The organism is Ruegeria sp. YTSA168, assembly GCF_059610045.1.
In genome coordinates this window covers 230,687-630,032 of the sequence record NZ_JBXWMW010000002.1, presented here as the reverse complement: position 1 = coordinate 630,032, position 399,346 = coordinate 230,687, and the positions used below count along the sequence as shown (strand labels likewise).

Annotated in this window: 373 protein-coding genes, 1 pseudogene and 3 riboswitches (1 of these 377 only partly in view); of the genes and pseudogenes, 187 read left to right on the top strand and 187 right to left on the bottom strand. The window is 57.1% G+C overall.

Going from position 1 to position 399,346, the window contains the following annotated elements; translation table 11 throughout:
• The 3 genes from AC2FFE_RS06690 to AC2FFE_RS06680 form a co-directional block, all read right to left on the bottom strand.
• Window positions 1–200 (bottom strand): hypothetical protein (locus tag AC2FFE_RS06690; protein ID WP_496846222.1); only part of this gene is annotated, 200 nt, incomplete at its 3' end.
• 489 nt (window positions 201–689) lie between these two features.
• On the bottom strand, window positions 690–1,796 hold the full coding sequence (locus tag AC2FFE_RS06685; protein WP_496817741.1) for a ParB/RepB/Spo0J family partition protein: 1,107 nt from the start codon (window positions 1,794–1,796) through the stop codon (window positions 690–692).
• Entirely contained in the window at window positions 1,793–3,100 is a 1,308-nt protein-coding gene (locus AC2FFE_RS06680) for an AAA family ATPase (RefSeq protein WP_496817742.1), read from the bottom strand. Before AC2FFE_RS06680 ends, AC2FFE_RS06685 begins: the two co-directional genes overlap by 4 nt.
• A 467-nt stretch (window positions 3,101–3,567) precedes the next feature.
• On the opposite strand from AC2FFE_RS06680, the gene AC2FFE_RS06675 reads away from it, so the two are divergent.
• On the top strand, window positions 3,568–4,251 hold the full coding sequence (locus tag AC2FFE_RS06675; RefSeq protein WP_496846221.1) for a DnaA N-terminal domain-containing protein: 684 nt from the start codon (window positions 3,568–3,570) through the stop codon (window positions 4,249–4,251).
• 13 nt (window positions 4,252–4,264) lie between these two features.
• Here the strand turns inward: AC2FFE_RS06675 and AC2FFE_RS06670 are convergent, their stop codons facing one another.
• On the bottom strand, window positions 4,265–5,896 hold the full coding sequence (locus AC2FFE_RS06670) for an alpha-D-glucose phosphate-specific phosphoglucomutase (protein ID WP_496817744.1): 1,632 nt from the start codon (window positions 5,894–5,896) through the stop codon (window positions 4,265–4,267).
• 446 nt (window positions 5,897–6,342) lie between these two features.
• Between AC2FFE_RS06670 and AC2FFE_RS06665 the strand changes: the two genes are divergently transcribed.
• From AC2FFE_RS06665 to AC2FFE_RS06655, 3 genes are all read left to right on the top strand, one after another.
• Window positions 6,343–7,095 (top strand): MipA/OmpV family protein, encoded by a 753-nt coding sequence (locus AC2FFE_RS06665; protein WP_496817745.1) that lies wholly within the window; start codon window positions 6,343–6,345, stop codon window positions 7,093–7,095.
• A gap of 97 nt (window positions 7,096–7,192) precedes the next feature.
• Window positions 7,193–8,410, top strand: coding sequence for a fumarylacetoacetate hydrolase family protein (locus AC2FFE_RS06660; RefSeq protein ID WP_496817746.1), 1,218 nt, complete (start codon window positions 7,193–7,195; stop codon window positions 8,408–8,410).
• 187 nt (window positions 8,411–8,597) lie between these two features.
• Window positions 8,598–9,002 carry a hypothetical protein gene (locus tag AC2FFE_RS06655; RefSeq protein WP_496817747.1) on the top strand — a complete coding sequence of 135 codons (405 nt, stop codon included), beginning with the start codon at window positions 8,598–8,600 and terminating at the stop codon, window positions 9,000–9,002.
• A gap of 78 nt (window positions 9,003–9,080) precedes the next feature.
• On the opposite strand, the gene bhcD is transcribed toward AC2FFE_RS06655, so the two are convergent.
• The 10 genes from bhcD to AC2FFE_RS06605 all read right to left on the bottom strand — a co-directional run bounded on the left by bhcD (window position 9,081) and on the right by AC2FFE_RS06605 (window position 21,319).
• Window positions 9,081–10,061: an iminosuccinate reductase BhcD gene (gene bhcD / locus AC2FFE_RS06650; RefSeq protein ID WP_496846234.1), complete on the bottom strand. Its 981-nt coding sequence runs from the start codon at window positions 10,059–10,061 to the stop codon at window positions 9,081–9,083.
• Between the two features lie 90 nt (window positions 10,062–10,151).
• Window positions 10,152–11,315: a 3-hydroxy-D-aspartate aldolase BhcC gene (gene bhcC / locus AC2FFE_RS06645; protein ID WP_496846220.1), complete on the bottom strand. Its 1,164-nt coding sequence runs from the start codon at window positions 11,313–11,315 to the stop codon at window positions 10,152–10,154.
• Between the two features lie 10 nt (window positions 11,316–11,325).
• Entirely contained in the window at window positions 11,326–12,300 is a 975-nt protein-coding gene (gene bhcB / locus AC2FFE_RS06640) for a beta-hydroxyaspartate dehydratase BhcB (protein ID WP_496846219.1), read from the bottom strand.
• 11 nt (window positions 12,301–12,311) lie between these two features.
• Window positions 12,312–13,502: an L-aspartate--glyoxylate aminotransferase BhcA gene (gene bhcA, locus AC2FFE_RS06635; protein WP_496846218.1), complete on the bottom strand. Its 1,191-nt coding sequence runs from the start codon at window positions 13,500–13,502 to the stop codon at window positions 12,312–12,314.
• 309 nt (window positions 13,503–13,811) lie between these two features.
• The gene (locus tag AC2FFE_RS06630) at window positions 13,812–15,032 is read right to left on the bottom strand and encodes an aminopeptidase P family protein (protein WP_496846233.1); all 1,221 of its coding nucleotides are present in this window, start codon (window positions 15,030–15,032) and stop codon (window positions 13,812–13,814) included.
• Window positions 15,033–15,197: 165 nt separating this feature from the next.
• On the bottom strand, window positions 15,198–16,409 hold the full coding sequence (locus AC2FFE_RS06625; protein ID WP_496817751.1) for an ABC transporter permease: 1,212 nt from the start codon (window positions 16,407–16,409) through the stop codon (window positions 15,198–15,200).
• A gap of 5 nt (window positions 16,410–16,414) precedes the next feature.
• Window positions 16,415–17,689, bottom strand: a complete 1,275-nt coding sequence (locus tag AC2FFE_RS06620) for an ABC transporter permease (protein ID WP_496817752.1) — start codon at window positions 17,687–17,689, stop codon at window positions 16,415–16,417.
• Between the two features lie 72 nt (window positions 17,690–17,761).
• Window positions 17,762–18,853 (bottom strand): extracellular solute-binding protein, encoded by a 1,092-nt coding sequence (locus AC2FFE_RS06615; RefSeq protein ID WP_496846217.1) that lies wholly within the window; start codon window positions 18,851–18,853, stop codon window positions 17,762–17,764.
• Window positions 18,854–18,955: 102 nt separating this feature from the next.
• Complete coding sequence (locus AC2FFE_RS06610; protein WP_480827340.1) at window positions 18,956–20,044, bottom strand: ABC transporter ATP-binding protein; 1,089 nt, start codon at window positions 20,042–20,044, stop codon at window positions 18,956–18,958.
• A gap of 234 nt (window positions 20,045–20,278) precedes the next feature.
• Window positions 20,279–21,319 (bottom strand): helix-turn-helix domain-containing protein, encoded by a 1,041-nt coding sequence (locus AC2FFE_RS06605; protein ID WP_496846216.1) that lies wholly within the window; start codon window positions 21,317–21,319, stop codon window positions 20,279–20,281.
• Between the two features lie 173 nt (window positions 21,320–21,492).
• On the opposite strand from AC2FFE_RS06605, the gene AC2FFE_RS06600 reads away from it, so the two are divergent.
• Window positions 21,493–22,683, top strand: coding sequence for a sterol desaturase family protein (locus tag AC2FFE_RS06600; protein ID WP_496846215.1), 1,191 nt, complete (start codon window positions 21,493–21,495; stop codon window positions 22,681–22,683).
• 11 nt (window positions 22,684–22,694) lie between these two features.
• Here AC2FFE_RS06600 and AC2FFE_RS06595 read toward each other — a convergent pair whose 3' ends face one another.
• Entirely contained in the window at window positions 22,695–24,341 is a 1,647-nt protein-coding gene (locus tag AC2FFE_RS06595) for a sulfatase-like hydrolase/transferase (protein ID WP_496846232.1), read from the bottom strand.
• A gap of 240 nt (window positions 24,342–24,581) precedes the next feature.
• Between AC2FFE_RS06595 and AC2FFE_RS06590 the strand changes: the two genes are divergently transcribed.
• Window positions 24,582–26,273 carry a thiamine pyrophosphate-binding protein gene (locus tag AC2FFE_RS06590; RefSeq protein ID WP_496846214.1) on the top strand — a complete coding sequence of 564 codons (1,692 nt, stop codon included), beginning with the start codon at window positions 24,582–24,584 and terminating at the stop codon, window positions 26,271–26,273.
• An 8-nt stretch (window positions 26,274–26,281) separates the two neighbouring features.
• Here AC2FFE_RS06590 and AC2FFE_RS06585 read toward each other — a convergent pair whose 3' ends face one another.
• The 8 genes from AC2FFE_RS06585 to AC2FFE_RS06550 form a co-directional block, all read right to left on the bottom strand.
• Window positions 26,282–27,598 (bottom strand): HlyD family type I secretion periplasmic adaptor subunit, encoded by a 1,317-nt coding sequence (locus tag AC2FFE_RS06585; RefSeq protein WP_496846213.1) that lies wholly within the window; start codon window positions 27,596–27,598, stop codon window positions 26,282–26,284.
• Window positions 27,595–29,337 carry a type I secretion system permease/ATPase gene (locus AC2FFE_RS06580; RefSeq protein WP_496846212.1) on the bottom strand — a complete coding sequence of 581 codons (1,743 nt, stop codon included), beginning with the start codon at window positions 29,335–29,337 and terminating at the stop codon, window positions 27,595–27,597. The genes AC2FFE_RS06585 and AC2FFE_RS06580 overlap by 4 nt, the downstream gene beginning before the upstream one ends.
• Before the next feature lie 193 nt (window positions 29,338–29,530).
• On the bottom strand, window positions 29,531–30,544 hold the full coding sequence (locus AC2FFE_RS06575; protein WP_496846211.1) for an Ldh family oxidoreductase: 1,014 nt from the start codon (window positions 30,542–30,544) through the stop codon (window positions 29,531–29,533).
• 82 nt (window positions 30,545–30,626) lie between these two features.
• Window positions 30,627–30,842, bottom strand: a complete 216-nt coding sequence (locus AC2FFE_RS06570; RefSeq protein ID WP_496834206.1) for a hypothetical protein — start codon at window positions 30,840–30,842, stop codon at window positions 30,627–30,629.
• A gap of 169 nt (window positions 30,843–31,011) precedes the next feature.
• Window positions 31,012–31,392 carry a hypothetical protein gene (locus tag AC2FFE_RS06565; RefSeq protein WP_496817761.1) on the bottom strand — a complete coding sequence of 127 codons (381 nt, stop codon included), beginning with the start codon at window positions 31,390–31,392 and terminating at the stop codon, window positions 31,012–31,014.
• Window positions 31,364–31,933 carry a LysR family transcriptional regulator gene (locus AC2FFE_RS06560; RefSeq protein WP_496846210.1) on the bottom strand — a complete coding sequence of 190 codons (570 nt, stop codon included), beginning with the start codon at window positions 31,931–31,933 and terminating at the stop codon, window positions 31,364–31,366. The genes AC2FFE_RS06565 and AC2FFE_RS06560 overlap by 29 nt, the downstream gene beginning before the upstream one ends.
• A 315-nt stretch (window positions 31,934–32,248) precedes the next feature.
• Window positions 32,249–32,578 carry a TehB family protein gene (locus AC2FFE_RS06555; RefSeq protein WP_496846209.1) on the bottom strand — a complete coding sequence of 110 codons (330 nt, stop codon included), beginning with the start codon at window positions 32,576–32,578 and terminating at the stop codon, window positions 32,249–32,251.
• A complete protein-coding gene (locus tag AC2FFE_RS06550) occupies window positions 32,572–33,129 on the bottom strand; it encodes a group III truncated hemoglobin (protein ID WP_496846208.1) in 558 nt (185 codons plus the stop codon). The genes AC2FFE_RS06555 and AC2FFE_RS06550 overlap by 7 nt, the downstream gene beginning before the upstream one ends.
• A gap of 134 nt (window positions 33,130–33,263) precedes the next feature.
• Between AC2FFE_RS06550 and AC2FFE_RS06545 the strand changes: the two genes are divergently transcribed.
• The gene (locus tag AC2FFE_RS06545) at window positions 33,264–33,653 is read left to right on the top strand and encodes a glutaredoxin family protein (RefSeq protein WP_496846207.1); all 390 of its coding nucleotides are present in this window, start codon (window positions 33,264–33,266) and stop codon (window positions 33,651–33,653) included.
• 75 nt (window positions 33,654–33,728) lie between these two features.
• Here the strand turns inward: AC2FFE_RS06545 and AC2FFE_RS06540 are convergent, their stop codons facing one another.
• The 16 genes from AC2FFE_RS06540 to AC2FFE_RS06465 form a co-directional block, all read right to left on the bottom strand.
• Window positions 33,729–34,124, bottom strand: a complete 396-nt coding sequence (locus AC2FFE_RS06540) for a RidA family protein (protein ID WP_496846206.1) — start codon at window positions 34,122–34,124, stop codon at window positions 33,729–33,731.
• Window positions 34,114–34,515, bottom strand: a complete 402-nt coding sequence (locus tag AC2FFE_RS06535) for an acyl-CoA thioesterase (RefSeq protein WP_496846205.1) — start codon at window positions 34,513–34,515, stop codon at window positions 34,114–34,116. The genes AC2FFE_RS06540 and AC2FFE_RS06535 overlap by 11 nt, the downstream gene beginning before the upstream one ends.
• Window positions 34,516–34,527: 12 nt before the next feature.
• Window positions 34,528–35,214, bottom strand: a complete 687-nt coding sequence (locus AC2FFE_RS06530; protein ID WP_496846204.1) for an ABC transporter ATP-binding protein — start codon at window positions 35,212–35,214, stop codon at window positions 34,528–34,530.
• The gene (locus AC2FFE_RS06525) at window positions 35,211–35,960 is read right to left on the bottom strand and encodes an ABC transporter ATP-binding protein (protein ID WP_496846203.1); all 750 of its coding nucleotides are present in this window, start codon (window positions 35,958–35,960) and stop codon (window positions 35,211–35,213) included. Before AC2FFE_RS06525 ends, AC2FFE_RS06530 begins: the two co-directional genes overlap by 4 nt.
• Window positions 35,953–36,936 (bottom strand): branched-chain amino acid ABC transporter permease, encoded by a 984-nt coding sequence (locus AC2FFE_RS06520; RefSeq protein ID WP_496846202.1) that lies wholly within the window; start codon window positions 36,934–36,936, stop codon window positions 35,953–35,955. The genes AC2FFE_RS06525 and AC2FFE_RS06520 overlap by 8 nt, the downstream gene beginning before the upstream one ends.
• Window positions 36,933–37,853: a branched-chain amino acid ABC transporter permease gene (locus tag AC2FFE_RS06515; protein WP_496817770.1), complete on the bottom strand. Its 921-nt coding sequence runs from the start codon at window positions 37,851–37,853 to the stop codon at window positions 36,933–36,935. The genes AC2FFE_RS06520 and AC2FFE_RS06515 overlap by 4 nt, the downstream gene beginning before the upstream one ends.
• A gap of 87 nt (window positions 37,854–37,940) precedes the next feature.
• Window positions 37,941–39,071, bottom strand: coding sequence for an ABC transporter substrate-binding protein (locus AC2FFE_RS06510; protein WP_496846201.1), 1,131 nt, complete (start codon window positions 39,069–39,071; stop codon window positions 37,941–37,943).
• A 36-nt stretch (window positions 39,072–39,107) separates the two neighbouring features.
• Entirely contained in the window at window positions 39,108–40,724 is a 1,617-nt protein-coding gene (locus AC2FFE_RS06505; RefSeq protein WP_496846200.1) for an AMP-binding protein, read from the bottom strand.
• Window positions 40,724–41,875: an acyl-CoA dehydrogenase family protein gene (locus AC2FFE_RS06500; RefSeq protein WP_496846199.1), complete on the bottom strand. Its 1,152-nt coding sequence runs from the start codon at window positions 41,873–41,875 to the stop codon at window positions 40,724–40,726. The genes AC2FFE_RS06505 and AC2FFE_RS06500 overlap by 1 nt, the downstream gene beginning before the upstream one ends.
• The gene (locus tag AC2FFE_RS06495) at window positions 41,875–42,678 is read right to left on the bottom strand and encodes an enoyl-CoA hydratase family protein (RefSeq protein ID WP_496817774.1); all 804 of its coding nucleotides are present in this window, start codon (window positions 42,676–42,678) and stop codon (window positions 41,875–41,877) included. The genes AC2FFE_RS06500 and AC2FFE_RS06495 overlap by 1 nt, the downstream gene beginning before the upstream one ends.
• Complete coding sequence (locus AC2FFE_RS06490) at window positions 42,675–43,142, bottom strand: MarR family winged helix-turn-helix transcriptional regulator (protein WP_496817775.1); 468 nt, start codon at window positions 43,140–43,142, stop codon at window positions 42,675–42,677. Before AC2FFE_RS06490 ends, AC2FFE_RS06495 begins: the two co-directional genes overlap by 4 nt.
• The gene (locus AC2FFE_RS06485; RefSeq protein WP_496817776.1) at window positions 43,139–43,858 is read right to left on the bottom strand and encodes an SDR family NAD(P)-dependent oxidoreductase; all 720 of its coding nucleotides are present in this window, start codon (window positions 43,856–43,858) and stop codon (window positions 43,139–43,141) included. The genes AC2FFE_RS06490 and AC2FFE_RS06485 overlap by 4 nt, the downstream gene beginning before the upstream one ends.
• Window positions 43,855–46,149: a bifunctional salicylyl-CoA 5-hydroxylase/oxidoreductase gene (locus AC2FFE_RS06480; RefSeq protein WP_496817777.1), complete on the bottom strand. Its 2,295-nt coding sequence runs from the start codon at window positions 46,147–46,149 to the stop codon at window positions 43,855–43,857. Before AC2FFE_RS06480 ends, AC2FFE_RS06485 begins: the two co-directional genes overlap by 4 nt.
• A 230-nt stretch (window positions 46,150–46,379) precedes the next feature.
• Complete coding sequence (locus tag AC2FFE_RS06475; protein ID WP_496817778.1) at window positions 46,380–46,589, bottom strand: DUF2783 domain-containing protein; 210 nt, start codon at window positions 46,587–46,589, stop codon at window positions 46,380–46,382.
• 3 nt (window positions 46,590–46,592) lie between these two features.
• Window positions 46,593–48,209 carry an FAD-dependent oxidoreductase gene (locus AC2FFE_RS06470; RefSeq protein ID WP_496846198.1) on the bottom strand — a complete coding sequence of 539 codons (1,617 nt, stop codon included), beginning with the start codon at window positions 48,207–48,209 and terminating at the stop codon, window positions 46,593–46,595.
• 6 nt (window positions 48,210–48,215) lie between these two features.
• Window positions 48,216–49,166 (bottom strand): MBL fold metallo-hydrolase, encoded by a 951-nt coding sequence (locus tag AC2FFE_RS06465; protein WP_496817780.1) that lies wholly within the window; start codon window positions 49,164–49,166, stop codon window positions 48,216–48,218.
• A gap of 137 nt (window positions 49,167–49,303) precedes the next feature.
• Here AC2FFE_RS06465 and AC2FFE_RS06460 point away from each other — a divergent pair, with 137 nt between their 5' ends.
• Window positions 49,304–49,792, top strand: a complete 489-nt coding sequence (locus tag AC2FFE_RS06460; RefSeq protein ID WP_496846197.1) for a MarR family winged helix-turn-helix transcriptional regulator — start codon at window positions 49,304–49,306, stop codon at window positions 49,790–49,792.
• Window positions 49,793–49,807: 15 nt separating this feature from the next.
• Here AC2FFE_RS06460 and AC2FFE_RS06455 read toward each other — a convergent pair whose 3' ends face one another.
• The 14 genes from AC2FFE_RS06455 to AC2FFE_RS06390 form a co-directional block, all read right to left on the bottom strand.
• Entirely contained in the window at window positions 49,808–50,569 is a 762-nt protein-coding gene (locus AC2FFE_RS06455) for a Phenylacetic acid catabolic protein (RefSeq protein ID WP_496846196.1), read from the bottom strand.
• Window positions 50,570–50,582: 13 nt separating this feature from the next.
• Complete coding sequence (locus AC2FFE_RS06450) at window positions 50,583–51,656, bottom strand: 2Fe-2S iron-sulfur cluster-binding protein (protein WP_496846195.1); 1,074 nt, start codon at window positions 51,654–51,656, stop codon at window positions 50,583–50,585.
• 13 nt (window positions 51,657–51,669) lie between these two features.
• On the bottom strand, window positions 51,670–52,131 hold the full coding sequence (gene paaD, locus AC2FFE_RS06445) for a 1,2-phenylacetyl-CoA epoxidase subunit PaaD (RefSeq protein WP_496846194.1): 462 nt from the start codon (window positions 52,129–52,131) through the stop codon (window positions 51,670–51,672).
• A 6-nt stretch (window positions 52,132–52,137) separates the two neighbouring features.
• The gene (gene paaC, locus AC2FFE_RS06440; protein WP_496846193.1) at window positions 52,138–52,896 is read right to left on the bottom strand and encodes a 1,2-phenylacetyl-CoA epoxidase subunit PaaC; all 759 of its coding nucleotides are present in this window, start codon (window positions 52,894–52,896) and stop codon (window positions 52,138–52,140) included.
• Window positions 52,896–53,180, bottom strand: a complete 285-nt coding sequence (gene paaB / locus AC2FFE_RS06435; protein ID WP_142639870.1) for a 1,2-phenylacetyl-CoA epoxidase subunit PaaB — start codon at window positions 53,178–53,180, stop codon at window positions 52,896–52,898. Before paaB ends, paaC begins: the two co-directional genes overlap by 1 nt.
• A gap of 23 nt (window positions 53,181–53,203) precedes the next feature.
• Complete coding sequence (gene paaA / locus AC2FFE_RS06430; RefSeq protein WP_496846192.1) at window positions 53,204–54,181, bottom strand: 1,2-phenylacetyl-CoA epoxidase subunit PaaA; 978 nt, start codon at window positions 54,179–54,181, stop codon at window positions 53,204–53,206.
• Window positions 54,182–54,249: 68 nt separating this feature from the next.
• Window positions 54,250–55,452 (bottom strand): 3-oxoadipyl-CoA thiolase, encoded by a 1,203-nt coding sequence (gene pcaF, locus AC2FFE_RS06425; RefSeq protein WP_496846191.1) that lies wholly within the window; start codon window positions 55,450–55,452, stop codon window positions 54,250–54,252.
• Between the two features lie 171 nt (window positions 55,453–55,623).
• Window positions 55,624–56,361, bottom strand: coding sequence for a PaaX family transcriptional regulator C-terminal domain-containing protein (locus tag AC2FFE_RS06420; protein ID WP_496846190.1), 738 nt, complete (start codon window positions 56,359–56,361; stop codon window positions 55,624–55,626).
• A gap of 127 nt (window positions 56,362–56,488) precedes the next feature.
• A complete protein-coding gene (paaZ, locus tag AC2FFE_RS06415; protein WP_496846189.1) occupies window positions 56,489–58,519 on the bottom strand; it encodes a phenylacetic acid degradation bifunctional protein PaaZ in 2,031 nt (676 codons plus the stop codon).
• 118 nt (window positions 58,520–58,637) lie between these two features.
• Window positions 58,638–59,825: a cytochrome P450 gene (locus AC2FFE_RS06410; protein WP_496846188.1), complete on the bottom strand. Its 1,188-nt coding sequence runs from the start codon at window positions 59,823–59,825 to the stop codon at window positions 58,638–58,640.
• Window positions 59,825–61,177 (bottom strand): TRAP transporter large permease, encoded by a 1,353-nt coding sequence (locus AC2FFE_RS06405; protein ID WP_496846187.1) that lies wholly within the window; start codon window positions 61,175–61,177, stop codon window positions 59,825–59,827. The genes AC2FFE_RS06410 and AC2FFE_RS06405 overlap by 1 nt, the downstream gene beginning before the upstream one ends.
• Window positions 61,174–61,680: a TRAP transporter small permease gene (locus AC2FFE_RS06400; protein ID WP_496817793.1), complete on the bottom strand. Its 507-nt coding sequence runs from the start codon at window positions 61,678–61,680 to the stop codon at window positions 61,174–61,176. The genes AC2FFE_RS06405 and AC2FFE_RS06400 overlap by 4 nt, the downstream gene beginning before the upstream one ends.
• 57 nt (window positions 61,681–61,737) lie before the next feature.
• On the bottom strand, window positions 61,738–62,757 hold the full coding sequence (locus tag AC2FFE_RS06395; RefSeq protein ID WP_496846186.1) for a TRAP transporter substrate-binding protein: 1,020 nt from the start codon (window positions 62,755–62,757) through the stop codon (window positions 61,738–61,740).
• A 68-nt stretch (window positions 62,758–62,825) separates the two neighbouring features.
• Window positions 62,826–64,859: an FAD-dependent oxidoreductase gene (locus AC2FFE_RS06390; protein ID WP_496846185.1), complete on the bottom strand. Its 2,034-nt coding sequence runs from the start codon at window positions 64,857–64,859 to the stop codon at window positions 62,826–62,828.
• A gap of 103 nt (window positions 64,860–64,962) precedes the next feature.
• Between AC2FFE_RS06390 and paaG the strand changes: the two genes are divergently transcribed.
• The 5 genes from paaG to AC2FFE_RS06365 all read left to right on the top strand — a co-directional run bounded on the left by paaG (window position 64,963) and on the right by AC2FFE_RS06365 (window position 69,047).
• Window positions 64,963–65,748, top strand: a complete 786-nt coding sequence (gene paaG / locus AC2FFE_RS06385; RefSeq protein ID WP_496846184.1) for a 2-(1,2-epoxy-1,2-dihydrophenyl)acetyl-CoA isomerase PaaG — start codon at window positions 64,963–64,965, stop codon at window positions 65,746–65,748.
• Window positions 65,749–65,750: 2 nt separating this feature from the next.
• Window positions 65,751–66,176, top strand: a complete 426-nt coding sequence (gene paaI, locus AC2FFE_RS06380; RefSeq protein WP_496846183.1) for a hydroxyphenylacetyl-CoA thioesterase PaaI — start codon at window positions 65,751–65,753, stop codon at window positions 66,174–66,176.
• 23 nt (window positions 66,177–66,199) lie between these two features.
• Entirely contained in the window at window positions 66,200–67,510 is a 1,311-nt protein-coding gene (gene paaK / locus AC2FFE_RS06375) for a phenylacetate--CoA ligase PaaK (protein WP_496846182.1), read from the top strand.
• A gap of 3 nt (window positions 67,511–67,513) precedes the next feature.
• The gene (locus tag AC2FFE_RS06370; protein WP_496846181.1) at window positions 67,514–68,110 is read left to right on the top strand and encodes a TetR/AcrR family transcriptional regulator; all 597 of its coding nucleotides are present in this window, start codon (window positions 67,514–67,516) and stop codon (window positions 68,108–68,110) included.
• 298 nt (window positions 68,111–68,408) lie between these two features.
• Entirely contained in the window at window positions 68,409–69,047 is a 639-nt protein-coding gene (locus AC2FFE_RS06365) for a 2-hydroxychromene-2-carboxylate isomerase (protein WP_496817799.1), read from the top strand.
• Window positions 69,048–69,195: 148 nt separating this feature from the next.
• On the opposite strand, the gene AC2FFE_RS06360 is transcribed toward AC2FFE_RS06365, so the two are convergent.
• The 5 genes from AC2FFE_RS06360 to AC2FFE_RS06340 form a co-directional block, all read right to left on the bottom strand.
• The gene (locus tag AC2FFE_RS06360) at window positions 69,196–70,149 is read right to left on the bottom strand and encodes an NAD(P)-dependent oxidoreductase (protein ID WP_496817800.1); all 954 of its coding nucleotides are present in this window, start codon (window positions 70,147–70,149) and stop codon (window positions 69,196–69,198) included.
• A complete protein-coding gene (locus AC2FFE_RS06355) occupies window positions 70,146–70,598 on the bottom strand; it encodes a cupin domain-containing protein (RefSeq protein WP_496846180.1) in 453 nt (150 codons plus the stop codon). Before AC2FFE_RS06355 ends, AC2FFE_RS06360 begins: the two co-directional genes overlap by 4 nt.
• Before the next feature lie 118 nt (window positions 70,599–70,716).
• A complete protein-coding gene (locus tag AC2FFE_RS06350) occupies window positions 70,717–72,159 on the bottom strand; it encodes an aldehyde dehydrogenase family protein (RefSeq protein ID WP_496817802.1) in 1,443 nt (480 codons plus the stop codon).
• A 24-nt stretch (window positions 72,160–72,183) separates the two neighbouring features.
• Window positions 72,184–73,392 carry a mandelate racemase/muconate lactonizing enzyme family protein gene (locus tag AC2FFE_RS06345; protein ID WP_496846179.1) on the bottom strand — a complete coding sequence of 403 codons (1,209 nt, stop codon included), beginning with the start codon at window positions 73,390–73,392 and terminating at the stop codon, window positions 72,184–72,186.
• Complete coding sequence (locus tag AC2FFE_RS06340; protein ID WP_496846178.1) at window positions 73,389–75,008, bottom strand: GMC family oxidoreductase; 1,620 nt, start codon at window positions 75,006–75,008, stop codon at window positions 73,389–73,391. Before AC2FFE_RS06340 ends, AC2FFE_RS06345 begins: the two co-directional genes overlap by 4 nt.
• A gap of 136 nt (window positions 75,009–75,144) precedes the next feature.
• On the opposite strand from AC2FFE_RS06340, the gene AC2FFE_RS06335 reads away from it, so the two are divergent.
• From AC2FFE_RS06335 to AC2FFE_RS06230, 22 genes are all read left to right on the top strand, one after another.
• Window positions 75,145–76,029, top strand: a complete 885-nt coding sequence (locus AC2FFE_RS06335; protein ID WP_496817805.1) for a LysR substrate-binding domain-containing protein — start codon at window positions 75,145–75,147, stop codon at window positions 76,027–76,029.
• Between the two features lie 375 nt (window positions 76,030–76,404).
• Window positions 76,405–77,985 (top strand): ABC transporter substrate-binding protein, encoded by a 1,581-nt coding sequence (locus AC2FFE_RS06330; RefSeq protein ID WP_496846177.1) that lies wholly within the window; start codon window positions 76,405–76,407, stop codon window positions 77,983–77,985.
• Window positions 77,986–78,106: 121 nt separating this feature from the next.
• The gene (locus AC2FFE_RS06325) at window positions 78,107–79,087 is read left to right on the top strand and encodes an ABC transporter permease (RefSeq protein WP_496817807.1); all 981 of its coding nucleotides are present in this window, start codon (window positions 78,107–78,109) and stop codon (window positions 79,085–79,087) included.
• Window positions 79,087–80,001 (top strand): ABC transporter permease, encoded by a 915-nt coding sequence (locus tag AC2FFE_RS06320; RefSeq protein WP_496846176.1) that lies wholly within the window; start codon window positions 79,087–79,089, stop codon window positions 79,999–80,001. Before AC2FFE_RS06325 ends, AC2FFE_RS06320 begins: the two co-directional genes overlap by 1 nt.
• A complete protein-coding gene (locus AC2FFE_RS06315) occupies window positions 80,001–80,981 on the top strand; it encodes an ABC transporter ATP-binding protein (RefSeq protein ID WP_496846175.1) in 981 nt (326 codons plus the stop codon). The genes AC2FFE_RS06320 and AC2FFE_RS06315 overlap by 1 nt, the downstream gene beginning before the upstream one ends.
• Window positions 80,978–81,943 (top strand): ABC transporter ATP-binding protein, encoded by a 966-nt coding sequence (locus AC2FFE_RS06310; protein WP_496846174.1) that lies wholly within the window; start codon window positions 80,978–80,980, stop codon window positions 81,941–81,943. The genes AC2FFE_RS06315 and AC2FFE_RS06310 overlap by 4 nt, the downstream gene beginning before the upstream one ends.
• A gap of 317 nt (window positions 81,944–82,260) precedes the next feature.
• The gene (locus AC2FFE_RS06305; protein ID WP_496817811.1) at window positions 82,261–83,844 is read left to right on the top strand and encodes an ABC transporter substrate-binding protein; all 1,584 of its coding nucleotides are present in this window, start codon (window positions 82,261–82,263) and stop codon (window positions 83,842–83,844) included.
• A gap of 67 nt (window positions 83,845–83,911) precedes the next feature.
• On the top strand, window positions 83,912–85,006 hold the full coding sequence (locus AC2FFE_RS06300; RefSeq protein WP_496846173.1) for a M24 family metallopeptidase: 1,095 nt from the start codon (window positions 83,912–83,914) through the stop codon (window positions 85,004–85,006).
• Window positions 85,006–86,013, top strand: a complete 1,008-nt coding sequence (locus tag AC2FFE_RS06295) for an ABC transporter permease subunit (RefSeq protein ID WP_496817813.1) — start codon at window positions 85,006–85,008, stop codon at window positions 86,011–86,013. Before AC2FFE_RS06300 ends, AC2FFE_RS06295 begins: the two co-directional genes overlap by 1 nt.
• Window positions 86,013–86,915, top strand: a complete 903-nt coding sequence (locus AC2FFE_RS06290; protein ID WP_496817814.1) for an ABC transporter permease subunit — start codon at window positions 86,013–86,015, stop codon at window positions 86,913–86,915. The genes AC2FFE_RS06295 and AC2FFE_RS06290 overlap by 1 nt, the downstream gene beginning before the upstream one ends.
• Before the next feature lie 4 nt (window positions 86,916–86,919).
• Complete coding sequence (locus AC2FFE_RS06285; RefSeq protein ID WP_496846172.1) at window positions 86,920–87,897, top strand: ABC transporter ATP-binding protein; 978 nt, start codon at window positions 86,920–86,922, stop codon at window positions 87,895–87,897.
• The gene (locus tag AC2FFE_RS06280) at window positions 87,894–88,853 is read left to right on the top strand and encodes a dipeptide ABC transporter ATP-binding protein (RefSeq protein WP_496846171.1); all 960 of its coding nucleotides are present in this window, start codon (window positions 87,894–87,896) and stop codon (window positions 88,851–88,853) included. Before AC2FFE_RS06285 ends, AC2FFE_RS06280 begins: the two co-directional genes overlap by 4 nt.
• 223 nt (window positions 88,854–89,076) lie before the next feature.
• Window positions 89,077–89,877, top strand: coding sequence for a transporter substrate-binding domain-containing protein (locus tag AC2FFE_RS06275; RefSeq protein WP_496846170.1), 801 nt, complete (start codon window positions 89,077–89,079; stop codon window positions 89,875–89,877).
• 72 nt (window positions 89,878–89,949) lie between these two features.
• Window positions 89,950–90,612 (top strand): amino acid ABC transporter permease, encoded by a 663-nt coding sequence (locus AC2FFE_RS06270; RefSeq protein ID WP_496817818.1) that lies wholly within the window; start codon window positions 89,950–89,952, stop codon window positions 90,610–90,612.
• 11 nt (window positions 90,613–90,623) lie between these two features.
• A complete protein-coding gene (locus tag AC2FFE_RS06265) occupies window positions 90,624–91,286 on the top strand; it encodes an amino acid ABC transporter permease (protein ID WP_496817819.1) in 663 nt (220 codons plus the stop codon).
• Entirely contained in the window at window positions 91,283–92,005 is a 723-nt protein-coding gene (locus AC2FFE_RS06260; RefSeq protein ID WP_496817820.1) for an amino acid ABC transporter ATP-binding protein, read from the top strand. The genes AC2FFE_RS06265 and AC2FFE_RS06260 overlap by 4 nt, the downstream gene beginning before the upstream one ends.
• A 39-nt stretch (window positions 92,006–92,044) precedes the next feature.
• Window positions 92,045–93,004: a dihydrodipicolinate synthase family protein gene (locus tag AC2FFE_RS06255; protein ID WP_496817821.1), complete on the top strand. Its 960-nt coding sequence runs from the start codon at window positions 92,045–92,047 to the stop codon at window positions 93,002–93,004.
• Window positions 92,995–93,927, top strand: coding sequence for a 4-hydroxyproline epimerase (locus AC2FFE_RS06250; protein WP_496846169.1), 933 nt, complete (start codon window positions 92,995–92,997; stop codon window positions 93,925–93,927). The genes AC2FFE_RS06255 and AC2FFE_RS06250 overlap by 10 nt, the downstream gene beginning before the upstream one ends.
• 63 nt (window positions 93,928–93,990) lie before the next feature.
• Window positions 93,991–95,241, top strand: a complete 1,251-nt coding sequence (locus AC2FFE_RS06245; protein ID WP_496817823.1) for an NAD(P)/FAD-dependent oxidoreductase — start codon at window positions 93,991–93,993, stop codon at window positions 95,239–95,241.
• A gap of 15 nt (window positions 95,242–95,256) precedes the next feature.
• Window positions 95,257–96,360, top strand: coding sequence for a cis-3-hydroxy-L-proline dehydratase (locus tag AC2FFE_RS06240; protein ID WP_496817825.1), 1,104 nt, complete (start codon window positions 95,257–95,259; stop codon window positions 96,358–96,360).
• A 7-nt stretch (window positions 96,361–96,367) separates the two neighbouring features.
• A complete protein-coding gene (locus AC2FFE_RS06235; RefSeq protein ID WP_496817826.1) occupies window positions 96,368–97,393 on the top strand; it encodes a trans-3-hydroxy-L-proline dehydratase in 1,026 nt (341 codons plus the stop codon).
• 179 nt (window positions 97,394–97,572) lie between these two features.
• Window positions 97,573–98,256: a GntR family transcriptional regulator gene (locus AC2FFE_RS06230; protein WP_496817827.1), complete on the top strand. Its 684-nt coding sequence runs from the start codon at window positions 97,573–97,575 to the stop codon at window positions 98,254–98,256.
• Between the two features lie 27 nt (window positions 98,257–98,283).
• Here the strand turns inward: AC2FFE_RS06230 and AC2FFE_RS06225 are convergent, their stop codons facing one another.
• The 8 genes from AC2FFE_RS06225 to AC2FFE_RS06190 all read right to left on the bottom strand — a co-directional run bounded on the left by AC2FFE_RS06225 (window position 98,284) and on the right by AC2FFE_RS06190 (window position 107,091).
• On the bottom strand, window positions 98,284–100,086 hold the full coding sequence (locus AC2FFE_RS06225) for an aminopeptidase P family protein (protein WP_496817828.1): 1,803 nt from the start codon (window positions 100,084–100,086) through the stop codon (window positions 98,284–98,286).
• Window positions 100,079–101,074, bottom strand: a complete 996-nt coding sequence (locus AC2FFE_RS06220) for an ABC transporter ATP-binding protein (RefSeq protein WP_496817829.1) — start codon at window positions 101,072–101,074, stop codon at window positions 100,079–100,081. Before AC2FFE_RS06220 ends, AC2FFE_RS06225 begins: the two co-directional genes overlap by 8 nt.
• Window positions 101,071–102,063 carry an ABC transporter ATP-binding protein gene (locus AC2FFE_RS06215; protein WP_496817830.1) on the bottom strand — a complete coding sequence of 331 codons (993 nt, stop codon included), beginning with the start codon at window positions 102,061–102,063 and terminating at the stop codon, window positions 101,071–101,073. The genes AC2FFE_RS06220 and AC2FFE_RS06215 overlap by 4 nt, the downstream gene beginning before the upstream one ends.
• A gap of 2 nt (window positions 102,064–102,065) precedes the next feature.
• Complete coding sequence (locus AC2FFE_RS06210) at window positions 102,066–102,923, bottom strand: ABC transporter permease (RefSeq protein ID WP_496846168.1); 858 nt, start codon at window positions 102,921–102,923, stop codon at window positions 102,066–102,068.
• Window positions 102,920–103,861: an ABC transporter permease gene (locus AC2FFE_RS06205; protein ID WP_496846167.1), complete on the bottom strand. Its 942-nt coding sequence runs from the start codon at window positions 103,859–103,861 to the stop codon at window positions 102,920–102,922. Before AC2FFE_RS06205 ends, AC2FFE_RS06210 begins: the two co-directional genes overlap by 4 nt.
• A gap of 57 nt (window positions 103,862–103,918) precedes the next feature.
• Window positions 103,919–105,502 (bottom strand): ABC transporter substrate-binding protein, encoded by a 1,584-nt coding sequence (locus tag AC2FFE_RS06200; RefSeq protein WP_496846166.1) that lies wholly within the window; start codon window positions 105,500–105,502, stop codon window positions 103,919–103,921.
• Window positions 105,503–105,634: 132 nt separating this feature from the next.
• The gene (locus tag AC2FFE_RS06195) at window positions 105,635–106,240 is read right to left on the bottom strand and encodes a helix-turn-helix domain-containing protein (RefSeq protein WP_496817834.1); all 606 of its coding nucleotides are present in this window, start codon (window positions 106,238–106,240) and stop codon (window positions 105,635–105,637) included.
• Between the two features lie 149 nt (window positions 106,241–106,389).
• Window positions 106,390–107,091: a GntR family transcriptional regulator gene (locus tag AC2FFE_RS06190; protein WP_496817835.1), complete on the bottom strand. Its 702-nt coding sequence runs from the start codon at window positions 107,089–107,091 to the stop codon at window positions 106,390–106,392.
• A 266-nt stretch (window positions 107,092–107,357) separates the two neighbouring features.
• On the opposite strand from AC2FFE_RS06190, the gene AC2FFE_RS06185 reads away from it, so the two are divergent.
• The 5 genes from AC2FFE_RS06185 (at window position 107,358) to AC2FFE_RS06165 (ending at window position 113,021) form a co-directional block, all read left to right on the top strand.
• Window positions 107,358–108,320, top strand: coding sequence for a dihydrodipicolinate synthase family protein (locus AC2FFE_RS06185; protein WP_496817836.1), 963 nt, complete (start codon window positions 107,358–107,360; stop codon window positions 108,318–108,320).
• Window positions 108,321–108,329: 9 nt separating this feature from the next.
• Window positions 108,330–109,868: an aldehyde dehydrogenase (NADP(+)) gene (locus tag AC2FFE_RS06180; protein ID WP_496846165.1), complete on the top strand. Its 1,539-nt coding sequence runs from the start codon at window positions 108,330–108,332 to the stop codon at window positions 109,866–109,868.
• 175 nt (window positions 109,869–110,043) lie between these two features.
• Window positions 110,044–111,108 carry a TRAP transporter substrate-binding protein DctP gene (gene dctP / locus AC2FFE_RS06175; protein ID WP_496817838.1) on the top strand — a complete coding sequence of 355 codons (1,065 nt, stop codon included), beginning with the start codon at window positions 110,044–110,046 and terminating at the stop codon, window positions 111,106–111,108.
• Window positions 111,109–111,174: 66 nt separating this feature from the next.
• Entirely contained in the window at window positions 111,175–111,714 is a 540-nt protein-coding gene (locus AC2FFE_RS06170) for a TRAP transporter small permease subunit (RefSeq protein ID WP_496817839.1), read from the top strand.
• A complete protein-coding gene (locus tag AC2FFE_RS06165; RefSeq protein ID WP_496846164.1) occupies window positions 111,711–113,021 on the top strand; it encodes a TRAP transporter large permease in 1,311 nt (436 codons plus the stop codon). Before AC2FFE_RS06170 ends, AC2FFE_RS06165 begins: the two co-directional genes overlap by 4 nt.
• A 70-nt stretch (window positions 113,022–113,091) precedes the next feature.
• Here the strand turns inward: AC2FFE_RS06165 and AC2FFE_RS06160 are convergent, their stop codons facing one another.
• Both AC2FFE_RS06160 and AC2FFE_RS06155 read right to left on the bottom strand, forming a co-directional pair.
• Window positions 113,092–113,964: an isocitrate lyase/PEP mutase family protein gene (locus AC2FFE_RS06160; RefSeq protein ID WP_496817842.1), complete on the bottom strand. Its 873-nt coding sequence runs from the start codon at window positions 113,962–113,964 to the stop codon at window positions 113,092–113,094.
• Window positions 113,965–114,065: 101 nt separating this feature from the next.
• Window positions 114,066–114,737: an IclR family transcriptional regulator gene (locus tag AC2FFE_RS06155; protein WP_480549806.1), complete on the bottom strand. Its 672-nt coding sequence runs from the start codon at window positions 114,735–114,737 to the stop codon at window positions 114,066–114,068.
• 87 nt (window positions 114,738–114,824) lie between these two features.
• Here AC2FFE_RS06155 and acnA point away from each other — a divergent pair, with 87 nt between their 5' ends.
• From acnA to AC2FFE_RS06125, 6 genes are all read left to right on the top strand, one after another.
• Window positions 114,825–117,413: an aconitate hydratase AcnA gene (gene acnA, locus AC2FFE_RS06150; protein WP_496846163.1), complete on the top strand. Its 2,589-nt coding sequence runs from the start codon at window positions 114,825–114,827 to the stop codon at window positions 117,411–117,413.
• A complete protein-coding gene (locus tag AC2FFE_RS06145) occupies window positions 117,413–118,579 on the top strand; it encodes a PrpF domain-containing protein (RefSeq protein ID WP_496817844.1) in 1,167 nt (388 codons plus the stop codon). Before acnA ends, AC2FFE_RS06145 begins: the two co-directional genes overlap by 1 nt.
• A 24-nt stretch (window positions 118,580–118,603) precedes the next feature.
• Window positions 118,604–119,044 carry a ribonuclease E activity regulator RraA gene (gene rraA, locus AC2FFE_RS06140; protein ID WP_496818291.1) on the top strand — a complete coding sequence of 147 codons (441 nt, stop codon included), beginning with the start codon at window positions 118,604–118,606 and terminating at the stop codon, window positions 119,042–119,044.
• A gap of 36 nt (window positions 119,045–119,080) precedes the next feature.
• Window positions 119,081–120,067: a tripartite tricarboxylate transporter substrate binding protein gene (locus tag AC2FFE_RS06135; RefSeq protein ID WP_496846162.1), complete on the top strand. Its 987-nt coding sequence runs from the start codon at window positions 119,081–119,083 to the stop codon at window positions 120,065–120,067.
• Window positions 120,068–120,140: 73 nt separating this feature from the next.
• Window positions 120,141–120,644, top strand: coding sequence for a tripartite tricarboxylate transporter TctB family protein (locus AC2FFE_RS06130; protein ID WP_496846161.1), 504 nt, complete (start codon window positions 120,141–120,143; stop codon window positions 120,642–120,644).
• A 1-nt stretch (window position 120,645) separates the two neighbouring features.
• Complete coding sequence (locus AC2FFE_RS06125; protein WP_496846160.1) at window positions 120,646–122,166, top strand: tripartite tricarboxylate transporter permease; 1,521 nt, start codon at window positions 120,646–120,648, stop codon at window positions 122,164–122,166.
• A 286-nt stretch (window positions 122,167–122,452) separates the two neighbouring features.
• Here the strand turns inward: AC2FFE_RS06125 and AC2FFE_RS06120 are convergent, their stop codons facing one another.
• Genes AC2FFE_RS06120 through AC2FFE_RS06110 form a run of 3 tightly spaced genes read right to left on the bottom strand, consistent with a single transcriptional unit; the run spans window position 122,453 to window position 127,616 of the window.
• A complete protein-coding gene (locus tag AC2FFE_RS06120; protein WP_496846159.1) occupies window positions 122,453–124,921 on the bottom strand; it encodes a GcvT family protein in 2,469 nt (822 codons plus the stop codon).
• Window positions 124,922–124,933: 12 nt separating this feature from the next.
• Window positions 124,934–126,109 carry a mandelate racemase/muconate lactonizing enzyme family protein gene (locus AC2FFE_RS06115; protein ID WP_496846158.1) on the bottom strand — a complete coding sequence of 392 codons (1,176 nt, stop codon included), beginning with the start codon at window positions 126,107–126,109 and terminating at the stop codon, window positions 124,934–124,936.
• The gene (locus tag AC2FFE_RS06110) at window positions 126,096–127,616 is read right to left on the bottom strand and encodes a trimethylamine methyltransferase family protein (protein ID WP_496846157.1); all 1,521 of its coding nucleotides are present in this window, start codon (window positions 127,614–127,616) and stop codon (window positions 126,096–126,098) included. The genes AC2FFE_RS06115 and AC2FFE_RS06110 overlap by 14 nt, the downstream gene beginning before the upstream one ends.
• 132 nt (window positions 127,617–127,748) lie before the next feature.
• Here AC2FFE_RS06110 and AC2FFE_RS06105 point away from each other — a divergent pair, with 132 nt between their 5' ends.
• Complete coding sequence (locus tag AC2FFE_RS06105; RefSeq protein ID WP_496846156.1) at window positions 127,749–128,612, top strand: LysR substrate-binding domain-containing protein; 864 nt, start codon at window positions 127,749–127,751, stop codon at window positions 128,610–128,612.
• A 51-nt stretch (window positions 128,613–128,663) separates the two neighbouring features.
• Here AC2FFE_RS06105 and AC2FFE_RS06100 read toward each other — a convergent pair whose 3' ends face one another.
• Entirely contained in the window at window positions 128,664–129,584 is a 921-nt protein-coding gene (locus AC2FFE_RS06100) for a LysR substrate-binding domain-containing protein (protein ID WP_496846155.1), read from the bottom strand.
• Window positions 129,585–129,804: 220 nt separating this feature from the next.
• On the opposite strand from AC2FFE_RS06100, the gene AC2FFE_RS06095 reads away from it, so the two are divergent.
• The 7 genes from AC2FFE_RS06095 to argE all read left to right on the top strand — a co-directional run bounded on the left by AC2FFE_RS06095 (window position 129,805) and on the right by argE (window position 136,074).
• Window positions 129,805–130,848 carry a threonine aldolase family protein gene (locus AC2FFE_RS06095; protein ID WP_496846154.1) on the top strand — a complete coding sequence of 348 codons (1,044 nt, stop codon included), beginning with the start codon at window positions 129,805–129,807 and terminating at the stop codon, window positions 130,846–130,848.
• A gap of 1 nt (window position 130,849) precedes the next feature.
• Window positions 130,850–131,620: an amino acid ABC transporter ATP-binding protein gene (locus AC2FFE_RS06090; RefSeq protein ID WP_496846153.1), complete on the top strand. Its 771-nt coding sequence runs from the start codon at window positions 130,850–130,852 to the stop codon at window positions 131,618–131,620.
• A 34-nt stretch (window positions 131,621–131,654) separates the two neighbouring features.
• Complete coding sequence (locus AC2FFE_RS06085; protein WP_496846152.1) at window positions 131,655–132,455, top strand: ABC transporter substrate-binding protein; 801 nt, start codon at window positions 131,655–131,657, stop codon at window positions 132,453–132,455.
• Window positions 132,456–132,526: 71 nt separating this feature from the next.
• On the top strand, window positions 132,527–133,216 hold the full coding sequence (locus AC2FFE_RS06080) for an amino acid ABC transporter permease (RefSeq protein WP_496846151.1): 690 nt from the start codon (window positions 132,527–132,529) through the stop codon (window positions 133,214–133,216).
• 9 nt (window positions 133,217–133,225) lie between these two features.
• Window positions 133,226–133,915 (top strand): amino acid ABC transporter permease, encoded by a 690-nt coding sequence (locus AC2FFE_RS06075; protein WP_496846150.1) that lies wholly within the window; start codon window positions 133,226–133,228, stop codon window positions 133,913–133,915.
• A gap of 125 nt (window positions 133,916–134,040) precedes the next feature.
• A complete protein-coding gene (proC, locus tag AC2FFE_RS06070) occupies window positions 134,041–134,850 on the top strand; it encodes a pyrroline-5-carboxylate reductase (RefSeq protein WP_496846149.1) in 810 nt (269 codons plus the stop codon).
• 66 nt (window positions 134,851–134,916) lie between these two features.
• Window positions 134,917–136,074 carry an acetylornithine deacetylase gene (gene argE, locus AC2FFE_RS06065; protein ID WP_496846148.1) on the top strand — a complete coding sequence of 386 codons (1,158 nt, stop codon included), beginning with the start codon at window positions 134,917–134,919 and terminating at the stop codon, window positions 136,072–136,074.
• A 353-nt stretch (window positions 136,075–136,427) separates the two neighbouring features.
• Here argE and putA read toward each other — a convergent pair whose 3' ends face one another.
• Window positions 136,428–139,901, bottom strand: a complete 3,474-nt coding sequence (gene putA, locus AC2FFE_RS06060; RefSeq protein WP_496846147.1) for a bifunctional proline dehydrogenase/L-glutamate gamma-semialdehyde dehydrogenase PutA — start codon at window positions 139,899–139,901, stop codon at window positions 136,428–136,430.
• 133 nt (window positions 139,902–140,034) lie between these two features.
• On the opposite strand from putA, the gene AC2FFE_RS06055 reads away from it, so the two are divergent.
• A complete protein-coding gene (locus AC2FFE_RS06055) occupies window positions 140,035–140,508 on the top strand; it encodes an Lrp/AsnC family transcriptional regulator (RefSeq protein ID WP_496817849.1) in 474 nt (157 codons plus the stop codon).
• 85 nt (window positions 140,509–140,593) lie between these two features.
• Here the strand turns inward: AC2FFE_RS06055 and AC2FFE_RS06050 are convergent, their stop codons facing one another.
• Window positions 140,594–141,037, bottom strand: coding sequence for a MarR family winged helix-turn-helix transcriptional regulator (locus AC2FFE_RS06050; RefSeq protein WP_496817850.1), 444 nt, complete (start codon window positions 141,035–141,037; stop codon window positions 140,594–140,596).
• Between the two features lie 117 nt (window positions 141,038–141,154).
• Here AC2FFE_RS06050 and AC2FFE_RS06045 point away from each other — a divergent pair, with 117 nt between their 5' ends.
• From AC2FFE_RS06045 to AC2FFE_RS06000, 10 genes are all read left to right on the top strand, one after another.
• A complete protein-coding gene (locus tag AC2FFE_RS06045; RefSeq protein ID WP_496846146.1) occupies window positions 141,155–142,108 on the top strand; it encodes a catalase in 954 nt (317 codons plus the stop codon).
• A gap of 120 nt (window positions 142,109–142,228) precedes the next feature.
• Window positions 142,229–143,125, top strand: coding sequence for a catalase (locus AC2FFE_RS06040; protein WP_496846145.1), 897 nt, complete (start codon window positions 142,229–142,231; stop codon window positions 143,123–143,125).
• Window positions 143,126–143,225: 100 nt separating this feature from the next.
• The gene (locus tag AC2FFE_RS06035; protein WP_496846144.1) at window positions 143,226–143,645 is read left to right on the top strand and encodes a group III truncated hemoglobin; all 420 of its coding nucleotides are present in this window, start codon (window positions 143,226–143,228) and stop codon (window positions 143,643–143,645) included.
• On the top strand, window positions 143,642–144,382 hold the full coding sequence (locus AC2FFE_RS06030; protein ID WP_496817854.1) for a DUF2189 domain-containing protein: 741 nt from the start codon (window positions 143,642–143,644) through the stop codon (window positions 144,380–144,382). The genes AC2FFE_RS06035 and AC2FFE_RS06030 overlap by 4 nt, the downstream gene beginning before the upstream one ends.
• Entirely contained in the window at window positions 144,383–144,673 is a 291-nt protein-coding gene (locus AC2FFE_RS06025) for a TehB-like domain-containing protein (protein ID WP_496817855.1), read from the top strand. It abuts the gene before it with no gap.
• Window positions 144,663–146,282: a cytochrome-c oxidase, cbb3-type subunit I gene (gene ccoN / locus AC2FFE_RS06020; protein WP_496817856.1), complete on the top strand. Its 1,620-nt coding sequence runs from the start codon at window positions 144,663–144,665 to the stop codon at window positions 146,280–146,282. Before AC2FFE_RS06025 ends, ccoN begins: the two co-directional genes overlap by 11 nt.
• 6 nt (window positions 146,283–146,288) lie before the next feature.
• Window positions 146,289–147,020 (top strand): cytochrome-c oxidase, cbb3-type subunit II, encoded by a 732-nt coding sequence (gene ccoO, locus AC2FFE_RS06015; RefSeq protein ID WP_496817857.1) that lies wholly within the window; start codon window positions 146,289–146,291, stop codon window positions 147,018–147,020.
• Window positions 147,017–147,184 (top strand): cbb3-type cytochrome c oxidase subunit 3, encoded by a 168-nt coding sequence (locus tag AC2FFE_RS06010; RefSeq protein WP_496817858.1) that lies wholly within the window; start codon window positions 147,017–147,019, stop codon window positions 147,182–147,184. The genes ccoO and AC2FFE_RS06010 overlap by 4 nt, the downstream gene beginning before the upstream one ends.
• Window positions 147,175–148,047, top strand: coding sequence for a cytochrome-c oxidase, cbb3-type subunit III (ccoP, locus tag AC2FFE_RS06005; RefSeq protein ID WP_496817859.1), 873 nt, complete (start codon window positions 147,175–147,177; stop codon window positions 148,045–148,047). Before AC2FFE_RS06010 ends, ccoP begins: the two co-directional genes overlap by 10 nt.
• A gap of 25 nt (window positions 148,048–148,072) precedes the next feature.
• On the top strand, window positions 148,073–148,198 hold the full coding sequence (locus AC2FFE_RS06000) for a hypothetical protein (protein ID WP_496817860.1): 126 nt from the start codon (window positions 148,073–148,075) through the stop codon (window positions 148,196–148,198).
• Window positions 148,199–148,241: 43 nt separating this feature from the next.
• Here the strand turns inward: AC2FFE_RS06000 and AC2FFE_RS05995 are convergent, their stop codons facing one another.
• On the bottom strand, window positions 148,242–148,697 hold the full coding sequence (locus tag AC2FFE_RS05995) for an RrF2 family transcriptional regulator (RefSeq protein ID WP_496817861.1): 456 nt from the start codon (window positions 148,695–148,697) through the stop codon (window positions 148,242–148,244).
• Between the two features lie 105 nt (window positions 148,698–148,802).
• Here AC2FFE_RS05995 and AC2FFE_RS05990 point away from each other — a divergent pair, with 105 nt between their 5' ends.
• Genes AC2FFE_RS05990 through AC2FFE_RS05960 form a run of 7 tightly spaced genes read left to right on the top strand, consistent with a single transcriptional unit; the run spans window position 148,803 to window position 153,679 of the window.
• On the top strand, window positions 148,803–149,312 hold the full coding sequence (locus AC2FFE_RS05990) for a cupredoxin domain-containing protein (RefSeq protein ID WP_496817862.1): 510 nt from the start codon (window positions 148,803–148,805) through the stop codon (window positions 149,310–149,312).
• Window positions 149,313–150,773, top strand: coding sequence for a cbb3-type cytochrome c oxidase subunit I (locus AC2FFE_RS05985; protein WP_496817863.1), 1,461 nt, complete (start codon window positions 149,313–149,315; stop codon window positions 150,771–150,773).
• Window positions 150,773–151,372 carry an SCO family protein gene (locus AC2FFE_RS05980; protein ID WP_496846143.1) on the top strand — a complete coding sequence of 200 codons (600 nt, stop codon included), beginning with the start codon at window positions 150,773–150,775 and terminating at the stop codon, window positions 151,370–151,372. The genes AC2FFE_RS05985 and AC2FFE_RS05980 overlap by 1 nt, the downstream gene beginning before the upstream one ends.
• A complete protein-coding gene (locus tag AC2FFE_RS05975; protein ID WP_496846142.1) occupies window positions 151,369–151,929 on the top strand; it encodes a hypothetical protein in 561 nt (186 codons plus the stop codon). The genes AC2FFE_RS05980 and AC2FFE_RS05975 overlap by 4 nt, the downstream gene beginning before the upstream one ends.
• A gap of 5 nt (window positions 151,930–151,934) precedes the next feature.
• Window positions 151,935–152,759 carry a formate/nitrite transporter family protein gene (locus AC2FFE_RS05970; RefSeq protein ID WP_496846141.1) on the top strand — a complete coding sequence of 275 codons (825 nt, stop codon included), beginning with the start codon at window positions 151,935–151,937 and terminating at the stop codon, window positions 152,757–152,759.
• A gap of 5 nt (window positions 152,760–152,764) precedes the next feature.
• Window positions 152,765–153,274, top strand: a complete 510-nt coding sequence (locus AC2FFE_RS05965) for a hypothetical protein (RefSeq protein ID WP_496846140.1) — start codon at window positions 152,765–152,767, stop codon at window positions 153,272–153,274.
• A gap of 39 nt (window positions 153,275–153,313) precedes the next feature.
• A complete protein-coding gene (locus AC2FFE_RS05960; protein ID WP_496817868.1) occupies window positions 153,314–153,679 on the top strand; it encodes a c-type cytochrome in 366 nt (121 codons plus the stop codon).
• A 177-nt stretch (window positions 153,680–153,856) separates the two neighbouring features.
• Here the strand turns inward: AC2FFE_RS05960 and AC2FFE_RS05955 are convergent, their stop codons facing one another.
• The 4 genes from AC2FFE_RS05955 to AC2FFE_RS05940 all read right to left on the bottom strand — a co-directional run bounded on the left by AC2FFE_RS05955 (window position 153,857) and on the right by AC2FFE_RS05940 (window position 157,978).
• Window positions 153,857–154,636 carry an IclR family transcriptional regulator gene (locus AC2FFE_RS05955; RefSeq protein WP_496817869.1) on the bottom strand — a complete coding sequence of 260 codons (780 nt, stop codon included), beginning with the start codon at window positions 154,634–154,636 and terminating at the stop codon, window positions 153,857–153,859.
• 11 nt (window positions 154,637–154,647) lie between these two features.
• Complete coding sequence (locus tag AC2FFE_RS05950; protein WP_496817870.1) at window positions 154,648–156,006, bottom strand: TRAP transporter large permease; 1,359 nt, start codon at window positions 156,004–156,006, stop codon at window positions 154,648–154,650.
• A complete protein-coding gene (locus tag AC2FFE_RS05945) occupies window positions 156,006–156,671 on the bottom strand; it encodes a TRAP transporter small permease (RefSeq protein ID WP_480499234.1) in 666 nt (221 codons plus the stop codon). Before AC2FFE_RS05945 ends, AC2FFE_RS05950 begins: the two co-directional genes overlap by 1 nt.
• Window positions 156,672–156,739: 68 nt before the next feature.
• On the bottom strand, window positions 156,740–157,978 hold the full coding sequence (locus AC2FFE_RS05940; RefSeq protein WP_496817871.1) for a TRAP transporter substrate-binding protein: 1,239 nt from the start codon (window positions 157,976–157,978) through the stop codon (window positions 156,740–156,742).
• Window positions 157,979–158,087: 109 nt separating this feature from the next.
• Between AC2FFE_RS05940 and AC2FFE_RS05935 the strand changes: the two genes are divergently transcribed.
• Window positions 158,088–159,683 (top strand): GMC family oxidoreductase, encoded by a 1,596-nt coding sequence (locus tag AC2FFE_RS05935; RefSeq protein WP_496846139.1) that lies wholly within the window; start codon window positions 158,088–158,090, stop codon window positions 159,681–159,683.
• A 54-nt stretch (window positions 159,684–159,737) separates the two neighbouring features.
• On the opposite strand, the gene AC2FFE_RS05930 is transcribed toward AC2FFE_RS05935, so the two are convergent.
• Window positions 159,738–162,776 carry an AAA family ATPase gene (locus AC2FFE_RS05930; protein WP_496846138.1) on the bottom strand — a complete coding sequence of 1,013 codons (3,039 nt, stop codon included), beginning with the start codon at window positions 162,774–162,776 and terminating at the stop codon, window positions 159,738–159,740.
• Between the two features lie 792 nt (window positions 162,777–163,568).
• Between AC2FFE_RS05930 and AC2FFE_RS05925 the strand changes: the two genes are divergently transcribed.
• The 6 genes from AC2FFE_RS05925 (at window position 163,569) to AC2FFE_RS05900 (ending at window position 171,841) form a co-directional block, all read left to right on the top strand.
• A complete protein-coding gene (locus AC2FFE_RS05925) occupies window positions 163,569–164,378 on the top strand; it encodes an FHA domain-containing protein (RefSeq protein WP_496846137.1) in 810 nt (269 codons plus the stop codon).
• Between the two features lie 254 nt (window positions 164,379–164,632).
• Window positions 164,633–165,526 (top strand): type IV pili methyl-accepting chemotaxis transducer N-terminal domain-containing protein, encoded by an 894-nt coding sequence (locus AC2FFE_RS05920; RefSeq protein WP_496846136.1) that lies wholly within the window; start codon window positions 164,633–164,635, stop codon window positions 165,524–165,526.
• 141 nt (window positions 165,527–165,667) lie between these two features.
• Complete coding sequence (locus tag AC2FFE_RS05915; RefSeq protein ID WP_496817876.1) at window positions 165,668–167,284, top strand: phosphate ABC transporter substrate-binding/OmpA family protein; 1,617 nt, start codon at window positions 165,668–165,670, stop codon at window positions 167,282–167,284.
• 156 nt (window positions 167,285–167,440) lie between these two features.
• On the top strand, window positions 167,441–169,009 hold the full coding sequence (locus AC2FFE_RS05910; RefSeq protein ID WP_496817877.1) for a phosphate ABC transporter substrate-binding/OmpA family protein: 1,569 nt from the start codon (window positions 167,441–167,443) through the stop codon (window positions 169,007–169,009).
• A gap of 101 nt (window positions 169,010–169,110) precedes the next feature.
• On the top strand, window positions 169,111–170,946 hold the full coding sequence (locus AC2FFE_RS05905) for a serine/threonine protein kinase (RefSeq protein WP_496817878.1): 1,836 nt from the start codon (window positions 169,111–169,113) through the stop codon (window positions 170,944–170,946).
• Window positions 170,906–171,841, top strand: a complete 936-nt coding sequence (locus AC2FFE_RS05900) for a PP2C family protein-serine/threonine phosphatase (protein ID WP_496846135.1) — start codon at window positions 170,906–170,908, stop codon at window positions 171,839–171,841. The genes AC2FFE_RS05905 and AC2FFE_RS05900 overlap by 41 nt, the downstream gene beginning before the upstream one ends.
• On the opposite strand, the pseudogene AC2FFE_RS05895 reads toward AC2FFE_RS05900, so the two are convergent.
• From AC2FFE_RS05895 to AC2FFE_RS05885, 3 genes and pseudogenes are all read right to left on the bottom strand, one after another.
• A pseudogene (locus tag AC2FFE_RS05895) lies at window positions 171,839–172,006 on the bottom strand (IS5/IS1182 family transposase); the annotation flags it as partial. The gene AC2FFE_RS05900 and the pseudogene AC2FFE_RS05895 overlap by 3 nt on opposite strands.
• Before the next feature lie 416 nt (window positions 172,007–172,422).
• On the bottom strand, window positions 172,423–173,043 hold the full coding sequence (locus AC2FFE_RS05890; protein WP_496817879.1) for an HD domain-containing protein: 621 nt from the start codon (window positions 173,041–173,043) through the stop codon (window positions 172,423–172,425).
• Between the two features lie 190 nt (window positions 173,044–173,233).
• A complete protein-coding gene (locus AC2FFE_RS05885; protein ID WP_496846134.1) occupies window positions 173,234–173,545 on the bottom strand; it encodes a hypothetical protein in 312 nt (103 codons plus the stop codon).
• 126 nt (window positions 173,546–173,671) lie between these two features.
• Window positions 173,672–173,877: riboswitch (cobalamin riboswitch) on the bottom strand.
• 183 nt (window positions 173,878–174,060) lie between these two features.
• Between AC2FFE_RS05885 and speB the strand changes: the two genes are divergently transcribed.
• The 3 genes from speB (at window position 174,061) to AC2FFE_RS05870 (ending at window position 176,883) form a co-directional block, all read left to right on the top strand.
• A complete protein-coding gene (gene speB, locus AC2FFE_RS05880) occupies window positions 174,061–175,023 on the top strand; it encodes an agmatinase (RefSeq protein WP_496818293.1) in 963 nt (320 codons plus the stop codon).
• A 111-nt stretch (window positions 175,024–175,134) separates the two neighbouring features.
• Window positions 175,135–176,553 (top strand): tyrosinase family protein, encoded by a 1,419-nt coding sequence (locus AC2FFE_RS05875; RefSeq protein WP_496846133.1) that lies wholly within the window; start codon window positions 175,135–175,137, stop codon window positions 176,551–176,553.
• Between the two features lie 201 nt (window positions 176,554–176,754).
• On the top strand, window positions 176,755–176,883 hold the full coding sequence (locus tag AC2FFE_RS05870) for a hypothetical protein (RefSeq protein ID WP_496817883.1): 129 nt from the start codon (window positions 176,755–176,757) through the stop codon (window positions 176,881–176,883).
• 63 nt (window positions 176,884–176,946) lie between these two features.
• Here AC2FFE_RS05870 and AC2FFE_RS05865 read toward each other — a convergent pair whose 3' ends face one another.
• From AC2FFE_RS05865 to AC2FFE_RS05835, 7 genes are read right to left on the bottom strand one after another with little or no spacing between them, the layout of a single operon-like run.
• The gene (locus AC2FFE_RS05865) at window positions 176,947–178,128 is read right to left on the bottom strand and encodes an aromatic ring-hydroxylating oxygenase subunit alpha (protein ID WP_496846132.1); all 1,182 of its coding nucleotides are present in this window, start codon (window positions 178,126–178,128) and stop codon (window positions 176,947–176,949) included.
• A gap of 36 nt (window positions 178,129–178,164) precedes the next feature.
• Window positions 178,165–178,725, bottom strand: coding sequence for a sarcosine oxidase subunit gamma (locus AC2FFE_RS05860; protein WP_496817885.1), 561 nt, complete (start codon window positions 178,723–178,725; stop codon window positions 178,165–178,167).
• Window positions 178,718–181,663: a sarcosine oxidase subunit alpha family protein gene (locus AC2FFE_RS05855; protein ID WP_496846131.1), complete on the bottom strand. Its 2,946-nt coding sequence runs from the start codon at window positions 181,661–181,663 to the stop codon at window positions 178,718–178,720. Before AC2FFE_RS05855 ends, AC2FFE_RS05860 begins: the two co-directional genes overlap by 8 nt.
• A complete protein-coding gene (locus tag AC2FFE_RS05850) occupies window positions 181,660–181,944 on the bottom strand; it encodes a sarcosine oxidase subunit delta (protein WP_496846130.1) in 285 nt (94 codons plus the stop codon). The genes AC2FFE_RS05855 and AC2FFE_RS05850 overlap by 4 nt, the downstream gene beginning before the upstream one ends.
• 4 nt (window positions 181,945–181,948) lie before the next feature.
• On the bottom strand, window positions 181,949–183,220 hold the full coding sequence (locus AC2FFE_RS05845; protein ID WP_496817888.1) for a sarcosine oxidase subunit beta family protein: 1,272 nt from the start codon (window positions 183,218–183,220) through the stop codon (window positions 181,949–181,951).
• A gap of 4 nt (window positions 183,221–183,224) precedes the next feature.
• Window positions 183,225–184,019 carry a maleate cis-trans isomerase family protein gene (locus tag AC2FFE_RS05840; protein WP_496817889.1) on the bottom strand — a complete coding sequence of 265 codons (795 nt, stop codon included), beginning with the start codon at window positions 184,017–184,019 and terminating at the stop codon, window positions 183,225–183,227.
• A complete protein-coding gene (locus AC2FFE_RS05835) occupies window positions 184,019–185,161 on the bottom strand; it encodes a M24 family metallopeptidase (RefSeq protein WP_496817890.1) in 1,143 nt (380 codons plus the stop codon). Before AC2FFE_RS05835 ends, AC2FFE_RS05840 begins: the two co-directional genes overlap by 1 nt.
• Window positions 185,162–185,289: 128 nt before the next feature.
• Here AC2FFE_RS05835 and AC2FFE_RS05830 point away from each other — a divergent pair, with 128 nt between their 5' ends.
• A complete protein-coding gene (locus tag AC2FFE_RS05830) occupies window positions 185,290–186,168 on the top strand; it encodes a LysR family transcriptional regulator (protein ID WP_496817891.1) in 879 nt (292 codons plus the stop codon).
• Between the two features lie 13 nt (window positions 186,169–186,181).
• On the opposite strand, the gene ehuA is transcribed toward AC2FFE_RS05830, so the two are convergent.
• The 4 genes from ehuA to AC2FFE_RS05810 form a co-directional block, all read right to left on the bottom strand.
• Entirely contained in the window at window positions 186,182–186,997 is an 816-nt protein-coding gene (gene ehuA / locus AC2FFE_RS05825) for an ectoine/hydroxyectoine ABC transporter ATP-binding protein EhuA (RefSeq protein WP_496846129.1), read from the bottom strand.
• 2 nt (window positions 186,998–186,999) lie between these two features.
• Complete coding sequence (ehuD, locus tag AC2FFE_RS05820; RefSeq protein ID WP_496817893.1) at window positions 187,000–187,665, bottom strand: ectoine/hydroxyectoine ABC transporter permease subunit EhuD; 666 nt, start codon at window positions 187,663–187,665, stop codon at window positions 187,000–187,002.
• A 3-nt stretch (window positions 187,666–187,668) separates the two neighbouring features.
• Window positions 187,669–188,334: an ectoine/hydroxyectoine ABC transporter permease subunit EhuC gene (ehuC, locus tag AC2FFE_RS05815; RefSeq protein WP_496817894.1), complete on the bottom strand. Its 666-nt coding sequence runs from the start codon at window positions 188,332–188,334 to the stop codon at window positions 187,669–187,671.
• Between the two features lie 63 nt (window positions 188,335–188,397).
• The gene (locus AC2FFE_RS05810; protein WP_496817895.1) at window positions 188,398–189,240 is read right to left on the bottom strand and encodes a transporter substrate-binding domain-containing protein; all 843 of its coding nucleotides are present in this window, start codon (window positions 189,238–189,240) and stop codon (window positions 188,398–188,400) included.
• A 162-nt stretch (window positions 189,241–189,402) separates the two neighbouring features.
• On the opposite strand from AC2FFE_RS05810, the gene AC2FFE_RS05805 reads away from it, so the two are divergent.
• On the top strand, window positions 189,403–189,852 hold the full coding sequence (locus tag AC2FFE_RS05805; RefSeq protein ID WP_496846128.1) for an Lrp/AsnC family transcriptional regulator: 450 nt from the start codon (window positions 189,403–189,405) through the stop codon (window positions 189,850–189,852).
• A gap of 59 nt (window positions 189,853–189,911) precedes the next feature.
• On the opposite strand, the gene AC2FFE_RS05800 is transcribed toward AC2FFE_RS05805, so the two are convergent.
• The 4 genes from AC2FFE_RS05800 to AC2FFE_RS05785 form a co-directional block, all read right to left on the bottom strand.
• Window positions 189,912–191,081: a M24 family metallopeptidase gene (locus AC2FFE_RS05800; RefSeq protein WP_496846127.1), complete on the bottom strand. Its 1,170-nt coding sequence runs from the start codon at window positions 191,079–191,081 to the stop codon at window positions 189,912–189,914.
• Window positions 191,071–192,264 carry a diaminopropionate ammonia-lyase gene (locus AC2FFE_RS05795; RefSeq protein WP_496817898.1) on the bottom strand — a complete coding sequence of 398 codons (1,194 nt, stop codon included), beginning with the start codon at window positions 192,262–192,264 and terminating at the stop codon, window positions 191,071–191,073. The genes AC2FFE_RS05800 and AC2FFE_RS05795 overlap by 11 nt, the downstream gene beginning before the upstream one ends.
• Window positions 192,261–193,412 carry an amidohydrolase gene (locus AC2FFE_RS05790; RefSeq protein WP_496846126.1) on the bottom strand — a complete coding sequence of 384 codons (1,152 nt, stop codon included), beginning with the start codon at window positions 193,410–193,412 and terminating at the stop codon, window positions 192,261–192,263. The genes AC2FFE_RS05795 and AC2FFE_RS05790 overlap by 4 nt, the downstream gene beginning before the upstream one ends.
• 161 nt (window positions 193,413–193,573) lie before the next feature.
• The gene (locus AC2FFE_RS05785) at window positions 193,574–194,308 is read right to left on the bottom strand and encodes a GntR family transcriptional regulator (RefSeq protein WP_496846125.1); all 735 of its coding nucleotides are present in this window, start codon (window positions 194,306–194,308) and stop codon (window positions 193,574–193,576) included.
• Between the two features lie 128 nt (window positions 194,309–194,436).
• Here AC2FFE_RS05785 and AC2FFE_RS05780 point away from each other — a divergent pair, with 128 nt between their 5' ends.
• The 10 genes from AC2FFE_RS05780 to AC2FFE_RS05735 all read left to right on the top strand — a co-directional run bounded on the left by AC2FFE_RS05780 (window position 194,437) and on the right by AC2FFE_RS05735 (window position 205,532).
• Complete coding sequence (locus tag AC2FFE_RS05780; protein ID WP_496817901.1) at window positions 194,437–196,887, top strand: GcvT family protein; 2,451 nt, start codon at window positions 194,437–194,439, stop codon at window positions 196,885–196,887.
• A gap of 145 nt (window positions 196,888–197,032) precedes the next feature.
• Window positions 197,033–198,190 carry an iron-containing alcohol dehydrogenase gene (locus AC2FFE_RS05775; protein WP_496846124.1) on the top strand — a complete coding sequence of 386 codons (1,158 nt, stop codon included), beginning with the start codon at window positions 197,033–197,035 and terminating at the stop codon, window positions 198,188–198,190.
• A 187-nt stretch (window positions 198,191–198,377) separates the two neighbouring features.
• Window positions 198,378–199,247 (top strand): phosphate/phosphite/phosphonate ABC transporter substrate-binding protein, encoded by an 870-nt coding sequence (locus tag AC2FFE_RS05770; protein WP_496846123.1) that lies wholly within the window; start codon window positions 198,378–198,380, stop codon window positions 199,245–199,247.
• Complete coding sequence (locus AC2FFE_RS05765) at window positions 199,240–200,055, top strand: phosphonate ABC transporter ATP-binding protein (protein WP_496846122.1); 816 nt, start codon at window positions 199,240–199,242, stop codon at window positions 200,053–200,055. The genes AC2FFE_RS05770 and AC2FFE_RS05765 overlap by 8 nt, the downstream gene beginning before the upstream one ends.
• Complete coding sequence (phnE, locus tag AC2FFE_RS05760; protein WP_496846121.1) at window positions 200,048–200,854, top strand: phosphonate ABC transporter, permease protein PhnE; 807 nt, start codon at window positions 200,048–200,050, stop codon at window positions 200,852–200,854. Before AC2FFE_RS05765 ends, phnE (AC2FFE_RS05760) begins: the two co-directional genes overlap by 8 nt.
• Window positions 200,851–201,504, top strand: a complete 654-nt coding sequence (locus AC2FFE_RS05755) for a class I SAM-dependent methyltransferase (RefSeq protein ID WP_496817906.1) — start codon at window positions 200,851–200,853, stop codon at window positions 201,502–201,504. Before phnE (AC2FFE_RS05760) ends, AC2FFE_RS05755 begins: the two co-directional genes overlap by 4 nt.
• Entirely contained in the window at window positions 201,501–202,712 is a 1,212-nt protein-coding gene (locus tag AC2FFE_RS05750; RefSeq protein WP_496846120.1) for an alpha-D-ribose 1-methylphosphonate 5-triphosphate diphosphatase, read from the top strand. Before AC2FFE_RS05755 ends, AC2FFE_RS05750 begins: the two co-directional genes overlap by 4 nt.
• Window positions 202,709–203,920 (top strand): MFS transporter, encoded by a 1,212-nt coding sequence (locus AC2FFE_RS05745; protein WP_496846119.1) that lies wholly within the window; start codon window positions 202,709–202,711, stop codon window positions 203,918–203,920. Before AC2FFE_RS05750 ends, AC2FFE_RS05745 begins: the two co-directional genes overlap by 4 nt.
• Window positions 203,907–204,722: a sugar phosphate isomerase/epimerase family protein gene (locus AC2FFE_RS05740; RefSeq protein WP_496817909.1), complete on the top strand. Its 816-nt coding sequence runs from the start codon at window positions 203,907–203,909 to the stop codon at window positions 204,720–204,722. Before AC2FFE_RS05745 ends, AC2FFE_RS05740 begins: the two co-directional genes overlap by 14 nt.
• A 3-nt stretch (window positions 204,723–204,725) precedes the next feature.
• Window positions 204,726–205,532, top strand: coding sequence for a class I SAM-dependent methyltransferase (locus AC2FFE_RS05735; protein WP_496846118.1), 807 nt, complete (start codon window positions 204,726–204,728; stop codon window positions 205,530–205,532).
• A gap of 39 nt (window positions 205,533–205,571) precedes the next feature.
• Here the strand turns inward: AC2FFE_RS05735 and AC2FFE_RS05730 are convergent, their stop codons facing one another.
• From AC2FFE_RS05730 to phnX, 14 genes are all read right to left on the bottom strand, one after another.
• Window positions 205,572–206,198, bottom strand: a complete 627-nt coding sequence (locus tag AC2FFE_RS05730; protein ID WP_496817911.1) for a DapH/DapD/GlmU-related protein — start codon at window positions 206,196–206,198, stop codon at window positions 205,572–205,574.
• Between the two features lie 31 nt (window positions 206,199–206,229).
• On the bottom strand, window positions 206,230–207,087 hold the full coding sequence (gene phnE, locus AC2FFE_RS05725) for a phosphonate ABC transporter, permease protein PhnE (protein WP_496817912.1): 858 nt from the start codon (window positions 207,085–207,087) through the stop codon (window positions 206,230–206,232).
• A complete protein-coding gene (gene phnE / locus AC2FFE_RS05720) occupies window positions 207,084–208,016 on the bottom strand; it encodes a phosphonate ABC transporter, permease protein PhnE (protein ID WP_496846117.1) in 933 nt (310 codons plus the stop codon). Before phnE (AC2FFE_RS05720) ends, phnE (AC2FFE_RS05725) begins: the two co-directional genes overlap by 4 nt.
• Before the next feature lie 62 nt (window positions 208,017–208,078).
• A complete protein-coding gene (phnD, locus tag AC2FFE_RS05715; protein ID WP_496817914.1) occupies window positions 208,079–208,984 on the bottom strand; it encodes a phosphonate ABC transporter substrate-binding protein in 906 nt (301 codons plus the stop codon).
• Between the two features lie 42 nt (window positions 208,985–209,026).
• The gene (gene phnC / locus AC2FFE_RS05710) at window positions 209,027–209,827 is read right to left on the bottom strand and encodes a phosphonate ABC transporter ATP-binding protein (protein ID WP_496846116.1); all 801 of its coding nucleotides are present in this window, start codon (window positions 209,825–209,827) and stop codon (window positions 209,027–209,029) included.
• A gap of 79 nt (window positions 209,828–209,906) precedes the next feature.
• Complete coding sequence (locus AC2FFE_RS05705; RefSeq protein ID WP_496817916.1) at window positions 209,907–211,070, bottom strand: alpha-D-ribose 1-methylphosphonate 5-triphosphate diphosphatase; 1,164 nt, start codon at window positions 211,068–211,070, stop codon at window positions 209,907–209,909.
• Window positions 211,057–211,776, bottom strand: a complete 720-nt coding sequence (locus AC2FFE_RS05700) for a phosphonate C-P lyase system protein PhnL (RefSeq protein ID WP_496817917.1) — start codon at window positions 211,774–211,776, stop codon at window positions 211,057–211,059. The genes AC2FFE_RS05705 and AC2FFE_RS05700 overlap by 14 nt, the downstream gene beginning before the upstream one ends.
• Window positions 211,773–212,570, bottom strand: a complete 798-nt coding sequence (locus tag AC2FFE_RS05695) for an ATP-binding cassette domain-containing protein (protein WP_496817918.1) — start codon at window positions 212,568–212,570, stop codon at window positions 211,773–211,775. The genes AC2FFE_RS05700 and AC2FFE_RS05695 overlap by 4 nt, the downstream gene beginning before the upstream one ends.
• Window positions 212,567–213,481: an alpha-D-ribose 1-methylphosphonate 5-phosphate C-P-lyase PhnJ gene (locus tag AC2FFE_RS05690; protein ID WP_496817919.1), complete on the bottom strand. Its 915-nt coding sequence runs from the start codon at window positions 213,479–213,481 to the stop codon at window positions 212,567–212,569. The genes AC2FFE_RS05695 and AC2FFE_RS05690 overlap by 4 nt, the downstream gene beginning before the upstream one ends.
• Window positions 213,478–214,542, bottom strand: coding sequence for a carbon-phosphorus lyase complex subunit PhnI (locus AC2FFE_RS05685; RefSeq protein ID WP_496817920.1), 1,065 nt, complete (start codon window positions 214,540–214,542; stop codon window positions 213,478–213,480). Before AC2FFE_RS05685 ends, AC2FFE_RS05690 begins: the two co-directional genes overlap by 4 nt.
• Window positions 214,542–215,078, bottom strand: coding sequence for a phosphonate C-P lyase system protein PhnH (gene phnH, locus AC2FFE_RS05680; RefSeq protein WP_496817921.1), 537 nt, complete (start codon window positions 215,076–215,078; stop codon window positions 214,542–214,544). Before phnH ends, AC2FFE_RS05685 begins: the two co-directional genes overlap by 1 nt.
• Entirely contained in the window at window positions 215,078–215,485 is a 408-nt protein-coding gene (locus AC2FFE_RS05675; protein WP_496817922.1) for a phosphonate C-P lyase system protein PhnG, read from the bottom strand. The genes phnH and AC2FFE_RS05675 overlap by 1 nt, the downstream gene beginning before the upstream one ends.
• The gene (phnF, locus tag AC2FFE_RS05670; protein ID WP_496817923.1) at window positions 215,478–216,194 is read right to left on the bottom strand and encodes a phosphonate metabolism transcriptional regulator PhnF; all 717 of its coding nucleotides are present in this window, start codon (window positions 216,192–216,194) and stop codon (window positions 215,478–215,480) included. Before phnF ends, AC2FFE_RS05675 begins: the two co-directional genes overlap by 8 nt.
• Before the next feature lie 123 nt (window positions 216,195–216,317).
• A complete protein-coding gene (gene phnX / locus AC2FFE_RS05665) occupies window positions 216,318–217,103 on the bottom strand; it encodes a phosphonoacetaldehyde hydrolase (RefSeq protein ID WP_496846115.1) in 786 nt (261 codons plus the stop codon).
• 460 nt (window positions 217,104–217,563) lie between these two features.
• On the opposite strand from phnX, the gene AC2FFE_RS05660 reads away from it, so the two are divergent.
• From AC2FFE_RS05660 to AC2FFE_RS05650, 3 genes are all read left to right on the top strand, one after another.
• Complete coding sequence (locus tag AC2FFE_RS05660; protein ID WP_496817925.1) at window positions 217,564–217,920, top strand: roadblock/LC7 domain-containing protein; 357 nt, start codon at window positions 217,564–217,566, stop codon at window positions 217,918–217,920.
• 172 nt (window positions 217,921–218,092) lie between these two features.
• Complete coding sequence (locus tag AC2FFE_RS05655) at window positions 218,093–220,198, top strand: dynamin family protein (protein ID WP_496846114.1); 2,106 nt, start codon at window positions 218,093–218,095, stop codon at window positions 220,196–220,198.
• A 10-nt stretch (window positions 220,199–220,208) separates the two neighbouring features.
• Window positions 220,209–221,327, top strand: coding sequence for a P-loop NTPase family protein (locus AC2FFE_RS05650; protein WP_496846113.1), 1,119 nt, complete (start codon window positions 220,209–220,211; stop codon window positions 221,325–221,327).
• A gap of 98 nt (window positions 221,328–221,425) precedes the next feature.
• Here the strand turns inward: AC2FFE_RS05650 and AC2FFE_RS05645 are convergent, their stop codons facing one another.
• Both AC2FFE_RS05645 and AC2FFE_RS05640 read right to left on the bottom strand, forming a co-directional pair.
• The gene (locus tag AC2FFE_RS05645; RefSeq protein WP_496846112.1) at window positions 221,426–222,340 is read right to left on the bottom strand and encodes an amidohydrolase family protein; all 915 of its coding nucleotides are present in this window, start codon (window positions 222,338–222,340) and stop codon (window positions 221,426–221,428) included.
• The gene (locus AC2FFE_RS05640) at window positions 222,337–223,338 is read right to left on the bottom strand and encodes a nuclear transport factor 2 family protein (RefSeq protein ID WP_496846111.1); all 1,002 of its coding nucleotides are present in this window, start codon (window positions 223,336–223,338) and stop codon (window positions 222,337–222,339) included. The genes AC2FFE_RS05645 and AC2FFE_RS05640 overlap by 4 nt, the downstream gene beginning before the upstream one ends.
• Before the next feature lie 146 nt (window positions 223,339–223,484).
• Between AC2FFE_RS05640 and AC2FFE_RS05635 the strand changes: the two genes are divergently transcribed.
• The 15 genes from AC2FFE_RS05635 to AC2FFE_RS05565 all read left to right on the top strand — a co-directional run bounded on the left by AC2FFE_RS05635 (window position 223,485) and on the right by AC2FFE_RS05565 (window position 237,861).
• Window positions 223,485–224,534, top strand: coding sequence for an ABC transporter ATP-binding protein (locus AC2FFE_RS05635; RefSeq protein ID WP_496817931.1), 1,050 nt, complete (start codon window positions 223,485–223,487; stop codon window positions 224,532–224,534).
• An 83-nt stretch (window positions 224,535–224,617) separates the two neighbouring features.
• Window positions 224,618–225,844 carry an ABC transporter substrate-binding protein gene (locus tag AC2FFE_RS05630; RefSeq protein WP_496846110.1) on the top strand — a complete coding sequence of 409 codons (1,227 nt, stop codon included), beginning with the start codon at window positions 224,618–224,620 and terminating at the stop codon, window positions 225,842–225,844.
• Between the two features lie 65 nt (window positions 225,845–225,909).
• Window positions 225,910–226,938 carry a carbohydrate ABC transporter permease gene (locus AC2FFE_RS05625; protein WP_496846109.1) on the top strand — a complete coding sequence of 343 codons (1,029 nt, stop codon included), beginning with the start codon at window positions 225,910–225,912 and terminating at the stop codon, window positions 226,936–226,938.
• Between the two features lies 1 nt (window position 226,939).
• Window positions 226,940–227,821 (top strand): carbohydrate ABC transporter permease, encoded by an 882-nt coding sequence (locus AC2FFE_RS05620; RefSeq protein ID WP_170535375.1) that lies wholly within the window; start codon window positions 226,940–226,942, stop codon window positions 227,819–227,821.
• A 134-nt stretch (window positions 227,822–227,955) separates the two neighbouring features.
• Window positions 227,956–228,486 (top strand): ester cyclase, encoded by a 531-nt coding sequence (locus AC2FFE_RS05615; protein WP_496846108.1) that lies wholly within the window; start codon window positions 227,956–227,958, stop codon window positions 228,484–228,486.
• An 11-nt stretch (window positions 228,487–228,497) separates the two neighbouring features.
• A complete protein-coding gene (gene hisD, locus AC2FFE_RS05610; RefSeq protein ID WP_496846107.1) occupies window positions 228,498–229,829 on the top strand; it encodes a histidinol dehydrogenase in 1,332 nt (443 codons plus the stop codon).
• Window positions 229,826–230,878, top strand: a complete 1,053-nt coding sequence (locus tag AC2FFE_RS05605) for an ester cyclase (protein ID WP_496846106.1) — start codon at window positions 229,826–229,828, stop codon at window positions 230,876–230,878. The genes hisD and AC2FFE_RS05605 overlap by 4 nt, the downstream gene beginning before the upstream one ends.
• 1 nt (window position 230,879) lies before the next feature.
• On the top strand, window positions 230,880–231,647 hold the full coding sequence (locus AC2FFE_RS05600) for an SDR family NAD(P)-dependent oxidoreductase (RefSeq protein ID WP_496817940.1): 768 nt from the start codon (window positions 230,880–230,882) through the stop codon (window positions 231,645–231,647).
• Complete coding sequence (locus tag AC2FFE_RS05595; protein WP_496817941.1) at window positions 231,647–232,666, top strand: LacI family DNA-binding transcriptional regulator; 1,020 nt, start codon at window positions 231,647–231,649, stop codon at window positions 232,664–232,666. The genes AC2FFE_RS05600 and AC2FFE_RS05595 overlap by 1 nt, the downstream gene beginning before the upstream one ends.
• Window positions 232,663–233,637 (top strand): nuclear transport factor 2 family protein, encoded by a 975-nt coding sequence (locus AC2FFE_RS05590; RefSeq protein ID WP_496846105.1) that lies wholly within the window; start codon window positions 232,663–232,665, stop codon window positions 233,635–233,637. Before AC2FFE_RS05595 ends, AC2FFE_RS05590 begins: the two co-directional genes overlap by 4 nt.
• A 150-nt stretch (window positions 233,638–233,787) precedes the next feature.
• Window positions 233,788–234,747, top strand: a complete 960-nt coding sequence (locus tag AC2FFE_RS05585; RefSeq protein ID WP_496846104.1) for a cupin domain-containing protein — start codon at window positions 233,788–233,790, stop codon at window positions 234,745–234,747.
• Complete coding sequence (locus AC2FFE_RS05580) at window positions 234,744–235,346, top strand: class I SAM-dependent DNA methyltransferase (RefSeq protein ID WP_496846103.1); 603 nt, start codon at window positions 234,744–234,746, stop codon at window positions 235,344–235,346. Before AC2FFE_RS05585 ends, AC2FFE_RS05580 begins: the two co-directional genes overlap by 4 nt.
• A gap of 9 nt (window positions 235,347–235,355) precedes the next feature.
• The gene (locus tag AC2FFE_RS05575; RefSeq protein ID WP_496846102.1) at window positions 235,356–236,477 is read left to right on the top strand and encodes a cobalamin-independent methionine synthase II family protein; all 1,122 of its coding nucleotides are present in this window, start codon (window positions 235,356–235,358) and stop codon (window positions 236,475–236,477) included.
• The gene (locus tag AC2FFE_RS05570; RefSeq protein ID WP_496817946.1) at window positions 236,474–237,169 is read left to right on the top strand and encodes an alpha/beta fold hydrolase; all 696 of its coding nucleotides are present in this window, start codon (window positions 236,474–236,476) and stop codon (window positions 237,167–237,169) included. Before AC2FFE_RS05575 ends, AC2FFE_RS05570 begins: the two co-directional genes overlap by 4 nt.
• Entirely contained in the window at window positions 237,166–237,861 is a 696-nt protein-coding gene (locus AC2FFE_RS05565; protein ID WP_496846101.1) for an RraA family protein, read from the top strand. The genes AC2FFE_RS05570 and AC2FFE_RS05565 overlap by 4 nt, the downstream gene beginning before the upstream one ends.
• Window positions 237,862–237,904: 43 nt before the next feature.
• Here AC2FFE_RS05565 and nrdF read toward each other — a convergent pair whose 3' ends face one another.
• From nrdF to AC2FFE_RS05540, 5 genes are all read right to left on the bottom strand, one after another.
• On the bottom strand, window positions 237,905–238,876 hold the full coding sequence (gene nrdF, locus AC2FFE_RS05560; protein WP_496817948.1) for a class 1b ribonucleoside-diphosphate reductase subunit beta: 972 nt from the start codon (window positions 238,874–238,876) through the stop codon (window positions 237,905–237,907).
• Window positions 238,877–238,889: 13 nt separating this feature from the next.
• Window positions 238,890–241,013: a class 1b ribonucleoside-diphosphate reductase subunit alpha gene (gene nrdE, locus AC2FFE_RS05555; protein ID WP_496846100.1), complete on the bottom strand. Its 2,124-nt coding sequence runs from the start codon at window positions 241,011–241,013 to the stop codon at window positions 238,890–238,892.
• The gene (gene nrdI, locus AC2FFE_RS05550) at window positions 240,995–241,420 is read right to left on the bottom strand and encodes a class Ib ribonucleoside-diphosphate reductase assembly flavoprotein NrdI (protein WP_496817950.1); all 426 of its coding nucleotides are present in this window, start codon (window positions 241,418–241,420) and stop codon (window positions 240,995–240,997) included. The genes nrdE and nrdI overlap by 19 nt, the downstream gene beginning before the upstream one ends.
• Window positions 241,421–241,423: 3 nt before the next feature.
• Window positions 241,424–241,645, bottom strand: coding sequence for a glutaredoxin-like protein NrdH (gene nrdH, locus AC2FFE_RS05545; protein ID WP_039530729.1), 222 nt, complete (start codon window positions 241,643–241,645; stop codon window positions 241,424–241,426).
• Window positions 241,646–241,728: 83 nt separating this feature from the next.
• A riboswitch (cobalamin riboswitch) is annotated at window positions 241,729–241,921 on the bottom strand.
• A gap of 34 nt (window positions 241,922–241,955) precedes the next feature.
• A complete protein-coding gene (locus AC2FFE_RS05540) occupies window positions 241,956–242,885 on the bottom strand; it encodes an AraC family transcriptional regulator (protein ID WP_496817951.1) in 930 nt (309 codons plus the stop codon).
• 207 nt (window positions 242,886–243,092) lie between these two features.
• On the opposite strand from AC2FFE_RS05540, the gene AC2FFE_RS05535 reads away from it, so the two are divergent.
• Genes AC2FFE_RS05535 through AC2FFE_RS05525 form a run of 3 tightly spaced genes read left to right on the top strand, consistent with a single transcriptional unit; the run spans window position 243,093 to window position 247,318 of the window.
• On the top strand, window positions 243,093–244,856 hold the full coding sequence (locus AC2FFE_RS05535) for an acyl-CoA dehydrogenase family protein (protein WP_496846099.1): 1,764 nt from the start codon (window positions 243,093–243,095) through the stop codon (window positions 244,854–244,856).
• Window positions 244,857–244,878: 22 nt separating this feature from the next.
• Window positions 244,879–245,688 (top strand): methylthioacryloyl-CoA hydratase, encoded by an 810-nt coding sequence (gene dmdD, locus AC2FFE_RS05530; protein WP_496817954.1) that lies wholly within the window; start codon window positions 244,879–244,881, stop codon window positions 245,686–245,688.
• Between the two features lie 16 nt (window positions 245,689–245,704).
• Entirely contained in the window at window positions 245,705–247,318 is a 1,614-nt protein-coding gene (locus AC2FFE_RS05525; RefSeq protein ID WP_496846098.1) for an AMP-binding protein, read from the top strand.
• 125 nt (window positions 247,319–247,443) lie between these two features.
• Here AC2FFE_RS05525 and betA read toward each other — a convergent pair whose 3' ends face one another.
• The 5 genes from betA to choX form a co-directional block, all read right to left on the bottom strand.
• Window positions 247,444–249,087, bottom strand: a complete 1,644-nt coding sequence (gene betA, locus AC2FFE_RS05520; RefSeq protein ID WP_496846231.1) for a choline dehydrogenase — start codon at window positions 249,085–249,087, stop codon at window positions 247,444–247,446.
• Window positions 249,088–249,098: 11 nt separating this feature from the next.
• Window positions 249,099–250,550, bottom strand: a complete 1,452-nt coding sequence (gene betB / locus AC2FFE_RS05515; protein ID WP_496817957.1) for a betaine-aldehyde dehydrogenase — start codon at window positions 250,548–250,550, stop codon at window positions 249,099–249,101.
• A gap of 33 nt (window positions 250,551–250,583) precedes the next feature.
• The gene (gene choV / locus AC2FFE_RS05510) at window positions 250,584–251,606 is read right to left on the bottom strand and encodes a choline ABC transporter ATP-binding protein (RefSeq protein ID WP_496817958.1); all 1,023 of its coding nucleotides are present in this window, start codon (window positions 251,604–251,606) and stop codon (window positions 250,584–250,586) included.
• Between the two features lie 2 nt (window positions 251,607–251,608).
• Window positions 251,609–252,439 carry a choline ABC transporter permease subunit gene (gene choW, locus AC2FFE_RS05505; protein WP_496817959.1) on the bottom strand — a complete coding sequence of 277 codons (831 nt, stop codon included), beginning with the start codon at window positions 252,437–252,439 and terminating at the stop codon, window positions 251,609–251,611.
• An 81-nt stretch (window positions 252,440–252,520) separates the two neighbouring features.
• Entirely contained in the window at window positions 252,521–253,438 is a 918-nt protein-coding gene (gene choX, locus AC2FFE_RS05500; RefSeq protein ID WP_170535326.1) for a choline ABC transporter substrate-binding protein, read from the bottom strand.
• Window positions 253,439–253,551: 113 nt separating this feature from the next.
• Here choX and betI point away from each other — a divergent pair, with 113 nt between their 5' ends.
• Both betI and AC2FFE_RS05490 read left to right on the top strand, forming a co-directional pair.
• On the top strand, window positions 253,552–254,136 hold the full coding sequence (betI, locus tag AC2FFE_RS05495; RefSeq protein ID WP_496817960.1) for a choline-binding transcriptional repressor BetI: 585 nt from the start codon (window positions 253,552–253,554) through the stop codon (window positions 254,134–254,136).
• Window positions 254,137–254,322: 186 nt separating this feature from the next.
• A complete protein-coding gene (locus AC2FFE_RS05490; protein WP_496817961.1) occupies window positions 254,323–256,122 on the top strand; it encodes a vanadium-dependent haloperoxidase in 1,800 nt (599 codons plus the stop codon).
• Window positions 256,123–256,161: 39 nt separating this feature from the next.
• Here the strand turns inward: AC2FFE_RS05490 and AC2FFE_RS05485 are convergent, their stop codons facing one another.
• Window positions 256,162–256,587, bottom strand: coding sequence for a VOC family protein (locus AC2FFE_RS05485; protein ID WP_496846097.1), 426 nt, complete (start codon window positions 256,585–256,587; stop codon window positions 256,162–256,164).
• Window positions 256,588–256,696: 109 nt separating this feature from the next.
• Between AC2FFE_RS05485 and AC2FFE_RS05480 the strand changes: the two genes are divergently transcribed.
• Window positions 256,697–257,407, top strand: coding sequence for a helix-turn-helix transcriptional regulator (locus AC2FFE_RS05480; RefSeq protein WP_496817963.1), 711 nt, complete (start codon window positions 256,697–256,699; stop codon window positions 257,405–257,407).
• On the opposite strand, the gene AC2FFE_RS05475 is transcribed toward AC2FFE_RS05480, so the two are convergent.
• The 3 genes from AC2FFE_RS05475 to AC2FFE_RS05465 all read right to left on the bottom strand — a co-directional run bounded on the left by AC2FFE_RS05475 (window position 257,404) and on the right by AC2FFE_RS05465 (window position 259,140).
• Entirely contained in the window at window positions 257,404–257,868 is a 465-nt protein-coding gene (locus AC2FFE_RS05475; protein ID WP_496817964.1) for a GFA family protein, read from the bottom strand. The genes AC2FFE_RS05480 and AC2FFE_RS05475 overlap by 4 nt on opposite strands.
• Window positions 257,869–257,886: 18 nt before the next feature.
• The gene (locus AC2FFE_RS05470; protein ID WP_496817965.1) at window positions 257,887–258,276 is read right to left on the bottom strand and encodes a VOC family protein; all 390 of its coding nucleotides are present in this window, start codon (window positions 258,274–258,276) and stop codon (window positions 257,887–257,889) included.
• Between the two features lie 93 nt (window positions 258,277–258,369).
• Window positions 258,370–259,140: a helix-turn-helix domain-containing protein gene (locus AC2FFE_RS05465; protein WP_496817966.1), complete on the bottom strand. Its 771-nt coding sequence runs from the start codon at window positions 259,138–259,140 to the stop codon at window positions 258,370–258,372.
• 120 nt (window positions 259,141–259,260) lie between these two features.
• Here AC2FFE_RS05465 and AC2FFE_RS05460 point away from each other — a divergent pair, with 120 nt between their 5' ends.
• Entirely contained in the window at window positions 259,261–259,701 is a 441-nt protein-coding gene (locus AC2FFE_RS05460; protein WP_496846096.1) for a hypothetical protein, read from the top strand.
• Between the two features lie 37 nt (window positions 259,702–259,738).
• On the opposite strand, the gene AC2FFE_RS05455 is transcribed toward AC2FFE_RS05460, so the two are convergent.
• Window positions 259,739–260,311, bottom strand: coding sequence for a hypothetical protein (locus AC2FFE_RS05455; protein ID WP_496846095.1), 573 nt, complete (start codon window positions 260,309–260,311; stop codon window positions 259,739–259,741).
• Between the two features lie 291 nt (window positions 260,312–260,602).
• Between AC2FFE_RS05455 and AC2FFE_RS05450 the strand changes: the two genes are divergently transcribed.
• On the top strand, window positions 260,603–261,454 hold the full coding sequence (locus AC2FFE_RS05450; protein WP_496846094.1) for a MipA/OmpV family protein: 852 nt from the start codon (window positions 260,603–260,605) through the stop codon (window positions 261,452–261,454).
• Window positions 261,455–261,522: 68 nt separating this feature from the next.
• Here the strand turns inward: AC2FFE_RS05450 and AC2FFE_RS05445 are convergent, their stop codons facing one another.
• Together AC2FFE_RS05445 and AC2FFE_RS05440 are read right to left on the bottom strand one after the other, a co-directional pair.
• Window positions 261,523–262,587 carry a helix-turn-helix domain-containing protein gene (locus AC2FFE_RS05445; protein WP_496846093.1) on the bottom strand — a complete coding sequence of 355 codons (1,065 nt, stop codon included), beginning with the start codon at window positions 262,585–262,587 and terminating at the stop codon, window positions 261,523–261,525.
• A 286-nt stretch (window positions 262,588–262,873) separates the two neighbouring features.
• Complete coding sequence (locus tag AC2FFE_RS05440) at window positions 262,874–264,001, bottom strand: aminotransferase (RefSeq protein WP_496846092.1); 1,128 nt, start codon at window positions 263,999–264,001, stop codon at window positions 262,874–262,876.
• Window positions 264,002–264,225: 224 nt separating this feature from the next.
• A riboswitch (cobalamin riboswitch) is annotated at window positions 264,226–264,429 on the top strand.
• Between the two features lie 132 nt (window positions 264,430–264,561).
• Here AC2FFE_RS05440 and AC2FFE_RS05435 point away from each other — a divergent pair.
• Window positions 264,562–265,767, top strand: coding sequence for an aromatic ring-hydroxylating oxygenase subunit alpha (locus AC2FFE_RS05435; protein WP_496846230.1), 1,206 nt, complete (start codon window positions 264,562–264,564; stop codon window positions 265,765–265,767).
• A gap of 5 nt (window positions 265,768–265,772) precedes the next feature.
• On the top strand, window positions 265,773–266,852 hold the full coding sequence (locus AC2FFE_RS05430) for an FAD-binding oxidoreductase (RefSeq protein WP_496846091.1): 1,080 nt from the start codon (window positions 265,773–265,775) through the stop codon (window positions 266,850–266,852).
• Between the two features lie 47 nt (window positions 266,853–266,899).
• Here AC2FFE_RS05430 and AC2FFE_RS05425 read toward each other — a convergent pair whose 3' ends face one another.
• Complete coding sequence (locus tag AC2FFE_RS05425) at window positions 266,900–268,369, bottom strand: multicopper oxidase domain-containing protein (protein WP_496817975.1); 1,470 nt, start codon at window positions 268,367–268,369, stop codon at window positions 266,900–266,902.
• Between the two features lie 53 nt (window positions 268,370–268,422).
• Here AC2FFE_RS05425 and AC2FFE_RS05420 point away from each other — a divergent pair, with 53 nt between their 5' ends.
• Complete coding sequence (locus AC2FFE_RS05420) at window positions 268,423–268,881, top strand: MarR family winged helix-turn-helix transcriptional regulator (protein WP_496846090.1); 459 nt, start codon at window positions 268,423–268,425, stop codon at window positions 268,879–268,881.
• Window positions 268,882–268,911: 30 nt separating this feature from the next.
• Here the strand turns inward: AC2FFE_RS05420 and AC2FFE_RS05415 are convergent, their stop codons facing one another.
• Genes AC2FFE_RS05415 through AC2FFE_RS05385 form a run of 7 tightly spaced genes read right to left on the bottom strand, consistent with a single transcriptional unit; the run spans window position 268,912 to window position 276,599 of the window.
• Entirely contained in the window at window positions 268,912–270,057 is a 1,146-nt protein-coding gene (locus tag AC2FFE_RS05415) for an iron-containing alcohol dehydrogenase (protein ID WP_496817977.1), read from the bottom strand.
• Window positions 270,054–271,433 (bottom strand): aldehyde dehydrogenase family protein, encoded by a 1,380-nt coding sequence (locus tag AC2FFE_RS05410; protein ID WP_496846089.1) that lies wholly within the window; start codon window positions 271,431–271,433, stop codon window positions 270,054–270,056. The genes AC2FFE_RS05415 and AC2FFE_RS05410 overlap by 4 nt, the downstream gene beginning before the upstream one ends.
• A gap of 3 nt (window positions 271,434–271,436) precedes the next feature.
• Window positions 271,437–272,798, bottom strand: a complete 1,362-nt coding sequence (locus AC2FFE_RS05405; protein ID WP_496846088.1) for a glutamine synthetase family protein — start codon at window positions 272,796–272,798, stop codon at window positions 271,437–271,439.
• Between the two features lie 57 nt (window positions 272,799–272,855).
• The gene (locus AC2FFE_RS05400) at window positions 272,856–273,887 is read right to left on the bottom strand and encodes a TRAP transporter substrate-binding protein (protein WP_496817980.1); all 1,032 of its coding nucleotides are present in this window, start codon (window positions 273,885–273,887) and stop codon (window positions 272,856–272,858) included.
• Window positions 273,888–273,940: 53 nt separating this feature from the next.
• Entirely contained in the window at window positions 273,941–275,266 is a 1,326-nt protein-coding gene (locus tag AC2FFE_RS05395) for a TRAP transporter large permease (RefSeq protein WP_496846087.1), read from the bottom strand.
• The gene (locus AC2FFE_RS05390) at window positions 275,263–275,832 is read right to left on the bottom strand and encodes a TRAP transporter small permease subunit (RefSeq protein ID WP_496846086.1); all 570 of its coding nucleotides are present in this window, start codon (window positions 275,830–275,832) and stop codon (window positions 275,263–275,265) included. Before AC2FFE_RS05390 ends, AC2FFE_RS05395 begins: the two co-directional genes overlap by 4 nt.
• Entirely contained in the window at window positions 275,829–276,599 is a 771-nt protein-coding gene (locus tag AC2FFE_RS05385) for an N-formylglutamate amidohydrolase (protein ID WP_496817982.1), read from the bottom strand. Before AC2FFE_RS05385 ends, AC2FFE_RS05390 begins: the two co-directional genes overlap by 4 nt.
• Before the next feature lie 155 nt (window positions 276,600–276,754).
• On the opposite strand from AC2FFE_RS05385, the gene AC2FFE_RS05380 reads away from it, so the two are divergent.
• Window positions 276,755–277,612: a MurR/RpiR family transcriptional regulator gene (locus tag AC2FFE_RS05380; protein WP_496817983.1), complete on the top strand. Its 858-nt coding sequence runs from the start codon at window positions 276,755–276,757 to the stop codon at window positions 277,610–277,612.
• Window positions 277,613–277,938: 326 nt separating this feature from the next.
• Window positions 277,939–278,352 carry a CHAP domain-containing protein gene (locus tag AC2FFE_RS05375; RefSeq protein WP_496846085.1) on the top strand — a complete coding sequence of 138 codons (414 nt, stop codon included), beginning with the start codon at window positions 277,939–277,941 and terminating at the stop codon, window positions 278,350–278,352.
• 101 nt (window positions 278,353–278,453) lie between these two features.
• On the opposite strand, the gene AC2FFE_RS05370 is transcribed toward AC2FFE_RS05375, so the two are convergent.
• From AC2FFE_RS05370 to AC2FFE_RS05355, 4 genes are all read right to left on the bottom strand, one after another.
• On the bottom strand, window positions 278,454–279,587 hold the full coding sequence (locus AC2FFE_RS05370) for a CobW family GTP-binding protein (protein WP_496846084.1): 1,134 nt from the start codon (window positions 279,585–279,587) through the stop codon (window positions 278,454–278,456).
• Between the two features lie 165 nt (window positions 279,588–279,752).
• Window positions 279,753–280,430, bottom strand: coding sequence for a hypothetical protein (locus AC2FFE_RS05365; protein ID WP_496817986.1), 678 nt, complete (start codon window positions 280,428–280,430; stop codon window positions 279,753–279,755).
• Between the two features lie 6 nt (window positions 280,431–280,436).
• Window positions 280,437–281,837: a selenium-binding protein SBP56-related protein gene (locus tag AC2FFE_RS05360; protein WP_496817987.1), complete on the bottom strand. Its 1,401-nt coding sequence runs from the start codon at window positions 281,835–281,837 to the stop codon at window positions 280,437–280,439.
• A gap of 67 nt (window positions 281,838–281,904) precedes the next feature.
• Window positions 281,905–282,663 carry an IclR family transcriptional regulator gene (locus AC2FFE_RS05355; protein WP_496846083.1) on the bottom strand — a complete coding sequence of 253 codons (759 nt, stop codon included), beginning with the start codon at window positions 282,661–282,663 and terminating at the stop codon, window positions 281,905–281,907.
• 260 nt (window positions 282,664–282,923) lie between these two features.
• On the opposite strand from AC2FFE_RS05355, the gene xylB reads away from it, so the two are divergent.
• Genes xylB through AC2FFE_RS05340 form a run of 3 tightly spaced genes read left to right on the top strand, consistent with a single transcriptional unit; the run spans window position 282,924 to window position 286,608 of the window.
• Window positions 282,924–284,381, top strand: coding sequence for a xylulokinase (xylB, locus tag AC2FFE_RS05350; protein ID WP_496846082.1), 1,458 nt, complete (start codon window positions 282,924–282,926; stop codon window positions 284,379–284,381).
• Window positions 284,378–285,310 carry an aldose epimerase family protein gene (locus tag AC2FFE_RS05345; RefSeq protein WP_496846081.1) on the top strand — a complete coding sequence of 311 codons (933 nt, stop codon included), beginning with the start codon at window positions 284,378–284,380 and terminating at the stop codon, window positions 285,308–285,310. The genes xylB and AC2FFE_RS05345 overlap by 4 nt, the downstream gene beginning before the upstream one ends.
• Complete coding sequence (locus tag AC2FFE_RS05340; RefSeq protein ID WP_496817991.1) at window positions 285,307–286,608, top strand: cytochrome-c peroxidase; 1,302 nt, start codon at window positions 285,307–285,309, stop codon at window positions 286,606–286,608. Before AC2FFE_RS05345 ends, AC2FFE_RS05340 begins: the two co-directional genes overlap by 4 nt.
• Here the strand turns inward: AC2FFE_RS05340 and AC2FFE_RS05335 are convergent, their stop codons facing one another.
• Window positions 286,609–288,120, bottom strand: coding sequence for a CRTAC1 family protein (locus tag AC2FFE_RS05335; protein WP_496846080.1), 1,512 nt, complete (start codon window positions 288,118–288,120; stop codon window positions 286,609–286,611).
• Window positions 288,110–289,327 (bottom strand): ROK family protein, encoded by a 1,218-nt coding sequence (locus tag AC2FFE_RS05330; RefSeq protein WP_496817993.1) that lies wholly within the window; start codon window positions 289,325–289,327, stop codon window positions 288,110–288,112. The genes AC2FFE_RS05335 and AC2FFE_RS05330 overlap by 11 nt, the downstream gene beginning before the upstream one ends.
• 154 nt (window positions 289,328–289,481) lie before the next feature.
• On the opposite strand from AC2FFE_RS05330, the gene xylF reads away from it, so the two are divergent.
• From xylF to xylA, 4 genes are all read left to right on the top strand, one after another.
• Entirely contained in the window at window positions 289,482–290,501 is a 1,020-nt protein-coding gene (gene xylF / locus AC2FFE_RS05325) for a D-xylose ABC transporter substrate-binding protein (RefSeq protein ID WP_496846079.1), read from the top strand.
• A gap of 62 nt (window positions 290,502–290,563) precedes the next feature.
• On the top strand, window positions 290,564–291,862 hold the full coding sequence (locus tag AC2FFE_RS05320) for a sugar ABC transporter permease (RefSeq protein WP_496817995.1): 1,299 nt from the start codon (window positions 290,564–290,566) through the stop codon (window positions 291,860–291,862).
• Window positions 291,862–292,665 carry an ATP-binding cassette domain-containing protein gene (locus AC2FFE_RS05315; protein WP_496817996.1) on the top strand — a complete coding sequence of 268 codons (804 nt, stop codon included), beginning with the start codon at window positions 291,862–291,864 and terminating at the stop codon, window positions 292,663–292,665. Before AC2FFE_RS05320 ends, AC2FFE_RS05315 begins: the two co-directional genes overlap by 1 nt.
• A gap of 10 nt (window positions 292,666–292,675) precedes the next feature.
• Window positions 292,676–293,983, top strand: coding sequence for a xylose isomerase (gene xylA / locus AC2FFE_RS05310; RefSeq protein WP_496817997.1), 1,308 nt, complete (start codon window positions 292,676–292,678; stop codon window positions 293,981–293,983).
• Between the two features lie 17 nt (window positions 293,984–294,000).
• Here the strand turns inward: xylA and AC2FFE_RS05305 are convergent, their stop codons facing one another.
• The 6 genes from AC2FFE_RS05305 to AC2FFE_RS05280 form a co-directional block, all read right to left on the bottom strand.
• Entirely contained in the window at window positions 294,001–294,996 is a 996-nt protein-coding gene (locus tag AC2FFE_RS05305; RefSeq protein ID WP_496817998.1) for an ABC transporter ATP-binding protein, read from the bottom strand.
• Window positions 294,993–296,027, bottom strand: a complete 1,035-nt coding sequence (locus tag AC2FFE_RS05300) for a Gfo/Idh/MocA family protein (RefSeq protein WP_496818000.1) — start codon at window positions 296,025–296,027, stop codon at window positions 294,993–294,995. The genes AC2FFE_RS05305 and AC2FFE_RS05300 overlap by 4 nt, the downstream gene beginning before the upstream one ends.
• Entirely contained in the window at window positions 296,024–296,863 is an 840-nt protein-coding gene (locus AC2FFE_RS05295) for a carbohydrate ABC transporter permease (protein ID WP_496818001.1), read from the bottom strand. The genes AC2FFE_RS05300 and AC2FFE_RS05295 overlap by 4 nt, the downstream gene beginning before the upstream one ends.
• A gap of 10 nt (window positions 296,864–296,873) precedes the next feature.
• Entirely contained in the window at window positions 296,874–297,788 is a 915-nt protein-coding gene (locus AC2FFE_RS05290) for a carbohydrate ABC transporter permease (protein ID WP_039534942.1), read from the bottom strand.
• 68 nt (window positions 297,789–297,856) lie between these two features.
• Entirely contained in the window at window positions 297,857–299,110 is a 1,254-nt protein-coding gene (locus AC2FFE_RS05285; protein ID WP_496846078.1) for an ABC transporter substrate-binding protein, read from the bottom strand.
• Window positions 299,107–300,030 (bottom strand): N-acetylmuramic acid 6-phosphate etherase, encoded by a 924-nt coding sequence (locus AC2FFE_RS05280; RefSeq protein WP_496846077.1) that lies wholly within the window; start codon window positions 300,028–300,030, stop codon window positions 299,107–299,109. The genes AC2FFE_RS05285 and AC2FFE_RS05280 overlap by 4 nt, the downstream gene beginning before the upstream one ends.
• Window positions 300,031–300,188: 158 nt before the next feature.
• Here AC2FFE_RS05280 and AC2FFE_RS05275 point away from each other — a divergent pair, with 158 nt between their 5' ends.
• From AC2FFE_RS05275 to nagA, 4 genes are read left to right on the top strand one after another with little or no spacing between them, the layout of a single operon-like run.
• Complete coding sequence (locus AC2FFE_RS05275) at window positions 300,189–301,076, top strand: glucosamine kinase nucleotide-binding domain-containing protein (RefSeq protein WP_496846076.1); 888 nt, start codon at window positions 300,189–300,191, stop codon at window positions 301,074–301,076.
• Window positions 301,063–301,818 (top strand): GntR family transcriptional regulator, encoded by a 756-nt coding sequence (locus AC2FFE_RS05270; RefSeq protein ID WP_496846075.1) that lies wholly within the window; start codon window positions 301,063–301,065, stop codon window positions 301,816–301,818. The genes AC2FFE_RS05275 and AC2FFE_RS05270 overlap by 14 nt, the downstream gene beginning before the upstream one ends.
• Before the next feature lie 12 nt (window positions 301,819–301,830).
• Entirely contained in the window at window positions 301,831–302,859 is a 1,029-nt protein-coding gene (locus AC2FFE_RS05265; RefSeq protein WP_496846074.1) for an SIS domain-containing protein, read from the top strand.
• The gene (nagA, locus tag AC2FFE_RS05260; protein WP_496846073.1) at window positions 302,856–303,986 is read left to right on the top strand and encodes an N-acetylglucosamine-6-phosphate deacetylase; all 1,131 of its coding nucleotides are present in this window, start codon (window positions 302,856–302,858) and stop codon (window positions 303,984–303,986) included. Before AC2FFE_RS05265 ends, nagA begins: the two co-directional genes overlap by 4 nt.
• A 42-nt stretch (window positions 303,987–304,028) precedes the next feature.
• Here nagA and AC2FFE_RS05255 read toward each other — a convergent pair whose 3' ends face one another.
• From AC2FFE_RS05255 to AC2FFE_RS05235, 5 genes are all read right to left on the bottom strand, one after another.
• On the bottom strand, window positions 304,029–304,853 hold the full coding sequence (locus tag AC2FFE_RS05255; RefSeq protein ID WP_496846072.1) for a metallophosphoesterase: 825 nt from the start codon (window positions 304,851–304,853) through the stop codon (window positions 304,029–304,031).
• A gap of 70 nt (window positions 304,854–304,923) precedes the next feature.
• Window positions 304,924–306,183, bottom strand: coding sequence for an extracellular solute-binding protein (locus tag AC2FFE_RS05250; RefSeq protein ID WP_496846071.1), 1,260 nt, complete (start codon window positions 306,181–306,183; stop codon window positions 304,924–304,926).
• A gap of 103 nt (window positions 306,184–306,286) precedes the next feature.
• Window positions 306,287–307,222: a carbohydrate ABC transporter permease gene (locus tag AC2FFE_RS05245; RefSeq protein ID WP_496846070.1), complete on the bottom strand. Its 936-nt coding sequence runs from the start codon at window positions 307,220–307,222 to the stop codon at window positions 306,287–306,289.
• Window positions 307,215–308,135, bottom strand: a complete 921-nt coding sequence (locus AC2FFE_RS05240) for a carbohydrate ABC transporter permease (RefSeq protein ID WP_496818012.1) — start codon at window positions 308,133–308,135, stop codon at window positions 307,215–307,217. Before AC2FFE_RS05240 ends, AC2FFE_RS05245 begins: the two co-directional genes overlap by 8 nt.
• Entirely contained in the window at window positions 308,135–309,256 is a 1,122-nt protein-coding gene (locus AC2FFE_RS05235; protein WP_496818013.1) for an ABC transporter ATP-binding protein, read from the bottom strand. Before AC2FFE_RS05235 ends, AC2FFE_RS05240 begins: the two co-directional genes overlap by 1 nt.
• A gap of 78 nt (window positions 309,257–309,334) precedes the next feature.
• On the opposite strand from AC2FFE_RS05235, the gene AC2FFE_RS05230 reads away from it, so the two are divergent.
• On the top strand, window positions 309,335–310,228 hold the full coding sequence (locus tag AC2FFE_RS05230) for a LysR family transcriptional regulator (RefSeq protein ID WP_496818014.1): 894 nt from the start codon (window positions 309,335–309,337) through the stop codon (window positions 310,226–310,228).
• Here the strand turns inward: AC2FFE_RS05230 and AC2FFE_RS05225 are convergent.
• The 4 genes from AC2FFE_RS05225 to AC2FFE_RS05210 all read right to left on the bottom strand — a co-directional run bounded on the left by AC2FFE_RS05225 (window position 310,219) and on the right by AC2FFE_RS05210 (window position 313,558).
• Window positions 310,219–311,037, bottom strand: a complete 819-nt coding sequence (locus AC2FFE_RS05225) for a sulfotransferase domain-containing protein (RefSeq protein WP_496818015.1) — start codon at window positions 311,035–311,037, stop codon at window positions 310,219–310,221. The two genes, AC2FFE_RS05230 and AC2FFE_RS05225, sit on opposite strands and share 10 nt — an antisense overlap.
• A 211-nt stretch (window positions 311,038–311,248) precedes the next feature.
• Window positions 311,249–311,842, bottom strand: a complete 594-nt coding sequence (locus AC2FFE_RS05220; RefSeq protein WP_496818016.1) for a GNAT family N-acetyltransferase — start codon at window positions 311,840–311,842, stop codon at window positions 311,249–311,251.
• A 70-nt stretch (window positions 311,843–311,912) separates the two neighbouring features.
• Window positions 311,913–312,578, bottom strand: a complete 666-nt coding sequence (locus AC2FFE_RS05215; protein WP_496846069.1) for a hypothetical protein — start codon at window positions 312,576–312,578, stop codon at window positions 311,913–311,915.
• 35 nt (window positions 312,579–312,613) lie between these two features.
• On the bottom strand, window positions 312,614–313,558 hold the full coding sequence (locus AC2FFE_RS05210) for a homocysteine S-methyltransferase family protein (RefSeq protein WP_496818018.1): 945 nt from the start codon (window positions 313,556–313,558) through the stop codon (window positions 312,614–312,616).
• A 188-nt stretch (window positions 313,559–313,746) separates the two neighbouring features.
• Here AC2FFE_RS05210 and AC2FFE_RS05205 point away from each other — a divergent pair, with 188 nt between their 5' ends.
• Window positions 313,747–314,358, top strand: coding sequence for a TetR/AcrR family transcriptional regulator (locus AC2FFE_RS05205; protein WP_496846068.1), 612 nt, complete (start codon window positions 313,747–313,749; stop codon window positions 314,356–314,358).
• A gap of 42 nt (window positions 314,359–314,400) precedes the next feature.
• On the opposite strand, the gene AC2FFE_RS05200 is transcribed toward AC2FFE_RS05205, so the two are convergent.
• From AC2FFE_RS05200 to AC2FFE_RS05180, 5 genes are read right to left on the bottom strand one after another with little or no spacing between them, the layout of a single operon-like run.
• Window positions 314,401–315,411, bottom strand: coding sequence for an Ldh family oxidoreductase (locus tag AC2FFE_RS05200; RefSeq protein ID WP_496846067.1), 1,011 nt, complete (start codon window positions 315,409–315,411; stop codon window positions 314,401–314,403).
• Between the two features lie 12 nt (window positions 315,412–315,423).
• The gene (locus AC2FFE_RS05195; RefSeq protein WP_496846066.1) at window positions 315,424–316,053 is read right to left on the bottom strand and encodes a DUF3726 domain-containing protein; all 630 of its coding nucleotides are present in this window, start codon (window positions 316,051–316,053) and stop codon (window positions 315,424–315,426) included.
• Entirely contained in the window at window positions 316,050–317,738 is a 1,689-nt protein-coding gene (locus AC2FFE_RS05190) for a hypothetical protein (RefSeq protein WP_496846065.1), read from the bottom strand. Before AC2FFE_RS05190 ends, AC2FFE_RS05195 begins: the two co-directional genes overlap by 4 nt.
• Window positions 317,739–317,742: 4 nt before the next feature.
• Complete coding sequence (locus AC2FFE_RS05185) at window positions 317,743–318,717, bottom strand: membrane dipeptidase (protein ID WP_496846229.1); 975 nt, start codon at window positions 318,715–318,717, stop codon at window positions 317,743–317,745.
• Window positions 318,717–320,162, bottom strand: a complete 1,446-nt coding sequence (locus tag AC2FFE_RS05180; protein WP_496846064.1) for an aldehyde dehydrogenase family protein — start codon at window positions 320,160–320,162, stop codon at window positions 318,717–318,719. Before AC2FFE_RS05180 ends, AC2FFE_RS05185 begins: the two co-directional genes overlap by 1 nt.
• Before the next feature lie 99 nt (window positions 320,163–320,261).
• Here AC2FFE_RS05180 and AC2FFE_RS05175 point away from each other — a divergent pair, with 99 nt between their 5' ends.
• From AC2FFE_RS05175 to AC2FFE_RS05155, 5 genes are all read left to right on the top strand, one after another.
• Complete coding sequence (locus tag AC2FFE_RS05175) at window positions 320,262–321,134, top strand: LysR family transcriptional regulator (RefSeq protein ID WP_496846063.1); 873 nt, start codon at window positions 320,262–320,264, stop codon at window positions 321,132–321,134.
• A gap of 116 nt (window positions 321,135–321,250) precedes the next feature.
• Window positions 321,251–322,501, top strand: a complete 1,251-nt coding sequence (locus tag AC2FFE_RS05170) for a sarcosine oxidase subunit beta family protein (RefSeq protein WP_496846062.1) — start codon at window positions 321,251–321,253, stop codon at window positions 322,499–322,501.
• 12 nt (window positions 322,502–322,513) lie between these two features.
• Window positions 322,514–322,801, top strand: coding sequence for a sarcosine oxidase subunit delta (locus tag AC2FFE_RS05165; protein WP_496846061.1), 288 nt, complete (start codon window positions 322,514–322,516; stop codon window positions 322,799–322,801).
• Complete coding sequence (locus AC2FFE_RS05160) at window positions 322,798–325,758, top strand: sarcosine oxidase subunit alpha family protein (RefSeq protein WP_496846060.1); 2,961 nt, start codon at window positions 322,798–322,800, stop codon at window positions 325,756–325,758. The genes AC2FFE_RS05165 and AC2FFE_RS05160 overlap by 4 nt, the downstream gene beginning before the upstream one ends.
• Window positions 325,751–326,323, top strand: coding sequence for a sarcosine oxidase subunit gamma (locus AC2FFE_RS05155; RefSeq protein WP_496818029.1), 573 nt, complete (start codon window positions 325,751–325,753; stop codon window positions 326,321–326,323). The genes AC2FFE_RS05160 and AC2FFE_RS05155 overlap by 8 nt, the downstream gene beginning before the upstream one ends.
• A gap of 7 nt (window positions 326,324–326,330) precedes the next feature.
• Here AC2FFE_RS05155 and AC2FFE_RS05150 read toward each other — a convergent pair whose 3' ends face one another.
• A complete protein-coding gene (locus AC2FFE_RS05150; protein WP_496818030.1) occupies window positions 326,331–327,365 on the bottom strand; it encodes a GlxA family transcriptional regulator in 1,035 nt (344 codons plus the stop codon).
• Between the two features lie 144 nt (window positions 327,366–327,509).
• Window positions 327,510–328,169 carry a GntR family transcriptional regulator gene (locus AC2FFE_RS05145; RefSeq protein ID WP_496818031.1) on the bottom strand — a complete coding sequence of 220 codons (660 nt, stop codon included), beginning with the start codon at window positions 328,167–328,169 and terminating at the stop codon, window positions 327,510–327,512.
• 121 nt (window positions 328,170–328,290) lie between these two features.
• On the opposite strand from AC2FFE_RS05145, the gene AC2FFE_RS05140 reads away from it, so the two are divergent.
• Genes AC2FFE_RS05140 through AC2FFE_RS05120 form a run of 5 tightly spaced genes read left to right on the top strand, consistent with a single transcriptional unit; the run spans window position 328,291 to window position 333,146 of the window.
• Complete coding sequence (locus tag AC2FFE_RS05140; protein ID WP_480544699.1) at window positions 328,291–328,893, top strand: amino acid synthesis family protein; 603 nt, start codon at window positions 328,291–328,293, stop codon at window positions 328,891–328,893.
• On the top strand, window positions 328,865–329,692 hold the full coding sequence (locus AC2FFE_RS05135; RefSeq protein WP_496846059.1) for an alpha/beta fold hydrolase: 828 nt from the start codon (window positions 328,865–328,867) through the stop codon (window positions 329,690–329,692). Before AC2FFE_RS05140 ends, AC2FFE_RS05135 begins: the two co-directional genes overlap by 29 nt.
• The gene (locus tag AC2FFE_RS05130) at window positions 329,689–330,624 is read left to right on the top strand and encodes a flavin reductase family protein (protein ID WP_496818034.1); all 936 of its coding nucleotides are present in this window, start codon (window positions 329,689–329,691) and stop codon (window positions 330,622–330,624) included. Before AC2FFE_RS05135 ends, AC2FFE_RS05130 begins: the two co-directional genes overlap by 4 nt.
• A gap of 6 nt (window positions 330,625–330,630) precedes the next feature.
• On the top strand, window positions 330,631–331,668 hold the full coding sequence (locus AC2FFE_RS05125; RefSeq protein ID WP_496818035.1) for an LLM class flavin-dependent oxidoreductase: 1,038 nt from the start codon (window positions 330,631–330,633) through the stop codon (window positions 331,666–331,668).
• A gap of 14 nt (window positions 331,669–331,682) precedes the next feature.
• Entirely contained in the window at window positions 331,683–333,146 is a 1,464-nt protein-coding gene (locus AC2FFE_RS05120; protein ID WP_496818036.1) for an aldehyde dehydrogenase, read from the top strand.
• A 20-nt stretch (window positions 333,147–333,166) separates the two neighbouring features.
• On the opposite strand, the gene AC2FFE_RS05115 is transcribed toward AC2FFE_RS05120, so the two are convergent.
• From AC2FFE_RS05115 to AC2FFE_RS05105, 3 genes are read right to left on the bottom strand one after another with little or no spacing between them, the layout of a single operon-like run.
• Window positions 333,167–334,711, bottom strand: coding sequence for a sensor histidine kinase (locus tag AC2FFE_RS05115; RefSeq protein ID WP_496818037.1), 1,545 nt, complete (start codon window positions 334,709–334,711; stop codon window positions 333,167–333,169).
• Window positions 334,696–335,388 (bottom strand): response regulator transcription factor, encoded by a 693-nt coding sequence (locus tag AC2FFE_RS05110; RefSeq protein ID WP_496818038.1) that lies wholly within the window; start codon window positions 335,386–335,388, stop codon window positions 334,696–334,698. Before AC2FFE_RS05110 ends, AC2FFE_RS05115 begins: the two co-directional genes overlap by 16 nt.
• A gap of 13 nt (window positions 335,389–335,401) precedes the next feature.
• On the bottom strand, window positions 335,402–336,925 hold the full coding sequence (locus AC2FFE_RS05105; RefSeq protein ID WP_496834227.1) for a DUF4153 domain-containing protein: 1,524 nt from the start codon (window positions 336,923–336,925) through the stop codon (window positions 335,402–335,404).
• Window positions 336,926–337,326: 401 nt separating this feature from the next.
• Between AC2FFE_RS05105 and AC2FFE_RS05100 the strand changes: the two genes are divergently transcribed.
• From AC2FFE_RS05100 to AC2FFE_RS05080, 5 genes are read left to right on the top strand one after another with little or no spacing between them, the layout of a single operon-like run.
• A complete protein-coding gene (locus AC2FFE_RS05100; protein ID WP_496846058.1) occupies window positions 337,327–340,557 on the top strand; it encodes an adenylate/guanylate cyclase domain-containing protein in 3,231 nt (1,076 codons plus the stop codon).
• Window positions 340,558–340,582: 25 nt separating this feature from the next.
• Window positions 340,583–341,461, top strand: a complete 879-nt coding sequence (locus AC2FFE_RS05095) for an encapsulin (protein WP_496818041.1) — start codon at window positions 340,583–340,585, stop codon at window positions 341,459–341,461.
• 13 nt (window positions 341,462–341,474) lie between these two features.
• Window positions 341,475–342,305, top strand: a complete 831-nt coding sequence (locus AC2FFE_RS05090; RefSeq protein WP_496846057.1) for a DUF3237 domain-containing protein — start codon at window positions 341,475–341,477, stop codon at window positions 342,303–342,305.
• Window positions 342,298–344,421, top strand: coding sequence for a hydroxysqualene dehydroxylase (locus tag AC2FFE_RS05085; RefSeq protein ID WP_496846056.1), 2,124 nt, complete (start codon window positions 342,298–342,300; stop codon window positions 344,419–344,421). Before AC2FFE_RS05090 ends, AC2FFE_RS05085 begins: the two co-directional genes overlap by 8 nt.
• 4 nt (window positions 344,422–344,425) lie before the next feature.
• Window positions 344,426–345,496 (top strand): polyprenyl synthetase family protein, encoded by a 1,071-nt coding sequence (locus AC2FFE_RS05080; RefSeq protein ID WP_496846055.1) that lies wholly within the window; start codon window positions 344,426–344,428, stop codon window positions 345,494–345,496.
• A 9-nt stretch (window positions 345,497–345,505) separates the two neighbouring features.
• Here AC2FFE_RS05080 and AC2FFE_RS05075 read toward each other — a convergent pair whose 3' ends face one another.
• From AC2FFE_RS05075 to AC2FFE_RS05065, 3 genes are all read right to left on the bottom strand, one after another.
• Entirely contained in the window at window positions 345,506–345,970 is a 465-nt protein-coding gene (locus AC2FFE_RS05075) for a hypothetical protein (protein ID WP_496846054.1), read from the bottom strand.
• 114 nt (window positions 345,971–346,084) lie between these two features.
• On the bottom strand, window positions 346,085–346,774 hold the full coding sequence (locus tag AC2FFE_RS05070; protein ID WP_496846053.1) for an RES family NAD+ phosphorylase: 690 nt from the start codon (window positions 346,772–346,774) through the stop codon (window positions 346,085–346,087).
• Complete coding sequence (locus tag AC2FFE_RS05065) at window positions 346,771–347,280, bottom strand: MbcA/ParS/Xre antitoxin family protein (RefSeq protein ID WP_496818047.1); 510 nt, start codon at window positions 347,278–347,280, stop codon at window positions 346,771–346,773. The genes AC2FFE_RS05070 and AC2FFE_RS05065 overlap by 4 nt, the downstream gene beginning before the upstream one ends.
• A 144-nt stretch (window positions 347,281–347,424) precedes the next feature.
• Here AC2FFE_RS05065 and AC2FFE_RS05060 point away from each other — a divergent pair, with 144 nt between their 5' ends.
• The gene (locus tag AC2FFE_RS05060) at window positions 347,425–348,210 is read left to right on the top strand and encodes an ABC transporter permease subunit (protein ID WP_496818048.1); all 786 of its coding nucleotides are present in this window, start codon (window positions 347,425–347,427) and stop codon (window positions 348,208–348,210) included.
• 12 nt (window positions 348,211–348,222) lie between these two features.
• Here AC2FFE_RS05060 and AC2FFE_RS05055 read toward each other — a convergent pair whose 3' ends face one another.
• From AC2FFE_RS05055 to AC2FFE_RS05040, 4 genes are all read right to left on the bottom strand, one after another.
• Window positions 348,223–348,861 (bottom strand): nucleoside/nucleotide kinase family protein, encoded by a 639-nt coding sequence (locus AC2FFE_RS05055; protein ID WP_496818049.1) that lies wholly within the window; start codon window positions 348,859–348,861, stop codon window positions 348,223–348,225.
• On the bottom strand, window positions 348,858–349,634 hold the full coding sequence (locus AC2FFE_RS05050; protein ID WP_496818050.1) for an ATP-binding cassette domain-containing protein: 777 nt from the start codon (window positions 349,632–349,634) through the stop codon (window positions 348,858–348,860). Before AC2FFE_RS05050 ends, AC2FFE_RS05055 begins: the two co-directional genes overlap by 4 nt.
• A complete protein-coding gene (locus AC2FFE_RS05045) occupies window positions 349,634–350,707 on the bottom strand; it encodes an ABC transporter permease (protein WP_496818051.1) in 1,074 nt (357 codons plus the stop codon). The genes AC2FFE_RS05050 and AC2FFE_RS05045 overlap by 1 nt, the downstream gene beginning before the upstream one ends.
• Window positions 350,708–350,819: 112 nt before the next feature.
• A complete protein-coding gene (locus AC2FFE_RS05040) occupies window positions 350,820–351,836 on the bottom strand; it encodes a sugar ABC transporter substrate-binding protein (protein WP_496818052.1) in 1,017 nt (338 codons plus the stop codon).
• 254 nt (window positions 351,837–352,090) lie between these two features.
• Here AC2FFE_RS05040 and AC2FFE_RS05035 point away from each other — a divergent pair, with 254 nt between their 5' ends.
• From AC2FFE_RS05035 to AC2FFE_RS04960, 16 genes are all read left to right on the top strand, one after another.
• Window positions 352,091–353,215: an ROK family transcriptional regulator gene (locus tag AC2FFE_RS05035; protein WP_496818296.1), complete on the top strand. Its 1,125-nt coding sequence runs from the start codon at window positions 352,091–352,093 to the stop codon at window positions 353,213–353,215.
• Window positions 353,216–353,348: 133 nt separating this feature from the next.
• Window positions 353,349–354,350 carry a Gfo/Idh/MocA family protein gene (locus tag AC2FFE_RS05030; protein ID WP_496846052.1) on the top strand — a complete coding sequence of 334 codons (1,002 nt, stop codon included), beginning with the start codon at window positions 353,349–353,351 and terminating at the stop codon, window positions 354,348–354,350.
• Window positions 354,350–355,921 (top strand): acyl CoA:acetate/3-ketoacid CoA transferase, encoded by a 1,572-nt coding sequence (locus AC2FFE_RS05025; RefSeq protein WP_496846051.1) that lies wholly within the window; start codon window positions 354,350–354,352, stop codon window positions 355,919–355,921. The genes AC2FFE_RS05030 and AC2FFE_RS05025 overlap by 1 nt, the downstream gene beginning before the upstream one ends.
• Window positions 355,918–356,685, top strand: coding sequence for an enoyl-CoA hydratase/isomerase family protein (locus AC2FFE_RS05020; protein ID WP_496846050.1), 768 nt, complete (start codon window positions 355,918–355,920; stop codon window positions 356,683–356,685). The genes AC2FFE_RS05025 and AC2FFE_RS05020 overlap by 4 nt, the downstream gene beginning before the upstream one ends.
• A gap of 5 nt (window positions 356,686–356,690) precedes the next feature.
• Window positions 356,691–358,214, top strand: a complete 1,524-nt coding sequence (locus tag AC2FFE_RS05015) for an aldehyde dehydrogenase family protein (protein ID WP_496846049.1) — start codon at window positions 356,691–356,693, stop codon at window positions 358,212–358,214.
• A 65-nt stretch (window positions 358,215–358,279) separates the two neighbouring features.
• Window positions 358,280–359,521: an ABC transporter substrate-binding protein gene (locus tag AC2FFE_RS05010; protein ID WP_496846228.1), complete on the top strand. Its 1,242-nt coding sequence runs from the start codon at window positions 358,280–358,282 to the stop codon at window positions 359,519–359,521.
• Window positions 359,522–359,619: 98 nt separating this feature from the next.
• The gene (locus AC2FFE_RS05005) at window positions 359,620–360,513 is read left to right on the top strand and encodes a carbohydrate ABC transporter permease (protein ID WP_480499057.1); all 894 of its coding nucleotides are present in this window, start codon (window positions 359,620–359,622) and stop codon (window positions 360,511–360,513) included.
• Window positions 360,513–361,394 (top strand): carbohydrate ABC transporter permease, encoded by an 882-nt coding sequence (locus tag AC2FFE_RS05000; protein WP_496818059.1) that lies wholly within the window; start codon window positions 360,513–360,515, stop codon window positions 361,392–361,394. Before AC2FFE_RS05005 ends, AC2FFE_RS05000 begins: the two co-directional genes overlap by 1 nt.
• A 6-nt stretch (window positions 361,395–361,400) precedes the next feature.
• Window positions 361,401–362,513: an ABC transporter ATP-binding protein gene (locus AC2FFE_RS04995; RefSeq protein WP_496846048.1), complete on the top strand. Its 1,113-nt coding sequence runs from the start codon at window positions 361,401–361,403 to the stop codon at window positions 362,511–362,513.
• Window positions 362,510–364,000, top strand: a complete 1,491-nt coding sequence (locus AC2FFE_RS04990) for a GMC oxidoreductase (protein WP_496818061.1) — start codon at window positions 362,510–362,512, stop codon at window positions 363,998–364,000. Before AC2FFE_RS04995 ends, AC2FFE_RS04990 begins: the two co-directional genes overlap by 4 nt.
• Window positions 363,997–364,755 (top strand): 3-ketoacyl-ACP reductase, encoded by a 759-nt coding sequence (locus tag AC2FFE_RS04985; protein ID WP_496818062.1) that lies wholly within the window; start codon window positions 363,997–363,999, stop codon window positions 364,753–364,755. The genes AC2FFE_RS04990 and AC2FFE_RS04985 overlap by 4 nt, the downstream gene beginning before the upstream one ends.
• A 17-nt stretch (window positions 364,756–364,772) precedes the next feature.
• The gene (locus tag AC2FFE_RS04980) at window positions 364,773–366,365 is read left to right on the top strand and encodes a GMC family oxidoreductase (protein WP_496818063.1); all 1,593 of its coding nucleotides are present in this window, start codon (window positions 364,773–364,775) and stop codon (window positions 366,363–366,365) included.
• Window positions 366,362–366,670, top strand: a complete 309-nt coding sequence (locus AC2FFE_RS04975; protein WP_496818064.1) for a Dabb family protein — start codon at window positions 366,362–366,364, stop codon at window positions 366,668–366,670. The genes AC2FFE_RS04980 and AC2FFE_RS04975 overlap by 4 nt, the downstream gene beginning before the upstream one ends.
• 4 nt (window positions 366,671–366,674) lie before the next feature.
• The gene (locus tag AC2FFE_RS04970; RefSeq protein WP_496846047.1) at window positions 366,675–367,844 is read left to right on the top strand and encodes a dihydrodipicolinate synthase family protein; all 1,170 of its coding nucleotides are present in this window, start codon (window positions 366,675–366,677) and stop codon (window positions 367,842–367,844) included.
• 5 nt (window positions 367,845–367,849) lie between these two features.
• Window positions 367,850–368,857, top strand: coding sequence for a LacI family DNA-binding transcriptional regulator (locus tag AC2FFE_RS04965; RefSeq protein ID WP_496818066.1), 1,008 nt, complete (start codon window positions 367,850–367,852; stop codon window positions 368,855–368,857).
• Window positions 368,858–368,985: 128 nt separating this feature from the next.
• Window positions 368,986–371,004, top strand: coding sequence for a CocE/NonD family hydrolase (locus AC2FFE_RS04960; protein ID WP_496846046.1), 2,019 nt, complete (start codon window positions 368,986–368,988; stop codon window positions 371,002–371,004).
• A 15-nt stretch (window positions 371,005–371,019) separates the two neighbouring features.
• On the opposite strand, the gene AC2FFE_RS04955 is transcribed toward AC2FFE_RS04960, so the two are convergent.
• Window positions 371,020–371,403 carry a carboxymuconolactone decarboxylase family protein gene (locus AC2FFE_RS04955; protein WP_480549526.1) on the bottom strand — a complete coding sequence of 128 codons (384 nt, stop codon included), beginning with the start codon at window positions 371,401–371,403 and terminating at the stop codon, window positions 371,020–371,022.
• 79 nt (window positions 371,404–371,482) lie between these two features.
• Window positions 371,483–372,571, bottom strand: coding sequence for an aromatic ring-hydroxylating oxygenase subunit alpha (locus tag AC2FFE_RS04950; RefSeq protein WP_496818068.1), 1,089 nt, complete (start codon window positions 372,569–372,571; stop codon window positions 371,483–371,485).
• A gap of 154 nt (window positions 372,572–372,725) precedes the next feature.
• Here AC2FFE_RS04950 and AC2FFE_RS04945 point away from each other — a divergent pair, with 154 nt between their 5' ends.
• The 3 genes from AC2FFE_RS04945 (at window position 372,726) to AC2FFE_RS04935 (ending at window position 377,250) form a co-directional block, all read left to right on the top strand.
• On the top strand, window positions 372,726–375,212 hold the full coding sequence (locus AC2FFE_RS04945; protein ID WP_496846045.1) for an FAD-dependent oxidoreductase: 2,487 nt from the start codon (window positions 372,726–372,728) through the stop codon (window positions 375,210–375,212).
• Between the two features lies 1 nt (window position 375,213).
• Window positions 375,214–376,317: a mandelate racemase/muconate lactonizing enzyme family protein gene (locus tag AC2FFE_RS04940; RefSeq protein WP_496818071.1), complete on the top strand. Its 1,104-nt coding sequence runs from the start codon at window positions 375,214–375,216 to the stop codon at window positions 376,315–376,317.
• A gap of 99 nt (window positions 376,318–376,416) precedes the next feature.
• Window positions 376,417–377,250, top strand: coding sequence for an HTD2 family dehydratase (locus tag AC2FFE_RS04935; RefSeq protein WP_496846044.1), 834 nt, complete (start codon window positions 376,417–376,419; stop codon window positions 377,248–377,250).
• A gap of 20 nt (window positions 377,251–377,270) precedes the next feature.
• On the opposite strand, the gene AC2FFE_RS04930 is transcribed toward AC2FFE_RS04935, so the two are convergent.
• From AC2FFE_RS04930 to AC2FFE_RS04915, 4 genes are all read right to left on the bottom strand, one after another.
• Window positions 377,271–377,831 carry a TetR/AcrR family transcriptional regulator gene (locus AC2FFE_RS04930; RefSeq protein ID WP_496818073.1) on the bottom strand — a complete coding sequence of 187 codons (561 nt, stop codon included), beginning with the start codon at window positions 377,829–377,831 and terminating at the stop codon, window positions 377,271–377,273.
• Window positions 377,831–378,919 carry a flavin monoamine oxidase family protein gene (locus tag AC2FFE_RS04925; RefSeq protein ID WP_496846043.1) on the bottom strand — a complete coding sequence of 363 codons (1,089 nt, stop codon included), beginning with the start codon at window positions 378,917–378,919 and terminating at the stop codon, window positions 377,831–377,833. The genes AC2FFE_RS04930 and AC2FFE_RS04925 overlap by 1 nt, the downstream gene beginning before the upstream one ends.
• A 13-nt stretch (window positions 378,920–378,932) precedes the next feature.
• Complete coding sequence (locus AC2FFE_RS04920) at window positions 378,933–379,601, bottom strand: cupin domain-containing protein (RefSeq protein WP_496846042.1); 669 nt, start codon at window positions 379,599–379,601, stop codon at window positions 378,933–378,935.
• Window positions 379,602–379,740: 139 nt separating this feature from the next.
• Entirely contained in the window at window positions 379,741–380,628 is an 888-nt protein-coding gene (locus AC2FFE_RS04915) for a LysR family transcriptional regulator (protein ID WP_496846041.1), read from the bottom strand.
• A gap of 103 nt (window positions 380,629–380,731) precedes the next feature.
• Between AC2FFE_RS04915 and AC2FFE_RS04910 the strand changes: the two genes are divergently transcribed.
• From AC2FFE_RS04910 to AC2FFE_RS04875, 8 genes are all read left to right on the top strand, one after another.
• Window positions 380,732–381,355, top strand: coding sequence for a glutathione S-transferase family protein (locus AC2FFE_RS04910; protein WP_496818077.1), 624 nt, complete (start codon window positions 380,732–380,734; stop codon window positions 381,353–381,355).
• A 38-nt stretch (window positions 381,356–381,393) separates the two neighbouring features.
• The gene (locus AC2FFE_RS04905; RefSeq protein WP_496818078.1) at window positions 381,394–382,365 is read left to right on the top strand and encodes a pyridoxamine 5'-phosphate oxidase family protein; all 972 of its coding nucleotides are present in this window, start codon (window positions 381,394–381,396) and stop codon (window positions 382,363–382,365) included.
• Between the two features lie 217 nt (window positions 382,366–382,582).
• Complete coding sequence (locus tag AC2FFE_RS04900) at window positions 382,583–384,676, top strand: hydantoinase/oxoprolinase family protein (protein ID WP_496818080.1); 2,094 nt, start codon at window positions 382,583–382,585, stop codon at window positions 384,674–384,676.
• Window positions 384,676–386,328 (top strand): hydantoinase B/oxoprolinase family protein, encoded by a 1,653-nt coding sequence (locus AC2FFE_RS04895; protein WP_496818081.1) that lies wholly within the window; start codon window positions 384,676–384,678, stop codon window positions 386,326–386,328. The genes AC2FFE_RS04900 and AC2FFE_RS04895 overlap by 1 nt, the downstream gene beginning before the upstream one ends.
• The gene (locus tag AC2FFE_RS04890) at window positions 386,325–387,392 is read left to right on the top strand and encodes a pyridoxal phosphate-dependent aminotransferase (RefSeq protein ID WP_496846040.1); all 1,068 of its coding nucleotides are present in this window, start codon (window positions 386,325–386,327) and stop codon (window positions 387,390–387,392) included. The genes AC2FFE_RS04895 and AC2FFE_RS04890 overlap by 4 nt, the downstream gene beginning before the upstream one ends.
• On the top strand, window positions 387,389–388,129 hold the full coding sequence (locus AC2FFE_RS04885; protein WP_496846039.1) for a maleate cis-trans isomerase family protein: 741 nt from the start codon (window positions 387,389–387,391) through the stop codon (window positions 388,127–388,129). Before AC2FFE_RS04890 ends, AC2FFE_RS04885 begins: the two co-directional genes overlap by 4 nt.
• Before the next feature lie 214 nt (window positions 388,130–388,343).
• Entirely contained in the window at window positions 388,344–388,700 is a 357-nt protein-coding gene (locus tag AC2FFE_RS04880) for a hypothetical protein (protein WP_496846038.1), read from the top strand.
• 109 nt (window positions 388,701–388,809) lie between these two features.
• Window positions 388,810–389,280, top strand: coding sequence for a Dps family protein (locus tag AC2FFE_RS04875; protein ID WP_496818085.1), 471 nt, complete (start codon window positions 388,810–388,812; stop codon window positions 389,278–389,280).
• Between the two features lies 1 nt (window position 389,281).
• Here AC2FFE_RS04875 and AC2FFE_RS04870 read toward each other — a convergent pair whose 3' ends face one another.
• A complete protein-coding gene (locus AC2FFE_RS04870) occupies window positions 389,282–389,536 on the bottom strand; it encodes a DUF1289 domain-containing protein (RefSeq protein ID WP_496846037.1) in 255 nt (84 codons plus the stop codon).
• 256 nt (window positions 389,537–389,792) lie between these two features.
• Between AC2FFE_RS04870 and AC2FFE_RS04865 the strand changes: the two genes are divergently transcribed.
• A complete protein-coding gene (locus AC2FFE_RS04865; RefSeq protein ID WP_496818087.1) occupies window positions 389,793–391,046 on the top strand; it encodes an aminotransferase class V-fold PLP-dependent enzyme in 1,254 nt (417 codons plus the stop codon).
• Between the two features lie 55 nt (window positions 391,047–391,101).
• Here AC2FFE_RS04865 and AC2FFE_RS04860 read toward each other — a convergent pair whose 3' ends face one another.
• From AC2FFE_RS04860 to AC2FFE_RS04850, 3 genes are all read right to left on the bottom strand, one after another.
• Window positions 391,102–393,891 (bottom strand): bifunctional aconitate hydratase 2/2-methylisocitrate dehydratase, encoded by a 2,790-nt coding sequence (locus AC2FFE_RS04860; protein WP_496846036.1) that lies wholly within the window; start codon window positions 393,889–393,891, stop codon window positions 391,102–391,104.
• Between the two features lie 133 nt (window positions 393,892–394,024).
• On the bottom strand, window positions 394,025–394,768 hold the full coding sequence (locus AC2FFE_RS04855; RefSeq protein ID WP_496846035.1) for an FHA domain-containing protein: 744 nt from the start codon (window positions 394,766–394,768) through the stop codon (window positions 394,025–394,027).
• Complete coding sequence (locus tag AC2FFE_RS04850; RefSeq protein WP_496818090.1) at window positions 394,768–395,316, bottom strand: hypothetical protein; 549 nt, start codon at window positions 395,314–395,316, stop codon at window positions 394,768–394,770. Before AC2FFE_RS04850 ends, AC2FFE_RS04855 begins: the two co-directional genes overlap by 1 nt.
• Before the next feature lie 162 nt (window positions 395,317–395,478).
• Between AC2FFE_RS04850 and AC2FFE_RS04845 the strand changes: the two genes are divergently transcribed.
• The 5 genes from AC2FFE_RS04845 to AC2FFE_RS04825 all read left to right on the top strand — a co-directional run.
• Window positions 395,479–396,183, top strand: coding sequence for a hypothetical protein (locus tag AC2FFE_RS04845; protein ID WP_353010186.1), 705 nt, complete (start codon window positions 395,479–395,481; stop codon window positions 396,181–396,183).
• A gap of 58 nt (window positions 396,184–396,241) precedes the next feature.
• The gene (locus tag AC2FFE_RS04840) at window positions 396,242–396,709 is read left to right on the top strand and encodes a hypothetical protein (RefSeq protein ID WP_496846034.1); all 468 of its coding nucleotides are present in this window, start codon (window positions 396,242–396,244) and stop codon (window positions 396,707–396,709) included.
• A gap of 76 nt (window positions 396,710–396,785) precedes the next feature.
• Window positions 396,786–398,303, top strand: a complete 1,518-nt coding sequence (locus AC2FFE_RS04835) for an FHA domain-containing protein (protein ID WP_496846033.1) — start codon at window positions 396,786–396,788, stop codon at window positions 398,301–398,303.
• 32 nt (window positions 398,304–398,335) lie between these two features.
• Window positions 398,336–398,956, top strand: coding sequence for an FHA domain-containing protein (locus AC2FFE_RS04830; RefSeq protein ID WP_496818093.1), 621 nt, complete (start codon window positions 398,336–398,338; stop codon window positions 398,954–398,956).
• Between the two features lie 5 nt (window positions 398,957–398,961).
• Window positions 398,962–399,346: the start of a PP2C family protein-serine/threonine phosphatase gene (locus AC2FFE_RS04825; RefSeq protein WP_496818094.1), read on the top strand. It continues 845 nt past the right edge of the window; only the first 385 of its 1,230 coding nucleotides appear in the window; its start codon is at window positions 398,962–398,964; the stop codon falls past the right edge of the window.

Below are 399,346 nucleotides of genomic sequence, written 5' to 3'. Positions count from 1 at the left end.
AAGGTCAATTCACGCCCGGACTCTCCCCGTTTCAGCAATTTGCCCAACTGGCAGGGGAATAGACCCGCCTGCGCGATATCATCAGCCTTCAAAGAAAATTGCGACAGAACCACCTCAAATAGACCCCAGAGTTTGCGACACATCCCAACAGAGTCCATCCCGCCCGTTTTTTTCCTACTCCACATTACTTTAATGCGCATAATATATACTTTTTGAGCACCTTTGGGCACCCATGGAGGAGCCGAATGTAAACCGTTGTCACGCGCAACCCATTCTGCCCAGACAGGGGCTCAAAGTGGCGGGCTAGAACTCATCAGCCCGTCCCCTGCCCTGCCTAGCCCGGGTCGCATGCGCAGCATTCACTCCTGGTGGTTTCTTCGGTCAGCGCCATAGGCCGACATCCGTTGTTAATAATTTATATGTCCAAGCGCCCGTTTGCAGCGGCTTTGGAGGCCACCGCCCTACTCTCGTGCAACCTGCAGACAACAGAATGGTTGGCCCTGCGCCAAATGATTAAACACGCCAGATTGCTTGATCCGGTCTGACCGAAACACTCCCGTACCAAGGTCTGAGTGTTTTGGTAGGTCCCTGCCCTACCCCCCCTCCGCCGTTGACCATTTGATGGAGCTTGAACGAAAAGCACCGGGCTTCTAGCCCGGTGCTTGACTTCGCCTTACTAAACGAATTCCTTACCCGTGGGTAAGATCATCCTCTTCTTGAAGGCCATCAAGTAAGACGGCAACAGCCTGTTCCAACTTGCTGCGATCCACTCGTGTGAAATCAAGGTCGTACTTTAATTCGATGCGCCCATTCGAAGCAGAGCATCTAGCAACCCCTGCCCGCCCAGAGACTTGAAACGTCGTTTTTGCACGGCGTGTTTTTCCAGGGCTGCTCGGTGCTGGTTTTTTTTCGCCCCCCGTCTGAACCTCTAAAAACGATCGAAGGATCGCCATTTCACGCGCGGAGTCCCGTTCCGGTTCGCTCATCACAGCGGTGCTCACTTGACGTACCAAACCAGGATCAGCGTCCAGTTTACGTTTCAGCTCAACACCGAGATTACGCGGGATGTCATTTGGATGCATCAGCACCTTGTCCAACATCATCAACAAACTCGCAAACGCTCGGATATAGCTGCGCTTGGTGTAGCTGGCAGACTTGAACAGAATTGCCACCGCCTTATCCACATCCGCGCATTCATTTGCCGAATCTTCTGTATAGGCGCGCGCCAAAGCGCCCATTTCCGCAAAAGAGATATCCTTGCGGATAAGGTTCTCATCCACCATACGCCGGTAGCTGTCGTTGATATCCGCAGCGTCCGAAATGCCCGCCGGGATTTCTGCGTAAATCTCCTCACCCGTTTCCTCGTATAGGGCACGATAGGCAGACAAGCGGCGCATGCCCTGTATCAGGTCAAACCGCCCATCCGAGCGACGTTCCAGCCGAATTGGATTTGACAGGCCGATATCGCGAATCGAGTCTTTCAATTCCTCCAACTCGGCATCCGGTCCATCTTTCCGGTCCCGCGTCAGCTTTTCAGTGACGACATTCGAAAGCGCCACGCGCTCGGTCACCAAACCTTCAGATCGCAACCGCACCAGTTCATGCGCCAATCGATCATTTTCGGCACGGATCGTATCTTCAGTCGATTGCTGATCGCGCAAGGCATCCGCGTTTTCAGAGATCGCCGCGGCCATAGGACCGCGCCGCTTGTCCAGAATCTTGTCAGGAACCCTGCCGACGGGGATGTCCTCCATCGCCGGCATATCGATGTCAAACATTCTGCGTTTACGGCTCATGCGTCATCCTCCAGCTTGTCCCAGGCCGTCAGCATGACGTCCCGGAATTCTTCATAGACATTGTCAAAGGTCGAACGCGCGCGGCGCCAGGTTTCGCGCGTCATCTCGCGGTAATCCATCTCGTAAACCGAGCTTAGGAAACGGCCGGACTGTTCAACCGCGCGGGTCATTTCCACCGGGTGCTGCGCGACATTATCGCCAAAGACCTTGCGGAACGCTTCAAACATCGCAAGGTGCAGGGCGTTGCCCGGCTCATAACGCGTCAGCAGAAAGCGAAGCTCGCAGAAGGTTTTGGGAAGACCGATCTTACCCGTGGGTAAGGTCTTGTCGAACCCATAGGCCAAATCTTCAAGCGCCTCGGCCAGCTGACCGATGAAAGAGGTGGTCGAGTCGTATTCCCAATACCCCGGCCCGGAAGGGATATAGAGCATATCCGCCGCAAAGACCGCGTTCATAGACTGATAGCCAATCGCGGGCGGGCAATCAAAAAGGATCAGGTCATACGCGTCATCCGGGATCTGATCCAGGTAACGCGACACCGCTGCAAAGAACGACCATTCGGGGTTCAGGTGCCGGTACTGAGCCGATGCAAATTCGACGAAAGCCGCATTAGCACAGGACGGGATCACATCGATCGTCGACCAGGAGGTCTGCCGAATAAAGTCGGCAACCCGCAGATCACCCAGCCCCATGCCAGTGATAGCGGGTGGCAACTCCCGGCGGGGCAGGGCGGTACCGGATTCGGCCGCGGCGGGACGGTTGTTCATCCGCTCTGTTTCACGGATCAGATCACGCGCCATGATACCCCAGACGGTAAAATCCTCGGCCACATCAGTCAGGCCCATCGAATGGCTCAGGGTGGCCTGCGGGTCGAAATCCACCACCAACACACGGTACCCATCCAACGCAGCCGCATGCGCCAGATGCAAGGCAACGGTCGATTTCCCGGCACCACCTTTGAAATTGGCGACAGCCGCGCGCATGGCGCGCTTGCCAGCGGGGCGAGGCGGCATCAGGGATTTGCGGTTCACCTTGAGCCTGCGACGCAGCTCGTTCACCTCTTCCAGGCTGAACCAGCGCTGTCGGCCATCTGGCTCGACCTCACCACCGGGCAGCGAAGGGTCAGCGGCAAGCTTACCGCGGAAGGTCGACTGGTTGATCCGAAAGATCAGCTCGGACACTTCCCAGCTAGAGAAGCGACGGAGCGTCTTCTCCATCTCGGGGCTGAAGGTCTGCTGCCGTATCCAGCCCTGCAGTTTCAGCGATTGATTGCGCAATGCGTTTAGATCTTGGTGCGTGTACATGCCTCAGCTCTCGTTTAATAGGACGCTATTTGTTGCCTTTTTTCTATTTACGCCCGATTTGCACTTTACGCAAAAGAAAATATCATGAAGATGAAACTTACCCACGGGTAAGAAAACAAGGGTCATCGCAACGCTGAGCGATTCGGAGCCAGGGGCACTGAACGACACAGCCGCGCATCACCGCCCCGCCCACAATTAGGGGGTCACTAATGTGTAGGTAACCCCATTTAGGGGGACAACATAGCCAAATAAGGGGACATCCAGGACGTCCCCCTTCACCAATACTTCACCAAATTTCTTTTATTGATTGGATCTGGATCTGTTCTCAAACTGGTCTGAATTGAGACTCTGCTTGACAGAATCGAAGCTTTGGACGCTAATCGCTGCAAGATGATGAAAAGCGTTGGCAAACAGCGTGACACGGCGGTAAGACCCGCATGAGGCAGACCAGAGCGGTGAGAAAGAGGATGCAGCTTGCAAAACCGGTCGGGCGTAATGCACCCGCCCTCAAGTACGATATTCTATCGGCACTGACGGTACATGCGCTGTCGGGCGACAAGCATCGCCAGCGCAGTATCCTTCGTATCGTCGCCCTGATCACCACGCGGTACAACTGGCGTAGCAATGAGCTGTCGATTGGACGAGAAGAAATCTCGCGGCTGTGGTCGGTGAATGAACGCACAGTAAAACGCGAAATGGCGAAGTTTCGCGCGATGGGGTGGATCGTGGTCAAACGACCAGCTGCGCGCGGGCGCGTGGCGGTATACGAGCTGGATTTGAAACAGCTGATGCTGGACACCTCAGAGGTCTGGCCTGTGATTGGCACTGATTTCCAGGCGCGCATGACCGAAGAGCCCGAAGCGGCCACCAATATCGTGCCCTTCAAGGCCAAACCGGTATCGCCTGATGGGGCTGCAGATGATGTCTGGACTCAGGTGCAAGCCATTCTACATGGCCGAGACCCAGAACTTTGGGCGAGTTGGTTCCAACATCTCAGCGAAGCCGAAAGGGCAGGGGGTGTTGCCACGTTAATCGCCCCATCGCGTTTTATGGCAGATTACATTGCCCAGAAATGGAGCGCACGGCTTCTGGCCGCCTACAGCCGGTTTGATCCGAGCATACGAACGCTACGTTTTGAGACCTCTGAATAGGCCGGTCATGCAATCAGGTTATCACATCCGGAGAAGACCGCCCGCAAATCTCTTGCAACCTGGTAATCGCGACGATGACATTGGCAACCCCACTCAGGGCACTTTGCGGATCGGCCCCCAGATCGCCATCCTTTGGCGTGAACCTTTCCAGGTAGACGCGGATGGTGGCGTTATCCGTACCGGTACCGGACAGGCGGATCACACCGCGGCTGCCGTTTTCAAAGACGATGCGGATGCCTTGATTATGGCTGGCCGATCCATCGACGGGGTCGTGATAGGAAAATTGATCTGCGGTCGCGATCACAAGCCCATCCGTGCCGCTGCCGGGGAGGTCTGTTAGCCGTGCGATAAGCTCCGACATCATCTGATCAGCCTTGGCGCTGTCCACGCCTTCGTAGTCGTGGCGCGAGTAATAGTTCCGCCCATAGGTCTGCCAGTGGTCTTCCATGACCTGGCGGACCGAAACCCGGCGTTTTGCGAGAATATTCAGCCACAGGAGTACTGCCCATAATCCGTCTTTTTCGCGCACGTGATCCGATCCGGTCCCTGCACTCTCTTCTCCGCACAAAGTGATCCGACCGGCGTCTAGCAGGTTTCCAAAGAACTTCCAGCCGGTTGGAGTTTCATGGCAATCGAGGCCAAGATGGCTGGCCACGCGGTCTACCGCGGTGCTTGTGGGCATGGATCTGGCGACGCCGGCCAAACCTTTGGCATAACCCGGGGCCAGCTGCGCATTGGCAGCCAGAACCGCCAGGCTGTCCGATGGGGTGACATAGATGCCTTTACCCAGGATCATGTTGCGGTCGCCATCTCCGTCAGAGGCTGCGGCAAAATCCGGCCCGTCGGGTGACATGACCAGATCGACCAGCGGCTTGGCCCAGATGGGGTTGGGGTCAGGATGGCCCTTGCCGAAATCGACGGAGGGTATTGCGTTGAGCACCGAACCCGTTGGCGCGCCGAGTTCCTGCTCAAGGATCGTGGTTGCATAAGGTCCCGTCACCGCATGCATCGCGTCGAAGCGCAGGGTAAAGCCATCGGACAGAAGGGCCCGGATCGCATCAAAATCGAACAGTTCGCGCATCAGATCGGCGTAATCGGTGACCGGGTCGACGATTTCGATCTGCATCCCCTCAAGCTGAGATGTGCCAATCTGGCTGAGGTCGATATCGTCGGTTGTTAGCGTGTGATACTCGGCGATGGTTTGTGATTGCGCATAGAATTTCTCGGTCAGGCTTTCCGAGGCTGGGCCGCCGTTCGACCCGTTGAACTTCAGACCGAAATCCGCATCGATGCCACCGGGATTGTGACTGGCCGACAGGATAAAGCCGCCATCGGCCTTTCGCTTGCGGATCAGGTTCGACGCGGCCGGTGTAGACAGCAGACCATTCTGGCCGACGATCACCCGGGCCGTGCCATTGGCTGCGGCCATGCGCAGGATGATCTGGATGGCCCCGGCATTGAAGAACCGACCGTCGCCGCCAATGACCAGCGTTTTGCCCACGCCACCGTCAATGGCGTTGAAGATCGACTGGACAAAACACTCCAGATAGCCCGGCTCCATAAACACCCGCGTCTTTTTGCGCAGTCCCGAGGTTCCGGGTTTCTGGCCCGCAAAAGCGGTGCAGGGCTGTGTCACGATCGGCATGTTTTAAATTCCTTGTTCTGAACATTGACGCAGGTGGTGCGCGCCAGGTCCGTAAATATCTGAGCCCTACGCGGGTCGTGCGTCGGACAATGATAATGAAGTGATAGGGCAGAGGGGGTGCAGGTCACAAGCCTGTCGGTATCGCCTGGGTGATCTGTCTTCATGTGTTCCCCCGAAATCATTTGTGGCCGAGCGTGGCCGGCATACGGTGTTTTGCCAACCTGACGCAGCACCTCCATTCGCTGTCTAGGCATTGCGGTGAAAACCGGGTCAGGTGTCGCACCTGTCTGGATACGCGCCGATTGCACCAAAAATATGATCCGAACGCACCTGCTGAAATATCGAAGCCCAATTACCTCTTGCAGCAGCCGCAGGGGCAATCCTGCGCGCGCACCCAGAGATGATCACCATCTCAGACCAAGAACCTCGTTAGAAGGAAACATAACTTGCGAAATCTAAAATTCCTCACTGCTGCTGCGTCAGTTGCGGGTCTTGCGAGCCCCGGTTTTGCGCAAGACGCTGCACCGTCAGGCCAGTGGCAGCTTGGCCTGGTCGCAGGGATCGCGACAAACCCTTATCTGGGCGAAGACACCGAGGTTGTTCCCTATCCGCTGATCACCTACCGCAATGGCCCCCTTTCGATCGGTACGCTTGGGATCGAGTATGAGGCCTATGATGCAAACGGTCTGTCCGTTTCACTTGGGCTGGTGCCGCGTTTTTCCGGCCTGTTTTCCACCGACGCACCAGAGCTGGACGGGATCGACCGAGAGATCACAGGCGATCTGGCTCTAGAACTCGACTATGATTTGGGTCGGGGCTTTGGCGCAGGCGCAACATTTCGTCAGGAAGTGACCGGCGAACACGAAGGGCAGGAAATCGTGCTGGACGCGCGATACGGCACACAGCTTGGCAAACTTTCACTGGAATTTGTCGGCGGTGTCGGATGGCAGAGCGACGGCCTGAGCGAATATGTTTGGGGTGTGTCTGATGCCGAAAGCCGCCCGGGCCGCCCAGCATATGCGCCGGGGAATGTGTATATACCGTTTGCGGAAATCAACGCGGTTCGCCCGATCAATGACCGCTGGGTTCTGGTCGGCGGGCTAAGAGCTGATTTTCTTCCTGGCGAGGTATCTGACAGCCCCATCATCGATGAAGACGACATCTTGAGCGCTCGGATCGGAGTTTCCTTTAACTTCTAGGCCTGGTCGACCATGGCCCGTCATCGACGGGGCAAAACACAGATAGGCAATTCGCAGCTTGGCGCATTGCCCATACTCTTAACAGCAAGGTGAAAACATGAAACGAGTCGTCCTGGGCGCTTTGGCGGGGCTGTTTGGCAGTGTTCTGGTGTGGGCGTATGCCTTTGATGAGGACCCCAACCGGGTGAATGCAATTTCAGTTGCAGACGAGCCCATGGTCTCGGGTGTATTGCCGCCCGAGCAAGCGCTTACATTCTCTCAGACCCTGGATGCGGAAGGTCAGATCAGGGCAGTTCTGGTGACGGGTCTGGAAAATGATGAAGTACGGGGTGTCGATCTGTCGGCCTATGGTGCTTCGTTGGATGTCAGCCCGTTTCACGTGCTGAATCAGCTGGGCCGCGATGAACTGCAAAGCTTGTACCAGCGCAGCCTTTCGGGCAGCGGCGATGTAGTGACCGAGACTTATCGCATTGATCAGTTGTTACCGGCCGCAGGAGACGCTGATCGGCACATAGGTTCAGGCACCAACTTTCCGGAACATGCCGCAGAAACCCAAAGCGAACTGGTTTTCAACTTTCCCAAATTTGGGCGTTCGACCCCTCCGGTGACAACTGTTTCATACGAACCGGGCGTTCTTCTGGACTATGAGGTAGAGATTTGCACCCGCTTTGATCGTGATATCGCGACGATGGAAGATTTCGCGCATGCGCAGAAAGGCTTTTTCCTGTGTGGCGACTTTACGGACCGGTCCAAGCTGATGCGTATGATCGACACCGATAACTTTGACTCGGGCCTTGGGTTCAGCGATTCAAAAAGCGGAGTTGGGTTCTTTCCCAGCGGGCCGTTTCTGGTCATCCCATCGAACTGGGAAGACTTTGTCAAAGCCGAGCGTATCCAGACCTACCGAGATGGTATCCTGAGACAGGATGCCCATGGTGGTGAAATGACACTGGGCTTTGACAAGCTGGTAGAAAAGGTACTGTCTGACACTACATCCACCCGCTTTGTCTATCAGGATCAGAATTGGCTGCTGGTGGATGATGCCAAGATTCATCAAGGTCAGGCGCTGATGTCCGGTACGCCGGAGGGGGTGATCTTTATGCCACCCTCGGTCAGGCAGATCACCCGTGGCGTGTTGAACTATATCGGTTCGGCTTCATTCCTTTCATCCATGTCTGGATATGAAGGCGTTATCGAAAGCTTCATACGTCAGGAACTGGCATCAAACCGGTTTTTGCAAATTGGTGACACGGTTGAGTATGTATCAAACTCAATGGGGTCCATACGGATCCAGGTGGTTGGAAAGAACGGGTAGATCCAGGTCCATGGCGGCGGGTTCCATCCTGCCGCCTTTCTACGTCACGGTGGGCGCGACCCGAAGGGGGCGCCAGAAGTGCCTGGCGCGCAGCATTGCAATTCTTCATCCTGCGATCCGGTGCGACGATCTTGCCAAAACACGCAGCTGAGGCTTTGGTGTCAGAGCAGTAGCTGAGGGTGAAGACATGGATTGGCTAAACGTCGTTTGGGAGTGGGTTTCGAAAAACCAATGGTTCGTGGCGATCATTGCCTCGATCATCGTTGCATATCTTACCGCGCATTATCAGTCACGGCACGAACATGTCAGAATACGCGAAGAACTGAAGCTTGAAACCTCAACCGAAGCGGCGATCATTCATCTGCTGGACCGCCAAGGGTGGGAGTTGCGAAGCTTTTACACCATCAAGTCACATATAAGAGGGTTTGAGGATGATGAGCTGCGCAGATTGCTTGTGCGATCCGGTGCGATCGCCTTCCAACAATCCCCGTCAGAGCGCGACCCCGATGATCCGCTTAGAGAAAACCCAGACAAGCTGGAGCGGTGGGGGCTGCTTGAAAAAAACACGCATCGGCTAGTCAAGAAAAACTGATTGCAATCTTGCTGATCCGGCATGGCAGACAGGCCGACGGATCGACCTGCCCAAAGCCCGCTTGGAAGAAGCGTGTGTCTAGAGTACCACCTGTTCAGCCAGCCCGGCCTTGCCCGCCAGATGGGCGGCAACCGAGGCGACAGCCAGGTCCTGCAGGCCAACGCCGGTGCCGTCGAACAGCGTGATCTCGTCATCGCTGCTGCGGCCCGGATGATCACCGTTGATGACTGCCCCGATGGGGGTGATCTGATCCTCGGTCAGGGTGCCGTTTGCGATGGCGTGTTGGGCCTCGCCGATGGTGATGGACTGCGCGACCTCATCGGTGAAGACAGTTGCCGAAGCGACCAGCGTGGCGTCGAGTTCTTGTTTGCCTTTGGTGTCGGTGCCCATACAGGCCAGATGGGTGCCGGGTTTGACCCACTCTTTCATCAGCAGTGGTTCAAAGGCGGATGTGATGGTGATGATCACATCCGCCTGCGCGCCCAGCTCTTCCTGGGTGACGGCCTCAAAGCCCAGACCCAGCTCGGTCGCAACCGCGCCCAGACGGGGCAGCATCTCGGGGTGGGGGTTCCAGGCGACAACTTTCTCAAAATCGCGTTGTTCGGCAGCGGCGCGCAGCTGGAAGGTTGATTGATGGCCTGCGCCGACCATGCCCAGTACCTTAGCATCCTCACGCGCCAGATGCGTAATGGAGACAGCCGAGGATGCCGCTGTGCGCACCGCGGTCAGATAGTTGCCACCGACCAGCGCCGACAGGCGCCCGGTATCGGGATCGAACAGGAAGACGGTGGATTGGTGGTTGGTTAGACCCTTGTCCATGTTACCCGGCCAGTAGCCGCCTGATTTGACGCCCAGCACCTGCCCGGTGCGGTCGAAGCCGGATTTAAAACCATAAAGCGCGTCGGCATAGCCGATGGCCTCACGGATGACCGGGAAGTTATAGGCATCGCCGCGCGCCATGGCAGCGAAGACATCCTGCACGGCGTCAAACGCTTCGGCGCGGCCAACCAGTTGCTGGCACAGGTCTTCTCCAACGATCAGCAGGGGTGTGTCTGTCATATCTTTCATGACCTTTTCCTTAAGCTCTGGGGTGCAGGTCCGGGCGGCAGGGGAAGGGAAAACTGCCGCCCGGGACGCATGTGCGGCGGCTTAGTAAGCCTTGCCGCGGGCAGAGACCGGCCAAAGCGCTTCAACTTTGCCGTTCCGAACACCCACATACCAATCATGCACATTGGCGGTCGGGTCGCAGTGGCCCGGGATCAGGTGCAGCTTGTCATTGACCTTGAGAACACCGTCCGGGTCGGCAACCACGCCATGCTCGTCCGAGCATTTGACATATTCCACATCCGTGCGGCCAAAGATCACCGGCAAGCCGCTGTCCACCGATTGCGCCTTGAGGCCCGCATCGACGATGGCCTTGTCTGCCTTGGCATGGCTCATGACGCTGGTGAGGATGAAGAATGCGTTCTCCCATTCTCCCCGGTCGATGCGGTTGCCGTTTTCATCGAGGATGCGGCCGTAATCGGCGTCCATGAAGGCGTAAGAGCCGCATTGCAGTTCGTTATACACGCCCGACGTGCTCTCGAAGTAGTAGGACCCCGTGCCGCCGCCGCCGACGATGTCGCAGTCCAGCCCTTCGGCCTTCAATCCATCCACGGCGCCTTTCACCTGCGCCACGGCGATGTCGATCTTGGCTTTGCGATCCTCGTAGAGGTCCATGTGCTGCATCGCGCCCTGATAGGCCTGGAGACCGGCAAACTTCAGCCCGGAGGCCGCGTCGATGGCCTTGGCGATGGCGATGACCTCGGGGGTGGTGGTCACGCCACAACGACCCGCGCCGCAATCGATCTCGACCAGACATTCGATCTGGGTGCCGTGGCGCTGGGCCGCTTCGGACAGGTCGGCGACATTGTCGATATCGTCGACGCAGCAGATGATCCGCGCGCCTAGCTTGGGCATCCGCGCCAGCCTGTCGATTTTAGCCGGATCACGCACCTGATTGGACACCAGCACATCCTTGATACCGCCCCGGGCAAAAACCTCAGCCTCGGACACTTTTTGGCAGCAGATGCCGCAGGCACCGCCCAGCTCGACCTGCAATCGGGCCACATCGACGGATTTGTGCATCTTGCCATGCACCCGGTGGCGCATGCCGTGGGCTTTGGCGTAATCGCCCATCTTCTTGATGTTACGCTCCAGCGCATCCAGATCCAGCACCAGCGCCGGGGTCTGGATGTCGGATGCGTCCATGCCGATGGCAGCGGGGATGTCGTAGCCGACTTCAAGTTGTTCGATGTTTGCGGGCGTGTTCATGATGTCCTCCTCAACCCTTGATCCAGGGCAGTTTGTCCAGATCCACATTGCCGCCGGTGATGATCACGCCGACGCGTTTGCCCTTGAACACCTCCGGGTGCTTCAGGATGGTCGCCAGCGGCACCGCGCAGCTGGGCTCCATCACGATGCGCAGGTATTTCCAGGTGATCTTCATCGCTGCGATGATTTCGTCTTCGCTGGCGGTGTGAATGTCGCTGACGAAGTTCGACACAAAGTGCCAGGTGTTTTCCTTTAGCGGCACTTTCAACCCGTCGGCGATGGTGACCGGCGCGTCATCAGCGATGATGTGACCCGCTTTGAAGCTGCGATAGGCATCGTCGGCCTGTTCCGGTTCCGAGGCATAGATCTTCACTTCAGGCGCGAGGTTCGACAGGGTCAGGCAGGTGCCCGAGATCATGCCGCCGCCGCCAATCGGCGCGACCACGGCATCCAGACCGTCGGTCTGGTCCAGCAGTTCCGCCGAGCAGGTCGCTTGCCCCGCGATCACCCGGGGATCGTTGTAAGGGTGCACGAACTCGCCACCTGTGCGCGCCTGCACCTCAGCAAACACCGCTTCGCGTGAGGTGGTCGAGGGTTCGCATTCGGTGATGATCCCGCCATAACGGCGCACCGCATCTTTCTTGGTTTGCGGCGCTGTGCGCGGCATCACTACGTTGCACGGGATGCCCCGGCGCCCGGCGGCATAAGACAGGCTGAGCGCATGGTTGCCGGAAGAATGCGTGCAGACACCGCGCTGGGCGGCCTGATCATTCTGCCCAAAGACGGCGTTGCAGGCGCCGCGCACTTTGAAGGCGCCCGCCTCCTGAAAGTTTTCACATTTGAAGAACAACTGCGCGCCGGTCAGATCGTCCAGATAGGCGGATCGCAGCACCGGGGTGCGGTTGATATGTGGTTTGATCCGCTCATGCGCTTCGCGCATATCGGCTAGGGTCAGGCAATCAGCCGAGGTCATCGCGTCAAGCATCAGGCCCCTCCTTATGCTGCGGATTGCATGGGGGAGGCGTGGCTTGCGCGGAAGTATTCCTGCGCCGCCGCGACACCACTGCCCAGCTTGATCGGATAGTCCAGATCGGCCATGGCCATTTCGATGGCAGCCAGACCGGACAACACCATCACATCCGTCAGGCTGCCCAGATGGCCGATGCGGAAGGCTTTCCCGTTCATCTCACCCAGCCCGATGCCAAAGCTGACGCCATAGGCGGTAAAGGCATGGTCGGTCAGCGCATTGCTGTCGAAGCCTTCGGGCACATAGATTGCGCTGACCGTATCCGAGTAGAGATCCGGCGACTGTGCCACCAGCTGCAGCCCCCAGGCCGCGGTGGCCTTGCGCACGCCTTCGGCCAGACGGAAGTGGCGGGCATAGACAGTGTTCAGGCCTTCTTCGAACAGCATCTTCAGGCTTTCGCGCAGACCATAGATCAGCTGCAATGGCGGGGTGTAGGGGAACCCTCCCGATGCGTTGGCGTTTATCATGTCGCGGAAGTCAAAGAAGGTACGCGGCAGCTTGGCCGCTTCCATCGCCGCAAGCGCTTTGGGGCTGACGCACAGGATCGCCATGCCGGTCGCCAACATGAAGCCCTTCTGCGAGCCGGACACTGCGATATCAACGCCCCAGTCATCAAACTCGAATGGCATCGAGGCCAGCGAGCTGACGCAATCCACAAACAGCATCGCCGGGTGATTGCTGCTGTCCATCGCCTTGCGTATGGCGGCGATATCAGATCGCACACCGGTGGCGGTTTCATTATGGGTGACCAGAATGGCCTTGATCTCATGGCCCGTATCGGCAGCCAAAGCCTCGGCAAATTTCGCCGCCGGCGCGCCGCTGCCCCAGGCGCATTCAATGATCCGAACATCCAACCCATGACGTTGGCACAGGTTGATCCAGCGGTGGCTGAACATGCCGTAGCGGGCGACCAGAACTGCATCGCCGGGGCTGAGCGTGTTGGTCACTGCGGCCTCCCATCCACCGGTTCCACTGGACGGGAAGGTGACGATCTGTCCGGTCGTGGTACCAAAGACCTTTTTGGTGCCTTCCAGGATTGGCGCGAAGGTCTCAACGAAATCCGGGGCGCGGTGGTCCTGAGTTTGGACCTGCATCGCCAGGCGCAAACGGTCGGGGATGTTTGTGGGGCCGGGAATGAAGACCGGGTTCTGGTTGGACATTGTCACTTCCTCTGCTTTGAGAAGAGTGTCCTATCCGGGGGTCAGAACTGCAATTTTCTCGAAAATGTTTTTCGGTAGGTCAGGAAACCGCGTAAATCACTGAAAATGCAAGATAGCTTATTTTTTCATTTTCATGGATCAAAATTGGGAAAATTAAAAAATGTGTGTGGGGCGAGCTAAATTGACGAATATTTGCGCGAGATTGATCTGAGATTCGTTCGTGATTTGATAGCTATCGCATCCAACATCTTTTTCTTGCGCAAGAGCGTTTAGGAAAGATGGGCGGGGCCGGGGCCCCGCCGAAGCGCTTTAGGCGCCGATGATGTTGTGGCCGGGTCCATAGGGGAAGCCGGTGATGTTTTCAGCGCCATCGTCGCCCACGATCAGAATGTCATGTTCGCGATAGCCGCCCGCGGCGGGCTGGCCTTCGGGGATCCACAGCATCGGCTCAATCGAGACGACCATGCCGGGTTCCAATACTGTGTCGATATCCTCGCGCAGTTCCAGACCGGCCTCACGCCCGTAGTAATGGCTGAGGATGCCGAACGAGTGACCGTAGCCGAAAGAGCGGTATTGCAGCAGGCCTTCCTGAGCGAAGAAGCGGTTGATCTCGGCGGTGATGCCGGAACAGGTCGCGCCGGGTTTGATCAGGCTCAGGCCCAGTTCATGCGCGGCCACGTTGGCCTGCCACAGGCGCAGGCTGTCGGCATCGGGCTCGCCCAGAAACAAGGTGCGTTCCAGCGCGGTGTAGTAGCCCGAGATCATCGGGAAGGTGTTCAGAGACAGGATATCGCCCTTTTGCAGCGCGCGTTTGGTCACCGGGTTATGGGCCCCGTCGGTGTTCAGACCCGACTGGAACCAGACCCAGGTGTCGCGGTATTCGGCCTGCGGATAGGCGCGGGCGATTTCAGCCTCCATCGCATCGCGGCCTGCCATGGCGATTTCGATCTCGGTCGCGCCTTCGCGGATCGCGGCGTGGATGGCGGCACCCCCCACATCGGCGGTGCGCGCGCCGCCTTTGATCAGCGCGATCTCTTCTGCGGATTTCACCATGCGGGCGGCCATGGTGTCGGGCGCGATATCCACCAGTTCGGGTGCGTCCAGCATGCGCAGGGCGGTATCGCGGGCGGCCAGCGTCATGTGGTCGCCTTCGATGCCGATGCGTTTTGCGCCACTGATCAGGCTGGCCACCGCGCGCCAGTAATTGTCGCGCTGCCAGTCGGTGTAGATCACGTTTTCATCGACCGAGCGGCGCCAGGGCTGACCCGCATCGATATTGGCCGATACGGTTGTGCAGGCGTCCTGTGTAACGACGCAACCATAGGGGCGGCCAAAGGCGCAGTACAGAAACCCCGAGTAATAGGCGATGTTCTGCATCGAGGTCAGCAGGACGGCGGGAATGTCCCGCTGCGCCATCACGGCCCGCAGCTTGGACAGGCGGCGATCATATTCGCCTTTGCTAAAGGGCAGGGGGGCCTTGTCACCATTGTGGCAGGTGAAGAATTCGGGGCGATTGGATAGGTCTTTCATCATATGGTCTCTCATCTTTGCCGGGAAAAGCAAGAACCCGGCCACATGTCCCGGCGTTCAGGACAGGCGGTCTCGGGGTCCGAGAGCCGATCACCCCCTTACGTGCCGCGACGCCATCGCAGCGAGGGTGAACAGGGAAATCGTTAGATCAGACGATGCGATCCGTCAAGCGGGGGAAAGACCCCGCAGACGTTCCGAACGACGACGCAGCAGCTCGACCGTGGTCAGCAGCGCGATGGACAGAACCACGAGGATTGTGGCGACCGCCAGAATGGTCGGGCTGATCTGTTCGCGCAGGCCTGTGAACATCTGCCAGGGCAGGGTTTTCTGGCTGGCGGAGCCGACGAACAGGACCACGACGACCTCGTCAAACGAGGTGATGAAGGCAAACAACCCGCCCGAGATCACGCCCGGCAGGATCAGCGGCATCTGGATTTTGAAGAAGGTCCGTACCGGTCCTGCACCCATATTCGCGGCAGCGCGGGTCAGCGAGCGGTCAAAGCCCACCAGCGTCGCAGTGACGGTGATGATGACGAATGGAATACCCAGAACGGCGTGGGCCAGGATAACCTTCAGATAGCCCACGAAGTTCTTATTCATGCCCAATGTCCCTTCTAGGAAGCGGCCAATGTCGCTGTAGAAAAAGAACATGCCGGTGGCTGAAATGATCAGCGGCACGATCATGGGGGAAATCAGAATACCCATGATGGCGCGCCGTCCCGGCACGTGGGATTGGCTGAGCCCGATGGCGGCCAGTGTGCCCAGTGTCACTGACAGGACGGTCGCGATCGGCGCGATGATCAGCGAGTTCTTGAAGCTGCGCTGCCATTCGTTGTTCGTAAAGAAGTCGCGATAATGCTTGAGCGAGTACCCCTCGGGGTCGAGCCGCAGCATTTCCGGCGTGAAGGTAAAGAAGTCCTGCGCGTTGAACGACAGCGGCAAGACCACAAGGATGGGCGTGATCAGGAACACGAAGATCGCGCCGCAGATCACGCGGAACAGGTAGTGGTAAAACACCTGTTTCGCGGTCAGATAAGGCAGCAGCTTCTGACGATAGCGGCCTTCATAAAGCCAATAGGTGAACCAGGCAAAAAACCACCCGCCCAACAGGCCCAGAACTCCGCCAAGGGGTCCGGCGAGCAGGAACCCTCCGATCCCGAAGCCCAGGATGTTGATCCAGCGGGCCAGTTGCTCGTTCTTCAGGACGGTGATGTAGACCCAGGCCAGCGCGGCGATCAGGGCGGCGCCGATCAAAATGCCCAGAAAAATTGATCCGTTGCCTGCGCCGACAAAGACGCCGGCAAAGGCCCCGGCCAGTGCGACGCTGGGTAGGACTATCGAAAGTGGTTTGCGGGATATCGGAGTAAGTGCGGCCATTTCGATTATCCCAGCTTCACGTTATCAATGCCCACGATCTTGTCGTAGCACCAGTAGAGCAGCAGCACGACCGCCAGAAGGATCGTTCCCAATGCCGCGGCCAGTCCCCAGTTCAGCGAGGACGAGATGTGGTAGGCGATCCGGTTCGAGATGAAGACACCCTTGGTGCCGCCCACGATTTCCGGCGTGATGTAGTAGCCGATCGCCAGAATGAACACGAGGATCGATCCCGCACCGATGCCTGGAATAGATTGCGGGAAATAGATGCGCCAGAAGGTTGTCCAGTTGGTGGCCCCCATGGACTTCGCCGCGCGGGTGTACGCGGGCGGGATCGTCTGCATCACCGAATACATCGGCAGGATCATGAACGGCAGCAGGATATGCGTCATCGCGATGATCGTGCCAATCTGGTTGTTGATGATCACCAGCCGCGCATCGTCAGCCACCAGACCAAGCCAGACAAGGGTTTCGTTGATCACCCCCTGTTGTTGCAGCATGACTTTCCACGCCGAGGTTCGCACCAGAAGCGACGTCCAGAACGGCAGGAGAACCAGTATCATCAATATGTTCGATACGCGCATCGGCAATGTCGCCAGCAAGTAGCTGACCGGGTAGGCCAGCAGGATGCACGAGGCGGTGATCACCAGCGACATGAACAGGGTCCGGCCGAACAGCTTGATCAGGATCTGCTTGTCTTCGGGCTGTGACTGCGCGCCCTCGGGGGTGCGGCGCATGTCGACCGCATTGAGGAAATAGCCATTGGTGATTGCAGGCGAATGGGTTTTGATGACGGCCCATGTATTGGGCTCGCCCCATCCGTCGTGAATTTCGATCAGTTGCTCTTTGAACGGACCATCGGTTTCCGGGTCCAGTTTCTTGATGCTACGTCCTGACCTGCGGAACATCGAAGACATGCCTGTTTCTTCGTAGTTCAGACGCGAGCCCAGACGGGTATGCGTTTTGTTGTCGATGGCGACAACCATGTCGCGAACAAAGGCGTCATAGACGGCCTCATCCGGCAATTCACCGGATTTTTCATCCCATTCGCCCAAGGCCTGAACCGTCAGCGGCAGGGTTTCGGCGACTATGCTGTTTTCGACCGAACGGAACAGCATCGAGGCGATAGGAACGATGAAGGAGAACATGACAAACAGAAGCAGCGGGGCGATCAGCATCAAAGCCCTGAGCTTTTGCCGCCGCAATGACCGCGCCAGTGACTGTTTCAGCGGCGTACCGTCTGCAGCCAGCATTGGCCCTGCGTTTTCGCTTGCGTCCGTCATCATTGTACCCTGTTTTGTCTTGGTCTGGGGGCGGCGCACCGCCCCCGACGGTTTTATGGCGTCAAGCCCGGCTTATTGTGCCAGCCACGCCTGGAATTTGGCGTCGATGTCATCACGGTAGTCAGCCCAGAACTCGTAGTTATAGAGGAACGTGTTCTTGGCGTTTTCCGGATCGGTCGGCATATGCGGTGCCATGTCGATGCCCAGATCGGCATGCTGACCAACCAGCGGCGCCGAGGAGGCGCGAGCCGGGCCATACGAGATGTATTTGGCCTGATCTGCCAGACGCTGCGTATCGGTCGCGAACATGATGTAGTCCAGCGCCTGCTGCTGACGCTCTTCGCTTAGACCGGCGGGAATGATCCAGCCGTCCAGATCGAACACCTGCGCGTCCCACAGCATGGCGACGGGCTGGTTCTGCTCTTCGATGACGCTGAACAGACGACCGTTGTAGGTGGAGCCCATGATAACTTCGCCATCGGCCAGCAGCTGCGGCGTGTCAGCACCGGCAGACCACCAGACAACGTTGTCTTTGATGGTGCCCAGCTTGGCCAGTGCCTGGTTCTGACCTTCTTCAGTGGCCAGCACGTCATAGACATCGTCCTTGGCGACGCCGTCACAGATCAGAGCCCATTCCATGTTGTTGATCGGACGCTTCTCAAGCGAACGCTTGCCCGGATAAGTTTCCAGATCGAAAACCGCGCAGACATCGGTGGGCGGAGTGTCGCCAACCAGATCGGTGCGATAGCCGAAGGTGGTCGAATAAACGATCTGCGGTATAAAGCAGTCGCTGACCAGCAGATCACCGAAATCTTCCGAAGCTGGTGTACCATCGGGTGCCGGTGCCAGCATTGTGTCGGGGTCGATTTCCAGTGCCAGACCTTCGTCGCACAGGCGGATCGCGTCAGCGGCAACCACGTCCACCACATCCCATGTGATGTTGCCCGCTTCGTTCATGGCGCGCAGTTTCGCAACCGCTTCGGCCGAGCTGTCATCATTCAGGATGGTGACGCCGGTCTTTTCCGAATAGGGCTCGTGATACGCTTTCAGCTGAGACTTCGAATAAGCACCGCCCCATGAGACGATTGTCATCTCTTGAGCCGAAACGGCACCAGCAGCCGTCGCAAGCGCGGCCACCGTCAGTAGTGTCTTTGTCGGTTTCATATGATACTCCCAGTAAGTCCCGTTTGTTGTGTTGTCAGCTGGCGCACGGGTTCTCGCCAGCCGGTCCCTCGGTGAAACCGCGCTTGTACTGCGCGGTTTGGTCTATGCGTCAAGCGCACGACAATCCTTTGCCAGCCAGCCAATGTCGATCTCTTGACCGGGCTGAAGGCGAATGGCATCGGGGGCGTTGCGCGTCTTGACGATGAACTCATCATTCCCGGCAACCGACATGCGAAAGCGGAACACATCACCCATATAGATGAACTCCTTGACCGTTGCCTTTAGCGTATGTGCATCGGCATGCAGGCGGTCCTTGTTGAATTCGACGCGTTCGGGCCGGATAGACACTTTGGTCCGGTCACCCGGAGCGTTCACATTGATTGGAACCGCATCAATCTCGGACCCGTCATCCAATTGCACAACGCAGGTGTCGCCATCAATCGATTTGATCACGCCTTCCATTGTATTGTTTTCACCAATAAACTGCGCAACGAAGCTGTTTTCGGGTTCCTCATACAGCTGATCCGGCGGGGCCAGCTGCTGAATGCGGCCATCATCGAACACTGCGACGCGATCTGACATGGTCAGCGCTTCGGTCTGGTCGTGGGTTACGTAGACCGTCGTGATGCCCAGCTCATGCGCAAGGCGGGTGATTTCGAACTGCATATGCTCGCGCAGCTGTTTGTCCAACGCGCCCAGCGGTTCGTCCATCAAGACCAGCTCAGGCTCAAACACCAGCGCACGCGCCAGTGCGATCCGCTGTTGCTGACCCCCCGACAGTTGCGCCGGGCGGCGGCCGCCAAAGGCCCCCATCTGAACCATATCCAGCGCGCGTTTGACCTTTTCCTCGCGCTCGGACTTGCCAAGCTTGCGCACTTCAAGCGGGAACGAGAGGTTCTCGGCCACGGTCATATGCGGGAACAGGGCGTAGTTCTGAAAGACCATGCCGATGCCACGCTTGTGCGGCGGGATGTTGTTGATCGGCTTGCCGTCCAGAAGAATTTCACCATGGGTGGCGGTTTCAAACCCGGCCAGCATCATCAGACATGTTGTCTTGCCCGAACCCGAGGGGCCCAGCATGGTCAGAAATTCACCTTTTGGCATGGCGAGGTTAAGATCTTTGACGACGAGGTTTTCGCCATCATAAGATTTTTGAACGCGTTGGAATTCGACAAACGCGGCGTCGTTCATAGATTCGGTCACAAGACCCCCTGTAGCGTCAAATGATTATCCGCGTTTTGCGGATTTCATTGATCTGTCCGAAAGATTTAAGACCAAGGCGGTTACGTAATGCAACAACAAATCTTGGATTGAATGGGCACGATCGACAAATGTCGACCTCGCGAACAATTTAGTCAAGAATCTTTTCTTTTGCGAACAATTTCTACGCTTGGTGAGTCGAGTACTGCTTATTGCGGTGGCAGTCTAGGCACTGTTCGCGTCCAACGTTCTTGTTCTTTCTAAGTGTTGTTTTCTAAATGTAGTTGGTGTTGTTCCAGTTTGATCCCGAAAAGCACGGTTAAACGGGCCGAGTGAGGAAAAGCCCACATCAAAGGCGATGCTGAGCACGGTGCGGCCCTCCATTTCGGGTTCGATCAGCAGTTTCTGCGCTTCGATAATGCGGAACGTGTTGACGTAGCCTGGAAAGTTCCGGTGCCCCATGCCCTGATTGATCGCGGCCCGGATGCGGTGCTCTGGCGTGTGCAGATGCGCCGCAAGCTGAGCCACGGTCAGCCCCTCGTGACGCCACAACCCTTGTTCCATGGCGTTTTGAATACGTTGTGCCAAAGCTGCTTGGGCCGGGTTGGCCGGTATGTTTTCCGAAGCGTTGCGTGGTGCGGTGCGCCAAATATCCGGGCGCAAGTCTACCGACCATCCAAGAAACGCCGCCGCGGACAGAAACATGATGCCCGCTTGCAGGGCAAACAGCCCGCGCGGCATTGTGCGGTCCAGTTGCAGGATCTCAACGGCAGTGATGACGCTGGCAAGACCCAGAACCCAGACCAAGAACCACCGCCTGAACTGGCGGCGCTGGGCGATCAGGTCATCCGCATCCCCGCGTATCACCACACTGAGCATGTGTGAAAACAACAAAAGCGCAGCGAGTCCACGCAGTGCTGCGACCCAGACATGCAAATGCGAAAACCAGGCCGAGGTGACAATCATCACCGCAAGCCCGATCTGCCAGGGCCTTACATCTACATGATCCTGAAAAAGCTCAAGCGCAGCCCAATACAGCAGAACCGGCACCAGCGCGGCCACCCAGATTAGCGCGGCCTGCGCCATGGGGTGCAGCGGGATATCTGGTGTGGATACGATCAGATAGGGGCAGAGGCACAAGCAGAGCGCTGCCACAGAGAGGCTTTTTCTGTTCACGCGACTGCTGACGAAAATACAGGCGCATAAAACAAGGGCGCCTAGGGCGGCACCTCTGAGAAAGATATCAAACATTGCCAGATCGGACATTCTGACCCCAACAGAACGGGCGTTTCCTGCCCGGGTCAACGGTTTGGGCTGGTCGATTTCAGAAAACCCTCGCCGATTCTGAAGAAAACCCGCCGGATTTTGAAATCGGCAGGTCATGTGCAGTGGCGGGTGCCAAACCTTCGCTCGTATCCATTCAGACGACGGAGCGTATTATGTTGACCCTTTCGAACATCATGACCCTTTATGCCGAGGTGTTTGGTGCAGACCTTCTGCGCTATGTCATCGGTGCTGGCGGCACTTATCTGCTGATCAATCTGTTGCTGTCACGCCGGCTAAGTCGGCAAAAGATCAGGCCCACGGACCCGCCCAAGGGGCAAATCAGGCGCGAATTGCTGGCCAGCCTGCGCACGGTTCTGATCTTTGCGGCCGCCGGGACGTCGATTGCGCTGGGCGCGCGGGCTGGTTTGATGACAATCTATCCCGAGATCGCGGATCGCGGGTGGGGGTATCTTCTGTTCAGCGTGGCGGCGCTGATCATCTTGCATGACGCCTGGTTTTACTGGAGCCATCGCCTGTTGCACCAACCGCCGCTGTTCCGGCGGTTTCACCGGTTGCATCACAGATCGCATCAGCCGACGCCTTTCACCTCGTACAGTTTTGACGTGGGCGAGGCCGTCGTGAATGCGATCTACCTGCCGCTTGTGTTGATCATATTGCCCGCGCATCCCATCGCGCTGTTCATCTTTGTCACCCATATGATGCTGCGCAATGCATTGGGGCATTGCGGGGTCGAGGTGTTTCCGGCCCGGTCCGACGGGCGGCCTGTTTTTGACTGGATGACCACCGTCACGCATCACGATCTGCACCATGCCCATGCGGGGTACAATCTGGGGCTTTACTTCTCATGGTGGGATCGATTGATGAAAACCGAGCATCCGCAATATCACGAGAGTTACGCCCAATCAGCACCGCACCTGTCGCGGGCCCGGCTGGGCATGGTTGGTCTGATCGTTGCGCTGATTGCGGGATTCCTGGCCGACCGGGCGCAGGCGTTTGATCTAAGCGGCAGCTACGCCTCGCCGGGTTTGGGTGTGGTGGTTCGGTTTGAAGACTGCCCCTCAGACAAGGCCGCGACCTGTGGTCGATTGCTTTGGGTCTGGGATCAGGCCGATACGCCACATGCGCGGATCGGTGATCTGATCCTGACCGGGCTGAAGTTCAATGGTGATGTCTGGGAGGGTCAGCTGCGTGACCCGGAAACTGGGCGAATGTATCGAGGCACAATCCAAAACGCCTCGGCCGTCAGCCTGAAACTGCGCGGCTGCGCGGGGATCTTCTGCGCCAGTCAGACTTGGCATTCGACGCGATATCTTGAAAGCGTACTGGGTCGCCTCGACCATTGATCCGGGCCCCGCTAGTTGTCCTTTGGGGTGAAGTCCTGAGACACTGGCCCACGATACTTTTTCATCAGTTCGTCTGGAACTTCGGTCCCATCGACCAGAAATGGCAGAATGCCTCGGCGCAGTGACCGACCGCGCATCGCGTCCAGATCGGTGTCGGAGCGGGTGACGCGCTGAGACATGCGCCGCCCCCATGTCGCCAGCATGCCATACAGGCGGTCGATCTGATCTGTATGGCTGTCTGTTTTGGCCAGGTCGTGGAACTCGTCCGGATCGTTTTGCAGATCGAACAGCATCGGGCGGAACCCGCCTTCGGCATGGACCATCTTGAAACGACCGTCAAAGACCATGAACAACCGTGCGTCCGGGTTCGAAAGCCCGAGCGCCTGACGCATCGGCGTGAGGCAATAGTCATATTCGCTGATCACGAAGTCGCGCCAGTCAGGTGTTTCCCCACGCACCCACGGCATCAGGCTACGCCCTTCGAGGATATGACCCGCCGGTTCCCCACCTGCGACCTCAAGGAAGGTAGGCGCTAGATCAATCTGTTCGACCAGCGCATCACAGGTGGTGCCGCGGGTTCCGTCTGCTTCGGGACGCGGATCGTGGAGGATCAGAGGCACTTTCACGGATTGTTCGTGGAACAGATCCTTCTCCCCCAGCCAGTGATCGCCCAGATAGTCGCCATGATCCGAAGTCAGTACGATCATCGTGTTCTGCATCTGATCCGTGGCTTCCAGGTGATCCAGCAGGCGACCAAGGTGATCGTCGCATTGCTTGATCAGCCCCATATAGGCCGGGATGACCTTTTGCCGGGTCTCTTCCTTTTGAAAGGCGGCTGCGATCTTGTTGTTCATGAACGCGGCGTAGACGGGATGGGGATCTTCTCGCTCAATTTCGGCCCGGGTTGCGGTCGGTACATGAGCCGGGCCGTACATGTTGTGATAGGGGGCTGGCACAATATAGGGCCAATGCGGTTTGATATAGCTGACATGGGCGCACCAAGGCCCCTTGGCCTGATCAATGAAGTCAATTGCGCGATCCGTCAGCCAGGGCGTTTCGCTATCTTCCTCGCGTATGTTGGCGGCTTTGTCTGCGTTTCGGAACAGCCAGCCGCTGGCGATCTCACCATCTTCAACCCCTGCATTGGCATGATTGGCCCAAGGGTTTTGGGCCTCATAGCCTTTGGATTTGAGATAGTCGTTATAGGGCGCGGGTTTTTCGTCATAGAAACCGTCGGGCCCTTCGGCCCAAAGCCCGTCATCGCGGACCCAGACGTCAAATCCGCACTCAGCCTGCCGTGCGCCGATGATGCTGTCGGGCGACAAACCCAAACGCGCCATTCCGGCAGCATCCGCTTTCATATGGGTCTTGCCGATCAGCCAGCACCCCATACCAGCGTCCCTTAGGTGATCGCCCAGCGTGACCTCTCCGACGCGCAGCGGATAGCCGTTCCATTGCGCACCATGGGAGGAGGCATAGCGCCCGGTGTAACAGCTCATCCGGCTCGCCCCGCAGATCGGCGATTGCACATAGGCATTGGTAAAACGCACACCCATCCGTGCAACCCTGTCAAAGTTCGGTGTGTCCAGATGAGGGTGCCCGGCACAGCCGAGATAGTCGAACCGCAGCTGGTCATACATGATGAACAGGATATTCATGGCAGCCTTCAATGATCCTCTCCTTAAGTCGTGCTAGATCAGGGGGCTGGTCTTTGCAATGAGGGGTGATAAGCGGTTTATCAGATGATCCCGGCCTGGTGTGTCTAATATTTTTCCCAATTCATGGATTTCCGGATTTACCTGCAACGCCTTCTTCGGCCAAGTTGGCCGCGATAGGAACGCCCTCAGTGTGGGACTGACGCGTGCGTTTCACAGGACGGTTCGAAGGAAAAGCCCGAGATGACAGAACGGAACGGTGGCGTTGTGCTGGTGGAATGCTTGCAGGCGCTGGGCGCACGGCACAGTTTTGGTGTGCCGGGTGAAAGCTATCTGGCGGTGCTGGATGCGCTGCATGATACCGGTAGCGCGCGGGCGGGGGCCAATGGAGCGCTAGATTTCACCCTGTGCCGGAACGAGGGGGGTGCGGCCTTTATGGCAGCAGCCTACGGCAAACTGACCGGACAGCCCGGCATCTGTTTCGTCACACGTGGTCCGGGGGCGACCAATGCGTCGATCGGGGTGCATACGGCGATGCAGGACAGCGCGCCGGTGATCCTGTTTGTGGGTCAGGTGGGCACGGACATGAAAGGGCGCGAGGCGTTTCAAGAGATCGACTATCGTGCCTATTTCGGGACCGTCGCCAAATGGGTGACCGAGATTGAAGCGGTCGACCGTATCCCCGAGATCATCGCCCGCGCCTGGACCACGGCCATCTCGGGCCGTCCCGGTCCGGTCGTCGTTGCCTTGCCCGAGGATATGTTGACCGATGTCACCGATGTGCCCGCGCTTTCAGGCCCGGCGGTCGTACATGAGCCTGGCCCAACGCCCGAGGCCATTGCTGTTGTGATGTCGGCCCTGTCCGGCGCGGAGCGCCCGTTGATTCTGGTTGGCGGGGGCGGCTGGCGCGCCGAAGGAAGTGTAGCATTGCAGCGTTTTGCCGAAAGCTCTGACATCCCCGTTGTGGCTGCGTTTCGGTTTCAGGACCTGTTTGACAACCACTCCCCCAGCTATGTCGGCGATGCCGGAACCGGGATGACACCGGCCACGCGGGCGCAGATACAAGGCGCGGATGTGCTCCTGGCCATCGGCGTGCGGTTCGGAGAGATGACAACCGAAGGCTACACTTTGCTGCGCGTGCCTAAGCCGGAACAGAAGCTGATCCATGTCCATGCCTCGGACCGAGAGCTTGGCAAGGTCTACATTCCCGATTTGGGTATTCAATCCGGTCCGAATGCCTTCGCAACCGCCCTGTCCGAGCATGTGGCGAGTGGAGGATGGGCAGATTGGCGCGCGCAGGCGCGTGCGGATTATGAGGCTGGTTTCGACCTGCCCGACCTGCCCAGCCCGGTGGATATGGGCAAGGTCTCAGCCTATTTGCGCGATCGCCTGCCCGATGATGCAATCCTGACCAATGGTGCGGGGAACTTCACCGTCTGGCCGAACAAGTTTTTCAAATACGGTCCCCAACAACGCCTGTTGGCCCCGCAATCCGGTGCGATGGGATATGGCCTGCCCGCAGCCGTTGCCGCCAAAGTGGCGCATCCGGAGCGGACCGTTGTCTGCTTTGCCGGGGACGGGGATTTTCAGATGAACTGTCAGGAGCTTGGGACCGCCATGCAGGCGGGTGCTCAGCCCATCGTTTTGATCCTGAACAATGGCACCTACGGCACCATTCGAATGCATCAGGAAAAAACCTATCCCGCCCGCGTTTCAGGGACCACGCTGGAGAACCCCGATTTCGCAGCACTCGCCCGGTCTTATGGCTATCATGGCGAGCGGGTTGAGCGGACCGAGGATTTCGAGGCCGCGTTCGAAAGGGCACTGGCGTCGGATACAGGGGCTGTTCTGGACCTGAACATTTCGCCTGAGGCGCTGACCCCGAGGCAGACACTCAGCCAGATGCGCGAAGGGGCGCAGAAGGTGGGGTCGTAGGGCTTGTTTCACTCGCGAAAGGCGCGGTTGAAATAGTCGGCCATCGGTTTGACCAAATAGGACAGGGGCGTGCGTTCATCGGTCTTTATCATCGCCTCTACCGGCATGCCGGGCAGAAGAACCTGACCGTTCAGCCGCTCGATCTGTCCTTCATCGGGGACCAACTCGGCCCGGTAGAAGGTGAAACCGGTTTGTTCGTCGGTGAATGTATCGGCCGAGACGTTGACCACATGGCCGTCAAGCTCTGGCGTTTCGCGCTGGTTGAAGGCGGGAAAGCGCAGGGCGACGGGTTGGCCCACATGCAGCTGATCGACGTGGATCGCATCCACCCGCGCGGCCACCAGCAAGGGCGTGTCCTGCGGCACGACATACATCATGGGCTCGGCAGGCTGGATCACCGATTGCAGGGCAAAGACCTGACTGCCGTAAACCGCGCCGGATACGGGGGCGCGAATGTCCAGCCGGGACAGACGCTCTGTCAGAGACAACCGCCGTTCCGACAGTTCCGCGACCTGCGATTGCACGTCGCGCAGGGCTGTAATCGCCTCTTCCCTGCGGGTGGCGCCCAGTTCGACGATCCGAATTTCAGTTGCTGCGATCTGGCCTTTGAGCCGCGCGATTGCGGCCTCAAGGCGTCCGATCTCACCGCTTAGGCTGGCCTCTTCCCGTTGCAGGGCCAGGACCCGGCTGGCCTGTGTCAGGCCGCGGCTCAGCAGGCTTTGCTGATCTTCAAGCTCTTCGCGGATCAGCTCGACCTGCAGACGGAGCGAGACCAACTGCGCCTCGGTGCCGTCGATCTCACTTTCGGTTTGGACCAGCTGTTTTTTCAGCTGATCGGTTTGCTGGGTCATGGTGTTCACCCGCGCCTCGAACAGGCGTTGTTGACCGTCGATCAGGTCGCGCTGGATGCCATGTTCTTGCTGAACGGCGTCCAGTTGAGTGGCCAGGTCTTCGGGGCTGGCGCTGTCCCGTTCCGCTTCCAGCCGGGCACGACGTGCGAGCAATTCGAACAGCTGCGCCTCGACGATGGTTTTTTCCGAAGACAGGAACGTATCGTCCAACCGCAAAAGCAGATCGCCGCTGGACACGACCGAGCCGTCGCGCACAAATATCTCGCCCACGACGCCGCCATCGGGGTGCTGCACTACCTGCCGGTTGCTTTGCACCTCGATCGAACCTGAGGATACAATTGCACCGGCCAGTTGGGTGTATACCGACCAGATACCAAGACCGCCGACCAGAATGGCAAGGGCCAAGAAACCCACTAATGCGGGCACGGTAATCCGCCAGGGTGTGCGCCCGTCGGTTTTCGTCTGCTCGGTCATCCGGTGTTCACCTGATTGAGATTGCGTTTGATGGCGCCAGCGTTCTGGACCATCGCGTTCAACACCTCGTCACGGGTGCCGAACTTGACCAGCTGTCCCTGCTCGACAACCGCCAGCGTATCGCATTCCGAGATGGCTTGAGGTCGATGGGTCATGATGATGGCTGCTTTTCCCGCCTCTTTCAGTCCGCGTACTGCTGCGTTTAACGCCTCGGTTCCATCCGCATCAAGGGCCGAGTTCGGCTCATCCAGGATCAGCAGCACCGGTTCGCCATAAAGGGCCCGCGCCAGTGCGATGCGCTGTTTCTGGCCGCCTGATAGCTGGCTGTCATTGCCTTCCAAAAACGTGTCATAGCCCTTCTCCAAAGACAGGATCAGCTCATGCGCGTTGGCCTTTTTGGCAGCTTCGACCACGGCCTGCGGATCGGGGTTTTGCGACATCCGGGCGATGTTTTCGGCAACCGACCCATTAAACAACGTCACTTGCTGCGGCAGATAGCCAATATGCTGGCCCAGATCGGTGGGGTCATATTGATCCAGTGTCGCGCCGCCCAGCCGAATTTCCCCGGCAGCGGGCTGCCAGAGGCCCAGCAACGCCTTGGCCAGCGTGGTCTTGCCTGATCCGCTTTTGCCGATCACCCCAAGCGCCGTTCCGGGTTCCAGATTCAATGTCACATTGCGCAAGGTGGGTGCCGCCGCGCCCGGAGGGATCACAGTCAGCGCCTTGGCGGCTAGGCGTGCCTCGGGTGTCGGTAGCTTGGTGCGGTTGGGTTCGGGCGGGGTCTGGTCCAGAAACTGGTTGAGCGAGGTCCAGGCGGCGCGCGCCTTTTCGATCATGGACCATTGCCCGACTGCCTGTTCGACAGGGGCCAGCGCCCGACCCAGCAGGATCGACCCTGCGATCATCGCACCGGGCGACAATTCGTTCTGCAACACCAGCCAGGCGCCAAGCGCCAACATGGCCGATTGCAGAAACAGCCGCAGCGATTTTGTCAGCGAGGTAAAGCTGCCCGTCCAATCACTGGCCGCTATTGTCTGACGCAGCGCATCAGTGCGCTGGTTCAACCAGCGCAGGGTCACATCCTGTTGCATCCCCTGGGATCGAACAACCTCGGCCGCTTGTCGGGCATGTTCCGAGAAGGAGTTGGCCCGCGCCGATGCAGCCTGCGCCTCGGCCACTTTGCGGCGGGTCAAGCCTTGGTTCAACAAGGCAATGACGATCAGAAGCCCGCCGCCGGCTACGGCCAGCCATCCCAGAAGCGGGTGGAATATGAAAATTGCCGCCAGAAACACCGGGGTCCACGGGATATCCATCACTGCAAGCAGCACAGGCGACGAGCACAGGTTCTGGATCGACTCAAGATCGCGCAAGGCGGTGGCCGGGGCTGAGCGAGCCTGCGGGTTAAGCGACCGCCGCAACGTGGCATCGAACACCCGTTCATCCAGCTTGGATTGAAACCGCGCGCCGAAACGCGCCACGATGCGACCGCGGGCGAAATCCAGCATCGCCATCAGCGCATAAAGCAGCGCGACAAGGATAAACAGCGCTGTCAGCGTCTCAACCGCGCGCGAGCTGAGCACCCGGTCATAGACCTGCAACATGAACAACGGCCCGGTCAGCATCAGAAGATTGACGAAGATGCTGAACAGGAAGGCCAAAGCCAGAAAAGTGATCCCCTGATTGCGAACGGTGCGCAATTCATGGCGTGGGGTGGGCGACAATCTGTGTTCAGGTTTCAAGCTGCGTTCCACATCAATCAGGTCGGGCGGTGCAGGTCCCTGACTTAGAAAGGCTGACCTGCATTGCCAAGAATGCTTCCCTTTTCAAGCAAGAAGTCGCGAATAACAAGGCAGGCACAAGGCAGTTTTCAGCCAAGCGTGTCATTTGTGAAGATCGGAAGGCCCAAGGTGGACCAGGCGGGAAACAGGCGGCTTAACTTAGGGTTGCGATTTGATCCAAAACCGCGCAGCTGACCGTGATCCCCTTGGCCTCAGCTTCGGTCCGGTTTTTCAGTCGTCTATCGCCGGGCACACGGGCGTCGCCATTGCCTTCAATCTCGGCACAGATGCGGGTGATGTAGTCTGAGAAGGCGTCATTGCCAAAGCGGGCAGGGTCCAGGGTAATCAGCGTCGCCCCGCCTTTGATATTCAGCGCGCCATGTGCCTCACGTTCAGCATTGTCGACGGACAGGGTGCCGCCGGCCAAAGCCGCGCCCAGAACCTCGACCAGAAAGGCAATGCCCGCGCCTTTGTGGCCTCCAAACGGCAACAGGCTGCGAGTTTCCAGAATGGCGTCCGGATTTGCTGTGGGGGTCCCGTCGCGATCCAGCCCGGCGGGTTGCCGCAAATCATGCCCTTCGGCGGCGGCCATCTTGATGTCCATAAACGCCACGGCGGACGAGGCCTGATCCCACACCACCGGTGCGGCCCCATCACGGGGGCAGGCAAAGGACATCGGGTTGGTGCCGAAGACCGGACGCACGCCGCCTTGCGGCACCACCAGCGACAGTGAGTTGATGACGGCTATGGCGACCAGCCCAGCCTCGGCGAAAGGTTCCGTGTCAAAACGCAGCGCACCCAGATGATGGCAATTGGCACAGGTGAAGGCGGCTATGCCATTCTCGCGGGTCATGTCGATCAGTTCGTCGCGCGCCGCATGCGCTGCGATCTGGTAGTAGCCATTATCCGCATCCCCGCGCAGAACGCTGGGCGCGATGCGTTGAATGACAGGTCGAGCCACTGGGTTGGCGTAGCCGGATGTGAAGCTTTGGGCATAAATCGGCAGATTGCGCAAACCATGGCTGCGTGGCCCATCCCGTTCCGATCGCATGATGATATCGGCCAGAATCTCGCTTCCGACCTCATCCACACCCACCCGTTGCAGCGTCGATTTCGCAAGCGATCGCACATCGGCCAGCGTGAGGGTTTGCATTGACGGATCTGTCACGGGCATGTCCTTTGGGTCTGCGACGCAAGGTGATCTATAAAGGGTATCGGCAGGCCTTGCGCCGGAATGGTCAGATGAAGGTTTAAGCCCGTGGTTTCCGGCTAAGCAACCCGTATTTCATCGCCCAGGATCGAAACGAACGACGTTTGCGTTTGTCCGTCTTCAGGGCCTGTTTCGACTGAGTTCCACCTTTGCGATTGAACTCGTAGACATCGATAACCCGCTCGGCGCAGCCGCAGGCCTCGCCCATGCCAACCTTGGCGAAGTAAAACTTTTCGAACCGTTCCGGTTTGTGCATCTCGATACCCTTGCAGCCTTGATTGAACACTTATTCGCAGAAAAAAGCCAACGGTCTTTATAGCAAGGTGAGATGGGATGAGTGTTTGCAGGACTGGAAGTTCAGATGCCGGGCCCATCTATTTGCCCAAGATGTATCGGCGCTTTGCCAATAGCGGTGGTGCGCGCGCTTATGTTTTGTATGTTGGGATGACCCCAACCGGGGGCTTTTGCTGGATGTAGATTCCAATGCGTTCAAGCACGGGTTTTCTGGGACAATCCGGGCGGGTCGCCGCTCCGAGATCCCGCAAATGACCGGGCGCGTCGAACGGGATGAAGCAGAGCGGCCAGTTGTCTCTTTTGAATTGCTCGGCGGCCAGCGCTGAAACGATGGTGCAATCATTGGTATGGCAAATGTAGCGACATACGGTTTCAAACCGCATAGCCGTTAGGTCAAATCGTTTGCTGGTGCGAAACGATGGATTGCGTTTGGGCAGCCGGTTTTCCAGTTCATAGCCAAAGCTATGCGGTAGACGAATGAAATCATGGGCTGGAACGTCTTCGGGGGGCAATCGATGGCAGGTCGCAAAGCGGATGCCCTTCCCGCAGGGCAAGGAACAATGGTTCGGACCAGATTGACGTGAAATCAAGGGATGCATTGTTGTTGATTTTTGCCACCAACGCCACGTCCAACGTGTGGTCTTCGACCATCCGAAGCATGTTCTGCGGCAGGTCTTCGATCATCACGACCCGCATTCTTGGGAACAGGCTATTGAACAGGTCAGAAAAGTACTGCGTCAGATAGGGGGCCAGAGTTGGCGTCATCCCAATTGTAAAGGGGACCGCTTCGGGGTCACGGAACTCGATCGCCGTGTCGTGGATTTTTTGGGCATCCAGGAGCATACGTTTTGCGATCTCCGCGATGCGCGCGCCGCATGCTGTCGGTCGCACTTCGTTGTTCAGGCGAAGAAACAGCTCGTTCCCCAGCTCGGTCTCCAGCTTCTTGATTTGATTGGACATGGCCGGTTGCGAGACGTTGCTCGCGCTTGCGGCCTGTCTGAACTGGCCGTGTTCGACAAGGGCCAAAACGTATTCCAAATCTCGAAGGTTCATAATCGACTAAATCCGCATTCACATATCTTCAAAGATACGCATCATCAGGTGCGGCCAGAAGTCCAGCGGGTGATTTCCCGGCGTCCCAACGCTCACTTCCGATAACAAATCTGTTAGTTTTCGTAAGCGAATAGATTGGCCTTTGGGTGGCGATGATCCTGATCAGCCTTGTTTCAACTGGTTTCTGAGTTTCAAAGCTCACGCCTTGCCTGCGCTGTTACCCGCGCCGAAGCGCTGGTCAAGGCCCGGTTGATGACCTCGACGCCATGTTCCTATGCATAGCCGATACCAGTGCGGAAGTGTTTCGACTCCGTACTAGAAAAGGGGCTTCCCCTTGTGCGGGGTCGATGCATTGTCTGACGCGGCTTGGTGGAATTCCACGTGGAACTCTGCGTCGTCAGATGGCCGGATATAATGGCGGGATTCAGGTTCAATTACCTGGTTCGAGCCTGCATGAATATCGCGTTCTTCTGCAGATGCCGTATCCACATAGGTGACCGAACCCTTGTGGACGATCAGCAGCCCCCAAACTTCGGCTTTGGTCGCATGATCCCTCAAGAACCCTTTGGGTACAGAGCTTGAGGTGAAGGTATTGGTCTCTTTGTATTTGGTGACACCGGACGGAAGCTGCTTATCCTTCAACATGCGTCAATCTCCTGCTTGGGCTTTGGTTGAGCATTGGGGAACATTGCCTTTTTGAATGTTCCAGCCATTTTCTCAGCGCGCGCCATCAGGAACGCGCTTGCTTCGGCGGACTGGGTGATATCCAGGACCGTCTGTTGGAACAGCCCCAACCATATGCCGAATTGCATTGGTTTGACCCCGTTCAGCGCTTTGTGAACAACCACTGGTTTCCCGGCATAGGTCCCGGCGTTCAGCGCGACCGAAACCCAGAAGGCTTTCATCTTGTCCAGATGGGCATCCCAATCATCCCCGATCTTTTCCTCAAACGTTGGTGCAAGCAGGGGGTGCGCGCGAACTCGCAGGTAAAACTCATCGACAATGGCCGCAAGGATATCCGGGGTCAAACCCAGCGCGACCACAGCGCGCTGATGTTCAAGGCGTCTTTGATGCGCGATGTTGCCAGGGTCAAAACCGTCTGGTTCGACAGCCACACCATCCACGATCTTAAGGTACTCGGATTGCATCATGTCCAGTGTATCCCGAACCGGCTGATTTTCAGAATTCTCGTTCATCGATTGTCACCCCAACAGGTGTCACGTGGTTGCGATTGCATTGACAAGCTCATCGCTGCTGCAAAAATACGCATTTATGATACCTAATTAAGAAATGCAACCCTGACGCTCCAAACCTCATAGGATTATTCAAGATGCACGCGCAGATTAAATCAGATGTCGAAACGCACGATGTCGTACTGTTCATGAAAGGAACACCGGGTGATTCACCCTGTGGATACTCATCGCGTATGGTTCAGATTCTTGACCATTTTGAGATCGAATACACCGTTCGAGATGTTCTGGCTGCCGATGAGCTCAGATCGGCCATCAAGACCTATTCTGGGGTGAAGACCCTTCCTCAGCTTTTCGTGGGCGGGTCGTTCGCTGGTGGAACCGACGATATACGCGAGATGTATGAAAACCGCACGTTGCAGACATTCTTCAACGGTCGCGGTGTCGCTGCCAATGCGGATGCCCAGAATACTGATCTGGATATCCAAGAGGTCTCAAGGGACGAAAAAATCGCCTGCGCAAAGAACTAGCGCGTAGCTTTCGCGGCAGGCTTTCTCACCTAAGCTTGCCGCGCGATGATACCCACATAGGCGCACCGGATGTGATTATGAAAGATGCGCCGTTGCTTCTATTTCCACCTTGGCACGGTCTTCGATCAGCCCCGCGACGACGACCATCGACATGGCCGGAAAATGTCGGCCGAAAACCTCGCGGTAGGCTTGCCCGACCTCTTTTTGTGCGGCCAGATATTCGGCCTTGTCTGTTACGAACCATGTCAGCCGGGTTACATCCTCGACCTTGCCACCTGCCGCCTCAACAATGGTGCGGATGTTGAGCAGAGCCTGCCGCATCTGAATGATAAAATCGTCGCTGACGAAGGTCTTTTGGGAATCCCAGCCAATCTGCCCGCCGATATGCAGGACCCCGTCTTTCGTCAGCATACCGTTTGCATAGCCCAAAGCAGGCAGCCAACCTTCGGGATGAATGACATCATGGGGCATTGTCAGCCTCCTTTGTTTCTTTGAATTTTCGGGCAACTTCGGATGGCCAGGCCGTGGGGCGGCCCGCTGCATCAACATTCACAAGGGTCGCTTCGGTTTCAAAACGCAGTTCATCGGCTGCATGTGCGGTCATCACATAGCGGGCCGATGTGCGACCCAGATGTATGATGCGCAAGCGCAGGGTCAGGTGATCTCCATGGTGGCTTGGAGCGGTAAAACGGGTCTGGATCTGGGCCGTCGGTACCGCACCGGATTTGTGCAATGTCTCAAACGGGTGGCCAAGCACCTCGTCGAAAAACGCCTCGACACAATCGTTCATCATCTCGAAATAGCGGGGGAAAAAGACGATCCCCGCCGGATCGCAATGTTTGAATAGCACTTTTTGTTGCATCTCGAACACCAATCAAACCCCCACGTAGGTCTGCGTGATTTCAGGGGTCAGGTCAGCCATCTTTCCAGACCAGACGGTTTTCCCGCGCGCAAGGATCACGGCGCGGTCCGAGACCGAGGCAAGCTCGCGCAGGCTTTTGTCGATCAACAGGATCGCCATACCGGTTTCCGCCTTGATGCGGTTGATTGCGGCCCAGATTTCCTGACGGACGATAGGGGCAAGGCCCTCGGTCGCTTCGTCCAGGATCAGAAGCTGCGGATTGGTCATAAGTGCCCGACCGATGGCAAGCATCTGTTGCTCGCCGCCGGAAAGTGAAGCGGCAATCTGGGTGCGACGTTCTGCAAGGCGCGGAAACAATTCGGCGACCCTGGCAAATTTCCAGGGGCCCGGGCGTGCGGCGGCGATCAGGTTTTCCTCGACGCTCAGGTCTTTGAAACAACGGCGTCCCTCGGGGACAAGCCCGATCCCCAGCCGGGCGACCTTGTGGCTGGGCAAGCTGTGCAGATCCTGTCCGTTAAAGCTCAGTCCGCCTTGTGCATCGATCATCCGGCAAATTGCCTTGACGGTTGTCGTCTTGCCCATGCCGTTCCGGCCCATCAAAGCGATGACTTCGCCTGCCTCAAGCTCAAGGTCGGCACCGAACAAGGCGGGGACCGGCCCGTAGCTGGCGGTGAGGTTTTCAACACGCAGCAAGCTCATGCTTCTTCCCCCAGATAGGCCTGTTTGACCTCGTGTGAGGCGCGAATCTCTTCGACCGTGCCGGTCGCAATCACGCGCCCGTAAACCAGCACGCTGATGCGGTCGGCCAGGGCGAACACGGCATCCATGTCATGTTCAACCAACAGGATCGGGGCCTCGCTCCGCAAGCCAGCAAGGAATGCGGTCATGGTTTTGGAGCCTTCGGCACCCAGGCCGGCCATGGGTTCGTCCATGACAAAGGCTTTGGGGTTCAATGTCAGCGCGACGGCGACCTCCAACTGGCGGCGCTGGCCGTGGCTGAGATATGCGGTCACCTGATCTGCGGCCTCGGCCAGCCCGACGCGTTCCAGCGCATCCATGGCGCGGCTCATCAGGTTGGTATCCCTAATCGCAGACCGCCATACCCGCCAGGGACGACCGGATTGACCAAGCGCACCCAGAAGCGCGTTTTCCAGAACCGTATCTTCCATCGCCAGCGCCGATATCTGGAATGTCCGCCCCAGTCCCGCGCGCGCCCGCGCGGCTGTGCTCAACCCCGAGACATCGCGCCCGCCGAGGAGGACGCTTCCGCTGTCGGGCGGCAGCCCGCCGCAAATCTGCGCTATCAAGGTTGATTTGCCTGCACCATTCGGGCCGATGATGGCGTGGATTTCACCGGGCCGCAGGTCAATCGACACATCATCTGTCGCCCTGAGCGCGCCAAAGCTTTTGTGCAGATTGCGGGTTTCCAGAATTGGTTCAGACATGCGGTCCCGCCTTTCCGGTCAGAATGCCGATCACCCCGCCGCGTGCAAAAAGGACGATCAGCAGAAGGATGGCGCCCAGCCAGATGTGCCAGAAATCGGTGATTTCACCCAGAAAATGTTCCAGCGTTACAAAAAGTGCGGCACCAACCACGGGACCCATCAGCCGACCCACGCCGCCGATGATGATCAAAACGATCAACTCACCTGACAGCTGCCAGCTGAACATGGTGGGGCTGACGAACCGGTTGAGGTCAGCAAAAAGCGCACCCGCAAGTCCGGTGATCGCGCCCGAGACGACAAAAGCCAGAAGCTTCAGCCGCATCGGATTCAACCCAACGGTTTCAACCCGTGCCGGTGTCTGGCGTGCCGCGTTCAGTGCAAGACCAAAGGGTGAGGCGCGGAGCCTCCAGTAGATCAGCAGCGCCAGACAAAGCGCCGCAAAACACAGGCCGAAAAACTGGATCGGGACCAGCGTGTTCAGACCGGGAAACCCGTTCCTTACATAAATTGACAGGCCGTCTTCGCCGCCATAGGCGCTCCACGAGATTGAGAAAAAGAAAAACATCTGCCCAAAGGCCAGCGTGATCATGATGAAATAGACGCCGGTTGTCCGCAGTGACAGAACGCCGATCACCAGCGCGACCAGTGATGAGACGATGATCGCCGTCAGCCAGATCACGGGCATCGCGGTCGAACCTTCGATCGTCAGCGGCCCCATTTGCAGCGGTGTGTAGGTCTGGGCGTGATAGGCCAGAATACCCATCGCATAGCCGCCAAGGCCAAAGAATACGGCATGTCCAAGGCTTACCAGCCCGCCGATCCCAAGTGCGATGTTCAGACCCACAGCGGCAAGAGCCAATACAACAGCGCGGGTTGCAAGCGTGATGGTAAAAGGTTCATCGGCGATGAGCGCCCAGCCTGGCACTGCTATGAAGCCAAGCAAAACGATGATGTTGATATGGCTTTCCCTGATCATGAGCGGGCTCCGAACAATCCGGTGGGTCGCCAGATCAAAACAAGACTCATCAAGACGTAGACGGCCATTGACGCCAGGGATGAACCGGTCTGCGTGGCGGGGCCCGGTTCCATGAACAGTTTGAAAAGCTGCGGTAGGAAGATGCCGCCCAATGTGTCCGTCAGGCCCACCAGAAGCGCCCCGATAAACGCCCCTTTGATCGAACCGATGCCACCAATAACGATCACCACAAAGGCCAGAATCAGAACCGGCTCGCCCATGCCAACCTGTACTGACTGGATTGCACCAACCAAGGCACCGGCCAAGCCGGCAAGCGCCGCACCCAATGCAAAGACGAGAGTGTAGAGTTTCGAGATATCAACGCCCAGGGCCGCGATCATTTCGCGGTCATTCTCACCGGCTCGGATCTGAATGCCGATACGTGTACGCGCCGTCAGCCACCACAGGCCCACGGCCACCAGCAGGCCCACCCCGATCAATGCCAGGCGATACAGCGGATACTGAATGCCACCGGGCAGCGTGATGGGACCTGAAAGGTAGCTGGGTACGTCAAGGAACAAGGGGAACGATCCAAAGACCCAGCGCGTGCCTTCCGAGAAAATCAGGATCAGCGCGAAGGTGGCAAGGACCTGATCAAGATGGGCCGCGCTGTACAGGCGCCGGATCACCACGATCTCAACCAAAGCTCCGGCCGCGGCTGCAGCCGCAAGGGCGGCCATCAGCCCCAACAGGAACGATCCTGTCGCACCTGCGACAGCGGCGGCCGCAAAAGCCCCCAGCATATACAGTGAGCCATGCGCCAGATTGATCAGCCCCATGACCCCAAAGATCAGGGTCAGACCTGCGGCCATCAGAAACAGCATGATACCGAATTGTAGCCCGTTAAGGATCTGTTCGATGATGAGGATCGTTGACATCAAAGCTTTCCCGTCCCGGGTGCGATCCGAGAGATTGGTCGAAGATCAGGGAAAGATGCCCCGGGTCACATCCGGGGCATCAATTGCTTACATCTTGCAGTCAGCCGCATAGGCGTCTGCGTGGTTTTCCAGCGCGGCACCGAGGATCTTGTTGGTAAAGATGTCGCCCTCCTGAATCACCTCGCGCGCATAGATCGTCTGCACCGGGTGGTGGTTTGGCCCGAATTTGAAATCGCCGCGCGTGCTGTCGAACTCTGCGGCACGCAGTGCTTCGCGGAAGGCGTCAGCATCGTCCGGGCTTGCTTTCTCAAGCGCCGACAGGATCAGGTTTGCCGTATCGAACCCCTGGCTGGCATAGAGCGAGGGCAGGCGGCCATATTCGGCCTGAAAGCTCTCGACAAAGGCCGTATTGGTTGGGTTGTCGATGTCTTTGTTCCATTGGGATGTGTTGACCACGCCCAAGGCCGCCCCACCAACGGCTTGCAAAATGCCCTGGTCAAAGCTGAAGGCCGGGCCGACAACGGGCAGATCAACGCCGCTGTCTGCATATTGCTTGAGGAAAGAAATCCCCATGCCACCCGGTAAGAAGAAGAACACGCTATCCGCATCCGAGGCGCGGATTTGCGCGATCTCGGCAGCGTAGTCTGTCTGGCCCAGCTCGGTATAGAGCTCACCGGCCAGGTCACCTTCGAAAAAGCGTTTGTAGCCGGTCAGCGCATCTTTGCCAGCCGGATAGTTGGGCGCAAGGATGAAGCTTTTGCCATAGCCTGCGCTATTGGCATAGGCACCCGCCGCCTCGTGCAGGTTGTCATTCTGCCAGGCCACGTTGAAGTAGTTCTGATGGCATCCCTTGCCAGCCAGCGCTGAAGGGCCCGCATTTGGTGACAGGTAGAACACGCCCTGGTTCACCGCCGAAGGCACAACCGCCATTGCGAGGTTGGACCAGATGATACCGGTCATGATGTCCACCTTTTCGGACTGGATCATCTTATCGGACAGTTGCACCGCGATATCGGGTTTGCGCTGATCGTCTTCGATGACAACTTCGACATCGTCACGGCCGGATTGCGCAATGGCCAGCATAAAGCCATCGCGGACATCAATGCCAAGGCCAGCACCACCGCCTGAAAGCGTTGTGATCATGCCGATCTTGGTCTCGGCCAAAGCGCCCCCCGCCGTCATGGCAAGGGCGGTCGTCAAAGCAAGCAGTTTCTTCATGAGGTTTCTCCGTTTCCTGTTGGACAGTTGACCCAGTTAATCCGGGTTTTTCAGTTTGAATCTCTGGATCTTCCCAGTTGCCGTTTTTGGCAGGCTCTCAGAAAAAACAATAGAGCGGGGATACTTGAAAGGGGCAATCGTTGCCTTCACATGATCTTGCAGCATTTGCGCAATGTGTTCTCCGGCTTGGACGTCCTTGGCAAGAACCACATGAGCCTCGACAATATGGCCCCGCTCGGCGTCTGGCACACCAATCACAGCGCATTCCGACACAGCATCATGCGATAGCAGCGCGGCTTCGACCTCGGGGCCTGCGATGTTGTAGCCGGATGAGACGATCATGTCGTCATTGCGCGCTGCGAAATGGTAGTATCCGTCGGGGTCACGCACAAAGCTGTCACCGGTGATGTTCCACCCGTCCAAGACATAGTTGCCTTGTCGGTCGCCGCGCAGATACCGGCAGCCTGTCGGACCCCGCACCGCCAATCGGCCTACCTCACCGTCTGGAACCTCGTTTCCGTCTGCATCGACCACCTTGGCCTCGTAGCCGGTGACAGGTTTGCCGGTGCAGGCAGGTCGGTGATCGTTGAAACGGTTCGAGATGAAGATATGCAGCATCTCGGTCGCACCGATCCCGTCAAGCATCGGTTTGCCGGTTTTCTTGATCCATTCATCATAGACGGGTGCGGGCAAAGTCTCACCCGCCGAGACAGCTGCCCGCAACGAGGACAGGTCTGCACCGTCCTCCATCGCGCGCAGCATCACGCGATAGGCGGTGGGTGCGGTGAAAGATACAGTGGCCTTATACTTCTGGATGATGTCCATCATGTTGGGCGGCGTGGCCTGTTCCAGCAAGGTCGCTGTGGCCCCAAACCGCAGTGGAAAGATAGCAAGGCCGCCCAGCCCGAAGGTAAAGGCCAGCGGGGGTGAGCCGACAAAGACATCGTCAGGGACAACGCCCAGCACTTCTTTGGCATAGCCATCCGCGATGATCAGCAGATCGCGGTGGAAATGCATCGTGGCTTTTGGTGTGCCGGTCGAGCCTGAGGTAAAGCCCAACAGCGCGACATCATCGCGCCCGGTCTGAACCGCCGAAAACCGCACCGGTTTTTCCAGCGCAAGCTGATCCAGCTCGGCCTCGTGGTTCGAGGTGCCGTCAAACCCCGTGGCGCGCAGGCCCGGGCAGGCGGCGGCGCAGGTCTCCATCTCGTCCAGCAGGCGGGTATCACACAGGGCGTGGGTGATCTGGGCAAGTTCGACATATTTTTGCAACTCACTGGCCCGCAGCATGGGCATGGTGTTGATGACGACCGCGCCCGCCTTTGTCGCAGCCAGCCAGCATGCCACCATCGCCGGATTGTTGGCCGACCGGATCAGCACGCGATTGCCGGGCTGCACGCCCAGATCATCGACCAGAACATGGGCCAGCCGGTTGGTCCAGTCAGTCAGTTCCTTGTAGGTGCGTTGCCGCCCGTTTCCGATCAGCGCGGTGTAATCGCCGAAGCCCTTGGCCACCATGGCGTCGGTCAGCTCAACCCCTGCGTTGATCCATTCGGGATAGTCGAAACCGTGTAGATTGAACTCCGGCCATTGATCCGAAGGGGGCAGATTGTCCCGTGCGAACGTATCAATATGAGCGGATGGTCCAAGCATTATCGTCCCCCTTGAAAGGCCGAGGCGGTCTGGCGGGCGATGATGACCTTTTGCACATCACTTGCACCCTCGTAGATCCGCAAGGCACGGATTTCACGATACAGAGTCTCGACCGTTGCGCCTGATCGCACGCCTTCGCCGCCGAACAGCTGGACTGCTTTGTCGATCACCTGCTGGGCCTGATCCGTGGCGAACAGCTTGGCCATGGCGGCCTCACGCGTGATCTTGGGGGCCCCTGAATCGCGGGCCCAGGCGGCGCGATAGATCAGCAGGGCGGCGGCATCTATATCAACGGCCATGTCGGCGATATGGCCCTGCACCATTTGCAGATCAAACAAAGGTGACCCCTGCACATGCCGGGATGATACCCGCTCCAACGCTTCATCCAGCGCCCGTCGTGCGAACCCCAGCGCGGCCGCAGCAACCGTCGGTCGGAACACATCCAACACGGACATGGCGATTTTGAATCCTTGACCGCGCGCGCCGATCATGGCCGAGGCTGGGATACGACAATCCGTGAATCGCAAGGTCGCCAATGGGTGTGGCGCGATGGTGTCCAGTCTTTCGACCACCTCGAACCCGGGTGTGTCCGGGACAAAGACAAATGCAGACATCCCTCTGGCACCGGGCGCTTCGCCCGTGCGGGCAAACAGCGTGTAGAGATCGGCAATGCCGCCATTGGAAATCCAGGTCTTTTCACCATTCAGCACATAACTATCGCCATCACGGGTTGCCGTCATTGTGTTGGCCGCAACATCCGATCCGGACCCCGGTTCCGTTAACGCAAAGGCGGAAATGGCCCGTCCTGATCGGGTGAGCGGTAGCCAACGGGACTTTTGTTGGGCGGACCCGAACAAAGTGATCGCCCCGGTGCCAAGCCCCTGCATGGCCATGGCGAAATCGGCCAGCCCGTCGTGGCGGGCCAAAATCTCGCGGGCAAGGCACAGCTTGCGCACATCAAAAGAGCCATCCTGGCTGGAGGTTGGCGCCAGAACCCCAGCCTGACCAAGCTGTGCCACCAGCTGGCGGCAGGCTGCGTCGGTGTCGCTGTGATCGATGCGCAAACCGCTTGCGATCTCTTCGACATGGGCTGCCCAATCACGATGGGCATCGTTGAAAAACGGCCAGTGGAGAAAACTCTTGTCTGGCATCAGTCCCCCTCGAATACCGGTTTTTCTTTGGCAACAAACGCGTCATAGGCGCGACGGAAGTCGTTGCCTTGCATACAGATCGCCTGCGCTTGCGCCTCGGCCTCGATCGCCTGATCCAGGCTCATGTTCCATTCTTGTGCCAGCATGGTTTTGGTCATCGAGTTGGCAAAGGTTGGGCCGGACGCGATGCGCGCGGCCAGGGCAAGTGCATCATCTTCCAGCGTGTCGGAGGAACTGACCGAGTTGAAGAACCCCCAGCGTTCGCCTTCTTCTGCTCTCAACGTCCGCCCGGTATACAGCAATTCGGCCGCGCGACCCTGGCCGATGATCCTGGGCAACATAGCACACGCGCCCATGTCACATCCCGCAAGCCCGACACGGTTGAACAGAAACGCCACCTTGGCGTCTGGCCCGGCAATCCGCAGATCGGAGGCCATCGCCATGATCGCACCAGCCCCTGCGCAGACGCCATCGACCGCTGCGATCACCGGCTTGCCGCAATGGACCATCGCCTTGACCAGGTCGCCGGTCATCCGGGTAAAGGCCAACAGCTCTTTCATCGACATTTTCGTCAACGGTCCGATGATGTCATGCACGTCACCGCCCGAGGAAAAATTGCCGCCATTGGGCAGGATCACAACCGCACTCACATCATCCGAATAATGCAGCGCCCGGAACCAGTCACGCATTTCGGCATAGCTGTCGAAGTTGAACGGGTTTTTCCGCTCGGGCCGGTCATGTGCGATCCGGGCGATGCCGTTTTCTATCTCGCAGCGAAAGTGCTTTGTGTCTAACAGGCTCATGACTGCTCCTTCGCAGTTTCTGCTTTTTCCAACAGGCTGATTAGCATGTCGGATTCCGTAGCTGACAGCCCGCCTAACAACTCATTGACCCAGGCCTCGTGATGATGGGCAAGCCTATCAAAGGCCTGTTGGCCCTTGGGGGTCAGACGTGCCAGGTAGGCGCGGCGATCCCCGGGGATGGCCACACGCAACGCCAGCCCTTCTTCGGTTAGGCGATCCACAATTCCTGTCACGTTCCCGTTCGATACTTTCAGATATCCTGACAGCTCGCTCATTTTCAGGCCCTCGGGGTGGCGGGACAGCGCGGCAAGCACATCAAAACGCGGCAAGGTGGTTTCATGGCCATCGCGCAGGCGGCGGCGCAGCTCGGCCTCGATCCCCGAGGATGCTTTTAGCAGCCGCAGCCAAAGGCGCAGCCTTGTTTTTGAGATTGGTTCAGGTGTTGGGCTTGGGTGAGCCATCATACCTCACCTCCTGATAGGGACAGCGCGTGGCCGTTGATCGACGCCGCAGCGCTGGAGGCAAGGAACAGGGCTGTTGCGGCCACTTCGGACGGTTCAATCAGGCGGGCTTGCGGGTTGGCCGAGGTGATCATCCGTGTCGCCTTGCCCCGGTCAATCTCGAACCGGTTCATCAGCCCGGTAACTGCGGTCTCCGCCAGGTCGGTATCGGTGAAACCCGGGCAGATTGCATTGCAGGTGATCCCTTCGCGGGCCACGTCCAGTGCGATAGATCGCACGAGCCCAAGTACCCCGTGCTTGGCGGCGGTATAGGCCGGAACCGAAGGATTGCCCTTAAGCGATGCGGTCGAGGCGATGGCAATCAAACGCCCACCTGCGGTCATGGACTTCAGTGCCGCGCGAAACGTCAGGAACGTGCCGGTCAGATTAACGGCCAATGTGGTGTTCCAGTCCGCAAGCGACGTGTCGCGGATCTTGGCTGCGGGCCCACCGCCTGCATTTGCGATGATAACGTCAAACGGCGCTTCAAACAGCCCGTCGACTTGAGCTTCATCGGTCACATCCGCCTCGTGGCAGACAATAGACCGCCCGTCAGACGCCGCCTTGAGTACGTTAAGCCGCCGCCCGGTGATCGTGACGGTATCGCCCGCATCTGCAAAGGCATGGGCGATGGCCCTGCCGATCCCGGTGCCGCCCCCAGTGACCAGAACCCGCCTCATGACTTGGCCATTTCTGCGTCGCGGTCGGCAAGACGCCACGCTTGATCGCGGCCCGCGAGATAGGGCAGGGGCCAGTCGGGTGCGTGACGATCCCCGATTTTCGCAGCCTCGCGCAATGTCCAATAGGGATCGGCCAGATGCGGGCGGCCGATCGCCACCAGATCGGCGCGGCCTGCCATGAGGATCGAATTGGCGTGATCGGCCTCGTAGATATTGCCGACGGCCATGGTTTTCAGACCCGTCTCATTGCGAATGCGGTCACTGAATGGTGTCTGGAACATGCGGCCATAGACGGGTTTGGCATCAATCGTCGTCTGACCGGCTGAAACATCTATCAGATCCGCGCCGACTTGGGCGAAGGCGCGTGCAATCTTGACCGCGTCTTCGGGTGTCACGCCCTGATCGCCGACCCAGTCGTTGGCCGAGATACGCACCGACATCGGCTTGCCTTCCGGCCAGACCGTCCGCATTGCCCGAAAGACCTCCAGAGGCCAGCGCAACCGACTGTCCAGCGTGCCGCCATAGGCATCGGTCCGATGATTGGACACGGGCGAGATAAAGGATGAGATCAGATAGCCATGGGCCGCATGCAGCTCGATCATGTCAAACCCGGCCCGTTCAGCCATTTGGGCGGATGCCACGAACTGCGCCTTGATTTCATCCATCTCGGTCTGCGTGATTTCGCGCGGGGTTTCGTTCTGATCTGACCAGGCGATGGCCGAGGCGCTGACCAGGTCCCAATTGTTATGCGGCAGGGGCGCATCCATCTGTTCCCACCCCAGTTGGGTCGAGCCCTTACGCCCGGAATGCCCGATCTGGCAGCAGATCTTGGAGTCTGTTTCCGCATGTATAAAATCGGTCAACCATCGCCATGCCGTTTCGTGCTCGGGCGCATACAGACCGGGGCAACCCGGTGTGATCCGCCCTTCGGCCGAGACACACGTCATCTCGGTGAACACCAGCCCCGCGCCGCCCTTAGCGCGCTCGCCGTAATGGACCAAATGCCAGTCCGTTGGGCATCCATCGACGGCCTTGTATTGTGCCATGGGCGAGACGACGGTGCGAGATTTCAGGGCCATTTCGCGCAGTTTGAACGGCGCGAACATCGGCGCGCGTATAGGCGCATCGCCGGGCACGCCCGCCTGTGTCATGAACCAGCGTTCCGCACTCTGAAGCCAGGCACTATCGCGTTCGCGCAGGTTTTCGTGGCTGATCCGCTGGGATCGTGTCAGCATTGAATAGTTCAGCTGAACCGGGTCCAGAACAAAACACCGTTCGACAGTCTCGAACCATTCCATCGAGTTTCGCGCTGCCGATTGCAGGCGCAGCACTTCCAGCCGCCTGTCTTCCTCATAGCGCTCAAACGCCGCCTGCATACTGTTTTCTTTATGCAGCAGCTCGGCGAGTGAAATAGCGGATTCCAAGGCCAGCTTTGTCCCGGAACCGATGGAAAAATGTGCGGTCGCCGCCGCATCGCCCAGCAGAACCACGTTATCCTTGTGCCATCTTTCGCACAGCACTCGCGGAAACTGCAGCCAAGCCGAGCCGCGAATGTGATTTGCATTGGTCATCAGGCTGTGCCCGCCCAGATGGTCCTTAAAAATCTGTTCGCAGATTGCGATGCTGTCCTGCTGGCTCAGGTCGCCAAAACCATAGGCATCAAACGTGTCTTGCGAGCATTCGACAATGAACGTCGCCGTGTCGCCATCGAACTGATAGGCGTGGGCCCAGACCCAGCCCTTGTTGGTTTCTTCAAAGATGAATGTAAATGCATCGTCGAACCGCTGATGGGTCCCAAGCCAGACGAACTGACAATGGCGCAGGTCGATCTCGGGCTTGAACGTGTCGGCGAACTGCGCGCGCGTTTTGGAGTTCAGCCCGTCGCTGGCGACCACCAGATCGTAGTCTTTGGCATAGGTTTCAACATTGCCGACCTCGGTCTCAAACCGCAGGTCGACGCCCAGTTCGCGCGCCCGCTCCTGCAGCAGAAGCAGAAGTTTCTTGCGCCCAATCCCGCAAAACCCGTGACCTGAGGAGGTCAGGCATTGGCCTTTGTAGTGCAAGGCGACATCGTCCCAATAGGCAAAGTTCGCGCGGATTGCTTCGGCGCTTTTGGGATCATTCCTGGCGAGATTGTCGAGCGTTTCGTCCGACAGAACCACGCCCCAGCCAAAGGTATCATCTGCCTTGTTGCGCTCGATCACGGTGACCTCATGCGATGGATCACGTAGTTTCATCGAGATTGCAAAGTAGAGACCAGCGGGACCTCCACCCAGACATGCAATACGCATAAGGGCCGCCTTTTCACTTGTTCAGGCCCAGCATTCTTCAGCTTGATATTTATTTCAAGTATAAAATTTCAAGCTTCAACATTATGCGCGTGTATTCTCTGGATCGCAAAACATGCCCATCCGCTTCGGCTATGCGCGATCGTAAGTAAGAGTTTAGCCGCACTGCTCTGGAGGGCTGTCCGCAGCTGAATCGGTCGGACGTTCAATGGGCTGCCCCCACGTCTAAGCCCCTAGCTAGAATTGGGTTTCGCAGCTTTTCGGGCTGCATTCAGTGCGGCCTCGAGTATCGACTGATCGCCAATGTGATTGGCCAGGATCAGGATCAATCGGGCGTTCAGCGCGTGGACGTCTGCTTCGTTCAACCCGTCATGGGCATTCAGCAGCGCCTCATAGAAATCGTCGCCATTGTCGAAGTTCTGGGTCAGGATCAGGTGTGACACGGTTTAGCCCCTCCCCGAGGCTTTTTGCATCGCTGTCTCAATGACACTGGGATCAAACTGTGGCCAACGACCGGCGACATGCTGATCGGGGCGGATCAACAAAACGACTGATTGAGCCTCGCCCAGATAGCGTTCGGCCAAATGGCCTGTGACGTTCTGCAAGGTAAGACAATCCAGTGACTGCTCAGCCACTTCTAGCTGCTTGGGTAGATCGCAATTCAGTGCGAGGATCGAGAATGTACCAGTGTTGAGACGATCCAGTAGAAACCCGTTTTCCAAAGGCGCATCAGGTAGCGGGCTGCCGGGTCGTGTGCAGGCTGGCCCATCGGGCACCCCGTCGTCACTATTCAGCGGCGAATGATCATAGGTGCAGGGCACCGACAGGCGGCCTGAATTCACCAAAGGGCGTGCGAAATCAAAATCGGTGACCAAATCAAGCACCGCATCGCGGAACAACGCATGCGCAGGGTTCCGAGGCGTTAGAAAATCAGCGCTGCGGCTGGAGTTTTTGATGTTCTCCATGGCGCCATGCTTGCGTTCGGTATGGTAGCTGTCGAGCAACGTATCTGGCGCATCGCCCTGGATTACTGCTGCCAGTTTCCAGCCAAGATTGTCGATATCCTGAATGCCGCCATTGCAGCCGCGGGCACCAAAGGGGCTGACCTGATGGGCGCTGTCGCCTGCAAAGAATATCCGACCATGGCGATAGTCTTTCATCGTGCAACAACGGAACGTATAGATTGATGACCAGACCGGCTCGAACTCGACGTCTTCCCCGATCATCGCCGATACACGGGAGGCGACCTTATCAGGGTCCAGTTCGGCCTTGCGATCAATGTCCCACCCAAGCTGGAAATCAAGTCGCCAGACATTGTCGGGCTGCTTATGCATGAGGGCGGTTTCACCGCGATTGAAGGGGGGATCAAACCAGAACCGACGCTCGACCGGGAAATCAGCCTTCATCTTGATATCGGCGATCAGGAAGTTGTCCTCGAACACGCGACCTTCGAAACCAAGCCCCAGCATCTCGCGCGTGGGCGAACTCGCACCATCGCAGGCCACAAGGTAGTCGGCTTCGATCTGATAGGGCCCGTCCGGGGTATCGACATCCAAAAGGATGTGATCTTGGTTTTGTGTCAGCGCGGTAACCTGGTTCTGTCCGCGAATCTCAATCGGTGCGCCTAAAGCCTGTTGGCGGCGAATTTCCTCGATGATGAATTGCTCAAAATAGGGTTGTTGCAGGTTGATGAAGGCGGGGCGTTTGTGGCCTTCTTCTGGCAATAGGTTGAACGAATATATTTCTTCCGTGTCACGGTAGACCCGGCCCAGATTCCAGACCACGCCTTTCTCCACCATCGGATCGCCACATCCAAGACGGTCGCAAATTTCCAATGTTCGCTTGGAAAAGCAAATCGCGCGGCTGCCCATGCCCACTCCGTCATGGTCATCCAGGACAAGGCAACCAACGCCTTTTTTACCAAGATCCAGTGCAAGCCCCATCCCAACGGGGCCACCACCCACGATCACAACCGGATGGCGGTTGGGTCTGGGTTCGTCCTGATCGGGGACCCTTTCATAGGGATAAAGCTGAAAGGCCGTTTGATATCGCGCTGTAACCATGGCGGTTTACCCCTGCAGGGCCTCCCACATGTCCAGATCGCGCTGGGCGGTCCAGATCCGGGGGGTGTCGATGCCGCGAGCCTCGTCATAGGCGCGCGCGACGTTGAAGGGCAGGCAGTGTTCATAAATGGCATAATCCTTGAACTTTGGATCACATTCGGCGCGCACCGCATCCCACGCGTCTTTGAGCGAGCCGCCCTTCGCAGCAACAGGTTTCACCGCATTATAGGTGCTGTCTACAAAGTCGCGGGTATTGGCTAGTGCCGCATCGACCATCTGACGCCCGACCAGCGCATCCCCACGTCCGGGAGCAATACTTTGCGGATTGTAGGATTTGACCGCATCCAGTGTTGCGCCCCAATCTTCGAAATGGCCGTCACCGCAGTAGCAGGCCGAGTGATATTCAACGATATCACCGGTGAACATCGTCTGGCTATCGGGCACCCAGATGATGCTGTCACCCGCCGTATGCGCTCGCCCGATCTGCTTGATGACAACCTTGCGGTTGCCCAGATAGACGGTCATTTGATCGTTGAAGGTTGTTGTAGGCCAGGTCAGACCGGGGATGCTTTCATGTCCTTCGAACAGGCGTGGGAAACGCTGAAACTCGCTGTCCCAATCTTCCTGCCCGCGCTCCACAACCATGGCGCGCGCCGCATCGGACATGATGATCTGATCTGCACCAAAGGCTGAGGCCCCCAACACACGCACAGCGTGGTAGTGGGTCAGAACCACATGTGAGATTGGCTTATCGGTCACGCTGCGCACGCAGTCGATCACCTTTTGTGCAAGGCGCGGGGTGGCCTGAGCCTCGATTATCATGACACTGTCGTCACCGATGATCACGCCCGAATTCGGATCGCCCTCGGCAGTAAATGCATAAAGCCCATCGCCGATCTCGGTGAAAGAGATATTCTTTTCGGACATATCCCCTTGGCTTGCGAATGCTTTTGCCATGATCGGCTTCTCCCTCTTGCAACCGCACGTTTGAACGCTGAACGGCAGTTTGTTTCATATGCAACGAGTTGTTTGTCTTTGCAAATGAGGCAAAAGTCAATATCGTTCTAAATGCAACGATCGTGGATTTTGCCGAAATGCCAGATGAATTTAATCTGTCTTCCTTCTTACCATACCGGCTTGCGATATTGTCCGAACGGGTCAGCCGCCGCTTGTCGGTCGAATATGACCGGACACATGGGCTGACTGCTGCAGAATGGCGGGTGCTGGTGCATTTGCAGCGATGTGGGACTGCGTCGGTCCGCGATATCCGAACCTATGTGAACCTTGAAAAGCCACGGGTTAGTCGCGCGGTTTCCAAACTCGAGGCTGACGGACTGGTCACGAAGGTGCCGGGTGATACGGATGCGCGGCTTGTTTCGATTTCGCTGACCGATGCAGGGCACCAAGCTCTCGCCGAGATATTGCCCGCTGCCCGAGAGATCGAAGACCGTTTGCTGGCGGTCGCCAGCCCCGACGAATTGGCAACATTTTATACAGTCATGGAGCGCATGCATCATGTTCTGGACAAGGACCCGCAGGCCAAGGCGCGCTCGGCCATGGATCTGGACGGTGTTGAGACCTGAAGCCAACCCCCTGATTTAGGAAAGTTCCGACATTCCCAGCGTTTTCAGGACCTTAGCCATCGTCTTTTGCCAACGGTCGCGCAACGAAGCGTTTGTGTTCCGCCGCAGCCCAAGTGATTTCAGCAGTTCGAAGCGTTTTGTATCGTCGCCTCCGAAGGACGCGGCAACACGAGGCCACCAATAGGCGACCGAGCCCTGCATGTGTTCGGCATCGCCCTGATCGATCAGTTTAGTCGCACCTTCCAACGCCAGTTCGCCGTGATGCGCTTCGATCGGGGCGATCGTGCGAAAGGCTTCGGACAGCGGCTGGTATGAAATCGTCGAGTATTCGGCCAGTTGTTCGGCGACTGCACCGCTCATGAGCAAATTCATGATCACGGCGTCTGCCCAGCCCGAAAACGGGTAGTTGAACACAGCCAGACGCATGTCGTGTTCGGAACGGGTTGCCCCGATATCCGCATCCCGGTTCAGCCGCGCTGTCCAGGGATGATGATTGGCGTAGCGTTCCGTGTCGACGCCGAACTCGCCCATAATACTCAGAACGCGATCCGCATGATCTGTTTTTTCGAGCACGATTTTAGAGGCGGCGATGCGCTCTTTGATACCTGGTCCAAGATTGATCACGTCCGCAAAACCTGCTGCGCCTGCCAGCTCACTGTCGACAAATGTTGCCATCAGTTTTAACAGCTCCGCGCGATAGCGTGGCGGAACGTTAGTGGGGTTGGTCAGCACACCACCGGAGGCCAGATAGGTGTCGAGGGTCATCGCATCATTCATATCGGGCTCCTCTCTACTGATCGTAGTCCACAACCACGCGGTCTGTCAGCGGATAAGCCTGACAGCTCAGGACATAGCCCTTCGCAACCTCGTAATCCTCAAGCGCGTGGTTTGCGAGCATCTCGACCTCGCCTTCCAGCACCTTGCAGCGACAGGTCGAACAAACGCCGGCCTTGCAGGCAAAGGGGGCGTCTACCGCGTTTCCCAAAGCGGCTTCCAGAAGAGACAGGTCCTTTGGAACCTCCAAGGTCTGGGTTGACCCATCCAGTGTAATCGAAACGCTGGTCTGATTGCCTTGCATATCGGCGCTGTCAGAATGTGGCTTACGCTTTGCGCGACCCGGCTGCGCGCTGGCAAACAGTTCGAACTTGATCTGGCTGTCATCAAGCCCGTGTTCGCGCAGGGCAGCGGCAATTCCCAGCATCATCGGTTCAGGTCCGCAGATAAACGCAGTATCGACGTTTTCAATGTCGACCCAATGCTTGAACAATTCGGCGCACTTGTCTTGTGTGACCAGTCCGGTGAACAGGTCGATTTCCTGTGAATCCGTCTCGAGAATATGGATCACGTTGAGGCGACCCATGTAGAGGTTTTTGAGGTCCTCCAATTCTTCGCGGAACATGATCGTGTTGATGCCTTTATTGGCATAGATCAGCGTAAACCGCGAATGGGGTTCACGGGCGAGTGTGGTTTTGAGGATCGACAAAACCGGTGTAACACCCGATCCCCCTGCAAAGCCGAGATACTGTTTTTCGGCCGTTGCATCGATCGGAACGTGGAAGCTGCCCATCGGCGGCATGGCCTGCACAATGTCTCCGACACTCAGCTCGGAGTTTGCCCAGCCCGAGAAAGCACCGCCATCGACGCGCTTAATACCGACCTGCAAAACGCCATCATCTTTGCCCGCGCAGATCGAATAAGACCGGCGCAGTTCTTCTCCCTCAAAGTCGCGCCGGAATGTCAGGTACTGACCGGCGGTAAAGTCGAATTCTTCCGCTGCACCATTCACAGGTTCGAGCGTCACAACCACCGCATCGCGGATCGTTTTGTGGATATCGGTAACTTTCAGATCGTGGAAACGTACCATCCGGTGCTTCTCCTCAGATGCACTTGAAATAATCGAAGGGTTCCAGACAGTCGGTGCAGCGCCAATGCGCCTTGCACGGGGTCGAGCCAAACTGGCTGATCTTTTCAACTGCCTTGCTGCCGCAATGCGGGCAACGTTCGGGGCCGCCTGCCGGTTGCGGGGGGGCGATCCCGTATTCTTCCAGCCGGGCGCGGCCTTTGTCACTCAGCCAATCTGTGGTCCAGGCGGGCGAGATGGTGGTTTTAATCCTCAGATCCTTGATCCCGTGATCCCGCAGCGCCGTTTCGATGTCCATGCTGATGACAGAAGTTGCAGGACAACCGGAATAGGTTGGGGTAACCGTCACGGTCAGCGTTCCAGCATCCCATTGCACATCGCGCACGATCCCAAGATCGACCACTGAAATCACAGGGATTTCAGGGTCGGACACAGCATCCAGCCATTTCCAAATCTGGTCTGTCGGCACCCGGTCCATATCAGGTTACCAGCTGGCGCCGGGATAGGCGCGTTGAAGCCATTGCATTTGAGTTAGCAGGTGCCCCAGATGTTCGGTATGCATTTGCCCGTTGCGCCCGCCCTTATGTGCAAATGCGCTGTCGGGGATGGTCAGCGTTGCATCCGCCAGAACACGTTGGACCAATGTGTCATATTCGGTGCGCAGATCGGCGGGATTGGGGGCGATGCCAGCGCCTGCCATCTCGGCGTCCACCTCATCGCCGGAGAACATTTCTCCCACATAGGGCCACAGATAGTCCAGCGCCGCTTGCATCCGGTCGTGGCTTTCCGCCGTTCCGTCGCCCAATCCAACAACCGTGTCGCTTGAGCGTTCCAGGTGATAGGTGACCTCTTTGCTGGCCTTGGCCGCAATGGCCGCGACACGGTCGTCTGACGATTTGATCAGACGCCCCAGCATGATCGAATGCCATGCATCAAACAGGAACTGGCGCATCAGGGTTCGGCCAAAGTCTTCGTTCGGAACCTCGACCAGCAGAAGATTGCGGAAATCCCAGGCATCGCGCAGGAACGCCAGATCATCCGCGCTTTTGCCACCGTCGATTTCGCCTGCAAGGCCAAGCCACATCTGGGTTTGGCCGATCAGATCCAGTGCGGTATTGGCCAGCGCGATATCCTCCTCCAGCACGGGGGCATGACCGCACCATTCGCTGACGCGGTGGCCGAGGATCAGGGTATTGTCCCCCATCCGGAGCAAAAACTGCAATAAAGCCTCATCGCGGGTCATTACATCGCCCCCACTTCATCGGGGATGTCGAAGAATGTCGGGTGACGGTAGACCTTGCTTTCGCTGGGCTCATAGAGCGGGCCTTTGTCACTGGGGGATGAGGCCGAGATATTGTTCGCCTCGACCACCCAGATCGACACGCCTTCGTTGCGGCGGGTGTAGACATCACGTGCGTTCTTGATCGCCATTTCCGCATCTGGGGCGTGCAGTGAGCCGACATGACGATGGCTCATACCGTGCTGACCGCGGATAAAGACTTCCCAAAGGGGCCATTCGTTTTTCATCGGGTTTCCTCCTCAGGTCAGGCTTATTCAGCGGCCACTTGACGGGCGCGTTTCTTCTTGGCGTGGGCCAGCAGGCCGTCCCGCACCCATTGCCCGTTGTCCCAGGCCTTGTTGCGCGCGGCCAGACGGTCGGTGTTGCAAGGACCATTGCCCTTGATCACATCAAAGAACTCGGACCAGTCCGGTTCTGAAAAGTCATAGTGGCCGCGTTCTTCGTTCCATTTCAGGTCCGGGTCCGGGACGGTCAGCCCCAGGAATTCAGCCTGCGGCACGGTCTGATCGACGAATTTCTGACGCAGTTCGTCGTTGGTATTCATCTTGATCTTCCAGGCCATAGATTGGGTCGAATGCACCGAGTCCTTGTCGGATGGCCCGAACATCATCAGCGACGGGTACCAGAAGCGGTTCAGGGCATCTTGTGCCATCTTCTTCTGTTGAGGTGTGCCTTCGGCCATCTTGCGAATGGCATCGTACCCCTGACGCTGGTGAAAGCTTTCTTCCTTACAAATCCGGACCATGGCGCGTGAGTACGGCCCGTAAGATGTCCGCTGTAGCGGCACCTGGTTCATGATCGCGGCACCGTCGACCAGCCAGCCCACCGCGCCGATGTCGGCCCAGTTCAGCGTGGGGTAGTTGAAGATCGAGGAATATTTCATCCGACCGTCCAGCAGCATCTCGGTCAACTCGTCCCGACTGACGCCCAGAGTTTCCGCCGCGCAATAGAGGTACAACCCGTGTCCGGCCTCATCTTGCACCTTGGCCAGCAGGATCGCCTTGCGTTCCAATGTGGGCGCGCGGGTGATCCAGTTGCCTTCGGGCAGTTGTCCGACGATTTCGGAATGGGCGTGCTGACCGATCTGGCGGATCAGGGTTTTGCGATAGCCTTGCGGCATCCAGTCCTTCGGCTCAATCTTGATGTCCGCGTCGATCTTTGCCTGAAATTCGGCAAGCTTTTCGGGGTCATCATTCGTCGCCTCGGATTTAACCATTTGTGCGTACATCTTGTGTCCTCCATTCGGGTTGACCCAGACTTGAACCGATCAGCACTGTCCGTTCGGTGATCTGCCTGTCAAACCCGTTCCAAAATCAAAGCGGCACCCTGTCCGACACCGACGCACATGGTGCATAGCGCGTAACGACCGCCTGTCCGGCGCAATTGATACGCAGCCGTCAGAACCAATCGCGCGCCGGACATGCCAAGCGGGTGGCCTAAGGCAATAGCGCCGCCATTGGGGTTTACATGCACTGCGTCGTCAGGCAGGCTCAATTCTCTGAGCGTTGCCAATCCTTGCGCGGCGAAGGCCTCGTTCAACTCTATCACATCCATCTGTCCGATGGTCAGCCCGGCCCGGGCCAGCACCTTTCGGCTGGCCGGTACTGGGCCAATCCCCATAACGCGTGGCTCAACCCCGGCAACGGACATACCCACGACCCGCGCAATCGGGGTAAGGCCGTTCTTAGCAGCCGCCCCCTCATTCGCCATCAATATCGCCGCCGCGCCGTCGTTGACGCCCGATGCATTGCCCGCCGTTACTGTATTGTCTGGAGCGTTTACCCCTTTGAGGCCTGACAGTTTTTCTGCCGTTGTGCCCGGGCGCGGGTGCTCGTCAGTATCGATTACAACCGGATCGCCCTTGCGCTGGGGAACCCAGACCGGGGTGATTTCATCCGCGAACAGACCCGCTTTGTGCGCGGCAGCCCATCGGGCCTGACTGCGCGCGGCGAAACTGTCCTGATCCGCGCGGCTGATACCGTAGTCTTCCGCCACGTTGTCGGCGGTTTGTGGCATTGAATCAATGCCATAGGCCTGCTTCATCTTGGGGTTCACAAAACGCCAGCCAATCGTTGTGTCATAAACCGCATTGCTGCGCGTGAACGCGGATGTGGCTTTGGGCATCACAAATGGCGCGCGGGACATGCTTTCGACCCCGCCCGCGATCGCCAGGTCATAGTCACCTGCCTTGATCCCGCGGGCCACCATTCCAACCGCATCCATCCCGCTGGCACACAGACGGTTCACTGTGGTTCCAGGCACCTCGACCGGCAATCCGGCCAACAAGGCAGCCATCCGCGCCACATTCCGGTTGCTTTCACCAGCCTGATTGGCATCCCCATAGATTACGTCATCCACGCTGGACCAGTCCACTTGCGGGTTCCGCTCTTTCAAAGCGGCCAGCGGAATAGCCGCCAGATCATCCGTGCGGATCGAGGACAGCGCACCACCATATCGCCCGATCGGAGTGCGCGTCGCATCGCAAATGAATGCATCCATCCGTGAAGTCTCCTACGTGCTCACGTTATTCATAGACCGTATGGTCGGTTTATAGGGTTCCCGCCGATTCGAGGCAAGCATCATGTTACCAAAAAATAGCAAACTGTGAAATTACAGTAACATATTGAATCGTTGAAACCGATGCTTGCCACGAGTTGTCCGTGATCCAGCTTAGCTGTTCAATTCAGCTTCCAGCGCAGAGAGCTTTGGCCGGGGCAACCGGTCCAGAAGGTCGGAAACAGCCGCTCGGCATTCAGGCCCTTTCCAATCAACTGGAAGAAAATTCGCTGGCAAGACTGGGTGGCGCAGTACGATGCGGCGCCAATTGTGCACGACGAGAACGCGCAACATCGCGGTTTCCATCGGATCATCCGCACCGGTTCTGGGTAGAAGACCATCGACGACATGAACAGATTCAAGGAAATCAGCATATGCGGTTTTCAACGGCTCCGGCCCGAACAGGTCTCGCAACCATTCAGGAACCGAAATGGCGCTGGTTTCATAACCCAGCAATTCCTCCAGACCATCCGGCATTGGTCCTGACGCCATTGCCGTTGCCGGATTGAGTGACACATAGTCCCCGGTCAGCAAGAGGTCTGCCAGTTCTTTTCGGGATGTGTCGGTGTTGTTTGCAATCAGCACATGCCAGATATTCGGCATATCTACTTCGCGTCCATAAATGCGCGGTGCAGCGGCCGCACTTTGATTGCGCCCATATTCCGTGAGGTGATGGGTGCTGGCGCGCCCGATGCGGGTGCTTTCGATCCACCCGTCTTTGCGCAATCGATGCAAGGCAACCCTTGTTGCCTCGGACTTGATGCCAACACGACCCGTCAACGCCGTAATCAGCGTACCGCTGATCTGGTCCGATTTGTGTTGCGCAAGATCGCCAAAAATCGTGACCAACACCGACCACACCCGCAGGGAGGCGGTGGATGTCAGTTGACTTACACAAGAGTCAAACCAGTCGGTAGGCGCGTCTTTCATGGCCGCAGTATAGGCGGGCCGGATTGAATTACCATCCGGCCCGAAGCCTCTAGTAGGTCACCATCGTCAGCAGCTCGTATTCAGCGACAAGCTCATCATCCTGCTGGGTCAAAGTGACGTGCCAGCGCACCTCGCCATACGCGTCATTGCGCTTGGTCTTCGACTTGACGGTCAGGCGCACCTTGATGATGTCCCCTGGCACAACCGGTTTCATAAAGCGCAACCCGTCAAGGCCCGTATTCGCCAGGACAGGGCCCTCGTTCGGTTCGACAAACAACCCGGCGGCGAATGATAAAAGCAGGTATCCGTGTGCGACGCGACCAGGGAAGAACGGGTTCCTCTCCGCCGCATCCTGATCCATGTGCGCATAGAACGTATCGCCTGTGAATTCCGCAAAATGTTCGATGTCGTCCATCGTTACTATGCGCGGCTGTGTGTGGAGTGTCTCGCCAATGGCAAGATCGTTAAAGCGGCGGGTGAAGGGGTGGGCAGGGCCTTTGATTTCTGTCGCGCCCGGAACCCATTTGGACCCGATCGCTGCCAGGATGTCAGGAGACCCCTGTATAGCAGTGCGCTGCATATAGTGTTTCACACCCCGCACGCCGCCCATCTCCTCGCCGCCACCGGCGCGACCGGGGCCGCCATGGACCATATGGGGCAGCGGAGAACCGTGGCCGGTGGATTCTTTCATCGAGTCGCGGTTGTTGAAGTAAAGCCGCCCGTGATAGGCCCCGGCGCCCATGGCGAATTTGCAAGCTACATCCGTGTCATGCGTGATGACCGACGCAACCAAAGAGCCCTGTCCCTTATTCGCCAACTCAATCGCGTGATCGGTATCGCGGTATCCCATGATTGTGCTGACCGGGCCGAAGGCCTCAGTGTCATGAACGCGTGTAGCCGCATCCGGATTGGCGCAATGGAACAGCATCGGCGGCAGGAAAGCCCCCTTGTCGGCATCTGCACCGTCAACGGCAAAGTCATCTGGGTCGCCAAACACACGCTCGGCCTCTTGCCCAATGACCGCGGCCTTTTCCAGTACATCCCGTTTTTGACTATTCGAGACCAGCGCACCCATGCGCGTGGTTTGAAGTTTCGGGTCGCCGATGACCGTTTTGGACAGGCGCGCGGAAAGGGCTTCGATCACCGCTTGTACCTGTGGTTCAGGCGCGATGATCCGGCGGATTGCAGTACATTTCTGACCCGCCTTTGTGGTCATCTCGCGCTGAACTTCTTTGATGAACAGATCAAATTCCGGCGTTCCCGGTTCTGCGTCGGGGCCCAGAACCGAACAATTCAGGCTGTCTTGTTCGGCAATAAACCGTACCGAATTCTCAAGAATGACAGGGTTTGAGCGCAGTTTCTGCGCCGTTTCGGCCGAACCAGTGAAACTGACGACATCCTGCAGGGTCAGACGATCCAGCATATCTCCCAGACCGCCTGAAACAAGCTGCAGCGCCCCAGCTGGCAGAATGCCCGAATCCAGCATCAGCCGAACACACAGTTCGGTGACATAGCAGGAATTCGTCGCCGGTTTGACAATCGCAGGAACACCGGCCAGCAAGGCCGGGGCGAGTTTTTCCAGCATGCCCCAAACCGGAAAGTTGAATGCATTGATATGGACTGCCACGCCCTGAAGTGGGGTGCAGATGTGCTGGCCCAGAAATGTGCCGTTGCGCGACAGGTTTTCAACATCGCCGTCCAGATACACATGGCCGTCCGGCATCTCTCGGCGGCCTTTTGATGCGAAAACGAACATGGTGCCGATCCCGCCATCGATATCGATCAGGTGATCCGATTGCGTGGCACCTGTATTGAACGACAGGTCATACATGACCTGCTTATGCTGTCCCAGATACAGAGACAGCGCCTTGAGCATCTTGGCGCGTTCGTGAAAGGTCAGCTTACGCAGTGCGGGCCCGCCAATGTTGCGGGCATAGTCCAGCATGCCCTGCACATCCAAGCTGTTGTTGCCTGCGGTCGCGATCACCTCGCCCGTTATGGCGCTGGCGATAGTGCGGGCCCCGTCGCCCGGGGCAATCCATTCGCCCGCCGCGAAACTTGAAACCTGTTGGATTGTCATGAGCCACTCCTCAGTCCTGAGATGATCTGCGCCGACTTGCGCGCGGTAAAGATGAGCATATTATTAACCGTATGGTCGGTCAATAATTAACGACTGCCTATTTGTTGCTTTGGTCAAGTCAAACCTCCGCTGGTAGCTGGGCGAAGCCGCGAAAACGGATGCGCCCTCCGCGTATTGCGCCGCCTGTGATCTGATAGTTTGGAAAACGGCCCAGAAACCGACTGACGGCAATTTTACCCTCCATTCGGGCCAGGGTCAGCCCGACGCAAGTATGAGGGCCACCGGCAAACGCATGGTGTTTGTTGGGCCTGCGGTTCAGCTGCATGTCATCAGGCTGGTCAAACTGCCTTGGGTCCCGGTTGGCTGCCCCGATACATAAATGAATATCGGTACCCGCCGGGATGGTATGACCATGAAACGTGACCTCTTCGGTGGTCAGGCGGTTGCCAAACTGGTTCGGGCTTTCCAAGCGCAGAAACTCATCCATCGCTGTGGTGATCAACTCGGGGGAGGCCAGCAATTCGGCTCGTTTATCTCGATGCCTGTCCAGCAGCTCCAGCGCGTTGCCGATCAGATTTGTTGTGGTTTCGTGCCCTGCATTCAGGATGAAAATGCAGTTCTGATACAGCTCAACCTCGGTCAGGCCGCCATCCGCGTCGTCCTGTATCAACCGGGTCAGAACATCCGTGTTCGGGTTTCCAGGGTTGCGTCTTCGATCATCAACAATATGGCGCAGGAATTCTTTGAACTCAGTGACAGCGCGATTGCCCCAGTCTTCTTGCTCAGGCGTCAATTGCGGTTCCAAGGCACCAAGAATGGCCAGAGACCAATCCCGCAAGGGTCCGCGTTCGGATCGGGGAATGCCTAGCAAGTTGCCGATGATTTCAATTGGGATTGCCCCGGCAAAATCCTCGATCAACTCCACACGGCCTTTTGCCTGCATCTGATCCAGCAGAGCATCGACCAGGTGGATCAAACCCGGTTCCATCTGCGCCAAAGCGCGCGGATTCATTGCCCCAACCATCACCTTGCGGACACGGGTATGCAGGGGCGGATCATTGAACACCAGACTGGTGGTGTGGTGTTCGTATAAGGGACTGTCGACCCCGTATTTGGGGCCAAACACCGCTTTTTTGTCCGAGATGAACCGCGTCGTGTCCCGATAGACCAGATCCAGATCCTCGTACCTCGACAGGATCATTGAACCGTCAGGCTGCGGGCAAACCGGCATCTCCTCGCGCAGCGCTGCATAGGCTGGATAGGGGTCTCGGTGAAACCCGTCAGGAAGCGCGGTCAGAGAAAACATCAGTGACTCATCGCCCCCATATGCTCGGGCAGAACCAGCACTAGCCACGGCACCAGCACGATCAGGGCTAGACGGAAGATATCGGCAATCCAGAACGGCGTAACACCTTTGAAGATCGTTCCGGTCGAGACATCCCCGACCACGCCTTTCAAGATGAACACGTTCAGGCCAACTGGCGGTGTAATCAGGCTGATCTCTGTCACCACAACAACCACAATGCCGAACCAGATCGGATCATAGCCCAGCGATGTCACAAGCGGGAAAAAGATCGGCACGGTCAGCAGGAGCATCGACAGCGATTCAAACACGCAGCCCAAGATGATGTAGATGCCCAGGATCATCAGGATCACCACAAAGGGTTCTACATCATAGGCGGTGACCAACGCGATCAGCGCTTCGGGCAAACCAGCGAGGTTGATGAAGTTCGAAAATATCTGCGCCCCGATCAGGACCGAAAACAAGGCCGCAGCGGTAAACGTGGTTTCTTTCAGAACTTCAAACGTGGAACTCAGGCTCAGCCCGCCACGAGACAGGGCAATCAGAAAGGCGCCCATGGCCCCCATACCAGCGGCTTCCGTCGGGCTGAATGTCAGGTTCAGCGGATGAAAGTCAAAGGCACCATAGAGCCCGCCGATGACAAGAAAGAACAACAGCAGCACAGCCCAGACCGAACGCAGGGCTTTCAATCGCTCACCCCAACCATGCTTCTCACCAGCTGGTCCGGATTCCGGTTTGCGCCAGACGGTCCAACGGACCGCAAACAAGTACAAAAGGATGCCAAGAACACCAGGGATGATCCCGGCGACGAACAGCTTGCCGATGGATGTTTCGGTCAACAGACCATAGATCACCAGGATCACGGAGGGCGGGATCAGAATGCCCAATGTGCCGCCTGCTGCGATTGAGGCAGTCGACAGCTCATCCGAGTACCGGTAGCGGCGCATTTCCGGCATCGCGACTTTGGACATCGTGGCCGCCGTGGCCAAGGACGACCCGCAGATGGCTGAAAAGCCGCCACAGGCCGCAACCGTGGCCATGGCGATGCCGCCTTTGAAATGCCCCAGAAAAGCATTCGACACAGCGTAGAGTTCACGCGCCAGCCCGCCTTTGTTTACGAACAGCCCCATCAGGATAAACAGTGGAATAACCGAGAGGCCATAATCCTGTGCGGTGTCGGTGATCTGGCGACCGACCATGGACATGGCCGCTTTCAAACCCCGTTCCGACAGGATGCTTCCACCACGCTCGTACGCAAAGCCCAGTGTCCCGACCAAGCCCATTGCGAACACAATTGGCAAGCGCAGCAGCACGAGAACAAGAACAAGGGCAAAACCGATCAGCGCAGCGGTCATTGCTGGTTCTCCGACAAAACGTGGGGGGCGAAGATGTGCAGAAACCCGGTTGTGATCATCGCAACGGCCGTGACCGCGGTGGATGCGGCGATGAACCAACCGATGTAAAAAACTGGAATCGATAGATACTCGGTCACATCCCCATAGTCTCGCGCCCGCTCAGCCAGAATCCAAACCAGTTGGATGGGCCAGATCAAAATGATGCCCGAGACCAGATAGACAATTGCATCCCGTGCGCGGCTAAGGCGGTAACGTGAAAACAGCCCGTCGGTCAGATCAACGGCGATCTGGCCCTTTCCCGCTGACACCATCGGCAGGACCGAGAAAACAAGGATGGCCATCAGAATACGTGTCAGTTCGGTTGCCGCCTCAATCGGGGCATTGAAGACTGATCGCAACACGACGTCAAAGAACGTCATCACCATCAGAACGAACAACGCCAAACAGGCAAGTATCGTCGGGGCGACGCTAACGCGACGCGCAAGGGTCACAAAGGATTGCATGTAGAGTTCCCGCAAGCTGGGGGTGGCCAGCGGTTTGATTCCGCCAGCCAGGCTTGGTTACTGCGATGCCATTTCGTTGACGATCAGGTCATAGGCGGCCTGTGCGTCGACGCCTGCACCATTGACTTCATCAATGACCTTGGCACGGACATCCACGGCAATCGCGTTGAATTTTTCCAGGTCTTCGGCAGACGCGGTGTTGATTGCATTGCCCTCGGTGCCCTCGGTTGCCTCGCGACCTATCGCGTCGATCTCATCCCAGATTTTACCGATTTCACGGCTCAGGGGCTCTCCGAACACATTGTCGTCGAGCGCTTTTTGAAGATCGGCGGGCAGATCGGCAAACGTGTCTTCATTCATGATGAAGGCGAAGGATCCACGGTACAGACCGCCGGGAACTTCATAGACGTTCTGCGCCACTTCGGTCAGCTTGAAACCTTTACGAGATTCAAAGGGCATCACAACGCCATCTGCTGCTTTCGATGCCAGTGTCTCGTACACTTTCGGGGCCGGCACCTGGATGCCGGTTGCGCCAAGTGCTGCACCGACATCGCCGCCAACACCACCCGGGATACGAACCTTAAGGCCCGAAACCTCGTCCAGCGACGTAACCGGGTTGCTGGAATGCAGCTGCGCCGGGCCGTGGGTGTGCAGGGCAATCACTTTCACGCCGCGATGTTCGTCCGCAGCTTTCAGGTGCTTGTCATAGGCGCGCCAATAGGCCACCGATGCGGCCTCGGCCGAGCCCTCATAGCCGGGCAGTTCGATCATTTTGGTGGTGACAAAGCGACCGGGCTGATAGCCGTGGAAGATGATCGAGGCATCCGCCGCCCCGTCCATGATCAGGTCCATCTGGGCGGGTGGAGGCGCAATGCCCAGCTTCAGTTCCGCGGTGACCTGGCCATCCGTGGCCTCTTCGACCATCTCAACGAATTTGGGCCACATCTTGGCGTTGATGCCGTGGGTCGGTGGTGCCCAACTGGAAATCGTCAGCGTGTAATCCGCCGCCAGCGCCACGGTGCCTGAAACGGCCAAAGCTGCCGACGCCAGCAAGGTGCTTAACTTGGTGAGTTTCATGTTCAGTGCCTCCCTTTGAAACATGCATTCAGAATGCGCTAATGGTTACTTTTGTAACCATCAACATGTTATTGGCGTTTTGTTTGGGTCGCGATGACCCAAGACGCGGGGCTTTCTTCCGCCACAACCCGCATGGTTGCCGCGGATGCGCGGCTTCCGATTTCTTTGCGATAGTTCATAGGCCCGCCGCGCCAGCGCGGGAAGCCATAGCCATGGATTTGAACCATATCGACGGCCTCTGCGTTTTCGGCGATCCCTTCTTCAATGATCAGGTCGCCCTCATTGGCCAATACGGCCAGAAGACGCGAAGAAATATCTTGAGTGGTAAAGCTTCGCCGGGTGATACCTTCGACGGCTGAATAGGTTTCGATCAGCGCCTCAACTTCGGGGTCGCGGATCGGTTTGCGATCTCCGGCTTCGTATCGATACCAACCTTTTCCCGAGCGCTGGCCAAGTCGGCCCATCTCACAGAGTTGATCGGCAATGGTCACATAGCGTTCGTTCGGATCGCGTGTTGCTGCATTGCGTTTTCGATTGGCCCATGCGATCTGCAGCCCGGTCAGATCTTGCAGTTCGTAAGGGCCCATGGGCATTCCAAAGTCGCGCATCGCCTGATCCACCTGATAAGGCAGGGCGCCATCCGCCAGCAGATAATCCGCTGCGCGGCGATAGGCGGCCAGCATACGGTTGCCGATGAATCCATCGCAGATGCCAGACAGGACCGAGATCTTGCGCAGTTTCTTACCCAGCGCGAACCCTGTGGCCACCACTTCGAGCGCCGTCTGGGGTGTATGCACAATCTCAAGCAGTTTCATCACATGGGCCGGGCTGAAGAAATGCAATCCGATGCAACGCGCCGGGCTTTCGATGCCTGCGAAGATTTCATCCGGGTCAAGATACGAGGTGTTGGTGGCCAGAATTGTATCAGCGCTCATATGCTGAGCCAGTTCGGCAAAGACCTGTTGCTTGACCGATATATCCTCGAACACCGCCTCAATGGCCAGTTGCGCATCCGCAGCCTCAGCATAGCTGTCAACGGCGCGAAACCGGGACAGGGCATTCTGGAATTCAGCCTCGGTCATCTTTCCGCGTTTGACAGCACCGTTCAACAGACCGTCAACCCGGTCATGAGCGGCGGTTACTGCCTCGGTGTCCCGCTCAATCAACGTAACGGACAATCCACTGCTCAGCGCGGCGGTTGCGATGCCAGCCCCCATCAAACCGCCACCGACAACGGCAATGCGTTGAATTTCACGCGCCTCGACACCCTTGATCATGGCCGGTTTTGAGACTGAGCGTTCGGCAAAGAACGCATGCCGCAAGGCGCGGCTTTCCGCGCTTTGCCGCAGCGCCATATGAAGGGCTCGTTCTTTCGCTTGCCCCACCGAAAACGGTTCTGTCGCCCAGCCTAGCGCGGTCAGGTTTTCCATTGGTGAACGCTGCCCCTTGGCGCGCTTTTCCAGTTTACTGCGCGAGACCTCAATCAGGTCAGGCGCAAAATCCGCAACAGGGCGCTGGCTGACGGGCACTGGGCGTTTCGGCAAATCAGAGTCAAAGCGTTCAACCGCATCTTCCACAGGGTCAGCCACCAGATCGACGGCACCGTGCCGTTGCATAACCTCGGCCTTCAGGATTTTGCCTGAACAGGCCAGGTCAATCGCGAGGTCCATCCCCACAAGGCGCGGCAGACGTTGCGTGCCGCCCGCGCCGGGGATCAGCCCGACATTGACCTCGGGCAGTCCGAAGCCGGTGCCGGGTGCCGCAATGCGCCATGCGCAGGCCATCGCAATCTCAAACCCACCGCCCAGAACATTGCCATGCATGCAGGCGATGAATGGAACCTCACTGTCTTCAATCATCTGAATGACATCCGGCAAATGCGGCTCGGCTGGCGGTCTGTCGAATTCAGACATGTCGCCACCCGCGACAAAGGTCCTGCCAGCGCATCGTAACACTGCAACCCGTGCGCCTTTGACCGCAGTAATGGCATCGACCAGTCCCTGACGAACGCCGACCGAGGTCGCATTCACCGGCGGATTGTCAATGGTGACCCACGCAACATCGCCCCTTAGTTCAACGCTCACAGGTGACGTATGCGGCATGTCTGCGCCCTTCAGATGGTCCGGATTCGAAACTGATTCATATATTGACCAACCGTTCGGTTAATGCAATGCTTTAATTCAACAGGCATCAGGCGGGACAGTCATGAGCGATACGATTCTTGTAGAAGATCATGGGTATTGGGTGGAAATCACCTTAAATCGACCCGACAAGCTGAACGCGTTCAATGATGAGATGCATGAGGCGTTGCAAAATGCCCTGAAATCTGCCCGGGACAGCGGCGCACGTGCGATCCTGCTGACGGGCGCGGGCCGTGGGTTTTGTGCCGGTCAGGACCTTGGCGACCGCGATCCGTCAAAAATGGATGGCCCCCCTGATCTGAGCGTGACCGTCCGGACCTATTACGCCCCGTTGGTGCGTTTGATCCGGTCGCTGAATTTTCCCGTTGTCTGCGCAATAAATGGCGTCGCCGCCGGGGCCGGGGCCAATCTGGCACTGGCCTGCGATATGGTCCTGGCCGGTGAAAGTGCCAAGTTCATTCAAAGCTTTGCCAAGGTCGGCTTGATCCCTGATACGGGCGGTAGTTGGCATTTGCCACACTTGGTTGGAGAAGCGAGAGCCAAAGGCCTGGCACTAACCGCTCAACCCTTATCCGCACGCCAAGCGGAGGAATGGGGTCTGATCTGGAAGACACTTCCTGATGAGGAGTTGCTGACCGAAGCGCGGTCTTTGACCAGCCAATTGGCCAATGGCCCAACCGTTGGGCTGGGCAAAACCAAACAGTGTATTCAGGCTGCTGCGACAACCACGCTTTCGGATCATCTTGAAATCGAAGCGGACGCCATGAAAATCTGTGGGGAAAGCGCGGATTATGCAGAAGGCGTATCCAGCTTCCTCGAAAAGCGTGCTCCGCGGTTTCTGGGCAAATGACAATGACCCCGAAAGAACGCGCAACCAAATCCGCCGCCGCCATGTGGGCCAATGACGAGGCCAGCAAATGGTTCGGGATGGAGCTTGTCGACGTTGACGAAGGCCACGCCGTTCTGGCTTTGACGGTCGCGCCGCATCACTGCAACGGGCATGGGATTTGCCATGGTGGTGTGACACACGCTTTGGCAGACAGCGCGTTTGCCTTTGCGTGCAACAGCCGCAATGTGGCGACTGTCGGACAGCACACGATGATGAGCTATCTGGCGCCCGGGCAATTGGGTGATCGGTTGACCGCAACGGCCACCGAAACCACGGTTGCGGGTCGTAGCGGTGTGTATGACGTGCGCGTCACCAACCAGGATGACATCATAATTGCCGAGTTCCGGGGCATGTCCCGTGCTATTGGCGGACAGAATTTTGACGAATAGAACGACGTCGGAGGAGCAACACTATGGATGACCTCTCACCGAGCAAAGCGGATTTGGATCCGATAGAAATTGCCTCGATTGATGAAATCCGTGCAACACAACTTGACCGCCTGAAATGGTCCGTTCGACATGCCTATGACAACGTTGCGATGTACAAGCAGCGCTTTGACGGGGCTGGCGTGCATCCCAATGATTTGCAGCACCTCTCGGACCTGTCGAAGTTCCCGTTCACCTACAAGAACGACCTGCGCGACAACTACCCATTTGGCCTTTTTGCGGTTCCTTGTTCAGACGTGATCAGGCTACATGCGTCATCCGGCACGACCGGTAAACCAACGGTTGTGGGCTATACCAAAGGCGATATAGACAATTGGGCCGATCTGGTTGCGCGGTCGCTGCGGGCGGCTGGTTTGCGAAAAGGCGATATGATCCACAACGCCTATGGCTATGGCCTGTTTACCGGTGGTCTGGGCGCCCATTACGGGATCGAACGGCTGGGTGCGACCGTTGTGCCGATGAGCGGCGGACAAACCGAAAAGCAGGTTGGTCTGATCACCGATTTCCAACCCGACGCAATCATGGTGACGCCGTCATATATGCTCAATATCCTTGAGCAGTTTCACAAGGCGGGGCTTGATCCCCGGCAAAGCTCTCTCAAGGTTGGTATCTTCGGCGCAGAACCTTGGACCGATGCCATGCGCGCTGAGGTCGAAGCCGCCTTTGATATGCATGCGGTCGATATTTATGGCCTGTCCGAGATCATGGGGCCTGGTGTTGCCAGCGAATGCGTTGAAACAAAGGATGGCCCTGTGATCTGGGAAGATCATTTCCTGCCCGAGATTATCGACCCGACGACTGGAGAGGTTCTGCCGGATGGCGAAACGGGTGAGCTGGTCTTTACCACATTAACCAAAGAAGGGTTGCCGATGATCCGCTATCGCACGCGCGATCTGACCTGCCTTTTGCCCGGAACGGCGCGTTCAATGCGGCGGATGGCCAAGATAACGGGTCGCAGTGATGACATGATGATCCTGCGGGGTGTCAACGTATTCCCCAGCCAGATCGAAGAACAGGTCATGGCGACGGGCGGTCTGGCCCCTCACTATCAGATCGAGCTGTACAAATCCGGTCGCATGGATGCGATGCGGGTGTTTGTCGAGGCAACCGAGGGGTCGACGGATGAAATGTCCAAAACGGCAGCGGCCCGTATGCTGACAAAGCGCATCAAGGACATGGTTGGTGTCTCAACGGAAATTGTTGTAGGTGATCCCGGCGAGGTCGAACGCTCTCAGGGTAAGGCAAAGCGCATCATCGACAACCGCGACAAGGAATAGGCCATGGCCCGAACAATCGCCAAAGACCATGACCAGAAACGGGAACAGATCCTGAAGCGCGCGGCAAAGATTTTTGCGGATCAGGGCTTTGACCGCGCCTCCATGACATTGTTGGCAAAAGAATGCGGGATATCAAAGGCGAATATATACCATTACTATGACAGCAAGGATGCCATTCTCTATGACATCCTTGAGACCTATCTTCGTGAGTTGCGTGATCGCATTTGCAATGTCGATCTGAGCGGGCTGAGCCCCGAGGAAAAACTCCGCAAAGCGGTGCGCGAAATCCTGTACGCCTATCAAGGGGCAGATGATGAGCACCGGGTTCAAATCAGCGGCATGGGCTCTTTGAGTCAAGACCAGCAGAAGATACTGCGCGCCTACCAGCTGGACATGGTGAGCTTCATTCGTGAGATTTTGAAAGAACTGTCCCCGGACACCTTGGGCCATGACAAAGACAAATTGCGCGGCGCGACAATGTCAGTCTTTGGTATGCTCAACTGGTACTACATGTGGAATACGGGGGCCGGAACCAAGGCGCGTGCAGATTATGCTGACCTTGTTTGCACCCTGACAGTCCATGGTATTCGAGAACTGTAGGCGCACTCTGATCAGAGGCCCAGTTGTGGGATTCGCTTGAACTTTGCCGTCTCACCGTCCCATCCCCTTTTTGCTACCAGCGAGGCAATACAGACCCGCAGTGTCGGAGCAAGAGTTTGAAAAATCCGAATGAAGCACTCCTGTCGCAGATTACGTTAGGCTGCTGAAATACCGAAGGTGTTTGCATTGAACTGGAGCCGAAATGGCTTGGACCCAGTGTTTCAGATCTTGCGTTTTGGTAGGTTCACCGAAAGCAATCCGGCTGTACTTTCCCAATGGCTTTCCGCATAAGTGCGACATGTCAGTTATCGAATATGTCTACTCTGCCCATTCCGCTTATGCCTATTTGGGTTCGGCCGAGCTGGCGCGGATTTGCGCCCGGCACGATGCTACCCTGATCCACAAACCGGTTTTGTTGACGCCGGTGGTTGAAGCACAAGGCAGTCAGCCTTTCCATGCGCGGACGCAGGCCCATGTGGACTATTTCTTTGGGCGAGAAATCGAACGCTGGGCCGAGTATCGTGACGTTCCCGTCGTCCGGTTTCGACCTACATATCATGATGCGGATTACAGCCTGGCATCTGGGATGATCATCGCGCTGGGCGAGACGGGGCAAGGGCCCGATGCTATGGCGCATAGGTTGCTCGAGGCCCATTGGCGCGACGATGCAGACCTTTCCGATACCGAAACGCTTGCGGTCGTGGCGGCAGAGCTGGGTCATGATCTTGTGGCGCTGTTGGATCAGGCGGGATCAGAGCAAATCCAACAAAAACTGCAGGACAACTCAACCTGGGCCAGAGAGCGCAACATCTTTGGCTCACCCACCTATATCGTGGACGGAGACCCGTTCTATGGTCAGGATCATCTGGGCCTCGTGGAACGCGCCCTTGAGCGGCCGTTCCAGCCTTCGGCGTGGACCAACCCAGCGGTTGACTGATACCATAACACACCGCGTTTGACGCTCCAGAGCGACGAAACGTTTTTTACACAGGCGCAGCTAGGTATACCCGGATACACGCCTTTGGATTGGCCGTCCGGGGGGGGGAGATCTACAAAAGCCGATCTCCTCCTGATCACAACGGTTTCTAGCGGCTCAGCCCTGTTGGCGTGACCTCGTAGCCGGGTTCCTCGGGTTCGTCATCTGTCATCTCGGCGGGGAAGCCAGGGGCGCGGATGTCCAGCCCGGTTGCGTCTTCCAGACGGCGGATGATGTTTGGTGAAAGCTCCCGATCGCCATAACGGGCGATGCCATCGTCGAAGATATTGCAGATCAGCGGTGAGATTTCCAAGGGCACATTGTTGCGCTCGGCAATCTCCTGAAACAGCCCGATATCCTTTTTCACAAGGTCCATGGTGAACGAAATATCGCGCGACCCGTTCAGGATGACCTGACTTTCCGTGACATGACTAAAGGAATTGCCAGACGATATCGCGATGGCCTCATAGGCGGTGTTGAGGTCCATCCCGGCGGCCTTGGCCACAACCAGCGCCTCGGCATTGGCCACCAGATGAACGGTGGCCAGATAGTTGGTCAGCACCTTCAGCATCGAGGCCGAGCCCAACTCGCCCGTGTGAAGAACCCGGCGACCAAGGGTTGTCAGCAAGGGCAGGACCCTTTCAAACGTGGCGCGATCACAGCCCGCAAAGATCGAGATATTGCCTGTATCCGCACGATGGCAGCCCCCCGAAACCGGGCAATCCACCGCAGCGCCCCCGGCAGCAATAACCAGATTGCCAAGACGAACAGCCTCGGCCTGATCGGTGGTGGACATTTCCATCCAGATCTTACCTTCGCGCACCTCGGGAAGCATCTGTTGCAACACGGCGTCGCAGGCCGCGGGTGACGGCAGGCAGGTGATGATCACGTCGCACTCCCGCATCATCTGAGCCGGGTTTTCCCCGGCTGTCGCGCCTAGCGCAACTTTTTCGGCCACGAATTCGGCGTTCAGGTCGTGGACCATCACATCATGCCCATTGCGGATCAGGCTGCCGCTCAACTTGCCGCCGACATTGCCAAGGCCGATAAATCCGATTTTCATTGTTCTGCTTCCTGTTGTTCTGAGAAGTTATAGACCACATCGCCAAAACGATGCTGGGCGAAGCCGTAGACAAACTCAAGGCTCTCATCGCTGGCGGTCACACCGTGTTCGGCCCCACCGGGAATGAACACCGCCATGCCCGGGTGCACGGCGGTGGCTTTGCCTTCGATGGTGACCTCGCCGTGGCCCGAAACAAAATAGTAGAATTCGGCCGGTTCGTGACGATGAAGCGGCAAGCGACCGAAGGCCGGAAGATGGGCGGTGCCCAGAACAATATCGTCCGAGTTCATTCGATCTTTGCAGATCAGTGTTCGCCAGGTGATCTCGCCAAATTTGGGGTCGAAGCCGCCCTCGATCGGGGCATCATCGCGAAACGCAAACCACGGGTTTTGCGGCGCGTCACTTGCGGGGCAGGGCTCTAGAGCCAGGTTAAGGTCCATGTCGGACATATTGCTTCCTCCCAAGCAAATTAAGTTTCTTTGACCGAAGTTGCCCGCAAGCTGTGTTCGGCGCCTTGGGCCAGCCCCCTGGGCGGAAAGTGCCGGGGGCTGGCCTGTTGCGTATGGGTTAGACAGGCAGGCCAAGCCCGCCCCGGACCTTCAGTTCCAGATAGTCTTCAAGACCAAAGGTCCCGCCTTCACGTCCGTTGCCGGATTGTTTGTATCCACCGAATGGAGAGCCAAAATTGGTGCTCTGCCCGTTTATGGTGACAGTGCCCGCCTGCAATGCGGCGCAGACCCGTTCGGCGCGCTCTGAATCTCCGGTCTGAACGTACGCCGCCAGGCCATAGACAGTGTCGTTGGCGATCTGAATGGCCTCTTCCTCGGTTTCGAACGGGATCAGGACAAGAACCGGTCCGAAAATCTCTTCCCGCGCGATGGTCATCTGGTTTGTCACATCCGCAAAGATCGTGGGTTGCGCATACCAACCGTTTTCAAACCCGTCCGGTTTGCCGAGGCCACCGGCAATCAGGCGTGCGCCTTCATCAATGCCGATCTGGATCATCCGCTGCACCCGGTCATATTGGATCTGATCAAAAAGAGGTCCGATATGATCGCCGGGCTGGGCTGGGTTTCCCACCGCCTGCGTCTGTGCCGCAGCAGCGGCGATGTTGACGACCTCTTCATAGCAGCTACGTTCGACGAGCATCCGTGTCGGGGCGTTGCAGGATTGGCCAGTATTGTGGAAGCAGTTGAAAACCGATGCTTCGACGCGTGGTTTCAGATCAGAACCATTATCCGCAAACACCAGATTGGGGGATTTTCCGCCCAGTTCCAGTGCCACACGTTTGACCGTATCTGCGGCGTCTTTCGACACAAGGATACCCGCGCGGGTCGAACCGGTGAAAGACATCATCGCGATGTCCGGATGCCGTGACATGGCGGCCCCGACCTCGGCCCCGTCACCAAATACAAGGTTGAACACGCCCGCTGGGTAACCGGCCTCGTGAACGATCTCGGCAAAGATCGCGGCGGACAGGGGCGTGTGTTCCGAAGGTTTCAGAACACAGGTGGCCCCCACGGCAAGCGCAGGCAGGACCTTGAGGGCAATCTGGCTGATCGGCCAGTTCCAGGGGGTGATCAGGCCGCAAACGCCAATCGGCTCTCGGTACAGCACATCGCCACTGGGCAGGGTTTCACGCGCGTCGTGGTCTTTGAGCACGCGGATGAAATCCTTGATGTGCTCGATCCCGCAGCCCGCTTGCGCGTTGCGAGACATATCGATGGGTGCGCCCATTTCACGCGTGATGGCCCAGGACATGTCTTCAAGCCGTGCGGTGTAGACCTCCAGCAAGCGCTCCAGCAATGTTAGCCTCTCGGCCTTGGAGGTTTTTGAGAAAGTCGCAAAGGCGCGTAATGCGGCGGTCACGGCGCGGTCGACATCCGCAGCCGATCCCAGCGCAACTCCGCCAATCACAGAGTTATCCGCAGGGTTCTTGATCGGAAAGCCGATGCTGGACGCAGGCGCGACCCAGGCACCATCGATGTAATGCGTGTTCAGGTCTTCCATATTGGTTTTCCCATTCCAAAGACGTCAGGCGGAAACCGGTGCGGTTTCCAGATTCAGATGAAGTTCGGTGCCGGTATAGGGATGGGCGGCAATGGCTGCATCGTTCAGCTCGACACCCAGCCCCGGTGATGAAGGCGGCAGGACATATCCATCCTCCCAAGAAATCGGTGTCGTCAGGAAATCCATGAACCGCCCGTCGAAACGACCGATGGATTCCAGGATCAGAAAGTTCGGGCTGCATGTGGCGATCTGGATGTTGGCTGCGGCTACTATGGGCCCACAATATAGATGCGGCGCGATCTCGGCCTGTCGGGTCTCAGCCATGCCTGCGATCTTCTTCGCCTCCAGAAGCCCACCAACGCGCCCGAGATTCATTTGCAGGATCGAGGCTGCCCCGCATTCCAGCATGCGCGCGAATTCATGTTTTGTACAAAGCCGTTCGCCCGCGGCCACCGGGATCGAGGTATAGCGGGCCACTTCGGCCATATCATTCGGGTTCTCCGGTGGTACCGGTTCCTCGAACCACAGCGGGTCATAGGCTTCGAGCCGCCGCGCCATCCGTTTGGCGCCTGAGACCGTAAACTGGCCATGGGTGCCAAAAAGCAGATCCGCCTTGTCGCCCACGGCGGCCCGGATCTGACGGCAAAACGCTTCGGACCGGTCCAGATCGCTTAGGCGGGGTTGGTGCCCGTCATAGATCGTGTAGGGTCCCGCCGGATCAAATTTGACAGCCGTAAACCCCTGTTCAACGGCCCTGACTGCCGCCTCGGCAGCGATATCGGGATCATTGTAGACATTCGGTTGATCAGGGTCGGGATACACATCCCCGTCAGCCGGATACAGATAGGTATAGCTGCGCAACCGCTCATGCACCTTACCGCCCAGCAGGTCATAGACCGGCTGATCCGCCGCTTTGCCGATGATGTCCCAACAGGCCATTTCAAGCCCGCTGAGCACCCCCATCACCGTTACATCGGGGCGCATGGTAAAGCCCGCGCCATGGGTTTGACGCCAGAGCCGTTCGATATGATGCGGGTTCTGGCCCGCGAATTGCCGCTCAAACACATCATGGGCCATGGCTGCGCACAGATCGGGCCCAAATGTGGCGTTGTAGATTTCGCCTACACCGGTGATCCCACAGACCGTCGTCAGGCGCACAAAGATAAAATAGCGACCGCCGTGGCGGGGCGGCGGGTTGCCCACCACAAAGGTTTCAAGTGTATCAAGCTTCATGCCGTGTGCCTTTCCAAGCCCGAGGCCCGGACATCCGCCAGGATCATCTCGGCCCCGCGCGCGGCCAGCATCATGACGGGCGCGTTGGTATTGCCGGAGGTAACGTTCGGAAACGAGGACGCATCAATCACGCGCAGCCCGGTCATGCCATGGACCCGCAGTCGAGGGTCGAGAACCGAGTCAGCGGCCGAGTTCCCCATCCGGCAGGTGCAACTGGCGTGATACACCGAATTGGCACGTTCACGGAAATCCTCCAGCAGCGCATCGTCGGAATGTTCGGCGATATCAGGGGCGTTGCGGACCACGGCACGGATCGCAGGTGTAGTCGCAAGCTTCTGGATATTGCGCCCCGCCGCGATAGCCATGGCGCAATCTTCGTTTGTAGAGAGCGAGTTCGGCCGGATCTCGGGCGCGTCACGCGGGTCTGCTGATGTGATCAGAACCTCGCCCCGGCTTGTGGGTCGACAGGGCTGCGCACAGATCAGAAAACCGGCCTCCTTTTCCACGTCCGGCTTTCCGGCGGCATTCACCCGATAGGACATCGGATTGCAATACATCTGCAAATCGGCATGCCCGTTGCGCCCGGATCGAACAAAGCCGCTGACCTGATTGATGGGTACCGCCAGGGGGCCTTGCCGCGTCAATACATATTGCGCCCCGGCGATAATCTTGCCCGGCCAGTTGCCCAGGTGATTGTTCAGTGTCGGTTCGGTAGCCTGAAATTGATAAGAGACTGCCAGATGATCCTGCAAACCCTGACCCACCTGCTCCAGCCGGTGCCGCACATCGATCCCGTGCTTTTTCAACAGGGCAGCAGGGCCGATGCCCGACCGTTGCAGAATTTGCGGTGAGTTCACGGCCCCTGCGCTGACGATGACCTCACACGCGGCGTGTGCTACGGTGCTGCGGTCGCCCTGCCGGTACGTGACCCCTGTTGCGGCACCGTTGTCGACGATAATCCGTTCGACCAGAGCCTCAGTGACAATGTGCAGGTTGGATCGGCCCCTCGCCGTTTGCAAAAACGCATCTGCTGCCGACCATCGCCTGCCGTTTCTGACGGTGCTGCGCAGACGGGCCATACCCTCACGCGTGGACCCGTTCAGATTATCCAGAATGGGCCAACCCGCCTGACGCGCCGCGGTCAGAAAGTGGTTCGAAAACGGATGCATCTTCTGGCTCAGATCAGAGACGTGAATTGGGCCGGCTCCTATATCACCTGCCTGGGTGTGCTGCGTTTCAAGCGCGGCAAACGTTTCTGAAACAGCGGCCCAGTTCCATCCTGTGGCGCCTGCATGTTCCCAATCGTCATAGTCATGCGGCAAGCCCTGAACATAGGCCATTGCGTTGATCGAGCTTGATCCGCCGATCACACGCCCGCGTGGCCAGAAAGCCTGACGCTGGTTCAGGCCCGGATCAGACGCGGCTGTGTAGCACCAGTTGACCTTTGGGTCATCATAGGTTTTGCCATAGCCCAATGGCATTTTGATCCAGAAACGACGATCCGATCCGCCCGCTTCGATCAGCAAGACCTTGTGACCTCCGCAAGCTGTTAGTTTATCAGCCAAAACGCAGCCCGCAGACCCGGCGCCAACAATGATGAAATCGTAGCTGTCCATCGTGACAACCTGCCTCCCTTTCGTGGTGCGCGAGCCGCATCCGCGATCCTTGGGGACATCTTTCTGGCAGAAGTATTGTTAAATCAAACAATGGATTTTAGGATATAGACCAAACTTTACTTAACGGTTATGCGATATGGACCTGCCTCATCCAACTTGGCTGCGAACCTTCGAGGCTGCCGCCAGACTTGCCAGCTTTTCGGCGGCGGCAGACGAGCTGGGCCTGACCCCAGCGGCCGTCAGCCAGCAGATGCGTCTGTTGGAAGATCACCTGAAGACAACTCTGTTCGAACGATTGCCGCGCGGTGTTGCGCTCACGGATATGGGCGAAGCTTATGCGCAGCCGGTGCGCCAAAGCCTTGCCGATATGCGCACCGCCACCGCTGGGCTGTTCGGCGCCGCAAGGAAGCGGCAGATCAAGGTCAGGGCCTCGATCTCATATGCGGCCCTTATCATTGCGCCCCGCCTGGACGAGTTTCTTGCTGAACATCCTGACATTGATGTTGAGCTTTCAACCTTCGTCTGGGCAGGTCGCTTTCAGCAAGGTTTGGGGGATGTCGACATCCGGTTCGGTCATGGCGACTGGACGGACGGTCACGTCACCCATCTGGGCCATGAATATGCCATTCCCGTCTGCCATGCGGATCACCTTGCCCGTTTCGGCGAGGCACCCACATTTGATCAGCTTGCTTCCGATCACATTACAACCATCCATGGCTCGGAATCGGATTGGCCACAGCTGATGGAACAGTTGGGGCTGACAGCTTCGGTCGCCAAAAAGGTGACGCGGTTTGATTCATCATTGATGGCCTTGCAATTTGTAAGTTCCGGATACGGAATGGCCATTGTCGTCGAAAACTTCGCCAGCGCGTTTCTTGATCGCGGTGCCGTCGTAAGACCGATTTCAGACAAGCTTGCGATCCGACCGGCCCATTTCATCGTTGAACGCGAAGGGGTGGAAAGACGCGAAGAAGTACGTGCGTTTTCGGATTGGGTGAAGTCAATCCATGGCCGCCCTTGAACAGGTTCTGGCATGATTGATGTTCGAATCCTTCAGAGAACGGTTTCAGCCAGCAAGGGTGGCAGAGAGAAGCAGGATTACTTATCTTGCATGTGATCACACGACAGCTTGATCGGTACTTTCCGATACTATCCGCTCATATGAACCACTATTTCGCTAAAATGCGCAAATTTTGGGTCAAATATTCCCGAATAATCTAGAACCTTATCTCTGCGCTGGTTCACCAGTCAGACCTTGGCGCAGATAAAATCCGGCCTGCGTATCGTGGAGGGACGCGGCCTCACAAAAAGAATGCACCTTTGTTGGCGCTATGGCGAATCATCCGATTTGCCAAACGGGTTTCCCATGCCTTCAGAGACTACACGGAGGAAAAACATGAAACTCAGATCGCTTTTGCTGTGCAGTACCTTTTGCGCTGCCACCGCTATTCCGGCCTCAGCCGAAACGCTGAAATGGGCACGTGCTGGAGATGCGCTGACGCTTGATCCCCACGCGCAGAATGAAGGGCCAACAATCACACTTGGTCGCCAGATCATGGAGCCGCTGGTAGACCGAGACATGAAAGGCGGGCTGGTTCCCGGCCTTGCAACTGAATGGGCCCCATCAGACAGCGATCCGAATGTCTGGACCTTCACCCTGCGTGAGGGGGTGAAATTCCACGATGGTGCAGATTTCGACAGTGAAGATGTGGTTTTCTCGCTGAACCGCGCCATGACGGATACAAGCAACTATCGCGAGGTTTTGGCGTCGGTCGCCGAAGTTCGTGCCACCGGCCCCTACACGGTTGAGATCGTGACCAAAGGGCCAAACCCGATCATGCCGAACAATCTGACCAACCTTCTGATCATGGACAAGGGTTGGGCCGAGGCCAATGGCGCAGTGGACGTGCAGGACTATGAAGGTGGTGAAAACACCTATGCGGCCAAGAATGCAAATGGTACAGGCCCCTACAAGGTTGTCAGTCGCGAGCCGGATGTGAAAACAGTGCTTGAGCGTTTTGATGGCTATTGGGGGAACGGTCAATTCCCGTTGGAAGTCACGCGGATCGAAGCCCTGCCAATCCAGAACCCGGCCACTCGGGTCGCTGCCCTGCTGTCTGGTGAGGTGGATTTCATTCAGGATGTTCCGGTACAGGATCTTGCGCGCGTGGACGGCACCGACGAGTTGGACGTGCGCAAAGCACCGCAGAACCGGGTGATCTTTTTCGGGATGAACCAAGGGGACGCGGACTTGGCCAATGACAATCTTGATGGCGCAAATCCGCTGGCTGACGTGCGTGTACGCCAGGCGATGAACATGGCGATCAACCGCGAGGCCATCCAGAAAATCGTGATGCGCGGGCAGTCAGAGCCTGCAGGCGTGGCGATGCCCCCATTTGTGAACGGTTGGACCGCTGAGCTGGACGAAGTTCCGGCAACTGATATCACGGCGGCCAAGGCGTTGATGGAAGAGGCCGGGTATGGCGATGGCTTTTCGATCAAGCTGGATTGCCCGAATGATCGCTACATCAACGATGAAGCGATCTGTCAGGCCTCGGTCGGCATGTTCGCGCAGATCGGGATCGACGTGAATCTGGATGCCAAACCCAAGGCGCAGCATTTTCCGTTGATCAACAACCTGGAATCCGACTTCTACATGCTGGGCTGGGGTGTTCCGACCTATGATTCCGAATACATCTTCAACTTCCTGGTTCATTCCAGAGGTGACGAATACGGATCGTGGAACAGCACCCGTTATTCCAACCCTGAACTGGACGAGGCGATCGAAGCGCTGGCAAGCCAGACCAATCTGGCGGCCCGGAATGAATCCATCGGTGCCATTTGGGATCAGGTTCAGGAAGACGTGTTGTATCTGCCGATCCACCACCAGGTTCTGAACTGGGGCATGAAGTCCAGCGTCGACACGATTGTCGACCCCGAGGACAGCCCGAAGTTCAAATACTTCGCCTTCCAATAGGGCCCGCGGACCAGAGCCTCCTGTCCAAATGGGAGGCTCTGGCCGCACCGCTCCTTGCCCAAAGGCCCGCCTGATCGGGGCTTGCGGGGCGCCGTGCATCCGAACCTGGAGACCAAAGCCAATGTTAGCCTATATCATCCGCCGTATCATGCAGTCCGTTCTGGTGCTGTTTGTGGTCGGCCTTGTGGCCTTCTCGATGTTTCGCTTTGTCGGCGATCCGATTGAGAACATGCTGGGGCAAGAGCGGACAGCCGAAGACGTAGAGCGTTTGCGCACCGAATTGGGCCTGGATCAGCCCTTTCCCGTGCAATACTGGCGCTTTCTTGAGAACGCCGCCCACGGCAATTTCGGGCTGAGCTATCGGCAGGGGCGGCCCGTTGCGGAAATCCTGTTAGAGCGTGCGCCTGCGACATTGGAACTTGCGCTGGTATCCGGAACGCTGGCCATTGTGATGGGCATCGGGCTGGGCGTCTATACGGCGATCCGGCGCGATGGCTGGATATCCAACACGATCATGACAGCCTCATTGATCGGGGTATCGTTGCCCACCTTCCTGATCGGAATTGTTCTGATCTATGTGTTTTCGGTCGAGCTTGGCTGGCTGCCATCTTTCGGAAGGGGTGAGACGGTCAAGATTGGCCAATGGTCGACCGGTTTTCTGACCAAGAGCGGCCTTCTCTCGCTCATCCTGCCTGCGATCACGCTGGGCCTGTATCAGATGACCTTGATCATGCGTCTGGTGCGATCCGAGATGCTCGAGGTTCTGCGCACCGACTACATCCGGTTCGCCCGTGCCCGTGGTCTGCGTGAGCATGTGGTCTATTTCCACCACTCTCTGGTCAACACATTGGTGCCAGTGATCACCATTATCGGCCTTCAACTCGGCAGCATCATCGCGTTCGCGATTATCACCGAAACGGTCTTTCAGTGGCCCGGTGTCGGTTTGCTGTTCATCAATGCGGTTCAGTTTGTCGATATCCCGGTCATGGCGGCCTATCTGATGCTGATTTCGGTTCTGTTTGTCGCCATCAACCTCATCGTTGATCTGTTCTACTTCCTCATCGACCCACGCCTGCGGACCAGCAAGGCAGGAGCACACTGATGCACAAACTTCACAACATCTGGCAATCTGATCTGGCCTGGAATTTCCGCAACTCGCCTGTTGCGCTGGTTTCCGCGTTGATCGTGCTGATCTTGGTGCTGGCGGTGGTGTTTGCCCCGTTTATTGCACCACACAATCCGTTTGACCCGGCCACGTTGAACCTGATGAACGGTTTCACCAAGCCCATGGAGCCCAACGCATTTACCGGTGACGTCTTTCTGCTGGGGACCGATGATCAGGGCAGGGATGTGTTGTCCACCATTCTTTACGGGATGCGTATTTCGTTGATGGTTGGGGTGTTGTCCGTTGCCCTGGCCATGGTCCTTGGCATCGTTCTGGGGCTGATTGCCGGCTATGTCGGCGGGTGGACGGAAACCATCATCATGCGGATCGCTGATGTGCAACTTACCTTTCCGTCGATCCTTGTCGCAATGCTGATCTTCGGGATTGCCAAAGGAATAACACCGGTTGAATACCGCGATCAGGTGGCCATCTGGGTTCTGATCCTGGCCATTGGTCTGGGCGAATGGGTACAGTTTGCGCGTGTCGTCCGCGGTGCCACCTTAGTGGAAAAGAACCGGGAATATGCGCAGGCGGCGCGGCTGATCGGGCGTTCCAAGTGGGTCATTATGATCCGCCATCTCCTCCCTAACGTGCTGTCACCGGTTTTGGTTATTGCCACCATTTCACTGGCTCTGGCCATTATCGCCGAAGCGACGCTCAGCTTTCTGGGCGTGGGTGCGCCGCCTACACAGCCTTCGCTGGGAACCCTGATCCGCATTGGCCAAGGATTCCTTTTTTCGGGTGAGTGGTGGATCCTGTTGTTCCCGGCCCTCACACTTCTGACACTTGCGCTGAGCGTGAACATGCTGGGTGACTGGCTGCGCGATGCCCTTAATCCAAAGCTGCGCTGATGACTGAACCTGTCCTGTCCATTCGAAACCTTGTTGTTGAAATCCCGACTCGTCATGCCCGGCTTTGTGCCACTGATAAGGTCAGCTATGATATCGCCCCAGGTGAAATCCTTGGTGTCGTCGGCGAAAGCGGTGCGGGGAAGTCCATGGCCGGAAACGCTGTTATCGGCCTGCTGAACCCGCCTGCCCGGATCACCGGGGGCGAGATCTGGCTGAATGGTCGGCGCATCGACAACCTGCCACGCGAACAGATGCGGCGGTTGCGCGGGAAAGAGATCGGGATGATCTTTCAGGATCCGCTGACATCGCTTAACCCGCTGATCAAAATCGGGGATCAATTGGTCGGAACGATGATCGAACATCTGGGCCTGACTCGCTCTGACGCCCGCAGCCGGGCTATTGCCGCGCTTGAGGAGGTCGGTATTCCGGCGGCGGCCGAGCGGATTGACAGTTACCCGCATGAATTCTCTGGAGGTATGCGCCAAAGGGTGGTGATTGCGTTGGCCCTGTGTGCCGAGCCGTCGCTGATCATCGCGGATGAACCCACAACCGCGCTGGATGTCTCGGTGCAGGCTCAGATCATCGCGTTGCTCAAACGATTGTGCCGCGAGCGTGGCACCGCAGTTATGCTGATCACCCACGACATGGGAGTGATTGCAGAGGCCGCTGATCGCGTCGCGGTCATGTATGCGGGTCGGATGGCTGAGATCGGCGATGTGCGGGACGTGATCATGCGCCCTCGGCATCCTTATACCGATGGGCTGATGGGGTCGACACCATCCGCGTCGGCAGGTCAGCGCCGGCTGCGTCAGATCCCCGGTGCGATGCCACGGCTTCACAGTCTGCCGCAAGGCTGTGCCTTTGCGTCGCGCTGCGAATGGGCCACCGGGCGATGCGGCAGCAACCCGCCTCCTACACTTGAGGCTGACGAGGGCCGGTCCGCCTGCTGGCACGCAATTAAATTGGAGGGCGCAGCATGACCACCATCGTTTCCGTAGACGAACTGACCAGGGTTTTTGATGTCTCGAAACCCTGGTTGAATAGGGTCTTGGAGCGCCTGCCCAAATCCCATCTGACCGCCGTTTCGGATGTCAGCTTCGACATTCAGGAAAAGACCGTTTACTCGCTGGTCGGTGAAAGCGGATCGGGCAAATCGACCATTGGTAAGATGGTTGTGGGCCTTTTGCAGAACTCCGGTGGTTCGGTCGAAATCTCGGGCGTTGATTTAACGCGTGAGAAAGACGCAGCGGCCGTTGCCAAGGCCCGGGATGCGATCCAGATGATTTTTCAGGATCCGTTTGCCTCGATGAACCCGCGTTGGCGGGTCCGTGATATCATCTGTGAACCTGTCGTCGCCAAGGGCGGAGACAGCAAGGGGATGGCCGAGCGATTGTTGGAGCAGGTCGGCCTATCGGCTGAGGATGCAGACAAGTTCCCGCATGAGTTCTCGGGCGGGCAACGTCAACGCATCTGCATCGCCCGCGCGCTGGCCTCCCAGCCCCGGCTGATCGTCTGCGACGAGCCAACATCGGCACTGGATGTTTCCGTTCAGGCGCAGGTGCTGAACTTGATGAGCGACCTGAAGGATGACCTTGGCCTGACATACCTGTTCATCAGCCATGACCTAACGGTTGTGCGCCATATCTCTGACCGGATTGGTGTTCTTTATCTGGGCAGGTTGGTCGAAGAGGCAGCGCCTGATGACCTGTTTGAATCTCCCAAACATCCCTATACGCAGATGTTGCTGGCCGCTGCGCCAAGGATGGATGCGTGCGGTCGCGAGGTAGAGCCACCCAAAGGCGAAATCCCCGATCCGATCAATCCGCCAACCGGTTGCGCCTTCCATCCACGCTGCCCGATGGCGACAGAGGTCTGCGCCCGCCTGCGGCCCGAGATGCGATCCCTCAATGGCAGTCGCGTCGCATGCCATCTTGCGGGTTAGAGCGGCACCCGGCCAGTATTTTACATAGCCCCTAGGTGCGGCCCATAGGTCCTTCCGGGTTGCGCCTATGGGATTTTGGTAAGCCACATACCATCGTGCAAGCACGGCTTGGTTATGCGTGATGAGGCCGTTTGGCCGATACGATCAACCCTTAAATCAATGCCTTGGTCCGCGCCGGCGGGCCCTTTCAGCTGCCCTTGGTTGCGAACGCCATTCTCTGTTGACAGTCGATAATGTATAATGGATACATTATGCAATATCAAAATGGCCACACCGGCATAACGAGGCAACAGCTGCCCGCTCAAAGGGAGACCCACATGAAACTGAAACTGTACGCTGCAACTGCTGCGATTGCCTTGTCGGCTGCCGCGGCACAGGCCAATACGCTTGTCTACTGTTCCGAAGGATCGCCGGAAGGGTTTGATCCGGCCCTGTTCACCGCTGGCACGACATTTGATGCATCCTCGCATCCGATCTACAACCGTCTGCTTGAGTTCGAAACCGGCACGACCAACGTGATCCCCGGCCTGGCCGAAAGCGTGGAAGCCAGTGATGACGGTTTGGAATACACCTTCAAGCTCCGTCAGGGTGTCAAGTTCCACTCGAATGACGAGTTTACCCCGACCCGGGATTTCAACGCGGATGATGTAATTTTCTCGTTCATGCGTCAGAAAGATGAGGCGCATCCCTACAATCAGGTTTCGGGCGGCACGTGGGAATACTTCCAGGGCATGGGTATGCCGGATCTGGTTGAGTCGATCGAAAAAATCGACGACTACACGGTCAAGTTCACCCTGACCAAGCCCGAAGCGCCGTTTGTTGCCAATATGGCGATGGATTTTGCCTCGATCCTGTCTGCCGAATATGCGGATGCCATGATGGCCGCAGGCACGCCTGAAAAGATGAATACAGCGCCTATTGGCACGGGCCCGTTCTCATTCGTGGCGTATCAGAAGGATGCGGTGATCCGCTATGCCCAAAACGCCGATTACTGGAAAGCACCAGCAGATGTGGAAAATCTGATTTTCGCGATCACCCCGGACGCGTCGGTGCGCTACCAGAAGCTGAAAGCGGGTGAGTGCCATATCATGCCGTATCCCAACCCCGCCGATATTCAGGCGATGCAGGATGACGCAGACATCAACATGATGGAGCAAGAAGGCCTGAACGTCGGGTACCTGGCTTATAACACGACTATGGAGCCGTTCGACAACCCGAACGTCCGCAAGGCGCTGAACATGGCGATCGATAAGAATGCCATCATCGACGTGGTGTTCCAAGGGTCTGGGCAGGTGGCCAAGAACCCGATCCCGCCAACCATGTGGAGCTATAATGACGCCATCATCGATGATGCATATGATCCTGAAGCGGCTAAGGCCATGCTGGACGCCGAAGGCGTTTCTGATCTGTCGATGAAGATCTGGGCGATGCCTGTACAGCGCCCCTACAACCCCAATGCACGCCGTATGGCGGAACTGATCCAGGCAGATTTTGGCAAAGTGGGCGTGGATGTCGAGATCGTGTCCTATGAATGGGGTGAATACCTGTCGCGTTCGAAGGAGTTGAACCGCGACGGTGCGGTTCTACTGGGCTGGACTGGCGATAACGGCGATCCAGACAACTTCCTGGCCGTGCTGCTGGGATGTGATGGTCGCGAAGCCTCGAACCGTGCGCAGTGGTGCCACCAGCCGTTCGAAGACTTGATCCTGAAGGCCAAGCAGACCACCGATCAGGCTGAACGGACCAAACTGTATGAAGACGCGCAGGTGATCTTCAAAGAGCAGGCACCCTGGGCGACCATCGCACATTCGGTTGTTTACATGCCGATGCGCAATGAGGTGCAGGGGTACAAAGTGCACCCGCTGGGAGGCCACATCTTCTACGGTGTGAGCGTCGAGTAAGCCACCACTCACTTGCCAAAGCCGCCCGGTGGCGGCTTCGGTTTTCTCTATGAGGAGGTCGGCACAAATGCCGGATTTGTCCGAGTACCGCCAATTGGCAAAGACCCTGTCAGTGGATGCCGTGGCGCTTGTGCCCGGCCCGAATTTTACCCGCGCCTTGGGAAAGCCCTTTATGAGCCATGAGCGGCCTTTTGTGGTCGTGATCCCGGCAGAAGGAGCACCCGCAACGGTCGTGCCCAATCTTGAACTTGGATCGTGGGAACTGGTGGGTTTTGAAGGCGCCGTTTTCGACTGGTTCGATCAGCGCGGGTATGATGACGCCTTTGCAGCTCTGGCCGATCACATGCCGCTTGGCTCGCTGGCTGTTGAGGGGCAGGTTATGCGGGTCTTTGTGTCTAAGGCCCTTACCAACGCTATGCCCAATCTGCGGATTGTGGATGCCGAGCGTGAGATCTCGGGTTTGCGGATTTGTAAAACCGAAGACGATATCGCGGCATTGCAGGCGGCAATTGATATCTCGGAGCGTGCGCTGACACATGTGATTGCTGATGTACGCGCGGGTCAAACCGAAGTGCAGATCGAACAGGCCCTGCTTCAGGCGCTGTTTGCTGAAGGTGCAGATTCTCTGGCGTTTGCACCGATCGTTGCAGCAGGGGATAACTCGGCACGCCCGCACGGCAAGGCGCGGGCGGATTACCGGATCAAACCGGGCGATGCGCTGTTGTTTGATTTTGGCGCCCGCAAACATGGATTTGCAGCCGATATCACGCGTACTTTCTTTGTCGAAGAGGTCTCGGACGAGGGCAGGGATGTCTACGATACCGTCCTGCGCGCCAACCTTGCGGGGTTCGAAGCCTGCCGCCCCGGTGTGACGGCCCATGATATCGACGATGCCGTGACCGGCGTGCTTGAGGCCTCGCCCTATGCGGATCGTATCCGCACAAAAACGGGCCACGGGCTAGGCCGGGATGTGCACGAGGCGCCCTACATCATGCGTGGAAACCACCAGGAAATTTTGCCGGGCATGGTCTGGACCAATGAGCCAGGGCTCTACGACCTCGGAAACTTTGGCGTTCGCATTGAGGATGATGTTCTGGTGACCGAACAGGGGTGCCGGTCACTGACCAGCTTCCCCAAAAACCTCACACTCATAGGTCGCTGATGTTTGGTTACTTTCTGACCCGGCTGGGAATGTTCATCCCGACCTTTCTGGGTGTAACGCTGATCTCATTCATGTTCATCCGGGTGCTGCCCGGCGATCCGATCATCGTCATGGCTGGTGAGCGCGGTATGACCGAAGAACGTTATCAGGAAATGGTCGAGAAGCTGGGCTTCGACAAGCCAGTCCTGCAGCAATATTGGGACTATCTTGTTGGTGTTCTGCAGGGTGATCTTGGCGAAAGTTTTGTTACCAAGAAACCTGTCTGGGATGAGTTCTTTGCGCTGTTCCCTGCAACGCTTGAGCTGTCGATCTGTGCCATGATCTTTGCCGTGGCTTTGGGTTTGCCAGCCGGGGTAATTGCTGCGGTGAACCGTGGTAAATTCTTTGACCGGGCGCTGATGTCGTCGGCCCTGATCGGGTATTCGATGCCGATCTTCTGGTGGGCGCTGCTGCTGATCATCGTGTTCTCGGGCAATTTAGGGTGGACTCCGGTTTCGGGCCGGATTGACCTTTTGTATTACTTCCCAAGTGTCACGGGTTTCATGCTGATTGACAGCCTGCTGTCCGGGCAATCGGGGGCCTTTGGTTCAGCCGTGCGGCACCTGATCCTGCCAACCATCGTGTTGGGCACGATTCCCTTGGCAGTCATCGCGCGCCAGACCCGGTCTGCAATGCTGGAGGTGTTGGGCGAAGACTATATCCGAACCGCGCGTGCCAAGGGTCTGTCTCCGGCACGGATCAACGGGCTGCATGCGCTGCGCAATGCGCTGATCCCCGTGATCACCGTTATTGGCCTGTCGGTCGGAACCTTGCTGGCGGGCGCAATCCTGACCGAGACGATCTTTAGCTGGCCGGGTATCGGCAAGTGGATGGTCGATAGCATCTTTCGCCGTGACTATCCGGTGGTGCAGGGCGGCCTGCTGATGATCGCTGTGATAGTGATGCTGGTGAACCTGGCTGTTGATGTCCTTTACGGCATAATCAACCCCAAAATCCGGAGGCGGTGATGGCCGAGTTGTCCGCAAACACGCCCAAAACCGAAGACCGCCCCAGCGCCCTGCGCGAGTTCTGGTATTACTTCAGCGAAAACCGAGGCGCGGTCTTTGGCTTATGGATATTCCTGGCCTTTGTCTTTTGTGCCGCATTTGCGCCCCTGCTGGCCCCCTATGACCCGACGGAACAATTCAGAAGCCACATCCTGCAACCGCCGGCCTGGCAAGAAGGGGGCAGTTGGGCCTTTCCGCTGGGCACGGACCCGCTGGGCCGGGATATGCTGTCGCGGTTGATCATGGGGTCGCGCTATTCCTTCTTTGTGGGCATCGTCGTGGTCTGCGTTGCGGTGACCGGTGGCGTGATCATCGGGCTGTTGTCCGGGTTTGCGCCAAAATGGGTCGATACGCTGATCATGCGGGTGATGGATATCATCCTGTCCTTCCCGTCCCTGCTGCTGGCGCTGGTGCTGGTGGCCATCCTCGGGCCGTCGCTGACCAACGCAATGATCGCAATTGCGATCGTGTTTCAGCCTCACTATGTGCGCCTGACCCGGGCTTCGGTTCTGTCCGAACGGCAAAAGGATTATGTGACCTCGGCCCGCGTGGCCGGGGCGGGCAAGGCTCGGTTGATGTTCAAAACCGTGCTGCCGAACTGTCTGGCGCCGATCATCGTGCAGGCGGCGCTGTCCTTTTCGACCGCCATTCTGGACGCCGCCGCGTTGGGTTTTCTGGGCATGGGCGCGCAGCCGCCCACGCCAGAATGGGGCACGATGCTGGCCGAAGCGCGCGAATTCATCCTGCGCGCCTGGTGGGTGGTGACCTTTCCGGGCCTTGCCATCCTGATCACGGTGCTTGCCATCAATCTGATGGGTGACGGTCTGCGCGATGCGCTGGACCCGAAGCTGAAGCGGAGCTGATGATATGAGCCTTTTGGATATCCGAAACCTCACCGTTGAATTCGCAACCGCATCAGGCAGGTTCCGCGCCGTGGATGGCGTTGACCTTTCAGTCGACAAGGGTGAGCTGATGGCTATTGTCGGCGAAAGCGGATCGGGCAAATCCGTGTCGATGCTGGCGTTGATGGGCCTGCTGCCCTGGACCGCCACGATTACTGCGGACCAGCTGAGTTTTGAGGGTATCGATCTGACCCGAACTTCGGCCCGGGACCGGCGCAAGATCGTCGGCAAAGACATCGCGATGATCTTTCAGGAACCGATGTCGTCACTGAACCCCTGCTTCACAGTCGGGTTTCAGATCAAAGAGGCGCTGCGCATCCATCTGGGTCTGAACCGTAAAGATCGTCACCAGCGGGCGATTGAGCTGTTCGACCAGGTCGGCATCCCTGCACCGGAAAGTCGTCTGAACACCTTCCCGCACCAGATGTCGGGCGGGATGAACCAGCGGGTCATGATTGCCATGGCCATCGCGTGCAAGCCCAAACTGCTGATCGCGGATGAGCCGACCACGGCGCTGGATGTCACCATTCAGGCGCAGATACTGGATCTATTGGTCCGTCTGCGGGATGAACAGGGGATGGGTCTGGTTCTGATTACCCATGATATGGGTGTTGTGGCTGAAACGGCCGAACGGGTACAGGTTCAATATGCGGGCCAAAAGGTCGAGGAGCAGCTGGTCAAAGACCTGTTCCGCACCCCTCGCCACCCTTACACCTCGGCCTTGCTGAGTGCCTTGCCAGAGCGGGCGACATCCAAGATGCTGCCGACGATACCCGGTGTGGTGCCTGGTCAGTTCGACCGGCCCCAAGGGTGCCTGTTCAGTCCAAGATGCAGGTTTGCAGATGACCTGTGCCGCGCAAAACCACCCGCGCCCCATGACGGCGCCTTTGGCAAGGCTCGCTGCCATCATGTGAAAAAGATCACAGCCGGAGATTTGGCATGACCGCACCTGTCGTCAAAGCGACTGCCTTGGCCCGTCATTACACGGTAAAGGGCGGCTTGTTGTCGAAACCGGCAACGGTCAAGGCGTTGTCCGGCGTGGATTTTGAACTCCAGTCCGGCAAAACGCTGGCCATTGTGGGTGAATCCGGCTGCGGCAAGTCCACGCTTGCGCGGGTGGTCACGATGATCGAAGAACCAACCTCGGGCACACTGACGATCGACGGGGTCGACATCACCCCATCGAAATGGGCGCAAACGCGTGAAACGGTGCAGATCGTGTTTCAGGATCCTTACGGCTCGTTGAACCCGCGCCACCGGATCGGGCAGATTCTGCAGGAACCGCTGATCATAAACCGTCCCGACTTGTCCGCTGCAGAGCGTGAGGCACAGGCCCGTCAGATGATCGAGATGGTGGGTCTGCGGCCCGAACACTATGACCGGTATCCGCACATGTTTTCGGGCGGTCAACGTCAGCGGATCGCAATTGCCCGCGCCTTGATGTTGAACCCACGGGTGCTGGTGCTGGATGAACCTGTGTCAGCGCTGGATGTGTCTATCCAGTCGCAGATTTTAAACCTGCTTGTCGAATTGCAGGAGCGTCTGAACCTCGCTTACCTGTTCATTTCGCACGACCTTTCCGTGGTCAAACACTTCGCCGATGATGTGATCGTGATGTATCTGGGCCGTGCTGTCGAAAAGGCACCTAAAGAGCAGCTATTCGCCGCCCCGCGTCATCCCTATTCCAAGGCCCTGCTGTCGACAACGCCGCGCGCCGATCCCGAAGCGCGCAAAGACCGGATCAAGCTTGAGGGCGAATTGCCTTCGCCGATGAATGTCCCAAAAGGCTGCGCCTTTGCACAGCGGTGTTGGTTGGCGACCGAAGCCTGCCGCAGCGCGCCACCCGAACTGAGCGGTGAGGTGCATCAGGTGGCCTGCTTGAACCCATTGACGGCTTAAAACCACCGGCTGACCCTATGGGTTTGCCGGTTTCAACTTTAGTTCACTAGGGCCGTTTCAGCCGTACCGCTAGTTGTCGCCTGCGCCCATTTTTGCGTTCAGGCATGGGCGCGTGTTTCCTCTTATTCCGCAGATCATCACAAACACATTTCAAAAACATTATACTGGATGTTGGATACAATATCCTTTATATATCTTGATCACAAGATTCAGGGAGGAACACATGTTGAAGAAAATCGCTGCCATCGCAGCTCTGACGACCTTTGCGGCTATTCCCGCTGCTGCGGATACGCTTGACGATGTCGTGGATCGCGGCACGCTGCGCTGTGGCGTCGTGCTTGATTTTCCGCCAATCGGGTATCGGGATGCGAATAACGAACCGGCCGGTTTTGACGTCGAATACTGCAATGACCTTGCCGCCGCGTTGGAGGTTGAACCGGAAATTCTGTCGGTGACATGGGCCGAGCGTCTGCCGGTCATCGTAACCGGGCGCGCCGATGTCGTCTTCGGCGCAACCTCGGACAGCCTGGAACGGGCACGGACCGTTGGATTCACCATCCCCTATGCAATTTACTACGCTCAAGGTGTGGTAAATGCAGACAGTGGTATCGAAACCTTTGAGGATATTCGTGGCAAGCGCGTGGCAGCCGCCATCGGTACAGTGCCGGAACAGGAATGGCTGAAAATCGCCGCCGAATGGGGCGAGGAAGGTAACTATCAGGGTTATCAATCCGAAAACGAAGTGTTCCTGGCCGTGGCGCAAGGCAAGGCGGATATCGGTATCACCACAAATACCGCTGTTCTGCCAATCACGCAGCAATATGAAACCGTTTTGGCGGGCCCGCGCATGCCCTGGACCACCGACTACACCTCGGTTGTGGGGAAACGGCAGGACGTGACCTGGCTGAACTTCCTGAACCTGTTCGTGACGCATCAGGTGCGTTCGGGCCGTTATCAGGAGTTGTGGGGCAAGTATGTCGGTGGCGACGCGCCCGAGCTGCGCATTCCCGGCGTGATGTACTGATCGCATCCCAACATCTCTCCCGTCCGGCCCCAGCCGGGCGGGAGAGTTGCCCCATTTCCATGAGGGAAAGCCGTGTTCGACTATAACTTCCATTGGCGGCCCGTGATGAAAAGCCTGCCGGATCTGCTGGAAGCGTCATTGCTGACGCTGCAGGTCGCGGTGCTGGCGATGATCCTTGGTATTGGTGTCGGCCTGTGCCTGGCGCTGGCGCGTCTGCACCTGAAAGGCCCGCTTTATTGGTTTGCGTCGGCCTGGGTCGAACTGGCCCGCAATACGCCAGCGTTGTTCCAGCTGTTCTTTTTCGGCTTCGGGCTTGGCGCGTTTGGCCTGCACCTGTCGCCGTACTTTATCGTCCTGGCTGGGCTGACCTTCAATTGCGCCGGTTATCTGGCTGAGAATTTTCGCGGCGGGTTTCAGGCTGTTCCTGAAACACAACTGAGGGCATCGCGATCCCTAGGTATGACCGCCTGGCAGGCTTATACGCGCGTGGTGATTCCGCAGGTGTTTCGTATCGTCTATCACCCGATCACCAATCAGATGGTCTGGGCCGTGCTGATGTCTTCGCTGGGGATGTTGGTCGGATTTCGGGAACTGTCGGGCGAAACCCAGTTCTTCGCCTCGCGCACTTTCCGCATCTTTGAATACTTCGCGGTCACCGCGGTCATCTATTACGTGATCGTCAAAATCATCCTTATCGCCTCGCGCCTGCTGGCGGCGCGGCTGTTCAGATACTGAAGGGGGCACAGATGGAACCCACTGTCAGGTTCTTCAGCGGCTTTAACATCAACGATCTGTGGTTTCTGGGCGAAGCCGCGTTGCGGACGCTCTGGATTTCGGTGTTGTCGATTTCTATCGGCACGGTTTTTGGCGTGATATGCGGCTGGATCCTGTACGAGGGCAAGCTGGCGGCGACGCTGACGCTGGCCCCGGTTCTGGACATATTCCGCTCGGTTCCGCTGATCATTCAACTGGTCCTGTTTTATAACTTCGCGCCCATTGTTGGGCTGAACCTGGACCCGTTCGCCTCGGGCGTGGTGATCCTGTCGATCTACACTGCCGCTTTGGTGGCGAATGTTGCGCGCGGCGGGATCGAGGCTGTTGGAACACCCATGCGCCGGGCTGCGCGCAGCCTGGGCATGAGCTATTGGCAGGACCTGCGTTACGTCGTCTTTCCAATCGGCGGGCGCGCCGTGTTCCCGGCCTGGGTCGGGGTCGCGCTGGGTGTCATGAAAGACAGCGCATTGGTTTCGGTGCTGGGCTATGTCGAATTGCTCAAGGCCAGCCAGATCCTGATCACCCGCACGCAGGAGCCGTTCCTGATCCTGACAATCGCGGGCGCGTTCTATTTCGCGCTCAGCTATCCGATTTCGCGCTATTCCGCGTCTCTTGAAAAAAGGTGGGCCCAATGATCGAAATTCGTGATCTGCATAAGTATTTTGGCGCGCTTCATGTTCTGAAAGGCATCGATCTGGACGTCCAGAAAGGCGAGGTCCTCTCGGTGATCGGCGCGTCCGGGTCCGGTAAATCAACCCTTTTATATTGCATCAACGGGCTGGAACCCATCCAACAAGGCGCAATTGCGGTCGATGGTACCGATGTGCACGCAAAAGGCACTGACATCAACAAGCTGCGTACAAAGCTTGGCATGGTGTTTCAGCAATGGAACAGCTTCCCGCACCTGACGGCGTTGGAAAACGTTGCGCTGGCCCCAAAACTTGTCAAAGGCAAATCAAAGCAAGAGGCCAAAGACATTGCTACTCAGCAACTGACCCATGTGGGCCTGGGCGAGAAGCTCAATGTTTACCCATCGGCCCTATCAGGTGGTCAGCAGCAGCGCCTTGCCATCGCGCGGGCCTTGGCGATGGAGCCGGAATACATGCTGTTTGACGAAGCGACCTCGGCCCTTGATCCCGAACTGGTGGGTGAGGTTCTCGATACCATGCGCCTTTTGGCCGAAGAAGGCATGACAATGATCTGTGTGACACATGAGATGGGTTTCGCCCGCGATGTATCGGACAGGGTTGCTTTTTTCCATCAGGGCGTGATGGAAGAGATTGGCCCACCCGGCCAGATCTTTGGTGATGCACAGTCCGAGAATACACGCAAATTTCTGGCCAATGTGCGCTAAGCAGTTTGACCAGACGACACGTTAAGGAAGGTTACGTTCATGTCCCAGAATATTTTCACCGGCACGATGCCGGCCCTGATGACCCCGTGCAAACCGGATCGGACACCGGATTTCGACGCGCTGGTGAAAAAGGGCAAGGAAATGATCGCGGCAGGTATGTCGGCTGTCGTGTATTGCGGTTCGATGGGCGACTGGCCATTGCTGTCAGATGCTGAGCGTATGGAAGGTGTTGAGCGTTTGATCAACGCTGGGCTGCCCGTTGTCGTCGGCACGGGTGCGATCAACTCCAAATCTGCGGTGGCGTTGGCGGCACACGCTCAAAAGGTCGGGGCGGCCGGGCTTATGGTGATCCCGCGCGTGCTGTCGCGCGGCTCGTCGATTGCGGCACAGCGGAACCATTTCAAGGCGATCCTATCAGCGGCCCCGGACATACCTGCAATCATCTACAACAGCCCGGTCTATGGCTTTGCAACCCGTGCCGATCTGTTTCTGGAACTGCGCGCTGACCACCCCAGCCTTGTTGGGTTCAAGGAATTCGGCGGCAAAGGCGATCTGCGCTATGCAGCAGAGCATATCACGTCCAAAGATGATCAGGTCACCCTGATGGTTGGTGTGGACACCGAGGTCTATCATGGCTTCGTCAATTGTGGCGCTACCGGTTCGATCACCGGCATCGGCACCGCGCTGCCGCGTGAGGCGCTGTTGCTGGCGGCGTTGTGCCAAAAGGCAGCCGCAGGTCACGCAGAGGCACGTCAGCGTGCGCTGGAACTGGAAGAGGCGTTTGGCGTGCTGGCCAGCTTTGACGAAGGTACAGATCTGGTGCTCTACTACAAATACCTTCTGGTGCTGAACGGTGAAGAGGAATACCGCTTGCATTTCAACGAAACAGATGAGCTGACAGACGCGCAGCGCAACTATTGCGAACAGCAATATGCCCTGTTCCGCGCGTGGTTCAAAGATTGGTCCAAACAGGGCGGGATCATCGCTGAATGCATGTGATCGACAGCCACACAGGCGGGATGCCCACACGTGTGATCCTGGATGGCGGCCCTGATCTGGGTTCGGGGTCTCTGGCTGAACGCGCCCATCGTCTAGCGACAGAGCATGAGGCGTTTTGCAAATCCGTCCTGCTGGAACCGCGCGGTCAGCCAGGCATGGTTGGGGCGCTGCTGGTTGATCCGCAGGGTCCGGGTAGCGAAACAGGCGTAATTTACTTCGACGCTGATGCGGTGCTGGGCATGTGTGGTCATGGCACTATTGGTTTGGCGGTGACGCTGGCTTATCTGGGTCGGATCACCCCGGGCAGGCATGCATTTGAAACCCCAGCAGGTCTGATTTCGGTAGACCTGTTGGATGCGAATACCGTCCGCGTGACCAATGTTGAAAGTCGCCGGGTGCGTGCCTCTGTTGCGGTGGAAGTTGCGGGCCAAGGGCAGGTAATCGGAGACCTGGCCTATGGCGGGAACTGGTTCTTTATCGTTGATCCAAGTCCAATCGCTGTGGAGCCGGGCAACATCCGCGACCTGGTCGATCTGGCGATCGCCATTCGCAAAGCGTGCATCGCGCAAGGTGTCACGGGCGAAAACGGTGAGCTTGTGGACCATGTAGTGTTGCAGGGGCAATCCGATGTCGCAGGTATCCATAGCCGCAACTTTGTGCTGTGTCCCGATGATGAATATGACCGTTCGCCCTGTGGAACCGGCAGTTCTGCCCGCCTGGCTTGCCTTGCGGCCGATGGGGTGCTGGCACCGGGTGAAGAGATCGTTCAGGAAAGTGTTATCGGCAGCCCTTATCGGCTGAGCTATCAGCCGGGTGCAAATGGCGGCGTGATCCCTAGCCTGACCGGGCGGGCCCATGTCATGGGGGAAGGTAAGTTGATTTTCGCAAAAGATGATCCGTTTCGGGCCGGCATGGCCTTTTGATACGCTGATCCGGGGCCAGAGCGATCTGACCCTATGGCAAACATAATGTGAGAGCACTCAAGCATGCAGCCTAGCACTCAACCGGATATTGTCGTGATCGGAGCCGGTCTGATCGGGATCAGCACGGCGCTGGCGTTGCAAAAGCGCGGCAAACAGGTGTTGGTGCTGGATCGTGAAGCGGTTGGGGCGGGGGCCTCGAAAGGCAATGCCGGGGCGTTTGCTTTTCCCGATATCGAGCCGCTCGCGACTCCGGGTATCATGCGTAAAGCGCCGAAATGGCTGATTGATCCCTTGGGGCCATTGTCGATTCCGCCCTCTTATGCGCTGAACATAGCGCCCTGGATGCTGCGGTTCTGGCGCGCCAGCTGGCGGGACCGCTATGCCGCATCAATAACTGCCCAAGCCGCGTTGATGAAGCACTGCCGAGCCGCGTTGGAACGTCAGGTCGCGGATGTGGATGGTGAGGCTTTTCTCCAGCGCGATGGTCAGTTGCTGCTGTTCGAAAGCGAGTCCGAGTTTCGGGCCAGCCTCTCCACCTGGGAGCTGCGCAAAGAACACGGTATCCCTTTCGATTTGCTGGAGGGTCCAGAGGCGATCGCCGAGATTCAGCCGGGTCTGGATCGCAGATTCACCCATGCAGGCTTTACGCCAACTTGGCTGAACACCCTAGACCCCGCTAGGTGGACCAGTCATTTGGCCAAGCAGTTCACATCGCGCGGAGGAGAGATCAGGATCGCGGGTGTTTCTGCGCTGACACCTATCGACCCCGGGGTGCGGGTAACGGCCAGCGAGGGTGAGTTAACCGCCGGGCAAGTCATTGTCTCTGCAGGCGCATGGTCGCACCAGTTGGCGGCAACGATAGGGGACCGTATCCCGTTGGAGACCGAGCGCGGATACAATACCACGCTGCCCGAAGGTGCCTTTGATCTGCGGACGCATCTGACCTTTGGCGGACATGGCTTTGTCGTGTCGCGGATCAATGGCGGTGTGCGTGTCGGTGGCGCGGTCGAGCTGGGGGGGCTACAACTTGCGCCCAACTTCAAGCGGGCTGATACCTTGCTGAACAAGGCAAAACGCTTCATGCCGGGCTTGAACGCAGACGGTGGCACGCAATGGATGGGTTTTCGCCCGTCGCTGCCTGACAGCCTTCCGGTCATCTCTCGTTCGGCCCGTTCTCCGCAGGTTCTTTATGGCTTTGGGCATGGCCATCTGGGGCTGACCCAATCGGCCGGTACAGCGGAACTGATCGCTGATCTGGCCATGGGTCACGAACCGGATATCGACATGGCACCCTATGCTTCGACGCGTTTCTAATCTGGAGGATGACCGATGAAGATCACCGGAATGAATGTCTATCAGGTGGATCTGCCGCTGAAAGAGGGCCGATACAGTTGGTCCAATGGCAACTTCGTCGAGGTCTTTGACAGCACCGTTCTGGAGGTTATCACAGACGAAGGTCTGCGCGGATACGCTGAATGCTGCCCGTTGGGCTCGGCCTATCTGCCATCATTTGCATTGGGCGTCCGGGCAGGGCTGGCTGAACTGGCGCCGCATCTGATCGGGCAGGATCCCCTGAACATCGGGCAGATCAACCGCACCATGGATGCGGCTCTGCGTGGCCATCCCTATGCCAAGGCTCCCGTCGACATTGCGTGTTGGGATTTGTTGGGCAAGGCCACGGACCAACCGCTTTACACCCTTCTCGGAGGCGCGGCGCAGGATGATGTGGTGCTCTACCGCGCCATCAGCCAGGAAGCGCCCGACCTGATGGCAAAGAAGATCGAAGGCTATGCCGCTGAAGGTTATACCAAGTTTCAGCTGAAAGTTGGAGGCGAGGCCAATGAGGATATTGACCGTATCCATGCCACTCGCGCGGTTCTGAAAAAGACCGACATTCTGGTCGCCGATGCCAATACCGGCTGGACCCGTCATCAGGCCGCACGAGTGGTGGGTGCGATTGCCAATCTGGATGTCTATGTGGAACAGCCTTGCCTGACCTATGAGGAATGCGTCTCGATCCGTCGTCGCACGGTATTGCCGTTTGTTCTGGACGAAGTGATCGACACCCCAAATACGCTTGTCCGCGGCATTGCTGAAGATGCGATGGATGTCATCAACCTAAAGATCTCGAAGGTTGGCGGCCTGACCAAGGCGCGCCAGATGCGGGATTTATGCGTGGCGCATGGTATCCCGATGACCATTGAAGACACCTGGGGTGGTGACATCACAACCGCAGCCATCGCCCATCTGGCTCGCTCGACGCCGCCGGAATTCACCTTTTCAGCGACCGATTTCAATTCCTACGGCACAGTCGATATCGCAACCGGTGCACCCAAACGCATAAATGGTCGAATGACCGCCCCGGATCGGCCCGGTCTGGGGGTTGATCCGATCTATGACGCCTTGGGTGAGCCTGTCGCGCAGTATAATTGAGGGTCAGATGCGCAGCAGCAAAACCGTTCATGTCATTTCTGCCCATGCAGAAGGAGAAGTGGGGGACGTCATTGTCGGCGGCGTGGCCCCGCCGCCGGGCAAGACGCTCTGGGATCAGCGCAGCTTTATTGCTCAGGATCAGACCCTGCGCAATTTCGTGCTGAACGAGCCCCGTGGCGGAGTGTTCCGGCATGTCAATCTACTGGTGCCGCCCACGCATCCAGAGGCTGATGCCGCCTGGATTATCATGGAGCCGGAAGACACGCCGCCCATGTCCGGATCAAATTCGATCTGCGTTGCGACCGTGTTGTTGGATAGTGGAATCATTCCCATGCGCGAACCCGAAACCCATATGGTGCTTGAAGCGCCCGGAGGGTTGGTGCGGGTGCGGGCGGAATGCCGTGACGGCAAGGCGCAACGTATCTTCGTGCAGAACTTGCCGAGCTTTGCGGATAAACTCTCGGTCCCTCTGGAGGTTCCGGGCCTGGGTACACTCACAGTGGACACTGCTTATGGTGGTGACAGTTTTGTCGTCGTCGATGCGCAGGCACTGGGGTTCGAGATTGCAGAACACGAAGCCCGCGATATCGCCCGGACGGGCGTGCGGATCACCAATGCGGCCAATGAACAGCTTGGTTTCTCGCACCCCGAAAACGCGGATTGGAACCATATCTCGTTCTGTGCATTTTGCGGGCCGCTGTCTTCGACAGAGACCGGACTGACCAGCAAATCCGCCGTCGCCATCCAGCCCGGTAAGGTGGATCGGTCGCCAACGGGCACTGCGGTTTCCGCGCGTATGGCATTGATGGCTGCGAAAGGGGTGATGGCACAAGGTCAAACCTTCGAAGCGATCTCGATCATCGGGTCCCGCTTCACCGGGCGCATTCTGGGCAAGACTACGGTCGGCGGTGGTGAAGCCATCATTCCTGAAATCGGCGGCCGGGGTTGGATCACAGGTATCCACCAGCACATGCTGGATCCTGATGACCCATGGCCGGGGGGCTACCGTCTGTCCGACACCTGGGGCGCCTGAGGCATGCGGGCCCGTTTGCGCGGTTCGGTATTCATCACTTGATCTAATGGGATATTGGATACACAATAAAAGTAAGAGTATTCAAACCTATGCGAGGATGCCGGATATGCGGTTTTGCTTGGAAAAACTGCCGCTAATCGCTACGCGTATCTTCGGACCGTAACCGGGCAAGGGAAGAAATGGCAGGAAAACGCGCGATCACCAAACAAAGCCTTCCAGACGTCATCGCAAATGACCTGCGTGAACGCATTCTCAGTGGTGAACTGGCGGAAGGCGAGACAATTCGACAAGAGGCGCTGGCCGAAGAGTATGACGTGTCACGGATGCCGATACGAGAGGCATTGAAACGTTTGAATGCCGAAGGTCTTGTTCAGTGGACCAACAATCGTGGTGGATCGGTCACCAAACACTCCCTCAGCGAAATCGGCGAGATATTTGATCTGCGCAGCCTGATCGAAGTTGATCTGTTTCGTCGGTCCATCCCTAAAATGGATGCCAGTGACTTCACCCGCTGTGAAGAGATTCTGAGACAGATGGAAACATCTTATGACGACAACGACGTCAGCAGATGGGGGATTTTGAATCATGAATACCACTCGGCGCTTTATACAGCCTCGGATCGCAAGCTGACCCATGAACTACTGGACCGCATCAATTTGCAGTCGGACCGCTATGTAAGGATGCATCTGAGCGTCATGAAGCAGCGCGAACCCGCAAAGATGGAACATCGGGATCTTCTGCAACTGGCCCGGGAAGGCAAGGTGGAAGACGCCTGCGAACTTCTGACATCACATATTCGGCGCACGAAAGATCAGTTGCTTGAGATGATCGCCTCAAAGCGTGCTGATGAGGACCTTAGATAATTTCAAAAAGGTCGGTGCCTCGCTTTATCAAATGGCAGAGCATGCGGTTTCAGCCCAATCGAGACCCTCGGGTGACAATTCTGAACGCAGCCGGTTCAAAGCAGCGGCGTTGTAGGTGTTGAGCCATTCAATCTGTGCGTCGGTCAGCATCTCGATCAGCAACATACCGGTCTGGATCGGAATCCAGGTCAGGTTCGAGAACTCAAGAAACCCGTCCTTGGCCTCGACAATTTCAAAGAGGTTTTCGATGCGAATGCCAAAGCGGTTGGCCTCGTAATATCCAGGCTCGATGGATAGAACCATCCCGGGCATAAGGTCGACCGGGTTATAGGGTTTGCCAATGCGCTGCGGATGTTCATGGACAGACAGGCGGTGCCCGATCCCGTGTCCGGTGCCGTGGTCATAGTCTAGCCCCAGATCCCACAGCGGCCTTCGGCAGATCGCATCAATGTGATGCCCTTGTGTTCCGCGCGGAAAACGCAAGGTCGCCAAGGCCTGAAAGGCTTTGAAAACGGCTGTGTATGCGCGGTCATATCCATCCGGGCGGTGAGCGCCGAACGACAAGCTGCGCGTGGCATCGGTTGTCCCGGTATCGTATTGGCCACCGGAATCCAGCAGATAGGTGCCGTCCGGCAGAATAGGGACAGTATTGTCTGGATCAGTTGCATAGTGGCACATGGCGGCATTGGCACCGGCGGCTGAGATCGTATTGAAGCTGTCGCAGATATATCCTGGCTGCTGTTGGCGAAACTCAAGTATCTTGTTTTCAGCTTCGCGCTCTGTCACCCAATCTTGTCTAGCTGCACGCGCCGGGACTTCGGTGGTGAGCCAGGCGCAGAATTCGGTCCAGGCTACGGCGTCTTTGATATGACAGGCGCGCATTCCCTCTAGCTCGGTCTGGTTTTTTGTGGCCTTGGTACGGCTCAGCAACCCCCGGACCGGCAGTGCCCGGGCGTCCGCGTTGTTCAGGACATGCCGCACCGCGACTGGAGAGAATTCCGGGTCGAACACAACGCCCTGTCCTTGCGCTGCAAGGTGATCAAGAACAGAAAGAAATCGATCCGGGGCGTGCAGTTCGACATTCGTTGGAAGATGATCGATGATATCAGCGCTTCGCTTTTTATCCGAGACGAACCAATGCACTTTGCCCGAGCGTTGCACCAGAAGGAATGAATTCGGAACCGGGTTGAACGCCACATCTGAGCCGCGCACATTCAACAACCAGGCAATGTTGTCTGGCTGGGTTTCCACCAGCAGGTCGGCGCCCCTGCGTGTCAGTTCAGCGATCAGATCGGAGATCTTTTCGACCGCACTGATGCCTGCAAACTGCAGTGGGAAGGTTTCGATTGGGTCATCGGGTTCGGGCGGCTGATCCGGCCAGACAGCGTCGACCGGGTTTCCCCTGGTTTCCTTCAACTCCGCACCGGTGTCTTTCAGCGCATCGGCAAAGCGATCATACCAAACCGGCGGCAGATGCATCGCGTCAAAGCCGATCTGCCAGCCTTTTTGCGCGACCGAGGCCAACCAGAGCTCGGGCGGGTTGCCGAACAAATGGTGGTGCGAGAAAATTGCGCCAGAGCACTGATTACCCACCTGAACAACGTAGCGGCCATCTACAAACATGGCGACAGTGTCCGGGGTAATGATCGCCATGCCCGCCGACCCGGTGAACCCGGTGATATGGGCCAGACGCTCGTCATGAGCAGCGACATATTCACCCTGATGCGCGTCATATCGGGGCAGGATGAACGCGTCCAAACCCTGTGCTTGAATCTCGGCGCGCAAGGCAGCGATGACAGGGGCGCGATCGGTGTCCGGGGTGTCACGCATGGGTGTTTATCTTTTCAACATGATGGCATGCGACCTCACCACGGCCCGCAAAGCTGCGCAGGGCAGGCGTTTCGGTTTTGCAAAGGTCTGTGGCGTGTTGGCAGCGGACGTGAAACGGGCAGCCGCTGGGCATGTTCAGGGGTGAGGGCAGCTCTCCCTCCAACCGTTTCACGGTGCCTTTGTCATCGGGATTCAGGGACGGTGCGGCAGAAAGCAAGGCTTGGCTGTAGGGATGGGAAGGTGCCGAGAACAGGGTTTCGCTATCGCCGATCTCAACGATCCGGCCCAGATAGATAACGGCAACCCGGTTCGAAACATGCCGGACAAGGCGCAGGTCATGGGCGACGAACAGGATCGTCAGGTCAAGTTCTCGCTGAAGGTCCAGCAACAGGTTCACGACCTGCGCCTGAACCGAAACATCAAGGGCAGACACAAGCTCATCCGCGATCAGAACTTCGGGTTCGACGGCCAGGGCACGGGCGATGGCGATGCGCTGGCGCTGGCCGCCCGAGAACTCATGTGGCAGTTTGGTCTGCGCGTCCTGCGGCAGGCGCACCAGATCCAACAACTCGGCGATGCGGCCGGGGATTTCAGCTTCGGGACGCATATTGTGGACACTCAGCGCCTCGGCCAATATCTGCCCGGTCGTCATGCGAGGGTTGAGCGAGGAATAGGGGTCCTGAAACATCATCTGAACGCGGCGGTTATAGCTGCGATCTGCTTTGTAGATGCTGTCAAACACGTCCTGACCCTCAAAACGGATGCTTCCGTCGCTGGGCGTGTGCAGGCGCACAATACAACGGGCAAGCGTGGACTTTCCGCATCCGGATTCGCCCACCACCCCAAGGGTTTCGCCGCGGATCAGGTCCAGGCTGACCCCGTTCAGTGCCTTAACCTCGCGCCCCGGGCGACGGGCCACGACATCGCCGATGCTGCGGCCCATTGGGAACCGCAAATGCAGGTCTCGGATTTGCATCAGCGCAGTCATGCGGCGTTCCCCTGGCTTTTGGTCATGGGGTTGAAACAGGCCACCTGCCGTTGATCGGTGATCACCGTCATCGGTGGGCGATCCAGCTTGCACGCGTCGATGCAGGCGGCACAGCGCGGCGCAAAAGCGCAACCCGGTGGCAAGGCGTCCAGGGCAGGTGGCACACCTGGAACGGAATAGAGCGGCGTGCGCGGTGGCAGGTTCTCCGGCACTGACCGCATTAGCCCAACGGTGTAAGGATGCTGCGGTGTCCGCAGGACATCGCGAACAGGCCCCTGTTCGACAATCCGGCCTGCATACATGACCGCAACATTGTCACAGGTTTGCGCCACAACACCCAGATCATGGGTGACCAGTACAACCCCCATATCCATGTCCTGCGCCAACCTCAGGATCAGATCCAGGATTTGCGCCTGAATGGTCACGTCCAACGCGGTTGTTGGCTCATCCGCCAGCAGCAGTTTGGGATTGGCCGCCAAGGCAATGGCGATCATCACACGCTGACGCATCCCGCCGGAAAACTGGTGGGGATAGTCTTTCAACCGTTGTGCGGCGGACGGGATACCGACCAGATCCAGCATCTCAATTGCTCGGTCGCGGCGCGCGGCGCGGGATAGATCGGTATGCGTGCGCAGCGTTTCTTCCAACTGAAGCCCAACCGTTAGTAAGGGGTTGAGCGAGGTCATCGGCTCTTGGAAGATCATCGCGATCTCGCGGCCTTGAATGTGGCGCAGAACGTGGTCCGGCATCGCAACCAGATCACTGCCTTTCCAGCGCACCTGCCCGCTGACCTGCCCGTAGCGCCGCGCCAGACCCATGATGGACCGCAAGGTGACGCTTTTGCCTGAACCGCTTTCGCCCACGAGGCCCAAAACCTCACCACGTTCGACGCTGAAACTGACATCGCGCAGGGCGGGCAAGGCCAGGCCGTTCTTGTGAAAGGTCGTGCTGAGCCCTGTGACCTCAAGCAGCTTTCTTTGATCTTGCATCGTCATCCCCGCGGCCTCAGCAAATCTGCCAGCCCGTCGCCAAGTAGTGAAAAGCCAAGGCCGGTCAGAACGATGGCGATGCCCGGCATCAAGCTTAGCCACCATGCGGTCGAGATAAAGTTGCGCCCTTCGGCAATCAAAACGCCCCATTCGGCCTGTGGCGGTTGCGCGCCCAGACCCAGATAACCAAGCGACGATCCCAACAGGATCACCAGCGCCATGTCGGTCATCCAATAGACGATCACCGGGGTGATTGCGTTGGGCAGCAGATGACGGAAGATGATCCGCTTGTCGGAGTACCCCATGACGACCCCGGCCGAGGCATAGTCATTGCCCATCTGGGCGATCACCTCAGCCCGCATCAGCCGCGCGTAATACACCCAGTAGACGACAGAAATGGCGATATACATGTTGATCAGCCCGGGCCCCAAAACGGCCACCACCGCAATCACAAGAACCAGAAACGGAAAGGTGATGACCGCATCGACAATGCGCCCAAAGATCAGGTCAGCGACGCCCCGGTAGTAGCCGACCAGCGCCCCGATCGTAATGCCGGTGACCAGTGCAAAGACAGTGCCGAAAACCGCCATCTGCATGTTGACCTGATAGGCCCAGATCACACGTGACAGGCTATCACGGCCCAGCAGGTCGGTGCCGAAAGGATGTGCCCAGGACGGGGGTTGCTTGATGGCCAGGTAGTCAATGGCGTTCGGATCATAGGGCGCGAAGGCTGCTGGGAACAGGGCCAGTAACACTGAAAACCCGATGATGGCGCAGCCTGCGACAAAGCCGGGTTTGCGCAGGGCGCGTCGAAGAAATGTTGCGGGTTTCATGCTGTTGTTGAAGGTCGCGTCGCTCATTGCAGGCGCATCCTTGGATCAAGTCTGCTTTGGAACAGATCGGTCATCAGAAAGACAACGGACACCAGAACTGCAAATGTCAGGGTCAGGCCCTGTATCAGGGGATAGTCACGGGCAAAGATCGCCTCGAGCATCAGTCGCCCCATCCCGGGCACTGCAAACACGGTTTCGGTGACCAGTGTACCGCTCATAAGATTGCCGATGGAAAGCCCCAGCAGCGTCACCGTTGAAATCAGCGCGTTGCGCAGAACATGCCGACCCAGGATCAGGCGTGGAGGCAAGCCCTTGGCGCGCGCGAACTGGACATATTCTGCATCCAGAACTTCGACAATCGCGCTGCGTAGATTCCGCATCACGATGGCCGAGGTATAAAGTGCAACAGTCACTGAGGGCAGGAACAGGTGATAGAGCCGTTCGGCGAAGGTGTCGCCATAGCCGCCGACCGGGAACAGGCGCATCTGTGCGGCGAGAAATGTCAGCAAAACCAGGCCGATGTAGAAAACAGGCATCGACAACCCGATCTGAAAGACGGTGCGGATCAATGCATCGGGCCAGCGCCCACGATTCAGTGCGGCAACAAAAGCCAGGGGTCCGGCAATCAGCAGGGACAACGCAACCGAATAGACGGTGAGAAACAGGGTAATCGGCAGGCGTTCGGCGATTACATCCATCACATCTGATCGCATGAGGATCGAGCGACCCAAATCTCCTTGCAGCGTGTTGCTGAGGAACAACCAGAACTGTACGAACATCGGCTCGGTCAGGCCCAACCGTTCGCGGATTGCCTGAATATCAGCATCCGACGCGCGGTCGCCCGCCATGGCGATTGCCGGGTCGCCGGGCAGCAGGCGAACCAGAAAAAAGATGATGATCATGACCAGAAGAAAGGTCGGGATCATCATCAGTAAGCGCTTGGCGATATAGTTTAAACTGGACAATGCAAGCTCCGCCTTATTGCCCCGCCACTCGAAAGCGGCGAGGCCGAGTGGTAACTGTTAACGGCTTACGGTCGCTTGATCGAAGACGTTGTTGCCCAATGGGGTCTGGACATAACCTCCGACGGCCGAACCCAGTGCCACGGCAAAAGGTGTTTCATACATGAACAACAGTGGTGCGGCCTCGGCATAAAGCTCTTGCATGCGTGCGAACTTCGCCTTGCGTGCGTTGGCGTCCATTTCGCTGGCGGCTTCGTCGAACAGGGTGTTGAATTCAGCGTTTTCCCAGCCGGTTCCAACGGCCTTGGCGGTTGGGGTATGGCCCAACCAGCCCACAACCTGGCTAGGGTCATTCACGTCGTTGACCCAGCCATAGGTGTGGATATCGAATTCACCCGAACGGTTCTTGGCTCCGCGCGTGGCATTATCGACCTGCTCGACCACCAGATCAATGCCCAGCGGCGCCCACATCTGCTGCAGCGCTGCGAAAATCGTCGCGTCATCAGCCGACCCGGCCAGGGTTGTAAAGGTCACCTGTGTGCCATCCGCAAACCCTGCTTCGGACATCAAGCTTTTGGCCTTTTCCATGTCATAGGCGTAAAGCGGGCTCATGTCGGCGGCGTATTGGGTCGCTTTGGCCATCAAAGGCGAACTCATCGGCTGACCTGCGCCGTGCAGGACCAAACCAATCAAGGCTTCTTTGTTGGTGCCATAGTTCAAGGCCTGACGCACGCGGGCGTCAGCCAGCGGGTTTGGTGACCCGTCAGCGCGGGTTTCGCGCGTGTTGATCGGCGAATAGATGATCCGGGTGGACGGATAAAGCTGCATGTCGATGTTTGGATCGCCCTGTAGTTCTGCCACTCGGCTGAACGGGATGAATTCGGCAGCATCAACCTCACCAGCTTGCAGGCTCAGGATACGGGTTGCATCATCCGGAATGATCTCAAAATGCACGCCGTCCAGATAGGGCAGGGGTTTGCCATCCGCGCCCATGCGCCAGTAGTTTTCATTGGCACAGAAATCCATCGACGCGCCCTGTTCAAAGCCACAAAGGTAGAACGGCCCTGAGCCGACACCGGCAGATGTGGAGGCAAAGATCGCAGCGGATTTGTCCTGATCGGTATCGCCAGCGGCGGCATCAAACGCCGCTTTCGACACAATGGCCGTGTTGAACGTGGCCAACATAGAAAGAAGGGTTGGGTCGGGGCTGTTGAGCGAGATGGTAACGGCGTTGCTATCGGCGCTGACCGTATCAATCGAGCCCAACAGACCGGCCCACGGGCTGAGATCAGGATTTCGCGCGCGGTCCAGAGAGAATACGACATCTGCACCGGACATCGGTGAGCCATCTGCAAACTGAATACCCTCACGTAGTGTAAGCGATACGGTTTTGCCGTCGTCGGAAACCGAAAATGCCTCGGCCAGACCCGGTTCAACGGAATTGCCGTCTGCACTGCTGCGCAGCAATGTGTCGAACAGGCTGCCGACCATCCAGATATCAGGATTGCGATCCGCATAGATCGGGTCAATCAGCCGTGAACCGTCGTAGCGCGCGAAATTCAGCGTGCCACCCCTTTCCTGCGCAAGCACAGGCATGGCCAGGGTTAATGCGACGGTTACGCCAAGAGCGGCTTTGAGTTTCATGTACAGTCCTCCCGCAGATACAGCATATTATCGGGCTGACCATATCCGATTATTAGTTTTACTAAAGCTTTTTTTAGTAAAGCAGAAATTACCGTATGATTTCATTTAGTTCTAAGTCGACAATTTGTCGACTTAGAGCGAAACGGCCCGAGAATCATTGATCGGAGAAGTGGTTACCCACAGCTCAATCGATTCCTCGTCGCCCAAAACGACCGAGTAGTGGAGGGTGGATGTGTCATGGTGAACCACGTCACCGGGCGACATGATGAACACCCGATCACCAAGGTGGTATTCCAGCCGCCCGGACAACAAATAGCAAAACCCTTCGCCCTCATGGCACATCTTTTCAGATACGTGGCCGGGAGGTCTGTGTACGATCTGCGGATTGAACAGGGCCCCGGCAAATCCGGGCCCCAGTTTTTCATAGAACCGCCCGCGCGTGCCCAGTGAATAGGTTTGCCTGTTGTCCTTTGCGACATGTTCTGTGAACACTTCGGGCACGCTGAGCAGCTTTTCGATGCTGGTTTGCAGCGCTGCCGCAATTGCCATCAGCGAGCTGAGAGACGGTGAGCTGAGGCCGCGTTCAACCTGAGACAGGAATCCGGTGGTCAGTTCGGATGTTTGGGCGACCCGATCTAGCGTCAGACCCATGGCCTTGCGGCGCCTGCGGATCGCCTGGCCCAATTCGCTGGGCCTGCCTTTGGGCTTTGAGTTATCCTTCCCCGCCGGACTGCTCATGCGCTGTCTCCCGAAATCAATCATCACGGCGCATTCAATCGGATTAGAAGAGAAAGATCAAAAATATTTTTAGTAAGGGTAAAAAACTGATGCGCATGGGCGCAGAAATCAACGGCCCAGGCGAGTTGAAAGGGCTGTGATGATGGGAGTCAGAGAGCGATTGCGTGGCGCCGGTCTGCCGAAATCATGTCGCGGATGTTTTGAACAATCTGTTCCGCGTGCGCGCTGGCAAGCCGGTCGGCTTCGGTTATATCCTGCGCTGCGATTGCAGCAATAATGTCATCATGTTCCGAGGCGTAGCGATCTGGCAGGCGATCCCCGAAAGACGAATAATAGGGCCGCATGATCCGCTGCCCCTCGTTCAAAAGACGGCGTGTCAGGCTTTCATAATAGGGGTTCCGCCCGGCCCGAGCGATGGCGTTGTGAAGATCGGCGTTCTTGGTGATCATGGTCAGCACATCATTTCCGGCCGCAGCTTCGAAAAACTCCGCTTGGCATGCACGGATATCTTCAAGATCTTGTTCCGTGCGATACTCAGCCGCCAATCGGGTGGTGACGCGATACATCAACGTCATGGCGTCGAAAAAAGTGTGCAGGTTCAGAAAATCGATCGGGGCCACGATGCTGGCCCTGTTGGGCAATGTTGTGACCAAACCCTCGGATGTCAGCCGGACCAGCGCTTCGCGGATCGGGGTGCGGGACATGGAGAACCGCTCGCTCAGTTTGGCTTCGTCAATTGGGCTGCCGGGTGTCAGCGCAAGATCGATGATTTCGTCCCGCAGGGTTTCATAGACAAACTGGACACCTGAACCGCGTTTGCGGCCCGTATCTCCGGTCTTGCGTTTTTCCATATCGGTTGTCCTCGGCCGCGGGGTCGTGGGCGCTTATCAGCGTGTTCAACGGTATTGCCACACGTGTCTGCTGCGAGTCGAGCGTTATTGCTGGGGGAGAATTCATCAGTTTTCCGGGTATCTGGGTCGAATTTCGCGCGCTTGTCGATTATTTGTCGACAAATAAAATATTAAAAGTAGACTGGCGCGACAATATGCGATTCCCGATCAGCAGGCGACACAGGTGACGCCTTGCGATCTGGGCCACAACCACGGAGATCAAAGCAGTGAACTCGAATGTCTTTTCAGGATGCATTCCGGCGCTGATGACCCCTTGCCGGGCGGATGGAACCCCTGATTTTGACGCGCTGGTGCGCAAGGGTGCAGAGCTGATCGAGGCCGGCATGTCCACTGTCGTCTATTGCGGTTCGATGGGTGACTGGCCGTTGTTGACCGACGTGCAGCGGATGCAAGGGGTCGAGGCCCTGGTCGAGGCGGGCATCCCAGTGATTGTCGGAACAGGTGCGATCAACTCGGTGTTGGCGGTCGAGCATGCGGCACACGCGCAGAAGGTCGGGGCCAGGGGACTTATGGTCATCCCGCGCGTCCTGTCGCGCGGCACGTCGATTGCCGCACAGCGGCAACATTTCAAAGCCATCTTGACCGCTGCATCAGAACTGCCCGCAGTCATTTACAACAGCCCCTATTACGGTTTCGCGACACGCGCCGACCTGTTCTTTGAACTGCGGGCGGATCATCCGAACCTTGTCGGCTACAAGGAATTCGGCGGTGCTGACGACTTGCGCTATGCGGCTGAAAGCATCACCAGTGGCGGCGATGATGTTTCCCTGATGGTTGGTGTTGATACCGCTGTCTTCCACGGCATTGTCAATTGCGGTGCAACGGGCGCGATCACCGGGATCGGGAACGTTCTGCCCAACGAAGTCCTGCATCTGGTCGCTTTGTGCCAGGCAGCGGCTAAAGGGGATGCGGTTGCCCGCAGTCGCGCATTGGAACTTGAGGCGGCGCTTGGCGTTTTGTCTTCGTTCGATGAGGGCCCCGATCTGGTGTTGTACTACAAGCATCTGATGGTTCTGACGGGTTATGCGGAATACACAAACCACTTCAACAAAACCGATGCGCTGAGCGACAGCCAGCGTGGTTACGTCGAACAGCAATTCACCCTGTTCCGCAACTGGTACACCAATTGGACGCAGCAGGCCGGTGCCTCTGCACAGCACGCTGCGTGAGGATCTGACATGTCACTTGATAACGGCTACACATTTCGCGGGCAGCATCTGATCGGCGGTCAATGGGTTGGATCCGAGCAGTGGTTCACCTCAAGCCCTGCAACGGGTGCGGCGCACTCGTTTGCATCCGGCTCACCCGAACTGGTTGATCAGGCTTGTTCCTTGGCTGAGGCTGCATTTCAGGACTATGCCAATCGCAGTCGAGAGGACCGCGCAAGGTTTCTGAATGCTATTGCGGATGAGATCGAAGCCCGCGCCGAGGATATCACCCGTGTCGGCAGTGCAGAAACCGGTCTGCCCGAAGCGCGTTTGCAGGGCGAGCGCGGCCGGACCACAGGACAGCTGCGGATGTTTGCCGAGCTTATCCAAAAGGGTGAATATCTGGAACGCCGTCATGATCCTGCTTTGCCGGATCGTGAACCCGCCCCTCGCCCGGATATCAAGATGATGCAACGCCCAGTCGGCCCGGTTGCGGTGTTCGGGGCGTCGAACTTTCCGCTGGCCTTCTCGGTCGCGGGTGGCGATACCGCTTCGGCTTTGGCCGCGGGCTGCCCGGTTGTTGTCAAAGGTCATCCGGCGCATCCCGGAACAGGCGAGGTCGTGGCCGACGCGATCAACGCCGCTATCAAGGCAACCGGCATGCCTGCAGGCGTATTCTCACTGGTGCAAGGCGGGGATCGCTGTATTGGCGAGGCGCTGGTGAACCATCCCGCGATCCGGGCGGTCGGCTTCACTGGCGGTTTGGCCGGGGGCAGGGCGCTGTTCAACCTATGCGCCGCACGTCCCGACCCGATCCCGTTCTTTGGGGAATTGGGCTCGGTCAATCCGATGTTTGTTCTACCAAACGCCATTGCGGCGCGTGCTGAAGAGATCGGGAAGGCCTGGGCCGGGTCCATGACCATGGGGGCCGGGCAGTTTTGCACCAATCCAGGAATTGCTGTTGTGGTAGATGGCGCGGATGCCGATCGGTTCGTGGCCGCTGTGGCAGAAGCTTTGCAACAGGTGCCCAGTCAGACCATGCTGACTGATGGTATTGCTGACGCCTTCCGAGCCGGTCAATCGCATCTGGCAAGCTGCGCCGGTGTGCGCCCAGTTTTGCAAGGTGCCGCATCGGATCGGGCCGCAGAACCGGCATTGTTTGAAACCAGCGCCGAGGTTTTTCTGGCCGATCCAAGCCTGAGCGAAGAGATCTTTGGACCTTCATCTTTGGTTGTGCGCGTTAAGTCTGAGGACGACATGGTCGCCCTATCCGCCAAACTGGACGGTCAATTGACGGCCACGATCCACATGGATGACGAAGACACAGCGTTGGCGCTCCAATTGTTCCCGGTTCTCGAACGCAAGGCTGGTCGGTTGCTGTTCAACGGCTTTCCGACAGGTGTGGAAGTGGTTGATGCGATGGTCCATGGCGGGCCCTATCCGGCCAGTACGAATTTTGGTGCAACCAGTGTGGGAACCATGGCCATACGGCGGTGGGTGCGCCCGGTTGCCTACCAGAACATGCCGGCCGCGCTTTGCCCGGATGATCTGGGAACGCAGGGCCAGTAGCATCGCGTTTCAACCGCAAGTAACAGCTTTGGCCCCCGGGTGGGGGCCGGGCAGGGATAGCCGCGACCTGGCTGTTCGATCATCGCCCCCGAGACTCTGCCACAGAAGCAGATCGGCGGAATGCAGCGCCAACAGGCGCAAAACCAGGGGCCTTGGCCCGCAACAGGAGGAATAGATGAAACTCTTTTCGAACTTAGCCGCATTGGCGGTGACAGCCACGCTTTCCGTGCCAGCATCAGCCGCCGAGATTGAATGGAAAATGACCGCCGCAATTGGCGAAGGGTCCTTCTTCTATCAGAACTTTATGGAACGGTTTGCTGCCAATGTGGACACGCTCACTGCCGGTCGCATGCACGTCCAACCTTTTGGCGCTGGCGTTCTGGCCCCGGCTTTCAAAGCCTATGAGGTCGTGCAGGACGGTATCGTTGAGGCGGGGCATTCCACCCCATCCTATCTGGTAAACCAGGATCCGACGAACGCCATTTTCGCCAGCTTCCCGGGCGGCATGTCAGGTGAGGCGACGCTGCACTGGGTTTACGAAGGCGGTGGCGAGCAGATGCTGCAAGAGTTCCGCCGCGAGGAAATGGGCCTGCATACATTGGTTGTCGGCATTGGCACATCCGAGGTCATGGCGCATTCGAACGTCAAGATCGAAACAACCGAGGACCTGAAGGGCGTCAAATACCGGACATCCGGTGCTTGGGCCGCCGTCTTGCAGGAAACTTTTGGCGGCGTGCCAACGGTTGTGCCGGGGAATGAAATCTACACCCTGTTGCAGCGTAAAGGCGTGGATGCGGTCGAATGGTCGACGCCGGGTGGTAACATCTCGGAAGGGTTCCATGAGGTTGCGCCCTATATGATCATGCCGGGTGTGCATCAGCCGTCCTTCCTGTGGGAAGTTTTTGTTAAACAGGAAACCTGGGACGCGCTGCCGGAGGAGATCAAGCAACAGGTTACCGCTGCGGCGAAGCTGACAACCTATGAAAGCTTCACCCATTTCGGTCACGAAGACATCCAGGCGATGGTCGCGTTCCGCGATACAAATGTTGAAATCGTCAATATGGAACCGGCGGAATCGGAAAAGATCCGAGCGGCCGGGCGTGATTGGGCCCGCAACCAGGCCGCCCAAAAGGCCGAAGCCGGCAGCGCCCGGATGCAAGAGGTCCTAGACAGCTACCTCGCCTATCAGGCGAACTGGGCTGAAAACTCCGGCTATCTGGTACGTGACAGCGCCGAGTAACTCCCACTCTGACGCTGATCTGGATGACCGGTCGCCTGTGCCGGTCATCCTATTATGGGGAAGCACATGACCAGAATACTCAGACTTATCGATGCGGTTGCAGGGATACTGGCCTGGTTTGGCCGGTGTGTGATCTTCGCCCTCATCCTTGCTATGTTGTACGAAGTGGTGGCCCGCTATGCGTTTGGTGCGCCGACGCTCTGGGCGTTTGACATCTCATACATGCTGAACGGTTCGATCTTTTTGCTGGGCGCGGCCTATGCGCTGCGCAGTGATGTGCATGTCAGGATCGACTTTTTATCTCAACGGCTGCCAATGCGCGCGCAGCAGATGCTGAACGGGTTGGTTTTCCTGTTGATCATGACACCGATCATGGTCATTTTCGCTTGGGTCTCAGGCAAGAAGGCCTGGAAGGCGCTGATCACTGGTGAAGTCGAAAGCGTCAGCCCCTGGGCGCCCCTGGTTTGGCCCTTTTACACCGTCATCTCGGTTGGTCTGGCGGTTTTTGCGCTTCAGTTTTTGGGTGAGTCAATCAAGTTGCTGACCGGCCGGAAGAACCCTGGCGAAGCACCGGGCGAGCTTGAAGCTATGGAAGAAAATCAATGACACCGTTGCTGATGTTTGCCGCACTTTTTGTGCTGGTCTTCGCCGGAATTCCTGTCGCGTTCTCACTGATCATCATTTCCGTGGCCTTCGGATACATGGTGTTTGGCGATCTGATCTTTCTTCAACTTTATGGCCCGCTGCTGCATACGGCGTCGAATTTTGTGCTGGCCGCGATCCCCCTATTCATCTTCATGGGTGCGATATTGGAACGGTCGGGGATCGCTAAACGGCTGTTCTTCGCACTGCAGTTGTGGCTGGGCGGTCTGCCCGGTGGGCTGGCACTGTCGACGATTGCAATGTGTGCCGTGTTCGCCGCCGCGTCCGGTGTTGTTGGCGCGGTTGAGATTGTTGTGGGCCTGATGGCGATCCCGGCGATGGCCAAAGCGGGCTATCGCAACGACCTGATTGCTGGAACCATCTGCGCGGGCGGGTCGTTGGGTACAATCATTCCGCCATCGGTCATCGTGGTCGTCTATGCGTCAATCGCTCAGTTATCGATTGGCAAGCTTTTTGCCGCCTCGATTCTGCCTGGGCTGCTCATGGTGGTGTTCTTTGTACTCTATATCTTGATCCGCAGTATGGTCCGCCCTGACGACGCACCACCCCTGCGATCAGAGGATCGGGCGATGCCCGCCGGCAGCAAGATGAAGGTCACGCTGACCGCACTGTTGCCACCTTTGGCCTTGATTGTACTGGTTCTAGGATCGCTGCTAGCTGGCATCGCCTCGGCCACCGAAGCCGCAGCTGTTGGGGCGGCTGGAACAGTCATTCTTGCGCTGATGTTCCGCGAGTTGAACCTGAGGCTGATGTCTGACGCACTGAACGTCACGCTGCGCATCACGGCGATGATTATGCTGATCGTCGCGGGCGGAACGATGTTTACCAGCATCTTTGCGGTCACCGGAGGGGGACAACTGGTGCGGGATGCCGTCGCAGGCATCGGATATGGCAATGCTGGAACCATCGCCTTTTTCCTGCTGGTGGTGTTCTTTGCCGGTTTCGTGCTGGATTGGGTTTCAATTGTTCTGATCTTTATCCCGATCTTTGCCCCGATTGTGAAATCTGCCGGTATCGATCCGATCTGGTTTGCGATGATGGTGCTGGTCGTTATTCAGACCTCGTATCTGACGCCGCCCATGGCCCCATCGATATTCTATCTGCGCTCAATCGCGCCGCGTGACATGACCTATGGCCAGATGTATCGCGGCGTATTGCCGTTTGTCGGAGCGCAGATGTTGGTGCTGGTGGTGATCATTCTGATCCCCGAAGTCGCAACCTGGTTGCCCGATATTCTGGTGGGTCTGTAATTGGGCGTGCGGCAACTGGTGGTTCAGGGCCACGTTTGCGGCAGGTGGTCGGCAACCGGAATGCCTAACATCATTCCGTGTATCGCTTTTCCATTTCGTCATAATAGGCTTTCTGAACTGCGCCCTGCCGCACCTCGAAGCTAACGACAGGTCCGTTTTCATCCATCCGGCCATCTGATTTCAGCAAAGACAGCGCATCATGCATGCCTTTCAATGCACCCTGCAACGCAACATTGGCATAGAGCACAAGGCCAAACCCCATCTCGTCCAGCGTGGAGAAATCGACGATTGGGGTTTTGCCGCCGACAACCAGGTTGATCAATTGCGGTGTGCCAATCAAACGTCCTGGGATACTGCGAATATCTTCCATGCTTTGGGGCGCTTCGACAAATGTGATGTCGGCACCGTCTTCGATGAACGCCTCGGCGCGTTCGATCGCAGCATTGAACCCTTGTGTGGCGCAGGCATCCGTGCGGGCAACCACAAGGAAATTTGGATCCTGACGCGCGTCCACTGCTGCCTTTATCCGGCTGCGCGCTTCGACCAGATCGACCACATCCTTGCCCGCAAAATGGCCGCACCGTTTTGGATTGACCTGATCCTCCAACTGAATCGCGCTGGCGCCTGCACGCTCCAATGTGCGCACGGTGTGATGCACGTTCAGGGCATTGCCGAACCCGGTATCTGCATCAACCACGATGGGCAGTTCGGTACTGTTGCGAATGGCCGATGTATGCTGCGCAATCTCGGGGAGCGAGATAAAGCCCAGGTCGGGCATGCCCAAGTTGGTGTTTGTCAGGCCCGCACCCGAAATATAGACCGCCTCAAAACCCAGCTGATCGATCACGCGCGCGGCAAGGGCATTGGCAGCACCAGGCATCAGAACCGCTTTGCCCGTGTTCAGGCGTTCGCGGAAAGCTTTGTTGATCTCATGGTTCATCATCGGGGCGCCCTCCGGCTTGTGGCGTTACCTGAATGCCTATCGAAGCCCGGTTAATGTGGCAAGTTGAGCAGCTTGGCGTTCTATCAGATGAAACAAGCCCATCAACTCGTGGTCAGGCTGCGCGCCAGACTTTCAAGCAACGGGATCGTGTTTGCCCTTGTTTCGGCGTCGAACCTATTGGCCAGACCCGAGACCGTCAGCGCGCCGATAAGGTGCCCTTCGGCATCGAAGACCGGAGTGGCCACTGACGAGATGTTCGGATTGGTTTGGCCTTCAGAACTGGCTGTGCCGTTTTTGTTGAACTTCGCCAGGTCACCAACATCCTCGCCCGAGAAGTGTCGCAGCACCAGCCCTGAGGCCCCAGTAGACAGTTGAAGGCGCATGCCTTCTTCGACATGAAAGCGCAGTAGGTTTGGTGAGTTTTCTCTGTATAAACAAATGCGTTCATTGCCAGAGCGCACATAGAAAGAGGCGGTTTCCCCCGTCGCTTCGGCCAGTATTTTCAGCGATGGTGCGACGTGTTCGCGCTTGGTGAAATCACGCCGGAAAATCAACCCAAGCCGCCAGACGCTGGGACCCACACTGAACCGGCCGTCCTCGTCACGCTGGATAAAACCATAGATGCTCATGGAATTCGTTAGGCGCAGGATGGTGCTTTTGTGCAGCCCGGTTTCCTCGGCCAACTCGGCCAGAGACATGATGGGGTGCTGGGTTGAAAACGCGCTTAGGATTGACATGGCGCGCTCGACGGATTCCGTTCTGTTCGAGGACATAGCGTTCTGTCAGATGAAACGAGACTGGATCAACCTTGCTGCATCCCTTTGGTATTGTCTAGCCTGGTGGCAATTCTGGAGGCCGCCGTGACACATGTTATCCACAAACCAATCGCCAATACTGCGTTCCGGGCCGTGGATTATTGTGCCTTAGTGGGGGGCGACTATCGGACGCTTCCCTATTCGCTGCGGGTCTTGGCGGAGAATGCAGCGCGCCATTCCGAAAAAGGGGCCGCTGCGCTGGATGTGCTCAAACGGGCCGGAGATGCGGTTCCGTTTCGCCCTGCACGCCTGTTGCTGCATGACATGCTGGGTATTCCCGCGCTGATCGATATCATGGCCATGCGCAACCGGTTGGAAGAGATGGGTGGCGACCCGAACGTGGTTGATATGAGTTTGCCGGTCGATCTGGTGATTGATCATTCCATGTCCATCAATCACTGGGCTGAAAAGTTTGCGCTGACCAAGAACATGGAGCGCGAGTTTGAAGTGAACCGCGAACGGTTCGCGTTTCTCAAAGCCTGTGAGGTCAGGTTTCCAAAGCTGAGGGTTATCCCACCAGGCGGGGGTATTTGCCATCAGGTAAACCTTGAATATCTTGGGCAGACGGTTCTGCCGTCGAATGAGAACCCCGAAGTACTGATCCCGGATTCCAGCCTGGGCACTGACAGCCATACCCCGATGATCAACGCGCTTGGGATCATGGGCTGGGGTATTGGTGGGCTCGAGGCCGAGGCATTGCTGTTCGGTGAAACCACGCCAGTAAACGTGCCGCGCGTGATCGGGCTTGAGGTGACGGGTAAGCCGTCAGACCATGTGACCGCCACGGATATTGCGCTGGTCATCGCCGAGAAGCTGCGCGCGATTGGGGTGGTCGACACCTTCGTCGAACTGTTCGGCAGCGGCTATGCTGAACTGAGTGTGGCCGACCGCGCCACCATTGCCAATATGGCCCCGGAATATGGCTCGACCATGGTATTCTGTCCGGTGGATGAGCGCACAATCGGATATCTGCGTCAGACCGGCCGTAACGACAGTGCTAAACTGGCCGAGCTGTATTGCCGAGAGCAGAACCTGTGGGTCGAGGGTATGGATGCTTCGGTTGACTATGAGCAGGTTGTTGAACTCAATCTCGATCAGATTGGCCGCTCGGTTTCTGGCCCGTCGCGCCCGGAACAGCGGATCGACCTCTCGGCTGCGACGGACCGCCTGAGTTTCGAAGGTGAGACCGAGCGCAGAGTGCCCGTACCCAATGCGGATCATGATATCGGCGATGGCGATGTGATCATCGCGGCGATAACCAGTTGCACCAATACGGCGAACCCCCGAAACATGGTTTTGGCTGGCCTTGTCGCCCGCAACGCGGTTGCGCGTGGGTTGGCTGTCAAACCGCATGTCAAAACCTCGCTGGCACCAGGCTCGCGCGTGGTGGCCAAATACCTGTCAGAAAGCGGCCTGCAGGATCCTCTGGATGCGCTCGGCTTTGAGGTTGCTGCCTTTTCCTGCTCGACCTGCAACGGAATGTCCGGCCCCCTTGAACCCGCGCATGAGGAGGCGATCAAGGCACATGATGTCAAAGGCATTGCGGTCTTGTCTGGAAACCGGAATTTTGCCGGGCGGATTCATCCGCTTGCATCGCGAAACATGATCGCCTCGCCGCCTCTGGTCGTGGCGTATGCCTTGATGGGAACGATCCTGAAAGACATCACAACCGAACCGCTGGGAACCGATCAAGATGGCAACCCTGTGATGCTGGATGATTTGTGGCCCGCGGCGGATGAGGTGACGCGCATTGTTGAGACCTTTGTGACGCCTGAAGAATTCCGCGACAATTATGCGGCCATCGGGGATGTCAACGATCAGTGGAATGCCATGGAGGTTGGGACCGGGACCTATGCATGGGTGCCTTCAACCTATGTCTCTTTCCCGCCCTTCGTGAAAGACATCAGCCCAAAGAAGATCCGGCTTGAGCCTCTGCGGGGCCTGCGCCCGTTGGCTATTCTGGGCGATAGCGTCACAACCGACCATATCTCGCCCTCAGGTATCATTACGCCGGATTCCGAGGCCGGCCAGTTTTTGCAGGCGAAAGGCGTCACCCCGCGCGACTTTAATTCCTTCGGAACCCGACGCGGTTGTTCGGATGTTGTTATTCGCTCGACATTCGCGAACTATCGCCTGCGCAATGAAATGACCCTCGACAAAGAAGGGTCCTGGACGAGGGTCGAACCCGAAGGGCAGGTGACATCGGTTTTCAAGGCGATCGAAACCTATCTGGACCGGGATCAGAAACTTGTCGTGATCGGGGGTAAGGAATATGGCTGCGGCTCCTCCCGGGACACAGCGGCCAAAGCCCCGTGGTTGGCTGGCATTCGTGCCGTCATCGCGGAAAGTTTCGAACGTATTCATCGCTCGAATCTTGTGAATATGGGCATCGCGCCGCTGTGTTTCCCGGAAGGTGTAAACCGAAAAAGCCTGCAACTGGACGGGTCCGAGACCTTTGATATCGACTTTAGTGAGGACCTGACCACAGCCTCTCTGACCATCCATCGAAAGGATGGTCGTGTCCAAACCACGCCGTTGGATCTTCGGCTATATAATGACGCCGAACGCGCGACCTTTGCCGAGGGCGGTCTGTTGCCACGCGCGTTTCGCGGGTTTCTGGCAGGGGCTGCCTGATGGCGGAGCGGTTGCGGGCGGCGTTCTATCGGGGCGGGACCTCGAAGGCGGTTGTGTTCAACGGTGCAGATTTGCCCAAGGATCAGGTGGTGCGTGATCGCATATTCCTGCACGTCCTGGGCAGCCCTGACCCCTATGGTCGGCAGTTGAACGGAATGGGCGGAGGGCTGTCATCGCTATCCAAAGTTGTGATTGTTGAGCCGTCGAGCCGGGATGATGCGGATGTGGAGTACACCTTCGTACAAATTGCGGTGGATGAGCCCATTGCTGATTATGGCTCGGCCTGTGGAAACATGTCATCCTGTGTCGGGCCTTTCGCGGTTGAGGAAAGGATGGTTCAGGTTGCAGCAGATCAGAAAGAAGCACTTGTACGTATCTACAGCACCAATACCGACAGTATTTATCACGCGTGTTTTCCGGTGCGCGATGGCCATCCCGTGGAAGAAGGCACGTTCGAAATTCCCGGCGTGTCTGGTGCCGGGGCAAAGGTAACAATTGACTTTCTGGCCCCCGGCGGCGCTGGCACCGGGATGCTGCTGCCAACAGGTAATGTTGTTGATGTTCTTCAGGTTGATGGGTTCGGGGCGCTTGAGGCCTCTTTGATCGATGCCGCCAATCCGGTGGTGTTTTTCCGCGCCGCGGATCTGAACAAAACGGCCACAGAACGTCCGCAGGATCTGGATGGTGACACTGAATACATGGCTTTGGTCGAACAAATCCGTGCAGCAGGTGCTGTTGCGATGGGGATGGCGTCATCCGTTAAGGGCGTGAAACGCTCAAGCCCGAAGGTCGCCATGCTTGGTGCCCCCAAGGAATTCACAGCTCTTGATGGACGTGTGTATGGAGCGGGCAGTCATGACATTAATGTGCGGCTTGTGTCGATGGGGAAATTTCATCGTGCCATTACACTGACCGGAGCAATGTGCACTGCAGTCGCTGCCCAGATACCGGGCACGCTGGTGCAAAAGATCGCGCAACCCACAACTCAAGACCTGCGCATCGGCAACCCGTCGGGCAATTTGCCGACGATAGCCAATGTTGAAACCGGTCCCACAGGACCCAAGGCGATATCTGCCGGGACATTCCGCACCCAAAGGCGCCTTATGGAAGGTGCGGTTCTGTATCCGGCCGAATTGGTGGAGGGTGCTGATCAATTCGATTGCTAAACTCACAGCCGATCTGGGCGATGCCTGCCGGCAAGCTCTGCCCGGCAACAGTTCACGGATTATGGCGCAAAACGCAGCTTTGCGGGGCGTATCCACACCGCAGTCACGGCTGGAGGTAGCAAGGGGGTTCAAGAGAAACTCTTTACTTTGCAGGGAAATGGCGGTGTCATTGTTCTGGATGGCGGCGGATCATTGCGCACGGCATTGCTGGGAGGCATGATGGCAGAACGGTTGATCGCCAATGGATGGTCAGGAGTTGTCATAAACGGAGCGGTTCGTGACAGTGAATGTCTTGCGCGTCTTGACCTTGGGATCAAAGCGTGCAGGGCGACGTCGGTTCGATCAGGCAAAAGCGGCATTGGGGTGATCGATGTTCCCGTCGCCTTCGGAGGCACGCTGTTTTGGCCGGGGCGGTACATCTACTGTGATCAAGACGGAATTCTGGTGGCACAGAATCCGATCTAACAAAAATAACGAAATGCCAACCAATGGGAGGAAACAATGGCAAAACTTCAACTTACACGCCGGACCTTTGCGGCTGCTGCGGTGGCAGCGATGTCGCTGGGGATGCCGACGCTTGCACAAGCCCAGGAAGTCGTGGACAGCATTCATTTTCTTATTCCTGGCGGCGCTGGCGGCGGCTGGGACGGTACGGCCCGTGGTACTGGTGAGGCACTGACAAAGTCAGGGCTTGTCGGAACTGCGAGCTATGAAAATATGTCCGGCGGTGGTGGCGGTAAGGCCATCGGCTATCTGATCGAGAACGCAGACAGCAATCACGGCACCTTGATGGTCAACTCAACGCCCATCGTGATCCGGTCGCTGACAGGCGTATTCCCACAGAACTTCCGCGATCTGACGCTTGTGGCCGGAACGATCGGTGACTATGCGGCGCTGGTGGTTGCGGCGGACGGGCCAATTCAGGACGTGAACGGGCTGATCGAAGCGTTCAATGCTGATCCAAATTCGACCGCGGTTGGTGGCGGATCGGTTCCCGGGGGGATGGACCATCTGGTTGCGGCCATGGTTTTCCAGGCGGCGGGCGCTGATCCAGTGGCCATGAAATACGTCCCTTATGATGGCGGAGGCGCTACTATGGCCGGTTTGCTATCAGGCGAAGTTCAGGCGGTGTCAACAGGCTTCTCCGAAGCAGTCGAGCTGGCCAAAGCCGGTGAGGTTCGCATCATTGGCGTGACCTCAGACGAACGTGTCGACGCCTTTCCTGATGCGCCAACCATGAAAGAGCAGGGCAACGATACATCGTTTGTGAACTGGCGCGGGTTCTTCGCGGCCCCCGGTCTGCCTGGCGACAAGCTGGCGGCCTATCAGGACGCTTTGACCCAGATGTACGGAACGCCGGAATGGGTCGAAGTTCGTGATCGCAACGGCTGGGTCGACATCCACAACAACGGTGACGATTTCCGCACCTTCCTGGAGCAGCAGGAACAGGAAATCGGCGATCTGATGAAGAAGCTTGGCTTCCTCTAAATCGACTGTTCAGAGCTAAGAAAGGCGCCCGGCCCTGAGCCGGGCGCCTGAAGCAATTTGGGGAGGGGATGAAATGGCACTGGATCGCTGGATTGCGCTTGTCATTCTTTTGATCTGTTTGGCCTATGGTTATGCGGCTTTTTTTACCATGGATGATTTGCTGCCACCAATCATGCGGCGCAGCCCGATATGGCCATCCAGCTTTCCCAAGGTGCTGGTTATCGGTGCCATTCTGATGGCCCTTTCGATCATTTTGGGTTTGGAAAAGACGCCCGAGAAAGAAAGACCCACAGATATCAACCTTGCGAAACTGCATGAATACAAGGTCGGCCAGGCTGTGATGTTACTGGCGCTGATGGTCGCCTATGCGCTGCTGCTGCGCCCCTTAGGATTTCTGGCGTCGACCTTTCTGTTTCTAAGCATTGGCAGTTTCATACTGGGGGAACGGCGATACGTACTGATGGCTGTTGTCGGCGGCGTCGCCGCCGGTGTTGTCTGGTATCTTGTTGATGTGGTGCTTGGGATTTTCCTGAGCCCGTTCCCCGGATTTCTGACCGCTATGGCAAACGGAGGCTGATATGCTTGAGGGACTTATGACAGGCCTCGCAACGGCCTTTACACTCACAAACATCCTGATGGTGATCGGTGGATGTCTGATCGGAACATTTATTGGCATGTTGCCGGGTTTGGGGCCGATGTCGATCATTGCGATCATGATCCCGGTGGCGATCACCATTGGCGACCCATCGGCGGCACTGATCCTATTGGCAGGGGTCTATTACGGCGCAGTTTTTGGGGGGTCGACCTCGTCAATCCTGATCAACGCGCCGGGGGTGGCTTCGACAGTGGCCACCAGTTTCGATGGCTATCCGCTGGCCCGTTCGGGCCAAGCGGGTAAGGCGCTGACCGTTGCCGCGATCTCATCCTTTGCGGGTGGTACGATTGGGGCTGTGTTGTTGATGGTCTTTGCCCCGGCTCTGGCCTCGGTGGCGTTGCTATTCCATTCCTCAGAGTATTTTGCGCTAATGGTCGTCGGCTTGTCCGCCATCGCCGCATTTGCGGGTACAGGGCAGGTTGGCAAGGCGCTATTGATGACGTTCTTAGGTCTGATCATGGCCACAGTGGGCGAAGGCGTTCTGTTCAATGCGCCGCGCTTCACCATGGGGATCATGGACCTGCAATCTGGCTTTGGCTTCATTACGCTTGCGATGGCCATGTTTGCCTTGCCCGAGGCGATCTACCTGGTGCTTGATCCTAATCGGTCCAAAACCGGGGATGGAGACAGCGGCAAGATAAGCAATTTGCGCATCGACCGGGAAGAGGCCAGGAAGATTGCACCGGTGATTGGACGCCAATCAATTCAAGGCTTCTTTATTGGCGTCTTGCCAGGGGCAGGTGCGACCATCGCATCCTTTCTTGGATATGCGGTCGAACGGAATATCGCACCAAAGGAAGAACAGGAACGCTTTGGCAAGGGTGAGATCAAAGGCATTGCCGCACCGGAAAGCGCCAACAATGCCGCCTGTACCGGATCGTTTGTACCTTTGTTGACACTGGGTATTCCCGGGTCGGGCACAACCGCGATCCTGCTTGGGGCCCTGATCGCCCTAAATGTCAGCCCGGGCCCGCGGCTGATGATAGATGAGCCGCAGATTTTCTGGGCTGTCATCATTTCGATGTATCTGGGCAATCTGGTTCTGCTGATCCTGAACCTGCCGCTGATCCCTTACATCGCCAAGGTTCTGGCAGTGCCGCGCAGTTTCCTGATCCCCTTCATTTTATTCTTCACCCTCATGGGGGCGTATATCGGGCAGAACAACGCGACAGAACTGCTGCTACTGGTCGGCTTCGGCGTCTGCGCGACGATCCTGCGCTTTGCTGATTATCCGCTGGCGCCGCTGCTGATCGGGTTCATCCTTGGACCGCTGCTTGAAAACAACTTTTCGCGCGCGATGCAGCTCTATGATGGTGTGGGCTTTATCTGGGAGCGGCCGATGACCTTGGGCCTGTTGGCTATTGCAGTTGTGCTGGTGCTGCTGCCCAGCTACCGCCAGCGCCGTGCTGTTGCCCGCGCAAAAGGGGTGGCTGACGGCGACTGATATCTAGGGGCGGGTCTGGCGCACAAAGCAAATGGCGCGTATTTCAAGGCCCTGGCGTAATATGAAACCGGATACCCGCGTATTCCCTGATCCCGGACAGAGTTTGATGCGTTGGTATGATCAAATGAAAAAGGCTAAACGCAAGCTGCCAACGTCCGAACCGCATTAGCCCAAAGGTCACCAGTGATCAGGTTGCAATGAGTTGTCACAAGGCGGCTTGCACGATGTATCCATGACCGTGGCCGGAGCATTGATCTTTGTATGATCAACGCTCCGGATATCTTGTTTAGGCACGCATATTGGCGCCGTTTGCGTCGTATAGAGGGCCGCCAAGCACCTCGGCGTCGTAGAACTCACCCAGTATTTCGATCTGAAGCTTGGTTCCGGGTGCTGCGCTTTCACTTGCGACATATCCCATTGCCATCGATTTTCCGACGCGGTGGCCATAGCCGCCGGACGAGACATAGCCGACGGCTTCGCCATCTTTCAGGATCGCCTCGTCATTCGAGACATCGATGCCCTCCACGTCGATGGTCATGGTGACCAGCTTGCGGGTAACGCCATCTTCCCTGAACTTCAGCGTGGCCTCCTTACCGACAAAATCTTTTTTCCAATTGATGAAGGCGTCCATTCCGGATTCGACCGCGTTGAAATCGGGGCGGAAATCGGTGGACCAAACGCCCCAGCCTTTTTCAAGACGCAGCGACATCAGCGCACGTGCGCCGTACCAGCGATAGCCCAGATCGGCCCCGGCCTCTTCGATCGCTTCGGCCAGACGCAGCAGGTACATCGGCTTGCAGTAGATCTCAAAGCCCAGCTCGCCCGAGAACGAGATGCGGTTCAGGATTACCGGCACTCCACCCACGAATGTCTGGCGCAGGTCGCGGAATTTGAACGCTTCGGTTGAGACGTCATCACGGGTGATACGGGCCAGCAGTTCGCGCGATTTGGGGCCAGACAGGGCAATGCCGTGCCAGTCATCCGAGACATTGGCATAACTCACATCGGCAGGCAGGTCCTTTTCGAACCAGCGGCGGTGAGCTTCCTGCATCGCGCCTGAGCCGAACAGCATGAAGTGGTCTTCGCCCAGACAGGCGATCGTCAGGTCACCATACAGGCGGCCTTTTTCGGTCAACATCGGGGTCAGCGCCAGACGGCCCGGTTTCGGTACGTATCCCGCCAATGTCCGATTCAGGTACGCGCGCGCGCCCGCGCCTTTGAATACGTGCTTGGCAAAGTTGGCGATCTCAATGCCGCCGACGGATTCCTGAACTGCTTTGACTTCGCGCGCCACGTAGTCGTGGCTGCGGTTCCGCTCGAAAGTCGGGTTTTCATGCGCGTCTTCGGCGTTGTCGGCAAACCACAGTGCGTTTTCCAGGCCAAAGCCCTGACCCATCACGGCGCCTTTGGCGACCAACCGGTCGTGAAGCGCGGTGGTTTTCTGCATCCGGCCCTTGGGCAGCGTTTCGTTCGGGAAGGTCATTACGAAGCGACGCTCGTAGTTTTCCGAGGATTTGATAGTGCCCCATTCCGGGGTTGCGAACTCGCCAAACCGCGCCACATCCATTGCCCAGACGTCGATCGAAGGCTCGCCATCGATCATCCATTCGGCCATGGTCAGGCCAACGCCGCCGCCCTGACAGAAACCTGCCATGACGCCCACGGCAACCCAGTAGTTCTTCATGCCCGGAACAGGACCGATCATCGGGTTGCCGTCGGGGCCAAAGGTGAACGGGCCGTTGATGGTGTCCTTGATGCCGGAGTCGCCGATGGCTGGGATACGCTCGAACGACATTTCCAGACGGTCGGCAATGCGGTCCAGATCGGGTTGTAGCAACTCGTGGCCGAAATCCCACGGCGTGCCGTCCACCTTCCACGGGGTCGATTTCGGCTCATACGTGCCCAACAGCATGCCGTGGCGTTCCTGGCGGAAATAGATGTTGGCCTCATAGTCTATGCCTGCGGGCAAACGACCGGCTTCACCCATGCTCTCCATCCGGTCCTTGATCATCGGGATCGCGTCGGTGATCAGATAGTGGTGCTCCATCGGCTGCACGGGCAGGTGGATGCCCGACATATGGCCCACTTCACGCGCCCAGAGGCCGCCGCAATTCACCACGTATTCGGCATTGATGACGCCCCTTGGGGTGGTCAGGTCCCAGCTGCTATCGGGGCGTTGGCTCATCGATGTAACACCACAATGAGTGAAGTATTGCGCGCCGTGATGACGAGCAGATTTTGCAAACGCATAGGTGGCACCCGAGGGGTCCACATCTCCGTCCTGATCATCCCAGAGCGCGGCGTGATAATGTTTGGGGTCGATCAGCGGATGACGTTCGGCCAGTTCCTGCGGGCTGATGAATTCCTGATGCAGACCCATATAGCGTGCTTTCGAACGCTCGCGCTTGAGGTAGTCGTACCACTCCTTGGTCGACGCCGCATAGAAGCCGCCCGTGATGTGCATGCCCACGGAATGCCCCGAGGTTTCCTCGATCTCTTTATACAGATCAATGGTATAGCTCTGCAGTCGCGAGATGTTGGGGTCCGAGCTGATCGTGTGGATCTGACCGGCGGCGTGCCAGCTGGAACCAGAGGTCAATTCGTCGCGTTCCAACAGCACAACGTCTTTCCAGCCGAATTTGGCCAGGTGGAACAGGATCGAACAGCCGACAACACCGCCGCCGATCACGACGACCTTGGCGTGAGAGGGCAGTTTTTTGCCTGATGTGGTTTCGTCTTTCTGAATCTCGGGCATGATCAGTCCTTCTTAGTTCAGGGGCAACCGGCGGAAACGGCCGGGCAGTGCGGGGTCATGGAAATGGTCAAGCGGTCCGTTCTCGACCAGATGTTCGTGCCAATGGGCAAGAGCATCGCGGTCCAGCGTCACCCCAAGGCCGGGACCTTCGGGTACCGCGATCACGTTGTTTTTCTGACGGAACGGCCCGCCTTCGATCACATCGCCGATCTGCCAGCGAAACAGCGATTGCGAGGGTTCTGAAACCCAGGGCATTGCGGCTGACATGTGCAGATAACCGGCGGTGGCGATCCCGGCATCGCCTGAATAGCACCAGAAACCTACACCCATTGCCTCACATGCCCCGATGAAGCGCATCGCGCGGGAAATCCCACCCAGCACGGCGAAATTGGTCACAATGTAGTCGGGCGCGCCAAGGGCGACGGCCTTGCGGATATCCGGCACATGGGTTGAGATGGGGATGGTGAAGTGACGACGCAGTTCCGCCATCTCTTCAAACGTGGCAACCGGGTCTTCGTAGTTGCGGATATTGTAAGGCTCAATCTCGCGAAAGACGCGCATGGCAGTGGGCAGGCTCCACTGCATGTTGCTGTCCAGCCGGATAGTTGCCTCACGACCCAAACCTTCGCGCAGGGCTTTGACCGTATCGATCTCCAGTTCCGGATTGCCAAGGATCAACTTGCCTTCAAACAGGGTGCTGCCATGTTCTTCGCGCATGCGGATGCAATAGTCTGCCACGGCCTCGGGACTCATCTCACCGCCAGCGCGAAACCCGAAGTATTCGGTGAAGGGAATTTCCTGACGCACGGCCCCGCCGAAAAGACGGTACAAAGGTTCACCTGCCACCTTGCCGCGCAGATCCCACAGGGCGATCTCGATCGCGCCAAAGGCTTTGACAACCGAACTGTCATCGGTGTTCTGCACGATCTGCCAGGGCGGCACGCATAGGCTTTCGCAGCCTGCGATATCCAGGGGGTCTGCGCCGATCAGGTGTTCGCCCATGGCGCGGATTGTATTGACCACATCGACCGATGGAGCCTCGCCCAATCCGACAAGGCCCTGATCCGTCTCAACCTCGATAATGGTCTTCGAGGTGCCCGGATAGTGCCCGCCGGTCCACCACATAGGCTTCTCCAGCGGGATATTGACCGGGGTCGCCCGAAGGCCGGTAATCCTAATACCAGGCATCCGGGATTTCCTCTTTGCGGCGGGCTACATAGGCGGCCAGCTCTTCTTTCTTGGCTTCATCCATCGCGGGCGGCTGATAGTCGTTCAGCAACTGGTTCCAACGCTCATAAGCGCGGCGGCGCATGTCTTTGGAGCCGCCTTCTTCCCAGCTTTCGACATTTTCACTGTCGCTGAGCTTTGGCTCATAAAATGCTGTCTGATAGTTCCGCATCGTGTGGGCACAGCCCAGAAAGTGGCCCCCGGCCTCGACCTCGTCATAGGCGTCGCGGGCAAAGGCATCCTCGCTGATATCGAGCCCCTGGCTGAGCACCTTCTGGTATGAGCCCAAACGATCCGCATCCATGATCAGCTTTTCAAACCCGGTGCACAAACCACCTTCGAGCCAGCCTGCCGAATGCAGGACGAAGTTCGCACCCGCCAGCATGGTCGAATGCATCGAATCAGCAGATTCATAGGCAGCTTGCGCGTCTTCGATCTTGGATGCCGTCAGTGAACCACCGCAGCGCAAGGGCAAACCGGCACGGCGGGCCAGCTGGCCAATAGCATAGTTCGAAATGACAGGTTCGGGCATGCCAAAGGTCGGCGCGCCGGATTTCAGTGACATTGACGACAGGAAGTTCCCCAGCACAAACGGCGCACCAGGGCGCAGCAGTTGGACATAGGCACAGACCATCATCGCCTCGGCCATGGCTTGCGCCACACTGGCCGCAGTGCTGACCGGCCCCATTGCGCCCGACAGGATAAATGGGACAACGATCAGACCTTGTCCGCGCGACGAATACACGCGCGCCGATTCCGTGACGACCCGATCCACCAGTAGTGGCGAGTTCGTGTTTACATTGCCCATGATGACACAGTTGTCTTCCATGAAATCGGCGCCAAAGACGATCTCGGCCATTTCGACACTGTCCTGCGCGCGGCTCATCTCGGTGATCGCGCCAAGATGGGGTTTATCGCTGAGCGTCATATGGGCAAACATCATATCCAAGTGGCGCTTGCTGACCGGGACGTCACAAGGTTCGCAGGTGACAAAGCCGCCGTGGTGCAGGTTTGGATGCATATAGGTCAGCTTCACAAGCTTCTTGAACGCATCCATATCGCCGTAGCGGCGACCCCCCTCAAGGTCGCGGACGAAGGGGGCACCATATACGGGGGCGAACACCTGGTTTCCCTCCCCGATGATAACCGAGCGTTTTGAGTTTCGGGCAACTTGCTGAAAGCTTTTCGGGGCCTTTGCGCACAGGTTGCGAATCCACCGGGCATCTGCACGCACGATGTCGCCGTCGATCCGCGCGCCTTCCTTGCGCCATAGGTCAAGCGCGTCGGGGTCATCCCGAAAGGCTATGCCGACCTCTTCAAAGATCCAGTCAACCTGCGCCTCAAGTCGCTCTAACCCCTCTTCCGTCAGGGGATCGAAATAGGGCAGCTGACGCTGAACATAAGGGGAATCAGGTACTGAACCCGCGTCAGATCCACGAGAACGGGAGGGACGAGCACGCCGCGCCATTGTGAGCACTCCATAATTTTGGCCGATAGTAGATGTTGAGGCTTGCGCTGTGACGCTTGAAAAAAGTAATCCTTTGCATAATCTACATTTATGCAAGAACTCTGGAAACATTTAGGATCACCGCGCCATCTGGTGGTTTTTGAAGCCGCGGCTCGATTGCAATCCTTTACGCAAGCGGCGCAGGAACTGAACGTGCAGCAGCCCGCCGTCAGTGTTGCGATCCGCCATCTGGAAGAGGGGTTGGGCACTGCTCTGTTCACTCGCAGCCATCGCAAGGTCGTCCTGACCAGCGCGGGCGAGCGGTTGCTGGCTGATGTCACGCGTGTGTTTGATCAACTGGCCCTGTCGGTTGCTTCGATTCAGCAGATCAAGAAAGCCGGATATGTGACGCTCAGCGCGTCGACCGCGTTCAATAACTACTGGATTATGCCCCGCCTTGCGGATTTGCAGATGCAACACCCGACGATTGACCTGCGCCTGCAGTCCAGTGATCGAGAGCCGGACATAGATGCCGAAAACATCAGCCTTGCGATCCGTCAGGGGGATGGGGCCTGGGCGGGTTGCGAGAGCGCATTGATCGCGGAGGAAGCAATTTATCCTGTTGCTGCGCCGCGGGTCATGGCGGCTGCGGTCGATCTGCGCAGCCTGCCTAATCTGTTGAGCCAAAGACTGATCCATCTTGAGGAGCCCATCCGCCCACGGCCAAGCTGGGCAGATTGGTTCGCGAATTTCTCGATCAGGAATGCAGTGCCGAACACAGGGTTAAGGCTGAATGACTATGCTCTTGTTTTGCAGGCAGCGATGGCGGGCGAAGGCTTTGCCTTTGGTTGGAAACACCTGGCGGACAGGTTGGTGGATCAGGGCCTTTTAGCGGCCAGAAGCGATTGGCAATGGGAGACTGGAAAAGGGTTCTATCTTGTCTGGTCCAAGAACAGGGCGCTTTCGGATGATGCAAAAAGGGTCAGGGATTGGATTCTGCGACACCGACGTATCTGATTCGCCAAGGCGGATTATCCAGAGTTCCGGGCCAACAGTCTGCAACCATATCTATGAACGGGTCAGCCATTCCAGCTCTTCCAAGTAGCTGTCCCGCGTCTCGGACAGGCAGGTTTCAAACGCCGAGATCAACGAGCTTTCGGGTTGAAACTTTGACCGTAGCAACGTGCTTTTAAACGGCAGGTTGACGGAGAATCGTCGAAAAACAACATTGCGATGTTTGAAGCTGAGTGCCGAGAACGGATTAATAATCGTCAGCCCAACACCTTGCGCCACTGCTTCGGCGGCCATGATCGAATTGTGCACCTCGACGACGGTGTTTGGCGCGACCGATTGGTCCTCGAGCAGTTGGTTTACCCTTTGGCTGTAAGGGTCGTTCTGGCCAAGGCCCACAAAGTTCTGGCCGTCGATATCTTTGGGCGTGATTTCGTCTTTTGCGCTCAGTTCATGATCCTCGGGAAGGATGCATATTTCCGGCGCGTCGGTGAATTGTTGAAAGGCGGTTCCGTCCGGTTCGACTGCATAGGCCGCCAGCCCGATATCGCATTGTTGGGAGGTAACCATTTCAGAAATGGTGGAGGTTTGCCTGGTCGAGACGACGATCTGTACACGCGGTCGATTCTTGTGGAACGCCTTGACCGCAGACACGAGGAATCCCTGAGAATATGCGGGTGCGCAGGCAATATGGATGTTGCCTTGTTGCAGGTTCCGGATCTCTTCGGCAGCCCGGCCAATGCGTCTGATACTTCGAAAGGATTTATCGACTTCCTCGTATAGCAGCATTGCTTCGCGTGTCGGAACCACCCGATTGCCGGACCGAATGAACAGTTTCATTCGCACGGCATCTTCCAGCTGTTTGAGCGACCGACTTACCGCTGGCTGAGACGTATTCAGGATATCTGCGGCACCGGTCACCGTGCCCACTGCGATTGTTGCGTGGAAGCATTCCAGAAGTCTTGAGTTGAGCTGCATTTTCCATCCTCGTTTGCCCAAAGGCTTCAGATTTCGACGTCTCTCAAAGCATATCAAAAGTGAATACTGAAGTCTTGATCTTGTATTATCCTTTTGGCTGCCGCCGTGCTCAAACTATCCGAAAGCAACGATCCAATGATGTTTTGCGTTGGTCGAGAGGAGGGTAAGTGGCGCTGTCACCTGCCGAATTCTTCGTCTTTCGCACAGGAGACAGAACACGATGTACGACTTCTACGCTGACACAAAAACCAAGCCCACGGTGGAGATGAGAAAAGCCGTATTGGACTGTGTCGTGGGTGACGAACAAAAAGACGAAGACCCCACCACCAGCGAACTGTGCGCACGCGTGGCCGAACTGCTTGGTAAAGAAGCTGCTGTTTTCCTGCCTTCGGGCACAATGTGCAACGAGATCGCCATCAAGGTTCACACGAACCCGGGTGACGAGATCATTTGCGAACAGTCCTGCCATATTATCAACTTTGAAACCGGCGGCCCTGCTGCAATCAGCAGCGTCATGATCCGTGCGATCCATGGCCAGCGCGGCACTTTCACAGCGGATCAGGTGAAAGAGTGTCTGCGCCCCAATTCCCGTTACATGCCAAAAAGTGCGCTGCTGTGTGTTGAGCAGACCGCGAATATGGGCGGTGGTGCAATCTGGCCTGTCGAACAGCTGGACGACGTGGCGCGCACAGCGAAGGCCGCCGATCTTGCCACCCATATGGATGGCGCCCGGTTGATGAACGCGGCGCTGAAAACCGGTATCGCCCCTGCGCGGTACGCTCAGGAATATGACACGGTCTGGATCGACTTCACAAAAGGTTTGGGCGCGCCTGTCGGGGCCGTGCTTGCCGGTTCTAAAGAATTCATTGCTCAGGCATGGCGTTTAAAGCAGCAAATCGGTGGCGCAATGCGTCAGTCGGGCATTGTCGCTTCGATGTGCCTGTATGCACTGGATAATCATGTGCAACGCCTGTGCGATGATCATTCATTGGCCGAACGCCTTGGGCATGAAATTGATCAATTGCCGTTCGTCAAAGCGGTGCTGCCGGTTGATACCAATATCGTCATCTTCGATATGACCGATGAGGCACCGACTGCGGCGGAACTGGTCGAACGACTGAAGAAGCAAGATATCCTGGTCGGCGCTTTTGGCGAGCGTCGCATCCGAATTGTCACCCACATCGATGTAAACCCAACAGCTGCCGACGCGCTGATCCGCGGTCTGAAGCAGCATTTGGGTGCCGCGAAAGAGGAGGTTTCGTAAGATGGCGCTTGATACAGTTTCAGCTGAGGCACCGCTCGTCCGCATTGACGAGCTTTCAAAGGTGTTTCACACAGCTGATGGCCGCACAATAAACGCTCTGAAATCCGTTTCCACGCATGTGGATCGCGGTGAGGTCGTTGCCATTATCGGCCCGAGTGGGTCGGGCAAGAGTACGCTGTTGCGGGCCCTGAATGGTCTAGACCCCCTCACATCAGGCCACATCATCATTGATGGCATCGACCTGGCCGATCGCAAGACCGATATGAACGCGTTGCGGGCAGATGTCGGGATGGTGTTTCAGCACTTTAACCTGTTCCAGCACAAGACCTCGTTGGAAAACATCACGCTGCCGCAGATTTTGGTGCGTAAGCTGTCCAAAGCGCAGGCCGAAGAGGTCGCATTGGACCTGCTGAGGCAGCTGGGTCTGGACCATCTGGCCAACAACTACCCATCGCAATTGTCGGGCGGTCAGCAGCAACGAATTGCCATTGCACGCGCTTTGGCGATGAAGCCGAAACTGATGCTTTTCGACGAAGCAACCTCGGCTCTCGACCCCGAAATGGTCGGCGAAGTGCTCGACCTTATGAAACGTCTTGCGGCAGACGGAATGACCATGTGCCTCGTGACACATGAAATGAATTTTGCGCGCGAAGTCTGCGACCGCGTGATCTTCATGGACGGTGGCGAACTGGTCGAAAGCGGTGAGCCCGCAGCATTCTTCGAAAACCCGAAAACCGACCGAGCACGTCAGTTTTTGGACAAGGTTCTCTAAACCAACCATCACTCAACCCAAGGGAGGATACGTGATGAACTTCTTCAAGTCACTTTTGGCGGGGGCGGCAACTTTTGTGGTTGCACACACCACCACTTTTTCGGAAGCAAACGCTGATACCGTTTCCGATATCGTAAACCGGGGCGCGCTGAACGTTGCTGTTCAGACCCAGGGCCCTCCGTTCAGCTTTGTCGATGTATACGGCGAACGCACAGGTTTTGCTGTCGAGATCGTGAAGATGATTGCCCAGGATATGGGCGTTGAAATCGAATTCCACGACTACGAGTGGAAGGGTCTGATCCCGGCGCTGTTGGCCGAGAAGGTCGATTTCATCGCGGCCGACATGACGCCGACACCCCAGCGCGCATTGCAGCTGAACTTTACTGAGCCGTTCTACTACAGCGAAGTTGTTGCCTATGTTGGCGGAAACTCGGACGCCGCCGCGTGGTCGGACCTGAACAAAGAGGGCGTGAAGATCGGCGTTCCTCAGGCAAGCTCGCATGTGCGCTTTGTACGCGAGAACATCCCGAATGCCCAAGTTGTAGAACTGTCCGGCGGTAGCCCGGCTGTTGCACAGGCCCTGTCTGTTGGCCGCGTCGATGCAGGCGTGACCTCGCGCGAGATCGCAACCCAGTTCACCCGTGAATTCGAAGGCGTGCGCGTCACCGATGGTGTTATCGTTCAGTCCCCTCTGAGCTTCCCGGTGCGCCCCACCGACACGCATTTGCAGTCCTGGCTGAACAACTGGTTCCGCATCAAACATGCTGACCGCACCATCGAACGTATGCTGGACTATTGGGTTCTGACCGACGCGTGGGAAGCTGACCACAAGTAAATGGCCTTTACGGGCAACGAGTGGCCGGTGCATCCGGCCACTCATCCGACCTGATCGCAAGGGAGGCGAACATGAGCCTTATTGAAATCTATAATTATCGGGTCGTATCGAAATACCTTCCCGTTTTTGCAGAGGGGCTATGGGCAACACTTTGGATATCCTGTGTGTGTCTTGTGCTGGCTCTGATCCTGGGTACGCTGATTACGGTGGCCCGCAGATCCAAAAAGCGGTGGATTTCTGTTCCGGTCATTGCATATGTCGAAGCGATCCGCAGTACACCGCTTCTTGTGCAGCTTTATCTGGTCTACTACGGCCTGTCGCAGATACCGGTTCTGAACATTCCTGTTCCTGCTCTGGCTTGCGGCATCTTTGCCCTGACTGTGCACACCGCAGCCTATATGAGCGAGATCATTCGAAGCGGCATTGAATCGGTCGATCGGGGCCAGTTCGAAGGGGCCAAAGCCGTGGGCATGACAGAACGCCAGGCGATGATCAACATCATCTACCCGCAGGCTTTTGCAAACGTCATTCCAGCACTTCTGGGCCAAACTGCTGTCCTGATCAAAGACAGCTCCATCCTAAGCTTCATCGCCGTGTTCGAACTGCTTGGTGCTGGCCTGATCATCCTGTCAGACCGTGTCATGCCCGTCGAAGCATTCATGACCGCAGCGTTCGGATACATACTGATCTACGTCATGATGCTGTTTCTTTCATCCGTCGCCAAAAAACGACTGGCTGGCAACTCTTGGCGTCAGCGATAGGAGGCAAATATGCTTGAAATTACAATTCAAACAATGCCGTTCCTGCTCGAAGGCTTTCTGAACACGATACTGATTTCGTTCGTCGCGATTTTCCTGGGCAGCGTTGTCGGGCTATTCCTTGGTCTCATCCGAACGGTTGGACCGAGATATGCAAACAATCTGGTTGGTCTTTATGTCCACCTGGTTCGCGCAACCCCGTTCCTTGTTCAGATTTACATCGTCTACTATGTGCTGCCGACAAGCGGTTGGTCCATTTTCGACTTTTCGAATTTCATGGCGGCTGTGATTGCACTGACCATCTACACCTCCTCTTACACGGCCGAGATTGTTCGGGGTTCGCTGGAGGCGGTTCCAAAAGGGCAGTGGGAAGGCGCGGCGGCTGTTGGAATGACGATGCGGCAGAGACTGGTAAATGTCATTCTTCCACAAGCCTGGAAACTGACATTGCCTCCACTGGCTGGCGTCTATGTGCTGGTGATCAAAGGTACATCCATTCTGTCTGTGATCGGTGTTGTTGAACTGATGCGACAGGGCGAAGACGCAATTCACAGACACCCGACGCATATCATGTGGATCCTGTTCCTGTGCGCGACGCTGTACTTCATCTACTGTTTCCCGATTTTGCGAGGGATCAGCTACATGGAAAAACGCGTCTCGGTCAAAGGTGCGCGCAGTCTGGCCAGCGAAGAGGGCTGGTAACAGAATTACCCACCTCGCGTTGAATTCGGGGGGTGGATCGACGTTTATTCAGGCAAACTCCCCAGAGGCAGGATCACGGCGTCCTGTCGAGCAGACTAAATCAAACCATCAAAAAGGCGTTCGTGATGTCACAAGATGTAAACTCAACATTGTTCATAGGTGGCGGGAACATGGGGCTTGCCATTCTGCGCGGGTTCCGCAGCAGTGGTGGCGACATGGGTAAGGTTTCGGTCGTTGACCCGTTTCTGGACGCCGATGTGGCCGTCGAACTTGGCCTGAACGGTTTGTACCACCGGATCGAAGACATCCCGCAAGACAAGAAATTCGATACTGTTGTTCTGGCCGTGAAACCTCAGATCTACGAAACGCTTGGTTCAAGTTGGGCGGTTGCGCTGTGCGAAGGTGGGTTGGTGATTTCCATCATGGCGGGTGTCGCCAGCAGCCGCATTGCAAACGGTGCTGGGAAGCCCTGTGTCGTTGCCCGCTGCATGCCGAACACGGCCGCTGCAGTCGGGCAGTCGGTGAATGTGGCCTACTTGTCCGAACCTTCCCGCAAGGCGCAATTCGAAGCTTTGATATCGGGTTCTGGTCCGGTTCGTTGGGTGGAAGACGAAGATCAGATTCACATGACCACTGCGGTTTCAGGGTCCGGTCCGGCCTATTTCTTTGCATTTGTCGAAGCACTTGCACTGGCCGGAGAACAGGCGGGACTGGACCCGGATTTGTCCATGGACCTTTCGATTGACACCCTGATCGGTGCTGCCGAGCTGCTCAAGGCCAACAGAGACCCGGCAAGCCTGCGCGAAAGCGTGACATCCAAGGGTGGCACAACGGCAGCCGCGTTGGGGGCTTTTGCGACCCATGACAATCTGAACGTGGTTGTGGGCGATGGTGTCGCCGCGGCCGTGTCCCGGTCGCGGGAACTGGCGCAATAGCGTTTAAAGCTGCATTCTCGCCAAAACCTGTTGAGGATGCACCCGTCTTCAAACAAAGCGATCAGAATGGCTGAACCAACACGTCTTTTGGAAATATTGGACAAGCTTTGCGGCTTCCAGACAATCAGTGACCAAAGCAATCTGGATTTGATAACCTATTGCCGCGATATTTTGTCTGATGCGGGCTTCTCAGTCCAAATCCTGCCGGACGAAACGGGTGCGAAGGCCAATCTGCATGCGGTGCTGGGCGACCAGACCCGGCCCGGGATAGTTTTTGCCGGGCATACGGATGTTGTGCCCGTCAAAGGCCAGAACTGGGAAACGGACCCTTTCCGATTGAACCAAAGAGACGGGCGTCTTGTCGCCCGAGGTGTTGTGGATATGAAGGGATATGTTGCAACGGTACTGTCCGTTGTGACCTCACTGAGCGGCAAATGGCCTGAGTACCCCATCCATGTATTTCTAACCTATGATGAAGAAACCGGGTGTTTCGGTGCTCGAGACGCCCAAGGCTATCTAAAAGATTCCTTGCCTCCCGGCTGCATGTGCTTGCTGGGCGAGCCTACTGATATGATCCCGATCCTGGCGCATAAAGGGATCAGAGGGCTGCAATCAACGATCTATGGCTCTCATGGGCATGCGGCATATGCGGCGGTTGCTTCCAACGCCATCCACTATTCTTCGGATCTGGTTCAATATCTGCTGGAGCAGGACCGGCGCTACGCTCAGATGCCGAGCACCGAAAGCTATCAGACACCGCGTTCGACCATACAGGTGGGTAAGATCGAAGGCGGAGTTGCCCGGAACATGATCGCCGAAACCTGTCGCATGGAGTTTGAGTTCAGACATCTGCCGGAGGATTCCGCAGATGAATTCTGGAACAATCTACAACATTTCATAGGCGGGATACTGCTGCCGTCGTTGAAGATCAAGCAACCTGATGGGCGTGTCGAAACCCGGATCCTGTCAAATGTCCCGGCCTTTCTGGCCCAACCAGAAGGTCGGTTCCTTGACGCGCTTCACCATGTGTTGGGCCACAGCCAACATGGCGCGTGGGACGGGGTCACCGAGGCCGGTTACTATGCCGCTTGCGGTATTGAGACCATTGTCTGCGGCCCCGGATCGCTGTCGCAAGCGCATCAGCCTGGGGAAAGTGTGGCGCTTGACGATCTACTTATGTGTGAGGCCCATCTGCGAAAGCTGATTGATCAACTTCCACTATAAAGCCGCAGGCTTCGACCCTGCTCCGGGTCGCCTCTGCGATGTGTCGGTCGTCAGGCAGAGCCGTCTTTGGCGGCTTCATCGTCGGTAAACTGAAATGCGAAGGCGCTAGGGAGGGAGTGTGGAACTAGCGCTTTCGCAGTTTAACTGGCCTGAAATTCGTCCACTTGGGGAGAGGATGTGGCGACCATGGCAGCACGATATCCGGCCGCATGACCCTTTCAGGCAGGCCAGTTAGAACCCTTTTTGCTTTGTGATCCAAAGCTCGCAATGCCCAACAGTTGTATCGGGCATCGCAGCGATTACCGCCGGAGAGGAGGGGCCTTGCCCCTGCTTCTCTGGCATCTGTTTCCGCATCAGCTTGCCTCGGCCAAAAGGCTGGCGTTGCCGCCTGCGGCAGTGGTGTCGACACAGACGTGGCGTTCCATCACGCAGCGTTCGCCGAAATCGTTTTCGGTGGCCAACGGGATAAGGGCGCCGTCACGATCTGCCAGCGCTTTCCTGATGGCGCGCTGTTCAGCCTCTGACCCCCAGTAAACAACAAGGTCAAAACCACTGAGTGCGGTCAGAGAAGCCGGGTCCAGAACGCCATCTATCGCTCCGGCGCCTTGTGCCCCAGGCGCGACAGTGATTGGAACGCAGCCATGCGCGCGTACAATCGACGCCTGCTGTTGCGCGGCGGCAAGATTGGGACCCAGGCACAGAACCTTACCACGACCATAGGTCGACAGGACATTGGATTCCCCGGTCGGGCCCGGCAGCTCAGAGGTGCTGAGCGCCAGCCGTTCAGGTGCCGCTGTTGCGTCAACCGTCTTTTGAACATCACCCAGCGAAGCGGTGGTTCCGGTTTCGGCCGGAAGCTGGCTGGAGGCCCCTTGGGTAAAGCGTTTTACATAAGACGGGCCGCCCGCTTTTGGCCCGGTTCCCGAAAGACCCTCACCCCCGAACGGCTGTGATCCAACGATCGCACCAATCTGGTTGCGGTTGATATACATGTTGCCTGCGTTTACCCGTGAAGTGACCTGCTGAATCCGGTCATCAATCCGCGAATGCATACCAAAGGTCAGACCGAACCCGGTTTTATTGATCGCATCGACAACCTGATCCAGTTCGGAGGCTTTGAAGGTCGCGATATGCATGACCGGGCCAAAGACCTCTTTCTCCATGTCGCCGATACCCGAAACACGCAGCACGGTGGGCGGCACGAATGTGCCTGTGTCGGGCACAGCAAGCTGTTTCAGGACACGGCCTTGACTGCGTGCAACCTCAATATAGTCCAGAATTTCTTTCTGCGCACCACCCTCGATGACCGGGCCGACATCCGTGCGCATGTCCCATGGGTTGCCGATGACCAACTCGTCCATCGCGCCATAGAGCATTTCCTGAACCGTATCGGCGACATCTTCTTGAACGTAGAGTATGCGTAGGGCCGAGCAGCGCTGACCTGCGGATTGAAACGCAGATGCGACAATGTCCTTGATGGCCTGTTCAGGAAGCGCGGTGGAGTCAACGATCATCGCGTTCAACCCGCCAGTTTCCGCGATCAGTGGTGCGCCGGGTTCGATGTCCTGGCTCATCGCGCGATTGATGGTCTGGGCCGTAAATGTCGAGCCGGTGAAGCAAACGCCGTTGACGCGGGGGTCAGACGTCATCTTGGCGCCGACAACGGAACCACGGCCCGGGATCAGTTGCAGGCTGCTGATAGGCACACCTGCCTGATGCATCAAACGCACGCCGATTGAGGCGATGATCGCCGTCGGTTCAGCAGGTTTTGCAATCACGCCATTGCCTGCCGCAAGTGCCGCCGCAATCTGGCCCGAGAAAATCGCCAGAGGGAAGTTCCAGGGCGAAATACAGGCGATCACACCCCGCGCCGGGCGGTTCAGCTCCAGCGCGCGCGCTGCGTAGTAGCGCAAGAAATCAACGGCTTCGCGCAGCTCAGCAATGGCATCCATCGGGGTTTTGCCGGCTTCCCGCGTCAGGGCCGCGAAAATCTCACCGAAGTGTTCTTCGTATAGATCCGCAGTCTTGTTCAGAACGCCCGCCCGCGTTTGGGCATCCGCGCTCCAGGCTTTTGCCGCGCTCAGCGCCGTTTCCATATCTTCTGCAGCGGCCTGCTTTGCGGTTCCCAGCTTATCCGCGTGATCCGCGGGGTTGATCACGTCAAGAACACGATCACCGACGACTTCACCTTCGATGATCGGGCCGACATTCCAGACGGTGTCTAGGAACGGGGTGCGGGCCTGTTCAATCTCTGCCAGATCGGTTGTGTCATGCAGATCCCATCCGCGCGAGTTCGGGCGTTCGGTCCCGTACAGAGCATCCGGCATCAAGACAGATGTATTGCGGTCCGGGGTGGCGATTGTTTCGAACGGATCGGTGGCGATGGCTTCGGCTGGAACAGCCTCATCGACAATCTGGTTCACGAAGGAAGAGTTCGCGCCGTTTTCCAGCAGCCTGCGGACCAGATAGGCCAGAAGATCGCGATGCGCGCCAACCGGGGCATAGATCCGGCAACGGGTTCCTTCGCCTTCCAGCACCAGATCGTGCAGCGAATCTCCCATGCCGTGCAGGCGCTGGAATTCAAACGCACGCGTGTCATCCGCCATTTCCAGAATGGCTGCGACAGTATGCGCATTGTGGGTGGCAAACTGCGGATAGATGCGATCCGTCATCTCCAGCAGTTTTCTGGCGCAGCAGATATAGGATACGTCGGTTGCTGCTTTCCGCGTGAACAGGGGGAACCCGCCAAGCCCTTCGACCTGTGCCCGCTTGATTTCCGTGTCCCAATAGGCGCCTTTGACCAGACGCACCATGATTTTGCGATCAAGTTCAGTGGCCAGCGCGTGCAGCCAGTCCAGAACATGTGCAGCACGCTTTCCGTAGGCCTGAACCACGACGCCAAAGCCATCCCAGCCCGCCAGCGATGGATCGCGTAGGACGGCTTCGATCACGTCAAGCGACAGGTCGAGCCTGTCAGCCTCTTCCGCGTCGATATTCAGGCCCATGCCTGCGTCTTTCGCTTGCTGAGCAAGTTTCAGTGTCAGCGGCACCAGCTCGGCCATGACCCGGTCTTTCTGACCGACTTCATAGCGGGGGTGTAGCGCGGACAGCTTGATTGAGATGCCCGGGTTTTCACGAATATCCTTGGACCGGCATTCCTGTGCCAAAGCTGAGATGGCATCCTGATAGGCGACGAAGAACCCCTTTGCATCTGCTGCCGTAAGTGCTGCCTCACCCAGCATGTCGTAAGAATAGGTGTAGCCTTGCGCTTCTTTCTTCTTGCCGCGCTTGACCGCCTCTTCGATGGTTTGGCCCAGAACGAACTGCGCGCCCATTTCCTTCATCGCACGCCCGACGGCGGCACGAATGACAGGCTCACCCAAGCGTTTGACGGCGCCCTTCAGGGTCGCAACAAGGCCGCTGCCTTCCTGAAGGACCTTTCCGGTCAGCATCAAGGCCCATGTCGATGCGTTGACCAGTGAGGATGAAGAATTGCCAAGGTGCTGGCCCCAGGCCGAAGGTGCAATCTTGTCTTCGATCAGGGCGTCGATCGTATCTGCATCCGGCACACGTAACAGCGCCTCGGCCAGACACATCAGGGCGACACCTTCGCTGGTGGACAGACCGTATTCGGCCAGGAAGATCTCCATCAAGCCGGGCTTGTCATCTTCCCGGATTGATTTCACCAGAGCTATTGCACGGTTCCGCGCAGCTGCACGATCAGACGCTGTCAGCTCAGCCGTTTGGATGAGTTCCCTCAGGATCTCGGATTCGTCACGTAAGTGGTTCTGGCGAATTCGGTTCCTGATTTTTGTTAGCTCTGACATAGCAGCCCTCCTTAAATCTCTGCTCTTTGCAGCTTGCCGCGCATGTTAGCAGAGTCGGGGAAATCTTGTTGCCTAAATAAGCGGGTTTAATTAGATAAAAGAACCAAAGTTCTGGAATCTGATAGGTGAAATAGTGGGGTATTTAGGTAATGCTAGGCAATTAGATCGATATGATCGTGCGATCATTTCGATTCTCTCACAGGAAGGCAGAATACCTGTTACGGAATTGTCGATGCGGGTTGGTTTGTCAAAAACCCCATGCCAAATCAGGCTGAAGCGTTTGCAGGAGGAGAGGGTCATCCTGGGATTTCAGGCCGTCATCAATCCGGCGAAGCTGGACCTGGAGCAAGTTGCCTTTGTCGAGATCAAGCTGTCCGACACCACCGAGCCCGCTTTGTCCGCGTTCAATACTGCGGTGCGCAAGGTGCCAGAGGTTGAGCAGTGCCATATGATTGCGGGGGCGTTCGACTACTTGATCAAGATCCGAACATCGAACATGCGGACATTTCGTGAAGTACTGGGAAAGGCCATTTCTTCCCTGCCAAACGTCGCCAGTACGTCGACCCATGTCTCAATGCAATCGGTCAAAGATAGCGAAACATTTTAGGCGGGGTCGCAAGCGCGGCGTCGGTGCACTTGCTCTGCGGATTTGAAAGGTCGTGCCGAATGGCGTGCTTTGGTCGGGGTGAAACCTACCGCCCGGCAATCTTTTTCGAGATCCGGATGATGTCATCCGCTTCGTGTTGGGTCAGCCCGATCTTGGAGAACACTTCAGAAGATACTCCGCAGCTCTTGATCCAGATACTGCGCCCTGCGTCTGTCAGGGTGACGATTTTCTGCCGTTCATTGCCCGCCTGAGTTTCCCGCCGTAACAGGCCTTTGTCTTCCAATCGCCGGAGGAGGGGCGTCATCGTTGCGCCGGTAACGTCCAGCCGTTTGGCCAGGCTTGAGATGGAAACGCCATCCTGCTCGGACAAAGCCATCAATACCAGGTACTGCGTATAGGTCAGGCCCTGAGCCTTGAGAAGCGTCTGATAAAAGCTCTCAATCTTATGCGACGCAGCATAGACCGCAAAGCAAAGCTGGTTGTCCAACCGAACCTCGGTGTCTTCTGTATTCTCTTCTGGTATCGTCAAAGCGCTGACCTTCACATTTTGTTGTGCACCTTATGTAGCATAAGGAAATATTACTTGCAAATAATTAGTAACCTAAATATTAGAGAGCTAGTGTAAGCGATTTGCGAGGAGAAGATGATGAAACCCACCATAATGGCCTTGTGCGTGTCGGTTGCGGCGTTGCCAGCTGCCGCCGATGGCGATTTCGACTTTGAAAACGGTTTTGCGGCGTTTGAGCAGCTATTCGGTGTGACCGAAGGCAAGCGTCGGAATCACACCAAAGGATTCTGTGTTGAGGGTGCGCTAACGCCGGTGGATGCGGCGATCAAAGAGTACTCGAACAGCCCTTTGTTCTCTGAAACTTCTTCGGTCATCGCGCGAGTGTCGCACAAAGGTGGCAAAGCCAATCCTGCAGACGACAAATACGGCCTGTTGGGCTTGTCGATGCAGATCGAGACGCCAGATGACGATCTGCATGTGATCGCCATGAACACCGAACATTTCTTTCCCGTACCCACAGCCGATGCGTTTATCGGGCTGTTGCGTGCTAAGGCTGAAGGTGGCGAGGCGACAAAAGCCTTTGCTGCGGCCAATCCTTCGTTGAAAAAATACAGTGCCTATCATGGCGCTTTGGACAAAACCCTGCGCCCGTATGAGGGCACGAAGTATTTTAGCGTGAACTCGTTCCATTTGGTAAATGAGGCCGGTGACGAAACGCCAATACGTTTTGACTTTCGCCCATCGGGGGAGGAGGGGATCGTAGTGGATACCCACCCGGATTTCTTTCTTGAAAACATGCAAGCCAATATTGCCAATGGTGGCGTGTCCTGGGACATGGTGATCACGTTGGCCAATCCCGGCGATGCGATTGATGATCCGTCGATCCAGTGGACCGGAGAGCACACGGAGATCGTTGCCGCCCGCTTCACTGCCGAGGCCGCTATGTCCGAGTCGGATGGCCAGTGTGATGAGATCAACTTTGACCCGCTGGTTCTGAGTGAGGGTTTCGCCCCGTCAAATGATCCGATGCTGGAGGCGCGTTCGTTGATTTATGCGCACGGTGTTGGAAAGCGGCTTTCAGAACAAGAATAACAGGTTAGGCGAACCCACTCGCCGGGCGGGCTTCCACAGATACCCGACATGCGTGCGCGCTGCGGAAGGAAGCCCGCTTGGCCGGGGTCGCCTGAAAAACAAACGTTTAGAGAGACAGCAATGACTCAGCCAGCAAAATTGATTGATGCTTTGAATGGCACATTTGGCCGTCACGAAGGCTATCGCGCTTCCCATGCAAAAGGGTTTTCAGCCAGGGGGCGGTTCATTCCGCTGACACAGCGCTCAGGCGTACAGGTTCCGCTTCTGGAGCAGGGCCAAACCGTCCTCGCGCGGTTCTCTGTTGGGGGCGGTAAGCCCGGTATCAGCGACAAAAGCCCGACCGTCCGTGGTATCGGGTTGGAAATTGGGCAAGGTGACGAACGCTGGGCTATGGCGCTGATTTCCAATCCGGTGTTCTTTGCCAACTCTGCCGATCAGTTTCGTGCGTTTTTGGCGGCGCGGATCCCGGACCCGTCAACAGGTGCCCCTGATCCGAAACTTGTGCAGGCGTTCAATGAGGCAAACCCAAATACCGTACCTCATCAGGCGTACCTGAAGTCGACTGCGCCCTGCCGCTGCTATTCGAACGAGGAGTATCATTCAGGACACGCATATCGCATCGACATAGACGGCCAGCCGGTTGCGGCGAGACTTATGCTGAAGCCCGAGGCCGGGCGCATTGGGTTGACCGAGCAGGAGATGAACGAGCTTCCTGATACGTTCTTGTTCGACAGGTTCCTGGGTAAGTTGAGCGATGCGCCGGCGCGTTGGTCGGTGTGTTTGGTTCTGGCGAATGATGCTGACGAGCTAGGTGATCCGACTGTGCCCTGGGAGGGTGTGCATTCAGAGATCGAGCTTGGGACGCTGCAGATTGAGCTGCCGGATGACCGGGCAGACAGTGTGAAAAAGGTGTTTGACCCGGCGCAGATGCCTCAGGGTGTCGCGGCGCCGCAGGATCAGGTGTTTTCGTTGCGCAGCGCGGCCTATGCAGAATCCTTTGCAAGGAGATCCGGCTAACAGCCGGATCAATGGGGGTGCGACATGCAATCCCATAATAGGCATTGACAATACCTATTATACAGCGCAGATAGCAGGTATCTGAAAAACGGCGATACCGATGATACCTGCCCAAGCACCCAAACCAAAAATGTTTGAGATCAGCGCCAGCGAAATTGGGGCACTTGTGTCCCAATTCTACGCGCGGATCAGAGTACACCCTGTATTAGGGCCCGTGTTCAACGAAGCGATTGAAGATTGGCCTGAACATGAAGAAAAGATCGCATCTTTCTGGCGAGGCGCTATCCTGCGGGAAAATGGTTATACGGGAAACCCGATGCAGGTTCATCTAGCGAATTCAGACATCTTGCCAGAACACTTTCCAATGTGGCTTGCGCTGTTCGAAGACACCGCCACACATGTTCTTGAACCAAACGCAGCCGAAGCGTTCTCGGCTCTGGCCAATAGGATAGGCCGTGGATTGTCATTCGGGATTGAGAGTTTTCGCCAACCAGTTGATACCCCGCCGGTGCTGTCATGACGGACTTGGTTTATGCAAAGGCACGGGTCCTGTCTGATCCACCTCTCCAGGTTGTCAAACGCTGGCTGGGCGCAGGGTGGGGCGACCTGAAACGCAATCTGGGCTATTCGCTGCTTTATGGCGGTGCGCTTGTTGTGCTGGGCTGGGTTTGCATTGCCATTCTGATGGTCAATGATCTCGGTTGGGTTCTGCTGCCTTTGCTGGCTGGCGGTGTTCTGGTTGGTCCCTTGGCTACAATCGGTCTTTATTCCGTCGCCAGTGGCAAAGCGGGCCGCAAAGCGGCCACGGGTCAGATTGCGCTGATCGGTGCGATCCTGATGGTCTTTGCCCTGACTTGGATTCGCGCAGCGACTGTGATGTTCGCCATCGTCTACGGGCTTCGCCCATTTTCCAGCTTTGCGGATACTCTGTGGCTGATGGTGAGCACACCATCAGGATGGGCGCTTCTGATTGCGGGCTCTTTGGTCGGAGGGCTTTTTGCGGCCCTCGGATTTGCGGTATCGGCGTTTTCACTGCCCATGCTGGTGGACCGTAAAATTGATGGATTCTCGGCAATGGGCCTCAGCTTCAACGCCACCACTCACAATTTCCAGCTTTGTCTGTGCTGGGGAGCCATCATCACTCTTCTCACTTTGCTTGGGGTGCTGACCGGCCTGTTGGGTCTGATTGTCGTGTTCCCATTACTTGGATACGCGACCTGGCATGCTTATGCCGAGCTTTTTCATGGAGATGCATAAATGACCGATGCGCTGCCAGAAGGCGTGGTGCACTATGCGACCTCGCGATTTACACATGAGAACCTTCCGAAAAACCTGCGCCAGGATCACAGCACCAAAGCAGGTGTCTGGGGTCAGATCGCGGTACAACAAGGACAGCTGTTGCTGTGCCGTGATGACAAGGATGGTCTGTTCTTGGATGGGGGGGATACCGCGGTGTTGGGTCCACAGGAAATTCATTCAGTGAACCCTATTGGTGAAGTCACGTTCGAGGTGCGGTTCCACCGTCAGGAGATGTCCGATGCAGCGTGAAGGTTCTTTTGAAGACGCAGCCGTCCTGTGCGCCCTTGCCGTGGTCTTTGTTGGTGGTGTGGCGATACTGGGCTGGGGCATTCCCATCGCCTACGTGCTGCACGGATGGTTGATTGCCATCGCGGCCGGCTGGGGCCTGATGTGGATGATCAATCGGCTGAGCGAAGCCTCGAAAGACATCCCGCTGGAGTACAATGACAAAGTCATTCGCTTTGGTGTGATCGCAGCGCTGATCTGGGCCATCATAGGGTTCACCGTCGGTGATATTCTGGCCTGGCAGCTGGCGTTTCCCGCGTTGAATGGCGATATGTTCTGGTCGAATTTTGGCCGTTTGCGCCCAGTTCATACATCCGCCGTGATCTTTGGGTTTGGCGGTAACGCTCTGATTGCCACGTCATTCTATGTCGTGCAGCGCACGTCGCGGGCAAGACTGGCCAGTGAAACGCTACCCTGGATGGTGTTCTGGGGTTACAACCTGTTCATGGTCCTGGCGGCTTCGGGATATCCAATGGGTATCACGCAATCCAAGGAGTATGCAGAACCGGAATGGTATATGGATCTGGTGCTGCTGATCGTCTGGGTCGGTTATCTGGGCCTTTACCTGAAAACCCTTTCGCGCCGGTCCGAGCCGCATATCTACGTGGCCAACTGGTACTATCTGGCCTTCATCGTGGTGATCGCGATGCTGCATGTGGTGAACAATCTGTCGGTGCCGGTGTCTATTGCCTATCCCAAAAGCTACTCGTTGTTCTCGGGCACACAAGATGCGATGACGCAATGGTGGTATGGCCACAACGCGGTGGGCTTCTTGTTGACGGCCGGGTTCCTTGGGATGCTGTATTACTTCCTGCCCAAGGCCGTGAACCGCCCGATCTATTCCTACCGTATGTCGATTGTCGGGTTCTGGGGGATCACCTTCCTATACCTCTGGGCCGGGTCACACCACCTGCATTACACCGCTTTGCCTGATTGGGTGCAGTATCTTGGGATGAGCATGTCGATCATTCTGCTGGTGCCCAGCTGGGCCTCGGTGTTCAACGGAATCCTCACCATCAACGGCGCATGGGACAAGGTGCGCACCGACCCAGCCGTGCGCTTCATGATGGTTGCCATCCTGTTCTATGGGTTGGCGACGTTCGAAGGTTCGTTCATGGCGATCCGCCCGGTGAACTCGCTGAGCCACTATACGGATTGGACCGTTGGCCATGTGCACGCCGGCGCGCTGGGATGGGTTGCGTTCATCACCTTTGGCGCGATGTACAAACTGGTGCCCTGGATATGGAAGCGCGAGGGCGTGTACTCCGAACGGCTGGAGGCTTGGCACTTCTGGCTCGCTCTGTCCGGCACGCTGATCTATGTCGGCGCGATGTGGAACAGCGGTATCACGCAATCGCTGATGTGGCAGACCTATGATGCGGACGGGGCGTTCCTGTATTCCTTCCTCGACAGTGTGATCGCCATGCACCCCTATTATGTTGCCCGCGCCATCGGGGGGCTGCTGTATCTGATCGGCGCCTGTATCGGAGCTTACAATATCTACATGACTGTCAGCGGACCGCGCCAGACCGAAACTCAGCAAACCGGACCGCTGATCCAACCGGCGGAGTAAAGGCCGATGAGCACACAACACCAGAAACTTGAACGCCACTCGCTGGGCTTTGCCATGGCGATACTGCTGGTCGCCTCGATCGGTGGTATCGTTGAAATCGCGCCCCTGTTCACAATTGAAAACACGGTGGAAGATGTCGATGGGATGCGGCCCTACACGCCTCTGGAACTGGCGGGGCGCGACATCTATGTGCGCGAAGGCTGCTACGCCTGCCACAGTCAGATGATCCGGACATTGCGGTCCGATATCGAACGCTATGGGCACTATAGTCTGGCGGCAGAAAGCATGTATGATCACCCGTTCCAATGGGGATCGAAACGCACGGGGCCCGATCTGGCCAGGATCGGGGGCAAATACTCGGATGACTGGCATGTGGCACATCTTGAGGCCCCAAGGGAGCTGGTCGAAGGTTCGATCATGCCCGGCTATGCGTTCTTGTCCGATACGCGCCTGGAAACCGGGCATTTGCCAGCGTCGTTAAAGGCCCTCAGCCGCGCTAGCGTGCCGTATACGGATACTCAGATAAAGGATGCCGCAACGGATGCCGCCCGACAGGCAGATGCGGAACAGTATTTCGAAGGCGAGCTGCAGGAAAGCTATGGCGAAAATGTTCAGGTCCGCGACTTTGATGGCCAGCCGGACAGGCTGACCGAGATGGACGCGCTGGTCGCCTATCTACAGGTGCTGGGGACCCTGGCCGATCTGGACAGCTTGGACCTAGAGGAGATCAACCGATGACACATGACGCGGTTCTGGTGTTCTCGAAAACCTGGGGCGCTATTTATTTGCTGGTTGTATTCCTGGCCGCCGTTCTTTGGACTTACTGGCCGTCGCGCCGGAAAGTCTATGATGATGCTGCGCAATCCCCGTTGGACGGGCAGGAGGACCAGCCATGGCGCTAGAGGAAAAAGATCCTGTCTCGGGCACCGATCTGACGGGACACGAATGGGATGGTATCAAAGAGCTGGATACACCGGTCCCACGGGCGGCGCGATGGGCGCTGTGGATCAGTATTTTTATCGCAGCGTTGTATTGGGTGTTCTACCCTTCCTTTCCGGGCGCGCGCGACTATGCCAAAGGGTTGCTGGGCTACTCTTCGCGATCCGAGGTCGCTGCGGAGCTTAAACAGGCGGATGGAGAGCGTCAGGCGAGTTTCGCGCCCTTTGAAGCGGAAAACATCGAAGAACTGGCGGCTGATCCAACGCTTGAGGCACGGTATAGCGCGTCGATTTCCAAGCTTTACGCCGACAATTGCGCGGCGTGCCACCGCAATGATCTGAAGGGTCAAATAGGGTTTCCCAACCTTGTAGACGGTCATTGGCTGTGGTCGGGTACACCGGAAGAGATCGAAGCAACCATCCGCTACGGGATCAATGGGCAGCATGACGATACGCGCCTCGCTCAAATGCTGGCCTTTGGGGCTGATGGTCTGCTTGAGAAACCTCAGGTGTCGGAGGTGACCGAGTTCGTCTTGTTACTGTCCGGGCAGCCGCACGACGCGACCGCAGCCGAAGCCGGCCAGATTGTCTTTGAGGAAAACTGCGCGTCTTGCCATGGCGATGACGGTCGCGGCGGGTACGAGATTGGGGCACCCGATCTGGGAGATCAGGCCTGGATCTACGGTGGCGACCGCGAGGATATCTACAAAAGCATCTACTATGGCCGTCAGGGTGTGATGCCTGCGTGGCAGGGTCGACTGACCGATGCACAGATCAGAATGCTGACCCTGTATCTGCTGTGGAACGCAGAAGATGCGCCAAGCTGAGGAAAACCCAAGATTCAGAAGGGCCATGTATCTGATGATACTGGCCCTTCTGGCCGGGTACATTGGCTTCAAGGCCTGGCATCTGTCCGTGGCCTTCGATGCCTGGGATGGCCAGGAAATTGAAGGATCAGTTCCCGGCGCCGCCAAGTGATGAGTGGGCCGGAGCGCGAACCATTGGCTCGCGTGTAACGGCCTCAGGCAGAGAGGCGGCTCGCCTCTAAAGAGCGGATCAGATTTCTCATCCCCCGATTGCCTTCCAAAACATCTTGCAGCGTTTTGCCGTCTATCGCCGCAAAAAAGGCCTCTTGCGCTTCATTGAGAATAGGCAGCAAGCCGCAGGCCGGAGTCATCACACAACAGCTCCCACCTTCTTTCATGCATTCGACTAGGGGCGTCCCACGCTCGGACTTGCGTAATAGCTGACCGATGGAAATCGCTTCGGGCGGAAGGGCCAACCGCATCCCCCCATTCCGGCCGCGCACGGATTCCACATAGTTTTCATGGGCAAGCCACTGCGAGATTTTGGCCAGATGGTTGAACGGCAGGTTCTGCATGGCCGCAATCTCGCGCGTCGACATTAACCCCTCTTCGTGCGTGGCGAGGTGGATCAGGATGCGCAGGGCGTAATCTGAGAATTTGGTTATCTGCATACGTCTTTTTCTCACAAAAAATAGGATTTGAAAATACCTATTTATTGACGTCGGCAAGAATCGACTATAATACGCATTACTAATACCCAATAAAGGAGAAGGCTCATGCAGCCAGTTGTATTATTGATCTCATTGATCCTGATGGCGGTGCTGTCGGTCATCTTCTGGCTGGCGGCGCGCGCCGCGCAAGGCGATGCGCCCGGACCAAAGGCGAATACCAAACGCACGGCATTGATTTGGGCGATGACGATCGTGGGCGTGATCGTCTCGGTCGGGTCGTTGCGGCCATGGCCGCATGCATTGGCCTCCACGAGTGATGCGATGGACGTGCATGTCAGCGGTGGCCAGTGGTGGTGGGATATCGACACCACGGAAATCCCCTTGGGCACACCGGTCAATTTCAATGTCACGACCGAGGATGTCACCCATGGCATGGGCATCTATGACAGCGACCTGACATTGCTGACACAGGTGCAGGCGATCCCCGGCTACACCACCAAGGTCACCTACACCTTCACCGAACCCGGCACCTATCAGCTGCTGTGCATGGAGTTCTGTGGGGTGGCCCATCACGACATGGTCAATGAATTCGAAGTAGTAGCGGCGGAGGAATAAATGAACACTGCATCTGAACCAATAGCGGCGGCACACACCGCAGCAGAACCTCAGGCCGGAGCGGTCAAGCTGACCATGATCCTATCAGGTGCGGTTTTCGCGCTTATGATGATCTTTGGTTTGATCATGCGCGCCGCGCAAAGCCAGTGGATCGAGCTTGATCCGGCGCTTTTCTACCAGATCCTCACCGCCCATGGCGCAGGTATGGTCGGGACTGCCGCGCTGTCGGGTGCCGCGATCATGTGGTATTTCTGTGGTCGCCATGTCGCGCTGTCTGCCGCGATTTTCTGGGCCTTTCTAGGTCTCTTCCTGTCGGGTGTTGTCCTGATCCTCGGTTCGATCTTTATCGGTGGATTTGGCGGCGCATGGACGTTCCTTTTCCCTCTGCCGGCCTTGTCGGGCGGCGCCTGGGAGGCCGGAGCTGCCGCAGCTTTCATGCTGGGCTACACCGCCATCGGCGTCGGTTTCCTGCTGTACTATCTTGAACTCGGGCGGCAGATCCATGCCCGCTATGGCAGCCTTGCACGGGCGCTTGGTTGGAACCTGATCCTGGGACGTGCCGATGACGCCCCTCCACCGCCCACCATTGTCGCGGCTGCTGCTGTGACCATTTTCAACTCGATCGGCATCATTCTGGGTGCGGCCGTTCTTGTGGCCAGCCTGGTGCATCTGCTGGTTCCGGGTTTTGAGGTCGACGCGTTGCTGGCGAAGAACCTGATCTACTTCTTCGGTCACGTCTTCATCAACGCCTCGATCTATATGGCGGTGACTGCGGTTTATGAAATCCTGCCCGAGTACACCGGCAAGCCCTGGAAATCGAATCGCCTGTTTGCGATCGCCTGGAACGCTGTTCTGATCTTTGTGATGGCGGTTTATTGGCACCACCTGTTGCAGGACGTCGTTATGCCGCCCTGGATGTTGGTGGTCGGACAACTGGTATCCTACTTCAGCGGCATCCCCCTGATCGCGGTCACGGCCTTTTCGACCTTCCTCTATGTGCGCGGGTCAAAGATGACCTGGGACCTGACGTCATCGCTGCTGGTTCTGTCTGTGGCGGGATGGTCGGTAGGGTCAATCCCGGCGTCGATTGACGGAATGATCAGCGTGAACAAGGTAATGCACAACACCATGTGGGTTCCCGGTCATTTCCATACCTACCTGCTATTGGGTGAGGTCGCGATGGCCTTTGGTTTCATGGCATGGCTGGTGCGCGGCAAAACCATTGCCGAGATGGGTGGATTGGATCGCGCGGCTTTTGTGACTTACCTTGCCGGGGCTGCCGGGTTCGTGATTGTGTTCCTGTTCTCGGGTGCGGCGTCGATCCCGCGTCGCTGGGCAGTGCATTATGACGAATGGCTGACCCATGACCGGATTGGCACTGTCTTCAGCGCGCTGGTTGTGCTGGGCACGCTGATCTTCGTCCTGCGCTATGTCGCGCGCCTTGGGCGGAGCAACGGGTGATGTTGCTTCGTGTCCTCCCTTCGGTGGCAATCGCCTGCATGGGCGTCGCGGTGCTGTGGCAAGCGACCGATGGCGCGCAGGCCTTCACCAGCGAGGCCGCCCGCAGGCTGGATGTGGTGCGCGCACCACGTCCGGTCCCGGTGGTCCAGCTAGAGGACATGTCAGGGCAGCGGGTGCCCCTGCTGCCGACTTCAAACGAAGTAGTTCTGGTGGAATTCATCTACACTGTGTGTGGGGATATCTGCCAGATCGCAGCGGCGGATTTCGCCGATATTCGTGATCAGCTGGAGCTGCGGAATGTTCCGGTTCGGATGATCTCGGTCAGCTTTGACCCCGAACGTGACACGCCAGAACAGATGACCGTTTATGGCGAAGCCCATGATGCGGACGGGGATATGTGGACTGTGGCGCGCCCCAGTTCAACGGACCTGCCCGGTTTGCTTGATCTGTTTGATGTCACGGTCATTCCTGATGAATGGGGCGGGTATCAGCACAACACGGCTATCCATGTGATTGATCCAGATGGGCAGTTCTCTGCCGTGTTCGACACCGATGCCGTCGATGCGGTGCTGAACCATCTGACGGAGCGTGAATCATGAGGATGATCTGTTTGGCGGTCCTTGCCACAGCCGAGGCGGTGGCGCTGCGCGCCACTGTTGTCGAAAGTCCGATCCAGCATGTTCTGGTGCAGATGCCGTTACTGGTTCTGGCGGGTGTGCTGCTTGTGTGGGACGTTCGCGCCCGCCGCGATCACGCGATCCCCTTGCTGCTTGTGGCGCTGACGGTCTTTCTCTTCTGGATGTTGCCGCGCAGTGTTGACTGGGCGCTGACGCCCAGTGGCGAGGTCGCGAAATACCTGAGCCTTCCTTTGTTTCTGGGTGTTCCGTTGCGACTGTCCTGGCCTCATCTGGGCCCGGTTCTGCGTGGGTTTCTTAAGGCCAACGCGCTGTCGATGCTGGGTGTGCTTGGCTTCTTGTACACCCACGCACCGATCAGAATCTGTAACTCTTATCTGGTTTCGGCACAGCAGGATCTGGGCCTTGCCTTCCTGTACCTCGCGGCAGGCCTGGCCTGCCTCTGGGCCCTCCCGATCTTGTTTGGACATGCGCATGACCAAAGGCCGACCCCGGCCGATTGCGCAATTTGTGGAGCGTAAACACGATGACCTATGCGGACACTGTTCGGGGCTTTGCGGAACTGGCACAAAAGAAAAGCGCCAGCCTGCAATCGGACCCGATCGCCTTTTTGATCCTCGCGCTGAAGGCCGGAGCCTTCGTCGGCGCAGGTATCCTGCTTATCTTTTCAGTAGGGCAGGGGGTTGATGCCTCGATCCGCCCGATTGTCATGGGGGCCAGTTTCGGCATCGCGCTGACGCTTGTGGTGTTTGCAGGCGCTGAGCTTTTCACCGGGCACACCATGTACATGACTCACGGTCTTCTGACGCGAGCCAGCAGCCTGTCAGATCTGCTGCGTTGCTGGATTGCCAGTTGGGCGGGGAACCTGACTGGGGCAATCTTGCTGGCCCTGTTGTTTGTTGCAGGCGGAGGCGGGCTTGTCCTGGGGGCAGGTGAAGACGCGCTGTTTTACAAGGTTGCCGCAAAGAAGATGCACGGCACAGGCCTGGAGCTTTTTGCCAAAGCTATCCTGTGCAACTGGCTGGTGTGTCTGGCCCTGTGGTGCTCGGCGCGCGCAAAAGATGATGTCACGAAATGTATCATCATTTTCTGGTGCCTCTACGGATTCATCGCAGCAGGCTTTGAGCACAGCGTGGCCAATATGACCGTGTTTGCGTTGGCCCTTTTTTCAAATCACCCCGATAGCATCTCGTTTGTGGGTGCAGCCCATAACTTGACCTTCGTCACGCTTGGGAATGCGTTCGCTGGCGCGGGGATCATGGGCTACGGCTATTGGCGCGCAGCGTCCAAGCCCGTGCTTGGGACCGTCGATACCATTAACGCGGACGAGAAGCTGGTTTCCCGAGGATGATACACATGGAAAAGACTGCCTCCACCGCCGAGAACAAACACCTGCGTGCCCCGTCTGCAATTGCAGAACTTCCACTGGCAGCCCTCACATTCATTTGGGTGGGCGCAGCGATTTCCGGCAATATGATCGCCGCCCCGGCAAAGTTTCAGGCACCGTCTCTGACCATGCCGGTGGCTTTGGATGTGGGTCGTATCCAGTTCCACTGGATCGGACTGTTTGAAGCGTTGTGCGTGTTGGCGCTTGTCGGGCTTCTGGTGTGGAGCAGATGCAGGCCTGGGTTTCCGTTGCTGGCAGGCATCGCCGTTTTTGCGTTTCAGCGGCTTTGGATCATGCCATCGCTGGATGCAAGAACGCTGTCGATCATTGCCGGTCACCCGGTCGGAGAAAGCCATTTGCACCTGGTCTATGTTGCGGCGGAAATCCTGAAGATCGGGTGTCTTATCTGGGCAGGGGGCCAGGCCATGACCTCGATTAGCCGCAAACTTAATAACGGCGCCCGGTCGTCGGAATCTTGAAACAGTTACAAACCGCTCACGAAAGGAAAGGTTGATCTCATGAGAGATATTGTTTTGGCTATCACATTGGTATTGGGAAGCGTTCAGACCGCTGTCGCCGAAGGCGATCCCGCCGCTGGCGAGAAGGTGTTCAAGAAATGCGCGGCGTGCCATTCGGTGGACGAGAGTAAGAAGAAAGTCGGCCCCACGATGCAGGGCGTCTGGGGTCGCGAGGCCGGTTCGGTCGAAGGGTTTAAATACTCCTCTGCCATGGCAGAAGCCGGGTATGCCTGGGATGACGAACACCTGACCGGTTTTCTTGCAGCACCCAAGAAATACCTGCCGGGTACCAAGATGTCGTTTCCGGGGCTGAAAAAACCGGAACAGATCGAGGATCTGATCGCCTATCTCAAAACGCTGCAATAGGGCGGTGTGGGTTGGTCAAATTCGACTAACCGAATACTTCATCTCTTCTGAAATCGAAAATGGCGGGCAAAGTGTTGCCTGCCATTTTTGGTTGCATTGCCCGATCAAAAAACAGTTTGGTTCTCGCCTAGAATTCAGAGAACAAACCGGCGCTGCAATGGGTGTATGCGGAACTGATCATTCCGCCAAAAGTGCCGAGAGATCAGCTGCCCCTTTTTGCAAAATCTGCAAAAAAGACATGAGGCTATCGACATCATGACGCTGGGTTGGCGCATGAACGGAAAGTGTTGCGACTAACCTGTCCTGCCCATCCTGAACCGGCACTGCAAGTGCGGTCATCCCGGTCATGAACTCTTCATCATCGGTCGAGTATCTGTTGTCGGCGATACGTTGAATTTCCGTGCGTAACGCGTTGGGGTCAGTCAAAGAGCGTTCGGTCTGCGGTTGCAGATTGCCAGCCGAAAGAAAGCCATCCAGCGTTTTTTGACGCAATGTGGACAGGTACATCTTGCCACTGGCGGTGCAATGAAAGGGCACTTGTGTCCCGACGGGCAATTGAATGCGCAAAGGCCATTTGGTTTCGACCCGGTCCAGATAGATCATGCCTTCACGGTCCGGGGTGGCGAGGTTGCAGGTCTCGCCGACTTGTTCGGCTACGCTGCGCAAGATCGCCAGACGCGCCGTGCGCAAGTGTTCGGACGACATCGTATTGACCGAAAGCAACCTTAGCCGGTGGCCGGGGCCGTATGAGCGACCATCCAGGTCACGCTGCAGGAACCCTTCGGCCTCGGCGGTTTGCAACAAGCGGTGGACCGTTGGCTTTGCCAGTCCCAATGCGTCGATAAGATCAGATGGTTTTACGGCAACCCCGCGCCGCGCCACCTCCTCTAGTATGAGGAGAAGGCGCAAGTTGGTCGGGATCTGAGTTTCTTTTTCTTGTGTTTCCGTCAGGGCCATCCCGCAACAGTCTAGTTATTTGGCAGCAGGATCAAGGCCAGATCGGGCACAAGCGAAACCAAAATCCATACCGACAGCAAAGACACTAGATAAGGTACGGTGTATCTGAGCAGACGGAAATAGGGCACGCCGGTCACGCCTGAGGCGACATACAGGTTCAGCCCGTAAGGCGGCGTAATGAAGCCGATGGACGCGCCGACCAGGAAGATCACCGAGAAGTGGATCGGATCAATGCCAACCGAGGCTGCGATTGGGGCCAGGATCGGGGCCAAAATAATTGTTACCGGCAGGCTCTCCAGCACCATACCTGAGAAGAAAACGATCACCATCGAGGTGAACAGAACCGCATAATAGCCGCCCATGGAGGTCACAAAATCACCGATTGTTTGCTGAGCACCCAACAGGGACAGGATCTGCTGCATCACAACCGAAACGGCGATCAGCGGTGCAAGGATACCTGTGATCTGGGCCGAGCGAATGACGATTGAGGGGATTTCGGGGATCGTGAAGCCCTCGACCACGAACATCTCGGCAAAGGTCTTCTCGGTTGGCGGGATGTCGTTCCGCGCGCCCATGATGCGGTTGATCGGATAGCTGACCAGACCTGCGATGACGCAGAAACCAACCGTCACGCCGGCCGCCTCTGTGGGGGAGAATTTACCAGTGTAGATGCCCCACAGCACCAGTCCGATAGCGAAAAAGCCCAGCCATGCCCCGAACGCCGTTTTTAGCACACGGTTCAACTGTAGCGGGATCAGGTGGCCCCAGCCGTTCATACGACAGATGATCCAGCAGGCAAATTGCATCCCGATGACCATCAGCGCGCCGGGCAGGATGCCCGCCACGAATAGCTCGGAAATCGGCAGGTTCATCAGGAACCCGTAGACGATAAAGATAATGGACGGCGGGATGATGATCCCAACAGTCCCGCCCGCCGCAGCGGTTGCGGCGCTGAATCGTTCATCATAGCCGCCCTTGACCATCTCGGGGTGCAGCATTGAGCCGATGGTGGCTGTTGTCGCCGAGTTCGACCCCGAGATTGCTGCAAACAGCCCGCACGCGCCCAGCGAAGCCATCGCAAGCCCGCCCCGTATCCAGCCCAGACAGGAATAGGCGAAATCGCTAAGCCGTCGCGCGATACCGGACTTGTTGATCAGATCGCCGGTTAGAATGAAGAGTGGCATCGCTAAAAGGGCAAAACCTTTGTTGAAAACATTCAGAAGCTCTGCACCCATGTTGTCCAGCGTCAGGCCAAGGACAAAGGAACAGCCGATGACCCAGTAGCCGATGACCAGAAGAACCGGTACGCCCAGCATGAACAGAAAGGTGACCCCAAGCGAGATCAGTGTGACCATGGTTCCATCTGTCATCAGTCTGCTCCGATCACGGCCTGTTTGATCAACGGCTCGCCTGTTTTCCAGTTATGTAGATCGTCGGCGAGGTTTTGAAACACTCGTCCAACCATCAAAAAGAACGACAGCGGCGCGGCCAGAAGGAACCACCACTGCATGATATTGTCGGTCCCCAGGACAATCTGGAAGTTCGAAGCTGACAGCGCCACCAACCGCGTGGTGGTCACGATGACGATGACTGCAAAGATGAACCAAAGGACTGCATCGAGTATCAGACAGGCCAGTTGACCGCCGCGGGGCATGGAGGTGCGGAATTCGCTAAAGCTCAGATGAGTGCGCAGGCGGACATTGTAGGAGGCGCCGAACCATGCCATCACCATGAACAGCAAGGGCGGAATGGTCGTTGACCAAGGTTCTTGATCATTGAATACAAACCGGTCAATCACGCCCCAGAAGATGATGAAGGCAATCGCCAGATAGGAATAGACCATCACGGACCGTTCAAAATGGCGTTCGACAAAGGGCACTTTCCGGTAGACCCACATGATGAGTAGCCCACCCAGGGCCGCGACGATTGCGCCCAAAACCCATGTCGCGTCGGATTCCAGTGCAGATTGTATCTCGAATGAATCAAAGGTGAGAAGAGCGCTAAAGATAGCGCCTATGTCTGCCCAAAATGACATGAGCCCCGTCCTCCCAGTCGGTGTTTTTTGGAACCGGCCCGAAGGGGCCGGTTCTTGAAGAGCTTAGATTAGGCTTGGCCCATCCACCAACGGCGCGGCTCGACATTTTCCGGCAGGGTGTCGGCCGGAATTTCACGCGCGATATCGTAGATTTCCTGATACGTATCGATGCCGCCAGCCCATTTGTTCAGGCGTTCACGCCACTGCGCCCAAGGTTCTGGGTTATAGTTCGGAGCGCACATTTCTTCGGCCAGTTTGATCTGATCGTCCGGCAGGAAGGCCGGGCGGACACCGTTCTCGGCAAAGATCGTGTTGGGAAGCTGGGGCTCCGAGAAGCCAACTGTGTTCAACAACGCGGCCTCATTCGCACCTTGAATCAACGCCTGAGTGAAGTAGGAAGACTCCATCACTGCGTCTTGCAAATCGCCGCCCAGGCTGTCGAACACCTTGGCCGACATAGAGGTATGTTCGGTGCCGCAGAAGAACTTCAGGTTCACCGACTGCGAAACCACCGGCGCCATGTTGGCGTAGGCCACGGCCGAGGCCCACGTCTCGGCCCCGTCGATCAAGCCGGTCTTCAACGCGTCCAGGGTTTCTTCCCAAGCGACAGGAACAGGGTTCAGGTTTAGCAATTGCATGGCAATCCGACCCAGCTGTGTACCTGTTACACGGTTTTTGGTGCCAAACAGTTCTTCCAGCTTGGTCACGGTTGGCTTGTCGGCAAAGGTCGAACCCATTTGCAAACCACGCAACTCGCAATGGGTGAACAGGAATTTTAACCCATGCCGTTTCTCAAGCGGATCGCGTAGGATGCGTTGGCTCGCTGGGCTGTAGAAGAAGTGATACTGCGCCGCGCGGCTGGGGAACATGTAGGCATAGTCCAGAACGTTCAGATAGGGCGCGCCGCCAGCCGAGTTTTGGGTTGATGCCGCATAGATATCGACAATGCCCTGCTGGGTTTTCTCGACACAGCTCAGCTGACCACAGATCTGGTTATCGCCGATGAACTCGATCCGAATCTCACCATCGGTGCGTTCTTCAAGATCGCGCGCGAACTCGATAGCTCCGGCGCGTTCGATCAGAAGGTTTCGGGTGTTGAAGCCAGAGGCGCCAAACTTCAGCGTGTGCTTTGGTTCTTTGGAAAAGCGCTTCTCATAAGTAGACTCAGCGGCCTGCGCCAAATTCGCCAGACTCATCGCGCCACCGAACCCGCCAGCCGCCAGTAGCGTCGAGCTCATGCCGTAGCGTCCGGCCACGCGGAAGAAATCCCGCCGCGAAATACCACTTAGTTTTTGACCAATCTCCATTGCTTACCTCCCTGATCGCAAATAATGAGACTATTTGTATCAAAAAATGCTAGTATAATTCTTGCATCTTGCATAGAGTTTTTTTCAGCGACTTTGGGAGGAGGCAGTCATGGAAGTGGATTATGCGGTTGTTGGCGCGGGGTCTGCGGGCTGCGTTATTGCCAATCGGCTCAGCGCTGATCCCAAGAACACAGTGGCCCTGCTAGAGGCCGGCGGGCGCGATACGAACCCCTGGATTCACATTCCCGTCGGTTACTTTAAAACGATGCATAACCCGTCGGTCGACTGGTGCTACCGGACGGAGCCCGACCCCGGCCTGAATGGTCGATCCATCGACTGGCCGCGCGGCAAGGTCTTGGGTGGCTCATCTTCGCTTAACGGGTTGCTTTATGTGCGCGGACAGAAAGAAGATTATGACCGCTGGCGTCAGATGGGCAATGAAGGCTGGGGCTGGGACGATGTGTTGCCCTTGTTCAAACGCAGCGAAGATCAGGAACGGGGCGTGGACGAATTCCACGGTGTTGGCGGGCCCTTGTCTGTGTCGAACATGCGCATTCAGCGCCCTATCTGTGACGCATGGGTCGCCGCCGCGCAGGCCGAAGGCTATCCCTTTAATCCCGATTACAACGGTGCCGAACAGGAGGGCGTTGGGTATTTCCAACTAACGACGCGAAATGGTCGCCGTTGTAGTGCCGCCGTCGCCTATCTGAAACCAATACGCGATCGTCAGAACCTGAACATCATCACTAAAGCTTTGGTGTCGCGGGTGATCCTGGACGGCAAAAAGGCCACCGGGCTGGTATACCGGGATAGATCGGGTGTGGAGCACACTCTGAAAGTGCGGCGCGAGATTATCCTGTCGGGTGGGGCGATCAACTCGCCCCAGATTTTGATGTTGTCAGGGATCGGAGACCCGGATCACCTCAAGGAAAATGGCGTTGAACCGCTGCACGCGCTGCCGGGTGTTGGCAAAGGTCTTCAGGATCATCTTCAGGCTCGGCTGGTCTTCAAATGCAATGAGCCCACGTTGAATGACGAGGTGCGCAGCCTATTCAATCAAGCGCGTATTGCATTGAAATACGCCCTATTCCGCGCAGGACCGATGACCATGGCGGCTAGCTTGGCCACAGGTTTCATAAAGACTCGCCCAGATGTCGAAACGCCAGATATTCAATTCCATGTTCAACCCTGGTCCGCCGATAGCCCGGGGGAGGGCGTGCACCCGTTTTCAGCCTTCACAATGTCTGTTTGCCAGTTGCGCCCGGAAAGCCGCGGAGAGCTTAGGTTAGACGGCCCTGATCCATCCACGCATGTCAAAATCATACCGAATTACCTGTCCACAGAAACCGATTGCCGCACTATGGTTGATGCGGTGAACATCGCCCGGCGGATTGCCAAACAAAATCCACTTGCCTCGAAGATCTCTGAAGAGTTTCGACCATCGGCTGAGCTGAGCCTTGACGACTATGAGGGTACATTGGATTGGGCCAGATCGAACACCGCATCAATCTATCACCCGACAGGTACCTGCGCGATGGGACAGGCCGAGACATCAGTTGTCGATGCAAAACTGAAGGTCCATGGAGTATCGAACCTGCGCGTCGCGGATTGTTCGATCATGCCGGAAATCGTCAGTGGCAACACCAATGCACCAGCGATCATGATCGGTGAAAAAGCAAGCGATCTGATACTGGTAGAAGCCTGACGCGCGGACTGACCGGAGTTGAGGTTTGCCTCCCGTCGAATGTGCAGACCTAAACTACTCTAGAAGTAGTTTGAATGATGGATGGCGTTCCGCGCCGCTTGGCATAATCTCTTGAATCGCTAGCGGAATCTCATCCGATGAAGACAGTTTCAGGCGTCTGCGGCTGTCTAGAATATGGGCCAGCCAGGCACGTGCTCCGATATCTCGGGCCATTTGTTCTGCGTGATCCAGATCTCTAACCAGTACATCTGCAGGTGCTTTTGCCAGATAGCGAGATTCTGCGCGCAGCCGGAGAGTTTCGGGCCAGATCATCGTGTTGCCCCGGGCGTTTTCGGGCGTGTCAATCCTTGCCCACAGTCCCTCGGCGTCTTCATGTCGCCCCACGCAAGCATAGGCATGCGCCAACAGAGCTTCATGGTATCTGGTCAAAAATCGAATGCCCAGAGCCTCTGCACCCGCGATTGCGGCTTCCAAGTCAGCCAGCGCTGCTGCGGGGTTTTCGTTGTGATAACGCGCGGCAGCCATCCAAAGATTTGCGCCGACAATCCAAAAGGGTTGTCCAAATGTTTCAGCCAGTGCTTTGGCCTGTTCCAGTTCTTCGCGGATCGGTATGCCACTTGGCGCGTAACAGCGCGCTGCTGTGCTGAAAACGCGAATATATGGGACAAGTGGTGCAACATCCAACCGTTCCCCATGCGCGCGGGCCGAAGCCAACGCCTGCTCCCAGCCATCCGCATCACCCGCGATAAAGCGCCCGTGCGCCCGGAATAGATGGACCAGTTCCAGACAGTCCATCGAATAGGTCATTACATGCAGCTTATGTTGGTCAAAATCATACAGTTCGGCGGTGCGCTGATAGGCTGCTTCCTGCGCGGCGAATTCACCAAGGCTGAAACACGTAACCGATCGTGCGCAGTTTGAAACAACGCCTAGCTTGGGCTCGACTTTGGCAATGTGTTCCATGCGCTCAACCATTCGCACGGTGCCCGACACATCTGACAGTGTGAAAGCATGGGTCCAGATACCCCATGCGATCTGGAATTCAAGCTCACCACCCCCGGCGATCGTTTCGCACAGTGACAGTGCATTGCCATAGGCTGCGGCCGCACGAGCGGAGCCAAACCCCTCCTGCTGAACCAGCGCGTTACCAAGTACAAATTCAGTCGACATTTCCAGGCGATTGCGCAGATCCTGATCTTCGATTTTCTGTAGTAGCCCCTTGGCAATTTTAGCAACACGCACGCTTTCTGCGATCTCACCGCGCATGGTTGCGACCTGAGCGGCCTCGGCCAGTTTCGGGATGGCCTGCGCATAGTCTTCGCACCCCATCAAGTGCTTTGCTTCGATGATCGGATTGGTCTTGAGAGTTTCAGGTGCAATCGCCCGATAGGCCTGCAGCGCGTCCCCATGCAGCTTGCGGGCGCGCGTGTTCAACATGGATGTGACCACCGCATCGCGCAGCAGCGCATGATCGAAGGCAAGCTCGTTGGCACCCCTTTGCCGAAGCAAACTGCGATAGACAAGCGTGTCCGTGGTCTTTTGGACCTCGTGCATTGGTTTGTTCATCATGGCAGCAGCTACGTCCGTTGTTGCATAGTCCTGCAGGACGGCGACAACCTCGACCAGCTGCCTTTCATCCTCATCGACATCTAGCCGTTGTTGAAGGGCTTCAATCAGGTTTTGCGGTATGGTCGCCTCGATACTCGCTTGCGGCTGTTCCAGTAGGGTCATCGTGTAATGGTACACATAAAGCGGTATGCCATTCGCCCGTTCGATTATCTTGTCGCGTGTTGATTGGTTGAGCCGGGCATCCGGGTCTAGAAATCCAATCAGCCTGCCCGCAGAGTGATCTGCAAGTGGGGTCAGATCGATGCGCAGGTCTGCTTCTACCTGCAGATTTCGCCCTTCCAGCCTGTGTGTCGCCAACAAAAACAGCGGTTGGTTGCGAAAAACCTGCGAAAGTAGGGTAAGGAACGCAACAGAATCCTCATCAAGCCATTGGGCATCGTCGATGAACAGTATGAGCGGTCCCTTGGCAAGCTCGCGTTCGAGTATTGCTTGCAACGCTTCTGTGATCCGGCCTTGGCGGACGATTGGCGCGACAGGTATTTGCGACATATTCAAGAGGCGCTGAAGACCGTCTAGCATACCTTCCGGAGCCCATTCCTCGAGGGAAGCAGCGGGGTCCGTTCCTTTCTGTTCTTGAGCGATCAACGTACGTATTGCGGCGTTGAAACAGGCATAGCTCTGCTCGCTGCGGTGAAGGGATCCCATGACGCGTATGACGTTTGCATCCGGAACTGACGCCAGGAATTGCTCGGCCAGCATTGTTTTGCCGTAGCCTCCGGGGGCCATAACATCTGCAAATGTAAATCGGCCCGATACAGCATCCGCGTAACTAGTGCTGATCTGATTTATCAGGTCGGAGCGACCAAGCATCGGCTGTCCGACCGGGTTCAATTCGACTTGCCCGTCCCAAAGCGCATGTTGATCCTGAAAACCTGGTTGGACATTCAAGGCATCGCCTGTCACCAAGGGGGGCTGATCACCTGTCAGGTGCGGAACGTCAATCGCCCAGACATCGATGGGATTGCGAAAGCCTTTGAGCGTTGTCTCACCAACGTCTCTGAGGTTAAGCGCCGCCATATCGATGGACCGCCTGACTTCGGATGAAAAGAAGATGCTGCTTGGGCTCGCCAGCGATTGCAGACGCGCAGCGCGGTTCACCGCGTTACCGATGGCCAGTGCTTCCTGAGCCGCCTCGCCGGCGCGCACGATGTTTACAACACTCCACCCGGTTGCGATGCCGCAACAAGCTTGCAAAAGCTTTCCCTGTATTGTGAGTGCCGAGGCGATTTCGATGATCCTGATTGCGCAAGCAACTGCAGTGGCAGCGCTGTTTTTGATCGACCTTGGGTACCCAAAATAGGCCATGGCGCCATCGCCCATGTACTTCGCAACAAAGCCGCCCGCATTTTGGATTTCCTGCTGGCACTGGCTTTGAAAGCTCTGAATCACCTCGAACATGGCTTCATTGCCAAAATGCTGTGTTGCATCGGTTGAGCCGACAAGGTCGATGAACACAACGGTCATGTATTGGGATCGTGCTTCGCTGGCTTCTCCGATACGGGCGCCGCAGCTTGAACAGAAATTCACGCCAGCTTGGGATGGCCTTCCGCAGCGTGTACAAATCATCTCAGTCATTTGGCCAGCTTCCTCAGGATCTTTAACTCTGCATGGGGAAACGGGTCGTTGAAAACCGCGGGACGGTTCTGAATATGCGTCAAAGCTCAGACATCTAGTACCCAATTCGGGGTCAGAATTCGGGAATGAGATGCCTGGTTGCACGTTCCCCCGTTCGTGCAGCGTACCAAGCGCGGTCAGCCTGATCCTGCTGACCAAAGCATAGTGTATTTAGATATAATGCTCGAAATATGCTGTTTTGTCGACAAATTCGAAACGCTAACGCCATCTCTCTTCGGTTAGAACTTCGCGGATCACGCAGGTCTGAACCAATTCTCGAACTCAGGAATTACCAATAAAACCTATTTCTTGCCGGTCGCCCGGCGCATTCATAAAAGACAGGTGACTTGTTCTCCGGTTTATTCCGGTCGTTTGAGAATGCATTTAACAATCGTTGGATTGACGTCGCGGGCTCGAATTTAGCGCATCGAATTGGGCGAACTAATTCCCCAATGAAGGCCGGAAGAAAACAAACTTTGGGCACAATGAAGAGATTCCTTGAGTTGGCGCCGGATTCAAGGATGATCTTGATGCTCGCAACCGCGTCTGAATTTTGACTCGTTGCGAGCGTTGTTCCTCCGTCCACGCGCATTTGGCCATCATAAGATTGGCTTAAAGTTGTGAAAGTAGATGGTGATATAGATGTTCAAATACAAAAGCCCGCTTAGCCGTATTCTTGACGGGACCAATATGCCCAATGTGGGCGAGGAAGAAACGGTCGATAGTGACGTTATCGTTGTTGAAGATACAGAAGTGGCAGCTGAACAGCCTGAGCCAGAGATCGCTGCACCCGAAGTCGCCAACAAGGTCGAGATACCAGCAGCAGGATCGGATGAAATTGCGTCTCAGGCATTTGCGGAGAGGCTTGAAGCCCTGAACACACCCAGCGTGGCAGAAGTTCCAGCGGTTCAGACGGCTGATACGGTTCAGCCAGCCGATCTTGACGAAACACCCAGCACAAATGCCGAGGCCGCCGAAGTAGCGGCTGCCCCAACAAAACGCAACGGGCGGGTTAAGACCACCTTTTTGGGCTTCGGTGATCAGACGGACCCGATCAAGGACATTCTGAAGAACGCACCGCCGGTCCAGTCCGAGACCCGGCAGGAAACATATCCCGTCGGCTGGTTGGTCGTCACAAAAGGTCCGGGAAGAGGAACCAGTGTGATGCTGACTGATGGGCTGATGCAGATCGGTCGAAATGATGATCAAGCGATCCAGCTGGATTTTGGAGACAATGGTATCTCGCGCAGCAATCACGCAGTCATCGCATATGACGCAGAATCCCGGAAATGCTATCTGGGTCACGGAGGCAAGGCAAACCTGGTACGCCTGAATTCTGGGCCGGTTCTGAGTACTGTCGCGTTGGCAAGCGGTGACTGTATTCGCATCAGCGATACCACCATGCGGTTTACAGCTTTTTGCGACGATGATTTCGACTGGAAAGAGGGTTGAGTAGATCTAAAGTAAACTCTCCTTAAACAAGAGCGCTTTGCTAAATTGCAGGGCGTTTTTTGATTTTTAAGGACCGGGTCGGCGGAGGAAAATGCAAATATATAATAAAAAACAATAGTTTATGTTGATATAAGATGAGTCTAAAAATCAACATAAATTCTTCTTGGGCGCACCTTATTACAGTTCAATTTCTTGTGTTGTTAATCAAATCGGTGGGTAGAAAGTGAGTAAGGGTAAGGTTGATCGATATGAGAATGAACCGAAGAGTTTTTGTAAATAGCACATCGCTGGCGGCCTTTGTCGCTATGGTGCCTGTCGGAGGGCGTGCTCTGGCGATGGCCGCCGGGCAAGTCGCACACCGGATACTGGCTGCAGACAAGTTGAGTTTCCTGACCGAGAAGGTTGCGAAAGCAGTTGTGCTGCTGAGCCTGGGTGCCGAAGTCGAAAAGGATCTTGCTGAACTGCAAGAAGCCCATGATGAGTTTGACGACATTCTGCTGGGCTTCCGCGAGGGTAAAGGATCCTCGGGTGTTGACCGTGAGCGGTTTGTCTCGGTGAACAACGCGCTGAAAGAGGTCGAAAAGCTTTGGATGCCTTACCGCAAGGCGATTGAAGAGATCATCGAGGCGGGATCGGTGGATGATGAACATCTGCACCTGATTATCGACAATGATGAGGTTCTTGAAAAAACCTGCCACGAAGTTGTGCGTAAGCTGGAAGAGGCCTATGGCGACGTGGATATCGATCTGGCACTGGCGCTGGCACTGGACTTTGCAGGACGACAGAGAATGCTGACACAGAAGATCTGCAAGGAAATCGCACTGGCAGCAACAGGTCAGGACACCGAAGAGCACCACAAGAAATTCAAGAAGAACGCCAAGAAGTTCGGCAAGATTGTCGATGTTCTGATTGAAGGTGGAAGCAGTTCAATCACGATGGCCAAACCGCCAAGCAACGCGGCACTTGAGGCATTGACCGAAGTTCAGACCCATTGGGCGAAACTGCAGCCAGTTGTCGAGCAGCTTGATAGCGTGGATGTGCCAAACGTCGATGACGTGGCCCACTTCTGCGCCGAGATGGATGTGCTTGAAATCGAATCCGAAAAGGCCGCGCTTCTCTATGAAGAGGCCATCAAGCTGGATTCCTGAACTCTAACCATGTTTCGCGTGATTTGGCCCCAAACTACAGCACCTGCACGGAACCCGTAGCAAAACCAAATTGCGATAACTTTGATGCCCAAAAACATGCGTCAGAAAAGTACTAAATGAGTGCTAACTCGAGGAGTTAAAATGTTAAATTCACCATTCACGCGGCTTTGTGTTGCCGCATCAATCATCTCAGGCGCTGTCACCACCGCGTCACTTGCACAAGAGGTTCGTCTGGTTGGGAAGGACAGCAATATCGACGTGATCGGCAATCTTCTGTCGTCAAAAGACGGGAAGTATCTGGTCGAAACGGATATCGGCGAGTTCGTGATCAATCAGGACCTTGTGACTTGCGAAGGTGAAGCGTGCCCGACTGAGCAAACCTATGTCTATGACCTTGAAATTTCCGCCCCCGATGAAATCGCGGAAGTTCTGGTTCCGATCATCGCCGAAGGCTACGCGGCAGCAGCTTTGGAGGCTGAGGCGCAGCTTTATGACGAAAACGGAGAGCCGGTAGATACTGAAACCGTAGACGTGGGCGACCATAAATACGGCGAGGAGCATGACTTTGCCCTGTTGCTGACCGATCTGGAAGGTGAGGATGTCGCAACGTTCGGTATTCATACGGCCAATGGCGCGCGCCTGTTCGAGCGTCTTGCGAAGAAAGATGCTTCGATCATCTTCACCGAAACCTCTGCGCGCAAAGCGGATCGTTCCATCGTTTCGGAAGGCAGCGGCGGCAACTTGCGCGACTTTGATCAGGAGCGTGTTATCGCGGTGGACGGTTTTGCGATGATCGTGAACCCGCTGAACCAGATCCCCGATCTGAGCGTCAAGCAGGCTCGTGACATCATGTCGGGTGATATCACGAACTGGTCCGAGGTTGGCGGTTCGGATGCACCCATCCATGTCTACTCGTTCGACCCGGATACCGAAGCGTATCATCATATCGAAAAGCTTCTATTCAAGAAGTCCGACAAGACGCTGACGAACGAGTCGAGCATTGTCCACGATCGCACTGAGTTGACGACCGCGATCATGGAGGATGTAGCTGGCTTCGGTATCGTCAACTATGCCGCTAAGCGCGATGCGCGTGCTGTTCCGCTGCGCACAACTTGCGGTATCGTTCAGGACCCCAGCCTCTTCAACCTGAAGACCGAGGAATACTATCTGCAGGAACGCGTTGTGGCTTATAACCGTTCGGATATCGACGGCTATGCGCGCGAACTGGTTGATTTCCTGGATGACGGCAGCCTGGACGGTCTTGTTGCCAAAGCTGGTTATATCGACCTGTCGATCACATCAGACAGTCAGGAGCGCGCCGCAGAACGCCTCGTTGCCGAACTGGAAGAGGGTGAGAACGAGTATGAGGCGGAGCTTGTCGAAGACCTGCTGAAAAACATGAACACTCATGAGCGGCTCTCGACGACCTTCCGTTTCGCGCCGGGCTCGAAGCGGTTCGACAACAAAGCCGAACGCGACCTGAAGCGCATGGTGCGCTATCTGGCCGAAACCAAGCCTAGCGAAGTCGTGATTGTCGGGTTCACTGACAACAAAGGCCCCTTCGACTCGAACCTGCTGATCTCGCAGGAACGGGCCCAGGCTGCGCTGGATCACCTGATCGAAGTTGCAACAGGTGGCGAACTGGACGGGATCACCCTGAAGGCGGCTGGCTATGGCGAGCTGGAACCCGTGGCCTGCAATGACAGCCCGCGTGGCCGAGCGATCAACCGCCGTGTCGAAGTGTGGATCGCCGGTTAAGGCAAAACAGGCAAGCCGCGGGTGCCACCTCGCGGCTTGCACGTCACTAGTACAGTTTCTTCAGGGTTCGAGGCGAGTATGAAAAGTTGGTCAAAATATGCTGCCGCAATAGCCTTTGGTTGCATCGCGTCTTCAGGGCTTGCGCAGGAAGTAACATTGACCTCGAAGGACGGCTCTAGGTCGGTGACTGGCGAACTGGTCACAATCCAACCCGGTAAGTTCATCGTACGATCAAATGTTGGGGTGCTATCCCTAAATGCAGCAGAGTTTCATTGCATCGGCACGGCTTGCCCCGCGAACCTGCCAACAGATACTGACCTCGTTGTGGCTGGAAGCGCCGGTTTGGCTGATATCCTGCTTCCGTTGCTGGCCGAAGGTTTCGCCGCCGAACAGGAACTCTTTTCCGATGTTTTTGATCTACAGGGCGTGCCGCTTGGTGAACAGCATGCGTTCGGACAGAATGATACTGCTTCTGTCGCGATCGGATCTGAGGCTTTCGACATTCTGATCATGGATGAAGAGGCCAGCCCGGTTCACAGCATTCTTGTGAAAGAGGCTTCGGGTCAGAACCTTTTTGAGGCCTTGATCGCCGGCGAAAGCGATCTGATTGTCAGCGAAGAACCGGTCTCACCCCAGAACTATGCGCAGGCCAGAAAAAGTGGTCTGGGTGAGTTGACCTCATTTCAGCAGGAACATGTTCTGGCGGTTGATGGCTATACGGCGACGGTCAATCCAGCGAATGAACTGCTGGCTCTGACACTTGATCAGATATCGCAAATCCTGTCGGGCGAGATTGTAAACTGGACTCAGTTTGGTGGACCCGATCACAAGATCAACGTCTACACGTTACCGCAAAACTCGGAAGCGTTTCACAGGGTCGACGGGCTTATCCTTTCCCCTTTCGAACGCGATTTTCTGACCGATGGCAACATTGTAAACTCGAACCGAGAGCTCTCGCGCGCGATTGAAACCGACCCATATGGCTTCGCCGTCATGCGGTTTTCCAACATCCGAGATGCGCGCCCGGTGCCGTTGCGCAGTGAATGTGGGATCATCCATCTGCCCAACCAGTTTTCGATGAAGACCGAGGAATATGGGCTGCAGAACCGGGTGACCGTTTATAATGGCCGTGATCTTTCAGGAGTTGGCGCGCAATTGGTCGAATTTCTGGACAGCCCGCGCATTGATGGGTTCGTATCCAAATCCGGTATCACCAGCCTATCGGTCATCGCGCAAAGCGAGGATGAGAAGTTTGCCCGGCTCAGATCGGATATCGCCGACATGACAGTCTCGGCTAGCGCTTCCGAACTCCGGTCTTATGTGAGTGACAAGCTGACAACTGCGCGTCTGTCGACAACATTTCGCTTTTCGCCCAGTTCTGCGGCTCTGGACAACAAGGCGAAGCGGGATATCGAGCGGATTGCCGAGTATATACGCGATGTTGAACCCCAAAAAATCATTCTGGCCGGGTTCGCGGATGCGGGTGGCAGCTATGGGAAGAACCGTCAGCTATCGCTCGCGCGGGCCAGGCAGGTTCTGCGAGAACTTGCAACAAGCTTGGAAGCCAGCGGGCCCGTCAACACTGTGATCGAAGTGCGTGGATATGGGGAAATGGCCCCGGTTGCCTGCAATAGCAACGCGATTGGTCGTGCGAAGAACCGGCGTGTTGAGGTTTGGAGTGAAGTGAACAGCCCCGATGCAGAGGTGCGCGCATGGGGTGGATAGTGAACGAATGCGCGGTTTCTGAGGTCGATTCTCCTCAGGTGTTGGTGGCAAAAAAAAGTCGGGCAAATCTACGTTCGACGACAGCAAGGTAAGTGTTTCATATGGTACAATCAGCCCACTCAAACGACCAGTTCCCGGATGAACTTGCCCCAGGCACCAAATTGCTCTCCGGCCAGTACACCATCATCCGTTTCCTCAACAGCGGCGGCTTCGGCATTACGTACCTTGCCAAGGACAGCCTTGAGCGGACAATCGTGATCAAGGAATGCTTCCCCGAAGCGATCTGCCGCCGCAGCAACACCGCGGTTCGCCCGCGGTCGCAGTCGCATACATCTTCATACGAAGCTCTGGTTCGATCCTTCGAAAAAGAGGCGCGTAATCAGTCGAAACTGGTGCATCCCAACATCGCGGGTGTGCATCAGGTGTTCAGAGACAACGAAACCGCCTATATGGCGATCGACTTCATCGAGGGCAAAGATCTTCTGGATACGATTGAAGATCGTGAGACGATGCCACCAAATGAGGTCGAACAGCTGCTGCGCACCACTCTGGAAGCCATCGGTTTCATTCATAGCGAAGGTATGTTGCATAGGGATATCTCGCCCGACAACATTCTGATCAACAAGGACGGCGAGCCGGTGATCATTGACTTTGGCGCTGCGCGCGAGAGTGCTGCCAAATCCGACCGTGCAATGTCGATGTTGAGAGTTGTCAAGGAAGGGTATTCTCCGCAGGAGTTTTATCTGCAAGGGGCTGAACAGGATCAATCTAGCGATCTTTATGCGTTGGCAGCTACATTCTATCACGTCATCAAGGGGTCTGCCCCACAGGATAGTCAGACCCGGCTGGCGGCTTTGGCTCAGAATGGCAAAGACAGTTACGAGCCGCTTGAAGGCATGGTTGAAGGATATCCTGTCACTTTCCTGCGGGCGCTTGACCGCGCCCTGAGCATCCCGCCTGCGGACAGGTTCCAATCTGTGCAGGAATGGCAAGACGCGATCGAAGAAAGGATGCCTATTGAGGCAAAACCCGAACCGGTCGAAGCCGTCGATTTCAATGATACGGTCGCAGTCAACAGCCAACCGCCGCGTGGTCGATCCAGCGCGGCGCTGATGATAGCATTGTTTGTGGCCGGGTTGGTCGGTGGTGCCTGGTATTACCTCAGTCAAAAAGGCGAGACGAATCTGGATGTGGCTGAGGTTGCCACTACCCAGCAGGTTACCACGCAACCAGAGGCTAAAGAAGAACCGCAAACCAGCGCGGCGGAACCTGCGCAACCCGAACCCCAGCCGATTGTCGCAGAGGCTGTGGCAGAGCCGGCAAGCCCGTTATCAACTGAGGCCGATGCGAACTGGATTGCATGGACGGGTCCTGCCGTGGACCTGCCATTTACCACCGTTACAACATCGCAACCGCAGGGCAGATTCTCGATGGTTTCGCTGGTGCGGTCCGATCTGGATCAAGAGGCAACCAATTGGCTGAAATCCGGTACTGTTATCTATTCGGTAAATGGCCATCTGGTTGTAGATGACGCGTCGATTATTCAGGCCATCCAGTCGCGCGCCGCCGACCCAGACAGTGGCGAGATTTCGGTTGAGATGAGGGTCAGAACCGACCCGGACAGTCCCGTTGCCGAAAAGAGCCTACCTCTTCATACCGGCCAGATGGTCGAGCTTACAAACGGAGTTCAGTTCATTACGGTTACCAATGGCAATGGAAAGTGGGTCAGCAAAGTGTTGCGTGCGCCTGCATCTACGCCGTCGGTTCGCGTAGGCGATATTGTGTTGTCAGAAACCACTTCGCACGTTGCTGTTGAGGGCGAGAATGGCATAACCCGCTTGTTTGAAGAACTGAGCCGCTCAGGTGCCGAGCTGGCGTTGTTGACCATCGCGCGCAATGGCGAGTTGCAATCAGTTGATCTGCCGCTGTCGCGCTAAGGCTCTGGCGACCTTTGAAGACCTTTCGCTGAAGGAAGTCCATGTGTCACATCCCGAGAAATTTCTGATGCAAACTGACAATTCGAGACTTAACCAGGCTGTAGCGCCTAGAAGCTTCGATATCTCAACGGTGATCAACCAAGGTGCCCGCGAATATCAGGAGGACGCCATATTTTCCGAACAATCCCCAGGGTCAGGTGTTGGGTTTGTGGTTTTGGCGGATGGTATGGGGGGGCATACGGCCGGAGATATTGCGTCAAACCTGATCGTTCGTGAGGTGATGAAAGGCTGGCTGGCCACCAATCTGAATGAGAATTCAAAGAACTCCGAAGTCACCGCATTCTTGCGCGACAGTGCCAGCAGGGCGAATGCACAAGTCTACGATGCTATTCACAATGACCTGGATATCAAGGGAATGGGTGCGACCCTTCTTGCCCTGATTTGCATACAGGACCGGGCGTTCTGGCTGTCGGTGGGGGATTCACCGCTCTATCTTTGGCGCTCTGGTGAGCTTAGGCGGTTGAACGAAGATCATTCAATGGCGCCTCAAATCGATATGATGGTGAAGCTGGGTATGCTAGATGCTGAAACCGCCCGCACACATCCTGACAGAAACATGCTTACATCTGTCATCCATGGTTCTGACATCGCCAAAATAGATTGCCCCGCGGAGCCGCTCGAACTCTGGCCGAGTGATATTCTCATTGCAGCGTCCGATGGTCTTCAGTTTCTGAGTGATCAGGGCATTCTGGAGGTTATTGCTGCCAACAGTGAAATGGGCAGTGATGTCATCGCGGATGAACTGATCAAAGCAGTGATCAGCATGGATGATCCCGATCAGGACAACACAGCTTTTTCCGTGGTGAAGGTTTGTGCTCATGATCAGGACACATAACCAGTAAATGACAGTTACTGCGAGTGCGATTGCTAAGAGGAAGACCTTGGGACACCTGTCGTGTCTTGTCGCCGCACGCCGCCAGTCTTTGAGCCTGCCGAACATGATCTCAATCCTGTCGCGCCTTTTGTACCGGCGCTCGTCGTAACGGACGGTAGTCTTGCGCTATTTCCCGTCCGGGATGCAGGGGCTTAACTTTGGCCACAGTCGACGGCTGTCTGATCGTCGTTACGCGATCTGCTTTTGTGAAACTGATAAGCGCGGCTATTAGAAATTGCCGCCGATGCGTAAATTCAAAATTTCATTGATTTACAGGGTGTTAATGACTGGCATCGAACCGATAAAATCAGAGGTCAACACTTTTTTACAAACTTGCCTGCGTTTAAGAAATGCACCGCATGTGAGAAGTCAGGCGTGAGGGAATACGTTTTGGTTCAGAGACAATCTGCGCATCAGCCAATGAGAAACATGCTGAGCTTATTGGTCTGCAGGGTCTAGCCAGCCAAAGTCCAAGGCCGTCTGGATTTTCTCGGTATGCCCAGCCAATGCGAGGTTGTGACCAAAACTCGGCAGACTACTCCTTACGCCTGTCGACTTTCTGCAAGGCTGGTATCGGTCAGTGGAACCCGGACACCGGGTTGAACAACGGCCGGATCATAGGGTGTGCGATCAAAGACCTCGCGCACCATATCCGCAAAGAAAGACAGTGGTTTGCTGGGATAGGCGGGATCAAAGCTGGATTGATCCCAGCGCTCGCAGAACTCGGCACAGTCATCGAAATAGATGCTGTCGCGATGGGCCTCGCGTTTATCGGGGTTCGCGCCTACATGCTGCCCGAAGTAAACAAGCTGAAAATCCCCATGGGTGCGCACGCACCAAGTGACCTGTTCGCGCAAGAAGGGTTTAAGGATCGAGGCCGCATATTCATCGTGATTATGCGGCGCGTAGATGTCGCCGATATCATGCAGCAAGGCGCCGACTATCCAGTCTATGTCTGCCCCGTCATACCAGGCCCGGGTGGCCGATTGAACCGAATGGCCAAGACGCGTGACCTGATAGCCCGACAGGCTTTTGTCCAGCCGCTCCAGGGCCTCAAGCAAACGATCTGCCGTTCCTTGGCAGTACTCACGCTCCAGGGTGTCGAGGAAGGCATAGTCCTCTTTGTCCCCGTCTTTCATCTGCGTGAATTTCACCTGATCCATAGCATGTCCTTTGACGTTAACGTGTGGGTCAGCGGGCGCAAGCCAGCCCATAGTTCTAGACTATCCACGCAAATACCAGACTCAGCAAATCAAACCTGTTGTGCCGGTGAAATTAATAGTCGCCGGAGGTAGGTGTTCGACTTCGTTTAAGAGCACAAAGCTGCGCGATGATCCCGCAGCCTAGTCCAGTTCACAGCGGCATGCGAAAGGATCGGCGGGCCTGTGCGCCGCCGCGTCTTTCACGTTTTGGCATGGCAAGTGGCAAGGGTTTGAACGGTTGCTTCAGTGATGTCAAAAGCAGGTCGCAAAACGCGGCCACCGCGGGTGAATGGTCCATAAAAGGCGCCGCCGTTTCATAAGCATGCCGCGCGGCCTTTGCATAGTTGGCATTGCCCGGAACACCCGCGATCCATTGCATATAGCCAAGCTGCCCCATCTGCCGCGCTTCATCCGCTGGCATAGGTCCTGTATCAAGTTGAACAATCGTCCGTTCCAATAACATCGCGCCCTCCGCGCAAAGGGACGTGTGTGGCTGGTCACGGTGATCTGCCGGGGATTCTTGGCCCATCGGTCGTCTCTGCCGTTCCCAAGGCACCCCGCCCAGGTTCAAGTTGACTGCGGCGCATGGCATCACACACCGGAGATGGCAGGTCTCCTGACTTGCGGGTCAACGCTTTCCCGATCCTTCCCGAACCCAAGGGCCCAGTGGTTTTCAACGGGGTCGCTCGCCGCTTACAGTTGCGGGGGCAGTCACGGACTTGGGGATCAACCCGCACCGTGTTCCCTTTTCAGCCGACTCGAACCGAGCCGGACACCATCGCCTTCACTGTCTCATAGGAAACTACCTGTGTCTATAAGGTTCAGGCACAGCCTGACGTCAGTTGAACGCCGTTCGAAACAGCCTGACAAACCGCCAGTTATCGCATGCTCAACCCGTCAAGAGGCCTTTACAGGCCGTGGTCTTCGGGTGCCTTAATGTCAGGACGTGTTGGTAAGCTGAACAGAGAGAGTTCCCCTATGTCGAACCATGGCTACGACTCTGGCCGATTGAACCTGCCCTTCGTTGGTATCTGCACCTTTGGCAAATATCCGTATATCGAGGATTGGGACGCGATTGACGCGGACGTCGCGGTTCTTGGCGCTCCGTTTGATTTCGGCTGTCAATGGCGGTCCGGGGCGCGGATGGGGCCGCGTGCGATCCGTGAGGCGTCGACGCTGTTCTCATTCGGCCACGCAGGGGCCTATGATCACGAAGATGATGTCACCTATCTGGACCCGGCCAAAGTGACCATTGTCGATATCGGTGACGCGGATATCGTGCATACCGATACGATAAAAAGCCACGCAAACATTGAGTTTGGGGTACGTAAAATTCTGGAGGCGGGAGCGCTACCGGTGGTCTTGGGCGGCGATCATTCAATCAACATCCCCTGCATCAATGCCTTTGATGATCAGGAACCAATCCATGTGGTGCAAATCGATGCGCATCTGGATTTTGTCGATGAACGCCATGGGGTGCGCTATGGCCACGGAAACCCGATGCGCCGTGCCGCTGAAAAACCCTATGTCAGAGGCCTCAGCCAAATCGGAATTCGCAATGTGTCGTCCACGGCCAAGGATGGCTATGTGGATGCCCGCTCCATGGGATCAGACATCCAGTCGGTGCGGCAATTCCGCAAGATGGGGGTCGATGGGATGCTGGCCCGCATTCCTGAAGGTGCGCGGTATTATGTGACCATCGACATTGATGCCTTTGACCCATCAATCGCTCCAGGTACAGGTACACCAAGCCATGGCGGGTTCATCTACTACGAAGTGCTGGAGCTGATGGCAGGTCTGGCCAAACGGGGCCACATTGTTGGTCTCGATCTGGTTGAGGTTGCCCCGGATTATGACGCCACCAGCTCTACCCAAATCCTTGCGGCGCAGCTGCTGATGAACATCATCGGGCGGGTGCTTCATGAGAAAGAGCAGCGTTAGATCCGCCAATCGTCATCTATGCGTGCAGAGCGTTTGAGCGTGCCGCCGCCATTGGCGGTGGTTTTGTGCTATACTGGGCGCATTGAAGCACTCCTTAAGGGGGATTTTTAAATGACTACGATTGCCAAACTGAATTTTCTTAGAAAACAAGCCGGATTGCCGCTGATCCGTTTTGACCTGATCAGATTACGTGACGAAGATATTCAGGACCTGCGTGATGCCTATGCTGCAATGTACGAAATATCGGACATCGCGATGGGCGATCGACGCGGATATTTCGCACTGGCGCGCGGCCACGGTTATGATCAGGACCTTTGTCACGATGATGACCGCACGTTTCTGACCTGGCACCGATCCTATGTCTATTCATTCGAAAAATCGCTGAACAGCGCGCTTCAATGGAAGCGCGGGGATAGTGAGCTTGAATTGACGCTTCCTTATTGGGATTGGACGCAGTTTGCTACCGCGACGCACGCCACGAACGGGCTGCCGAAAGTAGTGGACGATGCGACCTACACAAACAGTGCCGGGGACGAAGTTCCCAACCCGCTGGCCTGCGCGCGCAGTCTCTATCGCAGCATTGCCCTGGGTCTGACCGGCGATGAGGTCTTTACACGCAGATACACGACGCGCCTGCGTAGCAATATCCCGTTGCTGGAGGATGAGGTTGAGCGCTATTTGACCAACCCAAACTTTGAAGCCTTCCAAGCCGATTTCAACTTCGCGGCTCATGGCGGTATCCACGTCCTGACGGGGGGCACGGATACATCGTCGCCCTTGCCCCGCTCGATTGGAGATATGGGTAGCACAGTGTCTGCCTCATATGACCCGGTATTCTGGCTGCACCATGCGATGTGCGACAAGGTTTGGGCAGATTGGCAGGCGCTATGGCCCGGGGCCAATGTTCCACAGCATGTTCTCGACACAGTCGTATATGACGGTCGGGTGGGCCGCGATTTGATCGACGCGGAAACCTCGCTCAGATACATCTATTCCGAGGATTCCGTTGAAGCCGCGATTGGTGCTTTGGGAACCTCGGACAGCGCACCCGTGGCCACATTGTCAGCGGCAGCAAGTCATGTCACCGAGGTTCGGCTGGGCACAGTGAAAGCCGGATTTGTCAGGGCCGAACTTGAATTCCATCGCATGCGACCGCCGACCGAAAGCTTTGAGCTGCGTGCCTATGTCGACAACGCCAATTGCGATGCCTCAACTGGGTACAAAGACAAAAGCTATGCGGGGCGCCTTGTGTTTTTTGGCCATGGCACCTGTCCGGGCGCGCCGGGTCACTGTAACCCTGCCTTAGCCGTCCGTGATGACTATGATCAAAGATACAAGCATCCGCTTAGATATGAACACACGCGGTATCGGCTGGACATCACACGCGGTTTGCGGCGCTTTATTGGTCGAAAGAAGACGGTAAAAAACCTGAAGATTTACCTTGTGACGCTGGATGACAAAGGTGAGTCCGTCGCGCCCGAGACGCTGGTCTATGATCAATGTTCGCTAAGAACCTATGCCAAAACCTAAACTGCTGGGGTCGGATCCTTGGACGTTAGACTTACGGATAAAGCTGTCAAAGACAGGGTTCTAAGGATCTGGCTGCGCCGTGTCCCGGAGGCGGGTGGTTTCCTGCAGGCCTGGCATATCGATGCAAACAATAATGAGCGGCAGATAGGCGGCACTACTTTGTATGGCAGGGGGGTCGGATCGACGGCACAGGAGCGCGCGATGCTGTTGTTTCGGCTGCCTCCTGATACCCCAAGTCTGAAACTGTCCGCAGGCGACCGGGTCGAAATTCGCATTGAGGCGGGAGGCAGCCTCCAGGCGCTTGATCTGGAGGCCTTAGAGGTCGAATGAAATCAGTTGATCTGTCGAAAGATCAATATCCAACCTGACGGGTAGACTGAACAGCCGAACGGATTATCCGGCCTTGGTTTGGGCTGTTCCCGAGGCTACCTGACACAACATCCGTGCCAGGTATTGCTGGAAGTACCAGACAGTTCGCTCCTTTGGTGACAGACGCCCGGGCTGAGCGGCCAACGCAGCCGCATTGGTGGCGATTGACCCGATGATACCCTTGTCTTCGTCATTGATCCGGTCAAATCCTGCCTTGAGCTCGGCGGCGTATGCTGCGCGTTCTTCAGGGTCTTCGGGCACTGCGCCGGGATAGGCATCCGCTCCCCAGAATACTTTGACTTTGTCGGTGCCATAAGGTTGCAGAGATAGCCAAAAGGTGCGTTCCGCGACGACCGAGAAGACATGTGTAGGAAAGACCGCCGACAGGACCGCCTTGTTCCGCTCCTCCTCGGTCAGCAAGGGGTTGTCGACAACCATGTCGGAATTGCGCTCATAGGATTTGCCGGGAATGCGCCCTTGTTCATAAAGGCTAAACCCCGCATCGCCATGCATCGCATTGGCCAGTTTGGTGGGCATCGCCGGTTCGATGGTTTGGGCGTGTGCGACAAACAGGTGATAGCCTTCGGTGAAGTTCTGAACCAGGATTTTCCAGTTTGTGTCCCAGACCTCTTCGGCGCGAAACAGAGTGCGATATCTGGGAAGCTGATAGTTTTCCAGCCGCGCGGACAGTTTCGCCAGGCGGGGGGCCAATGGTGCGGCATTGGTGTCCAGCGAGACATAGACCCAGCCCTGCCAGATCTCGACCTGAAACTGCGGCAGGCAGACCTGTTTCCTGTCGAAATTCTCACGCATATAAGCTGCGCCGATCAACTGACCGTCCAGATTGTAGGTCCAGGCATGATAGGGGCAGCTGATCCGGCCCTTGATGTTTCCTGCGCCCTCCAACAGCGTTGCCATCCGGTGACGGCAGATGTTTGACATCGCGCGTAAGGTGCCAGAACGGTCACGCAGCACGATCACCGGATCCCGGCCTATCGTGGTGGTGCGATAGTCGCCGGGGTTTTCAAACTCATCTTCGCGCCCGACGCAGAACCATTCATGGTTGAAGATCTCATCCAGTTCCAGTTCCAGGAACTCCGGTGATGAATAGACCTGCGGTGGCGTGGCTTCGGCCAACTCATCGGGTAGCGCGGCATTGTGGGCAAGGGCCTCCAGCAACTCGCCCAAGGGCATATGCGGCGTCATGTCAGGCTCTCCTTTGGCTGGTTTGGCGGCGGGATGTCAGACGATCTCCAATCCGTATTGCGCCCCAGTTTCGATCAGGATGTCGCAGAGTGAGGCAGCGAAACTGCGTGGCAAGAACAGGTTGAAGCCCTGGGTGTCACGCCACAGCGTCACGCCAACATGGTGGAACGCAGTGGATGCAACCGCCCCGTTGGGGATCGCATGCTCGGTCAGGTTGATAGGCAACACATGGTTCAATAGTCGGGCGGCCATTGGCCCACTCAGGTGCAAACGTGTCCGCGATTGCGACAGATCCAGCGTAGCACCGGCTTCAACAACAATGGCAGGGGGACCGGCATCTTCTTTGACCAGCCACCATTTCAATGGCTCAATGCGCAACAACGTGCCTGCGCGTCCGCTTGTCGTGCGTCCCGGACCGGGTGCCGCGTCGGCTTTGGCCACGCGCGCGGCTTCTTCGCCTACCTGTGTCAGCGTATCGGGCCATGCTGCGATCTGAATCAGCGTAGTGGGGCGGATTTCAGTTAACGTAATGCCGCAAGTGCCCGCTATGCCCGTGTGGCCCGATTTGAGTTCCAGTGCAGAGATACCTTCAGCCATGCATTCTCTCTCCATTCGGGTCGAACATGTGGGGTGAAACGATCTCGACCGCGATGTTACCCTTGCGTACCGGGTCGCTCGCGGTAACGGCTTTATCCTGCCAGGCGTCGTGGCCGCCCGAGATATAGCCAAGCCCGATCCAATGGCCGAGTGCAGGGGAATGGGTGACGGCCGTGATCCAGCCCTCTCCAAACCCGGTGACCTTGTCCGCTGCACATAATAGCGCGCCGCCATTGAAGGTCTGGCTGCGGTCCTTGGGGAAAATGCCGACCAGACGTGGCCGATCTGCCCGCGTCAGTTCGGGGCGTTGGCGCAACGCGCCACCGATAAAAGGCTTCTTGGTCGAGGCCATTTTGCCAAGCCCGGCATTGTCGATGGTCATACGCCCATCCAGTTCGGCCCCGGTCACGTGACCCTTTTCGATCCGCAATGTTCCTAGCGCTTCGAGCCCATACAGACATCCGCCCAACCGTTCAGCAGATGGCCATAACAGCTCCATCATTGCCTCGCCCTGATCGGCAGGCACGTAAAGCTCATAGGCCAGTTCACCGGAAAAGCTGATCCTTGCAATCAGACCTTCGACACCATTCGCAAAGGTGACTGGGCGAACACCCATGAACGGCAGCGCCTGGTTCGAGATATCCATCTCGGATGTAAGGCAGGCGGCAATCGCCTCGCGCGCCTTTGGCCCGGCCACGGAAACCCCGGCCCAGAGGTCCGAGACCGAGGTGACATGTACACGCAGGTCAGACCAGCGGGTCTGCAACAATTCTTCCAGCCAGACCATGACTTTGCCTGCATTTGTCGTGGTGGTGGTCATCAGAAAGTCAGCTTCGCCGATCCGCCAAGTAGTGCCGTCATCCATGACGATCCCATCATCGCGCAACATGATCCCGTACCGGGCGCGGCCCACGGGCAAATTGGCAAAGCCATTGGTATAGATGCGGTTCAGGAATTCTGCGGCATCCGGTCCCTGAACCGCGATTTTACCCAAAGAGCTGACATCGCAGATACCAACGGTTTGACGCACCGTCGCGGCCTCACGAATATAGGCCTGTTCCAGTGTCTCGCCGTCCTGCGCGAAATACCACGGCCGGTGCCACAGGCCCGCATCCGTCATCGTGGCCCCATGTCGCAGGTTCCAGCTGTGCAGCGGTGTGCGGCGCAATGGTTTGAAATGGCTTGCTGTGTTGCGCCCGGCCAGTGTGCCAATGGCGACTGGCGTATAGGGCGGGCGGAACCGGGTGGTGCCAACGGCTGACACCTCGCGGCCAAGGGCTTCGGCCATCAGCGCAAGGCCGATGACGTTACCCATTTTACCCTGATCTGTCGCCATGCCCAGCGTGGTATAGCGTTTCAGATGTTCGACCGAGACGAATCCCTCCTGGTGGGCCAGGCGGACATCATCGCCCGTGACATCGTGCTGGGGATCAACAAAGGTTTTGGCCTTTGTGCCCGGCTGACGTACCTCATAAGTCGGCTTTATGGGGTTCGCCCAGCCACGATGTGTGACTGTATCATCTTTTAGCCCCATCGCGCGCTTTGCTGCGACCACGCCCGAGGCAGCACAGTCTTCGCGTTGCCAGACACCATCTGCCGAACCAGCCATATGGATCGGCTCATCGGTCGGCCCGGCGAGGAAACAGGCAAGATCAGCGTTCCAGACAGGTTTTGCCCCGCGGTGCGAGGATAGGTTCACCACCGGTGACCACCCACCTGAGACCAGCAACAGATCACAGTCTTCTTGACGGGTCTTTGCCCATCCCGCGCCCGATTGCGAGGCAAGTGTAACCCCGCGCACCGAATTGCGTCCCAGCAAGGCCAAAGGCGCTAAGCCGGGTCGCAGTATGACACCCTCGGGCGTATCGGCCGTATCGCGTGCATCGGCCAGAACAACCTCAGCCCCGGCAGCGGCCAGTTCGGCAGCGACCCCTTGGGTGCTGTCATTGGTCGTGGCGATCACGATCCGTTTGCCTGGCAGGATACCGAACCGGTTGAGGTAGCTTCGCGCCGCCGCTGCAGTCATAACTCCGGGGCGGTCGTTGCCAGAAAAGGCGATCGAGCGTTCCAGCGCACCAGTTGCCAGCACGGTTGCACATGCACGGACAGTCCAAAAGCGTTGGCGTGGCAGGTGTGGATCAGGTGCTGCCAGATGGTCTGTCACGCGTTCGACCAGTCCGGCGACGCCGCCATCATACAGTCCGAATGCGGTGGTGCGGGTCATGATGCGGACGCCCGCATTCTTGACCGCCTGCACCAAAGACAGGTGTTCATCGTCGGCTTTGGGGTCGTTCAGATAGTCGCCACCTAGCTCAAAATCCTGCTCGACCAGCAAGACATCGCGACCATTCCGTGCCGCAGTCAGCGCAGCGTTCAGACCAGCAGGACCAGACCCCACCACCAAAACATCGCAAAATGCGTGGGCGTGGTCATAGCAGTCAGGGTCAGCCTCACGGCTGGCTGTGCCCATCCCGGCGGCTTTGCGGATCAGCTTTTCATACTTCATCCACAGGCCCGTTCCGCGCCCCCATTCAAATGGCGGCAGGCCCATAAAGGTCTTGTAATAAAAACCGGCCGAGAAGAACCGTCCCACAAGCCCGCTGGCCGCCCCAACATCAAAACGCACATTGGGCCAGGCATTCTGGCCATGCGCCTCAAGCCCCTCATAGAGCTCTTGCATGGTGGCTTTGACATTCGGTTCCATGCTCGCACCGGTTCCGACCGAGACGATAGCACCTGATTCCTCTACCCCCGCAGACATAACCCCGCGCGGGCGATGGTACTTGAAACTGCGCCCCAGAACGGTATGCCCGTTCGCCATCAGGGCCGAAGCGAGCGTATCGCCTGTAAAACCCCGGCAGGTCATGCCATCCCAACGAAAGTTGACGGGCTGCGAGCGGTCGATACGGCCGCCAGTATCCAGACGGCGCGCGGTCATGGGGTCGCCTCCAACGTTCGCGCCAATCCGGGATGCGCAGGGCACACAGACAGGATCTCATGGGTGAGCGTGTCACGTTTGACGAACAGCCACATCCGGCAGCCATGCACATGTTGCCAGGTTTCCAATTGCGGCCCGCGAATGTTCTCGCGCAGAAACACCGCATCGTGCCAGTCCTGGACTGACGCATCAAGCTCAGGGTATTGGATTGTCGCATCCCCGCCATAGCTGAACTCGCTTTGGTCGCGGGGTCCGCAGAAAGGGCAGTTGATAATCAGCATATTGTCATCCGTGCAGCTTGCAGTCAGGTCCGGCGCCGCGTTCATCAATCTGCAGACCCCGTTCGAACCTTTTCAGATCAAAAGGCGCAATCATCGGTGCGGGCCGGTCATTGGCGATCAGATCGGCGAACCACCATCCTGAGGCTGGGCTGGCTTTGAACCCGCCATAGTTCCAACCGGCATTCAGGTAGAGATTGTCCAGCGGCGTCTTGCAGATGAAATGTGACCCGTCCATCGACATATCGACGACCCCCGCCCAATGGCGCAGCAGTTTTACCCTTCCAAGGCAAGGCAGAACTGACATGGCAGCCTCGGCCACGTCCTGAACGATGTGCAGGTTGCCCCGCTGGGCATAGGATTTGTACCAGTCCAGATCACCGCCAAAGACCATCCCACCCTTGTCGGATTGCGAGATATAGAAATGCGCGCCGCCCATGCCAAAGACGATGACCTGATCCAGCAGCGGCTTTAGCGGTTCGGACACAAAAGCCTGCAGTTTGTGGCTTTCAATGGGCAAACGCCCAAGCCCGGCCATCTGCCATAAAAGGGAGGTGCTGCCTGCCACGGCAAAAGCAACTTTGCCCGCTGTGATCCGCCCTCTGGAGGTCTCAACCGCGGTGATGCGTTCGCCGTCACGAACAACGCCTTCGACCCGACAGTTCTGAATGACGTCAACGCCACGCGCATCTGCCCCGCGGGCATAGCCCCAGACCACCGCATCATGGCGTGCTGTCCCCGCGCGTTTTTGAACCGCAGCACCCATGATCGGGAACCGCGCATCAGAGGCGTAGTTCAGATGCGGTACGGTGCGCTTGAGCGTCTCTAGATCCCAGATTTCTGCATCCGGCGTGCCGGTCATCCGCATCGTGTTGTAGTTGCGCGCCGCAGCGTCGATGGCACCGGGAGAATGCAGCAGCGAGATATGTGAGCGCTGCGAGAACATGACGTTATAGTTCAACTCGTGGCTGAGGTTTTCCCAAAGCTTCAGCGAATGCTCATAGAATTCCCGATTGCCGGGCCGCGCATAGTTTGACCGCACGATCGTGGTATTGCGCCCGGCATTACCGCCACCGATCCAGCCCTTTTCAAGCACGGCGATGTTTTTCACCCCATGGGTTTTGGCCAGGTAATAAGCGGTGGCGAGCCCGTGCAACCCGCCACCAACTATGACTACGTCATAATGTGATTTGGGTTCGGGATCGCGCCACTGGCGGGTCCAGCCTTTCTGGCCGGTCACCCCCTGCCAAAACACATTCCATGCGGTGAACTTGGTCATTTGATTAGCCGGTTTTGCTTAGATGCTTGCCGGGATGTTTGAAGATTTGGCCGAAACCTTCAAGCTCATCCATGATCCCAGCGCGCCGCAGGCAGGACCAGAACTGCGCCTGGTTCGAGGTGATGACCGGCTTGCCCGCCGCCTGTTCAATCTCAGCTACCACTTCCAATGATCGAATCCCGCCGCAGGACAAAAAGATCGCATCGGCTTCGGGCTGATCGATCTCAAGCGCGAACTCTTTCCAATAGGATGGCTCGACCTTGCCGAATTCGACACCGGTTTCCAGACACAACCCTTGAATGTCCAGAACATCGAACCCCGCGGCCAGAAGATACTCGGCCTCAGCGGTGTTCACATCATCCAGATAGGGCGTGCCAACGACTATCTTTTTGGCGCCAACCTCGCGCAGCGCATCCATGACACCAGTGACAATGCACATCGGTTGTGCATGCGGTGCTCCTTTGCGAATTTCGCGAAAGACGTTCTCTTCACGGCATACAATCGACCCCGATGTGCAACTGTAGCTGATGACAGATGGTTTCATGTCAGGTTGCAGACGCGAGGCAGCGTCGGCCATATGATCGATATGACGAGCCAGTGTCTCGCTTGTTGTGTAGTCGTCGGTCTTAAGGCGCGTTATGTGAATGCCGACACCCTCTGGCGCCATGGCATACAAATCCGCCTCGCAGGCAAGATCGGTTGACATCAGGATAAAGCCCAGGCTGCCACGATGCGCCAGACCATCGCCCATGATCGGTGTACGCGGTGCCGAGCGTATGATTTCGCCAGATTGAAACATTACAGGATGACCTCCTCAACGGATTTTGGATGGCTTGTTACTTGCTCCCATCCGGTTTCGGTTATGATGAAACTGTCACCAACTTGCGCACGGAAGGTGTCAACCGAAACTGAGCCGTCAACGGCCAGTACCATGCCTGGCTGCAGGATGGTTGTGTCGCCGGTGACAAGTTGCGGCGCCTCAAGAAAGCTGAAGCCGGTGGCGCGACCGCAGCGGAACGGGTATTCATAGCCCGCGCCCTGAATGACTTCGGCATAGGCTGCGTGCACGCTTTCTGCCGTCACACCGGGCTTGAGCGCGTCCAGCGCGGCCTTCTGGCTGGCGACGGCAACCTCATACACCGCGACCTGATCGTCTGGCGCATCAGCGATCCAGAATGTACGATCAAATCCTAGTTTGAAACGGTGAAAATTCGTCATCCCACAGAAACACAGGAATACGGGTTCCCCCTGCCGCATGACACGGGTTGATGCGCGGTGGTGAGTTTTGATGATGTCCTCGCCCGAGGCCATGATCTGCAGAAAATGCGTGTTGGGCGACATATCCGCATCGTCGTAGTGTGCGGCCAGCAACTCGGCGGCCTTGCGCGTTCCGGCCTGAGAGGTGGCAATCGCGACCTCAAATTCAGGCACGCCATCCGCAATAGCTGCGCGACCCGCCGCCATCATCTCGCTTGCGACTTGTCCGGCGTGGCGGGCCAGTTGCAATTCCTGCGGCGACTTGATCATTCGCATATCGTTCAAGATCGGAGTCGCACTAGTCAATCGGTCCGGGCCGATCAGTTCATCAACATATGTGCGCACTAATGGTGGCATGTGGCCGGGCTCGATCCCGACCTTGGTTGCGCTTTTGACTGCATTTGGCAGTTCTTCGCGCCATTCCGCGCCCATCCCATCATTCCACGCGGAAATCCGATCCACCCGCGCAGCGAATTTGGCCGAGTTCAGGTCAATCGTCGGCGTGATCAGCAGCGACGGGCCATCCTTGGGTACAACCAGTATCGTTGGTCGTCCGAACTCCATATGCAAATAGTCATAGTAACCGGTCAGGTAATAGACATTGTCATCATCAGTGATCAACGCCACATCGATACCGGCCTGCGCCAGACGGGTTTGAAATTGTGACAATCTCTGGGTGAACATGCGTGTTTCCTTGCGCGGTTTGATCCCTGGGCTTTCCCCGGTGAAGTGCTCAGATGATGCATCAGCTTAGGAGCGGAAACGCGATTCACAAAGTGACATCTGATATAGGCTTATGATAACCTAGAGTTATGAAAGATTTTCGCCGATCCTTGCCGCCACTTGACTATCTTCTGTTTTTTGAAGCAGTCGCGCGCCACGAAAACTTCACCCGTGCTGCCGCTGAGTTGAACGTCAGTCAGGCGGCTGTCAGCAAACGGGTAAAAGTGTTGGAAGAATGGCTGGGCATGACCTTGGTTCATCGCAGCGGGCGTACCATCAGCCTGTCACGGAATGGCAAGGCACTCGCCGCCAACACTTCTGAAGCGCTTGATTATCTGAGCTCCAGCTTGCGGCAGATCCGCCGTGCAACGGCAGGTGATCGCCTGTCGCTTGGGGCCAATGTTGCGGTGGCACAATACTGGCTAACACCGCGCATTAACGAATACCTGCTTGGGCCTAATGCGGCCCCGGTCACGCTGACGGCCTCGGACAAGGATGCTGATCTGTTCGCCTTCGAAACGGATGCGGTTTTGTTTTATGGTTCCGACATTCCCTCAGGTTGGGAAGGTACGTTGCTTTTCGAGGAAATCTGGTCGCCTGTGGCCGCGCCCGCGCTGGTTGACACAATGCAGGGGTTCCAAAGCACAAAACTGCTGGATTTCGACAAGCTGACACCGAAATGGATCAACTGGGAAAACTTCTCGGAACTCTCCGGCAATGCCGAGATTGCAGCCGCGCCAAAGGTAAACTTGCGCTCATACGCCAGTACGCTGGACACGGCTTTGCGGGGCAGGGGAATAGCCCTGGGCTGCCCCGAAGTTCTGCAATTTGAGATTGAGGCCGGTCGCCTGATGGCGCTGGACGACTATCAGATCAGAACGGGCCGCAGCTATTTCGTGATTTGGCGATTGGGCAGCATGAACGACCCAACGCGCGCTTTGTTGCGTGATCTGGACATTCCAGTCTGACGAAAGCCGGGTGTCAGATGGCCTCTTTTACCGCGCTGAGGAATTGCTGCGTGCGCTCTTTTCTGGGGTTGCCGAACAATTCTGCGGGCTTGCCCTGTTCCTCGATCTTGCCGCCATAGAAGAAACAGACCCGATCCGAGATATCGCGCGCAAAACCCATCTGGTGGGTCACCATCAACATGGTCAGCTTGTGTGCGCCGACCAATTCACGAATGACGTTGGTCACTTCGCCGATTACTTCGGGGTCCAGCGCGGATGTCACCTCGTCGAACAGCATCACCTTTGGGCGCATGGCCAATGCGCGGGCGATGGCGACACGTTGCTGCTGACCGCCAGACAGGCGCGAGGGGTGCTGATCTTTCTTGCCGATCATGCCGACCATCTCCAGCAACTCTTCGGATCGTTCGCGTGCATCCTGCTTGGACATGCCCAGAACCTGCACGGGACCTTCCATGCAGTTTTCCAGGGCCGTCATGTGTGGAAAAAGGTTAAAGTGCTGAAAGCACATGCCGATATCGGCACGCCGTTTGCGCAAGTGTTTTTGATTGGCGGGGATCAGGGCACCGTTCTTGGACATATGCGTCAGCGGCCGGCCATCTACATATATGACGCCGCCATTGATCTCTTCCAATGTCATCAACATGCGCAGAACGGTGGTCTTGCCGGATCCTGATGGGCCGATGATCGACACCATTTCACCTTCGGCGATATCAAGGTCCAGCTCATCCAGAACCGTAAGCGCCCCGTAGGATTTTGTTACCTTTCGGAAACTGACCATCGGTGTGGAATCGCCGGTGATTTCAAGCGGGAAAGCCGATACATCATGCATGTTTATAGTCCAAGTCTACGGCGCACATAGCCTTCGAATAGACGGATCAGACCGGCCGAAGGAAGTGAGATTGCCAGGAAGATGATACCTACCAGGGTGTAGGGTTCGAGAAAGCGGTAGTTTTCGGAACCGATTGCGTTTGCGGTATGGATCAACTCGGCAACCCCGATAACCGACAGCATGGGCGTGTCTTTGAATATTCCCACCAGATAATTGCCTAGACCTGCAAGCGCCGGGGGTATGGCTTGTGGGATGATCACGCGCCGGTACTTTTGCAACACGGTCATATTCAGCGCTGTCGCCGCTTCCCACTGTCCTTTTGGGACGCTGTCTATCCCGCCCCGGTAGACCTCGGACAGATAGCAGGCATAGTGCAGGCCGATTGCGATCATACCCGACATCCACGGGCTGAGGCGGATGCCAAACTGTGGCCCCACGTAGAAGACAAAGAAAATCTGCAACAGCAGAGGGGTTGAGCGGATAAATTCGACCAGTTCGCGCACAATCCAGGTCAAAAGCCCATAGGGAGTGCGTTGTGCAAGCGCCAATACCAAGCCCAGCACAAGCGCGATGGCGTATCCGGTCAGTGCAGCAAGCAGGGTGTTGCCTGTGGCCTGAACCAGACGGGGCAGGATTTCCCAGGTAAATTCCCAATTCCATTCAAACATTGGTCAGGCCCTCCCCAGTTTGCGTTCCATGTAACGCTCTAACCAGCGCATGAACGGCGTGACCATGAACCGGGCGAGGACGTAGTAGATCACAAGGGCAACGCCAAAGATCTGGGCGGATAGAAAGGTTGTCGCATTGATCTGCCGGGCTTCGAACATCAGGTCTGCGACCGAAATCAACGAAACCAGCGCCGTGCCTTTCAGCAGTTCGATCATCAGGTTCCCCCAGGGCGGCAGCATGTTGACCAGTGCCTGAGGCAGGATGATCCGCCGCATGCGCTGAGCCGGGCTCATGTTGATGGCAAGCGCCGCCTCCCATTGCCCCTTAGGCACAGAGAGGATGCCACCCCGCACGAGTTCAGCCCCGTAGGCGCCGATATTCATGCCAACTGCCAGATAGCCGGCTGTGAATTTTTCAATCGAAAGGCCGAATAGAGGCAGAACGAAGAAAATCCAATACAGCTGCACGACAAGGGAGGTACCACGAAAGATCTCGATATAGGTGATGGCGGTGCCGCGGACTAACCTGTTGCTTGACAGTTTCATTAGCCCCATTGCTAGCGAGATCGCGATGCCTAGGGTCGCTGCAAGGAAGAACTGCGCCAGGGTAATGCCGGTGCCCGTAAGCAGGCGCGGCCAGTATTGTTGTAGAAATTCGAATAGGCTCATGTGCCTGCCGTTCTAGTAGATATTGGTGTGCGGCGGGTATGGTCCACCCGCCGCGAATATGGGTCAGCGGTTTTCGCAGACCCATTCGGCTGTTACGTCGCCAGGGAGGTTCGATTCGACGTAGCCGTATTCTTCAACCGATGCGAGCATAGCCTCCGAACCCACATATTCAGCGAGTGCGGCGTTGAATTCTGCCATGAAATCGGCGTCTGCTTCGCGGAACCCGATGCCAACATAGTTCAGGGTCCAATCGGGCAAGGCGCCCGGATCGGTGACGTCGATGTCATCATTGGTCTCGGCAAAGTAGTTCGCTTCGAAATAGGTCATTCCGCCAGCATCGGCGCGTCCGGCTTTCACCGCAGCCAGCATCTCTGAAGGTCCCGGAACCTGCATGATCTGGTCGTCACCCAATCCTTCTTTCTTGGCGGATTCGACGGTGTTGTAGCCCGCCCCGGTCACCATGATCGATCCTGAATTCAGGATGTCCTTGAACGTCTGGATGTTCTTCGGGTTACCCGCCGGTACGATGAATGCATCGCCGGTCTGCGCTATTGGCTCAGAGAACGAGATGTTCTGGCAGCGGCTGTTCAGGATATACAGGCCACCGGTGATCAGGTCATAGCGATTGGCTTGCAGGCCGGGGATCAGACCGCCCCAATCGGTCAAGCTGGTTTCGATGTTATCGTAACCCATCTCGGCCAGAATGCCGAGCGCGATTTCGTTCACGAAACCTTTGGCTTTGCCGTCTTCATCCGGGTAGCCCCAGATCGGAACGTTCGAAAATCCGATGCGGATCGGCTCACCTTCAGCGATCCTGTCGGCAATCGGCCCGGCAAGTGCCGAGGCTGCGCCACACACAGATAGAACACCAGCAAGCAGCAAAGATCTAGGTGTTTGTTTTTCCATTACTTCCTCCCAAGATAGCTTCAGCGCTGTATGAACTGAAAGGTCAAACAGCGCGCCTTCCAGAAAACATGCTAGTTGTTGTCAGCGAGGCTTAGCGTCGAATTTCAGAGATTTGAGAGGATTTGCGTTGTCATGCCGGTCAAATATGAGCAATGTGCTCGCATGGATGACAAAGACCTTGAACTGCTTGCCTTGGTGCAGCGCAACGCAAGACAAACAGCCGAATCGTTGGGGGAAGAGATCGGATTATCGACGCCTGCGGTTCAGAAGCGTTTGAAAAAATTACGCGAAACGGGTGTGATTGAAAAAGAGATTGCCGTGCTTTCGCCGCCCAAGCTGGGGCGTGAGTTGACCGTCATTGTCGAAGTCAAGCTGGAACGGGAAAGCCGTTTGCATCTGGACAATTTCAAGCGGGTAATGAGAAACAGCCCGGCGGTTCAGCAATGCTATTACACGACCGGTGAGGCTGATTTCATTGTGATCGTCGTTGTTGCCGACATCAAGGAATACGAAGCGTTCACGCAGGAATACTTCTTTGATGATTCCAACGTAAACGGCTTCACCTCATCCATTGTCATGGACCGGGTGAAAGTGTCGCTCGATATCCTTTGACCAGATGAATGCGGCCCCAAAGCTATTGACGCTTGGGAGCCCGCCGAGAACCAGAATTGTCAGATGACGATAATGTCTTTGGGTGCGCGGGTGGTCAAAAGCTCTGCGCCGTGTTTGCGGACAACGATGTTTTCCTCGTGCACCATCATCAGCCCGGACCGGTAAGACAGTGAGGGTTCAAGCGTCAGCACCATCCCGTCTTCTAGTACTGTTTCATCAAAGGCCGCGTGCGAGGGTTGTTCGGTCAATTGCATTCCTAACCCATGTCCCAGACGGCCGATATCTCCGCCTGAGGGGTCGATCTCGGCGATCACATCTGACATGGCTCGGAACAGATCTTTGCAGGTGTTTCCGGCTTTTGCGGCCTCGAACCCGGCCTCAGTTGCGCGCCAGAGCGTGTCGTAAGCGCGACGGGTTGCGTCATCGGCGTGGCCTATGGCCCAGTTACGGTCAAAATCGCAGAAATACCCATCCCAGACACAGCCGGTATCCAGCATCATCACATCACCCGCCTGAAGCGGGCGGCGCGACGGAGGGGAGATAACATCCGCATACCCACCGGGTTCGGCAGCTCCCACAACATAGGGTGCATTGTCTGCGCCCTGTGCCAGCGCTTCGCGACGAAAGGCGCGGAATACATCTTCGAGTGGCATGCCCTCGGATACGATCTCCGGGACTCGTGCAAAGGTGGCTGATCCGATGGCGCAGATATGGGCGAGTTTTTCGATCTCGGCCTCGGATTTTACCATGCGCAGATACTGCACCAGCCGGGTTGTATCGGCGACGTGCAAGCCGGGCAGGGCAGCAACCAGCAGTTCCCAATCTCCAAGAGGCATGCGCAGCTGCGTCTCATGCCCTTTCATGACGCCGATCTTGTCACCCCCTTTGGCCAGCGGCGCAAGAAGATCAGTCAGCAGGCTGATGCCGTCATCTTCGGGGCAGGGTGCGCTCCATGTGCGGATGTCATCCAGCCAGGATCGGCGCATCAATTCTGCCCCGATCTCGGGGATGATCGCGATGGGTTTGCCTGCAGCTGGGACAAAAAGAAACCAGGGGCGCGTTGGACTTTGCCAGAACAATGTCTGGAAGCCGGTAAAATAGTTGAGCTCGGGTTCCGTCATGAGAAGAAGACCGGCAAGGCCGTCCTGGATCATTCGGTCCTGGGCTTTTGCGGTGCGCGCCGCGAATTCTGTTTCGGGGAAGCCGCGTTCGAGAGCGCTAGGCTGCATCGCGCCCCTCCATGATCATCTGGAAGATAGCTGGGTCGGTTACGCCTTCGGAGCCGATCAAAAGCACACGAGAGGTGCCGTCCAGACCCAGCTGAGCCGATACATCGTCATCTTTACGGGCCATGATCAAGGCTGCCAGACCGGCGACCGCGCTTTCACCTGCTTCGAGTGCTGTATCACCGGGCAGCGGACGCGCCAACAGCCGCACTGTGGGGGCTACAACGCTTTCAGGGATCGTCAGGAAATCGGTGGCTTCCTCGGCGAGGATCTGCCACGCCAGTGGCGAAGGCTCGCCGCAGGACAGTCCGGCCATGATCGTCTCTTCAGCAATGGCAACAGAGGTGGCTGTACCCGCCTTTGCGCTTTTAAACAGGCAGGCCGCCAGTTCCGGTTCAACGATGATCACGCGCGGAGAGTCAGCGCCCCAGTGCTGGCGCAAGGCAGCGGCAACGCCTGCGGCAAGCCCGCCAACGCCACCTTGCAAGAAGACATGGGTCGGGGCCTGGTCCAGCGTTTCGCAGATTTCGCGAGTCATCACCCCATAGCCCGACATAACATCGCATGGCGGTTGGGTGTATCCGGGCCACGAGGTGTCTGAGACCACAAACCACCCATTCGTCTCGGCCTCGGATTTCGCCAGAACGACCGATTCATCATAGTCCCCTGCGATGCGGATCACTTCTGCCCCCAGTTTACGCATAGCCTCTGCGCGGCCCTCGCTGACCTCGGCGTGAATATAGATCCGGCAGGGCGCACCAAAGCGTTGACATCCCCAGGCAAGCGACCGCCCGTGATTGCCATCGGTGGCCGAAACCAGTGTGACTTTGGCCACTTCATCGCTGTATTTGCCCTGACGGATGTCCGATAGGCTGATATCGGTGCCAAGGCGCTTTGAAATTTCGCGTTGCAGGACACGCAAGGCGGCATAGGCCCCGCCCAGGGCCTTGAAGCTGCCAAGGCCAAAGCGAGGGCCTTCATGCTTGTAAAGAACTTCGCCAACACCGATCTGCTCGGCCAGGGTTTTCAGGGACACAAGGGGCGTCGGCGCATAGCCGTCCCAGGCCATGATCTCGGATTGGGCTGTGGCGAAGTCTGCTGCGGTGAGGACTCTTTTTGATGCATCACCGGTTTTGCGGGTCGCAGCGACATGGCCCAGATGGGCCTGTGGAAGAAGGTCAGTCACGGTTTGTCCTCTTTGGCAGGTAAGCGATCTCGCACCAGCGCGGCCCAAAAGGCAGCGCCGATTGGCAGAAGCGCGTCGTTAAAGTCATAATCCGCCGCATGCAGCGGTTGGCCATGCGCACCCTGGGTGCCATTGCCAAGCAACAGAAAGCAGCCCGGCACAGCGGCAGAGAAATGGGCGAAATCTTCTGAAAAGCTCATTGGCGGGCACTCACCATCAGCTTCGAGCCCGGCAGCCCGCGCGGCGCGCAGAACTGCATTGACGGGTTGGGGCGCGTTTATCGTTTCGATGAATTCCGTGTTGAATTGCATCGTCGCCGTCACGCCATGGGTGGCCGCAACACCATCGACGATCTGGTGCATGAAACGTTCGACGGCCTGACGATCCTTGGGCAGACGCGCCCGAACATCGCCTTTCAGAACGGTATGCCCCGGCAGCACATTTCTTTGCCCGTCGGTTAAGAACTCGGTCACCGACACCACGGCGCCCGTACTGGGGGCCAGTTTGCGTGACACGATCGTCTGAAGGGCCAGCACCATTTCAGAACCCACCGTGATCGTATCCACACCCACCTGCGGCATCGACGCATGACCGCCTTTGCCAGTGATCTGGATCTCGAACAGGCTTTCCGAGGCGCAAATCTGACCCGGACGGGTTGAAATCTGCCCCACATGGGTCCCGGGCAGATTATGGATGGCATAGACCTCTTCAATCGGGAACCGCTCCAGCAGCCCTTCGTCAATCATCGCCTGAGCACCCAGCCCGTGTTCTTCGTTTGGTTGGAAGATAAACACGACCGTGCCGTCGAAATCCTGGTCCTGGGCCAGCATCTCTGCGGCCCCTAGCAGCATCGTTATATGGCCATCGTGACCACAGGCATGCATGACGCCAGGATTGGCGGATACGTAGTCATGAGCACTTTGTTCCGCGATTGGGAGGGCATCCATATCGGCCCGCAACCCGATGGCGCGGTTGCCTGTTCCGGCCTTCAGAATGCCAACCACACCAACACCTTCATGCACTTCGATACCCAAAGCACGCAATCGTGCAGCGACCGTGACCTTCGTGCGGTGTTCCTCAAAGCCAAGTTCGGGATCCCGATGGAAGGCGTGCCGCAGCTCAATAAGGTTCTGTATCCGCGCGTTCAAAAGCGCCTCCTGTCAATCTCAACGCCGAGCATAGCCTTTCGGATCGTTTCTTGGCGTTGATGATCCGCCAATCTGCGACCAAAAACATCACAAACTTGCCGAACCATGAGGATTTTCCGAGCGCAACGCAAGGCCAGTATACGACCGGATGCAGAATCTGATTATCGATTCACAACGGTTCGGGCAGAAAACTCTGCCAACTCGCCGCGCCAGATTTGCCGACCTAAACAAAAAGGCTGCCCGGTATCGTCTCGGATGATCTGTTCCAGTTCGATGCCAGCCTGGTAAGGGGCGGTTCCCAAAAGCGTGGCCTCGTCAGGTTGGATCATGCGCATACGTATGACAACGTCGCCAATACTGGCAGATACCCCGTATCGATCCTCTAGCAACTGGGTGGTCGATTGCCTCAGGTCGTGATCCATCAAATCCGGGCACCTCTGGGCGACAACCATCTCGGTTTCAATCAGGGTCGGATGGCCGTTCATTCTGAACAGACGTGTGTAGTGATGCAGCTTCTCGCCAACCGGGATGGACAAGGCCGCAGCAAGCATATCGTCTGCGGTTGCGCTCTGTGCACTGATGAGTTCGATCCCCAGATCCGTGCCAAGCGTACGGGCATCGGCGGCAAAGCTGACACGATTGCTGATGTCATAGCGGATACGTTGTGGGGATACGTAGCGCCCCCGACGGTCTTCGCTATAGGCCAGGCCTTGTGCTTCGATCGCTTCCAGCGCCCGGCGGGCCGTCATCCGGCTGACGCCGAACTGATCTGCAAGTACCCGTTCGGAGGGCAGCGCTGCATGTTCTGGCAAGCACCCGGTCAGAATGTCCTGACGAATGCTCTCGACAATCCGGCGAAAGCGCGGCGGCGCAGGGTTTGGTTGTGACTGGTTCATGAAGGGTCCGTGGTTTTCGTTTTCATATTACGATTTCGGATAGGCGCCAAGATACAACTGGTATATACCAGCTACGAATCGCCGGGTTTCCGGCTTTGATATTCCCTTGCGCGGCAGGAAACCGGACCATGGCTAAACCCCTTCCAAATCACGCTCAGGTCGTCATCATCGGTGGCGGTATCCATGGCTGTTCCGTCGCCTATCATCTGGCCAAAGAAGGCTGGACTGATGTTGTTCTGCTGGAGCGCAAGCAATTGACCAGTGGAACCACGTGGCACGCGGCGGGGTTGGTCGGGCAATTGCAAGGCAGCCATGCCACAACCGCCATGGCGAAATACGGGATCGAATTGCTGGAAAGCATCGAAGCCGAAACAGGTCAGAACCCCGGCTATCGCCGCTCGGGCTCGATTTCGGTCGCGCTGAATGACGAGCGTCATGCTGAATTGAAACGCAAGGCAGATTTCGCGATGCTTTTCGGGATTGAGGCCCATGCGGTCAGCGTTGATGAGATCAAGGAACGCTGGCCGTTGATGAACCCGGATGGCGTACTGGGCGGGATCTATATGCCCAGTGATGGGTCTGCCAATCCAATCGATCTGACGACGGCTCTGGCCAAAGGTGCCAGGATGCACGGGGCACAAATCTTCGAACATACGCGCGTCGATGAGGTTCTGGTCGAAGGGGGTCGGATTTGCGGTGTGCGCACGGACAAAGGAACAATCACGGCTGATTTCGTGGTCAATTGCGGCGGAATGTGGGCGCGGGAACTGGGCCAGCGCAATGGCGTTGGGGTGCCTTTACACGCTTGCGAGCACTACTATCTTGTCACCGAACCGATCCCTGACCTGCCATCGGACCTGCCGGTTTTGCGTTCATATTGCGACGGGACCTATTGGAAGGAAGACGCAGGCAAGCTGCTGTTCGGGTTTGCTCATTTTCAAGCCAAACCATGGGCGGCCGGCGGTATTCCGGAATCATTCGAGTTCGACAGTCTACCCTTTGTCGAAGACGACGTGATGGAGGTTCTGGAACTGGCGATGAACCGCGTGCCGATCCTGCAAGAGACCGGTATTCGAACCTTCTTTAACGGGCCGGAAAGCTATTCTTATGACGGGCGTTTCACGCTGGGTGAGGCCCCAGACATCAAAGGGTATTTCGTGTTGGCCGGTGTGAACTCGACCGGTATTCAGTCGGGTCCAGGAGCAGGCAAGGCGCTGGCCGATTGGATTATGCGGGGTCACCCGCCGTTTGACCTGTCCGAGATGGATCCGAAACGGTGTGAGGAATTTCAGGCGCGCGATCCTTATCTGCAGGAACGTTGCCCTGAAACCCTCGTGCTGACCTACGCCATGCATTGGCCGGGGCGACAGCGCCAAACTGCGCGCAACCTGCGGCGCACGCCGTTTTACCACGCGTTGAAGGCCAACGGGGCGTGTTTTGCCGAGATGCAGGGATGGGAGCGCCCGGGCTGGTTCGCTCCGGAAGGCGTGTCGCCGGATTATGATCACAGCTTCTTTCGGCCCAGTTGGTTCGACCATGCGCTGACCGAGCAGAAGGCAGCGCGCGAAGCCGTGGCGATGTTCGATTATTCCATGTTGGGCAAGTTGATGGTCGAAGGCGCGGATGCCGAGGCGTTCCTGCAGCGGGTATGTACCAACAATATGGCGATGCCGGTGGGTCGGGTGGCCTATACTCTGATGCTAAATGCGCGCGGGGGGATCGAAAGCGATGTCACCGTTGCGCGCCATGCCACGGACGCGTTCATGGTTATGAGCTCGATCTCGCACACAAGGCGCGACTATCTGCACCTGCGCGACGCGATCCAGCCGGGCGAGGATGTGCGCCTGCGTGACGCCACGACGGCCTATGGCGTGCTGTCTGTCGCAGGACCGAACGCACGCGATCTCTTGGCGGCAGTCTCTGACAGAGATGTCTCCAATGCGACCTTCCCATTCAACAGCCTGCAACATTTCCATATCGGTCATGCTCCGGTTTTTGCTCAAAGGCTGTCCTATACCGGAGAGCTGGGGTGGGAAGTGTTCGTCACCCCCGATTTCGCTGAGCATGTGTTTGATGTTCTGATGGAGGCGGGGAAAGTCCATGGCTTGCGTTTGGCTGGCGGCGAGGCGCTTAACGCGCTGCGTATCGAAAAAGGCTTTCTGCATTGGGGGCATGATATGGCCTATACCGAAGCACCGCATCAGATGGGGCTGGAGTTCGTCTGCAAACCCAGGAAGGATATCGCCTTCGTAGGCAGGGACGCCTATGTTGCAAGCCGCACGGCGGGGCAGGGGCCGTTTCTGTGTTTCCTCAGGCTGCGCGATCCCGATCCCCTTTTGCACCACAACGAACCTGTTCTGCGGGATGGTAAAGTTGCGGGCTATGTAACAGCAGGGGCCTGGTCTTATACACAAAGCGCGGCGGTGGGGCTTTGCCTTCTGTCTGTGCCGGATGGGTCGGTTGAAAAACAAACAATAGGCAGCGGGGGCTATTCAGTTCTGATCGAAGGCCGCGAATTTGATGCCGAGATCAGCCTGACCCCGTTCTATGACCCCCAAAACAACCGGATGCTATCGTGATGTGATCATCCGCCTGAACTGCGATGCACAATTGCAGTGCCCGGACAAAATAATGTCGATTCAGGCACATCTTTGTCGTTTCTTTCTACTCAGATCGCGGCACATCGCTACAATCTGAGAAGCAATCAGACGGCAGGAGGTGCAGATGACGCCATTCAATGTAGGTCGGGTTCCTCCGGCAGCTTTCGGTGCGGGCAGGATTGCAAAGGTGCCGAAAATCGTCAGCGCGTTGGGTGAGGGGCCCGTTCTGATCGTTGCAGACACCGTTCTGGCCGAGATAGGGGTCACGGATAGGCTGACCCACGGGTTGCAGGCCGCGGGCATTGCTTTTGACCTTGCGGCTGAGGTGTTGGGCGAACCGAAAGAGGCATTGGTGGATGCTCTCAGTGCACGTGCACGTGCGATGGGTGCCGCTGCGGTGATCGGCATCGGCGGCGGTGCGGCGATGGATGCGGCCAAGCTGGTGGCGGCAATTGCCCGGTCCGGTCGACCTGCTGCGGATTTCGCGCTGGCGGCTCAACCATTGCCTGCGGATGGTATGCCTGCAATCGCAATTCCAACCACCGCCGGAACCGGATCAGAGGTAACCAGAACCTCGGTCATCTCCCGGGCTGATGGCAGCAAGACCTGGTTTTGGGGCGAAGAGCTGATGTTCGCCCAGGCGGTGTTGGACCCCGAACTGACGCTCAGCCTGCCAGCCAACCTGACCGCCTGGACGGGCATCGACGCTGTTGCCCACGCGTTGGAGGGTGCGACGGCGCGTGGCACCAGCCCGGCGGGACAGCTTTATGGGTTAGAAGCGCTTCGCATTCTAACCAATGCTTTGCCAAGGGCCGTGGCGGATGGCACCGACCTTGAGGCCCGCGGGCGTGTGCTATGGGCCAGTATGGTCGCTGGTCTGGCCCTGCATAACTGCAACACGCATATGGGTCACAATATCAGCCATGCGCTGGGGTCTTTGGTGCGTATTCATCATGGGTTGGCGACGGGTCTGGCATTGGAGGCCAGCCTTCCATGGCTGGTCGCGCGCCCTGATGGCGCCGAAAATTATGCGCGCGCAGCTCAAGCAATGGGCGCAGCGGATCATGCCGAGGCTTTACCAGTGGCTTTGTCAAATCTGATGCGCCGCTGTCAGATATCTCCAGACCTGCCCGCAGTATGCGCCGGTGTGACTGTGCAGGCTTTGGTGGCCGAGATGAAGAACCCTGCCAATATCGGCATGGCTCAAAATGCAGCGTGCCCGGTTGGCGACGATGATCTGACCGAGATGGCGTCACTGATGCTGCAAAAGGCGATTGCGTAGTCTTAACATCCGGGATCGCGCTGGTTTTCGCGATCCCGAATACGAACGCCGTGCGGCTGCGGAAACTGGTCTTTTGCCAACTTAAGCGCGCCGACCTGTTTGAAACAAGAACGTTACGCCGTTGTCATGCCTACGTTTCATTCCCTCTGAATCATTCGGATGAATTTCATACAGTGGGGGAATCACCATGAAATTTCGTTCTTTACTTACCGGCGTGGCGCTGGCGGTTATGGCTGCGGTCGCAGCACAGGCCGAAACGTGGAAGCTTGCGGTCACCGACGTAGAAGGCATGGAGCGCCTTCAGCTTGAGTGGGGCCCGTTCAAAGACGCGCTTGAAGCAGCTACCGGCGACAGCTTTGAATTTTTCGCCGTGAACTCGCGCACCGCAGCTGCAGAAGCCCTGCGCGGTGAGACGGTTGATTTCGTGGTTTCGGGTCCGGCTGAGTACGTGGTTATCAACAAGCTGACCAATGCGACACCGATCGTTGGTCTGGGTCGGCCGGACTATCACTGCGCCATCGTGGTGCGCGCAGATAGCGGCATCAACACAGTTGCCGACCTGAAAGGCAAAACGGTGGCTTTTGGTGACATCGGATCGACATCCAATATGCTGTGCCCGATGCAGGTTCTTGCCGATTATGGTCTTGATCCGGTCAACGACATCCAGAAAACCCATACCAGCCGCAACATTGCGCATGAAGCGTTGAAAAACGGTGATGTGGATGCGCTGGGGTCGAATGCAGGATCCTGGCTCAACGTGCGCAACAAGGAAACCGAACTGCCGTATGGCTTCTTCAAAATCCTTGCGCGTTCGGGCGACCTGCCGAATGACATGATTATGGTCGGCGCACATGTGCCCGCTGATGCCGCCGCCAAGGTGCAGCGCGCAATCATTGACAATAAGGCCAGCATCATCGCGGGCATCACCGCCCATGAAGAGAACGACAAATATGTCGGCATGGACCTGGTTGAGATTGAAGACAGCGCATATGACTATGTGCGGTCCATGTATTCGAACGCGGGCTACCCCCAGTTCGACAATTTCATCGGTGACTGATCTTTATACACCGACGCGCGCATCAGGCGTGAAGATTGGGACCGGGGCAGAGGTATCTGCTCCGGTTCTCCCTGTGGATTTACGGGTCAGCGGACTTGCCAGGAGTTTCGCGGGTACGCCCATCTTTCAGGACGTCTCTTTTGGTCTGTCGCGTGGCGAGGCGGTTGCCATTGTCGGTGCAAATGGCACAGGAAAGTCCACTCTGCTGCGCTGTCTTCTGGGTCTGATCCCGGCGGATCGGGGGCAGATCAATGTTCTGGGCACCGAAGTGGCCGGGGCGCGTTTGGCACAGCTGCGCGCGATGCGGGCGCAGATGGGTCTTGTGTCGCAGAAACACAACCTCGTGCCTCGGCTTTCGGTGCTGTCGAACGTGGTTCAGGGCCTGTTGGGCCAACGTCCGGGCCTGCGCCATTGGAGCCAGAGTTTTGCCCCAATCGCGTCACGCGAGGCGGCGATGGTTGCGCTGGAAAAGGTCGGGCTGGCCCATCTTGCGACCCGGCGGGCCGACCGGCTTTCGGGCGGGCAGTCACAGCGCGTGGCGATTGCCCGTGCCTTGGTGGGTCAACCCAAAATCCTGATCGCGGATGAACCCACAGCCTCGTTGGACCCGGCCGCGGGCGAGGACGTCATGGACCTGTTCTTCGCGCTTGCGCGGCAGGAAGGCGTCACGGTTATCTTCATCTCGCATAATATCGAACACGCTTTGCACTACGGCGATCGGATCCTTGGGCTGGCGGATGGGCGCATGAAGCTTGACGCGCGGGCCGCGAGCATCAAAGCAGAAGATCTGAGAGGGCTCTATGACTGATATCGCACCTCCGGCCCGGTATGATCGTCCGTCGGCGTTGGCGTTCCTTGGCTATGCTGCGGCTTTGGCCATTATCCTTTGGTCCTTCGCGGGGGCCGGGTTTTCGGTCGAGAAGGTCATTTCATCCCCGCCGCGTTTCGCTGACTTTCTGGACCGCGCTTTTCCTCCGAACCTGGAGCCCATGGTTCTGGCCAGGCTGGGCTGGAAGATGTTGGAAACCTTGCAGATCGCACTAGCCGGGGCCGTGATCGGCGTAGTTGTTTCGGTTCCCATCGCGCTGCTGGCCGCCCGCGATCTGATCGCTGGGCCATGGATCAACCAGACCGTCCGAACGGTGCTGGGATTTATTCGCGCTGTGCCTGATATCGCCTGGGCGCTGGTGTTTGTGGTGGCTGTTGGGTTGGGCCCGTTTGCGGGTTTGCTGGCAATTGCCATTGATACCGTTGGCTTTTGTGGTCGCTTCTTCGCGGATGATATGGAAGCCGCAGACAAGGGTCCGGCTGAAAGTCTGACGGCCACCGGGGCCCGTAAGCTGGATGTTGTGGCCTGTGCAACCATCCCCGCCGCCATGCCTGCCTTTGTCTCAACATCGCTTTACGCGCTGGAAAAGGCAGTGCGATCCTCGACCATTCTGGGGCTCGTGGGCGCGGGCGGCATTGGGATCGAATTGAAGGTTGGTTTTGATCTTTTTGACTATCCCACGGCAATGACGGTGATCCTGATGATCGCTGTGGTTGTCATCGCAATCGAGCAAGTTTCGGGCTGGGCCCGAACCAAGATTATTGGAGAACAACGTTGAAGACCGACACCGCCGACCGGCATTGGAACAAGATTTGGGACGAGATCGAAGAAGGTTCGAAATGGCTGACGCCGGAACCCGATGTCAAACGATGGGCAGAAACACTGAAGAAGGGCGCTGCAATCCTCGACCTTGGGGCGGGCGTGGGCAGGCACGCATTGTCTTTGCAAGCCGCCGGTTTTGCGGTCACCGCCCTTGATGCTGCGCCCGAAGGTCTGGCTGAGATCGAGAAGGCCAAGACAGGGGTAACAACCAAACTGGGCCGTATGGATGATTTGCCATTCGAGGATGGCAGCTTTGATCATATGCTCAGCTGGAATGTCATCTATCATGGGGATGAGACGGTGCTGTTGAACACGATCGGGGAAATCCGGCGTGTATTGAAGCCCGGCGGCACCTTCATGCTGACCATGCTGTCAAAACGCCGGTTGTGGATTGACCGCGAAAAGCTGAACGATCCGTGCGAGATTTCGCGCAACACCTGGGTGTTTGACGAAGACAGCTCGGACAAACGCCACCCGCACTACTATTGCGGCGCGGTCGAGATGTTGGCGTTGTTTCAGGGCTTTGAAGTCCTTTGGATGGAAGACCGCGAACATGAAAAACCGGGTTCGTGGCACTGGCATCTCATTCTGGAGCGTCAGGCATGACCCAGACCTTTGTCGGGGCACAGGTGTATCTGCCCAGTCAGATTATTGAGACAACCGTTACCATTGATACGGGTGTGATTGTGGAAATCGGTGGCCCGGTTCAGGGCGAAGAAATCGATGCGCGGGGCAAGGTGCTGGCACCTGCGCTGATCGACGTGCATGGCGACGCGTTCGAGCGTCAGGTGATGCCGCGCCCCGGTGTTTTCTTTCCGGTTCAGACGGCGGTTCTGGAGACCGACCGGCAACTGGCGGCCAACGGGATTGCGACGACCTATCATTCGATCACGCTGAGCTACGAACCGGGTCTGCGTAGTGTTGAACGTGGACGTATGATGATCGAGGCTATCCGGGATCTGGCCCCGCGCTTGACGGTTGAAAACCGAATTCAGTTGCGCTGGGAAACCTTTGCGTTTGAAGCACTGGAAACGCTTGAGTGGGCGATGGAGGCCGATCTGAAACCGTCGCTTGCCTTCAACGATCACCTGTCGATGGCGATGCGCAGCGACAGCACCGGTATTCAGGACCGGCTTTTTGAGCATAACCCGGATTTTGCAGTGATGGATTTGCAGGATGCCGCATTGTTCGAGGCACGCTACCGCAAACATACCGAACGGTCCGGCCTTGATTATGACGACCACAAGGAATTGGTGCACAAGGTCTGGGATCGACGGCCCGAGGTGGTGGACACGATGAAAACACTGGCGCGCAAAGCCCGCGCAAAGGGTATCCCGATGTTAAGCCATGATGATACTCAGGCCGAAACCCGCAGATTCTATCACGATCTTGGGGTGACTGCGTCGGAATTCCCGATGTCGATGGATCCGGTTGAGCAGGCCCGCGCTGACGGGGACATGATCGTCTTCGGCTCGCCCAACGCAGTGCGTGGCGGCAGCCATATCGGATCTCTCGGTGCGGCGGATATGGTCGAGGCGGGGTATTGCGACATGCTTGCGTCAGACTACTACTACCCGGCAATGCTGGCCGCTATAGATCGGCTGGACCGCGAAAAAAGGGCTGATCGGCTCTCGCTTTGGTCGCTTGTTTCATCTGGGCCGGCCCGAGGCATGGGTCTGTCAGATCGGGGTGAGATTTCTGTCAGCAAACGGGCCGATCTTGTGCTTGTGGACTGGCCCCAAGGGCATACCCCTGCAGTTCAAGGAACCTGGGTGGCCGGGCTCTGTGCCTACCGCGCATGGCCGCAGGGATGATTCAGCGCGATCATTGGCCGGCCATCGGGCTTGGGGTCAGCCAGATCATGGGCTATGGCGTTCTGTACTACGCCTATGCCATCTTGTTGCCAAAGATGACAGGCGCGCTTGACCTGACGCTTTCGGGTATCTTCGGTGTCCTGTCCCTTGCCTTGTTTCTGGGTGGTTTCATGTCCCCGGTGGCTGGTATCCTGACAGACAGATTCGGCGGGCGCTTTGTCATGAGCGGCGGGGCCTTTTGTGCTGGCCTTGCCACGATGACATTGTCGCTGGCCGAGGGGCGGGTCGGTCTGTTTACAAGCATTCTGCTGATCGAGGCCGCAGCGATGTTTGTCCTTTACCCCGTGGCATTTGCTGCTGTCTCGCGGCTTGATCTGTCCGTATCGCCACAGCGCTCGATCACGATTATCACGCTTTTTGGCGGGGTCGCGTCGACGATTTTCTGGCCGCTGACATTGGCCTTGTATCAAGCGGTTGATTGGCGCAGCGCCTGGCTGATCCTGGGGTGCGCCTATCTTATGATCTGTGTGCCATTACATTGGTTCTGTCTGCGCGGCCCCGAACGTGATCTGGCCGCGCCCTCTTCGGCAAACACGACGGATTGGCCCGAACTGGAGGAGGCAGAGCGCAAAACCGGAATGCTCTGGATGGTGACCTCATTCGTGTTCTCAGGCTACCTGATGGGTGCGGTGATGACGCTTTGGGTCTCCAATGTGCAGGACCTTGGCCACAGCGCCGCGATGGCGGCTCTGGCGGGCGCGGTGATCGGACCGTTCAAAACGGTGGGGCGATTTCTTGAACTGCTGATCAGCCGCAACCTTTATCCCCGTATCACCTATATACTGGCGCTTGGCCTGATGCTGGCCGGGTTTCTGACACTTCTGACGGTGGGATTCACGGTGCCCGGCGTAATCCTGGCCGCAGCCCTTTATGGCATGGGCGACGGGATCAAGACGATTGCACGCGGCACGCTGCCGCTCGCGCTGTTCGGCCAGAAGGGATACGGCGCCCGGCTTGGCTGGATCAACACGGTTTCGATGGCCGCCAATGCATCGGCCCCGTTCGCCTTTGCCTTTCTCACCCAGCATTTCGGAGGCTGGACAAGCTTTGCCGCCATGAGCGCAATCCTCGGCCTTGCCATTCTCACTTCGCTTTTCATCCCTGACGCCCGCAAATCAAGAAAGAGCCCAACCTATGACCCCGCTTAAGATTGGTGCCTGCCTGGCCCCGCACGAAATCGCAGATCATCGCGACTGGTTGTTTGACGCCAACCGCGATCTGGAGCTTCAGGGCTTCAGCCGTCATGCAGAACTGACCACCGAGCTCGACGACCGGATTGCCGCGGTGCAAGCCGCGCTGAACGGATTCCAGGGGCGACGCGGGATGCATGGACCCTATGAGGGGTTGGATATGGACAACAAGGACCCCGAGCTGCGACCGCTGATCACCGCCCGGTATCTCAGGGCGCTGGAAGCGGCGGACCGGATTGGCGCGCGCCAGATGGTCCTGCATTCACCCTATGCCCGCTGGTATGCCTGGAACCGGCTGAACACATTTGGGTATAAGGAAGAAAAGCTGGCTCGGATCCACGATGTCATGACCCCGGTTGTCAAATCGGCCGAGGAATTGGGCATTACGCTGGTCATCGAGAACATCTTTGATGTCGATCCCGCGACCCGCCGGGAAATGGTCGATAGTTTCAACAGCAGTGCCGTCGCCGTGTCGATTGATACAGGCCACGCGCATCTGGCCCGTCGTATGTCCGGCGCACCGCCAGTGGACTACTTTATTCGGGATGCGGGCGATCAGCTGAAACATGTCCATCTGCAAGACCTCGATGGCCATGCGGATCGCCATTGGGCCCCGGGCGAAGGCGAAATCCACTGGCCCGAAGTGTTCCGAGCTTTGTCAGAATGCAACTCGGCCCCGCATCTGGTGCTTGAGCTGCGCCGGAAATCCGACATCCCGGCGGGTTTTTCCTATCTGCAACAGATGGGGCTGGTGGAGTAACCGATGGCAGGAACCATACGTGACGGCGAGGGCCTGCGTGATTTGTCCGGCAGGTCGTTCATGGCCGCCGAGGTTGCTGAGCCCTATGTGCATCGCCCTCCGTACGCGTCCGCGGTGTACGAGAGGCTGGCGCAGCACGTGCGCCCAAACGGGCGTCTTTTGGATCTGGGCTGTGGCGAAGGCAAAATCGCCCGTCCGATGGCGAAGTTTTTTGACGAGGTTGTAGCGGTTGATCCATCTGCAAATATGATTGCCTTGGGCAAGACCCTTGAAAACGGCCAGGCTAGGACCCTCAAATGGGTTTGCGCACGGGCCGAAGATGCGCCGCTGGACGGGCTATTCGACATGGTGACGTTTGCGTCAAGCATTCATTGGATGGATGTTGAGCAGTTGAAGGTAAACCTGCATCCTCACCTAAGCCCAGATCATCTGGTTGCGATTGTTGCAGGGGACGAAGCGTTCGACCCACCATGGGAGGCTGAGTGGCAGGCGTTTCTAAGGAAATGGGTGCCCGAAGTGACAGGACTGCCGCTGGGGTCAAAGGAATGGTCGGCGACACGGCAACGTCATGAAGATCATATGAAGATCATAGAGACGCAGGATTTGATTTCTGAACCGTTCGAGCAATCCGTGGAGGGCTTTGTTCAATGCCAACATTCCCGAAACAGCTTTACGCGTTCGAAGCTGGGCGACCATATCGCGGATTTCTCCGCTGAACTGCATGACCTGTTGGAGCCGCACAGTGATGAACATTGTATGTTGTCATTTCGGGTCAAGACATGCCTGACCTTCGCGAAATTCGTCTATTGAACCAAGCCATTGGCACGCCGTGTGAGGGCAGGGCAGTTCTCAGCGATATTTTTCAACGAACGCGTCGATATCCAGGGCGCGGATGTCAGGCAGGGCCGCCTTATATGTCTCGCGTGGCCAGTCCCAGACGGCGATCTCTTGCAAAGCTTCGGCCTGAGCCGCGCTGAAACGGCGTTTGATAAAGCGCGCGGGTACGCCACCAACCACGGTATAGGGATCCACATCGCGCGTCACGACGGCCCCGGCTCCGATAACGGCCCCGGTGCCGATATTGACGCCTGCAGTGACCGTCACCCCGTGACCGATCCAGACATCATGGCCGATGGTGACCCAGTTTTTCTTACGCCATTCGAAAAAATCGTGATCGTCCTCGCCCAGCCCATAGGCCTGGGCTCGATAAACCGAATGGTGTTGAACCGCGCGCCAGGTCGGATGGTTGCCCGGGTTGATGCGCGTTGAATTGGCGATTGAGCAGAACTTGCCAATTGTCGTCCACACAACGTGACACGACTGGGTGATATAGGAATAGTCCCCCATCGAGGATGACTTCATCACCGTGTTTCTTCCCACTTCCGTCCAGATCCCCAACTCGCAATCATCGACAATTGCGCCGTCATGAATTGTTGGGGTTTCGCTTAGCGGGTTCTTTGATCCAGCTCCGGACATGGGTTTTCCAATCACAGCTGAGGCAGCGCGTTTAGTGCGCGCCTTCCCATTTGCCGATCACCCTTGTGCGGATACGGGCAGAAAGGTAATCGATCAGATAGACCATGGCGATGATCATGAAGATGATGGTCCAGGCCTGATCCCAGAAATAGCCGCTGATCCGGTCGCTGAGCATAAAGCCAATACCACCCGCGCCGACGATCCCTAGGATGGTGCTGGAGCGCACATTGGATTCAAAGTTATACAGCAGAACCGACAGATGCACCGGCAGAACCTGCGGCATGATCGCATAGCGGATGGCTTGTACGCGTGACCCGCCTGAGGCCACGACCCCTTCGACCGGGCGCCGCGATGTGTTTTCCAGCGCCTCTGAGAACAGTTTTGAGAAGGTGCCAACCTCGGACACGGCGATAGCAAGGATACCTGCGAGTGGTCCAAGCCCGAAGGCACGAATGAAAATCAGCGCCAGGATCAGCGTCTCGAACGCGCGAATGACGTCATAGAACCGCCGTGAACCCTGACGCAGCCAGAAAATCCGGTTGATGTTCTTGGCTCCGAGAAAAGACAGCGGAAAGGCAACGATGGCCCCCAGAAGCGTACCCATGAACGCCATTGCGATGGTTTCACCCAATGCGCGGAACACCTCAAGCCATTCGGCCCAGGTAGCCCAAAGATGCGGGGGAAACATGAAGGACATGACCCGCCCCAACCGTTGCAAGCCGGTCCAGATACGTTCGGGTGAGAAATTGAAATCGTAAAGGCACCAGGCGAACAGACCGAAGAACCCGACCCAAAGTGCGATTTTCCGGGCCCGGATGACGGCTGTGTCCCGGAAGGCCCGGGGATGTTCGGCTATCATCTGTCGAATGTGCGCATCCGTCGGGGTCATGTCGCAGGTCCTTTCTCAAGGCCGATGATACGGTGGCGCAGTTTTTCCGAGCCGTAGTCAATAACCATGACTGTCGTGAAGATAATCAGGAACAGCGCTGACAGATCGGTGTATTCCTGCAAGGAGAGCGCCTCGCGGAACTCCTGGCCCAGCCCGCCAGCACCGACATATCCGATGATCGACGAAGCGCGCACATTGATTTCGAACCGCAGCAACGTGTAGCTGATGATGTTCGGCAGCACCTGTGGCACTGCTCCATATCGGATCTGGTCGAACCAGGTTCCGCCAGCGGCTTTCACGCCTTCCAGCGGGCGCATGTCGATGTTTTCATTCACTTCGGAATAAAGCTTGCCCAGAGCTCCGGTTGCATGCAGGCCAATGGCCAACACACCAGCCATCGGACCAACCGAAAAGCAAAAGACAAAGATCAGGGCCCAGACAAGGTCAGGCACGGTGCGGGCGATCTCAAGATACCGGCGGCTGATCCACAAAACCCATTTGTTTGGCGCCAGGTTGCGTGAGGCTGGGAAAGACAGAAGAAAGCCGCCGATCACCCCAAGCGTTGTGGCCATGAATGCGATCAGAATGGTTTCGATCAACAGGTTCAGCCAGGTTTTCCAGCGCCAGAACCATTCCGCCAGATCGGTGCCCAGACTGTCCCAATGCAATACCGGCAGGGTCTTTTCGATGAATTCACCCAGGCGCGGAATGCCAGCCGGGATGATCCAGCGCCACTCGCGTGCGCCATCAGACGTTGTGACCTGAGTCACTTTGAAAAAATCGCCAAGCCACGCGGAAAACGTGAAGAAGGCAAGAAAAAGGATGCTGGCGATCAACCAGGTTAGTTTTGCTCGCCCTCGCTGCGCGGCATAGTCCAATTCAAACTGATCGACAGGACGCAGTGGCGTCACATCCGCAACAGCAACCATGTTTGAGACCCCCAGAACTAAAGACCCCCGCCAGATGGGCGAGGGTCCAGGTCATGTGTGCTTTATGAGCGGCGCTGCTTTTTTAGCCAGTCGCGCATGTCTACAATCCACTGATAGCGATCATGGTCGACTTCGATCCAGCCGGTCTGAGGGTTCGGGGCATCTTCGACCTCACCGGTCATGGCCTTGAAGGCTTCGGGGTTCTTTTCGGGGATCGTCATAACCAGATCCTTCATCGCATCTTTCAGCTCCTGCGGGATGTTCTTGCGGGCTGTGAAGGGGCCAGACGTGATTTCGGGGCTTTCCCAGATCGGGCAGATCTCACCTTCGGAGATCATGCCTTTTTCGATCATGCGCTGCCAACGGCCGTCGACCGCGTTGTTCTGCCATGTCGCAGCGGCGTCAAAGGTGCCTTGCGATACACCAGCAACGCCAGCTTCATGAGAGCCCGAGAAAGGAATGGCCGAGAAGAAGGTCTTGGGGTCAACTTCTTTGGCAATGTTGAAGTAGGGCACCGCGTAGCCCGAGGTGCTGTCGGGGTCAGCGAAAGCAAGCACTTTGCCTTCCAGATCCTGAATGCTGTTGTAGCCGTCTTCGCAACGGGTCACCACAACCGAGTAATATCCGGTGGACCCATCCTCGCGCAGGCGCGAGACAAGTGGTTCAACCTTGCCCTCGGTCCCGGTATAGGCCGCGGCATATGAGGATGAGCCGAAGAAGGCGAATTCGATCTGGTCGGCAGCAATGGCTTGGATCACGCCGTCATAGGACCCGGCGGTGAAGATTTCGACTTCGACGCCCAGTTCGCTTTCCAGATATTCTTCGAATGGGGTGTACCGGGCGATCCGGTCTTTTTCATTTTCGCCCGACAGGATGCCGAATTTGATGACCTGATAGTCATCTTTCCAGTCAGCAGCGGCTGAGGTTGCCATTAGGGCGGCTAGCGCAGTGGTTACAAGGTATTTCATGTTCAGGTCCCCCTGGGTTTGGTTTGGCGATTGGATCTTTGGTCAGGCAGGCAAGGCGACGGATTGGGTCGACGTCACCGCCTCATTGAATTCTCGCAGGCCTTCCAGCCCGTATATGTCGCGCACCACATCGTCGGTAAGCTGTGCTGCGGTTCCGTCAAAGAAGATGCGACCCGCGCGCATCGCGATGATCCGGTCGCAATAGGCGCGTGCGGTATCCAGTGTGTGCAGGTTGACAAGAACGGTCAGGCCGTCTTCTTGGTTGATCTCACGCAGGCCGTTCATGACCAGCGTTGCATTCGCCGGATCAAGAGAGGCGATGGGCTCATCCGCCAGCATGATTTTCGGCTGTTGCACCAACGCTTTGGCGATGGCTACGCGCTGTTGCTGACCGCCCGACAATGTGCCCGCCCGCTGCAGCGCTTGCGGGACCAGATCAAGCCGGTCCAACGCCTGTAGGGCCATGGTGCGTTCCGCATCGGTGAACTGCATCGCCATCGAGCTGAAAAAGCCGTGTTCCGCCAAACGCCCGATCAAGACGTTGGTCAGAACGTCCAAGCGATCCACAAGGTTGAATTGTTGAAAGATCATTGCGCAATCGCGCCGCCAGTTGCGCAGTGCTTTGCCTCGCAAGCTGGTGATCTCGGCGCCTCCAAACGAAATCGACCCCTGCGTGGGGTCGATAAGTCGATTGATAAGGCGCAGCATGGTCGACTTGCCCGCGCCCGAGCGGCCGATGACACCAACAAACTGTCCGGGCGCGATATCCAGCGAAACACGATCTACGGCATGTGTCTCACCAAAGGTTTTCGAGACATTTGACAGGGTCAGAGCAGCGGTCATGGCGATTCATCCGAATGAATTATGCGCAGACCATCACCTGTATGTGTGACGTCACGGAGTCTGATTTGTAAAAGTTTGATTACGCTACAGCTGCGACCCGCTGTGCCTCAGAGCTCAACACAACCGACCCGTTCGAAAAGACCGTGTTGCCTGCGCTTAAGGTGTGCACAACGCGATCCGACGCGTCGACAACGGCCATGTCCGCACGCTTGCCCACCGCGATTTCTCCTCGATCGGCCAATCCAAGCGCGCGTGCAGGGTTGGCCGATGCCAGACGGACTGCACCGGCCAGACCGCCTGGGTCTGCAGGTGCAAGGGCGCGGATAGCAGGCAGAATGGCCGCCGGGTGATAGTCGGCGGCAAGGATATGCAGCAACCCGGCAGCATGTGCGTCACGTGCGGACAGATTGCCCGAATAGCTCTGCCCGCGCATCGCATTTGGCGCGCCCATGGCGATCATCAAACCCCGATCAGCGGCCGTTTCGGCGGCTTCCATCGTTACCGGAAACTCGCTGATGACAGCGCCGATATCCGCCATAAGATTGGTTTTGGTGACGGTATCATCGTCATGGCTGGCCATGGCGATGCCAAAGCCTTTGCACAGGCGCGACACTTTATTGAGATTTTCCAAGATTTGCTCGGTCGGTGTCGCGGCTGCAATCTGGGCCTGAACATTCGCCCTGGCCTGTTCCGCTGTGATCCCGTCATGGGTCCGATAGGCGACAAGCTTTTCCAGATCGCGATACTGGCCCTGGCCCGGTGTGTGGTCCATCACCGACACCAGATCGACGGCCTGCGCTTGCAACAGCCCCTCAAGTGCGGCGATAGCGTCGGTATATGTCATATCAAACCGCGCATGAATTCGGTGATCGACACGCAGACCCTGAATATTGTCCTTCAATGCCCGGATAATCGTACTGGTATGATCGAAAGACCTGCGTTCGCCGTCTTTCGCATTGCGCGAGAAAGAAACGCCCGCATAAGCGGTGGTGACCCCTGACGCAGCCAAGCGCGCATCCAGATGACCCACTGCCACGTTCATTGGGAAATCGACCCCGGGGCGTGGTTCAAGTTCCAACTCGATCATATCGCCATGCATGTCGATGAAACCGGGGAAGAGTGTGAGGCCGGATGGCGTTCCGCTGCTTTCCGAAAGCTCGGCGATCACTCCGTTTTCGATGCGCAGGCTGCCATTTTCGATTACCCGGTCGGCCAGGATGATCTTCATATCAGAGAGCCACATCGTCACGTTCCTCTTGTGGTGTTGCGTTCGGGGTCAGATCGACAACCCGGTCGATCAGATGCATCACGTCATCGGGGTGATGAAACACGCCAATCATGGCGGTGCCTTCTTGTTTTAGCTCTTTCAGGCGCGCCACCAACGCCGCCCGCGCATTCGCGTCGAGCGAGGCTGTTGGTTCATCAAGCATAAGCAGTTTTTGCGGCAGGATCAGTGCACGGGCCAGATTGACCTTTTGCTGCTCACCACCGGAAAACGTTGTCGGATAGGCGGCCCAAAGGTCGGGTTTGACCCCAAATGTCTCAAGCGCCTTGCGCGCCGCATGCAGCGCAGCATCAGCGTCCCAACCGGCAAGGCGCAGGGGTTCGGCGACGATGGCCTCGGCGCTGACCCGTGGGCGGGCTGTCAGAAACTGGGTGACAAACCCAATTTCGGTGCGCCGGAGATGGGCGATATCCACATCCGCTGCGCGTGCCAGATCAATCAACCCATGGCTTGAATGAAATCTGATCTGACCTGCGCGCGGCAGGTAAGACCGATAGAGCGTGCGCAAAAGCGTGGATTTTCCCGCGCCATTGGCCCCTTTCAGCAACACGAACTCTCCGGCGGCCACGTTGAATGAGATATCTTCGAACGCGCCGATTTCTTTGCGGAGGTGATGCAGCGAAAAACCCTTGGTGAGGCCGTGAATTTCCAGAACCTGCGTCATAGTTTTGCGTGCACCAGCTGCTGTGTATAGGCGTGTTGCGGATCCTGAAAGATCTGGTCTGCCAGACCGGTCTCAACCACTTCGCCCCGCCGCATGACCATGACCCGGTCGGCTAACGTGCGTATGACACCCAGATCATGGCTGACGATCACCATCGTGATCCGGCGATCCTGTTGCAGACGCTTGAGCGTATCCAGCACCAGCGCCTGCACACTGACATCAAGCCCCGTGGTCGGCTCATCCAGCAACAACAGTGCGGGTTCCAGCGCGATGGCCTTGGCCAGTTGCACCCTCTGTTGCATGCCGCCCGACAGCTCAATCGGCGGCGCGTCCAGACGATCCAGCGGAAATTCAGAGGCATCAAGCGCCTCGGTTGCAGCCTTTCGCAGCGTGGCAAAGTTGCGCTCGCCCGCGACCAACAGACGTTCTGCAACGTTACCGGAAGACGAATGTTTCATCAGCAATCCCAGATGCGGGTTCTGATAGACAATGCCGATCCTGGTGGCACACAACATGCGCCGCGCGAAACGGTCCAGATCAAAAAGATTCCCGGAAACATCGGGCAGGTCCAGCGTATAGCTGCCACAATCCGGTGTTTCTTCGAGGTTCATCATCCGCAAAAGCGTCGACTTCCCCGATCCGCTTTCGCCAACGATACCCAGAACCTCACCGGGATAAGCATGGGCGGAAACACTGTGCACGGCCTGTACGGGACCGTAGGATTTGCTGACATCGCGCACTTCCAGCAGGGGGCGCGTATCGACAAGGCGAGGGGCATCAAGCGTGATGGTCATTGCGGTAACTTTCCGTCCTGGTACCAGGTCTCACCCCGCGTTTCGCCCTCGCCATCGCGCGCGCGGATGGTTTTCACACCCCATTCGCTGTCGGATACTTCGTAGGTCGAGCTTCCGTTATCCTGAGGGATTTCGTTCATGAAGAAGCCCCGCGTGCCCGACCGGGTGCAGGTAAGGTGCCCGTGATCTTCAACCCGATAGGAAATGTCTGAAAACACCAACGGTTCGACCCGCGTAAAAGGTGGAACGGCAAAGATACGCTTTTCACGGCCTGCCGACAGGATGGTCAGGTGCTTGGCCATATGCAGCTTGGGCACATCCCAACGCGGGATTGGTGAGGGCGTCATCACATGCCGCCCATGCACAAGGCTGGGATAGGACGCGCCCTGCATCACGCGGCCCGACCGCACGATCTGTTCATAGAGTTGCAGCCACATCCGCCCGTAATCCGCATCTGCATGCATCTGCCGTGCGATCGACATGTTTGGCTGGACAGGGCGCAAGGGTTCGGGATTGGGCACCTGCAGAACAAGGATCTGGTCCTCGCGCAAAATCTCTTCGGGGATGCGGTGGCGCGATTGAATCAGGTCTGCCTCCAGAGTGTCCATCGTCACCGGCGTGCCCGCAACGCGCGCGATAAAGCGGCGAATTGAAGCGGCGTTGACGCTGTCATCCGCGCCTTGATCGATGACTTTGACACAGGTTTTGGGGTTCACCAGTGTCAGAGACACCTGTAATCCACCCGTGCCCCATCCACGCGCCATCGGCACTTCGCGGCTGGCATAGGGCATCTGGCATCCGGGCACGGCGACGGATTTCAGCATCTTGCGCCGAAGTTCGCGCTTGGCTGATCCATCCAGAAAGCCATAGCTCAGCGCTTCCCAGGGCTTGGTCAATGCGGCAAGGGTCATTCGGCAGGTTCCGTTTCAGAGGCGTTCGCCGCTTTGTTCGCCTTTGCATCGCGCATCGCATCAAGCGACGATTGAAACGTGACGTAATGCGGCAGTTTGAAGTGAATACAAAAGCCCGAGCTTTCGACGCCTTCGGTATGGTAAAGGAAGAACTCCTCTTCGGTCGCAGAACCTTTTTCAGCCCCGGGACTGTTGAGGTCCAGCGTGGCGGCGGCGATGCATTTGACCTCGTTCCATCCAAAGGTCGCAGCGTATCCGATGCCAAGCTTTTCGCCTTTTTTGTCGACGACCTCAGCCTGGCTGACTTTGACACGCCCGGCAGAGAACTGACGCCCATCGGGATGCTGAACCGCGATCTCAGCCTCGGCCAGCCGCAACTCGTTTACGGTTGGATGCGCCGGCCCATAGCCACGCATGGCCGCATAGCCCAGGGCCAATACACCGCCGGTTTCTGCCCGCGCGAGGCTTTGTAGCGTATGCGCCCGTTTGGACGGGAACAGCAACGGCTCTCGCGTCAGGTCGGGAACATCGTTGCCAGAGGTTGCATCCTGTTCCGGCAAGTCCAACAGATCGTTTTCCGCCTGCCACGCGCTGACTGCAGGCTGATAGGCGGACGACGGTTCCGGCGCCGGATCAACGGGCTCCGGCGCATAGGGTTCACCCTGCAACACATCAGTGGCCAGAATGCGATGCGCGTAGTCCAGTGTTGGCCCCAAAACCTGCCCGCCCGGAATGTCCTTGAAGGCCGCTGAAATCCGCCGATGCGTGAACAGTTGATCCTGTTCGACAGGGGCTGCGACGCTCAGGCGTGGTTGCGTCGTGCGCCAGGCACGCAACAGCAATACGGCCTCATAAAGCTCACCGCCCGTCTGCGCCAATGCCAGCGCGGCAAGGTCTTCGTCATATAGCGAGGCCTCACCCATCACCCGGTCGATCAGATAGGGCAGGCTGGTCTTGATCTCCTCGACGCGGTCACGTTCAAAAGGGCCCATGGCCTCACGGAACAAGCGCTCGGACTGTTCGATGGCTTTTTCGCCGCCGCGTGTTGCGACATAGGCCATCAGATCACCTCGACCGTGGTGGAACGCGGTACGCCAAGCAGCTGGGTGTCGTCCACAACGAACAGATCGAACCCCATCGGATAGCGGATTCGCGCTGCACGGGTGGACCAAAAACCAGAAGGCAGGCCGTCGATCCGCAGCTCGACTGTTCCGTCAACGCCAGGACCCGTCAGGCGCAGCGCCGGGCCGGCCCCGATCTTCGCGCGGATGATGACGGTTGCACCGTCATCCGGATAAAGATCGCTGCCCAATGCCACGTGATCAATCGCCGCGCCGGATGTCAGTGCGCCAAGAAACACGTGATCGGCCTGATCAATCTGGGCGATCTCGGCGCCGCTGCGCATGATTTCCGGCACCAGTAGTGCATCAGCGGAATGAACGCGGCATTCGCGATCCAGCAGCGCGGCAACAATCGATGCCTCGGCGGGCGCAGGAAGCGTTTGGATCGATCCGGGGCGGCTGAGCGCCCAGAGCAGCGCATCAAAGGCCGAGTTTTCCAGTGTTTCCGAAGCGCTGGGAAGTGGAGTGGCCCGCATCAGAACGTCTCCATATTCACGCGGGTGGCTTCGACGCGGCGCATCATTTCCACATCCTGCTGCTCAAGCGCTTGCGCCTCGCGGTCACAAAAGGCGATGCAATCGTCGGCCCGCACATCGCTTGCCAATGCCAGGTCGATCAGCGCCATCGCCATCGAGGCCTCAAGATCATGACCCCGGCGCATGCCATAGCCGTCTATGCCTGCTTTGCGGATATGTGCCTCGCTCATCAGAACTTCGCCCAGATGGAAAGCAACACCCTGTGCGGTGTCCCGCATTGGCAGCATCACCAACCCACTGCGCGATTGCAGGACCTCAATCTCACCCAGATCATCAATCAGCGTTTCAGCAAAGGCTTTGAGCCGTTCGGCATTGGCGCGGGCCAATGTGCCGAGGGTCTTATCCATCCGAATGCTCCATCGTGAAGGTCACGCGGGCGGCGGACCAGATCACCCGGCTGTGCGATATCGGTGTGCCATCCAGAGTCGCATCCACTGCCGCGACAACCATCACGGGGACATCGGCATGCTGCTTGAGCCTTTTGACCTCCTCTGATCTTGCCGGTCGGGAGTAGATCGAGGTTTGTTGGCGCACATAGTCAAGTATGCCGTAGGATCGATAGGTTTCAGTGGTTGACCCCAGCACATCCCGCCGTTCGGCGAAATCCGGGAACCGTTCTCCGCAATGATACGAGGTGCCAAAGGCAACTGGCAGATCATTTGCCATCGTGATCCGATGGCTTTCAATGACAAGCGCGCCAGAGTTGAGCAACAGCGCCTGCGCTACAGCATCCGGTGCGCGGACCCGCGCTGCCGAGATCAACTGGCTTGAAACATCGACCCCTTGTGGGATCAGATTGCGGCGTAGCCGTGTGCGCTTGCCGATCTGATAGGTCAACCGTGGGGTCTCGGCAACAAAGGTGCCGCGCCCTTGCTCGATGCTGATCTTGCCGTCCCGTGCCAGGGCGTCCAGCGCGCGACGCACCGAATGGCGCCCAAGTGCGAACCGGTCTGCAAGCTGCGTTTCTGTCGGCAACTGATCCCCGGCTGACAATCGGCCTGTGCGAATGTCATCGACGATCTCGTCCCGAATAGTTGTCCAGGTTTTGCGTGTCATATCTGATTCATCCGAATGAATTTTGATTTAGCGGTCACGCGTGACAACCACGTGACATTTTATCAAAAAGACATCGTAGATATCTGGGATGCGCAAAACCTCTTTTAGAAGGTTCAGTTTGCGTCAGGCGGCGGCGTTCAGCTGCCTGATCAAAGCGGGCAGGTCGGCCACTGTGTCGATGACGTAATCGGCCCCGGCGTCCTTGAGTATCTGTGTTGCGCGCGTGCGAAGGTGATCGATTTCTGCGTCTGACAGCGCACTCAACTCTTCGGGTGTTCTGCCAACTGCATTGCCCGATAGGGACACCCCGACAGTAATACAGCCAGCAGCGACACCTTCCTTGATGCCCGGTTCGGTATCATCGACCTTGATGATCGCTGACGGTGGGTAGGCCACCAGATCGACCATGCATTTATACATACCCAAAGGGCCGGGGCGACCTTCGGGCAAGTCGTCCGAACAGACCAGATTGTCAGGCGCGTACCCTTGGCGCGCTGCCACTGGCAGCACATGCTCCATGATGGATCGGGTGTATCCCGTTGTTGAACCGATCTTGAGGCCCATCGCCCGCAGCTCATCAATCGCGGCTTTGCCTCCGGGAACAAGATCAGCATAGTCGGCGGCCACTTTTTCATTCATCGGAACGAAGACCTGATAGACCTTGTCGACATCTGCGTCTGACGGGGCTGCGCCGTACTTCGCCGTCCACTGCGCGGCAATCTCTGGCATATCCATCATTGTGCGGATGTGATCCCACTTCGGCGCCCCCATGGGCGCGCGCGCCTGTTCGATGGTGGCCTTGATATCAAACTGCGCGAATGCTTTGACAAAAACACCCATTGGCGCGAATGAGCCAAAGTCAACCATTGTTCCTGCCCAGTCAAATACGACGGCTTTGAAGTGGTTCATAAGAGTTCCCTGTGTTCGAGGCGTTGGCCGCTTTGTTGCATAATCTGATCAGTGTTGCACTGTTTTAGGCAGAGACGATTGCGCGTGTTGCTGGACAGGTCCTCGCCGCTGCGAGTAACTGCGCGGGCATCATCCCCGCGCAGTATCTATGCGGACATGAAACTGAGTGCCCGACGTTGCGTGCCATTGTCATGGCTAAGGTTGCCCTTGCGGCAACTTTTTTGGCGATTCAACCTAAAGGATAAGAAATTCCTGCACTCTAATCATCTTTTGTTTCAAGGGAATTTCTTTATATCACATTGATATTAATGTAAGTTTTGTGAGAAAGAAAAACCTGATGGAGAGATAAAGTCACTGGTTAGTGAGTGGTGCACAAACCCCGTTCTAAACACCCATTTACCTCGAATTTGACACAATAGATATCCAAATCTTGCCTACCAAAACATGGAGCAAGAAATACATGTCCACTGACATCTCACCACTCAAAGATATCGCCGGTTTCATCGGCGCATGCCTCGTCGATAGTGAATCCGGCATGATGCTGGCCGCCGAAGCAGGTGCCGGTAAATTCGATCTGGAAGCTGCTGGCGCTGCCAACACTGAAGTCGTCCGCGCAAAGAACGCAGCCATCGAAGCGCTGGGTCTGAAAGAAAAGATCGAAGACATCCTGATCACTCTGGACACTCAGTATCACCTGATCCGTCCGCTGTCGTCGAACTCCAGCATCTTCATCTATGTTGCGCTGAGCAAGAAACAGGCAAACCTTGCGATGGCACGTTTGAACGTACGTAAAGTTGAAGAAACCCTGAGCATCTAAGGTGCGTATTGGGTGGCGTCATGCCACCCAGCCACCCCCCCCCGGCCGAAGTCAGGTTCGCGTATTTAAAATCCTGATCATGGCGGCGGCTTAACTTTAGACGTACCCTTCTGTGCCGCGTTCGATCCCAGCACGAAGCTTTATGTGAGTATAATCCAAAGGTAGGAAACACATGAACATCGCACCTCTGCAAAAGAAGAAAATCGACAGTATCCGCGATGTGTTGTCTGAATTGGAAAAAGCAAGCAATCTGAAATCGAACTCACGGCTTGCCGATATCAAAACCCGTTTCAAGAACTGCGCAACCAGGGTTGCGATCATTGGGCAGGTTAAATCTGGAAAATCCACCTTTTTGAACGCGTTTCTTGGTGAGACAGGTCTGTTCCCTACAGATGTGAACCCCTGGACATCCGCCATAACCAATCTGCGTATCAATGTGCCGGGTGATCCGACACAAGGCGCGTCATTCGAATTTTTTGATGACCATGATTGGAAACGCATTACCGAAGAATCGCCAGAGGCGTTCCAGAAATTGGCCGAGATGCTACCTGGTTTCGACAGCGAAGTTCTGAAGAGCCAGGGGCAGGAATTGCAGTCGGCCGCCAAAAAGCGATTGGGTAAGCATTATGATGCGCTGCTTGGATCGAAACATGAATATGACTTTCTGACCCCGGATCTGATGGGCCGCTATGTCTGTGTCGGGGTTGAGGCGGACGGGAGTGAGGCGACCTCGTCCTCTGGCCGCTATTCCGCTTTGACCAAGCAGGCGGATATCTATATGCGCAAGCCGGAATTCCTGTCGCCAATCATCATCTCGGACACGCCCGGGGTGAACGATCCGTTCCTGGTGCGGGATGAATACACGTGCCGAAACCTCGATACTGCCGATATCTATCTGATGGTCCTGTCCGTGCATCAGGCACTGACCAACGTGGATCTTGCGCTGCTGAACACGTTGTCCGCGCAGGATGACAAGCACATCATCATCTTCATCAACCGTATTGACGAACTCAGCCGATACGAAACCGAAGTCCCCGAGGTGATCGAAGACGTAACCCTTCGACTGTCCAAGGCTATTCCCGCATCAAATTTCACGGTGATCGCAGGCAGCGCGTATTTGGGGGCTCATCTGTCCGATGGTCACAAGCTTGAAGATGTATTGGAGCCGGAACAGCTGGATGCCTATCTCGATGCAGTCGGGGCCGGCGGGCTGCGGACATATGAGGAAAAGATCGCGCGTTTTGTCGGGCTCGACGCTGTAAAGCGCGAGATTTCCGACCTGATGGACAGCCCACACGGGACCCAGCGTATCGACCGGTTGGCCCGAGACATTGATACCGAGGTTAACAGCCTGAAACTGTCCGCGCAGCGAGAGCATGAAACAATCGAGGCGCATCTGAACAAGGTCGAATCCAACAACGTTCTGGCGGCGGTCAGCGAAATTGACAAAGAAGTAGAGCTGGTTCGCGAAGTTGCCGCGAAGTTTGAAAGCCTGAAAACAAGTGCTGAAAGCCAGGCCCAGTCCACGATCCTGGATGCACGGGACTTTTTGGATGCGCAGTTTCACAAGGAAATCCAAACCTTTGTGGAAACGCAGAAAGAAGTCGTTCAAAACCTGTTTCTGGGGGCCAGCGAGTCAGGTGACAAGCCGGTGGGATTCGAGATCGATATCCTGCCAATTGGCGCTTCGATCCGCGAATTGGCCTCTAAAGCCTATGACGACACCCGCGAGAGAATTGATGCCATCGTTGCCGCGTATCAACGGGCCTCCCTCGACACGATCAGCGGCTCGCTTGGGGAGCAGGCCAAGGCGATTTCATTGGACGATTTGCCAAATCGCGGCTTCTCGTCTTCGCTTGTACTGAAAAAGAAGTCCCTTGAAGCAACTGTCTACCTGCGCAGCAGCTGGGAATTCTGGAAGAAAAACAAAGTAGATGTGGATCAATCCATGTCGGCCATCCAGACTCTGATGAAAGACGAGCTGTATAACGGGTTTGTTGACCTTCTGAATGCCTATGCCATGGCCCTGTCCGAGCGGTTTGACGCAGCAATGGGTAAAGTTCTGGTCAGTTCGAGATTGGCGGAAAGCCAGGTCGAAAAATACATCAGCTTGCTCGAGCGGGACAAGAAAACGCTCATGGAGCTTGTGGAATCTCCGAAAAACCTGTCATTGCTGTCTGACAAGCTGCGCAAGCAGCGGTCGAGCGCCCAAAGCAAGTTGGATGCCCTGACCGCGATAGAGAGCAAGGTGTCCTATTCGACGCCAATGAGTGCGTAGGCGATCAGGAATGTCTTTTGACGCGGTGAGAGAGATGCCACTACCGGAAGTCACGCGTTCGGCGCATAGGGTTGTTGTGTGCGGTGAGGTTGGTTCTGGAAAATCGACCGTCATCAACACGCTGTTGCGCGAGACCACCCTGTCTTATGGGTTGGTCAGTGGTGAGCGCCCGCTCATCATCTTTCGATACGCAAAACAGGCGGGTATTCTGGCGAGGTTCAAATCCGGTGGCAAGGCCATATTCACCAGTTTTTCCCAGTGCCGCGACCTGAAAGGTATTACCAGCCTGACAGTGTTTCATACAAAGACACATCTGAACTCCGTTGAAATCGCTGAGATTCCGACGGATCGAAGCTCCAGAATAAGCGACGAGGCCCAGGCGATCATACGGGACGCCGATACGCTGATTTGGACCACCATCGCCTCGCAAGCCTGGCGGCTGAGTGAGCGGGACGCAGTTCAGAAGCTGGCGCAGTACTGCCCGCCGCGTCGGCTCGCGGTGGTGTCCAGAACCGATATGCTGAAATCGCACTCGGATCGGGATAAGATCCTGAAACGGCTACAGGCCGAAGCGCAGGACTATTTCGAAGACTTCCACTTTATGTATGGTGACAGCGATCTGATCGACTTCTCTCAATATGAAGAAGAAGGGTGGCAGGGAACAGGTGGGTCGGCTCTTTTGTCGACTCTGGTCGGTGGTGTCTTGTCGGACCCTCCGGTCGAAAGTGTAGAAGTGGATAGACCCGAAGTCGAAGAGGGTGAGGCACCTGGCAGCGTTGGGCTTGAGGACCGGCTCAAGACGGTTCCAGCAATCTGCGCGGCGGGTCTGCTGTATCCTGAGGCGTCGGGATCGGAAACCTTGTTCTATGGTGAAAAAGACATCTGCACTGCGATCTCTGTGTTTGCCGAGGACGTCCTGAAAACGCTGACGCACCAGCCTTTCTACCAAGGTCAGGTTTCAGATGAGACACAAATACAGCTCGAACTCAGCGAGTATTTTGTGTTTGTGAGCAAGACAGGTGCGGGAGACGCTGTGTTCTTTGCTGTTTTCGACAAAAAGACGAGCAACATGGGCTTGGCGCGAAAGCAGTTTTTCGGGATTTGCGAAGCGCTTGGCACATCTGTGTGATCGCCCAGCGGCTTCGCAATTGCACCAGTAAACAGGTGACCATGGTCTGGCTGATGTGATCCACTATGACCAGTTGGTGAGATGCGTTTTGCTACAGGCTAGTAGCGGCTCTCAGTGATAGCATCTCGCGCAAATGGGTTGAGATCATAGAAGCGCTCGGCAGTCTCTCGAAAAACAGCCGAGTGCGCGTCGACCGGGATCAGTTTTTGATATGCGCGCATCAGCGTGGTGTAGTCGCCATAAAGCTTGTCGACGGGAAAATTCGACCCGAACATGACGCGCTTAGGCCCGAATTGATTCAGGCATTCTTCGATGATCGGGCGAATGCTATCAATGGTCCAGCAATGATCGAACATCCCCAATCCAGACAGTTTGCAGGTGACATGGGGCAGATCAGACAGGCTGCGTAATCGCTGGGCCCAGTCCTTCAGGCCGGCTGTGCTGCGGTCATGGGGTGATCCCGCGTGGCAAAGGGCGACAGGCGTGTCAGGCGCTTGTTCCAACACGCGGGCGGTCTTGCCCATCAACTCAGGAATGAGTTGCAGATCAAAGCTCAGACCGCGCTGACCCGCCTGCGCCAAGCCGCTTAGGAAATCTGGGTGATCCAGCAGCGTGTTGGTGCCTGTCTGTGCATCCTCACCCGGGGCGCGGCCGACGATCTGGCGAACGCCCCGCACCGTTGGCAATGTTTGGAAACGGTCCAGCTGCGCGGGCAAATCCGGTGACGTCAGATCACAAAACACCACCTGAGCCATGGGCCAGTCCGGGTTGGCATTGGCCACGGATTGCACCCATTGGGCCTCTTGCAGCCCGTTTTCAGCGCCCACCTGAATATGAACCGAGGCGCGAATACCGCAAGCAGCGGCCTCTGACCGGAATTCGGTCAACGGATAGTCGCGCTGAATAGCTGTCGGGTCACCAAAGAACCGTTCGACGCCTCGCGCCATTAGCCAGGGGTAGTGTACGGCTTTCAGGTCCCAAAGATGGTGATGGGCGTCGATCCAATCGGTCATGTTCTGGTTACCTCCGCCATCCGAGCCAGAATATCGACCCCTTGTTGTTTCCAGAAATGCAGAAGATCGATGAATATCCAGTTTTCGGCCAGCTTGTCCCCGGAGCGTCGATAGATATCGATTACCCGGAACTCACCCGTCTTGCCCGTGGCGGGCATACCCATGAACCCGCCGGTGGGGCGTGCCGTGAAGTTCGGCCAGCCAAAGAAACCGCCATAGTGCCCTTCAGCCATGCGGCAGATGTGATTGGTCTTGGAGCGCTCGGCAAACGACGTACGGAATGGCCCGGCGTGTTGTTTTGCATAGCGTTCGATCGTGTAGGTCGCGCCGATGCCAGTAGGCCCCCACCAGATCATATCCTCACACCACGTGCGGCGCAGTTCATCCTCAAGGCTTAGGCCGCTGTCCCAGCGGCCAAGATCGGCGATCATCTTGTTAATCGTGGCCAGTGTCCGGACGCCTTCCTCAGCGGGCTGCGGTCCAAACATCAGGCCATCATGTGTCATCGGTCCGGGTTGAACCAATTGAGCGGCGGTTTGCGGAGGGAAGGGTTGCAGACCCGCCTGCATCATCAGATGTGGGATGTCGAAATACATCGCTGTTTCGGTGATCTTACCGTTCTCTACCCTGTTGAATTCGCAATAGCGCAGGAAGGCCATCTTGCCAGTGGGCGGGATGCCCAGCCAGCTTGTGTCGAACAAGCCCATCAGATGACCCATCGAGACCACCCAGACCGAATTGAACCCGTCGATCTCGTTCGCGCCCGCCATGAACACGTCCATCCGGCGCTGCAAACCGGTCAGGCTGGACCTGAGCGGTTGCCAGAATATACGGGCGACTTCATCGATCCCTTGTAGTTCATTGAAAGGGTGGAATCCCCGCCACACAATCCCATCAGCGCAGTGGTTCGCGAGTGTTTCCACAATGGACGTGTTCTCACATCGACTCAGCGCTTCGTAAAAACCGAGGACAAGTTCTTTCTCGGATTCATATGGCATTCTATTATCTTTCAATGTGTTAGTGATGATTTGGTGGTGCCGACCTTAGAGTTTGCATTCGCATGCAAAAAAAGCTTGCCATAGGCTTTTCTGAATGTCTATGCTTCTGCAAGCGTATGCATAATGAATGCGCAAGGGAGGACAGAATGGCCGAAATTCAACTTCGCAATGTCGGTAAGCGTTGGGGATCATTTGTCGGCGTGGACAATTTTGATCTGACAATTGCCGATAAGGAATTTCTGGTGCTTCTTGGCCCCTCTGGATGCGGCAAGACCACGACAATGCGCATGATTGCAGGTCTGGAAGACGCGAGCGAAGGTGACATCCTGATCGACGGTGCACGCGTCAATGATATGGAGCCTAAGGACCGCGATGTCGCCATGGTGTTTCAGTCCTATGCGCTTTATCCGAACATGAATGTCTATGAAAACATTCGCTTTCCGCTGAAAGTTCGCGGCATTGATCCAGCTTCCCATGATGAAAAGGTACGTCGCGCCTCGGCCATGGTCGAACTGGATGACTTCCTGCATCGCAAACCGGCGGAACTGTCCGGTGGTCAGCGTCAGCGGGTTGCTTTGGCGCGTGCCATCGTGCGCGAACCGAACGTGTTCCTGATGGACGAGCCGCTGTCGAACCTTGACGCCAAGCTGCGGGTTTCGACGCGCGCGCAGATTAAGAACCTGAGCCATGAGCTCGCAGTCACCACCATCTACGTGACCCATGACCAGATCGAAGCGATGACGCTGGCGGATCGCGTGGTGATCATGAAGCAAGGGGTTGTACAGCAGGTCGGCTCTCCGACCGATATCTATGATGAACCAGCAAACACATTTGTCGCCAGCTTTATCGGTAACCCGGCGATGAACCTTGTCGATGGTGAGGTTCAGGGCGGCGTGTTCCGTGCCCAGAGCACCGAGGTGCATGGGTTGAACGCGCCCGATGGCCCGATCACCCTGGGCTTTCGCGCCGAAGACGCGAATGTCGTGGAAAGCGGCGGCGAAATCAACGCCACGATCTACACCCAAGAGCTGTTGGGCGACAGCACAATGGTTTCGGTTCGCATCGGTGGCGCGCTGGTCTCGGTCAAGGCGGACAAGACGTATCGGGCCGAAATCGACGATCAGGTTTCGATCCATATCCACACCGATCATTGCCACTTGTTTGATGCTCAAACAGGGGCGCGCCTGACCGGTTGAACGGTGAAACCAAGCCCGCAACGACGGGACAAACCTAGGTGCAGACTTCGAAGATGCACCCATTCCATTTAGGGAGAAGTACTATGTTTCTAAAGAGAATTGCGTTGGCTGGTTCAGTCGCCGCCTTTGCTGCAAGTGCAGGATATGCCTGCGAAATCGGAGGGCGGGTCAATATTGTTGGCAACGAATTCGCGGCCATTCAGGCGGTTGCGGCCGGTGCAAAGGAATGCACCGGGGCGTCGGTTGAATCCAACCTGACATCCGAGCATCAGACCATCAACGTGGCCGGTCTGTCTGGCAACCCGTCGGAATACACAAGCGCCATCATCGCCAACAGCTCGATCGTGGCGTTGATGAACGAAGACGTCATCCGCCCGCTGAACGATCTGGTGGAACAGCATGGTCAGGATCTGCAGCCGGGACAGTTGATCAAGATTGGCGATGATATCATGGCCGTCGCCTTCATGGCGAATGCGCAGCACCTGATGTACCGTAAGGATGTGCTGGAACAGGCCGGTGTCGAAGTGCCAACCACCTACGAAGAAATGCTCGAAGTGGCCGAGGCTATTCGCGAGCAGGGCATCATGCAGAATCCGGTCGGCGGTGCCTATGCATCGGGTTGGAACTTGGCGCAGGAATTCAACAATATGTTCCTGGGTTATGGCGGCCAGCACTTTAAACCCGGCACGGCTGAGCCCAGTGTGAATTCCGAGGCTGGTGTCAACGCTCTGAACATGATGAAGGCCCTGTCGGAATACATGAACCCCGACTTCCTGACCCATGACTCGAACGCCACCAACGCCGAATACCGTGCGGGTAATGTTGCGATCATGAACATGTGGGGGTCGCGCGCATCGCAGCAGACCACCACCGAAGGCGTGCTGCAAGAGGTGATCGACGGCCACGCAATTGGCGCGCCGCTGACCGTTGGCGGTGGTGAAATTCCCGCGTCGACCCTGTGGTGGGATGGCTGGACTGTCGGCAAGAATATCTCGGATGAAGAGGCCGAAGCCACGTTCATCGCCATGAAACACGGTATCCGTCCGGACATGCTGAACGATGAGACCACGCCGCTGGCGGTCTGGTTGATCGAAGGCTACGAGCCCGCCGCTGATGCCGAAGGCGTGTTTGCAGCAGCCAAAATGGGCACACCTGCCTATCCGATGCTGCCGTACATGGGCCTGATGCACAGCGCGCTTGGCAATGAGCTTGCGGACTTCATGCAGGGTAAGGAAAGCGCTGAACAGGCGCTTGCCGATGTTGAGGCCGCCTATCGCGCTGCCGCGATTGAGCAAGGCTACCTGCAGTAAGACGCCCCTTGTGCGGGCGCCTCTGATGGCCGCCCGCACAAACCAAACGACGCGAGGATTGCAACATGCGCCATAAGACATTCCTTTGGTTCTTCCTGCCCACAGGACTTGCGATGTTGCTGTTCATCGCCATGCCCATCGTATCGGTGGTGATCCAATCGATCTTCGCACCACATCCTGCCGTTTTGCTGGAGGTTGAAAGCTGCACCCCGCTGATCGGCTGCACTACAGAAACGACCATCGACCAGGAGGCCACTGCCGCTCTGCGCAAGGCGCAACCTTTGGGCCGGTTTGTTGGGCTGGGCATCTATTTTGACCGTGGCCACCTGGCAATTCAGGAAATCAGCCAGATGTGGGCCGCCAACGAGACATTGGGCGGCTTTTTCTCGAATCTCGGGAACCTGCCATTCTATCGTGCAATGGCGTTTACGCTGACATTCACCTTCATTGTGACGCCGCTGACGATCCTGCTGGGGCTGGTGATTGCGCTGGCCGTAAACTCGCTGCATCGGCACCTCAAAGGGCTGATGATCTTCTTCTCGCTTCTGCCGATGATCGTCACGCCGCTGATCGGTTCGCTGATCCTGTTCTGGATGATCGACAGTCGCGGTGTTATTGGAAACGCCCTTGTGTACATGGCCGGAGATCCGAATTTCAGCCTCAAGGCCTCGACCGGGCTGATGTGGGTGGCCTTGATGGTCTACGGCGTCTGGAGCTCGGCCCCGTTTGCCTTCGTCGTGTTCTATGCCGGGCTGCAAACGCTGCCACAGGACCAGATCGAGGCCGCGCAGATTGACGGCGCAACCCGTTGGCAACAGGTCAAGTTTGTGGTCGTTCCGCATCTTATGCCGCTGGTCACGTTTGTGGCTCTGATCCAGCTGATGGACAATTTCAAGGTGTTTGAACCAATCATCGGTTTCAGCGCTCAAGCACACGCGCAATCTCTCAGCACCTTTATATTCGACGACCTTGGCGGTGAAACCCGACAGCTGTCATCCGCAGCCGCAACCTCGGTGATGACGATAATCGGGGTCGCCATTCTTTTGTCGCCCGTGCTTGTCCGCACTTGGCGCGACTTTAAAGGAGCACGATAACATGGCCAGCCGCGCACAAAGAATGCCCACAAGCCTTCGGGTCGCCTCGTCCCTGTTCGTGCTCCTTTGGTTTGTTCTAGCTGCCTTTCCATTCCTGTGGACGGTCTGGGGTTCGTTCAAGGTTGAACTTGATTTCTTCTCGATCGCCGACTGGACCAATGCCCTGACCGGTGCTCGGACCGAGGCAGTCTATGGCTCGCCCTTCACCACCACCGGATATGAGGGTGCGTGGATCCAAGAGGAGTTCTGGCGCAACGTTCTGAACACTGGGATCGTGTGTTTCTTTGTGGTCACCATCTCGCTGACCATTGGCACACTGGGGGGCTATGCGCTGTCGCGGTCATCCTATAACTACACGTTCTGGCTATTGATCACGGCGCTGATCTTCCGCGCCATGCCGCCGATCACGCTGGTTTCAGGCTATCTGCTGCCTTTTTTTGAGTGGAACATCTGGGGTATCCTGCCGACCACGATCATCGTGCTAGTGGCGATTAACCAGCCGTTCACCCTGTGGATGCTGCATTCTTTCTTCAAGAACATCCCAAGCGAGTTGGACGAGAGCGCCAAAGTCGATGGCTGCAACCAGTTTCAGGCATTCCGCCGTGTGATCATTCCGGTGATGTGGCCGGGCGTGATTACCACCGGGCTGTTCTCATTCTTGCTGGCCTATAACGACTTTGCCGTCGGCGCGATGCTTCTGTCTGAAAGCAACCGCACTATGGTGCCCGCCATCGCGGCGTTTCTCGGGACCACCCAAACCGAAGGGAATGTGATGTTTGCGGTCGCCGCCGTGGTTTCAGCCACTGTGCCTCTGTTCATCCTGGTTATGTTTTTCCAGCGCCAGATTGTAGGTGGCCTGACCGCCGGGGCGGTCAAGGGCTGATGAGCGCGAGTGCGAGATATAGAGCCCTTGGGCGTCACCCGGCGCTTAACCGGTTGCCAAGAGATTTTCTGTCAGGGGACTGACCACTTTTTTCGACAGGAATATCTCAGAAGTATTATTGAAGGACGAGAAATATGAAGGGTTCCCGCCCCGAACAGGCCGTGCTGACCAAAGACACGGATATGAGCAAAACAGAAGAAACCCGCGCTGTTATCGAGGGCATGGTCGACGGGCTGAACGATCACCGCATCGACGATATTGGCGAGTTTTTCGCCCAAGGCTTTCGCTGGATGGGCAATCAAGGCTGCGGCACCAAGACCGGCCTGCAGGAGTTTCAGGAAAACTGGCAACGCCCGTTCCAGGCGGCGTTCTCGGACAAGACCTGCATTGATGAGGCGCGTCTTTACATGGGGGAATGGGCGGCCGCCTTTGGCCGCCAGGAAGCCACTCATTCCGGTGAGTTTCTGGGGATCGCGCCCACCGGGAAAAGAGTTGAAATCCGGTACATGGATTTCTGGAAAGTTGTCGACGGAAAGATCGTCGACAATTGGGTGAATGTCGATTTCGCCCATGTTGCTGCCCAGCTTGGCGTTGATCTGTTCAACGGGCAGGGCTGGGAAACATTCGACCGGGGAGAGAGAACTCCACCCCGGCCCGACAACTGAGGATCAGGACAATGGCCATCGAATATCTCAAACGCGGCAAACCCGAGGCAGACAGGGCCGAGGATGACGCCAAAACACGCGCCGTCGTCGAGGCAAACCTGAAAGACATCGAAACGCGCGGCGATGCGGCTGTGCGTGAGCTGTCCGAGAAGTTCGACAATTATTCGCCCGAAAGCTATCGCCTGAGCCAGCGGCAGATTGATGACCTGATCGCCTCGCTGTCTGACCGAGAACTGGCGGATATCAAGTTTGCGCAAGAGCAGGTGATGAACTTTGCGCAGGCACAGCGGGAGTCGATGCTGGATATCGAGGTCGAAACGCTGCCCGGTGTGATCCTTGGCCATAAGAACATCCCCGTGCAGTCGGTGGGTTGCTATGTGCCTGGCGGCAAGTTCCCGATGGTGGCCTCGGCGCATATGTCGGTGGCCACTGCCAAAGTGGCTGGAGTGCCGCGGATCATCGCCTGTACCCCTCCGTTTAATGGCAAGCCAAATGCAGCTGTAATCGCAGCGATGCATCTGGGCGGCGCGCATGAGATTTATGTCATGGGCGGTATTCAGGCCGTGGGCGCAATGGCAATTGGCACCGAAACGATTGAGCCTGTGCATATGCTGGTCGGCCCCGGCAACGCCTTTGTCGCCGAAGCCAAACGCCAGCTGTTTGGTCGTGTGGGTATCGACCTGTTCGCAGGGCCGACCGAGACCATGGTCATCGCCGATGAAACTGCCGCCGATGCGGAGCTCTGCGCGACCGATCTGCTAGGGCAGGCCGAACACGGGTATAACAGCCCCTGCGTGTTGCTGACCAATTCGCGCAAACTGGCCGAAGATACATTGGCCGAGGTTGAGCGCATTCTGGGTATCCTGCCAACCTCGGGTACTGCGCGGGTCAGCTGGGACGAATACGGCGAGGTGATCGTCTGCGACACCTATGACGAAATGCTGCAAGTGGCAGATGACATCGCCTCCGAACATGTGCAGGTGATGACGGATCGTGATGACTGGTTCCTGGAGAACATGACCTGCTATGGCGCGCTGTTCCTTGGGCCACGGACCAATGTGGCAAATGGTGACAAGGTGATCGGGACCAACCACACCCTGCCGACCAAGAAGGCCGGGCGCTATACCGGTGGTCTCTGGGTTGGTAAGTTCATGAAAACTCATAGCTATCAGAAGGTCACCACCGATGAGGCCGCGACCATGATTGGCGAGTTTGGCTCGCGCCTGTGTATGCTGGAAGGCTTTGTTGGCCATGCCGAGCAATGTAATATCAGGGTGCGCCGCTACGGCGGGATCAATGTGCCTTATGGCGAAGGCGCACCCTATCGCGAGGCTGCAGAATGAGTGACGTGCATTCAGCGAATAAAGCGCTGATTGCGCCGCTTCGCGCGGCGATGCACGATTTTGATGATGTTCGGGTGCAAGCGGCGCTTAACGGCGCGCTTGCCTCGGATGCCACAATTCATATGCCATGCCCTTTTGGCGATCTGGTTGGTCCGCAAGAGCTGTATCAGACCTGCTATGCGCCGCTGTTGAGGGCGATGCCCGATCTGGAACGGCGGGACTGGATCGTTGTTGGTGGCCGAACCGAGCATGGGGATGACTGGATCGGGTGCGGGGGGCACTACTACGGCACTTTTGTTGCGCCATGGCTGGATATACCTCCTACTGGTCATTTGACCCATATGCGGTTTCACGAATTCTACCGGATCACCGAAAGTCAGGTGGTCGAGGCTCAGGCGATCTGGGATATCCCCGAAGTCATGATGCAGGCCAAGGCTTGGCCGATGGCGCCGTCCTTGGGGCTGGAATTCTGCGTGCCGGGTCCGGCAACACAGGATGGGATCGTTCCCGGCCCGTGGAACGAGGCACAGTCAAAGGCGTCCTGTGATCATATCCTAGAGATGTTGGCATACCTCACCAAACACCCAAAACAGGGTGGCCCAGAGGTGATGGAGATGCAGCGGTTCTGGCATCCGCGCATGAATTGGTACGGCCCTGCTGGCATCGGCACCGCACGGGGGATCGCCGGGTTCCGCAACTGGCACCAGATACCGTTTCTGAATGGCATGCCGGATCGCGGGCAACATGCCGATGATGTTACCCATCATTTCTTTGGTGATGCCGACTACGTGGCCGTTACCGGCTGGCCAAACATGATCCAGACCGTCACCCATGGTGGGTGGATGGGCATCGCACCATCGGACAAACGGATCAGCTTGCGGTCGCTTGATTTCTGGCGGCTTGAAAATGGCCTGATCCGCGAAAACTGGGTGCTGGTCGACCTGCTGGATGTCTATCGGCAGCTTGGTGTTGACGTCTTTGCCCGACTGGGCGAATTCAACAAAGCCCGCGTTCCGGGTGAAATTCCGTTTCCGGTTGGCGAGGCTTAGGATGACACAATTCCCCACAACACCCAGCTTCAATTTGAACGGCAAACGCGCCCTGGTTGCCGGAGCGTCCTCAGGCATTGGCCTGGCCTGCGCTGTGGCATTGGCCGAACACGGGGCCGAGGTGACACTGGCCGCGCGTCGCACAGACGCATTGCAAGAGATTGCCGCTGAGATGACATCTCGGGGGTGGTCTGCCGATGTACTTGAACTGGACGTAACCGATATAGAGGCGACCGCTGGAGCCGTGGCTGAATATGGCCCATTTGACATCTTGCTGAACTCCGCCGGTTCGGCGCGTCACAGCAAGGCGGTCGACACGAAGACCGAAGATTTCGACGCGGTCATGAATATCAACGTCAAAGGCGCGTATTTTCTGACGCAGGCCGTGGCCAAAGGATTGTTGGTCGCAGGGCGCCCCGGTTCGCTGATCAATATCTCCAGCCAGATGGGTCATGTCGGTGGGCGCGAGCGTGCGGTCTATTGCGCGACAAAGTTCGCGGTCGAGGGTTTTACAAAGGCCATGGCGTTGGAGTTGGGCCCGGCCAAAATCCGCGTGAACACCATTTGTCCGACCTTCATTCTGACTGATCTGACGCGCCCAACTTTTGAGGACCCGAACAAGCGCGCCTGGATTCTGGACAAGATCAAATTGGGCCGTCCGGGCGAAATCGAAGATATCATGGGTGCAGTTGTCTATCTGGCTTCCGATGCTTCGGGGTTGGTGACTGGAACGTCACTTATGGTGGATGGAGGTTGGACAGCGGATTGATGGCAGTGCAAAAAGTCACATCGATGGATGTTGCGCGGCTGGCCGGTGTAAGCCAGTCCGCCGTCAGTCGTGTATTCACTCCCGGTGCATCCGCATCCGCCAAAACAATCGAAAAAGTCCGCAAAGCGGCCGACCAATTGGGATACCGGCCCAATGTTCTGGCCCGCGCGGTGGTGTCAGGCAAAAGTCGGATTATCGGGCTTGTGGTCGCTTATCTCAACAACCAGTTCTACCCGGAAGCGTTGGAGAAACTGACCAACACGTTGCAGGAACGCGGCTATCATGCGCTGGTTTTCATGGCATCCAACTCGGCGCAGAACATAGACAAGGTTGTTGGGGAAATTTTGGATTTTCAGGTGGATGGGATCATCGCAGCCTCGGTCGCGCTCTCATCTGATTTGTCTGCGCGCTGCCAGTCAGCCGGGGTGCCCATGGTCTTGTTCAACCGGGGTCAGGACGATCCGTCGATGTCATCGGTTACCTCGGACAATCTGGCCGGTGGCAGGAAAGTGGCCGAGTTCCTGTTGGCCGCCGGGCACAAGAAGATCAGCTATATCGCCGGGTGGGAAGGCGCCTCGACACAGCGAGATCGCGAAGCCGGGTTTACCGCCGCCTTGCATCGGGCAGGTATACCACTCCACAGCCGTGAGATTGGCAATTTTGGCACAGAAGAGGCGAAAGAGGCTGCGCGCCGGATGTTTGCCTCGGACCCGCCCGAGGCCGTTTTTGTGGCCAACGATCATATGGCGATTGCCGTGATGGATACGCTGCGGTTCGAACTTGGTCTGAAGATCCCCGAAGACGTGTCCGTTGTGGGGTATGATGACGTCGCTGTTGCGGCCTGGCCCAGCTATGATCTGACGACAGTCCGCCAGCCTGCCAATCGCATGGTGGCCGAAACCGTGGACATATTGCTTAGCAAGATTGACGATCCGCAAATAGAACCCAGACAGCTTAAGATTGACGGACCACTGATCATTCGCGGGTCTGCCCGCATACCTGAAGGATGGAAAACATGAAGGGGTTTGATCCCAAATTCAAAGACTTTCCCGACTATATACTCGGGATCACCAAGGAGATCTGGGAAGATCGCTGCATTGCCACGCTGCATGATTACTACGGTACAGATATCGTTGTGCGCACCCCGGGTTCCGTGGTCGTTGGCAATCAGGGTGTGATTGCAGCCACCATGGCAACGCTGGCCGAGTTTCCCGATCGCACGCTTCTGGGTGAAGATGTCATCTGGTCAGGCACCCCGGAACAGGGGATGCTGTCATCACACCGCATTATTTCGACCGCGACCCATTTGGGCAATGGTGTTTATGGTAATGCAACAGGCAAGAAACTGGTCTATCGCATCCTGGCTGATTGTCACGCGATCAACAACAAGATCGACGATGAATGGTTGGTTCGGGATCAAAGCGCGATCGTGCAGCAAATGGGTTGGGATCCAAAGGACTATGCCCGCGATCTGATCGCACGCGAGGGCGGCCCCGAAGTCTGCGTGCAACCTTATACGCCGGCAAATGAGCAGCCAGGGCCTTACAAGGGTTCCGGCAATGACAACGAGTGGGGTGAGAAATACGCCGATATCCTCAGCCGGATCATGAACGCGGATATGGCCGCGGTTGAGGCTGAATACGACCGGGCCGTTCAGTCGGAATATCCCGGCGGGGTAACCGGGCACAGTTGGGCGCCGGTGGATCGGTTCTGGATGGGTTTGCGCGCCTCGTTCCCGAATGCTGACTTCTCAATTCAGCATCAGATCGGTCGAGAGGACCCCATGATGCCCCCGCGCGCAGCGATCCGATGGACCCTGCACGGCACCCATGACGGTTGGGGTGTGTTCGGCAAACCAACCGGCACTGAGGTCTTTATCCTTGGCATCAGCCATGCCGAGTTTGGCCCCTGGGGTCTGCGCCGTGAATACACTCTGTTCGACGAAACATCTGTCTGGAAGCAAATTCTGTTGAAAACCGGCGATCTGTAACATGCGACATCTAATGTCAAATTTGGACGCACGACAGTCGATGCGGCGCTACCACGCCCATCGGGCCAGTCTGCGTGCGCGGAGGCTGAATAACCGCCCGCCGGGTTTTGGGGTTTTGAACCAGAAACCCCAAACAAAAGGAAGACAGACATGAGTACAATTCAAAGCCGCATCGTTCGCTATGGCGAGTTGCAACCCTGCAAAACCGCGTTCATTGACGCCCATACGCCGGGCTCGGACCAGAAAGAGAACTTTACCATTGTGGGCGGTGGCGTTTCGGAAAGCCCTGATCAGCACGTCCACATCACCGACAAGATCGGTTTCAATATCGGCGCAGCGGGGCAACCGCCGAAATGCCGTAACTCGCTGCACAGCCACACCACGGCTGAGGTGTTCTTTGTCGCCAAAGGTCGCTGGCGGTTCTTCTGGGGTCGTTACGGTACGGCGGGTGAATTCATCGCCGAGGAAGGTGATATCTTCAACATCCCAACCGGTATCTTTCGTGGCTTCGAAAATGTGGGTCAGGACTACGGCATGATCATGTCGATCCTTGGCGGCGACGATGCAGGTGGTGGCGTCACTTGGGCCCCGCAGGTTATCGAGGATGCGCAAGCTCATGGTTTGATGCTGGGCAATAACGGCGTGCTGTATGATAGCAAGAAGGGCGAGGAATTGCCCCACAACGTGCAACCCATGCCATTGCTGAACGAAGAGGAGCTGAAGGCTTACCCAGAGGTTCCGGTCGAGGATGTGATTGGCAAATACGTCGCCCGGTATTGGGACCTGATGGCTTTGTCGGCCAACAAACCTGCGGTGGTGATTGGCGAAAACGGCCTGATCAAAGACAAGCCGGGGTTTGAGGTTGATTTCCTGGCCCGCGGATCAGCAGTGAACGACCCGAATAAAGCGGAAAAACCGGTGGTTCTGATGCCTGCAAGCGGCCATTGGCGGATTGCGATCAACGATGTTGAGGCCACATTGTCCAATGGTGATACCGCGCTGGTCTTGCCCGGTGAAACCTACAGCGTCGCGCCGTCCATGACCGGGCAAGCGGGCCTGTATCGGATCACCGCCACCGATGATCCGGCAGGGGCGACCTGGGTTGAATGACCGTAAACCCCGACGATACCCATGCCGTCTATGAACGGCAGGCCAGGACCTATGACGAGCAACGCTCGCGGGCCCTGTTCGAAGCGCGCTGGCTGGCGCGCTTCACCGCCAGCCTAAAACCCGGCGATCATGTGCTGGACCTTGGGTGCGGTGCGGGCGAGCCAATCGCGCGTTGGTTCATGGCCGAGGGGTTCAACGTCACGGGTGTTGATTTTTCACAGGCTATGCTGGACATCGCCCGAAGCCGCTGGCCCGATGGTGATTGGCAGCAGGCCGACATGCGCGACTTCGAACTCAGCCAACGATTCGACGGGATCATTGCCTGGAACAGCTTTTTCCACCTGACGGCGGACGAGCAAAAAGCCTGCATCGCGCGAATGGCGCGACATCTGCGCAGCGGGGGTATTTTGATGCTGACAGTCGGCCCCAGCGCAGGTGAGGAACAAGGAGCCGTCGGTGGCGAACTAGTATATCACGCATCGCTTTCGCCGGCGGGCTATGCCACGTGCCTCGAAGACAACGGGATGATCCTAAGCGGATTTCTGGCGAAAGATCCCGAAACCCAAAGCCATACCGTGCTGATGGCACGCAAGATTTAAGGAGGTTTCATGACCGTCAAAACAACACATGTCGGGTCTCTGCCGCGATCTCAGGAGGTTGTGGATTTCATTTTCGCCCGCGAGAATCAAGAGGTGTTCGATCAAGCCGCATTTGATGCATGCATGACCTCAGCGGTGGCTGAAACCGTCCGAAAACAGGCGGAGGCCGGGGTTGATATCGTGTCGGATGGTGAGACCTCAAAGATCTCATATGCGACCTATGTCAAAGATCGCTACACCGGATTTGCCGGGGACAGCCCGCGCAATGCGCCAGCGGATTTGAAGATGTTCCCGGGTTTTCTGAAACGTCTGGCCGATGATGGTGGCACCCCGCAATATGCCCGCCCCATGTGCGTGGGCGAGGTACGCTCGAAAGGGCAGGGAGAGTTGCAGAAGGATATCGATAACCTAAAGGCGGCGATGGCGCAGCACGGGGTTGATCGAGGGTTTATGAACGCGGCGAGCCCCGGCGTGATCTCGCTATTTTTGCAAAATGATTTCTACCTCACGCGCGAGGCCTATCTGTCCGCGCTCGCCGATGCGATGAAGGAGGAGTATGAAACCATCGTTGCAGCCGGTCTGGACCTGCAGCTGGATTGCCCCGATCTGGCCCTGTCTCGCCATATGCTGTTCACGGATCTTTCTGACGAAGAGTTCGTCAAGATTGCCGATATGCATGTCGAGGCCCTGAACCATGCGCTGCAAAACCTGCCCGCCGACAAAGTGCGCGTGCATATTTGCTGGGGCAACTACGAAGGGCCGCATTGCTGCGACATCGGCATGGACAAGGTGTTCACAACGCTGATGAACACCAAATCGCGCTATGTGCTGTTTGAAACTTCGAACCCGCGCCATGCGCATGAATGGACCGTGTTCCGCGACCGTAAGGATGAGATACCGGACGACAAGGTGCTCGTGCCTGGTGTGGTCGACACCACGACCAATTTCGTCGAACACCCTGAAGTGGTTGCCCAACGTACCCAGCGCTTTGTTGATATCGTTGGCGCTGATCGTGTGGTGGCCGGATCGGATTGCGGCTTTGGGACCTTCGCCGGGTTTGGTGCGGTGGATCCCGACATTGCCTACGCCAAGCTTGGGGCGCTGTCCGAAGGGGTTTCCCTGCTCAAATGACCCCTCTTGTTCTATTGCCGGGCATGATGTGCGATGCGCGCCTTTTCGCGCCGCAGATCGCGGCGTTGTCAGGGCACAGACCCATTGTAGTCGCGCCGATTGGCGCGTGCGACACGGTGGAGGATCTGGCCGCGCAAGTGCTGTCATATGCCCCCCCGCGCTTTGCCATGGCGGGGCTGTCCATGGGCGGGATTGTGGCGATGGAGGTTCTGGGTCAGGCCCCGGATCGGGTTTGCGGGCTGGCCCTGTTGGACACCAACCCATTGGCGGAAAAAGATGAGGTCAAAGTCAGACGCCAACCTCAGATCGACGCCGTCATGCGTGGCCAGTTGCGCGCGGTGATGGCCGAGGAAATGAAGCCTAATTACCTGACGGATGGCCCAAATCGTAGCGCAATTCTGAACCTGTGCATGGAAATGGCGTCCGACCTTGGGCCTGAGGTTTTTGTCAATCAATCCAAGGCGCTTCGAGATCGCCCGGATCAAAGCGCGACCTTGCGGGCCTTTCAGGGTGCGGCACTGGTGCTATGCGGGCGCGAGGATACGCTCTGCCCGGTTTCGCGCCACGAGTTGATGCATAGCATGATGCCCCAAAGCCGGTTGGAGGTCATCGAAGATGCAGGCCACCTGCCCACATTGGAACAACCCGAGAGAACAACAGCGGCTGTGGCCCGCTGGTTGGAGGCGATATGAAACAAACCCTTCTGGACCTGCTCAGATCGGTCGATACCCCAACGGTTTGCAACGCGATTGAAGCGGCGCAGGGTAAGCGTGGGTTCAACGCGTTTACCCGCGGAACCATGCTGTGTTCGGACCCCGATGCCAAACCCATGGTCGGATACGCCCGCACTGCAAAGATTGCCGCCGTGAATCCGCCGACAGAACTGCCCGAGGTGATCCGCCAACGCCGGATGGACTACTATCGACATATGGCAACCGGAACTGGCCCGGCTGTTACCGTGGTTGAAGACCTTGATTATCCCGACTGCATCGGCGCCTATTGGGGCGAGATCAATACCACCGTCCACAAAGGGTTCGGCATCAGCGGTGCGCTGACCAACGGTGTGATGCGTGATCTGGGTGATCTGCCGGATGATTTCCCGGTTGTAGCCGGGTCAATCGGGCCAAGCCACGGTTTCGTGCATGTGCGCGAAATCGGCACCCCGGTGTCGATATTCGGCCTAGAGATTCAGAATGGCGATCTTGTCCACGCTGACCGCCACGGCGCTTTGGTGATTCCGCCCGAGGTCGTGGGCCAGTTGGAACAGGCAATCATCAAGCTATTGGAAACCGAGAGACTGATCCTGGCACCGGCACGCGCTGCCGGGTTTGATTTTGAAGCCTTTGAAACGGCTTGGGCGGCATTTGAGGCCTCGCGGACTTAGGTTCAGGACCAATCAGTCCTGAACCTGCGCTGCCCGGTCTGATTCAGAAATCCCAGTCTTCGTCTTCGGTCGCAACCGCCTTGCCGATGACATAGGAGGAGCCGGAGCCCGAGAAGAAGTCGTGGTTTTCACTGTCCGGGCTGAGGGCGGCCAGAATTGCCGGGTTCACCTCAGAGACTTCGGGTGGGAACAGCGCTTCGAACCCGAGGTTTTGCAGCGCCTTGTTGGCATTGTAATGCAGGAAGACCTTCACATCCTCAGTCAGGCCGATCTCATCATAAAGTTCCTCGGTGTACTGGTTCTCAATCCCATAAAGCTCGAACATTAAGCCAAAGGCATAGTCCTTCAGCTCCTGCTGTTGAGCTTCGGACAACTTCTCGTAGCCGCGCTGGAATTTGTAGCCGATGTAATAGCCATGCACGGCCTCATCCCGAATGATCAGGCGGATCAGGTCTGCGGTGTTGGTCAGCTTGGCGCGGCTGGACCAATACATTGGCAGATAGAAGCCCGAATAGAACAGAAAGCTTTCCAGAAACACCGACGCGATCTTGCGTTTCAGCGGATCGTTGCCGGGCGCGTAGGTTTTCAGGATCGCCTCGGCCTTGGCTTGCAGATGCGGGTTCTCTTCGGACCAGCGGAAGGCTTCGTCGATTTCCTTGGTCGAACACAGCGTCGAGAAGATCGAAGAGTAGCTGCGTGCGTGCACCGCTTCCATAAAGGCGATGTTGGTCAGCACGGCCTCTTCATGCGGAGTGACAGCATCGGGCATCAGGGCAGGTGCACCAACCGTGTTTTGGATCGTGTCCAGTAGAGTCAAGCCCGTAAAGACGCGGATTGTCAGCTGCTTTTCATGGTCCGTCAGCGTGGCCCAGCTTTGGATGTCGTTGGACAGCGGCACCTTCTCTGGTAGCCAGAAATTGACCGTCAGTCGGTTCCAGACTTCAAGGTCCTTGTCATCTTCCAGCCGGTTCCAGTTGATGGCGCGGGGGATCTTGGTTTGGATCATGTCTTTCATTGTCACGGGCCCCTTACAACGAGCAGGATACACAGCCCTGCACCTCGGTCCCTTCGAGGGCTTCCTGGCGCAGACGCACGTAATAAATGGTTTTTATGCCTTTCTTCCACGCATAGATCTGCGCACGGTTGATATCGCGGGTCGTGGCCTCGGCCGGAAAGAACAGGGTCAGCGACAGGCCCTGATCGACATGTTCGGTCGCCGCCGCATAAGTGTCGATCAACGCCTCGGGGCCGATCTCATAGGCATCACGGTAGTATTCAAGGTTGTCATTGTCCATGAATGCTGCCGGATAGTAGACGCGGCCGATCTTGCCCTCTTTCCGGATTTCGATCTTCGAGACGATGGGGTGAATCGAAGAGGTCGAGTTGTTGATATAGCTGATCGACCCGGTTGGCGGCACCGCCTGAAGGTTGCGGTTATAGAGGCCGTGCTTCATCACATCGGTCTTCAACGTTGCCCAGTCTTCGCGCGTGGGCAGGGTCATGCCATCGAACAGAGCCTTGACCCGCTCACTTTCGGGCAGCCAATCGCGGGTGGTGTATTTGTCAAAGAAGGTGCCTGAGGCGTAGTCGGACTTCTCGAACCCCTTGAACGATGCCTTGCGCTCCTGCGCCAGATCGCAAGAGGTGCGGATCGCGTGATAGGCCATGGTGGCAAAGTAAACGGATGTGAACTCAACCCCCTCAGACGAGCCATAGTGGATGTGTTCGCGGGCAAGGAACCCGTGCAGGTTCATCTGACCCAAACCAATCGCGTGGCTTTCATCATTGCCCCGACGCACCGACGGCACCGAGTCAATCGCCGACATCTCGGACACTGCCGTCAGCGCGCGGATCGCAGCCCCGACGGTGCGGCCCAGATCACCGCCATCCATCGTCTTGGCGATGTTCAATGAGCCGAGGTTGCACGAGATATCCGTGCCCAGATGGGAATAGCTGAGGTCATCGTTGAACTCGGACGCCTCGTTCACCTGCAGAATCTCGGAACACAGGTTCGACATGTTGATCCGGCCCGCGATGGGGTTCATCCGGTTCACCGTGTCTTCGAACATTACATAAGGGTAGCCAGACTCGAACTGGATCTCGGCAATTGTCTGGAAGAATTCGCGCGCGTTGACCTTGGATTTACGGATGCGCTTGTCATCGACCATCTCGTGATACTTCTCGGTCACCGAGATTTCCGAGAACGGCACGCCATAGACCTTTTCGACGTCATGCGGCGAGAAAAGATACATATCGGCATTCTTCTTCGCCAACTCGAAAGTGATATCGGGGATCACTACGCCAAGGCTCAGCGTCTTGATGCGGATTTTCTCATCGGCGTTTTCGCGCTTGGTATCGAGGAAGCGCATGATGTCCGGGTGGTGTGCGTTCAGATACACCGCACCCGCCCCCTGCCGCGCGCCCAACTGGTTGGCGTAGGAAAAGCTGTCTTCCAGAAGTTTCATCACCGGGATCACGCCCGAGGACTGGTTCTCAATCCCTTTGATCGGCGCGCCATGTTCGCGGATGTTGGTCAGCAACAGTGCTACACCTCCGCCGCGTTTAGACAGTTGCAGGGCGGAGTTGATGCCACGCCCGATGCTTTCCATGTTGTCCTCTAGCCGCAGCAGAAAGCACGAGATCAGTTCTCCGCGCGAGGCTTTGCCTGCGTTCAGGAAGGTGGGCGTGGCGGGTTGGAAACGGCCTTCGAGGATCTCTTCCATGAACGACATCGCCAGCGCCTCATCCCCGCGCGCCAGCGCCAGCGCGGTCATGACAACACGATCCTCATAGCGTTCAAGATAGCGCTGCCCATCGCGAGTCTTCAGCGTGTAGGAGGTGTAGTACTTGAATGCGCCCAGAAAGGTTGGGAACCGGAATTTCTTGGCATAGGCCGCATCCCAGATTTTACGCATGAAGTTCTTGGAATATTGGTCCAAAACGGCCACTTCGTAATAGCCCTCGGACACGAGATACCCCAGCTTTTCATCCAGCGAGTGGAAGAACACCGTGTTCTGGTTCACATGCTGCAGGAAATACTGCCGCGCGGCTATACGGTCGGCATCGAACCGGATCTTCCCCTCGCCGTCATAGAGGTTCAGCATCGCGTTCAGCGCGTGGTAGTCTTGCTCGTTTACGCTGCTGTCGAGCATAGATGTCTCCCTAGTTTTTCCAGCCCTGCGCGGACGCGGGCGATATCAGTTTCTGTTCCGGCCAGCTCAAACGAATAGAGCAGCGGTACGTTGCATTTCTGGGCAATGATGCGACCAGCCAAAGCGTAGGTCGCACCGAAATTGCGGTTGCCTGTGCCGATCACTCCGACGATCCCGGCGCGTCTGCCTGGATCATTCAGGAACCGGATCACCTGTTTTGGAACCGCCCCACGACCTTCGCCATCGGCATAGGTGGGGCTGATCAGCACATAGGGGTGTCCAGGGTCAGACAGCGGGTCCATTCCGTTCGGAATGCGGAAAGAGGTCAGGCCCAGCCGCGAAACAAAGCGGTGGGTGTTTCCGGATTTCGATGAGAAATAAACCAGCGCCGGGAGCGGCGCAGTCATGGGTCAGGCCAGTTGGGCGATCATGTCGGGGCGGAAACCCGACCAGTGATCACTGCCTGCCACAACTACGGGGGCCTGACGATAGCCCAGCTCGGTCACATGGGTCATGGCGCTGTCATCTTCGGTCAGGTCAACGACGTCATAGGAAATACCTTTGGCATCCAGTGCACGTGTGGTGGCGGTGCATTGTACGCAAGCGGGTTTAGAATATACGGTAATGCTCATGTCGTCCTCTGTCCTTTTTAGTTCAAAGTCGAGGACGCAAGGGCTAAACAGGCCCCAATCACGCCCCCGAACCCTCCGTTCGTGGTTATCAGTCTCGCCCGGCAGGTCTCCTGGCTTGCGGATCGACGTTCGGACTGGCCTTCCCAAAAGCACGCTTTCAGTGGCGTGTTCAGCCGAACTCTCCGTTTACAGTTGCGGGGGCAGCGCCGGTTTTCCACCGGTTTCCCTCTTAGCTTCCGATATGAATCGAAAGAACCGAAGCAACACTATATTGGGTCTGTCAGGCGGTTGATGTCAATATATAGCGTCGCTATGGGATGAGATTATTTTTGTACGACCCGGGCGTCCGGCTTGTCCATTTCCGAAAGGCCCGGTGAAAATTTGCTGGGGCTGAAAAGCCGGTGTCATAGGCGATCTGCTCGATACTATCCTGTCCCTGTTGCAGGGCACCTATGGCGATGTCACGGCGTAGCGCGTCCTTGATATCCTGAAAGGATGTGCCTTCTTCGTTCAACCGCCGGTTCAGCGTACGTGGTGTCATTTTCAGGGCCTGAGCAGCATCCGGCAACTGACAGGATTGCCAGGACGCGCCGTATAGAAAGGCGCGAACCCGCAGGCTGCTGGTATGCGCACGTGAGCTGGTGAAAATCCAATCAAGGGGTGCGCGTTGAAGGAATACAGAGGCTTCGGAAGAACTGCGTGCAATCGGGCGCGTAAACTCATTCGGGTCGAACAGAATGCTTGTCTGCGGCGCGTCAAATTCAACGGGGCAGGGGAACACCACGGCATAGTCGGCTGCGAAATCGGGGCGGGGAAAGGCAAAGTGCACAGTTCTGACCGGCGTCTCTGCCCCGCTGAGCCAGGACAAAAGCCCATGCGCCAATTTCAGGATCAACATATGACCAAAGCGGTGCGCGCGAGTGTGATTCAGATAAGGGAACAGCTTTAGCTCCACCTGATCAGACTCTGAGTGCAAATCCAGCCGGAAATCATCCAGCAACAGGTTCCAGAATGTCGAGTACCGATACAGGGCCGAGGTCAGGCTGCTTGCTTCGCGTTGCACGGTCACCAGATGTTGCAGGGCGCGAGGCCGGATTGGGCGGCTCCACAGCCCCATCATTTCGTCGCCGGTCTCGGGCGCGGCCAGCTGATAGAGCTGTGCGATTTCATTCAGGGTAACGCGCTGGGTCGATGCCATCGAGCCAGGTTGCAGCCCCGAGCGCGCAAGAAGTGAACGCATTACCGACGGTGTGCAACACGAACTAAGAGCGTCCAGCCAATCCTGGATAAAACCCGCTGATACGGTGGTCAGAGAGATGGGGTCAGGACGGGTCATAACGGCTTCGAATTGGCGTAATCGGATACAATCTTGTCAAGATATGAGCTTATCTGCAAGTCTTCGCGTAGATACATGACGTGAAACCATAGTCGTCGAAAGGAAACAGGCATGTCCTATCAACCGCCCGTGCAGGATTTGATGTTCTGTATTGAACACCTGTCTCATTGGGACCAGGTATCCTCGATGGCGGTGTATGCGGATTATGATCTGGCGGATATTGGCGCGGCTTTGGAGGGTTACGCCCGGTTCTGCAGTGAACAAATCGCACCCTTGTCCCATATCGGCGATACGCTGGGTGCCCGGTTCGACAATGGGCGGGTGACGATGCCTGAAGGGGACGCGCAAGCCTATGCACAATTCGTCGAAATGGGTTGGCAGGCCCTGACCCATCCAGTGGAGTACGGCGGAATGGGTCTTCCGAAAACCGTTGGCGCAGCGGCGGTTGAGATGTTGAATGCTGCCGATATGAGCTTTGGCCTATGCCCACTGCTCACCGATGGCGCGATCGAGGCATTACTGCTGACTGGATCGGATGAGCAGAAAGCCATCTACTTAGAGCCGCTAATTGCCGGGCGTTGGTCGGGCACGATGAACCTGACCGAACCGCAGGCGGGCAGCGATCTGGGTCGCGTCTCGACCAAGGCGGTGCAGCGCGAGGATGGCAGCTATGGCGTTTCTGGCACCAAGATTTTCATCACCTATGGTGCGCATGACCTGACAGAGAACATCATACATCTGGTTCTGGCGCGCACGCCTGATGCACCTGCGGGACCGAAGGGTCTCAGCCTATTCATTGTCCCTCAGAAGATGGTGGCTGCGGATGGCTCGGTCGGGGCCGAGAACTCGGTGAACTGTGTCAGCATCGAACACAAGCTGGGCGTGCGCGCCAGTCCGACTGCTGTGCTGGAATACAAGGACGCCATCGGGTTCATGATCGGTGAGGAAAACCGCGGGCTGGAATACATGTTCATCATGATGAACGCCGCGCGCTTTTCCGTCGGTGTTCAGGGCGTCGCGACATCAGAACGCGCCTATCAGCGCGCCTTGACTTATGCGCGGGACCGGGTCCAGAGCCGCCCCGTGAATGGTCAGGTCAAGGAGGCGGTGGCGATCATCGAACACCCCGACGTGCGCCGCATGTTGATGCGGATGCGCAGCCTGACAGAGGGTGGTCGCGCGATGGCGGCGGCCACAGCCGGGTTGCTGGACATCGCACACCATCAGGAAGACCCGGAGATCGCCGCTCTGGCCGAGTTCATGGTTCCGCTGGTCAAGGGCTTCTGCTCGGAACGCGCGGTCGAGGTTGCCTCGCAGGGGGTTCAGATCCACGGCGGCATGGGCTTCATCGAAGAAACCGGCGCCGCACAGCATTACCGCGATGCCCGTATTCTACCGATCTACGAAGGTACCACCGCCATTCAGGCCAACGACCTTCTGGGACGCAAGGTCATGCGCGACGGGGGCGAGACCGCCCGCCGGTTCGCCGCCCGCATTGCGGCGACCGAGGCCGAGCTGGCAGAAGGCGATGCTACTGCGCAGGTCATCGGCGCAAGCCTAGCAAAGGCACGCGGCGTGTTTGAGGAAGCGCTGGAGTGGTTGCTTGATAGTAGCCGCAAAGATATCGACGCCGCTTTTGCGGGCTCGGTTCCGTTTCTGATGCTTTCAGGTACACTCGCCGCAGGTTGGAAACTGGCCAAAAGCATCACCCCCGCGCAGGCAGCCCTAGCAGCGGGACAGGACACCGAGTTCATGACACAAAAGATCGCCACCGCGCTGTTTTTCGCCCTGCACATCCTGCCTGAATGCAGCGCCGAACACGCCCGCATTCTGCACGGCGCGCGCAGCTTGCTTGACGCGGACTTCCCTGAATAACGCCTTTATAAGGATCTGACTCATGAATGATGTCGTGAACCCCGCCACCTATGAGAACCTCGCGATTTCCGAGCGTGACAACGGCCTCTATGTTGTGACCCTGAACCGCCCGTCCAAGCGCAATGCGTTGGATGTGGCAACGATCGAGGAGCTGATCCGTTTTTTCAGCGGCGCACGTATGGCCGACGTTCGGGCTGTTGTGCTGACCGGCGAGGGCGATCACTTTTGCGCGGGGCTTGATCTGGTCGAACACTGGAAAGCCGACCGCAGCCCGGATGACTTCATGCATGTCTGCCTGCGCTGGCACGAGGCGTTCAATAAGATGGAATATGGTGGTGTGCCGATCATCGCCGCCCTGAAAGGCGCGGTGGTTGGCGGCGGGCTGGAGCTTGCCAGCGCCGCCCATATCCGCGTCATCGACCCCGGCACCTATTTCGCCTTGCCCGAGGGTCAGCGCGGGATTTTCACGGGCGGAGGCGCAACCATCCGCGTATCGGACATGATCGGCAAATACCGCATGATCGACATGATCCTGACCGGTCGCGTCTACCAGGGGCAGGAGGCCGTCGATCTGGGACTGGCGCAGTACATCACTGAAGACGGCGGCAGCATGGCCAAGGCAATGGAACTGGCCGAGCAAATCGCACAGAACCTACCTCTGACCAATTTTGCAATCTGTTCGGCGATCAGCCACTTGAATAACATGTCCGGCATGGATGCAGCTTATGCCGAAGCCGTGGTCGGTGGCGTGGTCAACACCCAACCTGCTGCCCGCGAACGGCTGGAAGCCTTTGCCAACAAAACCGCCGCCCGCGTGCGGCCCAACAGCTAAGACAGGCGGGACCCGGATGCGCCTCCATTTCGAAGCTCTTCAGAAGACACGGGCCAACCATGTGCCTTTGTCACCTTTGTCCTTCCTGCGCCGCGCGGAATCCCTGCACGGCGCGCGCACGGCCGTTATCTATGGTGACATCCGACGAAGCTGGGCGGAAACCGCCACCCGTATTCGCGCGGTGGCTAGTGGGTTGGCAACACTTGGCGTGCAGAAGGGCGATACGGTCTCGGTCCTCAGCCCGAACATCCCGGAACTGTTTGAGCTGCATTTTGCCCTGCCCCTGACTGGAGGGGTGCTGAATACGCTCAACACCCGGCTCGAGCCCGAAACCATCGCCTATATCCTGGACCATGCGGACACTAAGCTGGTGATCGTGGACCGGGAACTGGTGCCGCTTCTGTCCAAAGCGTTTGATCTGCTGGGTCGCACAATACCTGTGGTCGAAATCGCCGATCCTGCGGCCACTGGTGAAAGCCTCGGTGGCCAGACCTATGAGGCGCTGGCCGCGGCCCCGCCCTTGCCGATAAATCTTCCCGAAGATGAGTGGGACGCAATTGCGCTGAACTACACCTCGGGCACCTCTGGCCGCCCCAAGGGTGTCGTGTATCACCACCGTGGCGCTTACCTGATGGCGTTGGGTACGGGCACCGCGTGGCAGATACCGCCCTATCCGGTATACCTGTCCGTCGTGCCGATGTTCCACTGCAACGGCTGGGGGCATCCCTGGCTGATGGCAATGCTAGGAGGTACGGTTGTCTTTACGCGCGCGCCCGTCGCAGACCGTGTTCTGGAGGCGATCCGCACCCATGGTGTGACCCATTTCGGTGCCGCCCCCATCGTGCTGCAAATGCTGGCCGAAGCCGAAAGCGACGCCGCCCCGTTTGAACCTGCGATCCGCGTGTTGACCGCAGGCGCGCCTCCGCCCCCTTCGGTCTTGGAAAAGACCCGCGCGATGGGATTTGACGTCATGCAGGTCTATGGTCTGACCGAGACTTACGGTCACATCTCGCAATGCCTCTGGCAGGAGGAGTGGAACGATCTAAGCCCAGCGGAACAGGCCGAGTTGCAAGCCCAACAGGGCATCGCCTTTCCGATGGTCGAAGAGGTCACGGTGATCGACCGTGACAGCGGCGCGCCGGTACAGCGCGATGGTGCCACGCAAGGTGAGATTGCCATTAGGGGCAACACGGTCATGGCCGGATATTACAAAGACGCCGAGGCGTCCTCGAATGCCTTCGAGGACGGCTGGTTCTGGTCCGGCGACGGAGCTGTGATGCATGAGAATGGTTACATCCAGATCCGCGACCGGCTGAAAGACGTGATCATCTCGGGCGGCGAAAACATCTCATCGGTTGAGGTCGAAGCGGTGCTGTATCGCCACGACGCGGTTCAGGCCGCCGCCGTGGTTGCAATGCCGCATGAGAAATGGGGAGAGGTCCCCTGCGCCTTTATCGAATTGCGCGACGGGGCCGAGGCAAACGCCGAGGACATCATCACCTTCTGTCGCGATCATCTGTCTGGATTCAAAGCCCCAAAAGCGGTTGTTTTTGAGATCCTTCCCAAGACCTCAACCGGCAAAATCCAGAAATTCCAGCTACGCGAACGCGTCAAAGCATTGAAGCTTTGACGCTGACGCTAACTGGTAGCCCGAGGTGGCTTGTGACGCCATAGGCCGGGAGGGAGAACGTAGGCCTCTCTGCCCTAGCGCACGGCCTTGGGGAGATCGGCTCCGGTGCGACCGCGCATCAATTTTCAACTCGCGTGCAACCAGGGCTTGGCATTTGACGGTGGCAGCGGCGTCTGACCCAGAATGTGATCAGACGCTTTCTCCCCGACCATGATCGAGGGTCCGTTCAGATTCCCGTTGGTGATACGTGGGAAGATTGAACTGTCGGCAACGCGCAGCCCGTCTACTCCGATCACGCGGCATTCCGGGTCGACTACGGCTGTTTTGTCATCGGCCCGGCCCATCTTGCAAGTGCCGCAAGGATGATACGCGCTCTCGGCATGTTCGCGGATGAACCCGTCCAGATCCTCATTGGATTGCAACGCCGCGCCGGGCTGGATCTCGGATTTCACATAAGGTTTGAACGCATCCTGTGCGAAAATCTCGCGCGTCATGCGGATGCACCTGCGAAAATCGATCCAGTCCTGCTGGGTGCTCATATAGTTGAACCGGATTTCCGGCGCGGCCAGCGGGTCTGCCGACCGTAGTTGGATTGATCCGCGAGAGGGGGACCGCATTGGGCCGACATGTGCCTGAAACCCATGACCTTCGGCAGCGGCTTTGCCATCATACCGCACCGCCATAGGTAGGAAATGGTACTGTACATCCGGATAGGTTTTTGCAGGGTCAGACCGCAAAAACGCAGCCGATTCAAACTGGTTCGACGCCCCGAGACCCTTTTTGAAGAACAGCCATTGCGCTCCGATCACGGCCTTGGAGAACAGGTTCCAGTGTTTATACAGCGTGATCGGCTGCTTACTGGCCATCTGGATATAGAGTTCCAGATGATCCTGCAGGTTCTGTCCAACCCCGGGTCGGTCGGCGACAACGTCGATCCCATGCTCTTTTAGATGCGCCGCCGGCCCAATGCCGGACAGCATCAGCAGTTTTGGGGAGTTGATGGATGAGGCCGCAACAATCACCTCGCGGTTTGCATGCAGAACCTCGGTTTTTGATCCGTTGATCACTTCGACACCGGTCGCGCGTCCGTTTTCGATCACGATCCGTTTGGCAAAGGCGCGGACAAGCTGGCAGTTCTCGCGCTTCAGGGCTGGCCTCAGATAGGCGTTCGCAGCAGACCAGCGTCGACCTTTGTAAACGGTCTGCTCCATCGGGCCAAAGCCTTCTTGCTTTTCGCCGTTGTAGTCCTCGGTCAACTCGTATCCGGCCTGCTGGCCCGCTTCGACAAAGGCGTGAAACAGCGGGTTCTTTCGGGGGCCGCGCGTCACATGAAGCGGCCCGTTCGTACCCCGCCACATCGGGTCGCCACCATGCCCGGCGCTGTTCCAGGTTTCCATCCGCTTGAAATAGGGAAGCACGTTCTTGTAGGCCCAGCCATCAGCACCGGCATCCTGCCAATGGTCATAATCCAGCGCATGACCACGGACATAGACCATCCCGTTGATTGATGACGATCCACCGATAACCTTACCGCGTGGCGTTGCCAACCGTCGGTTGTTCAATTGGGGTTCCGGTTCGCTCTGGAACCCCCAATCGTATAGGGGCATGTTCATCGGGTAGGACAGCGCCGCAGGCATCTGGATGAAGGGCCCTACATCCGAGCCGCCAAATTCGATCACCAGTACCGAATGTTTGCCATTTTCTGACAGCCGATAGGCCATCGCACACCCGGCAGAGCCTGCGCCGATGATGATGTAATCTGCACTCAGCTTGGTCATGATCAGTACGGTGCCTCAACAGGTGTCATTCGCACGAAAACTGTTTTGAGTTGGCTGTAATGTTCGATTGCAGCCTTCGAGTTCTCGCGCCCGACGCCGGATTTCTTCATCCCGCCAAAAGGGATTTCGACCGGTGCGTCGTTGTAGGAATTGATGAAACAGGTGCCCGCATCCAAGCGGTCAATGACCCGATGCGCGCGCGTCAGGTCTGAGGTGAAAACGCCTGCTGCCAGCCCCAATTCGGTGTCATTGGCACGGGTGATCACCTCGTCTTCGGTTTCAAATTCAAGGATCGACATGACCGGGCCGAAAATCTCTTCCCGCGCGATGGTCATGTCATCGTGCACATCCGAGAAGATGACCGGTTCAACAAAGAACCCATCTCTGTCGATCGATGCACCGCCATAGGCGAGGGTTGCGCCTTCGGCCTTGCCTTTGGCGATATAGCCCTCGACGATCTTAAGCTGGCGGGCCGACACCATCGGCCCCATCTGGGTTTCTTCGTCCCTGGGATCGCCGATGATGATCTTGGATGTCCGCTCGATCAGCCGTTCAAGAAAGCGATCCTTGATCCCGGATTGAACAAAGACGCGCGTTCCGTTGGAACAGACCTGACCAGTTGAATAAAAGTTGCCCAGCAGCGCGCCGCCAACCGCCTCTTCAAGCGACGCGTCGTCGAATATGATCAGAGGCGACTTTCCACCCAGTTCCATTGTCACATGCTTCATGCCCGCTGCAGCCGAGGCATAGACCTTGGCCCCGGTCGCAGCCGAGCCGGTTAGTGAGACTTTGTCGATATCAGGATGCTGTGTCAGCGCCGCGCCCACATCGCCATAGCCTTGTATGACGTTGAACAGACCGGCGGGTGCACCGGCCTCGACCAGAATCTCGGCAATCTTCAGTGCGCTCAACGGCGTGAACTCGGACGGCTTGAAGACCATCGCGTTTCCGCAGGCCAGAGCAGGGGCCCCTTTCCAGCACGCGATCTGAGTGGGATAGTTCCACGCCCCGATGCCGGCACACACGCCCAGAGGGACGCGTTTCGTATAGGCCCAATCTTCGCCTAGCGGGATATGTTCGCCGGTCACGCTGGCGGCAAGCCCGCCGAAATACTCCAGCGCATCTGCGCCCGAGGTTGCATCGGCGCAGATCGTCTCTTGCAGCGGTTTGCCTGTGTCATGGGTTTCCAACCAGGACAGATCATGATTGCGGGCGCGGATCAGGTCTGCGGCGCGGCGCAGCACCCGGCCCCGCTCGGTTCCGGTTTGTTTGGCCCACTGGATTTGCGCTGCTCGCGCCGATTTGACGGCAAGCTCAACAATCTCAGGCGTGGCCGAATGTAGGCGTGCGATTTCTTCGCCATTTGCCGGGAAGACGCAGGAAATCGGGGTGCCGTTTGCATCCTCGATATAGGCGCCATTCACGAAATGGCTGGCCTTTGGTTGAAAGTCCATCTTGATATTCCGTTATGTCACTGGGGCTGATGTTCAGCACCGATCGGACAGGTTTTTGACCAGTGAGGTGTTCGATATTTCGCCCAAACGCGATCCGTCGCGCATGACGATCAAAGGCGTTCCGTCATCGGGCAGAATTGACATGACGTCTTTGACGGCCATCTCCGCCGGGATTTCGCGCCCTTCAGCCTGACCGGGTGGCCCCATGACATCTTCGGCCGTGAGAACACCCAGAGGGTTCATATGATTGACGAATTCCGTCACATACTCGTTCGCGGGGTCCGTATATATTTCCTTTGGCGTTCCGCTTTGCACGATGCGCCCACCTTCAAGAATGGCGATCTTGTCGCCCAGCTTGAAGGCTTCATCCAGATCGTGGCTGACAAAGATGATTGTGCGTTTGAGTTTGCGCTGAAGCTCCAGCAGCTCGTTTTGCAAATGGTTGCGGATCAGCGGGTCCAAGGCTGAAAACGGTTCATCCATCAGCAGGATCGGCGCTTCTGTAACAAAGGCCCGTGCCAGCCCGACACGTTGTTGCATGCCGCCTGATAGTTCTGAAACCTTTAGATCGGCCCATTCGGACAGGCCGACAAGCTCAAGCTGGCGATCCACGCGGTCCTTGGTCTCTTTTTGCGGTGCGCCACTTAGCTCCAGCCCAAGGCCAACATTTTCACGGACGCTGCGCCAGGGCAGCAGGCCAAACTGCTGAAACACCATGGCGACGCTGCTTTGGCGTATCGATCGCAGGGTCGCCGCATCCGCGCGGTTCACATTGACCAGAGATCCCTGATGGCGCAACTGCACATCGCCGCGCACCACGGGGTTCAGGCCATTCACACTGCGCAGCAGCGTTGATTTGCCAGACCCGGACAGGCCCATCAGAACCAGAATCTCGCCTTCGTCAACGGTCAGAGAGCAATCGTGCACCCCCAGAACCTGACCGGTCAGGTCACGGATTTCAGCGCGATCCTTTCCTTGATCCATCTCTGGCAAAGCGCGTTTCGGGTTGTCCCCGAACACAATCGAGACATTGTCGAACTTGACTGCAGTTGTCATGGTCAGCGCTCCATTCTCAGCATGCGGTCAAGCGCGATAGCGATAACCACGATGACAAGGCCGCTTTCGAACCCAAGCGCCGTGTTGACCTGGTTCAAGGCGCGCACAACCGGAACCCCCAGACCGCTGGCCCCGACCAGAGCCGCGATGACCACCATCGACAGCGACAGCATGATAGTCTGGTTCAATCCGGCCATGATCTGCGGTAAGGCCCACGGGATTTCAACTTTGACAAGCTTCTGAAACGGGGTCGCACCAAAGGCGTCGACGGCTTCCAGCAGCGATTCGGGCGTCGAAGACACACCCAAATGGGTCAGGCGGATCGGGGCAGGCAAAACGAAGATGACCGTTGCAATCAGTCCGGGCACCATTCCGATACCAAAAAAGACGATCGCGGGGATCAGATAGACAAAGGTTGGCAGTGTCTGCATCAGGTCCAGAACTGGCCGCAAAAAGCTGAAAAATCGCGGGCGATGAGCCGCGGCGATGCCAATTGGCACACCGATTGACATGCAGACGACACAGGCCGACAGAACCAGTGTCAGGCTTTCGGTGGTTTCTTCCCAATAGCCTTGGTTGATCACAAACAAGAAGGACAGAAATACCAGCAAACTGGTCTTCCAATTGCGCTGCAAAAGATAGGATATTGCGGTAAATGCAAGCACCGTGATCAGCGGGTTGGGGGTTTGAAGAACCCACAAAATGCCGTCAATCAGCGCCTCGAGGCCTGTTGCCAGAGCATCAAAAAAGAATGCACCCTTATTCTGCACCCATAAGAAAATCTGTTCGAGAAACTTCCCGACCGGGATTTTCGTACCCTCTAGCCAATCCATGGTTTCCCTTCCGCATCACAAAAAATCTCCGACCCTCACGGAGAAATAAGGGCCGGAGACAGAGTTGGTTTTTAGCTGAGATCAGAGGCCCAGAGCGCTTTTGACCGCCGCATTCGCATCACCGCCATCCAGCGTTGTGACCCCGTCCAGCCAAACCTCGACAGTGTCCATATTGCCAGCGAGCCAGGCCTTGGCCGCATCCGCCGGATCCTGACCATCTTCCAGAATGGCTGCCATGATTTCGTTTTCCATCGGCAGCGTGAATTCGAGATTGGTTAGCAACGCGCCAACATTGGGGCATTCGGTGACATAGCCACTGCGCGTGTTGGTATAGACGTCGCCTTCGGCGCCGAACCACTCTTCGCCACCGGTTAGGTAGGTCAACTCCATATTCGAGTTCATCGGGTGCGGGGCCCAGCCCAGGAACACCACGGGTTTACCCCGGCCATCGATGCGCGATGCCTGTGCCAGCATGCCCTGTTCCGAGCTTTCCACCAGGTTCATTGCGGACAGGCCAAACTTATCTTCGGCAATCAAGTCCAGAACGATGCGGTTGCCGTCGTTGCCCGGCTCGATCCCGTAGATGGTGCCATCCAGAGCGTCCGCATGTGTGGCGATATCGGCGAAGGTTGCAATGCCCAGATCACGACCCGCCGCGTTGGTTGCCAGGGTGTACTGCGTACCCTTCAGATTGGCCCGAACCGTGTCCACAGTACCTGCTTCGCGGTAAGGGGCGATGTCGGCCTCCATGGTGGGCATCCAGTTGCCCAGGAAGACATCCACATCCCCCAATTCGAGCGATTTGTAGGTCACCGGCACGGATAGGACTTTGACATCCGTCTCATAACCCAGCGCCTCAAGAATGGTTGTGGTTGTGGCTGTCGTTGCGGTAATGTCTGTCCACCCCACATCCGAAAACGTAACTTTGTCGCAGGCCGCATAAGCAGCGTTTGCGCTCAGAAGCGCCGCCAGCGCCGTTGCAGTCACTTTGAAAGACATCATCTTCTCCCATTGGCTTTTTGTATATTTATTGACGTATAATCAAAAAATTGATTCATTAGTCAACAATCAATTTATTTGACCCTGTTTCTATGATGAACTAGGCGCTGGATATGCCAAGAACAAAAATCAAAGACATACGCAAAAACGAGATTATCGAGGCCGCGATTGCCGAGATCGGGCGGACTGGTACAACCGACATTACGGTTGCAAAGATCGCGGATGTCGCAGGTGTGTCCAGCGGGTTGGCGCATCACTATTTTGGCAGTAAGGAACAGATACTGATCTCGGCCATGCGGCGCATTCTGGCGATCTTTGGCGCCGATGTGCGCAATGGGCTGGCGCGTTCACGGTCGCCTGAACAACGCCTGGAAGCTATTATAGTCTCATGTTTTTCCAGCCAGAACTTCCGCCCCGGCATCACCAATGCCTGGCTGAGCTTTTATGTGCAGGCGCAATATTCCAAAGACACTGAACGTCTGTTGCATATCTATTATCACAGGCTGCAATCCAACCTGAAAAGCAATCTGAAACCACTTGTGGGCGCGCGAGCTGACGAGGTAGCGGTTGCGTTGGCATCTTTGATTGATGGGCTCTACATTCGATTGTCGTTCAAGGGTGGAAACCTCAGTCCCGATGAAGCAACTGAAATTGCTCTGGGCTATCTGCGTCAGAGCCTTTCGGTGACCGTAGCCTGACATAAGCTGCGCCTGATCCGACTGCTTCGCCATAGACCAGCAGTTTTTCTACAATCAAATGTGACCTTTTTCACGGCGGTGAAACACGCACTGTGATAGAGAGCAGCACGCGTTGACGCTATTTTTCGCGCCAGCGTTCTAAGACCAATTCAATTTAAAATATTTGTTTTCAAAGGAGTGTTAGACATGGCAGTCAATCGCCGAGAGGCCGCATTTGAAGGCCGGGTATCCGCTGCACGCATGGCGCGTGATCGGATGCATCCAGACCATACCGCCAATGGTGACGAGCAGAGATACGCCACCGCACACTATCCGATGAGCTTTACCAAAGGGCTTGATCATAACCCCGTGACGGGGCTTGTCGACAACAAGGACCATTTCGAAGCCTTCCGTCAGGCCATCGATGAAGGCTGGATCGAGCCGTTTACGTCCCGAGTTCACGTTCCAGAACCGCCGGAAGGAAAGGGGCGCAGAAAGTGGGAGGCACCAACAGCAGGTGTGGTCTACGATCTTGAAGGGCCCGACGCGCAGGCAGTTACCATGCCGCCCGCGCCCGCATTGTGCAGCGATGAGCTGACCTTTGAGATGGCCGAAGTCTATGAGTTGGCCATTTTGCGCGATGTATCCTTCTCGCAGTTTCAGACAGGGGGTGCCGCTCTGGCCAATTCGGTTGCTCGTTTGAATAAGCTTGATTTTGCGAAGAAAAAGTTCCCGGGCAACCGAGGCCGCACCCGCGCGACCGAGGATACGCTGGATGCCCAGACAGCGTTCCGGGGTTCATCTCCGGGCTGTGATAAAGGCCCGTACCTGTCCCAATTCATGTTGATTGGTACCCGTGATCAGGCCAATTCCGTCGATCTGAAGGATGGCTTTATCAGTTTTGGTGCGCAGCAGGTGGACCAACGCGTTTTGGTAGCCGCCGAAGGCGATGACTATATGACGACGTGGCAGGCTTGGCTGGACGTTCAGCAGGGCTATGACGTTAACATGTGTGGCGCGGGGCAAGATTTTAGCGAGAAGAAGCGCTGTTTCATCAGAACGCCCCGTGATCTGGCCACATACGTCCACTATGACGCGCTATATCAGGCTTATCTGAATGCCTGTTTGATCCTGCTGGGAATGGGTACGCCGTTTGATCCGGGGTTTGCCAATCTCTCGGGGATGCGCGATGTTTACGATCCCGACATGGGCCGGGCGCAGAATGCGGGCGGCTTTGCGCTTTATGGTGGGCCGCACATTCTGACGCTGGTGACCGAAGTGGCGACACGCGCGCTGAAGGCGGTGCGGTTCCAGAAGTTCAACAACCATCTGCGTCTGCGCCCCGAAGCGCTGGCCGCGCGCCTGGCCAAGGCGGATGTGATTGAGCAATGCCACCCCAGCCTCTGCGGGGCGTTCAGCAAGATGTGCGATGATCTGTCCAAGAACACAGATGATAACGGGAAATCAACCCTTGGTATGATCGTCCATGGGAATGATGCCCAGCCGGATGAATTCACCAACGGCAACTTCCTTCTGCCCATGGCCTTTGGCGAAGGCTCGCCCATGCATCCGGCTTATGGTGCCGGGCATGCGACAGTGGCTGGTGCCTGCGTGACCGTGCTCAAGGCGTTCTTTGACACCGGTGCTGTCCTGGGCATCAACGCTGACGACAGAGACTGCAACCATGAGAAAGATGGGTTCTACCGCAGCATTTCCGAAGCGGTTCAGTACACCGCCCCCGCTGAGGGGTGTTGTGAACTTGACCGCACGGTGATCGGCTGCCCTCTGACGCTTGAAGGTGAGCTGAACAAACTTGCGGCCAATATTTCAATCGGGCGCAACATGGCCGGGGTACACTACTACTCCGACTACTATGACAGTCTGCGAATGGGTGAAGAGATCGCGATTGCGATGCTCGAAGAGCAGGCGATCTGTTACCCGACTGATCCCTTTGTCCTGTCGGTTCCCACGTTCGACGGTCCGGTGCGCCGGATTGGAAACCGATAACCAAAGAAGGGTGCCCCCGTTTTCCTCGGGGGCACTGTTTCACTGGCTGATAAGCTGAAAAAACTCGATCAATCGGCCGTTTGGGTCAGTGATCTTGAGCAGATGAATGCCCGGTTCTTCAATAATTTCAGGTGCCGTAGCGCCTGTGTTTTGAATACGGATACGCAGGGTGTTCAAATCACCTGACTGAATATACGGGACCGCGCCGGTGCCTGCTTGGGCGTCAGGCGCGTATTTGTTGCGTGACACGATCGCAAACCAACCGCCGGAAATATCGAAGGCGACAAACCCCTCCAGTTGGATCACCGGGTCACGTCCGAAAAGTGTGCGATAGAATGTTTCGGATTCCTGCATGTCATTGGTCGGCACATAAGCGCCCATGGCCAAGAGTGCTGTATCTTGTGCAGCCGAACCGCCGCTGCCCGCGAAGAGCATCGCAAGTGTCAAAGATAGGACGTGCTTCATTCAATCATCTCCTGTTTCAGGTCTGATCTGATACCTACATGTCCGCTGCTGACAGCATGCTGTCATCATGGTGTCAGCATAGGTATCCTGCCCCAAAAGGGAGAGCGGCATGAGACGCGGTGACAGGCTGTTTGAGATCATTGAAATTCTGCGGCGGGCGAAGGTTCCGATCTCGGGGCAGGCGATTGGCGCTGAGCTAGGAGTGACCAAACGAACCATCTATCGCGACATCGCTGCCCTGATGGCCCAGGGCGTTCCAATTCAGGGTGAAGCCGGTGTTGGCTATGTGCTGGAGTCTGGCTTTCACATGCCGCCCCTAATGCTGACTTCAGATGAGATCGAAGCGGCAATTCTGGGCGCGCAATGGGTGCGAACGCGTGGCGAGCCAGAGCTGGCGCTGGCTGCGGAAAAGTTGTTGTCAAAGATCGAAACGGTCAGCCCGGCACGGTTCGAGGCGTCGTTTGCCGCCCCAATCCTAAGCGTCGTGCCTGTTGTTCCTGTGTCAGAGGTCTTGTCAGCGGCTGACATTCGTCAGGCCATCCGGCAGCGTGCGAAGATTTCGCTGACCTATCGTGACAGCAAGAATGCTCTGACCGATCGGGTGATCTGGCCGATCCTTCTGGGCTATCGGGACGCAGACCGGATTATTGCAGCCTGGTGCGAACTTCGTGAGGGGTTTCGATATTTCAGAACTGAACTGATCGTTCAGGGACAGATTCTGTCGGACAAAATCCCACGTCGGATGGACCTCTTGCGAGCCAAATGGCGCGCAGCGATGGAGGCTGAGCGCAAGCGGTTCACCCTGGGATCAAGCAGTTAGTCTCCGGTAGTGCACCAGGCCGTGTAAGCCGTCATCAATGCCTGCAACTCTTCGGGGCTGGTCGGATACCTGTCATAGCGATGGACAGAGGAGGTGTTGGACCATTCCAACTTGTCTTCGCGCATAACCTCAAGAAAGGGTTCAAACTTGCCGGCATCGTCCAACACAGATGTGCGCAGGTTGATCCGGTCTGTTTGGCCGACCTCGGAATAGACAAAGCAGAGGCAGGAACGGCAGTAGAAATGCCGCCGCTCGGCCGAGTGCAGCCCTCCTGTTACAAGTGGGCCGGTGCATGCAAAGCTGTCGCGCGGAAACATCGTGGTCAATGAAAACGCGCTGGCAGTGAGTTTTTGGCAATCGGCGCAATGACACGCTATTGTCAGCAAAGGCAGGGACGAGATGGTGATATGTACCGCGCCACACAGACATTGGCCTGAATATGGGGGCTGTGGGATGCCCATTATAAACACTTCCTTTTTCTATTCAGAGGGGGTCCGCTGGCGAATGGGAGAGCTGATATCTACGGCTGTTCCGGTCGGATCACGTAGCATCAGACGTCGCTGGCCGTAGAACAGATCAGTCGGGGGCTGGATAATCTCGGCCCCATTTGCAATGGCTTTGCGATACAGCTCCTCTACGTCGTCGGCGACAAAGGTGAGGATCGTACCAGCGGGGGGCCATGCCAGAATATCTGGAACCGACTCATGATCTTTGTCAAGAATGCCAAGCTCAAATGCTGGGTGATCCTCATGGGTCAGAAGGATAAACCATCCAAAGTCGCCGCTGCGTGTCAGGCCCAGCAGGTCTTCGTAGAACATGGCTGTTGCGGTGACATCATGGGTCAGGATGTTGGTAAAGGCGCGTTGCATCGGGTGTCCTTACTGTAAATCTATGGATGAAAAGGTCCGTATCCTCGCCCTGTCGCGGGCGGGGAAGGTGTTATGCGATGGCACGATAGGAGGTCATCGTGAGGTAGCCAGCATCTCCAGTGTGGCCTGGGTTTCTGCATCTGCGGGAAACATGAGTTCGATATTCAGATCCGCAATGACAATGTCTTCTGCGGTGCGAAACTGGGAAAAGGTGGAGAACAGGCTAAGCCGCAAGTGACCGGCCCGATATATCGTGGGGATCACAGGCGGCAACGGCCCTGAGGGTCGCCAGGCTGCAATGGCCGGATCGGCGGCCAGCCGTGCAGCGGCTTCGTCCAGTTCGGACACTCCGCCAGCCTGCAAGCTCTCGGATCGTAGACGGACCAACGTGTGATGGCCAACCTCTCCCCAGTTCTCGACAATGCTGGGTCCCCAATCGGGATCGCAAATTGCTTCAATCAGACTATCCCCTTCGGACAGGCCTGCAACCGCCAACAACGCGCGGGCCGCTTGATTGAGCTGTCGCAGTCGCCAAAGCCCATCCAGAACAATCGCAGGGTAGGGATCGTGGCTGGACAGAAGATGTGTGATCGCATCATTAATGGGCTTCAGCAAGGCGCTGTCGGGGGCTTCCTGCCCATAGAGCGCCGCAAATCCGGCCCCGTTCAGCAGGCGATTCCGCTCGGGTCTTGGGACCTCCAGAACCTCAGACAGGCGTAGAACCATGTCGCGGCTGGGTCGCGCGCGACCGGTTTCCAAAAACGAAATATGGCGTGCTGAAACATCCGCGAGACCTGCCAGTTGCAGCTGGCTTAGCCCACGAGTGCTGCGCCAGCCTTTCAGCAGCGAACCGAACTGTGCCATAACTGCCCTCCTTCACGGCTCTGCGTCACCTAAATCACATTCCTTACCTGGCAGGTAATTGCTTGCATTACTTGCGTAGTCTTAGGTCGCAATCATCGATATCAAAAGAAAGGACATGCCATGGACCTGCAAGAGAAGCTTTTGAAAACCGGGGCCGGGTTGGTGATTTTGTTCGGCGGCGTCATCTGGATGGGGGCCCATCCCGCTATGGATGCTGTGCCAACCTTTTTTGGCGATCTGATCTTTTGGCCGCTCGATGGCGCGCAGAGACTTACGTCCGAGGGGGCAAGACTGCTCAGCGCGATCGGCGGGGGGATCATGGTCGGTTGGGGTGTCCTTCTGTGGGCACTTGCGGGCGAGGGGATGCGCATCGCGCCTGTATTCTCGAAACGGGTTATCCTTGTTTCGATCTGGACATGGTTCTGCGTCGACAGCTTGGGGTCTGTGCTGGCGGGCGCACCGTTTAATCTGATCGGCAACCTTGTGTTCTTAGGGATGTTCACCATTCCGTTTCTGGACCGTTTCGCCTCAAAGGGTGTATCGACAGCAAAAGCTGACTAGGGGCGCTTTGAGCCGGGGATCGGATGGACTTTCTGTTTCATGGGCCGAGATGCTGGTGGGTGATATCGATATCGACGACGCAAGGCGCTGAAACCCCAAGCTTCTCTGCCAGCCGCCGCGAAAATGAAACAGTCATGACGGCAGTTTGCTTGATCTGTGTTTCACTGGCGACAAGGGTTTTTAACTCGGTGGTGCTGGTTACTGCGCCAAACATCGTGCGCTCGGTCTCAACCACAGTGCCATGCCACTGATTTGGGCCTTGTTTGGTCCAACTCACATCCGCATCCAGCACGCGGTTAAACTGTTTGAAGTCAAACGGGGCCTTAAAGGTCATCGAGTCATGATACAGGATTTCGGTCTGCGGCCCGCTTTTGATTTCTTGCTGAATCTCAGGCGTGCAGCCGTTGACCTGACGAACGGTTGTCGCGCCCTGCCAGACACCATCTTTGGGCCGGATATCCGCAGCCGAGGCCCGTTGCGCCGAGGCAATGCCAAAAGCCAGAAGCATCGCAAGAAACAGCAGCAGGGCTCTTTTTGTATCCGTATCCAGAACACGACCGGATTTGTAACGTCTTAGAATGAAAATGCGTTTTCTGTGCTTATGTTGCACGTTTCTACTCCTTTGCTTCATGGCCTCTGCGTAATCACGCGGTGGTGGGAAAAAGCTAAAGCAAACAACATATTTTGAGCGTCTCGACCCACCGGCGAGAACAGTTCGAGGTGTCCTTCTCGACCGGATGGGACGTTATTCATTTGGAAGATGGCTAGTTAGGTGATGTGTCCCATTGGGGCGATTTCATTGATGCGCTTGCCACAGGTCGCGTCCAAAATCGTTCTAAAGCGGTCGCCCGCCCGACGGTCCCTGATCGTCATCAAAACAGTAAGTAGATTGAGGAAATTCATGACATTGAATTCTCGTAGTTGCGGAAAGTTTGCCGCAATTGGATTTGGCGTTGTGCTGAGCAGCACCCCAATATCCGCCCAGGTTGCCAATACCTTACCGGCTTCGGACAAAGACTGGGCATTTTACATCGGCGCAGGCGGCGGACTGGTCCCCGAATATCAAGGGTCGGATGAGTATGAACTGGCACCGCTGGTCACCTTTGAAGGTGTCTGGCGCGACAGGTTTGTAATCTCGGATCAGGGGCTGGGCGCCTTCCTTTACGATCAGAACGGATTTCGTGTGTCTGCGGCTGTCGGCTATGGCGGCGGACGGGACGAAGACGATAGCGACGATTTGAAAGGATTGGGCGATATCGATAATAGCGCCGTGTTGTCCTTGGGAACGCAGTTCGATCTGGGTCAAAGCCTGACCGCGACGGCGGATGTCAGGAAGTTTCTGGGCGGCTCGGAAGGTACCGTTGTGTCACTGGGTCTGCAGACGCAGGTGCCGTTTGGTGTGATCCGAGGCGCGCTGGCCCCGACAGGTCGACCTTACAGCGACGAAACCAGCCAAAACGGTGTCGTTCTGATCGGCGGGGTTTCTGTCGATTGGGCGGATGATGACTACAACCAAAGTTTCTTTGGTGTGACCTCAGCCCAATCCGCCCGTTCAGGTCTGCGTCAATACACAGCGGAATCTGGTGTGAATGCGCTGAATGTCGAACTTGGCGTCAGCAAGCAGATTGGCAGAAGCTGGGGTGTCACCGGCTTGTTGGCCTATTCGCGCCTGTTGGGCGACGCGGCGGACAGCCCGATTGTGAAATCGAAAGGAAACTATGCAGCCGTCGTGTCAGTCGCCTACCAGTTCTAAGACCTGACAGGCGACACCTCGTCGACTGGGCCAGCACGGCAATCGTGCTGGTTCAGTTGCTTCAGAGCTTATTTGCGCACATCAGATGGGGTTTTCCCCGTCTCGCGTTTGAACGCCTTGTAAAAGGCCGAGCGCGAATTGAAGCCAACGTCATACGCAATGTTCAGAATGGTCTCATTGGTCGAAGTCAACTGTTCGATTGCATCATTGATCCGCCATCGGTTGATATAGTCAAAGAATGTGCTGTTCAGGTTGGCATTCAACGTTTGCGAAACATAATGCGATGTGACCCCGATATGTTTGGCCAGATCCCACAGGCTAAGGTTCGGTTCGCGGTACAGCAGGTCCTGGCTCATTGCCGTTTCGATCTTCTTCGCGATCCGCGCGGCGCGTTCTTCGTCAAGGGCTGATTTCTTGTATTTGCGTCCTGACGGCTCATCCGGGTCAGGTGGGTCTGTCACTGGTGTTCGGGACAGGCCTGGGCGTTGACGCAACCCCCATATGCCAATGACCCAGAACAGGAATAGCAGGGCAAGGCTTTCCAGGAAATCAAGCAACTCATCTTGTACCTCGAACCCGACAGCCTCGGACACTGTAAGTATGCTGACGGCCGCCGACAGAAACCAAAATGACATGGCTGCGAAAGTAATCACCCAAACCCAAGTCAGCTCTCGGTTCTCGGTGCTTGCAAAGACTTCGCGCAACCGTTTGCGATAGGTCATCAACATTCGGATGATCAGGATCAGGTAGACGGCCATTATGATCCGGAACAGTACATCAGCGACCAAAACCGCCAAGGCGATCAACACAAACCGCAACAACCGGGGATCGTCCTCTGGAAGGTCCACATCGCTCAGATCCGTTGGCAGAAACATCAGGGATGACATGAGCAGCCCGGAAATGATGATCGGGGGCAGGTGATAGCGCAGCTTTGGCTTGGGTGCTTCATCCGCTTCGCTGGTCAAGGCCCGGACATAGAGCCAGAACAAAAAGGGGCTTGCGAAATCGAACAGAACCACAAGCACGCTGACGCGCATCACAAGATTGAACTCGTCCTCACTTCCCGACGCGTCGGCGATCAAAGCGCCAAGAGAGGACAGGCCTTGTATAAGAAACAGAGCGGCCAGTGGCATGAACACACCGGTATCGCGCTTTCGCAAAAACAGCAGATTAGCACAAAACAAGCATAGCCCAATAAAGGCGGTATCAACGAATTGGGTAGCGGATTCCAATATTATTTACTCTCTGAAAATCGACCACGGGTGGTCTCGCGCTGCAGCCTCTTCATGCCCTCTACAGCATGTGATCTGACATCTAACAATTTCATGGGGTTTGTCGTCTCTTTTGATCGGACAGGACGTTTGAGGGGGTGTTAACAGGTTTCAAATCTGCATTTTTTGTGCGCGGACCTTTGGTTAACTATGACTTGGCGTGGCGCGCCAGAAACTCCGAGAACCGGGCCAGACCGACTTTCAGATCCTCTGTCGGGTTGGAGTAGCCAAGCCGCAGCCAGCCCTCCATGTCCATCGCACTGCCTGGCGTCAGCATCACACCTTCTTCTTGCAAAAGCGTCACGCATAGATCGCGCGAGGACATTGGCAGATCGTATTTCAGCAAGGCCGTAGTGCCGGATTTTGGCGGCACCCAGCTGAGCAGCGGCTCGTTCGTGATCCAATCCTGAACGATCCGCAGGTTTTCGCGGGTGATCCGGTGCGCACGCGCCAGTATCTTGTCGCGGTGTTCCAGCGCCATAGCGGCTAGCATTTCGTCGATCTTGCCGACCGAGATGGTATTGTAGTCCCGGTGGATCATCACATCATGCATCAACTCTTTGGGTCCCGCGATCCAGCCAACCCGCAGCCCAGCAAGTGAATAGGCCTTGGACATGCCCGCCGTGCTGATCCCTTTTTCGTACAGGTCCGCGACCGCGGCGGTGAAGCCGTTGCCTGTCTGATCCGTTCCGCGATAGACCTCGTCACAAAGCAGCCAAGCATCGACGCCACGCGCGATTTCGGCGATTTCACTCAGCAACGCTCGATCCATCAGCGCGCCGGTTGGGTTGTTTGGATTGTTGATCGCAATCAGGCGCGTATCGGGTCGCACCATCGCTCGCAACTCATCCAGATCGGGCAAAAAGGCGTTTTCGGGCCGCAGATGCAGCAGTTCAATATCGGCACCGATGCTTTCGGGGATGGAATAGTGTTGCTGATAGGTCGGGATTACAGAGATCACGTGATCACCGCGCGACACCAGTGTCTGATGCACCAGAGAGTTCGCGCCTATGGTCCCATGCGTCGTTAGGATATTGTCGCGGCCTTGACTGTCATACAGGCCACTGATCGCATCGCGCAGACGCTCTGACCCTTCAATTGCGCCATAGGTCATCTTCATGGATGACAGATCGTTAAGAATGCTGTTGTGCTGGCCCGCCATGTCGAACAGTTCGCCCAGCGTGATGGACTGAACGCAGGTCTCAGCCAAATTGAGCTCACAGGTTGTTTCGAACTCATTCATCCAAATCTCAACGCCAAAGGGTCTGATTTCCATTGGGGCTCTCCTACTCTCAGCATTTGGGGCTTTGGCACGTCACTGACGGCACAGGCCATGAAGATCCCTTATAACCTCAAACCAACCAAGCGGAAGAAGGCAGGTTTTGTGCCTGAGATGTATGGTAGAAATTTACTCCGCGAACGCTGGTTCGACCCGAACATCAAGATGTCTGTTTTGAAACTGAAAATGTCGCATGTCTCTCAGCATATGAACGGCACGACTTTATCCTGCGCATGTGAGGTGCCGCTGTTTGAGTCTCAGGCAGCGGAGAATTGGGAAGCCGGTGAAATTCCGGCGCTGCCCCCGCAACGGTAAGGAAGGTCAGGTTCGACAATCAACCACTGGGACGAGGATCCCGGGAAGGTGTCGTAGCCGGGCGCAAGCCCCTTTCAAGTCCGGAAACCAGCCTCGCAGATATGTCAAACCGCGGGTGGCGGTGGGGGCACATGTTTCGGACGTGTTCCTCGCGCGCTTCCGGACGGTTCCTCCTTGTCATCTGCCCAAGCAATGCCGCGGGGCGCGGCAGGAGAGCCAGAAATGAACAGCATTCAAAAAGCCTGTTGGCACGTCGCATCCCCGGCCACGCGCTCGAGCAGGCCTTTTACACCGATCCTCAGGTTTTTCAGGCCGATCTTGAAGCCATCCACTATCGCGACTGGCTGTTTGCCATTCCGGCTTGTGAACTGGCGAAAGCAGGGGATTATGTTACCTATACCGTGGGTGCCTATCGCGTGATCATTGTACGTGGTGCAGACAACCACGTAAGGGCGTTTCACAACACCTGCCGCCATCGTGGTTCGATCATCTGCAAGGCTGCAAAAGGCAATGCACCCAAACTGGTGTGCCCCTACCACCAATGGACCTATGAGCTTGATGGCTCATTGCTGTGGGCGCGTGATATGGGGTCGGATTTCGATCCCAAACAGCACGGTCTGATGACAGTGCATTGCCGTGAGCTTGCCGGGTTGGTTTACATCTGTCTGGCTGATAACCCCCCAGATTTCGACATGTTCGCCAATACCGCACGCCCCTATCTTGAGCCGCATGATTTGGGCAACGCCAAAGTGGCTTTTGAAAGTTCAATCATTGAGAACGGCAACTGGAAGCTGGTTTGGGAGAATAACCGCGAGTGTTACCACTGCGGTGGCAACCATCCCGCGCTGTGCCGCACCTTCCCTGATGATCCTGCAGTCACTGGAATCGAAGGGGGTGAGACGCCGCTACACATGCAAGCCCATTTTGACAGATGCGAAGCCGCCGGGATGCCCTCGCAATTCCACCTGCATGAAGGCGGGCAATTCCGTATGGCTCGGATGCCTCTGAAGGAAGGGGCGCAAAGCTATACAATGGATGGGAAATCCGCTGTGCGGCGCTGGCTGGGCCGATCGCCCTTTGCGGATGCAGGTGCATTGTTGAAATTCCACTATCCAACCACCTGGAACCACTTTCTGGCTGATCATTCCATCGTGTTCCGGGTCACACCAATCAGCCCGACTGAGACCGAGGTCACAACCAAATGGCTGGTTCACAAGGATGCCGTCGAAGGGATCGATTACGATCTGAAACGTCTGACCGAGGTCTGGATTGCCACCAATGACGAAGACCGTCAGGTGGTCGAGGATAATCAACTGGGTATCAACAGCCCGGTCTATGTGCCTGGCCCGTATTCGCCGACGCAGGAATCTGGTGTGCTGCAATTCGTGGATTGGTATTGCAACACGCTGGTTGGTCGCTTGGCCCCCGAAACAGTGGCGGCGGAGTAGCGGTGATGAAAGATCTCAACACTGTTGCGAGTATCTGGCAGGATGCCGAAACACTGGAATGTGTGTCAGTCGTCCCCGAGATGGTAAATACGGCCAGTTTCACTTTTCGCGCCCCGTCTGGGTCGATGTTTGCGTACCACCCCGGACAGTTCCTGACTTTGGAAATCCCGGCTCCAGGACAACCGGGTGGGGTTGTGCATCGCACCTACACGATCTCTTCTTCTCCCTCGCGGCCACGGTCGATCACGATCACCGCCAAGGCCCAGCCAGACAGCATCGGCACGCGCTGGATGTTGGACAACCTACAACCCGGCATGCGGATCAAAGCCATCGGGCCTGCCGGGCTGTTTTCGAATGTTCAAAGCACGGCAGGCAAATACCTGTTCATCTCTGCCGGGTCCGGCATCACGCCGATGATGTCGATGACCACCTGCATGTGGGATGAGGGGCGTGATCTGGATATTGTCTTTATCAACTGCGCCAAGCGACCGTCCGAGATCATCTTTCGTCAGCGGCTGGAACACATGGCCAGCCGGACCCCGGGACTGGATTTGAAATTTGTCGTTGAAGAAGCAGATCGTTATCGTCCGTGGACGGGGTATCAGGGGCAGTTCAACCAGTTGATGCTGGGCCTGATGGCGCCTGACTATCTCGAGCGTGAGGTCTATTGCTGCGGCCCGGAACCTTTTATGCAGGCGGTTCGCGAGGCACTGGTCGGGCTGGGTTATGACATGGACAACTACCATCAGGAAAGCTTTGGCGCGCCGATTGAATCCGAGGCCGATCAGCCAGAACTGGACGATGTGGTCCCTGATGATGACAGTAAGGCTGAGATCCTGTTCGCAAGCTCGGGTGTCACCACCAAAGTTGCCGAAACCGACACGGTTCTGGCCGCTGCACGGTCGGTTGGGTTGAACATCCCCTCTGGCTGTACGTTCGGCGTTTGCGGGACTTGCAAGGTCAGAAAAACCGCAGGTGAGGTGCATATGGTCCACAATGGCGGAATATCCGAAGACGATATCGAAGCCGGTTATATTCTTGCCTGCTGTTCCAACCCGATCGGTAAGGTTGAGGTGGAGGTTTAGTCTCAAAACCGCCCCGGAATGCGCCCAGGGCGGTTTGTTTGATCCTACTATGAAACGGTGAACTGCCCCATCATGCCGCAATCTTCATGTTCTAGGATGTGGCAGTGATACATATAGGGCGCGTCAGAAGGCGCATCATGGTCGAACCGCACCAGAACTTCGGACCAGCCATCTTCGATATGGACCATATCTTTCCAGCCTTGCGCATAGGTGGGCGCGGGGCCTCCGTTTTGCGAGAGAATGCGGAAAGAACAGCCGTGGATGTGAAAGGGGTGCAGTTGATCATCAACTGAGATACGCCAGATTTCGGTATCGCCTTTTCTGACCGTCTCATCAATCCGGTCCATTTTCATTGGTAGCCCGTTTATGGCCATCGCTCCGGCATCGCCGCAGAAATTGTCCCAAGCCAGCGCAAGTGCCGCAAGATCGGCCCCGACATTCATGTTCAACTCAAAAGATCGCGTGACTTTCGCATCAGAGGGTTGGGCAGGGGTAAGATTGGCCAGTCTGGTCGGCATTGACCCGGTGAAACCGGTTTGTGCGGTTCTCGCCAACCGCAAAGCGGTCACTGTTTGGTTCCCTCCAAAAAGGTTGGCAAAGAACCCACCACCGTTCCCGTTCAGATTGACATTTAAGGCGTTCGCCTCAAGCGCGCTCATATCCACAAGAACCTCATACCTTTCACCAGGCGACATCAGGATGCTTTCCGCCTCGACGGGTGCGGGCAGAAACCCTCCGTCCGATGCGATCACCGTGATTGGCCCGGTTTCCATTGACAGTCCAAGGAAACGCGCGTTGCAGGCATTCAGAATGCGAAGCCGCACAAGGCCGGTCGGAACCGCTTGCGCGACGGGTGTGATGGTGCCGTTGACGATAAGAGTATCGCCTTCAAAGCCATCCTCAAACACGGCAGCAGACACATTGTAGCTCATGCGTCCATTTGCATCGAACATCTTGTCCTGAAGGATCAGCGTGAAATCATCCACCCCATAGGTCTGCGGCAAATCGGCTGAAAGGCTACCGTCGTCTTCGACCAACAGGACACCGGCAAGCCCTTGATAGGTCTGGCGTGCGGTTTTGCCATGCATATGAGAATGAAACCAGTTCATCGAAGCGTGTTGAACAATCGGCACATCCGGCGACCAGACGCTGCCATGCGCGATCTCTTGATGTGGTCCGCCATCCACACCTCCCGGAATATGCAGCCCGTGCCAATGAAGGGTCGACATGTCACCTATGTTGTTAACTACGTCAAAGGGCAGCGTTTGGCCTTGTTTAACCTTAAGAACCGGACCGAGGTAGCTGTTATTTATCCCGAAAGTCGCGCTTTGTGCACCAGTGCCAAAGTCATGCGTCGATGGGTTCAGCGTCAGCGCAATACGCTCTTCGATCCCGTTTGTAAGGTCCGTCATTGGAACTAGCGGCAGGGCGCGCGGGGCAGATTGGGCCCAGGCAATGCCGCCGCCTGCAGCCAAGGCAGTTGCCCCAGACGTTTTCAGAAATGTTCTGCGATCCATTGAAGTCACCAATCAATATCAACTAAGATTGATGAAATAGGTGTGAGGACAAATTGTCAACCTTGATTGATAAACGCGACAATGACTTTCTGGACCAAAACATCAAAGGCATGATGATGACTTTGATCGCCCATTGGAACGCGCGCATGGATGATGCGCGGGCACAGACGGAGTTTGCCGCGATACGGCCCGCAGATATGCAGGTCTTTGCCCAGCTGCGCGGGCGCACGGCTAAACTATCTGTCATTCATCGAGAGATGGGGTTTTCTCGTCAGGCTGCACAGCAGGCGGTTGACCGGTTGGTCGCACATGGCATGGTTACCGTTGACACGGGGCCTGACAGTAAGCGCGACAAAGTGGTGACAATAACGGAAAAAGGTCACCGCTGGCGCAAATGCGCCGCAGATCAGATCAGAGGGATTGAGGCGGAAATCGCCGATACCTTGGGGGCCGATAGCAAAGAGCATCTGCGCGCTTTGCTAAAGGACCTTGTTGTAACCACCCAGACTTAGGGTCGGCTATTCCGACCTAAAGACTGCGTCTTATCTGGTCGCTTCGAACAAGCCTCGGATATCTCGTGCAGTGAGTGGGATGGGATTACCGCCTACGCTTGGGTCGCGCAAAGCGGCCTCTGTCAGCGCATCGAAATCCGGGTCTTTTACGCCCAGTTCGGTGAGAGTGCGCGGAATGTTGAATGACGCATTGAAGCCATCGACAAAAGCGCAGAACCCGTCAAAGCCGCCCTCAATTCCCAGATAAGCCGCCGCCTGATCAAATCGTGTGTGGATAGCATCGGCGTTGAACTTCAAAACGGCGGGCATGAACACTGCATTGGTCGTGCCGTGGTGGGTATGATGAACTGCGCCTACGGGATGGCTGAGCGCATGGATCGCTCCCAATCCTTTCTGAAACGCTGTCGCGCCCATGGCGGCCGCGCTCATCATCTGACCGCGTGCCTCCAGATCGCTGCCGTCTGCGTAGGCACGGGGCAAATACTCTTTGACCAGTCGCATCCCCTCCAACGCGATGCCTTGGCTCATCGGATGGTAATGCGGGCTGGAATAGGCCTCGACACAATGGGCGAAGGCATCCAGCCCCGTCCCTGCGGTGATGAATCTGGGCATACCTACTGTCAGTTCCGGGTCCATGATGACCTGAGCAGGCAGCATCTTGGGATGGAAGATGATTTTCTTTTCGTGGCTTTCTGAATTCGTGATCACGCTGGCTCGGCCGACTTCGGACCCGGTGCCTGCCGTGGTGGGAACGGCCACAACCGGTGCAATGGCATCTGCATCCGCGCGGGTCCACCAATCGCCGATATCTTCGAAATCCCAGATAGGGCGCGTCTGACCTGCCATGAAGGCAACGGTTTTGGCCAGATCAAGGCCCGATCCACCGCCAAAGGCGATCACCCCGTCATAACCACCTGCATTGTAGGCTGCGACACCAGCCTCGGCATTTAGATCTGAGGGGTTGGCGTCAACTTCGGCGAAAAGTCCCGATCCCAGCCCGGCGCTTTCCATCAGTGCCAGGGTCCGCTTGGTGATCTCATTCTCGGCAAGGCCCCGATCAGTGATAAGCAGGGGTTTCGCGATCCCTGCCGCTGCGCAGGCCTCGCCAATCTCGGCGATGCGGCCAGCACCAAAGCGGATGGGGTTGGGGTAGCTCCAATTGGCGGTTTGGGTCATGATTTCAGCTTCTTCAGATGGTAGGATTTGGGGCGGGTTACAGCTTGAAAGCCGAGAGTTGACAGGCCAGCACCACGCCCGGTGTCTTTACATCCGGTCCAGCACAGGGCGGGGTCCAGATAGTCGCAACGGTTCATGAATACGGTGCCGGTTTCCAATTGGCGACCAATCGCCTCTGCCGCATCTGCATCGCGGGTCCAGAGCGAGCAGGTCAGGCCGAACTGGCTGTCATTCATCAGACGAATGGCCTCAGCGTCGTCTTGCACGGGCATGATACCCACCGCCGGTCCAAAGGTCTCATCTCGCATGATCCGCATGTCATGGGTTACATCCGTTAGGATTTGCGGGGTCAAATAGGCGCCCCCATCATCGGCGGGCATGGTTGGGATATGCGCTGTAGCACCTGCTGCAATCGCCTCATCGATCTGGGCGCGCGCTTCTTGTGCAAACCGTATATGCGCCATCGGCCCGAGAGTAGTTGAAGGGTCAAGCGGATCACCCAGCACATAGGTTTTCACCAACGCGACCGCCTTTTCGACGAATGCGTCAAACAGGCTGTGATGAACATATATTCGTTCGATCCCACAACAGCATTGGCCCGAGTTAAACATCGCCCCATCAATCAGCGTCTCAACTGCCGCATCCAAATCCGCATCGGCGCCCACATATCCGGGGTCTTTACCGCCCAATTCGGTTGAAACCGCTGTGAACGTCCCTGCAGCGGCACGTTCCATCGCGCGGCCTCCGCCCACTGAGCCGGTGAAGTTGACCAATCCGAAATGACCCTCGGCGATCAGGGTCGAGGTTGTGTCATGATCCAACACGATATTGGTGAACACCCCGTCGGGCAGGCCAGCGGCCGCGAAGGCCTCGGCCAGATGTTCCCCAACCAGAATGGTTTGTGATGCGTGTTTCAGAACCACCGCATTGCCAGCGATCAGCGCGGGTGCAATCGTGTTGATCGCGGTCATGTAGGGATAGTTCCAGGGGGCCAAGACAAAGACAACGCCCTGCGGTTCCCGCTCGATCTTGCGCAGGAAATCATCTGAGTCTTCGACCACAATCGGGGCCAGCGCGTCTGCGGCGATCGAAGCCATGTAACGGGCGCGTTCTTCGAAGCCGCCGAACTCACCACCATAGCGTACTGGGCGGCCCATTTGATGCGCCAGTTCCGTGACCATGCGATCCGTGGTTTCACCGATATAGGCAACGGCTTTGTTCACATAGGCGATGCGATCTTGCAAAGGCAGCGCAGCCCAATCGCGTTGTGCCGCCTTGGCCCGCGAAATGACATCCCGTGCTGCGTCAGCGGATAAACACGCCCGTTCAGCATAGACCGAGCCGTCAATGGGGGAGGTACAGGTGATCTTGCTCATCTGTCAGGCCTTTTCAAAACCGCGGGCGATTTCCCAGTCAGTGACGATGCGGTCAAACTCTTCCTGTTCCCATTCAGCCGCGCGAGTGTAGTGATCGATCACATCATCGCCCATTGCCCCGCGCAGCATCGTAGAACCGCGCAAGGTTTCGGTGGCCGCCCGCAAAGTGCGAGGGATTTCAGGAACGCTGTCATCCTCGTACATGTCACCTGTGGCCGCATCGGCCAGTGTCAGCTTGTCTTCAATCCCCTTTAGCCCGGCAGCCAAAAGCGCAGCTTGGGTCAGATAGGGGTTAATGTCCGATCCTGGGATGCGGCATTCGACCCGGACGGCCTTGGTATCTGCCCCACAGAGCCGGAAACCGGCGGTGCGGTTGTCGACAGACCAGGCGGTTTTGGTCGGTGCAAATGTACCCTTTGCAAAACGCTTGTATGAATTGATGTACGGCGCGAAGAAGTAAGTACAATCTGGCGCATAGGCGATCAGCCCGGCCATGAAATGCCGCATCAGGTCAGACATCCCGTGCGCGCCATCCCCCTGGAAAGCGTTCTCAGCGCCTTGCCAAAGCGACATGTGCACATGCGAGGCACTTCCAACCCGATCCTGATGCCATTTGGGCAGGAAACTGGCGGAATGACCCTGTTGCCACGCGATCTCTTTCGTGGCGTGTTTCGCAATCGTGTGGTGATCAGCGCAAAGCAGTGCCTCAGCGTATTTGATGTTCAGTTCTTCCTGACCAACCTCGGCCTCACCTTTGGAGTTTTCGATAGGAATTCCAGCGGCATACAAGTGATTGCGTAGGGGGCGCATCACATGTTCTTCCTTGGTGGTCTGAAGGATGTGGTAGTCCTCGTTATACGGCCCCAGAGTGGTTAGATCGCGATAGCATTCAGCGCGCATCTCATCGAGCGGTTTTTTGAAGATAAAAAACTCAAGCTCCGTGGCCATTTTGGGGGTAAGACCCATGCTTTCAGCGCGGGCGATTTGTTGTTTCAAAACCTGTCGGGGTGCGTGTGACACCGGTGCGTGGCTGTGGTGATCCATAACATCACACAGAACCATTGCCGTTCCTTCCAGCCACGGCAAAGGCCGTAGCGTCGTCAGGTCTGGCTTCATCACATAATCGCCATACCCCTGGCTCCAACTGGTCGAGGCGTAGCCATCTGGGGTCGCCATCTCAAGATCAGTGGCCAAAAGGTAGTTGCAGCAATGTGTTTCCTCATGGCCGCTTTCAAGGAAGTTCGACACATGGAACCGTTTGCCCATGAGCCGGCCTTGCATATCGACAAAACACACAAGAACAGTGTCAATCGCGCCCGAAGCGGCCTGTTCTTTCAGTGCATCAAAGGTGAGCGGAGAGGTCATTTGGCAATCCTTGAATAGGGCAGGCAGCGCCCCGAACTTGTCGGGGCGCCGGTTGGTTCAGCCGTAGCGATAGGGGCGTCCGGCTTTTTGCATATCCGCGTTATACTGGCGGAAAATGTCAACGATCTTGGCCTTGGTCGGGCTTTCGGCGGCAATCTCATCCCAGAATTCGACAGCCGCGTTTTCGACCTGCGCCCATTCCTCATCGGGGATCGAGGTGAGCTGCATCTTGGTGCCGTTGACCCGCAGGTTGGCCTCGCCACCCCAATACCACCACTGGCGGTAGTAGTGGCTTTGCTCCATGCAGACAGCAAGCAAGGCTTGCAGGTCTTCGGGCAACTCGTTCCAGCGGTCCATATTGGCGAAGAAGTGGCCGATCCACGCGCCTGAGATGTTGTTGGTCAGGAAGTAATTGGTCACATCGGCCCAGCCAACGGTGTAGTCCTCGGTGATGCCAGACCAGGCGATGCCGTCAAGTTCGCCGGTTTGCACCGCGACTTCGATATCTTCCCATGGCAGTGTCACTGGCACGACGCCAAACTGGCTGAGGAACCGGCCTGCGGTTGGGAAGGTAAAGACCCGCTTGCCCTTGAGATCTTCGAGCGAGCGGATGGGGTCCTTGGTGGCAAAGTGGCACGGATCCCAGGCGCCGGCCGAGATATGTTTTACGCCGACTTTCGAGTATTCCTCGTCCCAGATCTCTTTCAAGCCATACTGGTTGAACAGAACTGGCACATCCAGGGAATAGCGTGATCCAAACGGGAAGTAGCCGCCAAACACGGTCACTTCGGTAGGTGAGGCCATCGAGTCATCATCAGACTGCACCGCGTCAATCGTACCGCGCTGCATTGCCTGGAACAGCTCACCTGTCGGGACCAGCTGATCTGCAAAGAACAGCTCGATCTGCATGCGATCGCCTGCAATTTTGTTAAAGGTCTCTATGGCGGGAACCACCACCTCGGCTGCCAGTGCAGCGCCCGCGTAGGTCTGCATCCGCCATGTGATCGTCGATTGCGCCAGAGCCGGAGTGGCCAGCGCGGCAGGTGCAGCGACCGCGGCACCTTTGATAAACTTGCGTCTTGTGGTCATGTGAACCTCCTTGTTCAGTTACACTCGATCTTGCAGTGCGCTCTTGTCGGCGCTTAATTTCCGTAAACTGTTTGTGGTAGCCAAAGGGCGATCTGGGGGAAGATCATGATGATCGTCAGCGCCCCCACCATCACCGCCACAAAAGGTATGATGGATCGATAGATATCATTCAGAGTAATGCCCGGGGGCGACATCGCCCGCATCAGGAACAGATTATACCCGAAGGGCGGTGTCATATAGGCGATCTGTGTGGTGATCGTATACAGCACGCCGTACCAGATCAGATCGAACCCAAGCGCACCTACCAGCGGGATATAGAGTGGCGCAACAATCACCAACATCGCCGTGTCGTCCAGAAACGTGCCCATCAGAATAAAGCTGAGCTGCATCAGGATCAGGATCATCCAGGGTGATAGGCCCAGACGTTCGGTGAACAGGCTTTCGATGGCTTTGACCGCACCCAACCCGTCGAACACGGCGCCGAAGGCCAGGGCGGCGAGGATGATCCACATGAACATGCAGGTTATCCCAAGAGTGTTGCGCACCGAGGTTTCAAACACCGTCCAGTTCATACGCCCCTTCAGAACCGCAGCAACAAAGGCTGTGATTGCACCAATGGCTGAGCTTTCGACGAGGGAGGTCCAACCATTTACAAAGGGGATCATCATGGCAAAGAAAATCCCGAACGGTAGAAGTCCGGACAGCAGCAAGCGATACTTTTCGACCTGCGGCATCGCACGTTCTTCTTCTGATAGGACCGGGCCAAGATCAGGGTTCATGCGGCACCGCACGGCGATGTAGATCACAAACATCGCGGCCATCATCAGGCCAGGGATCACACCGGCCAGCCAAAGCTGGCCGACGGGCTGTCGTGCGATCATCGCATAAAGAACCAAAACAACCGAGGGCGGTACCAGAATCCCAAGGCTCGACCCGGCCTGAACAACGCCTGTGACCATGCGTTTGTCATACCCGCGGCGCAGAAGCTCGGGCAGGGCAATGGTGGCTCCGATGGCCATGCCGGCAACCGATAGCCCGTTCATAGCTGAAATCAGCACCATCAGCCCGATGGTTCCGATGGCCAGACCACCGCGCAGACCGCCCATCCAGACATGGAACATCCGATACAGGTCATCGGCGATGCGGCTTTCCGACAGGATATAGCCCATGAACACAAACATCGGCACGGTCAAAAGCGGATACCAGCGCATCAGCTTGATGGATTGCGAAAAGGCGATATCGAACCCGCCGCGATCCCCCCACAGCATCAACGCAGCAATCACCGCGACAAATCCGATGGCGCCAAAGACGCGCTGACCGCTGAACAGCAGCACCATCATCGAGGCGAACATCATCAGGGCAATGAACTCGTAACTCATGCTATTTCTTCGCCCTTAAGTCGCAAGATATCTTTGGCCAGTTCCGACAGGGCCTGCAGCAGCATCAGGATGATCCCGACACACATCACAGTCTTGATGGGCCACAGATACGGGCGCCAGATCGTGCGGCTGCGTTCAAGTGTTCCAACCTCTTCCGAGCCGGTCACAAGACCCGCGAAGAAAGAGAGGGGTTCGGTGCCCCAGTAGCCCAGTGAATACGCGGTCGAACTGATCCCACCCCACAGCAGAACCAGCAGATACGCGATCAGGCAAAGCACCATGATCGCATCGGTTGCGGCCTTTCGGCGAAGCGACCAGTTGTCATAAAACAAGTCCATCCGCACATGGCTGCCCATCTGGATGGCGTAAGGCCCGCCCAGAAAAAAATAGGCAATCATGGCGAATTGAGCGACTTCGAGTGTCCAGAGTGATGGCTGGTCAGAAAACTTGCTGATGGTCGACCACAAAAGGACGGCCATCATGGCAAAGATGCCAAACATGATCACACGGCCGATACCGTAGTTCAGCCGGTCGATCACTGCGATAAAGGCCTTTAGAAGCTTCATCGCGTGGCACCCTCGACCGAGGATTCCGAGCAGGTTTTCATCGCTTCGCGCAGCCAATCCGCCAACACATTGCCCATCTGTTCGCATTGTTCGGGTGTTGCGATCAGATCATTTCGGATTTCGATCATGACGTTCATCAGACCCCGGGGCAATGCATGATGCCGCAGCGTATGTGTGACGCCATCCGCCGGTCCGTAAGGCGCATTGCGCTGAACATCATACCCAGTTGCCACATCGAGCATCGCATCCGCCAATCGGCTGTCTGTGTCGTGCAGGATTCCGATTTCAACTGATCTGCTCTGGCCCCTGTAGACCGGTGTGAAACTGTGGATGGTCACAATCGCCGTGTGATGATCACGAGCATTCAAGGTTCTGGTCAACAACGCCTCGAAGGGGCGATAGAACTGAGCGGTACGCGCCTGTTTTTGCGCCGCAGTCATTCCCTTGTTCCCTGGTACTAACGTATCTTCGCTACGTTCGGGCATGGCGCTTGCTGCCTCAGGCGGGCGATTGCAATCGTAGATCAGTCGCGAGACGGTGCTGTAAACCAAAGGCGCGTCCAGACGCTCTGACATTGATCGCGCGGTCTGCAAGGCACCGGGATCCCAAGCGATGTGGCTTTGCAGCGCATTCTTATCCAGCCCGAGGGAGTGAAACTCAGATGGCATGTGCGCGCTTGCATGTTCACACACCAATAGGACAGATGACGACCCTTCGGGTTTTTCGACCCGCGGTGCAAACTCAGCATCTGTGGTGCGCTGTTCCAATCAGAATCCCCCGTTCTTTGTAAAGTTTTCTTCAACAGCGTTTCCTCTGTCAACAAGTTTATGTAAATATTCGTACAGGATGAGGATGAGTGGTAATATTTTGACTATGTCGAATGCTGTAGATACGATGGACAGAAGAACCAGTCAGGGTGACCATGCAGACCATCGCTGAACGATTGCAGGATAAAACCGGCGACCTGACCCGGTCGGAACTTCAATTGAGGGATGTGATCCTCAGAAACTATCCGGCGTCCGGGCTTGGAACTATCACCTCACTGGCGGAGGAGGCCAAGGTTTCCACCCCCACAGTTGCGCGCTTGGTGCAGAAGCTTGGTTTCGCGGGCTTTCCCGAGTTTCAGCGCGGGTTGCGGGATGAGCTGAACGAAAAGATTTCCAGCCCGCTTACTAAGCGCGAAAAATGGGTTGATGACGCGCCTGACGCGCATTTGCTGAACCGGTTCACCAAGGCCATCATCGACAATATCGGCCAATCCATGGCCAAGATTGACCCCGCTGCGTTTGACACCGCCTGCGATATGCTAAGCGATACGAAGCGAAAGGTCTTTATCGTCGGCGGTCGGATTACACGTACACTGGCAGACTACTTCTTTCTGCATTTTCAGGTCATCCGGCCCGATGTGACCCTGATTGCGTCAAACTCAAATGCCTGGCCGCACTATGCGCTGGATTTTGACGAAGATGATGTGGTCGTCATCTTTGATGTGCGGCGATACGAAAACAGCACGCTGAAACTGGCCGAGCTTGCCCGTGAGCGGGGGGCACAGATTATCCTGTTCACGGATCAATGGATGTCACCAATTTCCGATCTGGCACATGTTGCGTTCAGCAATCAGATTGCAGCGCCGTCAGCCTGGGATAGCAACCTGACAACCATGTTGATATCCGAAATCGTGATCGCCGAAGTGCAGGAGCGTAACTGGGACACCACCCGCGCCCGTATGGAAGAGCTTGAGGAAATGTTCGACCGTACAAAGTTCTTCCGGAAGTTTTGAAGCGCCCGAGCATTGTGTCGGGCCACTTGCAGGCCTCATCGCGCGTGTCAAATGGGCTTTTTGTGCGTCTTTTGTGCAAACCATTGGCAGATTTTCGCCAGAGGGTTTGCAGAGCTCTTTTCTTTGCAGGTCGGATCGCCCAGAAATCTTAAGAGATTCTAAACAGGTGATGAAGTTTCGTGCAGGACAACGCCCGGAAAATGAATACAATCTGGCAGTATCTGTCCGTTCCCACTCGGGCAATTGCAGCGCTCGGGCTTGTTGTGCTGGTATCAGCCTGTTCTCAAAACTCACCTTATAGCGGTCTCAATCCCGAACGTCAGTTCATGGCTCTACAAGAAGTCGAACGAAAACAGGCGCTCGGACACAGAGTGTGGTGCGTTCCCTATGCGCGAAACCTGAGCGGTATCCAGATTCGTGGCAATGCCAAGGATTGGTGGGGTAAGGCTCACAAGACTTACGACCGAGGTGCGGACCCAGCTGTGGGTGCGGTGATGTCATTTCGCGCCACGCGTGGAATGTCTTTGGGCCATGTCGCGGTTGTGTCAGAGATCGTTGATGATCGGCAGGTTGTCATAAATCACGCCAATTGGCACCGTAACAAAGTGTCGTTGAAAATGGGTGTACGGGACGTGTCGAAGAATAACGACTGGACGCTGGTCCGGGTCGAAAGCCAGCCCGGACGCTACGGCAAACCCTACCCGGTAAACGGATTCATATATCCGAAAGCTGACGAGTAGTTTGGTCCACACTAATTTCGAAACTGCAGACAGCCTGTGCTGTATTTGCTCTAGGCGCCAATCGCTCATAGCCAGTTGATACTCTGAGACGTTGAAATCGATCAATCCGACATCTCAGTGACGTGGGTCATCATTCCGTCTACGCGCGCATCAAGGCTCTGAGAATGCAATTGCAGCATTTCTAGGCTGGCTTTCAGATCGCCCTGATCGATATCACACGCGATCACGACCACGCGGCTTGTCGTGTCGCCTCCGGTCCATGATTTCAGCGGCACCGGAGCGTCGAAAATGTGCTGCACCCCGTGAAAAACGAAGGGCCATTCCATGCCCTGAACATGCACGATGCCTTTCATGCGCAGGATGTTGGGGCCTTTGAGATCAATCAGCGTTTCCAACCAAAGATCAAAGACACGTGCAGGTATCGGATCTGCGACCTCGATTGAGGCAGAGCCAATAAGGCTCTCATGGTGGAAATGAGTGCCTGCGGGGGGGTGGGGCATGGGGTCAGATGTGACCACCTTTGGTGCAAATCCGGACAACCCAGCCAATGGGTCGGGCTTTGGCTTTTCTGACCCAAGCCAATCCAAAAGATCATCTGCTGTGGCGCTGCTACGCATCGCAGACAAGCCGAATAGCGCGCCGACCGGAACCTGCCCGTGTTGGGCGGTTATGAGTTGGGCGGTTCCATTGATCCCTTCCAACCTAGCTGTGAACCGTTTGATGTCGGTCGGAGTTACAAGATCGGTTTTGGTCAAGACAATCAGATCGGCCATCGCGATCTGACTGACCGCTTCAAACTGCGTATCAAGGGTGCGAGGGCCGGTTGCCACATCAGCCAATGTGACGACACCATCCAAGCGGAAGTTTGGTGCGATCAGGTCGTCGATAACCATTGTATGCAAAATCGGACCCGGATCAGCGATCCCGGTGGTTTCGATAACCACGCGATCAAAACTAAGCTCGCCCCGTTCTCTGCGGACAAACAGGCCGGCGAACGTATCCGCCAGATCGCCCCGGATCGAACAACACAGGCAACCGGATTGCATCAACACCACGTCCTCGGTCGTTTCCTCGATCAGATCATGGTCAAGTCCCGCATCGCCAAGTTCATTCATGATCACCGCTATGCGACCGGCTTCTGGGTCCCTGATAAGATGGTTCAACACTGTCGTTTTGCCCGCGCCCAGAAAGCCTGTAAGCAAGGTGACTGGTATGCGATTGTCCGCTTTCTCCATCTGAGTTGTCCCTTGATTCATTCTATGCGGATTTTTCGAAGTGAAAATAACGTTATATCATTACAGTATCAAGAGTAACATGGGGCGCTAACTTGCCTAAGGGGCTAGTTAATCGGGCTCAAAGCCGGCGCAGAGGTGTGCGTGTGGCTTGGAATGTGCCTCATCTTAATGTCCTGCATAGGCCGACCAAATGCCGAATGCACCAACTACGATCAGGCTGATCGCCCAGGCAACATCCAGATTGAACCAGCTTCTTGAGATGAATTTCAGACCAAGCCAATGGTAAACAAAAACTGCGATCAAAGCCCCGGCGGAAGTCATGGCAAGGGTATGAACCGCAGCCACCGTGAAGGCCGTAAAGACATCATTGGTCATCAGCGCCTGCGCAGCGGCATGGCCTGTTGCGGCCACATTGCCCGGCTCAAGCAATCCGCAAATTCCCAGATAAATCGGGACCAGCATCAACCCGGCCCCATGTGCCATAGCGGCCAGAAATGACCAAAGGGCCAGGCGCGCCGGATGGACACGGGCCAATATCTTGGGGTGCTTTCGATTGATCAACAGGTAGATACCCATCGCAACCACAATCACGCCGGCACCCAGGCGGATTTCGGTTTCGCGCTCGACGAGAATAATCATCAACGAGAACGGCAGCAGAATACCGATCATCGCCAGGAAATGCCCCAGCGCCAACATCATAAGCGCCTTGGTCATGGCCGAGGGTTTACGCTCCATCAGCGCAGAGGACACGGCTAAGGGCCACCCCATGCCGGGATTTATCCCGTGATATAAGCCTGAGAAAATGACGGCCCACCAGAGGGCCGTCAAAGACAGATCTTCCATCCGAACCTACGCGGAAGGATAACAGAAGCTGTCAGTCGAGCAGTCGCCGCCTTCCAGACGAATCTGGTGTGCGCGCATATTCTCGGGGAAGTTGATGTAGAAATCCGGATCCAGCACAAAGCTGCCATCGTCGCCTACATTGGCCATCACCATCTGGCCGCCTTCCTGATGCGGATAGAATTGGTTATCCCAAGTCGAATAGAGCGAGTTGGTCCAATAGACGCGTTTGCCATCCCGGCTGATCTCAACCATTTGCGGGCCGTAGATAAAGTCTTTGCCATTGGGATGCTTGGTCTCGCGCGCGATCCCACCCAGTTCAACCTTGCCGTTTAGAACCGGATTGAACGGATCAGAGACATCGTATTGATGCATCTCGCCTAGCCCCCAACAGGCGACATACAGGTATTTATCGTCCAAGCTGAGGTCGATATCTGTCACCAGCGGTGGCACCGCGCTGAACCCTTTCAGCAGTTCTGGCAGGTTTTCTGGATCTTCCGGGCGAGGGTCGATTGTAATAGTCTTCTTCGACTGCCATTTGCCATCGTCATCGCGCCACCAGGTGAAGATTGCCCCTTGTAGGTTCGTTGTGTCCACCACGATACCGCAGAATCCATAAGACTTCGTCGGATCATGGGCCGGGCGAATTTCCAGCGCCATCTGGTAGTTCTCACCAAAATCCATGGTCTGGATGTTTTTGCGCGCACGCAGGTCCCAGAAATGGATGGAATGGCCATATTTATTGCTTAGCAGATCCTCGGGGACTACCCCATTTTCAAACTGCGGCGGCAAACCCCATTCCGAGCTGACCATGTAATCCTGCGGCAGGTTCCACCAGAAATCATAGTGCTTGTCCTGCTTGCCCCGATCCATCTCATAGCGACCTATGATCTCGAAGGTTTCGCAATCCATGATGAAAATACCCGGAGGTCCCTCTGTTCCATCCGGGCCGGCACCACCTAGGGTCGAAACATAAATGCCCTCGGGACCGCAATGGATAGTATGCGGGCGTGAATAGCCGGTTTTTTCAAACACTTCTTCGGGCTCGATGATCTTGTGGATCGACGCGTTCAGAGGCTCTTTGACGTCAAAGATATAGATGCGACTGGATCTGATGCCAGGAACAATCAGATATCGCCTTTCAAGAAATGCGTGTCCGGATAGTGGGGACAGGGCCGAGGAACAGGCATTCCAGCCAAAGTGGTGAAACTCGTCCCCGGTATGTGGGGTCATCACGGTACGTACGATCTGCCCATACGTGTCCGAGCCATCTCGAAGGTCGATCACAGCCAGACCATCGTGTTGGCTGGGGTCTTTGCCCAGCATGATGGTAAAGGCGAAATTCTCAACCGGCGCCTCCATCGCCAGTTTGGGTGACGCGTGAAACGTCGGATCTGGTCGTAAGTTCATGGTAGTCCTCCCTTTTGTTTACCCCACCTCCTTGGGGCCCGCCTACAGGCGTCGATGAATTTCTGCTCTAGACACCTCCAACATTGCACAGTTGGATGGCGCCGCTGACCTTGGCGGCCAGATCTTTGAGTTGCGCCCCAATCTCTTGTCTGTATTCGGTTCCAAACCGGCGCACCGGTCCGACAGCACCTACGCTGAATGTCACTCCGATCCGGCCTACGGCCACAGGGGCTGCGACGCTGGCAATGCCAATGTCGATTTCCTGATCACAATCGGCAAAGCCCTGTTCCTGGATCAACTTGAATGCTTCAATCAGCTCTTCACGTGTGGTTTTGGTATGATCGGTAAACGCCCTGAGCGCGCCATTTAGAATCGTGTCCTGAAAACCCGGTTCGGCAAAGGCTGCAATGGCCATCGAGCAGGAGCAAGCATGCAAGGGGCGTTCTCCTATGCCAGGATGAACGAACGCGCGGGCCGGGTCTTCGGGTGTTTCGACATGAATGATCTCGATCTTGCTGTCCCGGAACCGGGCCAGAAACACCGTTTCGTTGAAGGTGGTCGCCGCCGCTCGCAGAACCGGGGCGGATACGCGGCGCACATCGATATCGGATTTGCCCAGCAAGGCGATACGGATCAGGCGATCACCAATCACATAGCGCCCATCCCCATTCGGGTCTTCAATCAGGCCCTGATCCAGCAGGGATTGCACCTGCCGGTAGCAGGTCGGTTTGGGTAGGCCGCTGGCCATCTGCACCTCAGCAACCGAAACAGGCCGGCCAACGACGGCGATAATTTCAAGTAAACTGATCAAGCGCTCTAGGTGCATATAGTTGGGATACCATCGTATGGTGAGAATTGTTCTCGTATAATGAGACATCGCCGATAAAGATCAAGCTTTGTTTGCCAGCTGGTCAAAAACAGATTTGTGAATGGGTGAACCGAACCTTCGGCAATAGGCGCATTCCCAGGTCAGAAACCCAGGCTGGTTTAACGCGATAAGTGATATGAATTCAGTCAAAGACCGATGTTGACAATACGCGCGCAGCAAATAATTTTACCTAATAAAATAATATTGGAGAGACTACCGTGTATCTCGGACTGGACTTGGGCACTTCAGGGCTCAGGGGCGTTCTTATTGACAAGGGGGGCACTGTCATCGGCAATGCCGAGCAAGAGATTGCAACCTCTTATCCGCATTCCGGATGGTCCGAGCAAGCGCCTGAGGATTGGATCGAAGCCTGCAGGACGGTTATCGCCCAGATCAAGGCAGAGCATGAAACGGAGTTTTCCAAGCTGTGCGGGATTGGCCTCAGCGGTCATATGCATGGGGCAACCTTGTTAGATCGCGACTTGAGCGTGCTGCGCCCCTGTATCATGTGGAACGATACGCGTGCTGCGCAGGAAGCAGCGAAGTTGGACCAGATCGCAGACATGCGGGCCATATCCGGTAACATCGTCTTTCCGGGCTTTACGGCGCCCAAGCTCGAATGGGTGCGGACGCATGAGCCGGATGTCTATTCCAGAGTGGCTAAGGTGCTCCTGCCCAAAGACTATCTAAGGCTTTGGCTGACCGGTGAGTGCATCAGCGACATGTCTGATAGCGCTGGCACGTCGTGGCTGGATGTCAGCGCCCGCACCTGGTCAGAAACCGCGTTGCGTCTAAGTCATATGCGTCTGGACCAGATGCCCGGGCTGGTGGAAGGCAGCGAAGCGGGTGGAGAACTCAGGGCAGAGCTACGACAAGACTGGGGTCTTTCGGGGCCGGTGGTTGTTGCCGGTGGGGCAGGGGATAATGCAGCCGCGGCCTGCGGGATTGGCAGCGTTGAAGATGGGGTAGGGTTCCTGTCGCTTGGTACTTCGGGTGTTTTGCTGGTGGCCCGTAACAAATACGCGCCTAAGCCTGAGACGGCGGTCCATTGCTTCTGCCACGCAGTGCCCGACATGTGGATACAGATGGGGGTCATTCTGTCCGCCACAAATTGCATGAACTGGTTATCACGGAATCTCGGGCAACCCGTCAGTGACCTGGCCGACGCGTTGCCTAAGTCACCAAAAGGGCCATCCGCGACGCGTTTTCTGCCCTATCTGTCCGGAGAACGAACACCCCATAATGACAGCGCCATCCGAGGCGCTTTTCTGGGCCTTGATGTCTCCTCGGGTCCCGTTGATTTGACACAGGCGGTTATGGAGGGCGTCGGTTTTGCCATGCGGGATTGTCTTGAGGCACTAAGAAGCACAGGAACCGAGCCCAGCAGCCTGATGGCCGTTGGCGGCGGGGCGCAATCCCCTTACTGGCTGGAAACACTTGCGACCGTGTTGCAAATACCCCTGGCCCTGCCAAGAGGCGGCGAATTCGGCGCGGCAATTGGGGCTGCACGCCTTGCAATTTGTGCAGCCAGCGGCGCTGATCCCACCGATGTTATGTCGCCGCCCGAGGTGGGCAGCATTATTGAGCCGCGCGCCGATCTGTTTGCCGCATATGAACAGGCGTATCAAAGCTATCGCCAATACTATGCGGCGCTGGCTCCGCTTGCGCAAAAATGACCGGACAAGTGATCCAGCAAGCCACCCTCGAAAGTGGTGAAATGCGCGTATGCTTGCTGAGCTATGGGGCGATCACCCAAGGCTGGTGGTACAGGGGCCTCCCAATGATCCTGGGTTATGATGATCCGATGGATTACCTGCCGGATCGTAATTATCTGGGCGCCATCGTCGGTCGCGTTGCCAACCGCATCGCAGGTGCGTCATTTGCATTGGACAAGGCGTGGTTCGCGCTGGATGCAAATGAAGGCCAGAACATTCTACATGGTGGGCGCTTGGGCCTTTCGCACCAACATTGGACCCTCACTCAGGTTGCCGAGAATGAGGCAGTGTTGCGCCTAAACTCACCGGATGGAGATTGCGGCTTTCCGGGGCAGGTGCAGTTCGAACTGCGCGTCACACTCGAATATCCACGTCTGACCTATTCGGTAACTGCTCAGACGGATCGTCCAACACCGATCAGTATCGCGCAGCACAATTACTATTCGTTGGGGAGCACAATGGGCGTTTCCGATCATCTTCTAAAACTGGCCTCGGCCCGATATCTGGACACCGACGATCAGGGAATAGCGTTTGGCCCGGTGTCTAAGACCGCCGGGGGCTCGATGGATTTCAGCTCTGCCAAACCTATCAAGGAAGCTGGGGCAGATTTGGATCATTTCTTCGTGTTCGGAACTGACACCAAACAACCCGTCGCCGAAGTCATCGCGCCGAATGGGTTGAAACTGAAGCTCTGGTCCGATCAGCTCGGTGCGCAGATTTACACCGGTGGAGGTCTGTCTGACCCTTTCTCTCCCAGAGCGGGCCTGTGTATCGAGCCATCGGGATACCCCAATGCGCCGAATGTTACGACCTTTCCGTCAATTATATGTACTCCCAAACGTCCCTATCGCCAGACCCTGACCTTAGAAATCACCGAGGGTGCAGCATGAGGTTCATCGCAACACTGGCGGCCGGGGGCTTTGCCTTAGCATCAGCCACAAACGCGACATCGCTCGATTTGGGCCCGCGCCCGGTATTTGTTGAACCCGACCTCGAAGCCGTCGAATTGGGCCAATTGCTGTTCTACGACCCGATCCTGTCGGGCAACAGGAATATCAGCTGTGCGACCTGTCATCATCCTGACTTGGGGACATCCGACGGTTTGTCGCTGGGGATTGGCGAAGGGGGTGTGGGTCTAGGGCCCGAACGCGGGCTTGATCCGAACAACCTGCCCGAACAGCGCATTCCGCGAAATTCGCCTGCGCTTTGGAACCTCGGCGCAGCCGAGTTCACAACGTTCTTTCATGATGGTCGGCTTGAGGCGGATCCGACGCAGCCAGAAGGCATCCGCACCCCGCTGGGGACGAATATGCGACCCGGGTTCCAATCGGCATTGGCCGCGCAGGCGATGTTTCCTGTACTGTCACCGGATGAGATGGCAGGCCACTATTCCGAAAACGACGTCAGTCAGGCGGTACGTCTTGGCCTGCTCACTCAGGAAGGCGGTGCCTGGGACCTGATCGCAGCCCGCGTTGCGTCGATCCCCGAATATCGGGCGCGGTTTGATCGGGTGTCGCCCGGAGAGGAGATCACCTTTACCGCCATCGCCAACGCGATCGCGGATTTCATCGCCTTTGAATGGCGCGCTGACAACAGCCCCTTTGACCGGGCTATGCGCGGTGAGGAACTTCTGCCACCAGATGCGCAACTGGGGGCCGACCTGTTCTATGGTCAGGCGGGATGCAGCACCTGCCATGCGGGCTGGTTCCAAACGGATCACAGTTTTCACGCCATTGCCATGCCTCAGATCGGGCCCGGAAAAAGCGCACGATTTGAAAGCCATGTGCGCGATGATGGTCGGTTACGTGTCACCGGGGACGCGCGTGATGCCTTCGCCTTTCGCACGCCATCACTGCGCAATGTGACGCTGACGGCGCCTTATGGTCATAGCGGCGCCTATGCGCGGCTCGAAGATGTGGTGCGCCACCACCTTGAGCCGGAAAGCGCCTTGCGCAGTTATTCGATTGATATGGCTTTGCTGTCGGAGTTTCCTGGGGCATCTGATCGAGCGGCCTTGTTGGACCCGGACCACGTAGACGCGATAGCCAATGCCAATGAGTTGGCTGAGATCAGCCTGACGGATGAGGAGGTCAATGCAATTCTGGCCTTCCTGACCAGTCTTGAGGACCCCGCCGTACGGCTCGGTATCCCGGATCAGGTGCCCAGCGGGTTACCGGTCGACCGCTGACTAACGCTCGATCCGAATGCTCTGGTTGGCTTCAAACGCCTGCCAGTCTCCGATCTGCCCATCTGGCCAGATAATCCGCACTTCGACTGTGTCGGCCGCGCCCAGGCCAAAGTGATGTGGCCCTGCGATGCCGCTGGCATGCCCTCCGCCGACAGTAACTTCACGGGTCTGTAGACCGGCGGGCGTCCTGATCTCGATAAACCCGCCCACAGCAAACCGGTTTGAACGGTCCTGAGAAACCTCGACCACTAGCCAATTTCCGTTCTGGGATTGGCTCTCATACAGCTCAAGCGCCGCGCCTCGGTTGACCACCACCAGATCCAGCCAGCCATCCGCATCAAGGTCCGCCAAAGCCGCACCGCGCGATTTTGCCATCGAGGCGATGCCTGCGGTCACCGACATTTCTGCGAACTGGCCATGCGAGTCCTGCAAAAGCAGGTTGTTCGGGTCGTTCAGAGCCGCATCAGGCATCTGTTCCACATTGCCTTTAGCCACAAAAATATCGTCCCGTCCGTCGTTGTTGACGTCCCCGAATTGCGCGTGCCATCCGGTTGAGGGGCGACCATCTCCGCCTACATGCGGACGATGGGCAGTAGTGCCCCGTTCATAGGTCGCGTCTCGCCAGGTCGGTCCCTTGGCCTTGGGGTCGAACGTCTGAAGTTTCTGATCGCCCATCGAGGTCAAGTAGACCTCAGGGAACCCATCTCCAGTCAGGTCACGCGATGCGATGCCCATGCCCCAGATCGAATAGGGCAACCACCCATCTTCGGCAGAGTAGAGTAAGGGTTCTGGTTCCATCGCCCAGAGCTGCTCCTGACCTCCCTTTACATAGTAGTGGCGGTCATTGCTGACACGCAGGTCCGCGCGTCCGGACCGAGACCAGTCGGAGAACAGAATTGAAAGCGAGCAATACCCCGGATCCAGATGCGCCGGTGGCAGATAGCTGCCGTCCTTGGGTCGGTACAAAACCGTTGGGCCGCAGGCTTCAAACGGACCATCTGGATTGCTGCGGTCGACATATGTGCCAAAGGCAAGGGTCGGCAGGTTTTGCTCATCTTCCCAAGTCGCGGAAAATCCGGTTGTCCAATGATTGTCTGATTGAAACTTAAGCGTGGTGAAAGGGCTGAACCGACAATCTGCCGCGCCCTTCACCAGCAGATCGGGGCCAATCCGCAATATGGCGAGGTCCAGAATGCCGTCGCTGTCGATATCCAGCGGATAGGCGCCAGTTACACCCGTTAGGTTCAGTTCTTCGGGCGTATTGGCATCGTATGAAATACTGTCTGACGAAGTGTTTCGAAACAGCTGCGACGGGTTCGCGCCTCCAGCTGCGAACACTTCGGGCAGGCCATCCCCGTCGCAGTCAAAGACGGCGACTCCGCCACCGACGAAATGCTCCCACCCGCCATCGTAGATGTGGCTTGCAATCTCGACCGGTGTGAAATGCGGGGTTTGCACCTCCGCCGTAAGTGCCGAGGGCAACATCAGAAGGACAAACAGCTCAGGACGCATGTGCCGGAATGTCCTTCACCTTGAGGATCGAGACCTGCTCGATCGCATAGGCCGCCGCGCCCTTGGCCCACATCTGATCGCCCCAATGGTGAACTTTGATCTCGGGCAGGGGGGTATCCACATTCACAACGCCGCTGCGGATACGGGCCATCACCTCATCCGAATAAAGATGCTCCAGCCCTTTTTGCCCGCCGGACAGAATGATGCATTCGGGGTCAAACAGGTTGATCAGGTTTGAAATCCCCAGGCCAAACATCTGGCCCGCGCGCCCCAGAACGGACGCCGCCATTACATCCCCCTCGCGGGCTTTGTCGTAGATATCAGCGATTGTCTTGGGCCCTTGATTTTGGTGCGCGACTGTCATCTCACGGATCAGCGCATAGACACCGACATAAGCCTCAAGACACCCGCGTTGACCGCATTGGCACAGCGCGCCGTCCAGCTGTACCTTGGTGTGTCCAAACTCGGCCCCGCATCCACGTTCCCCGCGATACAGCTTGCCATCTAGGACGATACCAAGACCCACGCCATGTTCGATGGTTACAACAAGGAAGTTCCTTAAACCTTTACCATAGCCAAAATGCTGTTCGGCCTTGGCGACCAGGTTTGCGTCATTTTCGATAAAGGCCGGGCAGGCTAGCGCCTTGGGCAACAGCAGGCTGAAATCAATGTTTCTTTCCGTCAGAGAGGACGACCAGTGTACAAAGTTGTTTTCCGCATCAACAAGCCCGGCAATGCCAATCGATACCCCCGACAGGTCCTCGATTGTTTTACCAATCCGGGCACTGGCTTCTTGCAGCGCGGCGCGAATTGTTCTGACAAATACCTCGGGCGTCATCTGCGCGTCGGGCAGCGGATGATTGTATGAGGCCAAAGGCACACCTTGAAAATCAACCAGGATCACCGACAGCACGTGGCGTGCAACTTTGAGCCCCGCGACAAGATAAGAATTGCCGTCCAGTTCCAGCAAAACCCGGGGGCGTCCGCGCTTTGCAGATTTGGATGTCGAGTCGCCCTCTGTCTCTTTGATCAGCCCCGCTGTGATCAGATCAGCGGTCGCTGAGGTGACCGTCGCCGGGCTGGTCTGCAGCGCGCCAGCAATATCGGTACGAGAGACAGACCCCAGGGTCCGAATATGTTCGAGAACCCGCAGGCGGGTTGTGTTTCGTTGTTCTGTCGAGGTTTGAGAAGCTTTGCTTTTCAGCATCTTGCCCATCCGAATCTGATCTTCCTGCCAATTTATTGGGATTTTCTGCGTTCGAACAGACTAAATATTTTACTGACTGAAATAAATATGGTACTCCCGATTCCGAAAGCCACGAATCGACTTCGAGATGGCTTGGAAAAAACGGGAGGAAATCATGAAAAAACTTCTCAGCCTTTCGGCTGCGGTTGCATTGATGGGATCGGCGGCCTTCGCTGATCCGGTTGTTGGCGTAAGCTGGTCGAACTTTCAGGAAGAGCGTTGGAAGACAGACGAAGCTGCAATCAAATCGGCTTTGGAAGCCGGTGGTGCTGAATACATCTCTGCCGACGCGCAATCGTCGTCTGCAAAACAGCTGTCGGATATCGAAAGCCTTATTGCTCAGGGCGTGGATGCGCTGATCATTTTGGCGCAGGACGCACAGGCCATCGGTCCCGCCGTTCAGGCCGCCGCCGATGAAGGCATTCCTGTGATCGCCTATGACCGTCTGATCGAAGACGATCGCGCCTTTTATCTGACGTTTGACAATGTCGAAGTCGGTCGGATGCAAGCGCGCGCGGTTTTCGAGGCCATGCCCAAGGGCAACTATGTCATGATCAAAGGCTCTCCGACCGATCCAAACGCAGACTTCCTGCGTGGCGGTCAGCAAGAGATCATCGGCGCGGCTGTCGACAGCGGTGACATTGTGATCGTGGGTGAGGCCTATACCGATGGCTGGTTGCCTGCAAACGCGCAGCGGAACATGGAACAGATCTTGACCGCCAATGAGAACAACGTTGACGCAGTCGTCGCCTCGAATGACGGTACTGCTGGCGGTGTTGTGGCGGCTCTGACAGCGCAAGGGATGGAAGGTATCCCGGTCTCGGGACAGGATGGCGACCATGCTGCACTGAACCGCGTTGCCCTGGGCACGCAAACCGTATCGGTTTGGAAAGACGCTCGTGAACTGGGTAAAGCAGCCGGTGAAATCGCTGTTGCGCTGAGCAGCGGAACCAGCGCGGGGGATGTTGACGGCGCGGTTAGTTGGACCTCGCCTGGTGGCACCGAAATGACTTCTGTCTTTTTGGCTCCGGTTCCGATCACCAAAGACAACCTGAGTGTTGTTGTGGACGCCGGATGGATCTCGCAAGAGGCCCTGTGCCAGGGCGTTGAAAACGGGCCTGCGCCTTGTAACTGAATCTAAATTCCCTGACCCTCATGTTTGGGTCAGGGGCCTTTGCTGATATTGAAAGATCGGAAATGACCGAAACTTCGTCTCAGCCGGTACCCCAAAAAACCAAACAAAACCTGTTCCAGCAATTGGAACTGGATATGCGGCTTTTGGGCATGATCGGCGCCTTTGTCATTCTATGTATCGGGTTCAACATCGTCACGGATGGCCGATTTCTGACACCCCGAAACCTGTTCAACCTGTCGATTCAGACCGTCTCGGTCGCGATCATGGCCTGTGGCATGGTGTTCATCATCGTGACACGCCACATTGATCTGTCTGTCGGTGCGCTGCTGGCAACAACTTCGGCTGTAATGGCGATGACCCAGACGGAGCTGTTGCCGCATATGCTGGGGCTAGGGCTGAACAACCCGCTGACCTGGGCGATTACAATCGTTGTCGGGCTGCTTGTCGGTACGCTGATCGGTGCTTTTCACGGATGGATGGTTGGCTATCTGACGATCCCGGCATTTATCGTGACACTGGGCGGCTTTCTCGTTTGGCGAAACGTGGCGTGGTATATGACCAGTGGCCAGACCATCGGTCCGCTGGACAGCACCTTCCTGATGTTTGGCGGCACCAACGGGACCTTGGGCACGACCGTCAGTTGGCTGTTCGGACTGTTTGCGACTGTCATCGCAATTTGGGCCTTGTGGAGCGGGCGTCGCGCCAAAGCAGCGCATGGGTTCCCGGTCAAACCAGTTTGGGCGGAATCAACCCTCGCTGTGATCATTGCCATCGCCATTTTGGGATATGTGTTCATCGTAAACAGCTATGCCATCCCGACCCGCAGGCTGGAGCGTATGTTCGAAGCACGTGGAGAGATTATGCCAGAGGGGTTGGTTGTCGGATATGGCATCCCAATCTCGGTTCTCATTCTGATCATCGTCGCGGTCAGCCTGACCGTGGTGGCGCGCAAAACACGGTTCGGGCGGTACATCTTTGCCACCGGAGGCAACCCGGATGCGGCCGAACTTTCTGGCATCAACACCCGGTTGCTGACTGTTAAAATCTTTGCCCTAATGGGGTTTCTGTGCGCCGTCTCGGCCGTTGTCGCCTCGGCCCGGCTGGCCAATCACTCCAATGATATCGGCACGCTGGACGAACTCCGGGTTATCGCTGCCGCTGTGATCGGAGGAACGGCCTTGTCTGGCGGGATCGGTACAATCTATGGCGCCATTCTCGGGGCCCTGATCATGCAGGCGCTTCAGTCTGGCATGGCCATGGTGGGTGTCGATGCACCATTCCAAAACATTGTTGTCGGCAGCGTGCTGGTGCTGGCCGTCTATATCGACATCGTCTACCGCAAGCGATTGGGGGCCAAGTGATGCAAGCTCAGGAAACGCAAAAAAAGCCCTCGAATACCGGTCGTGGGTCCGGTGTCGCGCCGTTGGTCGAGATGCGCGATATCTCAATTTCGTTCGGTGGGATCAAGGCGGTCGATCAGGTGTCTGTTGACCTTTACCCCGGAGAAGTTGTTGGATTGTTGGGTCACAACGGGGCCGGGAAATCCACCCTGATCAAGGTTCTGTCTGGTGCCTACCAGATGGACCACGGTGAGATTTTGATTGACGGAAATCCGGTCGAGATCGGCAATCCAAGGGACGCGCGGGCCAACAATATCGAGACGATCTACCAGACGCTGGCCTTGGCCGACAATCTGGATGCCACCTCGAACCTATTCCTTGGGCGTGAAATGGTAACGCCCTTTGGTCTGGTCAATGACGCGGCGATGGAGGCGGAGTGCCGCAAGATCATGGCGCAGCTCAACCCGAACTTTCAGAAGTTCAACGATCCGGTTTCGGCTCTGTCCGGGGGGCAGCGTCAATCCGTGGCTATCGCCCGCGCTGTATACTTCAATGCTCGTATTTTGATTATGGACGAACCGACCGCCGCACTGGGTCCGCATGAGACACAGATGGTGGCCGACCTGATCCACCAGCTCAAGGCGCAGGGGATCGGGATTTTCCTGATCGACCATGATGTGCACGCAGTCATGGACCTGTGCGACCGCGCATCGGTTATGAAGAACGGCAAGCTGGTCGGAACCGTGGATATTGCGGATGTCACCGATGACGATCTGCTGTCGATGATCATTCTGGGCAAGAAACCCGGCGAAAAGGCGGAATGAGGTGAAGGATATGACAAGCGGTTTCTTCGAGGGGATCGGGCCGGTAGAGTTTGAAGGCGCAGACAGCGCAAATCCTCTGGCGTTTCGTCACTACAATCCGGACGAAGTTATCTTGGGCAAGCGGATGGAAGACCATCTTCGGTTCGCTGTCGCATGGTGGCATTCCTTTGCCTGGGAAGGCGGTGACCCTTTCGGAAGCGCTACCTTCACACGACCCTGGCACCCGCAGGACGATATGGGGCGGGCCCGCCTGAAAGCGGACATCGCATTCGAGATGTTTGATATCCTTGGGCAGCCCTATTTCTGCTGGCACGATGCAGATGTCAGGCCCGAGCAAGGCAATTTCGCCGATAATCTGAAAACGCTTGAAGAGATCACGGACTATATCGGTCAAAAGATGCAGGCGTCGGGTATCAAGCTCCTTTGGGGTACGGCCAATATGTTTAGCCACCGGCGCTGGATGTCGGGCGCAAGCACGAACCCCGACCCGGATGTGTTTGCCTTTGCAGCGGCCACGGTGAAATCCTGCATCGATGCAACTCACAAACTGGGCGGAGAGAACTATGTGCTGTGGGGGGGACGCGAAGGGTATGAAACCCTGCTGAACACCGACATGGGCACCGAGTTGGACCATATGGGCCGGTTCCTGAACATGGTGGTCGAGTACAAACATAAGATCGGTTTCAAAGGTGCCATTCTGGTCGAGCCCAAACCTCAGGAGCCCTCAAAACATCAGTATGACTATGATGCGGCCACCTGCATCGGGTTCCTCAGGAAATATGGTCTCGAAGATGAGGTGAAGCTGAACCTGGAACAGGGCCATGCCATCCTCGCCGGTCACAGCTTCGAGCATGAGATCGCAGTTGCGACGGCAGAAGGGATGTTGGGGTCCATCGATATGAACCGGAATGACTATCAGTCTGGCTGGGACACGGACCAGTTCCCCAACAACACACCCGAAGTCGCGTTGGCCTATTACTACATCCTGAAATCTGGCGGATTTACGACCGGCGGTACGAATTTTGACGCTAAAATTCGCCGTCAGTCTATCGATGCCGAGGACCTCATCGCTGCACATTTAGGGGGGATGGACATCTGTGCCCGTGGCCTGAAGGCCGCTGCTGCGATGATTGAAGATGGTGGGTTAGAGGCTGCCTTGTCCGACAGATATGCGGGCTGGGACGCACCCAAGGCCCAGGCCATGCTGACCAGCAATCTGGATGACATCACCGCGCGGGTCTTATCGGAAGGTATCAACCCAACCCCAAAGTCAGGTCGTCAGGAAAAGCTTGAAAACTACGTCAACCGGTTCGTTTGAAGGTAAAATGGCGCGCGTCAGCCAAGGCGTGCACCATCGGCATCAAAACGGTACAAGCGGTTCGGTTCATATCCAAACCGGATCGTCTCGCCAGCGCCAACCTGATGCTGACCGAACAGACGCGCGGTGATCTGATGTTCTTGCATCATTGCGATCACATTCGTGTCGCCGCCCAGTTGCTCGACATGTGTGACATGGGCGGAAACCGGTCCATCATCGGACAGAAACAAATCTTCAGGGCGTATACCCGTTGTGACATCTGCGCTTTCGCCGATCAGGCTGGCAGGGAAGAAGTTCATCGAAGGCGCGCCGAGGAAGCCAGCCACAAACTGGTTCGCTGGATTGTTGTACAGCTCCATCGGGCTGCCAATCTGTGCGACACGTCCGTCGCGCAGAACGACGATCTTGTCGGCCAGCGTCATTGCTTCGGTCTGGTCGTGGGTGACGTAGATCATCGAAGCATCAAGCTGCTGATGAAGGTTAGCGATTTCCAGCCGTGTGTTCATGCGCAGTGCTGCGTCCAGATTGGACAACGGTTCATCGAACAGGAACAGTTTGGGTTCGCGCACGATGGCGCGGCCGATGGCGACGCGCTGGCGCTGGCCGCCGGACAGCTCTGACGGGTAGCGATCGATATAGGGCTCAAGGTTCAGCATCTTGCTGGCCTTGGAGACACGTTCCTCGATGACCTGCTTGCTCTGACCTTCCTGTTTCAAAGCCAGAGACATGTTCTTGCGCACATTCAGATGGGGGTAGAGCGCATAGCTTTGGAACACCATCGCGATGCCGCGTTTTGAAGGCGGGGTGAGGTTCATCAACTCTCCGCCAATGCGGACCTCGCCCGAGGTTACATCCTCCAGCCCTGCGATCACGCGCAGCAGGGTGGATTTACCGCAGCCCGAAGGGCCGACAAAGACGACAAATTCGCCATCTTCTACCTCGATATTGATGTCTTTGAGGACCTCAACAGAACCAAAGGATTTGTTCACGTTTGTAAGCGTCAGGGCGGTCATGTGCGTGCCTCTTTCAGCGAAATGGGTTGGCCGGTGCGGATGCTCTCATCTGCGGCAAGGCAGATGGCCAGCGATTGCACGGCGTCGTTCATGTGGCGGGTCAGGTCGATGTCCTCGGCGATGGCGCGCAGCATATAGGCCTGTTCAGCATCGCAGAGTTCCTGATGGCCAGGTTCATCCGGCATCTCAATTGTTTCGTCGCCCTCGGGACGATGGACCAACAGGCCACCAACTTTGGTGTGCCCGTCGATATCGGCCGATGCGCCTTTGTTGCCATCGGTGATCGAGACTGACCCGTTGGGCGATACGATATCTTTCACGAAGAACGCGGTTTCTGACATCATCGGACCCCAACCAGCCTCGTACCAGCCGACCGAGCCGTCCTCGAAGATCACCTGAAACTGGCCGTAGTTATACATATCCTCGGCAATCTGATCGCTCAGCCGCAGGCCCATGCCATGCACCCGCACCGGGTCAGAGTCGGTGATCTGGCACATCACATCGACATAGTGCACACCGCAATCGACGATGGGTGAGGTAGTTTGCATCAGGGCCTTGTGTGTCTCCCACTCGGCCCCGCTGCTTTGTTGGTTGAGGTTCAAGCGGAACACGTAGGGCCCGCCAAGGTCGCGCGCCTCGGAGATCAAGCGCATCCATGACGGATGGTGGCGCAGGATATAGCCGATCACCAGCTTGCGATTGGTCTCGATGGCTTTCGCAACAACGCGTTTCGCGTCTGCGACGGTGGTGGCCAGCGGCTTTTCCACGAAGACATGCGCGCCTGCCTCCATTGCGGCACAGGCAAAATCAGCGTGGCTATCAGAATAGGTGGCGACGATCACCAGATCCGGGTTCGTCGCGGCCAGAGCAGCCTGAAAATTCGAATAGGCCGGATAGTTTGAAAGATCGAGATGGTCCACGCGACCGGAGCGGTTCACCAGCCCCACGATCTGCGCATCCGGGTGGTGGTGATGGGCCAGCGCATGGCTCAGGCCCATATTGCCAAGGCCAGCAATCAGAACCCGGGTCATTTCACCGCCCCTGACGTGATGCCCCGGATCAGCTGACGTGAGAAAATGACATAGAGCACAAGCACCGGTAGGATCGCCATGGACAGCGCCGAAAGAACTGCGTTCCAGTCGGTGACGAATTGGCCAATGAAGACCTGGCTGCCTAATGTCAGGGTCTTGGTTTCCTCAGCCGGGGCGAGGATCAGCGGGAACCACAGATCGTTCCAGATGGGGATCATGTTGAACACGGCAACGGTCGCCATGGCTGGGCGAACCAGCGGCAGAACCAGCCGGAAGAAGATGGTGTATTCCGACAACCCGTCGACGCGGCCGGCGTTCTTCAGATCATCCGAGACCTGCCGCATGAATTCGGACAGGATGAACACCGCCAGTGGTAAACCTTGTGCCGTATAGACAAGGATCAGCGCCCAAAGCGTGTTCACCAACCCGGTAGCTACCATCATATCGAGGATCGCCACCGTTCCGATGCGGATCGGGATCATGATCCCAAGTGCCAGGTAAAGGCCCATCAGGGTGTTGCCCTTGAACTTGTATTCACTCAACGCGAAGGCCGCCATTGCGCCAAACACCAAGACCAAAGTCAGCGATGCAACGGTGACGATCAGCGAGTTCTGGAAGTAGAGGAAGAAGTCCCCCTGCTTCATAACGGTCTGGTAGCCGATCAACGAGAAACTCTCGGCGTCGGGCAGGGCGAGAGGCTCGCGAAAGATCGAGCGGCGGGTTTTGAAGCTATTGATGATAATCACAAAGACCGGGAAGAGAGCGATCAACGTGTAGAGGATCAGCGCCCCATGCATGGCGGCTGTGTTTAGCGGGTTATGGCGTGCTTTGTTCATGCGTTCACCCTCACAGTTGATACCGGCGCATCCGGGTCTGGATGCCGAAGAGATAGATACAGACACCTACAAGGATGATCGCGAACATGGCTCCGGCGATGGCAGACCCCATATGCGGATCGCCCAATTGCAGCTGGAAGCCAAAGAAGGTGCGGTACATGAAGGTGCCCAGGATATCGGTTGAGAAATCCGGCCCTGCCAGCGCGCCTTGGGACACATAGATCAGGTCGAAGGCGTTGAAGTTGCCCACAAATGTGAGGATCGAAATGATGCCGATTGATGGAATAATCAACGGCAGCTTGATCTTCCAAAAGGCTGATGCTCCGGTGATGCCGTCGATCTCGCCGGCTTCAAGGATCTCTTCGGGAATCGACAGCAGCGCGGCATAGATAAGCATCATCGGGATGCCGACGAATTGCCAGACTGAGACCAGTGCGAGCGTGGTCAGGGCGTACTCTTCTTTGCCCAGCCACGGTGCGAACAGGGATTTCAGGCCAACAGCATCCAGCATGGATGGCGCGATGCCCCAAAGTGGCGACAGGATCAGCTTCCAGGCAAAGCCCACGATCACAAAGCTGAGGATTGTCGGGATGAAAATTGCAGACCGGTATAGCGCGGCAAACCGCAGGCGTGGATGTGACAGCAGCGCCGCAAGCGCGATGCCGATGGGATTCTGCACCAGCATATGGATCAGGAAAAACCAGAAGTTATTGCCCAAGGCATTCCAGAACTGCTCGGACCAGATCGGGTCAAAGAACAGTGTGCGGAAATTCTGCAAGCCCACGTAGATACGTGTCTGATCGACCTCGGTGAACAGCGCGAGGCGCAGTGTGTTGAACAAGGGGAAGATCATCACCGCCGTATAGACCAGCACCGCAGGGGCGAGGAAAACGGCAATGTGCCAGCGTATGCGGCGGGTTTGCATGAGATTCTCCGGGAACATGGTCCGGACGCGACGCGGGCCGCGTCCGGTTTGAGTGAGTGGCTTAGGGCTTACTGGTGCGGTGCGTACCAGCTGGCCAAACCGTCCTGCAGTTTCTGGCCAAGCGCTTCTGGTGTCTCAGTGCCTTTGATCGCGGCCACGGATGCACCCCAGGTCTCGTTTTCCAGGTTTGGCGTACCACGCGACAGGATCTGGTAGGTTGAACGGATGGTGCTTTCACATTCCTCACGCCAACCGACGATTTCCTTCGCCAGCGGATCTTCCAACTCGACCGGAGTGCTGGAGAGCGGGAAGAAACCGGGCAGGGCGTTGCCGAAGATGCTGGCAAACTCAGGACTTGCAACCCATGCCAGGAAAGTACGGGCCGCTTCCGGGTTTTCGCTGGCCGCGTTCATGCCGATGCCGATATCGGTGTGGTCCGAGATATAGCAGGTATCACCCGCATTCTGGACTGGCGGCTTGAAGGCGCCCATTTCGAAATCGGCCTGCGTGTTGAAACCCGAGATTTCCCAGCTGCCCGCCGGATAGACCGCCGCCCGGCCCAGTGTGAACAGGTTCTGGCTGTCGGGATAGGTCTGTGCCTCATAGCCGTCACCCAGATAGTCACCCCATTTTGCCAGCGCCGCATAGGGGGCAACCCACTGCGAGTCAGTCAGTTTCTGATCGCCCTTGATCAGAGCCAGACGGCCTTCTTCACCTTTCCAATAGTTCGGGCCGATGTTGTTGTAGCCCATGGTGGCGGCTTCCCACTGGTCGTTGGTGCCCATCGCCATTGGGATATAGGTGCCATCTTCCTTGATCTTGTCCAATGCGGCAAAGAACTCGGCCTCGGTGGTCGGAACTTCGATGCCCAACTCGTTGAACGCATCTTTGTTGTAGATGAAGCCGTGGATCACCGAAGCCATCGGAACGCAGAAGCTGGCCGATGCATCATCGGTCTGCCATGCAGATTTGGCGACGTCCGAAAAGTTGTTCATCGCATCCAGATCAGACAGATCGCTCAGATGGCCTGCTTCGTACAGCGCCAGAGAGGCATCAAACGGGCGGCAGGTGATCAGATCACCGGCAGAGCCTGCTTCGAGCTTCGAGTTCAGAACGGCGTTGTATTCTGCAGGGGCCGACGGAGAAAACACGACCTTGATGCCAGGATTGGCGGCTTCAAACGTCGGAATGATCTTTTCCTGCCACAGGGCAAGGTCATCGTTGCGCCAGCTTTCGATCGTGATCGTTGCATCCTGCGCATAGGCGCTACTTGCGACAAGCGCGGTGCTCATCAGGGCAAGGCTTAGGACATTGGGTTTCATTTGGTCTCTCCCAGTTTGGTAGTTTCATTATTTTGCTTCAGCCGGTTCATGGCAGGGCGCAAATGGCCCGCTGTCTCTGTCAGCAGCGCCTCTGCCGCCTCGGCGGATTTGGCGCCGGCAGCAACAAGCGCTGCGCTTTTCAGTGCGCCGCTGGTGGATCTGAGTGCTGCGTCGGCGGTTTCCGCAGTTACGCCCGCCAACTGGCAGACGATCCCGTTGGCCCGTGCGCGCAGCTTTTCATTGTCTGCACGCAGATTGATCATCATACCGTCCTGAACATGCCCAAGCTCGACCGCCATAAGTGTCGACAGCATGTTCAATGCGACTTTCTGCGCGGTTCCCGCACCCATTCGAGTCGAGCCGGAAATCAGTTCGGGCGGCGTAGGCAGCAACACGGCATGGTCCGCTAGTTGCAGCAATAGCGATCCTGCATTGTTAGCAATCCCGATGACGGGCACACTTTTGACACGCGCCAAATTGGCAGCGGCAATCGTATAGGGTGTCGTTCCGCTGGCCGAAACCGCGATCAGCGTGTCATTTTCGTGTAGGTCGGCCAATTCATCTTCGAGCGCATCAACCGCATCCTCGACATCGCCGGGCATTTCGGCTGTGGTCGGCAGGCCGCCGGCCATATGGATGGTGATTTGTGATGCGGGGATTGAGAATGTGCCCCCCAGTTCCAACGCATCCGATGCGGCCATCAGGCCGGAAGAACCTGCCGCCAGATAGCGAAGCTTGCCGCCTGACCGGATTGAATTGGCCATTGCCTGCGCGCCGCCACATATTGGGGCCAGGGCCTCCAGCGGTGCCTTTGCTGCCGACGCCTGCGACGCTGCCAGTAGGTTTGCCACTTCGATCAGCGGACGGGTGTCCAGCCCGTATGCATCCTGATGCAGTTGTTCCGTTACAGGCGTATTCACGTGATTCTCCCCAAGAGTTCCCATGATCATACCTTTTAAATACCATTAGTCTACCATTTATTTTAATGCCCTATTTTGAAGTAATTATGGGTTAAAACTACACATTTGGTCATAATTAGGACTTTGTTTTTACTAATAGGTATTATATAGGTCTATATATGACTCGATCTTCAAAACCACTGATTCTGGCTGTTGACGGGGGCGGAACACGCTGTCGTCTTGCCCTTTGCGACGGAGGAACGCGCCACAAGGTCGAGGTTGGCGCGGCAAATGTGTCTACTGATTTCGACGCTGCCTGCCGAGAGTTGCAGCGTGGACTAGAGGCCCTGATATCTAAATCCGGTCGCTCCGTTGACGACATCACGCGCGCGCCAGCTTATCTGGGTCTGGCAGGGATCACGGGGGACGCAATCGCGCAAAAACTCGCGTCGGCTTTGCCATACCACCACGTGCGTATCGAAGATGACCGCACCGCCGCTTTGCGCGGTGCGCTTGGCGCCAGCGATGGGTTTGTCGCACATTGCGGGACTGGGTCGTTCGTTGCCATGCAAGATTCCGGCGCAGTCCGATTGGCCGGAGGGTGGGGGCCTGTGCTGGGCGATCAGGCCTCGGCCCAATGGATCGGTAAACGCGCGCTATCGAGGACTCTGGACCATGTTGATGGCGTAAGTCCATTTTCGCAATTGGCGCAGGACCTGTTGGCTAGCTACGGCGGCCCACCCGGACTGGTCAGAGCAGCCGCGCAAATGACACCAACCGAATTTGGCGCAATCGCACCGCAAGTTACAGAGTTGGCCAGCAAAAAGGATGCGCTTGCAGCCACGCTTTTGCAGGACGGCGCGGACTATCTGGCAGGTATGATGCAAAAGATGGGCTGGAGCCCGGGTCTGCCGATTTGCCTGACCGGAGGTATCGGTCCGCATTATGCGCCCTATCTGCCTCAGAACATGCAAGCCGCTCTGGTTCAGCCTTTGGGCGATCCATTGTCCGGAGCGATGGCTTTGGCACGCGCATTTCAGGAGGAAATCGAACATGAATGTAACTGATTTCCTGCGGCCCGAAGGATGGCTGGGTCAAAGCGCAGGTCCGCGCTATGTCCAGCTTCGTCAACGGCTGGAACAGGGTATTGAAGATGGGATCCTACCCCCCAACAGCTCGCTACCGCCTGAACGTGAGATTGCCGAGTTGACCGACCTGTCGCGTGTGACCGTGCGCAAGGCTATTCAGGAACTGGTCCGCAAAGGTGCGGTTGAACAGCGGCAGGGATCGGGCTCATTCGTGCGCGAACCCGTTGCGCGAGTCGAACAGTCGCTTTCTCATCTGACTTCGTTCACCGAAGATATGGAAAGGCGAGGTCTCAAGACCACCTCAACCTGGCTGGAACGCGGAATTTTCCTGCCATCGCCGGAGGAGATGATGGCCCTGGGCCTGTCAACCAATGAACAGGTTGCCCGCATCCACCGCTTGCGCGCGGCGGGGGGGAGACCGATGGCACTGGAGCGCGCTGCGCTGCCGTTGGACATCCTGCCGAACCCGACCGAAGTGACCGGATCGCTTTACGCTGTGCTTGAACATACCGGGTTTCGACCCGTGCGGGCGATCCAGAAAATCTCGGCCATCAACCTCGAGGCGCCCGAGGCTAAGCTGCTGGATGTTGCCGAAGGCACTGCGGGGCTTCGGATTCAACGTACCTCGTATCTGGAAAGCGGGCGGGTCGCTGAATTGACCCGCTCAATCTATCGCGGTGATGCCTACGACTTTGTAGCCGAACTGCGCCTATCTAATTGAAAGCCTGGGACCATGTCTGACAAAACCACTCAAATGCGGCGGGAAATCAACGAGATACCCGACGCCGTCGGCCGCCTGCTGACCGAAGGCGCAAGCCGGATTGCGCAAACGGCTGATGAAATCCGGGCCCGTGATCCACGATTCCTGATCTCAGTCGCGCGGGGGTCTTCGGATCACGCTTGTAGCTTTCTGAAATACGCGTCCGAGCTGCTGTTGGGCCTGCCCATGGCCTCGGTCGGGCCGTCGGTCAAATCGATCTATGACGTCGACATGCGCTGCGAGGATGCGGTTTGTATTTCGGTCTCACAATCGGGGCAGAGCCCTGACATTGTGCAGCTTACGCAATCCGTAACCTCCGGCGGGGCCTATTCAGTTGCGATCACCAACAACACGGCCTCCGCTCTGGCCGAAGCGTCCACTGCGACACTTCCAATTCACGCGGGTCCCGAGCTGAGTGTGGCTGCGACCAAGACGTTCGTCACCTCTTTAGTCGCCGGCCTGTGGCTAATCGCGCAGGTGAAACGCGACGATGAGTTGTTACGCGCCATCCACGGTCTACCGGACAGCCTGTCTGCGGCGATTGCCTGTGACTGGAGCGCGGTGGCGGAAGCGGTGGATGGCCGTTCGCTGTTTACCCTGGGGCGCGGCCTGTCGCTGGCGATCTCGAACGAGGCTGCGTTGAAATTTAAAGAAACATGTCAGATCCACGCTGAAAGCTATTCGGCGGCCGAAGTACTGCATGGCCCTGTTTCCATCGTCGATCAGGGCTTTCCGGTGCTGGCCTTGTCCTCAGGCGATGCAGCTGAGTCCAACCTGGCCGAGGTTGCAGATAAGCTCGCCGCCAAAGGGGCGGATGTCTTTGCCACCACCAGCCGCGTGAAGCAGGCAACGGTGCTGCCACATGTCAGAACCTCGCATTGGATGACCGACCCGATCCCCACAATCGCCTCCTTCTACGGAATGGTCGAAAGTGTGGCCACCCGGCGTGGGGTCGACCCCGATATGCCGCGTCACCTGAAGAAAGTGACGGAAACGGTATGACCGGCCCTTCGATTACCTTTGCGGGCGGCCCGATATTCGACGGAAGCGACCTGCATGTCGGTTACGCTGCGCGGTTCCGCAACGGTGTGATGGAGGCATTGATCCCCGAGGCGCACGCCACCGGCGACCAAATCGAAGATTTGGCCGGGCGCATCCTCAGCCCCGGATATGTGGATCTGCAGGTCAATGGCGGTGACGGCGTGATGTTCAACGACGACCCATCCGTTGATACACTCAGCCGGATCGCAAAGGCGCATCGAGGGTTGGGCGCGACCCGTATCCTGCCTACCCTGATCACGGATACGGCCCAGAAAACGCGGGCTGCAATTGAGGCCGCAATCAAAGCCGTTCAGGCGGGTGTTCCGGGCATCGCTGGCCTGCATCTGGAAGGCCCGCATCTGTCGGAACGGCGCAAAGGGGCGCATGACGCAGCCCTGATCCGCCCGATGGAGCAAACTGATCTTGAAGCCATCGTTTATGCGGCAGGACATTTGCCCGCTTTGATGGTTACGGTTGCCCCCGAAACGACAACGCCTGAACAAGTCAAGGCACTGGCGCAGGCTGGCGTGATTGTCTCGCTCGGCCACAGCGATGCGTCCTTTGACACCTGCATGGCTTATGCCAATGCAGGCGCGCGCTGTGCCACACATCTGTTCAACGCGATGAGCCAACTTGGCAACCGAGAGCCGGGCCTGGTCGGTGCCGCCCTGGCCAGTGGAGCGATGTCAGCGGGGTTGATTGCGGATGGCGTGCATGTTCATCCCGAAACCATGCGCGCCGCCTGGGCTGCCAAGCAGGGGCCGGGCTGTATCTTCCTTGTCAGCGACGCGATGGCCGTCGCAGGGACAGATTTGACAGAATTCCAACTGGAAGGTCGCCCGATCCAGCGCACAGATGGCAGGCTGACCTTGCAAGATGGAACTCTGGCTGGCGCAGATCTATGTCTGACACAAGCAGTGAAGGTTCTGACAGAGCAAGTCGGCATCACATTTCCGAAAGCTTTGGCAGCAGCCACCAGCGTGCCGCATCAGTTCATTTCAAAACAGGGCGATGGGATGCCGATGGACCTGTCACACATGATCCTGATCGCGCCAGATTTGTCTGCGGCCCAGCCGGTTCTGGCCTGATCGACCCGGCAAGGGGGCCGATCACGACAGGCTATCAGCCTGTTACCGCACCATCGTGAGTTTGTTCCAATCGGCATAATCGGGGGTGCCTTCGCCCTTGATCTCGCCCGCATACCCGAATTCGACCATATGGGTCATCGTTGTGGTCTCGGTTGCAAAGATCACCGCATAGCTTTCCGGCAGGTCAGAGGACGACAAAAAGCGGGTTGCAGAGAAGTCGGCCCATCCGGCGTGATTAGTGCCCCGCGGGGCCGAAAACGGCACACCCAGCAGGGAACCTGAGAGTGGCAAATGGCAATGCCCGTGGAATATGTGCCGGATTTTGGCCGTATGAGGCGCAATCGTTTCAGCAAATAAACCCGCGTCCAGCAGCATAATCTCATCCATCGGGGCAATTTCGATCGGAACCGGGTTGTGATGCATGAATATCCAGACCGGACCAGGCAGGGTTTCCAACTGTCGGGACAGCCAATCGGCACGTTTAGCGCAGAAATGACCAGCATGGGTATTCGGGCCCCATGTATCCAGAAGCACTGCATGACCCAGACTCAGTGGTACCGTGCGATGCACAAACCCGCCTTCACCTTCCAGTTCCGGGAAACAGCGCAAAAAGGTCGGGCGATCATCGTGGTTGCCGATCAGCAACTCGACGGGAAGCGGGATGCTTTCCATCCGTTCCTTCAGCAACGCATAATCTGCAGCTTCACCCCAATCGGACAGATCACCTGTGATAAACAACGCCTCAGCGTCGCTGTGGCTTTGCATCGCGTGATCCAGCGCTTTGTTCAGATTGGCCAATGGATCACGACCGCTGATGGTATCGCCCGGCGTTGTCAGGTGAATATCGGTGAATTGAAGCAGCTTCATGGACGGCGCCTTTTGAGTATTGATCTAAGAGGAATTGGCCCACGCCAGCCTATGGCGCGGGCCTTGAGTTTTACGACCCGGAGGGCAGCAGATCCTGCACTTCTTCGGTCAGGTCTTGCTGCAACTCTTCCATGTCATCATATTCGCCGGTCACGATGCCTTCGATCCCGTCATAGATGACCTGCGTTGCGGCCAGACCGTTGTCGCCCGGATAGGCCTGCCATTCACGCAGCAGGGGCAGCTGACGCACCGCTGTCGCCTTGGCCGGGTTTTCGGCATAGAAATCGGCCAGAATGATCTCATTCGCGGCCTGGTTCGGCGGCATGTAACCTGTGGTCCGCGCCACATCGGCGGCACCTTCACCGGAGGTGATGAATTTCAGCCATTTCCATGCCGCTTCCAGCTCTGCCGGATCCTCGGACGTCGACACCAGTAGGGCCGAGTTTCCACCCGCAGGCAGGCCCATGGGGCCTTCTGCGGTAAAGCCGGGGTATTCGTGCGTCACTAAGGTGAAATCACCCATCGCGCGCTCAACTGCGCCAACGGCGGATGTGGACCAGTACATCATGCCAATCTCACCGGCCGAGAACGAAGCCAAAGCGCCTTTCCATTCCAGGTTCTGCATTTCACAACCCTGGAACAGATCTTTCATCGTGTTCAGCGCCTGCAGGCCTTCGGGCTCGTCCAGGGTGAAGTCGGTACCCATGACGGTGGGTTTGTCCTGGCTCCACATCAGCGCTTGCAGGAACCAGTTGCCGGTGATGTTCCAGCCCCAGAACATGGGGTTTTCGACACCGGCTTCTTTCAGGCGGCCACAGGCTTCGATCACCTCAGCCCAGGTTGTGGGCAGGTTGGTTTCGTCATAGCCAGCCTTGGCCATGGTTTCCATGTTGTAGTAGCCAACCGGCAGCGAGATAGAAAAGGGCAGGCCGTAGACATCTTCGTTAAAGGTGCCAAGGTCCAGCATCGCCTTGTGATAGCCGTCTTTGGCGAAATCGGCCTCTTTCGCGATGAAAGGCTCCAGCGATTTTGCGATGCCTTTTTCCACCAGGATCGCCTGACGGTTCAGGCCCTGCATTGTCACGTCTGGCAGTGTGCCGGCAACGGCTTCGCGCAGGATCGTGTTGGTGCCATCTTCATAGCTTTCATAGGTCGCCCGCATCTTGATTTCGATGTTCGGGTTCTCAGCATAGAACTTTGGCAGTATCTTTTCGTAGGTAACGTCAAAGAGATGGCTATAGGGATAGGCAAACTCGACGACGATCTTGTCTTGGGCAGTGGCTGCCCCTCCGGCAAGTACCAAAGCCATTGCAGTTGTGAGGGTTTTCATTACTCTCTCCAGTTGAACTGAGGGGTCTGACGGTTTGGCGATTGGCAGCCCCCTGGTGGGTATCCCGATTTGGGATCTCGTGGTGGGGCGGGGATATCCCGCCCTACTTCATTCCGGATAGTGTTATCCCTTCGATAAAGCGGCGTTGCGCCAGCAGGAAAACAACGATCAGCGGGGTCACGATGATGCAGGCCGTGGCCATCATCGGACCGAAATTGTCACCATCCGCGTCCCCTTTGAATTCTCGCAAGCCCAGCGGTGGCGTGAACAGCTCGCGATTGCCGGTGATCACGATGCGCGGCCAGAAATAATCATTCCAATGCGCGACAACCGAAAAGATCCCAAAGGCCAGCAAGGCGGGAATGGCGGTGGGCAGCATGACGTTCCAGACGATGGAATACTCGCTCATCCCATCCATCCGGGCGGCATCGATCAGATCGTCGGGCACGGTCATAAAGAACTGACGCATCAGGAATATCCCAAACACCGAGATGGTCCAGGGCACGATGAGCGCCGCATAGGTGTTTGTCAGCCCAACTTTGGCCAGCATGATGTACAGCGGCAACGCGATTGCGTGTACAGGGATCAGAAGGCAGAACAGCACCAGCGCAAACACCGCCTCGCGCCCCCAGAACCGGAGCTTGGCCAAAGCATAAGCGCAGGGCAGGGCGACGATGACCTGGATCAGAAAGATCGACAGGGTCACGAAGATCCCATTGGCCAAATAGCGCAGCAAGGGCGCTTTGGCGAAAGCGGTCGTGTAATTGTAGACAGTCGGATTGACCATGCAATCCGCCGCAGCATTGCCGAGCTTGACGCAGAAATCATCCCGGAACGGTTGCTGGCTACCGAAGAAACCACCCAGGTTTTGCATGATCTCATGCGGCGCTTTGAACGAGTAACTGACCATCACATAGAAGGGCAGCAGGACGACGATTGCGCCCAGGATCAGGATGACATGTTTGATCGTCTCGGCGGTGGAAAACCGAAACCCGATCTCGGGTAGGGCGGTGGCGGGGGTGGAAGTTGTATCAGACATAATGAGTCCTCCGGTCCACCAGCCAGCGCTGCACCAGCGTCAGGAACATGACAAAGGCCAGGAACACCACGGTGATGGCAGCGCCGATCCCCATCAGGTTTTGCTGGATCGCCTTTTCGTAGATCGCAAACATCATCACATAGACAGATTTCGACGGCCCACCGCCTTGCGGATAGAATGCCTCGACCGTGTCAAAGACCTGAAAGGATCGGATGAATGAGATTGTGACGACAAACACGGTTGTGGGACCCAGCATCGGCCAGGTCACCAGCCGGAAACGCTCCCACCCAGTGGGTGCGCCATCCATTTCGGCAGCATCATAGAGCGAGGGTGGGATCGAGCTGAGCCCGGCCAGATACAAGACCATGTTAAAGCCGAAACCCTGCCAAACGCCGATGAACGCTACTGTCCAGATCGCATAATCCCGATCAGTCAGCCAAAGCGGGAAAGTCTTGGCACAGCCTTGCGCGTACCAGCCCCAGCCCTCGAGCCACGTGCCGCATCCTTTTTCCAGCGTTGCATTCACAATGCCGATGGTCGGGTGCAGGGCAAATTCCCACACGATGGCCATAGCGATCAGCGCGGCCATGACCGGCAGAAAATAGATCGTCTTGTACAGGTTCCCAAAGCGGGTAAGTGAATGAATCAGAAGGGCGGCACCCAAACCCAGAAGAACTGTAAGCGGCACAACAACAAAGACATATCGGAACGTCGCCCCGAACATCTTTTCATAGCTGCGCCGGGTAAAGATTTTCTCGAAATTCTCCCAACCGACATAGTCCATGCCCGCATTTCCCAGCGAATAGTTGGTAAAGCTCAGCACACCCGCGATGCCAATTGGCACAATCAGGATCACGATCATCAGGATCAGCGCCGGGGCGATGAACCAAAGATAAGCGCGCGAACCGGGCATCAGGCGACCTCGAGCATTGTCTGCTCGGACAGTCGTGCACCGCTGTCGTCAAACATCATGATTTTATCCCGGATCGCAGAAAACCGCAGAGTCTGTCCAATCTCGGCTTGCGTGTCCGGGGCAGCCCGAACAACGATCTTTTGCTCTAACCCGTTAACACCTAGATGAATGAACAGATCGGAACCTAGGTTTTCCCGATGGGTCACGACCCCGGAAAACGCGCCCGCGGGATCGATGCTCAGATGTTCAGGCCGGATGCCCAATGTGACGGGACCTGACTGGGCGTTGGTGCCCAACAAACTGACATCCAGCGCCCGCAATACACCGGCGCCATCGATTTCGGCAGGCAGGGTGTTGATTGCGGGTGATCCGACAAAGCGGGCGACGGCCAAGGATTGTGGATTGCGATAGATATCATCCGGTTTGCCAAGCTGCAGAATATGACCATCCATCATGACGGCCATCCGATCCGACATGGTCAGCGCCTCGGCCTGATCATGGGTGACATAGACGAAGGTTGTTTTCAGACGGCGGTGCAGATCGGACAGTTCAGCCCGCATGTGAACCCGCAAGGCTGCGTCCAAATTGGACAGTGGTTCATCCATCAAAAAGGCGACCGGATTGCGTACCATAGCCCGGCCCAAAGCTGCACGCTGACGCTGACCACCCGACAACTGGCCCGGTTTGCGATCCAACAGGTTTTGGATCTGCAAAGTCTCAGCGGTTTCATCGACCTTGGCCCGAAGCCCTCGGTAGGCCGAGCGGGCAATCAAGGGACCCAGCACGGGCAGGCGCCCGGCTGTCCCAATGTCCCGCAGTTTGAGCGGTGTCATCATGTTTTCGGCAACCGTCAGATGCGGGTAAAGCGCGTAAGACTGGAACACCATCGCCAGATTGCGGCTGGCCGGGCGCATTCGGGTCACGTCTTGCCCGTCAATCATCACCTGGCCCGCCGTCGGAGCTTCGAGCCCAGCAAGGATGCGGAGCAAGGTGGATTTACCGCAGCCGGACGGGCCCACAAGGGTCAGGAACTCACCCTCTTCGATTTCCAGATCGACACCCTTAAGCACAGGTGTTGGCCCGAATGTTTTCTGAATACCTTGAAGGCTGATTTGACCCATAGCGCGGCTACCCCAACTGACCGGGCGTAGCTTAAGAAGTTCATGTCGCGATTCTGTGACGACATATAAGTGTTGCTTATGCCAGCTAAACTGCGCGGCGACATGAACATAAATCCGTATCAGTTCAAAGCCTTCGCCTATGTCGTGCGAGAAGGCAGCCTGACTAACGCGGCCCGCGCGTTGGGCGTGTCGCAATCCGCTGTTTCGCAGCATATTGCCAAGCTTGAGGCACGTGTGGGTGCGCGTTTGCTGGTGCGGGCTCGCGATGGGGTCGAGTTAACCGCAACAGGGCAGGAATTCTTTGACCTCGCCGACAGGTTTGCGACACTGCACATGATCATCGAAGAAAAGGTTCAGGGCTTTTCAGAACTGGAACGCGGTCATTTGAAGATTATCGCAAACGCCCCTCAACCCGCGTTGGGCCTGATCGCCCAATTTGCCGACATGTATCCCAATGTCGATATCGATTTTGCGCTATGCGATTGGAGCAGCGCCATTGAGTTGTTGCAGAAACGCAAGGTGGATTTTGGCGTCATCACCGAGCCTACAATCAGCACCGAGTGGTATCTTCAGCCGCTCTGCACGTCTCGCTTTGTGCTGTATGTCAGGGAAACGCATGACTGGTCGCGGCGCAAAGTGCTGAGCCTTACCCAGATCATGGACGAAACGCTTCTGCTACCCGAAAGTGGATCGCTAACGCAAAGGGTCGTAACCACAGCGTTGGATAAACTGCGGCTGACGCCGCGCCGGATTGTCAAAACCACCACATTTCCAGTGATGAAAGAGGCGATCATGGCCGGATTAGGCGTCGGTATCTTTCTGGAAAACAGCGCAGGGTCAGAGGCCGGGCTGACTCAGGTCCCGATCCGGGAGTTGGAGAAGCACTACGAAACCAGTCTGGTCGTGCCACGCCATAGAATGGATTTGAAACTGGTGCGAAGTTTTTGTCAGGTCGCCGAAGATCAGCCTTGACCATTTTCAAGCCAGAACCTTTCTTCCAGATTCAGATGTTCGTCCATGATGGCGTCGTAGGCGGCAAGTTCCTGATCCGACAGTTGATCATGCCACTTTCCGCTGGAACCGCTGTGAAAGAACTCTGTATCTGACTTGAAAAAGCCTTTGCCTCCACTGGGGGCATACCGTTCGGCATTCTCCTTCATATGATCGAATGTCGCGGCCGCGATGAGCTGTTGCATCACCGGTGTTGAATGAGGCGTATTCAGAAGTTCTGAAAGCTGCGCAAACACGCCTGCCAAATCTCGTTTCATATCAGAATAGTGAAACAAAGAGATATTGGGCCGATCAGACATCGCCTTTGCCGCTTTGAAATGTCGCAGGATATGCGCAAGCGGCATAGCGTCTGCATCGAAGCCTTCGGAACCACCATCCAGAAACCGGCGGAATGTGATGCCGTCGTCATCCTGTTCTGGATACCAGTGATCAAACCAAGGTATGGGAATGTTCCGTATGTGATTTCGGAATGAAAAATGCGCGTCCAGCGGATGCCGGAACACGCAGATATAATGTGCGTGATCATCCAATGGCAGGCCATCCAGCGGGGTATGGCTTTTCATACTGCGGCGGCAGGTCATTGCCTCAAGCCGTGCAGCAACCTCGGGCATTTCTCGCAGGCGAATATCGACCCAGGGCATCTTGATCGACAGCTCTGTTTCGACCTCGGGATCGCCTGAAAGCAACAAGGCCACGATGGTTTGCATCCAGGTTGTGCCGCATTTCGGGGGTGTCACAACAAACACATCATCAGGTCGAATATTGACCATATCCCAGCGCCTGTTGTCTGTCAGGGGACCAAGATAAAGCTTTCGATGCGTCAAGAGTGCTACCTCCGCCTAGTGACTTGGCCCATAGAACAGGTCTTGCGACCCATGCCGGTGCGATCAAATGAAGTGCACCAAGTCTAGAAGCGCCAATAGGTCCCGGCAACAGGTTCCCGGTTTGGACCTGCCAAAGCAACCAAACACAAGACATGAACTAGATGCTTTTCATCAACAGCAGAACATCCCCAGTATAGTAGGGCGGGCAGGGGTGCAGGCGCACGGGTTCGCGCGCCAGCAGCGAATATCCCAGCCTGTCATACAAGCGAACCGCACCCGTGTTCTGGGCGTATACCTGAATGCTCATCTTGCTGAATCCTTGCATCTTCGCTTGGTCTTCGGCTGCGGCCATCAGCTGCGTCCCGATGCTCTGGTTTCGTCCTTCAGGGAAAACCGACAGTGCGTTGATGAACCAGGTACCGACCGACAGCTTTTCAAGCGCCACAAATGGCGCAATCGGGGCAGGCAGGTCGTCTGGGTTGTCGGTTGGCGCCTCGGCGATTGCGTAGCTTAGAACCATGCCTAGGGCCTGTCCCGTGCGCTCCGCGACCAGCGCATTTGTATAAGAAAAGCCGCCGCTTTTGCGTTTGGCACGCTCGATGCCAACTTCAAGCGGTGTTTGCCCTTCGATGCAGGAACGGGTCCACAGCCAATTCGGGATACCTTCGCCCGCAAGGTTGATCAGCTTGGCGAGGTGTTCGGCATCAGAAACATCCGCTTGCCGGATAAGGGTTTGATTTTGAATGTTCATCTTCGCGCTCTTTGTGAAGCAATAGATTAGATCGGGCCGGTATTCGGCCCGATCGCTCTTTTTGGAGGGGTTAGGTCGATGGGCTCAGGCCGTCGTCAAAGATCGGGCCCACGGGCACGCCCGAATCCCATTCCAGATGATCCGTTTTATCAATCTGGTCAGTGCCATAGCTGGCATGATCCGGCCCCGATACGTGATCAGGCGTGCGGCCTTCAAACACATAGGTCGCACTCAGCCCCCAAAAGTCGTTGAAACCAAGCGTTGTCTGGATCAACCCACCATCGATGTTGGCGAATTCACCTGTTGCGCCAGTCACAGGCCGCAGGTTTGGCTGCCCTATTTCCGCGATCTCGGTGCCTTGGGTCACGACTGTTGCGCCATCATCGAAGGCAAAGGTTTGGCGACTGATGATCCAGACTCCGGTGGTGGCATTGCCACCTTCGCCAACGAAATACCCGTCACATGTCCACGTGCCCAGAACCAGATCGGGAAAGGCAGGGCTGCCATCTTCAAGAACACCAACAGTGCCTTTGGCAAGCGTGCCGGCAGGATAGATATAGCCCTGGCTGACAAAGGCATTGCCATGTGCAGGCATGCCGTTTTCGTGCAAAGGCGCAGTTGCCATATGGATACGTGTGTGATCCTCGGCCACGTCAAAGGCCATGGGCGCTTCGGCCTTGGCATAGGTGGCCAGTGACAACATCAGCGCGGTCGAGGTTAGAAATGTCTTAAACATTGGTTTTCCTTTCAGGGAGGTAGATTTGAGAAAGCTCAGGCCGCAGGACGCGATGGATCATGCCCCGCGATGCAACCCACATGCCGGTGGTCGGTGCCGCAGCAACCGCCCAAAACCCGGATATTCGGAAGGTGCGCCAAGAGATCGGCGCTCAGTTGCCCCAGTTCGACCGGATCGCCATCGTCCAGAACCTCTGCTGCGTCGAGTTCCGCGTGACTTTGACGAGAAGCATTGGCGCGAACACCGCCGATCCGAAGCGCCCAGTCTGCGCCCGCATCGAGCACGTCGCGAAAATGGTCCGGATGCGCGCAGTTGATCATGTAGTAAAGCGGGCCCTTGTTGGTGGCCGCATCCACCTCGGCAATCGCGTCTTGCAGCCTTTGGCCGGAAGGCAGCCGGCCGTCCGTTTCCAGCGTAAACGCAATGACAACAGGTAAGTCGATTTCCTTTGCAGCCTGCACGATCCCGATGGCCTCAGCCGCGTGGGTCAAAGTCATCGCGCTGATCATGTCGACCCCGGCCTTGCCCAAGGCCTGAATCTGAGGCGCGTGAATCAGCAGCGCCTCTTGTCGCGAAATCTCGGTATCTGGCGCATAGGCATCGCCCGCGGGCCCAACCAAGCCGTTGATCAGGATGGGACAACCCTCAGTTTCATGTTGCGTACGCAGGTGGGATACGAAGGAAACCGCGTGGGTATTTGTATCCATTACCTCTTTCAGCGTCTGACCCAGCGGTCCGGCCCAGGCGGTTCCTGCACGCCAGGTTGGCGCATCCAGAATGAACCCGCGCCCAGTTGATTTCGCAATATCGATGAAGCGGGTGAAATAGGCGGCCAGATCCGCACGCCCCTGTTCTGTATCCAGCAACACGGCTGCAGAAAAACAGGGCAGATCATAGCCTTTGTCGAAAATCAAAAAAGTCTCCAACCCTCCGTCTGAGAGGAAGAAGCGTTGCGTGTCTTTGAAAGCGTTCAGTCGCATCGAAGCAATCCTTGTCCGTTGATGCGAAAGTGGTACTCTTGAACCCGACCGGGCCGATAGTTGCCGCGTGGTTCGGTTGTTGTGGTTAAATTTTCACTGTCATTTCAGGCAGTAACCCGAATCGTGACTGCCGGGCCGAGCGTGTGGACCATGTGAACTGGACTCGCAGTACAGTAGGGAGAGGCGCAGTGGATCAGAAACCGGACACACGTAGCCGAATCCTCGACATTGCTGAGGCTTCAGTGCTGGAAAAGGGGTTCGAGGCGACCTCGATCGAAGAAATCGTTGCCGGTGCAGAGATTTCACGCGGCGGGTTCTTCTATCACTTCAAGGATAAGAACGCGTTGGCTCGGGCCATGTTGGAGCGTTACATCGAAGTGGAGAACAAGCTTTATGATGACCTGTTCGCACGTGCACGCGAGCTGAATGACGACCCGCTGCACTGCATGCTGATTGGTTTGAAGCTTTTGGCGGAGATGCTTGAAGAAATGCCAACCGGCCACCCTGGATGCGTCATTGCATCAACCGCCTATCAGGATCGACTGTTCGATGAGGGCGTGCGTGAGCTTAACCGTCAGGCCATCCTTGGTTGGCGTAAACGGTTCCGGGGGATGTTCGAAGAAATTGCCGAGATTTACGAGCCGCGCGAAGCCGTCAACATGGACGCGCTTGGAGATATGGTGTCTGGCGTGGTCGAGGGTGGACTTGTGCTGCAACGGGCCTTGCGAGAACACAATAACGCTTCGGAACAGATCATGCTGTTCAGAACCTATCTGAAGCTGCTGTTTGCTCCCAAATAGCGCAGAGGCTGGAGCGTCCAGCCCCTGCACCGCATGACTGATTCACCCCAAAATTGCTTCGACCTTGGCCAGTGTTGCCGCGTTCACCGCAACACCTTCGGTCTGAGCAACGATGCGTTTTGAGCCGCGTCCGTCACCGGGCAGATGCGCGCCTTCCTGTGACCGGATCGCTTCGATCAGGTTGGAAATCCCAGCATCGAACGCGCCACCTGCTGTTGCCATGGGATCAATCGCAATAAAGAACTGACCGGTTTTTGGCGGACCGCCTGCGGTTCCTGAAAACGGTGAGGCATTGATGCCCAGCGTGGCCCCTGTCATCGCGGCGGCCAAAAGCTCGACCATCAGCGCGACGCCAACGCCTTTGTAGCCGCCCGAAGGCGCCATGGACCCTTTCAAACCAACTTCTGGATCGGTTGTTGGATTGCCGTCGGCGTCCAGCGCCCAACCAACCGGGATCGGTTTGCCTTCGCGCGCGTGTTTCATCACCTCGCTTTTGGCGATGGTGCTGGCGCTTTGGTCGATCAATAATGCGGGCTGGCCATCGGACCGAGGTGCCGCGATTGAGAACGGATTGGTCCCGACAACGGGTTTTGAGCCCCCTGATGGCGCGATTGATGCCGGGGCGTTGGTAAAGCCCAACCCAACCAGACCGGCCTGAGCCAGACGATGCGTGTGGTAGCCCAGAACGCCGCAGTTATAGCTGTTTCGGATGGCCAATACGGCAACGCCCTGTTCGCGGGCAGCAGGGATCAGCGCCTCGAATCCCGTATCGATCGCAGAATGCGCAAAGCCGGTGGCGGCGTCTACGGCCACAACACTCGGTTTCGGGCGTGACAATACGGGCTCTGCCTTTCCATCGACCTTCCCGCATTGCACATGCTCGCAATAGATTGGGATGTAGGCCAGCCCGTGACTGGCAACACCATCTGCTTCGGTCGCTGCCGTGGCTTGCGCCAGTGGACGGGCATTTGCCTCGGATGTCCCGGCCGCCACAAGGGCGCGGAACGACAGGTCTTCGATTTCTGCGAGGGTCAGGGTGCGAGTTTCGGTCACGTGTATCTCTCTTTAGTCATTGTCGGAAAGCCCGGCACCGGCACCCAGCAAACGGGATTCCTCGGTCGCAGGGGCATAGGTGCGGTGGGCAAAGGTGAGTAGCGTGTCCCAATCCTTTTGGGTTGGAACAGCGCGCGTATGCGGATCGCGGGGTGAAACCGCATCTGCGCTGCGTTGAACTGTAACGCGTTGTGCCGGGGCCGCAGACATATCGGTTACCGATAGAGTGGCACCATCTGTGATGGCGTGGACCCGATCAATCTCAACAGCGATGGCGCAATTCAACGCGCGCGCGGCATAAGATGCAAAGGGCAACAACAAGGCGGGGGCTGCCAGATCGTGAATCTCGATCTGACCGTTTTCCAGCAGGTGAACACTGTCGGAAAGTAGAGGTCCAACTGAAAGCGGACAGAGGGTTGTTTCGCCTGTCCAAACGCCCTCAACTTGCCCAGGGCGATGCAAATCGGGATTGGATGCGAAATCAAGGTTTAACAAAGCTGCGAGCGTTCCAGCCCCGTCCAAGCCTTGTGCGCAGAGCCATCTTGTTGCCTTAGCTGCTTCCTCGGCCTGACCCCAAGAATAGCCCGCACCCCGGGTGGCGCGTTTGGCGGTCGCCGCCATCTCGTTCAGTGAAAAGTTCATGCGGGTTCCTGCGGATAAACCCAAAGATCTGCGTTTTCAGATGATAGTTCTTCGGGATAGGGCGCGCCGGAATACATGCAGATCCGTACCCATCTGTCCGAGCGCGGGTCGAAATGGGTGGCGCCAAAGAAGGACAGTTTTGCCCGCAACATGTCGATGGGCAGCACTGTGTCGCCAATCGTGTTGTCGCGGATTTCCCCGTAGGGTGCGGAACGCGCCAGTTGGACGCGGCGGATTGTGTGCCTGTGTTCAGGGTGGCGCAGCAGAAATTCGGCAATTGTCTGGCTGTCATCCCACGCGCGCAGCGCGGTGTAAGCCGCAGCCGCATCGCGCGCCGGGGCCAAGGGTTGTTCATACGCCTCGATGGGCTCTTCGAACCGTTCGCCCAGTCGGGGTTCCAGCTTTTCTTCGGACACGTACCAGGCGCGGGCGCAGTTTTCCCGTGCTGACCAATCCAGATCAAGCGCCCAGCCATGGGTATTGCGGATCAGATCGCGAGCGTGGCCAACCGACATCCTGCCATCGATCACAAAAGCGTTGGTCCGGCTGTCTGCCATGCAAGAGGTCAGCCCGTCCGCAAGATCCGGATAGGGTTCCAGGATCAGCGAAGCCAGAAACTCCTGCCCCTCCTCGCTCAGCGCGGTTTCCGACCAGTTGACCAATCGATCCCACGGATTTGCGCCGCTCAGGTCATCGTCGTCCAGATAGGCCTCAATCGCCTTGAGATCGACGTTCAGCTGGGCGAGTTTTTTGATCTGTATCGGGTGTTCAGACTGCCACCATGAAATCGACAGCTGGCTGCGACGAAACAGGTTGCGGAACCGATCCGCTTCGTCCCGTGTTGCGCTGGCGACCGATCGGACACGAGCGATCGCCTCCTCTCGCGCCATGATCCAGTTGTTGAACAGAACCGGGTGGTTAACGATAAAGGGGGCCATGCCCAACCCTGTGGAGTTCCCGATCCCCAGCCAACGCGCGATCTCGGGGTCCAGCTGCACGGCCTGATCGCCGCCTTTGGCATTGGCCATGTGCTGCACCAGATCGCGCACAAAGGTTCGGGTCAGAAAGACCGACAGCATCTCAATCTGAAACGGAGCTTGCGCCTCGGGGCGATTGGCCACCTTTTCCCGATCCGCTGCACCAAACTTGCCTGAACCGTAGACCGCTGTTGTGCGCATCAAGTAGCCGACCTGATGTATCTGTGCCAAATCCGGTTGCTGCCCGGCGGCCAGAGCCTCAACGACATGCGCCCACAAACGTACAGAACGGTTGGCGCGCGATAGCGACAGTTCGCTCTCGCTTACGCGCCCGGCCTCTTGCAGGGGTACGTTTTGGGACAAACGGTCGATATCGGCTTCGGTCGGGATGCCGTCGAACAGGGCAAAGGTGGCATCCCAGGCTTCGGCAATCACGCGGTCAGATCGTTTTTCTGGTGGCAGATCATGGGCAAAGGCCACCAGAGAATAGGCCCGTTCTGGCCCTTGCGCCGTATAGACCGCCCGACCGACACCATTGGCGTCAATGTCAAAGACCGGGCGTGAGAAACTCCAGTTTTCGTGCGCCAGACGGCGGGTCAATTGCCGCATGAAACTCAAGCGGCATTGATGCAGCGACCCCAACCGCGACAGGCGCATGACGGTCGCTGGGTCTCGTCTTTCGATCTGTGTCTCGGTCTGAGTTTCCATTCAGCTACCCCTGAGCGACGAAGTTTTCAGCAAAGAACCTGTACCAGTTGCCTCCCATGATTCCGGCCACTTCGTCACTGTTCAGACCGGTTGCACGCAACCCGTCCTCGATGTTGCCAAAGTCGCGGTTGTCGCGGAACCAGCCAGGCATCGGGGGGAAGCCTGCGTTGCTGGCCGACCCTTCACCATAGTCAATTTCCTTGGTCCAGCGACCAACGCGCATCCATTCGACTACGCTGTCGGGCTGGTCCTGGCACAGGTCGGTACCGATCCCCAGATGTTCGGCGCTGAATTTCTCAGCCGTTCGCGCGATCATTTCGCAGAAGCTTTCGAGCGTACAGTCTGATTTATCTTTCAGGTGATGAGGGTAGACCGAAAAGCCGAGCATTCCACCATTTTCTGTCACCGCACGGATCACGTCGTCACGCTTATTGCGCAGAGCGGGCGACCAATCATGCGGGTTCGCGTGCGTGATGGCGATGGGACGCTCGGACAGATCGGCGGCCTCAATCGTCGACCGATCCGCCGAATGGCTCATGTCGACAACAAGACCTACGCGGTTCATTTCTTTAATCACCTGCTTGCCCATGCGGGTGATGCCGGTATCTTCTGCTTCATAGCAACCCGTCGCCAGCAGGGACTGGTTGTTATAGGTCAGCTGCATGAAACGCGCGCCAAGCGTATGCACGATTTCGACCAGACCGATGTCGTCTTCGATGGGTGAGGGGTTCTGAAAACCAAAGAACACTGCCGTGCGCCCGGTTTCCCGCGCTGTGTCGATGTCGCTGGCCCATTGCCCTTTCATGATCAGGTCCGGATATTGCTCGAACCAGCGGTTCCACTTTTCAAAGTTCAGAACCGTTTCGCGGAAATTCTCATGATAGGCGATGGTGACATGGATCGCGTCCACGCCACCTTCGCGCAATTGCCGAAAGATCTTTTCCGACCAATTGGCGTATTGCAGCCCGTCGATCCGCATCACATCGGCTTTCCAGCGCTGATATAGGCGGTTTTGACTGTGGTATAGAACTCGGCCGCTGCCTTGCCTTGTTCGCGCGGGCCGTACGAACTGTCGCCGCGTCCGCCAAAGGGTACGTGGTAGTCCGTGCCCGCCGTCGGCAGGTTCACGGTCACAACCCCGGTGCGGGCGTTGCGGCGGAAATGAGTGGCGCGCGCCAGGTTCTGTGTGACGATGCCCGAGGTCAGTCCGAAGTTTGTGTCATTGACCGTGGCCAGCGCCTCATCATAGCTGCTAACCTTGATGACCGAGGTCAGCGGCGCGAACATTTCTTCCCGGTTGATACGCATGTCATTGGTGGTGTTCAGGAACACGCCGGGGCTCATGTAGTAGCCGTCATGCGCCATGTCCAAGCGCTGGCCGCCACAGGCCAACTCAGCCCCTTCGGATTTGCCCAGATCAACATAAGCCAGGTTTTCCGACAACTGCTGTTCGCTGACAACGGGGCCCATCTGCGTGCCGTCTTCCAGCGCGTGACCAACCTTCATCGCCTGCGTACCCGCGACCAGTTTTTCAACAAACGCATCGTGAATGGCCGAATGAACGATCAGGCGCGATGAGGCCGTGCATTTCTGACCGGTGCCCCCAAAGGCGCCACCTAGTGCCAGCGAGACGGCCAGGTCGAGATCGGCGTCATCCATCACGGCCAGCGCGTTCTTCGACCCCATCTCCATCTGCACTTTGGTCAGGTTCTGGATGGCAGCAGCAGCAATTCCTTTACCCACTGGAACCGAGCCCGTGAACGAGATCGCATTGACCTTTGGGCTTTCAACTAACCGCTGCCCGATCGACCGCCCCGAGCCCATCACAAGGCTGAACAGACCCTTGGGAATGTCCTGACGATTGATGATCTCGGTCAGCGCGACGGCCGAAGCCGGGGTGATGTTGGCGGGCTTCCAGACCACCGCGTTACCATAGCAAAGTGCAGGCGCAATTTTCCAAGACGCGGTTGCGGTCGGAAAGTTCCATGGGCTGATCACGGCGACAACACCAACAGCTTCGCGGCGTACGTCAACCTCGATATCCGGGCGCACGGAATCAGCATTCTCGCCAATCTGGCGCAGGCATTCGGCGGCATAGTAGGTAAAGAATTGTCCGGCCCGGAACACTTCGCCTTTGCCTTCGGCCAGCGGCTTGCCTTCTTCGCGGCTGAGCAGGGTGCCCAGCTCCTCGGCACGGGCCATCAGTTCATTGCCAATATTCATCAGCACGGCCTGCTTGCGCTCCAGCCCGTAGGCGGCCCATTCAGCCTGCGCTATACGCGCCTGATCCAAGGTTGCATCCAACTGATCGGCGCCGGCCTGCGCGTAGTGTCCGATCACGTCGGTCAGGTCAGATGGGTTGCGGTTTTCGATTTCGCTTTCGCCAGCCAGCCATTCGCCGGCGATCAGGTTCAGATTGGTCACGATGGGCCCCAAGTCAAAGAAAGTTTGTTGCAGAATGGACTCGATAGGCGATATCAGTCAAACTCAAATAAATTGATCCAACTTCAGAAAAGTTGAAACATGGCAATAAAAATTGAAATGCTGCGCTGTTTCTGTGCAGTTGCGCAAACGGGCAACCTTTCCGAGGCTGCCGACAGGCTAGGGCGCACGCAATCGGCTGTTTCGATGACCCTCAAACAATTCGAAAGCCATCTGGGCAAGAAACTTTTTGTGGGTGAGCGCAAGAACCATCTGTCCGCTCTCGGGGAACAGGTTTTTGAGATTTCCCAGAAACAGGTGCGTCAATTCGATCAGACCGTGCAATCGATTGAAGCCGCGGCAGATGCTTCACACGGGCTGATCCGCATCGCCTCGGTGCCTTCCATTGCGGCGCTGATCTTCCCGTCGGTCCTGGAACACATGACGAAGCAGTTTCCGGGCGTGAAGGTCGAGCTGCGCGATACCGACACGCAACAGGTTTTGGACGCACTGTCCGAAGGTAAAGCCGATATCGGCATCGCGTCGGGTTTCCACCCGCTAAAAGGCATCAACGCGATCCCATTGTTCGAAGATCAGTTTGGCTTGGTCTGTGCCTCGGATCATCCGCTGATGGCCCAGCCCGAACTGCCCACGGTTGAGGATGTGATTGCGGCCTCATTCGTGCGCAATGCGCTGTGCGATCTGATCCAGACCCCAAAATTCGTGAAAGCGATCGCCGATGCCGAGGTCACCATTCACAACACTCATTCGCTGATCACCATGGTTCGTACCGGAAAATGGGTCACCATATTGCCCCAAACCGTCGCGCGCTTCATCCCGGAAACCACTGCGTTCCGTCTGCTGTCTGATCTGCCGGACAAGCGCCAAGTCTATTTGTACAAGAAAGAAAAATCGCGGTTCAAACAGCTGACCAACGAATGCAGCGCCTTTATTCTGAGTCAGAATCTGGGTTGAGGCGAAGACCCCGCGTTCCGACATCAGGTCGCAAAAAGACAAGTCTACACCGCATTTCATCTAAGCCGGATCGCTTCGAATCGCGCATCTTGTAATCAAACTGACACGAGTGAGCCATGCAGTATTCCGGATTTCGGATCATTAAAGAAGCGTTGACAGGGCACAAAGGCTGGCGACCAGCCTGGCGCGATCCCGAGCCCAAAAGCGACTATGATATCATCATCGTGGGCGGCGGTGGCCACGGGCTGGCCACGGCTTACTATCTGGCGAAAGAATTTGGAGAAGCCCGGATCGCGGTGCTGGAAAAAGGCTGGATCGGTGGCGGGAATGTCGGGCGCAACACGACCATTATCCGCTCGAACTATTTGCTGGACGGGAATGAGCCGTTCTATGAGTTCTCGCTGAAACTGTGGGAAGGGTTGGAGCAGGATTTCAACTTCAACGCCATGGTCAGCCAGCGCGGCATTCTAAATCTTGTGCATACCGACGCGCAGCGCGATGCGGCGCGGCGGCGTGGCAACGCGATGATCCTGAACGGCTCGGATGCCGAATTGCTGGATACCGAGGGCGTCCGGGCGATGTACCCGTTCCTGAACTTCAGCAATGCGCGGTTCCCAATCAAGGGCGGCCTGTTGCACCGGCGCGGCGGCACGGTACGCCATGATGCGGTGGCTTGGGGCTATGCGCGCGGCGCAGATATGCGCGGAGTGGACATCATTCAGAATTGCGAGGTCACCGGTTTCCGTATTGAAAACGGCACGGTTCAGGGTGTCGAGACCTCGCGCGGGTATATCGGGGCCAAGAAAGTCGGCGTGGCCGTTGCGGGTTCGTCCAGCCGGGTGATGGAGAAAGCGGGCATGCGCCTGCCCATCGAAAGCCATGTGCTGCAGGCATTTGTGTCGGAAGGGCTGAAACCGCTGATTGATGGCGTGATCACCTATGGTGCCGGGCATTTCTATTGCAGCCAGTCCGACAAGGGTGGGCTGGTCTTTGGTGGCGACATCGACATGTATAATACATACGCACAGCGGGGAAACCTGCCAGTGATCGAAGATGTGATCGAAAGCGGTATCTCACTGATCCCGGCCTTGGGCCGTGTGCGCCTTTTGAGGGCTTGGGGAGGTATCATGGACATGTCGATGGACGGCTCACCCTTTATCGACCGCACCGGGATAGACGGGCTCTATTTCAATGGCGGCTGGTGCTATGGCGGGTTCAAGGCGACTCCGGCCTCGGGCTGGTGTTTTGCGCACCTGTTATCCACCGACCGCCCGCATGAAGTGGCAACCGCCTATCGGCTGGATCGGTTCCGCACCGGTCACATGATCGATGAAAAAGGGATGGGCGCGCAGCCCAACCTGCACTGAGGGAGTTTAAAGATGATCATTAATCACCCTCTCTTGGGTCCTCGTGATGCGCAGGAATTCACCTATCTGGGCGACGCTGCAATGATTGATCGCCCTGACTGGCAAGCGGACAACGCGGCCGAAGCGTTTCATGACTACCTCTATCTGCGCGACAACCCGGCAGGTGAGCATCGTGAGCTTTGGTATCACGAGCAAGGTGACCGGTCTTGGCTGGTTGTCACGCGCAACACGCTGACACATGAAATTACCAAAGTTGAACTGGCCCGCGACGTGGCCCGGGCACGGGGGCGCGGCAGATGAGCGGACAGATCAATCGATTGAAAGGTGGTCTGGTTGACCACGGACAAAGCCTGAACTTCACCTTTGATGGTCAAAACTATCAGGGTCTTGCCGGCGATACGCTTGCTTCGGCATTGTTAGCCAATGGCGTACGTCTGATGGGCCGGTCGTTCAAATACCACCGCCCGCGCGGAGTGCTGACCGCAGGATCTGAAGAACCCAACGCGCTGGTCGAACTGCGCCAAGGTGGGCGGCAGGAGCCGAATACGCGCGCAACCGTGGCTGAGCTGTATGACGGGCTAGAGGCACAGTCTCAGAACCGCTGGCCTTCATTGCAGCACGACGTGATGGCTGTGAATGATCTGTTCAGCAATTTCCTGACCGCTGGCTTCTACTACAAAACCTTCATGTGGCCCAAGGCGTTCTGGGAAAAGCTTTATGAGCCCATCATCCGCCGCGCCGCTGGGCTGGGCAGCGTGTCGGGTGATGATGACCCGGACGTTTATGACAAGGGTTTTCTGCATTGCGATCTGCTGGTGATCGGGGCAGGTCCTGCGGGTCTGTCTGCCGCCCTGACGGCTGGTCGTGCCGGCGCACGGGTCATTCTGGCGGATGAGGATTTCGCCCTCGGCGGGCGGTTGAATTCCGAAAGCTTCGCCATTGGTGAAATGGCCGGTTCGGATTGGGCTGCCCAAGCCGTGGCCGAATTGATGTCCATGGGCAATGTCCACCTGTTGCCACGCACAACAGTTATCGGGGCGTTTGACCACGGCATTTACGGTGCGGTCGAACGCGTGGCTGACCACAAACCACAACCCGGTGCGGCAGAGCCGCGTCAGATCTTCTGGCGGATTTACTCGAAGCGGGCAGTGCTGTGCGCGGGCGCTACCGAGCGTCCCATCGCCTTCCCGAATAATGACCGGCCCGGGATCATGATGGCAGGGGCCGTACGATCCTATGCCAATCGATGGGCGGTGACGCCGCATGAGCGTGTCGCTGTGTTCACAAACAATGACGACGGGCACAGAACGGCTGCGGATCTTATGGCGAAAGGCGTTAAAGTTGCGGCTGTGATCGATACACGAGCCGATGCGCCCGCGATTGACGGCACCGAATGTGTCGCAGGGGCGCAGGTTATTGGCAGCAAGGGCCGCCTGGGTTTGGACACAATCACAATCCGCACGGCGCAAGGCTTTACCCGCGAGATCATCTGCGGCGCTTTGGCTGTTTCCGGCGGTTGGAACCCGAATGTGCATCTGACCTGCCATCAGCGCGGGCGTCCGCAATGGAACGAGGCTCTGGCCGCCTTCGTGCCGGGTGAAACGCTGCCGGTTGGGATGTTGGTTGCCGGTGCAGCGGCTGGTGTGCTTTCCACCCATGGGGCGTTGGTAACTGGCGCCGCGCGCGCGGCAGACGCGCTGGCTGATCTGGACATTCAGGCCGCGCCGAGTGACCTGCCACAGGCCGAGGATGCGCCGGTCAATCTGCAACCGTTCTGGTATGTGAAAGACAGCAAAGGCCGCGCCTGGATCGACCAGCAGAACGACGTGACCGTCAAGGATGTAAAGCTGGCGCATCAAGAAAATTTTGTCTCGGTCGAGCATCTGAAACGCTATACGACCCTTGGGATGGCTACGGACCAAGGCAAAACTTCCAACATGGGCGGCCTGGCGGTGATGGCCGAGATGACAGGCAAGTCGATCCCCGAAACCGGCACGACGATCTTCCGCCCGCCTTATACCCCGGTTGCGATGGGCACGCTGGCTGGCCGAGCGGTCGGCAAGCATTTCCATCCAACCCGCAAGACCCCCAGCCATAAATGGGCAGTTGAACAAGGCGCGGTCTTCACCGAGGTTGGTGACTGGCTGCGTGCACAATGGTATCCGCGCAAGGGTGAAACCCATTGGCGGCAGTCGGTGGATCGCGAGGTGCTGGCCACCCGCAAGTCGGTCGGTGTGTGCGATGTGACCACGCTGGGCAAGATCGATGTTCAGGGCGCGGATGCGGCGGAATTTTTGAACAAGATTTACGCGAACGGGTTTGCCAAACTGCCGGTGGGCAAAGTGCGCTACGGCCTGATGCTGCGCGAGGATGGGATCGCCTATGACGACGGCACCGCCGCGCGCTTTGCCGAGGACCATTTCGTGGTCACAACAACTACGGCGAACGCGGTATTGGTCTATCGCCAAATGGAATTCGCGCGGCAATGTCTGTGGCCCGATCTGGATGTGCAGTTGATTTCGACCACCGAGGCGTGGGCGCAATATGCCGTTGCGGGGCCGAATTCGCGCAAACTGTTGCAAAAGCTGGTTGATGCCGAGTTCGACATCTCAAACGACGCCTTCCCCTTCATGGCCTGCGGCGAAATCACGGTTTGCGGCGGCTGCCGCGCGCGACTGTTCCGCATCTCGTTCAGTGGTGAGCTGGCCTATGAAATCGCCGTGCCTACCCGTTACGGCGATGCACTGATCCGGGCGCTGATGGAGGCAGGTGAAGAGTTTGACGCAACCCCTTACGGCACCGAAGCCTTGGGTGTCTTGCGGATCGAAAAAGGCCACGCCACGGGCAATGAAATCAACGGAACAACGACGGCGTTGAACCTCGGCCTGGGGCGGATGGTCAGCAAAAAGAAGGACTGTATCGGCAACACGCTCAGCGAACGGGGTGGGCTAAACGAACCGGACGCGTTGCGGCTGGTCGGTCTGAAACCGGTGAACGCGACACAAACGATTGCCGCTGGCGGACATCTGATGAACAAGGGCGGGCCGGTCGATGCGGCCCATGATCAGGGCTATGTCACCTCGGCCGCGTATTCGCCAAATCTGGGATCATCGATTGGGCTCGGTTTCCTGAAAAACGGGGCTGAACGGATGGGAGAAGTCATGCGCCTGGTCAATCCGCTGGAAGGGGTTGAGACCGAAGTTGAGGTTGTCAGCGCCCATTTTGTCGATCCGGAAGGGGAGCGTCTTCGTGCATAAACTCAAAGCCATCACCGCACTGGGCGCGAGCAACCCTAATGTGTCGACCATCGGCGATATCACCCTGACCGAGGTTGCCGACCGCGCTTTGGCTTCTTTGTCAATGCGGTTGGGCCAGGATGCGGAATTTGCCAAACGGGTAAGAGACGTATTGGGGATCACACTTCCTGAACCGGGCTGCGCAGTGGCAGGGTCACCTTATTCCGCCTTTTGGATTGGCCCCGACAGTTGGATGATCGACGCCAGCTATGTTTCACATCAGACAATAGCCGCAGACCTCAAATCTGCCATGCAGGACACGGCCTCGGTGGTCGAGCAAACCGATGGCTGGTGCCGTTTTGATGTAACCGGACCGTCTGCCTGCGATCTGTTCGAGCGGCTGTGCAACATGGATATTCGCACCATGCAGGCACAGAAGGCGGCGCGTTGCGCGATCCACCACATCGGTTGCTATTTGTGGTGCATCGAGGCCGGAACACGTTTTGCAGTTTTTGGGCCAAGGTCTTCGGCGGGTTCGCTCTATCATGCGTTGGAAGAGGTGGCGCACTCCATCTCTGCGCGCTGAATGGCATTCAGTGCAGGAAGCTGTCGCGCGTATGCCTGAATTGGTTGCGCGCCTGGCGATCCTGCCGGGGCGAGGCGCCAAACTGCTCTGTATATTGCCGCGACATTGAGGTTGGGTTTGTATACCCAACCGCCTGCGCAATGGATGTGAGCGAATCCTGCGTATAGATCACCAGCTGCCGCGCTGCGCGCAGGCGCAGCTGCCGGTAATATTCGCCAGGGCTTTTGCCTACCGCTTGGCGAAAACTGCGCTCCAGATGGCGGGCCGATACGCCAACTTGCTGCGCGATCTCTCGCGTTGTCAGTGGAAACTCAAGATTCTCGGAAAACAGCCGAACCGCATGTGAGACCACGTTTGGCAGATGATCGGCGGTTTCATCGGTTTGAAAGGTAGGGGTTTTCTGGCGGATGTTCGGGCTGCGGATCGCGGGATGCTGAAACCAGCAGGCCACCTCGGTCATGATTGCGTCACCCAGCGTGGTTTCGATCATATGCAAAGTCAGATCAAAGGCCGCTGCCGCGCCAGAGGCTGTAAAGCTACGCTGGTTCACTGCAATCACATCATCACTGACAGCGATCTGCGGAAACGCACTTTCGAACGCGGTGCGATAAAGCCAATGGACAGAACAGGTTTGCCCGTCCAGAACACCGGACTTGGCCAGTGGAAAGACCCCTCCACTGATTGCGCATAGTCTGGTGCCATGGCGCGACAGATAGCGCAGCTTGGCGGACACGTCATTCTGCGCATTGAATTGCCCGTCGGGCTCGGACAGGACAACAAGAAAATCAATGCTTTCAATGTCTTTCAGCGCGCCACCAGCTTGAAACTGAATGCCTGCGCTGCAATCGACCGATGCGCCATCCTCGGAATAGAGTGTCCAGACAAACAGCTTTCTCTGCGCGATTTCATTGGCCGCGCGCAGTGGTTCGATCACAGATGACAGGCAGGCCATCGGAAAGCTGGGAAGTAGAAGAAAACCGACAGAAATCTCATCACGCCCTTCTAAGCCAAGGTCTTTCAGGGGTGGCGCCGTCTGGGACATGTCAGCCTCCGTTGTTTGTAGCCGAGGGCTTCCCCCAAAGGATCATGCCTTTTTCAGAGCTAGATTCAAAAAACTCTCGGTTCAAGAGTATCTTCAAACAACAGGCCAGCAAGTGATGTATTACAGTGAAACGATGGCTGTGGGTTATGCGTCTGAAGTAAACAGCCGTTCCGCGATCTTTGTGGTGTCATCCAGATGCCGTTCAACCGCTTTGCGGGCGGCGGCTGGGTTGCCCGAAACAATCGCATCGCAAATCTGTTCCATATGAATGATGCCCGGCTGATCCCGGTCGCTCGACGACAGGGTCAACATGCGCAAACGGCTGATCCGGCCGTTCAGGCGCTGGACAATATCCCAAGCGATGTGATGCCCCGCGCCGTCAAAAATCTGGGAATAGAAATCTGCCGTGGCGCGAAACACAGCACCAGACGTGTTGTCCTTGAACCCACGTCTGAGGCGATCCAGCGCCTGGTTTAGTGCCTTTTCACGTTCCGATGTCATGTTACGTGCGCAGTTCTCGGCTGCGGCAGTTTCCAGCATGCGGCGGATGTCATAGATTTGACGTGCATCGTCCCAAGTCATGATCGCCACGATCGGTCCGCGCCCTGGCAGAATCTCCACCAGGCCCTCAGCTTCGAGATACCGGATGGTTTCCCGCACCACTGTCCGGCTGACGCCCAATTGATCACAAAGCGGACGTTCCACCAGCCGTTCACCTGGCTCGAACGCGCCTTCGATGATCGCCTCGCGCATCCGTTCTTGCACCATGTCGCGCAAGGTGGCCGGAGGGTGATCTATTTTCATCAGTTTCGATGCTGCCATAGCCAAAGCAGTAGCGGTTTGGCGATTTCCACACAAGGTATGATTGACAGGTGGTATGATGGTATACCATCTTCTTCTATATCGAATCGCAAGGACCAACCACATGCCCGCCGAAATCCGCAAAACCCTGCTGCATGTCGAAAACACCCTGATCGAAGGGGGGAAGGTGGCGGAAACCCCGCTGAAGATGATTGCTGCCGTTGCAGTCATCAGAAACCCCTGGGCCGGGCGCGGTTTTGTGGACGACCTAAAGCCCGAGATCCACGATTGCGCGCCGGGATTGGGTAAGATGCTGACCGATATGGTGCTGGAGGCTGCTGGCGGTGGTGACAAGGTCGAAGGCTATGGCAAAGCCGCGATTGTCGGCGTGAATGGCGAGGTCGAGCACGGCTCGGCCCTGATCCACACGCTGCGGTTTGGCAATTTCTACCGCGAGGCCGTGGGCGCGAAATCCTATCTGGCATTCACCAACACACGCGGTCCGGCCAATGCCGCGATGCAAATCCCGCTGATGGACAAGAATGATGGTGGGCGGCGTAGCCACTACCTGACCATTCAGCTGCAGGTGGCAGATGCCCCCGCACCAGATGAGATCATGATCGCATTAGGGGCCTCGATCGGCGGCCGACCGCATCACCGCATTGGCGACCGGTATCAGGATCTGAAGGAATTGGGGCATGACGTCGACAATCCTGCAGCTGTCTAAACCGTTTGGGCAGGTCTCATGCCTTGAGGCGGGGCAAGCCCACGCGGGAAAGCACGTACCACTGGTGCTGATCCACGGCGTTGGTATGCAATCCGCAGCCTGGGCCCCGCAGATCGAAGCGCTGTCGAACACCCATCACGTGATTGCATTGGATATGCCGGGACATGGAGGCAGTGATCCGATCTTTGCAAACTCGGAATTGCCGGACTTTGTTGCCTGGTTGGGTGCCGTGTTGGACGCGCTCGGGCTGCAGCAGGTGAGCCTGGTGGGGCATTCTATGGGTGCATTGATCGCGGGCGGTTTCGCCATTGATCACCCTGATCGGGTGGCGCGTGTTGCCCTGTTGAACGGCGTGTTCTGCCGCGATGCGACCGCCAGAGAGTCAGTCGTCGCGCGGGCCGAACAGATCAAAGCCGGATCATTTGACCTGGAAACCCCCTTGCAACGCTGGTTTGGCGATACACCCGCAGAACAAGCCGCCCGAAGGGATGTAGCTTTGTGGTTATCCGAGGTTAACATCGACGGCTACGCAACGGCCTATGGCGCGTTTGCCCGTGGTGATGCCCTGTATGCAGATCGGTTTGACAAAATCCGCTGTCCCATGCTGGCTTTGACGGGCGAAGGCGATCCTAACTCCACCCCGGCAATGTCGCAAGCGATGGCCAGCGCGACCCCCAATGGGCATGCTGTCACCATCAAAACCCACAGGCATATGGTGAACCTGACCGCTCCAGATGACGTCAATAAGGCGTTGGTTGACTGGCTTCATGTGCCCGCCGAGCAGGACGTGCTGACATGATTGAATTTGACCCAAGCACACTGGATGACCCGCGTGCCTTGCGTGCCGCCTTTGGCAGTTTCATGACCGGGGTGACCGTTGTCACCACTCACGACAGTGCGGGAAATCCGCTGGGCTTCACCGCGAACTCTTTCACCTCGGTCTCGCTGGACCCGCCCTTAGTTCTGGTCTGTCTGGCCAATACCTCCAGCAACTACGAGAGCTTCGCCGCAACGAAGCAATTTGCAGTTAACATCCTGTCCGAGGCACAAATCGAGGTGTCCAATACCTTTGCCCGCCCGGTCGAGGATCGGTTTGCAACCGTTGACTGGCAGCCGGGGCCCCATGGGTCGCCCATTTTGGGCGGCGTCTGTGCCTGGTTTGATTGCGCGATGCACAAGACGGTTGATGCGGGCGATCACCTGATCCTGATCGGTCAGGTCAAAGCCTTTGAACAGGATATCGCGCCGGGTCTGGGCTATGCGCGCGGGGCCTATGTGACCCCTGCGGCCGAGGCGCGGGCACTCAGCAAACGATCCGACATGGTGGTGTCCGCCCTGATCGAGCGGGATGGAAAAATCCTGCTGCAAGATGATGGGAACGGCCACCTGACCATTCCTAAAACAGATGATGTGGCGGGTGGTGCAAACGCTGCTCTGGCGCAGCTGATCCGGGACAGCGGCATCCATGCCGAGCCCGGGTTCATCTATTCTGTCTTTCAGGACGAAGCGCGCAAACAGCAACATATCTCGTTCCTGTGTCAGGCCGATAGCGGCAATCCGGCAAATGGTGTTTTCACCGAGATCACCGACTCGACCCTGATGGAAGTCTCTGACCCGGCACTCTGCACTATGTTGGAGCGGTTTGCGGCAGAAAGCCAGATCGGGAACTTTGGGGTGTATTACGGCAATGAGGTCAGCGGCGAGGTCAAGCCGCTGTCCGGCAGGAGGTAAAGGCGCATGAAATTCTCGCTCTTTGCGCATATGGAACGAATCTCGGAAGATCAGGACCAGAAACAGTTATATGATGAGTTCATCCAGCTGTGCAAAATCGCTGATGACGGTGGCATGCACGCAGTCTGGACTGGTGAACATCACGGGATGAATTTCACCATCGCGCCGAACCCGTTCCTGAATCTGGTCGATGTGGCGCGCCATACCAAAAACGTGAGGCTGGGCACGGGTACGATCATCGCACCCTTCTGGCACCCGATCCGACTGGCGGGTGAGGCGGCAATGACGGATATCATCACGGATGGCCGTCTGGATCTGGGTATCGCGCGTGGGGCCTACAGCTTTGAGTATGAGCGCCTGATGCCGGGTATGGATGCCTGGGAAGCCGGGCAGCGGATGCGCGAATTGATCCCTGTCGTTCAGAACCTGTGGCAAGGGGATTACGAACATAAAGGCGAGTATTTTGAATTCCCCAAAACAACCGCGGCTCCGAAACCTGTGCAACAGGATGGCCCCCCGATTTGGGTAGCCGCACGTGATCCGAACAGCCACGAGTTTGCGGTATCAAATGGCTGCAACGTGCAGGTGACCCCGCTGTGGAACGGCGATAAAGAGGTCACGAGCCTGATGTCCAAGTTCAACGACGCCTGCGCCAAGTTTCCCGACATCCCGCGCCCGCGCATCATGCTGCTGATGCACACTTATGTGGCCAGCGATGAGGCTGATGTGAAACAGGCGGCCGTCGAGCTGAACCGTTTTTATAACTATTTCGGTGCCTGGTTCATGAACAAACGCGAAATCAGACAAGGCCTGATCGATCCGCTCAGCGACGAAGAAATCGCGGCGCATCCGTTTTATTCCCCTGAAAGCATTGAACGCGATCTGGTCATTGGCACGGTTGACAGCGTGATCGACCGTCTGCGCAATTACCAGGCGTTGGGGTATGACGAATATTCGTTCTGGATCGATTCCAGCATGCCGTTCGAGCGCAAGAAAGCCTCGCTTGAGCGGTTTATCAAAGACGTCATGCCCGCGTTTCAATAGGTAGGTGCCGAAAGATGCAGCAGTTTCAACAGTATATTGGCGGTATGTTCTCGGATGGCGCGGAGCAGTTTGACAGTCTGAACCCGGCGACCGGTGCGGTTTGGGCACAGATGCCCGCAGCCAGCGCAGAAGATGTCAATTGGGCTGTTGAGGCCGCAGAACGTGCGTTTTTCTCGACCGAATGGGCCGGGATGACGGCAACGGCGCGGGGAAAGCTGCTGTACCAGCTGGCTGATCTAATCGCGGAAAACGCCCCGCGTTTGGCTGAGCTTGAAACGCGAGACACTGGCAAGATCATCCGTGAAACCGCGGCCCAGATCGCCTATGTGGCCGACTATTTTCGCTACTATGCCGGGCTGGCGGACAAGATCGAAGGCGCGCATCTGCCCATCGACAAACCGGATATGGAGGTCTGGCTGCGCCGTGAACCCATTGGCGTTGTGGCCGCTGTGGTGCCGTGGAATTCACAACTGTTCCTATCGGCGGTTAAAATCGGCCCTGCCTTGGCGGCAGGGTGTACGGTTGTGCTGAAAGCCTCTGAAGAGGGGCCAGCCCCGATGCTGGAATTTGCCCGCATCTTCGATCAGGCGGGCTTTCCGAAAGGCGTGCTGAACGTCATCACCGGAGGACCGGTCGTCGGCGCCACACTGACCAGTCACCCGAAAGTGGCGCATGTTGCCTTTACCGGCGGGCCAGAGACCGCGCGCCATATCGTTCGGAACTCGTCTGAAAACCTGGCCTCGACCTCTCTGGAACTGGGTGGCAAATCACCGTTCATCGTGTTCGAGGATGCCGATATCGAAAGCGCGGTGAATGCGCAGGTGTCGGGGATATTCGCGGCAACCGGGCAAAGCTGTGTGGCGGGTTCGCGGCTGGTAATACAGGCCTCGATCAAAGACGAATTCCTTTCACGGCTCAAAATCAAGGCCGAAGCGGTCGTGATCGGCGCGCCCGATGACATGGGTACCGAGGTTGGTCCGCTTTGCACCTTGCGCCAGCGCGATCACGCGGTCGACCTGATCCAGCGCTCAATTGCACAGGGGGCCAGGCTGATCACTGGTGGGCACCCGATTGACCGGGATGGCTTCTATTTTCCACCCACTATTATGGATTGTTCGGACGTGCCGGATGCTGATAGCCTGACAAACGAATTCTTCGGCCCGGTCCTGTCGGTTGTTTCGTTCGAGACCGAGGCTGAAGCCATCGCCATTGCCAACGATACACAGTTCGGCCTGGCCTCGGGCCTGTTCACGCAGAACCTGACACGTGCGCACCGCATGATCCGCGCCATTCGTTCGGGCATCGTCTGGGTCAATACATATCGCGCCGTCAGCCCCATCGCCCCGTTCGGGGGCCACGGCCTGTCCGGTCATGGGCGCGAGGGTGGCCTGCAAGCGGCGCTGGACTACACCAAGATCAAATCCGTCTGGCTGCGCACCAGCGACGACCCCATCCCGGATCCGTTTGTCATGCGTTGATCACGCGCGCGCCCAAACGTTCAGGCAGGTTTCTGATCGAATGTGATGACGAAACAAGCCCCTTCCTCGCTTGAACCTACGCTTAGTTCTGCATCGACCGCCTCGGCGGTAGCTTTAACAATGTTCAGGCCCATGCCAGTGCCTCCGCTTTCCCGGCGTGTTGTGAAAAAGGGTTGCAGCACTTTTTCAATATTCCCCTCACTGATCCCCGGCCCATCGTCGTCGATACAAAGTGCAGTCTTATCACCCGCTTGATTGACGCTCAGGCGCACACGGCCTGCGCCATGCTGATGCGCGTTTTGCAACAGATGGGTCAGCATGATCGATAGGGTGCTTTTGTCGACCGGCAGAGGCTGGGTGCTGTCTTCAATCTCCAGCGCCAGTTGTGGAAAGGCCTGCCATAGCTCGGGCGCGAGATCGTCCAGACAACAGGTCCCGGTCAGGGCGCTTTGATCGGCCAGGCTGAAGGCGCGCATGTTGGATAGCAAATCTTCCATCCGTGTGCTGCTATTGTCCACGGCATCCAAAAGCCTGTGCTTTTGGGATTTGGGCAAATCATCATCGCGCAACAGCTCGGCCGCGCCCTTCAGCGCGGTGAGGGGCGATTTCAGCTCATGAGTCACATGGGCTGTATAAGTCTTGAGCGCATCCTGCTTGCTTTGCAGACGCTCGGTCAGGGATTGAAAGCTGCGGCTCAGCTCCTCGAGCTCAAGTGTGCCCAGTTGATCTGGCGGCTCCCATGGTTGGCCGCCATACCCGGCGGATTGGCTACGTTGGATCAACAGGCGAATGGGCTGCGTGATGAAGCGCCAGAAAACATAGCCGATCAGAGCGGTCGACAGCGCAACAAAGGCGGCGGCCTTGATCAGATTGAACCGTTCGCCATAGAGAAAGCGGAAGATATGGTTCGGGGTTCGGCTGAGATAGACCGCGCCAATCAGCGTCTCGCCACTATAAACTGGCATCGCCACAAACACCCTCACCCGCGCGCCGCGGCTCAGAGTATAGAGGGCAGGGGGCCTGTCCTCACGCAGCCGGGTCCGCGCGACCGAGGCTGTTTCGCCTGACAAAGCAAGCTGCACCTCGGTTACATGGCCCAGTCCTTTGCCGATCTCGGCAGTACCGGCAAAGACATTGCCGTCGGTGTCCAGAAACCGATACCCTGCTAACGTGCGCGCTTGTGCAGCGTCCGAAATACGGGTCAGTGGCGCAGCGATCGCCTGATACTCGCGCCCAGACGATGCGGATACCTGTGTGGCATCCGGGCGCGGTGGAAGGATCGTTTCACGATTGACCGACAGGGACGGGAAAACAGGATCATAGGTGATGTTTGATGCCGCGTCGGACGATTGAGATGCTGTTTGCTCGGCATAAAGCTCGGCAAAGGTGGCAGACATCACCGCCGCTTGGGACAGCAGGCTTTCTTCGGTTTGTTGCACCAGTTGGCTGTCGTAGAACCGAAACAGGATCAGCCCGGCAAAGGGCAGACACAGGACAATCCCCAGCACCAACAGAACCACAGTCCAAAGCCGGGGCCGCCATCTGCGCGCTAACTGGGTGTGCATGGGCCCATCCTGAGGCCGACACCATGCACAGTCACGATCCCTTCGGCGCATCCGACAGCTGTCAACTTGGCCCGTATGTTGCGGATATGACTGTCGATGGTCCGATCCGAGACATGGATGTTGTAGCCATAAAGCGCATCCACCAGTTGTGCGCGTGACAGAACGTGATCAGGACGGGCCATCAACGTGGCCAGCAATCTGAATTCTGACCCTGTCAACGCCACGTCAGTCGCGCCAAACCGACAGAGATGACGGTCTGGGTCAAGCGTCAGTTCGCCATGTGTCAGCCCCTGCTCTGGCGGCGGATTGGATGATCCGGTGCGTTTCAGGATGGCCCGGATACGTGCCACAAGTTCGCGCGGCGAGAATGGTTTGGTCAGATAGTCATCAGCGCCGATTTCCAGGCCGACAATCCGATCAACCTCATCATCTCGCGCCGTCAGGAACAGGATCGGCACATCCGAGGATTTGCGGATTTCGCGGCACACTTCCAACCCGTCTTTTTCGGGCAGACCAATGTCCAGAACGATCAGGTCAGGGTTTTCTGTTTGGCTGCTTTGGATCGCTGTGACCCCGTCGGTGGCAAACAGCGTCTCGTAACCGGCTTTTTCAACCGCGATCCCGGTCACGTCCAGGATGTTGGGGTCGTCATCGACGACAAGAATGCGAGAGGGCATCAAACGCGGTCCTTTAGATGTGTTGCTGATAATAGGCTTGGATTCGCCATGTCCGAAAGCCCCATTCACGCCACGTGTCGATACGGTTTCGGTTTAGCGCGTAGCGCATCGGTCTGCCACACAGCTGTTGGTTGGTCTCAAGCTCGTAGGCGTGGATGGTGGGATAAGCATCGGTGCCCAGGTTGCAAACGTAGTAGTCATCGCGCAAGGCTACATCGCCGTGATGCAGGTTGTAGTTGGCAATGATCGCAGCAAAATTTACGAAGCAACAGACATATAATGTGACCAGTGTTGCCACACAGCACCGCCGCAGTAGCCAGGCGCGGGTTTGACCCAGGTGGATTTGCAACAGGGTCAGAACCAGCCCAACCATCACCAGCGCCATCCAGATGAAGGCGGCGACCCGCAAATGGGTCAGTGCGTAAGCCTCAACGTAGAATTGCAATCGAAAGGCCGCAGTCACCACCAGAAACACATTCTGCGCAAGCCACAAATAGACCAGCACCCGCAGCGTTGCGTCGGTTTTGATCATGGAATGGGTTGCCAGCGTAAACAACCCTGCCAGCAAGGCGGTCACGACCAAGGGATAGGCGCCCCGATGGGCATAGGTTGCATAGCTCATCCCCTCTGGTAGCGCCACGCCACCGGTTAGGATACCGAGGTCCATGACCGTTTGCACAAGAAACAGAAGATTGAACAGCATCAGCGAGTTGCGCACAGATGCCGGGTTGATCAAGAAAGCGGATCGGGCAGGCCCGGCCATCGGAGCAACAGGTTGGCGGGTCCTTGGACCCAGCCACGGGTCGCTAAGGTTCAGATAAGGCCAGATCAGACAGGCACATATGCCCCAGAACAAGACCCTTAGCCAGAACTCTCTTGCTAGCAGATACCCTGGATCAAGCGCCTCAATCACGTTTTCAAGCACCGGGTTCGCACTGGCCAATAAGGCCAGAAACACCACCCCCATGATCAGCGGCAACAGCAGTGACGCTGCGTGGTTGCGCAGGCCCGTGCCCAAGTTGACATCGTGTTTTTCTGACAGAACGTCTCGGATCAGTAAAGCAGCGCCAATGGTCGGCAAGCGGAACGCCAACCGCATTGCTCCGCCTTCGTTCGACTTCCCGCCATAGATAACCCAAACCGCCAGACAGATAACGCCGCCCAGGCTGAACAGCATCGACAGGAATTGCAGATCAATCGCCACCGGCAGATTGCACAAAACGGCAAATCCGATCGCCCAGATCCATTCTAATCCGCTGGGCCGTTCGCGTTTGGCAAACATGATCGCAGCTGACAAGACCAGCGCAAACACAGCGACAGAGATGCCCAATGGTTGCTTCCAGAACAACCAGTCCGCCAGCGTGACCAGCGCCGCCAGCAACGGGATTGCATGCTGCACACGAACCAAGCTGAGCAATGGGCCATCCGGCTTTGTGCTGCGATGGTGATCCCCTTGTGGTGTGATGATCGTTTCCAACCACCATGCATCGCGTTTGATGCGGTCCGGAACGCCTTGGATGATCAGTTCCTGCCTCATGTTCTGCCCCTTGATTGCCAGTCTGATTGTCAGCAAACCTGCCCGTGCCAAATGCAGCTTTGCCAATCCGTGTGCGTAGGGATCGAGGGGCTTTCGTGCAGGTTTCGTGCAGGCCGGGGATGATAGTTTGGCCAGCGCAAACCCGGGCATCCTGACCTTGGCTTACAGCAGAATCGGGATCGATACGGGAACAGCGAATAGCGTCGATACATAAGTCACTAAAATTTAGTGAATTGACGTTCGCGTAACTTAAACTCTGGAAATTTCCTGTAACTTCTGCAAGATACGTCGACACGTTTGGAAGTACGCTCTTCCAATAATATGGATTCGGTGGGGTATTGCCGATATTCTGGCGCAAAGAGCGAGCGTCAGCAGGGGGACATTAAAATGGGCGAGGGGTCATGACAAAACTTGTCACCCATTCAACCCGTCTTGGGAAAGTCCTTGCCCAGGCCGGGCTGGAAGAGTTTTTACCCCGTTTTGCTGAAGAAGAAGTCTCGGATGACATTCTCGACGATCTGACCGACCCTGATCTGCGCGATCTAGGCCTTACAGTTGGTCAGCGAAAGCGCTTTCGCCAAGCTCAGATCGCATTGAAAACACTGGATATTGCGGACGACCCCCAGGTTTCCCGCGTGGCCGAGCGGCGCCAATTGACCCTGGTGTTTTGCGATCTGGTGGGGTCAACCCAACTGGCTCAGCGTTATGATCCAGAAGAACTGATGCAGATCATGACGCTGTATCTGGATACCGCTATCGGCACGATGAAGCGGCATGGTTGCCATTTGGCGTATCGCCAGGGCGATGGGATCATGATGTATTTCGGCTACCCCAAAGCGATGGAAGATGATGCCGAACGCGCGGTCCGGGCCGTGCTGGAAACCATCGAAGCCGTACAGAATCTGGATACGACATTCGGCGAAAACCTGAATTTGCGCGCGGGTATTGCCACGGGCCTTGTCGTTGTGGGTGTTGTCACCTCAAAAAGCCTGGGCACCGAAGACTTTCTTGTCGGTGAAACTGCAAACCTGGCCTCGCGCCTGCAAGGCCTTGCCAATCCGGGCGAGGTAATCGTTTCTTCGGAAACGCAGCAGCTGACCAAAGGCACGTTCGAATTCGAGCCGCGCGGCAGTCACGAACTCAAAGGGTTTCAGAACGAACGCACCGTGTATCGCGTGGTGTCCGAGACACTGTCATCCAGCCGCTTTGATGCGCGTTCAGGGCCATCGGCCGTGACGCTGGTTTCTCGACAGAACCATCTGTCAACGCTGACGGACCTGTGGGAGCGTGCCAAGGCTGGCACGGGTCAATTGGCCTTTGTTGGCGGTGCGCCGGGAATTGGCAAATCGCGTTTAATAAAGTCACTTTCCGAGACGCTGGGCACTGAACCCATTACGTTGCAATGTGTGCCGCATCTGGCCAGTTTGCCGCTGCATCCGCTTCAGGGAAAGCTGCGCAGCCTGTCACGCCATGGCTCTGACGAAACAGACATTCGCGCTGCGATCTCGAAGTTTGCTGAACGCTCATCCCGACTGACCAAAGCGGATGTTCCCCTGTTGGTGGACCTTGCAGGCCTCGCCACAGAAGCACCAATCGAATCCGACCCGATGAAAAAGGCGCGCATGTCTTTGGACATGTTGATCCGATGTACGGCCAGCATCTGCGACTACAACGGCTCGATGCTGCTGGTATTGGAAGATGTGCATTGGGCGGACGCCACTACACTGGACGCGCTGGATGCTCTGTTCAGCGTTTTGGAACAATTCCCGATCCTGGTGGTCATGTCACACCGCCCTGAATACCAACCGCCCGAGCATTTCGCCGGACGGGCAGAGTTCATCGACCTGACCCCTCTGGGCAAAACCGAGGCCTCTGAACTGGTGCGCCGTGTCGCGGAACCGCGCAGCCTGCCGGTGATCCTGATCAGGCAGATCATCGAAAAGGCGGACGGCGTTCCGCTTTATATCGAGGAAATGACCAAGGCCGTTCTGGATCAGCTGCCACAGGACGCGCCGATCGATACCGCTGTTCTAGATGCCCTGAGCATCCCGACGACCCTGCAAGATTCGCTGATGTCACGTCTTGACCGCATGGAAAATGCAAAACCGATTGCACAGCTTGGATCGGTGATCGGCCGCAGCTTCACCGCGCCGATGATCCGCGCCGTTGCACCGGATGACACAGATGTCGATTCCGCGCTGATACAATTGATGGCCGCTGGGCTGGTATTGGCCACAAGCAAGGCGGGCACTGCCACTTACACCTTTAACCACGCGCTTGTTCAGGATACCGCCTATAGCTCACTGCTGCGTGATGACCGTGAGAAGATCCATCTGAAGATTGCTCAGGCCCTGTTGGACGGCAATAAGGCCTTTGGCACACCCGCCCCGGATACGATTGCCCACCACTGCGATCTTGGCGGGCTGAACGATGAGGCGGTGACGCATTGGATCACTGCCGGGGAACAGGCCCTCTCGCGGCTTGCGAACCTGCCTGCCATCTCGGCCTTCCGGGCCGCACTTCGGAACATCGGAACACTGCCCGGCGCCGCCGAACGGGATGGGCTGGAATTGCGCGTTCAAATGAACGTGCTGCCCGCCTATATGGCGATCTACGGCTGGTCCTCGGATCAGGTTGCCCAAACCGCCGCGCGCGCCATGGAACTGGCGCAGGCGCTTGGCGATGGCGAAACGCTGTTTGCGGCCACTTTCTGCCGCTGGACCCATTTCTTTGTCGCTGGCGAAATGAATCGCGCGATGGAAATGGGGCAGGCGCTTGATGGAATGGCAAGTGTTGCCAAGGATCCTGTGACCAACGTCCTCGCAGCGCGCGCACTGAGTTTCACGCACTATTTCCAGGGTGATTTCGAAGCATGCCAGGCCCAGGTTACCCGGGGGCTTGATCTGATCTCGCCCGAACTGGATGCGGCGACGCTTCCGATGACCCAATCCTCGACCGCTGCATCCTTGCATGCGATCCGGGGTTGCCTGTTGTGGCAATTGGGCCAGTTTGACGAGGCCGAAGCCGCCCGTCTGGAATCGATCGAGATTAGCCGATCCCTAAAACACGCGCCCAATCTGGTTTACATCATGGGCGCCTGTTCAATGTTCCTGCCCTATGCGGGTGAATGGGAACGGATGGACAAAACGATGAAAGAAGCCCGCCAGATCGCGGATGAAGAAGGGTTTCTATATCTGCACGCGATGCAGGACATCTATATGGGCCTTGCGCAGGCCGGAATGGGTGATGTCGACGGTGGTGCAGCGCGGGTTGAAACCTATATGGACATGGTCTCGAACGCGGGTGGCAACTTTACCTTTCCGCAAAACCAGATCGTTTTGTCCGAACTGCAAATCGACCAGGGCCATATCGAACAGGCCCTGGACCGGCTTGAACGTATCTGCCAACCCGGATGGGCCCGCGGAGAGCTATTGAACAAGCCTGAATATCACCGCGTCCGGGCCAAGGCCTTTGCCGCTCTGGGCGATATAGACAAAGCTATGTCCGAGGCGGAAACTGCGCTACAATTGGCCCAAGATACTGGTGCCATTGTATTAGAAGATCGCGCGAGGCGGCTGTTGGAAACGCTGAGCGCTGAAGCAACAATTGATAAAGCTGCCAATATTATTTGAGCAGTCCCAACAGGAGGGATTTTTGATGACCGAGGCACTTGATTGGAGTCAGGAGCAGTGGAGTACTGTAAGTCAGGTTGTGCATGATGAGGCGCTGCGCGCACGCGTTGCAGCCAGCTTTCTGCCGCTCTATGGCCCTCTGCCCGCCGACACCCAGGCCGTTCCCCTGAACAGTCTTGAACTGTCCCCATCGCCGGGTGGGGCCGCCAAGCGCTTTGTGGTGAATGACTATGACACAACCCGACTGTCGACGGTGTCAGTCAATGTTTATCTGAAAAACGCCCAGATGTCGGATCCTGAATTGTCTGCGGCACAGATCATGTTTCGCCGCGCAGCAGCCGTTGTTGCCCGCGTCGAAGATCAGATCATTTTCAACGGCCAACCGGGAACGGGTAAAGGCCCGACCCCAGTAGGCCCCGAGAAACTGCCCGAGGTCTATACCGTCAGCGGTGGTGGCAAGTATGATGGCCTGTTGCAAGAAGGGGCAAAAAACCCGACCACCGGCACCAAAGCCGGAGCCACACCCACCGGAGACGAGGTCTTTCAGGCGGTTGTTGCAGGGATCAACAAACTGGAAACCGAAGGACATCTGGGGCCGTTTGCCTGTGTGATGGGCAACACCCTGTTCCGGGCGATCACGACGCCTTTGCCAAACTCGATGGTTCTGCCGCGCGACAGCATCCTGCCGTTCCTGGATGGTCCGCTGCTGCGCTCGAGCGCCATTCCAGAGGACAAGGCCATACTGGTCTCGCTGCAGGGTGCACCGATTGAGATCGTGGTGCCATCGGATATCTCGGTGAAATATCTGCAAACTTCGGCCGATGGTGACAATATCTTCCGTGTGCAGCAGAAATTCCGCCTGAGGGTCAAAGAAGGCGAGGCCGTCACCACAATCTCGTTCTGATCTGGACATGGTCATGCGGGAGTTCACCGATAAAGGGGTTACTCTGCGTTGGTCCGAGGCGGTCACGCAGGTGGCCAGTGGTGTACAACGGGTTCTGGTTGAGGCAGGACCCGCCGTGTCATCACATGACACGCTGCGTCTGATCTTCTCGGCAAACGGCGGGCCTGAACGCGCGGTCCGAGGGTGGCCTGTAGGCTGTGATCCGCAGACTGGAATGCAGCAATTTGCGGCAGCGTTGCCAATGGCCATGAAAGGGCACCCTTTGGCATGGCGACCGGTTCTGACCGCCAGTGGGCGAGAGGTCGACCCTGGCCAACAGACGATAGCAAAGCCAGAAGCCGCCAAGATAACAAAGGCGGATCAGCGGTCACCATCTCTGGAACATATAGCGCATTTTGTTGTGCCCTTTGAGGCGAATTTCCATGCAACGGGCGAAACCCCGGATGGTGTTTGGCTGCATTTTGCCATCCGCGAAGGCGGCACCGTGACGGGCCCAAAGCTGAACGGTACAATTGAACCCGTTGGCGGTGATTGGATGCAGGTCCGTCCGGACGGCGTTGGTAATCTGCATGCCAAGGCGATGATCAAACCCTCAGATGGTGGCGCGCCAATCATGTTCGATGACAGCGGCATTTGTGACTTTGGGCAATCTGGATTCGCTGCGCTTTGCAAGGGGCAGTTGCCCGCCACGGCCCCTGTGCGCATCGCGTCTCGATATCTGACGTCAAACGCGCGCTATACCTGGTTGAACCGGGTGCAGGGATTTGGGATTGGGCAGGCCAGCCTGTCTGATGTGACTCTACGGTTTGACGTCTATTCCGCGAAAGGAACATCCGATGGCTAAGAAGGTCGTCATACTGGGCGGAGGCATCGGCGGGATGAGCGCCGCGCATGAGCTGATCGAACGTGGCTTTGAAGTTGAAGTTCACGAACGCCAGCTGATTGCGGGCGGCAAGGCGCGCAGCATCCCCGTGATGAAAAGCGAAGATGATCGCGGGTCAAAGGCCAAGCATATCAAAGCATTGCAGCAATGGGTTGATATGGACGGCGCTGATTTCCCGCCCGGCGTCAAACGCCCATGGCTACCTGGGGAGCACGGGTTCCGGTTCTTTCCAAATTTCTACCGGCATATCACCGATACCATGGCGCGCACGCCCTATTACGACAAGGGGACTTGTTACGACAATCTAATGCCGACAACACAAGTTCTTGTCTGCCAGTTTGACAAGCCCGGCATCATCGTACCCGAGCGGTTTCCGCGATCTTTGAAGGAATTCGCCGACGCGCTTAAGACCTTTGCCTATACGATATCGCCTCGGGACCAGATTGGTTTTGAGGACGTAGAGCATTTCCTAAGTTGCATGTGGCGCATCGCAACCTCATGCAAAGAGCGTCGGGATGACGAATATGAGCGTACCGGTTGGTGGGATTTCATCGGTGCCGACGACCGATCGGAAGCATACCAGAAATTCCTGGCCATCGGCCTGACGCGATCCCTGGTGGCGGCCAAGGCGAACACGGCCAGCACAAAGACCGTCGGCGACATCGCCATCCAATTGCAGATGGGCATTGCCACACCCGAACCCCATTGCAACCGATTGCTGAACGGGCCGACCAATCTGGTTTGGATACAACCCTGGCTCAACTATCTGGAAAGCAAAGGGGTGGTCTACAAGTTCGACTCGAAAGTGACGGGGATCGAATGCCAGGACGGGCGTATTGTCAGCGCGACGGTCGAACGCGATGGGCGGCAGGAAACCGTGACCGGAGATTGGTTCATCAGCGCCTTGCCGATCGAACGGATCGCCCCACTTGTAACCCCTGCCATGACCGCCATAGACCCCGCTTTGGCCAAGCTGAAACTGCTGGCTGAAAATGTTCAGTGGATGAATGGCATCCAGTACTATCTGACGAAAGAGGTCGAGCTGACTCATGGTCATGTGATCTTTATCGACAGCCCATGGGCCTTGACTGCTGTATCGCAGAAACAGTTCTGGCCCGGTATCAACTTCGAGAATTGGGCCGAGGGTAAGACCAAGGGCTTGCTGTCCATCGATATCTCGGAATGGGACAAACCAGGCTTGAACGGAAAAACCGCGCGCAACTGTTCCCGCGATGAGATTGCGGAGGAGGTCTGGGCACAACTCAAACGCAGCCTCAATGTGGATGGCCAAACCATTCTGCGGGATGAGGATATGCACTATTGGTTCCTCGATCCCGATATCGTTGCCGACCCTGAACATCCCTCTCGTATGACCAATGTCGAGCCTTTGCTGGTCAACCGCATCAACACATGGCGCCTGCGTCCGAATGCTGCCACGTTGATTCAGAATTTCTTTTTGGCGTCTGACTATGTGCGCACCTATACCGATCTTGCCACGATGGAAGGCGCGAACGAGGCTGCCCGGCGTGCCGTCAATGGTATCCTGCGGCGCTGCGGATCGGATGCGGAGCGCTGCAAAATCTGGGACCTGCACGAGCCCGACATCCTGCGCCCGTTGCGCGCCTATGACTACGCGCGATATCAGGCTGGCTTGCCTTGGGACGAGAGATTTTCCGAGGCGGTTCAGGCCTCGTTGCGGTCTGCACAGGATACAACCGGCACAACCGGCGGTGGCGAGGGACCGTTGGCTGCGGTGGGACCAGCGGCCGGAGAGTACTCGAAACCCGGTGGAATTGTCGAAGAACCTGCTGTAGCAGACGCGCTACGGATGGTCTGCCCCCCAGAAGCATTATACGATCTGATGGCGTCTTATGTACCCGGCGTCGACATTCCGATACCCGGTGCTGAACAGGCCGAAACGGCGGCCCTGGATGTCGTCGGAAACAGTGCCGAACCCTCATCGCTTCCCGGGGTAAACCGGGTGATGGGGACGTCTTTGAATTCAAAGTCTAACCCGAAGGGCGGCGTTGCAGGCGGCACTGCGGGTCGCAAAGTCATTATCACGCAGAAGGGCTGAACCGGTGGGCGCATCAACCGCGCAATTGGACCCGGCGGCGACGCAGGGCTTTTTGGAACAGCTGACCCGATATGGGGATCAGGCGCGTCAGGCGTTGTTGGGACGTTTGCCCACGACCGAACCGCAGGATTATCTGTACGGCCCGATGCGCGACTACATCGAAACCTCTGGCAAAGGTTTGCGTCCCGCGCTGCTGCTGGCCACATGCGAGGCGTTCGGCGGCAAAACCGATGACGCCATGGTCTCGGCTGCGGTACTGGAACTGCTGCACAATGCCTTTCTGATCCATGATGACATCGAAGATGTCAGCGACTTCCGGCGGGGCAGAGAGTGCATGCACAAACGTCTTGGCGTGCCGATGGCCATCAATACCGGCGACGGTATGCAGGCGATGGCCTTGCGTCTGCTGCGCGACAATCTTGACCCTCTCGGCCCTGAAACCTCGGCTCGGGTTCTGGATGAGTTTGACCACCTTCTGATGCAATCTATCGAGGGCCAGGCGATTGAACTGGGCTGGATTCGAGACAACCGGCTGGATGTGACCCCAGCCGACTATCTTAACATGTGTCTGAAAAAGACCTGCTGGTACAGCTTCATCCATCCGATGCGGATCGGGGCGCTGATAGCGCGACCAGAAGATGTCGCCTCGGGCAAGCTCAACCTGGACGATTTCAACGCGTTTGGCTTCTTTCTGGGTGCTGCCTTTCAGATTCAGGATGATGTTCTGAACCTTGTCGGCAGTCAGGACAAATACGGTAAGGAAATCGGCGGCGATATCTACGAAGGTAAACGGACCCTGATGCTAAGCCAGCTGAGTCAACATGGCGAGACCCGCGAGAAAGACCGGCTGATGCATTTTCTGTCCAATCCCAGGCAGGATCGCTCGGCTCATGATGTAGATTGGGTTTTGGATCGGATGCATCACTATGGCTGCGTCGAATATGCACAACGGGGAGCTGACGATCTGTTGCAATCCGCCCGTCAGGAGTTCGAACAGGTCTTTGCAGGTGCCGAGGGCGGGCCGCGCGCCTTCCTGGGTCAGTTCATGGATTATCTTGTCGCAAGACAGGTCTAGCGGACAGGATCACCCGTCCACAATCTCGAAAATCACCACCATCGCGGATGTCTCTGACCCAAAGCTGTGAACCCGCCCGTGATAACGGCCCGGTTCAGCCAGGTCATGCACCGTTAGTATGACGCGCACTTCGCCCACTTCGCCCGGTGCAAGCCGCACCGCTGGTGGGTCGACACGCAGTCGATCTGCCGGGATCACGGCGCCTTCTTCATTGGTCAGGTCCCCCGGTTCAAACCGCAATTCCACGGTTTCTCCATCAGCAGGGGCCGCGATGGACAGAACAATTGTCCCTTTGCTGCCTGGGGTACAAACTGTGCGGCATAGAAAGGGTCCGTCCAGAGGTAGTTTCTGACCACTTTCTGCATCCAATACGCGACGGGCCAGTTCAGATATCGGCGTCTGATCCAACATGGGCGCGGTCGGAGAGACGGCGTCAATCATGCTGGCATAGGGTTTTCGCTCAAAATATGGCATGTCTAAATGTGCACCGGTTGCGGCGCTCAGTAAACAGGATTCTCACTGAAATGGCTTGGCAATTGCGGTTTTCTGACAGGCCCTATCAGTCTGATTAGACTTTCGCCGCGCCACCTACCGAAGCTCTTCAACGGTGACTTTGCCGCTCGGGCGCACATCGATCTCAAAATGACGCGCCTGCACAACATCCTGCACGGCAGGTGGCACAAAACAAACCCAGTTCTCATGACCCGGTCGGCGTACACTTTGGTATCGGATACCCACGCGCGCAACTGCAGGCCCTGTCCGGCGGACATACTCGCCAAACCGTTGAGGGGTAGGATAGGTCGCATCATCGGGGTCATGAAATTCGGGGTGTTGACCAAATACATCGACAAAGGTTCCTACCAACCGCGCCTCATACTCCCGATAGGCTTCGCGCTTATGGGTCAAACCAGACAAGGCGATTTCCTTGCGTAGACCATTTGCAACCTCAAGCACCGAAGTCATCAGGTCGGTTGCGGCATACCATGCACCCAAAACCGATGAGGTAAAGCGCATTCCCGTGACCGATCCGTGCAGAAACGAGGACATGACAATACTGGCATTCGGTCGGCCATAGACCCATTGCGATCGATCCAGCCGCGACAAGCGCGTGGCCACCAGCCGGTCATTGGTCCAACCTTCAAGCTCAAAGATATCAGCCAGATCGTCCTCGCTGGTCACGGCCTCGAAGGCTGGAACAGGGGGAAACCGGGTTGGGATGATGCGACGAGTGTGTGTTGGGGCTTGCACGCCGGGATAGGCGGTCAGGTTCCAACTCACAGAAAGACCACATCGTCTTCGGTAACCGGCTCAAAACTGCCCTCGGGCACACCATGACCCATGTCACCCCCGCGCCAGGCATCCAGATACCGGCGCACATTCATCATCCCGTCCTGCCCGCCGCCGACGATCAGTTCCAGGGGCGAGGACCCGGCAAAGATCGTGCCCTGATGCGGGTTGCTCAGCCATTTCACGGCCTGATCCTGATCCAGAAACAGGATCGACAGGGCCTTGTAGATTCCCAGAACAGCTGAAATGCGCACCAGTGTGTCAAAGGGCAAAGAAATCGGTTTGTGATCCAAAGCTTTCTTGATCCAGGCATGATAGGTTGATCGACCAGGATACCCCAGCGCCGCGATCCTTTGTGCCTCGCTCAGCCCCCAGGCTTCGGCGATGTTGCGAAATGTGCGCAGCCCTGGCCCGCTGAGACGTGCGCGATCAGCCGCGCCGACCGGGATCAGCCGCGGGGCAGTAGTAGTATCCTGCGGCAAGGTTGCGATTTCCATGGCCCTATTGTCCTTTATTGGATGCAATATCTATATATAGACAAGGTGGTCAAATATCAACAATCTCACGCGTTGACCACGCAGGCCAGTTTGCCTATGCCGAATAGGCTGAAGGGCGCAAAAACAGCGACATTGGACAGTGTCTTGAAAAAAACCAGCCTTCTGGACCATGCAATACTGATGATCGGGGCGGCTGTGATGACCGGTCCGATTGTTGTTTTGGGCTGGCAACTGGTGGCTAGTGTCGGGGCGGAACAGCTGGGCGCGCTATTCACGAACCTCTGGGTTAACGGCGTCAGTAGCAATGCGATCGGCGCAGGCGCGATGCTGTGGAATTCATTAGTTATAGCACTTGGAGTCGCCATTCTGAAATGCTCCGTTTCCATGCTGGCGGCCTATGCATTGGTCTTTTTCCGCCTGAGATGGAATAACCTGATCTTTGGGGCAATTCTGATGGCGATGTTCTTTCCCATCGAAAGCCGAATGCTACCAACCTTTGCCGTTACCAGCGATCTTGGGCTACTGAACTCTTACGCAGGGATGATCCTGCCGGTTACCGCCAGCGGCCTGGGCGTGCTGGTCCTGAACCAGTTCCTGCGGCAGATCCCGGTGGAATTGATGGAGGCTGCCCGAATGGACGGGGCCGGGCCAATGCGTTTCTTGTGGGATACAGTGCTGCCCTTGTCCCTGCCGATGGTTGCCGCACTGTTTGCGATCCTGTTTGTATTTGGCTGGAACCAATATGCCTGGCCAATCATCATCACAACAACCAGTCTGACCCACAGTACACTGGTCAGCGGGATGACCTATGCCGGGGTAGGCAGCCCGTCCGGAATGGCGCTGGCCTTGATGGCCTTGGGGCCACCAGCCCTTATCCTGTTGCTGGTTCAACGTCAGCTTGTGCGCACCCTGACCGCCGGAATTCACTAACAGCGAGGCGGCTTAGTTCAGAACCAGATCAGCGCGGCAAGAGTTTGATAGAATGCGTTTTGCATTCGGGATGTCATTGGCGAATGCCCGATCTCTGGCGGCGTCCGGGGATAGACCATGATCCAACCAGCGTTGCTGCAGCCGCGCTTCAAGCGTTTCCAGATCAATATCGAGGAAAACGCTGAGCGCCCAATGCTCGGATAAATTGGACCAGCCGGGTTCTTGTAGCAACAAGTAGTTGCCTTCGACCAGAACAAGCCTCTGGTCGGGTGTCACTAGCCCACGGGCGGCAATGGATTTGTCGATCTCACGGTCGAATTCCGGAACGGCAACCTCACCCTCAGTCACCAACCGGTGCAACAAGGCTTGAAACCCCGCAACATCAAATGTCTCAGGGGCACCTTTGCGAGGAAGCAGATCGCGGGCGGAAAGAATGGCGTTATCATAGTGAAACCCGTCCATCGACACGAGGCCTGTGGCGATCCCTTGTTGCTGCAAAAGATCACGCGTCAGGGCCGCTACGGTTGATTTACCCGCCCCCGGCGGACCTGCTATTGCGGCCAGATTTCGCGTTTGCCTCTGCGGCAACGCCCGGACCGTATCAGCAATACGGTGCGCCAAAGCCGACGCGCTAGAGCGGTCGTTGCTCACGCCGCCATGCCTTCACTCGAGGGTTCTTTGGCGCCGGTCATGAAGGCCACCGCGTCCGACATTGTGTAGTCTTTGGGATCAATGACACAAAGCCGTTTACCAAGACGATGAACATGGATGCGGTCGGCGACCTCAAACACATGGGGCATGTTATGGCTGATCAAAATGATCGGAATGCCGCGCGATTTCACATCCTGGATCAGTTCCAGAACCCTGCGGCTTTCTTTGACTCCAAGCGCCGCAGTGGGTTCGTCCAGAATGATGACCTTCGATCCAAAGGCTGCCGCCCGCGCGACGGCGACGCCCTGACGCTGACCGCCCGACAGCGTCTCAACCGCCTGATTGATGTTCTGGATCGTCATGAGGCCCAGTTCGCTCAGCTTGTCGCGTGCGAATTTTTCCATCGCGGGTCGGTCGAGCATCCGAAACAGCGACCCCATCGGGCCCTTGCGACGAATCTCGCGCCCCATGAACATGTTGTCGGCAATCGACAGGGCAGGGGACATGGCCAGTGTTTGATATACCGTTTCAATCCCGGCTTCGCGCGCATCGATGGGCGACTGAAACTGGACCCTCTGCCCATCCAACCAGACATCGCCCTCGTCCGGGGTTACCGCCCCAGAAACCGCTTTGATCAGCGTGGATTTACCTGCACCGTTGTCCCCGATCACAGCCAGAATCTCACCCGGCATCAGGTCAAAATCACACTGGTCCAGTGCTGTGACCTTGCCGTAGCGTTTCACAAGGTTGCGTCCTTTGAGAATGGGTTCCATCAGGCTGATACCTTTCTGATCCATTGGTCGACCGCGACCGCTGCAATGATGAGAATACCGATCAACAGGAAGGTCCACTGCGCATCCGCTCCGAGCAGGCGCAGACCTAGCGTGAACACCCCAACGATGAGCGCCCCGAATAGCGACCCCAAGATCGAGCCGCGCCCGCCAAACAGAGAGATGCCCCCGATCACAACCGCCGTGATGCTTTCGATATTGGCCAATTGGCCCGAGGTTGGCGAAACAGAACCGATGCGACCGATCAAGGCCCAGCCCGCAAAGGCGCAGATTAGACCGGATAGCATATAGACGGACATCAGGGTGCGATGCACGTTCACGCCAGAAAGTTCAGCCGCTTCGGGATCATCGCCCACCGCATAAACATGTCGCCCCCAGGCCGTATGCCTGAGCGCGTAGGCCAGCACCAAAATCAGGACCAGCATGAAGATCACACCGACGGTGAAAACCGCCCCACCGATATTGAATTTCTCACCAAAGATCTGAAGGATCGGAGCGTTCGCCTCGATATCTTGCGACCGGATTGTTTCGTTCTGCGAATACAGGAAGTTCGCGGCCAGAATGATCTGCCACATGCCGAGTGTTACGATGAACGGTGGCAGCTTGACCCGGCTCACCAGATAGCCATTGATCGCTCCGATGGCTGTACCAACGGCCAATCCGCAGAGAATTGCAACTGAGGGCGGCAAGCCGTACCGAAATGTAAATTGCCCCATCACCACCGATGACATGACCATGATCGCGCCCACACTCAGATCTATGCCTGCAGTCAGGATAACCAGGCTCTGTGCGGCGGCGACGATGCCGACAATCTGCACCTGTTGCAGGATCAGTGTCAGCGCAAAAGGTGAGAAGAACTTCGACCCAAGCAACACACCGAATATGATAATGGCAACCACAAGGACGATCAGTGGAACAAGCGACGGGTTTATATGCAAAAAGTGCTGAACCGTCCCGACAAAACCCCGGTGATGATCTTCAAACTCAGCGACCTGTTCCGGGCTGCCCTGTGCGGCAGATTCGAAATCATCGGAGTGTCGTGGCGTATCGGACATAAATGGATCCCCCAAGCGTCAAGAGCCCGTCTGCGGACCACTTTAGCAAGTTTTTGGGTGAGAATGTGATGAGATGGCAGGAGGCCACTTCGCAGCCTCCTGCATGATCAGTTTAACCCCAGCAGAGGTTCATGCCTTCTTCGACAGAGATGGACTCGACCCCATCGGCGGCTGCGCCCGTGACAAGCGCGACTCCGGTGTCAAAAAAGTCTTTGCCCGGCGTGTTTTCAGGCTTCACACCCTCATCGGCCCATTTCTTGACAGCTTCAACACCAAGCGAGGCCATCAGCAACGGGTATTGCTGCGATGTTGCGCCGATCACGCCATCCGCCACGTTCTGAACGCCGGGGCAACCGCCATCAACAGAAACGATGAGCACGTCATTCTCGCGCCCAATGGCTTTGAGCGCCTCATACGCGCCCGCGGCAGCTGGTTCGTTGATCGTATGGACCACATTAATCGTCGGATCCTTGGCCAGCAGGTTCTCCATCGCGCGGCGACCACCTTCTTCGTTACCAGCGGTCACGTCGCTGCCAACCAGACGCGGGTCATCCTCATCACCGATCACATTTGGGTCGGCCAGATCAACGCCAAACCCTTTTAGGAAGCCCTGATTGCGCAGCACGTCCACTGTTGGTTGGCTTACAGCCAAATCCAATGTGGCGATTTTGGCGTCATTTGCGGCATCGCCCAGCGTTGCCTTGGCCCATTGGCCAATCAGAAGCCCGGCCAGGAAGTTATCAGTAGCAAAGGTCGCATCCGCTGAATCGATAGGCTCAAGCGGAGTATCCAACGCAATCACCAGTACACCTGCATCGCGCGCTTGCTGTACGGCGGGTACGATCGATGAGGTGTCCGAGGCAGTCAGCAAAATGCCTTTAGCGCCGTCCAGAATGCAGGTTTCAATCGCCTGAACCTGGGTCTCGTGGTCGCCATCCACCTTACCCGCGAAGGCCTTGAGCGTCATGCCAAGCTCTTCTGCTTTGGCAGTTGCGCCCTCTTTCATCTTCACAAAGAAGGGGTTGGTGTCGGTCTTGGTGATCAAACATACGGTGGTATCAGCAAACGCACTACCCGCCGTGACGGTCAGGGCCATTGCTGTCGCGCCTGCGAAAGTCGCAAGTTTCATGAAGTATCCTCCCAGTTTCTCCCATGCCGTGTTGGCATATGCGCAATCGTCCGGGTCGGGCCCGATCACACCCGAAAATCATCACAAGAATCTCAAAATGAGTCAATAAATAAATCACTCTTATTTATTATTGACAGAATGACCGCTTATTCTCATCCTTTGACAGGGGAGGACTAGCCGTGTCTGTTGAGGTGCCACAGGGCAGCACGCCTTTGGATCAGGTTTCCGAGGTGCGCGGGACCAACCAAAGCGGGATGCGGGCGCGTAATGAGCGTTTGGTCCTGACCCTGGTGCGCAGGCATGAAGCGCTGGCCAAAGCTGAAATTGCGCGCATGACGGGCCTCTCCGCGCAGACCGTTTCCGTGATCATGCGGCAGCTTGAAAAAGATGGGCTCTTGCTGCGGGGCGAACCTGTGAGGGGTAAGGTCGGCCAGCCATCAATCCCGATGCGACTCAACCCGGATGGGGCACTGTTTTTTGGGCTGAAAATCGGGCGACGCAGCACTGAGCTGGTATTGATCGATTTTCTCGGCCGGGTGCTCATGCATGAGCGGCAGACCTATGAATACCCGCAACCACAGGCGACGTTGGTCTTTGCCAAAAAGGCCCTGGACCAGATGATATCCGCGCTGGCGCCCGAAGCACGAGACCGCATCGCGGGGCTGGGGATCGCCATGCCGTTTTATCTGTGGGATTGGGCCCAGACCTTGCAGGTACCGCAGGAAGAGATGGAGCCTTGGCGTACCGCCGACATACAGTCGGAACTGGCGGATATCTATGATTTCCCGGTGTTTCTGCAAAATGACGCCACAGCGGCCTGCGGGGCCGAACTTGTATTCGGACCAACGGGTGGCCCACGTGATTTTCTGTATTTCTACGTCGGCTACTTTATAGGTGGCGGCGTTGTTTTGAATGGTGCGATCTATTCGGGTCGCGGAAATGCGGGCGCGTTGGGTCCGATGCCAGTGTCAATCGGGGCCGGTGACGTGAAGCCTCTGATCGACCTTGCCAGCCTCTATACCCTTGAACGCGCCATTGCCGGGGTCGGTCAAACCGCCGGGCTGATTTGGGAGACGACCGATCACTGGGACATCCCAAAAGAGGAACTGAACAACTGGCTGCACCACGCAGCGATTGGACTGGCCCATGCGATTGTGTCGTCGTGCAGCCTGATCGATTTTGAATGTGTCATAATCGATGGCTGGATGCCCTCCGATGTTAAAGACCGGTTGATCGCCGAGGTCGAATCGCAGATCTCGCGCCTCAACCTTACTGGTTTAGAACGACCGGTGATTGCAGCTGGTACCGTAGGTCCGAATGCGCGATCGCTTGGTGCGGCCAGCCTGCCTTTGTCCGAGCGATATTTAGTAGAAGCATAGGCCTGCCAACAAGAAACAAGACTGCTGGCGACGCGAAACGTACACTAAAAAAGTCGGTTCCAAGATTCATCTTGATCAATATGGAACGTTCCAGTAAGCATAATTCTGGAACGTTCCAGTAATGAGGGTTGCAATGAACTGGGTATTTGTGGGGGCAAGCACGATTGCGTCACAACACATGTTGGATGCCGTGCGAAAGCAGCCTGGTAATGATGTCACATGGGTTGTCAGCACCTCACCCGATCGGGTGAGGGTGTGGGCCAAGGATCACCACATTGCAAACGCCTCGACCAATCTAACCGAAGCGCTCGCTGATCCGGACGTGCAGGCGGTCTACATCTCATCAACCAATGAAAAGCACCATTCCCAGGCTATGGCTGCGATTGCCGCAGGCAAACATGTTCTGTGTGAAAAGCCCCTTGGCATGACGCAGGACGAAGCGGTTGAGATGGTGCGAGCGGCTGATGCCGCTGGTGTTACCTTCGGAACCAACCACCACCTGCGCTGCTCGGGCACCCACCGCGCGATCCGCGATCTCATCGCGGCCGGCCGGGTTGGTAAGGTGCTGTCACTGCGCATTCATCACGCAGTTCACCTGCCGGGGCACTTGCAGGGCTGGCGGATCAATGATGCGGGCGCTGGTGGCGGCGTAATCCCCGATATCGTTGTGCATGACGCGGACGTTACCCGCTTCCTGCTAAAGGAAGACCCCGCAAGCGTCGTGGCGCAAACGACCAGTTCCGGTATGGGGCAGGGGGTCGAGGATTCCTGCATGTCGGTTTGGACCATGCCCTCTGGTGCCATGGTGATGAGCCATGAGAGCTTTACGCACCCCTTCGCCGGTTCCGGGCTTCAGGTTCACGGGACAGAAGGATCGATCTTTGCTAACGGCGTCATGACCCAGCAGCCGGTCGGTGAAATCACCCTCGTCACCGAAAAGGGCAGCGAAGCGATCCCCTATTCCAACCATGACCTTTACGTGCAGGGCGTCTCGGAATTCGTCGCCGCCTCGGCAGGACAGGGACGCCCCGCTGCCGATGGCCCGGATGGCGTCAAATCCCTGTCTGTCGCGCTCAGCGTGCGCGAGGCAGCGGCAACCGGGCAGCGCGTTGACGTCAACTATGGTGGCTTCTGATGAGCAAGCTTGTTTCAGCCTCTGATGCCGCATCCCGCATCCCGGACGATGCGATTGTCACGGTTTCGTCCTCTTCGGCGCTGGGATGCCCCGATCTGGTCCTAAAAGCCATGGGCGAACGGTTCCGGGCAGAAGGGCATCCACGCAATATCACTACGCTCCACCCGATTGCTGCAGGCGATATGTATGGCGTGAAAGGCATGGAGCATCTGGCGCAGGACGGGTTGCTAGCCCGTGTGCTGGCCGGGTCTTACCCCTCGGGACCATCAAACCTTGATATGCCCGAGATCTGGAAGATGATCGTCGAAGATCGCGTGGCCGCTTACAACGTACCTTCGGGCATCATGTTCGACATGCACCGCGAAGCGGCGGCCCGGCGACCGGGTGTCCTGACACAGGTCGGGCTGGACACGTTTGTTGACCCGCTCCGAGAGGGTTGTGCGATGAATGCACGCGGTGCTGCTTCGCCAATCGTCACACGCACCGAATTTGGCGGTCAGACTTGGCTGCACTTTCCCAACATCATCCCGACTGTCTGCATCCTGCGCGCCACCACGGCGGATGAATTCGGCAACCTGACTTATGAGCATGAAGGGGCCTATCTGGGCGGGCTGGAACAGGCCATCTGCGTGCGCAACCATGGCGGTCTGGTGATCGCTCAGGTTCAACGGGTGACTGCCGAGGGTAGCCTGCGCCCGCATGATGTACGCGTACCGGGCCATCTGGTGGATTTGATAGTCGAAGACCCGGATCAGAAACAGACCACCGAAACGCCCTATGATCCCGCCATCTCGGGCCAGATCATGCGTCCATGGGACAGTTTCTCGCTGGCCGAGCACGGGATCGAAAAGGTGATCGCACGCCGCGCCGCGATGGAATTGCGCGCCGGGATGAGTGCAAATCTGGGCTTCGGTATCAGCGCTATGGTGCCTCGCATTCTGCTGGAGGAAGGGCATCCCAAAGCCGTAACATGGGCCATTGAACAAGGGGCTGTTGGGGGCGTGCCGCTGACCGGTTTCGCGTTCGGCTGTGCGTCTAACGCGCACGCCTATGTGCCCTCGCCGCAGCAATTCATCTACTTTCAGGGCGGCGGGTTCGATATGTCCTTCCTGTCTTTCCTTGAGGTCGATGTGGAAGGCAATGTTAATGTCTCGAAACTGGGTAAAAAACCGTATCTGACCGCCGGGTGCGGCGGGTTTGTCGACATCACTGCAGGCGCGAAAAAGATCGTGTTTTCGGGCTGGTTCGAGGCTGGCGCCAAGATCGCCCTGGGTTCGGACGGGATCAGCGTCGCAGCCCCCGGTAAGTTTACCAAGATGGTGGATCAGGTGGAGCACGTCACCTTCTCGGGCCGCCGGGCGCGCGAGCTTGGGCAGGATGTGATCTACGTGACCGAGCGCTGTGTCATCCGCCTGACCGATCAGGGGCTGGTCGCGACCGAGCTCATGCCGGGCATCAACGTGCAGCACGACATTGTGGCGGCATCACAAGGCCGCGTCAAAGTGGCGGAAAACGCGATATTGATGCCGACTTCGCTGTTCGCCGAAGGTCCCATGGGGATGACGGTGTGAGCGGGATTGGCTTTCATATCGACGGGCGCACCGCCATCCTGACGCTGGACAATCCCTCCAAGCTGAATGCGCTGACCATTGACATGCTGGATGCGCTTGAGGCGCATGTGCAGCAGGTCGAGCGGGACAATGCGATCCGGGCTTTGGTGCTGACCGGAGCCGGAGAAAAGGCGTTTTGCTGCGGCGCGGATATTGGTGCCTGGGGTGGGCTGAGCCCTGCAGAGTTTGCACGGCACTGGGTGCGCGACGGGCATCGGATTTTTGACCGCCTCGCGCGACTCGGCAAACCAACGATTGCCGCAATCAACGGCCATGCCTTTGGCGGCGGGCTGGAATTGGCCAGTTGTTGCGATCTGCGCTTGCTGGCACCGCGCGCAACTCTGGCCCTGCCCGAAGCGCGGATTGGGATCGTACCGGGTTGGTCGGGGACACAGCGCGTGGCGCGGTTGATGCCGGAAGCGGCCGTTAAAGAGATGGCTCTGTTTGGTCGTCGCCTCGGCGCGGACCGCGCGGTTGCCCTGGGCTATGCCGTCGAACTGGCCGACGATGTCCTGACCCGCGCGCTTGAGATCGCCGCTGAGGTACAGGCCCTGTCCCCGCGCGCCACCGAGATTGCCAAGAACATGATCCATGCAGCAGTGGGTGAGGACGCGGATGCGGTAATCGAGGCACTTGGCAGCGCTGCTGCGGCGGCCTCAACCGACCGTGACGAAGGCGTCGCGGCCTTCATGGAAAAACGTAACCCTCAGTTTTCAGGGCTCTGACGCATATGAAAGACCTCACGATCAACCCAGCGATCCCCTACGATCTGCCCCAGTTGTTCGAGGGCCGCCACCTGATCAACGGTCGGTGGCGGGACAGCGCGTCGGGTGAGACCTTCGAGCGCCGCTCACCTTCACATGGGCATATTGTCAGCCGATCAGCACTTGGCTCTGAGGCCGAAGCCGAAGCTGCGATCCTCGCAGCGCGCGACGCTTTCGATAGCGGCGTTTGGAGCCGCGCTTCGGGCAAAGACCGCGCCGAGGTTTTGCTGAAGGTCGCTGATCTAATCGAACAAAACGTCGACCGGATCGCTGTGATTGAAACACTGGAAAGCGGCAAGCCGATCAGCCAGTCCAAAGGTGAGGTAGGTGGTGCCGCTGATCTATGGCGCTATGCAGCATCACTGGCGCGCAGCACCCATGGCGACAGCCACAATACGCTGGGCGCAGATTTAATGGGCGTGGTTCTGAAGGAACCCATCGGCGTCGTATCGATCATAACGCCATGGAATTTCCCGTTCTGGATTCTCAGCCAGAAGCTGCCATTTGCACTGGCGGCTGGCTGCACAGCAGTGGTGAAACCGTCCGAGATGACGCCTTCGACCACTCTAATGCTGGGCGAACTGCTGATGGTGGCCGGATTGCCTGCAGGGGTCTGCAACATTGTTCTGGGCTATGGCCAACCGGTCGGCAGTACACTGGCCAGCCATGAGGCCGTGGACATGGTCAGCTTCACTGGCTCGACCGCTGTGGGCAAAACCATCAGCAAGACCGCCTCGGATACTCTGAAGAAAGTTGCGCTGGAGTTGGGCGGCAAGAACCCCCAGGTGATCTTTCCCGATGCGAAGCTCGACTCAGCCGCAGATGCGGTGGTGTTTGGCGTCTATTTCAATGTCGGTCAGTGCTGCAACTCCAGCAGTCGCATCATTGTGCACGAGGACATTGCGCAAGCCTTTACCGATAAGGTCATCGCGCTGTCGCGGAAGGTGAAATTTGGCGACCCGCTGGACCCGTCCACGCAGGTCGGGGCGATTGTCACGCCCGAACACAACGCCAAGATCGACGGTTATGTCAAACAGGCTCATGCCGCAGGCGCAACAATCGTCCTGGGCGGCGATCCTTTGAACGTTGAGGGGTTGGGCAACCAATTCTATCAACCTACCATTATAACCGATGTTCAACCCGAAATGCCCATCGCGCGTGATGAAGTGTTTGGCCCGGTGCTGTCGGTACTGACGTTCAAAACGCTGGACGAAGCCATTGAGATCATGAATGATAGCGCTCTCGGCCTTTCGGCAGGGGTCTGGAGCGAAAATGTCCATACCTGCCTAGACTTTGCCCGCCGCGCCCAGGCGGGGACGGTCTGGACCAATACCTGGATGGATGGGTTCCCCGAGGTCGCCTTCGGTGGCTACAAACAATCCGGCCAGGGCAGGGAGATTGGGCAATATGGGTTCGAGGAGTTTTTCGAGGTTAAATCTGTGGTGATGCGCATTGGCGATAGCAGGGCGCCTTGGGTGCCGCAGAATTGAACCATGCGCCATGAGGCGCAGGAACAACAAAGATCGCATTAAGGGAGGAAACGAAAATGCGTAACATGCTGAAGACAAAGTCGGTCATCGTGGCCGGGCTTCTGTGCACATCCAGCCTGGCTCAGGCGGAAGAGGTTGAGGTTCTGCACTGGTGGACCTCGGGCGGTGAAGCAGCCGCGCTGAACGTCCTGAAGGATGATCTGTCCGGTCAGGGCGTTGGCTGGACCGACATGCCCGTCGCCGGTGGTGGCGGTGAGCAGGCGATGACCGTTCTGCGTGCTCGTGTGACTGCTGGCAATGCGCCGACTGCCGTTCAGGGTCTGGGTTTTGACATTCAGGACTGGGCCGCACAAGGCGCTTTGGCCGATTTGAACGACGTGGCCGCGCAGGAAGGTTGGGATGCGGTTGTGCCAGATGCGCTAAAGGCCTTCGCCAAGCATGACGGTAAATGGGTTTCGGCCCCAGTAAACGTGCATTCGACCAACTGGGTCTGGGCCAACAAGGCGGTTCTGGATGCAAATGGGATCGCTCAGCCAACAAGTTGGGAAGAGTTCGTGGCCGCAGTTGAAGCGCTGAAGGCCGCCGGAGTGACACCGATTGCCCATGGCGGTCAGGCCTGGCAGGACGCGACTGTGTTTGATGCCGTGGCCATGTCGACGCTGGGCCCGGATGGCTACAAAGCGGCCTTCATCGATCTGGATGAAGACACGCTGGGCGGCGATGCCATGAAAGAGGCATTCGACCGCATGGCATTCATTCGCGACAATGTTGATGAAAACTTTTCGGGCCGCGACTGGAACCTGGCAACCGCGATGGTCATCAATGGTGAGGCTGGTTTCCAGATGATGGGCGACTGGGCCAAGGGTGAGTTTCTGAACGCGGGCAAAGTTCCCGGTCAGGATTTCCTGTGCTTCCGCTTCCCTGGTACGGCTGATCAGGTCACCTTCAACGCCGACCAGTTCATGATGTTCGATCAGGGCGGTTCGGTTTCGGCGGAACAGGCAGCGCTGGCCAGCGCGATCCTGTCACCGTCGTTCCAGTCGGCCTTTAACGTGGTGAAGGGCTCGGTTCCTGCCCGGACCGATGTCAGCGATGCCGACTTTGATGACTGCGGCAAACAGGGCATGAAGGATCTGGCGGCGGCCGCATCCTCGGGCAACCTGTTCGGATCAATGGCCCATGGCCACGCAGCACCTGCATCGGTCAAGAACGCGGTTTATGACGTCGTAACGGCGCATTTCAACGGCGAATACGACAGCGAAACCGCTGTAGTCGAATTGGTCGACGCCGTGTCCATCGCCAAGTGATCACCTGATCCTCCCGACGGGGCGGCGACCGTGCCGCCCTGTCACCAGCGGGCATACCCCGCGCCTCAGACACTTCCCCACTTGCAGGAGGGCGCGCCATGGCTGGTTCAGCCGACGCGGATTTCAAGACACGCCTTCAGAACTGGATCCCCAAACTGGTCCTGTCGCCGTCGCTGGCGATGATGCTGGTCTTTGTGTACGGGTTCATCCTGTTTTCGGTGTACCTGTCCTTTACCGACAGCCGCATTCTTCCAAGCTTTGGCTGGGTCGGCTGGGAAAACTACGACAAGCTCTGGCGGCTCAGCCATTGGGAGACCTCGCTGATCAATATGGGGATCTTCGCAGGACTCTATATCGTGATCTGCACCTGTATCGGGCTGGGTCTGGCGATCTTCCTGGATCAGAAAATTCGGGGTGAGGGGCTTTTGCGCCCGATCTACCTGTATCCAATGGCGCTGAGTTTCATTGTCACCGGGACCGCGTGGAAATGGTTTCTGGACCCGGGCATCGGGCTGGAAAACGTCATGCATACATGGGGTTGGACCAGTTTCGAGTTCGACTGGATCAAAAATCGCGACTACGCGATCTACACCGTCGTTCTGGCGGCAGTTTGGCAGACCAGCGGTTTTGTGATGGCCATGTTTCTGGCCGGTTTGCGTGGCATTGACAATGAGATCTTGCGGGCGGCGCAGATGGACGGGGCCTCGAACTGGAACCTCTATCGCCGGATCATCATTCCGCAACTGCGCCCGGCCTTCCTGTCGGCCTTCGTGATCCTCAGCCACCTTGCGATCAAGACGTTTGACCTTGTGATCGCCCTGACCGGAGGAGGACCGGGTCGGGCCACGGAACTACCGGCGACCTTCATGTATTCCTACACCTTCACCCGGAACCAGATGGGGATCGGTGCGGCCTCGGCCACGATCATGCTGATGACCATAGCAGCGATCATGATCCCTTATCTGTACGCTGAATTGCGGGAGAAACGCTGATGGCGCAGGCAACTCAGGATACCGCAATTCGAACAGGCCGGATCACGCGTGCACTGATTTATGTCGTGCTGATCCTCTTCTCACTGTTCTACCTGCTGCCGCTCTACGTAATGCTGTCAAACTCGGTGAAACCGTTGGAGGAGATCACTGGCGGCGGCATGATGAATCTGCCGCAGGTCTTCACCTTGGAACCTTGGATCAAAGCATGGTCCTCGGCTCAAATCGGGGTCGAGCCAACAGGGCTGCGGCCATATTTCTGGAACTCGATCAAGATGGTGGTTCCGGCCGTCATAGTCTCGACCATTTTGGGTGCGCTGAACGGCTATGTGCTGACCAAATGGCGTTTCAAATACGACACCATCCTGTTTGGTCTGATGCTGTTTGCCTGTTTCATTCCGTTCCAGATCGTTCTGATCCCGATGGCGCGAATGCTGGGCCTGATGGGTCTGGCGGGCACCACCTGGGGTTTGGCGCTGGTGCATGTGGTCTACGGGATTGGCTTCACAACGCTTTACTTCCGGAACTACTATGCCGTTTTCCCGACCGAGCTGATCCGGGCCGCGCAGATCGACGGGGCCGGGTTCTTCCAAATCTTCTGGCGCATCCTGCTGCCCAGCTCCGGCCCGATCGCGGTGGTGTCGATCATCTGGCAGTTCACCAACATATGGAATGACTTCCTGTTTGGTGCCTCCTTCGCCGATGCCAACAGCCAGCCGATGACCGTAGCGCTGAACAACCTTGTTCAGTCGTCAACCGGGGTGAAGGAATACAACGTTCATTTCGCAGGTGCCATTCTGGCCGCCATGCCAACTCTGCTCGTCTACATCGTGGCCGGACGTTATTTCGTTCGCGGCCTGATGGCGGGTTCCGTGAAAGGATAAGGCCTTATGGGTTTTCTGGACATAGATAACGCGACCAAATCCTATGGGTCGGTCGAGGTTCTGCACAAGGTCGATATCTCGGTGCAGGAGGGAGAGTTCCTTGTACTCGTCGGCCCGTCGGGCTGTGGCAAATCCACTCTACTAAACATGATCGCGGGGCTGGAAGAGATCACCAGCGGCGAGATCCGCATCCGGGAGAAGGTGATGAATGGGGTGCATCCGTCGAACCGAAACATCGCCATGGTGTTCCAAAGCTATGCGCTCTACCCGAACATGACGGTCGGGCAGAACATCACCTTCGGGCTTGAGATGCACGGAGTGCCCAAGCCCGAGCGCGACAAGGCGATGCACGAGGTCGCCACGCTTTTACAGATCGAGCAGTTGCTGGACCGCAAGCCCGGTCAATTGTCCGGTGGTCAACGTCAACGTGTTGCCATGGGCCGGGCACTGGTACGGGAACCGGATGTGTTCCTGTTTGACGAGCCTCTGTCCAACCTCGACGCCAAACTGCGTGTCGATATGCGGACCGAGATCAAGAAGCTGCATCAAAACCTTGGCACCACAATCGTATACGTGACTCATGATCAGATCGAGGCGATGACCCTGTCCAGCCGGATCGCAGTGATGAACGGCGGTTATGTGCAGCAACTGGGAACCCCGCAGGAAATCTACGACACCCCGGCCAATATCTTCGTCGCAACCTTCATGGGCTCACCCGCGATGAACGTGATGCCTGCGAAGGTGTCCGTGCTGAACGGTCGTCCTCATGCCGAGGTTGCCACCCATGACGGATCACTTGCTCAACTGCCTTTCAGTCAGGACAATCTCGCCGAATGGGATGGGCGCGACATCTTGCTCGGCATCCGACCGGAAACCATCACCGATATGGATGGCGCGGATCGCAAATCCTCGAACATTGCGCAGATGACCAACCGGATTGTTGTTACCGAACCTGCCGGTTCGGACACGTTTGTCTCGATGCAATTGGGGGGGCGGGATGTGATTGCCCGCATGCGCTCGGACGCCGAGGTCGCGGCGGGGCAGGATTTCGACTTTGCCGTCAATATGGAAAAGGCCGTGGCCTTTGACCCGGAAAGCGAGATGCGGATTGTTCCGTGACAAACCCGGATGTCATAATCATCGGATCTGGGGTCGGAGGGGCAACGCTGGCCGCAGCACTTGCCCCCACGGGCCGCCGCATATTGATCCTCGAACGAGGCGAGCATCTGCGCCCATCGCCTGCGGACCGCGACCCAAAGGCGATTTTTGAGGATGGGCATTTCCGCCCCGATGAAACATGGCTGGACGGCGAAGGGCAGCCCTTTAATCCCGGCAATTACTATTGTGTTGGCGGCAATTCCAAGTTCTACGGCGCCGCACTCATTCGATACCGTGCTGAGGATTTTGAACCCCGCCAACACATGGGCGGTCATTCTGCTGGCTGGCCCATCAGCTACCACGATTTGGAACCCGACTACGCGGCGGCTGAACGGCTTTACTCGGTGCGAGGCACTGCCGATGAGGACCCGACGGAGCCCCCTCATAGCAGTACTTACCCACATCCGCCCGTGACCGATGAGCCTGACATTGTTGAACTGCGCACGCGCTTAAGTGGGACGGGGTTGTCACCCGCATCGGTCCCCTTAGGCGTGGATATCGACCGCTGGCTATCCGGCGGGCAGACCACCTGGGACGCGTTTCCGAACACCTGCGGTGGCAAGATGGACGCCGAGACCTGTGCCCTGGCCGAGGCTTTGACCCATGAAAATGTTGAGCTGCTAACCAACGCACCTGCAGATAAGCTGCTCAGCAACAATGACGGGCGCATTACAGGCGTTGAGGTCACGGGGCATGGCACGCTGCGCGCGCCGGTGATTGTTCTATCCGCCGGTGCAGTTCAGTCCGCCGCGCTGTTATTGAAATCCGCCAATGACAATAGCCCTACCGGTCTTGCGAACCGATCAGATCAGGTTGGGCGCAACTTCATGAACCACAATTGCTCGGCAGTTCTGGCCCTGCATCCGCTGCGTCGCAACCGTTCAATCTATCAGAAGACGTTGATGTTCAACGACTACTACAATGATGACGGGCAGGGCGGTGCGCCGTTGGGCAATATCCAGATGCTGGGCAAGATCACCGGCCCTATCCTGGCGTCTCAGACCAGATTGCCGGGGCCAATCGCAGCAATGATCGCAAATCGCAGCTTTGATTTCTACGCCATGTCCGAGGACCTGCCAAACCCCGACAGCCGGGTGACGATCACGGGTGACCAGATCAGACTGGACTGGAAACGGTCGAACTGGCAAGCGCATAAGGCGCTGGTCGCCAAGCTCAAACAGCACCTGCGCCGGGCTGGGTTTCCGATGGTTCTGTCTCGACCCTTCGACCGCCGCACGCCCTCGCACCAATGCGGAACGGCACGGATGGGGGATGACCGAACCAGCAGTGTTGTAGACACGTTCTGCCGCAGCCATGATCACCGAAATCTGTTCATCGTCGACGCCTCGGTTTTGCCGACCTCGGCCGCCGTCAATCCGGCGTTGACCATCGCGGCGCTGGCCTTGCGCGCCGGTCGTCATATTATTGAAACGGAGTTTGCGGCATGACCCGGGTTGCCTTGGTCACCGGAGGGCAGCAGGGCATTGGCCTGGGGATCGCACGCGCGTTGGTCGCGGCAGGGCACAAGGTTGCACTGGCCTCGCAGGTAGACCCAAAAGACCCAATCGTGCAAGAAGCCCTGGCCGAACTGGGCCCGAACACGATCTACGTTCAGCATGATGTGTCAGACATCGATCACGTGCCCGCTTTGCTGGATCAGGTCGAAGCCCAGTATGGGCCGATTACCGCCCTGATCAACAACGCAGGCGTCGGTGCGCCGGTACGCGGCGATATGCTGGAATTGACACCCGAGAACTGGGATTTTGTCCAAGACATCAACCTGCGCGGCGCGTTCTTTCTGACACAAGAGGTCGCACGGCGCATGTTGGCCAGCCCGCAGAGCGGCTATTGCTCAATCACGTTCATTACGTCGGTCAGCGCCACGATGGTGTCAATTGAGCGCGCCGAATACTGCGTGTCCAAAGCGGCCGCCGCGATGATGGCGCAGCTGTTTGCGGTGCGGATGGCTCCGCATGGGATTGGCGTGTTCGAGCTGCGCCCCGGCATCATCGCCACAGAAATGACGGCTGGTGTACGAGACAAATACACCGACCGGATCGAAGGCGGGCTGGTGCCAGCCGCGCGGTGGGGTGAACCGCAGGATATCGGCTCGGTCATCGTTCCCATCGTGGACGGCCAGATGCAATTTGCCACCGGGGCCGCGATCCCCGTGGATGGCGGGCTTTCGATCTCGCGCCTGTAAGGAACTCAGAGGACAAGATGTCTGAAGGATATGATTTCATCGTGATCGGCGGCGGCTCGGCGGGGTCTGTCATTGCGGCGCGGTTGTCCGAGGAACCCTCGGCCAAGGTCCTGCTGCTTGAGGCCGGGCCCTCAGACCGGCATCCGTTTTTTCACCTTCCTGCGGGCTTTGCCAAGATGACCAAAGGCATTGGTAGCTGGGGTTGGTCGACGGTGCCGCAGAAGCACATGCAGGGGAAGATTTTCAACTACACCCAAGCCAAGGTAGTCGGCGGCGGGTCGGCCATAAATGCTCAGATCTACACGCGCGGTGCTGCGCAGGATTATGACGACTGGCGACAGATGGGGTGCGAGGGCTGGGGCTATGACGATGTCCTGCCCTATTTCAAGAAGTCCGAAGACAACGACAGCTACGACAATAAATTCCACAGCAAGGGCGGCCCGCTGGGTGTTTCGATGCCAGCCGCGCCTTTGCCGATTTGCGATGCCTATATCGAGGCCGCCGGGCAGGTTGGCATCCCTAAAACGGACGATGTGAATGGCGCGAAACAGGATGGGGCCGGGTATTACCAGCTGACCCAACGCAACGCGCGCAGATCCTCGGCAGCGATGGCGTTTCTGGCACCCAATCGGAACCGACCGAACCTGACTGTGCGCTTGTGCGCTCAGGTCCGCAGGATCATGGTCCAAAAGGGCCGCGCTACTGGCATTGAGATGATGAGCGGTGAAAAGATCACTGCCGCGCGTGAGGTGATCCTATCGTCCGGAGCCATCGGTTCTCCCCGCTTGCTGCAATTGTCCGGGATCGGACCCGCGGGTCATCTGGATAGCCTCGGGATCAAGCCAGTCTATGACCAGCCGCAGGTTGGTGAGAACCTGCAGGATCATCTGGACCTCTATTCAATTTGCGAGGTCACCGGCCCGCACACCTATGACAGGTTTGCCAAACTGCATCTGTCTGCGCTTGCAGGACTGCAATATCTGGTCACGCGCAAGGGACCGGTGGCCTCCAGCCTATTTGAAACCGGTGGATTCTGGTACGCCGACCCCGCCGCGCGTTCCCCCGATATTCAGATGCATCTTGGTCTGGGAACTGGGATTGAGGCCGGGGTCGAGGCGATGCCGAACGGTGGCGTGACGCTGAACGCCTGTTTCCTGCGGCCCCGGTCTCGGGGCACGGTGCGGTTGCAAAGCGCCGATCCGACAGCAATGCCGCTGATCGACCCGAATTATCTGGCCGATCCCTATGACCGAGAGATGTCAATCCGGGGTTTGAAGCTGGTGCAGAACATCTTGTCGCAAGAAGCGCTTGAGCCGTACATTCTGGCAGAACGTTTGCCGGGTCCGGCAGTACAGACTGAGCAGGAATATTTCGACTTCATCTGCGTTCATTCCAAAACCTCGCACCACTGCGCGGGCACTTGCCGCATGGGCAATGACGAGGCGGCTGTTTTGGACCCACGCCTGCGCTTTAACGGGATCGAAGGGCTGCGCGTCGCCGATGCCTCGATCATGCCGACAGTCAATTCTTCGAACACCAACGCGCCCACTATCATGATCGGCGAGAAAGCCGCCGACATGATCAAGCATGATCAAGGATTTACGCAATGATCCGTCATATCGTTTTGACAAAATTCCGCACGGATGTAACCGAAGAAACGGTTGCGCAGATTTACCAAAGGCTCGCCGATGTGGCCGAAGCTCTGCCCGGAGCAAAGGGCTTCACCGGCGGCCGTAGCCAAAGCCCGGAGCAGATCGAGCGCGGCTATATGCACGGGTTCGTAATCGATTTCGACGATTGGGATGCCCTGGCGACCTATCAAGCCAATGAGGATCACAAGGCCTGTGGTGCCCAATTGGTGGCAAATGCGGTGGGTGGGATCAACGGCATTCTGGTGTTGGATCTGGAGGTCTGAGGCGATGACAATAATCTTGCCAAACCGCGACGGCCAGTTGGAATGTTACACACTGACCGGAACGCCTTTGGTCCCTCGCGCGCCACGGGTGGCTTTGACCCGCACCGCTTTTGCCGCAGCACATGTGGTTTCTGACCCGATAGCCGAGCGAAACCCATGGGAGGGCCGCCCGGCGGTGGATTGGGACGCGACCCTGAATTTCCGGCAAGGCTTGTGGGACCAAGGGCTTGGCTTGGCTGAGGCGATGGACACCGCACAGCGTGGGATGGGTGTGGATTGGGAAACAGCATTGGAATTGATCCAACGCACTATGGTGGCCGCCAAAGCTCACCCTCTGTTGCCGCGCGTTGCCTGCGGGGTTGGCACGGATCATGTACCACTTAGTGCCTTGAACACGGCCGGGGAAATCCTGTCGGCTTACGAGCATCAGGCCGAAGCGATCGAGGCCGCAGGCGGACAGTTGATCCTGATGGCTTCACGCGCCTTCCCGGCCATCAACGCCGGGTCGGACACGTATCACGACGTTTATCGCGCGCTAATCGATGGGGCGGCTGAACCGGTAATCCTGCATTGGCTGGGCGACATGTTCGATCCGGCCTTGACTGGATATTGGGGGAGTACGGATGTGGATCAGGCCAGCGATTTCGTGCTGTCCCTGATTACAGAAAATCCAGCCAAAGTCGATGGTATCAAAATCTCACTGCTCGATCAGGCGCATGAAGAAGCGTTTCGCAAGCGCCTGCCGGACAGCGTGCGCCTCTATACAGGGGATGATTTCAACTATTCCGATTTGATCGCCGGGGACGGGGATCACTATTCTCATGCCCTGCTGGGGATATTCGCCGCCATCGTCCCGGCTGCCGCTCAGGCGCTTGAGGCATTGGCGCAGAACGATATGGATCGTTACCACGCGCTGTTTGCGCCGACCGTTCCGCTCAGCCGTGAAATCTTCCGCGCACCGACGCGGTATTACAAGGCCGGGATTGCCTATCTGGCCTGGCTGAATGGCGCGCAGAGCCATTTCATTATGCCCGGCGGGTTCCAATCCAGCCGCGACATCTGTCATTACGCCGAAGTGTTCCGGCTTGCGGATCAAGCGGGTTTGCTCTTGGACCCGGATCGGGCTACAGCGCGGATGACAACATTGCTGAACCTGCACGGGGTAGACCAATAGACTGAATGCGCAGACCTACGATCATAGATGTGGCCAACAAGGCGGGCGTGTCGAAATCCACGGTTAGCCTTGTGTTGCAGGGCAGTGCGCAGGTCAAATCGGAAACCAGAACGTTGGTTCACGCCGCGATGAAGGAGATCGGTTATGTCTATAACCGATCCGCCGCCAATCTGCGGTCAACCGGGAATGCCCTGATCGGGTTGGTGATCAACGATCTGACCAACCCATTTTTCACTGAATTCGCCACGTCTTTGCAAATGGCTTTGGGGTCGCGGGGCTACGCGGTGGTTGTCGCCAACACCAATGAAGACCCCAATATTCAGGACCAGGTGGTTACCGCGATGTTGGAACACGGGGTTTCAGCCCTGATCCTGTCGCCTGCTTACGGGGATGTCTCCAAGACCCTTGATGCGGTTGAGCGTGCGGGAATCCCGATGATGCAAGTCCTGCGTCAGGTCGAAAGTGAGACGGGCAAACACCCCTTTATGGCCCCTGACTATCGCGCGGGTGGGCGGGCCGCCACCCAGCACCTATTGAACGCCGGCGCGCGCCGGGTAGCTTTCGTTGGCGGTTTGGAGGGTCGGCAGGTCACGCAGGAACGGTTCTCGGGTTATCTTGAGGTTACGCAGGAAAGCGGTTTGGACCCGATTGTCATGACGGGGAAAACCAGCCGCGCGTTCGGGCATTCGGCAGCGATTGATCTGTTCAGGAACCACCCGGATTGCGACGCGGCACTGTGTTTCAACGATTTGGTGGCCTTTGGAATGATCAACGCCTGCCACGAGGCCCGCGTTGAGATCGGAAATTCCTTTCAGATCATCGGGTTCGACGATATTTGCGAGGCGTCAGAGTGTTGGCCCGCGCTATCCTCGGTTCACTGCGGCGTCGAGGCCTTTGGACAACGGGTGGCAGATACGATCTTGTGTTGGCTGCAAAAGGACGAAATGCCAGAGGCCGAAACCAGAACAGATGTCCGCCTGATACAACGACAAACAACAAAAGCGCTCGACTGACAGCACAAAGAAGGTGTTTGGCCAGAACCCGGCGCAGGTTTTGGGATGACATGCCAAGCTATATCGGATTGTAATGGATCAACCGGGGCTCTGCTGCCTCTGCCACCCACGGATAGGCTGGTTCGAACATGAAGATTGTCTCGCAATTCCCCAACTCCGTTCGTGAAATCTATCACATCGAGATCCCGATGTCGGATGGGTGCCATCTGGGTGCCCGCATCTGGATGCCCGAGAATGCAGAGGCACAGCCGGTGCCTGCGATCTTCGAGTTTCAGCCCTACCGCAAGAATGACATCATGGCCGAACGGGATGTGACGCTTTATCCCTACCTCGCGGGGCACGGATATGCAGTTGTCCGCGTCGATCTGCGCGGCAGCGGCGATTCCGAAGGTGTGCTGACTGATGAATACACCCCTCAGGAACTGCAAGACGGGTGCGAAGTGATCGCATGGATCGCTGAACAAGACTGGTGCGACGGCAAGGTCGGGATCACTGGAAAATCGTGGTCCGGGTTCAATGGGTTGCAGATCGCGGCCCTGCAACCGCCTGCGTTGAAGGCCGTCCTGACCCTGTGCTCAACCGATGATCGCTATGCCGATGATATCCACTACTCTGGTGGCTGCGTGCTTGGTGAGCAACTGACGTGGTCCTCGATCATGTTTGGTAAGAACACCATGCCGCCCGACCCGGCAAATGTGGGCGAACGCTGGCGCGAAATGTGGTTGGGCCGCCTGCGTGGCTCGGGGCTTTGGCTGAAGACCTGGATGCAGCATCAAACCCGCGATGCGTTCTGGAAACACGGATCGGTGTGTGAGGAATTTTCACGCATCAAAATCCCGGTCTTTGCAGTCTCGGGCTGGGCCGACGGGTATTATCCGGCAGTGCTTCGCATGATGGAACATCTGCAAGGGCCGCGCAAAGGGCTGATCGGGCCCTGGGCACATCTGATGCCAAATGCCGGCTTGCCCGGTCCTCAGATGGGCTTCCTGCAAGAGGTTCTGCGTTGGTGGGATCATTGGCTAAAAGGCGACGACACCGGTATCATGGATGAGCCCATGCTGCGCCTTTACATGCAGCATAGCGCCGAGCCGAAGGAGGCGATGACCCATCGCGACGGGCATTGGGTGGCAGAAAGCAGCTGGCCATCACCCACCATAGGATCATCTGACTGGTACCCGAGCGCAAAAGGTACTTTGGCGACCGATGCCCCCGGATCGGGAACAGTATTGGTCAACTCACCGGTCATGTCGGGTGGCTATGCCGGGTTCTGGTGCGCCTTTGCCAGCGATGGGGATTTGCCAGGCGATCAGCGACGTGACGATGCGCTGTCGGCCTGCTTTGACAGCGCACCGCTCTCGGACTCATTCGACATTGTGGGCCAACCGATCCTGCGGCTGGCCTTTTCCTCCGACAAGCCGGTTGCGCAAATCGCCGTGCGCCTGAACGAAGTTTTGCCAAGCGGGTCATCATCACGCGTGACCTACGCTGTTTTGAACCTGACCCACCGCAACAGCCACGAAACTCCCGAGGCTTTGGTGCCCGGACAGAGCTATGAGATTGAGGTTCCATTGCGCGCCATCGCCCACCGGTTCGGGGTCGGCAGCCGCATCCGTGTTGCGCTTTCCACCAGCTATTTCCCGTTGATCTGGCCAGCACCCGAAGCCGCGACCCTGACGCTCAATCTGGATCGTTGTTGTCTGACGCTGCCAGACCGGCAACCAAGCCCGTTAGATAAAACGCTTCACGCTTATCCTGAGCCCGAGCAAGCCGCACCGCTTGAAACGGTGACGTTGGCGGAAGGTGAAGGCGGCCGAAGCATCACCCATGATGTGGTCCGCGATATTGTGACCGTCGACACAAAGCATGAGACGGGCCGCTACAGGATCGTAGAAAATGGCCTTGAGATCGAAGTAAAAGGCCGCGAAATCTTTAGCGCTTCCGCCCAAAACCCGGCAGGCGCAGTAGGCAAGACGCGTTGGGTCTACCAGATGTCACGCGGCGATTGGTCGATCCGAACCGAGACCGAAGTTTGCATGATTGCTTCGCCGCAAAACTGGCAGATCACCGCAACCTTGCGCGCTTTTGAAGGCACCGAATCTGTCCATGAACAACATTGGTCTGAGGAGCTGCCGCGCAATCTGAACTGAACTGATGGCAGCAGGTCAGAGCAGACCGCGCTCCTCCAGCACTTTCCGGGCAACGCGGAAGCACTCCAGCGATTGCGGTACGCCGCAATAAATGCCGATCACGTGAATAATGGCCTGAATTTCTTCTTTGGTGACACCATTGTTCAAAGCGCCTTTGCAGTGAATTTCCCATTCATGCATCTTTCCCAGCGCGCCGATCATAGACAGGTTCATCATCGACCGGGTCTTGGCATCGATCGTGTCATCACCCCAGCCAAAACCCCAGCACCAGGCGGTCATCGCCTCTTGAAACGGGCGAGTAAAGTCATCGGCGGCGGCCAGGTTCTTTTCGACATAATCTGCCCCCAGTGTCGCCTTGCGCTGCTCTAACCCTTTTTCGAACAGATCTTCATCCATCATTTCTCTCCTGTTTCAATGCTTTGATGATGGCGCGACCCTATGCCCGCAACCAGATCACAATTCCAGATTTTCACATAGATCAATCGACAGCGTCGCGCATCCATTGCTGTAGCCGAGCGATTGAATGCTCGCTCATCACCCCGCCATCAGGGTCCAGAACCAGAGGCCCGGGAACATATCCTTTGGATTTCAGGCCGCGATACACGGATTCGACCAGGCGGATATCTTCGGCCACGGTTGTCTCGCGATCCTGAACCGCCAGCCCGCGGATCACATCACTTTCATGCCCGCCAGTCGTGTACCAGCCGCGCCAGACCGTACAGGTATCAACGGATTCAGCGCGCCAGTGATAGGTGTTCAATACATTGCCCGGATAACACTGGAACGAGAACATCGGCCACAGGAACCAAGACTGGTAGTCGCCCGCATGTGGCATTGACATGTCGATGGGATAAGTCATCTTTTCGAGGCTCTGACACTCGGTCGTGTGGCGCAAAACATAGCCACCACCCATATCGGGCTGAATATCGTAGGTTTCGGGTTTCACTACGCCTTCCGCAAATGTCGGGTGGTTGGTCGGGCAATGGTAGCATTCCGAATAATTCTCGACCGAGACTTTCCAATTGCAATGTTCCGGGATTTCAATCCATTCCAACGGTGCCAACTCGTCAATCTGGGGAACAAACGCGGCAATCTCTTCCCGCACACCGGGATACCAGTCGTCCATTGGCGCGGCATCCTTGTCCAAATTTACAAAGATAAAGCCCAGAAAAATCTCAGTCCGAACCTCGGTCAGGCAGATTTTCTCACGATCAAATCCGGGAACCTTTTTGATGTTCGGCCCGGCGCGCAATCCGCCGGTTAGCTCATAGGTCCATTGGTGATAGGGGCAAACGACCACGCGAGTGTTGCCTGTACCAGTTACCATCTCATGCGCGCGATGCTGACAGACGTTGTAGAACGTGCGGATCACCTCATCCCGGCCACGAATGGCAAACAGGTTCTGACCGGCGATCTGAAAGGCAAAATAATCGCCCACATTTGGAATATCTGCCGCATGCCCTGCAAATTGCCAGGTACGAGACAACAGCCCGTTCATCTCATTCTGGAAGACGGCTGGATCGGTGTAATAGCTGGCCTCCAGCGAATGGGTGAGCGGTTTATTCATTCCCTGACCTCGTAACAAAGCCCAAGTGATAGGCGGCAAGTTTAGCCTCAAAAACCCAAGCCGCAATCATTTGTATCATTTTTCATTGACCGTGGTACATTTGTTTGAATATCAAATCCACAGAAATCTGCGACTCTCGAACAGGAATTTTGTGATGTCCAAAACAGAACTGCCGCAGCGTGCGAAGGTCGTCATTGTTGGCGGTGGCGTCATGGGTTGCGGCCTGGCCTATCATCTGGGGCATGAAGGCTGGGGCGAAGACACAATCCTGCTGGAAAAGGCTGAACTGACCAGCGGATCGACATGGCACGCGGCCGGGCAGATCACCCATTCGACCAGCTCCTACGGGCTGGGGCGGATGGTCGATTACAATATTGGCCTGTATTCCAAGACGCTTGAGGAAGAGACCGGGCAAGCCGTCACCTGGCATGGCTGCGGCTCGTTCCGCTTGGCCTATACCGAGGATGAGATGGACTGGTTGCGCCACACCTTGTCCGTGGGTCGTTCGCTGGGGTTTAACATCGAGTTGGTCGGGCCCGACTTCATCGCAGAAAAGCACCCGTTTTATAATCTGGATGGCGTTCTGGGCGCGCTTTATACCCCGGACGATGGCCACGTGGACCCCTCGAACGTGACCATGGCGATGGCCACCGGTGCGCGTCAGAAAGGGGTGCGCATCTTCCGTCATTGCCGCGCCACCGACATCACCCAGAACGGTGTGGGCGAGTGGGTGGTTGAGACCGAAAAGGGCACAATCACCTGTGAGCATGTGGTCAATGCAGGCGGCACCTACGCGCGCCAGATGGGCGAATGGTCGGGACTGCAGCTGCCCATGACCTCGATGACACACCACTATTTCGTCACCGAAAACGTGCCCGAATTTCAGAATCTGGACACTGAACTGCCGGTGATCCGCGATGACAAGATGGTCTCGGGCTATATCCGGATGGAGCAGAAAAAGGGCCTGATCGGGATTTACGAGAAAGAGAACTCGAACTCGGTTTGGCACGACGAATGCCCATGGGAATACGAGAACTGGCTGTTCGAGGCTGACTATGACCGCGTCATGCCCTGGCTTGAGAACTCGCTGGTACGTATGCCGATCTTTGCGGAACTGGGCATTACCCGTGAGGTCCACGGCGCGATCAGCCACCCGCCGGATGGCAACCCGATGGTTGGCCCTGCTCCGGGCGTCAAGAACTACTGGTGCTGCTGTGGAACCCAGATTGGGATCGGTTGGGGCCCCGGCCTAACCCGCGAACTCGCCAAGTGGATGGTCCGTGGAGCGGCTGACATTTCGATGCGCGACTACGACCCGCGCCGCTTTGGCAGCTATGCCAAGAAGGACTGGCAGGTCATAAAAGCGCATGAGGATTACAAACTGCGCCATGAAATTCCGTTCCCGCATTTCAACCGCTTGGAGGGGCGTCCGGTAAAGCCTTCTCCGCTCTATGAAATTCTCAAGGACAAGGGCGCGGTGTATGAAGAGGTCTATGGGTTTGAACGCCCCCGCTGGTTCGCGCCGGAAGGGGTTGAGCAGCGCGACCACTACAGCTTTCGCCGCAATGTGGTGCATGATGTGGTCGGGGCCGAGGTCAAAGCCGTTCGCGAGAGTGTCGGAATCATGGACGTCACCGCCTTTACCAAAGTCGAAGTTTCGGGCCCGGACGCCTATGCTCTGCTAGACCGCCTGACCGCCAACAAGATGCCGCAGAAAACCGGCTCGATCACGCTGACACATATGCTGAACCGCCGGGGCCGGGTTGAGTTGGAGACCACGCTGGTGCGCATGGCGGATGATCGGTTCTATCTCGTTTGCGCCGCCTTTTTTGAGCAGCGCCTGCTGGATCACCTGAACCACAACCGCGCCGATGAAGATGTGATCATCACGGCGCTATCCGCCGGATGGTCAGCCTTGTCGTTGAACGGCCCGAAATCGCGGGACGTTCTGAGTCAATGCACTGACGCCGATCTGTCCAATGCGGGGTTCCGTTGGCTGTCAGCGCAGGAAATCACGGTCGCGGGCCATCAGGTCTGGGCGTTCCGAATGTCTTATGCAGGTGAACTCGGTTGGGAACTGCACATGCCGGACGCGGCCTGCGTTGACGTCTATTCGGCGCTATGGGCTGCGGGTGAGGCGTACGGCATCGTCAATTACGGGTCCTTCGCGATGAACGCGATGCGGATGGAGAAGGCCTTCCCCGGCGCAGGAGAGTTGACCAACGAGGTCACGCTGCCCGAGGCCAATGTAGGCCGCTTCATGAAGCTGAACAAAGACTATTTGGGCGTCGAAGCCACGCGTGTCAGTGCGGATCAGGCCGAGAAGGGCGAAATGCCGTGGATCTGTGCCTATCTGGAGATCGAACCGGATGGGGTTGAGGACGGCCATGGCGGCGAAGCTGTTGTTGTGGATGGTGAAATTGTCGGCGCAACGGCCTCGGTCGCCTATGGCCACACGGTCGGCAAGATCTTGGCCTTTGCTTATATCAAGCCGCACGCCCATGTGCCGGGCACCGAAATCGAGGTCATCATTGCGGGCACGCCGCGCAAAGGGCGCATCCTGGCTGAACCAGCCTATGACCCGGCCAGCCTTCTGCCGCGCACCGACGCCCCACAGCTTGAGCAAGTAGAGGAAGCCTGACGTGAAGATCACGCGCATCGCGCTGTGGGAAGTTCCCCTGACCAGCCATGAGACCTACTATATGGCTGATGGAAAAACCTGCGACACCACCACCTCTGTGGTTCTGCGAATCGATACGGATGCCGGGCTGCAAGGATGGGGTGAGGTCTGCCCCATTCCCCACTACTTGCCGGCCTATGCCAAGGGCGTCATCCCTGCCGTCATGGAACTGGCTCCGGTTCTGATCGGGGCCGACCCGGTTGGCCCCGAGGCATTGATGGAACGCGCGAACGCCTACCTGTACGGCCATGGCTATGCCAAGTCGGCCATCGATATGGCTCTGTGGGATCTGACTGCGCAGGCGGCGTCCCTGCCGCTGCATCGCCTGTTGGGCGGGCGGCAAGTCAAAGACATGCCGCTCTATCACTCGATCACCTGCGTCGCACCGGATGAAATGGCCCGAATGGCACGCGACGCTTATGACAACGGTATGCGCCAGTTTCAAGTGAAGCTGGGTGCGGACGACGACTGGCAAGCGGATGTGGAACGTCTGGCCAAGGTGCGCGAAGCCGTTGGGGCAGGTCCCTTGGTTTACGGCGATTGGAACTGCGGCTGCGATGCGCTGACGGCCATCCGGGTCGGGCGGGCCGCATCTCATATGGACGTAATGCTGGAACAGCCCTGCGCCAGTTTGCATGAATGCGCCCATGTCCAGCGTACAACCGGCCTGCCTATGAAGATCGACGAAAACGCCCATGACATCACCTCGGTGCTTGAGGCGCACCAACTGGGCTGCATGCAGGCGGCGGCGTTGAAACTGTCCAAGATGGGTGGCCTGTCTGCGATGCGGCAAATCCGCGACCTTTGTCTGACGCTGGGCACCCAGATGTGTATCGAAGACACTTGGGGCAGCGATATAACAACTGCGGCTGTGCTGCATCTTGCAGCATCGACACCCGCGCGTGGCATCCTGAACACTTGCGACCTGAGCCACTATGTCGGGCCCCGATTGGCTTCGGATTGTCCCGTGCGTCAGAATGGCCGTATCACCCCGCCCGAGGGGCCCGGTTTGGGTATCACGCCCGATGTTGATACGCTGGGTCAGCCGATTGCAATCATCGACTGATCCACATCATCGCGTGGTCTGTCTTGTCGTTGGCACCGCGCGATCCTAGGCTGACCCCAACAGCCACGGATCGTATGTGGCGCAAGCTTTGGGCGTACCATGCCAAATACCTTCGACAGTTGGATCGGACGTAGCGAAAGCCACAGCGACATCCTGCGCCCCGAACCAGCGCGGTTCATGCAAGCCACGCTGGTGCGGGAGCCCAGCTTGGAGATTGGTGATCCGCTCCCCCCGCTATGGCATTGGCTCTACTTTCTCGACGCCAAACCGCTGGATCAGTTGGGGCGGGACGGGCACCCAAAAAAGGGCGATTTTTTGCCACCTGTTACATTGCCTCGGCGCATGTGGGCAGGGGGTCGATTTACGTTTCATACACCCTTGCTGCTGGGGGCGCGTGTCAAGAAACGCTCGACCATCAAAGCAATCACTGAAAAAAACGGGCGCAGCGGGGAGCTGTGCTTTGTCACAGTGATGCATGAGGTTCTGGCCGAAGATGGCACGCTTGCCCTGATCGAAGAACATGACATCGTTTATCGCGAAGACCCAAACCCTAACGCACCAAAACCCGCGCAACCTGCTGCGCCTGCCGACGCAGAGGTTTCGGAATTGGTTACGCCCTCCGAGGTCATGCTGTTCCGCTATTCGGCCCTAACTTTCAATGGCCACCGCATACACTACGACGTGGACTATGCCCGCACCGTCGAAGGGTATGACGGGCTGGTTTTTCACGGCCCGTTGACAGCGAAACTATTGGCCGATCTGGCCTGTCGGATCGTCGACAAACCGCTGAAAACATTCGCATTCAAAGGCCTGTCTCCCATCGCCGGGATGGCACCATTTCACCTTGAAGGCAGGGTGAGTGAAGATGGTTTGGACCTTTGGGCTCGCCGCCATGACGGGGTCCAGGCGATGCAGGCCCATGCGTCGTTCTGATCCTCAACCGTTAATCGCGCTCAGCACCGCGCCTCAAGCAATTCAACGGCCTGATTGAAGCGAAAGGTGTTTTCCTCGGCCCGTGCGGTCAGATGTGCCCCTTCCAGCAGGGCAAGGGCCGCGCGGGCCTCGGCCGGGGCGGCACCCAAAGATGAAATGGAGCCATCCTGCGCAGCCAGTTCGAACACATGGGTCAGCCAGTTCACCATCATCGCTCGGAACTCAGATATCTTTTGGATCACCTCAGCCGACAGGCTTTCGCGACTGCTGATCAAGGCCACGCACAGACACAATGTTTTGCCGCCACTCAAAGCGTCCCGATAGATATCAATCAGCGCCAACAAACGCTGACCGGCGAAGGGGCAAGCGGCATCGATCCGATCACAATCGGCCTTCAACGCCTCATGGTATCGATCCATCAATGCCGCGGATAACGCTGCCTTAGTCGGGAAATGATAGTGGATGGATGCTTTGCGAATGCCGACCTCATCGGCCAAATCCGCATAGCTGAACCCATCAAACCCATGGGTGCGCGCGGCCTGCTCGGCGACGTTTAGAAGGGCCGCTTTCGTATCGGTCATCATGAAAACTCTACCTTTTGCGTTGCGACAAGCCTTGCGGCCTGTTCCGCCGCTTCCAATGCACCTTCAACGTATCCACCGAACTGGGAGGCAACCTCGGTCCCAGCGAATATCAGCACTTGGTCCCACAGACCCATCAAGGGTGAGGGCAGGCCGTATGTTGGGTGATTGAATAGCGGCTGCTGATCTTCCAATGTTGCCGTGAACGGGTCATCGGCCCAGTCTTTGATAAACAGGTCCAGCGGCTGTGCAGCCTCTTGCCCGAACAGCCGCACGAGTTGATTCAAGACCAGTTGGCGCAGATGCACCTGATCTTTGCGCGCCTGCGGCGGCACTCCGACAAAACCGAATAGCGCATAGGGTGCGTCTTGGGCGGGCGAGGCATCGTGGATTTCAACCATCGGACCTCGACGGCTCATCGCGTCGCCGGACAATCCGGAGTTGCGCCAGAAGGGTGATGCATAGATTGCAACAACTTTGGCCTGGCCCGCCATCCAAGTGGGCACCGCAAGCATCGAGCTCAGCGCTTGGTCAGGCAATGCGGGCACAAAGGACAACTGCGCAGCAACACGAGGGGGCAGCGCGAGCACAACCCGATCAGCATGAACGGCTCGACCGTCGATAGCTGTTGCAATCACTCCATCTTCGGCACGCGCGATCTGTTGTATTGGCGTCGACAGGTGAACCCTGTCCGGGTGAACGCTTGTCGACAAAGCGTCGATCAGCGCACCAAAGCCGCCGTCCAATCGCAGCGATCCCCGCATGGATGCAAATCCAAGGCCCCGCGACACGCGGCCATGTTCGTCCTCATAGGTCAGCTCGCCGGCATAATGCTGTTCGAACCAAGATAGACCAAGTTGACCGATCAAGTCTGCAATCCTTGGCTGACCGGGCCAGAACCAAGCAGGACCCAGATCATAGCCGGTATCGCCATGATGCCGGGTCAGAATACGACCGCCCAGACGATCCCGAGCTTCGGCCAAAACAAAGTCATGCCCTTGTCGCGTTAGCTCTGCCGCAAGGCTCAGGCCCGAAAGACCGCCTCCGATAATCAGGGTCTGCGTCCGTAGTCTGGGTTGAGAGTTCATGTGCACGGCGCAATCAAACCGCCGGCGCTTTGGCATAAGGCAGATGGCCGGTCTTCATCCAGACCTTTGCACCATCAGGACCTGCCACAGCCGTCAGGTTTTCGCTGTCAGGCGACCGTAGCCATGCGTTCTTAGCCAGCGTATCTCCGCCCGAGGTGATCTGGCCATCTATGACCAACAACTCGTGCCCACCGGCTGCATCCGAAGTCAGTTCTGCACCCGGGTCAAGATGGCTGTAGGTGACGCGTTCGCGGGAATCTTCGTGTAGTAGTGCTGTCGCAACGCCATTGACCGGCGCACCAAGCTCCTCCGCCATTGTTTTACGGAACTGCTTTCGGTCCCCCATGTCAAACTGCCAGAGTTTGACAAAGATCGTACATCCCGGTGCCGAACCAGGCGTGTGAGACGAGGTTGGCGGGTTGCGCACATAGGTGCCTGCGGGGAAGTCGCCGTGCTCGTCTTGAAATACTCCATCCAGCACGATGAATTCTTCACCTCCGGTATGGGTGTGGGCCGAGAACGAACTGCCTGGTGCATAACGCACAATGGTGGTGGCACGGGCCACTTCGCCTCCGATCCGGTCCAGCATCCGACGGTCAACGCCCTTCATAGGCGAAGGCAACCAATCAATCTGGTCCGAGTGGACAACGACGCGGGCAGAGAAATCGGAGTTCAGTTCCATGGGAGGTTCCTTCTCGGGAGAGGTAGATTGGCATACAAGCTTCGCAATAACTATCTACTACTAGGTAGGCAATTTTCAATACCAAGTTTCGAACAACGATTTTTCGGTTGTACTTTAGGTATTTAACCGATCAAAACCGCTATGAATGCGCCAGAGCAGTCACCAGATAGTCGATCAACGCGCGAATTCTGGCGGTCAGGTGCCGGTTGGGCGGGTAAGTGGCGTATAGGCCCAAAATCCGGGCCTCGTATGCCTCAAGGATCAACTTTAGCCGTCCTTCCGCCAAGAACGGCTTCGCAGTGTACAAAGGCACCCGCCCGATCCCCAACCCATCAGCGGCCATGTTCGCGACCGCGCGAGGCGAATTGGCGCGGAAGTTGCCCGAGACTGGTACAAACAGTTTTCCATCCGAGATTTTGAAATCCCAACTGTCGATCAGATTGCCCGTCGTTTGCAGCAGGCAGTTGTGCCGTGACAGATCTTCTGGCGTTTTGGGGGCTCCCATTCGGCCCAGGTAATCCGGTGCAGCACAGCAAACGATACGCATATCGGTCAACTTACGTGCCACCAGCGAGGAGTCTTTCTGCGCCCCAAAGCGAATGGCCAGATCAAACCCTTCATCCACCAAGGACACATGGTGATCAGACAAATGCAGTTCGATCAAAACAGCTGGATGTTCATCCTGAAAGGGTTTGAGCAGGTGAACTAACTCGGCCGATCCATAACCAGTCGGGGCTGTGATCCGGATGCGTCCGGCCAGCTCGGTCTGACGTTGCTGGACCAGCCCTTCCAACTCATCGAATTGTTCCAAGAGCGGCAAGCAGCGTTCGAAATAGGCCTTGCCGGTGTCGGTCAGGGTGACACTGCGGGTGGTGCGATGAAGAAGCTGAGCGTTCAGACGCTGCTCTAGCTGGCCGATGTATTTACTGGCCAGTTTTGTGCTGATGCCGACCTGTCGGGCACCGTCTGTAAACGATGCGTGGCTTGCGACAGCCACAAAAACCCGCATTCCTGCGATGGTGTCCATTATCTACGCTTCGTTCATAGTAATTCAACATATGAATATATTATCGCCCAACTCTCAGCAAGTTATCTCTGGCTCCAGTGCAATCAAAAGAAGGAGCCATCTGATGACACATCCCCTCCGCATTCACAGCTTTCCGCTATCTGGCCACGCCCACCGGGTGGTTTTGTTCGCAAATTTAGCCGATATCCCTCATGACGTTGTCAATGTGGATTTGGCAGGCGGGGCGCATAAACAGGATGCGTTTCTGGCCTTGAACCCTGCAGGGCAAGTTCCGGTTTTAGAGGACGGCGATACTGTCGTGTGCGACAGCAACGCGATCCTCGTTTACCTCGCCCGCAAATACGCCCCTGACTATTTGCCCAATGATCCGGTGCTTGAGGCTGAGGTTCAGAAATTCCTGACCCTTGCCGCTGGCGAGCTCGCCTTCGGCCCCGCAGCCGCCCGGTTGATCAATGTGTTCAACGCACCTTTGGACAAGGCGTTTACCCACGCAACAGCAGCCAAAGTGTTGGGCAAGCTGGACGCACATCTGGACGGGCGCAATTGGCTGGTCGGTGATCGGCCCACAATCGCTGATGTGGCCATCTACAGCTACACCGCCCATGCCCCCGAAGGCGACGTTTCGTTGGAACCCTACCCGAATGTGCGTCAACTGCTGGCCAATATCGAAGCTTTGGAAGGGTTTGTTCCAATGCCCAAAACCGCAGCCGGGCTAAACGCCGCCTGAACCAGCATCTGAACCCACGAAACACTGAGAGGTCCGCCATGAACGCGCCAGTTCAAACCGAGCATTCTCCGTTTCACCGCGGCGAGCGCGAGATGCAGCGCCGCATCGGAAAACAGGACAGAATGGAAAAGATAGGCCGGACGGTGATCCGCCCGTTCATGCCGGACCAGCATCGTGAGTTCTTTGCACAGTTGCCCTTTGTATTTTTGGGCAGTGTTGATCAAGATGGCTGGCCCTGGGCATCAATCCTGTCGGGCCAGCCTGGATTTTTGTCCTCACCGAATGACAGACAGTTGAGACTGCAGGCCATGCCTCATACCAACGATCCATTGGCAGACACTCTGGTACGCGACACGCCGCTGGGTTTGCTGGGGCTTGAGCTTTCGACGCGGCGGCGGAATCGCCTGAATGCGACGATTGGTGAGGTATCAGAGACCGGCATACTGTTGGATGTGACCCAGTCTTTCGGGAATTGTCCGAAATACATTCAAACGCATGACATTGACTTCATCCGCGAGCCGGGCAGCAACTCGAAGAACTCAAAAATTGAGCGGTTCAATGAACTGGACACCGCCGCGCGCGACATGATCGCCTCAGCCAACGCATTCTACGTCGCAAGTTATGCAGACACCGATACGGGTCGCAGCGTTGACGTTTCGCATCGCGGCGGGCGGTCGGGGTTTGTGAAAGTGCAGGGCAACAGCCTTCTGGTGCCGGACTTTCAGGGGAATAACTTCTTCAACACGCTGGGCAACTTTCTGGTCACGCCGCGTGCAGGTTTACTATTTCCTGACTATCAAACCGGCGATGTTCTGATGCTGACAGGAACGGTAGACGTTTTGGAGGAACAGCATCCGGACATCGTGGGGTTTGAAGGTGCTCAACGCGGCTGGCGGTTTGAGTTGGTCAGCGGCATTCGGATACATGACGCGTTGCCGTTTCGTGCAGAACTGACCGAATATTCACCGACCAGCCTCGGCACGGGGAGTTGGACAACAAAAGCAAGGTAAGGGGTGGATACCCAGTTAGGTATGTCGCTCCGAGTCAGATATGTCGCAAATGCGCTAGTTCTGGCGGTTATCCAGCGCAACAAATAGATATGCGCCGTGTTTTAGCAACCAACCCATTGGACCGCCGGGCAACCGGCTGTGATCTCGTTGTGATGTGTCAATAGAAGCCTGCAGGGCGTTCTGATTGGTCGAAGTCACATGCAAAACGAGATGAAACATGACATATGCGCTGCGCCTGGCCATCGATATTGGCGGCACCTTTACCGATACGGTTTTGGTCGAAGGCGATGAGACGATACTGACCTCGGCCAAAACCCTGACGACCCATCAGAACCCGGCGGACGGGGCGATGGAGGGCGCGCAGCGGGTAATGGCCGCAAGCGGGCGGTCTCTGCCACAGGTGACAGGGTTCATCCATGGCACAACGCTGGCGACAAATGCGCTGATCGAACGGCGCGGGGCCGTGGTGGCCACGATCTGCACCGAAGGGTTCCGCGACATCCTCGATATCGGGTATGAGAGGCGCTATTCCCAATATGATATCAATCTGGAAAAGCCCGACCTTCTAGTCCCGCGTGAGCGATCCTTTGTGATCCGCGAACGTATGTCCGCCGAAGGCAAAGTGCTGATCCCGCTGGACGAGGCGCGGTTGGATGACCTGTTGGCTGAATTGGACACCTGCGGGGCCGAGGTTGTCGCGATCTGCCTGATGCACGCCTATGCCAACCCTGCGCATGAGCAGCGTCTGCGAGATCTTCTGGCCGAGCGCCGCCCAGACCTAACCGTCTCGATCTCATCCGATGTCAGTCCCGAAGCGCGCGAGTTCGACCGGCTCTGCACCACGGTCGCAAACGCATACATCCAGCCCTTGATGCAAAGCTATCTGGCCCGGTTCGTCGAGCAATTCGCAGCCGAGGGCGCAAGCTGCCCCATCCTGATGATGACAGCGGGAGGCGGTATGTGCACCATCGAAACCGCTGCGCGCTTTCCGATCCGCCTAGTCGAATCCGGCCCAGCGGGTGGGGCCATTCTGGCCGCACGCATAGCTGCGCAAGCGGGCCTCGATCAAGTTTTGTCCTTTGACATGGGCGGCACCACTGCCAAGCTCTGCCTGATAGACAACGCACGGCCACAGACTTCACGTTCTTTCGAAATCGCCCGCGCCGCGCGGTTCATCAAAGGCTCGGGCATGCCGGTGCGCATTCCGGTGATTGAGATGATCGAGATTGGTGCGGGGGGCGGCTCAATTGCCGGTGTGGACCGTCTGGGGCGCTTGACGGTGGGACCTAAATCCGCCGGGTCTGAGCCGGGACCGGTGGCTTTTATGCGTGGAGGCACCAGTCCCACAGTGACCGACAGTGACGTCGCACTGGGCTATATCGTTCCGGACACCTTTGCCGAGGGTCATATCCGGCTGGACCACGAAAGCGCCAAAGCCGCGCTGACCCGTGTGATTGGCGAGCGGTTGCAACTCGACGCCGTCGGTTCGGCGGATGGTGTCAGCCGCATTGTAGATGAAAGCATGGCCAGCGCCGGACGCATGCATGCTGTAGAAAGTGGCAAAGACCTCGGCCCACGCACAATGATCGCCTTTGGCGGCAATGGTCCGTTACACGCCAGCCGCGTCGCCCGTTCTGCCGGGGTGTCGCGGATCGTGATCCCGCCGAATCCGGGCGTCGGATCGGCTGTCGGCTTCCTGTTCGCACCGGTCTCGTTCGAGATAGTGCGCTCACACTATTCGCTGCTGAGCAGCATGGACCTGGACGGGGTGAACTCCTTGTTCGATGCGATGATTTCCGAGGCGAAAGAGGTCGTGGCCAAAGGGGCAAGCGATGCGCAAACTCAAACCAAGCGCACGGCTTTCATGCGTTATCTCGGGCAAGGGCACGAGATTGAAATCGCCTTGCCAGACCGAGCTCTGACGATCGATGACATTGCTCCATTGACCGCCGCCTTTGAGGAGGAGTACCGAAAACAATTCTCGCGCCCTGTGCCGGGGATGCAGATTGAAATCCTCAATTGGGCCGTCCGTGTGGCCACTTTGGACGCTGCAGTGCCGACAGTGCCCGATACGCCTCAACGTTGCGCAGTCATAGCGCCCGAGACGCGCCCGATCACCTGCGATGTGGATGGCATCGCAAAAGACGCGGGATTCATCGCGCGTGCCGATCTGAAACCCGGTGATCACGTGCCGGGACCAGCGCTGATCCATGAGCCCCAGACCACCACGCTCGTGTCCGCCGATTTTACGGCCCAAATGGATGCAATTGGCAACCTGGTGCTGATCCAGAACCAGAAAGGAGGCGCATGATGACAACCGACCTTTCCCCCGCTCGCCTACAAGTGATGTGGAACCGCCTGCTGGCGGTGGTTGAGGAACAGGGCCAGACCCTGATCCGCGCCGCCTTTTCCCCTATCGTGAGGGAATGCGGCGATATCTCTGCTGGAATCTTCGACGTCGATGGCCGGATGCTGGCCCAAGCAGTGACTGGCACGCCCGGACACATCAACACCATGGCCGAGGCGGTTCTACATCTGTGTCAGCGCTTTGCCATTCAAGACATGAGGCCCGGCGACATCTACATGACCAACGACCCCTGGCTGGCTTCAGGGCACCTGAACGACTTCCTGCTGATGATGCCTGCGTTCAAGGATGGTAAGGTGGCTGGGTTTACCTCCTGCACCTCACATCTGGTGGATTTGGGCGGTTTAGGCATGGGACCGGAAGGATCGGATGTTTACGACGAGGGCCTGCTGATCCCCCCTTGCAAGCTGGTCGAAGAAGGCACGCCAAATGCACTGCTGATGGACATCATCCGCGCCAACTCGCGCGAGCCGATTGCCAATGAGGGTGACATTTACGCCCTGATTGCCTGTTGTGAAACCGGGGTGAACCGACTGGTGGCGATGATGGAAGAGTTCGGGATCGACGATCTGGACCGCTTGGGCAGCTATATCATCGACACTTCGCGCAAAGGCGCGCTGGAGGCCATCGCCGAGGTGCCCGAAGGCGTTTACAAGAACGTGCTGCGCATGGACGGCTACGAGAATGAGCTGGAACTGCACGCCACGCTGACCGTTGCCAGCGACGGCATGCATGTGGATTTCAAGGGCACATCTGGTTGTTCCATGAAAGGCATCAATGTGCCGCTCAACTACGCCACGGCTTATACGGTCTTTGCCCTGCGCTGCATTGTAGGGCCCGATATTCCCAACAATGCGGGCTCGCTGGAACCGTTCACGGTGGATGGCCCAAAAGGTTGCATCCTGAACGCGCAGCGCCCGGTGCCGGTGGCGATGCGTCATACGTTGGGGCAGGTGACACCCGATCTGGTGCTGGGTTGCCTGCACCAGGCGCTGCCTGACAATGTTCCGGCTGAGGGTGCATCGTGCATGTTCGATCTACCCATGCGCCACGCGCCTGAGGTTGCGGCCAATGGCGGGCGCGAGTTTGCCATTGAACCCGTCCACAATGGCGGTACCGGCGCGAGACCCCACGCGGATGGTTTATCGGCCACGGCCTATCCGTCGGGTGTCTTTGGCTCTCAGGTCGAAATCACTGAAAGCGTGGCCCCAGTGATCATGTGGCGGCGCGAGTTGCTGCCGGATTCGGGCGGGGCGGGCAAGTATCGCGGCGGGTTGGGGCAGAGGATCGAAATGACCTCGTCCAACGGTGCGCCCTTCATTGTGTTCTTGTCGGTCGAGCGGCTGAAATTCCCCGCTTTGGGCCGCGTGGGTGGAAAGCCCGGCGCGCTTGGGCGTATCCGGTTCCGAAATAGTGACCGCGACATCCCCGGCAAGGGCGAATTGCGAGTCGAAGGCGGGGACTACCTTATCTTCGACACGCCCGGAGGTGGCGGGTTCGGTGACCCGGCGGATCGGAACCCGGACGCGCTCGCGCTGGATCTAAAGCGCGGATTGGTAACATCCGAAGGGGCCAAGGCCTACGGAGGCAAGCCATGATCCGAGCAGTCGGCCATATCCGCGCGATGGCTCCCTACGCTTTGGCTGATCTTGGGGATGCAGGTACCGTTTCTCTGGCACAGAATGAAAGCGCCTTTCCGCCCAGTCCAATGGCCGTTGCCGCGGGGCGAGCGGTGATGGACCAAATGCCATATTATCCCGATCCGGACTGGCCTGACTTGCGCGCGACAATTGCCAAGGTGCATGACCTCGACCCTGAAATGACCCTGTGCGGCGCGGGCTCGATGGAACTGATCGGTTGCTTGATCCGTGCCTATGTCGGCCCGGGCGATGGGGTGTTGGGTACGGATTACTGCTATGCCTATGTGGCGTCTGCTACGGCGCAGGTGAAGGCTGATTATGTGGAGGCGCATGAGGTCGATCTGACCGTTTCGGTCGATGATATCTTGGCCGCTGTCACGCCCAAAACGCGGATTGTTTTTGTCTGCAACCCGGGCAATCCGACAGGAACTGTGATCCCGAATGCTGAAATCATCCGTCTTCGCAACGCTCTGCGAAACGACGTATTGCTCGTGGTCGATCAAGCCTATGCAGAGTTTGTAGATACAGACCAGAATCCGGCTGAGATTTTTTCCTTGGCGAAACGCGGTGATACGGTGGTTTTGCGCACGTTCTCAAAAGCATATGGGTTAGCGGGCGCTCGAGTGGGTTGGGGTGTCTTTCCCCCAGAGATTGCATCTGAGGTTCGGAAAGTCCTGAACCCGAACAACGTATCCATACCCTCGCAAGCCATGGCCACGGCAGCGATGCAGGATCAGGCGCATATGCGGAAAACAGTAAACTGTACGGCTTCTATCCGGGATCACTTTGCCAGTGAGTGCAGGGCGCTCGGCTTGACTGTACCGCACAGCCATACAAATTTTGTGCTGATCAGGTTTGCGGATGTCGAAACCGCTCGGAAAGCTGATCGCGCGCTGCGGGCCGAGGGTTTACTGATGCGGGGCATGTGCGGTTATGGGCTGGGCGATTGCCTGCGCGCCACGATCTGTCCGCAGGCGATCATGGATCGCTGCCTTGCCGTACTCAGAAAGGTAACGTCATGATCCAAGAGACCCGAACACGAGCTAAAATCGGTGTGTTGGTACCCTTCACCAACACCAATCTGGAAGCCGACATGATGCTGATGCGATGCCCGGATACGACAGTGCATTTTCAGCGCATGGGCGGGTATGACGTCGATGAAATCCCCGGCTCAGATCAGATGGCGGGGCTGGGTGCTTCGGATATAAGCCACGACCTGAGAATGATCGCGGGCGTTCGGCCTGATGTGGTGCTGTACGGCTGTACCTCTGCCACCCTGACGCATGGGCCGTCTTTCGACGCGCAACTGGCGCGGGATATCAAAGCCGCATCTGGGGCTATCACCTTCACCGCAGCCGGGGCCCTGGTACAGGCGATCAAAGCATTGGGTGTGGGCAAGGTCGGGTTCGCTTCACCCTATTTGGATGAGATCAACGTGCGGGCCGCAGATTTTCTTGCGCGGAACGACATCACCACTGTGCATTGTGCCGATATCGGGCGGGCGTTGGGGAACTATGGGCAGGGTGAGCTGACGCCGGATGAGGTTTTTGATCTTGCCTGTCGCGCAGATCACCCTGAGGCAAAGGCCATTGTGCTCAGCTGCACCGATATGCGCGCAGTCGAGGCGGTTAAGCAGATTGAACACCAGCTTGGAAAACCGGTTATCACCTCGAACCAGGCGATGATGTTTGCGCTGGTCCGCGTGTTGCGTCTGCCAAGACATAGCGGCCTTCCGGGCCACTTGTTTGACCACATGTGATCCAATACGGGCGTAATTCTCACGCAGATATGACCAGAATCCGCGGTGTGACCTCTTGTTCTCGATATTCCTTATCATTATTATCAGGTTTAGAATTCAGGTTCGCCGCATCTACCGCGGCACTAACGATTTTCGGGCGATGATGCAGGCAGTCAGATATCAGGCAGAAGAAGAATGGCGCCTTGCTCCGGTACAGCATTTGGCGGGTCGATCCATGGCGATCATCAACCATTTACGGATGGTGGCGCTGCGCTGCCGCGCGGCTGCGCAGGTCGATCTGGATCAGGCGTGTGCCTTGCTGCTGGCCGATCCAGAAGACGCGCAGATGCGCCATGCTGAAACACTGATGCGCGGGTTCCGTCAGGCAGTCGACAAACGACCGGTCTTTCACCGCCCCGGCTGCACCGAATTGTCTTTTGACGAGGCTTGGCTGGGTCGTCTGTTTGATGCAATCGAACGCGAGGATGATGACAGTTTCCGCTTTTTGATTCAGTCCCGCGTTTCGCGCTGGCGGCAGCGAAATCTAGCCTTCCTGATCCGCTCGATCTCCGAGCAATTCTACTATATTTAGAATCATTCTAAAAAGTTCTTGGAATTTCCGCCTGATCCTCTAAATAGATATCAGAACGCTGTTTTTGATCGTCAAAAGCAGAGCAAAATGTAGGAAAAAGGTGATTTCCATGACACAGACAGCCGTTGACCTGACCACCGACGCCCGCAGCGTCATCGCCGATGCGTTGAATCAATCTGTCGCCGAAACTGCCGTGGCGACCATGCTGGCACAGAACTTTCATTGGAATGTAACCGGAATGGCCTTTGGCCCGCTGCATGATCTGTTCCAGAAAATCTACGAGGATCACTTTATTGCACAAGATGATCTGGCCGAGCGGGTAAAGGCGCTGGACGCCCATGCCGAAGGCACGCTGGCGGGTATGCTGAAACGTTCGAAAGTAGAAGAGCATGACGGCCACGCCACCGACAAAGAGATGATCAAGCATATGATGGATGCTCAGGAAACGCTGGCTGCCACACTGGCCGGCGCGGGTGAACTGGCGGCCGAGCATGGTGATACCCTGACCGAAGATCTGTGCATCAGCCGTGGCCAGACCCACGAAAAATTTGCGTGGTTCCTGCGCGCTATGCTGCGCTAAGCTAGTTGGCCAGGGGAATCTTCAACTTGGCCTTCTTCTTCCTCAGCTTTTTCAGATAGGCCGGTCCCCAATGGGTGTACCGGCCCATTTTTTCCTGCTGACAGATCAACATCTGTACAAAAGCCTCTTGCTGGTCGGGGCGTTTTATCAACTTGAACAGTTTCTTTTGGGGTTTCGTCATCGAACAGCCGATGCAGTGGCCCTCGCGCCGAAATTTACACACATCGATACAGGGCGAGGGGACTTTCTTGCTCATCAAAACTACTCTTTGAATGGGTCACTCAAGGGTCGCCCCTAGCTGGGTTTGTGACTGTCACGTTTCAAATAAGGCGACTTGCTGATGATTTCGAGAGAGGCAGGTTCAAAATTGCGCCTCGCGGGCAATCATCACAACTGCCAAGACTGTTTGCGGCCCTTTCCCCGGGCAGAATGTCGTGGAATAAACCGCTAAAACAGGTCCGGTGTGCTAGCTCAATATGGACCCGGCAACGATTAGTGACAGGAACCCCGAAATGATCAAAGACAATCCCGATCTGATCGCGGCCATCCGTGACCGTTTCGCCCATGTAGAAAGCTGCCCGTTTCAGGGAGAGCGTATCTTCTTCGAAAACGCAGGCGGTGCGTTGACTTTGAAAAAAGTGGTTGAGACTTCGGCGTTTTATGCTGCGATCCCGGACAATCCAGGGCGGATCAATCCGGCCGGGCAGGGCACACAGAGTGTGATCAACAAAGCCAAGGCCGATCTAGGCGTGTTCATGAATGCCAGTTCAGGTCAGTTCTTTGCCGGGGAAAGCGGGACCGAGCTGTTGTTCCGTTTGATCCGAACCGCCTGTCTGGTTGCGCCGAAAGGGGCAAAGGTGATCGGGTCGTCGATCGAACACCCGGCGACCCGCAGCGCCGCGCGTCGCTGGGCTGAAATCGCCGAGCTCGAATACGTGAACGTGCAGCATGGCGATGATACTGGGTTGGTCACGGCCGAAGATTATGCTGCACTGATGACCCCGGATGTCGCGGTGGCCACGATCCTGCATGCCTCACCCGTGACGGGTATGGGCATGGACGTGGCCGCGATCTCAGCCGCGATCCGAGCGATTTCACCTGATTGCCTGATCATTGTGGATGGCATTCAACACGCAGCACATGGGCAGCTGGATCTGGATGCGTATGATGTCGATGGCTATGCCATTTCACCCTACAAGGTATTCTCGCGCCATGGCTATGGCATTGCGTGGATTTCCGACAAGCTAAGCACGCTGCCCCATGACATGCTGATCGACGCGCCTGCGACGGGGTGGGAGTTTGGCACCCGAGACGCCGGTTCGTATGCCACCATCTCCGACGTGATCGATTATTTTGTCTGGCTGGGCGGAGAGGTGTCGGACGAAAAGGAGCCGCGAAAACGGATCGAAGCCGCAGGCCGCGCTATTCATACCTATGAGACCCACCTGACCAACGCGATGATCAACGGGGTCGGCAACCTTCCGGGGCTGCGGGATATGGACCATATCCACATTCTGGCCGGGGCGGACAACACCGCGCGAGAAGGGCTGGTGTCGGTCGTCGTCGATGGAATCCCGTCGGAACAGGTGGTCGAAACCCTCAACCAGCAGGGCATCCGCACTCATGTCCGCAAGGCGGATCACTACTCAGGCAATGTGCTGACGCCGCTGGGCTTGTCGGACTGCATCCGTATCTCGCTGTGTCACTATAACACCGAACAGGAAGTGGCGCAGTTGCTGACCGCCCTGAAAGACATGGCAGCCTGAGCATATGAAAAAGCCCGACCAATAGGTCGGGCTTTTCTGCTATCAGATCAGACCTTTAGAAATGGGCCGATTTGGTCTTCGCGGGGGCCTGTACAGGTGGCGCGAATTTCGTCAGATCAATGCCTTCTACGGCAGTCTTGTACTCTTCGATCGTTGGCGTGCGGCCCAGGATGGCCGACAGGACCACAACCGGGGTCGAGGCCAGCAGGCTTTCACCTTTCTTATCCGGCGCATCCGCCACGACGCGGCCCTGGAACAGACGGGTTGAGGTGGCCAGAACCGTGTCGCCCTTGGCGGCTTTCTCCTGGTTGCCCATGCAAAGGTTACAACCCGGACGTTCAAGGTACAGGATGTTCTCGTAATCTGTACGGGCTTGCGTTTTGGGGAACAGATCGTCGAATTCGAACCCGGAATAGCGTTGAAGGATTTCCCAATCGCCTTCCGCCTTCAACTCATCAATGATGTTGTAGGTCGGCGCGGCCACAACTAGCGGCGCGTTAAACTCAACCTTGCCCGAGCCCTTTTCGAGGTTGCGCAGCATCTGCGCCACGATCTTCATGTCGCCCTTATGCACCATGCACGAGCCGACAAAGCCTAGATCGACATGCTTTTTGGCATTGTAGTACGAGATCGGGCGGATCGTGTCGTGGGTGTAGCGCTTGGACACATCCGCGTTGTTGACATCCGGATCGGCGATCATTGGCTCAATGATCTGATCCAGATCGACGACCACTTCAGCGAAATATTTCGCGTTGTCATCGGGTTGCAGCGCCGGTTTTTCACCCGATTTAATCTCCGCGATGCGCGCATTCGCGATATCGATCAGCTTTTGCAGCATGCCGTTTTCATGCTCCATGCCCTTGTCGATCATGATCTGAATGCGCGATTTGGCCAGCTCCAGCGAACCAATCAACGTCTCGTCATTCGAAATGCAGACCGAGGCTTTGGCCTTCATCTCAGCGGTCCAGTCGGTGAAGGTGAAGGCCTGATCCGCCAGTAGCGTGCCGATATGCACCTCGATCACACGGCCCTGGAAGACGTTGTCGCCATGCTGGTCCAGCATCTGCGCCTGCGTTGCATGCACCACGTCGCGGAAATCCATGTGCTCGGCCATCTGACCCTTGAAGGTCACCTTGACCGATTCCGGGATCGGCATCGAGGCTTCACCGGTTGCAAGCGCCAGCGCCACAGTACCCGAATCCGCGCCAAATGCCACGCCTTTGGACATACGGGTGTGGCTGTCGCCGCCGATGATGACCGACCAGTCATCTACGGTGATGTCGTTCAGCACCTTGTGGATCACGTCGGTCATCGAGTGATAGACGCCCTTGGGGTCACGACCGGTGACAAGGCCGAAATCATTCATGAACTTCATCAGGCGCGGGGTGTTGGCCTGTGCCTTTGCATCCCAGACCGAGGCGGTGTGACAGCCCGACTGATACGCCCCATCCACGCTGGGTGAGACCACTGTCGCAGCCATTGCTTCGAGTTCCTGCATGGTCATCAAACCGGTGGTGTCCTGTGAGCCAACAATGTTGACCCGGACGCGCACGTCAGACCCGGCATGCAGCGTCTTGCCCGGCGTTGTGCCCAGAGCGTTTTTGTTGAAAATCTTCTCAACTGCAGTCAGGCCCTGACCGTCATGGCTGATCTCTTTAGACGGCGCAAAAACCAGGGGGGCTTCAACACCCAGTGTCTCGGCCGCGATGGTTTGCAGCTTTTTGCCAAAGACAATGGCATATGAGCCACCGGCCTTCATGAATTCGACCTTCTGCGGCGTGAAGGATGCTGGAACATCGGCCAGTTCTTCGCCATTCTCACTTAGCAGCTTGTGGGTCTTGGTGTTGATCTTCAGCACCGTTCCTGTGGCAACCGAGTATTTCTCTTCAAGGATCGGATTGCCGTCATTGTTCAGGATCGCATTGCCATCTTTGTCGACCTTTTTGACCCAGTTCTTCAGGTCAAGGCCAATGCCGCCCGTCACGCCCACGGTGGTCAGGAAGATCGGCGAGATGCCATTGGTGCCCGCCACGACCGGAGCAATGTTGACGAAGGGCACATAGGGGCTGGCCTGTTTGCCGGTCCAAAGCGCCACGTTATTCACTCCCGACATACGGGACGAGCCCACACCCATCGTGCCTTTTTCCGCAATCAGCATCACGCGTTTACCGGGGTGTTTCAGCTTCAGCGCCTCAATTTCCTGCTGCGCAACCTCCGAGATCAGGCATTTTCCATGCAGTTCCCGATCAGCACGCGAATGCGCCTGATTGCCGGGTGACAGAAGATCGGTCGAGATATCACCTTCGGCTGCGACATAAGTCACGACTTCGATTTCTTCATCGATTTCGGGAAGCTTGGTAAAAAATTCGGCTTTGGCGTAGCTTTCAAGAATGTCTTTCGCGATCGGATTGCCGGCCTCAAAGGCGGCCTTCAGACGGTCGGTATCAGCGTCATAAAGGAACACTTGCGTTTTTAGCACCTCTGCCGCCTTGTCGGCGATTGCGGCATCTTCACCCAAGGCCAGATCCAACAGAACCTCGACCGAGGGGCCACCTTTCATATGTGACAGCAGCTCGAATGCAAACTCCTGCGTTATCTCTTCGACATCCGCGTCACCAAGAATGATCTCTTTCAGAAAGCGGGCCTTTTCACCGGCGGCGCTGGTTGTGCCGGGCAGCGTGTTGTAGATGAAATAGTTCAGTGAATCGGCGCGAAATTCGTTCTGTGGATCACGAATCTGATCGATAATCTCTTTCGCCAACGCGCCATCGTCGACGGGTTTGGGGCTCAGACCCTGCTCTTTGCGGGTTTCGATTTCACTCAGGTAATCTGTATAGAGGCTCATGGCATTTTCCGACGATTGGGGCGAGAGCGCGAGCTGTAGTTATCACCTCGCCATTCAATTTGTATGCGGCGGTATACGAAAAGGACGAAGGTTGCAAGAGCGTCGGCTATGGCGCGTTGCCCTGTCTTGCGGTTCAGCGAATGATGGCCACCCAGACATCTCCGACACGGAACTGGCTGGTTGCCCCAAGCCGCATGGGTTTGTCCGGCGCAGTTTGCCGACCGCGCACCCAGGTGCCATTCGAAGAGCCCAGATCACGGACCTGAAGCTGATTGCCTTTCGCAATCTGCAAGATACAGTGCCTGCCAGACGCCCCCTTGCTGCGTGTCAACGCCAGATCGGCCCAACCGGGATCGCGCCCGATTTTAATCTGGCGTGAGGATTTGAGACCCTGAACCTGATTGAACACAAGGCTTTTGCCGCGATCCGGCCCGGATTGCACAACCAACCGCCACAAAGGCACTGGTCGCGGGGCCATCGGGCTGAACCAGCGGATTCCAGCAGCCCGGTCATATCGCGCGGCGGTATTTGGGTTCAGACCTGTCAGGCCCAGCGTCATGATCTTTTTCATCGCCCGCGTGGACCTGCGCACGGGTGAGACAGGCTTGCCGCTTTTATCACGCATCGTCAGGCGCAGAACAAAGCGGCCCAGAGTTGCCCCGTTCAACACCCCTTCGCAGATCAGCCAGTAGATCAGCACCATCGCCAGATACAGCCCCGCCGACAGGGCTGGGCCCGCGCGTAGCAGGCCAAGCTCCTGCCGCAAGACCGGCTCAACGGTGGCGCAGACAAACGCCAGAAATATAAAATCGAACAGCGCCGCCGCGCTGAGCAGGCGGGCGGCGTTTTTGTCGTCCAAAGGGCCCCCGATCGCCATCACCGTGCCCCCAGCATTGTCAGAATCATGAACAGCGCTGCTCCGATTGAGCACAGCATGAGCGCATCACAATGAAGCCGCAGCGCATGTTTCCCGGCTGCGTTGGAGTTACGAAAATGAAACCCGGCGACCCACAAGGCAAGACCCATACCGACAATGGTGAACAGCAAGGTCTCGGACAGGATTTGCCGGTTCATGGCAACCGCCAACCAATCGGCAGCACCCACAATCAATCCACCCCACAGGATGGCAACAACATAGACAGCAAAGCTCAACGCCTCATTCCGGGAACGGCTGAGCCAAGTTACCAACGCCCCCAAACCCCAGCCCAATGCGGCGGCGATGAGAATCACCAAAATCATCCGAACGGGCAGCGAGAGTGTTACCACCTCAACATTAAAAACCATCCTAGAGGTATTGTTCGCGAAATTGGAACTAATACCCAGAATAGCCAATAACGCGCCAATACCGGCGCCGATATTTCCGGCAAATGCAAAAACCTCATTCGCCAGAACCATCTTGTCCCGTAAACCAAAGGGTAATCTCATCTTAAAACTCATCCTATGATCGAATGTTCAAAAGTATTTGGTCGAATGCCAATCGAATCAGTATTCTATCTTTGCAGGTCATTTGCGAATCGTTGATTGAAAATAAAAAATATGTGAGTTCTTAATCAACTAAGAAGAAAAATTGTTTTACGGAGTAACGAGATGCGTACAGTTGCAGTGTCATTTTTTGCTGCTATTTCCCTTCTACTGACAGCATGTACCGATGAGGCGTTCCAATCTGCTTCATCATCTTCAGTAGCTGGAAAAACCCAACAGGAAAAACAGCTGGAAAAGCAGGTCAAAAGCCTGGATCAGGTGTCTAAGGACATCATTGTTAACAATACAGTTCAGGGTGCGCTTGCTGGCGCGGTTGTTGGCTGTGGTCTCGGCCTTTTGCTCGGCGGCGACGCCGGGGATTGCGCGGCGGGTGCTGCGGCAGGCGGCCTGATCGGCGGTGTCGGCGGCAACCAGGTCGGCCGTCAGGCTGCTGCTAAGAATGTTGAAATCGTCAACAGCAAGCAGGTTCTGGCAAACCTGTCGAATGTCAGCAAACAGCTGAGCTCGGTCGAAGCAAACCTGCGTTCGGTATTGGCCTCGCAGAATGCTGAGCTGAAGTCGCTGCGCCGTCAGCTGGACGGTGGGCAGCTGTCTCAGTCGGCTTATAATCAGCGCGTCAATGCGATCAAATCCAACCGTCAGGTTGTGTCAAATGAGCTGAAGCGCAGTGAAAAGAACATGGACAGCACCATCTCGGAGCTGAAGACAGCGTCGAGCAAAGGTCAACCCGGCCTGGGCGGTGCAACAAATGCTGCGGTCAGCAACAAGAACCGGCTGGCACGGACGCGGGCATCCATCAACCTGCTTTAAATTTACATAGCCCGCGCCTGACCCAGGGCGCGGGTTTTCAATTGGTAAGAGTGAGATAATGACTTCAGATCTTCTTCGTTTTTCAAGACCTTTCGCCCTTGTCGCGGCCACCGTTGTTGCGGGTTGCACTGGTTCAACAGACCCAACAACGGCAACTTTGTTTGACAATATTGCCAATCTGAATTCCGGCGAATACGACCGCCAGATCGCCAACAATAAGGCGCAGGCGGATGCCATTATCGCTCAGAACAAAGCGGCCGAGCAGCGCAATGCGCAATTGGCGGCGCAGAGCAATGCCAACAAAACCGAAATCGCATCGCTGCGTAGACAGATTGCTGACGTCAAGGCGCAAGGCGCAAAGGCGAGGGCTGCATCGGCATCGGATCCTGTGAAACTGCAGCAGGTTCAAGCGTTGGACAATCAGCTGAATGCGGTTGAGCGCGACGTGAATAGCGGCGCGAGTTCTGCGGCGATCTCATCCGAACTGAGCCGGATCAAGTCGGCGTATCGCGCGCTGTCCATATAATTCTAATCACGTCAGGTCGGCGCTTGTCGGCACATGCGACGACCGGGACGTCTTGCCTGAGGGGGGTCTTGGGATCGTGACCTACGGATTTTCATGCAGATTGGTGGCGCTTGCTGCCGCTTTGGTCATTTCGGGCGTAGCCCACGCGCAAGAGGGTAAGACTCGCGCGCCAGCCACCGGGCTGGCTATCTTGGATTGTGCGCCCTCCGATCCCGCACCCGAGGACAGCTGCCTCGTGCGCGTACCTTCCGGCAATCAGCGTGGCGATATGAGCTTTCGCTCGCTTGGCGACGCACAGGCCGATTTCGAGTTTGTTAAATCTCTGGATGACATCCCAGGCAACCTGACCCTTTCGGCGACAATGGTTCTGATTGACCTCTCCGTTGGAGAGCGCAGCGCGCGTGTGCGCAGCTGGAACCGCGAGCGCGAGCTGATTTCGCGCGTTGTGACCAATCTACCAACGGATGAAAAAGTCGCGATCTATGGGTTCGGCAATGATATTGTTGAGTTATCGCCCTTTTCGACCAACCGTTCTCAGGCCGAAGACGTGGTTGAGGGGCTCGAGATTAAGGAACAGAACACCCGTCTGGTCGCCAACGCGACCCGTGCGATCGAATTGCTAAGCCAGCAAGATGACGTGCTGCTGAAGAACCTGATCCTGATCACGGACGGGGATGAGGAAGGTTTGGCCACGGTTGAAGAAATCACCGAGGCCGCCGAGCGCGAGGGCGTTTCGGTCTCGGCCCTTGGCATGTTCTGGCGGGCACAAGGCAATGCCCGCACCACGCGCGGCATTGACGTACTGAAACGCCTGACCGATCCGCAAAATGGCCTGATGGAAGAGGTGTTTTTGCAAAATCAATCTGACGCCAATACCGTGGTGTCAGATTTCATCCGGTCCTATGGCAATTCGGTCAAAGGCTCGGGCCTGATTGTGCCAGTAGGTGATCCGGCGCCTGCGCGCATTACCATCGAAATGATCGAACCGGTTGTCGGCCAGCCGGGACAAACCCAGACCAAGAGCTATTCTGCCGAGTTCCAGCCCGTGGTTGACCCAACGCCAGAGCCTGAACCAGAGCCCGCGCCAGAACCCGAGGATGAGATATTCGGCTTCCCCGCGCTCTACGTCTACATCGCGGGTGGAGTTCTTTTGCTGCTGCTTTTGCTGCTGGTTGTTCTGCTGGCGCGGCGCGGATCAGAGGGTGAGCCCGAAGATGATCTGGAGGCAGGTGACTTCGACGGTGGCGACGTAACCGGCATACCGCCCCTCCAGGATGAGACGCGCACGGTGGCCACTGCGCCCCAGCCGATTGCCTTTCTGGTGCGGGTGGACAACGGGCATCGTTTCCCGGTGCCAGCGGGCCGCTCGACCATTGGACGCAGCAGCACAAACGGTGTGGTCATCCCCGATGGCGGTGTGTCGCGCGTTCATGCGGAACTCAGCGGAACACCAGACGGCCGATTTACCATCAGCGACCTGGATAGTTTGAATGGTACGCTAATCAATGAGCGCAAAATCAAAGGCGCGCAGAGGATAAATGTGGGTGACACAGTGGGCCTTGGGTCCGTTCGCCTGAAACTGGTCCGGGCATAGTCCGGGGCCACACACACAGGAAAGGTGAAGACATGGGCAACGACAACAAGACAAGCTGGCTGTTCGACAAGGACGACGAAGAGCTGAATGACGATTTGGATTTTGGATCAGATGACGGGTTCACCGAAAGCATCTCGCCCTCGGATGACGAGGCGACACATGCCATGCCAAGCGGATCGTCCTTCAGCGAAGCGCCGACTGAATATGTCGAAGATGAGAAGACGCAGATCTACCATGGTGGTATGTCCAAGAACTTCTCGGACAAGGCCGAATTTGATCCGATGGTCGACCCGATTACCGGGTGGCTGGTTGTGGTCAAAGGTCCGGGGTTGGGCCAGTCGGTCAATCTGGGCTCGGGCATGAACACGCTGGGCCGCGACAGTGGCGAGCGCGTTGCATTGGATTTCGGTGACAAGATGATTTCCGGCAAGGACCATTTGCGTGTGATCTTCGACGATGCCAACCGGGTGTTTTTTGCTGCCCCGGGCACGGGCCGGAACATCAGCCGTATAAACGGTCAGATCGTGGCCACAACCATGCCGCTGGAAAACTACGCGCTGATCGAGTTGTCGAAACAGACGCATGTGCGCTTTGTGGCCTTCTGCAACGAGGATTTTGACTGGTCAGAGCTGGCCGACAGCGCTGACGACTGATCCCGATGACAATCATCAGCGGCAAACAAAGCCTCGGCCAGCGCGAAAATCAGGAAGACGCGTTCGATCTTGTCTATCAGAACGAACGCGACCCGAAATCCGACATCCTGATGCTGGTTGCCGATGGAATGGGTGGCCACGCTGGGGGGGAGGTTGCATCCAACCTAGCCCTGTCGGCGTTCAAGAAGCATTTCATCGGGGGCTCGGACGCGCCGCGCCCGCGGGACCGATTGCAGGAGTCGCTGACGGCGGCAAATGAAGCCTTGCGCCAGCGCATTGCCAGCCAGCCCGATTTGAAGGGCATGGGATGCACTCTGATCGCGGCGCTCAAGCTGGGCGATCGGCTGGTTTGGGTTTCCGTCGGTGACAGCAGCTTGTTTCTGTTGCGCG

Coding starts and splice junctions, on each gene's coding strand:
- AC2FFE_RS06685 (WP_496817741.1), bottom strand. CDS start 1,796: ATGAGCCGTAAACGCAGAATGTTTGACATCGATATGCCGGCGATGGAG.
- AC2FFE_RS06680 (WP_496817742.1), bottom strand. CDS start 3,100: ATGTACACGCACCAAGATCTAAACGCATTGCGCAATCAATCGCTGAAA.
- AC2FFE_RS06675 (WP_496846221.1), top strand. CDS start 3,568: ATGCAGCTTGCAAAACCGGTCGGGCGTAATGCACCCGCCCTCAAGTAC.
- AC2FFE_RS06670 (WP_496817744.1), bottom strand. CDS start 5,896: ATGCCGATCGTGACACAGCCCTGCACCGCTTTTGCGGGCCAGAAACCC.
- AC2FFE_RS06660 (WP_496817746.1), top strand. CDS start 7,193: ATGAAACGAGTCGTCCTGGGCGCTTTGGCGGGGCTGTTTGGCAGTGTT.
- AC2FFE_RS06655 (WP_496817747.1), top strand. CDS start 8,598: ATGGATTGGCTAAACGTCGTTTGGGAGTGGGTTTCGAAAAACCAATGG.
- bhcD (WP_496846234.1), bottom strand. CDS start 10,061: ATGACAGACACACCCCTGCTGATCGTTGGAGAAGACCTGTGCCAGCAA.
- bhcC (WP_496846220.1), bottom strand. CDS start 11,315: ATGAACACGCCCGCAAACATCGAACAACTTGAAGTCGGCTACGACATC.
- bhcB (WP_496846219.1), bottom strand. CDS start 12,300: ATGCTTGACGCGATGACCTCGGCTGATTGCCTGACCCTAGCCGATATG.
- bhcA (WP_496846218.1), bottom strand. CDS start 13,502: ATGTCCAACCAGAACCCGGTCTTCATTCCCGGCCCCACAAACATCCCC.
- AC2FFE_RS06630 (WP_496846233.1), bottom strand. CDS start 15,032: ATGAAAGACCTATCCAATCGCCCCGAATTCTTCACCTGCCACAATGGT.
- AC2FFE_RS06625 (WP_496817751.1), bottom strand. CDS start 16,409: ATGGCCGCACTTACTCCGATATCCCGCAAACCACTTTCGATAGTCCTA.
- AC2FFE_RS06620 (WP_496817752.1), bottom strand. CDS start 17,689: ATGACGGACGCAAGCGAAAACGCAGGGCCAATGCTGGCTGCAGACGGT.
- AC2FFE_RS06615 (WP_496846217.1), bottom strand. CDS start 18,853: ATGAAACCGACAAAGACACTACTGACGGTGGCCGCGCTTGCGACGGCT.
- AC2FFE_RS06610 (WP_480827340.1), bottom strand. CDS start 20,044: ATGAACGACGCCGCGTTTGTCGAATTCCAACGCGTTCAAAAATCTTAT.
- AC2FFE_RS06605 (WP_496846216.1), bottom strand. CDS start 21,319: ATGTCCGATCTGGCAATGTTTGATATCTTTCTCAGAGGTGCCGCCCTA.
- AC2FFE_RS06600 (WP_496846215.1), top strand. CDS start 21,493: ATGTTGACCCTTTCGAACATCATGACCCTTTATGCCGAGGTGTTTGGT.
- AC2FFE_RS06595 (WP_496846232.1), bottom strand. CDS start 24,341: ATGAATATCCTGTTCATCATGTATGACCAGCTGCGGTTCGACTATCTC.
- AC2FFE_RS06590 (WP_496846214.1), top strand. CDS start 24,582: ATGACAGAACGGAACGGTGGCGTTGTGCTGGTGGAATGCTTGCAGGCG.
- AC2FFE_RS06585 (WP_496846213.1), bottom strand. CDS start 27,598: ATGACCGAGCAGACGAAAACCGACGGGCGCACACCCTGGCGGATTACC.
- AC2FFE_RS06570 (WP_496834206.1), bottom strand. CDS start 30,842: ATGCACAAACCGGAACGGTTCGAAAAGTTTTACTTCGCCAAGGTTGGC.
- AC2FFE_RS06560 (WP_496846210.1), bottom strand. CDS start 31,933: ATGAACCTTCGAGATTTGGAATACGTTTTGGCCCTTGTCGAACACGGC.
- AC2FFE_RS06555 (WP_496846209.1), bottom strand. CDS start 32,578: ATGTTGAAGGATAAGCAGCTTCCGTCCGGTGTCACCAAATACAAAGAG.
- AC2FFE_RS06550 (WP_496846208.1), bottom strand. CDS start 33,129: ATGAACGAGAATTCTGAAAATCAGCCGGTTCGGGATACACTGGACATG.
- AC2FFE_RS06545 (WP_496846207.1), top strand. CDS start 33,264: ATGCACGCGCAGATTAAATCAGATGTCGAAACGCACGATGTCGTACTG.
- AC2FFE_RS06540 (WP_496846206.1), bottom strand. CDS start 34,124: ATGCCCCATGATGTCATTCATCCCGAAGGTTGGCTGCCTGCTTTGGGC.
- AC2FFE_RS06535 (WP_496846205.1), bottom strand. CDS start 34,515: ATGCAACAAAAAGTGCTATTCAAACATTGCGATCCGGCGGGGATCGTC.
- AC2FFE_RS06530 (WP_496846204.1), bottom strand. CDS start 35,214: ATGAGCTTGCTGCGTGTTGAAAACCTCACCGCCAGCTACGGGCCGGTC.
- AC2FFE_RS06525 (WP_496846203.1), bottom strand. CDS start 35,960: ATGTCTGAACCAATTCTGGAAACCCGCAATCTGCACAAAAGCTTTGGC.
- AC2FFE_RS06520 (WP_496846202.1), bottom strand. CDS start 36,936: ATGATCAGGGAAAGCCATATCAACATCATCGTTTTGCTTGGCTTCATA.
- AC2FFE_RS06515 (WP_496817770.1), bottom strand. CDS start 37,853: ATGTCAACGATCCTCATCATCGAACAGATCCTTAACGGGCTACAATTC.
- AC2FFE_RS06510 (WP_496846201.1), bottom strand. CDS start 39,071: ATGAAGAAACTGCTTGCTTTGACGACCGCCCTTGCCATGACGGCGGGG.
- AC2FFE_RS06505 (WP_496846200.1), bottom strand. CDS start 40,724: ATGCTTGGACCATCCGCTCATATTGATACGTTCGCACGGGACAATCTG.
- AC2FFE_RS06500 (WP_496846199.1), bottom strand. CDS start 41,875: ATGCCAGACAAGAGTTTTCTCCACTGGCCGTTTTTCAACGATGCCCAT.
- AC2FFE_RS06495 (WP_496817774.1), bottom strand. CDS start 42,678: ATGAGCCTGTTAGACACAAAGCACTTTCGCTGCGAGATAGAAAACGGC.
- AC2FFE_RS06490 (WP_496817775.1), bottom strand. CDS start 43,142: ATGATGGCTCACCCAAGCCCAACACCTGAACCAATCTCAAAAACAAGG.
- AC2FFE_RS06485 (WP_496817776.1), bottom strand. CDS start 43,858: ATGAGGCGGGTTCTGGTCACTGGGGGCGGCACCGGGATCGGCAGGGCC.
- AC2FFE_RS06480 (WP_496817777.1), bottom strand. CDS start 46,149: ATGCGTATTGCATGTCTGGGTGGAGGTCCCGCTGGTCTCTACTTTGCA.
- AC2FFE_RS06470 (WP_496846198.1), bottom strand. CDS start 48,209: ATGGTTACAGCGCGATATCAAACGGCCTTTCAGCTTTATCCCTATGAA.
- AC2FFE_RS06465 (WP_496817780.1), bottom strand. CDS start 49,166: ATGGCAAAAGCATTCGCAAGCCAAGGGGATATGTCCGAAAAGAATATC.
- AC2FFE_RS06460 (WP_496846197.1), top strand. CDS start 49,304: ATGCCAGATGAATTTAATCTGTCTTCCTTCTTACCATACCGGCTTGCG.
- AC2FFE_RS06455 (WP_496846196.1), bottom strand. CDS start 50,569: ATGAATGATGCGATGACCCTCGACACCTATCTGGCCTCCGGTGGTGTG.
- AC2FFE_RS06450 (WP_496846195.1), bottom strand. CDS start 51,656: ATGGTACGTTTCCACGATCTGAAAGTTACCGATATCCACAAAACGATC.
- paaD (WP_496846194.1), bottom strand. CDS start 52,131: ATGGACCGGGTGCCGACAGACCAGATTTGGAAATGGCTGGATGCTGTG.
- paaC (WP_496846193.1), bottom strand. CDS start 52,896: ATGACCCGCGATGAGGCTTTATTGCAGTTTTTGCTCCGGATGGGGGAC.
- paaB (WP_142639870.1), bottom strand. CDS start 53,180: ATGAAAAACGAATGGCCCCTTTGGGAAGTCTTTATCCGCGGTCAGCAC.
- paaA (WP_496846192.1), bottom strand. CDS start 54,181: ATGTACGCACAAATGGTTAAATCCGAGGCGACGAATGATGACCCCGAA.
- pcaF (WP_496846191.1), bottom strand. CDS start 55,452: ATGGATGCATTCATTTGCGATGCGACGCGCACTCCGATCGGGCGATAT.
- paaZ (WP_496846189.1), bottom strand. CDS start 58,519: ATGACAATCCAACAGGTTTCAAGTTTCGCGGCGGGCGAATGGATTGCC.
- AC2FFE_RS06410 (WP_496846188.1), bottom strand. CDS start 59,825: ATGTTTTCTCTGACCGCGCTTCCTGACGGGTTTCACCGAGACCCCTAT.
- AC2FFE_RS06405 (WP_496846187.1), bottom strand. CDS start 61,177: ATGACCGCTGCGCTGATCGGTTTTGCCCTTGTTCTTGTTCTCGTGCTG.
- AC2FFE_RS06400 (WP_496817793.1), bottom strand. CDS start 61,680: ATGCAATCCTTTGTGACCCTTGCGCGTCGCGTTAGCGTCGCCCCGACG.
- AC2FFE_RS06395 (WP_496846186.1), bottom strand. CDS start 62,757: ATGAAACTCACCAAGTTAAGCACCTTGCTGGCGTCGGCAGCTTTGGCC.
- AC2FFE_RS06390 (WP_496846185.1), bottom strand. CDS start 64,859: ATGCCGCATACGTCACCTGTGAGCGTTGAACTAAGGGGCGATGTTGCG.
- paaG (WP_496846184.1), top strand. CDS start 64,963: ATGAGCGATACGATTCTTGTAGAAGATCATGGGTATTGGGTGGAAATC.
- paaI (WP_496846183.1), top strand. CDS start 65,751: ATGACCCCGAAAGAACGCGCAACCAAATCCGCCGCCGCCATGTGGGCC.
- paaK (WP_496846182.1), top strand. CDS start 66,200: ATGGATGACCTCTCACCGAGCAAAGCGGATTTGGATCCGATAGAAATT.
- AC2FFE_RS06370 (WP_496846181.1), top strand. CDS start 67,514: ATGGCCCGAACAATCGCCAAAGACCATGACCAGAAACGGGAACAGATC.
- AC2FFE_RS06365 (WP_496817799.1), top strand. CDS start 68,409: ATGTCAGTTATCGAATATGTCTACTCTGCCCATTCCGCTTATGCCTAT.
- AC2FFE_RS06360 (WP_496817800.1), bottom strand. CDS start 70,149: ATGAAAATCGGATTTATCGGCCTTGGCAATGTCGGCGGCAAGTTGAGC.
- AC2FFE_RS06355 (WP_496846180.1), bottom strand. CDS start 70,598: ATGTCCGACATGGACCTTAACCTGGCTCTAGAGCCCTGCCCCGCAAGT.
- AC2FFE_RS06350 (WP_496817802.1), bottom strand. CDS start 72,159: ATGGAAGACCTGAACACGCATTACATCGATGGTGCCTGGGTCGCGCCT.
- AC2FFE_RS06345 (WP_496846179.1), bottom strand. CDS start 73,392: ATGAAGCTTGATACACTTGAAACCTTTGTGGTGGGCAACCCGCCGCCC.
- AC2FFE_RS06340 (WP_496846178.1), bottom strand. CDS start 75,008: ATGGACAGCTACGATTTCATCATTGTTGGCGCCGGGTCTGCGGGCTGC.
- AC2FFE_RS06335 (WP_496817805.1), top strand. CDS start 75,145: ATGGACCTGCCTCATCCAACTTGGCTGCGAACCTTCGAGGCTGCCGCC.
- AC2FFE_RS06330 (WP_496846177.1), top strand. CDS start 76,405: ATGAAACTCAGATCGCTTTTGCTGTGCAGTACCTTTTGCGCTGCCACC.
- AC2FFE_RS06325 (WP_496817807.1), top strand. CDS start 78,107: ATGTTAGCCTATATCATCCGCCGTATCATGCAGTCCGTTCTGGTGCTG.
- AC2FFE_RS06320 (WP_496846176.1), top strand. CDS start 79,087: ATGCACAAACTTCACAACATCTGGCAATCTGATCTGGCCTGGAATTTC.
- AC2FFE_RS06315 (WP_496846175.1), top strand. CDS start 80,001: ATGACTGAACCTGTCCTGTCCATTCGAAACCTTGTTGTTGAAATCCCG.
- AC2FFE_RS06310 (WP_496846174.1), top strand. CDS start 80,978: ATGACCACCATCGTTTCCGTAGACGAACTGACCAGGGTTTTTGATGTC.
- AC2FFE_RS06305 (WP_496817811.1), top strand. CDS start 82,261: ATGAAACTGAAACTGTACGCTGCAACTGCTGCGATTGCCTTGTCGGCT.
- AC2FFE_RS06300 (WP_496846173.1), top strand. CDS start 83,912: ATGCCGGATTTGTCCGAGTACCGCCAATTGGCAAAGACCCTGTCAGTG.
- AC2FFE_RS06295 (WP_496817813.1), top strand. CDS start 85,006: ATGTTTGGTTACTTTCTGACCCGGCTGGGAATGTTCATCCCGACCTTT.
- AC2FFE_RS06290 (WP_496817814.1), top strand. CDS start 86,013: ATGGCCGAGTTGTCCGCAAACACGCCCAAAACCGAAGACCGCCCCAGC.
- AC2FFE_RS06285 (WP_496846172.1), top strand. CDS start 86,920: ATGAGCCTTTTGGATATCCGAAACCTCACCGTTGAATTCGCAACCGCA.
- AC2FFE_RS06280 (WP_496846171.1), top strand. CDS start 87,894: ATGACCGCACCTGTCGTCAAAGCGACTGCCTTGGCCCGTCATTACACG.
- AC2FFE_RS06275 (WP_496846170.1), top strand. CDS start 89,077: ATGTTGAAGAAAATCGCTGCCATCGCAGCTCTGACGACCTTTGCGGCT.
- AC2FFE_RS06265 (WP_496817819.1), top strand. CDS start 90,624: ATGGAACCCACTGTCAGGTTCTTCAGCGGCTTTAACATCAACGATCTG.
- AC2FFE_RS06260 (WP_496817820.1), top strand. CDS start 91,283: ATGATCGAAATTCGTGATCTGCATAAGTATTTTGGCGCGCTTCATGTT.
- AC2FFE_RS06255 (WP_496817821.1), top strand. CDS start 92,045: ATGTCCCAGAATATTTTCACCGGCACGATGCCGGCCCTGATGACCCCG.
- AC2FFE_RS06250 (WP_496846169.1), top strand. CDS start 92,995: ATGCATGTGATCGACAGCCACACAGGCGGGATGCCCACACGTGTGATC.
- AC2FFE_RS06245 (WP_496817823.1), top strand. CDS start 93,991: ATGCAGCCTAGCACTCAACCGGATATTGTCGTGATCGGAGCCGGTCTG.
- AC2FFE_RS06240 (WP_496817825.1), top strand. CDS start 95,257: ATGAAGATCACCGGAATGAATGTCTATCAGGTGGATCTGCCGCTGAAA.
- AC2FFE_RS06235 (WP_496817826.1), top strand. CDS start 96,368: ATGCGCAGCAGCAAAACCGTTCATGTCATTTCTGCCCATGCAGAAGGA.
- AC2FFE_RS06230 (WP_496817827.1), top strand. CDS start 97,573: ATGGCAGGAAAACGCGCGATCACCAAACAAAGCCTTCCAGACGTCATC.
- AC2FFE_RS06225 (WP_496817828.1), bottom strand. CDS start 100,086: ATGCGTGACACCCCGGACACCGATCGCGCCCCTGTCATCGCTGCCTTG.
- AC2FFE_RS06220 (WP_496817829.1), bottom strand. CDS start 101,074: ATGACTGCGCTGATGCAAATCCGAGACCTGCATTTGCGGTTCCCAATG.
- AC2FFE_RS06215 (WP_496817830.1), bottom strand. CDS start 102,063: ATGCAAGATCAAAGAAAGCTGCTTGAGGTCACAGGGCTCAGCACGACC.
- AC2FFE_RS06210 (WP_496846168.1), bottom strand. CDS start 102,923: ATGAGCGACGCGACCTTCAACAACAGCATGAAACCCGCAACATTTCTT.
- AC2FFE_RS06200 (WP_496846166.1), bottom strand. CDS start 105,502: ATGAAACTCAAAGCCGCTCTTGGCGTAACCGTCGCATTAACCCTGGCC.
- AC2FFE_RS06195 (WP_496817834.1), bottom strand. CDS start 106,240: ATGAGCAGTCCGGCGGGGAAGGATAACTCAAAGCCCAAAGGCAGGCCC.
- AC2FFE_RS06190 (WP_496817835.1), bottom strand. CDS start 107,091: ATGGAAAAACGCAAGACCGGAGATACGGGCCGCAAACGCGGTTCAGGT.
- AC2FFE_RS06180 (WP_496846165.1), top strand. CDS start 108,330: ATGTCACTTGATAACGGCTACACATTTCGCGGGCAGCATCTGATCGGC.
- dctP (WP_496817838.1), top strand. CDS start 110,044: ATGAAACTCTTTTCGAACTTAGCCGCATTGGCGGTGACAGCCACGCTT.
- AC2FFE_RS06170 (WP_496817839.1), top strand. CDS start 111,175: ATGACCAGAATACTCAGACTTATCGATGCGGTTGCAGGGATACTGGCC.
- AC2FFE_RS06165 (WP_496846164.1), top strand. CDS start 111,711: ATGACACCGTTGCTGATGTTTGCCGCACTTTTTGTGCTGGTCTTCGCC.
- AC2FFE_RS06160 (WP_496817842.1), bottom strand. CDS start 113,964: ATGATGAACCATGAGATCAACAAAGCTTTCCGCGAACGCCTGAACACG.
- AC2FFE_RS06155 (WP_480549806.1), bottom strand. CDS start 114,737: ATGTCCTCGAACAGAACGGAATCCGTCGAGCGCGCCATGTCAATCCTA.
- AC2FFE_RS06145 (WP_496817844.1), top strand. CDS start 117,413: ATGGCGGAGCGGTTGCGGGCGGCGTTCTATCGGGGCGGGACCTCGAAG.
- AC2FFE_RS06135 (WP_496846162.1), top strand. CDS start 119,081: ATGGCAAAACTTCAACTTACACGCCGGACCTTTGCGGCTGCTGCGGTG.
- AC2FFE_RS06130 (WP_496846161.1), top strand. CDS start 120,141: ATGGCACTGGATCGCTGGATTGCGCTTGTCATTCTTTTGATCTGTTTG.
- AC2FFE_RS06125 (WP_496846160.1), top strand. CDS start 120,646: ATGCTTGAGGGACTTATGACAGGCCTCGCAACGGCCTTTACACTCACA.
- AC2FFE_RS06120 (WP_496846159.1), bottom strand. CDS start 124,921: ATGCCCGAGATTCAGAAAGACGAAACCACATCAGGCAAAAAACTGCCC.
- AC2FFE_RS06115 (WP_496846158.1), bottom strand. CDS start 126,109: ATGCCTGGTATTAGGATTACCGGCCTTCGGGCGACCCCGGTCAATATC.
- AC2FFE_RS06110 (WP_496846157.1), bottom strand. CDS start 127,616: ATGGCGCGGCGTGCTCGTCCCTCCCGTTCTCGTGGATCTGACGCGGGT.
- AC2FFE_RS06100 (WP_496846155.1), bottom strand. CDS start 129,584: ATGCAGCTCAACTCAAGACTTCTGGAATGCTTCCACGCAACAATCGCA.
- AC2FFE_RS06095 (WP_496846154.1), top strand. CDS start 129,805: ATGTACGACTTCTACGCTGACACAAAAACCAAGCCCACGGTGGAGATG.
- AC2FFE_RS06090 (WP_496846153.1), top strand. CDS start 130,850: ATGGCGCTTGATACAGTTTCAGCTGAGGCACCGCTCGTCCGCATTGAC.
- AC2FFE_RS06085 (WP_496846152.1), top strand. CDS start 131,655: ATGAACTTCTTCAAGTCACTTTTGGCGGGGGCGGCAACTTTTGTGGTT.
- AC2FFE_RS06080 (WP_496846151.1), top strand. CDS start 132,527: ATGAGCCTTATTGAAATCTATAATTATCGGGTCGTATCGAAATACCTT.
- AC2FFE_RS06075 (WP_496846150.1), top strand. CDS start 133,226: ATGCTTGAAATTACAATTCAAACAATGCCGTTCCTGCTCGAAGGCTTT.
- proC (WP_496846149.1), top strand. CDS start 134,041: ATGTCACAAGATGTAAACTCAACATTGTTCATAGGTGGCGGGAACATG.
- argE (WP_496846148.1), top strand. CDS start 134,917: ATGGCTGAACCAACACGTCTTTTGGAAATATTGGACAAGCTTTGCGGC.
- putA (WP_496846147.1), bottom strand. CDS start 139,901: ATGTCAGAGCTAACAAAAATCAGGAACCGAATTCGCCAGAACCACTTA.
- AC2FFE_RS06045 (WP_496846146.1), top strand. CDS start 141,155: ATGAAACCCACCATAATGGCCTTGTGCGTGTCGGTTGCGGCGTTGCCA.
- AC2FFE_RS06040 (WP_496846145.1), top strand. CDS start 142,229: ATGACTCAGCCAGCAAAATTGATTGATGCTTTGAATGGCACATTTGGC.
- AC2FFE_RS06035 (WP_496846144.1), top strand. CDS start 143,226: ATGATACCTGCCCAAGCACCCAAACCAAAAATGTTTGAGATCAGCGCC.
- AC2FFE_RS06030 (WP_496817854.1), top strand. CDS start 143,642: ATGACGGACTTGGTTTATGCAAAGGCACGGGTCCTGTCTGATCCACCT.
- AC2FFE_RS06025 (WP_496817855.1), top strand. CDS start 144,383: ATGACCGATGCGCTGCCAGAAGGCGTGGTGCACTATGCGACCTCGCGA.
- ccoN (WP_496817856.1), top strand. CDS start 144,663: ATGCAGCGTGAAGGTTCTTTTGAAGACGCAGCCGTCCTGTGCGCCCTT.
- ccoO (WP_496817857.1), top strand. CDS start 146,289: ATGAGCACACAACACCAGAAACTTGAACGCCACTCGCTGGGCTTTGCC.
- AC2FFE_RS06010 (WP_496817858.1), top strand. CDS start 147,017: ATGACACATGACGCGGTTCTGGTGTTCTCGAAAACCTGGGGCGCTATT.
- ccoP (WP_496817859.1), top strand. CDS start 147,175: ATGGCGCTAGAGGAAAAAGATCCTGTCTCGGGCACCGATCTGACGGGA.
- AC2FFE_RS06000 (WP_496817860.1), top strand. CDS start 148,073: ATGTATCTGATGATACTGGCCCTTCTGGCCGGGTACATTGGCTTCAAG.
- AC2FFE_RS05995 (WP_496817861.1), bottom strand. CDS start 148,697: ATGCAGATAACCAAATTCTCAGATTACGCCCTGCGCATCCTGATCCAC.
- AC2FFE_RS05990 (WP_496817862.1), top strand. CDS start 148,803: ATGCAGCCAGTTGTATTATTGATCTCATTGATCCTGATGGCGGTGCTG.
- AC2FFE_RS05985 (WP_496817863.1), top strand. CDS start 149,313: ATGAACACTGCATCTGAACCAATAGCGGCGGCACACACCGCAGCAGAA.
- AC2FFE_RS05980 (WP_496846143.1), top strand. CDS start 150,773: ATGTTGCTTCGTGTCCTCCCTTCGGTGGCAATCGCCTGCATGGGCGTC.
- AC2FFE_RS05975 (WP_496846142.1), top strand. CDS start 151,369: ATGAGGATGATCTGTTTGGCGGTCCTTGCCACAGCCGAGGCGGTGGCG.
- AC2FFE_RS05970 (WP_496846141.1), top strand. CDS start 151,935: ATGACCTATGCGGACACTGTTCGGGGCTTTGCGGAACTGGCACAAAAG.
- AC2FFE_RS05965 (WP_496846140.1), top strand. CDS start 152,765: ATGGAAAAGACTGCCTCCACCGCCGAGAACAAACACCTGCGTGCCCCG.
- AC2FFE_RS05960 (WP_496817868.1), top strand. CDS start 153,314: ATGAGAGATATTGTTTTGGCTATCACATTGGTATTGGGAAGCGTTCAG.
- AC2FFE_RS05955 (WP_496817869.1), bottom strand. CDS start 154,636: ATGGCCCTGACGGAAACACAAGAAAAAGAAACTCAGATCCCGACCAAC.
- AC2FFE_RS05950 (WP_496817870.1), bottom strand. CDS start 156,006: ATGACAGATGGAACCATGGTCACACTGATCTCGCTTGGGGTCACCTTT.
- AC2FFE_RS05945 (WP_480499234.1), bottom strand. CDS start 156,671: ATGTCATTTTGGGCAGACATAGGCGCTATCTTTAGCGCTCTTCTCACC.
- AC2FFE_RS05940 (WP_496817871.1), bottom strand. CDS start 157,978: ATGGAGATTGGTCAAAAACTAAGTGGTATTTCGCGGCGGGATTTCTTC.
- AC2FFE_RS05935 (WP_496846139.1), top strand. CDS start 158,088: ATGGAAGTGGATTATGCGGTTGTTGGCGCGGGGTCTGCGGGCTGCGTT.
- AC2FFE_RS05930 (WP_496846138.1), bottom strand. CDS start 162,776: ATGACCGTTGTGTTCATCGACCTTGTCGGCTCAACCGATGCAACACAG.
- AC2FFE_RS05925 (WP_496846137.1), top strand. CDS start 163,569: ATGTTCAAATACAAAAGCCCGCTTAGCCGTATTCTTGACGGGACCAAT.
- AC2FFE_RS05920 (WP_496846136.1), top strand. CDS start 164,633: ATGAACCGAAGAGTTTTTGTAAATAGCACATCGCTGGCGGCCTTTGTC.
- AC2FFE_RS05915 (WP_496817876.1), top strand. CDS start 165,668: ATGTTAAATTCACCATTCACGCGGCTTTGTGTTGCCGCATCAATCATC.
- AC2FFE_RS05905 (WP_496817878.1), top strand. CDS start 169,111: ATGGTACAATCAGCCCACTCAAACGACCAGTTCCCGGATGAACTTGCC.
- AC2FFE_RS05900 (WP_496846135.1), top strand. CDS start 170,906: ATGGCGAGTTGCAATCAGTTGATCTGCCGCTGTCGCGCTAAGGCTCTG.
- AC2FFE_RS05890 (WP_496817879.1), bottom strand. CDS start 173,043: ATGGATCAGGTGAAATTCACGCAGATGAAAGACGGGGACAAAGAGGAC.
- AC2FFE_RS05885 (WP_496846134.1), bottom strand. CDS start 173,545: ATGTTATTGGAACGGACGATTGTTCAACTTGATACAGGACCTATGCCA.
- speB (WP_496818293.1), top strand. CDS start 174,061: ATGTCGAACCATGGCTACGACTCTGGCCGATTGAACCTGCCCTTCGTT.
- AC2FFE_RS05875 (WP_496846133.1), top strand. CDS start 175,135: ATGACTACGATTGCCAAACTGAATTTTCTTAGAAAACAAGCCGGATTG.
- AC2FFE_RS05870 (WP_496817883.1), top strand. CDS start 176,755: ATGCTGTTGTTTCGGCTGCCTCCTGATACCCCAAGTCTGAAACTGTCC.
- AC2FFE_RS05865 (WP_496846132.1), bottom strand. CDS start 178,128: ATGACGCCGCATATGCCCTTGGGCGAGTTGCTGGAGGCCCTTGCCCAC.
- AC2FFE_RS05860 (WP_496817885.1), bottom strand. CDS start 178,725: ATGGCTGAAGGTATCTCTGCACTGGAACTCAAATCGGGCCACACGGGC.
- AC2FFE_RS05855 (WP_496846131.1), bottom strand. CDS start 181,663: ATGACCGCGCGCCGTCTGGATACTGGCGGCCGTATCGACCGCTCGCAG.
- AC2FFE_RS05850 (WP_496846130.1), bottom strand. CDS start 181,944: ATGCTGATTATCAACTGCCCTTTCTGCGGACCCCGCGACCAAAGCGAG.
- AC2FFE_RS05845 (WP_496817888.1), bottom strand. CDS start 183,220: ATGACCAAGTTCACCGCATGGAATGTGTTTTGGCAGGGGGTGACCGGC.
- AC2FFE_RS05840 (WP_496817889.1), bottom strand. CDS start 184,019: ATGTTTCAATCTGGCGAAATCATACGCTCGGCACCGCGTACACCGATC.
- AC2FFE_RS05835 (WP_496817890.1), bottom strand. CDS start 185,161: ATGTTCACCCAGAGATTGTCACAATTTCAAACCCGTCTGGCGCAGGCC.
- AC2FFE_RS05830 (WP_496817891.1), top strand. CDS start 185,290: ATGAAAGATTTTCGCCGATCCTTGCCGCCACTTGACTATCTTCTGTTT.
- ehuA (WP_496846129.1), bottom strand. CDS start 186,997: ATGCATGATGTATCGGCTTTCCCGCTTGAAATCACCGGCGATTCCACA.
- ehuD (WP_496817893.1), bottom strand. CDS start 187,665: ATGTTTGAATGGAATTGGGAATTTACCTGGGAAATCCTGCCCCGTCTG.
- ehuC (WP_496817894.1), bottom strand. CDS start 188,334: ATGAGCCTATTCGAATTTCTACAACAATACTGGCCGCGCCTGCTTACG.
- AC2FFE_RS05810 (WP_496817895.1), bottom strand. CDS start 189,240: ATGGAAAAACAAACACCTAGATCTTTGCTGCTTGCTGGTGTTCTATCT.
- AC2FFE_RS05805 (WP_496846128.1), top strand. CDS start 189,403: ATGGATGACAAAGACCTTGAACTGCTTGCCTTGGTGCAGCGCAACGCA.
- AC2FFE_RS05800 (WP_496846127.1), bottom strand. CDS start 191,081: ATGCAGCCTAGCGCTCTCGAACGCGGCTTCCCCGAAACAGAATTCGCG.
- AC2FFE_RS05785 (WP_496846125.1), bottom strand. CDS start 194,308: ATGAACCAGTCACAACCAAACCCTGCGCCGCCGCGCTTTCGCCGGATT.
- AC2FFE_RS05780 (WP_496817901.1), top strand. CDS start 194,437: ATGGCTAAACCCCTTCCAAATCACGCTCAGGTCGTCATCATCGGTGGC.
- AC2FFE_RS05775 (WP_496846124.1), top strand. CDS start 197,033: ATGACGCCATTCAATGTAGGTCGGGTTCCTCCGGCAGCTTTCGGTGCG.
- AC2FFE_RS05770 (WP_496846123.1), top strand. CDS start 198,378: ATGAAATTTCGTTCTTTACTTACCGGCGTGGCGCTGGCGGTTATGGCT.
- phnE (WP_496846121.1), top strand. CDS start 200,048: ATGACTGATATCGCACCTCCGGCCCGGTATGATCGTCCGTCGGCGTTG.
- AC2FFE_RS05750 (WP_496846120.1), top strand. CDS start 201,501: ATGACCCAGACCTTTGTCGGGGCACAGGTGTATCTGCCCAGTCAGATT.
- AC2FFE_RS05745 (WP_496846119.1), top strand. CDS start 202,709: ATGATTCAGCGCGATCATTGGCCGGCCATCGGGCTTGGGGTCAGCCAG.
- AC2FFE_RS05740 (WP_496817909.1), top strand. CDS start 203,907: ATGACCCCGCTTAAGATTGGTGCCTGCCTGGCCCCGCACGAAATCGCA.
- AC2FFE_RS05735 (WP_496846118.1), top strand. CDS start 204,726: ATGGCAGGAACCATACGTGACGGCGAGGGCCTGCGTGATTTGTCCGGC.
- AC2FFE_RS05730 (WP_496817911.1), bottom strand. CDS start 206,198: ATGTCCGGAGCTGGATCAAAGAACCCGCTAAGCGAAACCCCAACAATT.
- phnE (WP_496817912.1), bottom strand. CDS start 207,087: ATGACCCCGACGGATGCGCACATTCGACAGATGATAGCCGAACATCCC.
- phnE (WP_496846117.1), bottom strand. CDS start 208,016: ATGGTTGCTGTTGCGGATGTGACGCCACTGCGTCCTGTCGATCAGTTT.
- phnD (WP_496817914.1), bottom strand. CDS start 208,984: ATGAAATACCTTGTAACCACTGCGCTAGCCGCCCTAATGGCAACCTCA.
- phnC (WP_496846116.1), bottom strand. CDS start 209,827: ATGACCGCTGCTCTGACCCTGTCAAATGTCTCGAAAACCTTTGGTGAG.
- AC2FFE_RS05705 (WP_496817916.1), bottom strand. CDS start 211,070: ATGTGGCTCTCTGATATGAAGATCATCCTGGCCGACCGGGTAATCGAA.
- AC2FFE_RS05700 (WP_496817917.1), bottom strand. CDS start 211,776: ATGACGCAGGTTCTGGAAATTCACGGCCTCACCAAGGGTTTTTCGCTG.
- AC2FFE_RS05695 (WP_496817918.1), bottom strand. CDS start 212,570: ATGACCATCACGCTTGATGCCCCTCGCCTTGTCGATACGCGCCCCCTG.
- AC2FFE_RS05690 (WP_496817919.1), bottom strand. CDS start 213,481: ATGACCCTTGCCGCATTGACCAAGCCCTGGGAAGCGCTGAGCTATGGC.
- AC2FFE_RS05685 (WP_496817920.1), bottom strand. CDS start 214,542: ATGGCCTATGTCGCAACACGCGGCGGCGAAAAAGCCATCGAACAGTCC.
- phnH (WP_496817921.1), bottom strand. CDS start 215,078: ATGCGGGCCACTCCACTTCCCAGCGCTTCGGAAACACTGGAAAACTCG.
- AC2FFE_RS05675 (WP_496817922.1), bottom strand. CDS start 215,485: ATGGATAAGACCCTCGGCACATTGGCCCGCGCCAATGCCGAACGGCTC.
- phnF (WP_496817923.1), bottom strand. CDS start 216,194: ATGACACGCAAAACCTGGACAACTATTCGGGACGAGATCGTCGATGAC.
- phnX (WP_496846115.1), bottom strand. CDS start 217,103: ATGAACCACTTCAAAGCCGTCGTATTTGACTGGGCAGGAACAATGGTT.
- AC2FFE_RS05660 (WP_496817925.1), top strand. CDS start 217,564: ATGTCCACTGACATCTCACCACTCAAAGATATCGCCGGTTTCATCGGC.
- AC2FFE_RS05655 (WP_496846114.1), top strand. CDS start 218,093: ATGAACATCGCACCTCTGCAAAAGAAGAAAATCGACAGTATCCGCGAT.
- AC2FFE_RS05650 (WP_496846113.1), top strand. CDS start 220,209: ATGTCTTTTGACGCGGTGAGAGAGATGCCACTACCGGAAGTCACGCGT.
- AC2FFE_RS05645 (WP_496846112.1), bottom strand. CDS start 222,340: ATGACCGATTGGATCGACGCCCATCACCATCTTTGGGACCTGAAAGCC.
- AC2FFE_RS05640 (WP_496846111.1), bottom strand. CDS start 223,338: ATGCCATATGAATCCGAGAAAGAACTTGTCCTCGGTTTTTACGAAGCG.
- AC2FFE_RS05635 (WP_496817931.1), top strand. CDS start 223,485: ATGGCCGAAATTCAACTTCGCAATGTCGGTAAGCGTTGGGGATCATTT.
- AC2FFE_RS05630 (WP_496846110.1), top strand. CDS start 224,618: ATGTTTCTAAAGAGAATTGCGTTGGCTGGTTCAGTCGCCGCCTTTGCT.
- AC2FFE_RS05625 (WP_496846109.1), top strand. CDS start 225,910: ATGCGCCATAAGACATTCCTTTGGTTCTTCCTGCCCACAGGACTTGCG.
- AC2FFE_RS05620 (WP_170535375.1), top strand. CDS start 226,940: ATGGCCAGCCGCGCACAAAGAATGCCCACAAGCCTTCGGGTCGCCTCG.
- AC2FFE_RS05615 (WP_496846108.1), top strand. CDS start 227,956: ATGAAGGGTTCCCGCCCCGAACAGGCCGTGCTGACCAAAGACACGGAT.
- hisD (WP_496846107.1), top strand. CDS start 228,498: ATGGCCATCGAATATCTCAAACGCGGCAAACCCGAGGCAGACAGGGCC.
- AC2FFE_RS05605 (WP_496846106.1), top strand. CDS start 229,826: ATGAGTGACGTGCATTCAGCGAATAAAGCGCTGATTGCGCCGCTTCGC.
- AC2FFE_RS05600 (WP_496817940.1), top strand. CDS start 230,880: ATGACACAATTCCCCACAACACCCAGCTTCAATTTGAACGGCAAACGC.
- AC2FFE_RS05595 (WP_496817941.1), top strand. CDS start 231,647: ATGGCAGTGCAAAAAGTCACATCGATGGATGTTGCGCGGCTGGCCGGT.
- AC2FFE_RS05590 (WP_496846105.1), top strand. CDS start 232,663: ATGAAGGGGTTTGATCCCAAATTCAAAGACTTTCCCGACTATATACTC.
- AC2FFE_RS05585 (WP_496846104.1), top strand. CDS start 233,788: ATGAGTACAATTCAAAGCCGCATCGTTCGCTATGGCGAGTTGCAACCC.
- AC2FFE_RS05580 (WP_496846103.1), top strand. CDS start 234,744: ATGACCGTAAACCCCGACGATACCCATGCCGTCTATGAACGGCAGGCC.
- AC2FFE_RS05575 (WP_496846102.1), top strand. CDS start 235,356: ATGACCGTCAAAACAACACATGTCGGGTCTCTGCCGCGATCTCAGGAG.
- AC2FFE_RS05570 (WP_496817946.1), top strand. CDS start 236,474: ATGACCCCTCTTGTTCTATTGCCGGGCATGATGTGCGATGCGCGCCTT.
- AC2FFE_RS05565 (WP_496846101.1), top strand. CDS start 237,166: ATGAAACAAACCCTTCTGGACCTGCTCAGATCGGTCGATACCCCAACG.
- nrdF (WP_496817948.1), bottom strand. CDS start 238,876: ATGAAAGACATGATCCAAACCAAGATCCCCCGCGCCATCAACTGGAAC.
- nrdE (WP_496846100.1), bottom strand. CDS start 241,013: ATGCTCGACAGCAGCGTAAACGAGCAAGACTACCACGCGCTGAACGCG.
- nrdI (WP_496817950.1), bottom strand. CDS start 241,420: ATGACTGCGCCGCTCCCGGCGCTGGTTTATTTCTCATCGAAATCCGGA.
- nrdH (WP_039530729.1), bottom strand. CDS start 241,645: ATGAGCATTACCGTATATTCTAAACCCGCTTGCGTACAATGCACCGCC.
- AC2FFE_RS05540 (WP_496817951.1), bottom strand. CDS start 242,885: ATGCGTTCACTTCTTGCGCGCTCGGGGCTGCAACCTGGCTCGATGGCA.
- AC2FFE_RS05535 (WP_496846099.1), top strand. CDS start 243,093: ATGTCCTATCAACCGCCCGTGCAGGATTTGATGTTCTGTATTGAACAC.
- dmdD (WP_496817954.1), top strand. CDS start 244,879: ATGAATGATGTCGTGAACCCCGCCACCTATGAGAACCTCGCGATTTCC.
- AC2FFE_RS05525 (WP_496846098.1), top strand. CDS start 245,705: ATGCGCCTCCATTTCGAAGCTCTTCAGAAGACACGGGCCAACCATGTG.
- betB (WP_496817957.1), bottom strand. CDS start 250,550: ATGGACTTTCAACCAAAGGCCAGCCATTTCGTGAATGGCGCCTATATC.
- choV (WP_496817958.1), bottom strand. CDS start 251,606: ATGACAACTGCAGTCAAGTTCGACAATGTCTCGATTGTGTTCGGGGAC.
- choW (WP_496817959.1), bottom strand. CDS start 252,439: ATGGATTGGCTAGAGGGTACGAAAATCCCGGTCGGGAAGTTTCTCGAA.
- choX (WP_170535326.1), bottom strand. CDS start 253,438: ATGTCTTTCAAAGTGACTGCAACGGCGCTGGCGGCGCTTCTGAGCGCA.
- betI (WP_496817960.1), top strand. CDS start 253,552: ATGCCAAGAACAAAAATCAAAGACATACGCAAAAACGAGATTATCGAG.
- AC2FFE_RS05490 (WP_496817961.1), top strand. CDS start 254,323: ATGGCAGTCAATCGCCGAGAGGCCGCATTTGAAGGCCGGGTATCCGCT.
- AC2FFE_RS05485 (WP_496846097.1), bottom strand. CDS start 256,587: ATGAAGCACGTCCTATCTTTGACACTTGCGATGCTCTTCGCGGGCAGC.
- AC2FFE_RS05480 (WP_496817963.1), top strand. CDS start 256,697: ATGAGACGCGGTGACAGGCTGTTTGAGATCATTGAAATTCTGCGGCGG.
- AC2FFE_RS05475 (WP_496817964.1), bottom strand. CDS start 257,868: ATGGGCATCCCACAGCCCCCATATTCAGGCCAATGTCTGTGTGGCGCG.
- AC2FFE_RS05470 (WP_496817965.1), bottom strand. CDS start 258,276: ATGCAACGCGCCTTTACCAACATCCTGACCCATGATGTCACCGCAACA.
- AC2FFE_RS05465 (WP_496817966.1), bottom strand. CDS start 259,140: ATGGCACAGTTCGGTTCGCTGCTGAAAGGCTGGCGCAGCACTCGTGGG.
- AC2FFE_RS05460 (WP_496846096.1), top strand. CDS start 259,261: ATGGACCTGCAAGAGAAGCTTTTGAAAACCGGGGCCGGGTTGGTGATT.
- AC2FFE_RS05450 (WP_496846094.1), top strand. CDS start 260,603: ATGACATTGAATTCTCGTAGTTGCGGAAAGTTTGCCGCAATTGGATTT.
- AC2FFE_RS05445 (WP_496846093.1), bottom strand. CDS start 262,587: ATGCCACTGGCCGCTCTGTTTCTTATACAAGGCCTGTCCTCTCTTGGC.
- AC2FFE_RS05440 (WP_496846092.1), bottom strand. CDS start 264,001: ATGGAAATCAGACCCTTTGGCGTTGAGATTTGGATGAATGAGTTCGAA.
- AC2FFE_RS05430 (WP_496846091.1), top strand. CDS start 265,773: ATGAAAGATCTCAACACTGTTGCGAGTATCTGGCAGGATGCCGAAACA.
- AC2FFE_RS05425 (WP_496817975.1), bottom strand. CDS start 268,369: ATGGATCGCAGAACATTTCTGAAAACGTCTGGGGCAACTGCCTTGGCT.
- AC2FFE_RS05415 (WP_496817977.1), bottom strand. CDS start 270,057: ATGACCCAAACCGCCAATTGGAGCTACCCCAACCCCATCCGCTTTGGT.
- AC2FFE_RS05410 (WP_496846089.1), bottom strand. CDS start 271,433: ATGAGCAAGATCACCTGTACCTCCCCCATTGACGGCTCGGTCTATGCT.
- AC2FFE_RS05405 (WP_496846088.1), bottom strand. CDS start 272,798: ATGACCTCTCCGCTCACCTTTGATGCACTGAAAGAACAGGCCGCTTCG.
- AC2FFE_RS05400 (WP_496817980.1), bottom strand. CDS start 273,887: ATGACCACAAGACGCAAGTTTATCAAAGGTGCCGCGGTCGCTGCACCT.
- AC2FFE_RS05395 (WP_496846087.1), bottom strand. CDS start 275,266: ATGAGTTACGAGTTCATTGCCCTGATGATGTTCGCCTCGATGATGGTG.
- AC2FFE_RS05390 (WP_496846086.1), bottom strand. CDS start 275,832: ATGAAGCTTCTAAAGGCCTTTATCGCAGTGATCGACCGGCTGAACTAC.
- AC2FFE_RS05380 (WP_496817983.1), top strand. CDS start 276,755: ATGCAGACCATCGCTGAACGATTGCAGGATAAAACCGGCGACCTGACC.
- AC2FFE_RS05375 (WP_496846085.1), top strand. CDS start 277,939: ATGGCTCTACAAGAAGTCGAACGAAAACAGGCGCTCGGACACAGAGTG.
- AC2FFE_RS05370 (WP_496846084.1), bottom strand. CDS start 279,587: ATGGAGAAAGCGGACAATCGCATACCAGTCACCTTGCTTACAGGCTTT.
- AC2FFE_RS05365 (WP_496817986.1), bottom strand. CDS start 280,430: ATGGAAGATCTGTCTTTGACGGCCCTCTGGTGGGCCGTCATTTTCTCA.
- AC2FFE_RS05360 (WP_496817987.1), bottom strand. CDS start 281,837: ATGAACTTACGACCAGATCCGACGTTTCACGCGTCACCCAAACTGGCG.
- AC2FFE_RS05355 (WP_496846083.1), bottom strand. CDS start 282,663: ATGCACCTAGAGCGCTTGATCAGTTTACTTGAAATTATCGCCGTCGTT.
- AC2FFE_RS05345 (WP_496846081.1), top strand. CDS start 284,378: ATGACCGGACAAGTGATCCAGCAAGCCACCCTCGAAAGTGGTGAAATG.
- AC2FFE_RS05340 (WP_496817991.1), top strand. CDS start 285,307: ATGAGGTTCATCGCAACACTGGCGGCCGGGGGCTTTGCCTTAGCATCA.
- AC2FFE_RS05335 (WP_496846080.1), bottom strand. CDS start 288,120: ATGCGTCCTGAGCTGTTTGTCCTTCTGATGTTGCCCTCGGCACTTACG.
- AC2FFE_RS05330 (WP_496817993.1), bottom strand. CDS start 289,327: ATGCTGAAAAGCAAAGCTTCTCAAACCTCGACAGAACAACGAAACACA.
- xylF (WP_496846079.1), top strand. CDS start 289,482: ATGAAAAAACTTCTCAGCCTTTCGGCTGCGGTTGCATTGATGGGATCG.
- AC2FFE_RS05320 (WP_496817995.1), top strand. CDS start 290,564: ATGACCGAAACTTCGTCTCAGCCGGTACCCCAAAAAACCAAACAAAAC.
- AC2FFE_RS05315 (WP_496817996.1), top strand. CDS start 291,862: ATGCAAGCTCAGGAAACGCAAAAAAAGCCCTCGAATACCGGTCGTGGG.
- xylA (WP_496817997.1), top strand. CDS start 292,676: ATGACAAGCGGTTTCTTCGAGGGGATCGGGCCGGTAGAGTTTGAAGGC.
- AC2FFE_RS05305 (WP_496817998.1), bottom strand. CDS start 294,996: ATGACCGCCCTGACGCTTACAAACGTGAACAAATCCTTTGGTTCTGTT.
- AC2FFE_RS05300 (WP_496818000.1), bottom strand. CDS start 296,027: ATGACCCGGGTTCTGATTGCTGGCCTTGGCAATATGGGCCTGAGCCAT.
- AC2FFE_RS05295 (WP_496818001.1), bottom strand. CDS start 296,863: ATGAACAAAGCACGCCATAACCCGCTAAACACAGCCGCCATGCATGGG.
- AC2FFE_RS05290 (WP_039534942.1), bottom strand. CDS start 297,788: ATGCAAACCCGCCGCATACGCTGGCACATTGCCGTTTTCCTCGCCCCT.
- AC2FFE_RS05285 (WP_496846078.1), bottom strand. CDS start 299,110: ATGAAACCCAATGTCCTAAGCCTTGCCCTGATGAGCACCGCGCTTGTC.
- AC2FFE_RS05275 (WP_496846076.1), top strand. CDS start 300,189: ATGACTCGATCTTCAAAACCACTGATTCTGGCTGTTGACGGGGGCGGA.
- AC2FFE_RS05270 (WP_496846075.1), top strand. CDS start 301,063: ATGAATGTAACTGATTTCCTGCGGCCCGAAGGATGGCTGGGTCAAAGC.
- AC2FFE_RS05265 (WP_496846074.1), top strand. CDS start 301,831: ATGTCTGACAAAACCACTCAAATGCGGCGGGAAATCAACGAGATACCC.
- nagA (WP_496846073.1), top strand. CDS start 302,856: ATGACCGGCCCTTCGATTACCTTTGCGGGCGGCCCGATATTCGACGGA.
- AC2FFE_RS05255 (WP_496846072.1), bottom strand. CDS start 304,853: ATGAAGCTGCTTCAATTCACCGATATTCACCTGACAACGCCGGGCGAT.
- AC2FFE_RS05250 (WP_496846071.1), bottom strand. CDS start 306,183: ATGAAAACCCTCACAACTGCAATGGCTTTGGTACTTGCCGGAGGGGCA.
- AC2FFE_RS05245 (WP_496846070.1), bottom strand. CDS start 307,222: ATGTCTGATACAACTTCCACCCCCGCCACCGCCCTACCCGAGATCGGG.
- AC2FFE_RS05240 (WP_496818012.1), bottom strand. CDS start 308,135: ATGCCCGGTTCGCGCGCTTATCTTTGGTTCATCGCCCCGGCGCTGATC.
- AC2FFE_RS05235 (WP_496818013.1), bottom strand. CDS start 309,256: ATGGGTCAAATCAGCCTTCAAGGTATTCAGAAAACATTCGGGCCAACA.
- AC2FFE_RS05230 (WP_496818014.1), top strand. CDS start 309,335: ATGCCAGCTAAACTGCGCGGCGACATGAACATAAATCCGTATCAGTTC.
- AC2FFE_RS05225 (WP_496818015.1), bottom strand. CDS start 311,037: ATGGTCAATATTCGACCTGATGATGTGTTTGTTGTGACACCCCCGAAA.
- AC2FFE_RS05220 (WP_496818016.1), bottom strand. CDS start 311,842: ATGAACATTCAAAATCAAACCCTTATCCGGCAAGCGGATGTTTCTGAT.
- AC2FFE_RS05215 (WP_496846069.1), bottom strand. CDS start 312,578: ATGTTTAAGACATTTCTAACCTCGACCGCGCTGATGTTGTCACTGGCC.
- AC2FFE_RS05210 (WP_496818018.1), bottom strand. CDS start 313,558: ATGCGACTGAACGCTTTCAAAGACACGCAACGCTTCTTCCTCTCAGAC.
- AC2FFE_RS05195 (WP_496846066.1), bottom strand. CDS start 316,053: ATGAACTTTTCACTGAACGAGATGGCGGCGACCGCCAAACGCGCCACC.
- AC2FFE_RS05190 (WP_496846065.1), bottom strand. CDS start 317,738: ATGGAAACTCAGACCGAGACACAGATCGAAAGACGAGACCCAGCGACC.
- AC2FFE_RS05185 (WP_496846229.1), bottom strand. CDS start 318,717: ATGCGGATCGACGGGCTGCAATACGCCAATTGGTCGGAAAAGATCTTT.
- AC2FFE_RS05175 (WP_496846063.1), top strand. CDS start 320,262: ATGGCAATAAAAATTGAAATGCTGCGCTGTTTCTGTGCAGTTGCGCAA.
- AC2FFE_RS05170 (WP_496846062.1), top strand. CDS start 321,251: ATGCAGTATTCCGGATTTCGGATCATTAAAGAAGCGTTGACAGGGCAC.
- AC2FFE_RS05165 (WP_496846061.1), top strand. CDS start 322,514: ATGATCATTAATCACCCTCTCTTGGGTCCTCGTGATGCGCAGGAATTC.
- AC2FFE_RS05160 (WP_496846060.1), top strand. CDS start 322,798: ATGAGCGGACAGATCAATCGATTGAAAGGTGGTCTGGTTGACCACGGA.
- AC2FFE_RS05150 (WP_496818030.1), bottom strand. CDS start 327,365: ATGTCCCAGACGGCGCCACCCCTGAAAGACCTTGGCTTAGAAGGGCGT.
- AC2FFE_RS05145 (WP_496818031.1), bottom strand. CDS start 328,169: ATGAAAATAGATCACCCTCCGGCCACCTTGCGCGACATGGTGCAAGAA.
- AC2FFE_RS05140 (WP_480544699.1), top strand. CDS start 328,291: ATGCCCGCCGAAATCCGCAAAACCCTGCTGCATGTCGAAAACACCCTG.
- AC2FFE_RS05135 (WP_496846059.1), top strand. CDS start 328,865: ATGACGTCGACAATCCTGCAGCTGTCTAAACCGTTTGGGCAGGTCTCA.
- AC2FFE_RS05130 (WP_496818034.1), top strand. CDS start 329,689: ATGATTGAATTTGACCCAAGCACACTGGATGACCCGCGTGCCTTGCGT.
- AC2FFE_RS05125 (WP_496818035.1), top strand. CDS start 330,631: ATGAAATTCTCGCTCTTTGCGCATATGGAACGAATCTCGGAAGATCAG.
- AC2FFE_RS05120 (WP_496818036.1), top strand. CDS start 331,683: ATGCAGCAGTTTCAACAGTATATTGGCGGTATGTTCTCGGATGGCGCG.
- AC2FFE_RS05115 (WP_496818037.1), bottom strand. CDS start 334,711: ATGCACACCCAGTTAGCGCGCAGATGGCGGCCCCGGCTTTGGACTGTG.
- AC2FFE_RS05110 (WP_496818038.1), bottom strand. CDS start 335,388: ATGCCCTCTCGCATTCTTGTCGTCGATGACGACCCCAACATCCTGGAC.
- AC2FFE_RS05105 (WP_496834227.1), bottom strand. CDS start 336,925: ATGAGGCAGGAACTGATCATCCAAGGCGTTCCGGACCGCATCAAACGC.
- AC2FFE_RS05100 (WP_496846058.1), top strand. CDS start 337,327: ATGACAAAACTTGTCACCCATTCAACCCGTCTTGGGAAAGTCCTTGCC.
- AC2FFE_RS05095 (WP_496818041.1), top strand. CDS start 340,583: ATGACCGAGGCACTTGATTGGAGTCAGGAGCAGTGGAGTACTGTAAGT.
- AC2FFE_RS05090 (WP_496846057.1), top strand. CDS start 341,475: ATGCGGGAGTTCACCGATAAAGGGGTTACTCTGCGTTGGTCCGAGGCG.
- AC2FFE_RS05085 (WP_496846056.1), top strand. CDS start 342,298: ATGGCTAAGAAGGTCGTCATACTGGGCGGAGGCATCGGCGGGATGAGC.
- AC2FFE_RS05075 (WP_496846054.1), bottom strand. CDS start 345,970: ATGCCATATTTTGAGCGAAAACCCTATGCCAGCATGATTGACGCCGTC.
- AC2FFE_RS05065 (WP_496818047.1), bottom strand. CDS start 347,280: ATGGAAATCGCAACCTTGCCGCAGGATACTACTACTGCCCCGCGGCTG.
- AC2FFE_RS05050 (WP_496818050.1), bottom strand. CDS start 349,634: ATGGAACCCATTCTCAAAGGACGCAACCTTGTGAAACGCTACGGCAAG.
- AC2FFE_RS05045 (WP_496818051.1), bottom strand. CDS start 350,707: ATGTCCGATACGCCACGACACTCCGATGATTTCGAATCTGCCGCACAG.
- AC2FFE_RS05040 (WP_496818052.1), bottom strand. CDS start 351,836: ATGAAACTTGCGACTTTCGCAGGCGCGACAGCAATGGCCCTGACCGTC.
- AC2FFE_RS05035 (WP_496818296.1), top strand. CDS start 352,091: ATGCGGGCGCGTAATGAGCGTTTGGTCCTGACCCTGGTGCGCAGGCAT.
- AC2FFE_RS05030 (WP_496846052.1), top strand. CDS start 353,349: ATGAACTGGGTATTTGTGGGGGCAAGCACGATTGCGTCACAACACATG.
- AC2FFE_RS05025 (WP_496846051.1), top strand. CDS start 354,350: ATGAGCAAGCTTGTTTCAGCCTCTGATGCCGCATCCCGCATCCCGGAC.
- AC2FFE_RS05015 (WP_496846049.1), top strand. CDS start 356,691: ATGAAAGACCTCACGATCAACCCAGCGATCCCCTACGATCTGCCCCAG.
- AC2FFE_RS05010 (WP_496846228.1), top strand. CDS start 358,280: ATGCTGAAGACAAAGTCGGTCATCGTGGCCGGGCTTCTGTGCACATCC.
- AC2FFE_RS05005 (WP_480499057.1), top strand. CDS start 359,620: ATGGCTGGTTCAGCCGACGCGGATTTCAAGACACGCCTTCAGAACTGG.
- AC2FFE_RS05000 (WP_496818059.1), top strand. CDS start 360,513: ATGGCGCAGGCAACTCAGGATACCGCAATTCGAACAGGCCGGATCACG.
- AC2FFE_RS04995 (WP_496846048.1), top strand. CDS start 361,401: ATGGGTTTTCTGGACATAGATAACGCGACCAAATCCTATGGGTCGGTC.
- AC2FFE_RS04985 (WP_496818062.1), top strand. CDS start 363,997: ATGACCCGGGTTGCCTTGGTCACCGGAGGGCAGCAGGGCATTGGCCTG.
- AC2FFE_RS04980 (WP_496818063.1), top strand. CDS start 364,773: ATGTCTGAAGGATATGATTTCATCGTGATCGGCGGCGGCTCGGCGGGG.
- AC2FFE_RS04975 (WP_496818064.1), top strand. CDS start 366,362: ATGATCCGTCATATCGTTTTGACAAAATTCCGCACGGATGTAACCGAA.
- AC2FFE_RS04970 (WP_496846047.1), top strand. CDS start 366,675: ATGACAATAATCTTGCCAAACCGCGACGGCCAGTTGGAATGTTACACA.
- AC2FFE_RS04965 (WP_496818066.1), top strand. CDS start 367,850: ATGCGCAGACCTACGATCATAGATGTGGCCAACAAGGCGGGCGTGTCG.
- AC2FFE_RS04960 (WP_496846046.1), top strand. CDS start 368,986: ATGAAGATTGTCTCGCAATTCCCCAACTCCGTTCGTGAAATCTATCAC.
- AC2FFE_RS04955 (WP_480549526.1), bottom strand. CDS start 371,403: ATGATGGATGAAGATCTGTTCGAAAAAGGGTTAGAGCAGCGCAAGGCG.
- AC2FFE_RS04950 (WP_496818068.1), bottom strand. CDS start 372,571: ATGAATAAACCGCTCACCCATTCGCTGGAGGCCAGCTATTACACCGAT.
- AC2FFE_RS04945 (WP_496846045.1), top strand. CDS start 372,726: ATGTCCAAAACAGAACTGCCGCAGCGTGCGAAGGTCGTCATTGTTGGC.
- AC2FFE_RS04935 (WP_496846044.1), top strand. CDS start 376,417: ATGCCAAATACCTTCGACAGTTGGATCGGACGTAGCGAAAGCCACAGC.
- AC2FFE_RS04930 (WP_496818073.1), bottom strand. CDS start 377,831: ATGACCGATACGAAAGCGGCCCTTCTAAACGTCGCCGAGCAGGCCGCG.
- AC2FFE_RS04925 (WP_496846043.1), bottom strand. CDS start 378,919: ATGAACTCTCAACCCAGACTACGGACGCAGACCCTGATTATCGGAGGC.
- AC2FFE_RS04920 (WP_496846042.1), bottom strand. CDS start 379,601: ATGGAACTGAACTCCGATTTCTCTGCCCGCGTCGTTGTCCACTCGGAC.
- AC2FFE_RS04915 (WP_496846041.1), bottom strand. CDS start 380,628: ATGGACACCATCGCAGGAATGCGGGTTTTTGTGGCTGTCGCAAGCCAC.
- AC2FFE_RS04910 (WP_496818077.1), top strand. CDS start 380,732: ATGACACATCCCCTCCGCATTCACAGCTTTCCGCTATCTGGCCACGCC.
- AC2FFE_RS04905 (WP_496818078.1), top strand. CDS start 381,394: ATGAACGCGCCAGTTCAAACCGAGCATTCTCCGTTTCACCGCGGCGAG.
- AC2FFE_RS04900 (WP_496818080.1), top strand. CDS start 382,583: ATGACATATGCGCTGCGCCTGGCCATCGATATTGGCGGCACCTTTACC.
- AC2FFE_RS04895 (WP_496818081.1), top strand. CDS start 384,676: ATGACAACCGACCTTTCCCCCGCTCGCCTACAAGTGATGTGGAACCGC.
- AC2FFE_RS04890 (WP_496846040.1), top strand. CDS start 386,325: ATGATCCGAGCAGTCGGCCATATCCGCGCGATGGCTCCCTACGCTTTG.
- AC2FFE_RS04885 (WP_496846039.1), top strand. CDS start 387,389: ATGATCCAAGAGACCCGAACACGAGCTAAAATCGGTGTGTTGGTACCC.
- AC2FFE_RS04880 (WP_496846038.1), top strand. CDS start 388,344: ATGGCGATCATCAACCATTTACGGATGGTGGCGCTGCGCTGCCGCGCG.
- AC2FFE_RS04875 (WP_496818085.1), top strand. CDS start 388,810: ATGACACAGACAGCCGTTGACCTGACCACCGACGCCCGCAGCGTCATC.
- AC2FFE_RS04870 (WP_496846037.1), bottom strand. CDS start 389,536: ATGAGCAAGAAAGTCCCCTCGCCCTGTATCGATGTGTGTAAATTTCGG.
- AC2FFE_RS04865 (WP_496818087.1), top strand. CDS start 389,793: ATGATCAAAGACAATCCCGATCTGATCGCGGCCATCCGTGACCGTTTC.
- AC2FFE_RS04860 (WP_496846036.1), bottom strand. CDS start 393,891: ATGAGCCTCTATACAGATTACCTGAGTGAAATCGAAACCCGCAAAGAG.
- AC2FFE_RS04855 (WP_496846035.1), bottom strand. CDS start 394,768: ATGGCGATCGGGGGCCCTTTGGACGACAAAAACGCCGCCCGCCTGCTC.
- AC2FFE_RS04850 (WP_496818090.1), bottom strand. CDS start 395,316: ATGAGATTACCCTTTGGTTTACGGGACAAGATGGTTCTGGCGAATGAG.
- AC2FFE_RS04845 (WP_353010186.1), top strand. CDS start 395,479: ATGCGTACAGTTGCAGTGTCATTTTTTGCTGCTATTTCCCTTCTACTG.
- AC2FFE_RS04840 (WP_496846034.1), top strand. CDS start 396,242: ATGACTTCAGATCTTCTTCGTTTTTCAAGACCTTTCGCCCTTGTCGCG.
- AC2FFE_RS04830 (WP_496818093.1), top strand. CDS start 398,336: ATGGGCAACGACAACAAGACAAGCTGGCTGTTCGACAAGGACGACGAA.